The sequence below is a fragment of the Modestobacter sp. URMC 112 genome, assembly GCF_053502575.1.
Genome location: NZ_CP199957.1, coordinates 2,893,929 through 3,346,833, shown reverse-complemented (window position 1 = coordinate 3,346,833; position 452,905 = coordinate 2,893,929). Strand labels below are relative to the sequence as shown.

At 75.1% G+C, this 452,905-nt stretch carries 436 protein-coding genes, 6 tRNA genes, 1 other RNA gene and 2 pseudogenes (2 of these 445 only partly in view); 279 read left to right on the top strand and 166 right to left on the bottom strand.

The window, feature by feature from the left end:
- The 4 genes from ACWIX6_RS15765 to ACWIX6_RS15750 form a co-directional block, all read right to left on the bottom strand.
- A protein-coding gene (locus tag ACWIX6_RS15765) for a CPBP family glutamic-type intramembrane protease (RefSeq protein ID WP_448613382.1) crosses the window boundary here: on the bottom strand, positions 1–604 show its 5' portion. The gene continues 224 nt to the left of window position 1, outside the view; 604 of the gene's 828 nt are visible here — the first part of the coding sequence; its start codon is at positions 602–604; the stop codon falls past the left edge of the window.
- 202 nt (positions 605–806) lie between these two features.
- Positions 807–1,448, bottom strand: a complete 642-nt coding sequence (locus tag ACWIX6_RS15760) for a hypothetical protein (protein ID WP_448613381.1) — start codon at positions 1,446–1,448, stop codon at positions 807–809.
- A 167-nt stretch (positions 1,449–1,615) separates the two neighbouring features.
- On the bottom strand, positions 1,616–2,260 hold the full coding sequence (locus tag ACWIX6_RS15755; protein WP_448613380.1) for a response regulator: 645 nt from the start codon (positions 2,258–2,260) through the stop codon (positions 1,616–1,618).
- Entirely contained in the window at positions 2,251–3,951 is a 1,701-nt protein-coding gene (locus ACWIX6_RS15750) for a histidine kinase (RefSeq protein WP_448613379.1), read from the bottom strand. The genes ACWIX6_RS15755 and ACWIX6_RS15750 overlap by 10 nt, the downstream gene beginning before the upstream one ends.
- Positions 3,952–4,140: 189 nt before the next feature.
- Between ACWIX6_RS15750 and ACWIX6_RS15745 the strand changes: the two genes are divergently transcribed.
- Positions 4,141–4,830, top strand: coding sequence for a DUF4097 family beta strand repeat-containing protein (locus ACWIX6_RS15745; RefSeq protein ID WP_448613378.1), 690 nt, complete (start codon positions 4,141–4,143; stop codon positions 4,828–4,830).
- A 90-nt stretch (positions 4,831–4,920) separates the two neighbouring features.
- On the opposite strand, the gene ACWIX6_RS15740 is transcribed toward ACWIX6_RS15745, so the two are convergent.
- Positions 4,921–5,469: a DUF6653 family protein gene (locus ACWIX6_RS15740; RefSeq protein WP_448613377.1), complete on the bottom strand. Its 549-nt coding sequence runs from the start codon at positions 5,467–5,469 to the stop codon at positions 4,921–4,923.
- A 164-nt stretch (positions 5,470–5,633) separates the two neighbouring features.
- Positions 5,634–7,982, bottom strand: a complete 2,349-nt coding sequence (locus ACWIX6_RS15735; protein ID WP_448613376.1) for a galactose oxidase-like domain-containing protein — start codon at positions 7,980–7,982, stop codon at positions 5,634–5,636.
- Positions 7,983–8,179: 197 nt separating this feature from the next.
- On the opposite strand from ACWIX6_RS15735, the gene ACWIX6_RS15730 reads away from it, so the two are divergent.
- Entirely contained in the window at positions 8,180–8,506 is a 327-nt protein-coding gene (locus ACWIX6_RS15730) for a DMT family transporter (protein ID WP_448613375.1), read from the top strand.
- Between the two features lie 2 nt (positions 8,507–8,508).
- Positions 8,509–9,141 (top strand): TetR/AcrR family transcriptional regulator, encoded by a 633-nt coding sequence (locus tag ACWIX6_RS15725; RefSeq protein WP_448613374.1) that lies wholly within the window; start codon positions 8,509–8,511, stop codon positions 9,139–9,141.
- Between the two features lie 26 nt (positions 9,142–9,167).
- On the opposite strand, the gene ACWIX6_RS15720 is transcribed toward ACWIX6_RS15725, so the two are convergent.
- Positions 9,168–9,581, bottom strand: a complete 414-nt coding sequence (locus tag ACWIX6_RS15720; RefSeq protein WP_448613373.1) for a hypothetical protein — start codon at positions 9,579–9,581, stop codon at positions 9,168–9,170.
- A 96-nt stretch (positions 9,582–9,677) separates the two neighbouring features.
- On the opposite strand from ACWIX6_RS15720, the gene ACWIX6_RS15715 reads away from it, so the two are divergent.
- Positions 9,678–10,415 carry a DUF3145 domain-containing protein gene (locus tag ACWIX6_RS15715; RefSeq protein ID WP_448613372.1) on the top strand — a complete coding sequence of 246 codons (738 nt, stop codon included), beginning with the start codon at positions 9,678–9,680 and terminating at the stop codon, positions 10,413–10,415.
- Positions 10,416–10,476: 61 nt separating this feature from the next.
- On the opposite strand, the gene ACWIX6_RS15710 is transcribed toward ACWIX6_RS15715, so the two are convergent.
- The 6 genes from ACWIX6_RS15710 to ACWIX6_RS15685 all read right to left on the bottom strand — a co-directional run bounded on the left by ACWIX6_RS15710 (position 10,477) and on the right by ACWIX6_RS15685 (position 17,263).
- Positions 10,477–11,892: an acyl-CoA carboxylase subunit beta gene (locus ACWIX6_RS15710; RefSeq protein ID WP_448613371.1), complete on the bottom strand. Its 1,416-nt coding sequence runs from the start codon at positions 11,890–11,892 to the stop codon at positions 10,477–10,479.
- A 96-nt stretch (positions 11,893–11,988) separates the two neighbouring features.
- Positions 11,989–13,230, bottom strand: a complete 1,242-nt coding sequence (locus ACWIX6_RS15705; RefSeq protein WP_448613370.1) for a beta-ketoacyl-[acyl-carrier-protein] synthase family protein — start codon at positions 13,228–13,230, stop codon at positions 11,989–11,991.
- A gap of 114 nt (positions 13,231–13,344) precedes the next feature.
- Positions 13,345–13,587 carry an acyl carrier protein gene (locus ACWIX6_RS15700; protein ID WP_179651488.1) on the bottom strand — a complete coding sequence of 81 codons (243 nt, stop codon included), beginning with the start codon at positions 13,585–13,587 and terminating at the stop codon, positions 13,345–13,347.
- A 112-nt stretch (positions 13,588–13,699) separates the two neighbouring features.
- The gene (locus tag ACWIX6_RS15695) at positions 13,700–14,665 is read right to left on the bottom strand and encodes a beta-ketoacyl-ACP synthase III (protein ID WP_448613369.1); all 966 of its coding nucleotides are present in this window, start codon (positions 14,663–14,665) and stop codon (positions 13,700–13,702) included.
- Between the two features lie 79 nt (positions 14,666–14,744).
- Positions 14,745–15,995 carry an acyltransferase domain-containing protein gene (locus ACWIX6_RS15690; protein ID WP_448613368.1) on the bottom strand — a complete coding sequence of 417 codons (1,251 nt, stop codon included), beginning with the start codon at positions 15,993–15,995 and terminating at the stop codon, positions 14,745–14,747.
- A gap of 101 nt (positions 15,996–16,096) precedes the next feature.
- Positions 16,097–17,263, bottom strand: a complete 1,167-nt coding sequence (locus tag ACWIX6_RS15685) for a PucR family transcriptional regulator (RefSeq protein ID WP_448613367.1) — start codon at positions 17,261–17,263, stop codon at positions 16,097–16,099.
- A gap of 90 nt (positions 17,264–17,353) precedes the next feature.
- Here ACWIX6_RS15685 and ACWIX6_RS15680 point away from each other — a divergent pair, with 90 nt between their 5' ends.
- The 4 genes from ACWIX6_RS15680 to ACWIX6_RS15665 all read left to right on the top strand — a co-directional run bounded on the left by ACWIX6_RS15680 (position 17,354) and on the right by ACWIX6_RS15665 (position 20,163).
- A complete protein-coding gene (locus ACWIX6_RS15680; protein WP_448613366.1) occupies positions 17,354–18,034 on the top strand; it encodes a phosphatase PAP2 family protein in 681 nt (226 codons plus the stop codon).
- A complete protein-coding gene (locus ACWIX6_RS15675) occupies positions 18,031–18,573 on the top strand; it encodes a pirin family protein (protein ID WP_448613365.1) in 543 nt (180 codons plus the stop codon). The genes ACWIX6_RS15680 and ACWIX6_RS15675 overlap by 4 nt, the downstream gene beginning before the upstream one ends.
- Before the next feature lie 83 nt (positions 18,574–18,656).
- A complete protein-coding gene (locus ACWIX6_RS15670; protein WP_448613364.1) occupies positions 18,657–18,902 on the top strand; it encodes a nickel-binding protein in 246 nt (81 codons plus the stop codon).
- Between the two features lie 55 nt (positions 18,903–18,957).
- Complete coding sequence (locus ACWIX6_RS15665; protein WP_448613363.1) at positions 18,958–20,163, top strand: M20 metallopeptidase family protein; 1,206 nt, start codon at positions 18,958–18,960, stop codon at positions 20,161–20,163.
- A gap of 104 nt (positions 20,164–20,267) precedes the next feature.
- On the opposite strand, the gene aceE is transcribed toward ACWIX6_RS15665, so the two are convergent.
- Positions 20,268–23,075, bottom strand: coding sequence for a pyruvate dehydrogenase (acetyl-transferring), homodimeric type (aceE, locus tag ACWIX6_RS15660; protein WP_448613362.1), 2,808 nt, complete (start codon positions 23,073–23,075; stop codon positions 20,268–20,270).
- 291 nt (positions 23,076–23,366) lie between these two features.
- On the opposite strand from aceE, the gene ACWIX6_RS15655 reads away from it, so the two are divergent.
- The 6 genes from ACWIX6_RS15655 to ACWIX6_RS15630 all read left to right on the top strand — a co-directional run bounded on the left by ACWIX6_RS15655 (position 23,367) and on the right by ACWIX6_RS15630 (position 25,774).
- Entirely contained in the window at positions 23,367–23,792 is a 426-nt protein-coding gene (locus ACWIX6_RS15655) for a DUF3052 domain-containing protein (protein ID WP_222044530.1), read from the top strand.
- A gap of 95 nt (positions 23,793–23,887) precedes the next feature.
- Positions 23,888–24,355: a peroxiredoxin gene (locus ACWIX6_RS15650; protein WP_448613361.1), complete on the top strand. Its 468-nt coding sequence runs from the start codon at positions 23,888–23,890 to the stop codon at positions 24,353–24,355.
- A 58-nt stretch (positions 24,356–24,413) separates the two neighbouring features.
- Positions 24,414–24,485, top strand: a tRNA-Val gene (locus ACWIX6_RS15645).
- Between the two features lie 102 nt (positions 24,486–24,587).
- Positions 24,588–24,791, top strand: coding sequence for a hypothetical protein (locus ACWIX6_RS15640; protein WP_448613360.1), 204 nt, complete (start codon positions 24,588–24,590; stop codon positions 24,789–24,791).
- Positions 24,788–25,060, top strand: coding sequence for a hypothetical protein (locus ACWIX6_RS15635; protein ID WP_448613359.1), 273 nt, complete (start codon positions 24,788–24,790; stop codon positions 25,058–25,060). Before ACWIX6_RS15640 ends, ACWIX6_RS15635 begins: the two co-directional genes overlap by 4 nt.
- A 159-nt stretch (positions 25,061–25,219) precedes the next feature.
- Complete coding sequence (locus tag ACWIX6_RS15630) at positions 25,220–25,774, top strand: hypothetical protein (protein WP_448613358.1); 555 nt, start codon at positions 25,220–25,222, stop codon at positions 25,772–25,774.
- Between the two features lie 14 nt (positions 25,775–25,788).
- On the opposite strand, the gene ACWIX6_RS15625 is transcribed toward ACWIX6_RS15630, so the two are convergent.
- The gene (locus ACWIX6_RS15625) at positions 25,789–27,771 is read right to left on the bottom strand and encodes an FUSC family protein (protein ID WP_448613357.1); all 1,983 of its coding nucleotides are present in this window, start codon (positions 27,769–27,771) and stop codon (positions 25,789–25,791) included.
- Between the two features lie 89 nt (positions 27,772–27,860).
- Between ACWIX6_RS15625 and ACWIX6_RS15620 the strand changes: the two genes are divergently transcribed.
- The 6 genes from ACWIX6_RS15620 (at position 27,861) to nadA (ending at position 37,628) form a co-directional block, all read left to right on the top strand.
- The gene (locus tag ACWIX6_RS15620; protein WP_448613356.1) at positions 27,861–31,622 is read left to right on the top strand and encodes an ABC transporter ATP-binding protein; all 3,762 of its coding nucleotides are present in this window, start codon (positions 27,861–27,863) and stop codon (positions 31,620–31,622) included.
- A gap of 120 nt (positions 31,623–31,742) precedes the next feature.
- On the top strand, positions 31,743–33,350 hold the full coding sequence (locus ACWIX6_RS15615; protein ID WP_448613355.1) for an HNH endonuclease: 1,608 nt from the start codon (positions 31,743–31,745) through the stop codon (positions 33,348–33,350).
- A 103-nt stretch (positions 33,351–33,453) separates the two neighbouring features.
- Complete coding sequence (locus tag ACWIX6_RS15610) at positions 33,454–34,683, top strand: Nif3-like dinuclear metal center hexameric protein (RefSeq protein ID WP_448613354.1); 1,230 nt, start codon at positions 33,454–33,456, stop codon at positions 34,681–34,683.
- Positions 34,684–34,692: 9 nt separating this feature from the next.
- Positions 34,693–35,433, top strand: coding sequence for a zinc ribbon domain-containing protein (locus ACWIX6_RS15605; RefSeq protein ID WP_448613353.1), 741 nt, complete (start codon positions 34,693–34,695; stop codon positions 35,431–35,433).
- A 79-nt stretch (positions 35,434–35,512) separates the two neighbouring features.
- Entirely contained in the window at positions 35,513–36,607 is a 1,095-nt protein-coding gene (locus ACWIX6_RS15600; protein WP_448613352.1) for a bifunctional RNase H/acid phosphatase, read from the top strand.
- Positions 36,608–36,617: 10 nt separating this feature from the next.
- Complete coding sequence (gene nadA / locus ACWIX6_RS15595; RefSeq protein WP_448613351.1) at positions 36,618–37,628, top strand: quinolinate synthase NadA; 1,011 nt, start codon at positions 36,618–36,620, stop codon at positions 37,626–37,628.
- Position 37,629: 1 nt separating this feature from the next.
- Here nadA and ACWIX6_RS15590 read toward each other — a convergent pair whose 3' ends face one another.
- Positions 37,630–38,385 (bottom strand): sulfite exporter TauE/SafE family protein, encoded by a 756-nt coding sequence (locus ACWIX6_RS15590; RefSeq protein ID WP_448613350.1) that lies wholly within the window; start codon positions 38,383–38,385, stop codon positions 37,630–37,632.
- 25 nt (positions 38,386–38,410) lie between these two features.
- Between ACWIX6_RS15590 and ACWIX6_RS15585 the strand changes: the two genes are divergently transcribed.
- A complete protein-coding gene (locus ACWIX6_RS15585; RefSeq protein ID WP_448613349.1) occupies positions 38,411–38,764 on the top strand; it encodes a DoxX family protein in 354 nt (117 codons plus the stop codon).
- A gap of 18 nt (positions 38,765–38,782) precedes the next feature.
- Here ACWIX6_RS15585 and ACWIX6_RS15580 read toward each other — a convergent pair whose 3' ends face one another.
- Positions 38,783–39,892, bottom strand: a complete 1,110-nt coding sequence (locus ACWIX6_RS15580) for a hypothetical protein (RefSeq protein WP_448613348.1) — start codon at positions 39,890–39,892, stop codon at positions 38,783–38,785.
- A gap of 134 nt (positions 39,893–40,026) precedes the next feature.
- Here ACWIX6_RS15580 and ACWIX6_RS15575 point away from each other — a divergent pair, with 134 nt between their 5' ends.
- From ACWIX6_RS15575 to rnpB, 4 genes are all read left to right on the top strand, one after another.
- Positions 40,027–41,586, top strand: a complete 1,560-nt coding sequence (locus tag ACWIX6_RS15575) for an MFS transporter (RefSeq protein ID WP_448613347.1) — start codon at positions 40,027–40,029, stop codon at positions 41,584–41,586.
- Positions 41,583–42,287: an alpha/beta fold hydrolase gene (locus tag ACWIX6_RS15570; RefSeq protein ID WP_448613346.1), complete on the top strand. Its 705-nt coding sequence runs from the start codon at positions 41,583–41,585 to the stop codon at positions 42,285–42,287. The genes ACWIX6_RS15575 and ACWIX6_RS15570 overlap by 4 nt, the downstream gene beginning before the upstream one ends.
- Before the next feature lie 16 nt (positions 42,288–42,303).
- Positions 42,304–43,023 (top strand): PIG-L deacetylase family protein, encoded by a 720-nt coding sequence (locus tag ACWIX6_RS15565; protein ID WP_448613345.1) that lies wholly within the window; start codon positions 42,304–42,306, stop codon positions 43,021–43,023.
- A 43-nt stretch (positions 43,024–43,066) separates the two neighbouring features.
- An RNA gene (gene rnpB, locus ACWIX6_RS15560) (RNase P RNA component class A) lies at positions 43,067–43,466 on the top strand.
- Between the two features lie 27 nt (positions 43,467–43,493).
- Here rnpB and ACWIX6_RS15555 read toward each other — a convergent pair.
- Complete coding sequence (locus tag ACWIX6_RS15555; protein WP_448613344.1) at positions 43,494–44,627, bottom strand: tyrosine-type recombinase/integrase; 1,134 nt, start codon at positions 44,625–44,627, stop codon at positions 43,494–43,496.
- Positions 44,614–45,237, bottom strand: coding sequence for a hypothetical protein (locus ACWIX6_RS15550; protein ID WP_448613343.1), 624 nt, complete (start codon positions 45,235–45,237; stop codon positions 44,614–44,616). The genes ACWIX6_RS15555 and ACWIX6_RS15550 overlap by 14 nt, the downstream gene beginning before the upstream one ends.
- A gap of 153 nt (positions 45,238–45,390) precedes the next feature.
- Between ACWIX6_RS15550 and ACWIX6_RS15545 the strand changes: the two genes are divergently transcribed.
- From ACWIX6_RS15545 to ACWIX6_RS15510, 8 genes are all read left to right on the top strand, one after another.
- A complete protein-coding gene (locus ACWIX6_RS15545) occupies positions 45,391–45,555 on the top strand; it encodes a helix-turn-helix transcriptional regulator (RefSeq protein ID WP_448613342.1) in 165 nt (54 codons plus the stop codon).
- A complete protein-coding gene (locus tag ACWIX6_RS15540) occupies positions 45,552–45,866 on the top strand; it encodes a hypothetical protein (RefSeq protein WP_448613341.1) in 315 nt (104 codons plus the stop codon). The genes ACWIX6_RS15545 and ACWIX6_RS15540 overlap by 4 nt, the downstream gene beginning before the upstream one ends.
- Positions 45,863–46,351, top strand: coding sequence for a hypothetical protein (locus tag ACWIX6_RS15535; protein ID WP_448613340.1), 489 nt, complete (start codon positions 45,863–45,865; stop codon positions 46,349–46,351). The genes ACWIX6_RS15540 and ACWIX6_RS15535 overlap by 4 nt, the downstream gene beginning before the upstream one ends.
- Positions 46,348–47,580: an AAA family ATPase gene (locus ACWIX6_RS15530; protein WP_448613339.1), complete on the top strand. Its 1,233-nt coding sequence runs from the start codon at positions 46,348–46,350 to the stop codon at positions 47,578–47,580. Before ACWIX6_RS15535 ends, ACWIX6_RS15530 begins: the two co-directional genes overlap by 4 nt.
- 162 nt (positions 47,581–47,742) lie before the next feature.
- Positions 47,743–48,717 carry a hypothetical protein gene (locus tag ACWIX6_RS15525; protein WP_448613338.1) on the top strand — a complete coding sequence of 325 codons (975 nt, stop codon included), beginning with the start codon at positions 47,743–47,745 and terminating at the stop codon, positions 48,715–48,717.
- Positions 48,718–48,840: 123 nt separating this feature from the next.
- Positions 48,841–49,218, top strand: a complete 378-nt coding sequence (locus ACWIX6_RS15520; protein ID WP_448613337.1) for a hypothetical protein — start codon at positions 48,841–48,843, stop codon at positions 49,216–49,218.
- Between the two features lie 23 nt (positions 49,219–49,241).
- A complete protein-coding gene (locus tag ACWIX6_RS15515; RefSeq protein WP_448613336.1) occupies positions 49,242–49,514 on the top strand; it encodes a hypothetical protein in 273 nt (90 codons plus the stop codon).
- A gap of 705 nt (positions 49,515–50,219) precedes the next feature.
- The gene (locus ACWIX6_RS15510; protein WP_448613335.1) at positions 50,220–50,531 is read left to right on the top strand and encodes a hypothetical protein; all 312 of its coding nucleotides are present in this window, start codon (positions 50,220–50,222) and stop codon (positions 50,529–50,531) included.
- 301 nt (positions 50,532–50,832) lie between these two features.
- Here the strand turns inward: ACWIX6_RS15510 and ACWIX6_RS15505 are convergent, their stop codons facing one another.
- Positions 50,833–52,926, bottom strand: coding sequence for a cyclic nucleotide-binding domain-containing protein (locus ACWIX6_RS15505; protein WP_448613334.1), 2,094 nt, complete (start codon positions 52,924–52,926; stop codon positions 50,833–50,835).
- Between the two features lie 115 nt (positions 52,927–53,041).
- Between ACWIX6_RS15505 and ACWIX6_RS15500 the strand changes: the two genes are divergently transcribed.
- Entirely contained in the window at positions 53,042–53,461 is a 420-nt protein-coding gene (locus tag ACWIX6_RS15500; RefSeq protein WP_448613333.1) for a hypothetical protein, read from the top strand.
- Positions 53,462–53,529: 68 nt separating this feature from the next.
- Positions 53,530–54,270 (top strand): tetratricopeptide repeat protein, encoded by a 741-nt coding sequence (locus ACWIX6_RS15495; protein ID WP_448613332.1) that lies wholly within the window; start codon positions 53,530–53,532, stop codon positions 54,268–54,270.
- Between the two features lie 601 nt (positions 54,271–54,871).
- On the opposite strand, the gene ACWIX6_RS15490 is transcribed toward ACWIX6_RS15495, so the two are convergent.
- Both ACWIX6_RS15490 and ACWIX6_RS15485 read right to left on the bottom strand, forming a co-directional pair.
- Positions 54,872–55,420, bottom strand: a complete 549-nt coding sequence (locus tag ACWIX6_RS15490; RefSeq protein WP_448613331.1) for a GNAT family N-acetyltransferase — start codon at positions 55,418–55,420, stop codon at positions 54,872–54,874.
- Positions 55,421–55,529: 109 nt separating this feature from the next.
- Positions 55,530–56,480, bottom strand: a complete 951-nt coding sequence (locus ACWIX6_RS15485) for a collagen-like protein (protein ID WP_448613330.1) — start codon at positions 56,478–56,480, stop codon at positions 55,530–55,532.
- 349 nt (positions 56,481–56,829) lie between these two features.
- On the opposite strand from ACWIX6_RS15485, the gene ACWIX6_RS15480 reads away from it, so the two are divergent.
- From ACWIX6_RS15480 to ACWIX6_RS15460, 5 genes are all read left to right on the top strand, one after another.
- Positions 56,830–57,030 carry a hypothetical protein gene (locus ACWIX6_RS15480; RefSeq protein ID WP_448613329.1) on the top strand — a complete coding sequence of 67 codons (201 nt, stop codon included), beginning with the start codon at positions 56,830–56,832 and terminating at the stop codon, positions 57,028–57,030.
- Between the two features lie 160 nt (positions 57,031–57,190).
- Complete coding sequence (locus tag ACWIX6_RS15475) at positions 57,191–57,853, top strand: hypothetical protein (protein ID WP_448613328.1); 663 nt, start codon at positions 57,191–57,193, stop codon at positions 57,851–57,853.
- Between the two features lie 123 nt (positions 57,854–57,976).
- On the top strand, positions 57,977–58,825 hold the full coding sequence (locus tag ACWIX6_RS15470) for an SGNH/GDSL hydrolase family protein (protein WP_448613327.1): 849 nt from the start codon (positions 57,977–57,979) through the stop codon (positions 58,823–58,825).
- Positions 58,826–58,955: 130 nt separating this feature from the next.
- Complete coding sequence (locus tag ACWIX6_RS15465; protein WP_448613326.1) at positions 58,956–60,149, top strand: MFS transporter; 1,194 nt, start codon at positions 58,956–58,958, stop codon at positions 60,147–60,149.
- A gap of 36 nt (positions 60,150–60,185) precedes the next feature.
- Positions 60,186–60,443: a hypothetical protein gene (locus ACWIX6_RS15460; RefSeq protein WP_448613325.1), complete on the top strand. Its 258-nt coding sequence runs from the start codon at positions 60,186–60,188 to the stop codon at positions 60,441–60,443.
- A 15-nt stretch (positions 60,444–60,458) separates the two neighbouring features.
- Here ACWIX6_RS15460 and ACWIX6_RS15455 read toward each other — a convergent pair whose 3' ends face one another.
- The 4 genes from ACWIX6_RS15455 to ACWIX6_RS15440 all read right to left on the bottom strand — a co-directional run bounded on the left by ACWIX6_RS15455 (position 60,459) and on the right by ACWIX6_RS15440 (position 62,306).
- A complete protein-coding gene (locus ACWIX6_RS15455) occupies positions 60,459–61,079 on the bottom strand; it encodes a hypothetical protein (RefSeq protein ID WP_448613324.1) in 621 nt (206 codons plus the stop codon).
- A 43-nt stretch (positions 61,080–61,122) separates the two neighbouring features.
- Positions 61,123–61,389: a hypothetical protein gene (locus ACWIX6_RS15450; protein ID WP_448613323.1), complete on the bottom strand. Its 267-nt coding sequence runs from the start codon at positions 61,387–61,389 to the stop codon at positions 61,123–61,125.
- Positions 61,390–61,451: 62 nt separating this feature from the next.
- Positions 61,452–61,772 (bottom strand): Asp23/Gls24 family envelope stress response protein, encoded by a 321-nt coding sequence (locus tag ACWIX6_RS15445; RefSeq protein WP_448613322.1) that lies wholly within the window; start codon positions 61,770–61,772, stop codon positions 61,452–61,454.
- A gap of 87 nt (positions 61,773–61,859) precedes the next feature.
- Positions 61,860–62,306, bottom strand: a complete 447-nt coding sequence (locus ACWIX6_RS15440; RefSeq protein ID WP_448613321.1) for an ATP-binding protein — start codon at positions 62,304–62,306, stop codon at positions 61,860–61,862.
- 259 nt (positions 62,307–62,565) lie between these two features.
- Between ACWIX6_RS15440 and ACWIX6_RS15435 the strand changes: the two genes are divergently transcribed.
- On the top strand, positions 62,566–63,357 hold the full coding sequence (locus ACWIX6_RS15435; protein ID WP_448613320.1) for an IclR family transcriptional regulator: 792 nt from the start codon (positions 62,566–62,568) through the stop codon (positions 63,355–63,357).
- A gap of 37 nt (positions 63,358–63,394) precedes the next feature.
- On the opposite strand, the gene ACWIX6_RS15430 is transcribed toward ACWIX6_RS15435, so the two are convergent.
- Positions 63,395–65,032 (bottom strand): peptide chain release factor 3, encoded by a 1,638-nt coding sequence (locus ACWIX6_RS15430; protein ID WP_448613319.1) that lies wholly within the window; start codon positions 65,030–65,032, stop codon positions 63,395–63,397.
- Positions 65,033–65,177: 145 nt separating this feature from the next.
- Between ACWIX6_RS15430 and ACWIX6_RS15425 the strand changes: the two genes are divergently transcribed.
- The 9 genes from ACWIX6_RS15425 (at position 65,178) to ACWIX6_RS15385 (ending at position 72,908) form a co-directional block, all read left to right on the top strand.
- Positions 65,178–65,855 (top strand): prepilin peptidase, encoded by a 678-nt coding sequence (locus ACWIX6_RS15425; RefSeq protein WP_448613318.1) that lies wholly within the window; start codon positions 65,178–65,180, stop codon positions 65,853–65,855.
- A gap of 195 nt (positions 65,856–66,050) precedes the next feature.
- On the top strand, positions 66,051–66,263 hold the full coding sequence (locus ACWIX6_RS15420; RefSeq protein WP_448613317.1) for a Flp family type IVb pilin: 213 nt from the start codon (positions 66,051–66,053) through the stop codon (positions 66,261–66,263).
- Between the two features lie 112 nt (positions 66,264–66,375).
- Complete coding sequence (locus tag ACWIX6_RS15415) at positions 66,376–66,780, top strand: TadE/TadG family type IV pilus assembly protein (RefSeq protein ID WP_448613316.1); 405 nt, start codon at positions 66,376–66,378, stop codon at positions 66,778–66,780.
- Complete coding sequence (locus tag ACWIX6_RS15410) at positions 66,768–67,730, top strand: pilus assembly protein TadG-related protein (protein ID WP_448613315.1); 963 nt, start codon at positions 66,768–66,770, stop codon at positions 67,728–67,730. The genes ACWIX6_RS15415 and ACWIX6_RS15410 overlap by 13 nt, the downstream gene beginning before the upstream one ends.
- A gap of 10 nt (positions 67,731–67,740) precedes the next feature.
- Entirely contained in the window at positions 67,741–68,472 is a 732-nt protein-coding gene (gene cpaB, locus ACWIX6_RS15405; RefSeq protein ID WP_448613314.1) for a Flp pilus assembly protein CpaB, read from the top strand.
- A complete protein-coding gene (locus ACWIX6_RS15400; protein ID WP_448613313.1) occupies positions 68,472–69,662 on the top strand; it encodes an AAA family ATPase in 1,191 nt (396 codons plus the stop codon). The genes cpaB and ACWIX6_RS15400 overlap by 1 nt, the downstream gene beginning before the upstream one ends.
- Positions 69,662–71,074: a CpaF family protein gene (locus tag ACWIX6_RS15395; protein WP_448613312.1), complete on the top strand. Its 1,413-nt coding sequence runs from the start codon at positions 69,662–69,664 to the stop codon at positions 71,072–71,074. Before ACWIX6_RS15400 ends, ACWIX6_RS15395 begins: the two co-directional genes overlap by 1 nt.
- The gene (locus tag ACWIX6_RS15390; protein WP_448613311.1) at positions 71,071–72,015 is read left to right on the top strand and encodes a type II secretion system F family protein; all 945 of its coding nucleotides are present in this window, start codon (positions 71,071–71,073) and stop codon (positions 72,013–72,015) included. The genes ACWIX6_RS15395 and ACWIX6_RS15390 overlap by 4 nt, the downstream gene beginning before the upstream one ends.
- Positions 72,015–72,908, top strand: coding sequence for a type II secretion system F family protein (locus ACWIX6_RS15385; RefSeq protein ID WP_448613310.1), 894 nt, complete (start codon positions 72,015–72,017; stop codon positions 72,906–72,908). The genes ACWIX6_RS15390 and ACWIX6_RS15385 overlap by 1 nt, the downstream gene beginning before the upstream one ends.
- 146 nt (positions 72,909–73,054) lie before the next feature.
- Here ACWIX6_RS15385 and ACWIX6_RS15380 read toward each other — a convergent pair whose 3' ends face one another.
- Positions 73,055–73,390, bottom strand: a complete 336-nt coding sequence (locus ACWIX6_RS15380; RefSeq protein WP_448613309.1) for a hypothetical protein — start codon at positions 73,388–73,390, stop codon at positions 73,055–73,057.
- A 167-nt stretch (positions 73,391–73,557) separates the two neighbouring features.
- Between ACWIX6_RS15380 and ACWIX6_RS15375 the strand changes: the two genes are divergently transcribed.
- From ACWIX6_RS15375 to ACWIX6_RS15355, 5 genes are all read left to right on the top strand, one after another.
- A complete protein-coding gene (locus ACWIX6_RS15375) occupies positions 73,558–74,685 on the top strand; it encodes a baeRF2 domain-containing protein (protein WP_448613308.1) in 1,128 nt (375 codons plus the stop codon).
- Between the two features lie 63 nt (positions 74,686–74,748).
- Positions 74,749–75,003 carry a DUF2795 domain-containing protein gene (locus tag ACWIX6_RS15370; RefSeq protein WP_448613307.1) on the top strand — a complete coding sequence of 85 codons (255 nt, stop codon included), beginning with the start codon at positions 74,749–74,751 and terminating at the stop codon, positions 75,001–75,003.
- A 144-nt stretch (positions 75,004–75,147) separates the two neighbouring features.
- Complete coding sequence (locus tag ACWIX6_RS15365; RefSeq protein ID WP_448613306.1) at positions 75,148–75,390, top strand: hypothetical protein; 243 nt, start codon at positions 75,148–75,150, stop codon at positions 75,388–75,390.
- A 5-nt stretch (positions 75,391–75,395) separates the two neighbouring features.
- Positions 75,396–75,785, top strand: a complete 390-nt coding sequence (locus ACWIX6_RS15360) for an acyl-CoA thioesterase (RefSeq protein WP_448613305.1) — start codon at positions 75,396–75,398, stop codon at positions 75,783–75,785.
- A 47-nt stretch (positions 75,786–75,832) separates the two neighbouring features.
- On the top strand, positions 75,833–76,255 hold the full coding sequence (locus tag ACWIX6_RS15355; protein WP_448613304.1) for a ChaB family protein: 423 nt from the start codon (positions 75,833–75,835) through the stop codon (positions 76,253–76,255).
- A 26-nt stretch (positions 76,256–76,281) separates the two neighbouring features.
- Here the strand turns inward: ACWIX6_RS15355 and ACWIX6_RS15350 are convergent, their stop codons facing one another.
- Both ACWIX6_RS15350 and ACWIX6_RS15345 read right to left on the bottom strand, forming a co-directional pair.
- Entirely contained in the window at positions 76,282–77,601 is a 1,320-nt protein-coding gene (locus ACWIX6_RS15350) for a M24 family metallopeptidase (protein WP_448613303.1), read from the bottom strand.
- Between the two features lie 48 nt (positions 77,602–77,649).
- On the bottom strand, positions 77,650–78,741 hold the full coding sequence (locus ACWIX6_RS15345) for a GGDEF domain-containing protein (RefSeq protein ID WP_448613302.1): 1,092 nt from the start codon (positions 78,739–78,741) through the stop codon (positions 77,650–77,652).
- A 691-nt stretch (positions 78,742–79,432) separates the two neighbouring features.
- On the opposite strand from ACWIX6_RS15345, the gene ACWIX6_RS15340 reads away from it, so the two are divergent.
- A complete protein-coding gene (locus tag ACWIX6_RS15340) occupies positions 79,433–79,900 on the top strand; it encodes a hypothetical protein (RefSeq protein WP_448613301.1) in 468 nt (155 codons plus the stop codon).
- Between the two features lie 168 nt (positions 79,901–80,068).
- On the opposite strand, the gene ACWIX6_RS15335 is transcribed toward ACWIX6_RS15340, so the two are convergent.
- Complete coding sequence (locus tag ACWIX6_RS15335; RefSeq protein ID WP_448613300.1) at positions 80,069–81,226, bottom strand: DUF222 domain-containing protein; 1,158 nt, start codon at positions 81,224–81,226, stop codon at positions 80,069–80,071.
- A 210-nt stretch (positions 81,227–81,436) separates the two neighbouring features.
- On the opposite strand from ACWIX6_RS15335, the gene ACWIX6_RS15330 reads away from it, so the two are divergent.
- Both ACWIX6_RS15330 and npdG read left to right on the top strand, forming a co-directional pair.
- Complete coding sequence (locus ACWIX6_RS15330; RefSeq protein ID WP_448613299.1) at positions 81,437–81,631, top strand: hypothetical protein; 195 nt, start codon at positions 81,437–81,439, stop codon at positions 81,629–81,631.
- An 87-nt stretch (positions 81,632–81,718) separates the two neighbouring features.
- The gene (gene npdG, locus ACWIX6_RS15325) at positions 81,719–82,414 is read left to right on the top strand and encodes an NADPH-dependent F420 reductase (protein ID WP_448613298.1); all 696 of its coding nucleotides are present in this window, start codon (positions 81,719–81,721) and stop codon (positions 82,412–82,414) included.
- Between the two features lie 97 nt (positions 82,415–82,511).
- Here the strand turns inward: npdG and ACWIX6_RS15320 are convergent, their stop codons facing one another.
- Positions 82,512–82,925 carry an ester cyclase gene (locus tag ACWIX6_RS15320; RefSeq protein ID WP_448613297.1) on the bottom strand — a complete coding sequence of 138 codons (414 nt, stop codon included), beginning with the start codon at positions 82,923–82,925 and terminating at the stop codon, positions 82,512–82,514.
- A 69-nt stretch (positions 82,926–82,994) separates the two neighbouring features.
- On the opposite strand from ACWIX6_RS15320, the gene ACWIX6_RS15315 reads away from it, so the two are divergent.
- On the top strand, positions 82,995–83,360 hold the full coding sequence (locus ACWIX6_RS15315) for a DUF2784 domain-containing protein (protein ID WP_448613296.1): 366 nt from the start codon (positions 82,995–82,997) through the stop codon (positions 83,358–83,360).
- 3 nt (positions 83,361–83,363) lie between these two features.
- Here ACWIX6_RS15315 and panB read toward each other — a convergent pair whose 3' ends face one another.
- The 4 genes from panB to ACWIX6_RS15295 form a co-directional block, all read right to left on the bottom strand.
- A complete protein-coding gene (gene panB, locus ACWIX6_RS15310; protein ID WP_448613295.1) occupies positions 83,364–84,194 on the bottom strand; it encodes a 3-methyl-2-oxobutanoate hydroxymethyltransferase in 831 nt (276 codons plus the stop codon).
- On the bottom strand, positions 84,191–86,035 hold the full coding sequence (locus ACWIX6_RS15305) for an NAD+ synthase (RefSeq protein WP_448613294.1): 1,845 nt from the start codon (positions 86,033–86,035) through the stop codon (positions 84,191–84,193). Before ACWIX6_RS15305 ends, panB begins: the two co-directional genes overlap by 4 nt.
- A gap of 69 nt (positions 86,036–86,104) precedes the next feature.
- Entirely contained in the window at positions 86,105–86,545 is a 441-nt protein-coding gene (locus ACWIX6_RS15300; RefSeq protein ID WP_448613293.1) for a hypothetical protein, read from the bottom strand.
- A 47-nt stretch (positions 86,546–86,592) separates the two neighbouring features.
- Positions 86,593–86,823 carry a heavy-metal-associated domain-containing protein gene (locus tag ACWIX6_RS15295; RefSeq protein WP_448613292.1) on the bottom strand — a complete coding sequence of 77 codons (231 nt, stop codon included), beginning with the start codon at positions 86,821–86,823 and terminating at the stop codon, positions 86,593–86,595.
- 298 nt (positions 86,824–87,121) lie between these two features.
- Here ACWIX6_RS15295 and ACWIX6_RS15290 point away from each other — a divergent pair, with 298 nt between their 5' ends.
- From ACWIX6_RS15290 to ACWIX6_RS15260, 7 genes are all read left to right on the top strand, one after another.
- The gene (locus ACWIX6_RS15290; protein WP_448613291.1) at positions 87,122–87,373 is read left to right on the top strand and encodes a hypothetical protein; all 252 of its coding nucleotides are present in this window, start codon (positions 87,122–87,124) and stop codon (positions 87,371–87,373) included.
- On the top strand, positions 87,370–87,789 hold the full coding sequence (locus tag ACWIX6_RS15285) for a hypothetical protein (protein WP_448613290.1): 420 nt from the start codon (positions 87,370–87,372) through the stop codon (positions 87,787–87,789). Before ACWIX6_RS15290 ends, ACWIX6_RS15285 begins: the two co-directional genes overlap by 4 nt.
- Positions 87,790–87,858: 69 nt before the next feature.
- Complete coding sequence (locus ACWIX6_RS15280; RefSeq protein WP_448613289.1) at positions 87,859–90,621, top strand: AAA family ATPase; 2,763 nt, start codon at positions 87,859–87,861, stop codon at positions 90,619–90,621.
- Positions 90,622–90,670: 49 nt separating this feature from the next.
- The gene (locus tag ACWIX6_RS15275) at positions 90,671–91,369 is read left to right on the top strand and encodes a helix-turn-helix transcriptional regulator (protein WP_448613288.1); all 699 of its coding nucleotides are present in this window, start codon (positions 90,671–90,673) and stop codon (positions 91,367–91,369) included.
- A 57-nt stretch (positions 91,370–91,426) separates the two neighbouring features.
- Positions 91,427–91,867: a hypothetical protein gene (locus ACWIX6_RS15270; RefSeq protein WP_448613287.1), complete on the top strand. Its 441-nt coding sequence runs from the start codon at positions 91,427–91,429 to the stop codon at positions 91,865–91,867.
- Entirely contained in the window at positions 91,864–92,478 is a 615-nt protein-coding gene (gene folE, locus ACWIX6_RS15265) for a GTP cyclohydrolase I (RefSeq protein ID WP_448613286.1), read from the top strand. The genes ACWIX6_RS15270 and folE overlap by 4 nt, the downstream gene beginning before the upstream one ends.
- A 37-nt stretch (positions 92,479–92,515) precedes the next feature.
- Positions 92,516–93,766 (top strand): NAD(P)/FAD-dependent oxidoreductase, encoded by a 1,251-nt coding sequence (locus ACWIX6_RS15260; protein WP_448613285.1) that lies wholly within the window; start codon positions 92,516–92,518, stop codon positions 93,764–93,766.
- A 37-nt stretch (positions 93,767–93,803) separates the two neighbouring features.
- Here ACWIX6_RS15260 and ACWIX6_RS15255 read toward each other — a convergent pair whose 3' ends face one another.
- The gene (locus ACWIX6_RS15255; protein WP_448613284.1) at positions 93,804–94,694 is read right to left on the bottom strand and encodes a slipin family protein; all 891 of its coding nucleotides are present in this window, start codon (positions 94,692–94,694) and stop codon (positions 93,804–93,806) included.
- 240 nt (positions 94,695–94,934) lie between these two features.
- On the opposite strand from ACWIX6_RS15255, the gene glnA (ACWIX6_RS15250) reads away from it, so the two are divergent.
- A complete protein-coding gene (gene glnA / locus ACWIX6_RS15250) occupies positions 94,935–96,284 on the top strand; it encodes a type I glutamate--ammonia ligase (RefSeq protein WP_448613283.1) in 1,350 nt (449 codons plus the stop codon).
- A 69-nt stretch (positions 96,285–96,353) separates the two neighbouring features.
- Here the strand turns inward: glnA (ACWIX6_RS15250) and alc are convergent, their stop codons facing one another.
- The 12 genes and pseudogenes from alc to ACWIX6_RS15190 form a co-directional block, all read right to left on the bottom strand.
- On the bottom strand, positions 96,354–97,523 hold the full coding sequence (gene alc / locus ACWIX6_RS15245) for an allantoicase (protein WP_448613282.1): 1,170 nt from the start codon (positions 97,521–97,523) through the stop codon (positions 96,354–96,356).
- Positions 97,520–98,860 (bottom strand): allantoinase AllB, encoded by a 1,341-nt coding sequence (gene allB / locus ACWIX6_RS15240; protein ID WP_448613281.1) that lies wholly within the window; start codon positions 98,858–98,860, stop codon positions 97,520–97,522. Before allB ends, alc begins: the two co-directional genes overlap by 4 nt.
- Positions 98,857–99,243 (bottom strand): allophanate hydrolase-related protein, encoded by a 387-nt coding sequence (locus ACWIX6_RS15235; RefSeq protein ID WP_448613280.1) that lies wholly within the window; start codon positions 99,241–99,243, stop codon positions 98,857–98,859. Before ACWIX6_RS15235 ends, allB begins: the two co-directional genes overlap by 4 nt.
- Positions 99,240–100,385, bottom strand: a complete 1,146-nt coding sequence (locus tag ACWIX6_RS15230) for a glycerate kinase (protein WP_448613279.1) — start codon at positions 100,383–100,385, stop codon at positions 99,240–99,242. The genes ACWIX6_RS15235 and ACWIX6_RS15230 overlap by 4 nt, the downstream gene beginning before the upstream one ends.
- Positions 100,386–100,508: 123 nt before the next feature.
- Positions 100,509–102,308 (bottom strand): glyoxylate carboligase, encoded by a 1,800-nt coding sequence (gcl, locus tag ACWIX6_RS15225; protein WP_448613278.1) that lies wholly within the window; start codon positions 102,306–102,308, stop codon positions 100,509–100,511.
- Positions 102,309–102,333: 25 nt separating this feature from the next.
- Positions 102,334–103,224: pseudogene (locus ACWIX6_RS15220) on the bottom strand (2-hydroxy-3-oxopropionate reductase); the annotation flags it as partial.
- Between the two features lie 25 nt (positions 103,225–103,249).
- Positions 103,250–104,074, bottom strand: coding sequence for a hydroxypyruvate isomerase family protein (locus tag ACWIX6_RS15215; RefSeq protein ID WP_448613277.1), 825 nt, complete (start codon positions 104,072–104,074; stop codon positions 103,250–103,252).
- Between the two features lie 100 nt (positions 104,075–104,174).
- Entirely contained in the window at positions 104,175–105,080 is a 906-nt protein-coding gene (gene pucL / locus ACWIX6_RS15210) for a factor-independent urate hydroxylase (protein WP_448613276.1), read from the bottom strand.
- Between the two features lie 2 nt (positions 105,081–105,082).
- Positions 105,083–105,418: a hydroxyisourate hydrolase gene (uraH, locus tag ACWIX6_RS15205; protein ID WP_448613275.1), complete on the bottom strand. Its 336-nt coding sequence runs from the start codon at positions 105,416–105,418 to the stop codon at positions 105,083–105,085.
- A complete protein-coding gene (gene uraD / locus ACWIX6_RS15200) occupies positions 105,415–105,909 on the bottom strand; it encodes a 2-oxo-4-hydroxy-4-carboxy-5-ureidoimidazoline decarboxylase (RefSeq protein WP_448613274.1) in 495 nt (164 codons plus the stop codon). Before uraD (ACWIX6_RS15200) ends, uraH begins: the two co-directional genes overlap by 4 nt.
- Positions 105,910–106,074: 165 nt before the next feature.
- The gene (locus tag ACWIX6_RS15195; protein ID WP_448613273.1) at positions 106,075–106,488 is read right to left on the bottom strand and encodes a helix-turn-helix domain-containing protein; all 414 of its coding nucleotides are present in this window, start codon (positions 106,486–106,488) and stop codon (positions 106,075–106,077) included.
- The gene (locus ACWIX6_RS15190) at positions 106,478–106,720 is read right to left on the bottom strand and encodes a thiamine-binding protein (protein WP_448613272.1); all 243 of its coding nucleotides are present in this window, start codon (positions 106,718–106,720) and stop codon (positions 106,478–106,480) included. The genes ACWIX6_RS15195 and ACWIX6_RS15190 overlap by 11 nt, the downstream gene beginning before the upstream one ends.
- Positions 106,721–106,911: 191 nt before the next feature.
- Here ACWIX6_RS15190 and uraD (ACWIX6_RS15185) point away from each other — a divergent pair, with 191 nt between their 5' ends.
- From uraD (ACWIX6_RS15185) to ACWIX6_RS15150, 8 genes are read left to right on the top strand one after another with little or no spacing between them, the layout of a single operon-like run.
- Positions 106,912–108,849, top strand: coding sequence for a 2-oxo-4-hydroxy-4-carboxy-5-ureidoimidazoline decarboxylase (gene uraD, locus ACWIX6_RS15185; RefSeq protein WP_448613271.1), 1,938 nt, complete (start codon positions 106,912–106,914; stop codon positions 108,847–108,849).
- A 43-nt stretch (positions 108,850–108,892) separates the two neighbouring features.
- Positions 108,893–110,368 (top strand): xanthine dehydrogenase small subunit, encoded by a 1,476-nt coding sequence (locus tag ACWIX6_RS15180; protein ID WP_448613270.1) that lies wholly within the window; start codon positions 108,893–108,895, stop codon positions 110,366–110,368.
- Positions 110,365–112,809: a xanthine dehydrogenase molybdopterin binding subunit gene (xdhB, locus tag ACWIX6_RS15175; protein WP_448613269.1), complete on the top strand. Its 2,445-nt coding sequence runs from the start codon at positions 110,365–110,367 to the stop codon at positions 112,807–112,809. Before ACWIX6_RS15180 ends, xdhB begins: the two co-directional genes overlap by 4 nt.
- A gap of 10 nt (positions 112,810–112,819) precedes the next feature.
- A complete protein-coding gene (xdhC, locus tag ACWIX6_RS15170) occupies positions 112,820–113,656 on the top strand; it encodes a xanthine dehydrogenase accessory protein XdhC (RefSeq protein ID WP_448613268.1) in 837 nt (278 codons plus the stop codon).
- Complete coding sequence (locus ACWIX6_RS15165) at positions 113,653–114,996, top strand: guanine deaminase (protein WP_448613267.1); 1,344 nt, start codon at positions 113,653–113,655, stop codon at positions 114,994–114,996. The genes xdhC and ACWIX6_RS15165 overlap by 4 nt, the downstream gene beginning before the upstream one ends.
- A 10-nt stretch (positions 114,997–115,006) precedes the next feature.
- Positions 115,007–115,747, top strand: a complete 741-nt coding sequence (locus ACWIX6_RS15160; protein ID WP_448613266.1) for a type 1 glutamine amidotransferase — start codon at positions 115,007–115,009, stop codon at positions 115,745–115,747.
- A 2-nt stretch (positions 115,748–115,749) separates the two neighbouring features.
- Positions 115,750–118,875: a bifunctional [glutamine synthetase] adenylyltransferase/[glutamine synthetase]-adenylyl-L-tyrosine phosphorylase gene (locus tag ACWIX6_RS15155; protein ID WP_448613265.1), complete on the top strand. Its 3,126-nt coding sequence runs from the start codon at positions 115,750–115,752 to the stop codon at positions 118,873–118,875.
- Between the two features lie 29 nt (positions 118,876–118,904).
- Positions 118,905–119,228, top strand: coding sequence for a CDGSH iron-sulfur domain-containing protein (locus ACWIX6_RS15150; protein ID WP_448613264.1), 324 nt, complete (start codon positions 118,905–118,907; stop codon positions 119,226–119,228).
- Here the strand turns inward: ACWIX6_RS15150 and ACWIX6_RS15145 are convergent.
- Complete coding sequence (locus ACWIX6_RS15145) at positions 119,225–120,238, bottom strand: iron-containing redox enzyme family protein (RefSeq protein ID WP_448613263.1); 1,014 nt, start codon at positions 120,236–120,238, stop codon at positions 119,225–119,227. The two genes, ACWIX6_RS15150 and ACWIX6_RS15145, sit on opposite strands and share 4 nt — an antisense overlap.
- 137 nt (positions 120,239–120,375) lie before the next feature.
- Here ACWIX6_RS15145 and ACWIX6_RS15140 point away from each other — a divergent pair, with 137 nt between their 5' ends.
- The 3 genes from ACWIX6_RS15140 to ACWIX6_RS15130 are packed head-to-tail and all read left to right on the top strand — an operon-like array spanning position 120,376 to position 123,996.
- Entirely contained in the window at positions 120,376–122,619 is a 2,244-nt protein-coding gene (locus ACWIX6_RS15140) for a carbon starvation CstA family protein (protein WP_448613262.1), read from the top strand.
- Positions 122,616–122,819 carry a YbdD/YjiX family protein gene (locus tag ACWIX6_RS15135; protein WP_448613261.1) on the top strand — a complete coding sequence of 68 codons (204 nt, stop codon included), beginning with the start codon at positions 122,616–122,618 and terminating at the stop codon, positions 122,817–122,819. Before ACWIX6_RS15140 ends, ACWIX6_RS15135 begins: the two co-directional genes overlap by 4 nt.
- Before the next feature lie 4 nt (positions 122,820–122,823).
- On the top strand, positions 122,824–123,996 hold the full coding sequence (locus ACWIX6_RS15130) for an MFS transporter (protein ID WP_448613260.1): 1,173 nt from the start codon (positions 122,824–122,826) through the stop codon (positions 123,994–123,996).
- Between the two features lie 177 nt (positions 123,997–124,173).
- Here ACWIX6_RS15130 and ACWIX6_RS15125 read toward each other — a convergent pair whose 3' ends face one another.
- From ACWIX6_RS15125 to ACWIX6_RS15075, 11 genes are all read right to left on the bottom strand, one after another.
- Positions 124,174–125,424: an ABC transporter substrate-binding protein gene (locus ACWIX6_RS15125; RefSeq protein ID WP_448613259.1), complete on the bottom strand. Its 1,251-nt coding sequence runs from the start codon at positions 125,422–125,424 to the stop codon at positions 124,174–124,176.
- A complete protein-coding gene (locus tag ACWIX6_RS15120) occupies positions 125,421–126,659 on the bottom strand; it encodes a branched-chain amino acid ABC transporter permease (protein ID WP_448613258.1) in 1,239 nt (412 codons plus the stop codon). Before ACWIX6_RS15120 ends, ACWIX6_RS15125 begins: the two co-directional genes overlap by 4 nt.
- Positions 126,652–127,542, bottom strand: a complete 891-nt coding sequence (locus ACWIX6_RS15115) for a branched-chain amino acid ABC transporter permease (RefSeq protein WP_448613257.1) — start codon at positions 127,540–127,542, stop codon at positions 126,652–126,654. The genes ACWIX6_RS15120 and ACWIX6_RS15115 overlap by 8 nt, the downstream gene beginning before the upstream one ends.
- Complete coding sequence (locus ACWIX6_RS15110; RefSeq protein ID WP_448613256.1) at positions 127,539–128,486, bottom strand: ABC transporter ATP-binding protein; 948 nt, start codon at positions 128,484–128,486, stop codon at positions 127,539–127,541. Before ACWIX6_RS15110 ends, ACWIX6_RS15115 begins: the two co-directional genes overlap by 4 nt.
- Entirely contained in the window at positions 128,474–129,262 is a 789-nt protein-coding gene (locus tag ACWIX6_RS15105) for an ABC transporter ATP-binding protein (protein ID WP_448613255.1), read from the bottom strand. Before ACWIX6_RS15105 ends, ACWIX6_RS15110 begins: the two co-directional genes overlap by 13 nt.
- Positions 129,263–129,603: 341 nt before the next feature.
- Positions 129,604–130,599: a phosphotransferase enzyme family protein gene (locus tag ACWIX6_RS15100; protein ID WP_448613254.1), complete on the bottom strand. Its 996-nt coding sequence runs from the start codon at positions 130,597–130,599 to the stop codon at positions 129,604–129,606.
- A complete protein-coding gene (locus ACWIX6_RS15095) occupies positions 130,596–131,624 on the bottom strand; it encodes a phosphotransferase (RefSeq protein WP_448613253.1) in 1,029 nt (342 codons plus the stop codon). Before ACWIX6_RS15095 ends, ACWIX6_RS15100 begins: the two co-directional genes overlap by 4 nt.
- Positions 131,621–132,814, bottom strand: a complete 1,194-nt coding sequence (locus ACWIX6_RS15090; protein WP_448613252.1) for a phosphotransferase — start codon at positions 132,812–132,814, stop codon at positions 131,621–131,623. The genes ACWIX6_RS15095 and ACWIX6_RS15090 overlap by 4 nt, the downstream gene beginning before the upstream one ends.
- Complete coding sequence (locus tag ACWIX6_RS15085) at positions 132,811–134,757, bottom strand: ABC transporter ATP-binding protein (protein ID WP_448613251.1); 1,947 nt, start codon at positions 134,755–134,757, stop codon at positions 132,811–132,813. Before ACWIX6_RS15085 ends, ACWIX6_RS15090 begins: the two co-directional genes overlap by 4 nt.
- Positions 134,754–135,776 (bottom strand): phosphotransferase, encoded by a 1,023-nt coding sequence (locus tag ACWIX6_RS15080; RefSeq protein WP_448613250.1) that lies wholly within the window; start codon positions 135,774–135,776, stop codon positions 134,754–134,756. Before ACWIX6_RS15080 ends, ACWIX6_RS15085 begins: the two co-directional genes overlap by 4 nt.
- Positions 135,773–139,222, bottom strand: a complete 3,450-nt coding sequence (locus ACWIX6_RS15075) for a glycogen/starch synthase (RefSeq protein WP_448613249.1) — start codon at positions 139,220–139,222, stop codon at positions 135,773–135,775. The genes ACWIX6_RS15080 and ACWIX6_RS15075 overlap by 4 nt, the downstream gene beginning before the upstream one ends.
- 435 nt (positions 139,223–139,657) lie before the next feature.
- Here ACWIX6_RS15075 and ACWIX6_RS15070 point away from each other — a divergent pair, with 435 nt between their 5' ends.
- The 4 genes from ACWIX6_RS15070 (at position 139,658) to ACWIX6_RS15055 (ending at position 143,311) form a co-directional block, all read left to right on the top strand.
- Positions 139,658–140,332 carry a response regulator transcription factor gene (locus ACWIX6_RS15070; protein ID WP_448613248.1) on the top strand — a complete coding sequence of 225 codons (675 nt, stop codon included), beginning with the start codon at positions 139,658–139,660 and terminating at the stop codon, positions 140,330–140,332.
- Complete coding sequence (locus ACWIX6_RS15065; protein WP_448613247.1) at positions 140,329–141,750, top strand: ATP-binding protein; 1,422 nt, start codon at positions 140,329–140,331, stop codon at positions 141,748–141,750. Before ACWIX6_RS15070 ends, ACWIX6_RS15065 begins: the two co-directional genes overlap by 4 nt.
- A gap of 114 nt (positions 141,751–141,864) precedes the next feature.
- Positions 141,865–142,338 carry a hypothetical protein gene (locus ACWIX6_RS15060; RefSeq protein WP_448613246.1) on the top strand — a complete coding sequence of 158 codons (474 nt, stop codon included), beginning with the start codon at positions 141,865–141,867 and terminating at the stop codon, positions 142,336–142,338.
- A gap of 223 nt (positions 142,339–142,561) precedes the next feature.
- Positions 142,562–143,311 carry an ANTAR domain-containing protein gene (locus ACWIX6_RS15055; protein ID WP_448613245.1) on the top strand — a complete coding sequence of 250 codons (750 nt, stop codon included), beginning with the start codon at positions 142,562–142,564 and terminating at the stop codon, positions 143,309–143,311.
- Positions 143,312–143,314: 3 nt separating this feature from the next.
- Here ACWIX6_RS15055 and ACWIX6_RS15050 read toward each other — a convergent pair whose 3' ends face one another.
- Positions 143,315–143,899 (bottom strand): TetR/AcrR family transcriptional regulator, encoded by a 585-nt coding sequence (locus tag ACWIX6_RS15050; RefSeq protein ID WP_448613244.1) that lies wholly within the window; start codon positions 143,897–143,899, stop codon positions 143,315–143,317.
- 96 nt (positions 143,900–143,995) lie between these two features.
- On the opposite strand from ACWIX6_RS15050, the gene ACWIX6_RS15045 reads away from it, so the two are divergent.
- Positions 143,996–144,505, top strand: a complete 510-nt coding sequence (locus tag ACWIX6_RS15045; protein WP_448613243.1) for a DoxX family protein — start codon at positions 143,996–143,998, stop codon at positions 144,503–144,505.
- 51 nt (positions 144,506–144,556) lie between these two features.
- Here ACWIX6_RS15045 and ACWIX6_RS15040 read toward each other — a convergent pair whose 3' ends face one another.
- Both ACWIX6_RS15040 and glnA (ACWIX6_RS15035) read right to left on the bottom strand, forming a co-directional pair.
- Positions 144,557–144,772 (bottom strand): DUF1918 domain-containing protein, encoded by a 216-nt coding sequence (locus ACWIX6_RS15040; protein WP_448613242.1) that lies wholly within the window; start codon positions 144,770–144,772, stop codon positions 144,557–144,559.
- A gap of 156 nt (positions 144,773–144,928) precedes the next feature.
- Complete coding sequence (glnA, locus tag ACWIX6_RS15035; RefSeq protein ID WP_448613241.1) at positions 144,929–146,362, bottom strand: type I glutamate--ammonia ligase; 1,434 nt, start codon at positions 146,360–146,362, stop codon at positions 144,929–144,931.
- Positions 146,363–146,485: 123 nt separating this feature from the next.
- On the opposite strand from glnA (ACWIX6_RS15035), the gene ACWIX6_RS15030 reads away from it, so the two are divergent.
- On the top strand, positions 146,486–146,908 hold the full coding sequence (locus ACWIX6_RS15030; protein WP_448613240.1) for an RDD family protein: 423 nt from the start codon (positions 146,486–146,488) through the stop codon (positions 146,906–146,908).
- A gap of 128 nt (positions 146,909–147,036) precedes the next feature.
- Here the strand turns inward: ACWIX6_RS15030 and ACWIX6_RS15025 are convergent, their stop codons facing one another.
- The 7 genes from ACWIX6_RS15025 to ACWIX6_RS14995 all read right to left on the bottom strand — a co-directional run bounded on the left by ACWIX6_RS15025 (position 147,037) and on the right by ACWIX6_RS14995 (position 155,257).
- The gene (locus ACWIX6_RS15025) at positions 147,037–147,921 is read right to left on the bottom strand and encodes a DUF4191 domain-containing protein (protein ID WP_448613239.1); all 885 of its coding nucleotides are present in this window, start codon (positions 147,919–147,921) and stop codon (positions 147,037–147,039) included.
- A 143-nt stretch (positions 147,922–148,064) separates the two neighbouring features.
- Complete coding sequence (lipA, locus tag ACWIX6_RS15020; RefSeq protein WP_448613238.1) at positions 148,065–149,039, bottom strand: lipoyl synthase; 975 nt, start codon at positions 149,037–149,039, stop codon at positions 148,065–148,067.
- Between the two features lie 106 nt (positions 149,040–149,145).
- Positions 149,146–150,705, bottom strand: a complete 1,560-nt coding sequence (locus ACWIX6_RS15015) for a hypothetical protein (RefSeq protein WP_448613237.1) — start codon at positions 150,703–150,705, stop codon at positions 149,146–149,148.
- Between the two features lie 128 nt (positions 150,706–150,833).
- Complete coding sequence (locus ACWIX6_RS15010) at positions 150,834–151,649, bottom strand: phosphocholine cytidylyltransferase family protein (RefSeq protein WP_448613236.1); 816 nt, start codon at positions 151,647–151,649, stop codon at positions 150,834–150,836.
- 2 nt (positions 151,650–151,651) lie between these two features.
- Positions 151,652–152,776: a CDP-glycerol glycerophosphotransferase family protein gene (locus ACWIX6_RS15005; RefSeq protein ID WP_448613235.1), complete on the bottom strand. Its 1,125-nt coding sequence runs from the start codon at positions 152,774–152,776 to the stop codon at positions 151,652–151,654.
- A complete protein-coding gene (locus ACWIX6_RS15000; RefSeq protein ID WP_448613234.1) occupies positions 152,773–153,561 on the bottom strand; it encodes an HAD family hydrolase in 789 nt (262 codons plus the stop codon). Before ACWIX6_RS15000 ends, ACWIX6_RS15005 begins: the two co-directional genes overlap by 4 nt.
- A 40-nt stretch (positions 153,562–153,601) precedes the next feature.
- Entirely contained in the window at positions 153,602–155,257 is a 1,656-nt protein-coding gene (locus ACWIX6_RS14995) for a mannitol dehydrogenase family protein (RefSeq protein ID WP_448613233.1), read from the bottom strand.
- A gap of 724 nt (positions 155,258–155,981) precedes the next feature.
- Here ACWIX6_RS14995 and leuS point away from each other — a divergent pair.
- Positions 155,982–158,873, top strand: a complete 2,892-nt coding sequence (gene leuS / locus ACWIX6_RS14990; RefSeq protein WP_448613232.1) for a leucine--tRNA ligase — start codon at positions 155,982–155,984, stop codon at positions 158,871–158,873.
- Between the two features lie 61 nt (positions 158,874–158,934).
- Here leuS and lipB read toward each other — a convergent pair whose 3' ends face one another.
- The 4 genes from lipB to ACWIX6_RS14970 form a co-directional block, all read right to left on the bottom strand.
- A complete protein-coding gene (gene lipB / locus ACWIX6_RS14985) occupies positions 158,935–159,576 on the bottom strand; it encodes a lipoyl(octanoyl) transferase LipB (RefSeq protein ID WP_448613231.1) in 642 nt (213 codons plus the stop codon).
- 21 nt (positions 159,577–159,597) lie between these two features.
- Entirely contained in the window at positions 159,598–159,825 is a 228-nt protein-coding gene (locus ACWIX6_RS14980; protein ID WP_448613230.1) for a hypothetical protein, read from the bottom strand.
- An 84-nt stretch (positions 159,826–159,909) separates the two neighbouring features.
- Positions 159,910–160,332, bottom strand: coding sequence for a Type 1 glutamine amidotransferase-like domain-containing protein (locus ACWIX6_RS14975; protein ID WP_448613229.1), 423 nt, complete (start codon positions 160,330–160,332; stop codon positions 159,910–159,912).
- On the bottom strand, positions 160,332–161,645 hold the full coding sequence (locus ACWIX6_RS14970; protein ID WP_448613228.1) for an FAD-dependent oxidoreductase: 1,314 nt from the start codon (positions 161,643–161,645) through the stop codon (positions 160,332–160,334). The genes ACWIX6_RS14975 and ACWIX6_RS14970 overlap by 1 nt, the downstream gene beginning before the upstream one ends.
- 117 nt (positions 161,646–161,762) lie before the next feature.
- On the opposite strand from ACWIX6_RS14970, the gene ACWIX6_RS14965 reads away from it, so the two are divergent.
- Positions 161,763–163,508, top strand: a complete 1,746-nt coding sequence (locus tag ACWIX6_RS14965) for a protein kinase domain-containing protein (protein WP_448613227.1) — start codon at positions 161,763–161,765, stop codon at positions 163,506–163,508.
- On the opposite strand, the gene ACWIX6_RS14960 is transcribed toward ACWIX6_RS14965, so the two are convergent.
- The 3 genes from ACWIX6_RS14960 to lpdA form a co-directional block, all read right to left on the bottom strand.
- Positions 163,498–164,403: a TIGR01777 family oxidoreductase gene (locus ACWIX6_RS14960; RefSeq protein ID WP_448613226.1), complete on the bottom strand. Its 906-nt coding sequence runs from the start codon at positions 164,401–164,403 to the stop codon at positions 163,498–163,500. The genes ACWIX6_RS14965 and ACWIX6_RS14960 overlap by 11 nt on opposite strands.
- 137 nt (positions 164,404–164,540) lie before the next feature.
- Entirely contained in the window at positions 164,541–166,433 is a 1,893-nt protein-coding gene (sucB, locus tag ACWIX6_RS14955) for a 2-oxoglutarate dehydrogenase, E2 component, dihydrolipoamide succinyltransferase (RefSeq protein WP_448613225.1), read from the bottom strand.
- Between the two features lie 56 nt (positions 166,434–166,489).
- On the bottom strand, positions 166,490–167,872 hold the full coding sequence (gene lpdA, locus ACWIX6_RS14950) for a dihydrolipoyl dehydrogenase (protein ID WP_448613224.1): 1,383 nt from the start codon (positions 167,870–167,872) through the stop codon (positions 166,490–166,492).
- Between the two features lie 155 nt (positions 167,873–168,027).
- On the opposite strand from lpdA, the gene ACWIX6_RS14945 reads away from it, so the two are divergent.
- Positions 168,028–168,396, top strand: a complete 369-nt coding sequence (locus tag ACWIX6_RS14945) for an oxidoreductase (protein WP_448613223.1) — start codon at positions 168,028–168,030, stop codon at positions 168,394–168,396.
- A 56-nt stretch (positions 168,397–168,452) separates the two neighbouring features.
- Here the strand turns inward: ACWIX6_RS14945 and ACWIX6_RS14940 are convergent, their stop codons facing one another.
- Complete coding sequence (locus ACWIX6_RS14940) at positions 168,453–169,976, bottom strand: leucyl aminopeptidase (protein ID WP_448613222.1); 1,524 nt, start codon at positions 169,974–169,976, stop codon at positions 168,453–168,455.
- Between the two features lie 133 nt (positions 169,977–170,109).
- On the opposite strand from ACWIX6_RS14940, the gene gcvT reads away from it, so the two are divergent.
- The gene (gene gcvT / locus ACWIX6_RS14935; RefSeq protein WP_448613221.1) at positions 170,110–171,228 is read left to right on the top strand and encodes a glycine cleavage system aminomethyltransferase GcvT; all 1,119 of its coding nucleotides are present in this window, start codon (positions 170,110–170,112) and stop codon (positions 171,226–171,228) included.
- Between the two features lie 33 nt (positions 171,229–171,261).
- Here gcvT and ACWIX6_RS14930 read toward each other — a convergent pair whose 3' ends face one another.
- Genes ACWIX6_RS14930 through ACWIX6_RS14915 form a run of 4 tightly spaced genes read right to left on the bottom strand, consistent with a single transcriptional unit; the run spans position 171,262 to position 173,736 of the window.
- Positions 171,262–172,434 carry a YihY/virulence factor BrkB family protein gene (locus ACWIX6_RS14930; protein ID WP_448613220.1) on the bottom strand — a complete coding sequence of 391 codons (1,173 nt, stop codon included), beginning with the start codon at positions 172,432–172,434 and terminating at the stop codon, positions 171,262–171,264.
- A gap of 38 nt (positions 172,435–172,472) precedes the next feature.
- Positions 172,473–172,745: a DUF4235 domain-containing protein gene (locus ACWIX6_RS14925; protein WP_448613219.1), complete on the bottom strand. Its 273-nt coding sequence runs from the start codon at positions 172,743–172,745 to the stop codon at positions 172,473–172,475.
- Positions 172,742–173,296 carry a DUF3618 domain-containing protein gene (locus tag ACWIX6_RS14920; RefSeq protein ID WP_448613218.1) on the bottom strand — a complete coding sequence of 185 codons (555 nt, stop codon included), beginning with the start codon at positions 173,294–173,296 and terminating at the stop codon, positions 172,742–172,744. Before ACWIX6_RS14920 ends, ACWIX6_RS14925 begins: the two co-directional genes overlap by 4 nt.
- Positions 173,293–173,736 carry a phage holin family protein gene (locus tag ACWIX6_RS14915; protein WP_448613217.1) on the bottom strand — a complete coding sequence of 148 codons (444 nt, stop codon included), beginning with the start codon at positions 173,734–173,736 and terminating at the stop codon, positions 173,293–173,295. Before ACWIX6_RS14915 ends, ACWIX6_RS14920 begins: the two co-directional genes overlap by 4 nt.
- 131 nt (positions 173,737–173,867) lie before the next feature.
- On the opposite strand from ACWIX6_RS14915, the gene ACWIX6_RS14910 reads away from it, so the two are divergent.
- The gene (locus tag ACWIX6_RS14910; RefSeq protein WP_448613216.1) at positions 173,868–174,080 is read left to right on the top strand and encodes a hypothetical protein; all 213 of its coding nucleotides are present in this window, start codon (positions 173,868–173,870) and stop codon (positions 174,078–174,080) included.
- Positions 174,081–174,166: 86 nt separating this feature from the next.
- On the opposite strand, the gene ACWIX6_RS14905 is transcribed toward ACWIX6_RS14910, so the two are convergent.
- Entirely contained in the window at positions 174,167–175,150 is a 984-nt protein-coding gene (locus tag ACWIX6_RS14905; protein ID WP_448613215.1) for an aldo/keto reductase family protein, read from the bottom strand.
- A gap of 47 nt (positions 175,151–175,197) precedes the next feature.
- Complete coding sequence (locus ACWIX6_RS14900; RefSeq protein ID WP_448613214.1) at positions 175,198–175,806, bottom strand: DUF3043 domain-containing protein; 609 nt, start codon at positions 175,804–175,806, stop codon at positions 175,198–175,200.
- A 198-nt stretch (positions 175,807–176,004) separates the two neighbouring features.
- Here ACWIX6_RS14900 and ACWIX6_RS14895 point away from each other — a divergent pair, with 198 nt between their 5' ends.
- The gene (locus tag ACWIX6_RS14895; RefSeq protein ID WP_448613213.1) at positions 176,005–176,361 is read left to right on the top strand and encodes a HesB/IscA family protein; all 357 of its coding nucleotides are present in this window, start codon (positions 176,005–176,007) and stop codon (positions 176,359–176,361) included.
- Positions 176,362–176,418: 57 nt separating this feature from the next.
- On the opposite strand, the gene asnB is transcribed toward ACWIX6_RS14895, so the two are convergent.
- From asnB to ACWIX6_RS14880, 3 genes are read right to left on the bottom strand one after another with little or no spacing between them, the layout of a single operon-like run.
- The gene (asnB, locus tag ACWIX6_RS14890) at positions 176,419–178,368 is read right to left on the bottom strand and encodes an asparagine synthase (glutamine-hydrolyzing) (RefSeq protein WP_448613212.1); all 1,950 of its coding nucleotides are present in this window, start codon (positions 178,366–178,368) and stop codon (positions 176,419–176,421) included.
- Between the two features lie 53 nt (positions 178,369–178,421).
- Positions 178,422–178,796, bottom strand: coding sequence for a DUF3817 domain-containing protein (locus ACWIX6_RS14885; protein WP_448613211.1), 375 nt, complete (start codon positions 178,794–178,796; stop codon positions 178,422–178,424).
- Entirely contained in the window at positions 178,786–179,151 is a 366-nt protein-coding gene (locus ACWIX6_RS14880) for a metalloprotease (protein WP_448613210.1), read from the bottom strand. Before ACWIX6_RS14880 ends, ACWIX6_RS14885 begins: the two co-directional genes overlap by 11 nt.
- A gap of 284 nt (positions 179,152–179,435) precedes the next feature.
- Here ACWIX6_RS14880 and ctaC point away from each other — a divergent pair, with 284 nt between their 5' ends.
- Both ctaC and ACWIX6_RS14870 read left to right on the top strand, forming a co-directional pair.
- Positions 179,436–180,314, top strand: coding sequence for an aa3-type cytochrome oxidase subunit II (gene ctaC, locus ACWIX6_RS14875; RefSeq protein WP_448613209.1), 879 nt, complete (start codon positions 179,436–179,438; stop codon positions 180,312–180,314).
- Positions 180,315–180,347: 33 nt separating this feature from the next.
- On the top strand, positions 180,348–180,749 hold the full coding sequence (locus ACWIX6_RS14870) for a cytochrome c oxidase subunit 4 (protein ID WP_448613208.1): 402 nt from the start codon (positions 180,348–180,350) through the stop codon (positions 180,747–180,749).
- A 510-nt stretch (positions 180,750–181,259) separates the two neighbouring features.
- Here the strand turns inward: ACWIX6_RS14870 and qcrB are convergent.
- From qcrB to ctaE, 4 genes are all read right to left on the bottom strand, one after another.
- On the bottom strand, positions 181,260–182,993 hold the full coding sequence (gene qcrB / locus ACWIX6_RS14865; protein WP_448613207.1) for a cytochrome bc1 complex cytochrome b subunit: 1,734 nt from the start codon (positions 182,991–182,993) through the stop codon (positions 181,260–181,262).
- Entirely contained in the window at positions 182,993–184,108 is a 1,116-nt protein-coding gene (gene qcrA, locus ACWIX6_RS14860; RefSeq protein ID WP_448613206.1) for a cytochrome bc1 complex Rieske iron-sulfur subunit, read from the bottom strand. Before qcrA ends, qcrB begins: the two co-directional genes overlap by 1 nt.
- Before the next feature lie 73 nt (positions 184,109–184,181).
- Complete coding sequence (qcrC, locus tag ACWIX6_RS14855; protein ID WP_448613205.1) at positions 184,182–185,066, bottom strand: cytochrome bc1 complex diheme cytochrome c subunit; 885 nt, start codon at positions 185,064–185,066, stop codon at positions 184,182–184,184.
- 7 nt (positions 185,067–185,073) lie between these two features.
- Positions 185,074–185,688 (bottom strand): aa3-type cytochrome oxidase subunit III, encoded by a 615-nt coding sequence (ctaE, locus tag ACWIX6_RS14850; protein ID WP_448613204.1) that lies wholly within the window; start codon positions 185,686–185,688, stop codon positions 185,074–185,076.
- A 146-nt stretch (positions 185,689–185,834) separates the two neighbouring features.
- On the opposite strand from ctaE, the gene ACWIX6_RS14845 reads away from it, so the two are divergent.
- Positions 185,835–186,266, top strand: coding sequence for a hypothetical protein (locus ACWIX6_RS14845; RefSeq protein ID WP_448613203.1), 432 nt, complete (start codon positions 185,835–185,837; stop codon positions 186,264–186,266).
- Positions 186,267–186,269: 3 nt separating this feature from the next.
- Positions 186,270–187,322, top strand: coding sequence for an anthranilate phosphoribosyltransferase (trpD, locus tag ACWIX6_RS14840; protein ID WP_448613202.1), 1,053 nt, complete (start codon positions 186,270–186,272; stop codon positions 187,320–187,322).
- A gap of 21 nt (positions 187,323–187,343) precedes the next feature.
- On the opposite strand, the gene ACWIX6_RS14835 is transcribed toward trpD, so the two are convergent.
- Together ACWIX6_RS14835 and ACWIX6_RS14830 are read right to left on the bottom strand one after the other, a co-directional pair.
- On the bottom strand, positions 187,344–187,631 hold the full coding sequence (locus ACWIX6_RS14835; protein WP_448613201.1) for an Lrp/AsnC family transcriptional regulator: 288 nt from the start codon (positions 187,629–187,631) through the stop codon (positions 187,344–187,346).
- The gene (locus ACWIX6_RS14830; RefSeq protein ID WP_448613200.1) at positions 187,628–189,532 is read right to left on the bottom strand and encodes a DEDD exonuclease domain-containing protein; all 1,905 of its coding nucleotides are present in this window, start codon (positions 189,530–189,532) and stop codon (positions 187,628–187,630) included. Before ACWIX6_RS14830 ends, ACWIX6_RS14835 begins: the two co-directional genes overlap by 4 nt.
- A 143-nt stretch (positions 189,533–189,675) precedes the next feature.
- Here ACWIX6_RS14830 and ACWIX6_RS14825 point away from each other — a divergent pair, with 143 nt between their 5' ends.
- From ACWIX6_RS14825 to ACWIX6_RS14810, 4 genes are all read left to right on the top strand, one after another.
- Positions 189,676–190,077, top strand: coding sequence for a hypothetical protein (locus ACWIX6_RS14825; RefSeq protein ID WP_448613199.1), 402 nt, complete (start codon positions 189,676–189,678; stop codon positions 190,075–190,077).
- 239 nt (positions 190,078–190,316) lie between these two features.
- A complete protein-coding gene (locus ACWIX6_RS14820) occupies positions 190,317–191,453 on the top strand; it encodes a C40 family peptidase (RefSeq protein WP_448613198.1) in 1,137 nt (378 codons plus the stop codon).
- Positions 191,454–191,558: 105 nt separating this feature from the next.
- Positions 191,559–192,824 (top strand): M48 family metallopeptidase, encoded by a 1,266-nt coding sequence (locus tag ACWIX6_RS14815; RefSeq protein WP_448613197.1) that lies wholly within the window; start codon positions 191,559–191,561, stop codon positions 192,822–192,824.
- Positions 192,821–193,948, top strand: coding sequence for a glycosyltransferase family 4 protein (locus ACWIX6_RS14810; protein WP_448613196.1), 1,128 nt, complete (start codon positions 192,821–192,823; stop codon positions 193,946–193,948). Before ACWIX6_RS14815 ends, ACWIX6_RS14810 begins: the two co-directional genes overlap by 4 nt.
- On the opposite strand, the gene ACWIX6_RS14805 is transcribed toward ACWIX6_RS14810, so the two are convergent.
- Entirely contained in the window at positions 193,945–195,738 is a 1,794-nt protein-coding gene (locus ACWIX6_RS14805; RefSeq protein ID WP_448613195.1) for an AMP-dependent synthetase/ligase, read from the bottom strand. The two genes, ACWIX6_RS14810 and ACWIX6_RS14805, sit on opposite strands and share 4 nt — an antisense overlap.
- A gap of 177 nt (positions 195,739–195,915) precedes the next feature.
- On the opposite strand from ACWIX6_RS14805, the gene ACWIX6_RS14800 reads away from it, so the two are divergent.
- Genes ACWIX6_RS14800 through ACWIX6_RS14785 form a run of 4 tightly spaced genes read left to right on the top strand, consistent with a single transcriptional unit; the run spans position 195,916 to position 198,921 of the window.
- A complete protein-coding gene (locus ACWIX6_RS14800; RefSeq protein ID WP_448613194.1) occupies positions 195,916–196,347 on the top strand; it encodes an SRPBCC family protein in 432 nt (143 codons plus the stop codon).
- 2 nt (positions 196,348–196,349) lie between these two features.
- A complete protein-coding gene (locus ACWIX6_RS14795) occupies positions 196,350–197,507 on the top strand; it encodes an ArsA family ATPase (protein WP_448613193.1) in 1,158 nt (385 codons plus the stop codon).
- Positions 197,504–197,911, top strand: a complete 408-nt coding sequence (locus tag ACWIX6_RS14790) for a hypothetical protein (protein ID WP_448613192.1) — start codon at positions 197,504–197,506, stop codon at positions 197,909–197,911. Before ACWIX6_RS14795 ends, ACWIX6_RS14790 begins: the two co-directional genes overlap by 4 nt.
- Positions 197,908–198,921, top strand: a complete 1,014-nt coding sequence (locus ACWIX6_RS14785) for an ROK family glucokinase (RefSeq protein WP_448613191.1) — start codon at positions 197,908–197,910, stop codon at positions 198,919–198,921. The genes ACWIX6_RS14790 and ACWIX6_RS14785 overlap by 4 nt, the downstream gene beginning before the upstream one ends.
- 120 nt (positions 198,922–199,041) lie before the next feature.
- Here the strand turns inward: ACWIX6_RS14785 and ACWIX6_RS14780 are convergent, their stop codons facing one another.
- Genes ACWIX6_RS14780 through ACWIX6_RS14770 form a run of 3 tightly spaced genes read right to left on the bottom strand, consistent with a single transcriptional unit; the run spans position 199,042 to position 201,785 of the window.
- Entirely contained in the window at positions 199,042–200,277 is a 1,236-nt protein-coding gene (locus ACWIX6_RS14780; protein ID WP_448613190.1) for an ornithine cyclodeaminase, read from the bottom strand.
- Between the two features lie 33 nt (positions 200,278–200,310).
- A complete protein-coding gene (locus tag ACWIX6_RS14775; protein ID WP_448613189.1) occupies positions 200,311–201,003 on the bottom strand; it encodes a hypothetical protein in 693 nt (230 codons plus the stop codon).
- Positions 201,000–201,785 carry an alpha/beta hydrolase gene (locus tag ACWIX6_RS14770; protein WP_448613188.1) on the bottom strand — a complete coding sequence of 262 codons (786 nt, stop codon included), beginning with the start codon at positions 201,783–201,785 and terminating at the stop codon, positions 201,000–201,002. The genes ACWIX6_RS14775 and ACWIX6_RS14770 overlap by 4 nt, the downstream gene beginning before the upstream one ends.
- Before the next feature lie 89 nt (positions 201,786–201,874).
- Here ACWIX6_RS14770 and ACWIX6_RS14765 point away from each other — a divergent pair, with 89 nt between their 5' ends.
- The 3 genes from ACWIX6_RS14765 (at position 201,875) to ACWIX6_RS14755 (ending at position 204,641) form a co-directional block, all read left to right on the top strand.
- On the top strand, positions 201,875–202,648 hold the full coding sequence (locus tag ACWIX6_RS14765) for a lysophospholipid acyltransferase family protein (protein ID WP_448613187.1): 774 nt from the start codon (positions 201,875–201,877) through the stop codon (positions 202,646–202,648).
- Positions 202,649–202,785: 137 nt separating this feature from the next.
- On the top strand, positions 202,786–204,075 hold the full coding sequence (locus ACWIX6_RS14760) for a cation:proton antiporter (protein WP_448613186.1): 1,290 nt from the start codon (positions 202,786–202,788) through the stop codon (positions 204,073–204,075).
- Positions 204,076–204,149: 74 nt separating this feature from the next.
- Positions 204,150–204,641: a polyadenylate-specific 3'-exoribonuclease AS gene (locus tag ACWIX6_RS14755; RefSeq protein WP_448613185.1), complete on the top strand. Its 492-nt coding sequence runs from the start codon at positions 204,150–204,152 to the stop codon at positions 204,639–204,641.
- Between the two features lie 100 nt (positions 204,642–204,741).
- On the opposite strand, the gene ACWIX6_RS14750 is transcribed toward ACWIX6_RS14755, so the two are convergent.
- The gene (locus ACWIX6_RS14750; RefSeq protein WP_448613184.1) at positions 204,742–205,668 is read right to left on the bottom strand and encodes an NAD(P)H-binding protein; all 927 of its coding nucleotides are present in this window, start codon (positions 205,666–205,668) and stop codon (positions 204,742–204,744) included.
- 91 nt (positions 205,669–205,759) lie between these two features.
- On the opposite strand from ACWIX6_RS14750, the gene ACWIX6_RS14745 reads away from it, so the two are divergent.
- The 3 genes from ACWIX6_RS14745 (at position 205,760) to ACWIX6_RS14735 (ending at position 209,361) form a co-directional block, all read left to right on the top strand.
- Entirely contained in the window at positions 205,760–206,785 is a 1,026-nt protein-coding gene (locus tag ACWIX6_RS14745) for an ATP-dependent 6-phosphofructokinase (protein WP_448613183.1), read from the top strand.
- Between the two features lie 125 nt (positions 206,786–206,910).
- Positions 206,911–208,239, top strand: a complete 1,329-nt coding sequence (locus ACWIX6_RS14740) for a class II 3-deoxy-7-phosphoheptulonate synthase (protein WP_448613182.1) — start codon at positions 206,911–206,913, stop codon at positions 208,237–208,239.
- Positions 208,240–208,323: 84 nt separating this feature from the next.
- On the top strand, positions 208,324–209,361 hold the full coding sequence (locus tag ACWIX6_RS14735) for a threonine aldolase family protein (RefSeq protein WP_448613181.1): 1,038 nt from the start codon (positions 208,324–208,326) through the stop codon (positions 209,359–209,361).
- Positions 209,362–209,416: 55 nt separating this feature from the next.
- Here the strand turns inward: ACWIX6_RS14735 and ACWIX6_RS14730 are convergent, their stop codons facing one another.
- Positions 209,417–210,577 carry a S8 family peptidase gene (locus ACWIX6_RS14730; protein WP_448613180.1) on the bottom strand — a complete coding sequence of 387 codons (1,161 nt, stop codon included), beginning with the start codon at positions 210,575–210,577 and terminating at the stop codon, positions 209,417–209,419.
- A 348-nt stretch (positions 210,578–210,925) separates the two neighbouring features.
- Between ACWIX6_RS14730 and ACWIX6_RS14725 the strand changes: the two genes are divergently transcribed.
- A complete protein-coding gene (locus tag ACWIX6_RS14725) occupies positions 210,926–211,297 on the top strand; it encodes a DUF2306 domain-containing protein (protein ID WP_448613179.1) in 372 nt (123 codons plus the stop codon).
- 7 nt (positions 211,298–211,304) lie between these two features.
- Here ACWIX6_RS14725 and ACWIX6_RS14720 read toward each other — a convergent pair whose 3' ends face one another.
- Positions 211,305–212,189, bottom strand: a complete 885-nt coding sequence (locus ACWIX6_RS14720; protein WP_448613178.1) for a deoxyribonuclease IV — start codon at positions 212,187–212,189, stop codon at positions 211,305–211,307.
- 10 nt (positions 212,190–212,199) lie between these two features.
- Positions 212,200–214,206 (bottom strand): Stk1 family PASTA domain-containing Ser/Thr kinase, encoded by a 2,007-nt coding sequence (pknB, locus tag ACWIX6_RS14715; protein ID WP_448613177.1) that lies wholly within the window; start codon positions 214,204–214,206, stop codon positions 212,200–212,202.
- Between the two features lie 206 nt (positions 214,207–214,412).
- Between pknB and ACWIX6_RS14710 the strand changes: the two genes are divergently transcribed.
- From ACWIX6_RS14710 to ACWIX6_RS14700, 3 genes and pseudogenes are all read left to right on the top strand, one after another.
- A complete protein-coding gene (locus ACWIX6_RS14710; protein ID WP_448613176.1) occupies positions 214,413–214,736 on the top strand; it encodes an Rv2175c family DNA-binding protein in 324 nt (107 codons plus the stop codon).
- A gap of 46 nt (positions 214,737–214,782) precedes the next feature.
- Positions 214,783–215,127, top strand: a complete 345-nt coding sequence (locus ACWIX6_RS14705; RefSeq protein WP_448613175.1) for a lycopene cyclase domain-containing protein — start codon at positions 214,783–214,785, stop codon at positions 215,125–215,127.
- Positions 215,124–215,333 (top strand): annotated as a pseudogene (locus tag ACWIX6_RS14700) (lycopene cyclase domain-containing protein); the annotation flags it as partial. The gene ACWIX6_RS14705 and the pseudogene ACWIX6_RS14700, both read left to right, overlap by 4 nt.
- On the opposite strand, the gene ACWIX6_RS14695 reads toward ACWIX6_RS14700, so the two are convergent.
- Genes ACWIX6_RS14695 through ACWIX6_RS14685 form a run of 3 tightly spaced genes read right to left on the bottom strand, consistent with a single transcriptional unit; the run spans position 215,330 to position 218,915 of the window.
- Positions 215,330–216,283 (bottom strand): phytoene/squalene synthase family protein, encoded by a 954-nt coding sequence (locus tag ACWIX6_RS14695; RefSeq protein ID WP_448613174.1) that lies wholly within the window; start codon positions 216,281–216,283, stop codon positions 215,330–215,332. The pseudogene ACWIX6_RS14700 and the gene ACWIX6_RS14695 sit on opposite strands and share 4 nt — an antisense overlap.
- Positions 216,280–217,785 carry a phytoene desaturase family protein gene (crtI, locus tag ACWIX6_RS14690; RefSeq protein ID WP_448613173.1) on the bottom strand — a complete coding sequence of 502 codons (1,506 nt, stop codon included), beginning with the start codon at positions 217,783–217,785 and terminating at the stop codon, positions 216,280–216,282. The genes ACWIX6_RS14695 and crtI overlap by 4 nt, the downstream gene beginning before the upstream one ends.
- Positions 217,782–218,915, bottom strand: coding sequence for a polyprenyl synthetase family protein (locus tag ACWIX6_RS14685; protein WP_448613172.1), 1,134 nt, complete (start codon positions 218,913–218,915; stop codon positions 217,782–217,784). Before ACWIX6_RS14685 ends, crtI begins: the two co-directional genes overlap by 4 nt.
- A 238-nt stretch (positions 218,916–219,153) precedes the next feature.
- Here ACWIX6_RS14685 and metF point away from each other — a divergent pair, with 238 nt between their 5' ends.
- On the top strand, positions 219,154–220,050 hold the full coding sequence (gene metF, locus ACWIX6_RS14680) for a methylenetetrahydrofolate reductase [NAD(P)H] (protein WP_448613171.1): 897 nt from the start codon (positions 219,154–219,156) through the stop codon (positions 220,048–220,050).
- 21 nt (positions 220,051–220,071) lie between these two features.
- Here the strand turns inward: metF and ACWIX6_RS14675 are convergent, their stop codons facing one another.
- A complete protein-coding gene (locus tag ACWIX6_RS14675; RefSeq protein WP_448613170.1) occupies positions 220,072–220,719 on the bottom strand; it encodes a hypothetical protein in 648 nt (215 codons plus the stop codon).
- A gap of 104 nt (positions 220,720–220,823) precedes the next feature.
- Positions 220,824–221,240: a cupin domain-containing protein gene (locus ACWIX6_RS14670; RefSeq protein WP_448613169.1), complete on the bottom strand. Its 417-nt coding sequence runs from the start codon at positions 221,238–221,240 to the stop codon at positions 220,824–220,826.
- Between the two features lie 195 nt (positions 221,241–221,435).
- Here ACWIX6_RS14670 and ACWIX6_RS14665 point away from each other — a divergent pair, with 195 nt between their 5' ends.
- The 4 genes from ACWIX6_RS14665 to ACWIX6_RS14650 all read left to right on the top strand — a co-directional run bounded on the left by ACWIX6_RS14665 (position 221,436) and on the right by ACWIX6_RS14650 (position 225,373).
- Positions 221,436–222,440 carry a DUF808 domain-containing protein gene (locus ACWIX6_RS14665; RefSeq protein WP_448613168.1) on the top strand — a complete coding sequence of 335 codons (1,005 nt, stop codon included), beginning with the start codon at positions 221,436–221,438 and terminating at the stop codon, positions 222,438–222,440.
- 70 nt (positions 222,441–222,510) lie between these two features.
- Positions 222,511–223,632 carry a sigma-E factor regulatory protein RseB domain-containing protein gene (locus ACWIX6_RS14660; protein ID WP_448613167.1) on the top strand — a complete coding sequence of 374 codons (1,122 nt, stop codon included), beginning with the start codon at positions 222,511–222,513 and terminating at the stop codon, positions 223,630–223,632.
- The gene (locus tag ACWIX6_RS14655; RefSeq protein ID WP_448613166.1) at positions 223,629–224,567 is read left to right on the top strand and encodes an ABC transporter ATP-binding protein; all 939 of its coding nucleotides are present in this window, start codon (positions 223,629–223,631) and stop codon (positions 224,565–224,567) included. The genes ACWIX6_RS14660 and ACWIX6_RS14655 overlap by 4 nt, the downstream gene beginning before the upstream one ends.
- On the top strand, positions 224,564–225,373 hold the full coding sequence (locus ACWIX6_RS14650) for an ABC transporter permease (RefSeq protein ID WP_448613165.1): 810 nt from the start codon (positions 224,564–224,566) through the stop codon (positions 225,371–225,373). Before ACWIX6_RS14655 ends, ACWIX6_RS14650 begins: the two co-directional genes overlap by 4 nt.
- A gap of 52 nt (positions 225,374–225,425) precedes the next feature.
- Here the strand turns inward: ACWIX6_RS14650 and ACWIX6_RS14645 are convergent, their stop codons facing one another.
- Positions 225,426–225,620, bottom strand: a complete 195-nt coding sequence (locus tag ACWIX6_RS14645; protein WP_448613164.1) for a hypothetical protein — start codon at positions 225,618–225,620, stop codon at positions 225,426–225,428.
- A gap of 99 nt (positions 225,621–225,719) precedes the next feature.
- Positions 225,720–226,529 carry a lipase family alpha/beta hydrolase gene (locus ACWIX6_RS14640; protein WP_448613163.1) on the bottom strand — a complete coding sequence of 270 codons (810 nt, stop codon included), beginning with the start codon at positions 226,527–226,529 and terminating at the stop codon, positions 225,720–225,722.
- 68 nt (positions 226,530–226,597) lie between these two features.
- On the opposite strand from ACWIX6_RS14640, the gene ACWIX6_RS14635 reads away from it, so the two are divergent.
- Positions 226,598–227,272 (top strand): CDP-alcohol phosphatidyltransferase family protein, encoded by a 675-nt coding sequence (locus tag ACWIX6_RS14635; RefSeq protein WP_448613162.1) that lies wholly within the window; start codon positions 226,598–226,600, stop codon positions 227,270–227,272.
- A 125-nt stretch (positions 227,273–227,397) separates the two neighbouring features.
- Entirely contained in the window at positions 227,398–228,375 is a 978-nt protein-coding gene (locus ACWIX6_RS14630; RefSeq protein ID WP_448613161.1) for a carbohydrate kinase family protein, read from the top strand.
- Between the two features lie 89 nt (positions 228,376–228,464).
- Here ACWIX6_RS14630 and ACWIX6_RS14625 read toward each other — a convergent pair whose 3' ends face one another.
- The 7 genes from ACWIX6_RS14625 to ACWIX6_RS14595 form a co-directional block, all read right to left on the bottom strand.
- Positions 228,465–229,124, bottom strand: a complete 660-nt coding sequence (locus tag ACWIX6_RS14625) for a flavin reductase family protein (RefSeq protein ID WP_448613160.1) — start codon at positions 229,122–229,124, stop codon at positions 228,465–228,467.
- Between the two features lie 48 nt (positions 229,125–229,172).
- Positions 229,173–229,682: a hypothetical protein gene (locus ACWIX6_RS14620; protein ID WP_448613159.1), complete on the bottom strand. Its 510-nt coding sequence runs from the start codon at positions 229,680–229,682 to the stop codon at positions 229,173–229,175.
- A gap of 196 nt (positions 229,683–229,878) precedes the next feature.
- On the bottom strand, positions 229,879–231,054 hold the full coding sequence (locus tag ACWIX6_RS14615; protein ID WP_448613158.1) for a glycosyltransferase: 1,176 nt from the start codon (positions 231,052–231,054) through the stop codon (positions 229,879–229,881).
- A gap of 3 nt (positions 231,055–231,057) precedes the next feature.
- Positions 231,058–231,891 carry a carotenoid biosynthesis protein gene (locus tag ACWIX6_RS14610; RefSeq protein ID WP_448613157.1) on the bottom strand — a complete coding sequence of 278 codons (834 nt, stop codon included), beginning with the start codon at positions 231,889–231,891 and terminating at the stop codon, positions 231,058–231,060.
- Positions 231,888–233,546, bottom strand: a complete 1,659-nt coding sequence (locus tag ACWIX6_RS14605) for a phytoene desaturase family protein (protein ID WP_448613156.1) — start codon at positions 233,544–233,546, stop codon at positions 231,888–231,890. Before ACWIX6_RS14605 ends, ACWIX6_RS14610 begins: the two co-directional genes overlap by 4 nt.
- 29 nt (positions 233,547–233,575) lie before the next feature.
- The gene (locus ACWIX6_RS14600; RefSeq protein WP_448613155.1) at positions 233,576–234,160 is read right to left on the bottom strand and encodes a GNAT family N-acetyltransferase; all 585 of its coding nucleotides are present in this window, start codon (positions 234,158–234,160) and stop codon (positions 233,576–233,578) included.
- Positions 234,157–234,693, bottom strand: a complete 537-nt coding sequence (locus ACWIX6_RS14595; RefSeq protein WP_448613154.1) for a YbaK/EbsC family protein — start codon at positions 234,691–234,693, stop codon at positions 234,157–234,159. The genes ACWIX6_RS14600 and ACWIX6_RS14595 overlap by 4 nt, the downstream gene beginning before the upstream one ends.
- 364 nt (positions 234,694–235,057) lie before the next feature.
- Here ACWIX6_RS14595 and ACWIX6_RS14590 point away from each other — a divergent pair, with 364 nt between their 5' ends.
- From ACWIX6_RS14590 to ACWIX6_RS14565, 6 genes are all read left to right on the top strand, one after another.
- Positions 235,058–235,387 (top strand): DUF6504 family protein, encoded by a 330-nt coding sequence (locus tag ACWIX6_RS14590; RefSeq protein WP_448613153.1) that lies wholly within the window; start codon positions 235,058–235,060, stop codon positions 235,385–235,387.
- Complete coding sequence (locus tag ACWIX6_RS14585; protein ID WP_448613152.1) at positions 235,387–235,944, top strand: SAV_6107 family HEPN domain-containing protein; 558 nt, start codon at positions 235,387–235,389, stop codon at positions 235,942–235,944. Before ACWIX6_RS14590 ends, ACWIX6_RS14585 begins: the two co-directional genes overlap by 1 nt.
- Positions 235,941–239,720 (top strand): DNA polymerase III subunit alpha, encoded by a 3,780-nt coding sequence (locus tag ACWIX6_RS14580; RefSeq protein WP_448613151.1) that lies wholly within the window; start codon positions 235,941–235,943, stop codon positions 239,718–239,720. The genes ACWIX6_RS14585 and ACWIX6_RS14580 overlap by 4 nt, the downstream gene beginning before the upstream one ends.
- Before the next feature lie 480 nt (positions 239,721–240,200).
- On the top strand, positions 240,201–240,470 hold the full coding sequence (locus ACWIX6_RS14575; protein WP_448613150.1) for a hypothetical protein: 270 nt from the start codon (positions 240,201–240,203) through the stop codon (positions 240,468–240,470).
- Positions 240,471–240,564: 94 nt separating this feature from the next.
- Positions 240,565–241,341 (top strand): class I SAM-dependent methyltransferase, encoded by a 777-nt coding sequence (locus ACWIX6_RS14570; protein ID WP_448613149.1) that lies wholly within the window; start codon positions 240,565–240,567, stop codon positions 241,339–241,341.
- Positions 241,338–242,528, top strand: coding sequence for an alkaline phosphatase family protein (locus tag ACWIX6_RS14565; protein ID WP_448613148.1), 1,191 nt, complete (start codon positions 241,338–241,340; stop codon positions 242,526–242,528). Before ACWIX6_RS14570 ends, ACWIX6_RS14565 begins: the two co-directional genes overlap by 4 nt.
- Before the next feature lie 8 nt (positions 242,529–242,536).
- On the opposite strand, the gene ACWIX6_RS14560 is transcribed toward ACWIX6_RS14565, so the two are convergent.
- From ACWIX6_RS14560 to ACWIX6_RS14550, 3 genes are all read right to left on the bottom strand, one after another.
- Complete coding sequence (locus tag ACWIX6_RS14560) at positions 242,537–243,538, bottom strand: sucrase ferredoxin (RefSeq protein ID WP_448613147.1); 1,002 nt, start codon at positions 243,536–243,538, stop codon at positions 242,537–242,539.
- The gene (locus ACWIX6_RS14555; RefSeq protein ID WP_448613146.1) at positions 243,531–244,556 is read right to left on the bottom strand and encodes a cupin domain-containing protein; all 1,026 of its coding nucleotides are present in this window, start codon (positions 244,554–244,556) and stop codon (positions 243,531–243,533) included. The genes ACWIX6_RS14560 and ACWIX6_RS14555 overlap by 8 nt, the downstream gene beginning before the upstream one ends.
- A 299-nt stretch (positions 244,557–244,855) precedes the next feature.
- Entirely contained in the window at positions 244,856–245,176 is a 321-nt protein-coding gene (locus ACWIX6_RS14550; protein ID WP_448613145.1) for a hypothetical protein, read from the bottom strand.
- 175 nt (positions 245,177–245,351) lie between these two features.
- Between ACWIX6_RS14550 and dinB the strand changes: the two genes are divergently transcribed.
- Together dinB and ACWIX6_RS14540 are read left to right on the top strand one after the other, a co-directional pair.
- The gene (gene dinB / locus ACWIX6_RS14545) at positions 245,352–246,620 is read left to right on the top strand and encodes a DNA polymerase IV (protein ID WP_448613144.1); all 1,269 of its coding nucleotides are present in this window, start codon (positions 245,352–245,354) and stop codon (positions 246,618–246,620) included.
- Positions 246,621–246,763: 143 nt separating this feature from the next.
- Positions 246,764–247,174, top strand: a complete 411-nt coding sequence (locus tag ACWIX6_RS14540; RefSeq protein WP_448613143.1) for a DUF3040 domain-containing protein — start codon at positions 246,764–246,766, stop codon at positions 247,172–247,174.
- Positions 247,175–247,238: 64 nt separating this feature from the next.
- On the opposite strand, the gene ACWIX6_RS14535 is transcribed toward ACWIX6_RS14540, so the two are convergent.
- The 4 genes from ACWIX6_RS14535 to ACWIX6_RS14520 all read right to left on the bottom strand — a co-directional run bounded on the left by ACWIX6_RS14535 (position 247,239) and on the right by ACWIX6_RS14520 (position 252,994).
- Positions 247,239–248,192 (bottom strand): ribose-phosphate diphosphokinase, encoded by a 954-nt coding sequence (locus ACWIX6_RS14535; RefSeq protein WP_448613142.1) that lies wholly within the window; start codon positions 248,190–248,192, stop codon positions 247,239–247,241.
- 66 nt (positions 248,193–248,258) lie between these two features.
- Positions 248,259–250,622: a transglutaminase family protein gene (locus ACWIX6_RS14530; RefSeq protein ID WP_448613141.1), complete on the bottom strand. Its 2,364-nt coding sequence runs from the start codon at positions 250,620–250,622 to the stop codon at positions 248,259–248,261.
- Positions 250,619–251,974: a DUF58 domain-containing protein gene (locus ACWIX6_RS14525; protein WP_448613140.1), complete on the bottom strand. Its 1,356-nt coding sequence runs from the start codon at positions 251,972–251,974 to the stop codon at positions 250,619–250,621. The genes ACWIX6_RS14530 and ACWIX6_RS14525 overlap by 4 nt, the downstream gene beginning before the upstream one ends.
- A gap of 6 nt (positions 251,975–251,980) precedes the next feature.
- The gene (locus ACWIX6_RS14520; protein WP_448613139.1) at positions 251,981–252,994 is read right to left on the bottom strand and encodes an AAA family ATPase; all 1,014 of its coding nucleotides are present in this window, start codon (positions 252,992–252,994) and stop codon (positions 251,981–251,983) included.
- A gap of 350 nt (positions 252,995–253,344) precedes the next feature.
- Here ACWIX6_RS14520 and mraZ point away from each other — a divergent pair, with 350 nt between their 5' ends.
- The 20 genes from mraZ (at position 253,345) to ACWIX6_RS14420 (ending at position 275,527) form a co-directional block, all read left to right on the top strand.
- Entirely contained in the window at positions 253,345–253,779 is a 435-nt protein-coding gene (mraZ, locus tag ACWIX6_RS14515; protein WP_448613138.1) for a division/cell wall cluster transcriptional repressor MraZ, read from the top strand.
- Between the two features lie 406 nt (positions 253,780–254,185).
- On the top strand, positions 254,186–255,160 hold the full coding sequence (rsmH, locus tag ACWIX6_RS14510; protein WP_448613137.1) for a 16S rRNA (cytosine(1402)-N(4))-methyltransferase RsmH: 975 nt from the start codon (positions 254,186–254,188) through the stop codon (positions 255,158–255,160).
- Positions 255,161–255,378: 218 nt separating this feature from the next.
- Entirely contained in the window at positions 255,379–255,861 is a 483-nt protein-coding gene (locus ACWIX6_RS14505) for a hypothetical protein (protein WP_448613136.1), read from the top strand.
- A 4-nt stretch (positions 255,862–255,865) separates the two neighbouring features.
- The gene (locus ACWIX6_RS14500; RefSeq protein ID WP_448613135.1) at positions 255,866–257,734 is read left to right on the top strand and encodes a peptidoglycan D,D-transpeptidase FtsI family protein; all 1,869 of its coding nucleotides are present in this window, start codon (positions 255,866–255,868) and stop codon (positions 257,732–257,734) included.
- Positions 257,735–257,836: 102 nt separating this feature from the next.
- Positions 257,837–259,393, top strand: a complete 1,557-nt coding sequence (locus ACWIX6_RS14495) for a UDP-N-acetylmuramoyl-L-alanyl-D-glutamate--2,6-diaminopimelate ligase (RefSeq protein WP_448613134.1) — start codon at positions 257,837–257,839, stop codon at positions 259,391–259,393.
- A complete protein-coding gene (locus ACWIX6_RS14490; RefSeq protein WP_448613133.1) occupies positions 259,390–260,832 on the top strand; it encodes a UDP-N-acetylmuramoyl-tripeptide--D-alanyl-D-alanine ligase in 1,443 nt (480 codons plus the stop codon). The genes ACWIX6_RS14495 and ACWIX6_RS14490 overlap by 4 nt, the downstream gene beginning before the upstream one ends.
- Positions 260,829–261,908 carry a phospho-N-acetylmuramoyl-pentapeptide-transferase gene (gene mraY, locus ACWIX6_RS14485; protein ID WP_448613132.1) on the top strand — a complete coding sequence of 360 codons (1,080 nt, stop codon included), beginning with the start codon at positions 260,829–260,831 and terminating at the stop codon, positions 261,906–261,908. The genes ACWIX6_RS14490 and mraY overlap by 4 nt, the downstream gene beginning before the upstream one ends.
- Before the next feature lie 3 nt (positions 261,909–261,911).
- Positions 261,912–263,330: a UDP-N-acetylmuramoyl-L-alanine--D-glutamate ligase gene (gene murD, locus ACWIX6_RS14480; RefSeq protein ID WP_448613131.1), complete on the top strand. Its 1,419-nt coding sequence runs from the start codon at positions 261,912–261,914 to the stop codon at positions 263,328–263,330.
- A 19-nt stretch (positions 263,331–263,349) separates the two neighbouring features.
- A complete protein-coding gene (gene ftsW, locus ACWIX6_RS14475) occupies positions 263,350–265,056 on the top strand; it encodes a putative lipid II flippase FtsW (protein WP_448613130.1) in 1,707 nt (568 codons plus the stop codon).
- The gene (gene murG, locus ACWIX6_RS14470; protein WP_448613129.1) at positions 265,053–266,237 is read left to right on the top strand and encodes an undecaprenyldiphospho-muramoylpentapeptide beta-N-acetylglucosaminyltransferase; all 1,185 of its coding nucleotides are present in this window, start codon (positions 265,053–265,055) and stop codon (positions 266,235–266,237) included. The genes ftsW and murG overlap by 4 nt, the downstream gene beginning before the upstream one ends.
- Positions 266,234–267,706, top strand: a complete 1,473-nt coding sequence (gene murC / locus ACWIX6_RS14465; RefSeq protein WP_448613128.1) for a UDP-N-acetylmuramate--L-alanine ligase — start codon at positions 266,234–266,236, stop codon at positions 267,704–267,706. Before murG ends, murC begins: the two co-directional genes overlap by 4 nt.
- Positions 267,703–268,515: a cell division protein FtsQ/DivIB gene (locus tag ACWIX6_RS14460; protein WP_448613127.1), complete on the top strand. Its 813-nt coding sequence runs from the start codon at positions 267,703–267,705 to the stop codon at positions 268,513–268,515. Before murC ends, ACWIX6_RS14460 begins: the two co-directional genes overlap by 4 nt.
- 116 nt (positions 268,516–268,631) lie before the next feature.
- Positions 268,632–269,216: a peroxidase-related enzyme gene (locus tag ACWIX6_RS14455; RefSeq protein ID WP_448613126.1), complete on the top strand. Its 585-nt coding sequence runs from the start codon at positions 268,632–268,634 to the stop codon at positions 269,214–269,216.
- A gap of 354 nt (positions 269,217–269,570) precedes the next feature.
- Positions 269,571–270,860 (top strand): cell division protein FtsZ, encoded by a 1,290-nt coding sequence (gene ftsZ, locus ACWIX6_RS14450; RefSeq protein ID WP_448613125.1) that lies wholly within the window; start codon positions 269,571–269,573, stop codon positions 270,858–270,860.
- A 109-nt stretch (positions 270,861–270,969) separates the two neighbouring features.
- The gene (gene pgeF / locus ACWIX6_RS14445; RefSeq protein WP_448613124.1) at positions 270,970–271,701 is read left to right on the top strand and encodes a peptidoglycan editing factor PgeF; all 732 of its coding nucleotides are present in this window, start codon (positions 270,970–270,972) and stop codon (positions 271,699–271,701) included.
- A 94-nt stretch (positions 271,702–271,795) separates the two neighbouring features.
- The gene (locus ACWIX6_RS14440) at positions 271,796–272,521 is read left to right on the top strand and encodes a YggS family pyridoxal phosphate-dependent enzyme (protein WP_448613123.1); all 726 of its coding nucleotides are present in this window, start codon (positions 271,796–271,798) and stop codon (positions 272,519–272,521) included.
- Between the two features lie 80 nt (positions 272,522–272,601).
- On the top strand, positions 272,602–273,342 hold the full coding sequence (locus tag ACWIX6_RS14435; protein ID WP_448613122.1) for a cell division protein SepF: 741 nt from the start codon (positions 272,602–272,604) through the stop codon (positions 273,340–273,342).
- 54 nt (positions 273,343–273,396) lie between these two features.
- On the top strand, positions 273,397–273,696 hold the full coding sequence (locus tag ACWIX6_RS14430; RefSeq protein WP_448613121.1) for a YggT family protein: 300 nt from the start codon (positions 273,397–273,399) through the stop codon (positions 273,694–273,696).
- A 49-nt stretch (positions 273,697–273,745) separates the two neighbouring features.
- Positions 273,746–274,480 carry a DivIVA-like cell division protein Wag31 gene (gene wag31, locus ACWIX6_RS14425; RefSeq protein WP_448613120.1) on the top strand — a complete coding sequence of 245 codons (735 nt, stop codon included), beginning with the start codon at positions 273,746–273,748 and terminating at the stop codon, positions 274,478–274,480.
- A 105-nt stretch (positions 274,481–274,585) separates the two neighbouring features.
- Positions 274,586–275,527: a hypothetical protein gene (locus tag ACWIX6_RS14420; RefSeq protein WP_448613119.1), complete on the top strand. Its 942-nt coding sequence runs from the start codon at positions 274,586–274,588 to the stop codon at positions 275,525–275,527.
- Here ACWIX6_RS14420 and ileS read toward each other — a convergent pair.
- Complete coding sequence (gene ileS / locus ACWIX6_RS14415; protein ID WP_448613118.1) at positions 275,524–278,688, bottom strand: isoleucine--tRNA ligase; 3,165 nt, start codon at positions 278,686–278,688, stop codon at positions 275,524–275,526. The two genes, ACWIX6_RS14420 and ileS, sit on opposite strands and share 4 nt — an antisense overlap.
- Positions 278,689–278,796: 108 nt before the next feature.
- On the opposite strand from ileS, the gene ACWIX6_RS14410 reads away from it, so the two are divergent.
- Entirely contained in the window at positions 278,797–280,311 is a 1,515-nt protein-coding gene (locus ACWIX6_RS14410) for a potassium/proton antiporter (protein WP_448613117.1), read from the top strand.
- A 56-nt stretch (positions 280,312–280,367) separates the two neighbouring features.
- On the opposite strand, the gene ACWIX6_RS14405 is transcribed toward ACWIX6_RS14410, so the two are convergent.
- Together ACWIX6_RS14405 and ACWIX6_RS14400 are read right to left on the bottom strand one after the other, a co-directional pair.
- Positions 280,368–281,018 (bottom strand): response regulator transcription factor, encoded by a 651-nt coding sequence (locus ACWIX6_RS14405; protein ID WP_448613116.1) that lies wholly within the window; start codon positions 281,016–281,018, stop codon positions 280,368–280,370.
- Complete coding sequence (locus ACWIX6_RS14400) at positions 281,006–282,976, bottom strand: histidine kinase (RefSeq protein ID WP_448613115.1); 1,971 nt, start codon at positions 282,974–282,976, stop codon at positions 281,006–281,008. The genes ACWIX6_RS14405 and ACWIX6_RS14400 overlap by 13 nt, the downstream gene beginning before the upstream one ends.
- 194 nt (positions 282,977–283,170) lie before the next feature.
- On the opposite strand from ACWIX6_RS14400, the gene ACWIX6_RS14395 reads away from it, so the two are divergent.
- The 4 genes from ACWIX6_RS14395 to ACWIX6_RS14380 all read left to right on the top strand — a co-directional run bounded on the left by ACWIX6_RS14395 (position 283,171) and on the right by ACWIX6_RS14380 (position 285,592).
- Complete coding sequence (locus ACWIX6_RS14395) at positions 283,171–283,824, top strand: hypothetical protein (protein ID WP_448613114.1); 654 nt, start codon at positions 283,171–283,173, stop codon at positions 283,822–283,824.
- Between the two features lie 191 nt (positions 283,825–284,015).
- On the top strand, positions 284,016–284,558 hold the full coding sequence (locus ACWIX6_RS14390; RefSeq protein ID WP_448613113.1) for a hypothetical protein: 543 nt from the start codon (positions 284,016–284,018) through the stop codon (positions 284,556–284,558).
- A gap of 145 nt (positions 284,559–284,703) precedes the next feature.
- A complete protein-coding gene (locus ACWIX6_RS14385) occupies positions 284,704–285,168 on the top strand; it encodes a GNAT family N-acetyltransferase (RefSeq protein ID WP_448613112.1) in 465 nt (154 codons plus the stop codon).
- Positions 285,169–285,289: 121 nt separating this feature from the next.
- Positions 285,290–285,592, top strand: coding sequence for a YybH family protein (locus ACWIX6_RS14380; RefSeq protein WP_448613111.1), 303 nt, complete (start codon positions 285,290–285,292; stop codon positions 285,590–285,592).
- A 53-nt stretch (positions 285,593–285,645) separates the two neighbouring features.
- Here ACWIX6_RS14380 and ACWIX6_RS14375 read toward each other — a convergent pair whose 3' ends face one another.
- A complete protein-coding gene (locus ACWIX6_RS14375) occupies positions 285,646–287,127 on the bottom strand; it encodes a malate:quinone oxidoreductase (RefSeq protein WP_448613110.1) in 1,482 nt (493 codons plus the stop codon).
- 246 nt (positions 287,128–287,373) lie between these two features.
- Here ACWIX6_RS14375 and lspA point away from each other — a divergent pair, with 246 nt between their 5' ends.
- From lspA to ACWIX6_RS14350, 5 genes are all read left to right on the top strand, one after another.
- Positions 287,374–287,997 (top strand): signal peptidase II, encoded by a 624-nt coding sequence (gene lspA, locus ACWIX6_RS14370; RefSeq protein ID WP_448613109.1) that lies wholly within the window; start codon positions 287,374–287,376, stop codon positions 287,995–287,997.
- A gap of 67 nt (positions 287,998–288,064) precedes the next feature.
- On the top strand, positions 288,065–289,027 hold the full coding sequence (locus ACWIX6_RS14365; protein ID WP_448613108.1) for an RluA family pseudouridine synthase: 963 nt from the start codon (positions 288,065–288,067) through the stop codon (positions 289,025–289,027).
- A gap of 12 nt (positions 289,028–289,039) precedes the next feature.
- Complete coding sequence (locus tag ACWIX6_RS14360; RefSeq protein ID WP_448613107.1) at positions 289,040–289,828, top strand: CPBP family intramembrane glutamic endopeptidase; 789 nt, start codon at positions 289,040–289,042, stop codon at positions 289,826–289,828.
- Positions 289,829–290,074: 246 nt separating this feature from the next.
- A complete protein-coding gene (dnaE, locus tag ACWIX6_RS14355; protein ID WP_448613106.1) occupies positions 290,075–293,647 on the top strand; it encodes a DNA polymerase III subunit alpha in 3,573 nt (1,190 codons plus the stop codon).
- A gap of 151 nt (positions 293,648–293,798) precedes the next feature.
- Complete coding sequence (locus tag ACWIX6_RS14350; protein WP_448613105.1) at positions 293,799–294,533, top strand: hypothetical protein; 735 nt, start codon at positions 293,799–293,801, stop codon at positions 294,531–294,533.
- A gap of 119 nt (positions 294,534–294,652) precedes the next feature.
- Here the strand turns inward: ACWIX6_RS14350 and ACWIX6_RS14345 are convergent, their stop codons facing one another.
- Positions 294,653–295,531: an LON peptidase substrate-binding domain-containing protein gene (locus ACWIX6_RS14345; protein ID WP_448613104.1), complete on the bottom strand. Its 879-nt coding sequence runs from the start codon at positions 295,529–295,531 to the stop codon at positions 294,653–294,655.
- A 151-nt stretch (positions 295,532–295,682) separates the two neighbouring features.
- On the opposite strand from ACWIX6_RS14345, the gene hisD reads away from it, so the two are divergent.
- From hisD to ACWIX6_RS14325, 4 genes are read left to right on the top strand one after another with little or no spacing between them, the layout of a single operon-like run.
- Positions 295,683–296,987, top strand: a complete 1,305-nt coding sequence (hisD, locus tag ACWIX6_RS14340) for a histidinol dehydrogenase (RefSeq protein WP_448613103.1) — start codon at positions 295,683–295,685, stop codon at positions 296,985–296,987.
- Positions 296,984–298,096, top strand: a complete 1,113-nt coding sequence (locus ACWIX6_RS14335) for a histidinol-phosphate transaminase (RefSeq protein ID WP_448613102.1) — start codon at positions 296,984–296,986, stop codon at positions 298,094–298,096. Before hisD ends, ACWIX6_RS14335 begins: the two co-directional genes overlap by 4 nt.
- Positions 298,093–298,704, top strand: coding sequence for an imidazoleglycerol-phosphate dehydratase HisB (gene hisB / locus ACWIX6_RS14330; protein ID WP_448613101.1), 612 nt, complete (start codon positions 298,093–298,095; stop codon positions 298,702–298,704). The genes ACWIX6_RS14335 and hisB overlap by 4 nt, the downstream gene beginning before the upstream one ends.
- Positions 298,705–298,708: 4 nt before the next feature.
- Complete coding sequence (locus tag ACWIX6_RS14325; RefSeq protein WP_448613100.1) at positions 298,709–298,885, top strand: hypothetical protein; 177 nt, start codon at positions 298,709–298,711, stop codon at positions 298,883–298,885.
- 49 nt (positions 298,886–298,934) lie between these two features.
- Here the strand turns inward: ACWIX6_RS14325 and ACWIX6_RS14320 are convergent, their stop codons facing one another.
- Positions 298,935–299,708 (bottom strand): DUF899 family protein, encoded by a 774-nt coding sequence (locus tag ACWIX6_RS14320; RefSeq protein ID WP_448613099.1) that lies wholly within the window; start codon positions 299,706–299,708, stop codon positions 298,935–298,937.
- Between the two features lie 143 nt (positions 299,709–299,851).
- On the opposite strand from ACWIX6_RS14320, the gene hisH reads away from it, so the two are divergent.
- Positions 299,852–300,490: an imidazole glycerol phosphate synthase subunit HisH gene (gene hisH, locus ACWIX6_RS14315; protein ID WP_448613098.1), complete on the top strand. Its 639-nt coding sequence runs from the start codon at positions 299,852–299,854 to the stop codon at positions 300,488–300,490.
- Positions 300,491–300,502: 12 nt separating this feature from the next.
- Here the strand turns inward: hisH and ACWIX6_RS14310 are convergent, their stop codons facing one another.
- Genes ACWIX6_RS14310 through ACWIX6_RS14300 form a run of 3 tightly spaced genes read right to left on the bottom strand, consistent with a single transcriptional unit; the run spans position 300,503 to position 302,947 of the window.
- Positions 300,503–301,552 (bottom strand): molybdopterin-dependent oxidoreductase, encoded by a 1,050-nt coding sequence (locus ACWIX6_RS14310; protein ID WP_448613097.1) that lies wholly within the window; start codon positions 301,550–301,552, stop codon positions 300,503–300,505.
- Between the two features lie 14 nt (positions 301,553–301,566).
- Positions 301,567–302,331: an SDR family NAD(P)-dependent oxidoreductase gene (locus tag ACWIX6_RS14305; protein WP_448613096.1), complete on the bottom strand. Its 765-nt coding sequence runs from the start codon at positions 302,329–302,331 to the stop codon at positions 301,567–301,569.
- A gap of 16 nt (positions 302,332–302,347) precedes the next feature.
- Entirely contained in the window at positions 302,348–302,947 is a 600-nt protein-coding gene (locus tag ACWIX6_RS14300; protein WP_448613095.1) for a nitroreductase family protein, read from the bottom strand.
- A 60-nt stretch (positions 302,948–303,007) separates the two neighbouring features.
- On the opposite strand from ACWIX6_RS14300, the gene ACWIX6_RS14295 reads away from it, so the two are divergent.
- The 5 genes from ACWIX6_RS14295 (at position 303,008) to ACWIX6_RS14275 (ending at position 308,703) form a co-directional block, all read left to right on the top strand.
- Complete coding sequence (locus ACWIX6_RS14295) at positions 303,008–303,931, top strand: SDR family oxidoreductase (RefSeq protein WP_448613094.1); 924 nt, start codon at positions 303,008–303,010, stop codon at positions 303,929–303,931.
- Positions 303,932–303,967: 36 nt separating this feature from the next.
- Positions 303,968–304,702, top strand: coding sequence for a bifunctional 1-(5-phosphoribosyl)-5-((5-phosphoribosylamino)methylideneamino)imidazole-4-carboxamide isomerase/phosphoribosylanthranilate isomerase PriA (priA, locus tag ACWIX6_RS14290; RefSeq protein ID WP_448613093.1), 735 nt, complete (start codon positions 303,968–303,970; stop codon positions 304,700–304,702).
- Positions 304,699–305,091: a RidA family protein gene (locus tag ACWIX6_RS14285; RefSeq protein WP_448613092.1), complete on the top strand. Its 393-nt coding sequence runs from the start codon at positions 304,699–304,701 to the stop codon at positions 305,089–305,091. The genes priA and ACWIX6_RS14285 overlap by 4 nt, the downstream gene beginning before the upstream one ends.
- The gene (gene hisF, locus ACWIX6_RS14280; protein ID WP_448613091.1) at positions 305,088–305,882 is read left to right on the top strand and encodes an imidazole glycerol phosphate synthase subunit HisF; all 795 of its coding nucleotides are present in this window, start codon (positions 305,088–305,090) and stop codon (positions 305,880–305,882) included. The genes ACWIX6_RS14285 and hisF overlap by 4 nt, the downstream gene beginning before the upstream one ends.
- 115 nt (positions 305,883–305,997) lie before the next feature.
- Positions 305,998–308,703, top strand: a complete 2,706-nt coding sequence (locus tag ACWIX6_RS14275) for a PEP/pyruvate-binding domain-containing protein (protein ID WP_448613090.1) — start codon at positions 305,998–306,000, stop codon at positions 308,701–308,703.
- On the opposite strand, the gene ACWIX6_RS14270 is transcribed toward ACWIX6_RS14275, so the two are convergent.
- Positions 308,690–309,316, bottom strand: a complete 627-nt coding sequence (locus tag ACWIX6_RS14270; protein ID WP_448613089.1) for a TIGR03085 family metal-binding protein — start codon at positions 309,314–309,316, stop codon at positions 308,690–308,692. The two genes, ACWIX6_RS14275 and ACWIX6_RS14270, sit on opposite strands and share 14 nt — an antisense overlap.
- A gap of 115 nt (positions 309,317–309,431) precedes the next feature.
- Between ACWIX6_RS14270 and ACWIX6_RS14265 the strand changes: the two genes are divergently transcribed.
- From ACWIX6_RS14265 to ACWIX6_RS14190, 16 genes are all read left to right on the top strand, one after another.
- Entirely contained in the window at positions 309,432–311,216 is a 1,785-nt protein-coding gene (locus ACWIX6_RS14265) for an ABC transporter ATP-binding protein (protein ID WP_448613088.1), read from the top strand.
- Entirely contained in the window at positions 311,213–313,048 is a 1,836-nt protein-coding gene (locus ACWIX6_RS14260; protein ID WP_448613087.1) for an ABC transporter ATP-binding protein, read from the top strand. The genes ACWIX6_RS14265 and ACWIX6_RS14260 overlap by 4 nt, the downstream gene beginning before the upstream one ends.
- Positions 313,049–313,099: 51 nt before the next feature.
- Positions 313,100–313,525, top strand: coding sequence for a hypothetical protein (locus ACWIX6_RS14255; protein WP_448613086.1), 426 nt, complete (start codon positions 313,100–313,102; stop codon positions 313,523–313,525).
- Between the two features lie 73 nt (positions 313,526–313,598).
- Positions 313,599–314,057 carry a hypothetical protein gene (locus ACWIX6_RS14250; RefSeq protein WP_448613085.1) on the top strand — a complete coding sequence of 153 codons (459 nt, stop codon included), beginning with the start codon at positions 313,599–313,601 and terminating at the stop codon, positions 314,055–314,057.
- Entirely contained in the window at positions 314,054–314,638 is a 585-nt protein-coding gene (locus ACWIX6_RS14245) for a hypothetical protein (protein WP_448613084.1), read from the top strand. Before ACWIX6_RS14250 ends, ACWIX6_RS14245 begins: the two co-directional genes overlap by 4 nt.
- 34 nt (positions 314,639–314,672) lie before the next feature.
- Positions 314,673–315,044, top strand: a complete 372-nt coding sequence (hisI, locus tag ACWIX6_RS14240) for a phosphoribosyl-AMP cyclohydrolase (RefSeq protein ID WP_448613083.1) — start codon at positions 314,673–314,675, stop codon at positions 315,042–315,044.
- Positions 315,031–316,527: an anthranilate synthase component I gene (locus tag ACWIX6_RS14235; RefSeq protein ID WP_448613082.1), complete on the top strand. Its 1,497-nt coding sequence runs from the start codon at positions 315,031–315,033 to the stop codon at positions 316,525–316,527. The genes hisI and ACWIX6_RS14235 overlap by 14 nt, the downstream gene beginning before the upstream one ends.
- 17 nt (positions 316,528–316,544) lie before the next feature.
- Positions 316,545–317,174, top strand: a complete 630-nt coding sequence (locus tag ACWIX6_RS14230) for a Trp biosynthesis-associated membrane protein (protein WP_448613081.1) — start codon at positions 316,545–316,547, stop codon at positions 317,172–317,174.
- A gap of 187 nt (positions 317,175–317,361) precedes the next feature.
- Complete coding sequence (gene trpC, locus ACWIX6_RS14225; RefSeq protein WP_448613080.1) at positions 317,362–318,171, top strand: indole-3-glycerol phosphate synthase TrpC; 810 nt, start codon at positions 317,362–317,364, stop codon at positions 318,169–318,171.
- A 23-nt stretch (positions 318,172–318,194) separates the two neighbouring features.
- Positions 318,195–319,601 carry a tryptophan synthase subunit beta gene (trpB, locus tag ACWIX6_RS14220; RefSeq protein WP_448613079.1) on the top strand — a complete coding sequence of 469 codons (1,407 nt, stop codon included), beginning with the start codon at positions 318,195–318,197 and terminating at the stop codon, positions 319,599–319,601.
- Positions 319,598–320,398, top strand: coding sequence for a tryptophan synthase subunit alpha (gene trpA / locus ACWIX6_RS14215; RefSeq protein WP_448613078.1), 801 nt, complete (start codon positions 319,598–319,600; stop codon positions 320,396–320,398). Before trpB ends, trpA begins: the two co-directional genes overlap by 4 nt.
- Positions 320,395–321,369 (top strand): prolipoprotein diacylglyceryl transferase, encoded by a 975-nt coding sequence (gene lgt / locus ACWIX6_RS14210; protein WP_448613077.1) that lies wholly within the window; start codon positions 320,395–320,397, stop codon positions 321,367–321,369. Before trpA ends, lgt begins: the two co-directional genes overlap by 4 nt.
- Positions 321,370–321,765: 396 nt before the next feature.
- The gene (gene gltB, locus ACWIX6_RS14205) at positions 321,766–326,412 is read left to right on the top strand and encodes a glutamate synthase large subunit (protein WP_448613076.1); all 4,647 of its coding nucleotides are present in this window, start codon (positions 321,766–321,768) and stop codon (positions 326,410–326,412) included.
- Positions 326,405–327,892 carry a glutamate synthase subunit beta gene (locus ACWIX6_RS14200; protein WP_448613075.1) on the top strand — a complete coding sequence of 496 codons (1,488 nt, stop codon included), beginning with the start codon at positions 326,405–326,407 and terminating at the stop codon, positions 327,890–327,892. Before gltB ends, ACWIX6_RS14200 begins: the two co-directional genes overlap by 8 nt.
- 23 nt (positions 327,893–327,915) lie before the next feature.
- On the top strand, positions 327,916–329,331 hold the full coding sequence (gene pyk / locus ACWIX6_RS14195; protein WP_448613074.1) for a pyruvate kinase: 1,416 nt from the start codon (positions 327,916–327,918) through the stop codon (positions 329,329–329,331).
- Complete coding sequence (locus ACWIX6_RS14190; RefSeq protein ID WP_448613073.1) at positions 329,328–330,230, top strand: acyl-CoA thioesterase; 903 nt, start codon at positions 329,328–329,330, stop codon at positions 330,228–330,230. Before pyk ends, ACWIX6_RS14190 begins: the two co-directional genes overlap by 4 nt.
- Positions 330,231–330,324: 94 nt before the next feature.
- Here ACWIX6_RS14190 and ACWIX6_RS14185 read toward each other — a convergent pair whose 3' ends face one another.
- The gene (locus ACWIX6_RS14185) at positions 330,325–332,067 is read right to left on the bottom strand and encodes a pyridoxal-dependent decarboxylase (protein WP_448613072.1); all 1,743 of its coding nucleotides are present in this window, start codon (positions 332,065–332,067) and stop codon (positions 330,325–330,327) included.
- Positions 332,068–332,164: 97 nt separating this feature from the next.
- Positions 332,165–332,238, bottom strand: a tRNA-Leu gene (locus ACWIX6_RS14180).
- A gap of 88 nt (positions 332,239–332,326) precedes the next feature.
- On the opposite strand from ACWIX6_RS14180, the gene ACWIX6_RS14175 reads away from it, so the two are divergent.
- Together ACWIX6_RS14175 and ACWIX6_RS14170 are read left to right on the top strand one after the other, a co-directional pair.
- Positions 332,327–332,941 (top strand): ANTAR domain-containing response regulator, encoded by a 615-nt coding sequence (locus ACWIX6_RS14175; RefSeq protein WP_448613071.1) that lies wholly within the window; start codon positions 332,327–332,329, stop codon positions 332,939–332,941.
- Between the two features lie 205 nt (positions 332,942–333,146).
- A complete protein-coding gene (locus tag ACWIX6_RS14170) occupies positions 333,147–334,496 on the top strand; it encodes an ABC transporter substrate-binding protein (RefSeq protein ID WP_448613070.1) in 1,350 nt (449 codons plus the stop codon).
- Between the two features lie 80 nt (positions 334,497–334,576).
- Here ACWIX6_RS14170 and ACWIX6_RS14165 read toward each other — a convergent pair whose 3' ends face one another.
- From ACWIX6_RS14165 to ACWIX6_RS14140, 6 genes are all read right to left on the bottom strand, one after another.
- Entirely contained in the window at positions 334,577–334,999 is a 423-nt protein-coding gene (locus tag ACWIX6_RS14165; RefSeq protein WP_448613069.1) for a DUF1772 domain-containing protein, read from the bottom strand.
- A gap of 42 nt (positions 335,000–335,041) precedes the next feature.
- A complete protein-coding gene (locus tag ACWIX6_RS14160) occupies positions 335,042–335,359 on the bottom strand; it encodes a hypothetical protein (protein ID WP_448613068.1) in 318 nt (105 codons plus the stop codon).
- 256 nt (positions 335,360–335,615) lie between these two features.
- Positions 335,616–336,470, bottom strand: a complete 855-nt coding sequence (locus tag ACWIX6_RS14155; protein ID WP_448613067.1) for an ABC transporter ATP-binding protein — start codon at positions 336,468–336,470, stop codon at positions 335,616–335,618.
- Positions 336,467–337,507: an ABC transporter ATP-binding protein gene (locus tag ACWIX6_RS14150; protein WP_448613066.1), complete on the bottom strand. Its 1,041-nt coding sequence runs from the start codon at positions 337,505–337,507 to the stop codon at positions 336,467–336,469. Before ACWIX6_RS14150 ends, ACWIX6_RS14155 begins: the two co-directional genes overlap by 4 nt.
- The gene (locus tag ACWIX6_RS14145; RefSeq protein WP_448613065.1) at positions 337,497–338,513 is read right to left on the bottom strand and encodes a branched-chain amino acid ABC transporter permease; all 1,017 of its coding nucleotides are present in this window, start codon (positions 338,511–338,513) and stop codon (positions 337,497–337,499) included. The genes ACWIX6_RS14150 and ACWIX6_RS14145 overlap by 11 nt, the downstream gene beginning before the upstream one ends.
- A 4-nt stretch (positions 338,514–338,517) precedes the next feature.
- Entirely contained in the window at positions 338,518–339,873 is a 1,356-nt protein-coding gene (locus ACWIX6_RS14140) for a branched-chain amino acid ABC transporter permease (protein ID WP_448613064.1), read from the bottom strand.
- A 192-nt stretch (positions 339,874–340,065) separates the two neighbouring features.
- Between ACWIX6_RS14140 and ACWIX6_RS14135 the strand changes: the two genes are divergently transcribed.
- Positions 340,066–340,800 (top strand): GNAT family N-acetyltransferase, encoded by a 735-nt coding sequence (locus tag ACWIX6_RS14135; RefSeq protein WP_448613063.1) that lies wholly within the window; start codon positions 340,066–340,068, stop codon positions 340,798–340,800.
- Between the two features lie 25 nt (positions 340,801–340,825).
- Here the strand turns inward: ACWIX6_RS14135 and ACWIX6_RS14130 are convergent, their stop codons facing one another.
- Positions 340,826–341,233, bottom strand: a complete 408-nt coding sequence (locus ACWIX6_RS14130) for a PaaI family thioesterase (protein ID WP_448613062.1) — start codon at positions 341,231–341,233, stop codon at positions 340,826–340,828.
- A gap of 53 nt (positions 341,234–341,286) precedes the next feature.
- On the opposite strand from ACWIX6_RS14130, the gene polA reads away from it, so the two are divergent.
- Positions 341,287–344,031, top strand: a complete 2,745-nt coding sequence (gene polA, locus ACWIX6_RS14125; protein ID WP_448613061.1) for a DNA polymerase I — start codon at positions 341,287–341,289, stop codon at positions 344,029–344,031.
- A gap of 122 nt (positions 344,032–344,153) precedes the next feature.
- On the opposite strand, the gene ACWIX6_RS14120 is transcribed toward polA, so the two are convergent.
- Together ACWIX6_RS14120 and ACWIX6_RS14115 are read right to left on the bottom strand one after the other, a co-directional pair.
- Entirely contained in the window at positions 344,154–344,528 is a 375-nt protein-coding gene (locus ACWIX6_RS14120) for a VOC family protein (RefSeq protein ID WP_448613060.1), read from the bottom strand.
- A gap of 119 nt (positions 344,529–344,647) precedes the next feature.
- Positions 344,648–345,547, bottom strand: a complete 900-nt coding sequence (locus ACWIX6_RS14115) for a class I SAM-dependent methyltransferase (protein ID WP_448613059.1) — start codon at positions 345,545–345,547, stop codon at positions 344,648–344,650.
- Between the two features lie 219 nt (positions 345,548–345,766).
- On the opposite strand from ACWIX6_RS14115, the gene rpsA reads away from it, so the two are divergent.
- Positions 345,767–347,236, top strand: a complete 1,470-nt coding sequence (gene rpsA / locus ACWIX6_RS14110; RefSeq protein ID WP_448613058.1) for a 30S ribosomal protein S1 — start codon at positions 345,767–345,769, stop codon at positions 347,234–347,236.
- A 167-nt stretch (positions 347,237–347,403) separates the two neighbouring features.
- On the opposite strand, the gene ACWIX6_RS14105 is transcribed toward rpsA, so the two are convergent.
- The gene (locus ACWIX6_RS14105) at positions 347,404–347,661 is read right to left on the bottom strand and encodes a hypothetical protein (protein ID WP_448613057.1); all 258 of its coding nucleotides are present in this window, start codon (positions 347,659–347,661) and stop codon (positions 347,404–347,406) included.
- A 211-nt stretch (positions 347,662–347,872) separates the two neighbouring features.
- Here ACWIX6_RS14105 and coaE point away from each other — a divergent pair, with 211 nt between their 5' ends.
- Together coaE and ACWIX6_RS14095 are read left to right on the top strand one after the other, a co-directional pair.
- Entirely contained in the window at positions 347,873–348,469 is a 597-nt protein-coding gene (gene coaE / locus ACWIX6_RS14100; RefSeq protein ID WP_448613056.1) for a dephospho-CoA kinase, read from the top strand.
- A gap of 89 nt (positions 348,470–348,558) precedes the next feature.
- Positions 348,559–349,062, top strand: a complete 504-nt coding sequence (locus tag ACWIX6_RS14095; protein ID WP_448613055.1) for a VOC family protein — start codon at positions 348,559–348,561, stop codon at positions 349,060–349,062.
- Positions 349,063–349,118: 56 nt separating this feature from the next.
- On the opposite strand, the gene ACWIX6_RS14090 is transcribed toward ACWIX6_RS14095, so the two are convergent.
- The 4 genes from ACWIX6_RS14090 to ACWIX6_RS14075 all read right to left on the bottom strand — a co-directional run bounded on the left by ACWIX6_RS14090 (position 349,119) and on the right by ACWIX6_RS14075 (position 349,999).
- Positions 349,119–349,190, bottom strand: a tRNA-Val gene (locus ACWIX6_RS14090).
- A 45-nt stretch (positions 349,191–349,235) separates the two neighbouring features.
- Positions 349,236–349,306: transfer RNA gene (locus tag ACWIX6_RS14085), tRNA-Cys, on the bottom strand.
- A gap of 42 nt (positions 349,307–349,348) precedes the next feature.
- A tRNA-Gly gene (locus ACWIX6_RS14080) sits at positions 349,349–349,421 on the bottom strand.
- A gap of 98 nt (positions 349,422–349,519) precedes the next feature.
- Complete coding sequence (locus ACWIX6_RS14075) at positions 349,520–349,999, bottom strand: SsgA family sporulation/cell division regulator (RefSeq protein WP_448613054.1); 480 nt, start codon at positions 349,997–349,999, stop codon at positions 349,520–349,522.
- A 192-nt stretch (positions 350,000–350,191) separates the two neighbouring features.
- On the opposite strand from ACWIX6_RS14075, the gene ACWIX6_RS14070 reads away from it, so the two are divergent.
- From ACWIX6_RS14070 to ACWIX6_RS13960, 23 genes are all read left to right on the top strand, one after another.
- Positions 350,192–350,812 (top strand): sigma-70 family RNA polymerase sigma factor, encoded by a 621-nt coding sequence (locus ACWIX6_RS14070; protein WP_448613053.1) that lies wholly within the window; start codon positions 350,192–350,194, stop codon positions 350,810–350,812.
- Positions 350,809–351,735: an anti-sigma factor domain-containing protein gene (locus ACWIX6_RS14065; protein WP_448613052.1), complete on the top strand. Its 927-nt coding sequence runs from the start codon at positions 350,809–350,811 to the stop codon at positions 351,733–351,735. Before ACWIX6_RS14070 ends, ACWIX6_RS14065 begins: the two co-directional genes overlap by 4 nt.
- Positions 351,736–351,749: 14 nt before the next feature.
- Positions 351,750–352,250, top strand: coding sequence for a TIGR02611 family protein (locus ACWIX6_RS14060; protein ID WP_448613051.1), 501 nt, complete (start codon positions 351,750–351,752; stop codon positions 352,248–352,250).
- A 26-nt stretch (positions 352,251–352,276) separates the two neighbouring features.
- Positions 352,277–352,348 (top strand) — tRNA-Val (locus ACWIX6_RS14055).
- A gap of 102 nt (positions 352,349–352,450) precedes the next feature.
- Positions 352,451–352,855 carry an HNH endonuclease gene (locus tag ACWIX6_RS14050; RefSeq protein WP_448613050.1) on the top strand — a complete coding sequence of 135 codons (405 nt, stop codon included), beginning with the start codon at positions 352,451–352,453 and terminating at the stop codon, positions 352,853–352,855.
- A gap of 11 nt (positions 352,856–352,866) precedes the next feature.
- Positions 352,867–353,430, top strand: a complete 564-nt coding sequence (locus ACWIX6_RS14045; RefSeq protein WP_448613049.1) for an MOSC N-terminal beta barrel domain-containing protein — start codon at positions 352,867–352,869, stop codon at positions 353,428–353,430.
- A gap of 106 nt (positions 353,431–353,536) precedes the next feature.
- Entirely contained in the window at positions 353,537–355,594 is a 2,058-nt protein-coding gene (gene thrS / locus ACWIX6_RS14040) for a threonine--tRNA ligase (protein WP_448613048.1), read from the top strand.
- A 50-nt stretch (positions 355,595–355,644) separates the two neighbouring features.
- Positions 355,645–356,154, top strand: coding sequence for an HIT family protein (locus ACWIX6_RS14035; protein ID WP_448613047.1), 510 nt, complete (start codon positions 355,645–355,647; stop codon positions 356,152–356,154).
- A 1-nt stretch (position 356,155) separates the two neighbouring features.
- A complete protein-coding gene (gene pgsA, locus ACWIX6_RS14030) occupies positions 356,156–356,800 on the top strand; it encodes a phosphatidylinositol phosphate synthase (RefSeq protein WP_448613046.1) in 645 nt (214 codons plus the stop codon).
- A complete protein-coding gene (locus ACWIX6_RS14025; RefSeq protein ID WP_448613045.1) occupies positions 356,797–357,768 on the top strand; it encodes a phosphatidylinositol mannoside acyltransferase in 972 nt (323 codons plus the stop codon). Before pgsA ends, ACWIX6_RS14025 begins: the two co-directional genes overlap by 4 nt.
- Complete coding sequence (locus ACWIX6_RS14020; RefSeq protein WP_448613044.1) at positions 357,768–358,988, top strand: glycosyltransferase family 4 protein; 1,221 nt, start codon at positions 357,768–357,770, stop codon at positions 358,986–358,988. Before ACWIX6_RS14025 ends, ACWIX6_RS14020 begins: the two co-directional genes overlap by 1 nt.
- 11 nt (positions 358,989–358,999) lie before the next feature.
- Positions 359,000–359,539 carry a hypothetical protein gene (locus tag ACWIX6_RS14015; RefSeq protein ID WP_448613043.1) on the top strand — a complete coding sequence of 180 codons (540 nt, stop codon included), beginning with the start codon at positions 359,000–359,002 and terminating at the stop codon, positions 359,537–359,539.
- Positions 359,540–359,586: 47 nt separating this feature from the next.
- Positions 359,587–360,519 carry a pyridoxal 5'-phosphate synthase lyase subunit PdxS gene (gene pdxS / locus ACWIX6_RS14010; RefSeq protein ID WP_448613042.1) on the top strand — a complete coding sequence of 311 codons (933 nt, stop codon included), beginning with the start codon at positions 359,587–359,589 and terminating at the stop codon, positions 360,517–360,519.
- Positions 360,516–361,220 (top strand): pyridoxal 5'-phosphate synthase glutaminase subunit PdxT, encoded by a 705-nt coding sequence (pdxT, locus tag ACWIX6_RS14005; protein WP_448613041.1) that lies wholly within the window; start codon positions 360,516–360,518, stop codon positions 361,218–361,220. Before pdxS ends, pdxT begins: the two co-directional genes overlap by 4 nt.
- A complete protein-coding gene (locus ACWIX6_RS14000; RefSeq protein WP_448613040.1) occupies positions 361,217–361,969 on the top strand; it encodes a YebC/PmpR family DNA-binding transcriptional regulator in 753 nt (250 codons plus the stop codon). The genes pdxT and ACWIX6_RS14000 overlap by 4 nt, the downstream gene beginning before the upstream one ends.
- 176 nt (positions 361,970–362,145) lie before the next feature.
- A complete protein-coding gene (gene ruvC, locus ACWIX6_RS13995) occupies positions 362,146–362,715 on the top strand; it encodes a crossover junction endodeoxyribonuclease RuvC (protein ID WP_448613039.1) in 570 nt (189 codons plus the stop codon).
- Entirely contained in the window at positions 362,712–363,359 is a 648-nt protein-coding gene (ruvA, locus tag ACWIX6_RS13990) for a Holliday junction branch migration protein RuvA (protein WP_448613038.1), read from the top strand. Before ruvC ends, ruvA begins: the two co-directional genes overlap by 4 nt.
- A 4-nt stretch (positions 363,360–363,363) precedes the next feature.
- Complete coding sequence (gene ruvB, locus ACWIX6_RS13985; protein WP_448613037.1) at positions 363,364–364,491, top strand: Holliday junction branch migration DNA helicase RuvB; 1,128 nt, start codon at positions 363,364–363,366, stop codon at positions 364,489–364,491.
- Between the two features lie 145 nt (positions 364,492–364,636).
- Positions 364,637–364,978, top strand: coding sequence for a preprotein translocase subunit YajC (gene yajC / locus ACWIX6_RS13980; RefSeq protein WP_448613036.1), 342 nt, complete (start codon positions 364,637–364,639; stop codon positions 364,976–364,978).
- 13 nt (positions 364,979–364,991) lie between these two features.
- Positions 364,992–366,620: a protein translocase subunit SecD gene (gene secD / locus ACWIX6_RS13975; RefSeq protein ID WP_448613035.1), complete on the top strand. Its 1,629-nt coding sequence runs from the start codon at positions 364,992–364,994 to the stop codon at positions 366,618–366,620.
- Positions 366,617–368,029, top strand: coding sequence for a protein translocase subunit SecF (gene secF, locus ACWIX6_RS13970; RefSeq protein ID WP_448613034.1), 1,413 nt, complete (start codon positions 366,617–366,619; stop codon positions 368,027–368,029). The genes secD and secF overlap by 4 nt, the downstream gene beginning before the upstream one ends.
- Positions 368,026–368,616 carry an adenine phosphoribosyltransferase gene (locus ACWIX6_RS13965; RefSeq protein WP_448613033.1) on the top strand — a complete coding sequence of 197 codons (591 nt, stop codon included), beginning with the start codon at positions 368,026–368,028 and terminating at the stop codon, positions 368,614–368,616. The genes secF and ACWIX6_RS13965 overlap by 4 nt, the downstream gene beginning before the upstream one ends.
- 110 nt (positions 368,617–368,726) lie before the next feature.
- Positions 368,727–371,126 carry a RelA/SpoT family protein gene (locus ACWIX6_RS13960; protein ID WP_448613032.1) on the top strand — a complete coding sequence of 800 codons (2,400 nt, stop codon included), beginning with the start codon at positions 368,727–368,729 and terminating at the stop codon, positions 371,124–371,126.
- 77 nt (positions 371,127–371,203) lie between these two features.
- Here ACWIX6_RS13960 and ACWIX6_RS13955 read toward each other — a convergent pair whose 3' ends face one another.
- A complete protein-coding gene (locus tag ACWIX6_RS13955) occupies positions 371,204–372,025 on the bottom strand; it encodes a peptidylprolyl isomerase (RefSeq protein ID WP_448613031.1) in 822 nt (273 codons plus the stop codon).
- A 186-nt stretch (positions 372,026–372,211) separates the two neighbouring features.
- Between ACWIX6_RS13955 and ACWIX6_RS13950 the strand changes: the two genes are divergently transcribed.
- The 4 genes from ACWIX6_RS13950 to aspS all read left to right on the top strand — a co-directional run bounded on the left by ACWIX6_RS13950 (position 372,212) and on the right by aspS (position 377,045).
- Positions 372,212–372,895 (top strand): MBL fold metallo-hydrolase, encoded by a 684-nt coding sequence (locus ACWIX6_RS13950; RefSeq protein WP_448613030.1) that lies wholly within the window; start codon positions 372,212–372,214, stop codon positions 372,893–372,895.
- 70 nt (positions 372,896–372,965) lie between these two features.
- Complete coding sequence (gene hisS / locus ACWIX6_RS13945) at positions 372,966–374,225, top strand: histidine--tRNA ligase (RefSeq protein WP_448613029.1); 1,260 nt, start codon at positions 372,966–372,968, stop codon at positions 374,223–374,225.
- Positions 374,222–375,241 carry an aldo/keto reductase gene (locus ACWIX6_RS13940; protein ID WP_448613028.1) on the top strand — a complete coding sequence of 340 codons (1,020 nt, stop codon included), beginning with the start codon at positions 374,222–374,224 and terminating at the stop codon, positions 375,239–375,241. The genes hisS and ACWIX6_RS13940 overlap by 4 nt, the downstream gene beginning before the upstream one ends.
- Positions 375,242–375,266: 25 nt before the next feature.
- Entirely contained in the window at positions 375,267–377,045 is a 1,779-nt protein-coding gene (gene aspS, locus ACWIX6_RS13935) for an aspartate--tRNA ligase (protein WP_448613027.1), read from the top strand.
- Positions 377,046–377,107: 62 nt separating this feature from the next.
- Here the strand turns inward: aspS and ACWIX6_RS13930 are convergent, their stop codons facing one another.
- Together ACWIX6_RS13930 and ACWIX6_RS13925 are read right to left on the bottom strand one after the other, a co-directional pair.
- Positions 377,108–377,986, bottom strand: coding sequence for a DUF559 domain-containing protein (locus ACWIX6_RS13930; RefSeq protein WP_448613026.1), 879 nt, complete (start codon positions 377,984–377,986; stop codon positions 377,108–377,110).
- A gap of 195 nt (positions 377,987–378,181) precedes the next feature.
- Positions 378,182–379,057, bottom strand: a complete 876-nt coding sequence (locus ACWIX6_RS13925) for an aldo/keto reductase (RefSeq protein WP_448613025.1) — start codon at positions 379,055–379,057, stop codon at positions 378,182–378,184.
- A 144-nt stretch (positions 379,058–379,201) separates the two neighbouring features.
- Here ACWIX6_RS13925 and ACWIX6_RS13920 point away from each other — a divergent pair, with 144 nt between their 5' ends.
- From ACWIX6_RS13920 to nusB, 15 genes are all read left to right on the top strand, one after another.
- Positions 379,202–380,542, top strand: a complete 1,341-nt coding sequence (locus ACWIX6_RS13920; protein WP_448613024.1) for a replication-associated recombination protein A — start codon at positions 379,202–379,204, stop codon at positions 380,540–380,542.
- A gap of 179 nt (positions 380,543–380,721) precedes the next feature.
- Positions 380,722–381,147, top strand: coding sequence for a DUF948 domain-containing protein (locus ACWIX6_RS13915; protein WP_448613023.1), 426 nt, complete (start codon positions 380,722–380,724; stop codon positions 381,145–381,147).
- Positions 381,147–381,434, top strand: a complete 288-nt coding sequence (locus tag ACWIX6_RS13910) for a hypothetical protein (RefSeq protein ID WP_448613022.1) — start codon at positions 381,147–381,149, stop codon at positions 381,432–381,434. Before ACWIX6_RS13915 ends, ACWIX6_RS13910 begins: the two co-directional genes overlap by 1 nt.
- An 85-nt stretch (positions 381,435–381,519) precedes the next feature.
- Positions 381,520–384,210, top strand: coding sequence for an alanine--tRNA ligase (alaS, locus tag ACWIX6_RS13905; protein ID WP_448613021.1), 2,691 nt, complete (start codon positions 381,520–381,522; stop codon positions 384,208–384,210).
- Positions 384,211–384,396: 186 nt separating this feature from the next.
- Entirely contained in the window at positions 384,397–384,816 is a 420-nt protein-coding gene (gene ruvX / locus ACWIX6_RS13900; protein ID WP_448613020.1) for a Holliday junction resolvase RuvX, read from the top strand.
- Complete coding sequence (gene mltG, locus ACWIX6_RS13895) at positions 384,813–386,882, top strand: endolytic transglycosylase MltG (protein ID WP_448613019.1); 2,070 nt, start codon at positions 384,813–384,815, stop codon at positions 386,880–386,882. The genes ruvX and mltG overlap by 4 nt, the downstream gene beginning before the upstream one ends.
- 40 nt (positions 386,883–386,922) lie before the next feature.
- The gene (locus tag ACWIX6_RS13890) at positions 386,923–387,711 is read left to right on the top strand and encodes a shikimate dehydrogenase (protein WP_448613018.1); all 789 of its coding nucleotides are present in this window, start codon (positions 386,923–386,925) and stop codon (positions 387,709–387,711) included.
- A gap of 13 nt (positions 387,712–387,724) precedes the next feature.
- Positions 387,725–388,384: a prepilin peptidase gene (locus tag ACWIX6_RS13885; RefSeq protein WP_448613017.1), complete on the top strand. Its 660-nt coding sequence runs from the start codon at positions 387,725–387,727 to the stop codon at positions 388,382–388,384.
- Positions 388,385–388,538: 154 nt separating this feature from the next.
- A complete protein-coding gene (aroC, locus tag ACWIX6_RS13880) occupies positions 388,539–389,741 on the top strand; it encodes a chorismate synthase (protein WP_448613016.1) in 1,203 nt (400 codons plus the stop codon).
- Entirely contained in the window at positions 389,738–390,286 is a 549-nt protein-coding gene (locus tag ACWIX6_RS13875; RefSeq protein ID WP_448613015.1) for a shikimate kinase, read from the top strand. The genes aroC and ACWIX6_RS13875 overlap by 4 nt, the downstream gene beginning before the upstream one ends.
- On the top strand, positions 390,283–391,350 hold the full coding sequence (gene aroB, locus ACWIX6_RS13870) for a 3-dehydroquinate synthase (RefSeq protein WP_448613014.1): 1,068 nt from the start codon (positions 390,283–390,285) through the stop codon (positions 391,348–391,350). The genes ACWIX6_RS13875 and aroB overlap by 4 nt, the downstream gene beginning before the upstream one ends.
- A gap of 5 nt (positions 391,351–391,355) precedes the next feature.
- Complete coding sequence (gene aroQ, locus ACWIX6_RS13865; RefSeq protein WP_448613013.1) at positions 391,356–391,784, top strand: type II 3-dehydroquinate dehydratase; 429 nt, start codon at positions 391,356–391,358, stop codon at positions 391,782–391,784.
- Positions 391,781–392,884, top strand: coding sequence for a M24 family metallopeptidase (locus tag ACWIX6_RS13860; protein WP_448613012.1), 1,104 nt, complete (start codon positions 391,781–391,783; stop codon positions 392,882–392,884). Before aroQ ends, ACWIX6_RS13860 begins: the two co-directional genes overlap by 4 nt.
- Positions 392,885–393,445, top strand: coding sequence for an elongation factor P (gene efp, locus ACWIX6_RS13855; RefSeq protein WP_448613011.1), 561 nt, complete (start codon positions 392,885–392,887; stop codon positions 393,443–393,445).
- A 7-nt stretch (positions 393,446–393,452) separates the two neighbouring features.
- Positions 393,453–393,857, top strand: coding sequence for a transcription antitermination factor NusB (gene nusB / locus ACWIX6_RS13850; protein ID WP_448613010.1), 405 nt, complete (start codon positions 393,453–393,455; stop codon positions 393,855–393,857).
- 129 nt (positions 393,858–393,986) lie between these two features.
- Here the strand turns inward: nusB and bldD are convergent, their stop codons facing one another.
- On the bottom strand, positions 393,987–394,526 hold the full coding sequence (bldD, locus tag ACWIX6_RS13845; RefSeq protein WP_448613009.1) for a transcriptional regulator BldD: 540 nt from the start codon (positions 394,524–394,526) through the stop codon (positions 393,987–393,989).
- A gap of 228 nt (positions 394,527–394,754) precedes the next feature.
- Between bldD and pyrR the strand changes: the two genes are divergently transcribed.
- The 15 genes from pyrR to ACWIX6_RS13770 all read left to right on the top strand — a co-directional run bounded on the left by pyrR (position 394,755) and on the right by ACWIX6_RS13770 (position 411,430).
- Positions 394,755–395,345, top strand: coding sequence for a bifunctional pyr operon transcriptional regulator/uracil phosphoribosyltransferase PyrR (gene pyrR / locus ACWIX6_RS13840; RefSeq protein ID WP_448613008.1), 591 nt, complete (start codon positions 394,755–394,757; stop codon positions 395,343–395,345).
- Complete coding sequence (locus ACWIX6_RS13835; RefSeq protein ID WP_448613007.1) at positions 395,342–396,262, top strand: aspartate carbamoyltransferase catalytic subunit; 921 nt, start codon at positions 395,342–395,344, stop codon at positions 396,260–396,262. Before pyrR ends, ACWIX6_RS13835 begins: the two co-directional genes overlap by 4 nt.
- Positions 396,259–397,548, top strand: a complete 1,290-nt coding sequence (locus ACWIX6_RS13830; RefSeq protein ID WP_448613006.1) for a dihydroorotase — start codon at positions 396,259–396,261, stop codon at positions 397,546–397,548. The genes ACWIX6_RS13835 and ACWIX6_RS13830 overlap by 4 nt, the downstream gene beginning before the upstream one ends.
- The gene (gene carA / locus ACWIX6_RS13825; protein WP_448613005.1) at positions 397,545–398,723 is read left to right on the top strand and encodes a glutamine-hydrolyzing carbamoyl-phosphate synthase small subunit; all 1,179 of its coding nucleotides are present in this window, start codon (positions 397,545–397,547) and stop codon (positions 398,721–398,723) included. Before ACWIX6_RS13830 ends, carA begins: the two co-directional genes overlap by 4 nt.
- Position 398,724: 1 nt before the next feature.
- The gene (gene carB / locus ACWIX6_RS13820; RefSeq protein WP_448613004.1) at positions 398,725–402,045 is read left to right on the top strand and encodes a carbamoyl-phosphate synthase large subunit; all 3,321 of its coding nucleotides are present in this window, start codon (positions 398,725–398,727) and stop codon (positions 402,043–402,045) included.
- Positions 402,042–402,947, top strand: coding sequence for an iron-sulfur cluster-binding protein (locus ACWIX6_RS13815; RefSeq protein WP_448613003.1), 906 nt, complete (start codon positions 402,042–402,044; stop codon positions 402,945–402,947). The genes carB and ACWIX6_RS13815 overlap by 4 nt, the downstream gene beginning before the upstream one ends.
- On the top strand, positions 402,944–403,894 hold the full coding sequence (locus tag ACWIX6_RS13810; RefSeq protein ID WP_448613002.1) for a dihydroorotate dehydrogenase: 951 nt from the start codon (positions 402,944–402,946) through the stop codon (positions 403,892–403,894). The genes ACWIX6_RS13815 and ACWIX6_RS13810 overlap by 4 nt, the downstream gene beginning before the upstream one ends.
- On the top strand, positions 403,891–404,769 hold the full coding sequence (gene pyrF / locus ACWIX6_RS13805; RefSeq protein ID WP_448613001.1) for an orotidine-5'-phosphate decarboxylase: 879 nt from the start codon (positions 403,891–403,893) through the stop codon (positions 404,767–404,769). The genes ACWIX6_RS13810 and pyrF overlap by 4 nt, the downstream gene beginning before the upstream one ends.
- Before the next feature lie 22 nt (positions 404,770–404,791).
- Positions 404,792–405,061, top strand: a complete 270-nt coding sequence (locus tag ACWIX6_RS13800) for a hypothetical protein (protein ID WP_448613000.1) — start codon at positions 404,792–404,794, stop codon at positions 405,059–405,061.
- A 239-nt stretch (positions 405,062–405,300) separates the two neighbouring features.
- Positions 405,301–405,642 carry an integration host factor, actinobacterial type gene (mihF, locus tag ACWIX6_RS13795; RefSeq protein WP_448612999.1) on the top strand — a complete coding sequence of 114 codons (342 nt, stop codon included), beginning with the start codon at positions 405,301–405,303 and terminating at the stop codon, positions 405,640–405,642.
- Positions 405,643–405,688: 46 nt separating this feature from the next.
- Positions 405,689–406,300: a guanylate kinase gene (gene gmk / locus ACWIX6_RS13790; RefSeq protein ID WP_448612998.1), complete on the top strand. Its 612-nt coding sequence runs from the start codon at positions 405,689–405,691 to the stop codon at positions 406,298–406,300.
- A gap of 68 nt (positions 406,301–406,368) precedes the next feature.
- Entirely contained in the window at positions 406,369–406,632 is a 264-nt protein-coding gene (gene rpoZ / locus ACWIX6_RS13785; RefSeq protein WP_014741310.1) for a DNA-directed RNA polymerase subunit omega, read from the top strand.
- A 164-nt stretch (positions 406,633–406,796) separates the two neighbouring features.
- Positions 406,797–408,044, top strand: a complete 1,248-nt coding sequence (coaBC, locus tag ACWIX6_RS13780; RefSeq protein ID WP_448612997.1) for a bifunctional phosphopantothenoylcysteine decarboxylase/phosphopantothenate--cysteine ligase CoaBC — start codon at positions 406,797–406,799, stop codon at positions 408,042–408,044.
- A 109-nt stretch (positions 408,045–408,153) separates the two neighbouring features.
- The gene (gene metK, locus ACWIX6_RS13775) at positions 408,154–409,377 is read left to right on the top strand and encodes a methionine adenosyltransferase (protein ID WP_448612996.1); all 1,224 of its coding nucleotides are present in this window, start codon (positions 408,154–408,156) and stop codon (positions 409,375–409,377) included.
- Positions 409,378–409,465: 88 nt separating this feature from the next.
- Entirely contained in the window at positions 409,466–411,430 is a 1,965-nt protein-coding gene (locus ACWIX6_RS13770; RefSeq protein WP_448612995.1) for a primosomal protein N', read from the top strand.
- A 26-nt stretch (positions 411,431–411,456) separates the two neighbouring features.
- On the opposite strand, the gene ACWIX6_RS13765 is transcribed toward ACWIX6_RS13770, so the two are convergent.
- The gene (locus ACWIX6_RS13765; protein WP_448612994.1) at positions 411,457–411,951 is read right to left on the bottom strand and encodes a hypothetical protein; all 495 of its coding nucleotides are present in this window, start codon (positions 411,949–411,951) and stop codon (positions 411,457–411,459) included.
- A 61-nt stretch (positions 411,952–412,012) separates the two neighbouring features.
- On the opposite strand from ACWIX6_RS13765, the gene def reads away from it, so the two are divergent.
- From def to ACWIX6_RS13710, 11 genes are all read left to right on the top strand, one after another.
- Positions 412,013–412,570: a peptide deformylase gene (gene def / locus ACWIX6_RS13760; RefSeq protein WP_448612993.1), complete on the top strand. Its 558-nt coding sequence runs from the start codon at positions 412,013–412,015 to the stop codon at positions 412,568–412,570.
- The gene (locus ACWIX6_RS13755; RefSeq protein ID WP_448617001.1) at positions 412,567–413,496 is read left to right on the top strand and encodes a methionyl-tRNA formyltransferase; all 930 of its coding nucleotides are present in this window, start codon (positions 412,567–412,569) and stop codon (positions 413,494–413,496) included. Before def ends, ACWIX6_RS13755 begins: the two co-directional genes overlap by 4 nt.
- A complete protein-coding gene (locus tag ACWIX6_RS13750) occupies positions 413,493–414,941 on the top strand; it encodes an RsmB/NOP family class I SAM-dependent RNA methyltransferase (RefSeq protein ID WP_448612992.1) in 1,449 nt (482 codons plus the stop codon). Before ACWIX6_RS13755 ends, ACWIX6_RS13750 begins: the two co-directional genes overlap by 4 nt.
- Before the next feature lie 81 nt (positions 414,942–415,022).
- Positions 415,023–415,694 (top strand): ribulose-phosphate 3-epimerase, encoded by a 672-nt coding sequence (gene rpe / locus ACWIX6_RS13745; protein ID WP_448612991.1) that lies wholly within the window; start codon positions 415,023–415,025, stop codon positions 415,692–415,694.
- On the top strand, positions 415,691–416,749 hold the full coding sequence (gene ribD / locus ACWIX6_RS13740; RefSeq protein WP_448612990.1) for a bifunctional diaminohydroxyphosphoribosylaminopyrimidine deaminase/5-amino-6-(5-phosphoribosylamino)uracil reductase RibD: 1,059 nt from the start codon (positions 415,691–415,693) through the stop codon (positions 416,747–416,749). Before rpe ends, ribD begins: the two co-directional genes overlap by 4 nt.
- A gap of 1 nt (position 416,750) precedes the next feature.
- Positions 416,751–417,371, top strand: coding sequence for a riboflavin synthase (locus ACWIX6_RS13735; protein ID WP_448612989.1), 621 nt, complete (start codon positions 416,751–416,753; stop codon positions 417,369–417,371).
- Positions 417,368–418,651: a bifunctional 3,4-dihydroxy-2-butanone-4-phosphate synthase/GTP cyclohydrolase II gene (locus ACWIX6_RS13730; protein ID WP_448612988.1), complete on the top strand. Its 1,284-nt coding sequence runs from the start codon at positions 417,368–417,370 to the stop codon at positions 418,649–418,651. Before ACWIX6_RS13735 ends, ACWIX6_RS13730 begins: the two co-directional genes overlap by 4 nt.
- Entirely contained in the window at positions 418,648–419,178 is a 531-nt protein-coding gene (gene ribH, locus ACWIX6_RS13725; RefSeq protein WP_448612987.1) for a 6,7-dimethyl-8-ribityllumazine synthase, read from the top strand. Before ACWIX6_RS13730 ends, ribH begins: the two co-directional genes overlap by 4 nt.
- Positions 419,175–419,438, top strand: a complete 264-nt coding sequence (locus tag ACWIX6_RS13720) for a phosphoribosyl-ATP diphosphatase (RefSeq protein WP_448612986.1) — start codon at positions 419,175–419,177, stop codon at positions 419,436–419,438. The genes ribH and ACWIX6_RS13720 overlap by 4 nt, the downstream gene beginning before the upstream one ends.
- A gap of 99 nt (positions 419,439–419,537) precedes the next feature.
- On the top strand, positions 419,538–420,404 hold the full coding sequence (hisG, locus tag ACWIX6_RS13715; RefSeq protein ID WP_448612985.1) for an ATP phosphoribosyltransferase: 867 nt from the start codon (positions 419,538–419,540) through the stop codon (positions 420,402–420,404).
- A gap of 18 nt (positions 420,405–420,422) precedes the next feature.
- Positions 420,423–420,869 carry an SSI family serine proteinase inhibitor gene (locus tag ACWIX6_RS13710; protein WP_448612984.1) on the top strand — a complete coding sequence of 149 codons (447 nt, stop codon included), beginning with the start codon at positions 420,423–420,425 and terminating at the stop codon, positions 420,867–420,869.
- Positions 420,870–420,899: 30 nt separating this feature from the next.
- Here ACWIX6_RS13710 and ACWIX6_RS13705 read toward each other — a convergent pair whose 3' ends face one another.
- A complete protein-coding gene (locus ACWIX6_RS13705) occupies positions 420,900–421,496 on the bottom strand; it encodes a LysE family translocator (protein WP_448612983.1) in 597 nt (198 codons plus the stop codon).
- 114 nt (positions 421,497–421,610) lie between these two features.
- Here ACWIX6_RS13705 and ACWIX6_RS13700 point away from each other — a divergent pair, with 114 nt between their 5' ends.
- Together ACWIX6_RS13700 and ACWIX6_RS13695 are read left to right on the top strand one after the other, a co-directional pair.
- Positions 421,611–422,390 (top strand): AraC family transcriptional regulator, encoded by a 780-nt coding sequence (locus ACWIX6_RS13700; RefSeq protein WP_448612982.1) that lies wholly within the window; start codon positions 421,611–421,613, stop codon positions 422,388–422,390.
- 48 nt (positions 422,391–422,438) lie between these two features.
- Positions 422,439–422,846, top strand: coding sequence for a RidA family protein (locus ACWIX6_RS13695; protein ID WP_448612981.1), 408 nt, complete (start codon positions 422,439–422,441; stop codon positions 422,844–422,846).
- A 13-nt stretch (positions 422,847–422,859) separates the two neighbouring features.
- Here the strand turns inward: ACWIX6_RS13695 and ACWIX6_RS13690 are convergent, their stop codons facing one another.
- Positions 422,860–423,873 carry a DUF2877 domain-containing protein gene (locus ACWIX6_RS13690; protein WP_448612980.1) on the bottom strand — a complete coding sequence of 338 codons (1,014 nt, stop codon included), beginning with the start codon at positions 423,871–423,873 and terminating at the stop codon, positions 422,860–422,862.
- Positions 423,874–424,160: 287 nt separating this feature from the next.
- On the opposite strand from ACWIX6_RS13690, the gene ACWIX6_RS13685 reads away from it, so the two are divergent.
- The 4 genes from ACWIX6_RS13685 (at position 424,161) to ACWIX6_RS13670 (ending at position 429,668) form a co-directional block, all read left to right on the top strand.
- Positions 424,161–426,104: a helix-turn-helix domain-containing protein gene (locus ACWIX6_RS13685; RefSeq protein ID WP_448612979.1), complete on the top strand. Its 1,944-nt coding sequence runs from the start codon at positions 424,161–424,163 to the stop codon at positions 426,102–426,104.
- A gap of 214 nt (positions 426,105–426,318) precedes the next feature.
- Positions 426,319–427,773, top strand: a complete 1,455-nt coding sequence (locus tag ACWIX6_RS13680) for a uracil-xanthine permease family protein (protein ID WP_448612978.1) — start codon at positions 426,319–426,321, stop codon at positions 427,771–427,773.
- 122 nt (positions 427,774–427,895) lie between these two features.
- Positions 427,896–428,654, top strand: a complete 759-nt coding sequence (locus ACWIX6_RS13675; RefSeq protein WP_448612977.1) for an SDR family NAD(P)-dependent oxidoreductase — start codon at positions 427,896–427,898, stop codon at positions 428,652–428,654.
- A 99-nt stretch (positions 428,655–428,753) separates the two neighbouring features.
- A complete protein-coding gene (locus ACWIX6_RS13670) occupies positions 428,754–429,668 on the top strand; it encodes a DMT family transporter (RefSeq protein ID WP_448612976.1) in 915 nt (304 codons plus the stop codon).
- Positions 429,669–429,686: 18 nt separating this feature from the next.
- On the opposite strand, the gene ACWIX6_RS13665 is transcribed toward ACWIX6_RS13670, so the two are convergent.
- Together ACWIX6_RS13665 and ACWIX6_RS13660 are read right to left on the bottom strand one after the other, a co-directional pair.
- A complete protein-coding gene (locus tag ACWIX6_RS13665; RefSeq protein WP_448612975.1) occupies positions 429,687–430,490 on the bottom strand; it encodes a DUF998 domain-containing protein in 804 nt (267 codons plus the stop codon).
- Positions 430,487–430,921: a hypothetical protein gene (locus ACWIX6_RS13660; RefSeq protein ID WP_448612974.1), complete on the bottom strand. Its 435-nt coding sequence runs from the start codon at positions 430,919–430,921 to the stop codon at positions 430,487–430,489. The genes ACWIX6_RS13665 and ACWIX6_RS13660 overlap by 4 nt, the downstream gene beginning before the upstream one ends.
- 68 nt (positions 430,922–430,989) lie before the next feature.
- Here ACWIX6_RS13660 and ACWIX6_RS13655 point away from each other — a divergent pair, with 68 nt between their 5' ends.
- Positions 430,990–432,213, top strand: a complete 1,224-nt coding sequence (locus tag ACWIX6_RS13655) for an MFS transporter (RefSeq protein ID WP_448612973.1) — start codon at positions 430,990–430,992, stop codon at positions 432,211–432,213.
- 88 nt (positions 432,214–432,301) lie between these two features.
- Here the strand turns inward: ACWIX6_RS13655 and ACWIX6_RS13650 are convergent, their stop codons facing one another.
- Together ACWIX6_RS13650 and ACWIX6_RS13645 are read right to left on the bottom strand one after the other, a co-directional pair.
- A complete protein-coding gene (locus tag ACWIX6_RS13650) occupies positions 432,302–432,499 on the bottom strand; it encodes a hypothetical protein (RefSeq protein WP_448612972.1) in 198 nt (65 codons plus the stop codon).
- Positions 432,500–432,579: 80 nt separating this feature from the next.
- Complete coding sequence (locus tag ACWIX6_RS13645; protein WP_448612971.1) at positions 432,580–432,897, bottom strand: hypothetical protein; 318 nt, start codon at positions 432,895–432,897, stop codon at positions 432,580–432,582.
- A gap of 123 nt (positions 432,898–433,020) precedes the next feature.
- Between ACWIX6_RS13645 and ACWIX6_RS13640 the strand changes: the two genes are divergently transcribed.
- Positions 433,021–434,433 carry a hypothetical protein gene (locus ACWIX6_RS13640; protein ID WP_448612970.1) on the top strand — a complete coding sequence of 471 codons (1,413 nt, stop codon included), beginning with the start codon at positions 433,021–433,023 and terminating at the stop codon, positions 434,431–434,433.
- Positions 434,434–434,506: 73 nt separating this feature from the next.
- Here ACWIX6_RS13640 and malQ read toward each other — a convergent pair whose 3' ends face one another.
- On the bottom strand, positions 434,507–436,384 hold the full coding sequence (gene malQ, locus ACWIX6_RS13635) for a 4-alpha-glucanotransferase (protein WP_448612969.1): 1,878 nt from the start codon (positions 436,382–436,384) through the stop codon (positions 434,507–434,509).
- 152 nt (positions 436,385–436,536) lie between these two features.
- Here malQ and ACWIX6_RS13630 point away from each other — a divergent pair, with 152 nt between their 5' ends.
- Positions 436,537–438,627 carry an elongation factor G-like protein EF-G2 gene (locus tag ACWIX6_RS13630; protein WP_448612968.1) on the top strand — a complete coding sequence of 697 codons (2,091 nt, stop codon included), beginning with the start codon at positions 436,537–436,539 and terminating at the stop codon, positions 438,625–438,627.
- Between the two features lie 127 nt (positions 438,628–438,754).
- Positions 438,755–439,597 carry a PASTA domain-containing protein gene (locus ACWIX6_RS13625; RefSeq protein ID WP_448617000.1) on the top strand — a complete coding sequence of 281 codons (843 nt, stop codon included), beginning with the start codon at positions 438,755–438,757 and terminating at the stop codon, positions 439,595–439,597.
- Between the two features lie 76 nt (positions 439,598–439,673).
- Here ACWIX6_RS13625 and ACWIX6_RS13620 read toward each other — a convergent pair whose 3' ends face one another.
- Positions 439,674–441,050, bottom strand: coding sequence for a CoA transferase (locus ACWIX6_RS13620; protein ID WP_448612967.1), 1,377 nt, complete (start codon positions 441,048–441,050; stop codon positions 439,674–439,676).
- 66 nt (positions 441,051–441,116) lie between these two features.
- Here ACWIX6_RS13620 and ACWIX6_RS13615 point away from each other — a divergent pair, with 66 nt between their 5' ends.
- A complete protein-coding gene (locus tag ACWIX6_RS13615; protein WP_448612966.1) occupies positions 441,117–441,767 on the top strand; it encodes a hypothetical protein in 651 nt (216 codons plus the stop codon).
- Between the two features lie 32 nt (positions 441,768–441,799).
- Positions 441,800–442,243 carry an NUDIX domain-containing protein gene (locus ACWIX6_RS13610; protein WP_448612965.1) on the top strand — a complete coding sequence of 148 codons (444 nt, stop codon included), beginning with the start codon at positions 441,800–441,802 and terminating at the stop codon, positions 442,241–442,243.
- On the opposite strand, the gene ACWIX6_RS13605 is transcribed toward ACWIX6_RS13610, so the two are convergent.
- A complete protein-coding gene (locus ACWIX6_RS13605; protein ID WP_448612964.1) occupies positions 442,147–442,593 on the bottom strand; it encodes a GNAT family N-acetyltransferase in 447 nt (148 codons plus the stop codon). The two genes, ACWIX6_RS13610 and ACWIX6_RS13605, sit on opposite strands and share 97 nt — an antisense overlap.
- Positions 442,594–442,647: 54 nt before the next feature.
- On the opposite strand from ACWIX6_RS13605, the gene ACWIX6_RS13600 reads away from it, so the two are divergent.
- Positions 442,648–442,788: a hypothetical protein gene (locus ACWIX6_RS13600; RefSeq protein WP_448612963.1), complete on the top strand. Its 141-nt coding sequence runs from the start codon at positions 442,648–442,650 to the stop codon at positions 442,786–442,788.
- A 35-nt stretch (positions 442,789–442,823) separates the two neighbouring features.
- Here ACWIX6_RS13600 and hrpB read toward each other — a convergent pair whose 3' ends face one another.
- A complete protein-coding gene (gene hrpB / locus ACWIX6_RS13595; RefSeq protein ID WP_448612962.1) occupies positions 442,824–445,319 on the bottom strand; it encodes an ATP-dependent helicase HrpB in 2,496 nt (831 codons plus the stop codon).
- 67 nt (positions 445,320–445,386) lie between these two features.
- Between hrpB and ACWIX6_RS13590 the strand changes: the two genes are divergently transcribed.
- The 5 genes from ACWIX6_RS13590 to ACWIX6_RS13570 all read left to right on the top strand — a co-directional run bounded on the left by ACWIX6_RS13590 (position 445,387) and on the right by ACWIX6_RS13570 (position 448,701).
- Positions 445,387–445,854: a DUF2243 domain-containing protein gene (locus ACWIX6_RS13590; RefSeq protein WP_448612961.1), complete on the top strand. Its 468-nt coding sequence runs from the start codon at positions 445,387–445,389 to the stop codon at positions 445,852–445,854.
- A complete protein-coding gene (locus tag ACWIX6_RS13585; RefSeq protein ID WP_448612960.1) occupies positions 445,851–446,666 on the top strand; it encodes a cytochrome c oxidase assembly protein in 816 nt (271 codons plus the stop codon). Before ACWIX6_RS13590 ends, ACWIX6_RS13585 begins: the two co-directional genes overlap by 4 nt.
- Positions 446,667–446,725: 59 nt before the next feature.
- On the top strand, positions 446,726–447,334 hold the full coding sequence (locus ACWIX6_RS13580; RefSeq protein ID WP_448612959.1) for a DJ-1/PfpI family protein: 609 nt from the start codon (positions 446,726–446,728) through the stop codon (positions 447,332–447,334).
- A complete protein-coding gene (locus ACWIX6_RS13575; RefSeq protein ID WP_448612958.1) occupies positions 447,324–447,803 on the top strand; it encodes a MarR family winged helix-turn-helix transcriptional regulator in 480 nt (159 codons plus the stop codon). The genes ACWIX6_RS13580 and ACWIX6_RS13575 overlap by 11 nt, the downstream gene beginning before the upstream one ends.
- Before the next feature lie 61 nt (positions 447,804–447,864).
- Positions 447,865–448,701 carry an alpha/beta fold hydrolase gene (locus ACWIX6_RS13570; protein WP_448612957.1) on the top strand — a complete coding sequence of 279 codons (837 nt, stop codon included), beginning with the start codon at positions 447,865–447,867 and terminating at the stop codon, positions 448,699–448,701.
- A 39-nt stretch (positions 448,702–448,740) separates the two neighbouring features.
- Here the strand turns inward: ACWIX6_RS13570 and ACWIX6_RS13565 are convergent, their stop codons facing one another.
- On the bottom strand, positions 448,741–449,919 hold the full coding sequence (locus tag ACWIX6_RS13565) for a hypothetical protein (protein ID WP_448612956.1): 1,179 nt from the start codon (positions 449,917–449,919) through the stop codon (positions 448,741–448,743).
- Positions 449,920–450,043: 124 nt separating this feature from the next.
- On the opposite strand from ACWIX6_RS13565, the gene ACWIX6_RS13560 reads away from it, so the two are divergent.
- Positions 450,044–451,093 (top strand): alpha/beta hydrolase, encoded by a 1,050-nt coding sequence (locus ACWIX6_RS13560; protein WP_448612955.1) that lies wholly within the window; start codon positions 450,044–450,046, stop codon positions 451,091–451,093.
- Positions 451,094–451,112: 19 nt separating this feature from the next.
- Here the strand turns inward: ACWIX6_RS13560 and ACWIX6_RS13555 are convergent, their stop codons facing one another.
- The gene (locus ACWIX6_RS13555; RefSeq protein WP_448612954.1) at positions 451,113–451,790 is read right to left on the bottom strand and encodes a class I SAM-dependent methyltransferase; all 678 of its coding nucleotides are present in this window, start codon (positions 451,788–451,790) and stop codon (positions 451,113–451,115) included.
- Between the two features lie 112 nt (positions 451,791–451,902).
- Between ACWIX6_RS13555 and ACWIX6_RS13550 the strand changes: the two genes are divergently transcribed.
- Positions 451,903–452,577, top strand: coding sequence for a hypothetical protein (locus tag ACWIX6_RS13550; RefSeq protein WP_448612953.1), 675 nt, complete (start codon positions 451,903–451,905; stop codon positions 452,575–452,577).
- Between the two features lie 41 nt (positions 452,578–452,618).
- Positions 452,619–452,905, top strand: partial view of a YybH family protein gene (locus ACWIX6_RS13545; protein WP_448612952.1) — the 5' portion only. The gene runs 100 nt beyond the window's last position; the window shows 287 of its 387 coding nt (coding positions 1–287); the start codon lies at positions 452,619–452,621; its stop codon lies beyond the right edge, outside the window.

Below are 452,905 nucleotides of genomic sequence, written 5' to 3'. Positions count from 1 at the left end.
GCAGGACGCTGCCACCGGTGCGGTTGAACAACCACACGTAGACCAGCGTGATGGCGAAGCTGTTGGCCAGGTAGAAGTACGAGCCGGACTCCATCACCACGATCGGCAAGTGCCAGAGCGTCACCATCAGGCCGAGGACCACTGCCGACTGCAGCGGTGACCGCTGGGTCTGCAGCTGCGGCACGGCGTAGCCCCGCCAGGCGGGTTCCTCGCCCATCGGCCCGTCCATCGGGTTGACCAGGCGGATCGCGAACAGCAGCGCGAAGCTGGACCAGGCGAGGTCGCGCACCGGCGTCATGGACGCGCCGAAGAGTGCGACGTTGGCCAGCGCGATGGAGACGATGACCGCCAGCGGCAGGCCGAGCGCAGCGGCGTACCAGCGCCAGCCGACCCGCCAGCGGACCAGCCGCGAGCCCAGCTCCCGGAAGCCCGCCAGGCCGTCGGTCGCGCCGATCACGATCAGCGCGGCCAGGAGCGGCCCACCCGGGATGAAGCCGGGCTCCTCGCTGATGCCCGCGGCCCGCAGCGGCCACCCCCACCAGGACAGGGCGATCGCCAGGGTGAAGAACGAGACGAGCCGGTGCTGACGCATCCACTGGGACATGGCGGACCTCCGGTGAGCGGGTGGGACGGACCGGTCGGGGGAAGGGGCGGTGGTGGCGCTGGCCGCCGGTGACCCGGGCGGCCCCGGGGCGGGGCAGCGGTGGTCCGGCCCGTCCTGGATGACCCGGGTCCGGATGACGGCTCCCTCCGGCGTCCCCGGACCGGGCCGGCCCGCAGGCACCGACCGGACGGGCCCGGGGGGCTCAGGCGTGCGCCGCGGCACGGTGCCGACGCGCGCTGGCCAGCGCGTTGCCCCAGGCGAGCCACGCGGCCCCGTCGAGCAGCACGACGAGGACGGCGGACCAGAGGCCGGCCGTCGAGGCGGTGCCGCCGGCCAGGACGGCCACGATGGTGGCGACGGTCAGCGCGGCCAGCGCCGAGGGCAGCAGGACGGCGGAGTCGGCTTCCCCGACCGACGTCCAGCCCGGTCCAGCCCACAGGGTCAGGCTGACGGCCAGCAGGACGATCGCGGCGTACAGCGCGCCGGTCATGACGGTCAGCGCGGCCGGTTGCAACTGTCGGACGGGTGCGACCGCGGCGCTCAGGGCGGCGACGCCGGCAGACGCGACGGCGACCCGGGCGAGGACCGCAGCGGTCCGGACCACCGGCGTCGGCCGGAGCCGCAGGTGGGTCGGGACCGCCAGTGCGGCGACCGCCGACGACGCCACGGCAGCCGCCATCGACCACCAGAACAGCTCGAAGAGCGCCGTCTCCGTGATCCGGTACGGCGGAGCCTGCTCCTGGACCTTCGGGCCGGCCGTCCAGATGAGGGCCTGCACGGCCCACAGCGGTGCGGCCAGGAAGGCCGCGGCGGGGGCGGGGGAGCACTGCGGCGAGCGCGACATCGGGGTACGCCTTCCGAACCGGAGCTGCGACAGGAGCCACGTGGCCCCTGCCGATCAGTGCGCGCTCCACGACCGTAGGTCGGGGCCCAGGGCGGGACACGCCGGTGCACCCGTCGTCCCGGGGGCCGGTTTTCTGGTGGCGGTCGGGCCGCCGGCAGCGACGCGGGTCAGCTGCGCAGGAACAGCAGGACGGCCAGGACGCGGCGGCTCTCGCTGCCGGTCGCAGGCAGGCCCAGCTTGCCGAAGATGCTGGACACGTACTTCTCCACCGCCCGCAGCGTGATGACGAGCCGGTCCGCGATGCCCTGGTTCGAGGTGCCCGCGGCCATCAGTTCGAGGACCTCGCGCTCCCGCGGGGTGAGCCGGGCGAGCGGGTCGTCGCGACGGCGCCGCGAGAGCAGCATCGAGACGATGGTGGGGTCGATCGCGGAGCCGCCGGCCACGACGCGGCGCACCGCGGCGATGAACTCCGGGACGTCGCTGATCCGGTCCTTGAGCAGGTAGCCGACACGCTCCGCCGACTCGGCCAGCAGCTGCATGGCCAGCCCGACCTCGACGTACTGGGACAGCACCAGCACGGCCAGGCCGGGGTGCTCGGCCCGCAGCTCGATCGCGGCGCGCAGGCCCTCGTCGGTGTGCGTGGGAGGCAGCCGGATGTCCACGATCACCACCTCGGGCACCGCGACACGCAGCTCGGCCCGCAGTTGGACGGCGTCGCCGCACCGGGCCACGACGTCGAACCCGGCGTCGGTGAGCAGTCGGGCGATCCCCTCGCGGAGCAGGACGCTGTCCTCGGCGATGGCTACCCGCACGGCAGCTCCGCCCGTACCCGGGTGCCGCCGCCGACCGGCGTCCACACCCGCAGGCGCCCGTCGAGGGCCTCGACGCGGTCGGCCAGCCCCCGGAGTCCGGTTCCCCGCTCGGTGTCCGCGCCGCCGCACCCGTCGTCGACCACCTCGATGGTCATGACGCCGTCGTGCTGCGACAGGGTGACCGACACCGACGAGGCCCGCGCGTGCTTGCCGACGTTGGTCAGGCTCTCGCACACGACGTAGTACGCCGCGACCTCGACGGACTCGTCCAGCCGCCCGGGCAGGTCCACCTCGAGCCGGACGGGCAGCGGCGCCCGCGCGGCCAGCGACTCCAGCGCCACCGCGAGCCCGTGCGCGGTGACCACCGCCGGGTGCAGGCCCCGCGCCAGGTCGCGCAGCTCGGCCAGCGAGACCCCGATCTCGCCGCGGGCCTCGCTGAGCAGGGCCTCGGCCTCGGGATCGCTGCCGAGCCGGGTCTGCAGCACGCCGAGGTTGAGCGACAGGGCGACCAGCCGCTGCTGGGCACCGTCGTGCAGGTCGCGTTCCAGCCGCTGCCGCTCCCGCTGGCCGGCCTCGAGCACCCGGGCCCGTGAGCCGCGCAGTTCCTCCACGTTGGCCCGCAGCTGGGCCTGCAGCCGGCCGCTGCGCAGGGCGATGCAGGCAGCCGCGCGGACTGCGTCCAGCAGGGCCGGTTCGTCGCGCAGCGCCGGGTCGTGCACCAGCGCGGCCATCGGCCGGCCGTCGTCGTCGATCAGGCTGACCCGGTCCGGGTCGTCGGGCACCGTCACCGGACGCCCGTCCTGGTCGGCCCAGACGTCGAACGACGGCAGCCAGTACAGCAGCCGCAGCGACGGGTCCCGCAGGGCGCGTGCCAGCGGGACGCGCAGGTCAGCAGGCGCGCCGCGCAGGTCCATGACCAGGTCCGCGACGGAGCTCCGGGCCAGCCGGGCCTGGAGCAGACCGGCCAGGAACGCGACCGGGGCGACGCCCAGCAGGAACAGGCTGACCTGCTGGGTCACCGGGAAGGCGGGTCCGCCGAACGCGCCGACCACCAGCAGGAACGCGATCATGACGAGGCCGACCGCGAACGAGTCGACGAGCAGCGTCAACGACCGGCGCAGGTGACGCCCGTGGGCGCGGCGGCGCACCACCAGCAGCACGACCCCGCCGAGGGCGACCGCGCTCACCGTGGTGAGCACCGCGTTGTGCAGGACGACGGCGGGACCGGGCAGCTCCGCGACGGTCAGCACGTGGGGTCTCAGGCCACCGAGCAGCATGACGGTGACCTGGCCGGGGACGGCGGCCAGGTACCCGGCGTAGACGAGTGCCTTCTCCGCACGGCCGGTCAACCGGCCGCTCGGGAAGGTGAGGAACACGTGCACGATCATCACCAGCGGCACGAGGTCGGCCGCCTGCCCGACGGTGTGCCAGACCGCCTGATCGGCCCGGCCGACCGCGCTGACCAGCGTCCCGAACCCGGTGAGGACCATCAGCGGCCCGATGCGGTTCGTGGGCCGGCACCGCCAGGCGACGAGCCCGCTCACCGAGTACGTCACGGTGACCCAGCTCAGGACGGCGATGTTGCCGGCCGGGAACCCGTTGGCCAGACCGACCGCGACGACACCGGCGAGCCCGACCAGCAGCGCTGATCCGATCGCGGCGACGAGGAACGGAGACGGACGGGCCGGCATCGGCCACCCCCTGCGGTCGGGTCCCACGCTATTCCGACCGGTGCAGGGGGTCCAGAGCCGCGGCACCGCACCGTGCCGACCAGAAACCCGCCCCCCGGAACGACCAGTCCGCCGTCTTACCGTCCCTGTCGCGGACCGCGAGCGTGAGGCCATCGTCCCCGACCGCTCCTCGTGCGACAGGTGAGTCCCATGCCACGACGTTCCGCGCTGACGCTGACCGCCATCACCTCCCTGCTCCCGCTCGCCGCCGCCTGTACCGGCGGGTCCACCACCACGGACGTCGTGGACTACCGGATCGACGAGTCGGTGACCGCCCTGGTGATCGTCGCGCGGGCCGCGAAGGTCGACATCACGACCGGCGACGGCCCGGTGACCGTCACCGAGGAACACCGCTGGTCGCAGGGCAGGCCCAGCACGGCCCACCGGGTGGAGGGCACGACGTTGCGGCTGACCGAGTCGGGCTGCGGAGACGACGACGCCCGCTGCGACGTCCGATACCGGATCCGGGTGCCCGCGGCCATGTCGGTGGACGTCACGGCGCAGGCCGGCGCGATCCGGGTGGACGGCCTGGGTGGGGCCGTTCGCGTCGCCACCGAGGCCGGCGCCGTCGAAGCGCGAGCGCTCACCAGTGACGAGGTGGTCGTGACGACCGAGGCGGGGGCGACCTCGCTGGAGTTCGCCGAGGCGCCGCTGCTCGTCAGCACCACCACCAGCATGGGCGCCGTGGACCTGCGGGTCCCGCGCAGCACCGCGTACGCCGTCGACGTCTCGACGTCGGTCGGACCGAGCAGCGTGCACGTGGCCGAGGACCCGTCCTCGGCACACCGCATCGAGGTGCGCACCGAGGTGGGGGCGGTGTCGATCGGGCCGCTGCCGTGACCGCGGTGAGCGGGTCGATGCCCGGGCCGGGCGTGACGTGGTCGCGGGTGCCGGCGGGCCCGGCCAGGTCGTCGTCGGGCGCGAACGGGCTCAGTACTCCCATCGGGCGTACCGGGGGTGGCGGCCCTTCATGTCCTCGAAGAGCAGGACCTGGCGGTCGATGAACCAGGCCTTGGCGGTCTGTAGGACGACCAGTCCGGCGATCGTGTCGACCACGTCCAGCCGGACGAGCCCGTAGGTCAGCACAGCGGCCCCGACGAGCTGGATCGCGTACGTCGCGTTGAGCACGGCCGACGTGAACTGGGGCGGGATCTCGACCGAGGTCCGCTCGGACCACACCCGCTCACCGAAGACACCTCTCGACGCCCAGTTGCGGGTGGACCGGGGCTTCGGGAACAGCATCGGGTTGACCATCATGAAGACCAGCGAGAGGACGATCGGCACGAGGCTCCACCAGCCGATCCAGTCCCGGCTCCAGATCGACAGGGCCAGCAGCGGCACGACCGCGAACCTGGTCCAGACGCTGACCGGGTTGGCGTGCCGGGTCCAGTTCTCGCCCTCGAGCCCGAACAGCCTGGCCACCCGCTGCTCGCTGGTGACCTTGCCGGACGGCGACGAGTGGGCAGCGGGAGTGGTCATCACAGCTCCTCGGCTCGTGCGCGGTTCCCATCCGATGCCGTCGACGCTCGCAGCGGCGGCCCCGGCCGGACAGCCGGGCGACCGGTGGTCCCGGGGTGCGGGTTTCTGGTGGACCGCCCCGGCGGGCCGCGCGGTACGGCGGGGTCGCCTGACCGACGGACGCGTCAGCCGAGCTGCAGCCAGGCGCCCTCCGACGGCACCCCGGCGTCGTCGAGGGCGAACAGCATGTACCAGCCCGGCGGCGCGAGGGCGGGGCTCGCCGGCAGGGCCACGGTCACCGCGCCGTCGTCCGCAAGCGTGAACGCGACGTCGACGAGCCGCTGCTCCATGTCCGAGGAGTGGGTGGTCGCGCCGGGCCGCATGAGGGACATCGAGGCCAGGGGGCGCTCGGCCTCCACCGTGGCGGCCACGGTCCCCCCGTACCCGGCCGCGGTGGACGCGAGGGTCAGCACGGGGCGGCTGCCGCGGAACAGGTAGGCCGGCCAGTACACCTCGATGCGCAGGTCCTCTGCCTTGCGCACCGGGTTGGACCCGGAGGTGATCACCCGGCCGTCTGGCATCAGCAGCGCCACCGAGTGGTACAGCCGGGGCACGCGCGAGCCGGCGCCGACCGACCAGGTCCCGGCGACCGGGTCGAACACCTCCGCGTCCAGCGCGGCGACCGTCGCGTCCTCCTCCATCGCCGCGCCCCCGTTGACCAGCACCGTCCGGTCCGGCAGCAGGGTCGCGCACAGGTGCATCCGCGCCGCGTGCAGGGGCTGGACCGCGTGGTAGGCCGGTGCGGCCTCGGTGAGGTCGACCACCGAGGCGTCCGCCACCGCCGGGGCGTGGCCGTGCCCGTCGACGCCCCCGCCGCCGACGATCAGCACCCGCTGGTCCTGGGCCGGCGGCAGCAGCACGCTGGCGGCCTGGTTCCGCATGCCGGGGACGTGCAGCCCGCCCACCGCCGTGGTCGCGCCGGTCGCGAGGTCCCACACCGAGGGCGGGACGCCGTTGTTGCCGCCGTAGTTGCCGCCCGTGAAGAAGACCCGGCCGTCGGCGAGGACCACCAGGTGGGCGTACATCGGCCACGGCCCGGGGGAGGGCAGCGCCGTCCAGTGGTCGTGCGCCGGGGACCAGACCTCCGGGACGACGTTCAGGTTGCCGTCCCCACCCACCCCGGAGACGGCCAGCACGTGGCCGTCGGGCAGCAGCGCGAGGCTCGGGTACCACCGGCCGCCGGCCATGGGGGCCGCCCCCGTCCACCCGCCGGCGACCGGGTCGAAGACCAGGGCGTCGGGGAGGCCGAAGAAGGGGTCGTACGTGTCCGTGCCGCCGGCGGCCAGGAGCCGCCCGTCCGGGAGGAGCGCCTGCCCGCAGCAGAACAGGTCGATGGGCGTGTCCGGGCCCTCCAGCAGCGGCTCCGGATAGCGCCACACCCGGGCCCGGAACTGGGAGGCGGCCAGCCGGTCGGGGTCGTTGCCCGAGCCGGAGAAGAACAGCACGTCGCCGGTGTGCAGCAGCGCGGCGTGCACGGGGTTCACCTCGGCGTCGAAGTCCAGCAGCCGCCAGACGCCCTTCTCGGCCGCGTCCGCCAGGTCGGTGACCAGCTCGGTGACCCGCAGGTAGGCGGCGTTGGCCTGCTCCGGGGCGTCGACGAGGAGGACGACGAGCTCGTCGGGCCCGTCCGGGGTCTGCGTCACCGCGATGGAGGCGCCGGCGTTCTCCCAGAACGGCCAGCCCTCGACCTGGGTCCACGGCCCCCAGCCGTCCACCGCGCGGCCGGACCCGTCCAGCCCCCAGCCGACCGTGTAGAAGCCGAGGTTCCCGCCGACGGGGTTGTCGACGCAGAACACCACCAGCTCGAGCCGGCCGTCGCCGTCCAGGTCGGCCACGGCGGCGCCGGCGCCCTGGTTCTCCCAGAACCCCCAGCCGGGGATCGCGATCCAGGGACCCCAGCCGCCCTCCACGGTCCCGTCCGCGCCCAGCTGCCGGCCCACCCGGTAGAAGCCCTTGTTGGCGCCCTCCGGCGCGTCCACGACCACCAGCACCAGGTCCAGCCGGCCGTCCCCGTCGATGTCGGCCACCACGACGTCGGCGCCCTGGTTCTCCCAGAAGCCCCAGTCGGGGACCGGCAGCCAGGGGCCCCACCCCGCCGTCACCGACCCGTCGGCGGCCAGGCCGTGGCCGATGCGGTAGTGACCGCCGTTCTCCCCGGCGGGCGCGTCCACCATGAAGACGACGAGGTCCAGCCGGCCGTCCCCGTCGACGTCGACCACCGCCACCCCGGCGTCCGCGTTCGCCGTGGGGAACCAGTCGGGCACCTGCTGCCACGGGCCCCACCCACCGGTGACGGTGCCGTCGACGAACCCGGATCCCACGCGGTAGTAGCCGGCGTTGGGGCCGGCCGGGTCGTCGACCACCAGGACGACGAGGTCGGGCCGGCCGTCGCCGTCGACGTCCGCGATCGCCAGGCCGGCGCCCTGGTTCTCCCAGAAGTCCCAGTTCGGCACCTGTACGAATCCGTCCGGCATGCGTCTTCCCCCCACCGACTACAGCCCGGGACGCCGTCCGCCCGACCCTCCCACCGGGCCCAGACGGGAGGAAGGCCGGAGCCGGCACAGCCTGCGACGCGCGGGGCCGACACGCGGACGGCTGACCTCAGCGAACTGGCACGGCCGTGCCAACCGGGGCTACAGTGGGACGGTCGTACCAACTCAGGGGGTGGATCATGGCGTGGTTGCTGGTGGTCGTCGCGGGTCTGCTCGAGACCGGCTTCGCGGTCGCCCTCAAGGCGAGCGCCGGGTTCACCCGCATCGGGCCCACCGTGTCGTTCATCCTGTTCGCCGCCGGCAGCTTCACCCTGCTGAGCATCGGGCTGCGCAGCCTGCCGATCGGCTCCGCGTACGCGGTGTGGACCGGCATCGGCGCGGTCGGCACTGCTGTCTACGGCATGGTCGTGCTGGGGGAGTCCACGGAGGTCCTCAAGCTGGTCTCCATCGCGCTGGTCGTCGCCGGCGTCGTCGGGCTGCAGCTGTCCAGCAGCGGCGGGCACTGACCGTGCCCGGCCAGGCGCGGGCGGAGCGCCGGACGTCGACCCGCGGCCTGCACCGCCGGGGGCTGCTGATCGCCGCGGCCGCCGAGCTGGTGATGGAGCAGGGCTTCGCCGCGGTGGGCCACCGTTCGGTCGCCGACCGGGCCGGCGTCCCGCTGTCGGCCACCACCTACTACTTCGCCTCGCTCGAGGACCTGCTGCGGGAGGCGGTGGAGGCCCTGGCGGCCGACTGGTCCGCCGCCGCGCAGGAGACGCTGGACCGGCTCCCGGCGCGGTTGGCCGAGCCGGCGCAGGTCGCCGCGGCGCTGCTGGACGTCGTCGTCCTCGGGCCGGCCGGTGGCGCCGACGCCACCCCGGGCGGTCCACTCACGCTGTACGACCGCTACCTGGAGGCCGCCCGGCACCCTCAGCTGCGCACCACCATCGCCGGCTACGACGACCACCTCGACGGGCTGGTGGGCGACGTCCTGCGCCGCGCCGGCCTCCCGCACGACCGGGAGTCCGCCCGACTGGCCGTGGCCGTGGTCGACGGCGCCCTGGTCCGGGCCTTCGCCGAGGGGCGGGGCCCCGGGACGACGCTGCCCCAGGTCGAGCAGGTGCTCCGCCTGCTGGGGGCTGCTGCCCCCGAGGAGGTCTGACCGTCCCGGTCGCGTCTGGGCCCCGGTCAAGTCCCGTCGGCGCGGTCCAGCAGTGCGCGGGCACGGGCGGCCTCGGCCGCACCCAGGCCTTCGTGGTCGCTGTCCCGGCCGAGCTCCGCCTGGTCGTCGACCCAGCGCCGGTGCGACTCCCACGCCGACTGCTTCGTCGTCCCCAGCGACTGCCCGATCTGGGTCCAGGAGCCGCCGGAGGCGCGGGCGGCCCGGACGGTCAGCTGTCGCCCGTAGCCGGCCTTCCGCGCGATCACCTCCCCCAGCGCCAGCAGCTCGAGCGCCTCCGCCAGGCGGAGGGGTTCGACCGGGGAGCCGGTGTCCTCGCCGTCCGGGTCGTCGGCGAACGCCTCCCGTTCCCGCAACTCGTCGAAGCGCTCGACCGCGGCCCGCAGGGTCATCCGGAGCTCGAGCTCGTCAGGGGAGGGCATGTACCCAGCGTGCCGTCACGCTGCCCTGACGTCAAGGCGTCCTGACGGGACGGTGTCCGCCTCCGCGGACCGGCGGCGAGGGGCCCACCAGCGGGGATGGCGGAAGTTGGACGAAAATCGTCCCCAGCGTCCAGTGCGTGCGGCGGACCTGCACGATCTTGCAGTCACAGACGGCAACAGGCGTCCCGGGAGTCCCACGGACCCCGGTCCGCACTGGCGCGACGCGGGACCGGTCGGGCAGACTGGTCCCCGGTTGCCGAAGCGAGCAGACACACCACCGCACGACGGGTCCGTTGGGGAAGACGAGGCCGGTCGAGTCGATGGAGGTGCCCTGTGCAGCGACGGTCTACCCAAGGTGTGGTCTTCGTGCACGCGTGCCCGAAGGCTCTCTGCCAGCACGTCGAATGGGCGCTCGAGCGTGTCATCGGCGGGCCGGTCTCTTTGACGTGGACTGAGCAGTCCGCGGCGCGGGGTTCCTACCGTGCGGAGGTCGCCTGGACCGGTGTCACCGGGACGGGCGCCAAGCTGGTGGCTGCCCTCAAGGCGTGGCCGATGCTGCGCTTCGAGGTCACCGAGGAGCCCAGCCAGGGCACGGACGGCGAGCGTATGGCGTACGTCCCGGGCCACGGCGTCTTCCGTGCTGCCACCAGTGCGAACGGCGACCTCATCGTGACCGAGCAGCAGCTGCGGCACCTCGCGGCCACGGCCACCTCGCCCGAGGCCTTCCGGCACGGTGTCGACGTCCTGCTCGGCGCCCCCTGGGACGCCGACCTCGAGGCCTACCGCTACGCCGGCGACAGCACGCCGGTCACCTGGCTGCACCAGGTCGTCTGAAGGACCCCATGCACAGCAGAGTGGCCCGGCATCCCACTCGGGGTGCCGGGCCACTGTCGTCTCACAGCGGGATGTTGCCGTGGGCTCCGCGGCCGGAGGGGGCCTCGGCCAGGGCGGCCACCAGCCGGCGCTTGGTCTCCCGCGGGTGCACGACCTCGTCCACGACGCCGATCTCGCGCGCGCGGTTCACCCCGCCGGCGATCCGCTCGTGCTCGGCGGCCAGGGCTGCGTGCAGCGCCTCCCGCTCCCCGGGCGGGGCGGCGGCCAGCTTCTTGCGGTGCAGGATGCCGACCGCGGCCTTGGCGCCCATCACCGCCACCTCGGCCCCCGGCCAGGCGAACACCGCGGTGGCGCCCAGCGAGCGTGAGTTCATCGCGATGTAGGCCCCGCCGTAGGACTTGCGGGTCACCAGGGTCACCCGCGGCACCACCGCCTCGGCGAAGGCGTGCAGCAGCTTCGCGCCGCGGCGGACCACGCCGTCCCACTCCTGGCCGACCCCGGGCAGGTACCCGGGCACGTCGACGAGGACGACCAGCGGCACCCCGAACGCGTCGCACATCCGCACGAACCGGGCCGCCTTCTCGGCCGACGCGGAGTCCAGGCACCCGCCCAGCCGCAGCGGGTTGTTGGCGATCACGCCCACGGTCCGCCCGGCCAGCCGGCCCAGGGTGGTCACCACGTTGGGCGCGAAGCGGGGGTGCAGCTCGAGACCCGGGGCGTCCAGCAGTGCGGCGATCAGCGGCTTCACGTCGTAGGCGCGGTTGGGGCGCTCGGGCAGCAGCGCGCCGAGGTCGACCTCGGGTGCGTCGTCCGCGGGGGCGAGGCTGCCCTGGGCCGCCAGCAGGTCGACCGCCTGACGGGCGGTCTCGATGGCCTCCCGCTCGCTCTCGGTCACCACGTGGACGACGCCGGAGCGCCGGCCGTGGGTGTCCGGCCCGCCCAGGCTCTCCATGTCGACGTCCTCGCCGGTGACCGACCGGACCACCTCGGGACCGGTCACGAACACCCGGCCGGCCGGGCTCATGATCACCAGGTCGGTGAGCGCCGGCCCGTAGGCCGCGCCACCCGCGGCGGGGCCGAGGACGACGGAGACCTGCGGGATCCGACCGGACGCCCGCACCATCGCGGCGAACACCTCACCGACCGCGTGCAGCGCGGTGACGCCCTCGGCAAGCCGGGCGCCGCCGGAGTGCCAGATCCCCACCACCGGCACGCGTTCCCGCAGACCGGCGTCGATGGCGTCCACGATGTGCCGGCAGCCGTCGACCCCCATCGCCCCGCCCATGACGGTGGCGTCGGTGCAGTAGGCGACCGCCGGGGAGCCGGCCACCGTGCCCCGGCCGGCGAGCACCCCGGAGGTGTCCCGCGCGGCCAGCAGCCGCAGCGAGCCGGGGTCGAAGAAGGTGGCGAGCCGGTCCTCGGGGTCGCGCGGGTCGGTGGCCGGGGGCAGCGGGGGCGCGGCGTGCACGATCGTCACGAAGACCTCCGAAGCGGTCGGTCGGTGGCAGCGTCAGGCCCCCGTGCAGGGTCCCGCGCTGAGCTTGCGAGGCGTGGGGGGCACGGGGGTCCTTCGTCAGGCGGTGGTGAACACCAGGGCGAGGTTGTGGCCGCCGAAGCCGAACGAGTCGTTCAGCGCGGCGCTGAAGGTGGCCTTGCGGGGCTCCCGGCGGACGATGTCGAGCGCCTGCACGGCGGCGTCGTCGTCGGGGTCGTCGAGGTTCGCGGTGGCCGGCACCAGCTGGTCGCGCAGCGCCAGGACGGCGAACACCGACTCCAGCGCCCCGGCCGCGCCGAGCAGGTGCCCGGTCTGGCCCTTGGTCGCCGTCACCAGGGTGTGGTCGCCGATGGTCCCGTGGATGGCCATGGCCTCCGCGGTGTCGCCGATCGGGGTGGAGGTGGCGTGCGCGTTGACGTGGCCGATGTCCGCTGGGGTGAGCCCGGCGTCGCGGATCGCGGCCACCATCGCCCGCGCCCCGCCGGCGCCCTCGGGGTGCGGGGCGACCAGGTCGTAGCCGTCGGCGGTGGCCCCGGCGCCGGCCAGCCGGGCGTAGACCTTGGCGCCGCGCGCCTTGGCGGCGTCGGCCCGCTCCAGCACCAGACAGGCCGCGCCCTCGGCGAGCACGAAGCCGTCCCGGCCCTTGTCGAACGGCCGGGAGGCGCGCTCGGGCTCGTCGTTGCGGGTGCTCATCGCGCGCATCGCGGCGAAGCCGGCCATCGGCAGCGGGTGCACGCAGGACTCGGTGCCACCGACCAGGACCATGTCGGCCCGGTCGAACCGCAGCAGGTCCAGGCCCCAGCGGATGGCCTCGGCGCCGGAGGCGCAGGCGCTCACCGGGGCGTGCACCCCGGCCCGGGCGCCGACGGCCAGCCCGACCGCGGCGGCCGGGCCGTTGGGCATCAGCATCGGGATGGTGTGCGGCGAGACCCGGCGGGGGCCCTTGGCCTCCAGGATGTCGTCCTGGTCCAGCAGCGTGGTGGCGCCGCCGATCCCGGTGCCGACGACCACGGCGATCCGCTCCGGGTCGACGCCGGAGTCGGCCCCGCCCGCGTCCCGCCAGGCCTCCTCGGCGGCGATGACCGCGACCTGCTGGCTGCGGTCCAGCCGCCGGGCCCGCACCCGGTCGATCTGTTCGGCCGGGTCGACGGCGAGCCGGGCGACGAGCTGGGCGGGGAACTCCTTCGCCCAGTCGTCGGTGAGGCGGCGCACCCCGGACCGGCCGGCCAGCAGCGCCTCCCACGTGGAGGCGACGTCGCCGCCGAGGGGCGTGGTGGCGCCCAACCCGGTGACGACGACGTCGGCGGTGGACGTGCTCATGGACGTTCCTCCTGGGGCTGACCGGCCGGACGGCCGAGGTGAGCAACTGCGTTGGCCCTGCTGCAGGGTCCCGCTGGGAGCGTGCGAGCAGTGGGGGGCAGCGGGGTCCTTCTGCTACTGGTTCTTCTCGATGTAGGAGATCGCGTCACCGACGGTCTTGATGTTGCCGAGCTCGTCGTCGGGGATGGCGACACCGAACTTGTCCTCGACGGCGGTGGCGATCTCGACCATCGACAGGGAGTCGACGTCGAGGTCGTCGGTGAAGGACTTCTCGGGGGAGACGTCGGCGGGGGCGACCCCGGCGACCTCCTCGAGGATCTCGGCCACGCCGGTCTGGATCTCCTGGGTGCTGCTCACGGGCGGTCCTCTCTCGAAGGCGATGCGGCGGACCGGGTCGGCCCGCCACGTCGTCCGGGACGGGCGTCCCGGGGGTCTGGGTGGTGCGTCGGTGCGGTGTGCGGCGGTGCGGTCAGGGGAGCTCGAGCACCTGTCCGGCGAAGGTGAGCCCGGCGCCGTAGCCGAGCACCAGCGCGGTGTCGCCGCTTTTGGCCTCGCCGGACTCCTGCAGCGCGGACAGCGCCAGGGGCACCGACGCGGCCGAGGTGTTGCCGGCGTGGACGATGTCGCGGGCGATGACCGTGGACTCGGGGAGCCCGAGCTTCTTGGCCATCGACTCGATGATCCGGAGGTTGGCCTGGTGCGGGGCGAAGACGTCGATGTCGGCGGGGCCGACCCCGGCCCGCTCCATGGCCGCGAGCAGGGTCTCGGTGAGCTTGGTGGTCGCCCAGCGGTAGACCGCCTGGCCGGCCATGGTCATGTGCGGCCGGCCCTCGGGGATGGAGATCGCGGTGTGCTGGTCGCCGTCGCTGCCCCAGACCACCGGGCCGATCCCCGGGTCGTCGGAGGCGCCGATCACCATCGCCCCGGCCCCGTCGGCGAAGATCACCCCGGTGCTGCGGTCGGTCAGGTCGGTGACGTCGGTCAGCCGCTCGACGCCGATCACCAGGGCGTTGACCGCCGACCCGGCGCGGATGGCGTCGACCGCCACCCCGAGGGCGTAGCAGAAGCCCGCGCACCCGGCGTTCAGGTCGAACGCGCCGGGCCGGTTGATGCCCAGCCGGTGGGCCACCAGCGGGCCCATGCCGGGGATCGGCTTGCGCAGGCTGGCGCTGGCCACGATCACCAGGTCCACGGCGTCCGGGGACAGGCCGCTGGCGGCCAGCGCCTTGCCGCCGGCGGCGATGGACATCTCGACGAGGGTCTCGTCGGGCTCGGCCCAGCGGCGCTCGGCGATGCCGACGCGGGTCTGGATCCACTCGTCGTTGGTGTCCATCGTCTGGGCCAGCTCGTGGTTGGTCACCCGGCGGCGTGGCCGGTACGAGCCCAGTCCGAGGACCCGGGCGCCCGCGGCGCCCTGACGGATTTGCAGGGTCATGACCTCGGCTCCACTCCGCGCTCGTTCCGCTCCTCGGTCGCTGGCGCTCCCTGCGATGCTCGCTCGGGCGTCGTGTTCGTCATGCGGACACCTCCGGGTAGAGACGGGCCAGCGGATCTCCGGCGTCCACGAGGTCGCCCTCGTGCACCAGCCACTCGGCCAGCACGCCGTCGTAGCCTGCGGACACCTTGACCTCCTCGCGGCGGCTGCGGACGCAGCCCAGTGGGGTGCCGGCGGGCAGCCGGCTGCCCTCGGCGACCTCCGCCGGGCTGACCGTGCCGCGCACGGGGGAGACGACCACCCGCCAGTCGGGAAGGTGCTCGGCCTCGGACCGGCTGCGCTCGACCGAGATCAGCTCCCGCGCCCGGTCCAGGTCGGCGGGCCCGGCGAGCGCCAGGACCTCGATGTCCGAGCCCTTCCACTCGCGCTTGGCCAGACCGGCCAGCGCGCCGGCCGGCGGCAGCTCCAGGACGGCGGTCACGCCGAGGTCGCGCATGGTGGCGAGGCACGCGTCGAAGCGGACCGGGCTGGTGACCTGGCTGACCAGGCGGGACAGCGCCGCGGCGCCGGAGTCGACCGCGGCGCCGTCGGCGTTGGACAGCAGCAGCCGGCTGGGCTCGGCCGGGCGCAGGCCGTCGACCAGCGCCTCCAGCTCCGCGCGGGCGGAGGCCATGTACTCGGTGTGGAAGGCGCCGGCCACCGACAGCGGCATGATCCGCGCCTTGGCCGGCGGGTCGGCCTTGAGCGCGGCCAGCCCGTCCAGCGAGCCGGCGGCGACCACCTGGCCGCCACCGTTGCGGTTGGCCGGCACCAGGCCGTGCCGCTCGATGGCGGCGAGCACCTCGTCGGGTTCACCGCCCAGGACGGCGGACATCCCGGTCGGGGTCTGGGCGCAGGACCGGGCCATCGCCCGGCCGCGGACGGCGGTCAGCGCGATGGCGGCCTCCACCGACAGCACCCCGGCCAGCGCCGCGGCGGTCAACTCGCCCACGCTGTGCCCGGCGATGACGACGTCCCGACCGGCGTGCGGCGGGTGCGACACCGGACCGGGCAGGCCGCCGAGCTCGCGGGCGACGAACAGGCTCATCGCGACGACGAGCGGCTGGGTGACCGCGGTGTCCTTGATGGCCTCGGCGTCACCGGTCGTGCCCAGGGTCAGGAGGTCGGCGTCGGCGATGGCGCCGGCCCAGCGGAAGAAGGGCTCGGCGCCCGGCAGCTCCAGCCAGGGAGTCAGCATCCCGGGCTTCTGGGCACCCTGTCCGGGGGCGAGGACGGCCAGCACCTCCTCACCGTGCCAGTCCGGCGGCACTCCCGCGGGGCCGAGGGCCACGAAGATCGACCGTCAGCTTTTGGAGGATCCCTCCAAAAGCACGCTCGTCAACCGGAGATCCGGCCGCGTGTCGGTGGCGGAGCCCACAAGGAGCGGCACGCTCAATTCCACAGCGACCGGTCGACCTCGAGCTCGGTGAGGGCGAGCGCGACCTGGAGGGTCCAGCTGCCGCGCGGGTCGGTGGGCACGTACCCGGTGAGCTCGGTGGCCCGCTTGAGCCGGTACCGCACGGTGTTGGTGTGCACGAACAGCGCGCGGGCGCTGGCCTCCAGGTTGCCCCCGTTCCCCAGCACCACCCGCACCGTCTCCAGCACCTCGGCGCCGGCGGCCTGCAGGGCCACGGTGACCCGCTCGGTGAGCGCCGAGCGCGCCGTCGGGTCGCCGGCCAGGGCGCGCTCGGGCAGCAGGTCGTCGGCGGCGACCGGTCGCGGCGCGGCCGGCCAGGCCGCCGCGGCGCGGAGCCCGGCCAGCGCCGCGGCGGCGGACTCGCCGGCCTGGGCGAGGGACTCCACCCGCGGTCCGCGCACCACCGGGCCGGGCCCGAACTCGCGGGTCACCCGGGCCGCGACGTCCTCCAGGTCGGTGACCCCGCCCAGGACGACGACGAGCTTGTCCGCGTGCACCCCGACCAGCACCTCGCTGCGCTGCGTCCGGGCCGCCCGGCGGACGGCGGACCCCTGTTCGTCCGCCCCGGAGGGCGCCGCACCGACCAGCACCAGCACCGGCCCGGTGGTCGCCCAGCCCAGCGCCGCCGCCCGCCCGGGCAGCTCCTCGGACCGCTCACCGCGCACCAGCGCGTCGACGACCAGGGCCTCCAGCCGGGCGTCCCAGGCGCCCCGGGTCTCGGCGAAGCTGGCGTAGACGTGCGCGGTCGCGAAGGCCACCTCACGGCTGTACTGCAGCACCGCCAGCCGCAGCTGCTCGGCGTCCCCGGGCTCGGCGACCTGCTCGACCCGGTCCTCGACCACCTCCACGGTGACCTTGATCAGGTCGACGGTCTGCTTGAGCGGGACGGCGCGGACCAGCTCCCGAGGGGCGGCGCCGAACACCTCACCGGTGAGCCGGGGCGGCCGGCCGGGGTTGCGGCACCACTCCACCATCGAGGCGATGCCGGCCTGTGCCACCAGCGTCACCCAGGAGCGCTGGGAGGCCGGCATCGCGCGGAACCAGGACAGCTCGTCGTCCATCCGCGCGACCGCCTGGGTGGCCAGCGCGCCGGAGGAGCGCTCGAGCCGGCTCAGGGTCGCCGCCGTCGGGGTCGCCCTCACCGGCCTGCTCGCCTCCTCGCCACGCCGTCAGCGTGTCACGGCGCGCCGGATCGGCGTGTCACCCGGCGCGCGGCAGGGGATCGTGGAGCGGTGTCCGCGCCCCGACCGCCCGACGTCGCGGCACCCCGCTGGGCCCTGGGGACCGCCGTCGCCGCGTTCGGGCTGGTCGCGGTGCTGGCCGGGGCCGTGCTCGCCGGCGCCGGGCCGCTGCTGCGGGTCGACCGGGCGGTGAGCGCGGCGCTGTACGCCGGCGACGACCGCGGGCCGGCGCTGGGGGCGCTGCTGCAGGTGGCCACCGCGCCCGGGTTGAGCGTCGTCCGCGTGCTGGTCTTCCTGCCGGTGCTCGGCTGGCTGCTGGTGCGGCGCCGCTGGTGGACGGCGGGCTGGGTCGCCGCTGCCGTCCTGCTCGTCGCACCGCTGACCGGGCTGCTCAAGGAGCTCGTCGGGCGGCTGCGACCGCAGTACGCCGGCGGGGGCGCGGAGTACACGTCGCTGGCCTTCCCCAGCGGGCACGCCTCCGGGGTGGCCGCGCTGGTCACCACGGCGCTGCTGCTGGCCTGGCCGGCGCTGGGCCCGCGGGCTCGCCGCTGGTGGCTGGCGGCCGGCCTGGCCCTCGCCGTCCTGGTCGGGCTCACCCGGATCTGGCTGGGCGTGCACTGGCTGTCCGACGTGGTGGGCGGCGAGGCACTGGGGCTGGGCTGGACGCTGCTGGTCGCCGGCGTCGCCTCCCGGCGGCAGGCACCGGCGCCCCGCGCGGAGGTGGCCCGGTGACCGACCTGGACTCCCGGGTGCTGCTCGAGCCGGTCGACGGCTCCGCCGGCCCGCTGCTCCGGCTCGCCGACGACCGGCTCGCGCCGGGGCGGGGCTACGGCCGACACGCACACCGGGACGTCGACGTGGTGGCGGTGGTGCTGGCCGGCTCGCTCACCCACCGCTGGCAACCGGAGGCGCAGCTGCACGCCGGCGACGTCGGGGTGCTCCGCGCGGGGTCCGGCCTGGCGCACGACGAGGTGGCCGGGGACGACGGCGCGCACGTCGTCCAGGTCCACCTGCGGGCCGCCGACCCCGGGGCGCCGCCGCGGCACGAGGTCCTCGCCGCGGGCCCCGGCTGGGTGGACCTGGGCCGGGCCGACGCCCGGCTGTGGACGGCGGCCCCCGGCCCCGGCGAGCGGGTGCAGCCCCCGCCGGGGCTGTGGGTCACCTGCCGGGACGGCGAGGTCACCGCCGGACCGGGGGAGGGGACGGTGCACGGACCGGCGACGGTGTGCGCCTGGCTGCTGGACCCCTCCCGCCCGGCCTGGGCCGGGTGACCGTCCGTCCGCCCGGGCCACCCTGGACAACGGTGCCGTCCGGGTGGACAGTGCCCGGACGGGGGCCGACCGGAGGAGTGCACATGCCGAGGTTCATGGACTTCCACGACGACCTGAAGCTGCCGCCGCAGGCGATCGCCGAGATCGGCGAGGGCGCCAAGGCCGGCGCCACCGACGAGTTCGGCGTCCGGCAGGTCGAGCTCTTCCACAACCCCGACGGCAAGGTGTACTGCCTGCTCGACGCGCCCGACGAGGAGGCAGTCCGCAAGCACCACGCCGCCCTGGACGTGCCGTGCGGCGAGGTGCACCGGGTCGACAGCCTGACCTGACCGGGCCGAGCCCACCGGGCTGGGCAGCTGCTGAGCACTGCTACAGACTGGCGGCATGCCTGATGCTGCCACCGACCTGCTCGCCGCTGCCCGTGCCGACGCGGACCGCACCGTGGACCTGCGGCGCCGGCTGCACCGCACCCCGGAGATCGGGCTCCAGCTGCCCCGCACCCAGGCTGCTGTCCTCGAGGCCTTCGCCGACCTGCCGGTGGAGGTGAGCACCGGCCGCAGCACCACGTCGGTCGTCGGCGTGCTGCGCGGTGCCCGTCCCGGGCCGACCTACCTGCTCCGCGGCGACATGGACGCGCTGCCGCTGCAGGAGGACACCGGGCTGCCGTTCGCCTCCGAGGTGCCCGGGGCGATGCACGCCTGCGGGCACGACACCCACGTCGCGATGCTGCTCGGCGCCGCCCGGCTGCTCGCCGAGCGCCGGGAGGCGCTGGCCGGCCAGGTCGTCTTCATGGTGCAGCCGGGCGAGGAGGGCTTCCACGGTGCCCGGTACATGCTCGAGGAGGGTCTGCTCGACGTCGTCCCGGAGGCGCCGGTGAGCGGCGCCTTCGCGCTGCACGTGTCGACGATGTGGCGCAGCGGCACGATCAACGTGCGACCCGGGCCGCTGCTGGCCGCCGGTGACATCTTCCGGATCACCGTGCGCGGCCGCGGCGGGCACGCCTCCGCCCCGCACATGGCCGCCGACCCGGTGCCGGTGGCCGCCGAGATCGTCCTGGCGCTGCAGGCGATGGTGACCCGCCGGGTGAGCGTCTTCGACCCGGCGGTGGTGACCGTCGGGCACCTCACCGCGGGGACGACGAACAACATCATCCCGGAGACCGCGCACCTGGAGGGGACCATCCGGACCCTGTCGGCGGAGCGGCGTGCCTCGACGATGGAGGCGGTCGAGCGGGTCGCCACGCACGTCGCGGCGGCGCACGAGCTGACCGTCGAGTTCAGCATGGAGTCCGGCTACCCCGTGACGGTGAACGACGCAGCCGTGGCCGCCCAGGTGGGCGAGACCGCCGCGGCGCTGCTCGGGTCACAGGCCAGCGCGGTGATGGGCGAGCCGCTGATGGGCGCCGAGGACTTCTCCTACGTGCTCGAGCAGGTGCCCGGCGCGATGGCGTTCCTGGGCGCGTGCCCGCCGGAGCTGGACCCGTCGTCCGCGCCGGCCAACCACTCGAACCTCGTCGTCTTCGACGAGGACGCCCTGCCCGCCGGCGTCGCGATGTACGCCCAGATGGCGATGCAGGCCCTCGCCGGCTGAACGCGGAACGGCCCGCCTCCCAGAGGAGACGGGCCGTTCAGCGAGGCCCCGCTGCAGGGTCCCGCCGCGAGCTCGCGAGCGGTGGGGGGCAGCGGGGTCCTTCCTCAGGTGGCCGGGGGCTCGTCCGTGCGCTCCTCCGGCGGAGCCGCCTGCGGGTCGCCGATCTGGTACTTCTCCACGGCCTGCCGGACGACGTCCCGCTCGATCTCGCCGTAGTTGGCCAGCTGGGTCAGCACCTTGACCACGACCGACTCGGCGTCGACCTTGAAGTGCCGCCGCAGCGCCGGGCGGGTGTCGGACAGGCCGAACCCGTCGGTGCCCAGCGACGCCATGCCGCCGGGGACGTAGGGCGCCAGCAGGTCCGGCACCGCCTTCATCCAGTCCGACACCGCGACGACGGGGCCGTCGGTGTCGGACAGGACCCGGGTGACGTAGGGGACCCGCGGCTCCTCCGCCGGGTGCAGCAGGTTCCAGTCCTCGGCCTCGACGGCCTCGCGGCGCAGCTCCGTCCACGAGGTCACCGACCAGACGTCGGCGGACACGCCCCAGTCCTGCGCCAGCAGCTCCTGGGCGCGCAGCGCCCACGGCACCGCGACACCCGAGGCCAGCACCTGCGCCTTCTTGCCGCTGTCGACCTGCGGGCCCTCGGCGTACCGGTACATGCCGGCCAGCAGCCCGGTCAGGTCCAGGCCCTCGGGCTCGGCCGGCTGGGCGTAGGGCTCGTTGTAGACCGTCAGGTAGTAGAAGACGTCGGGGCTGCGGTGACCGCCCAGCGGGGCGCCCGGGTCCTCGCCGTACATCCGGCGCAGGGCGTCCTTGGTGATGTGCCCGACCTCGTAGGAGAACGCCGGGTCGTAGGTGACCACGGCCGGGTTGGTCGCTGCCAGCAGCAGCGAGTGCCCGTCCTCGTGCTGCAGGCCCTCCCCGTTGAGGGTGGTGCGGCCGGCGGTGGCGCCGAGCAGGAACCCGCGGGTCAGCTGGTCGCCGGCGGCCCAGAAGTGGTCGCCGGTGCGCTGGAACCCGAACATCGAGTAGAAGATGTAGATCGGGATCATCGCCTCGCCGTGGGTGGCGTAGGACGTCCCGGCCGCGATGAACGACGACGCGGACCCGGCCTCGTTGATCCCCTCGTGCAGGATCTGGCCCTGCTCGGACTCCTTGTAGGCCAGCATCAGCTCGCGGTCGACCGACGTGTAGTGCTGGCCGTGCGGGTTGTAGATCTTCTTCGTCGGGAAGAGGGAGTCCAGCCCGAAGGTGCGGGCCTCGTCGGGGATGATCGGGACGAAGCGCGGGCCGAGCTCGGGGTCCTTGAGCAGCTCCTTGAGCAGCCGGACGAACGCCATGGTGGTGGCGACCTCCTGCTTGCCCGAGCCCTTCCGCAGGACGTCGAACGCCTTGTCGTCGGGGGCCTTGAGCTGCTTGGCCGCGGCCCGCCGGCGGGGGATGGACCCGCCCAGCGCCCGGCGCCGCTCCTGCATGTACTGCATCTCGTCGGAGTCGGCGGCCGGCTTGTAGTAGGGCGGCAGGGTCTTGTCCAGCGCCTCGTCGGGGATCGGCAGGTACAGCCGGTCGCGGAAGCCGGCCAGGTCCTCGGCGGTCAGCTTCTTCATCTGGTGCGTGGAGTTGCGGCCCTCGAAGTGGCTGCCCAGCGTCCAGCCCTTGATCGTCTTCGCCAGGATGACCGTCGGCTGGCCCTTGTGGTCCTGGGCGGCCTTGAAGGCGGCGTACACCTTGCGGTAGTCGTGCCCGCCGCGCTGGAGGTCCCAGACCTCCTTGTCGCTCATGTCCTCCACGAGCTTGCGGGTGCGCGGGTCGCGGCCGAAGAAGTGCTCGCGCACGAAGGCGCCGTCCTCGGCCTTGTAGGTCTGGTAGTCGCCGTCCGGCGTCTGGTTCATCAGGTTGACCAGGGCGCCGTCCCGGTCGGCGGCCAGCAGCTTGTCCCAGCCGCGGCCCCACACCACCTTGATGACGTTCCAGCCGGCGCCGCGGAACACCGACTCCAGCTCCTGGATGATCTTGCCGTTGCCGCGGACCGGGCCGTCCAGCCGCTGCAGGTTGCAGTTGACGACGAAGGTGAGGTTGTCCAGCTCCTCGCGGGCGGCCAGGCCGATCGGGCCGATCGACTCGGGCTCGTCCATCTCGCCGTCGCCGAGGAACGCCCAGACGTGCTGGTCGGAGGTGTCGGCGATGCCGCGGTCGTGCAGGTAGCGGTTGAACCGCGCCTGGTAGATCGCGTTCATCGGGCCCAGGCCCATGGAGACGGTCGGGAACTCCCAGAAGTCCGACATCAGCCGGGGGTGCGGGTAGGACGACAGCCCGCCGCCGGGGTGGCTGACCTCCTGGCGGAACCCGTCGAGCTGGTGCTCGTCGAGCCGGCCCTCGAGGTAGGCGCGGGCGTAGATGCCGGGGGAGGCGTGGCCCTGGAAGTAGATCTGGTCGCCGCCGCCGGGGTGGTCCTTGCCGCGGAAGAAGTGGTTGAAGCCGACCTCGTAGAGCGAGGCCGACGAGGCGTAGGAGGAGATGTGGCCACCGACCGCGATCCCCGGCCGCTGGGCGCGGTGGACCATGATCGCGGCGTTCCAGCGGATGTAGGCGCGGATGCGGCGCTCGACGTCCTCGTCGCCGGGGAACCACGGCTCCCGCTCCGGCGGGATGGTGTTGATGTAGTCGGTGCTGCGCAGGGCGGGGACGCCGACCTGCTGCTCGCGGCTGCGCTCGAGCATCCGGAGCATCAGGTAGCGCGCACGGCCGCGGCCGGCGTGGTCGACGACCGCGTCGAGGGACTCGAGCCACTCGTGGGTCTCGTCGGGGTCGGTGTCGGGGAGTTGACTCGGCAGGCCGTCGGTGATGACCGCGCGGGGGGTGCCTGCGTTGCGGGCGGGGTCGCCGTCCGACTGCTGCGGTGCGCTCATGGGCACATCGTCGCGCGTCGGGGGCGGATCCGTCACCTGACCCCGGTGTTCCGGTGAGGGACCGGCCGTGATCGGGCGCCGGGAACGGCGGGGGACGCCGGTGCGCCGGAGCGGGACGGGCCCCCGACCTGGCACGGAGGGCCTTGCGCGAGGTCCCGGATGCCTTACGCTCCGCACCTACGACGGTCCGGTGACGCTGTCCGAGCGAGCGACGCGGCCGGGGACAGGGCACCATCCGTACAGATCACGTGTCGATCGGCAGGGCACCGACTCCATGGAGGAACAGCAGGGATGAGCGTCGACTCGGGCAGCACCAGCATGGCTGCCCGGCTGGGGATCAAGCCGGGCATGGTCGTGCAGGAGCTCGGCTGGGACGAGGACGCCGACGAGGACCTGCGCGACTCCGTCGTGGAGCTCTCCGGCGGCGAGATGGTCGACGAGGACTCCGACGAGGTCGCCGACGTCGTCCTGCTGTGGTGGCGGGAGGAGGACGGCGACCTGATCGACGCCCTCGTCGACTCCATCGCCTCGCTGGCCGAGGACGGCGTCGTGTGGCTGCTGGTGCCCAAGTCCGGGCGGCCGGGGCACGTCGAGCCGGGCGAGGTCACCGAGGCCGCCCCCACCGCGGGGCTGCAGCAGACCTCCAGCATCTCCGCGGCCAAGGACTGGTCGGGCATCCGGCTGGTCACCCCGAAGGCAGCCCGCTCCCGCCGTTGAAGGACCACCCCTCCCCCCACGCCTCGCGAGCTCGGCGCGGGCCCCTGAGGGGTGGCCGTTCCAGCCCGTTCCGTGGTGTGGGGCAGCATGGGGGCATGAGCCTCTCCGTCGGTGACACCGCCCCTGACTTCAGCCTGCCCGACCAGGACAAGCAGGTCGTCTCCCTGTCCGGCCTGCGCGGCACGCCGGTGCTGGTCGTCTTCTACCCGTTCGCATTCTCCGGCATCTGCACCGGTGAGCTGTGCCAGCTGCGGGACGAGCTGAGCACCTACACCGACGCCGGTGTGCAGGTCCTCGCCGTCTCCACCGACCCGGTGTTCAGCCTCAAGGCGTGGCGGGCCCAGGAGGGCTTCGACTTCCCGCTGCTGTCGGACTTCTGGCCGCACGGCGCCACCGCCCAGGCCTACGGCGTCTTCAACGACAAGGCCGGCATGGCGCTGCGCGGGACGTTCCTGGTCGACGCCGACGGGACGATCGCCTTCGCCGAGGTCAACCAGCCCGGCGACGCCCGCGAGCAGTCCGGCTGGAAGGACGCGGTCGGCCGGCTCGCCGCGGCCGCCTGACCAAGGACCCCTGCCTCCCACCGCTCGCACCTCGCGGTGGGACCCTGCAGGGGGCCACGGGCGCGTAGCTCAGCGGGAGAGCTCTCGCCTTACAAGCGAGCGGTCGCAGGTTCGATCCCTGCCGCGCCCACCCCACCTCCCGGTCGTCCGACCCGTACGCGCGGCCGTCGACACCCCTGGTCCGCTGCGGGATGCTGCGGAGCGACGGGTCGCGACCCCGCGGGAGGCCACCATGACGCCGAAGCCGTTCGCCGTCCGCCTGGACGACGCTCCGGCGTACTGGTCGCTCGGCGAGCTGCTGACGGTCGTCGCGTCGGCCGAGCAGACCGGCGGCGCGTTCAGCCTCATGGAGGAGCGGTTGCCGCGGGGCGCGGAACCACCTCCGCACGTGCACTCGAGGGAGCACGAGGCGTTCCTCGTGCTCGACGGGCGATGACCGTCCGCGTGGGCGAGGAGACCTTCGGGGTCGGCGCCGGGGCGTTCGTCTTCTGCCCGCTCGGCATCCCGCACCTGCTCACCGTGGAGACCGACGAGGTCCGCATGCTGACGCTGTGCAGCCCCGGCGGCGTCGAGGCGCTGTTCGTGGAGCTCGGCGAGCCTGCACCGGCGCGCACGCTGCCCGTGGACGCCGCCGAGCCCGACGTCGACCGGGTCGTCACGCTCGCCGCCCATCACGGCGCCGAGGTCCTGACCGACTGGCCCTGACCGACCGGCCGACGTCCTCCGTCCGCCTCCCGTGACGCCCTGTCAAGGCGTGCCGGTCGGGAACCGCCGTCCCGACCTGCGCATTGACGGCTCCGCGGGCCGGTACGACGCTGTGGCGGCGATCGCATCCGAGCATCCACACCGACTGGGGAGAATCCGATGCGCCGTGTCGCCGTGCTGTCCGCGTGTGTCGTGGCCGGCAGCCTGCTGTGCCCGAGCAGCGCCCTCGCCGCCGAGGACGACTCCGGAGGTGTCGACCACCGCTGGATCGCCGTGGAGGACGAGTTCGCGATCGTCCTGCCCGACGGCCAGACCTTCACCGAGGACACGCCCCCGCCCGAGGGCGAGGAACCCGAGTCCTTCCCGGTCGGCGCGCAGTTGTTCATCAGCGAGGCGCTGTACGCGACCGAGGACGGCGAGACGGCCGGGGACGCGGTCGGCCGCACGCACGTCGTGTGCACCGCGGGGGTCGTGGCGGACAACCTGCTGTGCGACATCGTCTGGGTCTTCGACGAGGGCGGGCAGCTGCACGGCACGGTGCACGTCGACTTCAGCGCGGTGCCGGAGACGGAGCAGCTGTCGTTCGACATCGCGGTGACCGGCGGGACCGGCGACTGGTCCGGGGCCTCAGGCACGGTGACCCTCACCGACACCAGCGACGCCGAGGACCCTGAGGGCGAGACGACGACGCTGTACGAGGCGCACCTCGAGTAGCTCGGAGCAACCGGTCAGTCCGGTTCGGGCTCCCCGGCGGCGCCGGGCGGCCCGGACCGGCGGCCGGGCGTCGTCTGCCGCACCAGCCGCCGGGTGGTGTCCACCTCCCGCGCGACGGGCGCCAGCACCCCCTCGGCGTACAGCTCCGCGTCGTCGGGGGGCCGGTGGGCGCGCAGGTCCTCCTCCAGCTCGCGGATCGCGCGGCGCAGGACCGCCACCTGGGCCGGGTCGGGCGCCGGCTCCCCGGACCGCATGGCGATGACCGCCTCGGTGACCGCGTCCGACGTCCGCTCCAGCTGGACGATGACCGGGTACCAGGCGGCGGCCCGGGTGCTGATCGGCGGCGGCTCGGCCAGCCGTCGCTGGAGCTGGGTCTGCAGCTCGGTGAGGGCGCGGTAGCTCGCCCGCCGGGCCCGGCGGGTGTCCTCCGGCGAGGCGGTGAAGGCGGCGTCCACGAAGCGGTCGAGGGCGAGCGCGGCGGCCCGGAGGGCGTCGTCCAGCGGCGCCCGCCAGGTCTGCGGCCACAGCAGGTAGCCGAACACGAGCACGATCCCGCAGCCGATGAGCGTGTCCACCAGCCGCGCGCCGACCAGGCCCGCGCCGCCGGGCGCGGCCAGGTCCAGCAGCAGGATGATCAGCGGGGTCTGGAACACCGAGAACAGCCCGAAGTTGGCCGCCCGCGCCCACGGCAGCGCCCCGGCGGCAACGGCCATCGCCACCAGCACCCAGCCGTCGCGGGGCACGTAGGTGAGCAGCAGCGACCCGAGCAGGACGCCGAGCAGCGTGCCCGCCCCGCGCTGCACCGCCCGGGTGAACACCGACCCGAAGTCGGGCTTGAGCACGATGGCGACGGTCAGCAGCACCCAGTAGGGACGCTCGACCGGCAGGGTCTGCCGGGCCACCTCCGCGACGGTCATGCACAGCACCAGCCGGACGACGAACGCCCGCGAGTCGGCGTTGCCCACGGTGCGGTCGGCCAGGTCCCGGGCCCGCACCCGCCAGTCCAGCTCCTGGCGCGGCACCGCCGCGGAGCTCAGCTCCTCGGGGTCGCCGACGACGTTCCACACCAGCCGGACGCCGTGGCGCACCGCCCGGCGGACCGCGGGGCCGCCGTCCTCCACCGGTGGTGGCCGTTCACCTTGCAGCGGCTGCCGGGTGGTGATCGCGGTGGCCAGCGCCGCGACGGCGGTCAGGTCGCGGGGGTCGGCCGGCACCCCGGCCCGGGCGCCGGCCACCGCGGCCTCCACCAGGGGTGCGGCGGCGTTGAGCACCCCGGCCAGCTCGGCGAGCTCCCGGCTGCGGCCGGCCGACCGGCTACGGGTGTGGATCACCCGGTCGTATCCGGTGTTGAGGGCCTCGGTGAGCTGCCGGCGGGCGTCCTCGACCTCGTCGGTGCCGGCGACGGCCAGCAGGTCCCCGATCCGGATGAAGACGGTGGCGACGGCGGCCCGGTCGGCGTCCTCGGGCTCGGTGCGTGCCTGGACCAGCACGGCCAGGCACGCCCAGGCCGCCCCGGCGGCGAAGACCGCCACCTCCTCGCCGGTGGTCAGCGAGCCGGCCAGCCCGGAGGAGAGCGCGGTGTAGACCAGCAGCTGCAGCCCGCCCAGTGACAGCGCGGCGCTGATGGAGCTGATCAGCGCCGCGACCGCCGACAGCACGGCGATCACCAGGACAGGGAGCCAGCCGACCCCGCCGGCGACCTGCCCGGCGACCAGGCCGACCGCACCCAGCGACACGGCCGCGGCGACGCGGCGCAGGCGCTCGCGCAGCGGCCCGGACTGGGGAGCCAGGGTGGCGGCCAGCGCGCCGGTGGTGGCGAAGACGCCGGCGCCCAGCGCGTCGCCGCCGGAGACCCCGCCGTCCACCGCGACCGCCAGCGCCAGCGGCGCCGGGACCACCACGGCGAAGCGGACGACGTCGCGCCACGGGACCGCCGGGGGACTGGTGCGGACGAGCTCCTCCAGCCAGGCGGGCGCCCGCAACCCCCGATCGACCACGGGGGGAGCCTGCCACCCCGGTCGCGGCGCGGTCGCCGATCCCGACGCACACTGGACGGCGTGCCGCGTCCCCCCGTCGTCCCGCGCGGGTGAGCGCCGCCGTCGAGGTCGCCCGCCCCACCGCCCGCCCGGCCGAGGACCCGGTCCCCGAGGGAGGCTGGCTGCGCCGGCTGGTCGGCTACTGCCTGCGGCACCGGTTCGACCTGTTCGGGGCCTTCGCCGCCGCGCTGCTCGGCTCGGTCATCGCGGCCACGGTGCCGCTGCTCACCCGCGAGGTCGTCGACCGGGTGGTCGCCGCCGACGCCGCCGGCACCGCCGCGACCGTCACGCCCTTCGTCGTCGCGCTGGTCGGCGCCGGGGTGCTGCGCTTCGCCGCCGGCTTCGTCCGCCGCTACCTGGCCGGCCGGCTGTCGCTGGACGTGCAGATGGACATGCGCAACGACGTCGCCGCGGCGCTGGCCCGTCTGGACGGGCCGGGCCAGGACCGGCTGCAGACCGGGCAGGCGGTCAGCCGGTCGATCAGCGACGTCACCCTGGTGCAGGGGCTGCTCGCGTTCGTGCCGCAGCTGACCGGCAACGCGCTGCTGTTCGTCGTCTCGGTGGCGGTGATGGCCTGGCTGTCGCCGCTGCTGACCGTGGTGGCGCTGGCCGTCGGGCCGGCGCTCTGGTGGCTGGGGCTGCGGTCGCGGCGGGACCTGTTCCCGGCGAACTGGGCGGCCCAGCAGCAGGCGGGCGTGGTGGTCGGGGACGTGGAGGCCGCCGTCACCGGGGTCCGGGTGGTGAAGGGGTTCGGCCAGGAGGACCGCGAGCTGGACCGGATCGACCGCGGCGCCCGGTCGCTGTTCGGCGCCCGGATGCGCGTCGTCCGCTTCACCGCCCGCTACAGCCCTGCCCTGCAGGCCGTGCCGGCGCTGGGCCAGGTCGGCGTGCTGGCGCTGGGCGGCTGGCTGGCGCTGCGCGGCTCGATCTCGCTGGGGACCTTCCTGGCCTTCGCCACCTACCTGGCCGCTCTGGTGTCCCCGGTGCGCCAGCTGGCCGCGCTGCTCACCATCGGCCAGCAGGCCCGCGCCGGCGTGGAGCGGGTGCTGGAGGTCGTCGACGCGCGGCCGACCCTGGTCGACGGGCCCGACGAGCTGCCCGAGGGGCCGCTGACCGTCGAGCTGGACGACGTCACCTTCGGCCACTCGGCGGACCGGCCGGTGCTGCGCGGGGTGTCGCTGCAGGTCCGGCCGGGGGAGACGCTGGCGCTGATCGGCACCGCGGGATCGGGGAAGTCGAGCATCGTCACGCTGCTGCCGCGGTTCTACGACCCGACGTCGGGCGCGGTGCGGATCGGCGGCCGGGACCTGCGGACGCTGCGGCTGGGCGCGCTGCGCTCGGCGCTGGGCGTGGTGTTCGAGGACAGCCTCCTCTTCTCCGACACCGTGCGGGCCAACATCGCCTTCGGCCGTCCCGACGCCACCGACGAGGAGGTGCGGGCCGCGGCCCGGGCCGCGCACGCCGACGGGTTCATCAGCGCGCTGCCGGAGGGCTACGACTCCGTCGTCGGCGAGCAGGGGCTCACGCTGTCCGGCGGGCAGCGGCAGCGGGTCGCCCTGGCCCGCGCCCTGCTCACCCGGCCGCGCGTGCTGGTGCTCGACGACGCCACGTCCGCGGTGGACACCGCCGTCGAGGCGCGGATCCACGCGGCGCTGCGCACCGGCGTACGCGACCGGACGACGCTGCTGGTGGCCCACCGCCGCTCCACCCTGGCGCTGGCCGACCGGGTGGCGGTGCTCGACCAGGGCCGGGTGGTCGACGTCGGCACGGCCGCCGAGCTGGAAGCACGCAGCCCTCTCTACCGGCTGCTGCTGTCCGGCATCTCCGCCGCCGAGGCGCCGGCCGCCGAGCCGGCTCCTCCTGGCGGGGTCACCCCGGCGGCCTGGCCGGAGGAGGCGCCGACCGAGGCGGACGCCGGCCCGCTGCCGGCCGCGGCGGCGTCCCTCGGCGGCCCCGGCGCGGCGGTGGCCGCGGCAGCGCCCACCGTTGCGCTGCGCGCGCTGGTGGACCGGCTGCCGCCGGCCGTCGACGAGCCCGACGTGCCCGCCGACCGGGCCCGGGCGGCGGACACCGACTTCACCCTGTGGCGGCTGCTCCGCCCGTTCCGCTGGCCGCTGGCCGGAGCGCTGGTGCTGGTCACGCTGTCGGCGATGGCCGGGCTGGCGATCCCCGCGCTGGTCCGCGACGGGGTGGACGACGGCATCACCTCCGGCTCGCTCCGGCTGCTGCTGGCGGTGTCGGGCATCGCGCTGGCGGTGGTGGCCGCCGACTGGCTGGTCACCATCGGCTCCACCTGGCTGACCGGGCGGACCGGCGAACGGCTGCTGTACACGCTGCGGGTCAAGACCTTCGCCCAGCTCCAGCGGCTCGGCCTGGACTACTACGAGCGCGAGCTCGGCGGCCGGATCATGACCCGGATGACGACGGACGTCGACGCGCTGTCGACGTTCCTGCAGACCGGCCTGACCACGGCGCTGGTGAGCCTGCTGACCCTGGTCGGCGTGCTCGTCGCGCTGGTGCTGATCGACGCGTCGCTGGCGCTGGTCCTGATGGCCACGCTGCCGGTGCTGGTGGTGGCGACGGTGTGGTTCCGGGCGCGTTCGGTGCCGGCGTACACCGAGGCCCGGGAGCGGGTCAGCGCCGTCAACGCCCGGCTGCAGGAGGACGTCGCCGGGCTGCGGGTCACCCAGGTGTTCGACCGGACCGAGCACTCCACGGCCGTCTTCCGCGGCTACGCGCAGGCCTACCGCGACGTCCGGCTGCGGGCGCAGCGGTACATCGCCACGTACTTCCCGTTCGTGGAGTTCCTGTCCGAGGTGGCGGCCGCCGCCGTCCTCGCCGTCGGGGCGGCGCGGCTGGCCGGGGGCACGCTGACCGCCGGCGTCCTGATCGCCTTCCTGCTGTACGTCGGCACCTTCTTCTCCCCGGTGCAGCAGCTGTCCCAGGTGTTCGACAGCTACCAGCAGGCCGCCGTGGGGCTGCGCCGGGTCCGGGACCTGCTCCGGCTGACGACGTCCACGCCGGCCGCCGCGGGGCCCCGGCCGGTGGGCCGGCTGCGCGGCGAGGTGCGGCTGGCCGGGGTCACGTTCAGCTACCCGGGCGCGCCGGAGCCGGCGCTGCGGGACGTCTCGCTGACCGTGGCGCCGGGGGAGACGGTGGCGCTCGTGGGGGAGACCGGGGCGGGCAAGTCCACGGTGGTCAAGCTGGTCGCCCGCTTCTACGACCCGACGTCGGGCGCGGTGTGCGTGGACGGCGCGGACCTGCGCACCCTGGACCTGCTGCAGTACCGCGGCCGGCTGGGCGTGGTGCCGCAGGAGGCGTTCCTGTTCGCGGGGACGGTGCGCGACGCGATCGCCTACGGCCGGCCCGAGGCCTCCGACGCCGAGGTCGAGGCGGCCGCGCGGGCGGTGGGGGCGCACGACGTCGTCGCCGGGCTGCCGCAGGGCTACCGGACCCGGGTGGGGGAGCGCGGGCGGGCGTTGTCGGCCGGTCAGCGACAGCTGCTGGCGCTGGCCCGCGCCGAGCTGGTGGACCCCGACGTGCTGCTGTTCGACGAGGCGACGGCCTCGCTGGACCTGGCCACCGAGGCCGCGGTCACCCGGGCCGCGGACGCGGTGGCGCGCCGCCGGACGACGCTCGTGGTGGCGCACCGGCTGAGCACCGCTGCCCGCGCCGACCGGGTGGTCGTGCTGGACGGCGGGCGGATCGTGGAGTCCGGTCCGCACGAGGAGCTGCTCCGCGCCGGCGGCGCCTACGCCGCGCTGTGGGCGGCGTACACCGCCGACGAGGACGCCGACCCGCTGATGGCGTGAGGACCCCGTCCTCCCCATCCCCGCGAGCTCGGGGCGGTGCGCCGGACGGTGCCTGCATCGTGAGTCGTCCTCGCTGGTCAGCAGCTCAGAACTGTCGTACCCCCGGGCTAGCTTCAGGTTGTGTTCGAGGCCGGTGGGTTCGGGGTGGCGGTGTCGCCTTCCCTGCTGATGCCTGCGGACTTCCCCGTCGAGCCACTGCCCCCGGGTGTCACCCGGCGACCGTCCCGGCTGACCGACGTGCTGGACCCGGCCGGGTTTGACGACCACGGTCTGGCCGGTGAGCTGGCGGCGGTGGGCCGTGCCCGGTCGCAGCTCGCCGCCTACGAGGCGGCGGTGGTGGCCGAGCTGGCCTCCCGGCGCCCGGCCACCACGGACCTGACCGAGGACCAGCCGGGTCACGGGGTCGAGGGCTGGGGGCCGGATCGGGAGCCGGCAGGGGTCTCAGAGTTCTTCGCCGACGAGCTGGCGGCACTGGCCCGGTGCTCGCCGGCGGCGGCGACCGGGCTGGCGGAGCGGTCCCTGGTGCTGGTGCACCAGCTGCCCACCACGTGGGCGGCGCTGGCCGACGGGCTCATCGACCTGCCGCGGGCCACCGCGCTCGTACGGGCGCTGGGTGGGCAGTCGATCGACGCCGGTGGGCCGGTGGACCCGGCAGTCCTGGCCGAGGTGGAGGCGCAGGCGCTGGACTGGGCGGTGGCCGGGGAGACCCCGGTCCGGCTGGCCGAGCGGACCGCGGCGAGGCTGATCGCGGTGGACGACGGGGCCGCCGACCGGCGCCGCAAGCGGGCCGAGCGGTGCGCGGACGTCACCGCCCGGGCGACCGCGGACGGCATGGGGCAGCTCGTCGGGGAGATGCCGATGCCGGCGGTGGCCGCCTGCCGGGAGACCCTGGACCGCTACGCCCGGTTCGCCAAGGCCGACGGGGACGTCCGGCCGATCGGTCAGCTGCGCGCCCAGCTGCTGGCCGACCTGATCCTGCGGCCGTGGGACACCTCGCGCGAGCCGGTGACAGCGCACCTCGAGGTCCGGGCACCGCTGCCGACCCTGACCGACCGTCCCGCCGAGGGTGATGCCCGGGCCGCGGCGCCGACCGACGAGGACGCGGCATCCGTGGACGGGGCGCCGATCACCGCCGGTCAGCTCCGGGCACTGCTGGAGCAGCTGGACGCGCTCTGCCCCGGCGGGCTGCAGGCCCCCACGGGCGGCAGACTGGACATCTCCCTGATCGACCCGCACACCGGAGCCCTGCGGGCCACGGTCACCCGCGCGGAGCTGGAGCGGTTGGCCCGCCGGGGTTGCCGCGACCACCCGCAGGACGACTGTGGTTGCGCGGTGCTGGACCGCCCGCCGCCGGTCGACCGGTACCAACCGACGCCGGCACAGCGGCGCTTCGTCCGTGCCCGCGACCGCACCTGCCGCCATCCCGGCTGCCGCCGCCCGGCGGCACGCACGGACCTCGACCACGTCGTCGCCTACGCGGACGGCGGCCACACCGACTGCGCGAACCTCTGCTGCCTGTGCCGCCGGCACCACCGGCTCAAGACCCATGCGCCCGGCTGGTCGTACCGGATGACCGCCGACGGCGTCCTCCGGGTCACCACACCCAGCGGGGTCACCCGCTCCACCCGGCCACCGGGCACCGACCTGCCCGCCGAGTGGTCACTGGCCCCGGTCCATCCGGTGCCGGCGGGGATCGCGGCGCCCGCCGACGACCCGCCGCCGTTCTGACCCCGCGAGCCGTCCTGACCTCACGGGTCATCCGTGCCCGGCGGATTCCGGTACCTGGTGCAGCCGATGCCCGGTGCCGGCGGCTGACCTACAGTCCGGTCTCGTGACGGTCCCGGCACGCGACGGCCACGACGCCCCGGCCCTGGGGGCGTCGCTGGCCGAGGTCGTCGCAGCCCTGGACGCCCGGTACGACCCCGCCCTCGCCGAGGACTGGGACGCGGTCGGCCTGGTCTGCGGTGACCCCGACGAGACCGTGCGCTCGGTGCTGTTCGCGGTCGACCCGACGTCCGCCGTCGTCGACGAGGCCGTCGCGGCCGGCGTCGACCTCGTCGTCACCCACCACCCGCTGCTCCTCGGTCCGGTGCACGGCGTGCCGGCCAGCGACCCCAAGGGCCGCGTCGTGCACCGGCTGATCCGCGCCGGCATCGCCCTGTTCACCGCCCACACCAACGCCGACCGCGCCGCCGACCACGGCGTCAACGACGCGCTCGCCGCCGTCCTCGGGCTGGTGGACCCCACGTCGCTGGACCCGGCGCCCGCCCCGCCGACCGACACCCTCGTCGTCTTCGCCCCGGTCGGGGACGCCGACCAGCTGCTCGACGTCCTTTCCGCGGCCGGTGCCGGCGTGGTCGGCGACTACACCCGCTGTTCCTGGCAGACCACCGGCACCGGCACCTTCCTGCCCGGCGACGGCGCGCACCCGGCGATCGGCTCGCCGGGCCGGCTCGAGCGGGTCCCCGAGGTCCGACTGGAGATGGTGGTCCCGCGCGGCCGCCGAGCCGCCGTCCGACGGGCCCTGCTCGAGGGGCACCCCTACGAGGAGCCGGTGTACTCCTTCTCCGCCAACGCGCCGGCCCCGTCCCGGGCGGGCCTCGGCCGCATCGGCGACCTGCCGTCCGCCCGGCCGCTGCGCGGGTTCGCCGAACTGGTCGCCGCCGTCCTGCCCCCGACGGCGGGCGGGGTCCGGGTCGCCGGCGACCCCGAGCGCCTCGTCCGGACCGTCGCCGTGTGCGGCGGCAGCGGCGGCTCGCTGCTGGCCGCCGCCACCGCCGCGGGCGCCGACGTGCTGCTCACCAGCGACCTCAAGCACCACCCGGTCTCCGACGCCGGCGAGTCCGGCGGACCGGCGCTCTGCGACGTCGCGCACTACGCCTCGGAGTGGCCGTGGCTCCCGGTGGCCGCCGACCTGCTGCACCGCGACCTCGGCGGCCGCGTCCAGGTCGCCGTGTCCGGGTGCCGCACGGACCCCTGGACCTGGCACGTCGGCAGCCCCGCCGAGCGGGCCGCCCGGCCCGACACGGGCGTGGTCGGAGGGGCCCCGCCGCGCGGGTAGGTTGGCCGCGTGCAGGCCGACCACTTCGACCAGCAGAAGCTGCTGGCACTCGCCGCGGAGGACGTCGCCCTCTCGCAGCTCGCCCACCGCAGGCGCACCCTCCCGGAGAACGCCGCCGTCGAGGCCGCCGAGGAGGCGCAGCGGACGCTGTCCGGCGACGTCGTCCGGGCCGAGACCGAGGTGCGCGACCTCGACCGGGAGCAGAAGCGCCTCGAGGGCGACGTGGACACCGTCCGTCAGCGCGCGGTCCGCGACCAGTCGCGCATCGACTCCGGGTCGGCCACCCCCAAGGAGATCACCGGGCTGCAGCACGAGCTGGAGTCCCTGCACCGGCGGCAGTCCGACCTCGAGGACCAGGTGCTCGAGCTGATGGAGCGCCGCGAGACCGCCGACGCCACCCTGACCGCGGCCCAGCAGGGGCTCGCGCAGGCCGAGGCCGAAGGCGAGCGGGCCACCCGGCTCCGGGACGACGCCCTCGCCGACATCGCCCAGCGGACCACCGAGCACCAGGCGAAGCGGGACGGGATCGCCGCGACGGTGCCGGCGGACCTGCTGGCGCTGTACGACCGGATCGCCAAGCAGACCGGCAGCACCGGCGCCGCGCACCTGCACGCCCGGCGCTGCGAGGGCTGCCGGATCGAGCTCTACGGCAACGAGCTGGCCACCTTCCGGAAGGCCGACCCGCACACCGTGCTGCGCTGCGAGAACTGCGGCCGGATCCTGGTCCGGACGGCGGACTCCGGCCTGTGAGGTCCACGAGGGCGACGGGCGAGCGAGCACCGCAGGGAGCGCCAGCGACCGGGGAGCGGAACGAGTCCGGAGTCGAGCGATGACTCGCAGGCTCATCGTCGAGGCGGACGGCGGCTCGCGCGGCAACCCCGGCCCGGCCGGGTACGGCGCGCTGGTCCGGGACGCCGACAGCGGGCGGGTGCTCGCCGAGCGGGCCGAGTTCATCGGCCGGGCGACCAACAACGTGGCCGAGTACGGCGGCCTGGTGGCCGGCCTGCAGGCAGCCCTCGACCTCGACCCGAGCTCGACGGTCGAGGTCCGGATGGACTCCAAGTTGGTCGTCGAGCAGATGTCGGGACGCTGGCAGGTCAAGCACCCGGACATGAAGAAGCTCGCCGTCCAGGCCCGCGACCTCGCCCGCCAGCTCGGCTCCGTCCGCTACACCTGGGTGCCCCGCGCGCAGAACGGCGCCGCCGACGCGCTCGCCAACAGCGCCATGGACGGCCGGCCGGTCCGCCGCGACCTCTCCGCCGAGCCGGTGGTGGTCGAGGACGAGGCCCAACCGGTCACCGAACCCGCGGCGGTGGTCACCACCGTGACCCACCTGCTGCGGCACGGACGGACCGAGCACACCCCCGAGCGTCGGTTCAGTGGCAGTAGCGACGTGGCGTTGTCCCAGCTCGGACGGGCGGAGGCGGCCGCGGCCGCGCAGCACCTGGCCGGCCGGGGCATCGACGTCATCGTCGCCTCCCCGCTCCAGCGCACCCGGCAGACCGCGGAGGCGGCGGCGGAGGTACTCGGCGTCCCGGTCACCACCGACCCCGACCTGCGGGAGCTCGACTTCGGCGACTGGGAGGGCCTGACCGCCGCCGAGGCGCAGGCGAAGAGCCCGCTGGCCTTCCGCCGCTGGTCGGGCGCGATCGACGTCCGCGCCCCCGGCGGGGAGTCGATCGCCGAGGTGTCCACCCGGGTGGCCCGCGCCCGGCGCCGGGTCCTGGAGCAGCACGCCGGGACGACGGTCCTGCTGGTCAGCCACGTCACGCCGATCAAGCTGATGCTGGCTGCCGGTCTGGGCGTCGGCGACGAGATCGTGCACCGGGTGTTCCTGGAGGCCGCGTCGCTGTCCACGGTCACCTGGTCCTCCGACGGACGCACCTCGGTGCGACTGGTCAACGACACCTCGCACCTGGCCTGAGGAGGACCTCGTGACCACGACGATCGCCGCCGGTGACCCGACCATGAGCCCGGCGGAGTACGAGCAGTGGGCCGCGGAGGTCCGCCGGCTGGCCGACGAGCGGGGCGCCGTCGTCCTGGCGCACAACTACCAGGTCCCCGAGATCCAGGACGTCGCGCACTTCACCGGCGACTCGCTGTACCTGTCCCGGGTCGCGGCGCAGACCGACGCCCGCGAGATCGTCTTCTGCGGCGTCCACTTCATGGCCGAGACGGCAAAGATCCTCTCGCCGGACAAGACCGTCCTGCTGCCCGACCACGCCGCCGGGTGCTCGCTGGCCGACAGCATCACCGCCGAGCAGCTGCGCGAGTGGAAGGCCGAGCACCCCGGCGCCGTCGTCGTCAGCTACGTGAACACCACCGCGGCGGTGAAGGCCGAGACCGACATCTGCTGCACCTCGTCCAACGCCGCCGACGTCGTCCGGTCGATCCCGGCCGACCGGGAGATCCTGTTCTGCCCGGACCAGTTCCTCGGCGCCCACGTCAAGCGCGTCACCGGCCGGCAGAACATCTCCATCTGGGCGGGGGAGTGCCACGTGCACGCGGGGATCAGCCCCGCCGACGTCCGCGCCCAGATCGCCGCGCACCCTGACGCGGAGGTCCTGGTGCACCCCGAGTGCGGCTGCACCACCTCCGTGCTCGACCTGGTCAGCTCCGGCGACCTCCCGGCGGACCGCACACGGGTGCTCTCCACCGGCGGCATGGTGGACGCCGCCGCGGCGACCACCGCCGGGCAGGTCCTGGTGGCCACCGAGATCGGCATCCTGCACCAGCTGCGGGCGCTCAACAGCAGCACCGAGTTCATCCCGATGAACGCCCGCGCGGCCTGCCGCTACATGAAGATGATCACGCCGGCCAAGCTCCTGCACACCCTGCGCACCGGCGTGGGCGCCGTGGACGTCGACGCGGACACCGCCGCCCGGGCGCGGAAGGCCGTGGAGGCGATGATCGCCATCGGGGAGCCCGGCCGCGGCGGCGAATGAGTCAGACGCTGAACCAGAGGTAGATCGCCACCGCGACGCCGAAGACCACGATCAGGATGCGCAGCGGCGTCGTGGGGATGCGGGTGGCGACCTTGGCGCCGAGGAAGCCGCCGAGCAGGCTGGCCGGCGCGCAGACCGCGACGTAGGCCCACTCGACCGGTCCGAAGATGCCGAAGACGACGACGGTCACGGTCGCGGTCACCATCGAGATGACGCTCTTCATCGCGTTGGCCAGCTTCAGCCGGTGCAGCCCCACCCCGAGGACGCCGACCAGGATCACGCCCAGCGCGCCGCCGAAGTAGCCGCCGTAGACGGTGGCCAGGAACAGCGCGACGTAGAGCCACGCCGGGTCGCGGGTCCGGCCGCCGTCCTCCGCCTTCTTCAGCCGCCTGGTGATCAGCGGCTGGAAGGCCAGCAGGATGCTCGCCAGGAAGACCAGGATCGGGACGACGGTGTCGAACGCCTCCGACGGTGTGGTCAGCAGCAGCACCGAGCCGACCGTCCCGCCCAGGACGGCGACGACGGAGAACCGGATGATCCGGCCGCGCTGGCCGCCGTACTCGCCGCGGAAGCCCAGCACCCCGCCGATGTAGCCCGGCCACTGGGCGATGGAGTTGGTGACGTTGGCCGCCACCGTCCCCAGCCCGAGGGCCACCAGGACGGGGAAGAGGATCAGCGAGCCGCCGCCGGCGATCGAGTTGATCCCGCCGGCCAGCAACGCGACCCCGGCGGCGATGAGCAGGTCGACGGCGGACACGGGCGCCGAGCCTACGGTGGGTGCCATGTCGACGTCGGCACGGGCGCTGCTGCTCCTCTTCGCCGGTGCGGGCGCCCTGCACCTGGTCCGTCCGCGCACCTACGACTGGATGGTGCCGCCGGAACTCGGCCCGGCCCGGCTCTGGGTGACCGGCACCGGTGTCGCGGAGCTGGCCACCGCGGCGCTGCTCGCGGCCCCTGCCACCCGCCGCGCCGGCGGGTGGTCGGCAGCGGCACTGCTGACCGCGTTCGTGCCGGCGCACCTGCACTCGCTCCGGGTGCTCCGGCACCGCCCGCTGCCGCTGGCCGTCGCGGCGGCCCGACTGCCGCTGCAGGTGCCGATGCTGCGGGCCGCGCTGCGGATCGCCCGCGGCCGCTGAGCCCGGTGCGTCGCGGCGTCAGCTCGCGGCGGTGCGGGCCGGCGGCGCGGGCAGCATCAGCAGGGCCAGCCCCTGGCCGGTCAGCCCGGCCCAGACGACGATCCCCGACCAGAACTCGACCGGGTACCAGACGCCCTGCGTGAGGTTCAGCGCGGCGAACCAGCCGGCGACCAGCACCATGGGCGACACCGTGGCGACCACCCGGAACGCCGGCCGGCGGTCCGGTCCCGGCCGCAGCCACTGCACCAGCGCGTCGGTGACCGCGCCGCCCACCACGGCGGCCAGCAGCAGCACGGGCTGGCTGAAGCCGTCGAGCGCGCTGGACAGCACCGCGGGGACGGTGAACAGCACGGTCGCTGTCCCGGCCGGTGGCCGCCAGCGGCGGACCACCAGGAGCAGCGGGCCGACGAACAGCAGCGTGGCGGTGAGCGCGGTGGCGACCCCGTCGGTGATCAGCGAGTAGCGCAGCGACTCGGCGTACTCGACGGGCGCGCCGGCGGCGTACGCCGCGGCCGGTCGGCTCGGCGCCCAGGAGGTGTACGGCGACCAGTACATGAAGAAGAACGCGAGGAGGGCGACGACCAGCGACAGCGACACCAGCGGCGTCAGGAAGGCGCGCAGCCGCGGTGCCGTCGGCCCGTCGGCGTGCCAGGCGTCGCGGAACGGCGACGCCAGGAGCAGCACCATGCCGGCGAAGAGCAGCAGGTGGGTCGGGCTGAACAGCGCGTCGATGTCCCGCTCGATGCCGAACACCAGGTGCCAGCTCATGTCGCCGACCCCGCCGACGGCGAAGAGGACCAGCCCGACCAGGCCCAGCCCGTAGCCCAGCGGGACGGCGGCGGCCCCGCGCAGTCCCTGTTGCTGGCCGCGCCGGACCAGCCACAGCAGCCATGCCGCGCAGGCGGCGAAGCCCGAGTAGAAGAGCCCGTGCCAGGGCGTGAAGAACGTCTCCAGCGACGTGTCCAGGTTGTTGTGCGCCCAGCCGTCGACGAACAGGCCGATCATCAGCCAGGTCGCCAGCGCCGCGGTGACCAGGTGCTGGCCGTAGGAGGCCCGGTGCCGGGTCGCCGGCGGGGCTCCCGTCGTCGACCGCAGGGCGGCCAGCCTGTCCATCGGCACTCGTGTCATGACATCCCCGTCTGCTCGGCCGGTGCGGGGAGCCTCCCGCGATCGGCGGCGGAGCACCAGCACGTCAGGCACCGGCGAGCCGGTGCCGATGCTCTCGCCCGGCAACCGTCGGTGGACGGCGGCAGAGTGGGGCCATGCGCAAGTGGTTGCCGCTGGTGGCGGTCTGCACCGGCACGTTCATGCTCCTGATCGACGTCACGATCGTGAACGTCGCGCTCCCGGACATGGCGCTGGACCTCGGGACGTCGTTCGGCCAGCTGCAGTGGGTGGTCGACGTGTACGCCCTCGCACTGGCCGCCCTGGTGCTGGGCGCGGGCTCGCTGGCCGACCTCTACGGACGGCGACGGGTGTACCTGGCCGGCCTGGTCCTGTTCGCCACCGCGTCGCTGGCCTGCGGGCTCGCGCCGGACGCCGAGCTGCTGATCGCCGCCCGCGCCGTCCAGGGCATGGGCGGAGCGGCGATGCTGGCCACCACCATCGCGCTGATCAACACCAGCTACGAGGGCCGGGAGCGGGGCACGGCGTTCGGCGTGTGGGGTGCCGTGGTCGGTGCGGCCGCGGCGCTCGGCCCGATCCTGGGCGGCGCGCTCAGCGAGCTGTCCTGGCGTTGGATCTTCTTCGTCAACCTGCCGGTCAGCGTGCTCGCCGTCTCCCTCACCGTCGCCGTCATCCGGGAGGCCCGTCAGCCGGGTGCCCCGCGGCCCGACGTCCCGGGCATCGCGCTGTTCACCCTCGGCGCCGGTGGCGTCGTCTTCGGCCTGGTCCGCGCCGCCTCCGACGGGTGGGGCGAGCCGGTGGCCTGGGCGCCGATCGCCGGCGGGCTGCTGGTGCTGGCCGGCTGGGTCGCCGTCGAGCTGCGCCGCGAGGCGCCGATGCTCGACGTCCGGCTGTTCCGCTCCCGGTCGTTCACCGGGATCATGCTGGGTGCGCTGCTGCTCAACGCGGCGGCCTTCTCCAGCAGCCTGTTCACCTCGCTGTGGCTGCAGTCGGTCCTGGGGCTCTCCCCGCTGCAGACCGGCCTGGTGTTCATGCCCCTCTCGCTGGTCAGCTTCTGCGTGTCCGCCGGCGCCGGGCGCCGCCTGCAGACCCTCCCGCCACGGCTGGTCGTGGGGATCGGGCTCGTGCTCGTCGGGATCGGCTCGCTGATGTTCCTCCCGGTCGACGGCGGCTCGAGCTGGACCGTGCTGGTGCCCGGGCTGGTGGTGCTGGGCATCGGCGTCGGCGTCGCCAACCCCACGCTGGCCTCCACCGCCCTGGCCACGGTGCCCCGGGAGCGCAGCGGCATGGCGTCGGGCGCGGTGAACACCGCCCGGCAGCTGGGCTTCGCGCTCGGGGTGGCGGTGCTCGGCACGGTGTTCACCGCCCGGACGACGTCCACGCTCACCGACGCCGGCACGCCGGACCCGGCCGGCACCGCCGCGGCGCTGTCCGGGGGGCAGTCCGCCGAGCTCGTCGGCGCGGCGCCGGCGGAGGCGCGCAGCGGGCTCCGCGACCTGTTCGCCGCCGCCTACGCGGACGGGCTGCGGGACGTCTTCCTGGCCTGCGGCGTCGCCGGGGTGCTCGGCGGGCTGCTGGTGCTGTGGCTGGTCCGCGCCGGCGCCCCCATCGGCGGGCACCAGCCGGCGCCGGTCGCGGAGCCCGCCCGGGCGCCGGGAGCGCCGTCGGAAGCGGCGTCGGAACCGGTGACCCGGTGACCGACGTCGTCCTGGTGCACGGCGCCTGGCACGGGTCCTGGTGCTGGCGGCGGGTGCTGCCGCGGCTGTGGGCGGCCGGGCACACCGTCGTCCCGGTGACGCTCAGCGGGCTGGGGGAGCGCGCGCACCAGCTGTCCCCGGCGATCACGCTGGGCACGCACGTCGAGGACGTGGTGACCGCCGTCCGGGCGCACGAGTGCTCGGGCGCGGTTCTGGTCGGGCACAGCTACGGCGGGATGGTCGTCACCGGTGCGGCCGACCGGCTCGGCGCGGAGATCGGGTCGCTGGTCTACGTGGACGGCGTCGTCCCGGGGCCGGGGGAGGCCTGGTCGACCCGGAACGACGCCGCGGTGCAGGCCGCGCGCCGCGCGGCGATCGCCGAGCACGGGCACCTGCCGCCGCCGCCCGCGTCGGCGTTCGGGCTCACCGGGGACGACGCGGCCTGGGTGGAGCGGCGGCAGACCCCGCAGCCCGGCGGGGTGTACGACGACCCGCTGGACTTCGACGCCGTCCGCTGGGCCGCCCGCCCGCGGACGTTCGTCGACTGCACCACCCCGCCGCTGGCCACCATCGACCCGTCGCGGGAACGGGTCCGGTCCCAGCCGGGGTGGGAGGTCGTGGAGCTGGCCACCGGCCACGACCCGATGGTCAGCGCGCCGGACGAGCTGGCCGACGTGCTGCTGGCGGTCGCCGGGCGCTGAAGGCCAGACTCTGGGCATGCCGACCGCCCCGATGCCCGACGACTGGCAGCGCGCCCTGGTCGTCGCCGCCCACCCCGACGACATCGAGTACGGCATCGCGGCGGCGGTCGCGGTGTGGACGGCGGCCGGCAAGGACGTGCCCTACGTGCTGGCCACCCGAGGGGAGGCCGGGATGGAGGGCGTGCCACCGGAGACCGCTGGGCCGTTGCGCGAAGAGGAGGAGCGGCGCTCGGCGGCCGTCGTCGGGGTCACCGAGGTCGAGTTCCTCGACCACCGGGACGGCGTCATCGTCGCCGGGCCCGAGTTGCGGCGGGACCTGGCGGCGGCGATCCGGCGGCACCGCCCCGAGCTGGTCGTCACGGGGTACTTCGGGCCCACCTGGACCCCGCCCGGCGTGTCGCCGGCGTACCTCAACTCCGCCGACCACCAGGCGCTGGGCCAGTGCGTGCTCGACGCGGTCGCGGACGCGGCGAACGAGTGGATCTTCCCTGACCTGACCGAGGAGCGGTGGAAGGGCGTGCAGTACATCGCCGTGCAGGAGATGACCGACCCGCCGCACGAGGTGGACGTCGCCTCCCAGGCCGAGGCCGCCGTCCGCTCGCTGAGCGAGCACCGCCGGTACCTGGAGCTGCTGTCGGACGTCCCGGTCGAGGAGCAGGCGCAGCAGGTGATCGACATGTCGACGCTGACCGAGGACGGCCGGCGGCGGGTGGGGTTCCGGCTGTTCTGGGGGTGATCGCCGCGCTGTCCCGGGCCGGTAGGCTGACCGGCACGACGGACGAGTCGGCTGGGCGGTCGCGTCGGCGGGGGAGACCCCGTCGCCGAGGAACGTCCGGGCTCCACAGGGCAGGGTGGTCGCCAACAGCGACCCGGGGTGACCCGCGGGACAGTGCCACAGAGAACAGACCGCCAGTGCGTGCACTGGTAAGGGTGAAACGGCGGTGTAAGAGACCACCGCACACCGGGTGACCGGTGTGGCTCGGTAAACCCCACCCGGAGCAAGGTCGAGAGGGACGGCGGTCCGCCGCCGTCCTGCGCAGGCGTTCGAGGGCTGCCCGCCCGAGCCTGCGGGTGGACCGCTCGAGCCTGCCGGCAACGGCAGGCCTAGATGGATGACCGCCCATCGGGACGCCGTGAGGCGCCCGGGGACAGAACCCGGCGTACAGGCCGACTCGTCCGTCGCCTAACCGCTGACCTGCGCCTCGGCTATTCAGCGGCTGCCGCGTGGCACCCCGATGGCACACGAGCTTCCCTGAGTAGGTTGTCCAGCGCCCCCCGGCCGTGATCCTCGGAGTCCGGGAACAGGTGCCCGTAGGTGTCCATCGTTTCGGCGATGGTGGCGTGTCCGAGGCGAGCCTGAATCGCCTTGGGGTGCAGGCCCGCACCAATCAGGGCCGAGGCGTAGAAGTGCCGCAGGTCGTGGAAGCGCGTTCCGCGCGGCAGACCGCAGCCTTCGACGGCCACCTGCCAGCAGTGGCCGAACGATGAGCGCCGCACCGGTGCCCCGAGTCGGTTGGTCACGAGCAGCCCGCTTGGGCCCAACCGCCACTGCTGCATGTGCGTGGTGAGTTCGGTCAGTACGAAGTCATCGACCGGTACCACCCGGCGAGAGGCACGCGTCTTGAGCGGGGCCAGACTCGGCGCGGCGCCGTTGGCGCCCTGCAACTGTTCCTCGACGTGGACCCGGCGACGGAGGAAGTCCACCCGGGTCGCTGTCAGCCCCAAGGCCTCGCCCTCCCGCAACCCGGCACCGGCAGCGAGCCACACCGTCACGGCGTAGCGATTCGGCATCGCGTCCGCCAGGGCCACGACGGACGCCGCCGGCAACGGCTCGATCACCCGGTGCTCGATGCGGGGCAGGGGCACCCGCGAGCATGGGTTGGCCGCGATCAACCCGTCGTCGACCGCGGTCTGCATCACCATCCGGAGGACGGCGTAGACGGTGGAGACCGTGGCCGGCGCGAGCCTGGCCGCGAGCGCCGCGACGAACGATCGGCAGTCCTGCCGACGCAGCGACCCTAGGGACCGGGAGCCGAACGCCGGGAGCACGTGGTTCCGTAGGTGGGCTTGGTAGAGGGTCAGCGTGTTCGGTCGCACATGGACCAGCGACGGGAGCCAACGTTGCTCGGCGAAGTCCGCGAGGGTGACCCGCCCGGCTCGGTGGTCGACGTACAGGCCGCGCAGCTTGTCCGCCTCCACTGTCGCCGCGAACCGACCAGCATCGCCCTTCTTGGCGAACGTCCGCTTTCGCTGACGGCCGTCCGGGTCGCGAAAGCGGACGTCGTAGACCTTCGCTTCCCGGCCGTTTCTGCGGGTCAGGCGAGCCTCAACGCTCGCCATGGTCGGGTGCCCCTTCAGGTGCCGAGCCGGGCTGCGTCTGGGCGGTAACGCTGGCCGATGTGCGCTGATGGTCGTCGCGGAGGATGCCGCGGCGACGCGCCGTCTGTATCCAACGCGTGGCCGTAGGCCGAGGCATTCCGTAGTCATTGAGGAGGATGCCGGTCGCCTTCCGCCCGGTCGCTTGCGCCCAGGCGTAGATCCGGGCTACCTGCTCTAGAGCCTCGTCGGTCATCCCATCCCGGGCGAAGTCAGGCGCCGGCGGGTCGAACTCGACTACTCGGTAGGTCCCGTCATCGTTCTGTATCCGCTCGAGCAGGATTTCGCGGCCGAAGCGGGCGGCCCCCATCACATACTCCGCCACCGGCACGCGCCGGAGACCCTCGCTGGTAATCGGGGGGCCGCCAGTTAGGCGTTCCGCACTGAGTGAGACACAGCTGAGACGCCCGTCCACGATGTCGATCCCCATCTGCACCGTGAAGTCCAGGGGATCGACATCGTCCTCGTCGGGGATGAACGTCGCCGTTGCCGGCACGCTCGCCAGCATCCGGCCCCCGTAGAGCAGCCAGCGGCCACTGGACCGAACGACCTCATGAAACTCGATGCGCGGCATGGCGACCAGTGAAGTCGCTGCGAAACATTCCGTCAAGACGACTTGCGCTCAGTCGCCCGGTCGTGCTTCGCTGTCGCTGCAACGTCCTGACGAACTGTTCCGCGCGAGGGAGACGAGATGGATCAGCGACGACCGCTAGGGACTGCAGAAGAGGTGGCCGCCTTCGTGGGCGTCCCCAAGCAGACGCTGTACGTCTGGCGGGCCCAATCCAAGGGTCCGCGCGGCATCCGGGTCGGCAAGCACCTTCGCTACCGCTGGTCGGACGTGGACGCCTGGCTCGATGAGCAGGCCGACCACCCCCGAGTAGGTGTGGCATGACGAACGCCCGCCTCCAGAAGGAGACGGGCGCCGTGGTGCAGCCGGGAAGCTGGGACCACGGTAGCGCGTCGCAGGGACACAAGCCGAGTGCAGCTGGCTGTCCGACGCTGCATGTCGAGCTGCACCGGAACACCGCTCGCCTGCACGGCGCGCGAATCCCGCAGCTGCTGGACCTGGCCGGCGTCGACGCACGGCAGTACGACCGTCAGGGCGGCTGCTGGACAGTTCCGGTCGCCCGCGCCGATGACGTCATCTGTGTCGCTGAGTACCGGCAGCGCCGGTTCGTCACCGTTGAGGCGGTGGCGAATTGATCGACCTCGACCCCGAACTCGCTTTCGTCGGCGACGTTCTCCACCTGTCCTCCTCCACCGCAGCCGAGGCCCTCGCCGTCATCGCCGACGACGACCTCGCCGACCCCCGCCTGCGGCTGATCCTGCAGGCTGCCCGCGGGCTCGTCGCCCAGGACGTCGCCCCCGGTGGATACGCCGTGATGGCCGCCATCCGCCGAGCGGGTACGGCAGCCGCGGCGCACGAACTCTCCTCGGTCGCCCAGCTCATCATCGAGGCCACCGAGGCGTGCGTGGTCCCGGCGTCATGGCGCTTCGACGCCGTCGCGGTGCTCGAAGAGAGGTTGCGCCGCCGCAGCCGCGAGCTATCCGCCCGGATCGCCCAAGCGGCGAACGGACCCCTGGACACACTCGTCGAGCTCGTGCACGCGGAGTGCGCGGCAGTGGTGCAGCTCGAGCGCCGGCTGTCCGCGATGCGCCCCGCTCCCCGGCTGGGGCTGGCGGCATGACCGACGGCCGCAAGCTGCGCCTGCGATCACTGCATGAGGTCAAGATCGTGCCGACCCGGTACCTCTGGAGCGATTATCTGCCGGTCGCCGAGCTGGCGATGCTGGTCGGCAAGCCAGGGGTCGGGAAGTCCACGGTCGCCGCCGACCTCGCCGCGAAGCTGACCACCGGGCGCCTAGCCGGCAGCTACCTGGCGCGCCCGCAGAACATCCTCTACAGCCTCACCGAGGATTCCGAGGGCACCTTCAAGGCCCGGTTCATCGCAGCCGATGGCGACCCGCAGCGGCTCCACATCCTCGACGTGGTGAGCGGTCAGTCCGACGGCAGCCCGCTACTGGTCGACGCTGACCTCGAGCAGCTGCGGACGGCCATCGCGGAGCTGCGGCCGGCGCTGGTCGTCCTCGACGCCCTCAACTCATCGCTGGACGGGCAGCAGAACGACAACAGCAACGTCCGTCCGCAGCTCGAGAAGCTCAAGGCGCTCGCCCACCAGACCAGCACCGCGGTCCTGGGCATCGGTCACTTCCGCAAGAGCACCAGCGGCTCTGAGCCGCTCGACTCGATCGGCGGTGCCGGCGCCTACGGCCAGGTCATCCGACAGGCCCTAGGCGTCGCTCGCGACGAGGACGAGGGCACCTGCACCTTGTCAGTGATCAAGACCAACGGGCAGTCCCTCGACGTCCCCTCGCTTGCCTACCGGATCGAGGAAGCGACCGTCCCCTCCGACGACGGCGGGACGGCCAGCGTCGGTCACGTCGCCTGGCTCGGCGAATCCGACACCACGGTCCGCGATCTTCTGCAGCGCAGTCCGCAGGCCGACGAGGACCGCAGCGAGAGGCATGAGGTGGCCGACTGGCTGCTCGGCTACCTCATCGCCCAGGGAGGCACGGCGACGTCCAAAGACGTCTTCAAGGCCGGTGGCGTCGAGGGCTACAGCAAGGACCAGCTCAAGCGCGCTAAGGGCAAACGGGTCCGCTCCGCGAAGGTCGCCGACCGCTGGCTGTGGGAGATCGTCACCGCTGACGCGGTCCTCCCACCTGCAAGGGAGCACCAAGGGAGCAAGAGCGCAGGGGACAGCAGTGCCGCTCCCTTGCTCCCTTCCCCGCTCCCTCCCCCCACGGCATGCCGCGCTCACCCCGACTCGATCCAATCGAGAGACGGCAGATGCGTCGGTTGCATCGCCGACCGGCACAACCGCCTGACCGTCGTCGCCGACCATGCGAGCGCCTGACCTCATGACCAGCGGGGCCGCGTCAAGCGCACCGAGGCGGACTGACCTAGGGACCGGTCCGCGCACGCCGGACGTATGGGCCGGAGCGAGTCCACTTCCTCTCGCGTCGATCGACCCAGCGCCGCCCCGCATCCCCCTCCCCCCAACCGAAAGGCGCAACCCATGAGCAGCGACCGAGTTCGCATGTCCAGCCTGTCCAGCCTCGTCCAGAGCGCCGACGTCGGCGGCTACTCGCTGCCTTCCGGTGTGCTCGAGGCGCACGCCGTGTGGCAGCGCCTCCAGCAGTCGGAGCTCCCGCCGCCGCGCACCCTGCACGTGGAGGACGCCGCCGGCCAGGTGGTGCACGCCGTCAGCAACGGCCAGACGCCCGACCTGCTGGCGCTCGGCGCCGAGTTCGGTCGGGTGCAGGACCAGCGCCACGCCTACGACCAGGCCGTCGCCGTCCTCCGCCTCGCCGTCGAGCAGGCGGGCAACCTCGCGGTGAACACGGCCAGCGATGCCGCCGACCGCATCATCACCGAGCACCTGCGGCCAGCGCATGAGGAGCTGCTCGCACGGGTACGCGAGATGGCCGGCCTGCTGCGCCCCCACATCGGCGGCGGGTACACCATCGACACGCACAGCCTCATCACGGCCAACGCCAAGGTCCGCGCCGCCTACGTCGAACTCCCCGGCCTCGTCGAGAAGTGGCGCGTTATCGCCGACGCCCACGCCCGCGCCAACCGCGTTGGGATGCGCATCGTCGAGCACGACCACGAGGGTCTGTTCGCCGCGTTCGAGAACCCAATGGCGTTCTTCCCCGGATGGAAGCCGCCGATGCGCGGCCCGCTCATCCCGTTCCCCGAGGACGCCACGGCCCGGCTGCTGTGGACCGTGTCCGACGAGGTGGCGCCGGCCCGGCCGTGGCTGCCCACCGTGGCCGAGCAGGACGCGGCCTTCTGGTCCGTCTTCGGCCCGCACATCACGCGGATCAACGCCAATCGGCACAACGCCCGGGCCATGGCCGAGCAGGCCGTGGGCATCGAGCGCCGCGGCGGCGACCACACCCCGGACCTCGTCTCGCCGCCCAGCTCCGTTCAGCGACAGGCGGCGTTCGCCGGCCGCATCTTCGGCGCCGAGACTGGCGCGACCGAGTGACGATCCGGCCACAGACGGTAGGGGAGTGTTCCCTGCCGGCCATGAAGTCCCTCGACCGCCGGGAGGGCAGTCGCTGTGCGCAGAAGCCGAACCGCGTGACCTATAGCGGGGGCGGTGGTCACTATGGCTAAGCGTCCTGCGCCCGCCGAGGGCGCCCCCGGGGGCCTGGGAGCCGATGCCCTAGCCCTGTGGTCGTCGGTGGTCAACGTGTTCGACCTCGAGCAGCACGAGCGGACCCTGCTGGTGGAGGCCGTGCGCACCGTGGACCTGCTCGCCAAGCTCGACGCCGAGCTACAGCGCGACGGGGTGATGGTCGAGTCGCCGCAGGGCCTCAAGGCCCACCCCGCCGCCACCGAGGCGAGGCAGCAGCGCATCACCCTGGCGCGCCTGCTGGCCGCCCTCCGGTTACCCAACGGCGAGGAGGGGGACCAGCAGGCCAGCGCCCGCCCCCAGCGCCGTGTGGGCGTCCGTGGCACCTACGGGATCCGGGGCGCCGTCTGATGCGGCGCAAGGTGCAGGCCCCGGTGTCCAGGGGGGTGGAGCCGCCGGCCGAGTTGATTCGGTACCCGGTGGCGCAGCACGCCGCCGGCAACTTCGCGGGCTTCGAGAAGTGGCTGAGGGCCCGGCAGCGGTGGCGGGCGTCGCACAATCGTCCCCTGCCCAGGCTGTACGCCCGTGACCGGCACGCGCTGGCCACGATGCCCGACCTCGATCCGAAGGTCGTCAGCGCCGAGCAGGCGGCGCCCGTGGCCGCTCCCGAGTGGGTGGGGCGGTCCAGAGCCCGAGGCTTGACCTAGTACCCCGGCCGCCCACGTTCGCCTTGCCGGTACGGCGCGGACGGCGGCCTTGGTGTCCATGAGCGGCCCACTATGGGGCACCCGGGCAGACGACTAGATCCCCCGTTACTCACCTGCCAACCCGCCGCAGATCGGCAGTAGGCGACTGCGGTGACTGCCCGGTGGCGGCTGGAGGATCCGTTGGGCGCCAGGACCCCACAACCCTGGAGTTGACTGGCTCCCAACGAACCCCTACCTACGTCGCTTCCGACGCGCAGCTCGTTCCGCGTCGTCCTGGAGGACGACCAGTACGTAACGAAGCAAGCTGACCAGCACCACGAGCGCCATCAAATCGATGACCGCCTGCAGTGTCGAGGCGTCAACCATCGCTAAAACTCCTCTCTCGCCTCCTGCGAACAGGGGACAAGACACTGCTCGAAAGCAGAGCCCATCGCGCTACCGGGCGCCCGCGGGGAGGGGGTTGTCAGCTGCGACCTTCGGCCGCATCCCGGCGCCGCCAGACTAGCCGTTCGAAGCTCTGAGAACGGCGTCTCTTTGGCGAGCGGCCCCTAACTTCCAGATCGGGCCTGACCCGGCGTAGGTGTCCCATAGGCCGCCTTCAGGACGAGAGTTGCCGGGCGCGGCACTAGCGGGGGGATATCGGGCTACTCCCGGCGGTCGCTCGTGCCGCAGGGCCTCAGGGGGTTGCCGCCGAGGGGGTGCGACGTGAAGCGCCGTCCGTCGCCGACTGTGCCGCCACCTGCGCGTCTGTCGCGGCTGGTGTTGTCGGAGTGGGCGGTGCCGCCGCTGCCCGAGGGCGCTTACCCGTTCGAGGTCAAGCACTGGGGGCGGCTGGGGCGGTTCTACGCGTGGCGTGCGGCGCCGCGCGTGTGGTCGACCGATCACGGCGACTCTCTCGGGTCCTTCGTCGACCGCTTTCTGTTCGAGCGTGCCGTGCGCAGTGCGCTTCACCAAGCCTGTCGATGGGGAGATGACGGATGGCTAGTCAGCGATCCCGGCAGTGGGATTGTCGGGTGAAGCGGCGACAGGCGCTGGTGGTCTCCGGTCCTGGGCTGCTACGTCGGTGTTGCCGTCTACGGCGAAGCCGCCGATGAAGGCGGCTTCTATGTGTCGAGTTCCGGGACTTCGATGGGGTCCGGCCGTGGTGTGCAGAAGCCGCAGGAGAGGGCGTCTTCGACGACGAGTGTGCGTGGCGTACGACCGGGTCCGCCGCGCCACACCGCGATCGGGTAGGGCCGGGTGGTGAGGTGATCGGGGCAGACAGCCCGGCCGCAGAATCGGCAGCAGCCGCACGCGGGCTGTTTGCAGTGCCAGCAGATCACGGCCGGTCTCGCATGTGCGTCGCGGGTTTGGAGCCGTGTGGGTGCCCAGCTGGGGGGCGGGAATTGAGCGGATCAGGCAGAAGTCGCTCGGCAGCGGCGCGAGGCAGACCGAGAAGCCGCACGGGAGTGAGCGCCCGTACGGTGTCCCCACGTAGCGGCCCCGCGGGTGAGCGTTTAGCTGTGAAGAAGTCGCCAATACGGAAAGTGCCGACCGATCGTCCGCCGACAGCCGCGTCGAGTTGCCCGGAGGCAACGACGAAAAGGGTGGTGACGGCATCGTCCGCATCCCCGACGACAGCGCCGGGTGGGACGTCGAGCCAGACACCAACCCGCGCGAAGTCGGTTAGGGCGGCTAGGCCGAGGTCACGAAAGGGCGGGAGCGACCGCACCCGCGTGATGGCCCACTGGCTGGGAACGGGTGAGGGCGCCAGGCGTCCGTTCAGCAGGCGCAGGAATGTGCCAGCGTCGATGACGAACAGCTCGCCGTCGCTCTCGGCGCGAACGGTTATCTGCTGAACAGTGCGCTCGCGGAGAGCTAGGTCGCCGAACGCATCACCGGGGCCAAGCCTCGCGGTCACCATCTCGTCTCCCGCCCCGTCGATTATTGCGACGGTGCAGTGGCCGCGGCGGAGCACCTGAAACGCCACAGCGGGGTCGCCTTGTCGGAGGAGGATGTCGCCGGTGGCGAACTTCCGGCGCACCACTCGGCCGGCGAGTTCCCCAAGCTCCGCTTCCTCTATGCGGATGACCTGTGGCAGGGCCGCGACCAATTCGGCGGCGGCTACCCTCCAGCGCTGCTGGAGCCGGAAGCGGACTGCGTCCCGGCGGGTCGTCGCCCACCGCCAGCAGCGGGCCGCGAGGCCATACAGGAACGCGGTGAGAGGTGCTGCGACGAGCACGGCGAGCAGTAGGAGGACGCACTGGCCCGGCCAACCACCGCGCCACAGGCCGGCGGTGACGGCGGTCAAGATGGGCCACCAGAAGACGGCTGCCAGCACGAGCGCACCCGCTGTCGCGACCGATCCGGCTACTCCGAATCCGACCAGCCCCCATTCCCCGCGGTTCAGTGGGGGGCCTGACCGGAGGCGCGGTACCAGCTCCTGCCGGAGGAACGCCAGTGCCCGCGGCCGCAGGTCCGGGACATCAAGCAGATCGGTGATAAGCCAGTAACCGTCGAGCTCCAGGAACGGAAGCAGGTTCACCGCCACGAGCACGAAGGTCAGCACGGCCATCCGGTAGCTGATCTCCCCGACGGTCGACGGCCCCACCACGGCCGCGACGATGCCGGCCATGCCGGCGATGACCAAGCTCGCAACCGGGCCGGCGGCTGCGTTCACTGCCCGGGCCCGCGGCGCCGCCATGACCATGTCGGAGCTGTTGATGAACAACACCGGATTGCCCAGATACAGCCCGAACCCGGCACCGAGGATGCGCCGCCCGGCGTGCCGGATCGCCAGGGCGTGCGCCAATTCGTGAGCGATTCCGGCTATGAGGATGAGGAGCCAGACGGTGGCCGCGGTCGTGGCCGTCGGCTGCCCAAGCACGGTGAAGTGGTGCCGTTGTGTGATGGTCAGGACGAGGCCAACCACGATGATCAGCACCAGGACGGGCAGCGCGGCCGGAGTGAACAGCCATCGACCGCCGTGCCGGTACACGACGTCGGTGAGCGTCGGGACACCGCGGACGGTCACCGTCGGTGCGCGCACCTTCGTCACTGCCCGGCTCAGGCGGCTCTCCCGGGCGCGGGCGCACCGCTGATTCAGCGCGACGAACACGTCCGTCGACGGCTGGAGGAGGCAGCCTAGCCGGCGCAGGAACTCCACCAGCTTCTCCGACTCGCCGTCCTCGAGCCCACCGGCGTCAGCGGCGGCGGCAAGCTCGGCGACAGTTCGGGTGCCATCCAGCGACGCGGCGAACTCTGCCTGCGCTCCGGATAGCCGATAGAAGCAGGCTGAGCGCGGTTGGCTGATCACCGCGTGATCCCCGCCGAGTCGGCTGCAGAAACGGGCCAGTTCTACGTCCGGGGCAAGCGCCGGGCGAACCCAGGTGGGATCGAGCGCACGGTCGAGTGCCTGAAATGCATCCGCCACGCCGCCACCCCTAACACGGAGGGCACTCCTGCTCTATACCGGCCATCCTGGCAGGCACACGCTCGGCGTAGCACACGGGACTTCCCCGGGTGCGCCGCCAGAGGGGAAGGCCGACATGGCCGCCATCAAGCCCGTCAAGCCCGGCACCACACCGCCCAGAGGTAGCCAGCCGAACGCGACGACCCGGACCACCCGCGGGCTCGGGGTGAACGAGAACGCGACGACCCGCACCACCCGCGGGCTCGGGGTGAACGAGAACGCGACGACCCGCACCACCCGCGGGCTCGGGGTGAACGAGAACGCGACGACCCGCACCACCCGCGGGCTCGGGGTGAACGAGAACGCGACGACCCGCACCACCCGCGGGCTCGGGGTGAACGAGAACGCGACGACCCGCACCACCCGCGGGCTCGGGATGAACGAGAACGCGACGACCCGCACCACCCGCGGCATGACCATCAACGAGAACGCGACGACCCGCACCACCCGCGGCATGACCATCAACGAGAACGCGACGACCCGGGTGACGGGCTGACGGTCGTCACCGGTGCCGACCTGGAGTCGGCGCAGAATCTGCTCGAGGTCGGGCGCTACGCCGACGCGTTGGCCGTCGCGCAGCGTGCGGCGGCGGCTGCCGCCGCACGCGGCGTGGCTTCGATCGATTCGGCGTGCGCCTGGAACTTCGTCGGTGTCGCGGCGAAGTTCAGCGGGCACTTCGACACGGCTGAAGCGGCCTACGCCAGGGCACTGATCGTCGCTGAGGCCGCTGGACCGGGCCCGCTGCTGGCCACCGTGCTGCACAACGTCGGGGGGTTGGCGCACGCCCGTGGCCGGTTCGCCGACGGCATCCCGCCAGCCCGTCGCGGCCTGGCCATACGGGAGACGATGGCGGACGCCGACGACGTGCCGATCGGGCTCGACTGCGCCGCGCTCGCCGCCCTGCTGGAAGGCGCCGGAGAAGGCGTCGAAGCCGAGCAGCTCTACCGGCGGGCCCTAAGGACCCTCGACAGCGACCCGGTCACCGGCCGTGAGGCTGCTCTGGCGCGGAACGGTGTCGGCTCGGTCTGCCAGTCACAGGAGCGCCTTGACGAGGCCGAACAGCACTATTGCATGGCGTTGGTGCAGTTTGAGGCGGCTGCCGGCACCGAGCACCCGCAGGTCGGCCACATCCTCAACAATCTCGCCACTTTGCACCGCCGACGCGGCCACGACGACGAAGCCCGACGGCTACTCCACCGGGCCCACAACGTCCTTCTGCAGACCCTGGGCGCCATGCACCCCGTCACGATCCAGGTCGCTGGGAATATGGCTCGGGTAGACGCGACACCGTCGCCATACGTCTGACCGGGCGTCCTTGCTGAATGGTGCACGGCCGGCCGAGCATGCCCCTACCCAGTCATGCATGGCTCGTCCGTCGTCCACCTGCCTGGTGCGGACCGAGGTTTGCGCCCCCGGTGCTGGCTGAGCTTACCGATCGCTCGTTCCCAGCGGTCCGCAACATCCGCAACAAGTACGGCGTGCTCCGCCGTGGCCGTGGGGCGGCAAGGACCAGCATGGGCGCATGACCCACCCCCTAGGGACGACTGAGCCCCGCCGTCATGGTGACCGGCGGGGCTCCGTGCGGACCCGTGCGGCGGCGTCGCCTTCAGGGGCAGGGAACGCGACGCCGCCCCAGCTTGTCTTCGTACAGACCGAGTTCGGCGGATTTGTGACGTGGAAAGCCAATGGCGCATCCATGGCGCAGAACGACGAGAAGCGACGGGAGCTAACAGCAGACGCCGAAAGCTGTAACCGCAGCTCAGACCGGTCTCGGATAGGTAGCCGCAGGTCAGCGGAATGGCACCCGCTGAACCCGGCGTACAGGCCGACTCGTCCGTCGCCCCGCACTCCTCAACTGCATGAAGGCTCCTCGGCGGCAGGGACCGTGTGCCCGGGTGCGTGTCGGTCAGGGCAGCGGCGGCCGGGGGTGCCAGCTCTCGCGATCGGCCCGGTACAGCACGTGTCGCCGCAGTGGGTGCTGGTCGGGCAGCCGAGGGTGGTCGAAGTCGTACACGTGCCGTAGGCCGATCCGCCGCATGACCCGTGTCGACGGCTCGTTGGACGCGGCGGTGAAGCTGACGATGCTCTCGACGTCCTGGAAGCCGCGCACCAGCGCCGCCGTGGCGGCCTCGCTGGCGTAACCGGCGCCCCACGCGAACCGGGCCAGCCGCCAGCCGACCTCGACGGCGGGAGTGAACCCGGCCTCCCAAGTGACCCAGGACAGCCCCGTGAACCCCAGGAGCCGCCCGTCGGCCTCCAGCGCCCACAGCCCGTAGCCGTGCTCGGCGAAGTGTTGCTCGATCCGGTCGACCAGCGCGTCGCTCTGCTCGCGGGTCAACGGCGCCGGGAAGTACCGCATCACCTGGGGATCCGCGTTCATGTCCGCGAACGGCGCCCGATCCCGCGGCTGCCATCGACGCATCAGCAGCCGGGGCGTGCGGATCTCGTCGGTCATCGTCCCAGCGTCTCGCGACGACCCAGCGAGATGGACCCGCCACCCGACGGCGAAGGGCGCCTCGTCCCGACTCAGCGGGACGAGGCGCCCTTCATCCGTACAGGTGCGATCAGGCGATGAAGCGCACGTTCGACCGGTCGGCGACCGGCTTCCCGTTGGCCGCGGCATCGGTGTCGACGATGGCGCGCAGGACGAGCCCGCCCTGCAGCTTCACCAGGCGCGACGTCAGGGTCGCGAGGTAGCGGGCGCCGACCCGCGGGTCGATCAGGGTCCGCGCGGAGAAGTCCAGCGCCGCGTGCTTGACCTTGGCGGCCAGCTCGGCCGGGCTGGGCTGGTACAGCCACGCCGGACCGGACGCGCCCTGCGCGCCCTGCACGCCGGGCAGACCGACCGGGCCGACCGGGCCGACCGGGCCCTGGGGACCCTGGTGTCCCTGCAGGCCACGGACGCCGGACTCGCCCTGCTCGCCGCGCTCGCCCTGGAGGCCCTGCAGGCCGCGCAGGCCCTGCTCGCCGGTCTCGCCGATCACGCCGCGCTGGCCCTGGGCCCCGGGCAGGCCCTTCTCGCCCTGCGGGCCCTGCTCACCGGGCACGCCACGCTCGCCGGCCACGCCCTGCTCGCCCTGCTCGCCGCGCAGGCCCGGTGCACCCTGCGGACCCTGCTCGCCCGGGAGGCCGGTGGAGCCGGGCAGGCCCTGCTCGCCCTGCTCGCCGGTCTTGCCCTCGGCGCCCTGGGGGCCGGTCTCGCCCTGGGGACCCGTCTCGCCCTGGGGCCCGATCGGCCCCTTCGGGCCGCGCTCGCCGACCGGCCCGACCGGGCCGACAGGGCCGCGGGGGCCCTTCTCACCGGGCTCGCCGGCGGTGCCGACGGGGCCGCGGGGGCCCTTCTCGCCGGGCTCGCCGGCGGCGCCGACCGGGCCGCGGGGGCCCTTCTCGCCGGGCTCGCCGGCGGCGCCGACCGGGCCGGTCGGGCCCTTCGCGCCGCGGTCACCCTCCTCGACGGTCACGTCGACGGGAACGGGGACGGTCTCGGTGCGGGTGGTGCTCTTGGACTGCGCCATGGTGGCACCTGGCCTCTCGTGTATGGGGACTGCGTCGCCGGATCTGCTGCCGGCGGTCGGAGCGGCTCCTGGTCCCGGAACGGGACACAGGACCGCGGTCCGACATGCGTGGCTCGACGACCGACATCTCCTCCATGCCCGCCGCTAGCCGAAGCAAGCACCGGCCGGCAGTGAGCCTGCGCACTGCCGCTCGGCCGCCCGTCGACGCCGCGACGGACGCACGCAGGAGGCAGGACGGGTTGAATGGACGGCGACGTCCGGTCGTGGGCCCGGGGCGCCGATGTGGTCGGTGCCGCACCGCGACGCACCGTCGATCCGCGTCGTCCGATCGCACGACCGAGGAGGAGCGATGGACCACCTGCGCCGCATGCAGATGGAACGACCCCTGCTGTTCTGGCTGCTGATGGCGTTGGCCTTCTGGCTCTGCTTCCGCCTCGTGCTGTTCGTCGCGCAGCTCCTGCTCGGGCCCTTCGGGCTGCCCTCGTGGGCGCCGCTCGTGGTCGTCGTCGGCGTCCTCGTGGTCATCGCCCGTCGGCAGCAGCGGTCGTAGCGGGACACGCGCGTGGCGGGGTGCCCGACGCGCCGGTACGTCTGGACCGCGCCGCGTCCCGGTGACAACCTGACGGCCCACAACGCGGCCCGCCGAGGGGGCGTCCATGGACGAGCGCGGCGCACGCCTCCACGACCGCGCACGCCGGTGGCTGGGAGCCGTGGGCGTCGCCGTCCTGGTGACGGCGTGCGGGGGAGGGGGAGACGAGGGCACCCGGCTGACCCCGTCCGTGCCGATCGCGCTGGCGGGCACCCCGCCTGAGGTGCTCGAGGCGCTGCTGACCCCCGAGGACCTCGGGGACGGCTGGATCGACCTCGGCGCGGTGCCGCAGTCCGACCGCGGCTTCTCCGGCTGTCCGCAGACCCAGGTCGTCACCGGTGGGGAGGACGCGGCCCGCCTCGGTGAGGCCCAGCGCCTGCTCGCCGACGGTCAACCCCCGGGTCCCATCCTGGGTGAGTCGATCTCCCTGTGGGAGTCGCCCGAGGTGGCGGGCGACCGGTTGGCGACCATCGCGTCCACGGTCACCGAGTGCCCGACCTTCCAGCAGGAGCTCCTCGACGGCCGCGCCAGCACCGTCACCGTGGTGCAGCGCGACGCGCCCCCGCTCGGTGACGAAGCCGTCGCGCTGGAGCACCAGGTCGCCCCCGACGAGGGGCCGTCGCTCGTGCTGGACCTCATCGTGGTCCGCATTGGCAGCGCTCTGGTGCTGACGGACGGCGAGCGCGTCGACGGCGAGCCCGCCCGGAGCCTGGACCAGCAACGACTGGACGAGCTGACCGCCATGGCGGTGGAGAAGGCGCGGGCCACGCTCCCGGCACCCTGAGCGGCGGCGTCGCTGCTCGCGAGCTGAGCCGGCGTTCTGCTCGACACGAGCACATCTCCTGGCGCACAGTGATCGCCGACACACGTTGTGTCATCGAACGATCAGTGACCAGGGGGAGATGTCATGCGGAGGACTGCACTCGTCGGAGCGGCCTGTCTGGCCCTGTTGGGCAGCGCACTCGGCCCGGCGGCGGCCGCGCCGGGCGGGCAGGACCGGCTCGGCCGGCCCGTCTACCTGGCGCTCGGCGACTCGGTGCCCGCCGGCATCGGAGCCGTGCCGAAGGCGTCGGGCTACCCCGAGCTGCTGCTCACCCGGCTGGAGGACGGCTACAACCCCGCCGCCGACAAGGCCACCCCCGGCTCGTCGGTCGACTTCGAGCTCCGCAACACCGCGGTGCCCGCCGCCACGACCACCTCGCTGATCGCCGGCCAGTTGCAGCCGGCCCTGGACCTCATCGCCGAGCGGGAGGGAAACCGGAACCCGCACGACGACGTCGAGGTCGTCACGGTCACCATCGGGGGCAACGACGTGTCCGGGCCGGCCATCCGGGCCTGCGTGGCCACGCTCTCGACCGCCGCCTGCCAGGACACCGTGGACACCGCGCTGGCCGCCACCCGGACGCAGCTCACCGAGGTCCTCCAGCGGCTGGTCACCGCCGCCGGCCGGGACACCGAGGTGGTCGTGACCACGTACTACAACCCGATCGGTTCCTGCTTCCTCACCAGGGTGAACCCGGCCGCCGAGCAGATCGCCGACGTCGTCCTCGAGGGCGGCCGGCTGCCGTTCCTCGACCTGTCGGCCGGGCTGAACGACGTGATCCGCGAGGTCGCGGCGGCGACCGGTGCCCAGGTGGCCGAGCTCTACGGCGAGCTGGAGGCCGGCCAGTACGTGGGGGGTCCCGACTGCCTGCACCCCGACCAGGACGGCCACGCCGAGATCGCCGAGGTCATCGGGGACACCCTCGACCGCTGACCCACCTGGAGAAGGGGACGTCGGGCCGGTCCTGCGCGGGCCGGCCCGGCGCAGCGCCGGGCGTGATGGACTGCACCCCGTCGGACGGCCACGGTGCCGCGTCGTCCGCGCGGCGTGCGGAGGTGACCGGGTGCAGGTACGGCCGCGCGTGCTGGTCCTGCTCGTCGCCCTCGCCTCCGCCGTCGCCCAGGCGTTCGGCCGGTTCTCCTACGCGCTGCTGCTCCCGGCGATCAACCGGGACCTGCTCGGTTCCTACGCGCTCGCCGGTCTGGTGGCGACGGCCAACGTCGCCGCCTACCTGGTCGGGACCCTCGCCGTCAGCGCCCTCTCCCGCCGGGCCCGGCCCGCCACGCTCATCAAGGCCGGCCTGAGCTGCAGCACGGCCGGGCTCCTGCTGCTGACCACCGCCGGCGGCGCCGTCCAGCTGGCCGTCGGCCTCACCCTGACCGGCATCGGCGGGGCCTTCATCTGGGTGCCCGCCCCGGGGCTCGCGGGCTCCGTCGTCCGCCCGTCCCGCCGCGGCGCCGCCATCGGGCTGGCGGGCTCGGGCATCGGCGGCGGGATCGTCTTCGCCAGCGTCCTGGTCGCCGCGCTGCACGCTGAGGCCGGCGACGGGTCCTGGCGCACGGTCTACCTGGTGGAGACGGTCGTCGCGGTCGTCGCCCTGGTGCTGTGCCTGCTCCTGCTCCGGCCGGCGCCCCGCCGGGACGACGACGTCCCGGTGCGCGCCGGCGCCCTGCGCCGGGTCCCCGGCTGGATCGGCCTGACCGGCGGCTACGCCGCCTACGGCCTGGCCTACTCCCTGTACACCAGCTACCTGGTGACCGCGCTGGAGGACGACGCCGGTTTCACGGCCGGCCACGCATCGGCGGTCTACACCCTGGTGGGGGTCGCCCTGGTCGCCGGCGGGGTGCTGCTCGGGCCGCTGTCGGACCGGTGGGGTCGCGGCCCCACGCTGATCAGCGGCTACTTGGCCATGGCCGTGTCCATCCTGCTGGTGCCGCTGGGGACCGAACCGCTGGCCTCGGTGTCCGCCCTGCTGTTCGGTCTGATGATGTCCGGGCTGCCGGCGGTCATCGGAGCCCACCTGTCGGACTACCTCACCCCGCGGGAGTTCGCCGGGGCCTTCGGCCGGTGCACCCTCGCCTTTGGCGTGATGCAGCTCTTCGGTCCACCCCTCGGTGGGTACCTCGCAGAGACCACGGGCGCCTTCCTCGTCCCGTTCCTGCTCGGCGGGGTCGTCGCGGCGGCCGGCGCGGCGATGAGCGTCGACGTGCTCCGCGCGGCACGGACCTCCCGCGAGCCCAGGGGCGTCGCCTCCTGAGCCGCGGCGGGACAGCGCGGCTCCTACAGTGCCGGCATGGCCGACAAGAACCGCGTCCCCCGCCCGCTCGGCTGGTGCAGCCGGTGTCTGGCCCGCGGCGCGGGGGAGCACCAGGCCGTCACCATGAACAGCGGGTCCGGGCTGTGCCGGGAGTGCAACGCCGTGCTCGGCGACGACCAGTACCGGCGGGACCTCCTCGCCGGGCTCGCCTCCTCGGCGCAGCAGACCGTGAGCGCGGCGCTGGGCGAGGCGCGCCGGGTCGCCCGGGCGCTGGAGATCAGGCGGCCCGGTTGAGGACGGCGCCCCGGGTCACCCCGGTGTGCCGTCGGCGAAGCTGACCGCCCCGCGCATCGCCTGGCCGCGGACCAGCGCGCGGTCCACCTCCTCGACGACCAGCTCCACCATCCAGCGCGCCGGCCCGGTGGCGGCCAGCACCTCCTCGGGGGGCAGCGCGCGGGGTGTCGCCAGCAGGCCCAGGGTGCTGCCGATGGCGGCCACCGCGGCGTCCGGCGGAGACCACGCCCGGTCGACGGACGAGCTCAGGGCCTCCTCGTCCGCGCGCGTCCGGTCGGCGCGGGAGTCCACGTACCGCCGCCCCAGCCAGCTCCGCCGCCGGGTCCAGGTGCCGCGCCGGAGGTGCTCGGCGGCCAGGTCCTCCTGGTCCACCGCCCCGCGCCTGAGCAACGCGGTCAGCGAGGGGATCTCGACGGCCAGCAGACGGTCGGCGGGGGCGAAGCCGCTGAGCTCCGGGTCGACCTCCACGACGTCGTCGGTGTCGGTGACCCGGCCGCGCAGGGTGAGGTCGACCAGCAGCGCGCCGCGCACGGCCAGCGCGGTGACCAGGTCGTCGGTCAGCCGTCCGCGGTCCAGGGCCAGGGCGGCCAGCCGCATCGACACCGAGTCGTCCCAGCCGCCGTCCCAGTCGTCCACGGGACGGATCGTGCCCACGGTCGCCGACCGACGGAAGGCCCGCTCAGCCCGGCCGGCCCTCCGGGTCGTCGTCGGTCGGGGCGGCGATGGCCATCATCCGGCCGATCACCCTCCTCCAGGCCGCCTGGACCTCGGCCGGCCGGTCGCTGACCAGGCTCTGCAGACAGTCGGCCGTGCCGCGCCCCTCGGTGACGATGGCCGAGAAGCTCAGGTCGAACACCAGGCCTCGGATCTCCTCGAGTCCCAGGCCGGCGTCCACCAGCGGTTCGATGACCCAGTACTGCTGCTCGGGTGCGAGTGGCGCCTCCACGCGAGGTCTTCGCCCCGGACGCCGTCCGTGGATGCCGCCGCGCGGAACTCCGGGTCACGGGGTCAGGGGCGCCGGCTGCCGGGACCCGGCCGCACGTCGACGACGACGACGTCCACCTCGGTCGTGGTCAGCGCGGCCAGGTGGGCGGCGATGCGCTGCCGCACCCGCTCGGCCACCCGCGGGATGGACACCCCGTGGTCCACCGCGATCTGCACGTCGACGACGACGTGGCTGCCGGCGATCCCCACCTCGGTGGCGGCCTCCGCGCCGGCGACCCGGCCCGGGTCGCCCGCCGCACCGGACGGCGTGGCGACCCGTCCGCCACCCAGCGCCAGCGTCACGTGCGGCACCGACTCCGCGGCGAGCCGGGCCACGGCCCCCACGACACGGCGTCGTCGGCCACGTGCGGCAGGCCGTCGACGACCCGGCCCTGCCGGCCGACATCGAGCTGCGGCCGGGCAGCCGGGGGCTCAGCCCGAGGCGGGGGTCACGCAGGCCCAGACGTGCTTGCGGCGGCCGACGACGGCCCAGCCGTGACCGGCGCACAGCCGGGCGATGAGGTGCAGGCCCAGACCGCCGAAGGCGGGGTCCCGGTCGACCGCCGGCACCGGGGGCTGGTCGGGGCGGCCGTCGCTGACGCTGACCAGCCAACCGCCCGCGGTGCCCGTGACGGTGACGGTGATCGGCGCCCCGCCGTGCCGCAGCCCGTTCGAGGCGATCTCCTCGAAGGTGAGCAGCAGCCGGTCGACGTCGTCGGCGTCGGCGCCCTCGGGGAGCGAGTCGCCGGCGAGGTCGTCGCGCAGCCGGCCCCGGGCGGCCGTCAGCTCGACCGGACGGCTGATCTGCCACTCCCAGACCGATCGCGCCCTGCCGGTGGTGTCCGGCAGCGGGCGTCGTTCCCAGCTCTGCTCGCTCATGTGCCCCCGCGGTGTCGCGTCGTCCCGCGGGCCCCCGGAGGTCATCCTGCCCTCGACCGTCCGGAACCCGTCACGCGGGGCGGCCGGACCGCGGTTGCGGCCCTGGCCGGCCGGTGGGCGACGCCCCGGTCCCGGTCCTCGAAGGCGTTCCGCATCCATGGTGGTTGCGGTGGGCACAACAGCTGTGCAGTGGGCAACGACGGATCGCCCGCCGCGCCGGTCGGTCAAGGACTCCGCCCCGGTCACCTAGCCTGCTGTCGTGAGCGAGCAGATGCAGGACGGGCGGGCGCGGGAGCCGGCGGCCCTGGTGCAGTCGGTGGACCGCGCGCTGAGCGTCCTGGAGATCCTCGCCAAGCGCGGGGTGGCCGGGGTGACCGAGATCGCCGGTGAGCTCGGCGTCCACAAGTCCACCGCCTCGCGGCTGGTCGCCGTGCTGGAGAGCCGCGGGTTCGTCGAGCAGCTCGCCGACCGGGGCAAGTACCGGCTGGGCTTCGGCATCGTCCGGCTCGCCGGCGCGCTCACCGTGCAGCGCGACCTCGCCCACGAGAGCCGCAAGGCGTGCGAGGCGCTCGCCGCGGACGTCGGGGAGACGGTGAACGTCGCCATCCTCGACGGCGAGCGGGTCATCAACATCAGCGAGGTGCGGGGTCCGGCCGCCATCGCGGTGCACAACTGGGTCGGCCAGAGCACTCCGCCGCACGCGACGTCCAGCGGCAAGGTGCTGCTGGCCTGGTCCCCGGAGCTGGACCTGCGTGCCCTGCTCGGCGACCGGCTGCAGCGCTTCACCGAGCGCACCCTCGGCACGGCCGCCGCGCTGGAGCGGGAGCTCGAGGTCGTCCGCGCCCAGGGCTGGGCGACCACGGTCGAGGAGTACGAGATCGGCCTGAACGCCCTCGCCGCACCGGTGCGGGACCACCAGGGGGCGGTGGTGGCGGCCGTCAGCGTGTCCGGCCCCTCCTACCGGCTGACGCCGGAGTCCTTCCCGCAGGTGTCCGGCCGGCTGCTGGACGCCGCCGCCGACTTCAGCCGGCGGCTGGGCCACCTGGGCTGAGCCGCCACCCGGGGGACCGGCGCGGCCCGCCCGCGCCTCAGCTGAGCTCGGCGGCGACCAGTGGCACCAGCGTCAGGTGCGGCTTGTTCTGCGCCAGCACGCCGAGGGACCACTTGTCGGTGAACAGCGCCAGCAGCTCCCCGTTGGCACGCTGCATCACCTCGGCGCCGCGGGCCGCGGCGAGCTCGCCGGCCGAGGCCTCGTCGGTGACCCGGGCCAGCCGGTAGGGGAGCGGCTCCAAGCTGATCCGGGCGCCGAACTCGTGCTCCATCCGGTGGCCGGCCACCTCGAACTGCATCGGGCCGACGACGGCGAACACCGGGGCGCCGTCACCCCGCCGCTCGGAGGTCAGCACCTGCACCACGCCCTCGCCGGCAAGGGTCTCGATGCCCTTGCGGAACTGCTTGTACTTGCTGGTGTCGGCCACCCGGGCGACCGCGAAGTGCTCCGGCGCGAAGGTCGTGACCGGGGGGTAGGTGACCGGCTCGTCGACGTAGAGGGTGTCGCCGACGCCCAGCGCGGCGGCGTTCACCAGGCCGACGACGTCCCCGGGCCAGGCGGTCTCGATGGTCTCCCGGTCCCGGCCGAACACCTGCTGGGCGTACTTGGTGGCGAACGGGCGGCCGGTGGAGGCGTTGGTGACGACCATGCCGCGCTCGAAGACCCCCGAGCAGATCCGGATGTAGGCCAGCCGGTCCCGGTGCCCGGTGTCCATCCCGGCCTGCACCTTGAACACGAACGCGCTGAACGGCGCGTCCAGCGGGTGCGGCTTGCCCTCGGCGTCGGGCCGGTCGGTGGGCGCCGGCGCCAGGTCGACCAGCGTGTCCAGCAGCTGGCCCACCCCGAAGTTGGAGACGGCGGAGGCGAACAGCACCGGGGTCGTCGCGCCGGCCAGGAACAGCTCCTGGTCGTGCTCGGCGCCGGTCTCGGCCAGCAGCTCGGACTCCTCCAGCGCCTGGGTCCACGCCCCGCCCTCCTGGGCCAGCGCCCGGTCGGGGGTGAGCACCTGCTCCGGGGCGATCGTCGCGCCGCCCGCGGTGCGGGTGAAGTGCCGGTAGCTGCCGTCCCGGCGGTCCAGCACGCCGCGGAAGTCCCCGGCGATGCCCACCGGCCAGGTCAGCGGAGTGGGCGTGAGGCCGGTGCGCTCGGTGATCTCGTCCAGCAGCGCCAGCGCGTCCATGCCCGGCCGGTCCCACTTGTTGACCACGGTGATGATCGGGATCCCGCGGTGCCGGCAGACCGCGAACAGCTTCATGGTCTGCGCCTCGAGGCCCTTGGCGGCGTCGATCAGCATCACCGCGGCGTCGACGGCGGTGAGCACCCGGTAGGTGTCCTCGGAGAAGTCCGCGTGGCCGGGGGTGTCCAGCAGGTTCACCACGGCGTCGCGGTAGGAGAACTGCAGGGCCGCGGAGGTGATCGAGATGCCGCGGTCGCGCTCCATGTCCATCCAGTCCGACACGGTGCCCCGCCGGCCGGCCTTGCCGTGCACGGCGCCGGCCTGGCCGATGACCCGGGCGTGCAGGGCGAGGGCCTCGGTCAGCGTGGACTTGCCGGCGTCGGGGTGGCTGATGACGGCGAAGGTGCGCCGCCGGGCGGCCTGGGCCAGCACCGCCGTGCCCGCACCGCCGTCCACCCGCGCCGCCGCGCCGCCCTGCCGCTCGCCTGAACCGTCCACGCCGTCCTCATCTCTCCGTCGGGCCCGTGCAGCTGAACCGAGGAGGGACCTGCGCCGAGACCCTCCGATGGTATGCGCCCTGCCGGGCCCGCCCGCCGTGACGTGCCAGGGTGACCGCCGTGCGCGCCTGCCGACGGGGGACCCCGTGCTGACGGCCGCGGTGGTCCCGGCCCTGGTGGTCGCGGCGGGAGCCGGGCTGGGTGCCGGCGTGCTCGTCGACCGGCTGGCCGGGCGCTTCCCCTGGCCCGCGGGCGCCGGGATCGCGGAGCTGCTGGCCCCGGGGCCGACCGCCGCCCGCCGGTCGGTGCTCCCGGTCGGGACGGCGCTGCTGCTGGCCCTGGTCGTGCTGCGCTTCGGCGTCAGCTGGCAGCTCCCCGCCTTCCTGGTGCTGGCCGTGGCCGCCGTCCTGCTGGCGGTCGTGGACCTGCGCCACCAGTTGCTGCCCGACCGGGTGGTGCTGCCCACGCTGGCCGCCGGGGTGGTGCTGCTGCTGGTCGCCGCCGCCGCCGGGGGGGCGTGGGGCGACCTGCTGCGGGCGGTGCTGGGTGCCGCGGCGATGTTCGGCGGCTTCCTGGTCCTGGCGCTGGTCTCGCCCAGCGGGCTGGGGATGGGCGACGTGAAGCTCGCCGCGCTGCTCGGCCTGCACCTGGGCTGGCTGGCCTGGCCGGCGGTGCTGCTCGGCGCGCTGGCGGCGTTCGTCGTCCAGGCGCTGGTGGCGGTGGTGCTGCTCGCGGCGCGGCGGGTCCGGCGGGACGCGGCGTTGCCCTTCGGCCCGGCGATGCTGGTCGGCACGGCCCTGGCGCTGGCCCTGCCCTGGTCGTGACCCGCGCCACAGACGGCATTCCGATGCACATTCGGTGATCGAACCACTACGGGACGTCACCTAACGGGTGCTCCGGCAGCGCGGACGGGTGAACCCGCTCCAGTCGCCGCCGGGACGACCCGACGCTCTCAGGGCAGCCGCACGGCCGGGTCGACCGACCCGGACCAGACCGGCACCGACCCTCGGGAGACCGTCGTGACCCAGCTCTACACCACCCTGTACACCCTCGTCGCGTTCGCCGGTGACCGGCTGAAGCGGGAGGAGAAGGGTGCGACCGCCGTCGAGTACGGCCTGATGGTCGGCCTGATCGCCGTCGTCATCATCGTCGCCGTCACCGCCCTCGGCGGCCGGCTGAACACCCTCTTCACCAACATCACCACCTCCCTGGGCGGGACCGTCCCCTCCTGAGCCCGCAGTCCGAAGCCAGTCGCGGCTGCCCGGCGCGGCGGTCCCCTCCGGGGGGCCGCCGCGCCGCTGCACAGGGAGCCGCACCCCAGCACACAGACCGAGGAGGTGGGACGTGATCGGACGACGACTGCGCGGTGAACGCGGGGCGAGTGCGGTGGAGTTCGCGATGATCGTCCCGCTGCTGGTCGTGCTGGTGCTGGGCGTCGCCGAGTTCGGCCACGCCTTCTCGGTGCAGGGGACCCTGTCCGCCGCCGCCCGTGAGGGCGCCCGGGCGATGGCCCTGCAGAACGACCAGACCGCCGCCCGGGCCGCGGTCCGGGGTGCCGCCCCCACGCTGTCCCCGGCCCTGACCAACGCCCAGATCACCATCACCCCCGCGGCGTGCCCGCTCACCGGCGGGATCGCCGCGCCCACCTACGTGCAGGTCACCATCCGCTACCCCAAGCCGTTCCTGACCGGCTTCTTCGGCGCCGGGGTGTCGCTGACCGCGAGAGGGGTCATGCGGTGCAACGGCTGACCCGCCGGGCCGGCCGCCGCGCCCGCGACGAGCGCGGCGCCGCCGCGGTCGTGCTGTCCCTGCTGATGGTCCCGATGCTCGGCTTCGCCGCGATCGCCGTCGACGTGGGCGCGCTGTACGCCGAGCGCGCTCGGCTGCAGATCGCGGCCGACGCCGCCGCCTTCGCGGTGGCCCAGGACTGCGCCCGCGGCGCCTGCGGGGACATGGTGGCCACCGCCTCCGCCGTCGTCGCGGCCAACGACGGGGCCGCGACCTTCGCCCCGCCGGTCCTCAGCTCGGCCCCGCTCAGCGTCCGGGTCACCGGCACCACGCCGGTGCAGCACTGGTTCGCGCCGGTGATCGGCCGCGACGCGACCGCGGTGTCCGCCACGGCCACCGTCGGCTGGGGCAGCCCGGACGCCGGCATCGCCGTCCTGCCGCTGACCTTCTCCTGGTGCGAGTTCGAGCGGCAGACCTCCGGCGGGCTGCCGTCGGCGACCACGGTGCACACGATCAACCTGACCAAGTCCACGCCCGCGGACCAGTCCTGCACCGGTCCCTCGGGCAACTGGGTCCCGGGCGGGTTCGGCTACCTGGACACCACCGCGGGGACCTGTGGTGCCGCGAGTGCGGTGGAGAACCGCTCCTACTCCTCGACCGGGAACTCCCCGCCGTCGTCCTGCTCACCGGCGGAGGCGACCAGCTGGATCGGCCGCACGGTCCTGCTGCCGATCTTCGAGGACTACGGCGGCACCGGGAACAACGCCTGGTACGACGTCTACGGCTTCGCCGCGTTCCGGCTGACCGGCTTCCACTTCGGCGGCCAGTACTCCACCACCCCGGCGCCGTGCGGCGGCAGCGCCCGCTGCGTCTCCGGCTACTTCACCCGCTTCGTCGACCTCTCCGAGCGGTTCACGTTCACCTCCGACGCGCCCGCGCTCGGCTCCGCCGTCCTCCGACTGATCCGATAGGGGCTCTCCTGTGAGACGTCGACTGCTGGCCGCCTCCGCGGCCCTGGTCCTCGCCCTCGTCGGCACCGTGGTCCTGGTGGCCTACGTGCGCGCCGCGGACGCCCGCGCCCTCGCCGGCGTGCAGACCGTGGACGTGCTGGTGGTCCGCCAGCCGGTGCCCGAGGGCACGCCGGCCGCCGACCTGGCCGCCTCGGTCGAGGTGGAGCAGGTGCCGGCCAAGGCCGCGGCGGAGGGCCGGGTCACCGACCTCGACGACCTGGCCGACCAGGTCGCGACCGTGGACCTCCAGCCCGGCGAGCAGCTGCTGGCCGCCCGCTTCGCCGCCCCCGGCGACCTGCCCACGCCCGGCACGGTGGCCGTCCCGGCCGGCGCCTCGGAGGTCAGCGTGCTGCTGGAGCCGCAGCGGGCGGTCGGCGGCCGGCTCGTCGCCGGCGACACGGTCGGCGTCTTCCTCTCCCTGGAGGCCCAGACGCACGTCGTCCTGCACGGCGTGCTGGTCACCCAGGTGCAGGGCGCCCCGGCCCCGGCGGTCGAGTCGGGTGACGTGGACACCGCGTCGGCCGGCGCGGCCGCGCCGTCGGCGAGCCTGATGGTCACCCTCGCGGTCACCGCCGCGCAGGCCGAGGGCGTCGTCTTCGGCGCCGAGCACGGCACCCTCTGGCTCTCCCTGGAACGCGACGGCGCCGCCGTCGACGGCACCGAGGTCATCACCCCGGACAACGTGTACGGAAAGGACTTCTGATGGCCCGCGTGGTCCTCGCCGCGTCCGACGACGACCTGGCCCGGCGCGTGTCGGCCGCCGCGGACGGCGACGTGCACGTGCTGCCGCACGGCCGGCTCCCCGGCGACCCGGCCCGGCTGTTCGAGCAGCTCACCGACGGCGAGCTGCCCGAGGTGCTGCTCATCGGCCCCGGCGCCCCCGCCGCGGAGGTGCTGACCCTGGCCACCCGGCTGGACGCGCAGTGCCCCGGCATCAGCGTGGTGCTGCTCGCCCGGCCGGAGCCGGAGATGCTGCACGCCGCCATGCGGGCCGGCATCCGCGACCTGCTCGACCCGGGCTCGGGCGTCGAGGAGATCCGGGCCGCCGTCGAGCGGGCCGCGCAGGCCGCCGCAGGCCGCCGCCGGGCGCTGCGCCCGCTGGAGGACACCGCCCGCTACACCGGCCGGGTCATCACCGTGGCCTCCCCGAAGGGCGGGGTCGGCAAGACGACGGTGGCGACCAACCTGGCGATCGGGCTGACCGCCTCGGCGCCGCAGTCGACCGTGCTGGTGGACCTGGACGTGCAGTTCGGCGACGTCGCCTCGGCGCTGGGGCTGCTCCCCGAGCACACCCTGCCCGACGCCGTCCACGGGCCGGCCGCGCAGGACACCATGGTGCTCAAGACGTTCCTCACCGGGCACCCCAGCGGGCTGTACGCGGTGTGCGGCTCGGACTCCCCGGCCCAGGGGGACACCGTCACCGCAGAGGACGTCACCCGGCTGCTCACCTCGCTGGCCCGCGAGTTCCGCTACGTCGTGGTGGACACCGCGCCTGGCCTGTCCGAGCAGACGCTGGCCGCGCTGGACCGGGCCACCGACGTGGTGATGCTGTCCAGCATGGACGTGCCCGGCGTCCGCGGGCTGCGCAAGGAGCTCGACGTGCTGCGCGAGCTCTGCATGATCCCGGCCGGCCGGCACGTGGTGATGAACTTCGCCGACCCCAAGGGCGGGCTGTCGGTGCGGGACGTGGAGACGACGATCGGCACCGGCGTCGACGTCGTCCTGCCGCGGTCCGCGGCCGTGCCGCCGTCCACCAACCAGGGCGTGCCGCTGCTGCAGAGCGGCGGCCGGGACCCGATGACCAAGGAGCTGCGCCGGCTGGTGTCCCGGTTCGCCGCCACCCCGCTGGTCAGCCCCTCCCGGTACGGCGCCAAGCACCGGGCGGCGTCCTGATGAACCTCGCCTCCCGGCTCGACGCCGCCCGCGGCGCCCCCGCCCCACCGGTGCTGCCCGCGCCGGCCGCGCCGGTCCCCGCCGCACCGGCCGGCGGCTTCTCCGGCCCGCCCGTGCCCGACGCGCTCAGCCGGCTCAAGGACCGGGTCGGCAAGGCGCTCTTCGAGCGCATGGGCAGCAGGATGAACGACCCGAGCCTGAGCGAGGAGGCGCTGCGGGCCATCGTGCTCGGCGAGCTCGACGCCGTGGTCGAGGGCGAGAGCGTCCCGCTGAGCAGCGAGGAGCGGCAGCGGCTCACCGCGGAGCTGGCCGACGACGTGCTCGGCTTCGGGCCCCTGCAGCGGCTGCTCGACGACCCGACGGTCACCGAGATCATGGCCAACGGCCCCGACGCCATCTACGTGGAGCAGAACGGCCGGCTCACCCGCACCGGCTCGCGGTTCACCTCCGAGGAGCACCTGCGCCGGGTCATCGACCGGATCGTCTCCCGGGTCGGACGGCGGATCGACGAGTCCTCGCCGCTGGTCGACGCGCGGCTGGCCGACGGGTCCCGGGTCAACGCGATCATCCCGCCGCTGGCCTTCAGCGGGTCCACGCTCACCATCCGGAAGTTCGCCAAGGACCCGTTCGGCGTGGAGGACCTCATCGGGTTCGGCACGCTGTCACCGGAGATGGCCGAGCTGCTGCACGCCTGTGTCGAGGCCCGGCTCAACGTGATCGTCTCCGGCGGCACCGGCACCGGGAAGACCACGCTGCTCAACGTGCTGTCCTCGTTCATCCCCGACGGGGAGCGCATCGTCACCATCGAGGACGCCGTCGAGCTGCAGCTCCAGCAGGACCACGTCGTCCGGCTGGAGTCCCGCCCGCCGAACATCGAGGGCAAGGGCGCGGTCACCATCCGCGACCTGGTGCGCAACTCGCTGCGCATGCGGCCCGACCGGATCGTGGTCGGGGAGTGCCGCGGCGGGGAGAGCCTGGACATGCTGCAGGCGATGAACACCGGCCACGACGGGTCGCTGTCCACGGTGCACGCCAACTCCCCGCGCGACGCCATCGCCCGGTTGGAGACCCTGGTGCTGATGGCCGGCATGGACCTGCCGCTGCGGGCCATCCGGGAGCAGATCGCCTCCGCCGTCGACGTCGTCGTCCAGCTCACCCGGCTGCGCGACGGCACCCGGCGGGTCACCCACGTGACCGAGGTGCAGGGCATGGAGGGGGAGACGGTCACCCTGCAGGACGCGTTCCTGTTCGACTACTCCGCCGGCGTGGACGCCTCCGGGAAGTTCCTGGGCAAGCCGGTGCCGACCGGGGTGCGCCCGCGGTTCACCGACCGGTTCGACGAGCTGGGCATCCGGCTCTCGCCGCGGGTCTTCGGAGCCCCGGACGTCCCCCGGCAGCGGAGCTGGTCGTGACGTCGGCCGCGCTCCTCCTGCTCGGGGTGGCTGCCGTGCTGGCCGCCCTGCTCCTGGTGACCCTGGTCGTCCTCCCCGGCGGCCCGGCCCGGGTGCCGCTGAGCCGGCTCGACCCGGCCAGCGCCCCGCCGTCCTCGGCGCTGTCCGGCGCGGGTGCCGCCGCCGGCGCGGCGGTCGGCCGGGTGCTGGAGAAGCGGGGCCGCGCCGCCGCGGGCACCGCCGCGCTGGAACGGGCCGGGATCTCCACGTCCCTGCCCGACGTCGTGCTGCTCGTCGGCCTGGCCACCCTCGGCCTCGGCGTGGTCGGTGCGCTGGCCGGTGGGCCGCTGCTGGGCCTGCTGGCCGCGGCCGCCGGACCGCTGGGCACGAAGCTGCTGCTCAAGGTCCGCGCCGGACGGCGCCGGGCCGCCTTCGCCGACCAGCTCGACGACTCCCTGCAGCTGATGGCCAGCAGCCTGCGCGCCGGGCACAGCCTGCTCCGCTCGGTCGACTCGGTCTCGCACGAGGCCGAGGCGCCGACGTCGGAGGAGTTCGCCCGGATCGTCAACGAGACCCGGGTGGGCCGCGACCTGTCCGACGCCCTCGACGAGGTGGCCGAGCGGATGGGCAGCGACGACTTCGTCTGGGTCGCCCAGGCCATCTCCATCCACCGGGAGGTCGGCGGCAACCTGGCCGAGGTGCTGGACGCCGTGGGCCACACCATCCGCGAGCGCAACGCGATCCGCCGTCAGGTCAAGGCGCTGTCGGCCGAGGGCAAGCTGTCCGCGACCGTGCTGATGGCCCTGCCGTTCGGCATCGTGGCGTTCCTGGCGGTGAGCAACCCGGCGTACCTGTCGAAGTTCACCCAGAGCCTGGCCGGCTACGCGATGCTCGGTGCGGCCGCGGTGATGATGCTCGTCGGGGGCCTGTGGCTCAAGAAGACCGTGGCGATCCGGTTCTGATGAGCAGCGTCCCCCTCCTCGTGCTGGCCGCGGCCGGCACCGTCGCCCTCGCCCTCCCGGTGCTCGGCTGGGCCGCGCTCAGCCGGCCCGCGCCCGCGGTCGTGCAGGCCCGGGAGAACCTCACCCGCGGCCTGGACCTCGGCCGGACCGGTGCCGCGGCCCGGCCGGGCAGCCGGACCGCGGCCCGGCTGGTCCGCGCGCTCACCCCGGGCGGGACGGTCGCCCGGCTCAACCGGCTGGCCGGGACCGCCGGTCGACCGGCCGCCTGGCCGCTGCCCCGGCTGATCGCCGCCAAGCTGGTGCTGGCGGCCGTCGCCGGGGGGCTCGGCCTGGTCGTCGTCTCCTCCCGGCCGGGGGTGCTGCCGGCGCTGTTCGCCGCGGTGGTCACCGGCGTGGCCTACGTCGTCCCCGAGCTGCTGCTCTACAGCCGCGGCCAGGAACGCCAGCAGGCGATCAGCCTGGAGCTGGCCGACACGCTGGACCAGATGACGATCGCCGTGGAGGCCGGGCTCGGGTTCGAGTCGGCGATGGCCCGGGCCGGGAAGAACGGCAGCGGTCCGCTGGCCGAGGAGCTGGTGCGCACGCTGCAGGACATCGCGGTGGGCCAGCCCCGCCGGGACGCCTACCTCGCGCTTGCCGACCGGACCGCGGTCCCCGACCTGCGCCGGTTCATCCGCGCGGTCGTGCAGGCCGACCAGTACGGCGTCTCGATCGCCGACGTGCTGCGCACCCAGGCGCAGGAGATGCGGCTCAAGCGCCGTCAGCGGGCCGAGGAGAAGGCGATGCAGATCCCGGTCAAGGTGATCTTCCCGCTGATCCTGTGCATCCTGCCCACGCTGTTCATCGTGCTGCTCGGCCCGGCCGTCATGGACATCATCGCGGCCTTCAGCTGAGGGGGCTGTGCGCATGGCGACCCTGCGGGCCGCACCGCGGCCAGGTGCCGTCACCGGCTCGGGCTGAGCCGCTGCGTCGTCCCTGCGCGGACCCCTCCGGGGCCCACTCGGGCCGACACCGCGGTCGGCCCGAGTGGGCCCGGATCTCAGCGGGGCTGGGCCGGGTTGGTCGGGTCGCCGTGCGACGGCGGGTTGACCGGCGGTCCCGAGGTCGCCTCGGAGACCTGCGAACCACCCGCCGCGGCCGAGGCGTGCTCGGGCTGGGCCGCCTGCGGGTCGCCACCCGAGGGCTGGGCGCCGGCCTCGAGGTCGGTCAGTCGGTGGTCCAGGGCCTGCACCACCTGGATCCGGTTGGCGTGCCCCTTCTCGTAGGCCAGGACGGCCCGCAGGCCGTCGGCGTCCAGGGTGCGGACGCGGGAGATCAGGCTGCCCACGGGCAGGTGGTCGTAGTCGGGCAGCGGGAGGTCGTCGCGCTCGGTCATCCCGGTTCCTCTCGGCTCGGCAGGTGGCTCGGCTGTCCGGCTGTCCCTGCCCGCCCACCCGGCTGCTGACACCCCGGGTGTGAGGCCCGGGGCGGTGGGTAGGCGGCGGGGAGCAACTCCCGGGTCGAGCCACGGCCCCATCCCGCACACACCCGAGGAGCCGTCCCATGGACGTGGCCTTCCTGAAGCCGGTGACCGACCACCCGGGCCCCTGCGCCACCGTGTGTGCCGACGTCACGCACACCACCGAGAACGCCGACACCGAACTGGACCTGCGGGTCCGCGCCCTGGCCGAGCGGCTCACCGGGCAGGGCGCGCCCGAGGCGGTCGTCGAGGCCGTCAGGGGCCGGCTGCTGGAGGGCAACGAGGGCGGCGAGGCCGGCACCCACCGCGGCCGCGCCGTCGTCGCCGGCCCGGACGGCGAGGTGCTGCTCGACGTCCCGCTGGTCGACGCACCGCGCACCGAGACCACCGAGTGGTCCCCGCTGCCCGACCTGCTCACCGTGCTGCGCCAGCTCCCCGGCCGCATTCCGCACATCGTGGTCGTCGCCGACCGGGTCGGCGCGGACATCACCGTGGCCGGCGCGCCCGGCGAGCCGGTGACCGAGACCTCCGTGGACGGCAGGCGGTTCCTGATGCGCAAGGTCGCCGGCGGCGGCTGGGCGCACCACCGCTACCAGCACACCGCGGAGAACGTCTGGATCGACAACGTCGACCAGGTGGTCCAGGAGATCGACGAGCTGGTCGAGCCGACCGGGGCGCGGTTCGTCCTCCTCGCCGGCGACGTCCGGGCGCGGCAGATCTTCACCGACCGGGCCACCCCGAAGATGGCGCCCCTCATCGTGAGCATGGAGGAGGGCGGCCGGGCCGCCGGCGCGGACCGCTCGGTCATCGACGAGCGGGTCGCCGAGCTGGTCGCCGAGCACGAGGCGGCCGAGGTGGCGAGGGTGCTGGAGCAGGTCGAGGCGGCCTCCGCGCACGGCCTCGCGCTGACCGGCACGGCCGCCGTCGTCGAGGCGCTCCGCAAGGCGCAGGTCGAGACCCTCGTGCTGGCCGACCAGCCGGACGACGAGCAGCTGTCCATCGGCACCTCGCCGCTGGAGATCGGGACGGGCGCGGAGGACATGGCCGCGCTCGGGGTCACCGACGCCGTCCGGGTGCCGGCCGAGCGGGCGCTGCTGCGCGCCGCCGTCGGCAGCGATGCGGCGGTCGTCGTCGTCCCGCGGTCGGCGATGCCCGGCGACGTCCCGGTGGCCGCCGTCCTCCGCTACACCGACGCCTCCACCCCCAGCTGACGTCCCGTCAGCGCCCCTGAGCCCCAGCCGACGTGCGGCTGACCGACAGATCGGAGCACTCCCATGAGCGACCCCCACCAGGCCGCCACCTCACCCGGCATCGACCCCGGCGACGTGGAGCGCCGCGCCGCCATCGCCGAGGCCCTCGGCAAGGAGGTCTGGCCGGCCGACCGGGACACGCTCGCCGCCAAGGCCCGGGAGAACAACGCCCCGGGCAGCGTGCTGTCCGCGATCGACCGGCTCCCGCAGGGGCAGACGTTCGAGAACGTGCAGGACGTGGCCACCGCCCTGGGCATGGGCACCGAACAGCGCTTCTGAAGAAGGACCCCCTGCCCCCACCGCTCTTGGAAGGACCCCGTCCCCCTCACCCTTCGCAAGCTCAGGGCGAGCCTCCGGACGGGGCCGCTGGGCGGCGGGGCCCTGCAGGGGGCCGGCCTCGGGGAGGACGGGTAGGAAGGGCACATGCCCGACATGAAGGACCCGTCCCCCGAGGCCCTGGCCAACGTCACCGAGCAGAACGTCAAGACGCGCTCCCGGCTGCTGCCCGAGGAGCGCTCCGTCGAGGGCGACCTCGACCCGGCGAAGGGCGACCTGGACCCGGAGGTGCAGGCGGCGGTCATCCTCGCCGAGTCCGAGGAGCGCACGGTGCACGCCGACCCCGACGACGCGCAGGGCGGCCACCGCCAGTCCGACGACACGGTCTGACCGGGGTGGTCCACGAGCACCCTGTCCAGCTGCGCTGGTCCGACCCGGACTCGCTGGGCCACGTCAACCACGCCCGTGCGCTCAGCCTGCTGGAGGACGCCCGGCTGGCGATGCTGGCCGACGTCCCCGGCGGGCCGCCCGACCTCACCCTGGCCCGGCTGGAGGTTGACTACCTGCGCCAGCTGTACTACCGGGTCGGCGAGCGGCTGACGGTCCGAAGCTCCGTCGCACGGCTCGGCACGTCCTCGGTGACGCTGCGGCAGGAGCTGGCCCAGGACGGGCAGGTGGCGCTCCGGGCGCTGGCGGTGTGCGTGCACTTCGACTTCGCCACCGACACCTCGCTGCCCATGACCGGGGCCCAGCGCGGCCACTGGACGGCGTTCGTGCAGGACTGAGCCGCGTCGCCGCGGGGTACCCGGGCGTCCCGACGTGAGGAGGAGCTGTGCCGAAGACGACGAAGAGCGGCGACGCCGAGCCCGACGAGATCCCGAGCACCCTGCGGCGGTCGGAGGAGAAGGCGCAGCGGACGTTCGCCAAGGCGCACGACTCGGCGGCGGAGTCCTACGGCGACGAGCAGCGGGCCAACCAGGTGGCCTGGGCGGCGGTCAAGCACTCCTACGAGAAGGTGGGCGACCACTGGGAGCCCAAGGACGAGAAGGGGCCCAGCGACGCGCAGGCCGAGGGCGGCGCGGACACCGACCGGGAGACCAAGGGCGGCGTCGACGCCAACGCCAGCAAGGCCCGCCTGATGGACGTCGCCAAGCGGCTGGACGTCCCCGGGCGGTCCTCGATGACCAAGGACGAACTGGTCGACGCCATCCAGAAGGCCAACGACCGGGAGACGCGCAAGGCGCGGGAGGGCTGACCCGCCGGCTCCCCGGCCGTCCGCGGTCAGGAGGGGATGAGCACCAGCTCGGTCTGCCGGGCGTCCAGGTACTCGACCCCACGCCCGGTGAGCGCGATGCCCTGCTCCAGCGCCATCCGCACCAGCTGCCCGCCCCACTCGGGCACCGGCACGCGCACGCACAGCTCGAGCGCGTACACGGTGTCCGGGTGCACCGGCACGTCGCCGGTGCCGGGGACGCCGTCCTGCTGGTCCCACATGCCGATCGCCGGGCCGGCGCCGTGGCCGTGCACGCCGACCGGGTGGGAGTACACGTCCCCGTCGATGCCCTCGGCGGCAGCCGCGGACCGGGCGGCGGCCAGCACCTCGTTGCCGGTGCGCCCGGGTCGCAGCTCCGCCGTCGTCAGGTCCTGCATGCGGTTGCCCACCGCCAGCGCGTCGACCAGGCCCCGGGGGGCGGCGGTCTCGCCCGGGCGCAGCACGTAGCCGTTGCGCTGGGTGTCGGTGGTCAGCCCCAGCGTGGACAGGCCGACGTCGCAGTGCAGCAGGTCGCCGGGCTCGACGACGGCGTCGTACGGGACGCCCGGGAGCACGGTGCCCCGGGTGTCGACCAGCGGGCTGCCGGCGCGCTGCAGCCCGACCGTGGGCTGGAACCAGCCGTCCACCCCGAGGTCGGCGAAGCGCTGGCGGATCCACCAGGCGACGTCCAGGGCGGTGGTCCGCCCGACGGTGACAACGGCGGGGGAGTAGGCCTCGTCGATCACCTGGTGCACCAGCCGGTTCATCGCGTGCAGCGCAGCGATCTCCTCCGGGAGCCGGGTCTCCAACCAGCCGACCGCCAGCGTCTCGGCCGACACGACCCGCTCGGCGTGCGGCCCCAGCGCCTCCATCAGCAGCCGGTGCTCGGTGAACGACAGCCCGTCGGCGTGCGCGAAGACCGGCGACACGTCCACCCCGATGGTCGCCGGCGCGGCCTGGTCCACGAACCGGCGCAGGGCCGCCCACTGGGACTGCTCGGCCGACTTGCCCGGGACCTCGTCGGGTTCCCAGGCGGGCAGGAACTGCCCCACCGGGTAGCGGGACACCGCCGCCGCCGTCACGCCGTCGTCGCTGCGGTGGAACAGCAGGATCGTCCGCCGGCGGGCCGAGAGCCAGCTGGCCGGCAGCATCGTCGGCAGTACGGGGTCCTCGTTGTACTCACGGCCGACGACGACCCACAGCTCGATGCCGGCCCGGTCCATCAGCCCTGGCAGGACGTCCAGCAGCCGCTGGGTCAGCCATCGGTCGCGCACCTCGGCCTGCTCGCGCAGCGACAGCGGCACGGTGCGCGTCGGGTCCGGGAGGGTGCGTTCGGTGACCGAGGCCATGCACGCAGGAAAGCAGATCGGGACCGTCCGCACCGGACGAGAGAGGACTCAGGCGCTCTCAGCGGCCGAATCGCGCAGCGCGACGCGCGAGCAACCCGCCGCCACGCTGACCTGGTCGCGGCCGGCGCCCTTGGCGTCGTACATCGCGGCGTCGGCCCGGTCGATCAGCCGCCACAGCGCGTCGGTGACGTCCTCGCCCGGGTTCGGGCCGGCCAGCGCGACACCGATCGACGCCGTCACCGGCTGGAACGGGCAGCTGCTGGCCACGGCCTGGCGGAGGCGCTCGGCCAGCTGCCGGGCCTCTGTCGGGTCGCTGACCAGGCCGAGCACCACCAGCTCTTCCCCGCCGGTGCGGGCGAGCACGTCGGCCGGGCGGACCGTGGCCGACAGCGCGTCGGCGACCCCGCGCAGCACCGCGTCGCCGACGGCGTGCCCGTGGTCGTCGTTGAGCCGCTTGAAGTGGTCGAGGTCGAGCATGAGGACGGCGACCCGCTGCCCCTCGCGGCGGGCCTGGCGCCAGATCCGCGGGGCCTGGGCCACCAGCCAGCGGCGGTTGGCCAAGCCGGTGAGCGGGTCGGTCGACGACAGCGCCTGGGTGTCGGCGAGCAGCCGCTCCACGCGGCGGCGCAGGACGAAGATCCCGAGGGTGACCAAGTCGAGGACGACGGAGTGCACGGTGACCTGAACGGCGTACGCCGCCACGTCGGGGTAGCTGTGCGAGAGCGCGCCGGCGCAGGCCACGACGACGAGCACCAGGTGGAGCGCGAGCGTCCGCGGCCCGAGGAACCAGGCGGCCGCGACACAGGCGAACAGCATCATCAGCGGTGGGGCGTACAGCAGGGGGTCGGTCGTGGTCAGCGAGATCACGACGTAGACGACGTCACCGATGACCACCAGCGCGGCGGTCTCCCTCGGGCCCACCGCCTGCCGCACCGCGAGGACGACCCCCAGGAGCGCGAGGAGCGCCATGGTCGCCGCGTAGACCGGGCGGGCGACCCCCTCGTGCAGCACCCCGTCGATGAAGAGGTTCATCGCCCCGAGTGCCGACCCGGCCGCCAGAAGCGCAGCCAGGCACCAGGCGGCCAGTCGCTGGTCGCCGAACCGGGCGACCGGGGACGGGTCCGCGGAGAACCGGTCCACCGTCCACACTCCATGCCCCGGGCCGGGCACGCCCCCGCGTGTCATGGACGCAGGATGCCCTGTCCGGAGCCCTCAGTGGGCAGGTCAGTGCATGAAACCTGCATCTCTCGCCTGATCCGGCCGGCGTGGGCCTCGCGGCAGCGTCCGGGCCGCCACCTTCCCGGACGTGTCCCAGCGAGGTGCCCTGGCGGAGGGCGGTTCGGTACCGGCGGTCAAGCGCGCCGTCGCACCTCGTCCGCGGCGCGGACGTGTTCGCCGCGTGCGCTCCGGGACCTCTGGGCCGGCGCGACCTCATGGCCGCTCGGGGGACACAGAGACCGTCCGAGGGCAGGATCGTCGGCCGACCGGGGGCTGCGCAGTACGTTCCGCCGATGTCCACGTCGGCTGTCGCAGTACCCGGGTTCGGAGCCGACGGCTCTGACCCGCCACGGGAGTCCGAGCGCTGGCTGGAGTCGCAGGGGCACCTCCTCCTCCCGGCAGCTCCGGGTTCCAACGAGGCGGAGCTGTTGCATCGACTGCGAGAGCAGGAGCCCGTCCCAGCGGACCTCAGACCAGCAGTGGACGCGCTGGATGCGCAATTGGCGGCGAGCGGACGCCGCCTCCTCGGTCGCACCCACCGGTCGGTGAAGGCCCAAGTGCTGTTCCTCGGCGCCTGCCGGCCGTCAGCCTGACCAGCCTGGCTCTGCGTGCCGTGGGCCGCGCCTTCCGGGACGACGACGTGCGACTGGTGAAAGTGTCGGACTGGACGTTCTACAGGCGGGAGGAGAGCATCCGGGATCTCCTGCCGTACTCCTCCAAGGAGATCGAGATCTCCGTCCGGGTCGGCCTGACAGAGGCGCAGACGCAGCAACTGTCACGGGAGATCGGCGCCAGTGTGGGACGGGACAAGGTCGCCGGCGCGAGCGCCAGGCTCTCCGAGGCGTTTCAACGCACCGTCTCGCTCGAGCTCCGGAGCACCCGCACCGAGACGGACACGATCACGAACGAATCGCCTCGTCCGAGGAGGATCGCCATCTGGCACGTGGTGCACAGGGTGGCGGTCGAGGTCCTCGGCGACGGGGAGCAGGGACTGCGATGGGTCGAGGCAAGCGCCTTCGAACACGTGGTGCCGGGGCACCGGTACTCCGAGCTGGTCACGGACAGGCCGGCAGTCAGCTGAGGCGCCGTCCTGCGAGGTCGGAGACGCGGAGCACGAGCACCTCGGCCGCGGGCGCTGACGACCCGCCGAGCACAGCTGCGCCTGACGATGCTCTGGCGCCGTCGGGGCGGCGCGGTCGATCCCCGGGATGAGTTCTACAGACGTGGGCCGATGAGGATCTCGGTGTCGTCAGGTCGGTAGGTGTGCCATCGGCCACCGGGTGGTCGTTCGACGCGGAAGCCGTGGTGGACCTTGGTGTGTGGAAGGACCACCCCCTCCCCACGACTCGCAAGCTCGCCGCGGGCCCCTGGGGGCGGCCGGGTGGACGTCGCACCAGTGAGTGGGGGCTGAGCAGCCGGCGAACACGCAGGTGCGGTCACGGTGTTCGACGGCGCGGCGGATGTGCGCCGGGACGACCCGTCTGGTGCGGCCGACGTCGAGGGGCAGCCCGTCGGGGTCGAGCACGATCCGGGTGACCTGGGCGTCGCAGGTGAGCCAGCGGGCGCGGGCCGCGCTGAGGGTCTGGTCGAAGCCGGTGGTGGCTGCGCCGGGGCCGTCGCTGGTGTCGAGCAGGTCCTCGGCGGGGAGGGTCAGCACGACGTGCGGCTTGACCGTGCGCAAGAACGGCAGGTTCCCGGCGCCGAGCTGGTTGTCGCACAGCTGGACGAGGGCGTCGGCCAGCTGCTGGGCGCGGGTGCGGGTGTCGCCTTCGGGGCGGGCGGCCTGCACGGTCGACTCCAGCGCGGCCTGCAGCTTCTCCCCGCCTACGACGTCGAGGTCGAACCGGCCGGAGATGCTGCCGTCGGCGTGCTTGGCGATGCTCAGCCGCCGGCCTTCGGTGGGGTCGGGTTCGGGCCCGTCGGGGTCCAGGGTGGCCTGGTACCGCTCCACGGTCTGCTTGAGCGTGTCGTGGGGCTGGGTGGCCGCGACCAGCGCCAGCGCCTGGTCGATCTCGGCCAGGTCGACGTCCTGCTCCGCCGCCGCGGCCAGCCGGTCTGTCGTGGTGATCGAGGCGATCACCGCCACCGCCTCCGCGGTCACCGCACCGGCGGCGAACGCCGCGGCGACCGCGGGCAGGTGCTCCAACGCCCGGCCGGTCCGCACCAGCTGCGACGCGGCGCCCGACGAGAGCCGCCCGTGCCCGCGCGACCAGGACCGCATCGTCCGCATGCCGTCGTGCTCGGACGCCTGGGTGACTTCGCACTTGCGGACCGTGCGGGCCAGCTCGGCATCGATCCGGTTCCGCGCCTCGAGCAGCTCCGCGGTCCGGTCCAGCAGTGCAGGGCCGGCCAGCGAGTCGAGGTCATCGGCGGCGAAGGCGTCCAGTACGGAGGTCAACTCACCCACCGAACACCTCCCACCATCTCGAACGCGTGTTCGAAGACTACCGCGGCGCGAGCGTCGGCGCAAGACAAAAGCGCAGGTCAGACCGTCCCCCAGGCCCCTCGGGCCGCCGGTCGTGGCAGGTCGCGCGCGCCTCTGTGGAGCGCCGTCGCCACCGCGATGCCAGGGTGGAGGCGCAGGCTGGTCCGCACGCACCACCGGAAGGAGCCGACCGTGGCCGATGGACCCTGGTTCTACTGCTTGAAGCACCACGCCGTGGAGGACCGGGACGGGTGCGCCGAGCGCCACCGGCTCGGCCCGTACGACACCCGCGCGGAGGCCGAGCAGGCCCTGCAGAAGGTGGCCGAGCGCAACGAGAAGGCCGACGCCGAGGACCGCGCCTGGTCCGGCGGCGACCGCGACGACTGAGCCGCTGCCCAGCCCGGACGCGTGCGCAGGCATGATCCCCGGTGGACGGGTCGGGAACGCCGGGCCGCCGGGGGACATGGAGACGTCATGAGCGACGGACGCGCGGTCGGTGACCTGGTGGTCGGCGTGCTCGGCGGGACCGGGGCGCAGGGCCGCGGACTCGCCGTCCGGCTGGCTGCCGCGGGGCAACGGGTGCTGCTCGGGTCGCGGGACGCCGACCGGGCCGCCGAGGTGGCCGCCACGGTGACGGCCCGGTCCTCCGCGGCGGCCGGTGGGGTCGAGACGTCGGTGCAGGGCGGCTCGAACACCGACGTCGCCGGTGCCGCGGACCTGGTGATCGTCGCCGTCCCGTACGCCGGGCACGCCGAGACGCTTGCCGAGCTGGCCACGCCGCTGGCGGGCAAGGTCGTCGTCGACTGCGTGGTGCCGATGGGCTGGGACGAGCTCGGCGCCTACGTGCTCGACGTCCCCGACGGCAGCGTGTGCCAGCAGGCGGCCGCGCTGCTGCCCGACAGCTCCGTGGTCGGCGCCTTCCACCACCTGTCCGCGGTCACCCTGGAGGACCTCTCGCTGCCCACCCTGGACGGCGACGTCCTGGTGGTCGGCGACTCGCGGGAGGCCACCGACCTGGTGCAGGCGCTGGCCGGCCGGCTCCCGGGCATGCGCGGGGTCTACGCCGGGCGGCTGCGCAACGCCCGCCAGGTCGAGGCACTGACCATCAACCTGGTGTCGGTCAACCGCCGCTACAAGGCCCACGCCGGGATCCGCATCACCGACGTGTGAAGGACCACCCTTCCCCCCACCGCTCGCAAGCTCGCGGCGGGACCCTGCAGCGGGGCCATCAGGGCTGGCGGTGGGACCCTGTAGCGGGCCTGAGGGCTCAGCTGATCTGCGCGAGCAGCCAGGTGGAGTCCTCGTTGCGCCACCACTCGGCGATGCGCCCGTCGGCGACCCGGTAGACGTCGGTCCCGCTCCAGCGCACCGGGCGGCCGGTCGCGGGGACGCCGGCCAGCTCGGCCGAGTGCGTCCCGGTGGCCGTCCAGCGGGTCGCCACCAGGTCGCCCTCGGCGATCACCTCGTCGAGGACGACGTGCAGGTCGGGGAGCGCGGTGTGGAACCGCCGGAACGCCGTCCGCAGCTCGTCGATGCCCTGGGTGTCCGGCGCACTGCCCGGCGTCCCGGGGTGCACCCGCACGTCCGCGGCGACGTACCGCTCCAGCAGCTCGGCCCGGTCGCGGTTCACGCACTCGTCGACCAGCCCTCGGACGACGGCCTTGCGGTCCTCGATGCCCATGGTCCACCGTCCCACCCGCCCGGCCGCCGCGGCAGTCCCCGGTGACCGGAGCGGGAGCAGACTGGGAGCGTGCTGCTCGCACACGCGGTCGCCGTCGTGCACGCCGCCGCCGTCGTCCTGATGCTGACCGGCGCGCTGGTCGCGCTGCGGCTGCCGCGGATCCTGCTGGTGCACGTCCCGCTCAGCGCGGCGATCCTCGGCGTCGCACTGGCCGGTGCCGACTGCCCGCTGACCACGCTGGAGGAAGCCCTGCGCGAGCGGGCCGGCGGCCCGGACCTGCACGGCGGCTTCCTCGGGCACCACCTGCTCGGCCCGCTGGGCGTCGACTTCGCCTCGCCGGCCACCCAGGCGTGCATCGTCGCCGTCGCGGTGCTGCCCAACGCGCTGGGCTACGGCCTGCTGGCGGCCCGCCGGCTGCGCCCGGCCGCGAGCTGAGGACTACTCGAACGAGTGCTCGGGACCGGGGAAGCTCCCGCCGCGCACCTCGGTGGCGAACTCCTGGGCCGCGCTCAGCAGCTGGCCGCGGAGGTCGGCGTACTTCTTCACGAACTTCGGCACCCGCCCCGAGGTCATGCCCGCCATGTCCGGCCACACCAGCACCTGGGCGTCGCAGTCGACGCCGGCGCCGATCCCGACGGTGGGGATCGCCAGCGCCTTGGTCACCTGGCCGGCGACGTCGGCCGGCACCATCTCCAGGACGACGGCGAACGCCCCGGCGTCCTGGACGGCGTGCGCGTCGGTGAGCAGCTGCTCGGCCCCGGCGCCGCGGCCCTGCACCCGGAACCCGCCGAGCGCGTGCTCGCTCTGCGGCGTGAACCCGATGTGCGCCATCACCGGGACGCCGTTCTCCGTGAGCTTGGCAATCTGCGGGGCCACCCGGGCGCCGCCCTCGAGCTTGACCGCCTGCGCGCCCCCCTCCTTCATCATCCGGACGGCGGTGCCGAAGGCCTGCTCCGGCGACATCTCGTAGCTGCCGAACGGCAGGTCGGCCACGACCAGCGCGCGCCTGGTCGAGCGGGTGACCGCCTTGGTCATCAGCAGCAGGTCGTCGACGGTCACCGGCACCGTGGAGGTGTGCCCGAGGACGACGTTGCCCGCGGAGTCACCGACCAGCAGCACCGGGATGCCGGCCTCCTCGAACACCGCGGCGGCGTAGGTGTCGTAGGCGGTGAGCATCGCCCACCTCTCCCCGCGCTCCTTGGCCTGCTGCAGGTGGTGCACCCGCACCCGGGCGGTGGAGCCGCCGCCGTACAGAACGCTCTCCGTCATGCCTGGGCCGCCCCTTCGCGGATGCTGGGCAGGGTCTCCCGCCAGCGGTTGGTGACCGGCAGGCGCCGGTCCCGACCGAACGCCTTCAGCGAGATCTTGGTCCCCGGCGCGGACTGGCGGCGCTTGAACTCGGTCGTGTCCACCAGCCGCAGCACCCGGGCCACCACCTCGGGGTCGTGCCCGCGTTCCAGCAGCTGCGCGAGGCCGAGGTCCCGGTCGACGTAGTCGGTGACGACGGCGTCGAGCTCCTCGTAGGAGGGCAGCGAGTCCGAGTCCTGCTGGCCCGGGGCGAGCTCGGCCGACGGCGGCTTGTCGATGGAGTTCTTGGGGATCGGCTCGGTCTCCCCGCGCTCCCGCGCCCAGGCGTTGCGCCACCGGGAGAGGTCCCACACCAGCGTCTTCAGCACGTCCTTGATCGGGGCGAACCCGCCGGCCGCGTCGCCGTAGAGCGTCGAGTACCCCACGGCCACCTCGCTCTTGTTGCTGGTGGCCAGCAGCAGGTGGCCGTGCTGGTTGGACAGCCCCATCAGCAGCGTGCCGCGCACCCGGGCCTGCAGGTTCTCCGCGGCGACGCCGGTGAGCTCCACCGAGCTGCGGTAGGCGTCCACCATCGGGGCGATCGGGACGACGGAGTAGCGCAGCCCCAGCCGGGCCGCGGAGTCCGCCGCGTCGGCCAGCGAGTGCTCGCTGGAGTACTCCGAGGGCAGCGCGACCGCGTACACCCGGTCGGCGCCCAGCGCGTCCACGGCCAGGGCGGCGACCAGCGCGGAGTCGATGCCGCCGGAGAGGCCGAAGACCACCGAGGGCATGCCGTTCTTGTCGATGAAGTCGCGCAGCCCCAGGACGAGGGCCCGCCACACCTCCTCGAGGTCGGCGAGCGGCTCGGCGACCGTGCCCGGCTGCGGGTCGAAGGAGGGCACGGGGGAGTCCGACAGCACGTGCCGGGTGACGGTCAGCGGGCCGATCCGGCCCTCCCGTCGCTCGGGCACCGTGGCCGGGTCGATCGTCAGGTCCACGGTCTGCAGGTGCTCGACGAACTGCGGGGCCCGGGCCAGCAGCGTCCCGTCGGGGGCCACGGCGAGGGAGTCGCCGTCGAAGACGAGCTCGTCCTGGCCGCCCACCTGGTTGCAGTAGACGATGGTGGCCCGGGCCTCCGCCGCGCGGCGCTGCACCAGCGGGAGCCGGAGGTCGTCCTTGGCCCGCTCGTAGGGCGAGGCGTTGGGCGACACGACCAGGTCCACCCCGGCCTGGCCGGCGACCCCGCACGGACCGCCCTCGACCCAGAGGTCCTCGCAGATGGTGAGCGCCACGTCGACCCCGTGCAGCCGGACCACCGGCAGCTCGGTGCCGGGCACGAAGTAGCGCGCCTCGTCGAAGACGCCGTAGTTGGGCAGGTGCCGCTTGTGGTAGCGGACGACGACCTCGCCGCCGTGCAGCAGCGCCGCGGCGTTGCGGGGCGCGCCGCGGCGGGGGTTGGCGTCGCCGGGGACGTCGTCCTCGTCGGTCGGCGGGCGGTCCACCGGAGCCGGGCCGCTGCCCTCGGTGTGCGCGAGGTAGCCGACGACGACCGCGATGCCGCCCAGTCCACGGTCGGCGAGCCCGGCCGCCAGGTCGACCAGCGTCTGCTCGCTCGCCCGGGCGAAGGACTCCCGGAGCACCAGGTCCTCGGGTGGGTAGCCGGTGAGCGTCATCTCCGGGAAGACCACCAGGTGCGCGCCGGCCGCGGCGGCCTGCGCGGTCCAGGTCGTCACCAGCGCGGCGTTGCCGGCCAGGTCACCGACCCGGGTGTCGACCTGCGCCATCGCCACCCGCAACTGCCGCGTCCGCTGCTCGTCGCTCACGGCTCCAGTCTGGTCGGAGTCCGGTCGCGGCGGCCAGGCGGGTCGACCGCGCGGCCGCCGCGGGGCCGTTCAGCAGTGTGCGTACTCGTGCGGTCGCAGGGCCATGGCGCCGGCCATGGCGCCCAGCATCAGCACGTGCCCCCACAGCAGCATCCCGGCCGGGGACAGCACGCCGGCCCACATCGGCACGAACAGCACCAGGAACGGCAGGTACATCGCCGCGCCCATCTCCGCGGTGCTCCGCCAGCCGTGCCCGCGGAAGCGCATCCAGGCCGACATGGCGATGGTCATGTCGGTGGCCATGACCAGCGCCATCGCCTCGGGGACGTCGAGGACGGCGTGCCAGCCCAGCGCGCCGAGGGCGGCGGTCCACACCGGGTGCAGGACCATCATGCCGACGACCATGGCGACGACCATCTCGACGTAGTGGACGGCCAGCCGGCGGAGCATGCGCCGCCGCCCGGCGTGCGGCGCGGGGAGGGTGCTCGGGGTGGTGGTGGGGGTGCTCATCGTCTGCTCCTCGGTGGATGCGGTGGGCGTGGTCGGGGGTCCAGCGGTCACGGGACGAGGGCGTAACCGGCCTCGTCGACGGCGGCGGCGATGTCCGCGCGGTCGAGCGGGCGGTCGATGGCGACGGTGACCGTGCCGTCGGCCAGGTCGACGAGGACGCTGCGGACGCCGTCGACCCGGCCGAGCTCCTCGGTGAGGGCCCGCTCGCAGTGCCTGCAGGTCATCCCGGTGACGGCGAAGGTGGTGCTGCCGACGACGGTGCGCGGGGTGTTGCTCATCACGGGGGGGCTCCCGGGTCTCGGTGGGGTGGACGCCGTCGAGCCTCGGACCCCGGGGGTGCCCCTCGCGCCGGCCGAACCGCCGGGGTTCCGGCGGCCCGCGGCCGGGACCGCGGCGCCGGGCGGCCCGCGCGCGGCACCCCGCCGGGGCCGCGTGACCCCGGTGCCCACGGCCGGGATCCCGGTGGTTCCGCCGGTGCGGCGACGGCGGCGTCCGGCGGAGTGTGCTGGGCGTCAGGACGCGCATCGGCGGGATGACCTGCGCGTCCTGCGTGGGCCGGGTCGAGAAGGCGCTGCGGTGCGGGTGCAGCTGACCGACGCCGCGACCGGCGACCCGCTGACCGACCTGGCCCGCAGCCACCAGGTGTGGATGCACCTCATCGCCACCCGGGCCGACCTGGGCACCTTCGCCCGCGTGCACCCCGAGCCCACCGGCCGTCCCGGCGAGCTGGCCGTCGAGCTGGTGTTCCCGACGCCGGGGGACTACCGGTCGACACCGAGTTCCGGCGCCGTGGCGAGATGGGGGACGTGCACGACGCCGCCACCGTGACCGTCGCTGGACCCGCTCCCGCGCCGGTGGTGCCGGTGGCCGGGCCGCGCAGCCGGGTCGTCGACGGCGTCCGGGTCGAACTGACCGGCGAGGCCGTCGCCGGGGGCAAGAGCGCGCTGACGTTCTCCTTCACCGACGCGCACAGCGGCCGTCCGCTGGACGACCTGCAGCCCTACCTGGCGGCCGCCGGTCACGTCGTGGTCATGCGGGCCGACGGCGGGACCTTCGCCCACGAGCACGCCGACGTCGAGGACGCCGAGGGCGACCCGGTCTTCGCGCTCCCCGGCCAGCGGTTCGGCCCGGAGCTGGACGTGCACGCCGAGTTCACCACCCCCGGTGTGCACCGGCTGTGGGGCCAGTTCCGGCTCGCCGACGGGCGGGTGCTGACCGTGCCGTTCACCGTCGACGCCCGCTGACCCACCGGACGCCCGTGCCCGGGACGACGCCGTCCCGGACGCGGGCGTCCCGCCGCTACGCTCCCCGGCGTGCTGCGGGGCCGGGCGGACGAGCAGGCGGCAGTCGCCGCCCTGCTCGACGGCGTCCGGGACGGCCGCGGGGGCGCGCTGGTGGTGCACGGGCTGCCCGGCGTGGGCAAGTCGGCGCTGCTCGCCGACGCCGCCGCCGGGGCCGGGGACATGACCGTGCTGTCGGCTCGGGGGGTCGAGTCGGAGTCCCCGCTGCCGTTCGCCGCGCTGCACCGGCTGCTGCGCCCGGTGGTGGGCTGCGCCGACCGGCTGCCCGGCCCCCAGGCCCGGGCGCTGCGTGCCGCCTTCGGCGAGGCACCGGGCGGAGGGGGCGACCGGTTCCTGGCCTTCCTCGGCGCGCTGGGCGTGCTGACCGAGGCGGCCGAGCGCCGGCCGGTGCTCGCCGTCGTCGACGACGCGCACTGGCTGGACGAGGCGTCCGCGGCCGCCCTGCTGTTCGCTGCCCGCCGGCTGCAGGTGGAGCGGGTCGGGCTGCTCTTCGGCGTCCGGGACGGCGACGTGGCCACCTTCGACGGCGAGGACCTCCCGGCGGTGGCCGTCGGCGGCATCGGCACCGCGGCCGCGGGGGAGCTGCTGGACGAGCGCGCCGGCGTCCCCGTGCCCCCGGAGGTCAGGGACGCCCTCGTCGCGAGCACCGGCGGCAACCCGCTCGCGCTGGTCGAGCTCAGCGGGGCCCTGACGGCGGACCAGCTGGCCGGCCGCGCGCCGCTGCCGGCGCCGCTGCCCCTCACCGGGGGCGTCGAGCGGGCGTTCGGCGACCGCTACCGGCGGCTCCCGCCGGCCGCGCAGACCGTGCTGCTCGTCGCGGCGGCGGACGACTCGGGCCGGCTGGCGACCATCCGGTCGGCGGCGCGCGCCCTGGGTGCGGAGGAGGAGGGCCTGGAGGGCGCCGAGCGGTCGGGCCTGCTGCGGGTCCGCGGCGCGGCGGTCGAGCTCCGCCACCCGCTGGTCCGCTCGGCGGTCTACGGCGCGGCCACCAGCAGTCAGCGGCGCCGCGTCCACGGTGCCCTGGCCGCCGCGCTGACCGCCGCCGAGGACGCCGACCGCCGGGCGTGGCACCGGGCCGCCGCGGTCGAGGAGGCCGACCAGGAGGTCGTGGCCGAGCTGGACCGCGCGGCCGGGCGGGCCAGTGCCCGCGGCGGGCACGAGGCCGCCTCAGCGGCGTGGGAGCGGGCGGCCGAGCTGTCCGCGGCCGAGGAGAGCCGCGCCGTGATGCTGTACCGGGCGGCGTCCGCGGCCTGGGTGGGTGCCCGGCCGCTGCGGGCGCGGACCCTGGCCTCGGCCGGGCTGGGGCTCACCACCGACCCGGCGCTGCGGGCCGATCTGCGCCGGCTGCTCGCGCACCTGGAGTTCCACGGCGGCTCCCTGGACACCGGGCACCGGATGCTGCTGGAGGCCGCTGCCGAGGTGGCCCCGCACGACTCCCGGCGGGCCGCCGAGCTGGCCATGCTGGGCGCCGCGCTGGGGGCGTTCGGTGCCCGGTCGGGCACCCCCGTGGACCCGGCCGCGCTGGTGCCGGTGGCCGGCCCTGAGGCGCCGGTGCGGGACCGCTGCCTGGCCGACCTGGTGCACGGGCTGGACGCGGTGTCCCGCGCCGAGTGGGGGCGGGCGACCCCCTTCCTCCGGGACGCCGTGCGGCTGGCCGGCCGGCTGTCCGACACCGCCGACGAGGACCTGCTGCTCAACATCGGCGTCGCCACCTGGCCCCTGGGGGACGACGAGGCCGGGTTGCGGCTGCAGGACCGGCTGCTGGCCGCCGCCCGGGACCGCGACGCGCTGGTGATGGTCGTGCACGCGCTGACCCGCCGGGGCGCGACGGAGCTCGCGACCGGGCGGTGGAGCGCCGCGGCCGCCGGGGCCACCGAGTCCCTCGCCCTCGCCGAGAGCTCCGGCCAGCCGGTGCTCGCCGCCTGGCCGGCCGCGGCGCTCGCCGTCCTGGCGGCACTGCGCGGCGACGGGGAGGCGGTCGAGGGCCACCTCGCCGTCGCCGACCGGATCGCCGCCGCCCACTCCCTGGGCATCGCCACCGACATCGTGCTGGACCTCGGCCGCTGGGCCCGCGGCCTGCAGGCGGCCGACGCGTCCGGCCAGCTGCACCACCTGAGCCGGGTCTCCTCGCTGGTGGTGCGGCACCTGTCCGCGCTCGACCGGGTCGAGGCCGCGGTGCGCGACGGGCAGCCGGACACCGCCCGGGGCTGGGTGGCCGACGTGACGGCCTACGCGGAGGGGACCGGGGCGGCGTGGGCGGCTGCGGCGGCCGAGCACGGCCGGGCGCTGCTCGCCGGGGGCGATGCGGCCGAGGAGCACTTCCGGCGGGCGCTGGCGGCCGCCGAGCGCTCACCGCGGGTCCCCGACCGGGCCCGGACGCACCTGGCCTACGGCGCGTTCCTCCGCCGCTCCCGCCGCCGGGTCGATGCCCGGGCCCACCTCCGGACGGCGCTGCAGCTGTCCGAGGACCTCGGCGCGCGACCCTGGGCCGAGCGCGCCCGGCAGGAGCTCCGCGCCTCCGGGGAGACCGCGCGCCGCCGGACCGCGACCGGCGCCCCAGCCGCCGGCCTCCCCGCGGGCGGTGTCCCTGCGGCCAAGGCGCTCACCGCCCAGGAGCTGCAGGTGGCCCGGCTGGTCCGGCAGGGGATGGCCAACCGGGACGTCGCGGCGCAGCTGTTCCTCAGCCCCCGCACCGTCGACTTCCACCTGCGCAACGTCTTCGCCAAGCTCGGGGTGGCGAGCCGGACCGAGCTCGCCGCCCAGCCGCTGGACTGACGGCGTTCCGGACAGTTTCACCAACGGCGGTTGGTCTTAGCATCGCGTCATGGACCCGGACCGCACCGCCGCACTGACCGCGGTCGCCGCGCTGGCCGAGCCGACCCGGCGGCGGCTGTACGAGCACGTGGTCCGGCAGCCCGCGCCGGTCAGCCGCGACGAGGCGGCGGCGGCGCTGGGACTGGTCCGGGCGACCGCAGCCTTCCACCTCGACCGGCTGGTCGACGACGGCCTGCTCGACGTCCACCACGAGCGCCGGACCGGGCGCAGCGGACCGGGTGCGGGACGCCCGGCGAAGCTCTACCGCCGCGCCGCGTGCTCGGTGTCGGTCTCGCTGCCGGACCGGCGCTACGACCTGGCCGGGCACCTGCTGGCCGCCGCGCTGGTGGAGGTCCAGCGGACCGGCGGGTCGCCGGCCGACACGCTGGCCCGGCTGGCGCGCGACCGGGGCGCGGAGCTGGGCACCGCCGCCCGGGGGACGGCGCGGGGTGCCGCCGCCCGGGACGCCGTGCTGCAGCTGCTGGCGCAGCACGGCTTCGAGCCCCGCGAAGACGCCGGCGTGGTCACGCTGGCCAACTGCCCGTTCCACGCGCTGGCCCAGGAGCACACCGAGCTGGTGTGCGGCATGAACCTCGGGCTGCTGCAGGGCGTGCTCGACGGGGTGCCCGGCGCGGAGCTGGAGGCCCGGCTGGAGCCGGCGGCCGGGGCCTGCTGCGTGCGGATGGTCGGGGTGCGGCAGGACCGTTGACAGCGGTGTGACCCGGGTCTCTAATACCAATCATCATTGGCTTTAGAGGAGGTCACCATGACCACGCACCTCGACCGCTCCTCCGTCCGGCCGACCGGGACCGACCCGGGGCGCCAGGCGTTCCTGCTGCTCCGCGCGGTGTTCACCGTCGCACCGGTCGTGTTCGGGCTGGACAAGTTCACCGGCCTGCTGACCGACTGGCCCGGCTACCTCGCCCCCTGGATCGACGGGCTGGTGCCCGGGACGGCGCAGCAGGCCATGTACGCCGTCGGGGTCGTCGAGGTCCTCGCCGGCGTCGTGGTCGCCGTGGCCCCGCGCTACGGCGGGTGGCTGGTCGCCGCCTGGCTCGGCGGGATCATCGTCGACCTGCTCTCCGTCCCCGGCTTCTACGACGTGGCGCTGCGGGACTTCGGGCTCCTCGTGGGGGCCGTCGCACTGGCCCGCCTGGCCGTCCGGTACGACTCCGGCGCACGCCGGGACACCGGGGCGCCGGCATGACGGGGCACGCGCCGGCGGCCGTGGAGCCGCTCGGCCGGCGGGTGGCCCGCCGGCGTCCGGAGCTGGACCTGCCGGCCGCCGAGCGAGCGGTGGCCGGGCTGCTGCGGGCGCTGGGTCGGGACCCCACGTCCCCGCACCTGGCCGACACGCCCCGCCGGGTGGCCGGCTCGTTCGCGGAGCTGCTGAGCGCCCCGCCCTTCGACCTCACCACCTTCCCCAACGACGAGGGCTACGACGAGCTCGTCATCGCCACCGGCGTGCCCGTGCAGTCGCTGTGCGAGCACCACCTGCTGCCCTTCGCCGGGGTCGCCCACCTGGCCTACCTGCCGGGGGAGCGGATCCTCGGGCTGTCCAAGCTGGCGCGGGTGCTCGAGCTGTTCGCCCGCGACCTGCAGGTCCAGGAGCGGCTCACCCAGCAGGTCGCCGACTGGCTGCAGGAGAACCTCCGCCCGCGCGGGGTCGGGGTGGTCGTCGTCGCCGAGCACCTGTGCATGTCCCTGCGCGGCGTCCGGGCCGGTGGCGCCCGCACCATCACCTCCGCGCTGCACGGCGTCCTGCGGGACGACGCCCGTTCCCGTGCCGAGTTCTTCGCGCTGACCGGCATGTCCTGACCGGCAGCGTCCCGTCGCACCCGAGAGGACGGTTCCCATGAGCACGTCGAGGACGTTCGTGGTCGTCGGTGCGGGGCTCGCCGGCGCCACGGCAGCCGGGACCCTGCGGGAGGAGGGCTTCGACGGCCGGCTGGTGCTGGTCGGTGCCGACCCCGAACCCCCCTACGAGCGGCCGCCGCTGTCCAAGCAGTACCTCCTCGGGGCGGCCGAGCGCGACAGCGCGTTCGTGCACCCCGCCGAGTGGTACGCCGGGCACGGCATCGAGCTGCGCGCCGGCGTCCGGGCCGTCCGGCTGGACCCGGGCGACCACCGGGTCGCCCTCGACTCCGGCGAGACCCTGCACTACGCGGCCCTGCTGCTGGCCACCGGGTCCTCGGCCCGCCGGCTGCCGGTGCCCGGGGCGGACCTCGACGGGGTCCGGTACCTGCGGACGCTGGCCGACGCCGACCGGCTGCGGGCGGACCTGTCCGGTGGCGGCCGCCGGGTCGTGGTCGTCGGCGGGGGCTGGATCGGCCTGGAGGTGGCGGCGGCCGCGCGCCACCACGGCAACGACGTCACGGTGGTGGAGCCCCAGCGGACGCCGCTGCATGGCGTCCTGGGGCCGCAGATGGGCGAGGTCTTCGCGCGATTGCACCGGGACCACGGTGTCGACCTGCGGACCGGCACGACCGTCCGGGCGTTCGAGGGCAGGGCCGGCCGGGTCGGGTCGGTGGTCCTGGCGGGCGGGCGGGACGGCGTGCTGCCGGCCGACGTCGTCGTCGTCGGGGTGGGCGCGGTGCCGAACACGGAGCTCGCCGAGGCCGCCGGGCTGCCGGTGGACGACGGCGTCCTCGTGGACGCGGCACTGCGCAGCCCCGTCCCCGACGTGTACGCCGCCGGTGACGTCGCCGCCGCGTCCTCCCCCCGCTACGGCCGGCACCTGCGCGTCGAGCACTGGGCGAACGCACTCAACGGGGGGCCGGCCGCCGCCCGCTCGATGCTCGGGCAGGAGGTGACCCACGACCGGGTGCCCTACTTCTTCACCGACCAGTACGAGCTGGGCATGGAGTACTCCGGGCTCGGCGGACCCGGCGACACGGTCGTGTGCCGCGGCAACCCGGAGGACGGCGGCTTCATCGCCTTCTGGATCTCGCCCGACGGACGGGTGGCGGCCGGCATGAACGTCGGCGTCTGGGACGTGACCGGACCGATCCAGGCGCTCATCCGGTCCGACCGGCCGGTGCCGCTCGAACGGCTCACCGACCCGGACGTTCCGTTGGACGAGCTGGTCGCCGGCAGTCCTGCCTAGGGGCCGGCCGGACCCGGTCGGACGGCGTCTCGGCAGCTCAGTGGGCCGGGACGCCGTTCGTCGCAGCCACCGGTGCCGGCGCCTCGGGGGCGCCCGCGGGCACCAGCGCGGAGCCGGGCTCCGCCGGGTCGGTGGCCGGCCGTGCCGCCGGGTCGGTGGCCGACCGCGCCGCCGGGGTCGAGCGCTCGAGGAAGCGGAGCAGCTCGACCGGGAACGGCAGCACCAGCGTCGAGTTCTTCTCCGCGGCGACCTCGACCACGGTCTGCAGCAGGCGCAGCTGCAGGGCGGCGGGCTGCCCGGTCATCACCTCGGCCGCCTGGGCCAGCTTCTCCGAGGCCTGCAGCTCGCCCTCCGCGGTGATCACCCGCGACCGCCGCTCCCGCTCCGCCTCGGCCTGCCGGGACATCGACCGCTTCATCGACTCCGGCAGCGCGACGTCCTTGATGTCCACCCGGTCGATGTGCACGCCCCAGTCGACCGCCGGGCTGTCGATCATCAGCTCGAGCCCCTGGTTGAGCCGCTCCCGGTTCGAGAGCAGGTCGTCCAGGTCGCTCTTGCCGATGATCGAGCGCAGCGAGGCCTGGGCCACCTGCGCGATGGCCGACTCGTAGTTCTGCACGTCGACGACCACCCGCAGCGGGTCGTAGACCCGGAAGTAGACGACGGCGTCGACCTTGACGGTGACGTTGTCCCGGGTGATGCCCTCCTGGGCCGGGACCGGCATGGTGACGATCTGCATGCTCACCTTGTGCAGCCGGTCGGCGACCGGGGCGATGAACGTCAGCCCGGGCTCCCGCGGCTCGCCGAGCACGCGGCCGAACCTCAGCACGATGCCCCGCTCGAACTGGCTGATCACCCGGACACTGGCGCCCAGCAGGGCCAGTGTCCCCAGGACCACGACGGCGAGCACGGCCAGCACGACGTCCATCTCGTCCTCCGCCATCGGCGCCGACGGCCGGACACGGCAGGTCGCGGCAGTGCGCGGCGCCCTCCGGATGGCCCGTCCAGCGTAGTGCCGCCGGGGGCGCCCCGGGGGTCGCTGCGCTCCGCCTCCGACCACCCGCCTCCGACCACCCACCTCCGACACACCCGCCCCCGGTTCACCTGCCGGTCACCTGGACGAGGCAGGGTGGGTCCCGTAACACCGATGACACGCCAGGAGGCGAACATGGCCAGCATGGACCGCCAGCAGGAGTTCGTCCTGCGCACCCTGGAGGAGCGCGACATCCGCTTCGTGCGGCTGTGGTTCACCGACGTGTCCGGCTACCTCAAGGCCGTCGCCGTCGCCCCGGCCGAGATCGAGGCCGCCTTCGCGGAGGGCATCGGCTTCGACGGCTCCGCGATCGAGGGGTTCGCCCGGGTCTACGAGTCCGACATGCTCGCCAAGCCCGACCCGGGCACCTTCCAGGTGCTGCCGGCCACCCGCGGGCAGGTCAGCGAGACGGCGCGGATGTTCTGCGACATCACGCTGCCCGACGGGTCGCCGTCCTGGGCCGACCCGCGGCACGTGCTGCGGCGCGCGCTGGCCAAGGCCGCCGACATGGGCTTCACCTTCTACACCCACCCCGAGGTCGAGTTCTTCCTGCTCAAGGACCTGCCGACCGACGGCAGCCCGCCCGAGCCGGCCGACACCGGCGGCTACTTCGACCTGTCCACGCACGACGTGGCGCACGACTTCCGCCGCGAGGCGGTCGCCGCCCTCGAGGCGATGGGCATCTCGGTGGAGTTCAGCCACCACGAGGTGGCCCCGGGGCAGCAGGAGATCGACCTGCGCTACGCCGACGCGCTGTCGATGGCGGACAACATCATGACGCTGCGGCACGTGGTCCGGGAGGTCGCGCTGGCCCAGGGCGTGCACGCCACGTTCATGCCCAAACCGTTCACCGAGCTGGCCGGCTCGGCGATGCACACGCACCTGTCGCTGTTCGAGGGCGACCGCAACGCCTTCCACGACGCCGGCGACCCGATGCGGCTGTCCACCACCGGCAAGCAGTTCATCGCCGGCCTGCTCGTGCACGCCAGGGAGGTCACCGCGGTCACCAACCAGACGGTGAACTCCTACCGCCGGCTGCTGGCCGGCACGGAGGCGCCCACCGCGGCGACCTGGGGCCGGGCCAACCGCTCGGCGCTGGTCCGGCTGCCCTCCTACAAGCCCAACAAGGGCAACTCCGCGCGCGTGGAGGTCCGGTCGCCGGACTCGGCGTGCAACCCCTACCTCACCTTCGCGGTGCTGCTGGCCGCGGGGCTGCGCGGGATCGAGAAGGGGTACGAGCTGCCGCCTGAGGCCGAGGACGACGTGTGGTCGCTGACCGACACCGAGCGCCGCGCCGCCGGCTACGAGGACCTCCCGGTCTCCCTGGGCGAGGCGCTGACCGCGATGCAGGGCAGCGAGCTGGTCGCCGAGACCCTCGGCGAGCACGTCTTCGACTTCTTCCTGCGCAACAAGTGGGAGGAGTTCAACTCCTACCGGCAGAACGTCACCCCCTTCGAGCTGAAGCGCTACCTCCCCGGTCTCTAGGAGGACCGCGTCGCCCCCCGCACCTCGCAGGCTCGGCGCGGGTCCCTGCGACGAGGCCGTTCCAGCTGGTCAGCGCAGCAGGGCGGCGACGACCTCACCGGGGACGGCGGCCGGTGAGCCGAACGGGCGGCCGGCGAGCAGCTCGGCCGCCTCGTCCGCGGACAGACCGGCGTCCGCGGTGAGCACCGCCCGGGCGTGCTGGGCGGGGAGCCGGTCCAGCCACCGGACCACGGCCCCGGCCAGCGCCTCCGGCGTCAGCTCGCCCTCCACCCGCAGCCGGGCCAGGCCGCCGTCGGGGTACACGTCGAGCCGGACGTGGGTCACCGGGGAGTCCTCGGCGATCCGGAAGACGTGCCGGGTGTCCGGCTGCAGCCGGGTCCGCGGGACCAGCGGCACCCAGCTGCCGGGGTCCTGCACGTCGGAGGCGGTGTCGTCGGCGCCCCGCAGGGACGCCCAGCCCGGCGCGTTGCCCACGAAGTACGACGTGTCGACCTCCACCCGGCGCACCCGGCCGCGGGCACCGAGACGCACGGTGACGTGGTCGTTCCCGCCGTCCCGGCGGCGGGCGTTCTCCCAGCCCTCACCCATGCTGCGGGCCCGTCCGGGCTGCAGCAGCTGCAGCGGCGAGCTGTAGAACATGTCCGAGCAGTCCACGACGTCGCCGCCGCGTTCCAGCGCGGCCAGGTCGACCGTGCCGGTCATCAGCCGGGGGTCGGGCATCGGCTCGCCGTGCACCCGGAACCGGGCGACGCCGCCGTCGGGGTGGATGGACAGCCGCAGGTGGGTCCAGCGGTGCCGGTCCTCGACCGCGAAGGCGTTGTCGCAGTCGCCGGCGATCTCCGAGCGCGGCACCAGGGTCGCCCACTCGGCCTGCTCGAGCTCGGCGGGGGAGGGGTGCCCCTCGACGCTGGTCGCCTCGACCGAGGCGTGCGGCGGGTAGTTCCCGCGGAACCACGAGGTGTCGACGACGACCCCGTGGACCACGCCGGGCACGCCGAGCCGCACGATCGCGTGGTCGTGCCCGGGCTCGCGGCGCCGGCGGGTCTCCCAGCCGTCGTAGACCTTGCCCTTGTGCCCGAACTCGCCGGTGTCGAAGACCGCCCGGCCCGGGTTGATCAGGTTCTCCCGCTGGGCGAACAGCTCGTCGTTGGCCGAGACGACGCTGCCGGCCAGGGCGCGTGAGGCGAGGTCGGGCAGCCGGGTGAAGGCGGGCGCCTGCGGGTCGGTGTCGGGGGTCATGCCGCTCCTCGGGTCAGGGACCGTCCACGCGGTCCCGCGTCGACGTCGATGGGGGCACCGCGCAGCCAGCTGCCGCGGACGACGCCGGTGAGCCGGCGACCGGCGTACGGGGTGACGGGGTGGCGGTGGTGCAGCCGCGCGGCGTCGACGGTGCTGGTCTCCTCGGGGGCGAAGACGCAGAAGTCGGCGTCGGCGCCCACGGCGATCCGGCCCTTGCGGCGCAGCCCGGCCAGCCGGGCCGGCCGCTCGGCCGTCCACCGGACCACGTCGGACAGGGCGTGACCGCGGGCCCGGGCCTCCGTCCAGACGGCCGGCAGACCCAGCTGCAGGGAGCTGATGCCACCCCAGGCCAGACCGAAGTCGCCGACGTCGGGGCGCTTCAGCTCCGGTGTGCAGGGTGAGTGGTCGGAGACCACGCAGTCGATGACGCCCTCGGCGAGCGCCGACCAGAGCCGGTCCCGGTTCCCGGCCTCGCGGATGGGCGGGCAGCACTTGAACGCGGTCGCTCCGTCGCCGATCTCCTCGGCGTCGAAGGACAGGTAGTGCGGGCAGGTCTCCGCGGTGACCGGCAGCCCCTCGGCGCGGGCGGCGCGGAGCAGCGGGACGGCGTCGGCGCTGGACAGGTGCAGGACGTGCGTCCGGGCGCCGGTCCGCCGGGTCGCCGCGACCACCGTCGCGATGGCGGTGTCCTCCGCGCTGCGCGGGCGGGAGGCGAGGAAGTCGGCGTACCGCCCGCCGGACGGCCGCGGTGCGCCGGCGATCTCGGCCGGGTCCTCCGCGTGCACGATGGTCAGCCCGCCGAAGGTCGCGACCTCGCGCAGGTGCTCCTCCAGCCCGGCCGCGGTCAGCGGCGGGAACTCCGGCACGCCCGAGTCGAGCAGGAAGCACTTGAACCCGAACACGCCGGCGTCGTGCAGCGGCCGCAGCTCCGCTCGGTTGCCCGGGACGGCGCCGCCCCAGAAGCCGACGTCGACGGCGCACTGCCCGTCGGCCGCCTTCCGCTTCACCTCCAGCGCGGCCACGTCGACCGTCGGCGGGACGCTGTTCAGCGGCATGTCCAGGATCGTGGTGACCCCGCCCGCGGCGGCGGCCCGGGTGGCGGACCGGAACCCCTCCCACTCCGTGCGGCCGGGCTCGTTGACGTGCACGTGGGTGTCGACGAGCCCGGGGAGCAGCACCTCGTCGTCGGCGAGCTCGACCACCCGGACGCCGTCCAGCGCGGCCGACAGCGGGGCGACCGCGGCGATCCGGCCGTCGACGACGCCCACGCACGCGCCGGCCTCGCCGGCCGGCGTCACCGCCCGGGCGGCGCGGACGACGACGTCGAACGTGCTCACCTCCCGGCCCGGTACGCGCGCCAGCCGCCGGCCGCGGAGATGTCCACCAGCTCCGGGGAGCCCAGCACGTCGGCCCGCAGCACCACCGCCAGCGCGGCGGACCCGTCGGCCAGCTCGATGACGCTGAGCTCGAGTTCCGGCGGCTCCGCGGGGATGAAGGCGTCCCGGATCACGGTGAGCGGCACGTCGTAGAGCTCGCCCGGCACCGCGACGCCGCCCGCGTCGACGGGCTGCAGCGCCGGGAACCGGTCACCGACGGACCAGAAGCGGTAGCGGGGCGCGGTGGCGGCCTCGCCGAGGAAGGGGTGGCCGGCGATGTTGGGGTGCACGGATCCCCCGCGCATGCCCTCGCCGTTGACGAACAGGGGGACGGAGGTGGTCATGGTCGGGCCTCTTCCAGGATCAGGAGGGAGTCGTGGGCGATCCGGGCGGCCAGCCGCCGGAGGAGGGGGCCGGCCTCGCGCATGCACCGATCGGGGTCGGCCAGGTCGGTGAGCGCGTGGGCGGCGCGGAACCCGGCCCGGCGCAGGTCGTCGTCGTCCAGCAGGCAGCGCCCGGCCACCGCCACCACCGGCACGCCGGCCGCCCGGGCCCGGCGGGCGACCCCGGCCGGGGCCTTGCCGTGCAGGGTCGAGGCGTCCAGCGAGCCCTCGCCGGTGACCACCAGGTCGGCGCCGGCCAGGTGCCCGGCGAAGCCGACGAGGTCCAGGACGACGTCGATGCCCGGCCGCCGGTGGGCGTCCAGGGCGGCGAGGCAGGCGAACCCCACACCACCGGCGGAGCCGGCTCCCGGCCGGCCGGCGGCGTCCGCTGCCCGCGGCCCGAGGACGTCGCCGAGGGCAGCCGCCCAGCGGGCCAGGCCGGCCTCGAGCACGGGGACGTCGTGGGGGGAGGCGCCCTTCTGCGGGCCGTAGACGGCGGCAGCGCCGGTCGGGCCGAGCAGCGGGTTGTCCACGTCGGTGGCCAGCACCACCCGGACCGACCGCAGCCGCGGGTCCAGCCCGGTGAGGTCGACCCGGTCCAGGTCCCGCAGCGCCGCCCCGCCGGGCGGCAGGGCCCGGCCGGTGGCGTCGGTCAGCCGCGCGCCGAGGCCGGCGAGCAGGCCGGCCCCGCCGTCGGTGCAGGCGCTGCCGCCGACGCCCAGCACGAGCTCGGTGCAGCCGAGGTCCAGGGCGGCCCGGACCAGCTGTCCGGTGCCCAGGCTGGTCGCCGTCAGCGGTGCCGGTTCTCCGTCGGGGAGCACGGCGAGCCCGGACGCGGTGGCCAGCTCCACCACCGCCGTCCGGCCGCGAACCGCCAGCGCGCTCTCCAGCGGTGCCCCGGTCGGTCCGGCCACCCGTACCGGCACCCGCCGGAACCCGGCGGTCAGCGCGGCGGCCAGGGTGCCCTCCCCGCCGTCGGCCACCGGGACCTGCGCCACGGTGGCCGACGGCGCCGCCTCGGCGAGGCCGGCCGCCACCGCGGCGGCCACCTCGGCGGCGGACAGGCTGCCCTTGAACTTGTCCGGGGCGATGATCACCCGCATGCGGCTCTCCTGGATGGGGTCGTGGAACGGTGGCCCCGCTGCGGGGTCCCGCCGCGAGCCTGGACGGCCCCGTCAAGGGCCCCGCCCTGAGCTCGCGAAGGGTGGGGAGGACGGGGTCCTTTCTCAGTCGAGCAGCTGCAGCTCGGCGGCGTCGAGGGGCAGGACCGCTGTGGGTGCGTGCTCGCCCCGGGAGGCCAGTTCCTCGAACTCGACGACGGCGTCGATCTCGGTGCCCATGGAGACGTTGGTGACCCGCTCCAGGATGACCTCGACGACCACCGGCACGCGGTGCTCGACCACCATCTTCTTGGCCTGTTCCAGCGCGGGCAGGATGTCCTCCGGGTCGAAGACGCGCAGCGCCTTGCACCCGAGGCCCTCGACCACCTTGACGTGGTCGACCCCGTAGCCGCCGATCTCCGGTGAGTTGATGTTGTCGAAGGACAGCTGCACGCAGTAGTCCATGTCGAAGCCGCGCTGGCTCTGCCGGATCAGCCCCAGGTAGGCGTTGTTGACCAGCACGTGGACGTAGGGGATCTGGAACTGCGCCCCGACCGCGAGCTCCTCGATCATGAACTGGAAGTCGTAGTCGCCGGACAGCGCCACGACGGTGTCCTCCGGCCGCGCGGTGGCCACCCCGAGGGTGGCGGGCACCGTCCAGCCCAGCGGCCCGGCCTGGCCGGCGTTGATCCAGCGCCGCGGCCCGTAGACGTGCAGCAGCTGGGCGGCCTGGATCTGGGACAGCCCGATGGTGCTGACGTAGGTGGTGTCCGGGCCGAACGCCTTGTTCATCTCCTGGTAGACCCGCTGCGGCTTGACCGGCACCGCGTCGAAGTCGGTGCGCCGCTGCAGGGTGCGGCGGCGGTGCCGGCAGGACTCCGCCCACGCCGTCCGGTCCGGCAGCCGCCCCTCGGCGGCCAGCTCGCGGGCCACCTCGACGAACGTGCGCAGGGCCGCCCCGGCGTCGGAGACGATGCCGTAGTCGGGGGCGAAGACCCGGCCGATCTGGGTGGGCTCCACGTCGACGTGCACGAACGTGCGACCGCGGGTGTAGGTGTCCAGCCCGCCGGTGTGCCGGTTCGCCCACCGGTTGCCGATGCCGAGGACGAAGTCCGACTCCAGCATCGTGGCGTTGCCGTACCGGTGGGAGGTCTGCAGCCCGACCATGCCGGCCATCAGCGGGTGGTCGTCGGGGATGGTGCCCCAGCCCATCAGGGTCGGCACGACCGGGACGCCGGTCAGCTCGGCGAACTCGACCAGCAGGCCGGCGGCGTCGGCGTTGACGACGCCGCCGCCGGCCACCAGCAGCGGGCGCTCGGCGGCGCAGAGCATGGCCAGCGCCTTCTCCGCCTGGGCCCGGGTGGCGGCCGGGTTGAGCACCGGCAGCGGCTCGTAGGTGTCCGGGTCGAACTCGATCTCGGCCAGCTGGACGTCGATCGGCAGGTCGATGAGCACCGGGCCGGGGCGGCCCGAGCGCATCAGCTGGAACGCCTTCGCGAAGGCGCCGGGCACCTGCGCCGGCTCCAGCACGGTGGTCGCCCACTTGGTGACCGGCCCGACGATCGAGGTGATGTCGACGGCCTGGAAGTCCTCCTTGTGCAGCCGGGCCCGCGGCGCCTGGCCGGTGATGCACAGGATCGGGATCGAGTCCGCGGAGGCGGAGTAGAGCCCGGTGACCATGTCGGTGCCGGCCGGGCCGGAGGTGCCCACGCAGACGCCGATGTTGCCGGCGGCGGCGCGGGTGTACCCCTCGGCCATGTGCGAGGCGCCCTCGACGTGCCGGGCCAGGACGTGGGTGAGCCGGCCGTCGGCGCGCATCGCCGCGTAGAACGGGTTGATCGCGGCGCCGGGCAGGCCGAACAGGTGGCTGGTGCCCTCGCGGCGCAGGATCTCCACGGCGGCGCGGGCGGCTGTCATCTTGGGCATGGCGTGCTCCAGTCGGGGGGATGGGTCATCGGGGGGTCTGGCCGGAGAGGCGCTCGACGCCGCGGAGCAGCGCGGAGTGGTCCAGGGCGCCGTCCCCGTTGGCCCGGGCGGAGGCCGTCAGCTGGGCGACCACGGCGCCCAGCGGCACGACGACCCCGGCCTCGCGCGCGGCGGCGGTGACGATCCCGAGGTCCTTGTGGTGCAGGTCGATCCGGAAGCCGGGCGCGAAGGCCCGCTCCAGCATGTTGGCCTTCTTCTGCTCGAGGACCTTCGAGCCGGCCAGCCCGCCGCCGAGCACCTGCAGCGCCGCCGGCATGTCGACGCCGTGGGCCTCCAGGAACACCACGGCCTCGGCCAGCACCTGGATGTTCGCGGCCACGATGAGCTGGTTGGCGGCCTTGACCGTCTGCCCGGCTCCGGCCGGGCCGACGTGCACGACGGTCCTCCCGACGACGTCCAGGAACGGCTTGGCGGCCGCGAAGTCCTCCGGCGTCCCGCCGACCATGATCGACAGCGCCGCGTCGACGGCGCCGGCCTCGCCGCCGGACACCGGGGCGTCGACCAGCCGCAGGCCGCGCTCGGTGGCCTGCCGGTTGAGCTCGGCGGTCACGTCGGGCCGGATGCTGGAGAAGTCGATCACCAGGGTCCCGGGCTTCGCCGTGTCGAAGACGCCGCCGTCGCCGGTGAGCACGGCCTGGACGTCCGGGGAGTCCGGGACCATGACCGCGACGACGTCGGCCTCGGCCACCGCCTCGGCCGCGGATCCGGCGGACCGTCCCCCGGCCTCCTCGAGCGGCCCGTACCGGTGGGGGGTGATGTTGTAGCCGACGACGTCGTGGCCGGCCTTCGCCAGGTGCACCGACATCGGGCTGCCCATGATGCCGAGCCCGATGAACGCGATGGTGGTCATGTCAGGACCTCTTCCGGGGTGGGGGTGGGGGTCAGGCGGGTGCGCCGCGGCGGGACCGGGGGAGCCAGCCGAGGCCGTCGGAGGTGGAGGTGGCGGGCTTGTACTCCAGGGACACCCAGCCGTCGTAGCCGGCGGCCGCCAGGTCGCCGAGCTGGCGCTCCAGCGGGAGGGTGCCGGTGCCCGGCTCGTGCCGGCCGGGGGAGTCGGCGATCTGCACGTGCGCGATCCGGTCGGCCGAGGAGGCGATCACCGCGTCGACGTCGTCGCCGTTGACCGCCAGGTGGTAGAGGTCGGCGAGCAGCCCGGCATTGGTGACGCCGTGCTCCTCGCGCAACCGGTCCAGCACGGTGAGGACGTCGGCCGCCGTCAGCAGCGGGTACCGGGGCGCGCCGCTGACCGGTTCCAGCAGCACGGTGCCGCCGATCCGGGCGGCGGCCGCCGCGGCGTGGGCGAGCTGCCCGGCGGCGAGGTCGTCCTGGGCCGCGGGGTCCTCGCCGTCCACGCGGTTGCCGTACAGGGCGTTGAAGGCCCGGCAGCCCAGCCGCTCGCCGATGCCGATGGTGACGTCGACGTTGTCGCGGAACTCGGCGGCGCGGTCGGGCCAGGACACCAGCCCGCGGTCGCCGCCCGGCATGTCCCCGGCGGCGAAGTTCAGCCCGACCAGCTGCACGCCGGCGTCGGAGACGGCGGACACGAAGGCGTCGACGTCCCGGTCGCCGGGGACCGACCGGTCGAAGGGCCACCAGAACTCGACGGCGGCGAAGCCGGCGTCCGCGGCGGCGGCGGGCCGCTCGAGCAGCGGCAGCTCGGTGAAGAGCAGGGAGCAGTTGACGGCGTACCGGAGGGGGCGGGTCATGGCTGCCTTCCTGGGGTCGGAGGTGGCTGCGGGCGCGCGGGCCCGCGGGTCGCCCGGGGAGGGGCGACCCGGAGGAGGGGGTCGGGAGGTGGCCGGCCGGTCAGCAGAAGCCCGGCACGCCGTGCCAGGCCGAACCGGCGTCGGACGCGTCGTCGCGCACCACGCTGGCCTCGATCAGCCCGTAGGGCCGGTCGGCGGCGTGGAACACCTCGCCCGGGTTCTCGGTTCCGAAGGGCGAGAGGTCGACGAGGAAGTGGTGCTTGTTGGGCGCGGAGAACTTGATCTCGGCGACCTCGGGGTGCTGCTCGAGGACGGCGGTGCCCATGCCGTACAGCGTCTGCTGCAGGGCGAGGCTGTGGATCTCGGCGAAGCGCTGCAGCAGCAGTGCGGTGATCGCGGAGTGGGACTTGTCCCAGTCCACGTCGGTGGAGTCGTAGCGCCAGCGCGCGACCAGCGACGTGGCCAGGATCCGGTCGGTGGTCTCGGGGAGCGTGGTGTAGCGGTCGGTGAGGAAGCCGGCGAACTCCGAGCCGGTGGACTTGAGCAGGGTGAGGTCCTCGATCCCGGAGACGACGTGCGCGCGCCGCTGGTCGCCGGCGCCGTCGACGTTGACCACCGTCGTCCGCACCCCACCGCCGGTCCGCACGAAGGAGTGGTCGTGGCCCGCGCCGTCGACCGGGATCCGGTCCCAGGCGTACTCGTGGACCTCGATCCGGGCGCCGTCCGCGGCCGGGGTCGCGGCGATGAAGTGGTCGGCGAGGGTGAGGGCGAACTCCTCGACCGACGTCACGCCCTTCTCCTTGGCGAAGGCGAAGACGGTGTTCTTCTGGGTGTCGGTGGGCAGCACGTCGCGCTGGTCGCCGGTGACGTGCGCGTCGGTGAAGCGGCCGCGCAGCGCCGAGGAGACGTTGAGGTCGCGGATCTGGTGCCGGGCGGTGTCCCGGACGATCCGGACCAGCCGGTTCTCGGCCTTGCCGTACTGGTTGGGGCCCAGGGTGATGGCCATGATCAGCTCCCTCGGTAGGTGGAGTAGGCGAACGGGCTCAGCAGCAGCGGGACGTGGTGGTGCTGCTCGGGGTCGGCCACCACGAAGGAGAGGCTGACCTCGGGGAAGAAGCACGGCTGGCCGGTGCGGCTGAAGTAGCCGGCGGTGTCGAAGACCAGCCGGTACGTGCCGGCACAGATGCGGTCGGGCCCCAGCGAGCGGACCCGCCCGTCGCTGTCGGTGGTGCCGGCGGCGACGAGGGCGCCCGCGGGACCGACGGCGTGCTCGAGCCGGACCAGCACGCCGGCCGCCGGGCGTCCCTGCGCGGTGTCCAGCACGTGGGTGGTGACCGCGCTCATGCCGGGACCACCTGCTGCAGCCGCAGCAGCGCGATCCGGCGCAGTTCCTCGGCGACCACGCCGGCCTCGGTCCGGTCGTCGTGGGTCAGCCGGCGGCGCAGCGCACCCAGGACGTCGGCGGCCGACAGCCCGGTGGCGCAGATCAGGAAGACCCGGCCGAAGCGCTCCTCGTAGGCCCGGTTCGCCTCGGCCAGGGCGCGGCGGGTGCCGGCGTCGGTGTCGACCCCGGCCTGCTCCCGCGCTGACCAGCCGGCCTCGGGGCCCTCGCGGTGCGACCGCTCGCCGATCCGGGGGTGCGCGTCCAGCGCGCGGTCGACATCGGCTGGGGTGAACCGCCGGGCGGCCGCGTCGGCGGCGGCCAGCAGTGCGTCGCGGTCGGCGTGCGGCCGGCCGTCCCGTACGGCGGCGGCCCAGGCCGGGACGTCGCAGCAGGCCAGCAGGGTGGTGGTGAGCTCCGCGGGAGGTGCGGAGTTGAAGGCGGGCAGGTCCACGCGGACCTCCTCTCGGTGTGACGGGTGCAACACCCGTCGTGCCGAGAGGTTGGCAGGCCCTCGCCCGCTACGTCAACAGTTTGTTGAAGAAGGACCCCGTGCCCCCCACCACTCGCACGCTCGCGGCGGGACCCTGCACGGGGCCTGAGGGGGCAGGAGGGTCCTTCACCGGTCGCGGTTCAGGTAGTTGTAGACGGTGAACCGGCTGACGTTCAGGGCCTCGGCGACGGTCTCGGCCGACTTGCGGTAGGTGAACGCCCCGCGCTCCTCGAGCAGTCGCACGGCCCGCTGCTTCTGCGGGCGCGGCAGGTCGCGCAGCGGTGCCCCGAGCTCGGCGGCCAGGTCGGCCAGCAGTCGGCCCAGGTCACCCACCGCCTCCACGGGGGCGGCCGCGGGCGGCCCGGGGAAGCGGACGCCGGCGACGGTCTCCCCGTCCCAGACCAGCGGGACGTCGTCGGCGGTGACCTCGCCGGGCGGCACCAGGACGGCGTCGACCCGGCTCAGCACCGGCGCGAGCGCCAGCAGCAGCGGATGGTCCCCGTCGACCCGCCCGGACCCGGTCACCGGCTCAGCCGTCAACGCGCTCGACCTGCAGCGAGACCCGGGTCGCGCCGTTGGCCAGGGCCGTGGACAGCACCCGGCCGAGCACCGGGAGCAGGGCGTCGTCCTCGCCGGTCATCGACGTGCCGAGCGGGCCGAACTCGCAGCTCAGGCCGGACTCCTCGATGACGTGCAGGGTCTCCGTCGCGTGGGCCGGTGCCGCTCCCTCGCCGACGAAGGGCTCCGTGGTGAACTCCGCTACCAGCCGCATGGCGGCAGGTTAAGCCCTGCGCCGCCGGTCGTGGGCCGTGCCGGGACCCCTGGTCACGCGCCCCGGCGAGGTGCACACTCGGACATCAACAAACTGTTGACGTGTGGTCCGGCTCACATTACTTTGGCGGCTGCGGGAAACCTCTTTCCGCATGGCGGAAGCCGTCCCCCTCTGGCTCACCGAGGAATGCCATGTCCCAGCCAGCTCGTCAGCCGGCGCCCCGTGCGCTCCGCAAGCACCCCGTCGACGAGGTCCCGCCGGTCGGCAAGCTCGCCGTGTACGGCATGCAGCACGTGCTCGCCTTCTACGCCGGTGCCGTCGTGGTGCCGATCCTGCTGGCCGGGGCGATCGGGCTGTCCGACCGCGAGCTGATCCACCTGATCAACGCCGACCTGTTCACCTGCGGCATCGCCTCGATCATCCAGTCCGTGGGGTTCTGGAAGGTCGGCGTCCGGCTGCCGCTGCTGCAGGGCGTCACCTTCACCGCCGTGTCACCGATGATCGCCATCGGGCTCGCCGCCGGCGGCGGCACCGACGGGCTGCTGGTCATCTACGGCGCCGTGCTGGTCGCCGGGCTGTTCACCTTCCTCATCGCGCCGTACTTCAGCCGGCTGATCCGCTTCTTCCCACCGGTGGTCACCGGCTCGGTGATCACCATCATCGGCATCGCGCTGCTGCCCGTGGCCGCCGCCGACGCCGTCGGTGGCGCGGCCCACCCGGAGCCGGGCAACGCCCGCAACCTGGCCTACGCGATCGGGACGCTGGCGCTGATCGTGGCGATACAGCGCTTCTTCCGGGGCTTCCTGGCCACCGTCGCCGTTCTGGTCGGGCTGGTCGCCGGCACGCTCGTCGCCTGGGCCCTGGGCGACGCCACCTTCAGCGCCGTGGCGGACTCCTCCTGGGTCGGCGTCACGACCCCCTTCTACTTCGGCTGGCCGAAGTTCAGCCTGGCCGCCATCGTGTCGATGATCGTGGTCATGCTGATCACCGCGGTCGAGACGACGGGGGACGTCTTCGCCACCGGTGAGATCGTCGACAAGCGGATCGGCCGCAAGGACATCGCGGCGGCGCTGCGCGCCGACGGGCTGGCGACCACGATCGGCGGGGTCTTCAACTCCTTCCCCTACACCTGCTTCGCCGAGAACGTCGGGCTGGTCCGGCTCACCCAGGTGCGCAGCCGCTGGGTGGTCGCGGCGGCGGGCGGTCTGATGATCCTGATCGGCCTGGTGCCCAAGGCCGGCGCCGTGGTCGCCGGCATCCCGCACCCGGTGCTGGGCGGGGCGGCCCTGGCGATGTTCGCCACCGTCGCCGTGGTCGGCATCCAGACGCTGTCCCGGGTCGACTTCAACGACCACCGCAACGTCGTCATCGTCGCCACCAGCCTCGGGCTGGCGCTGCTGGTCACCGTCCAGCCCGGCGTCGTGGACGCGGTGCCCTCGTGGGCGCAGATCGTCTTCGGCAGCGGGATCACGCTGGGCAGCATCGCGGCCATCGGGCTCAACGCCGTGTTCCACCACGTGGGCGGTGGACGCGGGGCGGCGCTGAGCGGGACCCCGGGTCGCGGCCAGGTCCGGCTGGAGGACGTGAACGCGATGAGCCGCGAGCAGTTCGTCGCCACCTTCGGCTCGCTGTTCCAGGGGCCGACGTGCGTGGTGGAGAACGCCTGGGCCCAGCGGCCCTTCTCCGACACCACCGCCCTGCGCACGGCGCTGCAGGAGGCGCTGTTCGCCGCCACGCCGGAGCAGCAGTGCGAGCTGATGAACGCCTACCCGTCGCTGGGCGGCGACGCGGTCGCCGAGGGCACGGCGGGGGAGCAGTCCGCCCAGGACCAGGGCTCCGCGGGGCTGACCCAGCTGACCGAGGAGGACCACGAGGCGCTGCGCGAGGTCACCTCCGCCTACCGGGCGAAGTTCGGCTTCCCGCTCATCGTCTGCGTCCGGGACGAGCCCAGCCGGGCGCGGATACTGGCGCAGGGCTGGGCGCGGCTGCAGAACTCCCGCACCCAGGAGCACGCCGCAGCACTCATCGAGATCGCCAAGATCGCCGGGCACCGCTTCGACGACCTGGTCGCCGGGGCCAACCCCATCCACAGCGCCCGCACCCAGCGGTACGGGTCGGCCGCGTTCTGACCCCGGTCCGCCCGACCGCCACCCCGATCGACAGGAGCTCCGCATGCAGTCCCCGACCGTCACCGTGAACGGCCAGCCGGTGTCCCTCGCCGGCGCCGACGTGCACGCCACGGTGCTCGACTGGCTCCGCGGCCGCGGGCTCGTCGGGTGCAAGGAGGGGTGCGCCGAGGGCGAGTGCGGCGCCTGCTCGGTCCTGGTCGCCCGCCCGGGGCTGGCCACCCCGACCCGGTGGACGGCGCTGAACGCCTGCCTGCTGCCGGTCGGCGCGCTCGACGGCCAGGAGGTGGTCACCGCCGAGGGCCTCGGGACCCCCGACGCCCTGCACCCGGTCCAGCGCGAGCTGGCCGTCCGCGGGGGCTCGCAGTGCGGCTACTGCACCCCGGGCTTCGTGTGCAGCATGGCCGCCGAGTACTACCGGCCCGACCGCACGCCGGCGGCCGGCCCGGCCACCGGCGCTCCGGGGGACGGTGCCGCGGCTCCCGACCCCGAGCACGGCCCGAACGGCTTCGACCTGCACGCGCTGTCCGGCAACCTGTGCCGGTGCACCGGGTACCGCCCGATCCGGGACGCCGCGTACGCGCTGGAGGAGCCCGCCGACGGCGACCCGCTCGCCGCCCGGCGGGACCAGCCGCCGCCCCCGGTGCCCAGCACCCGGCTCTCCGGGGACCGGGGGGAGTTCGTCCGGCCGGCCGACCTCGCTGGCACGCTGGCGCTGCTCGCGGAGCGGCCGGACGCCGTGCTCGTCGCCGGCTCCACCGACTGGGGGGTGGACGTCAACCTGCGGGCCGCCCGCGCCGCACTGGTCGTGGCCATCGACCGGCTGCCGGAGCTGCGCACCTTCGCCGTCGGGCCCGATGCGGTCGAGATCGGCGCCGCGCTCACCCTCAGCGAGGCCGAGGAGCTGCTGGCCGGGCGGGTCCCGTTGCTGGACGAGCTGTTCCCGCAGTTCGCCTCCCGGCTGATCCGCAACGGCGCCACGATGGGCGGGAACCTGGGCACCGGGTCACCGATCGGCGACACCGCCCCGGCCCTGCTCGCCCTGGACGCCTCGCTGGTGCTGGTGTCGGTCGACGGGGAGCGCGAGGTGCCGCTGGCCGACTACTTCACCGGCTACCGTCGCAGCGTGCGCCGGCTCGGCGAGCTCATCCGCGCGGTGCGGGTCCCGCTGCCGCAGCCCGGCCTGACCGGGTTCACCAAGGTGGCCAAGCGCCGGTTCGACGACATCTCCAGCGTCGCCGTCGGCTTCGGGCTGGACGTCGAGGACGGTCTCGTCCGCCGGGCCCGGATCGGGCTGGGTGGGGTGGCCGCCACGCCGCTGCGGGCGCGGGCCACCGAGGACGCGCTGACCGGCCGGCCGTGGACCGCGGAGACGGTCGCCGCCGCGGCCGAGGTGATGGCCCGCGAGGGCACGCCGCTGGACGACCACCGGGCCAGTGCGGCCTACCGGTCGGCCATGTTGCGGCAGGCCCTGCTCAAGTTCGCAGCCCAGCACCGGACCCCTCAGGAGGTGGGCGCATGAGCGCTCTGTCCGAGCGGCCGGCCGACCCGGTGGTCGGCGCCGCCGTCCCGCACGAGAGTGCCGCCCTGCACGTCACCGGGCAGGCGCTGTACACCGACGACCTGGTGCTGCGCACCAAGGACGTGCTGCACGCGTACCCGGTCCAGGTGCCGCACGCCCACGCCCGGGTGACCCGGCTGCGCACCGAGGCCGCGCTCGCCGTGCCCGGCGTGGTGCGGGTGCTCACCGCCGCCGACGTCCCCGGGGTCAACGACGCGGGCGTCAAGCACGACGAGCCGCTGTTCCCCGACGAGGTCATGTTCCACGGCCACGCCGTCTGCTGGGTGCTCGGCGAGACGCTCGAGGCGGCCCGGCTGGGCGCCGCGGCGGTCGAGGTCGAGGTCGAGCCGCTGCCCAGCCTGGTGTCGCTCGCCGAGGCCATCGAGGCCGGCAGCTTCCAGGGCGGACAGCCCACGCTGACCCGGGGGGACGTCGAGGCCGGGATCGAGGACTCCGCGCACGTGTTCAGCGGCGAGCTCGAGTTCGCCGGGCAGGAGCACTTCTACCTGGAGACGCACTGCGCGCTCGCGCTGGTCGACGAGAACGGCCAGGTGTTCGTGCAGAGCAGCACCCAGCACCCGTCGGAGACCCAGGAGATCGTGGCGCACGTCCTGGGTCTGTCCAACGCCGAGGTGACGGTGCAGTGCCTGCGGATGGGCGGCGGCTTCGGCGGCAAGGAGATGCAGCCGCACGGCCTGGCCGCGATCGCCGCGCTCGGCGCCCGGCTCACCGGCCGCCCGGTACGGCTGCGGCTCAACCGCACCCAGGACCTCACGATGACCGGCAAGCGGCACGGCTTCCATGCCCGCTGGCGGGCCGGTTTCGACGCCGACGGCTGCCTGCGGGCGCTCGACGCCACGCTCACCTCCGACGGCGGCTGGAGCCTGGACCTGTCCGAGCCGGTGCTGGCCCGGGCGCTGTGCCACATCGACAACGCCTACTGGATCCCCGACGTCCGGGTCCACGGGCGCATCGCGAAGACGAACAAGACCTCGCAGACGGCGTTCCGCGGGTTCGGCGGACCGCAGGGGATGCTGGTCATCGAGGACGTCCTGGGCCGCTGCGCGCCGCTGCTCGGCCAGGACGCCGCCGCCCTGCGCCGCCGCAACCTCTACCGCCCCGGACAGACCACCCCCTACGGCCAGCCCGTCCGGCACGCCCACCGGCTGACCCGCATCTGGCAGCAGGTGCTCGACACCAGCGACTTCGCCGCGCGGACCGCGGAGATCGCCACCGCCAACGCCGCGTCCCCGCACACCAAGCGCGGCCTGGCGATCACGCCGGTGAAGTTCGGGATCTCCTTCAACCTCACCGCGTTCAACCAGGGCGGCGCGCTGGTGCACGTCTACAAGGACGGGTCGGTGCTGATCAACCACGGCGGCACCGAGATGGGCCAGGGGCTGCACACCAAGATGCTGCAGGTCGCCGCCACCGCCCTCGGCGTCCCGCTGGAGCGGGTCCGGCTGGCCCCCACCCGCACCGACAAGGTGCCCAACACCTCGGCGACCGCGGCGAGCTCGGGCGCGGACCTCAACGGCGGCGCCATCAAGGACGCCTGCGAGCAGATCCGCGGGCGGCTGTCCGCGGTGGCCGCCGAACGCCTCGGGGTCGCGCCGGCCGACGTGCGCTTCGGCGGCGGACAGGTGCGCGGCCTGTCCTTCGCCGGCGAGTCGGTGCCGTGGGAGGAGGTCGTCCGGCTGGCCTACTTCCAGCGGGTCCAGCTGTGGGCGGCCGGCTACTACCGGACCGAGGGCCTGCACTGGGACTCCTCGACCATGCGCGGGGAGCCGTTCAAGTACTTCGCCTACGGGGTCGCCGCCGCCGAGGTCGAGGTCGACGGCTTCACCGGGGCCTACCGGGTGCGGCGGGTCGACATCGTGCACGACGTGGGGGACACCCTCTCCCCGCTGGTCGACATCGGGCAGATCGAGGGCGGCTTCGTGCAGGGCGTGGGCTGGCTGACCCTGGAGGACCTGCGCTGGGACACCGGTGACGGCCCCACCCGCGGGCGGCTGGCCACCTCGTCGGCCAGCACCTACAAGCTGCCGAGCTTCTCCGAGATGCCCGAGGCCTTCCACGTCACGCTGCTCAGCGACGCCGCCGAGGAGGGCGCCGTCTTCGGCTCCAAGGCGGTCGGCGAGCCGCCGCTGATGCTGGCCTTCTCCGTCCGGGAGGCGCTGCGCCAGGCCGCGGCGGCGTTCGGACCGGCCGGCACCAGCGTGGACCTGGCGTCGCCGGCGACGCCGGAGGCGGTCTTCTGGGCCGTCGAGCGGGCCCGCGCGCACGAGGGCGCGCACGTCGGCAACGGGTCACCGGGGGTCCGTCCCGACCAGCCCGACGCCGGCGCACCCGCGATGCGGCCGTACTCCGAGCGCGTGCAGCGCGTGCTCTCCGAGACGTGAGGGGACCGGCGTGCACTGGCTGAAGGCCGTCGGGCAGCTGCGCTCGGCACGGGAGCCCGGGGTGCTGGTCACCCTCGCCGCCGTCCGCGGGCACGCGCCCCGGGACGCCGGCGCCAAGATGGTGGTCGCCGCCGACGCGACGTGGGGGACCGTCGGCGGGGGGAACCTCGAGGCGGTCGCCGTGGCGCGCGCCCGGGTCCTGCTCGCCGAGGGGCCGGCGCGGTCCGAGCTGCTGCCGGTGACGCTGTCGGACAAGGTCCCCTTCCAGCACGGCGTCCAGTGCTGCGGAGGCGAGGTGACCCTGCTGCTGGAACCGCTGCCGGTGGTGCCGGCCGTGGCCGTGTTCGGCATCGGGCACGTCGGGCTCGAGCTGGCCCGGGTCCTCTCCCGGCAGGACCTCGACCTGCACCTGGTCGACTCCCGGCCCGAGCAGCTCACCCCCGAGCGGCTGGCGGTGCTGGACGACGCCGAGGCCGTGGTGCACGTGCACCACGTCCCGGTGCTGCCCGAGCTGGTGCTCGCCGAGCTGCCCCGGGGAGCCCACGTGCTGGTGATGACGCACGACCACGCCGAGGACGCGGCGCTGTGCGACGCCGCGCTGCGCACGGCCTCCCTGGGCTCGATCGGCCTGATCGGGTCGGCGGGCAAGTGGGCGCGGTTCCGGCGCAAGCTGGCCGACGAGGGGATCGGCGCGGAGGCGATCGACCGGATCACCACCCCCATCGGGCTGCCCGACCTCACCGGCAAGGACCCGGCCACCATCGCCGTCAGCGTGGCCGCGGACCTGCTCCGCACCCTGGAGCGGGAACGGGCCGGCGCGGCCGCCGGGCAGCGGGCCGGCTCGTGACCCTGTTCCGCGGGACGGTGCTGGACACCCCGGTCGACCCGTTCACCGGCGGGACGCTGCGGGTCGAGGCGGACGGCGGGCTGCTGGTGCGGGACGGCGTGGTCACGGAGCGGGGGAGCTTCCCCGAGCTGGGCCGCCGGCACCCCGGCGAGGACGTCGTCGACCTGCGCGGCGGGCTGGTGCTCCCCGGCTTCGTGGACACCCACGTGCACTTCCCGCAGGTCCGGGCGATCGGCGGGCTGGGCATGCCGCTGCTGGACTGGCTGGAGCGGTGCGCACTGCCCGAGGAGGCGCGGCTGGCCGACGTCGCCTACGGCCGGGCCGTCGCGGCCGAGTTCGTCAGCGGCCTGGCGCAGGCCGGGACGACGACCGCGCTGGTCTTCGGCGCGCACTTCGCCCCCGCGGTCGACGCGCTGTTCGCCGAGGCCGCCCGGGTGGGCCTGCGGGTGACCAGCGGGCTGGTGGTCAGCGACCGGCTGCTGCCCGGGCCGTTGCTGACCACGCCGCAGCGCGCCCACGACGAGGGGCTGGCGCTCGCGCAGCGCTGGCACGGGGTCGGCCGCAACCGCTACGCCGTCACCCCGCGGTTCTCGCTGTCCTGCGGGGACGCCCTGCTGGACGCCTGCGGGTCGCTGCTGGCGGAGGTGCCCGGCGCCTGGTTCACCTCGCACATCAACGAGAACGCGCTGGAGATCGCCACGGTCTCCCGGCTGTTCGAGGGCTGCGTCTACGTCGACACCTACGACCGGCACGGTCTGGTCGGCCGGACCAGCGTCCTGGCGCACAACGTGCACCCCACCGACGCCGAGCTGGCGCTGCTGTCCGGCCGGGGGGCGAGCATCGCGCACTGCCCGACCAGCAACGCCGCGCTGGGCAGCGGGATCTTCTCGCTCCGGCGGCACCTGGCCGCCGGCGTCCGGGTGGCGCTGGGCTCCGACGTCGGCGCCGGCACCGGGTTCTGCATGTTCAAGGAGGGGCTGCAGGCCTACTTCCTGCAGCAGCTGCTCGGCGCCGACGGCCAGCAGCTCACCCCGGCCCACCTGCTGCACCTGGCGACCTCCGCCGGCGCCGACGCGCTCGGCCTCGGGGACGAGGTGGGGGACCTCGGCGTGGGCAAGCGGTTCGACGCGCTGTGGCTCCGGCCGCGGGCCGGCACGCACCTGGACGTGGCGCTGCGCAACGCCGCGGGCCCCGAGGACGCGCTGGCCCGGGCCTTCGCCATGGCCTCGCCGGCCGACATCGACACGGTGTGGGTGGAGGGCCGGCCGCTGCGGGCCGGGCACCCGGCGGACGACGGGGCGGTCCCGGTGCTCGCGGCCGGGCCCCCGGGAGCGCACTAACCTCGGGGTCGTGGCCCGCCTGCTCGTCGTCGTCCTGTCCGACACCGACCCGCCCGCCCGGCTCGGCGAGTGGCTGCGCGAGGCCGGGCTGGAGCTCGATGAGCGCCGGCCGGCCGCCGGGGAGCCGCTCCCGGAGGACCTGACCGGTCACGACGGGCTGCTGGTGCTCGGCGGCCCGCAGTCCTCGCTGGACCCCGAGGAGGTCACGCCGGAGCTGGCCGGCGCCCGGCACCTGCTGGGCCAGGCGATCGCCGCCGACGTCCCGACCCTGGCCATCTGCCTGGGCGCCCAGCTGCTCGCCCAGGTGGGCGGCGGCAGCACCCGCGTCGCGGTCGAGGGCCCGGAGATCGGCGCCACGCTGGTCGCCAAGCGGGACGCCGCGGACAGCGACCCGGTGTTCGGGCCGCTGCCGCTGTCGCCCGACGTCGTCCAGTGGCACCACGACGAGATCGACCGGCTGCCGGCCGGAGCCACCCTGCTGGCCAGCAACCCCGCCGGCCCGCACCAGGCGTTCCGGGTCGGCCGGCACGTGTACGGGCTGCAGTTCCACATCGAGACCGACGAGTCCCTGGTCCGGGCCTGGGCCGACGACGACCCGGTCGGGGTGGCCAGCACCGGTCTGTCCGCCGACGCGGTCTGCGCCCGCGCGGCGGCGGCGCTCCCGGACGTCGCCGAGGTCTGGGCGCCGTTCGCCGGCCGGTTCGCCGACCTGGTCCGCCGGCGCGCGGGCGCCCCGGCCGTCGGGGGCTGACCGTGTCCACCGGGACCGCCGGCGCCGGCGCCGGCGACCTGACCGACGACGTCCCGCGGCGCGCCGTCGTCCGGCTGGCCCGCCTCGGGTTCGACGACGGCGCCCGCGCCGCGCGGCTGCTGTCCGACCCCGCCCTGGGCCTGTGGGACCTCGACCGCAACGAGCCGGCCGACCCCGAGGCCGCGCCGGTGGTGTCCGCGCTGGCCCGGGCCGGGGACCCCGACCTCGCCGTCTTCTCGCTGCGCCGGCTGGTCGAGGCGCTGGACACCGCCGACCCGGCCGGCGGCTCGGCGGCGGGGCTGCTGGCCCGGCTGCGCGGCTCCGCGCCGCTGCGCGCCCGGCTGCTCGCCGTCCTCGGGGCCAGCTCCGGGCTGGCCGACCACCTGGCCCGGCACCCCGGGGACTGGACCGTGCTGGACTCCGACGGGCGCGGGGCGTTCCGCCCCACCGCGGCCGCCCTGGAACGGCAGATGCTGGTCGCCGTGGGCGCCGACCCCGACGACCCGCCGTGGGGGGTGCGGCTGGGCAGCTCCGCCCCGGACGCCTCCCTGGAGCGGGTGCAGGCACTGCGGGCGGCCTACGTCCGCGCGGTGCTCTCGCTGGCCGGCCGAGACCTCGGCGACGGGCTGGCGGCCGACGACGTGGCCGGCGAGCTCGCCGACGTCGCCGGCGCCGTGCTGACCGCCGGGCTGGCCCTGGCCGTCGCCGAGCAGCCCGCCGACGCCGCGCCCTGCCGGCTGGCCGTCATCGGGCTGGGCAAGTGCGGCGGCCGGGAGCTCAACTACGTCAGCGACGTCGACGTCGTCTTCGTCGCCGAGCCGGTCGAACCCGGGGACGACGACGCCGCCGCGCTGGCCTCGGCCACCCGCGTCGCCGGCGCGCTGATGCGGATCTGCGGGCAGGCCGCCTGGGAGGTCGACGCGGCGTTGCGCCCCGAGGGCAAGGCCGGCAGCCTGGTCCGCACCGTCGCCGGGCACCGGGCCTACTACGAGCAGTGGGCGAGCACCTGGGAGTTCCAGGCGCTGCTGAAGATGCGGCCGGTCGCCGGGGACCCGGCGCTGGGCCGGGAGTACGTCGACGCGCTGTGGCCGCTGGTCTGGAAGGCCGGCGAGCGCCCGGGCTTCGTCGCCGAGATCCAGGCGATGCGCCGCCGGGTCGAGCAGAACATCCCGCCGGCGCAGGCCGGCCGGGAGCTGAAGCTGGGCCGCGGGGGCCTGCGCGACGTCGAGTTCAGCGTGCAGCTGCTCCAGCTGGTGCACGGCCGGGCCGACGTGTCGCTGCGGGTCGGCGGGACCATCCCGGCGCTGACGGTGCTGGGCTCGAACGGCTACGTGGGCCGGGACGACGTGGCCACGCTGACCGCCTCCTACCGGTTCCTGCGCACCGTGGAGCACCGGCTCCAGCTGCTGCGGATGCGCCGCACCCACCTGCTGCCCACCGACGCCGACCAGCTGCGCTGGCTGGCCCGGTCGCTGGGCTACAAGCCCGACCAGCGCGGCGACGCGGTGGCGGTGCTGCGCGCCGAGCTCGCCCTGCACACCCGCGAGGTGCGGCGGCTGCACGAGAAGCTGTTCTACCGGCCGCTGCTGACCTCGGTGGCCCGGGCGCCGGGGGAGCAGCTGTTCCTGGGCCCGCAGGCGGCCGGCGAGTGGCTGCGCGCGCTGGGGTTCGCCGACCCCGAGGGCGCGCTGCGGCACCTCACCGCGCTCACCGGCGGGCTGTCCCGCTCGGCGAAGATGCAGCGCTACCTGCTGCCGGTGCTGCTGCAGACCTTCGCCTCCTGCGCCGACCCCGACGCCGGCCTGCTGGCCTACCGCAAGGTCAGCGAGGCGCTGGGCAACGACCAGTGGTTCCTCCGGCTGCTGCGCGACGAGGGCCAGGTCGCCGAGCGGCTGGCCGTGCTGTTGGGCTCCAGCCAGTACGTGGCCGGGCTGCTGACCCGCACCCCGGAGGCGCTGCGCATCCTGGCCGACGACGCGGAGCTCGAGCCGCGGGACGCCGGCACGCTGGCCTCGGCGTGGCGCCAGGCGGTCGCCCGGGCCGGTGACCCGACCGCCGGGGTGCGGGTGCTGCGGTCGCTGCGGCGCACCGAGCTGCTGCGGATCGCCTGCGCCGACCTGCTCGGCCGGCTGGCCGTGGTGCGCGTGGGGCAGGCGCTGCGCGACGTCGCCGTCGCCACGCTGCGCGCCGGCCTGGACGCCGCGGTGCGCAGCTGGGCCGCCGACGCCGGGGTGCCCGCCGACGAGGTGCCGGTGGACATGGCGGTCATCGGCATGGGCCGGCTGGGCGGCGCCGAGATGGGCTACGGCTCGGACGCCGACGTGATGTTCGTGCACCGGGCCCGCCCGGGCTGCGAGGACGCCAGGGCGGCGGCCGCGGCGAACGCCATCGCGCACGCGCTGCGCCGGCTGCTGGGCGAGCCGGCGCCGGACCCCGCCTTCGAGGTGGACGCCAACCTGCGGCCCGAGGGCCGGCAGGGGGCGATGTCGCGGAGCCTGACCGCGTTCGGCGAGTACTACGAGCGGTGGGTGTCCACCTGGGAGGTGCAGGCGCTGCTGAGGGCCGAGCCGGTCGCCGGCGACGAGGCGCTGGGCGCGGCCTTCGTCGAGCTGGTCGACCCGCTGCGCTACCCGGCCGGCGGGCTCTCGCCCGAGCAGGTCGCCGAGATCCGCCGGATCAAGGCCCGGGTGGACAGTGAGCGGCTGCCCCGCGGCGCCGACCCGGCGACGCACACCAAGCTCGGCCGCGGCGGCCTCGCCGACGTGGAGTGGACCGTGCAGCTGCTCCAGCTGCAGCACGCCGCCGGGCACCCCGAGCTGCGGGTGACCACCACCATCGGCGCCCTCACCGGGCTCACCGACGCCGGCCTGCTGGACGACGAGCAGGGCAACGCCCTGCGCGCGGCGTGGGAGCTGGCCAGCCGGGCGCGCAACGCCGTCTTCCTGGTGCGCGGTCGCCCTGGTGACCAGCTGCCGCGGCAGGGGCTGGAGCTGAGCGGGGTGGCGCGGGCCTGCGGGTACGGCGCCGACGTCGACCCCGGGCAGTTCCTCGACGACTACCGCCGGGTGACCCGGCACGCCCGCGGTGTGGTGGACGCCGTGTTCTACGGCCGCCCGGCGGAGGCGTGAACCGGCGCGGATCCGGGGAGGACCCTGCTGTGCCCGTCACCCCGGCCCCCGACCTGCCCGACGACGTCCCCGCCGACCCGCCCACCGGGCCCACGGCGGGTGGCGCCACGATCACGCCCTACCGCGACGGGCCGCTGCTCGTGCGCGGCGACTTCCGGCTGGTCGACACCGACGGCCGGGAGATCGACCCGGGCCGGGACACGGTGGCGCTGTGCCGCTGCGGCAAGTCCTCCATCAAGCCCTTCTGCGACGGCACCCACAAGGCGGCCGGCTTCCGGGCCGGCAGTGCGCCGTCACGCCCCCGCCCCGTCAGCCACGTCAGCGGCGACGGCGGAGAGCCCGGTCCTCCCTAGGCGGCGAGCGACGCGTCGCCGCGCAGGCCCGAGCGGCCGGCCTCCCAGGCGCCCAGCAGGTGGACGGCGGTCAGCCCGTCGACGGCCAGCGCGCAGCGCGCGCCGAACAGCACGTCGGCGGTGAGCGAGGGGTCCTCGGCCACCAGCGAACCGCACATGTCGACCGAGGCGATCTGCTCGTGCACCGCGTCGGCCTCCACGTGCTCGTCGTAGAACACCGACGTGGCGCGGGAGTACCCGAGCCGGCGCAGGCCGCGGGAGTACCGGCGGCTGGGCTCCGACGAGGTCATCTCCACCGCGGTCAGGTGCCCCAGGCAGGCGGCCCGCCACCGCCGGTGCAGCCCGAACAGCGACATCGTGTTGACCGACGCGAAGGTGACCGCGGGGGCGTCGTCCCACAGCGCGCCGTACCCGTCGTCGAGCCCGAGGTCGCGCATCAGCCCGGCGAACAGCTGGCTGTGCATCCGCTCCGCCGACCCGCCGCCGTACTCGTCGGCCTGGATCTCCACCATCGCGGCCTTGGCCCGGCCGGAGATGCGGGGGATGGCCCAGGTGTGCGGGTCGCCCTCCTTGAGGTGGTAGACCGAGCGCAGGGTGAGGTACTCCCGCCACTGCTCCTCGGTGCCCGAGCGGGCCAGGTACCCCGACAGCGAGGGGCCGTCGTCCGCTGCGACGACCTCGGCCAGCTGCTGGTCGACCGGGGCGTCGGTGACCGGCACCTCGCCGACCAGGTCGCGCAGCGCCGCGGTGTGCCGCTGCTCGAGCAGCGCGCGCACGGTGAGCAGCGCGGGGTCCCACTCCCAGCGGTCGTCGACGTCGTCGAACCCCCGGTAGTGCAGCTCGTAGCAGATCGCCAGGCTGAGCTGGAGGTCCTCGTCGGTGAGCGGGTCGGGAGCGTCCGCGGCCAGCGTCTCGGCGGCCGACCGGGTGCGGGCGGACAGGGTCGAGTCGCCGCGCAGGTCGGCGCACAGGGCGGCGCTCAGGGGTCCCCGTGGCTTGGGCAGTCGCATCCTCCGACCATGCCCAGCCCTGCCGGGTCCGGAACCTCTGGCGGGGGTGACCTGCCCCTCGGGTGACCCGCCGCCGCGGATCTATGATCACCGCGGGCAGCGCCGTCCGGGGGGCTGCCGACGTGCAGGAGGCGCTGATGTCCACCGTGATCACCAGGGACGACTCCGGCGGCGGAGGCCGGTCGCCGGGCGGCAGCGACCTCCGCGGGATGTCGGTGCGCTCGGTCGCCGTCTGGGTCGCGGTGGCCCTCGTCGGCGGGGTCTCGTGGACGGTGCTGGCCCTGTCCCGCGGCGAGACCGTCTCGGCGTTGTGGATCCTGTTCGCCGCGCTGTGCTCCTACGCGATCGCCTACCGCTTCTACGCCCGGTTCATCGCCTACCGCGCCCTGCAGGTCGACGACCGGCGGGCCACCCCGGCGGAGCGGCTGCAGAACGGCCGGGACTACGACGTCACGGACCGGCGGGTGCTCTTCGGGCACCACTTCGCCGCGATCGCCGGCGCGGGCCCGCTGGTCGGCCCGGTGCTCGCCGCCCAGATGGGCTACCTGCCCGGCACGATCTGGATCGTCGTCGGCGTCATCTTCGCCGGCGCCGTCCAGGACATGGTCGTCATGTTCTTCTCGATGCGCCGCAACGGGAAGAGCCTGGGCCAGATGGTGCGCGAGGAGATCGGCATCGTCGGCGGCATCGCCGCGCTGATCGCCGTCTTCGCGATCATGATCCTCATCCTGGCGGTGCTGGCGCTGATCGTGGTCAACGCGCTGGCCGAGTCCCCGTGGGGCGTCTTCTCGATCTCGCTGACCATCCCGATCGCCCTGTTCATGGGCGTCTACCTGCGCACGCTGCGGCCCGGGAGGGTGCTCGAGGCCACCGGCATCGGCGTGGTCCTGCTGCTGCTGGCGATCGTGGGCGGCGGCTGGATCGAGGGCACCGCGCTGGCCGAGTCGCTCACCCTGTCCAAGGAGTGGCTGGTCCTGGCGCTGGTGGTCTACGGGTTCGTCGCCTCCGTGCTGCCGGTCTGGCTGCTGCTGACCCCGCGGGACTACCTGTCCACGTTCATGAAGATCGGCGTGATCGTGCTGCTGGCGATCGGGCTGCTCATCGCCCGGCCGGTGATCCAGGCCGACGCGATCAGCCAGTTCGCCATCGCGGGCACCGGGCCGGTCTTCGCCGGCTCACTGTTCCCCTTCGTCTTCATCACCATCGCCTGCGGCGCGCTGTCGGGCTTCCACGCCCTCATCTCCTCGGGCACGACGCCGAAGATGGTGGCCAAGGAGAGCCAGGTCCGGCTCATCGGCTACGGCGGCATGCTGATGGAGTCCTTCGTCGCCATCAGCGCGCTCATCGCCGCGGTGGTCATCGACCAGGGCCTGTACTTCGCGATGAACGCCCCGGCCGGCGTCACCGGCGGCACCCCGGAGACCGCGGCCGCGTTCGTCAACGGGCTCGGCTTCGACACGACGGCCGCGGACCTGTCCGCCGCCTCCGCGGCGATCCAGGAGGACACCCTGGTGTCGCGCACCGGTGGGGCGCCCACGCTCGCCGTCGGGATCGCCCAGATCCTCACCACCGCCTTCGGGGGCGGCGGGGCGGCCTTCTGGTACCACTTCGCGATCATGTTCGAGGCGCTGTTCATCCTCACCGCCGTCGACGCCGGCACCCGGGTGGGCCGGTTCATGCTGCAGGACACGATCGGCAACGTGTGGCCGAAGTTCGGTGACCTGTCGTGGCGGCCGGGCACCATCATCGCCAGCGCCATCGTCGTCGGCCTCTGGGGCAGCATGCTCTACATCGGCGTCACCGACCCGCTGGGCGGGGTCAACCAGCTGTTCCCGCTGTTCGGCATCGCCAACCAGCTGCTGGCCGGCATCGCGCTCACCCTGGCCACGGTGCTGATGATCAAGCACGGGAAACTCAAGTACGCCTGGATCACAGCGGTGCCGCTGGCGTGGGCCCTGACCACGACGCTGACGGCCAGCTTCCAGAAGGTCTTCTCCGCCGACCCGCGGGTCGGCTACTTCACCCAGCGGCAGAGGTACGCCGACGCGCTGGCCAACGGCGAGGTGCTGGCGCCGGCGCAGGACGCCGGGCAGATGCAGCAGATCGTCACGAACTCCACGGTGAACGGCGTGCTGCAGGCCGCCTTCGCCCTGCTGACCCTGGTCGTCGTGGCCAACGCCCTGGTGGTCATCGCGCGGGCGATCCGGGCGCGCGGCCCCGTGCCCACGACCGAGGAGCCCGCCGAGCCGTCGTCCATCGTCGAGCCGTCCGGGCTGTTCGCCACGCCCGAGGAGAAGCGCGCGATCGCCGAGCACGAGCGGCTCGTCGGCGCCGGCGCCCGGGGTTCCGGCACCTTCACCAGCGAGGGGCCGCCCCGGTGAGCGCCGCCGAGGTGCGGGCGGCCGTCGTCCGGGCCGGCCGCGGGGTGCGGTGGTACCTGCGGGAGTTCAGCGGCGAGGCGCGCTGGGACGACTACCTGCGGGAGTGCGCGGAGCACGGGCACGCGCCGGTCAGCCGGCGCGAGTTCGAGCGCCGGCGGGCCGACGCGGCGGAGCGCAACCCGGTCAGCCGCTGTTGCTGAACCGGTGGCCGGCCCGCCGGTGACGTGGAAGCGGGCGGTCTTCGCGCTGTTCGCGGTCGCCGCGGGCACCAACGTCCCCACCCCGCTGCTGCTGGTGTACCAGGAGCGGCTGGACCTGTCGGCGGAGGTGCTGACCGCGCTGTTCGGCAGCTACGCCGCCGGGCTGGTGCCCGCGCTGTTCCTGGCCGGGCCGCTGTCGGACCGCCTCGGCCGCCGCCGGGTGGCCATCCCGGGCATCGTGCTGTCGGCCATCGCCTCGCTGGCCTTCGCCGCCGCCGGGGACTCGCTCACCCTGCTGTTCGCCGCCCGCTTCGCGCAGGGGGTGGTGAGCGGCATCGTCTTCAGCGTCGGCAGCGCCTGGGTCGGGGAGCTGTCGCTGGCGTCGGGGGAGGGGGCCGGCGGCCGGCGGGCCGCGTTCGCCATGACGGCCGGCTTCTCCCTCGGCCCGCTGGTGAGCGGGGTGCTCGGCCAGTACCTCCCGGCGCCCACGGTGCTGCCCTACCTCGTCCACACGGTGCTCGTGGCGGTCGGGCTGGCCCTGGCCCTGCGGCTGCCCGAGACCGTCGACCTCGTCGCCGGCAGCCGGCGCAGGGCCGGCGGGTCGCCGGCGGTGCCGCTGATCCGGCCCGGCGACGGTCTGCTGGTGGCCACCGTGCTGGCGCCGGTCGCGGTGTGCGTCTACGCGCTGCCCACGACGGTCGTCTCGGCGGTGCCGCTGCTCGTCGAGCTGCCGGCGGCGGGGGTCCTGGTCACCGGCGTGCTGGCCGGCGTCACCCTCGGGGCGAGCACGGTGGTCGCGGGGCTGCAGCGCCGGCTCGGCGCCTGGACCGCCGTCGTCGGCACCGCGCTGGGGATCGCCGGCTTCCTCACCGCGGCCGGTTACACCGCCACCGGTGCGTTGCCGTGGCTGGTGGCCGCCTCCCCGCTGCTGGGAGCCGGCGGCGGGCTGTGCCTGGCAGCCGCCCTCACGCTCACCGCCCGGTTGGCGGCACCCAGCCGCCGGGGGGCGCTGACGTCGCTGTGCCTGGCGTGTGCCTACGTCGGGTTCTCGGCGCCCTACCTGGTCGCCCTCGCCGCCGGGGCGACCTCGCCCACGGTGCCGCTGGTGGCCGCCGCCGGGATCACGGCCCTGCTGATGGTCCGGCTGCTGCCGGTCGCCCGCCGCGGACAGCTCTGACGGGGGAGCCCGCCCGACGCGACGGCGCCCCCTCCCGGAAGGGGAGGGGGGCGCCGCCACTACGGCCCCGCTGCAGGGTCCCGCCGGCAGCGTGCTGGCTGCGGGACCCGGCGAGGTGGCCCCCTCGCCGGGTCCCGCCGCGAGCTCGCGAGTGGCGGGGGGCGAGGGGGTCCTTCGTCAGCCGGCGATCGCCTCGGCGAACTCGCCCTGGAAGGCGTCCTCGAGGACGCTGGCGCCGCCCGGCACGTCGGCGGGCTGGAGGACGAAGCTCTCCAGGCTCGGCGACGAGCCCACCTCGAAGCCCCGGATCGGGACGACCAGACCGCCGGTGTCGACCTCCTCGAGGGAGTTGAAGGCGTCCAGGACACCCTGGCGGGTCAGGTCACCGTTCTCGCAGGCCGCGTCGAGCACCTGCTTCATCATCTCGCTCATGCCGAAGCCGACGACCACGCCGAGGCTGGGCACCGCGTCGGGGTAGGCGGCCTGGTACTGCTCGAGCAGCTCCGGGTGGGCGTCGAACGAGGACACCGGGGACGCCACGTACAGGTGGCTCTTCAGCCAGGCGGCCGCGGGACCCTGGAGCAGGCCCGGTGCGAAGACCGGGTTGCTGCCCAGGATCGGGACGTCCAGACCCTGCGCCTCGGCCACCGTGGCCACCGACGCGGTCTGACCCGGGGCGACGGTGAGGGCGATCAGGTCGACCCCGGCCGCCGCGAACTGGGTGATCTGGGCGCTCATGTCCTGGTCGGTCGGCTTGATCTGCGCCTCGATCACCTCGAGGCCGCGCTCGGCCGCCACGGCCTTGGTGCCCGCGAGCCCGTTGGCGCCGTACTCGCCCTCGAAGTAGATGTGGCCGACGGTGGCCCCGTCCTGGAGCAGGCCCTCGCGGAACAGGTAGTCGTAGCCGTTGGCGATCTCGACGTCGTACGTCGCGCCGACGACGCCGGTGCCGGGGATCTCGGTGAGCGTCTTGGACCAGGCGGACGGGAAGTTGACGATCTGGTCGGCCTCGTACTCCGGCGCCAGCGCCGTGTTGATCGGCGACCCGATGGTCTGCTGCATCGCGAGGATGCTGTCCTTCATGCCGCTGTAGAGCTGCACGCCCTGCTGGGGGACGTAGCCGGTGTCCTGGATGTTGAGCTCGACGTCGTAGGTGTCGCAGACCTGGTTGTCCTCCCAGAACAACTTGTTGGCGTTGGTGATGTCGTTGCCCAGTGCGGCGAACACGCCGGTCAGGTCGGTGAGGACACCGAGGTTGATGGTGGTGCCCTCGATGCCGACGTCGGTGGTGACCTCGCTCGCGGCCTCGCCCCCACCGCCGCCGCCGCCACCCGAGCTCTCCGGTGCCTTGGTGCTGCACCCGCTGGCGGCCACCGCGAGGGCAGCGGCCAGCATGGTGACACCGGTCGAACGCTTGCTCAGACTCACGTAGTGCTCCCTTGTGCTGGTTTCTCTGACGGGACAGTGGTGGTGGAACTGCTGGGGGGCCCGGAGCGGCTGTCGGGTGCGCGGCCACCGGCGCCGCGGCGCCCCCGGCCGGTGAGACGCCGGGCGATCCCGGCGAGACCGGCGGGCTCGAAGAGGATGACGAGGATGATCGCCAGGCCGAACAGGAAGCGTGCGGCCTCGCCGGCGGCCAGGCCGCCCTCGCCCTGCCCGCCCACGAACGGGATGACGTCGGCGTACCGCTGGAAGACCAGGGGCAGCGCGCTGACGAACATCGCGCCCAGCACCGCCCCGTTCACCGACCCCAGCCCGCCGAGCACGATCATGGCGAGGTAGAGGATCGACACCTCCAGGCCGAAGGACTCCGGCGCGATGCTGCCGATGGACAACGCGTACATCACCCCGGCGAGCCCGGCGTACATCGAGCTGACCAGGAAGACGCGGGCCTTGTAGCCCTGCACGTTGACGCCCATCACCGACGCGGCGACCTCGCTGTCCCGCAGGGTCTGCAGCGCGCGGCCGGGCCGGCTGCGCAGCAGGTTGCGGGCGAACAGGTAGGCGGCGACGGCCAGGACCAGCCCGAGGTACCACAGCCGCTCGGCCTCGCGGAACGGGACGCCGAGGACGTACAGCTCCGGGTTCCGGCTGCCGAAGGTGAACCCGAACAGCGAGAACTCCGGGGCCGCGCGACCGTTGAAGCCGCCGGTGACCGACGTCCAGGCGTTCAGCACGTGGACGCCGATGAAGACCAGGGCCAGCGAGGCGACACCCAGGTAGATGCCGCGCAGCCGCGCCGCCAGCGGACTGAAGAGCAGCCCGGCGAGCCCGGCGAGGAGGACGCCCACGATCATCCCGAGGACCGGGGGGAGCCCGAGGCCGGACAGCTGCGCGACGCCGATGCCCCCGGGCTCGCCGGACACGTAGACGTAGCTGACCGCGCCGACGGCGAGGAAGAAGGCATGGGCCAGGGACAGCTGGCCGGTGGTGCCGACCAGCAGGTTCAGGCCGATGGCCCCGACGACGGCGCCGAACACCGCGAAGCCGGTGCGCAGCCAGAACTCCTCGACGTAGATCGGGACCAGCAGCAGCACCACGACCAGGGCCACCAGCAGGGCGGTCCGCAGCAGCGAGCGGCGGGGCCCGGCGGCCGCCCGGCGCGAGGCCGCGCGGGTGGCGCCCCGAGCCGGGGACGCGGCGGTGGCGGTCGAGTCAGACACGGGTCAGCTCCTTGGTCCCGAACAGCCCCGACGGCCGGAAGAGCAGCACGGCGATCATCACGATGAAGGGGACGACGGCGCTGAACCCGCGGCCCAGGAACAGCAGCTGGTCCTGGTAGCCGGCCGCGAGTGCCTCGGCGATGCCGATCAGCAGCCCGCCGACCAGCGCGCCCCCCACGGAGTCCAGGCCGCCGAGGATGGCGGCCGGGAACGCGCGCAGGGCCACCGCGTACGCGGCGGGGGTCACCCCGGGGGTGGGGGAGCCGACGAGGAACAGCGCGGCGACGGCGGCCAGCACGCCGGCGACCACCCAGGCCAGCGCGGACACCTGGCCCTGCCGGATGCCCATCAACGCGGCCGTCTCGCCGTCCTCCGCCGAGGCGCGCATCGCGATGCCCCAGTTGGAGTACTTGAACGCGGCGAAGAACAGCGCGATGAGCAGCGCGGCCACGAAGATGGCGATGAGGCGGTTCTGGCTGATGCCCACGCCACCGAGACGGACGGACTCCCCGCCCCACGGGTGGGGGACGTTGAGGATGTCCGAGCCGATCCGCCGGATCAGCTCGGTGAGCAGGATGATGTCCACGCCGATGGTGACGATGGCCAGGCTGATCACCGGCGCGCCGCGCAGCCGGTTGATGATCAGCCGCTCGACGACGATGGCCACCAGCGCGGTGATCGCCATCCCGATCAGGATGGCCGGGAAGAACCCGAGCGGCCCGGACAGCCGCGCGATGGCGTAGGCGCCCAGCAGCAGCAGCGAGCCGTGCATGAAGCTCACGACCTCGCTGGCCTTGAAGATGATCACGAAGCCCATGGCGATGAGGGCGTACAGGACGCCCAGCGAGATGCCGTTGAGCAGCAACGACAGGAACTGTGTCACGAGCGGGCCCCTGGCGTGTCGGTGTCGCGGTCGGCGGAGGAGTGGTCGGCCGCGTGCGGGTCGGAGGGCCGTTCGGCGGTGTCGGAGGCGGCCGCCTCGTGTGCGGCGGCGGCCTCGGAGGGGTCGATCTCGTCGCCCGAGCCCAGGTAGGCCCGGATGACCTCGGGGTCGGCCTGCACCTCGGCCGGGGTGCCGTCGGCGATCCGGCGGCCGAAGTCGAGCACGGTGACCCGGTCGGCCAGCGACATGACCATGCCCATGTCGTGCTCGACCAGGATGATCGAGATGCCCAGCGCGGAGCGGATCTCCCGGATCGCCTCGGCCATCCGGGTGGTCTCCTCGGCGTTCATGCCGGCCACCGGCTCGTCGAGGAGGAGCAGCCGCGGCTCGGTGCACAGCGCCCGGGCCACCTCGACCCGCTTCTGGTCGCCGTAGGACAGCACGCCGACCGGGGTGTGCAGCTTGTCCCCGAGGTCGAGGAAGTCGGCGATCTCGGCGACCCGCTCGCCGTGCCGCTTGCCCTCCCGGGTGGCGCGCGGGAGCCGCAGGCCGGCGGCGATGAAGCCGGCCTTGGTCAGGTGGTGCCGGCCGAGCATGAGGTTCTCGGCCACCGACTGGGCCCCGGACAGGGCGATGTTCTGGAAGGCGCGGGCCACCCCGATGCCGGCGATCTGGTAGGGCCGCATCTTGTCCAGCCGGGCGTCGCCGAACCGGACCTCGCCCTCGGCTGCCTGGTAGACCCCGGACAGCACGTTGAACATCGTGGACTTGCCGGCGCCGTTGGGGCCGATGATCGCGTGGATGGCGCCGGGGACCACGGTGAAGGAGACGTCGGACAGCGCCTTGATGGCGCCGAACCGGACGCTGACGTGCTCGACCTCGACCGGCGGGACGTCGGACCGGGTCTGCGCCTCGACGGCGCCCGAGACGGTCACGCCGTCCACCGGGAGAGCGTGCGGCGGACGGTGGAGGTGCTGCGCTCCTGCGGCTGGTCGGCGTCGTGGCCGAGGTAGAGCCGCTGCACCTCGTCGGTCTGGGCCAGCTCGCGCGCGTTGCCCGACAGCGACACCTCGCCGACGTCGAGAACGTAGGCGAGGTCGGCCACCCCCAGCGCCATGGTGGCGTTCTGCTCGACCAGCAGCACCGAGGTGCCCTGCCGGTTGATCTCGGCGACGACCTCGCCGATCTGGCCGATGATCCGGGGCGCCAGGCCCAGGGAGGGCTCGTCGAGCAGCAGCAGCTTGGGGCTGGCCATCAGCGCCCGGCCGATGGCCAGCATCTGCTGCTCGCCGCCGGACAGCAGGCCCCCGCGCTGCGAGCTGCGCTCCTTGAGCACCGGGAACAGGTCGTAGACCCGCTGCTGGGCCGTGGCCTTGGCGGCCTTGTCCCGGTTGCCCATGCCGCCGGCGCGCAGGTTCTCCTCGACGGTGAGCCGGCCGAAGATGCGCCGGCCCTCCGGCACCTGCACCACGCCGAGCCGGACGATCTGCCCGGGGTCGCGGCCGACCATGTCCACGTCGCCGAGCCGGACCGAGCCGCTGTCGACCTTCCCCCGGTGCAGCTTCAGCGTCCCGGAGATGGTGCGCAACAGTGTGGTCTTGCCGGCCCCGTTGCTGCCCAGCACCGCGACCACCTTGCCGTCGGGGACCTCCATGGAGATCCCGCGCAGGGCCTGCACCGCCCCGCCGTAGGTCACGTGGAGCGCGTCGATGCTCAGCATGGGCGCCGCCTCTCTGTCGTCCGTAGGTCGCGGCAGCCGGACGACGGGGGACCCGGTCGCCGGCAGCCGCCGTGTGCCACGCACGTCCGGCCGGGCAGGGGTGAGCCACCCGGTCCACGGCGTGGAGCGTTGGGGCGGGACGCTACCAAGGAACGAGCGACCTGCATCACATCGTTGCCCTACTGCGACCTTGCGTGCGGAAAGTGGTCCCGGGCCACACGCGGGGCCGCCGGGGAGTGGGTCCGACCGCCATTGATCCCTGGACGTCGGGGTGGGCGGGGGCCGACCGGGTGGCGCGCGGTCGAGCCGGCCGAGGACGTCGTGGCCTCAGGCCGGCGGCCTCAGGCCAGCGCCTGCCGGCACACCGCCGTCAGCGCCGTCCCGTGCTGGTCCAGCCAGTGCAGCCGGCTGTCCTCGAGGGCGATCTTGGCGTGGTCGTTGGGCGACAGCCGTTCCCCGTCCCGGGCCCGGCCGCGGCGCCCGAGGGCCCGCTTGAGCCGTTTGGCCTCGAGCAGCAGGGGCAGCGCCTCGACCTCGGCCGGGGTGGGGGTCAGCTCCGCCCGGTAGGCGGCGAGCACCTCGGCCACCCGGTCGAGGTCGAGGGCGACCTTGTGGTCGTCCTCGCCCAGCCGGGTGTACACCTTGCCCACGTCGTGGACGGCGACGGCCAGGTCGAGCACGCGCACGTCGGCGTGCGCGCTGTCGAAGTCCAGGACGCCGACCACCTCGTCCCCGTCGAACACCAGGCTGCCGCGGCGGGCGCCCCCGTGCACCACCAGCCGGGGGAGGTCGGGGAGCAGGGCGGTCAGCCGGTCGACGACGCCGGCGGCCCGGGCCGCGAGCGCGGGGTCCGGGTCGGCCGCCGCCGTGCGGGCGCGCAGCTCGGCGAGCACCGGCGGCTCGCGGACGGCGGCGGGCAGGTCGACGACGACCCGGTGGTAGCGGGCGACCACCGAGCCCAGTGCCCGCAGGTGGGCGATCGAGCCGTCGTCGAAGGGGCTGCCGGCGACGCCGCGGGTGACGGTCCACAGCCTGCCGTGCACGACCTCGACGTCCGCCCCTGTTCCGGACCGGACCAGCTCCGGGGCCGGGAAGCCCCGGCTCCGCAGCAGCCGCATCAACCGCAGCTGCGCCGCCAGCTCCTCGGGCGGCTTGGACCGGTAGGAGCGCCGGAGGTAGTGGACGCCGTCCCCGGCGGTCAGCCGCAGGTGCTCGTTCTTGCCCCCCGTGACCGGGCTGACCGACCGCCAGCCGCCCAGCGGCCACAGCCGGGCGAGCTCCGGGAGGGGGAGGGGCTCGCCGACGCGGTCCAGCAGCGGCTCGGTCGTCGCCGTCACGCGCCGGCCCGCCCCTGCACGATGCGCTCGAACTCACCCCTGAAGAGCTCGAACTCCGCGTTGCCGCCGGCCTCGTCGGTGTAGGTGGACTCGTCGGTCTTGATCCGTCCGTTGAGACTGTGCAGGACGTACCGCGCCCAGTGGAACCGCAGGTTGACCAGGTGCTCGTCACCGCCGGCGGACTCCCGGTAGGCGGCGAGGAACGTGGCGCAGGCGGCGTCGGCCCGGCTCATGTCCCCGGTCGCGTTGTGCACGCCGAGCCGCAGCCGGTGCAGGAACTCGGCCACGTCGCGGGCCGGGTCGGCCGGCGCGCTGCGGTCCAGGTCGATGACCGTGACCACGTCGGGTGCCAGGAAGGTGTGGATGGGCCGGAACTGGCCGTGGCTCTGGGCCACCAGGCCGTCGACGGTGTCGTAGGTGAGCGCGTCCAGCTGAGTGAGCAGCGCGCGGGCCAGCCGGACGTAGCCGGGGTGGTCGGCGGCGACCTTCACCAGCCGCCGGGCGACGCTGGTCAGCTCCCCGGTCACCAGCAGGGACTGGGGTCGTCCGATGCGCACCGGCGACCCGTGCAGCCGGCCCAGCCAGTGCCCGGCCCGTCCGGTGGCGGCGGCGAGCACGTCGGGGTCCCCGCCGAGCAGCTCGGAGATCGGGGAGCCGGGTGCGCCTCGGCACAGCAGGACCTCCTCGGCGTCCACCCAGGCCAGGGGTTCCACCACCTGGTACGGCGAGCCCGCGCCGAGCCCGGACTCCCGCAGTGCCTGCAGCTTGGCGTGCACCGCCGGTCCGTCGGCGAACGCGAACAGCTTGGCGAACACCGGCCGGTCGCCGTCCAGCTCGGCCCGCACGGTCGCGGCGCCGGTGCCGTCGAGCTGGATGACCCGGGTCCTCCACTCGCCACCCGCCGACGGGTCGAGGTGCGGGCGGACGTGCCGGTCCAGGAACTCCGGCGAGCACACGCGCTGCGCCCGGGCGGTCTGCTCCTGCTTGACCTGGCGGGTCGGGTTGAGGGTGTCGGTGCCGGTCATGGGTCCTCCGTGGTCGTGGCGAGGTCATGGGGAAGCTCTCGGGGGAGGTCCTGCGTCAGGTGCTGCACGGGGTCCTGCTCCAGCCACTGCACGCGTACGCACTCAGCCTCGAGCATGCGCGCGAACCTGTCGACGTTCTTCGGTCGTCCGGGCGCGACCAGCTGCATCGTCAGCACGTTGTCGCACTTCTTCAGCACCTTCTCCAGCCGCTGGGCCCGGAGCAGGTGGGGGAGGAACCCGAGGTCGGCGTCCACGACGGGGGACCCGGCCCGGTAGTGGTGCAGGAACTCGCGGGTCAGCCGGAGGTCGAGGCCGACCCCGGCCCGCCGGACAGCACCGGGGCGGCAGAAGGCGTCGAGCGCGTAGGCCAGGTCGAGACCGAGCAGGTCGTACGCGGCCCGGTCGAAGTCCACCACCCCGGACAGCCGGTCCTCCACCAGCAGGAGCGCCGACGGCCCGTAGGAGCCGTGCCCGACGACCGTGGTCAGCCGGTCCTGCACCGCGCCGAGCTCCCGGTGCACCTGCTCCATGGCACCCGCCAGGGAGCGCGCCCGCTCCCGCATCGTCTCCCGGGTGTCCGTCCCCAGCTGCGGTGCGACCACGTCGACGGCGGCGGCGAGGCCCGCCTGTCCCGCCGGGCCGAGGCGGGCCACGAGGAAGGACGGGTCCGCGGACCCCGGCACGGTGAGCTCGGAGACGATCGCGTGGTACCGGGCGAGGCCGCGGGCCGCCGCGGCCAGGTGCCCGGGGGACGCGGGGTCGTAGCCGGTGCCGGGCAGCCGGCGCATCACCATGTGCAGCGCGCCGTCGAGCTCGACGGTGGTCCCTCCGTCGCGGGTGTGCAGGACCTCCGGTGCCGGGTAGCCGTGCCTGCGCAGGACGTCGAGCAGGGCGCACTCGAACCGGGCGCCGGCCACCGTCTTGAGCGGGTGCGAGCGGCGGAGCACCACGCTGCCGGCGTCGGTCTCGACGAACCAGCTCTCGTTCGACGAGCCCAGCTCGGTCGGCCGCCAGGACCGCCACCGGCCCAGCGGGTAGGCCGCTGCGAGCGCCTCGACCATCGCCGCCTCGTCGACGGCGGCACGGGGGCCGCGCCCGCCCTGCCGGTGCACGGACTCCGGGAACGGCTCGTCCGGGACCACCGGTGCGCCGGGCAGGCCACCGACCGCATCGGTGCCGGGCAGGGTCATGGGATGACGCTCCTCGGGTGGCGAGTGCGGTCGGCCACCGCCGCCGCCGCCGCCGCCTCCTCCTCCTCCTCGGGGAGGGCGGGGGCGGCGTGCCGGCCGACACCCGGCCGGCCGTGTCCGTTGACCGCGAACCGGTGGGTCACCAGGCCCTGGAGCCGGCACATCTCGGCGTACAGCCCGCCGGCAGCGGCCAGCTGCTGGTGGACGCCACGCTCCACCACCCGGCCCCCGTCCAGGACGACGATCTCGTCGGCGACCATGGCGGCCGCCATCCGGTGCGTGATGACCACCGTCGTGCGGCCGGCGCTGACCCGGCGCAGGGCGCGCAGCACCGCGTGCTCGGACCGCGCGTCCAGGCCGGTGGTCGGTTCGTCGAGCACGAGCACCGGGCAGTCGTGCAGCACGGCGCGGGCCAGGGCCAGCCGCTGCCGCTGCCCGCCGGACAACGTCGTCCCGCGCTCGGCCAGGACCGTGTCGTACCCCTGCGGCAGGGCGGTCACGAAGTCGTGGGCCTGGGCCAGGCGCGCGGCGTGCTCAATGTCGGCCATCGACGCGTCGGGCCGGGCGTAGGCGATGTTCTCCCGGACGGAGGCCCGGAAGAGCATGGCCTCCTGCAGGACCAGGCCGACCTGGGCGCGCAGGCTCTCGCTGGTCAGGTCGCGCAGGTCCACGTCGTCGAGCAGCACCCGGCCCTCCGTGGGGTCCTGCAGGCGGCACAGCAGCGCGGCGACGGTCGACTTGCCGGCACCGGTGGGGCCGACGACGGCCAGCGTCCGGCCCACCGGCACGGTGAGGTCCACCCCGCGCAGGACCGGCCGGTCCGGCGTGTAGCCGAAGGTGACCCCGTCCATCCGCAGCGCGCGGCGCGGCGGGCCGGCGACGGCCGCGCCGGGCCGGTCGACGACGGTCGGGACCACCGCGAGGGTGTCGGCGATCCGCGCCGCGCGGACCCCGGCCCGGGTCAGCTGCGCCGGCAGCTTCGACAGCGCCCGGGTCGGGGCGAAGAAGTCGCGCAGGTAGGACGTGAAGATGAGCAGGTCGCCGGGGGTGAGCGCGCCGGCGATCACCCGGCTCGCGCCGAGCCAGACCAGCCCGGCGACGGCGACGGCGACCACCACGTCGATCGCGGACACGAAGGCGGCCGTCGTCCGTGAGGAGCGCAGCACGGCCTCGACCGAGGCCTCGGACCGCCGGGCGAACCGCTGCGACTCGTGCGCCTCCCGGCCGAGGGACTTGATCAGCTTGACGGCGGTCAGCGACTCCTGGGCGACGGCCGCGAGGTCGCCCTCGATCTCGCGCGCGTCCTCCTCGACGGTGCGGATGCGGGCGCGGAAGCGGCTGACCGTCAGGAGCAGCGCCGGCAGCACCAGCAGCATGGCCACGCTGAGCTGCCAGTCCAGGCTGAGCAGGATCCCGGCCATGCCGATCAGCGTCAGCACGTTGGTGACCGCGTCGACCAGCGTGCCGGTGAGCAGCGCCCGCACCTTGTCCACGTCGCCGGTCAGCCGGGTGGTGAGCTCCCCGGTCGGCGTCCGGTCGTGGTAGTCCAGCGACAGCCGCTGCAGGTGGGTGTACAGCCTGGTCCGGATGGCGCCGGCGACCCGCTCGCCGACGACGGTGAGCGTGTAGCTGCGGGCCGCACCCACCAGCGAGTCCAGGACGGTGATGCCGGCGAGCGCCAGCACGATCAGGACCAGCACGCCCTGCACGTCCTGCCGCCCCGGTTCGCCGGCCGGCAGCAGCACCTCGTCGAAGAGGTACTTCAGCGGCCAGGGCTTGAGCAGGCCGACGGCGGTCCCGGCGACGGCCAGCACGGCGGCCAGCACCCAGCCGGGCCACTGCGGTCGCAGGTAGGGCGCGAAGGTCCGCAGCACCTCCCCGGCGCCCATGACCCGCGGCCGCGCGGCGGTGGACCCGGTCCTCCGCCCGGGGCGGGCCCTCATGGGCCGACGCCCGGGAGCCGGGAGTCCAGGCAGCGCGCCCACGCCTCGAGCCAGGCGGGCACGAACGACTGGTCCCGGACCGGCCGGACGACGAGCCGGTAGAAGAGCACCTCGGCGAAGGTGCGGGCCACGTACGCCGGCGCCGCCGCGACGGCCGTCGCGCTGCCGCCGGCGGCGGTGTAGCCGCCCAGGAACGCGTCGACCCACCCGGCGGCCGCCCCGAGGTCGCCGTGCCACGAGGCGCCCATCGTCAGGGTCTGGCCGATGAAGTGGCCCAGGTCGCGGGCCGGCGGTGCGTACGCGGCGCGGTCGAAGTCGATCACCACCACGCGCTCCGCGTCGAGGTGGATGTTGCCCGGCTGGAAGTCGCCGTGGGTCACCACCCGGGCGGAGGTGTCCCGGCCGAGGCCGGCCAGGGTCTCCTCGGTCAGCGCGGCCAGCCGGTCCGCCGCCGCCGGCAGCAGCGCGGCGAGGGCAGCGGTGTACTCGGTCAGCTTCCGCCGCTCGAAGTCCCCGGCCAGCGCGGGCACCTCGACGCCGTCCACGGCGTGCAGCCGGGCGAGCCAGGCGCCCACCCGCTCGACGGTCGGCCGGTCCGGCGCCGGATCCGCCTCGAGCAGGGCCCGCAGGGTCAGCGGCGGTGCCTCCTCCTGGGCCAGCAGCGCGCGGGCCGGGTCGTAGCCGAAGGGCCGGGGGACCTGGAGCCGGGGGTGGTCCAGCCCGGCCCGGCGCAGCCGGTCGAGCAGCCGTGCGGCGTCCTCGCCGCCCCCCTTGCGGTAGGCCTTGCCGATCACCGTCAGGGACACCGGCCCGGCCGCGGACTCGGCGGTCACGACCCACCGGACGACCGGCCGGCTGCGGGAGGCGTGCACGACCGAGCCGTCGAGGACCGCGACCCGGTCCAGGCCCAGCGCCTGCAGGGGTGGCGGCGAGCCGAGCACCGCCTGCGCGGCCGCCAGCCGTTCGGCCCGCCGGGCGTCCCGGTCCAGGCCCGGCGCGGCGCCGGTGTCGGTGGTCACCGGCCGGCCCCCGCCCCGGTCGGCGCGGTCAGCCCGGCCAGCTGCGCCCGCCCCGCGCGGAGCGCCCGGCCAGCCGTGTCGTCGTCCACCGGTCCGACCCCGATGAGCAGGTGGAACGTCCGGGCGTCGGCGCGCACCCGGACCAGCACGCCGTGGCCCGGCCCGGGCCCGGCCGGTGCGCACCACGTCGTGTCCTCGTCGTCGGCCAGCGCCACCCACCCGCGGACCTCACCGGTGCGCGCGCCGCACCAGGTCCGTCCCTGCTCACGGCGGAGCGCGCCGGCCCCCTCACGGAGCAGCCGGTGGTAGTCGGGCGACAGGCACGTCTCGACGGTCAGACCGGGCGCGTCCAGCGGCAGGTCGTAGCCGATCAGCAACGTCGACGCACCGGCGTCCAGCGCGATCCGCTTGCGCAGCCCGCACAGCGGGCTGTCCTCCTGCACGTCCTCCAGCTCGGCGACGACGGTGCCGTCCGCGACGTGCAGCGTCACCTCGTGACGGTCGTGGACGGCGCCGAGGTCGGCGAGCGCCCCGGGGTGGTTGGCCGGGACGTCCATGTACCGGTTCATCGCCTCCTGGCGGTTCCAGTCGTCGGTCGGGTTGCCCACCACCAGCGTCCCGCCGACCCCCTCGTCGATGGTGGCGAGGTACACCAGCCGGCCGCCGAAGGCCGGGGCGAACACCGCGAACAGCCGCTCGTTGCGCAGGACCAGCTCGGGCACGCCGTCGTCGTCGAGGTCGACCAGCTCCGCGCCGAGGGGGCGCTCCGGCTGTCCGCACCAGCGGGCGGCGGCCATCAGCACGGTGGACGCGCGGGCGTGGCTGGCCACCGCCTTGGCCCACGCGGCGGGAGGGCGCTCCGGACGGTCGGTGTCGTGCCAGGCGGTCTCGTAGGCCGAGGCCAGCAGGTGCTTCCAGGCCAGCGCGGCCAACCGGGGCTCGGCGTCGGCGTCGTCCACGGCGGCCCGGGCGCGGGCCAAGTGCGCCTGGTAGGGCAGCCACGCCTGGTCCTGGTGCCAGCCCCGGTAGTCCTCCCCGGCGTGCCAGTCCTGCGCAAGCTCCACGAACGTCCCCGGCTCGACCGACCGGACGGCGGGCGCCCGCCGGCGCTGCCGCAGCCACGCCGGCAGGGACACCGGCGCCAGGGTGGGCTGGGCGGCGAGCCAGCGCAGGAACGTCTCGTACCGGTCCAGGGCGCTGGGGTGCCACGGCCCCACACCGGCGCTCTTCTCCATGTCGTCGGCGTAGACCAGCACGGTGTCGTCGCCGGGCGCGGTGGTCAGCTCGGCGACCCGGGACAGGCTGCGCCAGTGGCTGCGGTCCTCCGGGGGGATCCAGTAGCGCAGCCGGGTGGACATCGGCACCACCTGGAGCCCATCGCCGCCGGCGATCGCGTAGGGGCGCAGCGCGTCGGCCGGTGGCGGGCTGGCCGGGTCCCCGCCGTCGAAGTCGGCCCGGTCGCTGCCCCCGTAGACACCGTCGGTGGGGTAGAGCAGGCGGTCGTCGAGCAGCACGTACCGGTAGCCGCCGTTCGGCAGCGTCGGGTCGGTGAGCACCCCGGCGAGCCGGTCGGTGTCCCAGACCCGCTCGGGCACCCAGCAGATGTCCAGGTCCGCCGGCCGGCAGCCCAGGTGCCGCCGGTAGAGCCAGAAGAGCTCCTGCAGCTGCCGGCGGTTGAACTCTGGGTCGAACGCGGTGAGCACGTTCTCCGCGTACGTGCCGCCGACCAGCGACAGCAGGCCGCTGTCCCGCAGCCGCCGGACCTGGTCCAGGAACCCGGGGTGGTACCAGGCGGCCGCCTCCACCAGCGTCCCGGACAGGTGCAGGTTGACCGGGATGCGGTAGCGCTCGTGCGCCTGCAGCAGGGCGGAGTAGCCGGTCACCAGCGAGCCGAGGCCCTCCCGGTCGGGATAGCCGTCGGTGACCACGTACTGGTTGGCGTGGTGCACCAGGGCCAGGGGCAGCGGTGCCGGCCGGGTCCGGGGCCGGGCCCGGCGGACCCCGGGGGTCCCGACCGGCCGGGACGGCGCCGGGTGGGAGCGCAGCCGCAGGGCCGCCTCGTACAGCCGCACGTACTCGGCGGCCGGCGCGCGCCAGGAGAAGTCCGCCGCCATCGCCCGCTGCTGCAGGCGCTGCCACTCGGGCGTACGCCGGTACACCGCCAGCGCGGTGTCCACCGCCGACAGCAGGGAGGCGACCCGGCGGTGGGCGAAGACGAAGCCCAGCCCGGTCGCCGGGTCCTCGGCGTAGTCGGTCACCGTGTCGGCCAGGCCCCCGGTCCGGCGGACGACCGGGATGGTGCCGTAGCGCAGGGCGATCAGCGGGGTCAGGCCGCACGGCTCGAACACCGACGGGGCGAGGAAGAGGTCGGCACCGGCGTACACCCGGCGGGCCAGGCCCTCCTGGGCGGTGGGGTGGTACGCCACGCTGCCGGGGAACCGGCGGACCGCGGCCAGGAGCTCCCGCCGGTAGCGGGCCTCGCCCTCGCCCATGACCAGGACCTGGGCGCCGCGGGCGACGAGGCCGTCCAGCGCCGAGCACAGCAGGCCGACCCCCTTCTGCGGCACCAGCCGGGCGACCATGCCGAGCAGCGGCCGGTCCGGCGCCACGTCGAGGCCGCTGGACCGCTGGAGGGCGAGCTTGTTGGCCCGCTTGCCCATCACGTACGAGCCGTCGTAGCGCGGGTCGATCCAGGGGTCCCGCTCGGGGGAGAACTCCTCGTAGTCGACGCCGTTGAGGATGCCCCGCACCGCCCCGCCCCGGGCCCGCAGCAGGTCCTCCATCCCGCCGCCCTGCGCCGGGGTGAGGATCTCCTGCATGTACCGGGGGCTGACCGTGTTCACCTGGTCGGCGAAGGCGATGCCCCGCTCCAGCAGGCTGCCGGCGGGTGGCAGCCCGATGAGCTCGTCGGTGGCCACGCCGACCGGTCCGCGGTAGGCGATGTTGTGGATGGTGAGGACGACGCCGGTGCGCGCCAGCACGTCGGCGTGCGGCCCCTGCCGGGCCTCCTGGGCCACCAGGGCGGTGTGCCAGTCGTTGCAGTGGACGACGTCGGGACGCCAGCCGTCCTGGGCGGCCAGCGCGGTGACCGCCTTGGAGAAGAGCACGAAGGGCAGGACGTCGTCGTCGGAGTAGCCGTACGGGACGTCCCGGTCGAACCAGCCCTCGACCCGGAGGGCGAGCACGTCGACCCCGTCCCGTCGCGCCACCCGGTGGACCACCACCCGTTCGGTGAACGGACCCAGCGGGACGTCGAGGGTCCCCACCGGGATCCCGTCCAGGGCGCGGTAGCCCGGGAGCACGAGGCGGACGTCCATGCCCGACCGGGCCAGCACCTTGGGCAGCGCGCCGCTGACGTCGGCCAGCCCGCCGGCCTTCACGAACGGATAGGCCTCGGCGCTGGCGAACAGCACGCGCCTCGGTCGGAGCGGAGTCGGGTCGTCCACCGCTGGCCACCTTCGGTCAGGTGTGCAGGTGCGTCTCGGGAGCGCGTCGAACTCGGCGCTCGACACGTCGAGCGCCGACGGAGGTCGGGTCGGGGCGCCGCCGGGTCAGCGGGGCGCGGTGCTCCGCGGGCGGGGCGGGGACAGGCCGGCGCAGGGGACGTCGACCCACGGCAGTCGCGGCCACCCCGCCGTGCGCCGTCCAGCTCTCGTCACAGTCGGTCACCCCTCACGGTCCGGGCCCTGTCCAGGACCTCGACGTGACGTTCCGGTGAACTCGTGGTGCACCACGGAGCGTAGTGACGGGGCTGGTCCCGTTCCAAGGGAGTTGATGAAGAAATCCTCATCGAGCGGGCGTGTCGGTGTCGGAGCGTGCGCGCGGGTGTTGGCCCGGCCCGGTGCAGCTCGCACACTGGGCAGGCACCGGAGGAGGCGGTCGTGCGGGTGCTGGTGGTGGAGGACCAGGCCAAGATGCAGGCGCTGCTGCGGCAGAGCCTGGAGGACGCGGGCTACGCCGTCGATCTCGCCGGGGACGGGCCCGCGGCGCTGGACGCGGCCGGGGGAGGGGCCTACGACGCCGTCGTCCTGGACGTGCTGCTCCCCGGCTTCGACGGCTTCGAGGTGCTGCGCCGGCTCCGCGAGGACGACGTGTGGACGCCGGTCCTGGTGCTCACCGCCCGCGACGCGGTCGACGACCGGGTCCGCGGCCTGGACGCCGGCGCCGACGACTACCTGGTCAAGCCGTTCGCCCTGACCGAGCTGCTCAGCCGGGTGCGCGCACTGATCCGCCGGGGCAGCCGGTCCCGCCAGGAGCGGCTGCGGTGCGGGCCGCTGGAGCTGGAGCCGGCCACCCGGGCCGTGCGGGTGTCCGGCTGCCCCGTGGACCTGTCGCCGCGCGAGTTCGCCGTCCTCGAACTGCTGCTGCGGCGTCAGGGCACCGTGGTCAGCCGCCAGGAGGTGCACGACGCGGTGTGGGGACCGACCGCCGACGCCGGCTCCAACGTCGTCGACGTGTACGTGAAGAACCTCCGTGACCGGATCGACCGCCGGTTCGGCGTGGCGTTGATCCACACCGTCCGCGGCGCCGGGTACCGCCTGGAGGGCCCGCCGTGAGCCGGCTGCCGCGGCACCCGCGGGAGGTGCTGCGCCGGCTGCCGATCAGCGTGCGGCTGGGCGGCACCTTCGCCGTCGTGTTCGTCGGGGTGCTGGCCGTCCTGACGCCGCTCGCCCACTGGGGGCTGGGCCAGATCCTGCGCGGGGAGGTCGACCGGACCCTGGTCGCCGCCGCCGAGTACCTCTCCGACCAGGGGGTCGACGCCGACGACATCGACGAGCGGGAGCTCGGCGGGGTGGAGTCACCGGAGTTCGAGACGCAGGTGGTCACCCCGGACGGGCGGGTGCTCAGCGGCTCGGGACCGGGGCTGCGCTCCACCCCCCTGCTCTCGCCGGACCAGGCTCGGACGGCGGTGCGGGACGGCAGCCTGTTCGTCGACGTCCGCGACGACGAGGAGGTGCAGCGCGCGCTCGCCCTCCCGCTCGGCCGGCCCGACGACCAGGTGCTCGTCGTGGTGGCCGAGCTCGACGAGGTGCGCGACGCCCAGTCCGGCCTGCTGCGCCTGGCGCTGGTGATGGCGCCGCTGGCCGGCCTGCTGGCCGGCATCGCGGGATGGCTGGTGGCCCGGCGGGGGCTGCGCCCGATCGCCCGGATGACCGCGGACGCCGACGCGGTCAGCGCCTCGGACCCCTCGCCGCGGCTGGCCCTGCCCCCGTCCCGGGACGAGGTGCACCGGCTGGGGACGACGCTCAACGGCCTGCTGGCCCGGATCCAGGAGGCGCGACGCCGGGAGCGGGACTTCACCGCCGACGCCAGCCACGAGCTGCGCACGCCGCTGGCCATCCTCCGCGCCGAGCTCGAGCTGGCGCGCAGCCACGCCGCGGACGAGGAGCTGGCCCGGTCCCTGGACAGCGCCCTGGAGGAGAGCGACCGCCTCGGCCGCCTGATCGACGACCTGCTGGTGCTGGCCCGCGCGGACGCGGGGCCCGGGCCCGATCGGACGCTGCTCGACGTCGCCGAGGTCACCGACGGACTGCTGCCCGGGTTCCGGACCCTGGCGCACCGGCGGGGGATCACCGTGACCAGCACCGGGGACGCCGTCGTCCGCGCCGACCGCCGGGCCCTGGCGCGGGCGGTGGCCAACCTCCTCGACAACGCCGTCCGGCACGCCCCCGACGGGGGGCACGTGACCCTGACCATCAGCCAGCGGTCGGACGGCACCGCGATCAGCGTCACCGACGACGGCCCCGGCGTCCCCGCCGAGGACCGCGCCCGGATCACCCAGCGCTTCACCCAGCTCGACCGGGCCCGGACCGGCGGTGGTGCCGGGCTCGGCCTGGCCATCGTCGCCTCGGTGGCGGCCGCGCACCACGGGAGCGTGGACATCGCCGACCCGCCGGCCGGGCGGGGGCTCTCGGTGACCCTCCACCTGCCGGCCGGACCGGAACCGGAGCGGACCACCCCCGCCGACGGCTGAGCGCGGCCGACGCACAGCGTGCGCCCGCCCCTGCGCACAGCCCGTCCTCAGCGACCGGCTCCACGGTGGGTGGACGGCGGCCCGGCGGCGGGCCGCGACCGAGAGAGGATGGACATGTCCGACACGAAGACGTGGAAGCGGTACGGCGGGGCCCTGGGGCTGGTGGCCGGGGGTCTGGTCGCGGGGGGCGTGCTCGCCGGCACCGTCACCGCCGGCGCTGCCGAGGACACCTCCGGCGGGACGGACAGCTCGACGTCGGCCGAGGACCCCCGGCCGGGCCGGGGCGACGAGGAGGCGCTGACCGGCGACGTCCGCACGCAGGTCGAGGCGGCCGTGCTGGCCGCGTACCCCGACGCCGACATCGAGCGCAGCGAGACCGACTCCGGCGGGGTCTACGAGTCGCACGTCGTCACCGCGGACGGCGAGCGGCTGACCGTGCTGGTGGGCGAGGACTTCGCGGTCACCGGCACGGAGACCGGCGGTCCCGGCCGCGGCGGGCGCGGGGGCCCGGGCGAGTGCGAGGACGACGGTGCCGCGACCGACCAGTCGACCGAGGCTCCCGCGGAGGAGGGCACCACGACCAACTGAGCTCCCGGCCGGCCCCGTCGGGAGTCCCCGGCGGGGCCGGCCGCCGTCGCGGCGGTCGTCGCGGGCTGCCGACCCGGTCCCGCGGCCCCCGAGCGCGGTAGCGTCCGGAGGCGTCCTCGTGACGCGGACACCACGTCAGGACGCGGCGTGGTGGTGGACCGGGCCACGGGTCCGCACGAGCATGCGGCCGCCGGACCCCCGGTCGCGGACCGGAGCGCATCCCATGTCGGTGGACGAGAGCGCCGCGACGGACCTGGACGCGGCGTTCGAGCAGCTCGCCGGGATGTCCCTGCTGGACAACTCGATGGAGTCGGTGCTGCAGCGGGTCTGTGACCTGGCGCGGGGGCTCCTGCCCGGGGACGTGGCCGCGTCCGTGAGCCTCCTCGCCGACGACAGGCCCGGGACCGTCGCGTTCGCCGGCGACCTCGCGCGGCGGCTGGACGAGAGCCAGTACGGCCGCGGCTACGGCCCGTGCCTGGAGGCCATCGCCCGCCGGACGCCTCAGGAGGTCGGGGACGCCCGGTCGGACCCCCGGTGGCCGGACCACCTGCGGGTCGCCGTCGAGGCGGGCTGCCTGAGCTCCCTCTCGGTCCCGCTGCCGATCCCGGAGCAGCAGTGGGGGGCCGGCCTGAACCTCTACGCCCGGCAGCCCCGGGCCTTCTCGGGCGACCCGGCGGGCAGGGCGGCGGTCGACCGCTTCGCCGCGTACGCCGCGGTGGCCGTGGCCAACATGCACGACTACGCCGCGGCCGTGGCCCAGGGTCGGGACCTCTCCGTGGTGCTGCGGTCGCGGACCTCCGTCGGGCAGGCCCAGGGCATCCTGATGGAGCGGCACGGGATCTCGGCCGACCAGGCGTTCCAGGCGCTCGTCCTGGTGTCGATGCGCACGCACGTGGGGGTGTGGGACGTCGCCGAGCAGGTCGTGGAGACCGGTGAGCTGGCCCCACCCCGGGGGCCGCGCAGTCCGGACTGACCGCTAGCCCTGCTCTGCCGGGCGGGCGAAGAGCACGCCGGCCACCTGGCGCGCCGCGGCCGCGGCGTCCGGGCCCAGGTCCGCGGGCAGCGCGCCGGTGGTCCACAGGCTGGCGAACCCGTGCACGATGGACCACGCCGCGAGTCCGGCGGTCCTCGTGCCGGGTCCGGTCGCTCCGCCCGGGACCGTCCCGACCCCGCCGTAGAGCGCGGCGCTGCTCCGTTCGCGGGCCGCCCGGAGGTCCGGGGAGGTCGCGTCATAGAGGTCCGGCCGGAACATGACCTCGAAGTGGGCCCGGTGGGTGACGGCGAACTCGACGTAGGCGACACCCACCTCCAGGAAGTCCCCGGTGCGCTCCAGCGCCTCGGTGAGCCGGTCGGCCAGCAGCAGGAACCCCTCGGCGGCGACGGCGGTCAGCAGTCCCGCCTTGTCGCCGAAGTGGTGCGCCGGCGCGGCGTGCGAGACGCCGACCCGGCGGGCCAGCTCACGGAGGCTGACGTGCGCGGGTCCCACCTCTTCGATCAGCTGTGCCGCCGAGCGCAGCAGCTCACGCCGGAGGTCTCCGTGGTGGTAGGGGCGGTCGGCCATGGCCAGACCCTAGGCGGTGCATCTTGACGTTGACAAGACAGTTGCCCCGAGGGAATCTAGTCGGTGTCAAGTCCTCGCTCTCGGAGGTGTGCCGCCATGGCTCCCCTGTACGTCCTGATCGGCGCGACCGGCGCCGTCCTCCTCGGCGCCGCCGCCACCACGCGGTCGCTGACCGGGCACTGGACGACCGCGCTGCGCGGTGGCCTGGCCGCCATGTTCACGCTGACCGGCATCACCCACTTCGTGCTGCTGCGCGACGACCTCGTCGCGATGGTGCCCCCGGCCCTGCCGGCGCCCGGGCTGCTGGTCACCGTGACCGGGGTCCTGGAGCTGGCCGGGGCGGCCGGGCTGCTGTGGCGACCCACGGCGCGCTGGTCGGCGGCCGGCCTGGCCGGACTGCTGGTCGCGGTGTTCCCGGCCAACGTCCACGCCGCCCTGTCCGGCGCCGGGATCGACGGCGAGCCGCCGACGCCGCTCGGCGCCCGCACGGTGCTGCAGCTCGTGTTCCTCGCCGCGACCGTCGCCGTCTGGGCCGCCCTCAGCCGCGGACGGCAGCGCGGTGCCGGGAGCGGGGTCCGCTCGCCGGACCCCGTTCCGACGCCGTGACCATCGCGCTCGGCCACGACTCCACGAGCTGCCGGGTGCGTCCCGGGAGCGTCAGGCGGGGCGCGGGCTGTGCGCCGCCGGTGGACGGTCCATGACCACGGCGTCGGGACCGGGGAACACCACGCTCGTCTGGTCCTCGTCGTGCCAGCGGACGACGTACGGGGGACTGCCGTCCGCGTGGGAGACCTCCACGATCCGGCCGTACCGGACCGGGACGTCGAGGGCGTGACGCGTCACCACCAGCCAGTTGCCCACCTCTGCGTACATGACCGGCCCTCCTCGCAGGCTGTGGGTCCGACGCTAGGACGGTCGAGGGGCCCTGCCAAGGGCCCCGCGTGCAGAGACGCACACAGCTCCCGCCGGGGTCCCGGAGGACCCTGACGGGAGCTGTGTGGACCTGCGCCCCGGAGCGGGGCCGACGACTCAGATGTCGTAGTACATCGCGAACTCGTGCGGGTGCGGGCGGAGCCGGATCGGGTCGATCTCGTTCTCCCGCTTGTACTCGATCCAGGTCTCGATCAGGTCGGAGGTGAACACGCCACCGTCGAGCAGGTAGTCGTGGTCGACCTCCAGCCGGTCGAGGACGGCGTCCAGCGACGCCGGCACCTTCTCGATGCCCAGGGCCTCCTCGGGCGGCAGCTCGTAGAGGTCCTTGTCGACCGGCGCCGGCGGCTCGATCTTGTTCCTGACGCCGTCGAGGCCGGCCATCAGCATCGCCGAGAACGCGAGGTAGGGGTTCGCCGACGGGTCGGGCACCCGGAACTCGATGCGCTTGGCCTTCGGGTTGTCGCCCGAGATCGGGATGCGGGTGCAGGCCGAGCGGTTGCGGGCGGAGTAGACGAGGTTGATCGGGGCCTCGTAGCCCGGGACCAGCCGGTGGTAGCTGTTCACCGTGGGGTTGGTGAACGCCAGCAGCGACGGGGCGTGGGTGAGCAGCCCGCCGATGTAGTGCCGCGCGGTGTCGGACAGTCCCGCGTAGCCGGTCTCGGCGTGGAACAGCGGCTCGCCGTCCTTCCACAGGCTCTGGTGGCAGTGCATCCCCGAGCCGTTGTCACCGAACAGCGGCTTGGGCATGAAGGTGGCGCTCTTGCCGGCGGCCCAGGCGGTGTTCTTGATGATGTACTTGAACAGCATCAGGCTGTCGGCCGAGCGCAGCAGCGTGTCGAACTTGTAGTTGATCTCGGCCTGCCCGCCGGTGCCCACCTCGTGGTGGCCGCGCTCCAGCTCCAGCCCGGCGTTGGCCAGGTTGACCATCATCGCCGAGCGCAGGTCGCTCTGGTGGTCGATCGGCTCGACGGGGAAGTAGCCGCCCTTGGGGCGGGTCTTGTAGCCCAGGTTGGGGCCACCGTTCTCGCCGGTCAGCGACCCAGAGTTCCAGGAGCCCTCGACCGCGTCGATGTGGTAGTAGCCCTCGTTGATCGCGGTGTTGTGCCGCACCGAGTCGAAGACGTAGAACTCCGCCTCCGGCCCGAAGTAGGCGGTGTCGGCGATGCCAGAGCTGGCCAGGTAGGCCTCGGCCTTCTTGGCCACGTTCCGCGGGTCGCGGCTGTAGGCCTCGCGGGTGATCGGGTCGTGGATGAAGAAGTTGACGTTCAGCGTCTTGTAGGTGCGGAACGGGTCCACGAACGCGCTGCTCGCGTCGGGCAGCAGCAGCATGTCGGACTCGTTGATCGCCTGGAACCCGCGGATCGACGAGCCGTCGAAGCCGAGCCCGTCGGCGAAGGTGTCCGGACCGAAGGTCTCCGCCGGGATGGTGAAGTGCTGCATGACGCCGGGCAGGTCGCAGAACCGGACGTCGACGAACTTCACGTCGTTGTCGCGGATGTACGCGGTGACCTCGTCGGGACTGTTGAACATCGATCCTCCGGGAGTGGACGGCCAGCTCGGACGACGCTACGAGCGCGGAGTTGCTCGGGGGTGACCCCCGTGTTTCGTCGCCGTAACGTCGCCCTCCGGCGTGTCGCCTCTACCCTCACGGGCATGGCAGCAGAGCCGGCACCACCCTCCCAGCCCCGGGTCCGGGGCGCAGCGCTGGGGCTGCCGGCCGAGGGCCCGGGGTCGCTCGCCGGCTTCGGGCAGCGGATCGGCGCGTTCCTCGTCGACGCCGCCGCCGCGGCCCTGCTCACCGGGCTGGTCACCGCCCCGGAACCGCCCGGCAACTGGAGCCTGCTGACGTTCGCGGCGATCACCACGGTGTACCTGATGGCGACCGGTCAGACCCCGGGCATGCGGCTGCTGGGCCTCCGGCTGGCCCACCCCCAGCCGGACCGGCGGCTGGCGCCGTGGCGGGCCGTCGTCCGCACGGCGCTGCTGTGCCTGCTGGTGCCCGCCCTGGTGGTCGACGCCGACGGCCGCGGCCTGCACGACCGGCTGACCGACACCGCCGTCGTCAGGACGCGGTGACAAAGCGATCCTCCCGGATCGCACCGCGGCCAGGTGCCGTCCCGGCCGCCGTCGAGCCGCTGGCCGCGTTCCCGGCGGGAGCCTCCGGCCCCGCGCCGGGCCCGCGGAGCCGAGCGAGCCCGGCAGGACTACCGCCGGCGGACCTGCCGCTGGCTCACCGACATCTGCCGGCCCCCGGGCAGCGGGCCGCCCGGCACCGGCGGGCGCGCGCCGCCGAGCGCGGACATCCGCTTGGCCAGCGCGTTGACCTCTCCGGCGCTGAGGTTGCGGGGCAGCTTCACCACGTGGGTGTTCAGCTTCTTCAGCGGCACCTGGCCCTCGGCGTCGCCCACGCTCACGTCGTAGATGGGGGTGTCCCCGACGACCTTCGCGATCCGGCGCTTCTCCGCGGCGATCAGCGCGCGCACCCGCTGCGCGTTGCCCTCGCCGACCAGGATCACCCCGGGCCGGCCGAGCACTCGGTGGACGGCGTCCAGCTCTCGGGTCCCGGCCACGCCGGAGGAGACGCGCCAGTCACCGCGCATGCCCTCCAGCACCCACGCCGCGGCGCCCGGCTGGCCCTCGACCTGCCGGTAGGCCGACCCCTGCGCGCGCCGGCCGAAGACCACCAGGGCGGCGAGCAGACCGAGCAGCAGGGCGATGGGCAGGACCAGGAACGGCGCGTCGAACACGATGCCCAGCACCTCGACCACGGCGAAGACCACCACGAAGGCGATGAGCATCAGCCACGGCAGCCGGCGGTCGTTGCGGTAGGTGAGGGAGTAGGCCTGCCGGATCATGGCGGCCTGGTTCTTCAGCTTGCGCAGCCGGGAGACCTTGGGCTTGCCGTCCTTGCCCAGCTTGGGTGACTTGGCCGGCTTCCCCCTGCCGCTGCCCTTGGGCTCCTTGGCCCCGGTCGCCGTCGCGCCCACGGCGGTCGCGCCGCTCCGCCCTCGGCCGGGGACGCCACCGGCCGGGCCGCGGCCGGCGGCACCGGCGGGGGAGGAGCTGTCGGTGGACCTGCTGCGCGCCATGACGTCGAGGATAGTTGAAGGACCCGCCGCCCCCCGCCGCTCGCGAGCTCGCGGCGGGCCCCTGCGGCGGGCCGAGGCGCGGCGCGGTCCCTGCACCGGGGCCGCTGTCGGCCCGCCCCCCGCAGCGGGGCCGACGGGCAGCCTCAGCGGGTGACGGCGAGCCCGCGGGCCTCGGCGGCCTGCTGGTACAGCCGCCCGGCCCGGTAGGAGCTGCGTACCAGCGGGCCGCCCAGCACCCCGGCGAAGCCGATCCGCTCCGCCTCGGCGGAGAACTCGACGAACTCCTCCGGCTTGACCCAGCGCACCACCGGGTGGTGCCGGACGCTGGGCCGCAGGTACTGGGTGATGGTCAGCAGGTCACAGCCGGCCTCGTGCAGCGCCTGCATGGTCTCGACCACCTCGGCCGGCTCCTCGCCCATCCCGAGGATGAGGTTGGACTTGGTGACCAGGCCGGCCTCGCGGGCCGCGGTGATCACCGACAGCGAGCGCTCGAACCGGAAGCCCGGGCGGATCCGCTTGAAGATCCGCGGGACGGTCTCCACGTTGTGCGCCAGCACCTCCGGGCGCGAGGAGAAGACCTCGGCGAGCTGGTCGGGGTCGGCGTTGAAGTCCGGGATGAGCAGCTCGACGCCGCAGCCGGGGACCTGCTGGTGGATCTGGCGGACCGTCTCGGCGTAGAGCCAGGCACCGCCGTCGGGCAGGTCGTCCCGGGCGACCCCGGTGACGGTGGCGTACCGCAGGCCCATCGTGGCGACGCTCTCGGCGACCCGGCGCGGCTCGTCGGCGTCGAAGTCGGCGGGCTTGCCGGTGTCGATCTGACAGAAGTCGCAGCGCCGCGTGCACTGGTCACCGCCGATGAGGAAGGTCGCCTCGCGGTCCTCCCAGCACTCGTAGATGTTGGGGCAGCCCGCCTCCTCGCAGACCGTGTGCAGCCCCTCGCGGCGCACCAGCGACTTGAGCTCGGTGTACTCGGGGCCGGTCCGGAGCTTCGTCTTGATCCACTCGGGCTTGCGCTCGATGGGGGTCTGGCTGTTGCGGACCTCGAGGCGGAGCAGTTTCCGGCCGGCCGGCTCGATGGTGGAGGGGGTCCCCGGGCTGGTCGTCGGCGCCTCGCTCATGGCCAGCACGGTACCCCCGGCGGGCGGGGGGACCGCTGACGGCGACGGGCCCGGTACCGCGTCCGGGGGACGCGGTACCGGGCCCGTCGTGAGCCGGAGCGGGAGCTCAGGCCCGACTGCTGCCGTCCTCGGGCTCGACGCCCCGGTTGGCCACCGGCGTGCCGGCCGGACCGGTGGGGGAGTCGGTGTTGTTGGTGGAGTCGGTGGAGGGGTCCACGCCGCCGGGACCCTCGGTGGGGGCGTCCCCGCCGGCGGTGGTCACCGGTGCGTCGAAGTCGTTGCCCGACCCCGTCGCGGTGCCTGGCCGGTTGCCGTAGCTGCGGTTCTCGTCGTCACGGGTGAGCTGCTGCGCCTGGGTGCCCAGGTCGCTGGTGGTCGGGGTGGCGTCCCCGGCCGCGGCCTGCGCCGAGGAGACGGCCTTGCCGCCGCCACCACCGGTGGTCTTGGACTGGGACTGGGGGCTCTCGGTCCCGCCGGCGGGGGCGGCGGGGCTGCTCGGGGCGCTGGGCACGGGGTCCTCTCGGTAGCTGGGCACGGGTCCGTCGCCGGTCGGCGCGGGCGTCCACTGGTCGTCGTCGGCCTTGCGGCGGAACACCACGGCGACCCCGGCCAGGGCGACGGCCAGCACGGCCACCACCCACGGCCAGCGGCGGGGCGGCGGCGGGGGCTCGATGCCCACGCCGCGCTTGACGGTGACCACCGCCGCCGCGGTCCGCTTCGCGGCCTCCTTGCGGGCCCGCGCGGCCGCCTTGTCCAGCTGGGCGCGCTTCCTGGCGGCCTCGCGGGAGAGCGTGGCGGCCTGCGCGACCAGCTTCTCGGCCTTGGCCGTGGCCACCTGCCGGTTGGCCTCCGCCGCGGCCCGCAGCGTCGCCACGCGCAGCGCGGCCTGCTCCCGGGCGATCTCGGCCGCGACCGCGGCGTCCCTGCGGAGCCGCTCGCTCTGCTGTGCCGCCGCGGCGCCGAGCCCGGCGGCTCCGGCCGCCAGTTCCGCACCGCGGGCGTCGAGTTGAGCGCGGGCGGCCCCCACGTTGGAGGTGAGGTTCTCCCGGGCGGTCTCCAGCAGCGGCCCGGCGGCCGCCCGGGCGGCGAGCACCCTGGGCGCGTAGGCGGCCGCGGCGGTGGCTGCCGCCGTCGCCGCGGTGGTGGCGGCGGTGGTCGCCGCCTCGAGCGCGGCGTCCATCCGGGGGACCGCCGACACGCGGGCCGCTTCGAGCCGCGGCAGCGCGGCCTCGCGGGCCGCCTCCAGCCTCGGGGCGGCCGCCGCGACGGCGGTCTCCAGGTTCGCGATCGCCGTGCGGGTCGCGGCCTCCAGCCGCGGGACGACGTCGGTCTCGTACAGCTTCTGGGCCGCCTCCAGCCGCGGCGCCAGACCCTGCTGGGCGGCCTCGAGCCGGGGGGCGAGCGTCTTCGCGGCCGACTCGAGGCGGGGCTCCAGGGCCTCGCGGGCGGCCAGCAGGGCGGGGGCGAGCGCGACGGCCGCGGCCTCCACCCGGGGCGCCACCTCCGCCGTGTAGGTCAGCTGCGCGGCCTTGACCGCGGCGTCGACCTGGGGCTTGAGCTGCTCCGCCGTCGCCCGTCTCGCCTCGGTGACCGCGGCGCCGATGTGCGCGAGCCCTTCCTGCAACTCGGCACCGATGGCCTCGGCATGGCTCTTCTTGCGGAACACTGCAGCACCTCCGAGTTGATCGCGTCCCGGTCATCCTGCCCGTGTCCGGCTGTCGGCACACCCCCGGGTCCGGGTGTCCCGCCGCCGCCGGGGGCGGCGGCGGGACACCTCGGACGGGTGCTGTCGGCTCAGCCGAGCTGGTCGTCCAGGGGCTCGAGCACGGCCCGGGAGCTGAGCCAGGTGTTGGCCCGCTCCAGGTCGCTGGGGAAGTCCACCTCGACCGCGGAGAACCGGGAGATGTCCAGCGGCCGGAACCGCAGCCCGGCCTGCTGGATGGCGGTCTCCATGCCGCGCTCGAAGTAGTCGGTGTCCTCGCAGGCCGCCAGGTGCTCGATCAGCACGGCCTTGTCGGCCGCGGAGACGTAGTTGATCCCCACGGCCTCGCCGAGCCCGCCGACGACGGTCTTGGACAGCTCCTGTACGCAGCCGTCGTCGTCGAGGGTGTACTTGACCTCCTCGTCGGCGACCGTGGCGGTGTCCACGCACACAAAGCTCTGGTCGGCGGCCACGAAGGCCGTCGTCTCGTCCAGGACGGCGGGGTCGAAGACCACGTCCCCGTTCAGCCACAGCACCCCGCCGGGCTGCGACGAGCGCAGTGCCCGCAGCAGGCTCTTGGAGGTGTTGGTGCGGTCGAAGGCGGGGTTGAACGCGAACACCAGCTCCGGCTGGGCCCGCATCACGGCCTTGGCCCGGTAGCCCACCACCACGGTCACCGGGGTGGCGTCGCCGTACACGGCCCGGATGCCGTCCAGTTGCTGCTGCATGATGCTGCGGCCGTCGGTCAGCGGGGTCAGGGGCTTGGGCAGGGTCCGGCCCAGCCGGGTGCCCATGCCCGCGGCGAGGATCACGACCTGGGGCGTGCGGACGTCGGACGACCGGCGGCCGGCGGCTCCGCGCGACCGCCGATCGCGGTTCCCGGTCAGGATCGGGTCAGCAGTGCGCATGCTCATCTCCTCGGTTCGGTCGTGGTCGTGCGGACGGTGTCGGACCCCCCGGCGGGGCGGGTCGCGGGGAAGAACAGGTCGAGCACGCGGTCGGTCGCGTGCCCGTCCTCCAGCGAGCAGAACGTCCGCTGGAAGTCCAGGTACCGGTCGGTCGGGACCCACGGGGTCCGGGCCAGCTCGGCGATCGCGGCGAGCACCTCGTCGCTGGTGCTGAGCAGGGGTCCGGGGGCCGCCTCGGCGAGGTCGAAGTAGAAGCCCCGGAGCTCGTTCTGGAAGTAGTCCAGGTCGTAGGTGAAGTTCAGGATCGGCTTCCCAGTGACCGCGAAGTCGAACATGGTGGAGGAGTAGTCGGTCACCAGGACGTCGGCGGCCAGGTACAGGTAGCGGATGTCCGGGTAGCGCGAGACGTCCCGGACCGCCCCCTCGGGGAACTCCAGCTGGTCGGCCACCATCGAGTGCAGCCGGAGCAGCAGCACGTGGTCCTCGCCCAGTGCCGTGGCGAACTCGGTCAGGTCCAGCGGGAAGGTGTGCTGCGGACCGCCCCCCTCGGCGAAGACGAGGTCGTCGCGCCAGGTGGGCGTGTAGAGCACGGCGGTCGCCCCGTCGGGGATGCCCAGCTGCGCCCGGACGTCGGCCCTGATCCGGTCCCGGTCCGGGGAGTTGAGCAGGTCGTTGCGCGGGTAGCCGGTCTCGTGCACCGGGCCGGTGAACCCGAAGGCCTTCCGGAACCGCGGGGTGCTGACCGCGTTGGGCGAGAGCAGCGCGTCCCACCGGGCGATCTCGGTGTCCAGGTAGGCCAGCCGGCCCTCCGGGGCCCACAGCACGTCGTTGTGGATGCGCTTGAGCGGCGTCCCGTGCCAGGTCTGCAGGTACGTGGTGCCCGGCCGCTTGTCCCAGTCGAAGCCGATGTGGTCGTTGGAGACGACGACGTCGGCGGCCTCGAGGGCGGCCCGGGCGGCGGGGCTGGCCAGCTCCGCCGTGGCCACGTCGGCCGGGTGGTCACCGACGCGGCCCGGTGCGGTCAGCCAGAGGTGCTCGTGGTCCTCGCCGCGCTCGCGGAGGGCCTCGAAGAGGGCGCGCGGGCTGTCGGAGTACTGCCCGCGGAAGCTGTTCCACACGATCCTCACCGGCGGTCACCTGCCCCGGCGACGGCCAGCCCGTCGGCGGCGCGCCGCTGCAGCCCGGGCAGCAGCAGGTCGGTGAGCTCCTGCCACGACGAGACGACGGCGACGACGCCGGCCTCCCGCAGCCGGGCCTCCCGCTCGGCCCGCTCGGCCGGTGCCACGAAGCGGAGGTTGCCCACGGTCGGGCATCCCGCCCGGACGGCCGACAACGCGCCGGGCAGCGAGTCCTCGACGGCGAGCCCCTGGTCCGGGGAGATCCCGAGCTGCGCGCAGGCGTGCAGGTAGACCGCGGGGTCCGGCTTGCCGGTGGGGGTGGGGAGGGAGTCCTCGGCACTGAACCGGGCGCCGGCCGGGAGCAGGTCGTCCAGGTCGGTCGCGGTGAAGCAGGCGGCCAGCCGGGTGAGCGCGCTGGAGCTGACCACGGCCAGGTCCAGGTGCCGGCCCAGGGCGGTCAGCGCAGCGGTCACCTCGGCGTCCGGGGTCAGCACCCGGCCGAGGTGGTCGCTCACCGCCTGCTTCTCCTCGGCCACCCACGGCTCGAGGTCGGGGTGGGGGACCCCGGCGGCGGCGGCCAGGTCGGCGGCCGTCGTCCGGAAGTTCCTGCCGGTCGTGGCCAGCCGCAGCTCCTCGGCGGTGAAGCGCTGCGGGCTGCCCAGCGCGGCGAGGTACCGGTTGGTCACCTCGGCGGAGGCGACGAACGCCGGCTCCTCGGAGGGGAACAGGTTCCCGTCCGCGTCGCAGAGCAGCGCCTGCAGGCGGGCGAGGCGCTCGGGGGGGATCTCGGGCATCAGAGGGAGCCTCCTCGGGGGGGTCGGTGGGACGGGGGCCTCATGCGGGCAGCAGCGCGTCGTCGGCGACCGCGGGGAGCGCGGTCGCCGCGGCCGGGGTGCCGGCTGCCACGTGGGGAAGGGGGACGCCGGGGCCGGCGTCCCGGGCGGGACGGCGGTCGCGGGAGGTGTCCAGCCGGGCGGCCAGGGTGGCCCGGACGCCGTCCCGGTCCAGCTGCTGGAGCGCGGCGGTGAGCGCCTCGACGAACTCCGGGGAGTCGCCGAGGTCGCCGAAGACCGCGCGGACGCCGAGCAGCGGGCGCGGGTCGGTGCCGCCGGCCAGGGCGAGCTCCTGCAACTCCTCGGCCCGGTCGTCGGCCAGCGGCAGCGGCCGCCCGGTGGCGTCCACCCCGCGCAGGTGCCGGCAGAAGCCGGCGACGGCGAGGGTGAGCAGCTCCGAGGGGTGCCCGCCGGCCAGCGCCGTTCGCAGGGTCGGCAACAGGTACAGCGGGACCTTCGACGAGCCGCGGCGGCACAGCCGGTCGAGCCGGTCGGCGAGGGCGGGGTCGGCGAACCGCTGCAGCAGCGAGCGCTGGTAGTCGTCCAGGTCGACGCCCTCGGGCACGGGCAGCAGCGGGGCGATCTCCTCGGCCATCAGCCGGGCGACGTACCGGCCGAGGTCGGGGTCGGCCATCACCTCGTCCATCCGGACGTGCCCGGCCAGGGACCCCAGGTGACCCAGCGCCGAGTGGCTGCCGTTGAGCAGCCGGGTCTTCACCAGCTCGTGGGCACCGACGTCGGGGACGAACTGCACGCCGACCTGCTCCAGGGGCGGCCGGCCGTTGCAGAAGGCGGCCTCCATGACCCACTGGGAGAACGGCTCGGTGATCACCGGCCACCGGTCGTCCACCCCGAACCGGCGGGCGACGTCGGCCCGGTCCTCGATGCTGGTCGAGGGGGTGATCCGGTCGACCATGCTCCCCGGGAAGGCGACGGAGTCGGAGATCCAGCGGGCCAGCACCTCGTCCCGGAGCCGGGCGAAGCCCACGACCGCGGCCCGGGCGGTCTCGCCGTTGGACTGCATGTTGTCGCAGGACAGCACGGTGAACGGCCGTTGCCCGGCCCGGCGCCGGCGGTCCAGCGCCTCCACCAGGTAGCCGAACAGCGACCGCGGGTGGTGCGGGTCGTCCAGGTCGGCGCGGACGTCGTCGTCGTCCGGGTCGAACTCGCCGGTGCGCCGGTCGATCCGGTACGCGGTGCCGGTCACCGTCATGGTCACCAGCCGGGTGCGCTCGTCGGTGAGGGCGGCGAGCACGGCCTCGGGGGCGTCCGGGGCGAACAGGTAGTCGACCATCGAGCCGACGACCCGGGCGCGCTCGCCGGCGCGGCTGCGCTCGACCACCGTGTAGAGGTGGTCCTGCGGGGCCAGGGCGTCGCGCATCGCCGGGGAGCGCAGGCCGACGCCCACCACGCCCCACCCGGTCTCGCCGAGCTCGGCGAGGTCGTCGAAGTACACCAGCTGGTGCGCGCGGTGGAACCCGCCCACGCTGAAGTGGACGACGGCGGGGGTGAGCGCGCTGCGGTCGTAGCCGGGGACGCGGACCCGCGCGGCGTGCCGGGCCAGGGTCCGCTCGCTCAGCGGCAGAGGGGTCGGGCGGACCGTCCGGCCGGCGGTGGTCGTGCGGGGGTGCAGCGGCGTGCGGGCGTGCTCGTCCATCGTGGTCCTCCACACGTCGGCCGACGCATCGGCGGTCACGGTCGCGCGGCGGTGTCGACGACGGTGTGTCCCCGGGCGGCACGGCGTCGGTCGCTGGGGCGACCGCGGTGCCTGCTCTTCCGGTTCCGTGGTGCCGATCCGGCCGTTGCGCCCGGGCGGGCGCCGGTCCTGGATCGTCACCGGTGTCGTACTTCCGGCCGCGCAGCCGTTCCGCTCACCTGCGGCGGATCGGCGCTGCTGCTGAACGCCGGGTGTTGGGGGATGCCCCGGCTCCCGGACGGACAAACGTGACCGCGACGGTGATCGGCCCGGCGCGTCCACGCACAGCTGCGTCGGCGCAGACTACGGGAAGCGGGGCGCGACGCGCCCGGACGATCGTGGAGGCTCCTCCCGCCGCAGGTCAGGCGGGCGGTGGCAGCCCCCTCGGCACCTCGTCCGGGCCCGTGCCCGGGTCGACGGCGGGGGAGTGGCGCGCGGTGCCCGACGCGGGTGCTGTGGTGCCCGGGCTGGTCGCGGGAGACGAGGCGCCGCCGGTGGGCCCCGCCACCCGAGCCGGCAATCCGCGGGTCCCGACCGCGCCCGCGCGCTAAGCTCCCCCCATGACCGGCGGGCTCCTGCTTTCCCGGCCGTGCTGACCTGATCCGATCAGACAGCACGGCGACCCCTCCTGCGTGAGGGGTTTTTTTCTGCCCGCCGCCGGTACGGACCCCCAGGAGCGCCCACGATGAGCCAGCCGAACCCCGAGCCGACCGCGGACGGGGTGCCCCCGCACCGCTACACCCCGGCGCTGGCGCAGTCGATCGAGCTCGCCTGGCAGGACCGCTGGGACGCCGAGGGCACCTTCCACACGCCCAACCCCGTCGGCCCGCTGAGCGAGGGCTTCGAGCGGGTCGCCGACCGGCCCAAGGCGTTCGTGATGGACATGTTCCCGTACCCCTCGGGCGCCGGGCTGCACGTCGGGCACCCCCTGGGCTACCTGGGCACCGACGTGACCAGCCGGTTCCTGCGGATGGACGGGCGCAACGTGCTGCACCCGATGGGCTACGACGCCTTCGGCCTGCCCGCGGAGCAGTACGCCGTCCAGACCGGTCAGCACCCGCGGGTCACCACCGAGGCCAACATCGCCGCGATCGCCGGGCAGCTGCGCCGGCTGGGCGTGGACCACGACACCCGGCGCACCTTCGCCACGATCGACCCGGGCTACTACCGGTGGACCCAGTGGATCTTCGAGCAGGTGTTCGGGTCCTGGTTCGACCCCGCGGCCGACGGCGGCCGTGGGCGCGCCCGGCCGATCGCCGACCTGGTCGCCGAGCTGGACGCCGGGGCCCGGGAACCGGCGCCGGGCACCCTGCCCGAGGGGCGCCGCTGGGCCGACCTGGACCAGGTGGGGCGCCGCCGGGTGGTCGACGCGCACCGGCTGGCCTACCGGCACCAGGCACCGGTCAACTGGTGCCCGGGGCTGGGCACGGTGCTGTCCAACGAGGAGGTCACCGCCGACGGGCGGTCCGAGCGCGGCAACTTCCCGGTGTTCCGCCGTCCGCTGACCCAGTGGATGATGCGGATCACCGCCTACGCCGAGCGTCTGCTGGACGACCTGGACCGGCTGGAATGGCCCGAGTCGCTGAAGCTGATGCAGCGCAACTGGATCGGCCGGTCCACCGGCGCGCGGATCCGCTTCGCGGCCGGCTCCGGCGAGACCGTCGAGGTCTTCACCACCCGGCCGGACACGCTGTTCGGCGCCACCTACCTGGTGCTGGCCCCCGAGCACCCCCTGGTCGGCGCGCTGACCGCCGGCGAGTGGCCCGAGGGGGTCGACCCCCGGTGGACCTCGGGCGCGGCGACGCCGGCCGAGGCGGTGGACGCCTACCAGCGGCAGGCCTCCCGGCGGTCGGAGCTGGACCGCCAGGCCGAGGGCCGGGAGAAGACCGGCGTCTGGCTGGGGACGACCGCGGTGAACCCGGTGACCGGGGCGGACCTGCCGGTGTTCATCGCCGACTACGTGCTGACCGGGTACGGCACCGGGGCGATCATGGCGGTCCCGGGCGAGGACACCCGCGACTGGGAGTTCGCCGACGCCTTCGGGTTGCCGGTGGTGCGGACCGTGCAGCCCCCGGCCGACTTCGCCGGCGGCGCGTACACCGGCACCGGACCGATGATCAACTCCTCGAACGAGCGACTGTCGCTGGACGGCCTGGACAAGGCCGCGGCGATCGAGACGGTGACCGACTGGCTGGTCCGGCACGGGCACGGCGAGGCGACGACCACGTTCAAGCTGCGCGACTGGCTGTTCAGCCGGCAGCGCTACTGGGGCGAGCCGTTCCCGATCGTCTACGACGCCGACGACCTGCCCGTCGCCGTCCCGGAGTCGATGCTGCCGGTGCTGCTGCCCGAGGTCGACGACTACTCGCCCAAGACGTTCGCCGACGACGACGAGACCTCCGCGCCCGAGCCCCCGCTGTCCCGGGCGGCGGACTGGGTCACGGTGACCCTGGACCTGGGCGACGGACCCAGGACCTACCGGCGCGAGACCAACACGATGCCCAACTGGGCCGGGTCGTGCTGGTACTACCTGCGGTACCTGGACCCCTCCGACGACCAGCGCTTCGTCGACCCGGAGCTGGAGCGGTACTGGATGGGCCCGCAGCGCGACGGCGACGTGGGTGGGGTCGACCTGTACGTCGGCGGGGTGGAGCACGCCGTGCTGCACCTGCTGTACGCCCGCTTCTGGCACAAGGTGCTGTTCGACCTGGGCCACGTGTCCAGCGAGGAGCCGTTCCGGCGGCTGGTCAACCAGGGCTACATCTCCGCCTACGCCTACACCGACGCCCGCGGGTTCTACGTCCCCGCCGCCGAGGTCGAGGAGCGGGACGGGCGATTCTTCCACGACGGGGTCCCGGTCGGCCGCGAGTACGGGAAGATGGGCAAGAGCCTGAAGAACGTGGTGACCCCCGACGAGATGATCGCCGCGTACGGCGCGGACACGTTCCGGGTGTACGAGATGTCCACCGGCCCGCTGGACCAGTCCCGGCCCTGGGAGACCAAGGCCGTGGTCGGCGCGCAGCGCCTGCTGCAGCGGGTGTGGCGGGTGGTCGTCGACGAGGAGACCGGCGAGGTGCGGGCCGGGGACGTCGAGCCGGACGACGCCACCCGCCGGGCCCTGCACCGGGCGATCGAGGCGGTCCGGGACGGCATGACCACGTTGCGGTTCAACATCGCGATCGCCCGGATCACCGAGCTGACCAACCACCTGACCGCGGCCTACCCGCCCGGCTCGGCCGTGCCGCGGTCGGTGGTCGAACCGCTCGTGCTGGTGCTGGCCCCGCTGGCGCCGCACGTGGCCGAGGAGATGTGGGCGCGGTGCGGCCACCCGGACTCGCTGGCCTGGGAGCAGTTCCCGGTCGCCGACCCGCGCTGGCTGGTCGACGAGACGGTGCAGGTCGCCGTCCAGGTCAACGGCAAGGTCCGGGCGCAGGTGTCCGTGCCGGCCGGCGCCGACGCCGCGGCGCTCGAGGAGGCCGCCCGGGCCGACGAGCGGATCGCCGGCCACCTGGACGGCGCGACCGTGCGCCGGGTCGTCGCCGTGCCCGGCCGCCTGGTCAACTTCGTCCTCGGCTGACGGCCCCCCTGCAGGGCCCCGCCGCGAGCTCGCGAGCGGTGGGGGGCAGGGGGGTCCTTCTTCAGGGGGCGAGGGCGGGCTCGAGGACGGCGCGCACCGCCTTCTCGACCGGGTCGATGGCCTCGGCGACGGGGACGTCGCGGCCGAGCTCGGCGGTCAGCGACGTCGCCCCGGCGTCCGGGATCCCGCACGGCACCATGTTGCTGAAGGCCGCCATGTCCGGGTCGCAGTTGAGCGCGAAGCCGTGCATGGTCACCCCGCGGGCCACCCGGACGCCGATCGCGGCGACCTTGCGGTCCGGGCCGCGGTCGTCGGCGCGCACCCACACGCCGCTGCGGCCCTCGACCTGCTCGGTGGCCAGCCCGAAACCGGCGCAGACCTCCATCAGCGCCAGTTCCAGGCGGCGGACGTGCGCCACCACGTCGACCGGGTCGGGGAGCCCGACGATCGGGTAGCCCACCAGCTGGCCGGGGCCGTGCCAGGTGATCTTCCCGCCGCGGTCCACGTCGATGACCGGCGTGCCGTCGAAGGGACGCTCGTGCCGCAGGGTCCGCCTGCCGGCGGTGTAGACCGGCGGGTGCTCGAGCAGCAGCAGCGTGTCCGGGCCGGTGCCGGCGACCCGCTGCGCGTGCACCTCCCGCTGTAGGGCCCATGCCTCCTCGTAGGGGACCAGACCCGCCCGGACGACCGCCAGCTCGCTCATGCCCGCAAGCCTATGCCGGGCTCAGCGGAGCCGGCGGGGCTCGATGCGGGTCTCCACCGCCGTGCCGTCCGGGCCGGGCGCCACCCGGTGGGCGGCCGCGCCGGGGCGGTCGGCCACCGCCTCCACCAGCTCGGTTCCCCGGTAGACCAGCCCGACCCCGTCGTCGGTCGCGTACCCGGCGGGCAGCGTCCCGTCGGCCACCAGCCGCCGGTACAGCGGCCGCCGGCCGGGCTCGGAGTCGTGGTGCACGCTGTTGCTGTACGGCAGCAGGCCAAGGCCGTCGGTGACCGGGCGGAGCTGGGGGCCGAAGGAGTCGGTGGTGCCGCCGACGTGTCAGCACAGCGACCCCGCCGAGACCCCGGCCAGGACCACCCCGGCCCGCCAGGCCTCCCGGAACACCTCGTCCAGACCGTGCACCCGCCACACGGCCAGCAGGTTGGCCACGCTGCCGCCGCCCACCCAGACGACGTCCTGGCCGAGCAGGTGACCCCGGACGTCGGCGACCGTGGGCATCGGGAAGAGGCTGAGGTGGGACACGGCCACGTCGCGGCCGGCGAAGGCGCCGTGGAACGCGGCGATGCGGGTGGGGTCGTCGCCGGTGGCCGTGCCGAGGTAGCAGATCCGCGGCCTCGCCGGTGCGCCGGCCAGCTCGAACGCGAGATCGAACACCGGACCGGGCGCCCAGTCGTAGGGGCCGCGACCGCGGCTGTCCAGGCCGGTGCTGGTGGCCAGCACCGTCGGCCGGGTGGCCGGCATCAGCCGCCGTCCCGGCCGGTGGGGGACTGCCCGGTCCGGGACTGCGTGGGCGGCGACTGCGCGGTCGGGGACTGGGCGGTCGCGGACTGCGCGGTCAGCCGGCGGAGCACCGCCCGGGCGGCGCGCGCACCGCTGGCCATCGCGCCCTGGATGGAGGGGGTGTCGCGGTGGTCCCCGCAGACGAAGACCCCCTCACCCAGGTCGACCGGGCGGCGGTGCTGCAGCGGAGGAGTGGCGGCCGGCTGCGCGCCGGTCACCGTGACGCTGGTGAGGTGCTCCAGGTCGGTGGCGGACACCCCGTGGGCCCGGGCGACCTCCCCGCGCACCTCCGCCTCGGTGGTCACCGCGAGCGTCGAGCTGGCCAGCAGTGCACGGCCGTCGGGGCTGTACGCCGGCTGGGCGTCGGTGACCACGGCCGTGTTGACCAGCCGGCCGCCCGGCTCGCCGAGCACGACGAGCGGCTCGCGCCAGGGCGAGGCCGGCAGCACGTGCAGGTGCGTGGTGACCTGCCGCGGCGCCGCGGCCCGGACGCCCGGGAGCAGGGCCGCGGCGGTGTCCGGGTCGGTGGCCACCACGACGGCGTCCACGGTCGTGGTGCCGGTCGCCGTCCGCACGGTCCCGCTCCGCACCTCCTCGACGCGGGTGTGCAGGTGCAGTCGGTCGGCCGGGAGCCGATCCGCCAGTTGCCCGCCGATCGACTGCATCCCGGCCGCCGGCAGCCCGACCCGGCCGCGGACGAAGCTGCGCCAGACCAGGTCCAGGTACCGGCTGGACGTCGCCAGCTCCGACTCCAGGAGCACCCCGGCCAGGAAGGGCCGGAAGAAGCGCTCCAGGGCCAGGTCGCCGACCCCGGCCGCGCGCAGCGACTCCTCGGCGGTCCGCTCGGGCGCGGACAGCAACCGGTGGACCGGCGTGTAGCCGGCCCGGGCGGAGAAGGCGCCGATGGCCGCCTTGCGGAGCAGCGCGCCGATCGGCGTCCGGACGGTGTCCCAGGCGGCCGTCGGGTGCCGGCGGGGGTCGACGACCCGGTGCGCCCGGCCGTCGACCCGGACGACCGCGCCGGTCCAGAACCAGCCCAGGTCCAGCGCCGCCAGGTCCAGGTCGGCCACCCGCGGGTAGCCGGTGTTGAGCACCTGGAAGCCGCGGTCGACCAGGAAGCCGTCGATCCGTTCGGTGGACAGCCGACCCCCGGCGTGCCCGGCGGCGTCGACGACGTGCACGTCGCGTCCGGCCTCGGCCAGCCGGACCGCCGCGGACAGGCCGGCCAGCCCGGCGCCCACGACGACGACCTGGGCACGGGAGGGGAGTGGCATGCCCCCGAACCTAGGTCCCGGGCCGGGGCGGCACCTCGCGGGGCGCGGAGCTGTGGACGGCACCCCGCCTGTGGACGACGCCCGCGGGGGCGCGCCGGCCCGTCCTACCGTCCTGGCATGCCCGTCGACCCGGTCCCGCAGGCCGCACCCGTCGTGCCCGGCTACGTCCTCGAGGAGCTGCTCGGCAGGGGCGGCTCGGGTCAGGTGTGGCGGGCCCGGCCGCGCCGCGGTGGTGCCCCGGTGGCGGTCAAGGTGCTGGTCCGCGGCGACCCGGCCGGTCAGGTGCGGGAGGCCGCGCTGCTCGCCGAGCTGGACCACCCGCACCTGGTGCGGGTGCACGAGGTGGTGCGCCGCGAGGTGCGCGGCGGACCTGCCGAGGTGTCGCTGGTGCTCGACCTGCTCGCCGGCGGCAGCCTGGCCACTCTGCTGGCCCGCCGGGGGAGTCTGCGCCCGGGAGAGGTGGTGACCGCCATTGCCCCGGTCGCCGCCGCGCTGGCGCAGGCGCACGAGCGGGGGATCGTGCACGGTGACCTGTCCCCGGGCAACGTCGTGTTCACTGCGGAGGGCCGGCCGGTGCTCACCGACCTCGGCACCGCACGGCTGGTCGGTGAGGACGTCCGCGCGGGTGTCACCCCCGCGTACGTCGACCCGGTGGTCGCCCGCGGGGGTGCGCCGGGCCCGGCGTCGGACGTCTTCGGGGTGGCGGCGGCTGCCTTCCACGCCCTGACCGGCATCGCCCCGTGGAACGCGGCCGACCCCGGCGGCACCCTGGGCGTCGCCGCCGCGGGGCGGCTGCCCGACCTGGCCCTGCTCGCTCCGGACGCACCCGGCGAACTCGTCCGGGTCGTGCTGCGGGGACTGTCCGCGGAGCCGCACCTGCGCGGCAGCGCCGCCGCGTTCGCGCTCGACCTGCGGCACGCCTGCCGACCGGAGCCCGTGCGGCTGCCCGTCCCGGGGGTCCCCGACGAGGTCCTCGGGGAGACCGGCCGCGGACCCCGCACCGAGCTGACCCACCAGGTGCCCGGGGCGCGGGGCCGCTCAGCGCACGCCGCGCCGGTCCCGGCCGGGCGGCTGGCCCGCCTCCGCAAGGCGCTGGCCCCGCGGGCGGCGCGGCTGTTCCCGCCGGCCGACGCGGTCGCCGCTGGGGGACCGCTGCTGCGTCGGGTGGCGGTGTCGGCGGCCGCGCTGCTCGCCCTGGCCGGGGCACTGGCGGGCGCGGCGTGGCTGGGTGCCACCTGGGGGAGGGGTGGAGCCGAACCGGTCCCCGCCGCCGACTCCGCCCGGGTCGCCGTCACCGAGCCGGCCGTGACGGAGCCCGCCGTCCCGCCGTCGTCCGCGGGGCCGACCGCCGGTCCGTCCGAAGTCCCCGCGCCCTCGCCCCACGGCTCACCGGCGGACACGGCACCGGCGGACACGGCACCGGCGGACACGGCACCGGCGGACACGGCCGCGCCCGACCCGGCGACGGACGACCTGGACGGCTGGGCGGCGCTGGTGCAGGAGCTGTACCGGCACCGGGCGCGGGCCTACGCCGATGCGGACGCGGCCCTGCTGTCGCGGCTGTACGCGCCGGGGAGCCCGCTGCTGCAACGGGACGCCGACCGGTTGGCGACCCTGGCCCGCGCCGGGCAGTCCGTGGCCGGCTTCGAGCCGACGGTGGTCCGCGTGGCGGCGGTTGCCGCCGACGGCGAGCGGGTGGTGGTGCAGCTCGTCGACGAGGTGCCCCGCCATCGGATCGTGGCCGGGGGGACGGCTGCGGCGCCGGTGCGGGAGGAGCCGGGCCGGGGCGCGGCGGACGTCCGGCTGACCCTGCAGCGGACCGGTGGCGAGTGGCTGATCGCCGGTGCGGAGCTCAGCGGGTGAACACCGCCCGCAGTGCGGCCTCCAGGTCGGTGTGCGTGAAGGAGAAGCCGGCCGCGGTCAGTGCCGCCGGCACGGCCTGCTGCCCGCCCAGGATGCTGGACCGGGCGAACTCGCCGAGCGCCGCGGAGATCACCGGCCCGGGGACGGGGAGGACCGCCGGCTTGTGCAGGACCCGCGCCAGCGTCCGGGTGAAGTCCGCGTTCCGCGCCGGCGACGGCGCGGTCAGGTTCACCGGTCCGGCGACGTCGGCGGTGAGCAGGAAGCGGATCGCGGCGACCTCGTCGTCCAGGCTGATCCACGGCCAGTACTGCCTCCCGTTGCCCAGCCGGCCGCCGAGCCCGAGGCGGAAGACCGTGCCGAGGACCGTCGCCAGCAGGCTGCCCCGGGCGAGAAGCAGGCCCGTCCGCAGGTGCGCGACGCGGACCCCGGCAGCACGGGCGGGCTCGGTGGCGGCCTCCCACTGGACGCAGACCGACGCCAGGAAGTCGTCCCCGGGCGGGGCGGTCTCGTCCACCAGGCGGTCGCCGGTGTCGCCGTAGTACCCGACGGCCGAGCCGGACAGCAGCACCCGCGGGCGTCCGGGATCGGCGGCGGCAGCTTCGCCGAGCGCCCGGCTCACGGTCGTGGTGCTGTCCACCCGGCTGGTCAGCAGTTGCTGCTTGTAGGCGGCCGTCCACGGCCGGGGCCGGATCGGCGCCCCGGCCAGGTTCACCACGGCGTCGACGTCGGCGAGCACCAACGGGTCGAGCCGGTGGTGCGCCGGGGCCCACCGGTGCTCGTCGGCGGTGCGCGGGGTCCGCCGGACCAGCCGGATCACCTCGTGCCCGTCCGCGCGGAGGGCGGGGGCCAGCGCCGAGCCGATGGGCCCGGACGACCCCGTAATGGCGACCTTCATGTCCTGCGCTCCTGTCGGCGGTGCGGGTACCGGGACGGACGCCGAAGGGCCCCGGCATGGTGCAGCCGGGGCCCCGATGGCCCCCTGCACGGTCCCGTCGCGAGCTTGCGAGCGATGGGGGGGCAGGGGGTCCTTCTTCAGGCCAGGCCGAGCTCGCCCTGGAACTGGCCGGCCTCCAGGCGCTCGCGGACCGTGGTCAGGAACCGCGCCGCGTCGGCGCCGTCGACGATCCGGTGGTCGTAGGTCAGGGCGAGGTAGACCATCGACCGGACGGCGATGACCTCACCGAGCTCGGCGTCCTGCACCACGACCGGGCGCTTCACCACCGAGCCGACGCCCAGGATGGCGACCTGCGGCTGGTTGATGATCGGGGTGTCGAACAGCGCGCCCCGGCTGCCGGTGTTGGTCAGGGTGAACGTGCCGCCACCGAGCTCGTCCGGGGTGATCTTGTTCGTCCGGGTGCGCTCGGCCAGGTCGGCGATCTTCCGGGCGATCCCCGCCAGGCTGAGGTCACCGGCGCCCTGGATGACCGGCACGAGCAGCCCGCGCTCGGTGTCCACCGCGACGCCCAGGTTCTCCGAGTCGTGGTAGGTGACCGTGCCGGCCGCCATGTCGACCGAGGAGTTGACCGCCGGGTGTGCCTTCAGCGCCTCGACCGCGGCCTTGGCGAAGAACGGCAGGAACGACAGCTTGACGCCCTCGCGGGCGGCGAAGTCGTTCTTCACCTGGTTGCGCAGGTTCGCGATCCGGGTGACGTCGGCCTCGACCACGGTGGTGAGCTGCGCGCTGATCTCCAGCGACTCGACCATCCGCTTGGCGATGACCGTCCGCAGCCGGGACATCTTCTCGGTCCGCCCGCGCAGCGCGGAGCTGGCGGCCGGCGAGGGGGTCTTGGCGGCGGACGGTGCGGCCGCCGGAGCGGCGGGCTCGGCGGCCGCCGGGGCCGCGGCTGCGTCGGCCGCCGCCTGGACGTCCTGCTTGCGGATCCGGCCACCCACGCCGGTGCCCTTCACCGTGGACAGGTCCACCCCGTGCTCGGCCGCCAGCCGCCGCACCAGCGGCGTCACGTAGGCCGCGGCGCCGTCGGGGGCCGGCGCCGCCGCGGGCCGCGACTGCGGCGCCACGGCCTCGGCCGGGGACGGCCGGGAGGTCGGCGACTGGGTGGGCATGGCACCGCTGGAGCCGTAGTCGCCACCGGGCTGACCGGTGTCGGTGGTCGCCTTGGCCGGCGTCGGCTGCGCCTGCTCCTTCGGCGCCGGCTGCTCCTCGGGAGCGGGCTCCTCCCGGGCGGGGGCCTCCTCGGCGGGAGCCTCCTGGGCCGGGGCCTCGGCCGGCACGGAGGCCTGGGCGCCACGGGCGGCGCCGATCACGGCGAGCTCGGCCCCGACGTCGACCGTCTCGTCCTCCTGGACGCTGATCGACAGCAGGGTGCCGGAGACCGGTGCCGGGATCTCGGTGTCGACCTTGTCGGTGGACACCTCCAGCAGTGGCTCGTCCGCGCTGACCTCGTCACCGACGGCCTTGAGCCACCGGGTCACGGTGCCCTCGGTGACGCTCTCGCCCAGCGCCGGCATGGTCACCGACGTGCCCTCGCCGCCACCCGAGCCACCGGAGTCAGCCGAGCCACCCGAGCTCCCGCCCGCGGAGCCGCCGTCCGAGGACCCCTGCGAGGCCGCCGGCTGCACGGCGGCGGGCTCGGCCTGCTGCGGCGGGGCCTCCTGCGCGGGGGCCTCCTCCGCCGGCTCGGCGGCCTGCTCGGCCGGGGCCTGCCCGGCAGCGCCGCCGCCGTCCCCCTCGCCGCCGATGACCGCGAGCTCGGCGCCCACGTCGACGGTCTCGTCCTCGGCGACGACGATCTTGGTGAGCACGCCGGCCGCGGGTGAGGGGATCTCGGTGTCGACCTTGTCGGTCGACACCTCGAGGAGGGGTTCGTCGACCTCGACCTGGTCACCCTCCTGCTTCAACCAGCGGGTGACGGTGCCCTCGGTGACGCTCTCGCCCAGGGCGGGCATGGTGACGGACGTCGGCATCGAAGGCAGGTCTCCTCAGGTCGTGGCGGTACGGGGTGGGTGGGGGAGGGGCAGGGTCAGCTGTGCGCGTGCAGCGGCTTGCCGGCCAGCGCCAGGTGCGCCTCGCCGAGCGCCTCGCTCTGCGTCGGGTGCGGGTGGATCAGCTGGGCGACCTCGTCGGGCAGGGCCTCCCAGTTGTAGATCAGCTGCGCCTCGGCGATGAGCTCACCGACGCGGCTGCCGACCATGTGGACCCCCACCACGGGACCGTCGGCGGCACGGACCAGCTTCACCGCGCCTGCGGTCTTGAGGATCTGGCTGCGGCCGTTGCCGCCCAGGTCGTAGGTGAGCACCTGGATCCCGTCGCCGTACCGCTCCTTGGCCTGCGCCTCGGTGAGACCGACGGAGGCGACCTCGGGCTCGGAGTAGGTCACCCGGGGCACGCCGGCGTAGTCGATCGGCACCACCGGCAGGCCGGCCAGCCGCTCGGCGACCAGGATGCCCTCGCCGAACCCCACGTGGGCCAGCTGCAGGGTGGGGATGAGGTCGCCGACGGCGGAGATGGTCGGGACGCTGGTCTGGCAGTACTCGTCGACGAGGACGTAGCCGCGCTCCATCGCGACGCCGGCCTCCTCGTAGCCCAGGCCCTCGCTCACCGGGCCGCGACCGACGGCGACCAGCACCAGCTCGGCCTCGTAGGACTTGCCGTTCTCCAGGCTGACCTTGACCCCGTCGGCGGTGGTCTCCACCGAGGACATCCGGCTGCCGAGGGAGAAGTCGATCTTGCGGCGGCGGAAGGCCCGCTCCAGCAGCTTGGACGACGCCTCGTCCTCCAGCGGGACCAGGTGCGGCAGCGCCTCGACGATCGTGACGTCGACGCCGAAGGACTTCCAGGCGCTGGCGAACTCGCAGCCGATGACCCCGCCGCCCAGGACGATCGCCGAGGTCGGCACGCGGTCCAGGTCGAGCGCGTGGTCGCTGGTGATGACCTTGGTGCCGTCGATCTCGACGCCGGGCAGCGACCGGGCGTAGGAGCCGGTGGCCAGCAGCACGTGCCGGCCCTCGTACCGCTCACCGTTGACCTCGACGGCGGTGGGGGAGACGAGCTTGCCCGATCCCTCGACGTAGGTGATCTTGCGGCTCTTGATCAGGCCCTGCAGGCCCTTGTAGAGCTTGGCGATCACGCCGTCCTTGTAGGCGTTGACGCCGTCCATGTCGATGCCGGCCAGCGACGTCTTGACGCCGAACTGCTCGCCCTCGCGGGCGTTGTCGGCGACCTCGCCGCTGTGCAGCAGGGCCTTGGTCGGGATGCAGCCGCGGTGCAGGCAGGTCCCGCCGACCTTGTCCTTCTCGATGAGCACCACGGACAGGCCGAGCTCGGCGGCGCGGAGGGCGGCGGCGTAGCCACCGGAGCCACCACCGAGGATGACCAGGTCAGCGGGGGTCGTCGGTGCGCTCACAGGTGGCTCCTCATCGTGCTGGGTCGCCCGGTGTCGGGCTGGGTGATCGTGCGCCCGCCCATCCTGCCACTCCCGGGAACGGCGCGTCGGGGTGCCGCGTTGGCGTCCCAGAACCCCGCCGGGAACCCCCGCGGGACCAGGGACGGGAGCACGGCATGGGCCTCTTCGACCGGCTGCGGGGCCGTCGCCCGGCATCGGCGTCCGGCGACGGCCGGCGGAACACCCTCGACCGCCCCTCCGGCTCTGCCGACCTGAGCCACCTGGAGCAGTTCGTCGCCACCCGGCGCGGGGTGGAGGGCTACGTCGAGCCGCGGACGGCGGTCACCGAGACGACGATCCTGCTCGTCGCCGCAGACGGCGAGTGGACGCGCCGGCGCATCGACGGCCCGGAGACCGCCCGCAAGCTGTCCCGGGACCTGGGCGTCCCCGTCTACGACGCCCAGGTCACCGGCTACCCCCAGCGCATGCGCGACTGGTCGGCCCGCCAGCGGCAGAAGGACCACCGTCCCCCCACCACTCGCTGACGCTCGCGGCGGGCCCCTGACGGTGGCCGTTCCAGGAGCCCGCTGCCAGCCATCCGTCAGCTCGCGTTGGCGATGAGGTCCTCGATCGTCGCGAGCAGGGTGCGGACCGGGACGCCGGTGCCGCCCTTGGGGGTGTGGCCCCAGGGCGCGCCGGTGTTGTAGGCCGGCCCGGCCACGTCGATGTGCGCCCAGGGCAGCCCGGCGGGGACGAACTCGGACAGGAAGTGCCCGCCGACGAGCATGCCGCCCATCCGGTCGGCGTTGGCGTTGACGAAGTCGGCGACCGGTGAGTCCAGCCCGCGGCGGAGCTCCGGCGGCAGCGGCATGCCCCACATCGGCTCGCCGCTGCGCCGGCTGGCGGCCACGACGGTGTCGCGGAGGTCGTCGCTGCCCATCACCCCGGAGGTGCGGGTGCCCAGGGCCACCAGCTGGGCGCCGGTGAGCGTGGAGGTCTCCAGCAGATGGGTGGGGGAGTCCTCGACCGCCCGGGAGATGGCGTCGGCGAGCACCACCCGGCCCTCGGCGTCGGTGTTGGTGATCTCGGCCTTCTTGCCGTTGCGGAACGTCACCACGTCCGCAGGCCGGTAGGCGGTGCCGCTGGGCAGGTTCTCGGCGATGGGCACCGTTGCGGTGACGTCGACCGGCAGGCCGAGCTCGGCGACCAGGCACACGGTGGCGATCACGGCCGCGGCGCCGGCCATGTCGCTCTTCATGTCCTCCATCTTCGCCGCGGGCTTGATCGAGATGCCGCCGCTGTCGAAGGTGATGCCCTTGCCGATCAGCGCGATGCTGGGCCGGCCGCCGGACTTCTTGCCGCGGTAGCTCATCCGCAGCAACCGCGGCGGGCGGACCGAGCCGCCGCCGACGGCCAGGATGCCGCCGTACCCACCAGCGGCCAGCGCCTTCTCGTCGAGGACCTCGACGGACAGGCCGGCCTTCTTCCCCGCGGCCGCGCCGCGGTCGCCCAACGCGGCGGGGAAGAGGTCGTTGGGCGGGGTGTTGACCAGGTCCCGCACCAGGGTGACGGCGTCGGCCACCGCCCGGACCCGGGCCAGCGCGGCCTTGGCCTGCCCGGCGTCGGGGACGACGAGCTGGAAGACCCGCGGCGGGGTGGGCCGGTCGGCGGGCAGGTCGGACTTGTAGGCGGTGAACTCGTAGGCGCCCAGCAGCGCGCCCTCGCCCACGGCGTGCAGCCGCTCGGCGTCCGGGGGCCCACCGACGGCGGCGAGCAGGGTGACCACGGCGTCCCGGCCGCTCAGCGCCCGGCTGGCGGCGCCGGCGGCCCGGCGCAGCGCCTCGGGGGCGTACCCGCCGGCCGGCTCCGGGGCGCCCAGCCCCGCGACCGCGACCACCGGGAACGGGCCCTGCCCGAAGGTGGGCAGCCGGGTGACCTCGTCCTCGGTGCCGCGGGCACCCAGGTCGGCCAGGGCGGTGAACAGCCGGCCGCCCAGCAGCCGGTCCAGCGCCTCGGCGCCGGGGGTGCGCAGGAGACCGTCCGGTCCCTTCCCCACGCCGACGACGACGGCGTCGGCGGACAGCTTCTCGAGCGGACGGTCGGTGGCGGAGATCGTGGGCGGCACGGGGGGATCCTAAGAGGACCTGCCTGCCCCCCACCGCTCGCAGGCTCGCGGCGGGCCCCTGCAGGCAGGCCGGTAGGGGCCGACGGGGCCGGCTCGGGAGCTCGCGGCCGGGGCGCCCACTAGCGTGCCGTCCGTGAGCCCGCTGACCTCCCCGTTGCACGACCGGCACGTGGCCGCCGGCGCCAAGTTCGCCGACTTCGGTGGCTGGTCGATGCCGATCGAGTACGCCGGCGGCGGGGTGCTGGCCGAGCACACCGCCGTCCGGGAGGGCGTCGGCCTCTTCGACGTCTCGCACCTGGGGACGGCCACGGTGCGGGGCCCCGGCGCGGCCGCCTTCGTGGACTCCTGCCTGACCAACGACCTGACCCGGATCGGTCCGGGGCAGGCGCAGTACACGTTGTGCTGCGTCCCGGACGGCGAGGAGCACGCCGGCGGCGTGGTCGACGACCTGATCGTCTACCTGCACGGCCCCGACGACGTGCTGCTGGTGCCCAACGCGGCCAACGCCGCCGACGTCCTCGCCCGGCTCGCCGCGGCCGCCCCGGCGGGCGTCACGGTGACCGACCGGCACACCGAGGTCGCCGTCCTGGCCCTGCAGGGGCCGCGCTCGGCCGAGGTGCTCGCCGCGGTCGGGTTGCCCGGGGAGCTGGACTACATGGCCTTCGCCGACACCCCCGGCCGGGCGGGGGACGAGATCACCGTCTGCCGCACCGGCTACACCGGCGAGCACGGCTACGAGCTGCTCGTCGCCGCCGAGCGCGCGGGGGACCTCTGGGACGCCGTCCTGGCCGCCGGTCAGCTCGAGCAGATCCGGCCCTGCGGGCTGGGTGCCCGGGACACCCTGCGCACCGAGATGGGCTACCCGCTGCACGGCCACGAGCTGTCCCGGGAGATCACCCCCAACCAGGCCCGCGCCGGCTGGGCGGTGGGCTGGCGCAAGCCGGCCTTCTGGGGCCGGGAGGCGCTGCTGGCAGAGAGGGACGCCGGCCCGGCCCGGCTGCTGTGGGGACTCCAGGCGCCGGGCCGGGGCATCCCGCGGCCGGGGATGGCCGTGCTCGCCGCCGACGGCGCACCGATCGGCGAGGTGACCAGCGGGACGTTCTCCCCGACCCTGCGGACCGGAATCGCGCTGGCGCTGCTGGACACCGCGGCCGGGGTCGGCGAGGGCGACGAGGTGGCCGTCGACGTCCGCGGCCGCCCCCAGCCGGTGACGGTCCGCCGTCCCCCCTTCGTCCCGTCACATGTCCGGTAGACGAACGACGACCGACCCGGAGGGGGTCCTCCGCTAGGCGGACTGCTTGGACTCCTTGGTGGGGGTCGGGGGGTCCGGCAGCTCGTCGGCGACCGCGGCGTCCCGCTCGCCCATCGGCTGGGGCTCGCCCTCGGTGGTGTCGACGGCGGTCTGGTGCTCCATCTCGGAGTTGATCTCCGCGCCCAGGAGGACCAGGAAGCACGTCAGGTACAGCCACAGCATCAGCACGATGACCCCGGCGATGGCCCCGTACGTCTTGTCGTAGGAGCCGAAGTTGTCCACGTAGAGGCTGAACAGCAGGCTGACGACCGCCCAGATCACGGTGACCACGACCGAGCCGAGGCTCACCCAGCGCAGCCGCGGGTTGTCCCGGTCCGGGGCCACCCGGTAGAGGACGGCGAGCGAGCCGGCGACCACACCGAGGAGCAGCACCCAGCGCACCACCTGGGCGAGCACCGTGCCGAAGATGCCCAGCGGCAGCGTGTCCAGGACCACCGGGACGACCGCGATGAGGCCGAAGGTGATCAGCACGAAGGCGATGGCGCCCAGGGTCAGGCCCAGGGCGAGGGCCTTGCGCTTGACGAACCCGCGGGTCTCCACCTCGTCGTAGGCGAGGTTCACCGCGGTGATCAGGTTCCCGGTCCCGCCCGACGCGCTCCACAGCGCCGCCAGGATCGACACGATCAGGCTGAGGGTGAGGGCGCCGCCGCTGTTCTGCGTGATGGCGGTCAGCTGCTCGCTCAGCAGGGTCTGCGCCTCCCGGGGCAGCTGGGCCGACACCGACTCGATCTGGGCGGCCACCTCCTCCGGCGAGGCGACCAGCCCGTAGAGCGAGATGGTGGCGATCAGCGCCGGGAAGATCGCCAGGAAGGCGAAGAACGCCACCCCCGCGCCGATGATCGGCATGTTGTCGGCGTTGTTCTCCGCCCAGGCCCGCTTGACGATCTGCACCCAGCCGCGGGCCGGGATCTGCAGCGGCGTCTCGGCGTGCACGCCGGGCAGCTCCGCCTCGCTCGGGATGTCAGGTGCCGGCCGTGCGGCCTCGCGCTGCTGGGTGCGGACGACGGTCGCGGACGACGAGCCCGTCGGCCGGACGTCGGCCGCCTGCTCGTCGGCTGCCTTGGCCGCAGCCCGGCGCTCGGCCTTCTCCTGGACGCGTTGCCGGATGCGCTCGACGGAGCTCTCCGGCCGCTTCGTGTCGGCCATCTGCTGGGTCCTCGTCTCCCCTGGTGGTGGTCCGGCGGTCAGTCGCCGGGCCAGTTGCCGGTCAGCTTGGTCCAGCCGCGGGCACCGGCCCGGTCGATGGCGGCCTTAGTGGCGGCGAAGATGGCCCCTTGGATGGCCGCGGCGAGCACCACCTCGCGCATCGAGTACTCGCTCTGCAGCGCGGTGGGAGCGTCCTCCTCGTCGGCGACACGCTTCCAGACCTGCTTGAAGACCGCACCGGACACCAGGCCGGCGAGGATGCCGCCGAGCAGCCCGATCGGACGGTAGGCGAGCTTGGCCCCGGTGCTCATCGGGTGGCCCTGCGGACGGTGCGGCGGGTGCGGGCCCGCTGGGTGGCGGCGCGCCGGGCAGCCTTGGCGGCGGCCGCGCGCCGGGCCGACGTCGCGGCCGCGCGCTCCTGTGCGGCCCGGGCCGCAGTGCGCCGGGCCGCGGCCCGGGCGGCTGCCCGTTCCTTGGCCGCACGCCCGGCGGCCTTCTGCGCGGCGGCCCGCTGCTTGCGGGCCTGCTTCGCCGCGGCCCGCTCCACGCGGGTCCGCTTCCGCCGCCGTCGCCACGTCACCAGTCCCACGACGGCGGCGAGCAGCGCGCCGCCCCCGCCGAGGACGCCCGCCGGGCTCTCCCGGTAGGTCTCGACGGCGGTGTCCCGGGCCCGCGTCACGTTCTCCAGGGCGGTGTCCCGGGCCTGGGCGGCGCCCTCCTTGGCCCGGGCCGGCACGTCGAGGCGATGGGTGAGCTCGTCGACGGTCTGGGCCAGCTGCTCCCGGGTCTGCTCGATGTCGGCTCGGATGGCGTCGGGGTCGGTGTTCCGTCCGGTGTCCCGGGCGTCGTCCTGGGCGGTCATCGGGACGCACTCTCCTTCACGGCGGCGACGTCGGCCTTGACGCTCGCGATGGCCTCGGTGGGGACGGGCGGTGCGGCCTGGGCGACGTCCTTCTTGCCGACCAGGGCCAGCACGCCCGCGACGGCGAACAGCAGGACGGCGACGATCAGGGCGGCGAGCCACCCGGGGAGCGCCAGCGCCAGCGCCAGGACGGCGGCGGCGACGAGCGCCTGCAGGCCGAGGAACCCGACGAGCCCGGCTCCGCCGAACAGCCCGGCGCCCACGCCGAGCTTCTTGGCCTTGGTGCTGACCTCCGCCTGGGCCAGCCGCATCTCGTCGCGGACGAGCCGGGTGAGCTGCTCGGACAGCTGGCTCACCAGCTGTCCGGTCGAGGCGTGCCCGGGGTCGGGGGGCGGGGGCGTGGCGCGGGTGGCGCCGCCGCTCCCGGAGAGCTGGCTCATGGGTCCTCCGGCGTCGGGGCGAGCACTGAGCCCCGTACATGCCCGCTCGCCGACACCGCGTAAACCAAGATCACCACGTCGTCGGCCGTCCTGGTCGCTCAGCCGGGACCACGGTCGCTAGCCTCGCGGTCATGAGCTGGACCTGGCAGTTGGAAGACCCCTCGGGTGCCCCCGTCGACCCGGCCACCGTGGGGGTCGACGTCCCCGAGTCCGACAGCCAGGGGGACGCGGAGTCCTGGCTGGGGGAGAACTGGCGCGACCTGCTGGACCGCGGGATCGCGACGGTCACCCTGATGTCCGGCGGCGAGCGCGTCTACGGCCCGATGGGCCTGGCGGCGAACTGACGAAGGACCCTCCTGCCCCCCACCGCTCGCAAGCTCGCGGCGGGCCCCTGCAGGAGGGCCAGAGCGGGGGCGAGCGGGTCCTTCTGCTAGCCCCGGCTGGTCTTGGCGGGGTCCCGCTCGACGACGTCGCCCAGCACCTCGTCGATCCGCTTGAGCACCTCGGCGGGCAGCTCCACGCCGGCGGCCTGCACGTTGTCGGCCACCTGCTCGGGCCGGCTGGCCCCGATGATCGCCGCCGCGACGTTGGGGTTCTGCAGCACCCAGGCGATGGACAGCTGCGCCATGCTCAGGCCCAGCTCGTCGGCGATCGGCCGCAGCTCCTGCACCCGGGTCAGGACGTCGTCCCGCATGAAGCCCTGGATCGAGCCGGACACGGTCGGGTTGCCGGCGCGGCTGTCCGCCGGCGGCTGCTGCCCCGGCAGGTACTTGCCGCTGAGCACGCCCTGGGCCATCGGCGACCAGACGATCTGGGAGAGGCCCTCCGCCTCGCTGGTCGGGACGACCTCGGCCTCGATGACCCGCCACAGCATCGAGTACTGCGGCTGGTTGCTGATCAGCTGCACCTTGAGCTCGCGGGCCAGCACCGCGCCGGCCGCGATCTCCTCCGCCCGCCACTCCGACACCCCGAGGTAGAGGACCTTGCCGGCCCGGACCAGGTCGGCGAAGGCGGTCATCGTCTCCTCCAGCGGCACCGAGGAGTCGTAGCGGTGCGCCTGGTAGAGGTCGATGTGGTCGGTCTGCAGCCGCCGCAGCGAGGCCTCGCAGCTCTCGACGACGTGCTTGCGGGACAGCCCGCGGTCGTTGGCGCCGGGACCGGTGGGCCAGTAGACCTTGGTGAAGATCTCCAGGCCCTCGCGGCGCTGGCCGGCCAGCGCGCGGCCGAGGACGGCCTCGGCCCTGGTGCCGGCGTAGACGTCGGCGGTGTCGAAGGTGGTGATCCCGGCGTCGAGGGCGGCCCGCACGCAGGCGTGCGCGGCGTCCTCCTCGACCTGGCTGCCGTGGGTCAGCCAGTTGCCGTAGGCGATCTCGGAGATGTTCAGGCCGGAGCGGCCGAGGCGTCGTGTCTGCACGACCGCCGACGGTAGTCCTGAGCCGGGCTCAGGACCCGACGGAGCCCTTAGAACTGTTCCCAGAGCGCCACCCGCGGCTTGGGGAAGCGCCAGCGGCGCACCATCGTCGCCCGGCTGATCCCGTACCAGACCAGCGTGCGGGTCCGCTCCTGGTGGTCGGGCATCCGCTCGGCGAGCACCCGCCTGATCCGGCGGCCCAGCACGAAGGAGTCGGCCATGATCACGAGGAAGAAGGCGAACCAGACGTACACGGTGTAGTTCTGCACGGCCGGGGACGGGATGAAGTAGCCCACCAGCACCAGGCCGGCCACCACGAGGAAGGCGCTCCCGGCGTTGCGGCGGCTGTCCACCACGTCGCGGACGAGGCGGCGCGCCGGGCCGCGGTCGCGGGCGGGCAGCGCGCTGTCGTCACCGGCCAGCGCGGCGGCGCGCTGGCTGCCCCGGTTGGCCGCCTGCTGCTCGCGGCTGCGCTTGTAGGCCTCCTTGCGCGTGGTGGGCGGCGGCGGGGGAGGCCCCGGCCGCCGGCCCTGCGCCTCGGCCCGCTTGGGTGTCGGCCGTCCCTTGCCCACGCCGGTGGTCAGCTGGGCGGTCAGGTCGGTGGACGGGTCCGGCGTCGTCTCGGTCTGGCTGCGGCGGCCGGGCAGGCGGAGCTTCACGGCTGGTCAGTCTACGTGGGACGCCGCCGTCCCCGGGCCGTCCGGGCGAGGGTGACGCGCCCCCCACCAGGGGTGCGCGGGCTCCCGAGGGCCGGGTGACCGCCGTACAGTGGGAAGCAGCTCCGCCGCGGCGGTGTTGGTGATCCGGTGGATCCGCACCGGAGACCGAGCAGCACACCTCGAGTGGGAGGACCACACATGACCGTGCAGGACACGCAGGCCCCCGGCGCCACCGGCGTCGTTCTCAGCGACACCGCCGCCACCAAGGTCAAGGCGCTGCTGGACCAGGAGGGTCGCGACGACCTGCGGCTGCGGATCGCCGTGCAGCCGGGCGGCTGCTCCGGGCTCCGCTACCAGCTCTTCTTCGACGAGCGGTTCCTCGACGGTGACCAGACCCACGAGTTCGGCGGGGTCGAGGTCATCGTGGACCGGATGAGCGGCCCGTACCTCGGTGGGGCCGTCATCGACTTCGTCGACACCATCGAGAAGCAGGGCTTCACCATCGACAACCCCAACGCCGGCAACTCGTGCGCCTGCGGGGACTCCTTCTCCTGACGAAGGACCAGTACTGACCGAGGCCCGGCCCCCTGCGGGGGCCGGGCCTCGGTGCGTTCAGAGCCGAACGGGGTAGTGGGTCTCGGGGATCACGGGCTTGATCCGCTCCTCGACGAAGATCCCGTGCCAGACCATGAAGACCAGCACCTCCCACAGCTGGCGGGCGGTCCGCTTGCTCGGCTGGTCCGCCGTCCGCATCGAGGCCAGCAGATCGGCCACCCGGCCGCGGTCCAGCCACTCGTCGGTCTGGCTCTCCGCGACGATCGCGCGCGCCCACTCGTGCAGCGGCCCGGCCAGGAACTCCGCCGTCGGCACCGGGAAGCCCAGCTTGCGCCGGTGCAGGATCGGCGCCGGGACGATCTGCTCCATCGCCCGGCGCAGCGCGTACTTGGTGGCCCCCTGCCTGGCCCCCGAGCCGCCGCGGGGGACCCGCTGCTCCAGCGGGATGGTGCTGGCCAGCGCGAAGACCTCGGGGTCGAGGAACGGCACCCGGAGCTCCAGCGAGTTCGCCATGGTCATCTTGTCGGCCTTGACCAGGATGTCGCCGCGCAGCCAGGTGAACAGGTCGACGTACTGCATCGCCGTGACGTCGTCGTAGCCCGCCTCGCGGGTCTGCCGGTAGAGGTCCTCGGTCACCGTCACGTGCGACATGTCGGCGTCGTGCCCGCGCAGCAGCTGGGCGAGCTCCGCGCCGGAGAAGTTCCGGGCGTTGCCGTAGTACCGCTCCTCCAGCGGGATCGACGCCCGGCGGAGCAGGTCCTTGCCGCGCAGGCCGTCGGGCAGCAGCTCCGACAGTGCCCCCATCGCCCGCCGGCCGGCCTTCGGCACCCGAGCCGCCCAGGCCAGGCTGAGCGGCTCGCGGTAGATGGTGTAGCCGCCGAACAGCTCGTCGGCGCCCTCGCCGGAGAGCACCACCTTGACGTGCTTGCGGGCCTCGCGAGCCACGAAGTACAGCGGCACGAGCGCCGGGTCGGCGACCGGGTCGTCGAGGTACCAGACGACCTCGGGGATGGCGTCGGCGAACTGTTCGGCGGTGATGACCACGGGGACGTGGGCCACGCCGAGCGTCGCCGCCGACTCCGCGGCGATGTCCACCTCCGACGTCGACTCCCGCTCGAAGCCGACGGTGAAGGTCATCAGGTCGGGGTTGTACCGGTGCGCCAGCGCGGCGATCGCGGTGGAGTCGATGCCGCTGGACAGGAACGACCCGACGGTGACGTCGGCCCGCATGTGCTTGGCCACGGAGTCCTCCAGCGCCGCGGCGATCCGGTCGTACAGCTCCTGCTCGCGCCCGGCGGGGACCGGCTGGGGCCGGAAGGTCGGGTGGAAGTACCGCTTCGTGCGCAGCTCGCCGTCGGCGACGGTGAAGGTCGTCCCGCTCTCGATCCGGCGGATTCCGCGGTGCAGGGTGGCCGGCTCGGGCACGTACTGCAGGGTCAAGTAGTGCTGCAGCGAGGCCGGGTCGACGCCGCCGGCACCCGCGCTGCCGCCGAGCAGCTCCAGGAACGCCTTCTTCTCCGAGCTGAAGACCAGTCCGCCGTCGGCCAGCCGGGCGGTGAACAGCGGTTTGATGCCGAAGGGGTCGCGGGCGCCGAAGGCGGTCCCGGTCCGGGTGTCCCAGATGACGAAGGCGAACATCCCGCGCAGCCGGGGGACGACCGCCTCGCCCCACAGGTGGTAGCCGGCGACGATCGCCTCGGTGTCGCCCTGGGTGGCGAAGGTCGCGCCGGCGGCCGCCAGCTCCTCGCGCAGCTCCAGGTAGTTGTAGATCTCGCCGTTGAAGAGGATTCGGTACCGGTCGCCGGCGTAGGGGAGCGGCTGCGGGCTGCCCTCGACGTCGATGATCGACAGCCGGTTGAAGCCCAGGACGACCTGCGGGTCGGACCAGACGGCGGTGTCGTCGGGGCCGCGGTGGTGCAGGCAGTGCAGCGCGGACCGCACCCCGGACACGGTCTCGTCGTCGACGCGGGGGACATCGGTGGACAGGTAAGCCAGCAGGCCGCACATGAGGCGCAGGTCTCCGGAGGTCGGCTCGTGTCCCGGCGGGGCCGGGACGGTGGTCAGACGCGCTCGCCGGCGCGGGTCCGGCGGGTGGCGATCCGCTCCGCCACGAAGGAGAGCACCGGGACCGTGCCGGCCAGCAGCACGAGCACCGAGCCCTTCAGCGTCCAGCGGGCGCGCAGCGCCAGGTCGCAGGCGGTCACGAAGAAGATCGCGTAGAGCCAGCCGTGCGCGGTGCCGATGACGGCGACCGGCTCGTCGATCCCGGCGAGGTGCTTGAGCGGGACCGCGACCAGGAACAGCACGACCAGCAGGACGCCGACGATCCAGGCCATCACCCGGTAGCGGACCAGCGCGGCCGGGACGCCCTGCCCGACCCGGCGGGCCAGGGCGCGCGGCAGGGCCGACGGTGCCGCGGTGCGGTCAGCTGCCACCGTTCACCCGCTGCCCGAGGGCCTTGGCGTTCAGCTCGGCGAGGTAGGCGTTGTAGGCGGCGAGCTCGGGGTCGCCCGTGGTGTCGATGCGGGGGCGCTGGTAGAGGACGACGGCGTTGCCCGGCTCGTCGGCGTCAGGGTCTCGCTGCAGCTCGTCACGGCACATCCGGACGTAGAACCACAGGCCCATGAGGCCGTACAGCGGCCACTGCAGGGCGTAGCTCCAGTTGACCGGGCCGCCGCCGGCCTCGGCCTTGCCCAGCTGCCAGCTGCCGAGGAAGAACGTGCCCACGAACAGGGCGGCGACGACCAGGTGGAGCAGCACCCAGTTGCGGGTCAACAGCCGTCGGTACACGCCCCGACTGTAACCGGCGGGCGTGCCGCGGTGCCGCCGCGGAGCGGCCGGGAGGCCGCCGTGCGGCGTGCGGGGAGCACCCGGTGGGCCGCCTCGGAGCCGGGTGGCCAGGGACGCCGTCGGCGACCCGCCGCGCGCCCGCTCCCGGGGCCGGGACGCCGGGCGGGGTCGGCTAGTCTCGGCCAGACTGTGGTGGGCGGGACCGGTGCTCCCCCGAGCGCCGGACGGGTCCGCTGGTGGGACCGCATGGTGTCGCCATGCGGTGGATGAGGAGGCAGCGGGCAGTGGCTCGACGCAGCAAGCTGGCGCGGGTGTCCGCGCTCGGGCTCCTGGCAGCGCTGACGCTCAGCGGGTGCGGGGTCGATCGGGAGCTGTTCGCCATCGGCTGGCCGGACGGCATCACCGACCAGGCGCAGAACATGCGCGACCTCTGGATCGGCTCCACCATCGCGGCGATGGTCGTGGGTGTGGCCGTGTGGGCGCTGATCGCCTGGGCGGCGATCCGCTACCGCAAGCGCGGCAACGAGCTGCCCCGGCAGACCGCGTACAACCTGCCGCTGGAGATCGTCTACACGATCATCCCGTTCATCATCATCGCGGTGCTGTTCTTCTACACGGTCACCGTGCAAAACCGGGTGATGGAGCGCAGCGACGACCCGGACGTGACCATCGCGGTCAACGCCTTCAAGTGGAACTGGCAGTTCGTCTACCCCGACACGACCGACGCCAACGGCGGGGAGCCGGTGTCGACGGTCGGCGACAGCACCGAGATCCCGATCCTCGTCGTGCCGGTGGACCAGACGATCCGCTTCGAGCTCGCCTCGGCCGACGTCATCCACTCCTTCTGGATCCCCGAGTTCCTCTTCAAGCTCGACATCGTCCCGGGCAACGAGAACGGCCGGGACAACGTCTTCGAGGTGACCGTCCGCGAGGAGGGCTCCTACGTCGGCCGCTGTGCCGAGCTCTGCGGCACCTACCACGCGTTCATGAACTTCGAGGTCCGGTCGGTCTCCGCCGAGGACTTCGACGCCTACCTCGACGCCCGGACGAGCGGCCTGTCGACCTTCGACGCGCTGGAGAGCATCGGCCAGGAGGGGGCGGCGACGACGACGGAGCCCTTCCCCCTGGACCGCCAGCAGCAGGCGGCCCTGCCCGGTGAGTGACCTGACCACACCCCAGCAGCAGGAGGAGCGGCCGTGAAGGTCGAAGCGCTCATCTTCAACTTGATCACGGTCTTCTGCATCGTGGCCGCGATCGTCTACGGGGTGTGGTCCCGGGAGCCGATCGGCACCACGGCCCTGCTCCTGTCCAGCGGGCTCACCTCGCTCATCGGCGGCTTCTTCTGGTTCGTCAGCCGCCGCATCGACGCGCGGCCGGAGGACCTCAAGGACGCCGAGATCGCCGACGGTGCCGGGGAGCTCGGCTTCTTCAGCCCCGGCAGCTACTGGCCCTTCGGCCTCGCCCTCGCCGCCGCCACGATGGGGCTCGCACTGGCGTTCTGGTACCCCTGGCTGGTCCTGCTGGCCGCGGTCGCGCTGCTGATCACCATCGGCGGGCTGCTGTTCGAGTACTACGTGGGCCAGAACGCGCACAGCTGACCCGCTCCACCCGATCCGCCACGTAGGGCCCCTCCCGTCCCGGGAGGGGCCCTACGTGCGTGTGGCGGGGCTGTGCCGACCCAGCCGGTCCGCAGACCCGGGTGGCCGATCAGGCCCGGGACGGTCCCCACTCGCTTCGCACGCTCTCTCGACGCGGTGCACGCGCTGCAGCCCGCGCATCGCAGCCGGACAGCGTGCAGTGCGCCGCACGACAGGTGCCGGAGCCGGCCCCGGGCGCACGCGCCGCCGTCGCGACCGCCGACGTCCCGCGGGCCGCGCGGCGGGTCCCTTCCACGCCCTCCGGTCGGGCGCCGGTGCCCGGGGACCACCGACCACCGGAGTGCGGTGTCGAGGCGCTGAGCGGCGTCCTGAGCGGGTCGCCGGGTCCCTCGCGGAGACGCACAGAGGGCCCCGGCGGGGATCCGCCGGGGCCCTCTGATCAGCCTCTCTCAGGCCCCTGTGCCGGGTCCCGCCGCGAGCGTGCGTGCGGTGGGGGCAGGGGGGCCTTCCTCAGCCGCGCGGGTCCTGCGGGCGCCCGCCGTCGGAGGGGCGACCGCCCTCGGAGGGACGACCACCCTCGGAGGGACGGCCACCCTCGGAGGGACGGCCACCCTCGGAGGGACGGCCGGAGCCGGTGAGCTCCCGCCGCGAGGACTCCGCGGACTCGAGCCCGCGCGCCTCCTGCTCGGCCTCCGCCTGGACGGCGGCCGGCTCCTCGATGGGGGAGAAGAAGCCCTTGATCGCGCGGCGGGCGCCGCCGACCTGGTTCATCTTCTTGGGCACCGAGGCACCGCCGTAGGCAAGCTGGCCGTGGCCGTGCTCGTCCACCGGACCGAGCGGCTGGTGCACCTCGATGAACTCCCCGTGGGGGAGCCGCCGGATGACACCGGTCTCGATGCCGTGCTCGAGCACCTCACGGTCGTGCCGCTCCAGGCCCAGGCACAGCCGGTAGGTCAGCGCGTAGGCGATCGGCGGGAACACGATCATGCCGATCCGGCCGAACCAGGTCATCGCGTTCAGGCTGACGTCGAACTTGTCCGCGATGAGGTCGTTGCCCCCGGAGATGAACAGCACGATGTAGAACGTCAGCGCCATGGCGCCCAGCGAGGTGCGCACCGGGACGTCGCGGGGCCGCTGCAGCAGGTGGTGCGAGGCGCTGTCGCCGGTGAGCCAGCGCTCGATGACCGGGTACAGCGCGAGCGCCGTGAACATCAGGCCGGGGATGACGACCGTCGCCCAGAACACCGGCGACACGTGGTAGCCCCACAGCACGATCTCCCACGGCGGGAAGAGCCGGGCCGAGCCGTCGAGGAAGCCGATGTACCAGTCCGGCTGCGAACCCGCCGAGACCTGCGCCGGGTTGTAGGGACCGAACAGCCAGATGGGGTTGATCTGCACCAGGCCGCCCAGCGCGGCACACACGGCGAACACCACGAACAGCAGCGCCGTCGCCTTGCCGGCGAAGGTCGGGAAGAGCCGGTGGCCGACCACGTTGTGCTCGGTCCGCCCCGCCCCGGGGAACTGGGTGTGCTTCTGCTTCACCAGGATCAGCAGGTGCAGGGCGATCAGCGCCAGCAGGATCGCCGGGATGATCAGCACGTGCAGGATGTAGAGCCGGCCGATGATCAGCGTGCCGGGGAAGTCCCCGCCGAAGGCCAGGAAGTAGATCCACGTCCCGACCACCGGGATGGAGAGGAACACCGCGGAGAAGATCCGCAGGCCCGTACCCGACAGCAGGTCGTCGGGGAGGGTGTAGCCGGCGAAGCCCTCGAGCAGGGCCAGCACCAGCAGGCCGACGCCGATGAACCAGTTGGTCTCGCGCGGCCGGCGGAAGGCGCCGGTGAAGAAGATGCGCAGCAGGTGGATGACGATGGCGGCCACGAACAGCAGCGCCGCCCAGTGGTGCAGCTGCCGGATGAACAGCCCGCCGCGGACGTCGAAGGCCAGGTCCAGCGTCGACTCGTACGCCCGCGACATCTCCACGCCGCGCAGCGGGGTGTAGGAGCCGTCGTAGGTGACCTCGGTCAGCGAGGTGTCGTAGAAGAAGGTCAGGTAGGTGCCCGACAGCAGCAGGATGACGAACGAGTAGAGCGCGATCTCCCCGAGCAGGAACGACCAGTGGTCGGGGAAGACCTTGTTGAGGGTGCGGCGCAGCGGCCCCGCGACGATCAGGCGGTCGTCCACCTCCAGGGCGGCCGCGCCGAGCTTCGTCTTCGGCCGACCTGGCGCAGTGCTGGTCGCCATCAGCTGACTCTCCCTATGTTCCAGTACGACGGGCCGATCGGTTCGGGGAAGTCCCCTCGGGCGACGAAGTAGCCCTCGTCGTCCACGGTGATCGGCAGCTGGGGGAGCGGCCGAACGGCCGGCCCGAAGACCGGCTTCGCGAACTGCGTCACGTCGAACTGCGACTGGTGACACGGGCAGAGGATCCTGCTCGTCTCCTGCTCGTACAGGGACACCGGGCAGCCTGCGTGGGTGCAGATCTTCGAGTATGCGACGTAATCGCCGTAGCCGTAGTCCTCCTGGCCCTCACGCTGGACCAGCTGGGGGATCTGCGCAGGTCGGAGGCGGATCAGCATGAGAGGGGAGTCAGCGGAGAAGTTGCCCCCGGGGACGGCGGGGAAGACCGTGGCCAGGGAGCCGGGCTGCTGGTCGCCGGGGCGGACGGGGGTGCCGTCCTCCCGGACCAGGCGGACGCCCTCGGCCCACAGCGTGGTGCCCAGGGGGTTGCCGGTGTTCGGGTTCTTGATCAGGCCGCCGAGCGGCGCCAGCAGCATGGCCCCGAACGCGGCACCCATCAGGCCGATCGAACCCGTCAGCGCCTTGCGGCGGGTGAGACCGGAGTTCTTCAGGCCGCCCAGCAGGGTCGCCGACGTGGTGACGCGGTCGAAGTTCGACCCGTCGTGCTTGTCCTGGACGGCGGTCTCGTGCGGCAGCAGCTTCTTGACGAACAGCACCAGGGCGATGCCGATGGACAGCAGCGACAGGCCCATCGTGGCGCCCAGCAGCGGCGTGAACAGCGCGCTCCAGCCGGTGTCGTCGGGCTCCCACTGCCAGTCCGGCAGGAACCAGCCCGAGCCGGCGTAGACCACCAGGAAGGCCAGCGCGGACAGTGCGGCCAGCAGGAACCAGAAGGTCACCAGCCGGGTGGCCTGCTTCTCCACCTTGGTGCCGGGTTCCGGGCCGGGCTCGACGTGCAGGATCTCGACGCCGTCGTACCGGGCGCCGAGCCGGTCGAGCTCGACGGCGTCCATCGCCGCCAGCTGCTCGGGCGTGTGGTCCTCGTCCGGTCCGCCGTGCAGCGGGCCGGGCTCGTCCGCACCGCCGGAGGAGCCCGGGCGGTGGTCGGTCGTGGTCACGCGTCCTCCTGGCTGGCGCTGGTCGCCCGGCTGTGCGGGCCTGCGGTGTCCGTCCGTGCGCTCACGAGCCTGGTCACGGGGCCTTGGTCCCCATCCAGAAGATCCCGAAGAGCAGGGCGCCCACGCCGACGGTCCAGATGACCAGACCCTCGGCCACCGGGCCGACACGGCCCACGCCGGCGCCGCCGGGGTCGGCCTGGGTCTTGATGGTCTGCACGTAGTTGATGATGGCGCGCTTCTCGTCCGGGGTGAGCTGGTTGTCACCGAAGACCGGCATGTTCTCCGGGCCGGAGAGCATCGCGGTGTAGATCGTCATGTCGTTGGCGTCCATCAGCGAGGGCGCCCGCTTGCCCGAGGACAGCGCCCCGCCCATGCCGGTGAAGTTGTGGCACTGCGCGCAGTTGAGCCGGAACAGCTCGCCGCCCTCGGCGATGTCGCCGTCGCGCAGGTCGCCCGAGGGGAGCGTCGGGCCGCCGCCGTTCTCCTGGACGTAGGCCATCAGCTGGTCGATCTCCTCATCGGAGAACAACGGCGGACGCTCGGCGGCCTGGGCCTCCTGGCGGACCAGCGGCATGCGCCCGGTGTGCACCTGGAAGTACACCGCCGCCTCGCCGACTCCGATGAGCGAGGGGCCGCGGCCCTCGACGCCCTCGAGGTTGGACCCGTGGCAGGTGATGCAGCTGCGGACGTAGAGCTCCCGGCCGGCCTCGACCGCGGTGGAGGCGCTGCCGGTCGAGTCGTCGGCGGCGTTGGCGCCCGGGGCCAGGGCCGAGTAGCCCACCCCCGTCAGCACCAGCGCGGCCATGAGGCCGGCGACGTTGGCCATCCGGCGGCGCAGCTTGGAGCGCCGCCGGGCGAGGGCCGCGGCGGCCGGGGAACCGGCGGCCGGACGGCGTCCCAGCAGGCCGCGACGGCCTTCCGCGGAGGAGGACTCGGACGGGGAGTGCTGAGTGGACACCGGTTCCCTAGCGGATCAGGTAGATCGTGGCGAAGAGCCCGACCCACACGACGTCGACGAAGTGCCAGTAGTAGGAGACCACGATCGCCGAGGTCGCCTGCGCTGGCGTGAACCGGCCCATGGTGGACCGGATGAGCACGAACACGAAGGCCACGAGGCCGCCGATGACGTGCAGCGCGTGGAAGCCGGTGGTCAGGTAGAACACCGAGCCGTAGGCCGACGAGGCCATCGTCGTCCCGTGCTCGGTGACCAGCACCCGGTACTCGTTGGCCTGGGCCAGGACGAAGATGAGGCCCATCACGAAGGTGATGGTGAACCAGCGCCGGAGCCCGTAGACGTTCCCGGTCTCGGCCGCGAAGACACCGATCTGGCAGGTGACCGAGGAGGCCACCAGGATCAGCGTGAAGACCGTGGCGTACGGCAGGTTCAGCTCGGTCGGCTCCGGTGGCCAGCCGTCGGTCGCGCGGGAACGCGCGGTGAAGTACATGGCGAACAGCCCGGCGAAGAACATCAGCTCACTGGCGAGCCAGACGATCGTGCCGACGCTGACCATGTTCGGTCGGGTCAGGGAGTGCACCCGCGAGGTGTCGAAGGTGCTGCTCGCCACGGGGGCCGTTGTCACGGGCTCATCATGGCATCGGGACAGCCCTCCCACGACGTGGGGTGGGTGGGCGTGCCGCCGCCCCGCGCGGCGCGGCACGGCGCGCCGACGTGGGGGAGCGCGGCGCGCCGACGGGAGGTCGGGTGCCGGGCACTAGGCTCGCCCGCGTGAGCGACGCCGCCGTACCGGCCACCGTGCTGGTCTTCAGCCAGCGGCCCGAGGTCCGTGCCGCCGTCCGCACCGCCCTGGGCCGGTCCCCTGCCGCCGACGTGGGGCCGCTGACCTACGTCGAGTGCGCCAGCGGCGACGAGGTCGTCGCCGCGGTGGACGCCGGCGGCATCGACCTCTGCGTGCTGGACGGGGAGGCGCAGCCGACCGGTGGCATGGGCATCAGCCGGCAGTTGAAGGACGAGATCGCCGACTGCCCGGCCCTGGTCGTGCTGATCGCCCGGCAGGCCGACCGCTGGCTGGCCCACTGGTCGATGGCCGACGCCTCGCTGGCCTATCCGATCGACCCGCTGACCGCCGCGGACGTCGTGGCCGGGCTGCTGCGCGACCGGGCGGCCCGGCGCCCCGCCCGCCGTCCCGTCGGCGGCTGACCGGTGGGCACCCCCGGCCCGACCTGGTCGGGTCTGCTCACGCGCCTGCTCCGGCGCGAGGACCTCAGCGCCGAGGACACCCGCTGGGCGATGCGGCAGGTGATGACGGGGGAGGCCACGCCCGTCCAGGTGGCCGGCTTCATCGTGGCGCTGCGCGCCAAGGGGGAGTCCCCCGAGGAGGTGGCGGGCCTGGCGGCCACCATGGTCGACCAGGCGACCCCGGTGCAGCTGCCGGTGGACTGCGTCGACGTGGTGGGCACCGGCGGCGACGGCGCACACACGGTGAACATCTCCACGATGGCGGCGATCGTCACCGCCGCGGCGGGGGTGCCGGTCGCCAAGCACGGCAACCGGGCCGCGTCCTCGGCGTGCGGGACGGCCGACGTCCTGGAGGCCCTCGGGGTGGTGATCGACCTCCCGGCACCGGCTGTGGCGCAGTGCGTCCGGGACGCCGGGATCGGCTTCTTCTTCGCCCCGGTCTTCCACCCGGGCATGCGGCACGCCGCGGTGCCGCGCCGGGAGCTGGCGATCGGCACGGTGTTCAACTTCCTGGGGCCGCTGACCAACCCGGCGCGGCCGGTGGCCGGCGCGATCGGGTGCGCGGACTCCCGGATGGCCCCGGTGCTGGCGGCCGTCCTGGCCGCGCGCGGCTCCCGGGCCCTGGTGTTCCGGGGGGACGACGGGCTCGACGAGCTGACCACCACGACGACGTCCTCGGTCTGGGTGGTGCGCGACGGCGAGGTGGTCGCCGAGCGGCTGGACCCGACGGCGCTGGGTGTCCCGGTGTCCGAGCCCGGGGCGCTGCGCGGCGGCGGGCCCGACGTCAACGCCGAGGTGGTCCGCCGGCTGGTCGCCGGGGAGCCGGGGCCGGTGCGGGACGCGGTGCTGCTCAACGCCGCCGGCGCCCTGGCGGCCTTCGACGGGCGCGCCGCCCGGCTGCACGACGGTCTCGCGGCGGGGCTGGAGCGGGCGGCCGCCGCCGTGGACGACGGCCGCGCCGCGGCCAAGCTCGAGCAGTGGATCCAGGTCAGCCAGGCGGCGCGAGCCCAGACCTGACGGCTCTGCCGCGGTCCTTCCTCAGTCGGCGGACTCGAAGCCGATCGAGAAGGCCGCCTCGAGGTCGTGCCGCGAGTAGGCGCGGAAGGCAACGTGGGTGGCGGTGTCGCGCACCCCGGGCACCTTGTTGATCCGCCCGGCCACCACGGTGGCGATGTCCTCGAACTCGTGCACCCGCACGAGGGCGACCAGGTCCACGTCGCCGGCGACCGAGTAGACCTCGCTGACGCCGGGCAGGTCGGCGACGGCCTCGGCGACCTCACCGATCGAGTCGGTGGCGGCGTCGATCATCACGATGGCGGTGATCACGCCCGGGATGCTAGTCGCGGCGCCGCCCGGCCGTGTCGTTCCGGCGTCCGCGCCGCCGCGCCGGGGACGACCCGGTCGGGCTGGGCCCGGGTGCGCAGCGGCCGGGTGTCGGCGAAGGGGTCGCGGCCGGACCGGCCGGCCTCCACGCGGGCCAGGAACGCGGTGAACGCGCCGGTGCCCGGTGTCCGGCTGGCCAGCGTCCCGGTGAGGTCGACGAGCCGGGTGCCCGGCTTCTCGAGCCAGCGCAGCACCAGCTCCGCCTCGTCCACCGACGCGGCCAGCTCGCCGTCCGGGCCGGTCGGGGTCTCCGCCGTGGCCCGCAGGTCGGCCAGGTGGCCGCGCACCGACCGGCCCCGCTCGGCCACCCCGGCGGCGACCAGCCGGCCGCGGCGGACGACGGACAGCTGCCAGCCGCCGGCGCCGTCGGGGCGGGCCAGCACGAGCTCGGGGACGGTGGCCAGCGACTCCAGCCGCTGCCGGCGGCGCACGGCCCGGACCAGCACCGCGGTGCGGTCGCGCAGGACCGCGGCGTCCTCGTAGCGTCCCTCGGCGGCCAGCCGCTGTACCCGGTCCAGCAGCGGGGACACCACCGCGCGCGGGTCGTGCTCGACCACCGTGCGGAACACCGCCACGACCTCGGCGTAGCCCTCCCGGCTCTGCGCGCCGGTGCAGGGGGCGCCGCAGCGGCCCATGTCGGCCAGCGCGCAGGCGCTGCCCGAGGCGGTGAGGGTCAGCCGGGTGGTGCACTGGCGCAGCGGCAGGGACTCGTGCACCGCCGCCATGGCCGCGTCGGCGGCCCGGCGGTCGGGGAAGGGCCCGAGGAACACCCCCGCCCCGGGACGGACCCGGCGGACCACCGACAGCCGGGGGAACGGCTCGTCGGTGAGGCGCACCCACAGCGCGCGTTCGGGGAACCGGGACCGGCGGTTGTACCGCGGCTTGTGCTCGGCGATCAGCCGCAGCTCGCGGACCGACGCCTCCAGGTCGTGGGCGCAGGGCAGCGCCTCGATGCGTTCGGCGAGCCGGACCATCTCCGTCATCCGGCTGCGCTGCTCGCCGGCGGTGAAGTAGCTGCGCACCCGGGCGCGCAGGTCGGTGGACGTGCCCACGTACAGCGGCTCGTCGCGGGGGCCGCGGAAGACGTAGACACCGGGGCCGCTGGGCACGTGCGCCGCCAGGTGCCGCTTGCGCCGCCGCTGCGGGTCGACCTGGCGGGTGAGGCCGCTCAGCTCCTCCAGCGAGGTGACCCCGAGCGGTCCGAGGCGCTCGAAGAGCCCGTGCAGCACGTCGACGGTGGCGCGGGCGTCGGCCAGGGCCCGGTGGCAGGGCTCGGTCGCGGCGCGGAAGAACGGCGCCAGGGTGCCCAGCTTGCAGTTGGGCACCTCGTCGCGGGTGAGCAGGCGCCGAGCGAGGACGGCGGTGTCCACCGAGGCGAACGCCGGCCAGGCGATCCCCGAGCCCTCGCACGCGGCCCGGAGGAAGCCCAGGTCGAAGGGGGCGTTGTGGGCCACCAGGACCGCGCCCCGGGCGAACTCCAGGAAGGCCGGCAGCACCGCGTCGACCCGCGGGGCGGCGGCGACCATCATCGAGGTGATCCCGGTGAGCACGCTGATGTAGGGCGGGATCTCCCGGCCCGGGTCGACGAGGGTCTGGAACTCGCCGAGGACCTCGCCGGCCCGGACCTTCACCGCGCCGATCTCGGTGATGGCGCTGTCCTTCGGCGATCCGCCGGTGGTCTCGAGGTCGACCACGACGAACGTGACGTCGGCCAGCGGGGTGCCCAGGTCGTCGATGGTCGCCTGCTCGAAGCGCACCAGCGCCCCGGGGGAGGCGGTGTCCGGGGGGAGCGGGGGGAGCGTCCCGGGCGTCGGCACGGACGACGGGAGGTGGGGCGGTGGCACGGGTCGGACGCTAGGTCGGGGGTCCGACATCTCCCCGGACGCCACGCCGCCGGGGGCGGCGGCCCGCGGCGGCGGGCAGAACTGTCGGTGGTCCCTCCTACCGTCCGAAGGCGTTGGACCACTGGAGAGAGAGGAGAGCCGGCGTGCTCATCGACTGCGACACCTGCACCGTCCGCGGAGAGGGCTGCGCCGACTGCGTCGTCACCGTCCTGCTGGGTGCCCCACCGGGCTGGCAGGACGGCGGCGGGCCCACCGTCGTGCCCCTGACCCGACGACCCCGTCACGAGGCCGCGGTCGGCGACGCCGGCGGGGCCGGCGGCGCGGCCGACACGCCGCACCCGCCCGGCCGCGCTGCCGGCCGGTGTGAGGTGGGCCACGTTGACACCGACGCGGTGGTGTCCCGGCCGCTCGTCGAACTGGACGACGTGGAGCGGCGGGCGGTGCGGGCACTGGCAGATTTCGGGCTGGTTCCGCCGTTGCGCCATCAGGATGCTGCAGGCCCCGATGTGACGGGTGGGGCGGGCGGGAAGCGCCACGTGAGCTGACGAATGGCACCGTTGTGATTTGTCAGGTGTGGTGCCTGATCGGGTGTTTGCCGGGGCTGTGTCTCGGTCCGATCACGCACCTACTGTCTCCTCGTCCGGGAGAGTGGTCGTCACCGCACAGAGGGTGACCTCCTTCGGACACCGCCGAACGAGCCGGCACGTCCCGCCGGCTGGGACCGGGCACTGCGGTGCCGTGTGCGTCCGGCGGTCGACGAGGACGAAACGGAGCCCGGCTGACCGTGGCGAACCCCCAGCTGCCCGTCCGCACCACCAGGTCTGCGTCCCGGCCGGTCCCGGTGGTCCACCGACGCCGGCCCGCCGGCCGGTTCCGGACGGCCGTCCTGCTGGCGGCCGCGACCGGCATCGGACTGGCGCTGCTGCCCGGGACGGCGGGTGCGACGCCGCAGCCCCCGGCCACCGAGGCCAGCACACCGGAGGAGGCCACCCGGCTGGTCACCGAGGCCGACCACGAGCTGGAGACCGTCTCGGAGCAGGCGAACGAGGCCCGGGTCGTCCTCGGGGAGCAGCAGGCCGCCGCCGCTGCCGCCGGCGAGGCCCTGACCGCCGCGCAGGCGCAGCGGGCCGCGCTCGACGCCCAGATGCGGCAGGTCGCCCGCAGTGCCTTCACCGGGCAGAACCTCTCCCGGTTCAACGCGCTGATGACCAGCGACTCGGCCGAGGACTTCCTCGCCCAGGTCGGCACGCTGGACGCCATCGCCGGCCACACCGACGACGTCCTCGCGCAGGTGAGCGCCGCCGCGGCCACCGCCGAGCAGGCCAAGGCCGCCGCCGACGCCGCCGCGGGCACCGCGCAGCAGACCCTGGACGAGGTCACCGCCCGGCAGGCGGAACTGCAGGGACGGATCGCCGACTACCAGGCGCAGTACGCCGCGCTGACCGCCGCGCAGCAGGAGCAGGTCAACCGTGCGCACGCCGGGACGGCGCTGCCCGCCCCCGGGCAGGAGCGGGCCCCCGGCAACGCGCGCGCGGTCGCGCCGCCCACCGGGCCGGTCACGGCGCCCAGCGCGGCGGCCCAGGCGGCGGTGGACACCGCCCTGGCCCAGATCGGCGACCCCTACGTCTGGGCCGCCGGCGGGCCGGACGCCTTCGACTGCTCGGGCCTGACCCAGTACGCCTACGCCGCCGCCGGCGTCCGGCTGCCGCACTCCAGCGCGGCGCAGTCCCGGATGGGCACCGCGGTGTCCCGCAGCGACCTGCAGCCCGGTGACCTGGTCTTCTTCCGCAGCCCGGTGAGCCACGTCGGCATGTACATCGGCGGCGGGCGGATGGTGCACGCGGCGACCTTCGGCGTGCCGGTGCAGATCACCGGGGTCGACATGGCCGGCTACGCCGGAGCCCGCCGCTACGTGGGCTGACCCCGCACCGGCTCTCCCGGGGGCCGCCGCCCGGCCGGGCGGCGGCCCCGTTCTCGTCCGGGTCTGCCCAGGGAACCGCCAGCCGGTCGGCCTAAGCTCGCCCGCGTGAGCGCCCGACGCCTCGCCCTCCTGGTGGCGTCCCTGCTCGGCGCCGCGGTCCTCGTGGTCATCGTCGTGGTGACGCCCGGGGAGCTCATCCCCACCCCGCCCGGCGGCCGGACGCCGGTGGACCCGTCGGCCACCTTCTCCCCGGCCGAGGTGGCCCGGGCGCAGTCCTTCGCGGCGGCGCTGCGCCCGGCGTCGCTGGTCTCGCTGCTGCTGGGGCTGGTCGTCTCGGCCCTCCTCGGACTGACCCGCGCCGGCGCGGCGGTCACCCGCGCGGTGGCCCGGCCGCTGGGCGGCGGATGGGCCTGGCAGGCGCTGCTCGGCGCGGTCGCGCTAGTGCTGATCGGGCGGCTGGCCACGCTGCCGCTGGCGGCCTACGGGGAGGTGGTCCGGCACCGCTACGGGCTGTCCACGCGCAGCTGGGGGCTGTGGGCGCGGGACGTGGCCACCTCCACCGCCATCTCCGCGGGGGTGACCGCCCTCGTCGTGCTGGCCCTGGTGGCGCTCGCCCGGCGGGCGCCCCGGTCCTGGTGGGCATGGGCGGCGGGCGGGGTGGCGGCGCTCGTGGTGGCCGGGTCGTTCCTGTACCCGCTGCTGGTCGAGCCGGCCTTCAACCGCTTCGAGCCGATGCCGCCCGGTCCGCTGCGCACCGAGCTGCTCGCCCTCGCCGAGCGCAGCGGCACCCCGGTGGACGACGTCCTGGTCGCCGACGCCAGCCGGCGGACCACCCGGCTCAACGCCTACGTGTCCGGGTTCGGCTCCTCACGGCGGATCGTCGTCTACGACACGCTGCTGGACCGGCTGCCCGACGACCAGGTCGAGTCGATCGTCGCCCACGAGCTCGGGCACGTGGCAGGCGACGACGTGCTCACCGGCACCCTGGTCGGCGCCCTGGGCTCGGCGGCCGGGGTGGCGCTGCTGGGCTGGCTGCTCGGCTGGCCGCCGCTGCTGCGCCGGGCCGGTGCCGACTCCGCCGGCGACCCCCGGGTGGTCGGCCTGCTGCTCTTCCTCGTCGCGGCGGGCACCGTGCTGTCCACCCCGGTGCAGGACGGCGTCTCCCGGCGGGTGGAGGCGCGCGCCGACCTGCACGCCCTCGACCTCACCCGGGACCCGCAGGCCTTCGCCGACGTGCAGCGCGCGCTGGGCGTGGCCAACCTGTCCGACCCCGACCCGCCCGCGCTGTGGCAGTGGTACTTCGGCACGCATCCGACCACCGCGCAGCGCATCGCCTTCGCCTCCGACTGGGCCCGGGCCGACGACCGGTGAACCGCACGCTGGTGGTCACCAACGACTTCCCGCCCCGGCAGGGCGGCATCCAGACCTTCGTCGCCGCGCTGCTCGCCCGCCGGCCGCCGGACTCGCTGGTGGTGCTCGCCTCCGACCACCCCGGAGCGGCCGCGTACGACGCGGCGCTGCCCTACCCGGTGGTGCGCGCGCCCACCGGCATGCTGCTGCCCACCCCGGCGGCGGCCCGCACCGCCGCCGCGCTGGCCCGCGAGCACGGCTGCCGGACGGCGTTCTTCGGCGCCGCCGCCCCGCTGGGGCTGCTCGCGCCGGGCCTGCGCCGGGCCGGGGTCGAGCACCTGGTGGGCGCCACCCACGGGCACGAGACCGGCTGGGTGGCGCTGCCCGGCGCCCGGTCGGTGATGCGCCGCATCGCCGCGGGCCTGGACGTGCTGACCTACATCAGCGAGTACACGCACGAGAGGCTGGCCCCGACGCTGGCCGACCGGGTGACGATGGCCCAGCTCTCCCCGGGGGTGGACGTCGAGGCCTTCACTCCGCACGCCGACGGGACCGCCGTCCGGGAGCGGTACGGGCTGGGCGACGCGCCGGTGGTCGCCTGCGTCTCCCGGCTGGTGCCGCGCAAGGGACAGGACGTCCTGGTCGCCGGCTGGCCGCGGGTGCTCGCCCGGCACCCCGGCGCCCGGCTGCTGCTGGTCGGCGGCGGGCCGGCCGAGGCGTTCCTGCGGAAGGCGGTCGCCGCCCGGGGACTCCAGCACTCCGTCGTCCTCACCGGCGGGGTCCCGGCGGCGGAGCTGCCGGCGCACTACGCGGCCGGCGACGTGTTCGCCATGCCCTGCCGCACCCGGCGGGGCGGCCTGGACGTCGAGGGGCTCGGCATGGTCTACCTGGAGGCCGCCGCCTGCGGGAAGCCGGTGCTGGCCGGCACCTCCGGCGGGGCGCCGGAGACGGTGCGCGAGGGGGTGACCGGGCACGTGGTCGACCCGCGCTCCCCGGACGCCGTGGCCGACGTGCTCACCGGGCTGCTCGACGACCCGGCCCGCGCCCGGGCGATGGGCGCGGCGGGCCGCCGGTGGGTCGAGGAACGCTGGTCCTGGGCGACGATCGCCCAGTCGTTCGACCGCCTCCTGCGCCCGGCGGGCTAGCCGCCGTAGAGGGCCTCGACCTCGTCGCCGTACTCCTTCATCACCACGGCCCGCTTGAGCTTCAGGCTGGGCGTGAGGGTGCCGTTCGCCTCGGTGAAGTCGACGGCGAGCACGCGGATCTTCTTGATCGCCTCGGCGTGCGAGACGGCCTTGTTCGCCTCGGCCACCGCGCCGTCGAGCTCGGCCAGCAGCTCCGGGTCCTCCCGCAGCTGCTCGGCGGTCAGCGACTCGTCCCTGCCCTTGGAGCGCAGCCAGGCGGGCAGCGCGTCGGCGTCCAGGGTGACCAGCGCGGCGATGAACGGCCGCTGGTCGCCGACGACCATGCACTGGCTGACCAGCTTGTGGGCGCGCAGCCGGTCCTCGAGCACGGCCGGGGCGACGTTCTTGCCCGCGGCCGTCACCAGGATCTCCTTCTTGCGGCCGGTGATCCGCAGGAAGCCCTGCGGGTCGAGCTCGCCGAGGTCGCCGGTGTGGAACCAGCCGTGCTCGTCGATCGCCTCGCGGGTGGCCTGCTCGTTGTGCCAGTAGCCGCGCATCACGATCCCGCCGCGCAGCAGCACCTCGCCGTCGTCGGCGATCGCGGTGTCCACGCCGGGCAGCGGGCGACCGACCGTGCCGATCCGCAGCGCCGCGTCGTGGTTGACCGCGGCGGCAGCGGTGGTCTCGGTCAGGCCGTAGCCCTCGAAGACGGTGACGCCGATGCCGCGGAAGAAGTGGCCCAGCCGCTCGCCCAGCGGGGCCCCGCCGGAGATGGCGCCGGCACAGCGCCCGCCCAGGGCCGCGCGCAGCTTGCCGTAGACCAGCCGGTCGAACAGCGCGTGCTGCAGCCGCAGCCCGATCCCCGGACCGCCGTCGTCCTGCGCGCGGGACCAGTCGACGGCGACCTGCGCGGCCCGGTCGAAGACCTTCCCCTTGCCGTCGCCCTCGGCCTTGACCTTGGCGCCGTTGTAGACCTTCTCGAACACCCGGGGGACGGCGAGCACGAACGTGGGCTGGAAGCGACCGAGGTCGGTGACCAGGTCCTTGATGTCGGCGGTGTGGCCGATGACGGTGCGCGTGTAGATGGCGCCGACCTGCATCACCCGGGCCAGCACGTGGGCCAGCGGGATGAACAGCAGCAGTGAGCCCTCGGCGTTCATGAACCGGGTCAGCAGGCCCATCCCGTTGCGGATCTCGAACAGGAAGTTGGCGTGGGTGAGCTCGCAGCCCTTGGGCCGGCCCGTGGTGCCGCTGGTGTAGATCAGCGTGGCCAGGCTGTCGGCGGACAGCGTCGCCCGGCGCGCGGCCAGCTCGCTGTCGGGGACCTCGGCCCCCGCGGTGGTCAGCGACTCCAGGGCGCCGTCCTCGATCGTCCACACCGACCGGAGCTCGGGCGCCTGGTCGCGGACGGCGTCCACCGACGCCGCGTGCTCGGGGCGCTCCACGATGATCGCGCGGGCGCCCGAGTCGGCGAGGATCCAGGCGATCTGGTCCGGGCTCGAGGTCTCGTACACCGGGACGACGACGGCGCCGGCGGTCCAGATGGCGAAGTCCAGGACGGTCCACTCGTACCGCGTGGTGGCCAGCAGGGCGACCCGGTCACCGGCCTGCACCCCGCCGGCGACCAGTCCCTTGGCGACCCCGGCGACCTCTGCCGCGAACTCGGCGTGGGTCACGTCGGTCCAGCGGCCGTCGCGCTGGACCCTCAGCCCCACGTCTCCCGGGTGCTCGGCCGCGTTGCGGGTGACCATGTCGGTCAGGGCCTCGTCGGCTCCCACGGTCGCCGTGGGGGGAACGCTCAGCTCGCGCACGCCGGTCCTCTCTGTCCTGCCCGACCGGGGGCGCCGTCGCCCTCCAGCCCCGGGCGCGGGGTCCGCGGCCGAATCTAACCCCGCCGGTGGGCGGTGAGGAGGCGACGTCCCCCTGTCGGGGGCCCCCGCCCCGCGCAGCGGCGGGAGCCCCCCGGCTCAGCGACTACCCTGCCGCCCATGGCCGACCAGTCCACCCAGTCGATCGTCGTCGACGCGCCCGCGGCCGAGGTGATGGCCGTGATCGCCGACTTCCCGGCCTATCCGCAGTGGGTCGCGGCGGCCCGGACGGTCGAGGTGCTGGAGTCCGGCCCCGACGGGCGGGCCCGCCGCGTGCACTTCGTCATCGAGCAGGCGGCGGTCAAGGACGACTACGTCCTGGAGTACACCTGGGACGGCGACAGGCGGGTCAGCTGGACGCTGGTCCAGGGCCAGATGCAGAAGAGCCAGGAGGGCTCCTACGTGCTGCGCGACCTCGGCGGGTCGACCGAGGTCACCTACGCGATCACCATCGACCTGGCGATCCCGATGCTCGGGCTCATCAAGCGCAGGGCGGAGAAGGTCATCCTCGACACCGCCCTCAGGGAGCTCAAGAAGCGCGTCGAGGGCTGATCGTGCAGATCCTCCTCGTCACCGGGCCCGGGGGCGCCGGCTCCTCCACGGTGGCCGCCGCCACCGCCCTGCGGCTGGCCGACGCCGGTGCCCGCTGCGTGCTGCTCACCACCCGGCGGCCGGCGGTCGCCGGGCTGGACGCGGCCGTCCGGGTGGACGCGGTGGAGCCGCAGCGGGCGGTCGAGCAGGTGTGGGGCCGGCACGCCGACGCGCTGACCGGGCTGCTGCCGGTGCTCACCGTCCCGCCGGCCAGCTCGGTGGTCGCCGTGCCCGGCGTTCCCGAGTTCGGCCTGCTGGCCGCGCTGGCCGGGCACGCCGCGTCGGGCGCGACCGACGCCGTGGTGCTCGACGCCGGTCCGCTCGCCGCGGCGTCGGCCCTGCTGTCCCTGCCCGGGGCGCTGCGCTGGTGGCTGGCGCAGGTCGCGCCCCCGAGGGTGCGGGTGCTGGCCACCCTGCGCGCCGCCGTCGTCCCCGGGCGGCCCGGAGGGGTGTCGGCGGCGCTGGCCGCGATCGGCGCCGTCGAGGACCTGCTGGACCGGGTGCCGCTGACCGACCCGGAGCGGACGGCGGTGCACGTGGTGCTGCGCCCCGAGCCCGGCGCCGCGAGCGACCTCCGCGCGACCGCCACGGGGCTGGCCGTGCTGGGGCAGCAGGTGGCCTCGCTGACCGTCGGCCGGGTGCTGCCCGACGGTGCCGGGGAGTGGGCCCGGCGACGCACGACCCTGCAGCGCGCGGCGGTGGCCGAGCTGCGGCAGCTGGTCGGGTCCACGGCCGAGGTCCGGGAGGTCGCGGAGGCGGCCGTGCCGCCGGCCGACCTGGCCGCGCTGCGCGCGCTGGACGCCGCCGTGCCCGCGGTCGCCGCCCCGGCGCTCGTGCCCCCCGCGCCGCGGCGGGACGGCGGCGAGTGGCTGCTGTCGGTCCCGCTGCCGTTCGCCGCGCGCGGCGAGGTCGAGCTGACCCGGTGGTCCGACGACCTGGTGGTGACCGCCGCCGGGCAGCGCCGCTCGGTGCCGCTGGACCCGCTGCTGCGCCGCTGCACCGTCGCCGGGGGCGCGCTGAGCCGGCCCGGCACCGCCGCGGCCACCCTGGACGTCCGCTTCGTCCCCGACCCGGCGCTGTGGCCGGCCGGGCTGCTGCAGGCCGAGGGGAGCGCCGCATGACCGGCCCGGGACCCGACTGGGTCGAGCAGGCCCGCCGGTTCGTGGTGGGCTCCGGCCTGGCCGACGCGCTCAGCGGGGTCGCCCGCCCCGAGGGCGCAGCCTCCGGGCCCGACGGGGGAGCTGCGGGCGCTGCCGCGGACCATGCCGCGGACTGCCGGTGGTGCCCGGTCTGCGCCGGCCTGGCCGCACTGCGCGGCCGTCGTCCCGACCTGGTGGAGGGGCTCGCCGACGTGCTGACCGCGGCGGCCGACGCCCTGCGCACGCACGCTGCCTCGACCACCGCCGCCGCGGCCCCCGCCCCCGAGGGGAGCGCGCCCGCGGAGGAGGACACGGGTCCGGCGGCCGGCCCGGTCGCCGTGGAGGGCCCGCCGCCGGCCCCCGTGCAGCGGATCGACGTGGCATGAGCGGCTCGCCGACCCCGCCGGTCGCCGGCGCCGGGGCCGTCGCCCTGGCCGCGCTGGGCATCGACATCGGCGGCACCAAGGTGGCCGGCGGCGTCGTCGCGCCCGACGGCACCGTCCTCGACACCGCCCGCCGGGCGACGCCGGGACGATCGGTGGAGGCCACCGAGGACGCCATCGTCGCGGTGGTGGACGAGCTCGCCGCCCGGTACGGCGAGCCGCTGGTGGGCGTCGGGGTCGGGGCGGCCGGCTGGTTCGACCGCACCGGCGACACGGTGCTGTTCAGCCCGCACCTGGCCTGGCGCAACCAGCCACTGCGCAAGGACCTCGGCGACCGGCTGCAGCGCCCGATGTGGGTGGGCAACGACGCCGACGCCGCTGCCTGGGCGGAGTACCGCTACGGCGCCGCCCGCGGCAGCGACCTGACGCTGCTGATCACGCTCGGCACCGGGATCGGCGGCGGCATCGTGCTGGACGGCCGGCTGCAGCGCGGCGCCCACGGCGTGGCCGGGGAGTGGGGGCACATGCGGGTCGTCCCCGACGGCCGGCTGTGCGCCTGCGGCAACCGCGGCTGCTGGGAGCAGTACGCCAGCGGCAGGGCGCTCGGGCACACGGGCCAGGAGGTGGCCCGCTCCTCCCCGGCGGCCGCGGCCGACCTGCTCGAGCGGGTGGGCGGGGACCCCGACCGGATCACCGGCGAGGTGGTCGCCACCGCGGCCCGCGCCGGCGACCCGCTGGCCAACGAGCTGCTGGGCGACGTGGGCGCGTGGCTGGGCCAGGGCATCGCCGACCTGTCCGCCGTCCTGGACCCGGAGGTGGTCGTCATCGGTGGCGGGCTGAGCGTGCTCGGCGAGATGGTGCTCGCCCCGGCCCGGGAGCGGCTGGAGCGGGCGCTGCCCGGCCGCGGCTTCCGGCCGGGCCCGCGGGTGGTCGCCGCCCAGCTGGGCGCCCAGGCCGGCCTGGTGGGCGCAGCCGACCTGGTCCGCCGCGCGGTCGCCGAGCGCACCAGCTGACCCGCCGGACGGCGGGTGGACCGGCCGCGGGGCCCGGAGGGTCCCCGGGCGGGACACGGGCAGCGGCTCAGTGCCGGCCGGGAGGGCACCTGGTCGCGGTGTCGGCCGACAGGCCGACGGTCAGCACAGCTCGCGGGCCAGCTGCTCGAGGAAGAGGCCGATGTCGGTGACGATCCCCATCGCCTGCGCGCTGCCCCGGTCGGCCAGCTTGGTCACCGTCGCCGGGTTGATGTCCACGCAGACCAGCGGGATCGACGCCGGCAGGATGTTCCCGGTGGCGATGGAGTGCAGCATCGTGGCCACCATGATCGCGAAGCCGACCCCGGGGAGCTCGGCGCGCATCGCCCGCTGACCCTCGATGACGTCGGTGTACACGTCCGGCAGCGGGCCGTCGTCCCGCACCGACCCGACCAGCACGAAGGGCTTGCCCGCCTGCACCATCGCGTGCATGACCCCGCCGGTCAGCACGCCGGAGCCCACGGCCGCGGAGATCGACCCGGCCGCCCGGATGGTGTTGATGGCCCGGATGTGGTGCTCGTGCCCGTGCGGGACGCCGGAGCCCTTGGCCAGGTCCACCCCCAGCGAGGTGCCGAACAGCGCGGACTCGATGTCGTGCGTGGCCAGCGCGTTGCCGGCGAACAGGACGTCGACGTACCCGGCGCGGACCAGGCGCACCATCGCCGGCGCCGCGCCGGTGTGCACCACCGCCGGGCCGCCGACCCACAGCACCCGCCCCCCGGCCGCCTTCACCTCGCGCATCCGCTCGGCGATCTGCCGGACCAGCAGCGCCTGCGGCTTCTCGCTGGACACCGACGAGGACATGAACCCGAAGTCGTCCTCCTCCCCGCGCGGGGCCTGCGGCGGCAGCTCCACCCGCACGCCGGCGGCGCCGCAGACCACCGCGTCGCCGGCGCGCACGTCGCTGACCGGCACGGTGCGGACGACCGGTGTCCCGTCCTGCTCGGCCACGACCAGTCCGCAGTCCATCTCCGGCCGCTGCACCCGCAGCCACTCCCGGTCCAGCCGGACCAGGGTCTCCAGGTTGGTCGTGGAGTAGAAGTCCTCGGGGAAGACGCCGTCGGCCGGGGCGGGGCGGGTGGTCGCCGTCCCGGGGTCGACGGCGTTGGCGCCGTGCACCTGGACCCGCATCAGGATCCGTTCCAGCCGGTCGGACCCGTCGGCGCTGATCTCCACCAGCGCCCGGGACTCGTCCTCGTGCTGGCGGCCCAGGTCGAGGTGCTCGATCCGGTAGTCGCCGCCGTACTCGAGCACGTCGTCGAGCACCCGGGCGAGGATCCCGGTGTCCATCAGGTGTCCGGTCACGGTGACGACGGTGCGGTGGGGGAGCGCGCTCACCCGCCGCAGGCTAGTGGAGGACGCCCTCCCCCCTCAGACGACGGCGCCGTCGTCGCCGTCGTCGCTGCCGTCCCGCATCCGGGACACCAGCACGGCGGCCCCGCCGAGCACCGCCGCGGCGCCCAGCACGAAGCCGAGGTCGGGGGAGAGGCCGAGCGTGCCGGGCCGGACCATCAGCAGCAGCCCGGCGGCGACCAGCAACAGGGAGTAGAGCGTCGCCGGGGCCAGCACCGGCACGGGCGGCGGAGGCGGGGGCTCGAAGTGCTCCTGCGCGTCGAGGGCGTCCAGGACCGACGGCTCGGCCGGCGGGGGCGGCGGGTCGTCGCGCAGCTCCTCGCCCGGCCGGACGGTCGTCGGCCCGTGCTCGGCCTCGAAGGCGGCCACGATGCGGGCGAACTCGGCGTCCTCGTCCAGCGGGGTGCCCGCCGGCGGGGGAGTGGCCACCGGCTCGGGGAGCGAGTCGGCGTGCTGGGCGAGCAGCACCCGCGCCTCGCTGCGCCGGGTCCGGTCCACGAACAGCCGGTCCGACGGCGGGCTGGGGAGGAACACCGTGCGGGTGTAGGGGCCGACGTCCGCGGCGGGCTCGAGGTAGGCGGCGATGCCGGAAGCGGCCAGCAGGTCCAGCAGGTGTTCACCGACCCGCGGGTCGACGTCGCGCAGCGGTGACCACAGCGTGGCGTCCAGGCCGTTGTCGCGGCGGCCGCGCCCGCGGCGGGGGAGGGTCACGGCGCCTCGGCCGCGGGGGCGGCCGCCGGCACGCGGGCCCGGATCCACTCCACGGAGGTGGCGAACAACCTCGGGGCGTCGTTGTCCAGGGTGGCCACGTGGAAGCTGTCCGGGAGCAGCACCTCGGTCACGTCGGTGCTGGACACCCCGGCCAGCAGCACCCGGACCGAGGCCGGCTCGACCACGTGGTCGACGGTGCTGCGGAAGACCAGCAGCGGCGACCGCACCCGGCCGAGGTCGGCGCGCACCGTGGCCCACAGCCGCCGCAGGGCCAGGGCCGCGCGGGTGGGCAGCCGGTCGTAGGCCAGCTCGGCGGTGCCCGGCCGCTTGATGTCGCTGGCGATCGGCGCCCAGGCGGGGGTCAGCCGGGCGATCAGCGGCAGCAGCTTCGCGTCGCGGCGCTCGGTGAGCAGCGACGGGTTGACCAGCACCAGACCGGCGACGTCGTCCGGGCGCTCCTCGGCCAGCCGGAGCGCCAGCGTGCCGCCCATCGACAGGCCCGCGACCACGACCGCGCCGCACCGGGCGGCGAGGTCGTCCAGCGCGGCCGAGACGGCGGCGTACCACTCCTGCTCGGTGCTCCCGTTGGCGTCCTGCCAGCGGGTGCCGTGGCCGGGCAGCAGCGGGCAGCGGACGGTGAACCCGGCCGCGGCCAGGTGCTCACCCCAGGGCCGCATGCTCTGCGGCGTCCCGGTGAAGCCGTGGCACAACAGGACGCCGACCGGTCCGTCCCCGAGTTCGAACGGCTCCGCGCCGGGCATCACCGGAGTGGCCTGGCTCACCGCACCTCCACGGCGTCGGGGTGCGGCAGGGGAGGCGCGATTGTCGCGGGCGTGCGCACTTCCCTAGTCTGACAGTCCCTGAGGGAGGCGTGTTGTTCTACTGGTTCCTCAAGTACGTGGCGGTCGGGCCGCTCGTGCGGCTCGTGTACCGGCCGGAGGTCGAGGGCCGGGAGCACGTGCCGGCGACCGGTGCGGCCATCCTGGCGAGCAACCACCTGTCCGCGGCGGACTGGGTGTTCCTGCCGATGGCGGTGCGCCGGCGGGTGACCTTCCTGGCCAAGGCCGAGTACTTCACCGGCACCGGGGTGAAGGGCGCGCTGCAGCGGCTGTTCTTCGCCGGCAGCGGCCAGGTGCCCATCGACCGCAGCAGCGGGACGGCGGCCGAGGCCGCGATCCTCACCGGCATGCGGATCCTGCGGGAGGGCAAGCTGCTGGGCATCTACCCCGAGGGCACCCGGTCACCCGACGGCCGGCTGTTCCGGGGCAAGACCGGGGTGGCGCGGATGGCGCTGGAGACCGGCGTCCCCGTCGTCCCGCTGGCGATGGTGTACACCCCGCGCTCCCTGCCGCTGGTCGGCGACCTCGGCGGGCGGCTGCTCCGGGTGCACGTGCGGTTCGGCGAGCCGCTGGAGTTCTCCCGCTACGAGGGGCTGGCCGGCGACCGGTTCGTCGAGCGGTCGATCACCGACGAGATCATGTACGAGATCATGACCCTGTCCGGGCAGGAGTACGTCGACCTGTACGGCGCCAAGGTCAAGAAGTCGATGGACGCCACCGGCGCCAGCGCCGTCGAGGTCGTCGGCCAGCTGCAGCCCCCGCCGCAGGAGTCCGCCGACCGGCTGCCCAGCTCCCTCGCCGGCTGACCGCCGAGGGGCCCTCCGGCTGCTCCGCCACCTCGTGGACGGATCGGTTCCGGATGCCGAGGTGTCCGCGGCGTCCGTCGCGGGCAGACAGCACCGTGCACACCGACGACGTCCGCCCCGCCCCCCGGGCCTGACGGGTGGACCCCACCGGGCTGACCTACGCCATCGCCGGCGCCGCCGCGCTGCTGGCCGCCCTGCTGCCGCGGCTGCTGCTCCGCGCGCCGGTGAGCGAGCCGATGATCGTGGTGGCCATCGGCTTCGCGGTCTTCGCGCTCGCCGACGGGCTGCCCACCCCCGATCCCATTGAGCACGAGACCGTCGCGCTGCACCTCACCGAGGTCTGCGTCATCGTCTCCCTGCTCGGCGCGGGGCTCGCCCTGGACCGGCCGGTGGGGTGGCGGCGGTGGTCCTCGACGTGGCGGCTGCTGGGCATCACCATGCCGCTGGCCATCGCCGTGACCGCGCTGCTCGGCGGGTGGCTGCTCGGTCTGGGGGTGGCCGCCGCCGTCCTGCTGGGCGCCGCGCTCGCCCCGACCGACCCGGTGCTGGCGTCGGAGGTGCAGGTGGCCGAGCCGAGCGAGGACGTCGAGAGCGAGGACGAGGCCCGGTTCGCGCTGACGTCGGAGGCCGGCCTCAACGACGGGCTGGCCTTCCCCTTCACCTACGCCGCGATCGCCATGGTCACGGTCGGCGCCGCGCCGGCGAACTGGCTGGGGAAGTGGCTGCTGCTCGACGTGGTGTGGCGGATCGCCGCCGGCGTGGCGGTCGGCATCGCCGTGGGCTGGGTGCTGCGGCTGCTGTTCTTCTCCGAGGGGTCCCGGCGGGCCGGGCTGGCCGACCGGGCCGGCGGCTTCGTGGCGCTGGCCTCGGTCTTCCTGGCCTACGGGGTGGCCGAGCTGGCCGCCGGCTACGGGTTCATCGCGGTGTTCGTCTGCGCCTGCACCATCCGGGCCGGGGAGCGCTCGCACGGGCAGCACCAGGTGCTGCACACCTACGTCGAGCAGCTGGAGCGGCTGCTGACCGTGCTGGTGCTGGTGCTGCTCGGCGGCGCGGTGGCCCGGGGCGCGCTGGCCGACGTGGGCTGGGCGGAGGCCGCGCTCGCCGCCGCGGTCCTGCTCGTCGTCCGCCCGGTCACCGGGTGGCTGGCGCTGTCCGGCGGGCCGACCGGCGTCCGGGAGCGCGGGGTCATCTCGTTCTTCGGGGTCCGGGGGATCGGCTCGCTCTACTACGTCGCCTACGCCACCACCGAGGCGGACTTCCCCGGCCGCGAGGAGCTGTGGGCGGTGACCATCCTGGTCGTACTGGGGTCGGTCGTGCTGCACGGGGTGACCGCCACCCCGGTGATGGCCTGGCTGGACCGGCGCCGGGAGGCCACGGCCGCCGCGGTGCACGGATCCCCGGACAAGGCGCCGGTCACCCCGGTCTGACCGGCGCGGGCAGGGCCGGCCGGCCGGCGGCCCGGCGCGGTCGCGGCCGGGCGAGGGGTCCTACGGTGGGTGCGGTGAGCGTGCGGCGGTACTTCTACGACACCGAGTTCATCGAGGACGGGACCACGATCGACCTGGTCTCCATCGGGGTGGTGGACGAGACCGGGCGGGAGTTCTACGCCGTCAGCACCGAGTTCGACCCGGACCGGGCGATCCCGTGGGTGCGGCGCAACGTGCTCGAGCAGCTGCCACCGCCGTCGGACCGGGCCTGGCGCAGCCGGCAGCGGATCCGGGAGGACCTGCTGTCCTTCCTCACCGCACCCGGCGGGGAGATCGAGCTGTGGGCGTGGTTCGCCGCCTACGACCACGTGGCGCTGGCCCAGCTGTGGGGGGCGATGCCGGCGCTGCCGCGGCCGATCCCGCGCTTCACCCGGGAACTGCGCCAGCGCTGGGACGACGTCGGCCGCCCGGAGCTGCCGCCCAAGCCCAGCGGCACCCACGACGCGCTGGTCGACGCCCGCTACAATCTGCTCCGCTGGCAGGCGATGGGCGCCGCCGGCAGCTGACGCCGACGGCCCCGCCGGCACATCGTCGCGTCGGCGTGGCGGTCCAGGGCTCCGGCCGGCTGACCGACCTCGTCGGGATCACCCGTGTCGGGACGGCGGGTCAGCGCACCAGCCCCTGCCACAGCTCCGGGTGCTCGCGCAGCACGGTGGCCAGCGGCCGCGCCGGGGAGCCGGTCAGGGTCGGCACGACGTCGCTCACCGCGGCCAGCTCCCCGGCGGCGATCGCGGTGTAGCTGGACACCCAGCCCTCCACCTCCCAGTCCGGGGAGCCGGAGGGGCGCCGGGTGGCCCAGGCCTCCTCGACCGTCTGCGGGCGGTACGTCACCGGCCGGCCGCAGACCTCGGCCAGTATCGCGGCGGCCCGGGCCACCGTCAGCGCCTCCGGCCCGGTGACGTCCAGCGTCCGGCCCTCCAGCGTCCGGTCGTGCGGCGAGGCCTCGTGCAGGGCGCCGTCGTCGGCGCGCAGCACCGCCGCCGCCACGTCGGCGCAGTCGTCCCGGGCCACGAAGCTGGCCGCGCCGTCCCCGGCGGGTGCCGCGATGACCGCCTCGCCGTCGGACACGGTGGCGAAGAACGGCACGAAGTCCGCGTACATCGAGTGCCGCAGCGCCGTCCACCGGAGCCCGGACGCGGTCAGCCGCTCCTCGGTGGCGGCGTGGGTGCGGGCGAGGGTGAACGTCGCGTCGGGGGAGGCGCCGAGGAAGGACGTGTAGACCACGCGCTCGACCCCGGCGGCCGCCGCCGCGTCCACCGCGGTGAGGTGCTGGGCCAGCCGGTCCTCGGCCTCGGCGGCCGACACCAGGAACAGCGTGTGCGCACCGGCCAGCGCGGCGCCGAACCCCCGGCCGTCGGCGTACCCGCCGGGGACCTCGACCACCTCCGCGCCCGGCAGGTCCGGGGCGCGGCCGGCGTCCCGGACCACCAACCGGAGGACGACGTCGTCGTCGGCGGCCGTCGCGGCCAGCCTGGCGGCGACCCGGCCGCCGAGCGCGCCGGTCACCCCGGTGAGAGCGAGCACGCGGGTCATCCCTGAACTCCTGTCCGTTGGGCCATCATGTGCCGGTCGACCCGGTTCGCCGGTCACTGTCCTCCGGAGGCCCCATGCACCCGCAGCCGCCATGCGCATCGGCATCCTGACCGGCGGGGGCGACTGTCCCGGCCTCAACGCCGTCATCCGCGCGGTGGTGCGCAAGGCCACCGCCGAGCACGGCGACGAGGTGCTCGGCTTCCGGGACGGCTGGCGCGGGGTGCTCGACGGCGAGACCGTGCCGCTGGACGTCGCCGCCGTCCGCGGGCTGCTGCCCCGGGGCGGCACGGTGCTGGGCACCTCGCGGACCAACCCGTACGCCCTGGACGACGGCCCGCGGCGGGTGCTGGACAACTGCCGGCGGCTGGGCATCGACGCACTGGTCCCGGTGGGCGGCGAGGACACCCTGGGGGTGGCCAACCGGCTGTCCGAGGCGGGGCTGCGCTGCGTCGGGGTCCCGAAGACCATCGACAACGACCTGGACGCCACCGACTACACCTTCGGCTTCGACACCGCCGTCGGGGTGGCCACCGAGGCCATCGACCGGCTGCACACCACCGGGGACAGCCACCACCGCACCCTGGTGGTGGAGGTGATGGGACGGCACGCCGGGTGGATCGCGCTGCACGCCGGGATGGCCGGGGGAGCCACGGTCGTGCTGGTCCCCGAGCGGCCCTTCGACACCGACGCGGTGGTGGCGCACTGCCAGCACCGCTTCGACTCCGGCTTCTCCCCGATCGTGGTGGTGTCCGAGGGGGCCAGCCCGGCCGGCGCGCCGCTGACCACCACCACCGGGCAGCGGGACGCGTTCGGGCACGTCCGGCTGGGCGGCATCGGCGAGGCCCTGGCCCGGGTGATCGAGGAGCGCACCGGGCGGGAGTCGCGCGCGGTGGTGCTGGGCCACGTCCAGCGCGGGGGGACCCCGACGCCGTTCGACCGGGTGCTCGCGACCCGGTTCGGGCTGGCCGCGGTCGACGCCGTGCACGACGGCGCGTCGGGGGTGATGGTGGCCCTGCGCGGGACCGACGTGGTCCGGGTGCCGCTGGCCGAGGCGACCGCGCGGCTGAAGCTGGTGCCGCTGGAGCGCTACGCGGAGGTGGAGGTCTTCTTCGGCTGAGGAAGGACCCCTCGAAGGACCCGACTGCCCCCCACCACTCGCAGGCTCGCGGCGGGGCCCTGCAGCCGGGCCTGGCGCTCGGGGCGAGCCTCGGGACGGGGCCTCCGACGCCGTACGCTGGACCTGTGAGTCTCGCTGAGCCCGTGCCGGACCTGGACCGGTGGCGGTCGCTGCCCGCCGCCCAGCAGCCGGAGTGGCCGGACCGGTCCGAGCTGGACGCGGTGCTGTCCACGCTGACCACGGTGCCGCCGATCGTGGCGCCGGCCGAGGTGGACAACCTGCGCCGGCAGCTGGCCGACGTCGCCCAGGGGAAGGCGTTCCTGCTGCAGGGCGGGGACTGCGCGGAGACCTTCGACCTCAACACCGAGCCGCACCTGCAGGCCACCACCCGCACGCTGCTGCAGATGGCCGTCGTCCTCACCTACGGGGCGAGCGTGCCGGTGGTCAAGGTCGGCCGGGTGGCCGGGCAGTACGCCAAGCCGCGGTCGTCCAACACCGACGCCCTGGGCCTGCCCTCCTACCGCGGCGACATGGTCAACTCGCTGACCCCGGTGCTGGAGGAGCGGGTCCCCGATCCCTCCCGGCTGGTCCGCGCGTACGCCAACTCGGCCGCGGCGATGAACATGATCCGGGCCTACGCCCGCGGCGGGCTGGCCGACCTGCACGCCGTGCACGACTGGAACCGGGACTTCGTGGCCACCTCGCCGGCCGGGGTGCGCTACGAGGTGATCGCCCGGGAGATCGACCGGGCGCTGGCGTTCATGAAGGCCTGCGGCGTCGACGACGCGGCGCTGCGCGGCGTGGAGCTCTACAGCAGCCACGAGGCGCTCATCCTGGACTACGAGCGGGCGCTGCTGCGGGTGCACGAGGGCCGCCCGTACGCGCTCAGCGCCCACTTTGTCTGGGTGGGGGAGCGAACCCGCCAGCTCGACGGCGCGCACATCGAGTTCGCCTCGAGGCTGGCCAACCCGATCGGCGTCAAGATCGGCCCCACCACCACTCCCGAGCAGGCCACCGAGCTGGTCGAGCGGCTGGACCCCGACGGCGTCCCCGGGCGGCTGACGCTGATCAGCCGGATGGGCAACGGGAAGATCCGCGACGTCCTCCCGGCGATCGTGGAGAAGGTGACCGCCAGCGGCCACCAGGTGGTGTGGCAGTGCGACCCGATGCACGGCAACACCCACGAGTCGCCCAGCGGCTACAAGACCCGGCACTTCGACCGGGTCGTCGACGAGGTGCTCGGCTTCTTCGACGTGCACCGCGGCCTGGGCACCTGGCCCGGTGGCATCCACGTCGAGCTCACCGGTGAGGACGTCACCGAGTGCCTCGGCGGGGCCATGGAGATCAGCGACGACGACCTGAACAGCCGGTACGAGACCGCGTGCGACCCGCGGCTGAACACCGGGCAGTCGCTCGAGCTGGCCTTCCTCGTCACCGAGATGCTGCGGGGCTGAACGAAGGACCCCCCTGCCCCCCACCGCTCGCGCGCTCGCGGCGGGCCCCTGCAGGAGGGCCGCCGTGCTGATGAAAGAGAGCTCATGTACGCCATCGACACCGACCGCCCGACTGACAGCGCCGGCGCGGTCGACCTCCGCTCGGACACCCTGACCCGGCCGACGGCCGGGATGCGCCGGGCCATGGCCGAGGCCGAGGTCGGCGACGACGTCTACCGCGAGGACCCCACGGTCAACGCCCTGGAGGAACGCGTCGCCGAGCTGTTCGGGCACGAGGCCGCGCTGTTCGTCCCCTCGGGGACCATGGGCAACCAGATCGGGCTGCGGCTGGTCTGCGAGCCGGGCCAGGAGGTGCTCGGCGACGCCGACGCGCACGTCCTCACCTACGAGATGGGAGCCGCGGCCGCGCTGTTCGGGCTGTCCAGCCGCACCGTCGTGTCCGAGGGCGGGCGGCTGTCGGCCGACCAGCTGATCGCCCAGGTCCGCCCGCACGGCGACTGGCACCTCACCGCCACCGCGGCGGTCGCGGTGGAGAACACCCACAACCGCGGCGGCGGGCTGGTCCAGCCGCTGGCGGAGCTGCAGAAGCTCCACGACTGGTCCCGCGGCGCGGGGGTCAACGTGCACCTGGACGGCGCCCGGGTCTTCAACGCGCACGTGGCCTCCGGCGTCCCGCTGTCCACCTACGGCCGGCTCGCCGACACCGCCTCCGTGTGCCTGTCCAAGGGGCTGGGGGCCCCGGTCGGCTCGGTGCTGGTGGCCGGCGCCGAGCGGATCGCCGCCGGCCGGCTGTGGCGCAAGCGGCTGGGCGGCGGCATGCGCCAGGTCGGCGTGCTGGCCGCGGCGATGCAGTACGCGCTGGACCACCACGTCGAGCGGCTGGCCGAGGACCACGAGCACGCCCGGCTGCTGGCCGAGCGGCTGGGCGTCGACCCGGCGACGGTGGAGACCAACATGGTGGTCGTGGACGACGTCGAGGCACCGATGGTCGCCGAGGCGGCGCGGGCCCAGGGCGTGCTGGTCGGCCAGGTGAGCGCGCGGCGGATCCGGCTGGTGACCCACCTGGACGTCGACCGGGCGGCCGTCGACCACGCGGCGAAGGTGCTCGCCGAGCTCGTCTGACCGCCGCGGCCCGCACCGCCCGGGGACGGTCCCCCGGGCGGCGCGGGCCCGTCGCTCAGTAGGAGCTGAACAGCAGGTCGTTGTTCGCGGTCTTTGTGGTCTTCACCGCGTCCTTGGTGGTGAGGGCCGCGATCGCGGCGCCTACCGTGCCCGGCGACGCGCCGGGACTGCCCTGCAGGTACAGCGCGGCCACGCCGGCCACGTGCGGGGTGGCCATCGACGTCCCGCTGATCGTGCTGGTCGCCGTGTCACCGGTGTACCAGGCGCTGGTGATGCCCACGCCCGGGGCGAACAGGTCGACGCACCTGCCGTAGTTGCTGAACGACGCCGGTGCGTCGGTCCGGTCGGTGGCGGCGACGGTGAGCGCCGTCGGGACCCGCGCCGGGGAGGAGTTGCAGGCGTCCTGCGGCCGGCCGGCCTGGTTGCCGTTGCCGGCGGCCACGGCGTAGGTGACGCCGTCGGCGATGGACGCGGCGACCGCGTTGTCCAGCGCGGTGCTGGCGGCGCCCCCCAGGCTCATGTTCGCCACCGCCGGCCGGCCGGGCTGGTGCTGGGCGGTCACCCAGTCGATGCCGGCGATCACGCCGGCGTTGCTGCCGCTGCCCGCGCAGTCGAGCACCCGGACCGCGACCAGCGAGACGCCCTTGGCGATCCCGTACGCCGATCCGCCGACCGTGCCGGCCACGTGGGTGCCGTGCCCGTTGCAGTCGTCGGCGCTGCCGCCGTCGATCGCGTCGTACCCCGACGTCGCCCGGCCGACGAGGTCGGTGTGCGAGAGCCGGATGCCGGTGTCGATGACGTAGGCGGTCACCCCGGCGCCGGTGGCGGTGTAGCCGTAGGCGCCGCTGAGCGGCAGCGCGCGCTGGTCGGTGCGGTCCAGCCCCCACGTCGCCCCGGCCTGCGACTCGCCGGCCGTGACCGGCTGGTCCGCCTCGACGGCCTCCACCCCGGGGAGCCGGGTGAGCTGCTCGGCCGCCGCGGCCGGGAGCGTGACGGCGAAGCCGTTGAGGGCCGCCGTGTAGACGTGGTCCACCCGCCCGTCCAGGGCCCGCGCCCGGGCGGCGACCGCTGGCGCCGACGCGCCCGGGGCCACCGTGACGATGTAGGTGGCCCGCGAGTCGGCGGGCGCGGCGGCCGCGGGACCGGCGGTGACGCCGATGCCGGTGGCGACCACGGCGGCGACGGCAGCGGCGGTCAGGGTCCTGCTGGGGGGCACGGGAGCTCTTCTCTGTCGGGTGCGCTGTGACACAGCGCGCTCACGTCCAGTGAAACCGCCGGACGTCGCGGACGAAAGCCGACGCGCCCCAGGCACCCCGCCTGACCCCCACCGCACCGTCCCGGCAGCCCCGAGCGACGGACCGCCGGGGAGTCGACGGCGCACCCGCGGGCCGGCGTCGGCGGCCGTCCGCAGGCCACGCTGGGACCTGACGACCGGGTCCGGCCCGCAGGTCGACCGGGCAGGTCCCCATGACCGACACCGACGCGGCCGTGCTCCCTCGACGTAGGAGCCGGTGGTCGACCGGCGCGTACGGCTGGCTCGTCCTCAGCTCCGGCGGCGGGTGCCGTGCTGGCGCCGCACAGCCTGGCCGGCGGGATCGGCACGGCGGGCTCCGGCACCCTGGCCGTGCTGTGGGTGTGCTGCGCCGGGGCCACCGCTGCGGCCGTCCGCCGTGGTGACGTCGCCGCCCACCGGCGGTGGGCGGTGCGGACGTTCGCCCTGACGTACGCGGCGGTGACGCTGCGGCTGCAGCTGGGCGTGCCCATCGGCCTGCAGGTGGTAGCCGGCGTGCCGGGCGGGACGGCGTTCCCCCGCGCGTACCTGCTGGTGTCCTTCCCCGGCTGGGTGCCCGACCTCGTCCTCGCCGAGTACCTGGTGCGCCGGCCCCGCGCCGCTCCGCCGGTGTCGCCGCGCGGGGCGGTCCAGCCGGCCACCTGACCGGGTGTCAGGCCGCGAGCAGGTCGCCGTCGCGCAAGGCCGTGAGCAGGGCGATGTCCCGGGCGTGCCCGCCGTCCGCGCTCGGGGTCTCCACCACCACCGGCACCCCGGCGACCGCGGGATGGCCCAGCAGCTCGGCGAACGGCGCCGTCCCGATCGCACCGGCGCCGATGGTGGTGTGCCGGTCGCGGGTGGAGCCGCAGGCGTCGAGCGAGTCGTTGGCGTGCACCAGGCCGAGCCGGCCGCTGCCCACGGTGTCCACCAGCGCGTCCAGCGTGGCGGTCATCCCGCCGGGTGCGGCCAGGTCGTGGCCGGCGGCCCAGGCGTGGCAGGTGTCGAAGCAGACCCCGACGGCGGGGTGGTCGTCCAGCGCGGCCAGGTAGGGGCCCAGGTCCTGCACCGTGGCGGCCAGCGACCGCCCGCCACCGGCGGTCGGCTCGACCAGCAGCCGCGGGCCGCCGCCGGGCAGGCCGTCCAGCACCGGCAGCAGCCGCTCCCGCAGCTGGGCCAGCGCCGCCTCGTACCGGTCCGCCGCGACGGCGGAGCCGGCGTGCACCACCACCCCGGCGCAGCCCAGCTGGGCACCGCGGGCCAGCGAGTGCGCGATCGTGGCCACCGACTGCTCGACCGTGGCCTCGCTGGGCGAGCCGACGTTGACCAGGAACGGCGCGTGCACGAACGAGGGCACGCCGCGCTCGGCGCAGCCGGCGGTGAAGGCGGCGTCCTGCCGCGGGTCGCCGGCACTCGGCCGCCACCCGCGCGGGTTGCCGACGAACACCTGGACCGCGCGGGCCCCGACGGCGTCGGCTGCGGCCAGCCCGCCGGTGGCGAGCCCGCCCCGCACCAGGACGTGGGCGCCGATCGGGGACAGGGCGGTGCCGGGCGGGGTCACGGAGGAGCGGTCACCCGAAGCTGATCAGGATGCGGACGGTGCTGCCCTCGTCGACGGTCTCGCCGGCCCGCGGGCTCTGCTGGAACACCCGCTCCCCGTTGATGAACGTCTCGGGGTCCGCCACCAGGCCGACGGCGGCCAGCGCGGCGGCCGCCTCCTGCTCGGACATGTTGCGGACGTCGGGGACGGTCACCTGCGGCACGCCCAGCGACACGGTGATGGTGACGGTGCTGCCGTAGGGCTGCGCTTCGTCGCCGGGGCCGGGGGCGACGGCCATGACCGCGCCGGCGGGGACGTCGGCGCTGCGGCCCTCGTCGCGCGCGACCACGAAGCCGCGCTCCTCCAGGTTGGTGGTGGCGGCCTCCGGGCTCTGGCCCACCACGTCGGGGACCTCCTCCGGCGCGCGGCCGGAGCTGACCACGACGGTCACCGACTGGTCGCGCGCGAGCTCCGTGCCGGCCGGCGGGTCGAAGGAGACCACGCTGCCGGTGGGCACCGTGTCGCTGAAGCCGGACGCCGGGACCAGTGGCGTCGGCTGGCCGGCGAGGGCCTCCTGCACCTCCTCCAGCGGGCGGCCCACCAGGTCGGCGGGGACGGTGAACCGCTCGGGGCCCTTGGAGACCACGATCGCGACGTCGGAGTTGATGATCAGCCGGCCGCCGTCGGGGTCGGCGGAGATGACCGTGCCCTCGGGGACGTCCTCGCTGAACTCCTCGTCGGCGAGGACCGGGTCCAGCCCGGCCTCCTGCACCAGCCCGATGGCGGTCTTCTCCGGCTTGCCGGCGAGGGACGGGACGTCGGTCCAGCGGCCCTCGCCCAGCCACCAGCCGACGGCGCCGATGGTGACCGCCAGCAGCAGGACCAGCGCGACACCCAGCCGCGCGCGGCGCCGCCGGACGTGCGCGGGCACGCCCGGCCGGACCCCCGGGCGGGGGGCCAGCGGAGGCCGGGCGCCCGAGACCGACGAAGTGGGACCCGTACCCGGGAGCATGCCGGTGCCCCGGGCCCGTTCGGCCGCGCCGAGCACCTCGGTGCGCGGGGCGCCGTCCCGGCCGGGGCTGCTGGGGTGCCGCGGCCGCGGCGCGGAGGGCCGGTTGGTGGGCCGCAGCGTTTCCGGGCCGCCGGCGGCCTGGCCGGTGGGCACCGGCACCCGGGCCAGCCCGAGGTCGGCGCGCACGTCGGCGATCTCGGCGAGCAGCGCGCCGGCGTCCAGCGGGCGGGCGGAGGGCTCCCGGCGGGTGGCCCGGGCCACCAGCTCGTCGACCTGCCAGGGCACCGTCGGCACCTCGGCGGACGGCGCCGGGACGTCGTGGTGCACGTGCTGGTAGGCCACGGCCAGCGGGGTGTCCCCGCCGTAGGGCGGATGGCCGGTGAGCAGCTCGAACAGCATCACCCCGGCGGCGTAGACGTCGCTGCGCGCGTCGCCGCGGCCCCGCTCGAGCTGCTCGGGGGAGAGGTAGGCGACCGTGCCGATGAGCACGCCGCCGGTGGCGGTGTGGCTGGTGGCCCCGCTGCCCTCGACGGCGCGGGCCAGCCCGAAGTCGGCCACCTTGACCTGGCCGTCGGTGGAGATCAGCACGTTCTCGGGCTTCACGTCGCGGTGCACGATGCCGGCCCGGTGCGCGGCGGTCAGCCCGCCGAGCACCGGCTCCAGGACGGCGAACGCCTCGCCGACGGTGAGCCGGCCCCGCGCCTGCAGCAGGTCGCGCAGCGTGCGGCCCCGGATGAGCTCCATGACCAGGAAGACCAGGCCCTGGTCGGTGCCCTGGTCGCTGACCGAGACGACGTTGGGGTGCCCGAGCATGGCCGCCGCCCGCGCCTCGCGGGTGAAGCGGTCCACGAACGCCGGGTCGTGCGCCAAGTGCTCGGCCATGACCTTGACCGCGACCGTCCGGTGCAGCCGGAGGTCCGTGGCCACGTAGACGGTGGACATGCCGCCGCGCGCCAGGTGGTCCTCGAGGCGGTAGCGCCCCTCGAGGACGAGGCCGACCACGGGGTCGGTCACGGCGGTCTCCACGGGGCCGAGTCTAGGAGCGGTCCGGCGGGGGACGACCCAACGACGCGGACCGGCCGGACCCCGAGTGCCCGTGGCGTCACAGCAGCCCCAGCGGGGCTCACCGGCCGCGACCGCGGGAGCCCGGCCGGCCGGTCCAGGGGGCCGGTGGGGCCGGCGTGCGGGGTGGGGCCGGTGGGACCGCCCGGCGCGCGCCATACCCTGGCCGGGTGGACACGCTCACCCCCGCGGAGGTCGCCGCGCAGCTCGGCGTCTCGCCCAACCGGGTCCGCCAGCTGATCCGGGACCGCAAGCTCATGGCCGTGCCCGGCAGCGGCAACGGCAAGATCCCCGCGGACTTCCTGCAGGACGGCGAGGTGCTGCGGCACCTGCCGGGCCTGCTCACCGTGCTGGCCGACGGCGGGTTCAGCGAGCAGGAGGCCTTCGACTGGCTGTTCCGCGCCGACGACTCGCTGCCGGGCACCCCGGTGCAGGCGCTGCGCGACGACCGGCACACCGAGGTCACCCGGCGCGCCCAGGCCCTGGCGCTCTGATGCGGCGGCGCGACGCAGCGTCCCGGCGACCCGACCCCGGTGCCGCATGGGGTCGCTGACCTACGCGGCGCTGCTGGCCGGCTGTCTGGTCGTCACCGCGCCGCTGGAGGTGTTCCTCGGGGTGCGCGTCTACGCCCGCTGGCGGCGGCTGCTGCTGGCCGTGCTCCCGACGTTCGTCGTCTTCGTGGTGTGGGTGCTGTACGCCATCGCCGCGGGGCACTGGGACTACAGCGACACGCTGACCCTGGGCCTGCGCCTGCCCGGCGGCATCCCGGTGGAGGAGGTGGCCTTCTTCGTCGTCGTCCCGGTGTGCGGCGTGCTGGCACTGGAGGCGGTGCGGAAGGTCACCGGCTGGGACGCCGGCTACCCCGCCGAAGAGGCGGACGCATGAGCTACTCGGCCCTGGCGGTGCTCGCCGTGCTCGGCGTCCTGGTGGTCGACCTGGTCGTCTACCGCACCCGGATGGTGACCCGGCGGGTGTTCTGGGTGGCCTACGCGATCGTGATCACGTTCCAGCTGCTGATGAACGGCGTGCTGACCGGGCTGGACGTGGTCACCTACGACCCGGCGACGATCTGGGGCCCGCGGATCGCCTACGCGCCGGTGGAGGACCTGCTGTTCGGCTTCGCCATGGTGACCCTGACCCTGGCCACCTGGGCGGCGGTCAACCGGCGGGCGAACACGCCCAGCCGCCGCGGCTTGGACACCCGCACCCGGCGGTCGAGCACCCGGTAGTCGGCCCGCTCGATCTCGGTCAGGATGCCGCCGTAGAGCGCGGTCGCCGCCCGCACGCAGTCCCGGGACTCCGGGGCGAGCATCGGGGTGCCGGGGGCGGCGTCGTCGTAGCGGCGGCGGGTCACCGCGACCATGTCCCGCATCAGCTCCCGGAACCCGGCGTCGAAGCGCTTGGCGGCCAGCTGCTCCCGGGTGACCCCGCGCGCGGCCATCATGTCCTCGGGCAGGTACACCCGGCCGCGGTCGACGTCCTCGCCGACGTCGCGCAGGAAGTTGGTCAGCTGGAAGGCCTCGCCCAGCGCGATGGCGTGCGGGGCGGCCTCCTCCCGGCTGACCCCCGGCGCGGTGCCCAGCACGGGGAGCACCTGCAGCCCGATCACCGACGCGGACCCCCACATGTACCGGTCCAGCGCGTCCAGGTCGGCGTAGCCGGCGACGTCGAGGTCGCTGGTCATCGCGGCCAGGAAGTCGACCAGGTGCTCGACCGGGATGTCGTACCGCCGGACGGTGTGCACCAGGGCCAGCCGGACCGGGTCGTCGGACCAGCCGGCGTCCAGCTCCGCCAGCGCGGCGCGGGACCAGTCGGCGAGGTCCCCGCGCGGGTCCGCACCCGGCAGGTCGACCAGGTCGTCCGCCGTCCGCGCGGCCGCGTACAGCGCGTGCACCGCCGGACGGCGGTCGGGGGTGAGCAGCCGGGTGGCCAGGTGGTAGCTCTTGCCGTGCTCGGCGTTGATCGCCGCGCAGTGCCGGTACGCGGCGTCCAGCCCCGCCTGCTGCTGCTCCCTGGACCGCGGGGGCGCGGGCGCGCTCACACCGGCACCGGTCCGGTGATCCGCTCGGCGGCCAGCCGGCCGCTGATCACCACCATCGGGACGCCGACCCCCGGCTGCACCGACGAGCCGGCCAGCACCACGTTCTCCGGGCCGCTGCGCGGCAGCGTGCTCGGCCGGAACGGGCCGGTCTGGCCGAAGGTGTGCGCCAGCGCGAACGGGGTGCCCACCGCCATGCCCTGCGCCGCCCAGTCCAGCGGGGACAGCAGCTCCTCGACCTCGACGGCCCCGGTGACCCCGGTCCAGCCGCGGGCCTCCAGGGTGGCCAGCACCTCGTCCCGGTAGCGGGGGAGCAGGGTGGGCCAGTCCAGGTCCGGGTTGCCGCCGCTGCGCCGGTCCAGGTTCGGGGTGGGGGCCACGACGCTGAGCACCTGCCCGCCCGCCGGGGCCAGCGAGCGGTCGGTCACCGACGGCATGCTGACCAGCAGGCTCGGGTCGCTCATCGGCCGGCCGTCCCGGGTCAGCTCCCGGAAGACCTGACGCCAGGCGGCGCCGAAGCTGATCGTGTGGTGCGCCTGACCGGGCAGCTCGGCGCGGACGCCCAGGTGCAGCGCGACGCAGGACGGCGAGTACACCGGCCGGCGCCGGCGGCGCAGCCCCGGGACGAGGGCGGACGGCTGGTCGACGGTGACGACGACGGCGTCGGCGGGCAGCAGATCGCCGTCCTCCAGGCGGACGCCGGTGACCCGCGACCCGGCGACCTCAAGCTCGGCGACGCCTCCGCCGTACCGGAGGACGACGCCCGCGTCGGCGGCCGCGGCGGCCATCGCCGCGGGCACCGCCGCGATGCCGCCCTCGGGGTGCCAGACCCCGGCGCCGATGTCCAGCTGCGCGATGACCGCGTACGCGGCGATGGCCCGGAACGGCGACACCCCGGCGTACAGCGCCTGGAAGCTGAACAGCCGGCGCAGCCGCTCGTCGGTGAAGTACCGGTCGACGTGCCGGGACAGCGTCCGGAACCCGCCCATCCGGGCCAGGGTGACCAGCTCCGGGCCGACCAGGTCCAGCGGGGAGTCGAAGTTGCGGTCGATGAACACCGGCAGCTGGACGCGGTGCAGCTCGGCCAGGTGGTCGAGGTAGCGGCGCAGCTCGAGCGCGGAGCCGGCGCCGCAGACCCGCTCCACCTCGGCGGCGAAGGCGTCCCGGTCGGCGTGCACGTCCAGCGCCGAGCCGTCGGCGAACTGCGCCCGGTAGGTGGTGGCCAGCGGGGTCAGGGTCACCCGGTCGGACAGCTTCTCGCCGACCGCGGCGAGCGCGTCGTCGACCAGCTCCGGGGCGGTGAACACCGAGGGGCCGGTGTCCAGCGCGTAGCCGGCCCGCTCCACCCGCCCGGCCCGCCCGCCCGGGCCCGGACCGCGCTCGACGACGGTGACCTCGCGCCCGGCGCCGCGCAGCCGCAGCGCCGCGGAGAGCCCCGCCAGCCCCGCCCCGACGACGACGACGCGGTCGGTGCGGCCGGGGACCGTGCGCAGCGCCCGGCTCATGCGGTGCGGGACGTCGCCGCGACCGCCAGCGCGTCCAGCGCGGCGCGGGCGTCCCCGGCGATCGGGGCGTCGGCGATCGCGGACCGGGCCAGCGCGGTCCGCTCGGCGATGCGCTCCTCGACCCGGGCCCGGGCGCCGGTGCTCTCGATCAGCCGGCGCACCGCCTGCAGCTCGGCCGGGCCGGCCGCGGGGTTGCCGAGGCCCTCGGCCAGCAGCCGGCGGCCGGCCTCGTCGGTCCGCTCCTCGGTGAGCGCGATCAGCAGCGTCTGCTTGCCCTCGCGCAGGTCGTCGTCGGCGGACTTGCCGGTGACGGCGGGGTCGCCGAACACGCCCAGCACGTCGTCCCGGAGCTGGAACGCCTCGCCCAGCGGCAGGCCGACGGCGGTGTAGGCCTCGGTCACCCGGGGGTCGGCGCCGGCGATGGCCGCGCCGAGCTGCAGCGGCCGCTGCACGGTGTACCCGGCGCTCTTGTACCGGGCCACGGTCAGCGCGCCGTGCGGGCCGGGCAGCCCGCCGGCGGCGCGCAGCAGGTCCAGGTACTGCCCGGCGGTGACCTCGGTGCGCATGGTGTCCCAGACGCCGCGGGCCCGGTCGAGGGCGGGGGCGGAGATGCCCGACCGGCGGAGCAGCTCGTCGGACCAGACCAGGGCCAGGTCGCCGACCAGGATCGCCGCGCCGACCCCGAAGGAGTCGCCGTCGCCGGTGAGCGCGCCGTCGCCGTGCCGGGTGGCGAAGCCGACGTGGGTGGCCGGGCGGCCGCGGCGGGTGAGGGCGCCGTCCATGACGTCGTCGTGGACCAGGGCACTGGCGTGCACGAACTCCAGCGCGGCCACCGCCCGCAGGACGGCGGCGTCGTCCTCGCCCGGACCGGGCACGCCGGCGGTCGCGCCGCGCCAGCCCCAGTAGGCGAACAGCGGCCGCAGCCGCTTGCCGCCGTCGGCCAGCGCGCAGACCTCGTCCACGACGGGGGCCAGGGACTCGTCCATCGCGGCGAGCGTCTCCCGCTGGCGGTCCAGGAAGTCGGTGAGGGCCGCGGCGACGGCCTCGCGCACCCGGGGCAGGTCGGCGGTGGCCGACGGGGACACCGAGGGTCCGGGAGACGGTTCGCGGTACTGCGTCCCGGCGGTCACCGGACCAGTATCACGCAACCGGATCACCGGCGGCCTGCGGACCACGGGGGTCGAGCGGCCCTGGGGCATGGGGTGCTCCTCTCCGCGCCGGGCCCGCCGGCGCCACGCGCGGCACCGGTGGGGTGCCGCGGTCAGGTGTCCTTCGCCCGGACGCCCCCGCGCGGATGCAGCCGGACGTGGCGCGCGGTCCCGCGGCGCGGGACCCCCGCCGGCCCGGGGCCCCGTACCCTCCGAGGGCGTGACCGGCACCGTGCGCGACCTGCTCGACGGCTCCCGGCCGACGTGGTCCTTCGAGTTCTTCCCGCCCAAGGACGCCGCGGCCGGTGAGCAGCTGTGGACGGCGCTGCGCGAGCTGGAGCGGCTGCACCCCTCGTTCGTCTCGGTCACCTACGGCGCCGGCGGGTCGACCCGGGAGGGCACCGTCGCGGTCACCGAGCGCATCGCCGCCGAGACCACCATGCTGCCGCTGGCCCACCTGACCGCGGTCGGGCACAGCGTCGCCGAGCTGCGGCACGTGGTCAGCCGGCTGGCCGCCGCGGGCGTGCGCAACCTGCTGGCGCTGCGCGGCGACCCGCCCGGCGTCGACCCGCAGGCCGAGTGGGAGGCCCATCCCGAGGGCCTGCACTACGCCGCGGAGCTGGTGGAGCTGATCAAGTCCATCGGCGACTTCTCCGTGGGCGTGGCCGCCTTCCCCGAGCAGCACCCCCGCTCGGTCGACGCCGAGACCGACACCGACATGTTCGTGGCCAAGTGCCGGGCCGGCGCCGACTTCGCCATCACCCAGATGTTCTTCCGGGTGGAGGACTACCTCCGGCTGCGCGACCGGGTGACCGCGCGGGGCTGCGACGTCCCGGTCATCGCCGGGGTGATGCCGGTGACCAGCGCCCGGCAGATCACCCGGATCGTGCAGCTGTCCGGCCAGGCGTTCCCGGCGCACCTGATGGAGCGGTTCACCGAGCTGGACGGCGACCGCCCGGAGGACAAGGCCGCGGTGCGCGCCTACGGCGTCGAGGTGGCCACCGAGATGTGCCGCCGGCTGCTGGCCGAGGGCGTGCCCGGCATCCACTTCATCACCATGAACCGGTCGACGGCGACCCGGGAGGTCTTCTCCGCGCTGGCCCCGGTGCGCGCCTAGCTGTCCCCAGCGCGGCCGTGGTCAGCGGGGCGGGGTGACGACGTCGGCGCCGGTCAGCACGGCCTCCGCCCGCGCCGCGGCCCGGCGCAGGCCCTCGCGCTCGGCGGCGTAGCCGCCCAGCACGCCGACGACCGGCAGGTTGGACAGCGCCCGGTGGTGCAGCCTGCCCTTGGGGCGCTCGTCCAGGGCGTCGTCGATCCGGCCCAGCAGCCGGGCGACCCGCCACAGCGTGCGGGCGTTGCCGCGGACCCCGCGCCGCTCCTCCCGGGCGCCGAACGCCTCCTCGGCGTAGCTCCCGCGGGTCCGCTGCAGCAGCGGCTGCACCCGGTCGGCGGGGAGGTCGCGCTCCAGCAGCACCCGGGCCAGCAGGGACACCCGCTGCGCGGGGTCGGTCACGCCGTGCTCGCCGGCCACTCCCAGGACGACGACCGCCTGCACCGCCGAGCCGACGGTGTTCTGCAGCGGCAGCAGGTCGGCGAGCTTCCCGGCGAACCGCGGCGCCGCGGAGACCCCGGCCGCCACCCGGCTGACCTGCTCGGCCCACCAGCGGGCCCGCTGGGCCGGCGGGAGCTGCGGCGGGCGGCCCAGCCTCCGCACCAGGGGCGTGGCCGCGCGGTCGACCCGGCGCAGGACGTCCACGACGACGGCGTCGCTGATCTGGAGGGCCATGCGAGGGACGCTAGGCCGCCCACCCGGGGTCCGCACGTTCCCCGCGGGACGTCGGCGTGTGCCGTGCGGGTCGGCCGGCGTGCCCGATGTCGGCCTGGACGCGATCAGCCGGACGGCGGGACCAGCGCGTCGAGCTCAGGGAGCAACACCACGCTCTCCTGCTCATCGGGGTCGGTCCGGGCGACGACGGCGGTCACCGGGTCCGTGCGGCTCGGGTTGACCGGGAGGTGCGGGACGCCGGCCGGGATGTAGACGAACTCCCCGGCGGCCACGACGTCGCGGTGGGACAGCTGCTCGCCCCACCACATCTCGCTCACCCCCGAGACGACGTAGACGGCCGATTCGTGGTGCGCGTGCAGGTGGGCCGACGCCCGTCCGCCGGGCGGGATGACCACCGTGTGCAGGCACAGCCCGGTGGAGCCGGCGGACTCCGCGGAGATCCCGGCGCCGTAGGCCAGCCCCTGCGCGCCCCCGTAGCCGTTCCCCGGCCGGACGACCCGGCAGCCCGGTGTGGCGTCCATCGGCGTCCTCCTCGAGTCGGGACCGGCCCGTCAGGAGCGTCCTCCGGAGCGGGCCGCGGCACAACCGACGAGGCGTTCGACGGCCCCGGGGCCGGGGTAGGGCAGAGGCGACGGGCGTGTGCCCGCACGGTACGGCCGGACAGACCATGATCACTGCACCAGCACACGCGTGCTGACCGACCGGAAGGACCTCCCGTGGCGGGTGGACTCGTGGCCCTGTTCGACGACGTGGCGTTGCTGGCGCGCGCCGCCGCGGCCTCCATCGACGACGTCGGGGCCGCCGCCGGTCGGGCCGGCGTGAAGGCCGCCGGGGTCGTGGTCGACGACACCGCGGTCACCCCGCAGTACGTGCGCGGCCTCAGCGCCGAGCGCGAGGTGCCGATCATCCGGCGCATCGCCCTGGGCTCGCTGCGCAACAAGCTGCTCATCATCCTGCCGGCGATCCTGGTGCTCAGCCAGTTCCTGCCGTGGCTGCTCACGCCGATCCTCATGCTCGGCGGCGCCTACCTCTGCTACGAGGGCGCCGAGAAGGTGTGGCACCGGCTCAGCAGCGGGCACGACGACCACGCCGCGGGCGAGGAGGAGCTGCCCGACGAGGACACCGTCGTGTCCGGGGCGGTGCGCACCGACTTCATCCTGTCCGCGGAGATCATGGTCATCTCGCTGAACGAGGTGGCCGACGAGCCGTTCCTGTCCCGGGCGATCATCCTCGTCGTCGTGGCGCTCGCCATCACCGTCCTGGTGTACGGCGTCGTCGCCCTTATCGTGAAGATGGACGACGCCGGAGTGCGGCTGTCCCAGGTCCCCCGGAAAGGCGTGGCCGCGTTCGGCCGCGGGCTGGTGAAGGGGATGCCCCGCCTGCTGACCGTCCTCACCGTCGTCGGGACGGCCGCGATGCTGTGGGTCGGCGGCCACATCCTGCTGCTGGGCACCGACGAGCTGGGCTTCCACGCCCTGTACGGCGCGGTGCACCACCTGGAGGAGGCGGCGCACGAGGCGACGGGGGCCCTCGGCGGGGTGGTGGGCTGGCTGGTCAACACCCTGGCCAGCGCGCTGCTCGGGCTCGTCGTCGGTGGCCTGGTGGTGCTCGTGCTGAGCCTCACCCTGCACCGGCGCAGGGCCCAGCACGCCGAGGACCACTCCGGCGCGACGGGGGACTCCGACGCAGGGGCGGGACCGGCCCGCTCGGACGCCCACTGACCGGCCGGCCGGCCGGGCGCCGTGTTCGGCGGCGGCCGGCCGCTGGGGGCGCCGTCGTACGGTGGCTGACATGGCTGCCCGGGGACACCGCCGCGGTGCCGCGCGGCGCTGGGCGCTCGTGGTCGCCGGTGTCGCCGTCCTGCTCGCGCTGCCCGCGCTGGTCGGTGCGCTGCCCGCCTCCGACGCCGGCACCCCGGCCGCGCAGCTGCGGGACCGGGCCCTGGCCTCGGCCGACGTCCCCTTCTCCGGCTACGCGCAGGCCGCCGGCGGCCTGACGCTGCCGGTCGGCGACCAGCTGACGCCGGTCTCGGACCTGCTCAGCGACCGGACGACGATGCGCGCCTGGTACCGCTCCGCCGACGACTGGCGGGTCGACGTCGTCTCGCCGACCGGGGAGACCGGCGTGCACCGCGACACCGAGGGCCTGTGGACCTGGGAGTACGAGGACGACGTGGCCTCCCGCTCCGGCGTCCTGCCCCTGGCGCTGCCGACCGCACCGGACCTGCTGCCCAGCGCCCTGGGTCGCCGGCTGCTGGCCGAGGCCGTGGACGAGGAGCTGTCCCGGACCGGCGCCGGACGCGTCGCCGGGCGGGACGCGCTGGGTCTGCGGATCACCCCGGCCGACGCGGCCGCCTCGGTCTCCCGGGTCGACGTGTGGGTCGACGCGGACAGCGGCATCCCGCTGCGCGTGCGGGTGTCCGGGAGCGACACCGGCAGCGGCGGGCCGGCCGTGGACACCGGCTTCCTCAGCCTGGACGTCGCCACCCCGGCGGCCGCGGTCACCGCCTTCACCCCGCCGCCGGGCGCCGAGGTCCGCCGCGACGACGCGCAGCAGGACCTGCTCGACACCGGCCGCCGGGTGCGACCCGTCCCGCTGCCGGGGACGCTGGCCGGACTGGCCGACCGCGCGGTCGAGGGCACCCCGCCCGCGGTCGGCGTCTACGGCCGCGGGGTGACGCTGCTGGCGGTCTCGATCGTGCCGGACCGGGCGGCGAACGCGCTGAGCGCGGAGCTGGAGCTCGCCCCCGGCGCCGTGGTGGACGACCTCGGAGTCCGGCTGGCCGCCGGGCCGCTCGGGCTGATGGTGGTGCACGCCGACCGTGAGCGGCACTGGCTGCTGGCCGGCACCGTCAGCCTGGACGCGCTGGCCGCCGCTGCCGCGGAGCTGACGGCCCCCGGAGCGGCCCGGTGACCGACCCGGTGATCTCCACGCGGGGCCTGGTCAAGCGCTACGGCCGGCTGCGCGCCGTGGACGGCGTCGACCTCGACGTCCGGGCCGGTGACGTCTACGGCTTCCTGGGCGCCAACGGCTCGGGCAAGACGACGACGGTGCGCATGCTGCTGGGCCTGGTGCTGCCCACGGAGGGCGAGGTGCGGCTGCTCGGCGAGCCGATGCCCCGGGCGGCGCGGCGGGTGCTGCCCCGGGTGGGGGCCCTGGTCGAGGGCCCGGCGCACTACGGGCACCTGTCCGGCCGGGCCAACCTCGCGCTGCTCGACGCCGCCGGGCCGGGCGGGTCACGGCGGACCCGCCGCTCGCGGGTGGACACGGTGCTCGAGCAGGTGGGCCTGGCCGGCGTCGGGCGCCGTCCGGTGAAGGCCTACTCGCTGGGCATGCGCCAGCGGCTGGGGCTGGCCGGGGCGCTGCTCCGCCGTCCCGAGCTGCTCGTGCTGGACGAGCCGACCAACGGGCTGGACCCGCAGGGCATCCACGAGATCCGCGACCTGCTGCTGGAGCTGCACCGCGGCGGGACGACGGTGTTCCTCTCCAGCCACCTGCTGGCCGAGGTCGAGCAGCTGTGCACCCGCGTCGGCGTGCTGGACCGCGGGCGGCTGGTGCTGCAGGACGACCTGGCCACCCTGACCGCGCCGACCGGGGCGACGGTGGTCGAGACCCCCGAGCCGGAACGGGTGCGCGCGGCACTGGACGGCCGGGTGCTCTCCGTCGACGCGGTCCGGGCGGTGGTCCGCGGCGCCGACCCGGCCGAGGTCAACGCCGCACTGGTGGCCGCCGGGGTGCCGGTGACCGGGCTGGCGCTGCAGCGCCCCAGCCTGGAGGAGGTGGTGCTGGCCGCGGCCGGCACCAGCGCGGACCGGGTCGACGCGCCGGGGGAGCGGGGACGCCGGTGATCGCCGTCGAGCTCCGCAAGCTGTTCCGCCGTCCGCGCACCTGGGTGACCATCGCGCTGCTCAACGCGCTGCCGGTGCTGGTCGCCGTGCTCATCGCGCTCACCGACCTGGCGCCGCGGCCCGGCGAGGGCCCGGTGTTCCTGTCCGCCGTCCTGACCAACGGCACGCTCTACCCGCTGGCGGCGCTGGCCATCGTGCTGCCGCTGTTCCTGCCCATCGCGGTGGCGCTCATCGCCGGGGACGCCGTGGCCGGCGAGGCGCAGGCCGGCACGCTGCGCTACCTGCTGGCCCGCCCCGCCGGGCGGACCCGCCTGCTGGTGGCCAAGCTGGTGTCGGTGTTCGCGTTCGTGCTGGTCACCGTGCTGGTGGTGGCCGGCGTCGGCTACCTGGTCGGGCAGACCTTCTTCGAGGTACAGCCGCTGGGCGGGACGGCACTGTCGGGGACGTCGCTCACCTCCACCGACATCGCCGGGCGCACCGCGCTGGCCATCGGCTACGTGACCTTCTCGATGCTGGGCGTGGCGGCGTTCGCGCTGTTCTTCTCCACGCTGACCGACTCCCCGCTGGCCGCCATGCTGGGCGCCCTCGCGGTGCTGATCGCCTCGTCGCTGCTGTTCACCCTGGACGCCGCCTCGGCGATCGCGCCGTACCTCCCCACCCGCTACTGGCTGGCCTTCGTCGACCTCTTCCGCGACCCGATCCTGTGGCGCGACCTGGTCCGCGGCCTGGCGCTGCAGGCGGTCTACGTCGGGGTCCTGCTGGCGGCGGCCTGGGCCAACTTCACCACCAAGGACGTCACCAGCTGAGTCGCCCACCGTGGGTCCTGCGCGGGACCCGGGCCGGTCGGAGGCGGCCGGGTCAGCCCCCGGCCAGCGAGACGGTCAGAAAGAGCCAGCCGAAGATCACCAGGAGGACCAGGACCTCCACGGTGTACAGCAGCCAGCCGCCGTTGGCGACCCGCTCGCTGAAGGTCTGCTTGCGCTGGTCGCTGCGCCGGTCCTCCTCCCGCCCGGAGTCCTGCGGTCGAGCGAGGTCCTGGCGTCGGGTCGTCATGCGGTGCCTCCCGGGGCGGTCGTCTCGCAGGCCGGCCCGCGTCCGCGGACCCGCTCCGGGGATGCCCATCCGGAGCTCTTCCTAGACGTCCTCCCGCGGTCATCCGGCGGCGGAGACCTGCGCGCAGTCCTCCGGCCCGAGCTGCACCGGTGGGCCGGCGGCCAGCTCGGCCAGCACGATGGCCTGGACGACGGCGTCGGCGGGCAGCTGCCCGTGCCCCACGCGGGAGCCGGCGCACACCGACTGCACCGGGACGTCCACCGCCCCCTCCAATCGGGCGGACTCCGGTGGGCGCACCGTCTCGTCGGCCGTCGTCCACACCGACACCCAGGTGGGGCCGTCCGGCGTCTCGTCCCCGGCGTTCAGCCGGGCCAGCAGCGGGCTGTCGGAGGTCAGCTGCCGGCAGCCGACGGGGCACTGGTCCGGTGCCACTCCGGTGGCCAGGTCGGCCAGCGTCGTCCCGTGGTGCGGCGAGCCGAGGGTCAGCACCCGGCGCACCGAGGAGGCGCCGCCGTCGGCGACCCACAACCGGGCGACGACCCCGCCGGCGGAGTACCCCACGACGTCCACGCTGGCCGCGCCGGTGCGGGCCAGCGCCCCGTCGGCGGCGTCGGCCAGCGCGTCCGCCGACGCCTCCAGGTCGCCGGTGCCGTCGCCGGGCACGGGGACGACGGTGGCGTCGCGCCCGGCGGCGACCAGCCGGGCGGCCAACGGCTCCAGGGACCGGGTCGACCCGCCGTACCCGGGCACCAGCAGCACCGGACCGGGCACGTCCTGGGCGACCGGCGCCGGGTCGTCGGCGGTGAGGCGGGGGACGAGGACGGCGGCGAGCAGGATCAGCACCGCGACGGCGGCGACGGCGGCGGCCAGCGCCAGGCGGCGGCGGGCGGGGGAGAGACCGGCGAGCACCCGCACCACTGTCCCCGTCCCGGCTGTGCGGCGGGGCGGCTGGGGGAGACTGCACCGGTGGTGGACGGGTGGGCGGGGACCGGGCGGTGCTGAGCCGGGACGAGTACCTGGCGGCATGGGCGACCTGGCACGGCGGCACCGACCCGGCTGACAACCGCCTGGTGCGGGGCTGGCTGACGCTGGCCTACACGCTGGCCCGGCCGTTCGCCGGCCGGTCGCCCCTGCTGGCCACCGCGCTGGGACTGGTGGTCGCGGCCGCGGCGGTCGGGCCGGCCGCGGCCGGGAACGGCTGGTTGGTCCTGGCCGGGCTGCTGGTGGGCCTGTCCGGACTGCTGGACTCGCTGGACGGTGCGCTGGCCATCGCCGGGGGGACGGCGTCGCGGCGCGGTTTCGTGCTGGACTCGGTGGTCGACCGGCTGACCGAGGTCGCCTACGCCGGGGCGCTGTGGGCGGCGGGCGCGCCGGGCTGGCTGGCCGCGGCGTTCGGCGCGCTGTGCTGGCTGCCGGACTACCTGCGCGCCCGCGCCGGGCAGGCCGGGGTCGCCGAGACCGGGGTCATCTCGGTGTGGGAGCGACCCACCCGGGTGGCGATGGCCGGCTGCACGCTGGTCGGGGCCGGGGTCGTCGCCGCCCTGGACCCCGGCGGCTGGGTGGTGACCTGCGGCGCGGCGGTGGGCTGCGTGCTCGGGGTGGTGGGCACCGCGCAGCTGGGCCTGCAGGTGCGGCGGGCGCTGGCCGACTGAGGCAGGACGGGGCGGCGCGCGCCGGCGTCCCGGTGCTCCTAGGCTGTCCCCGCCCCGGTGCTCGCCACCGGTCCGGGGTCCAGACGTCCCTGGGTGGCGCCAGCCCGCACGCGAGAGGTGCTCCGATGCCCGTCGTCGTGACCGGTTCGATCGCCACCGACCACCTGATGACCTTCCCGGGGAAGTTCACCGACCAGTTCGTCGAGGGCAAGATGGAGAACGTCTCGCTCTCCTTCCTGGTCGACGACCTGGTGCAGCACCGCGGCGGCGCGGGGGCCAACATGGCCTACGGGCTGGGCCTGCTCGGGCTCGGGCCGGTCCTGGTCGGCGCGGTGGGCAGCGACTTCGACGACTACGACGCCTGGCTGAGCCGGCACGGCGTGGACACCGGCAGCGTGCGCTGGTCGGAGATGAAGCACACCGCCCGGTTCGTCTGCACGACCGACACCGCCAACAACCAGATCGCGTCCTTCTACTCCGGTGCGATGTCGGAGGCCTCGCTGATCGAGCTGGCGCCGGTGGAGAAGCGCGTCGGCGCGCTGGACCTGGTGATCGTCGGGCCCAACGACCCGAAGGCGATGGTCCAGCACACCCAGGAGTGCCGGGACCGCGGCTACCCGTTCCTCGCCGACCCCTCCCAGCAGCTGGCCTGGGCCGACGGCGAGATGATCCGCACGCTGGTCGACGGCGCGGACCTGCTCTTCACCAACGAGTACGAGCACGCGCTGCTGTTGCAGAAGACCGGCTGGTCGCAGGCCGAGGTGCTGGACCGGGTCGGCGTCTGGGTCACCACCCGGGCGGCCGAGGGCGTCGTCGTCGACCGCCGCGGCGAGGAACGGATCGAGGTGATCGCCGTCCCGGAGACCAAGCCGGTCGAGCCCACCGGCGGCGGCGACGCGCTGCGTGCCGGCTTCGTCGCCGCCCGCCAGTGGGGCCTGGGCCTGGAGCGGGCCACCCAGGTGGGGTCCGCGGTGGCCACCGCGGCGATCGAGGTCATCGGCACCCAGGAGTACAGCCTGCCGACCGGCCCGTTCCTGGAGCGCTTCGCCGCCGCCTTCGGCGCCGACGCCGCCGACGAGGTCGCCCCCCACCTGCCCCTCTGACTCGCGGGGGCCCGGAGACGTACGGGGGAGGCCACCCTTCAGGGGCCCGCGGCGAGCCTGCGAGGCGTGGGGGGAAGGGTGGTCCTTCTTCACGTGCCGCGGAGCTGGTCGCCGATGGACGGGTCCTCGGCCCACTTCCGGTAGGGGATCCGGCGGATCTCCTTGACCTCGCCGATGGTCGACCACTCGTTGCCGCCCAGCCGGGCGAGCGGCCGCAGCTCCTCGATGCGCGGCCGGCCGTCGCGCACCGCCCGCTCGGTGACGGCGATCCGGACCACCCGGCCGAGGACGACGGTGCTGTCGCCCAGCCGCAGGGTCGAGTGCAGCGTGCACTCCAGCGACACCGGCGACCGCGCGACCCGGGGCGTGGAGACCACCTCGCTGGGCTCGAGGGCCACGCCGCACTGCTCGGCCTCGCTGAGCCCGGCCGGGAAGTCGGTGCCGGTGGCGTTGACCTGCTCGAACAGCTCCTCGGGGGTCAGGTTGACCGTGAAGTCGCCGGTCGCCTCCGCATTCACCAGGGAGTCCTTCCGGCCGACGGAGGTGAACTGCACGATCGGCGGGTCCACGCAGGCCACCGTGTAGAAGGAGTGCGGGGCCAGGTTGAGCACGCCCTCGGCCGACCGGGTGACCACCCAGGCGATGGGCCGGGGCACGACGACCGAGTTGAGCACCCGGTAGAACGCCCCGGCCTCCATCTCCGTGGGGTCGAACTGCACGCGGGCGGGGGGCTGGTCCGGAGAGCTCACCGGGTCATCGTCGTCCACGCCGGACGGCGCTCCGCACCCGCACCCGGGCTACTGCCGGTCCGGGGGGTGCTCGGCCCGCCACTCGTCGAAGGCGGCCAGGAACGACTCGGCCATCCGCTGCTCGGTGACGAGCTGGTCGCGGTCCCGCTCGTCGAACATCCGCTGGCTCAGCGCCATCGTGTTGAAGCGGATCGCCCGGAAGTAGGGGACGAAGCTGGCCGGTGTGAAGGCACGCTCCGACGGCTGGGGCCGCACCCCCTCCGGTTCCCACGTCGGCGGTGGGGGCAGCGCGGGCAGGCCCAGGGCCTCGACCGCGGCCAGCACCGGCTCGTCGTCGACCCGGTCGGTGAAGTCCCGGGACAGTTCCCGGTAGACCTCCCGGCCGTCGGGGGCGACGGCCACGACGATCGGCCGGAAGATGGACGCGTCCTCGTCCCAGGCGTCCAACGGCTTGGCCAGCCGTTCCCCGCCGGGGTCGCTGACCCAGCGGAACGGCAGGTGCCAGGTCCGGTTCGCGGCGAGCTGGACCTCGGGGGGTTCGACCGAGGCGAGGACCACCTCGGTGCCGGCGGCGGCGAGACGGGAGGACGACCGGGCCAGGCGGACCGCCTGGGCGCAGCAGTACGGCTACCAGTCGCCGCGCAGCCCGACGAGCACCAGGGCCGAGGCGGGGTCCGAACGCAGGGCGAGCAGGTCGTCGCTGATCACGTCCCCGACCGTAGGGGCCCGGACGGAGTGGCGCAGTCCGGGGGTGCTACCGCGCCCCAGACCTCCGGTCGGCGGCGGGCCCGGCGTCGACCGCCCGCCCGCGCCACCGCAGGTCGCCCCGGCGGTGGCCGGCCAGCGAGCGGGCGACCAGCACGTCCAGCAGCAGCACCGACACCGGGTGGGCCAGTGCGTCGGGCCAGGCCCGGCCCCCGGTGCCGGCGGCCACCACGGCCCGGCCGGCGACGCCGGCCGCCCAGCCGACCAGCCCGGCCCGGGACCCGGTCAGCGCGGCGAGCGGCGGCAGGAGCCAGCCCAGGCTGAGCGCCGCCGCGGCGGCCGCGGCGGCCGCCGGACGGCCGCCCACCGCCGACCACAGCGACTTCGCGTACCCGTCGCGCACCGCGGGCCAGCCGTCGTACATCCGGCAGGCGGCCAGCGTCGACCCGTCGACGACGACCCCCCGGCCTCCGGCTGCCTTGACCGCGCGCAGCAGGGCGATGTCCTCGATCACCGCGCCCTTCACCGCGCCGTGCCCGCCGGCCCGGTCGTAGGCCGACCGGCGGACCACCAGGAACTGGCCGTTGGCCGCGGCCAGCGACGGCCGGGGAGACCGCTCGGCCGGCCGCAGCGGCAGGAACGTCGCCCACAGCCACTGCTGGAGGGGCTGGACCAGCCGCTCGGCCGCGGTGACCGCCAGCTGCCGCGGCCACGGCGACACCAGGTCCAGGCCGTGGGCCTCCAGCAGCGCGACGGCGGAGGCGACCGCGTCGGGCATCAGCCGGACGTCGGCGTCGACGAAGACCAGCACCTCCGCCGCGCCGGCCGCGGCGGCGCCCTGCGCGCACGCGTGCGGCTTGCCCAGCCAGCCCGGGCCGGGCGGGGTGCCGGGGACCAGCCGCACCCGGTCGTCGGCGACCCCGCGGACCAGGTCGCCGGTCCCGTCGGCCGACCCGTCGTCGACCACGACCACGGACAGCCGGTGCACCCCGCGCTGGTCGAGCACCGCGGCGAGGCAGTCGAGCACCTGGTCGGCCTCGTCGCGCACCGGCAGCACCACGGCGACCGGGACGCGCACCGCGGGGGCCGGCACCGGAGGGCGGCGCAGCAGCCGGGTGTTCACCGCGGCGTGCAGCGCTCCCAGGACCGACACCGCGGCGCCGCCCCGGACCAGCGCCCGGCCGGCCCGTCCCGCGGCACCGTGCCGGCCCGGCTTAGCGGCCACCGCTCACCGCTCGCCGGCCGCGGCCCGGCGGCGGGTACGGACGAGGGCGACCAGCACCGGGACCGCCAGCAGCGCACCCCAGACCGCCGATCCGGGCAGGTCCAGCCAGCCGGCGTGCGCCAGCGCGCCGCCCAGGGTCATCCAGCCCAGCACCAGCAGCGGCGCGGCGTCGGCACGGGGGATCCCCGGGGTGCGCGCCGTCCGGCCGACCACGGGGTCGAGCAGCGTCATCAGCACCAGGCCGGCCAGCAGCCAGCCCCCGAGGTTGGTCAGCGGCACCGTGTCGATGCCCGGCAGGCCGGGCGAGGGGTGCGCCCAGCGCCAGTAGCCGGCCTGCACCATCTGCGGGTCCAGGACGACGTCCCAGGCGGCGAAGAGGTAGGTGGCGACCAGCACCCGCGCCGCGGCGCGGCGGGCCGGCCGCACCCGGGCGGTGAGCCGGGCGGCCAGCACCCAGCTGGGCCAGGCCATCATCAGCCAGGCCAGCGGCACCAGGAACGGCACGCCGAGCAGCGTGGGCCCCAGGGTGTCGCTGTAGGAGTACTCGCCGTAGGGCAAACCGGTGGCCAGCCCCAGCGCCTCGACGAGCACGGCGACCCCGGCGACCAGCGCCAGGACGGCGGCCCCGGTGCGGATGCCCTTGGCCGCCGCGGCCGACAGGACCGCGACCGCCGCGCCGAGCAGCACGATGGTCCAGCTCACGGTGTCCCGGGTGGTTCCGTCACTGAGGGGATAGGCGATCGCGCTGAGCACCAGCGCGCCGGCCAGCGCCAGCGGCGCCCACCGCAGGACCGGTGGGGGTGCCGGGGTGCGCGCAGCGGCGACCGCCCCGGTCACCTGCGCCCGCCCCGGACCCGACCCAGCGCCCGCACCGCGGTGCCCAGGGCGTCGCCGGCCCGCGCGCGGGCCCGGGCCACCGGCCGGCGGTCGGCCAGCACCAGCCGGGCCGCCGTCCGCCCGGAGTTGCCCGACACCCCGCCGCCGGGGTGGGTGGAGGCACCGGTGAGGTAGAGCCCGCCGAGGCCGGGCACCCGGTGGCCGGACAGCGCGGGCGTCGGCCGGAAGGCGAACATGCTGGCCAGGCCCATCTCCACGTGCATGACGTTGCCACGGGGGAGCGACAGTTCCCGCTCGAGCTGCAGCGGCGTCTGGACGTACGTCCGCTGTACCGAGGCGGCGAAGCCCGGGGCGTACCGGTCGACCGCGTCGACCAGCTGCCGGGCGGCGGGCTCGGCCAGGGCGTCCCAGTCGCCGCCGTCCGCGAGGGTGTAGGGGTACCACTGTCCCCAGACGGTGACCACGTGCTGACCGGCCGGAGCGAGTGTCGGGTCGCTCGCGCTGAAGGACATCGCCAGGGGCACCGGCTCCCGCGGCAGCTCCCCGGCCAGCCAGTCGCCGTGTGCCCGGGCCAGCTGGGCCCGGTCGGTGCACAGCAGTTGCAGCCCCTGTAGCGACTCGTCCGCGGTCGCGCCGGGATAGGACGGCAGGGCGTCGGTCAGGGCGCGCACCACGAGGCCGAAGCCGTTGCCCACCGGCGGAGCGGCGCCCGCCAGCGCCGGGGGCGCGTCCTCCCCGGCGAGCTCACGGGTCGCCAGCACGTGGCAGGCGGCCACCACCACCGGCGCGCTCACCCGCCGGCCGGACACCGTCTGCACGCCGGTCACCCGCCGCGCGTCCGGCGGGCCGTCCACCAGCAGCCGCGCGGCTCCGTCGCCGAGGGTCACCCGGCCGCCGTCGGCGGCCAGCCGGGCGGCGAGGGCCTGGGTGAGGCCACCCGACCCGCCCACCGGGTGACCGGGCGGCACGTCGTGCAGCAGCGCGGCCCAGGCCACCATGGCCGCGGTCCCCGGCTCGGACATCGGGGGGCCGGACTGCGCGCCGAACCAGGCCAGCGCGGCCTTGAGCCGCTCGTTGGAGAACCACCGGTCCAGCAGCGCGTCGCCGGAGCCGAGGAAGTCGGTGGCGATCTCCCCGCCCGGGGTGCGCGGCTGCCCCGGCCGGGGGGCGCCGATCGGCCACAGGTGCCGCGCCAGCCGGCCGGGGCTGGGCCGGTCGCCGAAGGCCCGCACGACCGCGGCGCTGCGCGGCCCCCACACCTCGACGAACCGCCGGTACGCCGCGGCGTCCTCGGCTCCGCAGGCCGCCTCGATGGACGCGCAGGTGGCGTCCAGGTCGACCGAGAAGACCAGCGGGCGGCCCGCGGGGCCGGGGTCGCCCGGGACCGGCGCGGGTGCGAACCCCCACGGGTCGCAGTCGACGTAGCGCAGGCCGTGCCGCTCGAGCTCCAGCTCCTCGACCACCCCGCTGTGCCGGATGATGACGTGGGCGCTGGAGCCGCGGTCGACCCGCACCCCGGGCCACCGCTCGACGGTGGAGACCGCGCCGCCGAGCACGTCGTCGGACTCGACGACCTCCACCCGGAGCCCGGCCCGGGCCAGGTGGCAGGCGGCGACCAGTCCGTTGTGCCCGGCGCCGACGACGACGGCGTCCACGGTGGTGTCGGGCGCGGTGCCGGTGCTGATCAGGGCCTCCCGGAGGACGGGGTGAGCGGCAGCCGGGCGCCGAGGATGGCGAAGGGCCGGGCGTCGCCGGGGAAGTGGTATCCGCGGGCCAGGTCGACGAAGCCGTCGGCCCGGTACAACCGGAAGGCCTTGGTGTCCGCGTCGGGGGTGCTCAGCAGGGCCACCGGCTGGGGGAGCCCGGCCAGCAGCGCGTGCAGCAGCTGGCGGCCCAGGCCGCGGCTCTGCTGGTCGGGCAGCACGTGCAGCTCGCACACCTCGAAGGCGCCGGGCAGCCACTGCTTGGCGGTGCGCCGGTCCACCGCCTGGCGGACCTGGTCGTGCCACCACTGGCCGGGGGCCACCTGGTAGCCGTACCCGAAGCCGACCAGCCGCTCCCCGTCCCCCTGCTGGGCCTCAGCGAAGGCGCCGACGGCGCGGAAGCCCTCCCGCTCGGTGTGCTGGACGGCGTAGCCGTAGCGGCCGGCGACCACGGACTCGCTGTAGCCCATCGCCGCGCCGTAGATGGCGAGCACCTCGTGCAGGTGCTCGCGCACCCAGGCGGTGGGCAGCTCGGTGACCCGGGTCGCGGGCGCGGTGCCGGTCACTGCGCGGCCGTCCCGACCGGGCTCGGGCCGCCGTCCGCCGGCGCGGCCGCCGGCCCGTCCCCGACCTCGGCCGGGGTGCCGCCGGTCAACTGGAGCAGTTCGTCGTAGGTGGTGGGGAAGACGGTGTGCGGGTGCCCGGCGGCGGCCCAGACCTGCCGGTGGCGGGCCAGCTCGACGTCCACGAGGGTGCCGATCGGGGCGGGGTGCCCGATCGGGGCGACCCCGCCGATGGCCTGGCCGGTGTGCCGGCGGACGAACTCGGGGGTGGCCCGGCTGATCCGCGGGACGCCGAGCAGCCCGGCCACCTTGGCCTCGTCGACGCGGTGGGCGCCGCTGGTGAGCACGAGCAGCGGGTCGCCGGAGACGTCGAAGACCAGGCTGTTGGCGATGGCCCCCACCTCCACGCCGAGCTGCCCGGCGGCCGCGGCTGCCGTCCGGGCGCTGTCGGGGAGGGTGCGCACCTCGCCGTGGACACCGGCGGAGCGCAGCAGGCGCGCGACCTCGGCGACCCGGGGGTGTTCCGGCGGGGTCATGGGACCGATCCTCCCATCGACCCGTCCGGTGGGGGTCACCTGCCCGGTCACGAGGGACCGGCCGGTGCGCCGTCCCCGGCGGGGGGTCGCCAGGAGCGGCTGGCGGGGGTCCTGGGCGAGCCGTTTCCGGGGGTGCGGGGTCGTTCCAGGGTCGGTGTGGCGTCGGTGCAGTGACTGCACCGACGCGTCCGGGGACACGCCGCGTTGCGCTTGACGCCCTCGGGGCGGTCGGGTCTACTTCTGGGTGTTCGAACACGTGTTCGAACACCGGTGGACCGTCCACCGACCCGGGCCGCCCCTGTGGCGCTTCCCCCTCGCCGGGTCGGACGGGACGCCGGTGGGGGCGAGAGTTGCGGAGTCTGTCATGAGCCGGGTGCTCGTCGGGGCTGGTGGACGTGTGGGGGAAGAGGTCCAGGTGGAGCAGGGGGCGCAGGGGCCGGCCCAGTTCTGGCGTGGGCAGAGCCGCTACGCCGTCGGGGAGGTGCTGGACTCCTGGGTGGAGACCGCCCCCTGGTGGCGGTCCGACCCGGGTGCGGAGCGGGGCGGGGCGTCGGCGGAGCTGGTCGCCACCCGGCAGGTGTGGCGGGTGGAGGCGGTCCGGGCCGGCCGGTCCCGGATGAGCTTCGCCGGGGTGTTCGACCTGTCCTGGGAGCCGACGGCCGACCAGTGGCTGCTCGTCCGGGTGCACGACTGATGGCCGCGACAGCTCTCCGGTCGGCCACCGAGGGGCAGCTGCCCCTGCTGCCGCCGCTGCCGCCGTCAGCCAGCCAGCTGCTGGGCCAGGCCCACCGCGGGCTGGCCGAGGCGGCGCACTGCCCCGACCCGGGCTGGCGTTACGCGACGGCCCACCTCGCCGCGCTGCGGGCCGCGGCCGCCGTGCTGGCCACCCGTACCCGACCCCAGCAGGGGCGCCGCCGACCGCGCAGCGCCTGGGTGCTGATCACCGAGGTCGCCCCGGAGCTGGGGGAGTGGGCGGCGTTCTTCGCCGCGGGAGCGGCCAAGCGCGCCGCGGCCGAGGCCGGGCTCTCCTCCGCGGTCACCGAGCGGGAGGCCGACGACCTGGTCCGGGACGCCGGCGCCTTCCTGGCGGTCGTCGAGTCGACGCTCAGCCGGTCGGTGGACGGTCCTCCGACCGGCCGGCTGCGGTCCGCGGGCCGGTCGGGGGGCACCGGCCAGCGCACCGGGCAGCGTGCCGGGCAGCACACCGGGCAGCGCACCGGCCAGCGTGCGGCCGGGGCCCCCCGGGCATGACCGACCCCTTCGTCCACCTGCACGTCGCGTCCGGCTACTCGATGCGCTACGGCGCCAACCACCCCGCCGACCTGGTCGCCCGCGCGGCCGAGCACGGCATGGGGGCACTGGCCCTCACCGACCGCGACGGTCTCTACGGCGCGGTCAAGTTCGCGCTGGCCTGCCGGTCGGCGGGCATCCGGCCGCTCTTCGGCGTCGACCTGGCCGTCGACCCGGCGGCCGGCGGCGAGCCGGGCGACCCGGGGCCGCAGCTGAGGCCGGGCCGGATCTCCTCGGTGGAGCTGCGCCGGGCCACCCATCCCTCCGGCCGCCGGTCCCCGGCCCGCGGTGGGGCCAGCGTCGACCCGCGGTTCCCGCGGGTCACCTTCCTGGCCCGGGACGGCGCCGGCTGGGCGTCGCTGTGCCGGCTGACCAGCGCCGTCCACCTGGGCGGCACCCGCGGTGAACCGGTCGGCTCGCTGACCCGGGCCGCCGAGCACGCTCGCGGGCTGCTCGCGGTGCTGGGCCCGGAGTCCTCGGTGGGCCGTGCGCTGGCCGCCGGGCGCGCCGACCTGGCGCACGCCCGGCTGGCGGCCTGGCGGGAGGTGTTCGGCGGTGGCGACGGCGGGGGGCAGCTGGTGCTCGAGGTGGTCCACCACCGCGGGCAGGGCGACCGGTCCCGGGCGCAGGCGCTGCTCCGGCTGGCCGCCGAGGCCGGGGTGCCGGCGGTGCTGACCAACGCGGTGCGCTACGTCGACGCCCTCGACGCCCCGACCGCCGACGTCCTGGACGCCGCCCGCCGGCTGGTCCCGCTGGGGGAGCGCCACGTGGACCGCCGGACCGCCGAGGGGTACCTGAAGTCGGGCAAGGAGATGGCCGCGATCGCCGAGGAGATCGCCGGCCCGGACCGCGACGCCGCGCTGCGGCTGCTGGCCACCACCGCCCGGGTCGCCGAGCAGTGCGCCGTCGACGTCCGGGCCGACCTGGGCATCGGCACCGTCCGGTACCCCGAGCTGGACGTGGTGACCACCGGGGCCGAGCGGGGGCTGAGCTCCTCCCAGGTGCTGCGGGCCCGCTGCGAGGCCGGGTTCGGCCGGCGCGCGATGGCGCCCTCGGCCGCGGTCCGCGAGCGGCTGGACGACGAACTGGCGGTCATCGACCAGCTCGGCTACCCCTCCTACTTCCTGACCGTCGCCGACGTGGTCGGCCTGATCAAGGAGCTGCGGGTGCGCGCGGCGGCCCGCGGTTCCGGCGCCGGCAGCCTGGTCACCTACCTGCTGGGCATCTCCGACGTCGACCCGCTCCGCTACGGCCTGCTGATGGAGCGCTTCCTCTCCCCGCTGCGCCACCAGCTGCCCGACATCGACATCGACGTGGAGTCCGCCCGGCGGATGGAGGTCTACGACGCGGTGATCGCCCGGTTCGGGGCGCACCGGGTCAGCTGCATCTCGATGATGGACACCTACCGGGTGCGGCACGCCATCCGCGACGTCGGGGCCGCGCTGGGCCTGCCCGCCGGTGAGGTCGACAGCGTGGCCAAGGCCTTCCCGCACATCCGGGCCAACCAGGTGCACGCGGCGCTGCGCGACCTGCCGGAGCTGCGGGCCAGCCGGCTGGGCTCCAGACGCAGCGGTGGCTCCGGCGATCTGGACCTGCTGTTCGACCTGGTCGCCCGGCTCGACGGGCTGCCCCGGCACATCGCCCTGCACCCGTGCGGGGTGCTGCTCTCCGACGCCACCCTGCGCGACCGCACGCCGGTGGAGAACAGCTATCTCGGCTACCCGATGAGCCAGTTCGACAAGGACGACGTCGAGGACCTGGGACTGCTCAAGCTGGACCTGCTGGGCATCCGGATGCAGTCGGCGATCGCCCACGCCATGGAGGAGGTCGCCCGGGTGGACGGCGAGCAGCTCGACATCGACGCCGTGCCGCGCGACGACCCGGCGACGTTCGAGCTGATCCGCACCACCCGGACGCTCGGGATGTTCCAGATCGAGTCACCCGGGCAGCGCGAGCTGGTCGGCAAGTTCGGTCCCCGGACCTTCGAGGACCTCATCGTCGACATCTCGCTGTTCCGGCCCGGGCCGGTCAAGAGCGACATGGTCACCCCGTTCCTGATGGCCCGGAACGGCTGGCGGGAGCCGGTCTACCTGCACCCGGCGCTGGAGCCGGCGCTCGAGCAGACCGCCGGGGTGGTGGTCTTCCACGAGCAGGTGCTGATGATCGTCTCGGCGCTGACCGGGTGCTCCCTCGCCGAGGCCGACGAGGTGCGCCGGGCACTGGGGGAGAAGGACGCCCATCCGGAGGTGCGGGCCTGGTTCGTGCCCCGGGTGCTGGACGAGGGCTTCCCGACCGACGTGGCCGAGCAGGTCTGGGAGGTGCTGGTCGCCTTCGGCTCGTTCGGCTTCTGCAAGGCCCACGCCGCGGCCTTCGCGCTGCCCACCTACCAGTCGGCCTGGCTGAAGACCCACCACACCGCGGCCTTCCTGGCCGGGGTGCTCACCCACGACCCGGGCATGTACCCCAAGCGGCTGATCCTCGACGACGCCCGGAACTTCGGCGTCCGGGTGCTGGGGCTGGACGTCAACGCCTCGACCGACGCCTACCGGGTGGAACGGCTGGACGACCCGGCGGAGGACGAGCCGGACGAGGCGTGGGCACAACCGGCCTCCCGGCAGCCGTTCCCCCGGCAGCCGCCTCCCCGGCCGTCCTGGATGCCCGCGGCGATGCCCAATCCCGGCCGCTACGGCATCCGGCTGTCCCTGGCCGACGTCAAGGGCATCTCCGACGACGAGGTCGCCCGCATCACCGACGGGCAGCCCTACCGGTCGCTCGCCGACTTCTGGCAGCGGACGGGGGTGTCCCGCCCGGTGGTGGAACGGCTGGTGCTCGCCGGCGGCTTCGACTCCGTCTACGGGTTCGAGGTCCGGGACAGCGAGGGTGGCCGGCCGGCCCGGCGCCGGGAGCAGCTGACCCGGCGCGACCTGCTGCTGCAGATCGGCGAGCTGGACCGGCTGAGCCGCAGCGGCGCCCGGGCCAGCAGCGGTGGCCAGCTCGGGCTCGACCTGTTCGGCGGGGAGACGGCGGCCGACGGCCTCCCGGGGGACGACGACGAGGGGATGCCCGAGTTCGTCTCCAGCGGGCTGCCGGAGTTCACCGACGCCGAGCGGGTGCGGGCCGAGCTGGAGGTGCTGGGCCTGGACGCCAGCCGGCACGTCGTGGACTTCTACCGGCCCTTCCTGGCGGCGCTGGGCGCCGTGCCGGCCGGGGAGCTGCTGGAGTGCCGCAGCGGGGTGGAGGTGCTGGTGGCCGGGGTGAAGGTGGCCACCCAGACCCCGCCGATCAGGTCCGGGCGCCGGGTGGTCTTCGTGACCCTCGACGACGGCACCGGCTGCGCGGACTCGACCTTCTTCGAGGACGTGCAGGGCCCCTACGCCGCCACCGTCTTCCACTCCTGGCTGCTGGTCGTGCGGGGTGTGCTGCGGCGCACCGGTCCGCGCGGGGTCTCGATGCGGGCCACCGGCGCCTGGGAGCTGCCGGCGCTGCACGAGGCCTGGGAGGCCGGCGGGCTGGACGCGGTGGCCGAGCTGATGGCCGCGCCGGGCAGCTACACCGAGCAGGCGATCGCCGGGGCGGCCGCGTCGCACGGGCCCCGCCCGGTGGTGGTCCGCCCGGTCCTGGTGCACCCCACCGGCTTCCGGATGTCGCCGTACGCCGACATCAAGCCGGCCGGGGAGGACGCCAAGGTCGCCCCGCGCAAGCTCTGGCACTCCAGCCCAGGCAGCTCGGGGCACTGAGGAAGGACCCCGCCGCCCCCCGCCACTCGCACGCTCGCGGCGGGCCCCTGCGGCGGGGCCACCGTCCTGCCTGCTGCCCCCCGGCTCCTCGCACGCTCGCAGCGGGACCCTGCAGCAGGGCCGCCACCGCCCCCCGCTCCTCGCACGCTCGCGGCGGGCCCCTGCGGCGGGGCCGCCACCGCCCCCCGCTCCTCGCACGCTCGCGGCGGGCCCCTGCGGCGGGGCAACCACCGCCCCCCGCTCCTCGCACGCTCGCGGCGGGACCCTGCAGCAGGGCCGCCGCCGCGCCCCGCTCCTCGCGGGCTCGCGGCGGGCCCCTGCGGCGGGGCCACCGTCCTGCCTGCTGCCCCCCTGCCTCGCGAGCTCGCGGTCCGGCGAATGGGGGGCGAGTGCCCCGGGTAGGCGGACCAGGCCGGCGCGGTTCCTGCCGGCAGGACGACCGAGAGCCAGAACCCACTGGACACACGAGAGGACGAACCCATGCCCGAGGTCCCGCAGCCGGTCACCGACAACAGCGTCAAGGTCCGCCAGCTGAGCCACTACCAGTTCAGCTGGATCGCCGGGGAGCCGGGCAAGCCCGGCACCTACACCCTGCAGCTCGTGCTCGACCAGGGCGCCTGGGAGGAGGTCCTGACCCTCGACCCGGACGACGCGGACAACCTGCAGGACCTGCTGACCAACACCGGCACGGTGCACTACGACATCGAGCGGCGCGTGCTCATGTTCGGTGTGACGCCCGCCGGCAGCTGACGCCGCGCGCCCCAGCAGCGGCGCCCCGTCCCCGGCCCGGCCGGGCCGCCCTTCGGGGGGACCCGGCCGGCCGGCCGCGGCTAGGCTCCGCGGGGTGCCGTCGACTGAGCCCGTCACCGGACTGCAGCCCCCCGCCCGCACGGCGGCGATCTGGGCCGCGCTCGCCCCGGTGGCCGAGGCCGGCGCCGCCCTGCGGGTGCTCGACGTCGGCGGCGGCAGCGGCATGTTCGCCGTGCCGCTGGCCCAGCTCGGGCACCAGGTCACCGTCATCGACCCCAGCGCCGACGCGCTGGCCACGCTGCACCGGCGGGCCGACACCGCCGGCGTGGGCATGCGCGTCCGCGGCCTGCAGGGCGACGGCGACCGGATGCACGCCGTCCTCGACCAGGCCGCGGGCGGTGCGGCAGCCGCACCGGGCAGCTCGCCCGACAGCTCGTTCGACCTGGTCCTCTGCCACTCCGTGCTCGAGGTGGTCGACGACCCGGTGAGCACCCTGGCGGAGATCGCCGGCCTGCTGCGCCCCGGTGGCCAGCTGTCCGTCGCCACCGCCAACCGGGCCGGCGCCGTGCTGGCCCGGGCCGTCGGCGGCCACCCGCGGGAGGCCCGCGCACTGCTGACCGACACCGACCCCGCCCCCGGGCGCGCCCGCCCGGCCCGCCGCCGCTTCGACCCGCCCGAGTTGCTCGACCTGGTCGCCGGCGCCGGTCTGCTGCCCGGCGAGTGGCGCGGCGTCTCGGTCGTCGCCGACCTGCTGGACGCCTCGTCCGGCGCGGACCCCGACGCGGTCCGCGACCTGGAGCTGGCCCTCGCCGGGACCTCGCCCTACCGCGACGTCGCCACCGGCCTGCACGTCCTCGCCACCCGCCCGTGACGTCCCCACCCGCAGCGGTCCCTCTCCCCGCCGACCTGCACCGGCCCGTCTACGGCGCCGCCAACCTCGCCGACGTGCTGCCCGGGACCTCCGCCGCCCTCGGTGCCCCGGTCCGGCGCGGCGACCTGCCCGCCGACCCGCTGCGCCTCACCGACGCCCTCGGTGGGGCGCGGCGCGTCGCGGTGCTGCTCGTCGACGGCCTGGGCGAGGACCTGGTGCGAGCGCACCGCGACATCGCCCCGGTGCTGAACGGGCTGGCCGCCCCGGTCGGCGTCCTCGGCGCCCCGTGCCCCAGCACCACCCCGGTCAGCCTCACCACGCTGGGCACCGGGCTGCCACCGGGCAGCCACGGCGTCCTCGGGTTCGTCACCGACGTGCCGGGGGAGGACCGGACGCTGAACCACGTGCGGTGGACCGACGACCCCGACCCCCGCGAGTGGCAGTCCCGGCCCACCGTCTTCGAGCAGGCCGCGGCCGCCGGCCTGCCCTGCACCGCGGTCGGGCCGCACGCCTTCGCCCGGTCGGGGCTCACCGGCGCCGCCTACCGGGGCGCGACCTACGCCCCGGCCTACAGCCCCGGCGACCTGGTCGCGGTGGTCCACTCGTCGATGGCCGCCGCGCCGCGGGCCCTCGTCTACGGCTACACCGCCGACCTGGACCTCACCGGCCACGTCCGCGGGGTGGACTCGGCCGCCTGGCGCCACCAGCTCGGGGTCGTCGACCGGCTGGTGGAGCAGCTGGTGGCGGGACTGCCGGACGACGGCGCGCTGCTCGTCACCGCCGACCACGGCATGGTCGACGTCCCGGAGCACACCCGGCTGGACCTCGACGACGTCCCCGAGCTCTGGGACGGCGTCCGGCGGATGGCCGGTGAGCCGCGCGCGCGGTACGTGCACGCCCACCCCGGCGCGGCCGCCGACGTGCTCGCCACCTGGCAGGCGGTGCTGGCGCACCGGGCCTGGGTGGTCAGCCGGGACGAGGCCGTGGGGAGCGGGGTGTTCGGGCCGGTCGACGACGCGCTCGCCGCCCGGATCGGCGACGTCGTGGCGCTCGCCCGGGGCAGCTGGGCGCTGACCGCCACCCGGCAGGAGCCGTTCCCGTCCAGGCTGGCCGCCTACCACGGGTCGCTGACCCCGACCGAGCTGGCGATCCCGCTGCTGCTCGCCCGCGGCGCGGCGCTGGGCTGAGGAGCGGGTCAGGGCTGCGCGGTCCGCAGCGACAGCGGGTGCCAGATCCGCCAGCGGTTCGGCTGGGCCGCGGAGCAGGTCAGCTGCGCGGCGTGCTCGGACAGCCGGCTCTCCACCGTCACCAGCACGTCCCCGCCGTCCGGGCCGGCCAGCGTCACCGCCCACCGCTCGACGCCGGGCGCCGGTGCCGGCAGCGTCCGCACCCCGCGCACCCGCAGGGCGTCCACGGCGAGCAGGCCGAGTTCTGCGCGGGCGTGCTGCTGCGCGGCCTGCGCCGGTGCGGCCAGCCCGGCCCGGCCGCGCAGCCAGGGCAGCACGACCTGCCCCTGCTCGGTGGCGTAGACCAGTTCCTCGCCGTCGTCGGGGACCTGTCCGTAGACGTGGCCGTGCGGCAGCACCACCACGTTCGCGGCGAACCGGTCGCCCCCGAGGTGGCTGGTCTCCCACACGTCCCCGGGGTCGGTCGGCAGGGACCGGGCCAGCGGCCGGCCGCGCACCGCGCAGCACGCGTCGTGCGCGCCGTGCGTGCAGACCAGGTACGTCGGCCGCTGCGACGGGGTGCCCACGGTGCCGTCCCAGGGGGCGTCCAGCAGCTCGTCGTCGCGCGTCCGCGTCGACCACCACAGCGTCTCGACGCCGGGCGTGGTGTCGACGACCGCCCAGCGGCGGCCGGAGTCCGACAGCCGGTCACCGGGACGGCGCACCAGCTGCACCCGGACGCCGGCGTCCCGGGCCCGCGCGGCCAGCCGCCGGGCGACCTGCTGGTCGAACCGCGACTCCAGCAGGGCGTCCCGCCCCCAGGGGCCGGGCTGCTCCACCAGCAGCCAGCGCCGGGCCGGCGGAGCGGTCGCGGTGGGGGAGTCCCCGCGCAGCAGCGCCTGCACCGAGCACCGGGAGGGCTCCAGCCGGCCGACCGGCCGGGACGGCGCCGCGGGGGGAGGCGGGTCGCCGGTCACCCGGGCGGACGGCGGTGGACCCGGGTCGGCCGGCTCTGCCACGGGGTCACCCACGACCTCCATCGTGCCCCGCCGCACGGGGGACGGGTCCGGCGGTCGCGTCCGGCACCACGGCCACCGACTCGACCACCAGCCGGCGGCCGAGGGCGAGCTGCCCGTCGGCGTCCAGGCCCGGCAGCTCGCCGACCGCCAGTTCACCGGCCGCGAGCAGCGCGGCGAGCGCCGCGGAGTCCGCGGCGGGCAGCTCCAGCGACCGCCGGCCGGCCACCAGGGTGACCCGGTCGCCGACGGGTCCGCGGAGCTGGACGCGCAGCAGCGGGCGCAGCCGCAGGACGGTGTCCGCCGTCAGCGCGGACGCCGCGGCCGACTGGGCCAGCGGCGCCACCGGTGCCGGGCGCACCTGCCCCCACGTCCGGGAGCGCAGCCGGTCGGCGACGTCGGCCGGGTCGACCCGGTCCAGCCAGCGGTGCAGGCCGGTCAGCACCGCGGCGACGTCGTCGGCGGTGGCCGCCGGGTCGGCCAGGTCCACGCCCAGCGGCAGGGAGCCGCGCAGCTCCTCGTCCTCGGTGGCCAGCGTGCGCACCAGGTCCAGGGCGGACTCGACCGCGCCCCAGCGGGTGACCGGGTGGACGCCGACGGTCAGGTGCGCACTGGTCTCGCCCAGCGCGACGGCCGAGTGCAGGTAGCCGCGTGGCAGGTAGAGCGCGTCGCCGGGGCGCAGCACGGTGTCGATCACGGGTGGACGCTGCGCGGCCGCGGCGACCTCGGCGGTCCGGTCGGTCCACGGCTGGCTGCGCAGCGGGTCGGCGAGCACCGGCTCGTGGATGGTCCAGTGCTTCTCGCCGGCCACCTGGAGCACGAACACGTCGTGCACGTCGTAGTGGGGGGAGAACCCGCGCGAGGACGGCGGGGTGACGTAGGCGTTGACCTGAGTGGGGTGGCCGAGGTCGAGGGCGAGCTGGCCGGCGAACTCGATCAGCGGCGGCCACAGCCGGTGCAGTCCCTGCAGCACGACGGTGCTGCCCTCGGCGAACAGCCGCAGCACCGCGTCGGAGGAGACCTGGTCGGCCACCTCGGCGCCGGCGCCCTGCGGGCCGGTGTAGCGCTTGGGGTCGACGACGGCGCCGTCCTTGGCGATCCGCAGGAACGGGGTGCGCAGCCCCCGGATGCTGAGCAGCTCGTCGACCGCCTCGAGGCTGAGCAGGTCGGTGAAGGTGCCCCCCAGGTCCGCGGCGCTGGAGAGCAGGGGCCTGCGGGACCAGTGCTCCGCGGCGAAGACCTGCGGGTCGACGCGGATGCAGCGACGCAGGGCCGGACGGGCGCCGTCCCCGGGAGGGGACGGCGCCCGGTCCTGCGTGGTCGTGCCGGCGGTCAGGCCGAACCGTCCGCGCCGCCGTCGGCGCCGCCATCGGCACCGCCGTCCGCGCCACCGTCCGCGCCACCGTCCGCACCGCCGTCCGCACCGCCGTCCGCACCGCCGTCGGCACCGCCATCGGCACCGCCATCGGCACCGCCATCGGCGCCACCGTCGGCCCCGCCGTCGGAACCGCTGCCCGCGCCGCCGTCGGCCGGGCCGTGGGCGCCGCCGTCGGCACCGCCGTCCGCGCCGCCGTCGTGCTGGCCGGGCGTGCCCTCGCCGGCACCCGAGTCCGCCGGGCCCTCCGTGCTGGTCATGTCGTCGTCGAGCGCCATGGCTCCTCCGATGGTCGTGGTCGGGACCACCGGACGGCGGCCACCTGAGGGTGTTCTACCGCGAAGATCAGCCTGCCACACCTGCGGGCCGCGCGGCGCGGACGGCCGGGCGGAGGGCCGCCCGATAGGGTCACTGCATCGAACACGCGTTCGACGGGGACGGGGAGGGGCAGGGGTGTCCGAGCGGGCTGCCGGCTGCACGTTGCTGCACGTCGACATGGACGCCTTCTTCGCCAGCGTGGAGGTGCGCCGGCGCCCCGAGCTGGCCGGCACGCCGGTGATCGTCGGTGGGGCGGGCAACCGCGGCGTGGTCACCTCGGCCACCTACGAGGCGCGCCGCTTCGGGGTGCACAGCGCGATGCCGACCGCCCGGGCGCTGCGGCTGTGCCCGACCGCCACCGTGCTGCCCGGCGACATGGCCCTCTACGCCGAGGTGTCCCGGTCGGTGATGGCGCTGTTCCGGTCGATCACCCCCCTGGTCGAGCCGCTGAGCCTGGACGAGGCGTTCCTCGACGTCGCCGGCGCCGGCCGCCGGCTGGGCGACGCGGTGGCGATCGCGGAGTACGTCCGTGGCCGGGTCTTCGACGAGCAGGGCATCACCTGCTCGGTGGGGGTGGCCGGCACCAAGTTCGTCGCCAAGCTCGCCTCCACCCGCTCCAAGCCCGACGGGCTGCTGGTCGTCCGGCCCGCCGAGGTCATGGACTTCCTGCACCCGCTGCCGGTGAGCGCGCTGTGGGGGGTGGGCGCCAAGACCGAGGAGGTGCTGCTGCGGCTGGGGCTGCGCACCGTCGGCGACCTCGCCCACGTGCCGGCCCGCACCCTGCAGCGGGCGGTCGGGCAGGCCGCGGGCAGGCACCTGCACGAGCTGGCGTGGGGCCGCGACCCGCGCCGGGTGGTGCCCGACGAGCCGGACCGGTCGACCGGTGCCGAGGAGACCTTCGGCACCGACGTCGACGACCCCGCGGTCATCCACCGGGAGCTGCTGCACCTGGCCGAGCGGACGGCGGGGCGGCTGCGCTCCACCGGTCACCTCGCCCGCACGGTGAGCATCAAGGTGCGCTTCGCGGACTTCACCACCATCACCCGCTCGCGCACGCTGAAGGTGCCCACCGACGTCGGCAAGGACCTCTACGACACCGCGCGCGGGCTGTTCGACGCCCTGGGCCTGGACCGGGCGCGCATCCGGCTGGTGGGCGTCCGCGCGGAGGGGCTGGTGGAGGCCGACGGCACCGCCCAGCAGCTCGAGCTCGGCGCCCGCGAGCACGGCCGCCGGGACGCCGAGCTGGCCGCGGACCGGGCGGCCCGGCGGTTCGGGGCCGGCGCGGTCCGGCCGGCCACCCTGCTCGGCCGCCGGGCACCCGGATCGGGGCCGGGATCGGGGTCGCGATCAGGGTCGGGAGCGGGGTCGGGAGGCGGGCCGGACCGGGCCGGAGGACCCCGCTGACCCCCTCCGGAGGACCCCGGATCGTCCTCCCGGGTGTGTCGGCGCCCGCTCGCCTTTCGCACCCTGCAATCGGCTCGTATCCTCGGTGTCACCACGGGCGGACAGCCGCCGGTGGCCCCTGCACTGTGCACCTGGAGGTCGACGTGCCGCTCTCAGAGCACGAGCAGCGTCTGCTGGAGCAGATCGAGCGGGCCCTCGTCGACGACGACCCGAAGTTCGCCTCGACCGTACGCACCGGCGATCGCCGGCAGAAGGCCCGCCGCCAGCTGCAGCTGGGCATCGTCCTGGTCGTCCTCGGCCTGGCCGGGCTGATCGGCGGCGTGGCGGTCCCCAACACCGTCCTCGGCGTCATCGGCTTCCTGCTGATGTTCGGCGGCGTGGCGCTCGGGGTCCTGAACTACAAGAGCGCCACCGGCGCCGTGGACGTCGTCCCCGGGGGCGGCGCCCCGAACCGCACCGCCGGCCGCGGTGGGCGGTCCGGCGGCGGCAAGGTCCGGCGCCAGCCGCTCAAGGACCGCCTCGAGGAGCGCTTCCGGCGCCGCTACGACCAGTAGCCCTCCAGCACCTCCGCCTGCAGCCGTCGTCCCGCCGGGACGGCGGCTGCCGTCGTCCCGGCGGTCAGCCGCCGGCGCTGGGGACGACGTCGAACAGGGCGCTGACCGACTCCCCGTCGTGGATCCGCTGCACCGCCTGCGCGAGCGCCGGCGCGACCGACAGCACGGTCAGCTTCTCCGACGCCGAGGGCACCGGCACGGTGTTGGTGCAGACGATCTCCAGCACGTCGGGCTGGGCGCCGATCCGCTCCAGCGCCCCGGCGGTGAACAGGCCGTGCGTGCAGGCGACCCGGATCGACCGGGCCCCGGCGTCGCGCAGCCGGTCGATCAGCTCCAGCACTGTGCTGCCCTTGGCGATCTCGTCGTCCAGCACGATGACGTCCCGGTCGGCGACCTCCCCGATGACGGCGCTGATGCTGACCCGGTCGTCGGCGTAGCGCTGCTTGGCCCCCGCGGCCACCGGCACCCCCAGCCGGCGGGCGAACGCCGCGGCCTCCTTGGCGTTGCCCAGGTCGGGGGAGACCACCGTGGTGGCGCTCAGGTCAAGCGTGCGGAAGTGGTCGGCCAGCTCGCGCAGCGCGTGCAGGTGGTCCACCGGGACGCTGAAGAACCCGTGCACCTGCGGCGAGTGCAGGGTCATGGCCAGCACCCGGCCGGCCCCGGCCGCCACCATCAGGTCGGCGATCAGCCGGCCGCCGATGGAGATGCGGGGCACGTCCTTCTTGTCCGACCGGGCGTAGGCGTAGTGCGGCACCACGACGGTGATCCGCGCGGCCGAGGCGCCCCGGGCGGCGTCGATCATCAGCAGCAGCTCGACCAGGTGCTCCTGCACCGGTGTCACCAGCGGCTGCACCAGGAAGACGTCGCGCTCGCGGCAGTTGGCCTGCAGCTGCACCTCGAGGCAGTCGTTCGCGAACCGGGTCACCCGGACCGGGTGCAGCGGGACGCCGAGCTGGGCGCACATCTCCGCGGCCAGCTCGGGATGGGCGCTGCCGGCGAAGACGGCGATCTCTCGCAAGGGGCACTCCGCAGGTCTGGGCGGCGGCGCAGGTCGGGGCCACCGTAGCGGCACGCGACCGGGTGCTCAGGCCGAGCGGGCCCGGCGGGGCACCCGGGCGACCAGCCACTGGGCCGCCGCGCCGACCGTGGACGCCGGCCACAGCGCCGCCGCCACCCGCTGCGGCCGGGACACCGTGCGCAGCAGGGCCCGCTGGACCGTCCGCAGCGCCGCGCCCAGCGGGACCTCTCCGGCGGCTCCCGGCGGGCCGTACACCGCGCGCTCCTCGGCCAGCGCCAGCTCCCGCACGGCGGGGACGGCGGCCGGGTCGGTGCCCGACGTCAGCTCGGCCAGCTGCCGGGCCAGCGCCCTGGGCGTGCCGGTCCGGGAGACCGTGATGCCCAGGTCGGTGGTGGTGGCCAGCAGTTCGTCCCACAGCGCCCCCGGGCGGCCGTCGGCCAGCCGGGCGGCGCGCTGCCGGCGGCGGACCGCCCAGGGCAGCGCGGCCAGCAGCAGGACCCCCAGCGTCACCCCGGCGCCGGTCGCCCAGGCCGTGACGTCGGTCGACTGGGCCGCGGGGAGCCCCACCGGGCTGAACTGGTCGTCCCGGTCCAGCTGGGCCTCCGGCCCGGTGGGCAGCGGCGCCGGGGCGCCGGGCACCACCGGCGTGCTGGCCGGGTCCGGCGCGGCGTCCGCACGGGGCGCCCACTCCAGCGGCACCGCACGGCCGGCCCCGATCGGGGTCGGGTCGAAGGGCACCCAGCCGAAGCCGGCGAACCACGCCTCGACCCAGGCGTGCGCGTCGTCCGAGGTGACCACCCGGGGGCCGGCGGTCGTGCGCTCGCCGGGGGTGTAGCCGAGCACCACCCGGGCCGGGACGCCGGCCGCCCGGACCAGCACGCCCATCGCGCCGGCGTACTGCTCGCAGTAGCCCCGCTTGAGCCGCAGGAAGTCGGCCAGGTCGTCGCCGGTGGTGCCGGGCTGCGTGGACAGGCTGTAGACGAAGCCGTTGCCGCGGTCGGTGAGGTGGTCGCTGATCGCCCGTACCCGCTGGTAGGGGGACTGCCCGGGGTCGGTCAGCTGGTCGACGAGGGCGAGGACGCTCGGGTCGAGCGCGGGCAGCTCGGTGTACCGGCGCAGGAAGCGGTCACCGGGGTCCAGGTCGGTCGCCGCGGCGAGCTGCTCGGCCCCGGGCCCCGGCTCCTCGGCGACCACCCGCCAGGACAGGTCCGCGGTCGTCACCTCGCGGCCGAAGACGGTGTCGGTCACCGGGTCGAACCGCCAGGACTCGTCGTCGCCGCCGCGCACGTCGATCGCCTGCGGCGCGGAGAAGGTGGGCAGGAACTGGTCGTCGTGCCCGATGGCGGTGATGGTGGCGGTCACCTGCCGGCCCGCCGCCCGCGGGGGCAGCGGGGCGAGCGGCGCGTCCGCGGCGATGGACCGCTGCCCGTCCAGGTTGCTCATCCGCCACCCGTCGGCGCTGTACTCGTCCAGCGTCACCGCCCGCAGGTAGCCCGGCTCCTCGACGTCGGTGGACACCTCCAGCAGGTCGATCGGCTCGGGCCGGGCCAGCTCGCCGCGCAGCTCGGCGACCGGGTCCAGCGAGGTGCCGGTGCTGCCGGTCCCGGCACCCGTGCCGCTGCCCATCCCCGCGGCCAGGGACCCCTCGGTGAGCGTCGGGACGACGACCGGCAGCAGGAGACCGGCGACCAGGGCCAGCGCGCCGGTGCGCACCGCGGCCAGGGTGCCGGTGCCCCAGCGCGAGCCCGCGCCGGTCGGCGTCCCGCCGGCCAGCCGGTCCCGCTGGTCGGCCCACAGCAGCACACCGAAGCCGGTGGCCGGCGCCAGGAAGGCGATCGCCGACACCGACCCGGTGATCGTGCTGACCGGCACGCAGTACAGGACCAGCAGCCCGAGGCCGCCCAGCGCCGGCTGGCGGGCGGTGACCGCCGCCAGGTCCACGGCGATCGCGACCACCGCCACGAACACCGTGGTGAGCGCGACCAGGCCGGTCAGCGGAAGTGCCGGGGTGGCCTGCTCCTGGATCTCCGCCCGCCCGTCCAGCAGCACCAGGTTCAGGTCGGCCACGCTGCTCCAGGTGGGCAGCACGCCGGCGAAGGACCGGTCGGCGGCGAACCCGGCGGTGAGCAGGCACAGCACCAGGAAGGCCTGTCCGAGCGGCACCGCGAGGACCTGCGCGGCCCGGGCGGCCCCCGGGGTGCGGGCGAGCCGGGCGGCGGCGCCGCGCAGCGCCGCCCCACCCAGCCCCACCACCAGCACCGCGGCGGCCACCGGCGGCAGCCAGCTCCGGGCGGCGAACACCGGGTCCAGGGCCAGCGCGCCCAGCAGCACGGCTGCCGTGGCGGCCACGGCGGTGCCCGGCCGGCGCACCAGCGGGTCGTCGGCCGCCGGGCCCACGGCGGGCCGGCTCAACGCGGACGTGCTGCTCATGCCCCCACCCTCGCGCCGGCCCACCCGGCTCCGACGGACGAGCCCAGCTGGGCCCACACCTGCTCGACCGGCTGCCCCGGCCGCACGGTCGTCACCTGCCACCCGGCCGCCTGCAGCAGCCGGGCGGCGTCGGCCTGCCGGGTGACCAGCTCGGCGCGCATCCCGGCGGACACCGGCCGCCGGCCGCGGCCGGCCCCGCCGTCCAGCCAGCCGTCGGGGTCGGCCAGCACCGCCACGTCGGTGCCCGGGCCGGACCGCGCCCGCACCAGGGCCGCCACGTCGTCCGGCCCGACCAGGCCGAGCAGGCAGACGACCGGCCCGTCGACGGCGGCGCGGCGGAGGGCCTCCACGGCCAGGTCCAGGCCGGCCACCCGGGACGGCGTCAGCTCGGCCAGCCGGTCCAGCAGCTCACCGGCGTCCAGGCCGCCGCGCGAGCCGGAGCCGCCCAGGTCGCCGGTGTCGGTCACCACCCGCAGGCCCGCGCCCCGCTGGAGCAGGTGCGTGCCGATGCTCGCCGCCGCCTCGACCATCCACTCCAGGGTGTCCGGTGGGGCGGCCGGGTCTCCGGCGCGGCCGCCGGCACCGGCCAGGTGGGCGGCGGTCCGGGTGTCCAGCAGCAGGGTGGCCGCCGACCGCCACGGCCGCTCCTCCAGCCGCACCATCAGCTCGCCGGTCCGGGCGGTGGCCCGCCAGTGCACCATCCGCAGGTCGTCGCCGTGCCGGTACTCCCGGGTGCTCACGTCGTCCTCGCCGTGCACGGCGATCGACCGGCGCGCGCCCTCGCCGCCGCTGCCGCCGCCACCGGCCAGCCCGCCCGAGCCGGTCAGCGGGCGCACCCGCGGGACGACGAGGAGGGCGGCGGTGTCGGTGCCGGCCGCGGTGCGCAGCACCAGGCCGAACGGGTCGACCAGCCGCAGCCGGAGCGGGCCCAGCGGGAACCGGCCCCGCCGGGCCCCGTGCAGCCGGTAGCGCAGCGCGGCCGTCGCCCCGGGGGACAGCCGGTCGACGACGAAGCGAGGACGCTCGCCCAGCTCGGCGGGCAGGTGCTCGGTGAGCTGCCACAGCCCGCCGGTGCGCCGGTCGGTGTTGGTGACCTCCAGCAGCACCTCGGCGTCCGCGCCGCGGGGCACCCGGGCGGGGGTGACGCTGCGCCGGGTCGCCAGCCGGAACCGCTGCCGGGCCACCCCGAGCGCGGACAGCACCGGCAGCGCCAGCACGAACAGCGCCAGCCGCAGCAGCGACCGCTCGCCCAGCAGCGCGCCGAGCACGCCCAGGGTCCCGCCGCCGGCGACCAGGCAGCGCCCGCGGAGGGTGAGGGACGAGGCGGCGTCGGCCAGCCGGCTCCGGGCCACGGGCGGTCAGCGGCCGCGGGGGATCGGGACGGCGGCGAGCACGTCGGCGACCACCCGCTGGGCGTCCTTGCGGGCCAGGGCGGCGTCAGGGCTGAGCAGCAGCCGGTGGGCGAGCACGGGGACCGCCATGGCCTGGACGTCGTCGGGGAGCACGTGGTCGCGGCCGGCGAGGGCGGCGGCGGCCCGGGCGGCCCGCAGCAGCTGCAGCCCGGCCCGGGGGGAGGCGCCCAGGCGCAGGTCGGCCGACCGCCGGGTGGCCTCGACCAGGGCGACGACGTAGCGGCGCAGCGGCTCGGCGACGTGCAGCCCGCCGACGGCGGCGACCAGCGCCCGCACCATCGCGGCGTCGGCGACCGGGGTGAGGTCGGTGAGCGGGTCGGCGGTGGCCCGCTCGTCGAGCATCGCCAGCTCGGCGTCCCGGTCGGGGTAGCCCATCGAGATGCGCGCGGTGAACCGGTCGCGCTGCGCCTCCGGGAGGGGGTAGGTGCCCTCCATCTCCAGCGGGTTCTGGGTCGCCAGCACCATGAACGGCCGGGCCAGCTCGTAGGTGACGCCGTCCACGGTGACCTGGCGCTCCTCCATGCACTCCAGCAGCGCGGACTGCGTCTTGGGGGAGGCGCGGTTGATCTCGTCGGCCACCACCATGTTGGCGAACACCGCGCCGGGCTTGAACTCGAACGCCCGGCTCTCCTGGTCGTAGACGGCCACGCCGGTGACGTCGCTGGGCAGCAGGTCCGGGGTGAACTGGATGCGCCGCACGGTCCCGTCGATGGAGCGGGCCAGCGCCTTGGCCAGCGTGGTCTTGCCGACGCCGGGCACGTCCTCGATCAGCAGGTGGCCCTCGGCCAGCAGCACGACCAGCGCGAGCCGGACGACGTCGGGCTTGCCCTGCACCACCCGGCCCATCGCGGCGGCGATGCGGGCGCCCTCGGCGGCGACGTCCACGTCGCGGGGGGCGGGTCCGGCGTCGTCCAGCTGCTCGGCGAGGCCCGACTGCAGCTCCGCGGTGCCCTCGCTCACGCGCCCTCCTCCCCGGCGGGGGCCGGGTGGGGAACCGTCGGTGCTGCGCCCGGGCGCGACCTCGCAAGCTCGCTCACGGGACCCACGGTACGTGGGGGAGAGCCGCAGGTGGGGGGCTCGACCGCCGGGTGCGCGACGCCGCCCACCGGACGGCGCCCGCGGCGGGTGCACGGCGGCCGGGCGGGTGTGCCGGGGAGCGCGGTGGGGGGCGGTGGAGAGCTGGGGGCGACACGGGTCAGAGTGGTGTCCAGTGGGGGCTGGTGGGTTAATGTGTCGCGCAATGGGGAGGCAGGGCTGCGCCTGCGGCTCTGCGGGACCACAGGAGGACAGATGCGGGGGGCGGTGATCCGGTGTTCGTCGGCAGCTACGCCCTGCGTCTCGACGAGAAGGGCCGGCTGGCCCTCCCGGTCCGCTACCGCGAGCTCGTGGCCGACGGCATGGTGATCAAGAAGGGCCAGGAGCGCTGCGTCTACGGCCTCACGATGGCCCGCGTCGCCGAGCAGAGCGCCGCCCTCAAGGCCATGGCCCCCGCCGACACCAACGCCGCCCGCATGCACGCCCGGATGAGCTTCGGCTCGATGGTCGAGATCGAGGCGGACAAGACCGGCCGGATCACCATCCCGGCCAGCCTGCGGGAGTACGCCGGCCTGGACCGCGACGTCGTGGTCGTCGGCGTGGACACCCGCTTCGAGATCTGGGACGCCCCCAGCTGGGACGCCTACGTCGCCGAGCAGGAGGCCGTCTTTGCGGCCATGGAGAGCGAGGGGATGCCGACCCTGTCCTGACCGCCCCTCCGACCAGCTCCACCCCGCCCCACCCCGACCGAGCCGACTTCCCCGCGGCTCGACCGGACCCGCACCGAGCCGGCTTCCCTCCAGCTCGGCGCACTCCAGCACCGAGCCGGCTTCCCTCCAGCTCGGCGCACCACGGGCACCGAGCCGGCTTCCCTCCAGCTCGGCGCCCCGCGCCACCGCTCTCCACCCCTGAGCGGGGCTCCTCCTGGTACCGCTTCCCCGGCGCCAGGCGGGCCCCGCAGGGGGGCGGGAGCCGCTGGGCGCCCCACTCCTCCTCCACCGCACCGCCACCCCGGCCCACCCGCCCCACCGCGCCCCACCCCACCGTGGAGCCGCACCACCCCGCCAGCACCCGACCGGCCCTCCGCGGCCCCGAGCCGCCCGAGAGGAGTCGACGATGAGCCCCGAGCCCCCCGGGCCCGCGGTGCACGTCCCCGTCCTCCTCGACCGGGTCAGCGAGCTGCTCGCCCCGGCACTCGACGCCCCCGGCGCCGTCCTCGTCGACGCCACCCTGGGTCTGGCCGGTCACTCGCTGGCCCTGCTGGCCGCCCACCCCGGTCTCCGCCTGGTCGGCCTGGACCGCGACCCCGACGCCCGGGCCGAGGCCGCCGCCCGGCTCGAGGCCGCCGGCCACCGCGACCGGGTCACCCTGGTCCCCGCCGTGTTCGACGAGCTGCCCGAGGTGCTGGACCGGCTCGGTCTTGCCGAGGTACAGGGGGTGCTGTTCGACCTCGGCGTCTCCTCCCTGCAGCTGGACCGCCCCTCCCGCGGCTTCAGCTACTCCACCGACGCGCCGCTGGACATGCGGATGGACCCCTCGGCCCCCCGGACCGCCGCCGACGTGGTGAACACCTACTCGCGCGGCGAGCTCACCCGGGTGCTCAAGGTCTACGGGGAGGAGCGCTTCGCCGGCCGGATCGCCGCGGCCATCGAGCGCGAGCGGGTCCGTGAGCCGTTCACCGGCACCGCCCGGCTGGCCGAGCTCGTCCGCGACTCGATCCCGGCAGCCACCCGCCGCACCGGCGGCCATCCCGCCAAGCGGACCTTCCAGGCCCTGCGCATCGAGGTCAACGACGAGCTGGGCGTGCTCACGCGGGCGCTGCCGGCCGCCATCGACGCCCTCGCCGTCGGCGGCCGGATCGTGGTGATCACCTTCCACTCGCTGGAGGACCGCATCGTGAAGCAGGCGCTCGTCGCCGAGGCCACCGACCGCACGCCGCCGGAGATGCCCGTGCCGATGCCCCAGCACGCCCCGGTCCTGCGCCTGCTCACCCGGGGCGGCGAGGCGCCGGCCGACGCGGAGACCGCCGCCAACCCCCGGGCCGCGTCGGCCCGGGTGCGGGCGGCCGAACGCGTCCGGCGGGCCGCATGACCCGTCCGGCCCGGACGGCGGCCGCAGCTCCGTCGGCGCCCTCGGCACCAGTGGCCCCCGCACGGACCGGGTCCACCGCGAGCGGCCGGAGCGCTCCCGGCTCCCGGAGCGCCGCGGGCGGCCGGGGCGGCGCCGCCACCGGGCCGGTCCGGCGAACCGGCCCGGTCCCCAGCCGGCCGCAGCTGCGACTGGTCCCGCCCGCACCGGCCGCCGGGCGGATGCGGGACACCGCCGCCGGCCGCCAGGCCCCCTTCGTCCTGCTCGTCGTGCTGATGCTGGTGGCCACCACGGTCTCGCTGCTGCTGCTCAACACCGCCATCGCGGTGGACTCGCTGAAGGCCACCGACCGCCGGTCGGCCATCGCCGACCAGGCCCAGCAGGTGGAGCGGCTCGAGCAGCAGGTCGTCTCGGGCAGCACCGCCGCCGAGCTCGCCCGGGCCGCCGCGGCCAACGGCCTGGTGCCCGCCGGCCCGGCCGGCCACCTGGTGCTCGGGCCCGACGGCACCTCGGTCCTGCGGGGGACCGCCGAGCCGGCCCCCGTACCTCCCGCTCCACCGGCGGCCGCCCTGCCCCCCGCGGCCGCCGCCGTCCCGCCCGCGCCCGCCGCCCCCGCGCCCGCCGTCCCTGCACCCGCACCGGCCGCTCCGGCGCCGGCCGGCGGCCTGCCCCCGGCAGCCCCGGCCGACGCCGCCGGGGACTGAACAGGTGGCCGACGACGGACGCCCCCTGGGCCCCCGGCGCACCGCCGCCCGCCCGGCCCCGGCCGCCCGCGGCGCCGCGCCGCGGGCCCGGGCGCCGCTGCCCACCGGCGCGCCTCCCGCGGCCGGCCGCGGCCGCGGGCGAGGCTCGGCCCCCGTGCGGGTGCGGCACGACCAGCGCAACCGGTGGGGCCTGGTGTTCCTGGTCCTGCTGCTGGTCGCCGTGGTCGGCCGGCTGGTGCTCCTCCAGGGGGTGGAGGGGACCGCCTACGCCAACGCCGCCCAGCAGGACCGGCTGGCCAGCTACCCCATCGCCGCTCTGCGGGGTGCCATCGTCGACCGGGACGGCGACCAGCTCGCCTACACCGTCGAGGCCTCCCGCGTGGTCGCAGACCCGACGGTCGTCGAGGACCCGGCCCGGACCGCGCTGGCCCTCACCACACTGCTCGACGTCCCGGCCACGGAGCTCACCGAGAAGCTGTCCGGGGACGGCCGGTACGTCGTGCTGGCTGCCAAGGTGCTCCCGGAGACCACCGACCAGATCGAGGCGCTCGGCCTGGCCGGCGTCTTCCTCGAGGACGACCCGCTGCGGCTCTACCCGGCCGGCTCCGTCGGCGGCCAGGTGGTCGGCTTCGTGGGCCGCGACGGCGAGGGGCTGGCCGGCATCGAGCAGCGCTTCGAGGACCAGCTGGCCGGCACCGACGGGCGACGCCAGGTCGAGGTCGACGGCCGCGGCAACCCGATCCCCTCCGGGATCGACGACAGCACCCCGGCCGAGGACGGCGGCACCGTCGCGCTGACCATCGACGAGGACCTGCAGTTCGTCGTCCAGGAGCGGCTGGCCACCGCCTGCTCCGACGGTGCGACCACCCGGGCGTCCGCCGTCGTCCTGGACGTGCAGACCGGCGAGGTCGTCGCGCTGGCGTCCTGCCCGGGCTACGACCCCGGCCGCGCCGGCGAGACCGACCCGGCGCTGCTGGGCAACCCGGTGGTGTCCGAGGTCTACGAGCCCGGCTCGGTGATGAAGGCGGTCACCCTGGCCGCGGCGGTCGAGGAGGGCCTGGCGACACCGGAGACGGTGCTGACCGTGCCCGGGCACGTCCAGGCGGGGGACGTCGTCGTCACCGACGCGCACGACCACGCCCCGATCGGCTTCACGGTGACCGGCATCCTGGCCAAGTCCAGCAACGTCGGGTCGATCATGCTGGCCCGCGAGGTCGGCGACGCGAAGTTCGAGCAGTACCTGCGGGCGTTCGGCATCGGGTCCCGGACCGGCGTGGAGCTGCCGGGGGAGAGCGCCGGCATCCTCGAGGACTCCGACGAGTGGACGGCCAGCCGGGCGGCGAACGTGCCGATCGGCCAGGGCGTCTCGGTGACCACCCTGCAGATGGCCTCGGTCTACCAGACCCTGGCCAACGGCGGTGTCCGCGTGCCGCCGCGGGTGGTCAGCTCGGTGACCGCCGCCGACGGCACGGTGACGGCGATGCCCCGGCCGGCGGGGACCCGGGTGGTCAGCGAGGACACCGCGTCGGCGCTGACCTACATGCTCGAGGCCGTGGTGGGTCCCGGGGGCACCGCGCCGCTGGGGTCCGTCGACGGCTTCCGGGTCGTGGGCAAGACCGGCACCGCGCAGCGCGCCAACCCCGACTGCGGCTGCTACGCCGGCGGCGGCTACTTCACCACCTTCGTCGGCTACGCCCCGGCCGACGACCCGCAGTACGTCGTCGCGGTCGACCTGGAGCGCCCCACCAGCTCGGCGGAGGGCGGCCAGGTCGCCGCCCCGGTCTTCGCCGACGTCATGCGCTACGCGCTCACCGCCGGCGGGGTCGTGCCCTCCGGTGCTCCCCGACCCGAGTTCACCCTCACCGCCCCCTGACCGCCTCCCCGGACCACACCGGGCCCCGGACGTGCCCGGCCGGGAGCGCCGGGCCGGGTGCGGACCGGGTGCCGACCGGCTCCGCCGGTAGATTGGACACTCGTGAGTCCGACCGTCGCCGGGTCGGTGCCCCGGCCTCCGGGGACCCGCCCGCTCTCCCTCGCCGAACTGGGCGACCTCGTCGGGGTCCCGGTGGCCGGGGACCCGGCCACCCGGGTGTCCGGCGTGACCCTCGCCTCGACCGGGGTGCAGCCGGGCGACCTGTACGCCGCGCTGCCGGGCGCCCGCACGCACGGGGCCCGGTACGCCGCCGACGCCGCCGCCCGGGGGGCCGCCGCCGTCCTCACCGACCCGGTGGGGGAGGCCGAGGCGCGCGCCGCCGGCCTGCCGGTGTGCGTCGTCCCCGACCCCCGGGACCTGCTCGGAGCCGTCGCCGCCCGCGTCTACGGATCACCCGGCGAGCGGCTGACCATGATCGGGATCACCGGCACCAACGGCAAGACGACGACGGCCTACCTGGTGGAGGCCGGCCTGGCCGCCGCCGGCCGGACGAGCGGGCTGATCGGGACCGTGCAGACCCGGACCCGCGGCCGGGACGCCGCCGGGGCGCCGGTCACCACCGCGCTGCCCAGCGTCCGGACCACCCCGGAAGCCCCTGACCTGCACGCCCTGCTGGCGAGCATGGCCGCCTCCGGCGTGCAGGCGGTGGTCATGGAGGTGTCCAGCCACGCCCTGGTGCTGGGCCGGGTCGGCGGTGTCCGCTTCGCCGCGGCCGGGTTCACCAACCTCTCGCGCGACCACCTGGACTTCCACGGCGACCAGGAGAGCTACTTCCAGGCCAAGGCGCGGCTGTTCGACGGCCGTGCCGCGGTCGAGGTGGTGGACGTCGACGACCCGGCCGGGCGCCGGCTGGTCACCCCGGACACCGTCACGGTGACCACCCGCGGCGCCGCCGGGGCGCACTGGTCGGCCACCGGGGTGGCCCCCGGGCCCGGCGGCGGCTCCACCTTCACCCTGCGCCACCGCGACGGGCGCAGCTGGCCGGTGCGGCTGCGGCTGCCCGGCAGCTTCAACGTGGCCAACGCGGTGCTGGCCGTCGCGCTGCTGGACGCCGTGGGCGTCCCGGTGACCGATGCGGTCGCCGGGCTCGCCGACGCGGTCGTGCCGGGGCGGATGGAGCCGGTCGTGGCCGGCCAGCCGTTCACCGCGCTCGTCGACTACGCGCACACCCCGGACGCGGTGCGCACCGCCCTGGCGGCGCTGCGCGGGTCCACCCGCGGGCGGCTGCTGACCGTGCTGGGCTGCGGGGGCGACCGGGACGCCGGCAAGCGGGCCGACATGGGCGCGGCGGCCGCCGCGGGCAGCGACCTGCTGGTGGTCACCGACGACAACCCCCGGTCGGAGGACCCGGCCGAGATCCGCCGCGCCGTCCGGGAGGGCGCCGAGCGGGTGCCCGCGGAGCAGCGTGCCGAGGTCCTCGAGGTGGGCGACCGGCGGGCCGCGCTGGCCGCCGCCGTGCGCCGGGCCCGCCCGGGGGACACCCTGCTGGTGGCCGGCAAGGGCCACGAGACCGGGCAGGAGGTCGGGAGCCAGGTGCTGCCCTTCGACGACCGCGAGGTGCTCCGAGAAGTGCTCGGCGAGCTCGGGGTGCGCGCGTGATCGAGCTGACCCTGGCCGAGGTCGCCGCCGCGGTGGGTGGCGAGCTGGCCGGCCCGCCCGGCGTGGTGACCGGGTCGGTGACGGTCGACTCCCGCACCGTCGGCGCCGGCGACCTGTTCGTCGCGCTGCCCGGCGAGCGGGTGGACGGCGCGGACTTCCTGCCCGCGGCCGCGGCGGCCGGCGCCGCCGGCGCGCTGGCCACCCGGCCGGACCCGGCGCTGCCCTGCGTCGTCGTCGCCGACCCGGTGGCGGCGCTGGGCCGGCTGGCCGCCGCCGTGCACGTCCGGCTGGTCGCCGGCGGGCTGGTCACCGTCGGGATCACCGGCTCGTCCGGGAAGACCTCGACCAAGGACCTGCTCGGCCAGGTGCTCGCCACCGCGGCACCCACGGTCAGCCCGCAGGGGTCGTTCAACAACGACATCGGGCTGCCGCTCACCGTGCTGACCGCCGATGCGACCACCCGCTTCCTGGTGCTGGAGATGGGCTCGCGCGGCCCGGGGCACATCGCCCGGCTGTGCGCGGTCGCCCGGCCGGCCATCGGCGTGGTGCTCAACGTCGGCTCGGCGCACCTGGGCGAGTTCGGCAGTGCGGAGGTGATCGCCACCAGCAAGGGCGAGCTGGTCGAGGCCGTCCCGGCCGACGGCACCGCGGTGCTCAACGCCGACGACCCCCGGGTGCTGGGGATGGCCGGCCGGACCCGCGGGCGGGTGCTCACGACCGGCGTGCACGCCGGCGACGCCGACGTGCGCGCCGGCTCGGTCGAGCTGGACGGGCAGGCCCGGGCACGCTTCACCCTGGTCGCCGCGGGGGAGGAGCACCCGGTCGCGCTGCGGGTGGTCGGCGCCCACCAGGTCGCCAACGCGCTGTCCGCGGCGGCCGCCGCCCTGGCCGCCGGGCTGGCCCCGGCCGCCGTCGCGGCGGCGCTGTCCGAGGCGGGGACGCGCAGCCGCTGGCGGATGGAGGTCGACCGGCGTCCCGACGGGGTGACCGTGGTCAACGACGCCTACAACGCCAACCCCGAGTCGATGCGGGCCGCGCTGTCCGCGCTGACCGGCCTGGCCGGCCGGCGGCGGATCGCCGTCCTCGGCGCGATGGGGGAGCTGGGGCCCAACGCCGAGGCCGCGCACACCTCGCTGGGCCGCGACGCCGTCCGGGCCGGGGTGGACCTCGTCGTCTCGGTCGGCCCGGACGCCGCCGGGGTGCACACCGGCGCCCGGGCCGAGTGGGCCGCCGCCGGCGCGGGGACGGCCGAGCCGGTGCACGTGCCCGACCGGGACGCCGCCCGCCGGCTGCTCGCCGGCCGGCTCGCCCCCGGGGACGTCGTCCTGGTCAAGGCCTCCCGCTCCTACGCTCTCGAGGTGCTCGCCGCCGACCTGCTCACCGAGACCGACACCGACACCGACGCCGCCCCCCGCGGCACCGGGAAGGGAACCGCGTGAAGTCGGTCCTGATCGCGGCCGCCTTCGGCCTGGTCATCTCCATCCTGTGCACCCCGCTGGCGGTCCGGGCCTTCCGCCGCCGGGGCTTCGGGCAGGAGATCCGGGACGACGGGCCGGAGAGCCACCTGTCGAAGAAGGGCACGCCCACCATGGGCGGCACGGTGATGGTGCTGGCCACCGTCGGCGGCTACCTGATCGCCCACCTGTTCCTGATCAACCAGCCGGGGCGCGGCGTCACCGCCACCGGGCTGCTGCTGCTCTTCCTGCTCATCGGGCTGGGCACCGTCGGGTTCCTCGACGACTACCTGAAGATCCGGTACCGGCGCAGCCTCGGGCTGAACAAGACCGCCAAGCTGGTCGGCCAGCTGGTCATCGGGCTGGCGTTCGCGCTGCTGGCGCTGTGGCAGCAGGACCAGCAGGGGGTGGCGGTCGCCTCGCCCGCGGTGTCCTTCGTGCGGGACATCGCGCCGATGACCCTGCCGCCGGTGCTGTTCGCGGTGCTGGCCTACCTGTTCATCGCCGGCTTCTCCAACGCGGTGAACCTCACCGACGGGCTGGACGGGCTGGCCGCCGGCTGCTCCGCGATGGTCTTCGCGTCCTACGTGATCATCTCCTTCTGGCAGTTCGGGCACGACTGCAGCACCGCGGTGGTCGACGGCTGCTACACCGTCCGGGACCCGCTGGACGTCACCCTGGTGGCGGCCGCGGCGATGGGCGCCTGCCTGGGGTTCCTGTGGTGGAACACCTCGCCGGCCCGGATCTTCATGGGCGACACCGGCTCGCTGGCCCTGGGCGGGCTGATGGCCGGCCTGGCCATCGTCACCCGCACCGAGCTGCTGCTGGTGGTGCTCGGCGGGCTGTTCGTGGCGGTGACCCTGTCGGTGGTCATCCAGGTCGGGTTCTTCCGGGCCACCCGGCGGCGGGTGTTCCGGATGGCGCCGCTGCACCACCACTTCGAGCTGGCCGGCTGGGCGGAGAGCACGGTGATCGTGCGGTTCTGGCTGGTGACCGGCATGGCCGTGGCGTTCGGGATCGGCTTGTTCTACGCCGACTGGCTCTCCTTCGCCGGGCTGTAGACGGTGCAGCTCGCAGGGGCGTCGGTGCTGGTCGCCGGCCTGGGCGTCTCCGGGGCGGCGGCCGCCCGGGTGCTGCTGGCGCGCGGTGCGCGGGTGCTGCTGACCGACGCCGCGGAGCCGGGCGTGCTGGCCGAGCTGGCCGACGCCGGGGCGACCTGGCTGGGCCCGCTGGACACCGTCCCGGAGGGCACCGACCTGGTGGTCACGTCCCCGGGCTGGCGGCCGGACCACCCGCTGCTGGTGGCCGCCGCGCGCGCCGGGGTCGAGGTCGTCGGGGAGCCGGAGCTGGCCTGGCGGCTGCGGGTGGGCACCGGTCCGGACGGCGCCGGCCCGCCGGCCCCCTGGTACGCGGTGACCGGCACCAACGGCAAGACGACGACGGTCACCATGCTGGAGTCGGTGCTGCTGGCCGGTGGGCTGCGGGCGGTCGCCGCCGGCAACGTCGGCCGCCCGCTGGTCGAGGTGGTCACCGCCGTCGGCGAGGACGGCGGGGCCGCCTACGACGCGATCGCCGTCGAGCTGTCCAGCTTCCAGCTGCACTGGTCCTCCTCGATCGCGCCGGCGGCCGCCTGCGTGCTCAACGTCGCCGACGACCACGTCGACTGGCACGGGTCGCCGGAGGCCTACCGCGACGCCAAGGCCGTGCTGCTGCGGCTGGCCCCGGTCGCCGTCGCCGACGCCGGCGACCCGGTGGCCTCCGCGCTGGTCGCTGCGCACCGCCACCCGGTCACCGTCACCCTCGCCGAGCCCGCCCGCGGCCAGCTGGGCGTGCGCTCCGGCGCCCTGGTCGACCGCGCCTTCTCCGCCGTCCCGGCCGGGGAGGTGCTGGTGGAGACCTCGGCGCTGCAGGTCCACGGCCCGCACAACACGGTGAACGCGCTGGCCGCGGCCGCCCTCGCGCTGGCCGCCGGGGTGGCCCCCGACGCGGTCGCCCGGGGCCTGGCCGCGTTCCGCGGCGGCGCCCACCGCAACGTGCTGGTCGGCACGGTGGACGGCGTGGACTACGTCGACGACAGCAAGGCGACCAACCCGCACGCGGCCGGCGCCTCGCTGGCCGCCTACCCGCGGGTGGTCTGGATCGCCGGCGGGCTGCTCAAGGGAGCCGACGTGGACCCGCTGGTCGCGGCGGTGGCCCCGCGGCTGGTCGGCGCGGTGTTGCTGGGTCGTGACCGTGCGGAGTTGGCGCGATCACTCTCGCGACACGCCCCGTCGGTTCCGCGCACCGTGGTCGCCAGCGGCGACGATGGCCCGGTGGACCGGACCCCCGAGCAGGTGATGGCCGAGGTCGTGACGGCCGCGGCCCGGCTGGCGCGCCCCGGCGACACCGTGCTCCTGGCGCCGGCCGCGGCCTCGATGGACGTCTTCACCGACTACGCGCACCGGGGCCGGGCCTTCGCCGACGCGGTACGCGCGCTCGGATGACGGCGCGGAGGTCCCGGCCGTGACCAGCACCCGGCGGGCCGAGCCACGCGAACGCCCGGCCGCCCGGACCCGCTCCGAGCCTGCGGCGCCCCGCCGGCGGTTCCCCGGCCCGGCGTGGCTGGACGGCCCGATGACCAGTTCCCAGCTGGTGCTGGGGTCGGCGGGGATGCTGCTGGTGATCGGGCTGATCATGGTGTTCTCCGCCTCGTCGATCGAGGCGGCCCTGGCCGACCAGCCGGCCTGGCTGCCCGGCGTCCGGCAGATCGTCTTCGCCGGCATCGGGCTGGTGCTCATGCTCGTCGCGCTGCGGTTACCGGTGGGCCGGCTGCGGCGGTGGTCGGGCCGGGGCATGCTGCTCGTCGTCGTCCTGCTCGCGCTGGTGCTGGTCCCCGGGGTGGGCATCAAGCTCAACGGGTCCCGGGCGTGGTTCGACCTCGGGTTCACCAACTTCCAGCCCTCGGAGCTGGCCAAGCTGGTCTTCGCCGTCTGGGGTGCGCACGTCATCGCGCTGCGCGAGCGGTACCTGACCACCCGGACGCTGCTGGTGCCGGTCCTCCCGGCCTTCGGGCTGATCTCGGTGCTGCTGATCCTCGAGCCGGACATGGGCGCGGTGGTGAGCCTGGGCCTGGTCGTCGCCGGGCTGCTCTGGACCGGTGGCCTGGCCCTCCGGTGGATCGCCGCCGCGGTCGTCCTGGTGGCCGGCGCGGTGGGGTTGATGATCTCCGCGGCCTCGTACCGGATGGCCCGGATCACCTCGTTCCTCGACCCGTGCGCCGACGCCGGCGACGGCGGCTACCAGGCCTGCCGCGGCCTGCGCGCGCTGGGCACCGGAGGGCTGTGGGGGGTCGGCCTGGGCAACAGCGCCACCAAGTGGAACGGGCTGCCGCACGCGGAGTCCGACTTCATCTTCGCCATCATCGGCGAGGAGCTGGGTCTGCTCGGCTGCCTCGTGGTCGTCGCGCTGTACGGGATCCTGGCCTACGCCGGGTTCCGGATCGCCCGCCGCTCGACCGACCGGTTCATCCAGCTGGCCAGCGTCGCCATCACCGTGTGGCTGATCGGCCAGGCCACGATGAACATGGGCTACGTCGTCGGCCTGCTGCCGGTCACCGGCGTCCAGCTGCCGCTGATCTCCGCCGGGGGCACCTCGCTGGTGCTGACCCTGTTCATCGTCGGGCTGCTGGCCCGCTTCGCCCGGTCCGAGCCCGAGGCCATCGCCTTCCAGCGCGCCCGGCCGCCGAGCCGGCTGACCCGGCTGTTCCTGCCGGTGCCCACCGAGGCGGTGGCGCCCCTGCCGTCCCGCCGCCGGCGCGACAGCCGTCCCCGCCGGGACGGCGGTGGCCGCGACACCCGGGACGACACCCGCACCGGCGCCCGGACCGGCGTCCGGGTGCCCGCGCCGGCCCGGGAGGAGCCCGGCCGGCGGCGTTCCTCCGGCGACGGCCCCCTGCGGGCGGGCGAGGGGCGGCAGGGCCCCGCGCCGCGACCCCGCCGGGAGCCGGTGCCCCCGGTCGAGCAGGCCGCCCGCGGCGACCGGCAAACTGTCCGCGGCCGGCCTCCCGCCGGTGACCGCGTCCCGCTCCGGGACCGTCCGCCGTCCGTGGCCGGCCCCGGGACCGGTGCGCCGCGCGACCGGAGCGCCCCGGCCGACCCACCCGGAGGCCGCGGGCGCCCGGCGCCGCGGTCCCGCACCCCGAGAACGGAACGGCCAGGACGCCTGCAGTGACCTCCGCCCAGCCAGCCCAGGACCGTCCTCCCGCAGGCGGCCCCGCCCCGGACTCCCCGGCGCGCACCCGCCCGGTGTCGGTCGTCCTCGCCGGCGGCGGGACCGGCGGGCACATCGAGCCGATGCTCGCCCTCGCCGACGCGCTGCGCCGGCGCGCCGGCACGCCCGGCGGCCCGCCGCGGGTCACCTGCCTGGGCACCAGCCGTGGGATGGAGACCCGGCTCGTGCCCGCCCGCGGGTACGACCTGCGGCTGATCCCGCCGGTGCCGCTGCCGCGCAAGCCCACCGTCGACCTGCTCCGGGTCCCCGGCCGGGTGCGCCGCTCGGTGGCCGAGACCCGGGCGCTGCTGACCGAGCTGTCCGCCGACGTCGTCGTCGGGTTCGGCGGCTACGTCGCGCTGCCGGCCTACCTGGCCGCCTGGCGCGCCGGGGTGCCGGTGGTCGTCCACGAGCAGAACGCCCTGCCCGGGCTGGCGAACCGGGTCGGTGCCCGGATCGCCGCCCGGGTCGCGGTGACCGTGCCCGGCACCCCGCTGCGCGGCGGGGAGCACGTCGGCATGCCGCTGCGCCCGCAGCTGACCTCGCTGGACCGCGCCGGCCTGCGGGTGCAGGCCCGCGCGCACTTCGGTCTGGACGCCGACCGCCCGACGCTGCTGGTCTTCGGCGGCTCGCAGGGGGCCGCGACGCTGAACCGGGCCGCCACCGGGGCGGCCGACGCGCTGACCGCGGCCGGTGTCCAGGTGCTGCACGCCCGCGGGCCGAAGAACACCGACGTGACCGTCCCGGCCCGCCCGCCCGGGCAGCCGCCGTACGTGGTCGTTGACTACCTGGAGCGGATGGACCTGGCCTACGCCGCCGCGGACCTGGCGCTGTGCCGGTCCGGCGCGGTGACCGTCGCGGAGCTCTCCGCGGTGGGCCTGCCCGGGGTGTTCGTCCCGCTGCCCATCGGCAACGGCGAGCAGCGACGGAACGCCCTGCCCCTGGTCGAGGCCGGCGGCGGCCTGCTGGTCGAGGACGCCGAGCTCACGCCGTCCTGGATCGGCGAGCACCTGCTGCCGCTGGTCACCGACCCGGTCGTGCTGGCCGGGTACGCCGCGCACGCGCGGGCGGCCGGGACGCCGGACGCCGACGACCGGCTGGCCGACATCGTGCTGTCCGTGGCGTCCGGAGCCGGGTCGTGAGCGCCGCCGACGTCGCCGCCTGGCGCGACCCGATCCCCTCCCTGGACTCCCTCGGCGCGGTGCACTTCATCGGCATCGGCGGCGCCGGGATGAGCGGCATCGCCCGGATCCTGCTGGCCCGCGGCCTGACCGTCTCGGGCAGCGACCGACGCGACTCCCCGGCCCTGCTGGCCCTGGCCGCGCTCGGCGCCCGGGTGGCGGTCGGGCACGACGCCGCCCACCTGGGGGACGCCGAGACCGTCGTCGTCTCCACCGCCATCCGGGCCGAGAACCCCGAGCTCGCCGCCGCGCGGGAGCGGGGCCTGCGGGTGCTGCCCCGGGCGGTCGCGCTGGCCGCGGTCATGGCCGGGCTGCGCAGCGTGGCGGTGGCCGGCACCCACGGCAAGACCTCCACGACCTCGATGCTCACCGTGGCCGTGCAGGCGTGCGGCGTCGACCCGTCCTTCGCCATCGGCGGCGACCTCAACGAGTCCGGGTCCAACGCCCACTCAGGAGAGGGCGACGTCTTCGTCGCCGAGGCCGACGAGAGCGACCGCTCGTTCCTGCTGCTGGCCCCGCACGGCGCGATCGTCACCAACGTCGAGGCCGACCACCTGGACAACTACGGCGACCTGGCCGCGGTGGAGCAGGCCTTCGACACCTTCGTGTCGACCGTGGACCCCGACGGCTTCGTCGTGCTGTGCGCCGACGACCCCGGCGCGGCCCGGCTGCGCGGGGTCGGCACCGCGGCCCGGGTGCGCACCTACGGGTTCACCGAGGGCGCCGACCTCCGGCTGGGCGACCTGCAGGTCGGCCCCGAGGGCAGCCGGTACACCGCGGCCCTCGACGGCGCCGACCTCGGGGTGGTGACGATCCGGCTGCCCGGCGAGCACATGGCGCTCAACAGCGCCGCCGCCCTGCTCGCCGGTCTGGAGCTGGGGCTGCCGGCGGAGGGCCTGGTCAGCGGGCTGGCCCGGTTCGGCGGGGTGCACCGCCGCTTCGAGCTCAAGGGCACGGTGGCCGGCGTCCGCGTCTACGACGACTACGCCCACCACCCCACCGAGGTGGCCGCCCAGCTGCGGGCCGCCCGGGCGGTGGCCGGGGACGGCCGGCTGGTGGTCGCGTTCCAGCCGCACCTCTACAGCCGCACGGCCGAGTTCGCCGGCGCGTTCGGGGAGGCCCTGGGCCTGGCCGACGAGGTCGTGGTGATGGACGTCTACGGAGCGCGGGAGGACCCGGTGCCCGGCGTCACCGGGGCCATGGTCGCCGAGGCCGTGCCGCTGCCGGCGGCGCAGGTGCTGTTCGAGCCGTCCTGGTCGGCGGCCGCGCCGGCGCTCGCCGCCCGCGCCCGACCCGGCGACCTGGTGGTCACGATGGGCGCCGGTGACGTGTCGATGGTCGGCCCGGAGGTGCTGGCCGCGCTCACCGGGGACGACGGCGCAGCAGCGCCGGCACCGGACGGCGGGCCGGGGGAGGCCGGAGCGCGGTGAGCCGCGCGGCGACGACCCGCGACCGGGCCCGGACGGGCCGGGGCCGGGTCCCGAACGCCGCCTCCTCGGCGGTCACCTCGCTGCGCGCCCGGCGGCCGCGGCGCACGGGCCGGCGCACCCGCCCGCGGCGCCGGTGGATCGCCGGGGCGGCCGTGCTCGCCGTCGTCCTGGCGCTGGGCGGCTGGGGGGTGCTGGCCGGTCCGCTGCTGGCCGTCCGCACCGTGCAGGTCGACGGGGCGGTCACGCTGTCGGTGGAGCAGGTCGTCGAGACCGCGGGCGTCGAGCCGGGCCGGCCGCTGGTGCGGGTGGACACCGAGGCCGTCGCGGCACGGGTGGCCCGGCTCCCGCAGGTGGCCCGCGTCGAGGTGACCCGCGGGTGGCCGCGGACCGTCGTGGTCACGCTGGCCGAGCGGGAGCCGGTGGCCGTGGTCGAGGTGGCCGGGACCCGCTCGCTGGTCGACCGCAACGGCATCCTGTTCGACACGATCACCGGCGAGCCCCCCGTGGGGGTCTTCCCCCTGGCGGTCGCCCACCCCGGCCCAGACGACGCGGCCACCACCGCCGCCCTCGGCGCGGTGATCTCCCTGCCGCGCGACGTCCGGGAGCAGGTGACCGCCGTGTCGGCCAGCACCGCCGACGACGTGACGCTGACGCTGACCGACGGGCGCACCGTGCTGTGGGGGAGCGCCGCTCAGACCGACCGCAAGGCCCGGGTGCTCGGGGGCCTGCTCGACCAGATCGACGCCGGCACGCTGGAACCGGCCGGCACCCTGGACGTCAGCACCCCGGACGCCGTCGTCCTGAGGTGAGGAAGGACCCCGCTGCCCCCCACGGCTCGCAGGCTCGCCGCGGGGCCCTGCAGCGGGGCCGGGGCGAACCTCTGGACGGGGCCGACAACGGGCCGGCCGTGCGGGACAGTGACCCGGTGACCGCACAGCCGATCAGCCGCTTCCCGCTCGTCCCCGCCGCCGACCTGCCGCCCGACCTCCGCGACCGGTTCGCCGAGGTCGCCGACGCCAGCGGCTTCCTGCCCAACGTCTTCGCCGCGCTGGCCTGGCGGCCGGCCGAGGCGCGGGCGTTCTTCGCGCTGCACGACGCGCTGATGGACAAGGACACCCCGGCGCTGTCCGTAGCCGACCGCGAGGTGGTCGTCGTCGCCACCAGCGCGGTCAACGACTGCCTCTACTGCGTCGTCGCCCACGGCGCGCTGGTGCGCATCCGGGCCCGGGACCGGCACCTCGCCGACCAGGTCGCCGTCGACTGGCGGAAGGCCCCGCTGTCGGACCGGCTGCGGGCGGTCGTGGCGGTCGCGGTGAAGCTCGCCGCCGCGCCGGTGACGGTGGAGGGAGCCGACCTCGACGCGCTGCGGGCCCACGGCCTCACCGAGGACGACGTGTGGGACGTCGGCGCGATCGTCTCGCTGTTCGCGCTGTCCAACCGGCTGGTGCACTGGGCCGCGGTCCCGCCGAACGAGGAGTTCTACCTGATGGGCCGGGTGCCGCGGAGCTGACGCCGGGGCCTGCTGCGGAGCTGCTCCAGCGCGCCGGCGGACCGACACGCCTGTCACAGCCGACACGCCCGGCGCCGAGACGGACCTGGAGAAGCGGTAGTCGGGCGCGTCGGACGTGCTCCGACCGGCCTCGACCCCTACATGAGACAACGAGCGCGCGGGTCGTCACCGCTCGTGAGTCGGATGTGACGGTGGGGTCGGGGGAGGTTCGTGTGTTCCTGCCCGCTGGACACGCCGAGCCGGGGAGGGTGCTTGCTGCGTCGATCCGGCACACCTAACTTCGACCGCAACGCCACTAGTTGACATAACTATAAGGCTCAACCAGAGGATGAGGGTCCAGTTGGGGAGCGCAGCATGACACCTCCGCACAACTACCTCGCGGTCATCAAGGTCGTCGGCATCGGCGGCGGCGGGGTGAACGCGGTCAACCGCATGATCGAGGTCGGCCTCAAGGGGGTCGAGTTCATCGCGATCAACACCGACGCGCAGGCACTGCTGATGAGCGACGCCGACGTCAAGCTCGACGTCGGCCGTGAGCTCACCCGCGGCCTGGGCGCCGGTGCGCAGCCCGACGTCGGGCGGCAGGCCGCGGAGGACCACCGCGAGGAGATCGAAGAGGTGCTCAAGGGCGCCGACATGGTCTTCGTGACCGCCGGCGAGGGAGGTGGCACCGGCACCGGCGGCGCCCCGGTGGTCGCCTCGATCGCCCGCAAGCTCGGCGCGCTGACCATCGGCGTGGTCACCCGCCCGTTCTCCTTCGAGGGCAAGCGGCGGGCCGTGCAGGCCGAGTCCGGGATCGAGGAGCTGCGCAACGAGTGCGACACGCTCATCGTCATCCCGAACGACCGGCTGCTGCAGCTGGGTGACCGGAACGTCAGCGTGATGGACGCCTTCCGCACCGCCGACCAGGTGCTGCTCTCCGGTGTCCAGGGCATCACCGACCTGATCACCACGCCCGGCCTGATCAACCTGGACTTCGCCGACGTCAAGTCGGTCATGTCCGGGGCGGGCTCGGCGCTCATGGGCATCGGCAGTGCCCGCGGGGACAACCGCGCGCTGCTGGCCGCCGAGCAGGCGATCGCCAGCCCGCTGCTGGAGGCCTCGATGGAGGGCGCCCACGGCGTGCTGCTGTCCATCAGCGGCGGCTCGGACCTGGGGCTGTTCGAGATCAACGAGGCGGCCTCGCTGGTCTCCGACGCCGCGCACCCCGACGCCAACATCATCTTCGGGGCCGTCATCGACGACGCCCTCGGTGACGAGGTCCGGGTCACCGTGATCGCGGCCGGCTTCGACAACAGCAAGCCCGGCACCCGCAAGGACGGCGCGATCTCCACCGTCACGTCGGCGCCGGCGGCCCCGGTCGCCGCCCCGGCCCCGGCGGCCTCCGCGCCCGCGCGCACCCCGATGCCGGCCCAGGCGGCGGAGCGGCCGACCGGCCAGCCCGAGGCCCGCCCGGCCGCGCCGGCCGCCCCGGCGGCCTCCGCCCCGCGTCCGGGACAGCCCGGCGCCGTCCCGCAGGGCGGCGGGATCACCGTGCCGCCGCTGCCGCCCATCCCCGGCGCGGGCACCGGCAGCCGCCGGCCGCTGGCGTCGGAGGACTTCGAGGAGGAGCTGGACATCCCCGAGTTCCTGCGCAGCCAGTGAAGGACCCCGTCCTCCCCACCCTTCGCAGGCCCAGGGTGGGACCGGGGACGGGGCCGTTCCCAGTGGCCTGCACGGGGGCCATGTCCGGGTGGCCGGGCAAGATGAGGGCATGAGCACGTCACCGGCCGCCTCGGCGGGGGTGCGACCCAGACGGGTCGTCACCGACCGCCGGGGCGGCCGTTCCGTCCCGCCGTACGACTCCTTCAACCTCGGCGGGCACGTCGGTGACGACCCGGCCGCGGTGGCGGCCAACCGCGAGCGGCTGGCCCGGGAGATCGGCGTGCCGGTGGACCGGCTGGTCTGGATGAGCCAGGTGCACGGCACCGGGGTCGCCATCGTGGAGGACGCCACCGAGAACCCGGTGGCCGACGTCGACGCCCTGGTCACCGCCACCCCCGGGCTGGCGCTCTGCGTGCTCGCCGCCGACTGCGTGCCGGTGCTGCTCGCCGACCCGGTGGCCGGCGTGGTCGCCGCGGTGCACGCCGGCCGCGAGGGCGTGCGGCGCGGCGTCGTCCCGGCCGCGCTCGCGGCCATGACCCGGCTGGGCTCCCGGCCGGCGGACGTCGAGGCACTGCTCGGCCCCGCGGTGTGCGGACTGGACTACGAGGTGCCCGCCACCATGCAGGCCGAGGTCGCCCGGGTCGCGCCGGCCGGCGCGGTGCGGACCCGGCAGGGGACACCCGGACTGGACCTGCGGGCCGGGCTGGCCGAGGTGCTGACCGGCGCCGGGGTGCGCCAGGTGGTGCACGACCCCCGCTGCACGGTCGAGGACCGGCGGCTGTTCAGCCACCGCCGGGAGGGCCGGACCGGTCGCCACGCCGGGGTCGTCTGGCTGGCGTAAGGACCCCGTCCTACCCACCCTTCGCACGCTCAGGGCGGTACCCGGGACGGGGCCGTTCCAGGGGCTCGCAGGAGGGACGGGTCTGGGTTGGATGATGGCGTCCGTGGACCGGCTCGAGCACAACCTGCGGAGCGTCCGGGCGCGGATCGACGCGGCGGCGCGGGCCGCCGGGCGGGACCCGGCCGACGTCCGCCTGCTCGCGGTGAGCAAGACGTGGCCCGCCGCCGACGTCCGGGCGCTGGCCCGCCTCGGGCAGCGGGAGTTCGCCGAGAACCGGGTGCAGGAGCTGGCCGGCAAGGTGGCCGAGCTGAGCGGCCCCGACGAGCCGCCGCTGCGCTGGCACCTGGTCGGCCAGCTGCAGCGGAACAAGGCCGGTCAGGTGGCCCGCCTCGGCGCGGTGGTGCAGTCGGTGGACCGGCTGCCCCTGGTCGTCGCGCTGGACCGCGCGGCCCAGCAGGCCCAGGCCCAGCTGGAGGTCTTCGTGCAGGTCGACCTCGGCGGGCCACCGGGGGAGGACGGCGCCCGCGGCGGCGCACCGCCCGAGGAGGTCCCGCGGCTGGCCGACGCCGTCGTGGGGACCGAGGGCCTCCGGCTGCTCGGCCTGATGGCGGTCGCCCCCCGTGGCGAGGACCCCGTTCCGGCCTTCGCCCGGCTCGCCGCGCTGGCCGAACGCATCCGGTCCGACCATCCTGCGTCCAGGGAGGTATCGGCAGGCATGAGCGCGGACCTGGAGGCTGCTGTGACAGCTGGTGCCACTGTGGTGCGTGTCGGAACCGCGTTGTTCGGCGACCGCGCCCTAGGTTCCGGACGAGAGGTGTGACCACCCGCCACGGGAGCCACACCAGCAACACCCGTTCCACGGTTCGCACAGCCGAAGACGAGACCAGAGGGAGACGTCCGATGGCCGGAGCCATGCGAAAGATGGGGGTCTACCTGGGCCTCGTCGAGGACGACGACGCGCGCGGCGGGTACGACCGCTACGCCGCCCGCCAGTCCGACTACGACGAGCGCGGGTACGACCGGTACGCGACCGGCGACTACGACGAGGGCGCGGCCGACCCGCGCTACGACGCCGGCTACCCCGACACCGACCTCCCGGGCGGCTACGGCAGCGGATACGACGCCGAGCCGGTCCAGGAGCTCGCCCCGGAGCCGGAGCCCGCCCCGCCGGTCCGCCGGCCGGTGGCCGCGCGGTCCCTCGGACTGGCCGGCACGCCGTCCTCGGGCGGCAACGGGGCCACCCGGCTCGGCGGTTCGGCCGGCACCGGCAGCTCCCTGGGCAGCGCGGCCGGCCTCGCCGTCCGCGAGCCCGTCGCCGCGGTGCCCACGCCGGCGCCGGCGCCGGCCAAGCCGACCCCGCAGCCGTACCGGATCACCACGCTGCACCCGCGCACCTACAACGAGGCCCGCACCATCGGCGAGCGGTTCCGCGAGGGCATGCCGGTCATCATGAACCTGACCGAGATGAGCGACGCGGACGCGAAACGACTCGTCGACTTCGCCGCGGGCCTGTCGTTCGGGCTGCACGGTAGTATCGAGCGGGTCACGGCGAAGGTCTTCCTGCTCAGCCCCCAGGACGTCGACGTGACCGCTGAGGACAAGGCCCGCATCCGTGAGGGCGGGTTCTTCAACCAGTCCTGAACCGGGCGCGTCGCGAGGGTCCTCCCCGCGCGACGCCATGAACGAGCGGGGATCGTGGCTCTACTCCTGCAGATCGTCTCGTCGATCCTGCTCGTCTTCCTGATCCTGCTCTTCGCGCGGTTCGTCGTCGACTGGGTGATGGTGCTGGCGCGCAGCTGGCGCCCGTCCGGCTTCGTCGCGGCCGGCCTCGAGGTCGTGTACGCGACCACCGACCCGCCGCTGAAGGCGATCCGTAAGGTCATCCCGCCGTTGAACCTCGGGTCCATCCGTCTGGACCTGGCGTTCATGGTGCTGCTCATCGCGGTCTTCCTGCTCCGCGGCCTGGTCAACGGCCTGGCCGTGAGCGTCGCGTGAGCCCTGTCGTTTCCGCCCCGTCCCACCCGTCCGACCTGAGGTGAGCCCCATGCCACTCACGCCCGCCGACGTGCACAACGTCGTCTTCAAGAAGCCGCCGATCGGCAAGCGCGGCTACGACGAGGACGAGGTCGACGCCTTCCTCGACGTGGTGGAGGCCGAGCTGGCCCGGCTGATCGAGGAGAACAACGACCTGCGCGCCGCGGGTGTCGGCGCGCCGCGCACCGAGGAGCGCCCGGCCGAGCCCGCCCCGGTCGCCGCCCCCGTCGCACCGCCGCCGCTGCCGGCCGCCGCGCAGGCCCGCGAGGACGAGAGCATCCGGGCGTCCCGGATGCTGTCGCTGGCCAGCGAGACCGCCGAGCGGTACGTGAACGAGGCCAAGTCGCAGGCCGACTCGATGGTCGGCAGCGCGAAGACCAACAGCGAGCGGATGCTGGCCGAGGCCCGCACCAAGAGCGAGCAGATGGTCAGCGAGGCCAAGAGCCGCGCCGACGCGATGATCGCCGACTCCCGCACCCGTGCGGACACGATGGAGCGCGAGGCGCGGGCGAAGGCGACCGCCCTGGCCCAGGACGCCGAGCGCCGGCACGCCGAGGCGATGGGCTCGCTGGAGGAGAAGCGCGCCAGCCTGGACCGCAAGGTCGACGAGCTGCGCACCTTCGAGCGCGAGTACCGCACCCGGCTGCGGTCCTACCTGGAGTCACACCTGCGGGACCTGGACAGCCGCGGTTCCGCGGAACCGTCCACGACGAACAACCGGCAGAACCAGCACGTCGGAGCCTGAAGCGCCCGCACAGCGTCACCCGAGCCCCGCCGGACCTGGTCCGGCGGGGCTCGGTCGTGTCCGGCGGGCCGAGCCGGGAGCGGGCCCGCGCACTAGCATCGGACCGTGATCTTGCTCGCGGGGGTGCTGGTCCTGGCGGCTGTGGTGCTGCTGGTCCTGGGGCTGACCCAGGAGTCCCCCGTCCTGCAGTGGGCGTCGTTCGCGGCCAGTGCCCTGGCCGCCCTGGCCGTGGCCGGCGGCGAGGTCCGCCGGCACCTGGCCGCCCGCGGCGCGGCCGGACCGCGAGCGGACCCGGAGGACGAGTGGTCCCCGGTGGCTGCGCCGCCCGCGGCCCCTGCCCAGCCGCGACCTGTCGACCCGCCGACGTCCGTGGTCCCCGCGGCCGAACCGCAGCGGCAGCGCCCGCCGAGCCAGGAGCAGCCGCGGGTCGTCCCGCCGAGGCGCGCGCAGCCGGTGCACGAACCGCCGACGCAGGCCCCGCCGGTCCAGGAACCGCCGACCCAGGCCCCGCCGGCGTACGACCCGCCGGCGTACGACCCGCCGGGCTACCAGCCGCCGAGCTACGACCCGCCGGCGTACGAGCCGCCGAGCTACGAGCCGCCGAGCTACAGCCCGCGGGGCTACAGCCCGCCGGCGTACGAGCCGCCGAGCCACCAGCCGGCGACCTATGACCCGCCCAGCTACAGCCCGCCGAGCTACGACCCGCCGAGCTACGACCCACCGGCCGCCGGACCGGCAGCAGCGGTCCCCGCGGCCGCCGTGCCGGCCGCGGGAGGCGGACCCGCGGTCGTCGGGGCCGACGGCGAGCCGCCGGTGGAGGAGGTCGAGGTGACCGACCTGCTCGTCGTCCTCGACCTGCACGACGAGGTGCTGGTCGTCGACGAGCACCCCCGCTACCACCTGGCCGGGTGCCCGCACCTCGCCGGCGTGGACACCTTCCCGCTGCCGATGGTGGAGGCCCGCACCGACGGGTTCACCCCGTGCGGGACGTGCGCGCCCGACCGGAACCTGGCCCGGGTCGAGCGCGCCCGCCGCTCGCGGGGCTAGTCGCCGGCGCGGGCGACCCAGACCCGGGACCCCTGCGGGCCCTCGACGCCGTCGCCGGCCCCCGGGGTCGCGGCGTGCACGGCGGTGGCCAGCACCTCACCGGCCAGCTGCTCGGTGTGCTCGGTGAGCGCCTGGGCCACCGCGCCCTCCCCGGTCCACCACAGCTCGATCCGGTCGCTGACCGCCAGGCCGCTGCCCTTGCGGGCGTCCTGCACCAGCCGGACCACCTCGCGGACCAGGCCGGCGCGCTCCAGCTCCGGGGTCAGCGTGAGGTCCAGAGCCACGGTCAGCCCCGCGGCCGACGCCACGGTCCACCCCTCGCGGGGGGTCTCGGTGACCACCAGGTCGCCCTCGGCGAGGGGGACGGGCGCGCCGTCGACCTCGACCACGGCGTCGCCGGCGCGGTAGGCGGCGACCAGCTCCCCGGGGTCGGCGGCGGCGACGGCGGCGGCGACCGCCTGGACCTGCTTGCCCAGCCGGCGGCCGACCGCCCGGAAGTCCACCTTGACCGAGACGTCGACCAGCGAGCCCCCGACGGCGGACAGCTCGGTCAGCTCGGCGACGTTGAGCTCGTCGGCCACCTCGGCGACCAGGTCGCGGGGCAGCTGCGCCCACCCGGGGGCCGCGACCAGGGCACGGGCCAGCGGCTGGCGGGTGCGCGCCTTGGCGGAGGTCCGGGCGGACCGGCCGAGCTCCACGAGCCGGCGCACCAGGGCCACCTGCTCGACCAGCACGTCGTCGCGGGCGTCGGCGTCCACGACCGGCCAGCTCGCCAGGTGCACGGAGTCGACGGCGCCCGGCGTGCCCGGCGCCACGGCGGTGCTCCACACCCGCTCGGTGACGAAGGGGGTGAACGGGGCCATCAGCCGGGTCAGGCCGTCGAGCACCTCGTGCAGGGTGGCCAGCGCCGCCGGGTCGCCGTCCCAGAACCGGCGCCGGCTGCGCCGGACGTACCAGTTGGACAGGTCGTCGACGAACTCGGCGAGCAGCCGCCCCGCGGTCTGGGTGTCGAAGTCCTCGAGGGCGTCGGTGACCCCGGCGGTCACCGAGGCGAGCTCGGCCAGCGCCCAGCGGTCCAGCAGCGGGCGCTCCGCCCGCGGCGGGGCCGTGCTGCCCTCGTGCCCACCGGCGGGGTCCCAGCCGTTGGTCTCGGCGTACAGGGTGAAGAAGCTGGCGGTGTTCCAGTAGGTGAGCAGCACCTTGCGGACCACCTCGGACAGCGTCTCGTGGCCGACCCGGCGGGCCGACCACGGTGACCCGCCGGCCAGCATGAACCAGCGGACGGCGTCGGCGCCGTGCCGGTCCATCAGCGGCATCGGCTCGAGGATGTTGCCCAGGTGCTTGCTCATCTTGCGGCCGTCCTCGGCCAGGATGTGGCCCAGGCACAGCACGTTCTCGTAGGAGCCGCGGTCGAAGACCAGCGTGCCGACGGCCATCAGCGTGTAGAACCAGCCCCGGGTCTGGTCGATCGCCTCGGCGATGAACTGCGCGGGGTAGGCGGCCTGGAACTCCTCCTGGTTCTGGTGCGGCGCCCCCCACTGGGCGAAGGGCATCGACCCGGAGTCGTACCAGGCGTCGATGACCTGGCGCACCCGCCGGTAGGTGCCCTCCTCGCCGGGCAGCGTGAAGGTGACCTCGTCGATGAACGGGCGGTGCGGGTCGAGGTCGGCGAGGTCCCGGCCGGTCAGCTCGGACAGCTCGGACAGCGAGCCGACCGCCACCAGCCGGGTCGGGTCGGCGTCGTTGCGCCAGATCGGCAGCGGAGTGCCCCAGTACCGGTCCCGGGACAGCGCCCAGTCGACGTTGTTGCGCAGCCAGTCGCCGTACCGGCCCCACTGCACGTTCTCCGGGTGCCACGACGTCTTCTCGTTCTCCGCCAGCAGCCGGTCCTTGATCGCGCTGGTCCGGATGTACCAGGACGGCTGCGCGTAGTACATCAGCGGGGTGTGGCAGCGCCAGCAGTGCGGGTAGCTGTGCTCGTAGCGCAGTTCCCGGTACAGCACCCCGCGCTGCTGCAGGTCCTCCACCAGCGCTGGGTCGGCGGCCTTGAAGAAGTGCCCGCCCACCAGCGGCACGTCTGCCAGGAAGTGGCCGGAGGCGTCGATCGGGTTGACCACCGGCAGGCCGTAGCCGCGGCACACGGCGAGGTCGTCGGCGCCGAAGGCGGGGGACTGGTGCACCAGGCCGGTGCCGTCGTCGGTGGTGACGTAGTCGGCCAGGACGACGTAGTGCGCGTCCTCGCCGTCGGGGAAGGCGACCAGCTCGAAGGGCCGCTGGTAGTGGACCCGCTCCCAGTCCCGGCCGGAGGTCTCCGCCAGCACCTCGACGTCGGCGTCCCCGAAGACGGCGCCGAGCAGCGGCTGCGCGACCACCAGGGTGTCCTGCCCCGACCGGGCCACCACGTAGGTGACGTCGGGGTTGACCGCGACGGCGGTGTTCGACGGCAGCGTCCACGGCGTCGTCGTCCAGACCAGCAGGTCGGCCCGGCCGGCCCACTCGCCGCTGGTGACCGGCAGCCGGACGTACACCGACGGGTCGGTGATCGACTCGTAGCCCTGGGCCACCTCGTGGTCGGACAGCCCGGTGCCGCAGCGCGGGCAGTAGGGCGCCACCCGGTGGTCCTCGACCAGCAGGCCCTTCTCGAACACCTGCTTGAGCGACCACCAGACGCTCTGCACGTAGCTGGAGTCCATCGTCCAGTACGCCGTCGACATGTCGACCCAGTAGCCCATCCGCTCGGTGAGCTCGGTGAAGGCGTCGACGTGCCGCTCGACCGACGACCGGCACCGGGCGTTGAACTCGGCGATGCCGAACCGCTCGATGTCCGGCTTGCCGGCGAAGCCCAGCTCCTGCTCCACGGCGATCTCCACCGGCAGGCCGTGGCAGTCCCAGCCGGCCCGGCGGGGCACCGAGAAGCCCTGCATCGTCTTGAACCGGGGGAAGACGTCCTTGAAGGCCCGCGCCTCGATGTGGTGCGTGCCGGGACGCCCGTTGGCGGTCGGCGGGCCCTCGTAGAACACCCACTGCGGCTTGTCCGCCGAGCCCTCCAGCGTGCGGGCGAAGACCTTGCCGTCGGCCCACTGCGCGAGCACCTCGTGCTCGAGCGCGGGCAGGTCGACCTGAGGGGGGAGGGCACGGAACGGACCAGCGGGCGAGCTCACGGTCCCCATCATCCCTGACCGGCGGCACCGCCTCGACCGGCCCGGTGGACGCGCCGTTCCCGTCGGGGGATCGCCGTACGGGAGACTTCGCCCCATGAGGGGGCGCGGGTGAACACGACGGTCACCGTCGCGCTGGCGCTCGGCGCGCTCGTCGTGCTCGTGGCCGCGGTCGCGCTGCGCGTCGCCGACCGGCTCGGTCTCCCCTCCCTGCTGCTCTACCTGGCGCTCGGCCTCGTGCTCGGCGAGGGCGGTGTGGGGAACATCGAGTTCGAGGACGTCGAGCTCACCCAGACCCTGGGCGTGGCCGCCCTGGTGGTGATCCTCGCCGAGGGCGGGCTCACCACCCGGTGGGCCGACGTCCGCCGGGCGATCGGCCCGGGCATCGCGCTGGCCACCGTGGGCGTGGTGGTGAGCGTCGCGGTCGTCGGGGCGATCACCGTCCTGCTGCTGGACTTCCCCTGGCCGCTGGCCCTGCTGCTGGGCGCGGTGGTCAGCTCCACCGACGCGGCCGCGGTGTTCGCCACGCTGCGCCGGCTGCCGCTGCCCCGGCGGATGGCCGCGGCGCTGGAGATGGAGTCCGGGCTCAACGACGCCCCGGTCATCCTCCTGGTGATCGTGCTGTCCGAGCAGCTCACCGGCGGGGTCACCCACCCCTGGTACCTGGTGTTGGCCGAGGTGGTCGCCGAACTGATCGGCGGCGCGGTCATCGGGCTGGGGATCGGTGTCGGCGGGGCCTGGCTGCTGCGGCGCACCGCGCTGCCGCTGGTCGGCTTCTACCCGCTGGCCACCCTGGCGCTGTGCGTGCTGGCCTTCGCCTCGGCGGAGCTCGCCCACACGTCGGGCTTCGTGGCGGTCTACCTGTGCGGGCTCGTGCTCGGCAACTCCGCGCTGCCGCACCGGGCGGGCACCATCGGCTTCGCCGAGGGGATGGCGTCGCTGGCCCAGATCGGGCTGTTCGTGCTGCTCGGCCTGCTGGTGTCCCCGTCCCGGCTGCCCGACGCGCTGCTCCCGGCGCTGCTGATCGGCGGCGCGCTGCTCCTGGTCGCCCGGCCGCTGTCGGTGCTGGTCAGCCTGGTGTGGTTCCGGATGCCGATGTCCCAGCAGCTGTTCCTGTCCTGGGCGGGGCTGCGCGGCGCGGTGCCGATCGTGTTCGCGACCTTCCCGATCGCCCTGCAGGTCCCGGGTGCGACACAGGTCTTCGACATCGTGTTCGTGCTCGTCGTGGTCTTCACCGTGGTGCAGGGCTGGTCGCTGCCGGCCGTGGCCCGGCTGCTGGGGATCGCCACCCCGGTGACCCCCCGGGACATCGACGTCGAGTCCGCCCCGCTGGACGAGCTGGGCGCGGAGCTCATGCAGCTGAAGGTGCCGGAGACCTCACGGCTGCACGGCGTGTACCTCCCCGAGCTCCGGCTCCCGGACGACGCGGCCGTGGTGCTCGTCGTCCGCGACGGCCGGCCCTTCGTGCCCGACCGCACCACCCGGCTGATGCGCGGCGACCAGGCCCTCCTGGTGTCCTCGCGGGCATCCCGCGCCGAGGCCGAGCGCCGGCTGCGCGCGGTCAGCCGGGCCGGCCGCCTCGCCACCTGGCGAGGCGAGACCGGCCGAGCGACGGAAGTGGACTAGCGCGCAGCCGGGGACGGCCCCTGACCGCGGTGTCGTCCGGGAGGACGACGCTGTGCTCAGCTCCGCTGATGCTTCCCGAGGTACGTCAGCACCGCGAGGACCCGTCGGTGGGCGTCCTCGCCGTCGGGGAGGTCGAGCTTCTCGAGCACGTGGCGCACATGTGTCTCCACCGTGCGCTCGCTCAGGAACAGCCGCCGGGCGATGCCGGTGTTCGTCCACCCCTCGGCGACGAGGCCGAGCACCTCCTGCTCGCGTTCGGTGAGGCGGCCGACCGGGTCGCGGTCCCCGCGTCCGGCCACGAGGCCGGCGACCACGTGGGGGTCGAGCGCGGAGCCACCGCGGGCGACCCGCTCGGCCGCGCCGAGGAACTCGCCGACGTCGAGCACACGGTCCTTGAGCAGGTACCCGAAGCCGCCCATCCCGACGAGGGCCACCGCATGCGTCGTCTCGACGTGCTGGGACAGCAGGAGCAGGCCCAGTGACGGGTGCTCCCGCTTGAGCTCCGCCGCCGCGCGGGCGCCCTCGTCGGTGAACGTGGGCGGCATCCGGATGTCCAGCACGACGAGGTCGGGACGACGGACGGTGACGGCGTCCGACAGCCCGCCGGCGTCCCCGAGCGAGGCGACGACCTCGTGCCCGGCATCGACGAAGAGCCGACCGAGACCCTCGCGGAGCAGCGTCTGGTCCTCGGCGATCACGACACGCACGGCAGCTCCGCGGTCAGCGTCGTCCCACTGCCGACCACGCTCTCCAGGCGCAGGGTCCCGCCGAGCGCCGCGACCCGGTCGGCGAGCCCGCGCAACCCCGAGCCGTCCCGGGCGACCGCTCCGCCGACGCCGTCGTCCACGACGGACACGACGAGCGAGCCGTTCGACCGCCCGGCGCTGAGCGTCACCCTGGTGGCGCCGGCGTGCTTGATCGCGTTGGTCAGACCCTCGCAGCCGATGTAGTAGACGGCTGCCTCCACGTCCCGGCCGAACCGCTCCTCGGGTGCGGTCACCTCGACCGGCAGCGGTGCGCGGCGGGACAGCTCCCGGAAGGCGGGGACCAGCCCCGCGTCGAGTTGGGCGGGCGGGAGACCGTGCGCCAGGCCACGCAGCTCCTCGATGGCGACGGCGATCTCGGCGACCGCCTCGTCCAGGGTCCGACCGGCCTGCTCGGGAGCGGCCGTGGTGAGCTGGTGCTGGGCGTGCCGCAACGCGAGCCCGATCGAGACCAGTCGCTGCTGCGCCCCGTCGTGCAGGTCGCGCTCGAGCCGTCGCCGTTCCGCGTTGCCGGCCTCGATGATCCGGGTCCGGGAGGCCCGTACCTCGGCGAGCTGACGACGGAGCTCGACTCGCAGCCGGGCGATCTCGATGGCGAGGCCACCTGCCTCGACGACCTGCCGGAGGAGCGTCGGGTCGTCTCCTGGCGACGGGTCGTGCAGCACCTCCGCGAGGGGTCGTCCACCGCGCTCGATCGGCAGCCGGGTCCGGCCGCCGGCGGCCGCGTCGGTGACCGGAGCCCCCTCGGCGTCGACGTAGCAGTGGCTCTCCGGCAGGAAGTAGTGCAGCTCCACGGTCTGGTCCGCGAGGACCGCGCGCAGGGTGTCCTGCACCTCCTCGGGCGCCGCCCGCCCGGCCCGGAGCGCCTCGAGGAAGTCCGTCATCCGGTGGAGAGCCGTGTACCTGGCACGGTTGAAACGCCGATCGGTGGCGTCCTGGACGCGCGCCCGCAGCGGGCGGAACGCCACCGCCACCACCAGGGTGGCACCGGCCGTGGCCCACGCCGACCCTCGGCCGACCGCGATCCCGAGCAACAGCGCCGTCGCCGCGTAGGCCGCCGCCAGGAGCACCGTCAGGACCGCGTAGACGAGCGTGCGGTTGATGACGACGTCGATGTCGTAGAGGCGGTAGCGCAGGATCGCCACGCAGGCAGCGACCGGCAGCGCGGTGAGCGCCACCGCCGCGAGGACGCGCACCACCGGGACCGTGTCCCAGAGCGCCGCCGACGCCGGCAGGACCACCGCGGCGAGGACGGCGGCGTAGGTGAACCACTTGACCTGCTGTCGCTGCACCGCATCGGCCCGTCGGGCGCGCAGCACGAGTGAGACGACGGCGGCGAGCAGGGTGGCGGTGATCAGCGCGAACCCCAGGTCGAAGAGGGCCGCGGTCGGCAGTGCGTCGGTGGCCAGCGGGTTGCGGCCCGCGGCGAACTCCGGCGCCCGATCGGGACTGAGGGCCCAGCCCACCAGGGCGATGGAGAAGCCGGCCGCGCCCAGCCACACGACCGGGACCCACCGCCGGCCGGGGAGCCGGCCCGTGGGGAACAACAGGAAGGTGAGGACCCACCCGAAGCCGCTGGGCAGCCAGCTCGCCGTGGTGGTCCACTCAGCGGCCGGTCCGGCCGGCCAGCCCTGCTCGACGGCCCGCAGGCCCCACCCCTGCGCCAGGTCGGCGGCCAGCGCGTTGAGCAACCCGAAACCGCAGAACAGCCAGCCGATCGAGTTGCCCGGCTCGCGGGAGGCGATCAGCGCGCCGGCACCGACCAGCGACGTCGAGAACACCGCGTACAGGAACGTGTCGTAGGGCGCTTCCAAGCCCCAGGACAGCGCCACCGCGGCGGCCTCGGTCAGCAGCGCCGACCCGAGGAACGCGGCCGGCAGCGGCGCCAGCGACCGCTTCATCCCCGGAGTGTCCCGCCCGGCCCCACCTGCGACAACGGTGCTGGTACTGAGCCTGCGGGCGGTGCGGTCCCTGATGCAGGTCCCGCAGTCGCACCGACGCGGCGACCCACCGCTGGTCCCTAACGTTCCGGCGCATCAGGGCGGGCTGCGGACGTCGCAGCCCACGGCGGGCCCTACGACGAAGGAGGACAACCGTGAACACCAGAACGAGTCCGGCCCGCACCGCGACCCAGACCTCCCCGGCACGGCCGACGACCTACGGGGCAGGCGTCGCCTGCGTCCTGGGTGCGGTCGTGCTGACCCTGGGCGGCGTGGCGACGCAGGTCGCCGCGGCGGGTACGTCGGTCTCCGACCAGGTGTGGCACTACCCGTGGAAGAGCGGGACCTTCGTCGCGATCACGGTCCTCTTCGCCCTCGCCCAGGGTCTGCTGGTCGTCGGTGTCGGAGGGTTGCGCCGCAGCGGCGCCGCCGGGTCGGGCAGGACAGCACGCACCGGACTCGCCCTGGCCGTGACGGGCACGGCGGTGATCGTGGTGGGCCACCTCGTGTCGATACCCGTGCGCGAACAGGCGGTGGACGACGCCGGTGCCGTGGCCGCCGGTCTTGCCTTCCTCCTCGGCACCGTGCTCTCGGCGGTCGGCTTCCTGCTGGCCGGGGCGGCCACGCTGCGGACGACTGTGTGGCGGGACGCGTGGCGGTTCGTCCCGCTGGCCATCGGGATCTGGCTGGTCGCGATGCTCGGGTTGCAGTTCACGCCGTTCCTCCCGACGGCTGCTGCCGTCCTCACGGCGCTCTTCGTCGCTCTGGGCATCGCCCTCGTTCGGCCTCCGACCTCGGTGGTCCCGTGATGACCGCCGGACCGGACTGCCCTGTGGCGGCCAGTGCCGTCCGCGACGACCGCGCGAGCCGCGTGATGGTCGCCGATGCCGCGCCCCAGGAGGTGGCGACCCGTCGGCCCGCCGGTGCATCTGGCCCGGCGGTGCCGGCACTCGTCGGCGCGGTCGCAGGCTTGGCTTGGGCGGCATCACTGCGGTCGCTGATGACCGAGATCGCCGGGCCGGAGTCGACGGTGACCTGGTCCGGCACTTTCGGCTGGGTCCTGTTGCCGGGCGTCGTCGTGGGCGCCCTGCTCGGCTGGGCCGAGCACCTTCGCCGCACCGGCGGCCGCTCTGGCTGGCGGTGGCTCGCCTGGTCGCCGCTCCTGTTCGCCGCTGTGCTGATCCCCGCCCTGTGGCACCCCAGCACCGCTTTCCAGGGCGGCATCGGAGTCGGCGCCATCGGCGTCCCCCTGATCGGCATCGTCGGCGGCTGTGCTCTGTCGGCTCGCGGCCGGGTGTGGTGGCGGGTGGTCGCCGGACTGGTGTTCATGGCCGGACTGGCGGTCTGGGCCCTCACCGCCGAGTCCGTCGGAGGTCCGAGCCTCGCCCTGAGCACGCCGCACGGGGCGTGGGTCGCCGTCCTCTACTACTCGCTCCTGGCGGTCCTGGCCCTCGCCGCCGCGATCCCGCAGCGGCCGGTGGTCCAGGCCCGCCGGCGCGCGCTCGCTCGACCCGGTACCGCAGTGCCGGGACAGAAGGGCTGACGCGATGACCGCACTCCGACCGCAGGCCCGACCCTCGACGTCCGCGGACCGGTCGCGGGTAGCGGCCGTCCTGGCCCGCGCCTTCACCGACGACCCCGTCATCGTCCACCTGTTCCCCCCGGACGGGCATCGACGGGAGGAGCGGTTGAACCGGTTCTTCGCCCTGGAGCTGCCCCGCAGCGAACGCCTCCAGGGGAGCTGGGTGTCGACGGACGGCAACGGAGCGGCGATCTGGTACCCGCCGGGTACCTGGCGACCCAGCACCTGGGAGACGCTCCGCCAGACGCCGGCGGCGCTGCGCATCTTCGGCCGGCAGATCAGCCTCGCGTCGTGGGCACAGTCCGTGATGCAGGAGCACCATCCGACCCAGCCCCACTGGTACCTCTACCACCTGGGGACGGAGCCGGAGGAACAGGGCACGGGGATCGGCGCCGCGGTGATGCGCCCGGTACTCGATCTCTGCGACCGCCATCGCCTGCCCGCCTATCTGGAGGCATCGAGTCCCCGCAATCGCGCGCTGTACGAGCGCCACGGGTTCGAGCGCCTCGACCCCCTCGTGATGCCCGGGAACGGGCCGACGATGTACCCGATGTGGCGAGAGCCGCAGTGAGCCGAGAGGCGAGTTCATGGCACACGGACTGGCACTGGACGACATCCACCCGGCAGTCGAACGGACGGTCAACGACGGTGACGTCGAGGGCTTCGTCGCCCTGTAGGCCCCCGACGCCCTGATGGTCCTCCCGGACGGTTCGACCGTCACCGGCTACGAAGCCATCCGGGAGGTCGCGACCCGACTCGTCGCGCTCCACGGCCGCATGGAGGTCACCACCCGCTATGTGATCGAGGCAGGCGACCTGGCCATCCTGAGCAACGAGTGGACCGTCAGCGCCGGAGGAGCAGCCATGTCCGCGGTCACGGCCGAGGTCGCGCAGCGCCAGCCCGATGGCGGGTGGCTCTACGTCGTCGACAACCCCTACGCCGTCGTCGACGATCCCTCGAGGATCCGGACGCCGACACCGGCATCGACGCTCTGACCGGGGCCTCCGCCGTCTCCACGCACCGTCGACCTCGTCCGGGTGACCGCTCCCTAACCGTTCAGCTCGAGGACCCGGGTGGTGTCGGCGCGGACCTGGGCGAGGAGCGCCGGCTCCTCGGACAGCTTGTGCCCGTAGGAGGGGATGGCCTCCTGGATCAGCGGGCGCCAGGCGTCCACCTTGTCGGGGAAGCAGCGCTCCAGCAGGTTCAGCATGGCCGCCACCGCCGTCGAGGCCCCGGGGGAGGCGCCGAGCAGACCGGCGATGCTGCCCTCGCCGCCGACGACGAGCTCGGTGCCGAACTGCAGCACCCCGCGACCGGTCGGGTCCTGCTTGATGACCTGCACCCGCTGGCCGGCGGTGATCAGCTCCCAGTCCTCCTCCACGGCCGTGGGCACGAAGTCGGTGAGGGTCTCGTGCCGCGCGCCGCGGGACTGCAGCACCTGGCCGATCAGGTACCGGGTCAGCGGGACGTTGTCCTTGGCGACGCCGAGCATGGACCCGAGGTTGCTGCCGCGCACCGACTTGGGCAGGTCGAACAGCGAGCCGCCCTTGAGGAACTTCGGCGAGAACCCGGCGTAGGGGCCGAACAGCAGCGACTGGTCGTTGTCGATGTAGCGCAGGTCCAGGTGCGGCACCGACATGGGTGGTGCGCCGACGGCGGCCTGGCCGTAGACCTTGGCCTGGTGCCGGCCGACCAGCTCGGGGGACCGGGTGCGGAGGAACTGGCCGCTCACCGGGAAGCCGCCGAAGCCGCGGATCTCGGGGATGCCGGCCTTCTGCAGCAGCGGCAGGGCGCCGCCGCCGGCGCCGACGAAGACGAAGCGGGTGCGTACGGTGCGCCGCTCGCCGGTGCGGGTGTCGCGGGCGGTGACCGTCCAGCGGCCGTCGGCCTCCCGGTGCACCCGGTCCACCCGGGTGGAGGTGTGCACCTGGACGCCGCGGGTGCTGGTGGCGTCGAACATCAGCCGGGTGAGCGCGCCGAAGTCGACGTCGGTGCCGGCCGCCGAGCGGGTGGCGGCCATCTTCTGCCCGGGGTCGCGCCCCTCCATCATCAGCGGCACCCACTCGGCGAGCACCGCGGGGTCCTGGGTGTGCTCCATGCCCTCGAACAGCGGCTGCGCGGCCATGGCCTCGAAGCGGGTCCGCATGTACTTCTGGCCGGCCGGGCCGGTGACGAAGCTGATGTGCGGGACCGGGGTGATGAAGTCCTTGGGGGAGCCGGTGAGGCCCTCCCGGACCAGGTGCGACCAGAACTGGCGCGACACCTGGAACTGCTCGTTGATGGTGACGGCCTTCGCCGTGTCGACCCGGCCGTCCGGCCCGGCCGGCGTGTAGTTCAGCTCGCACAGGGCGGCGTGGCCGGTGCCGGCGTTGTTCCACGGCCCCGAGCTCTCCCCGGCGACGGCGTCGCCGGACTCGAACACCGTGATGCTCCAGTCGGGGGCCACGACCCCGAGCAGGGCGCTCAGGGTCGCGCTCATGATGCCGCCGCCGACGAGTACTACGTCGGGGTTCGCGGCGTCGGTGGTCACGATGTTCCTCCAGGAGCTCAGGACCGTCTCGCTGTCCATGGTCGTCCGCGCGTCGTGCCGGCACGTCCCCAACCAGGGGGCGCGGGCCCATCAGGCCCATGAGATCTGTCACAGTGTCGCGCGACGCAGCGCTGACCTGCGCGTCGAGCCGGGGTGTCCGACGTGCCGACGCGCCGGGGCGGACCCGGAGGACCGGGGTCTCGGTCCCGGGGAGCCCGTGCGCCCGCCGCTATGGTCGGGAGCGACGTGGCCGCTGGCGCTGCGCGGGAGGAGGCGGCGGCCGACGTGGACGAGCACCCCCACCCCTCGGGTGACCCGCGGCCCGGGTCGACCGCGGCTCCGGCCGGCACCCGGCGCCGGTCGCACGCCCGGTTGCTGCTGGCCCTGGCCGCGGCGGTGTTCGCCGTGGACCTCGGCACCAAGCTGCTGGCGGTGGCGCTGCTGTCCGACCGCGAGCCGCTCCGGCTGCTCGGGGGCGCCCTGTACCTGACCGAGGCCCGCAACACCGGCGCCGCGTTCTCCTTCGCCGAGGGCGCCACCGTGGTCTTCACGCTGATCGCCGTCGTCGTCGCGGTGGTGATCGTGCGGACCGCGCGCCGGCTGTACTCGACCGGCTGGGCGGTGGCGCTCGGGCTGGTCCTCGGCGGGGCGGTGGGCAACCTGGTCGACCGGGTGTTCCGCGACCCCGGCTTCCTGCGCGGCGGGGTGGTGGACTTCCTGTCGTTGTTCGCCCCCGATGGGAGCGTGTGGCCGATCTTCAACGTCGCGGACTCCGCGATCGTCTGCGGTGGTGTGCTGGGCGCCGTGCTGGCCTTCCGCGGCATCGAGTTCGACGGTGGGCGCGGTCGGGACGCCGGTCCCGCCGACTGAGCGCGGCCCCGTCCCGAGGCTCGCCGTGGCCGTGCGAGCCGGAGGGAGGACGGGGGCCTTCTGCACAATGGACCCCGTGACCAGCAGCCCCGGCCCGGTGGCCCCCGGTGAGCACCGTGCCCTGCCGGTCCCCGACGGCCTGGAGGGGCAGCGGGTCGACCAGGCGCTGTCCCGGCTGTTCGGGCTGTCCCGGGGCGTGGCCGCGGACCTGGCCGACGCCGGCCGGGTCGTCGTCGACGGGCGGGCCCGCGGCAAGGGCGACCGGCTCAGCGGCGGCAGCTGGCTGGAGGTGGAGCTCCCCCCGCCGCCGGGCGAGCCGGCTCCGCCGCGGCCGGTGGCCGGGCTGACGGTGGTGTACGACGACGACGACCTCGTGGTGGTCGACAAGCCGGTGGGCGTGGCCGCGCACGGCAGCCCCGGGTGGGACGGGCCGACCGTCACCGGCGGCCTGGCCGCGGCCGGCTACCGGATCTCCACCAGCGGCGCGGCCGAGCGGCAGGGCGTGGTGCACCGGCTGGACGCCGCCACCACCGGCCTGATGGTCGTGGCCAAGAGCGAGCGGGCGTACACCGTGCTCAAGGCCGCGTTCAAGGAACGCACGGTCGACAAGGGCTACCACGCCCTGGTGCAGGGCCACCCCGACCCGTCCAAGGGCACCATCGACGCCCCCATCGACCGGCACCCCAAGCACGACTGGCGCTTCGCCGTCGTCTCCGGCGGGCGCCCCTCGGTGACCCACTACGAGGTGGTCGAGGCCTTCCCGGCCGCCAGCCTGGTGGACGTGCACCTGGAGACCGGCCGCACCCACCAGATCCGGGTGCACTTCTCCGCGCTCCGGCACCCCTGCGTCGGCGACACGACCTACGGCGCGGACCCCACGCTGGCCGCGCGCCTGGGCGTGCAGCGGCAGTGGCTGCACGCCGTCCGGCTGGGCTTCGCCCACCCCGCGGACGGCGCCTGGGTCGAGTTCACCAGCGAGTACCCGGCCGACCTGGCCGGCGCGCTGGCCGTCCTGCGCGCCGAGAGCTGAGCGACCGCCGACGTGGACCTCGGGGCGGCCGCGCTGTCGGACTGGGGCCCGGCCCAGCTGGCCGCCGTGGTCATCGCCGGCTACCTGGTGGTGGGGGAGCCCTTCGTCGGGCACGCACTGCACCGCCGCTTCGAGGCCCGGCTGCGCACCGACCCCACCGCCCGGCGCTCGCTCTACCGCCGGCTGCTGGTGCTGGAGTGGGGACTGGCCCTGATCGCGCTGGTCGTCTGGCTGGCCGCGCCGGGCGTCCCTGCCGCGCAGGTCGGGCTCGGCTGGCCGCGGCAGTGGCCCGGCGTCGCGGCGACGACCGGCTGCCTGCTGCTGCTGGCCCTGGCGGCCTGGTCCACCCTCTCGCTGCGCTCCGGCGCGCTGGCCGGTCCGCCGGCGCCGGCCCGCCCCGGGGAGGCGCGGCACGCCGAGGCCCCGGGCGCGGCCACCCTGGCGCTGCTGCCGCGCACCCCGCTGGAGCGGCGGCTGTTCGCGGTGGTCGGGGTGACCGCGGGGGTGTGCGAGGAGTGGCTGTACCGGGGCTTCTTCCTCGCCGTGACCGCCGCGGTCCTGCCCGGGCTGCCGACCCTGCTGCTGGTCCTCCTCGCGGCGCTGGCCTTCGGGGTGGCGCACGCCTACCAGGGCGTCACCGGGATGGTGACCACCGGCGTGCTCGGTGGTGTGCTGGCGGCGGTGTACCTGTCCAGCGGCTCGCTGCTCCTCCCGGTGCTGCTGCACGCGCTGATCGACCTGCGGTTCCTGTTGGTGCCGGCCTCCGCCCTGCCGGCGCCGTCCGACGGCGTCCGGGGGTGACCCGTCGGGAGACCGCGCGGGTGACCTCCGCCACCGGTGTGACGGATCGGTCCGGGCGAGGCGAGACACGTCCTGTCAGACCCTCGGCGTAGACAGCGGTCAGTGCGAGGATCGACCCGGTCCCCGCACTGCACCCGGAACACCGGACCAGTGAGCACTGGCCTTCCCCGCCGGTCTGCAGGAGCGACTCGTCCCACCCGGTCGGGAGGTGGGCGACGGCACGACCCGTGAGGAGCACACCGAACCGTGAGCAGTACCCCGGCCGGAGAGAACTTCGTTCACCTCCACGTGCACACCGAGTACTCGATGCTCGACGGGGCCGCCAAGCTCGGTGAGGTCACCCGGGCCGCCGCCGAGGAGGGCATGCCGGCGCTGGCGATGACCGACCACGGGAACGTGTTCGGCGCCTACGACTTCTACAAGACGGCCAAGGCCGCCGGGGTCAAGCCGATCATCGGCATGGAGGGCTACTACACCCCCGGGTCGCGCTTCGACCGGGCGCCCTTCGACTTCGGCGACAAGCTGATCGACGAGGAGGGCGACGGCGGGTCCAACCGCGGCAAGGCCGCGTACACCCACATGACCCTGCTGGCCCGGACCACCGAGGGCATGCACAACCTGTTCCGGCTGTCCTCGCTGGCCAGCCTGGAGGGGCAGTACCGCAAGCCGCGCTTCGACCGGGACCTGCTGGAGCAGTACGGGACCGGCCTGATCGCCACCACCGGCTGCCCGTCCGGCGAGGTCAACATGTGGCTGCGGGCCGGCAAGGTCGACCGCGCCCGGCAGGCCGCCGCGGACTTCCAGGACATCTTCGGGCGGGAGAACTTCTACGCCGAGGTCATGGACCACGGGCTGTCGATCGAGAAGAAGACCAAGCCGGCGCTGCTGGAGATCGCCCGTGAGCTCGGCATGCCGCTGCTGGGCACCAACGACCTGCACTACACCCGCCGTGAGGACGCCGAGGCGCACGACGCCCTGCTGTGCATCCAGACCGGGTCGCGGCTCAACGAGCCCAACCGCTTCAAGTTCAACGGCGACGGCTACTACCTGAAGTCCGCCGCGGAGATGCGCGCGCTGTTCGCCGAGCACCCCGAGGCCTGCGACAACACCCTGCTGGTCGCCGAGCAGTGCGAGGTGACCTTCACCGAGGGCGCGGACCTGATGCCCCGCTTCCCGCTGCCCGAGGGGGAGGACGAGACCTCCTGGTTCATCAAGGAGGTCGAGCGCGGCCTGCACCGCCGCTGGCCCGCGGGCATCCCCGACCACGTGCGCAAGCAGGCCGATTACGAGGTCGGGATCATCGTCCAGATGGGCTTCCCGGGGTACTTCCTCGTGGTCGCCGACTTCATCAACTGGGCCAAGGACAACGGCATCCGGGTGGGCCCGGGCCGCGGCTCGGCGGCCGGCTCGCTGGCCGCCTACGCCATGGGCATCACCGACCTCGACCCGCTGGCGCACGGCCTGATCTTCGAGCGGTTCCTGAACCCCGAGCGCGTCTCCATGCCCGACGTCGACATCGACTTCGACGACCGCCGCCGCGGCGAGGTCATCCGCTACGTGTCGGAGAAGTACGGCGAGGAGCGGGTCAGCCAGATCGTCACCTACGGAACGATCAAGGCCAAGGCCGCCATCAAGGACGCCGCCCGGGTGCTGGACAGGCCGTACTCGGTGGGCGACGAGCTGACCAAGCTGATGCCGCCCGGGGTGATGGGCAAGGACATCCCGCTGTCGGGGATCTTCGACCCCAAGCACGAGCGCTACAAGGAGGCCGCGGAGTTCCGCGCCCGCTACGAGGCCGACCCGGGCGCGGCCGAGGTCATCGACCAGGCGCGCAAGCTCGAGGGCCTGAAGCGGCAGTGGGGCGTGCACGCCGCCGGCGTGATCATCGGCCGCTACCCGCTGATCGACAGCGTGCCGATCATGCGGCGCGAGGCCGACGGGGCGGTGATCACGCAGTTCGACTACCCGACCTGCGAGACGCTCGGCCTGCTGAAGATGGACTTCCTGGGGCTGCGCAACCTCACCGTCATCGACGACGCGCTGCGCAACATCGTCATCAACGGCAAGCCGGCCATCGACCTCGACGAGCTCAGCAAGGAGCTCACCGACCCGGCCACCTACGACCTTTTGGCGCGCGGGGAGACCCTGGGCGTCTTCCAGTTCGACGGCGGCCCGATGCGGTCGCTGCTGCGGCTGATGCGGCCGGACAACTTCGAGGACATCTCCGCCGTCGGCGCGCTGTACCGGCCCGGGCCGATGGGTGCGAACTCGCACACCAACTACGCGCTGCGCAAGAACGGCCAGCAGGAGATCACCCCGATCCACCCGGAGCTCGCCGAGCCGCTGGAGGAGATCCTCGGCCAGACCTACGGCCTGATCGTCTACCAGGAGCAGGTCATGGCGATCGCGCAGAAGGTCGCCGGGTACTCCCTCGGCAAGGCCGACCTGCTGCGCCGGGCGATGGGCAAGAAGAAGAAGTCGGTGCTGGACGCCGAGTACGTCGGCTTCGAGGCCGGGATGAAGGCCAACGGCTTCTCCGCCGCGGCGGTCAAGACGCTGTGGGACATCCTGGTCCCCTTCGCCGACTACGCGTTCAACAAGGCGCACTCGGCCGCCTACGGGCTCATCTCGTACTGGACGGCGTACCTCAAGGCCAACTACCCGGCCGAGTACATGGCCGCGCTGCTCACCAGCGTCGGCGACGACAAGGACAAGCGGCCCATCTACCTGGCCGAGTGCCGCCGGATGGGCATCAAGGTGCTCCCGCCGGACGTCAACGAGTCCGCCGCCGACTTCACCGCCGTGGGCACCGACATCCGCTTCGGGCTGGCCTCGGTGCGCAACGTCGGCCACAACGTGGTCGAGGCGATCTCCCGGGCCCGCGAGGAGAAGGGCGCCTTCACCAACTTCGCCGACTTCCTGCGCAAGATCGACGTGGTGGCCTGCAACAAGAAGGTCATCGAGTCCCTCGCCAAGGCCGGCGCCTTCGACTCGCTGGGGCACTCCCGGCAGGGCATCGCCGCCGTGCACGCCAACGCCGTGGACCAGGCGATGGGCCTCAAGCGCAAGGAGGCCGAGGGCCAGTTCGACCTGTTCGGCGGCTTCGGCAGCGGGGACGACGGTGGCGACGGGACCGACCCGTTCGGCTCCTCGCTGGACATCGCCATCCCCACCGCGGACTGGTCGAAGGCGGAGAAACTGGTCTTCGAGCGGGACATGCTCGGCCTCTACGTCTCCGACCACCCGCTGCACGGGGTGGAGCACGTGCTGACCTCGCACGCCGACACCGCGCTGGCGGAGATCATCGCCGGCGGCGTCGAGGACGGCGCGAACGTCACGATCGCCGGGATCCTCACCGCGGTCGGGCCGCGCACCAACAAGCAGGGCGCCCCGTGGGCGATCGCCACCATCGAGGACCTCGAGGCGGGGCTGGAGGTGCTGTTCTTCCCCAAGACCTGGGCGCAGGTGTCGGACAAGGTGGTCCGCGACCAGATCGTCGTGGTCAAGGGCCGGATCAGCCGGCGCGACGACACCCCGTCGCTGTTCGCCGCCGAGGTGACCATCCCCGAGCTGACCGAGGGCCCGCGCGGTCCGGTCCTGGTGTCCATGCCCGCGGCCCGCTGCACCCCGCCGGTGGTGGAGCGGCTTCGGGAGGTGCTGGGCAGCCACCCGGGCACCACCGAGGTGCAGCTCAAGCTGCTCAACGGCGGCCGGGAGACGGTGCTGCGGCTGGACCAGGGGCTGCGGGTGCGGCCGAGCACCGCGCTGATGGGCGACATCAAGGCGCTGCTCGGCCCGACGAGCGTCGCCCTCCTGTGACGAAGGTCGAAGGACCCCCGTGCCCCCCGCCACTCGCGAGTTCGCGGCGGGACCCTGCACGGGGGCCTGACCCCCATCACTCGCAAGCTCGCGGCGGGCCCCTGCGCAGGGGCCCGGGGCCGTCCACAGCCGGGCCGACGACACTGGTGTCGTGAGCGACCCGTACGCCTTCGGCCCGCCGGCGCCCGGACGGCTCCCGCTGCCGGGCTCCCCGCCGCTCCCGGGCACCGGCGAGCCGGTCGACGGCCGGCCGCACCCGGGACACCGGCCGGCGGTCCCGGCGGCCGCCGCGCACCTGCCGCCTCTCCCGGACCAGCACCCGCCGCTGCCCTACCCGCCGGCCCGGCCGGCCCGCTGGGCCGGGTTCGCCGACGCCCGCGCCGACCTGCGCGGGGGCCTAATCACCGCCGCCGTCCTGGCGCCGGCCGGGCTGCCGGCCGCGCTGCTGTGGCTGTGGCAGGGCCCGCGCGCGTCCTTCCAGGTGGTCGAGGGCGACGTCGTCCCGATCGGTGCGCCGCCCTCCAACGAGCTGTTCATGGCCGACGACGGCGTCTACGTGCTGGTGCTCGCCGGGCTGGGAGTGCTGGCCGGTGGCGTGCTCTGGCTGCGGCGCCGCGCCCGCGGCGTGGTCACCCTGACCGCACTGGCGGCCGGCATGGTCGCCGCCTCCCTGGTCGCCTGGCAGGTGGGAGAGCTGCTGGCGCCAGGGCCCACCGACGAGCAGCTGTCCCAGGTCGGCGGCACCGTCACCACCGGCCTGCAGCTGGGCGCGGTGGCCGCGGTCGCGGTCGGGCCCTTCCTCGCCGTCCTCACCTACCTGGTGGCCAGCACGCTGACCTCCCGTGACGACCTCGGCCGCGACGACGAGGACGAGCTCCACCACTGAGCGCACGTGTCGAGGCCCCGTTGCAGGGCCCCGCCGCGAGTGAAAGGACCCGCTTCTCCCCAACCCTCGCGAGCTCGGGTCGGGCCCCTGGAGCGGGCCGGGGGCGACGGGGTCCTTTGTCAGTTCAGGGTCATCGGCCCGGCGAACTGGACCAGCGGCACCGGCACCGCACCGACCGTGCGCAGCAGGGTCAGCTCCCGGCGCAGCAGCCGGGACTCCATCGCCAGCCGCCGCCGGGTGGCCGACTCGGCCAGCAGCGCCTGCCGGTCCTCGGTGGTCAGCAGCGCCGCGGAGGCGACCAGGTAGGACAGGCCCCGGGCGTCGTCGGTGACCTCCCGCAGCAGCGCGGCGGGCGAGCCGGGGCCGTCGTCGACGTCGTCGGGCTCCTCGTCGTCCGCGCCGTCCTGCCGGCGGGTCACCTCGGTGACGTAGCGGGCGAACAGCGCGCGCACGCTGCCGGCCAGCACCTCCAGTGACCCGCGGGCCACCGAGGACAGGACCTCCTCGGGGGCGACACCCGGCCCGCCGTCCGGCCCGACCAGTCCCTCGGCGTCCCCGGCCGCCTCCTCGGCGGCCTCCTCGTCGTCCAGCCACTCGACCCGGGCCCGCAGGTAGGGCGGGTCCTCGCCGACCAGCACCTCGAGCAGCCGGAACCGGTCGGCCCCGACGGTGACCACCTGGTACCCGCCGTCGAGCTGCGGGGCGACGGCGCGCAGCGACGCCGTGCAGCCGACGTCGTACAGGGCCTCGGCGGGCGAGACCCGCTCGACCTCCCAGCCCTGCCGGATGGCGACGACGCCGAACCCGCGCCGGTCGCTGTCCGCGGGCAGGGCGGTCAGGTCGGCCATCAGCCGCCGGTAGCGCGGCTCGAAGATCTGCAGGGGCAGCACCACGCCGGGGAACAGCGGCGTGCTGAGCGGGAACAGCGGGATGACCTCGTCCTGCCGGCCGCCGGAGGGGGGTCCCGCCGTCCTGTCGTCGTCCCGGCCGCCCGTCACGCGCGCAGCCTACGGGCGGGTGCGGCGCCGGCGCGGGGCCGGCGTGCGGCCCCGACCACCGGTCGGCGTCCCGGCTCGTCCCCGGCCCGCCGCGGGTCCGCTCCCGCCTACTACCGTGGGGTGTTCCGCCCATCGCTCCCGGAGGTCCCCCGTGCTCAGCCGCATCGACCTGCGCGGGTCCGCGCTGCCCGGGGCCCGCGAGCTCGCCGGGCTGCTGCCGCGGGCCGCGACCGACATCGACTCGGTGCTGGCCGTCGTGCGGCCCATCTGCGACGACGTGCGGGACCGGGGCGCGGCGGCGGTCCGGGAGATCACCGCCCGGCTGGACGGCGTGGACCTCGAGGACTTCGCCGTCCCCCGCGCCGCGCTGGACGAGGCGCTGGCCGCCTGCGACCCGACGCTGCGCGCGGCGCTGGAGGAGGCGGTCCGCCGGGTCCGCACCGTGCACGCCGACCAGCGGCGCACCGACGTCACCACCGACGTGGTCCGCGGCGGCACCGTCACCGAGCGCTGGGTCCCGGTCCGCCGGGTCGGGCTGTACGTGCCCGGGGGACTGGCCCCGCTGCTGTCCTCGGTGGTGATGAACGTCGTCCCGGCGCAGCTGGCCGGCGTGGAGTCCATCGCGGTGGCCACCCCGCCGCAGCGGGACAACGGCGGGCTGCCCGACCCCGGGGTGCTGGCCGCCTGCGCGCTGCTCGGCGTCACCGAGGTCTACGCCGTCGGCGGGGCCCAGGCGATCGCCGTCTTCGGCTACGGCGCCGGCTCCTGCGAGCCCGTCGACATGGTCACCGGGCCGGGCAACGTCTACACGACGGCGGCCAAGCGGCTGCTGCGCGGGCTGATCGGCATCGACTCCGAAGCCGGGCCCACCGAGGTCGCCGTCCTCGCCGACGACACCGCCGACCCGGTGCACGTGGCCGCGGACCTGATCAGCCAGGCCGAGCACGACCCGCTGGCCGGCGCCGTCCTGGTGACGACCAGCGAGCAGCTCGCCGACGCCGTCGTCGAGCTCGTCCCCGGCCAGGTGGCGGCCACCAAGCACAGCGACCGGATCAGCACCGCGCTGGGCGGCAGCCAGTCCGGGATCGTGCTCGTCGACGACCTGGACGCCGGGCTCGCCGTCGTGGACGCCTACGCCGCCGAGCACCTGGAGATCCAGACCCGGGACGCCCGGGCGGTGGCGATGCGGGTGCGCAACGCCGGCGCCGTCTTCGTGGGGCCGTGGGCGCCGGTGTCGCTGGGCGACTACTGCGCCGGGTCCAACCACGTGCTGCCCACCGGCGGGTGCGCCCGGCACTCCAGCGGGCTCAGCGTGCAGTCCTTCCTGCGCGGCATCCACCTGGTCGAGTACGACGAGCAGGCCCTCGCCGACGTCGCCGGGCACATCGACGCGCTGGCCGGCGCCGAGGACCTGCCCGCGCACGCCGCCGCCGTGCGGGCCCGGCAGCGCCGGTGACCACGACCGACGAGCTCCCGCTGCGGCCGGAGCTGCGCGGCCGCACGGCCTACGGCGCCCCGCAGCTGCCGGTCACCCACCAGCTCAACACCAACGAGAACCCCTACCCGCTGCCCGCGTCGCTGCTCGCCGACCTCGGGACGGCGCTGGCCGAGGCGTCCCGCGGCCTGAACCGGTACCCCGACCGGAACGCCACGGCGCTGCGCGCGGACCTCGCCGCGTTCCTGACCCGGACCAGCGGCGAGCCGATCGCCCCCGAGCAGGTCTGGGCGGCCAACGGCTCGAACGAGGTGCTCCAGCAGCTGCTGCAGACCTTCGGCGGCGCGGGCCGCACCGCGCTGGGCTTCACGCCGTCCTACTCGATGCACCCGATCATCAGCGCGGGCACCGGGAGCGGGTGGGTGGACGGCCACCGCAGCGCCGACTTCACCATCGACGCCGCGTCCGCGGTGGCCCAGCTGCGCGAGGTGCGCCCGGACGTCGTCTTCGTGACCAGCCCGAACAACCCCACCGGGACGGCGGTCGACCTGGCCACCATCGCCGACCTGTACGAGGCCACCTCGGGCGTGCTCGTGGTGGACGAGGCCTACGCCGAGTTCGCCCGCCCGGGCACCCCCTCGGCGCTGACGCTGCTCCCCGGCCGGCCCCGCCTGGTGGTGAGCCGGACGATGAGCAAGGCGTTCGGGATGGCCGGCCTGCGGCTGGGCTACCTGGCCGCGGACCCGGCGGTGGTGGACGCCGTCCAGCTGGTCCGGCTGCCCTACCACCTGTCCAGCCTCACCCAGGCGGCCGCCCGCACCGCGCTGGCGCACACCGACGAGCTGCTGGCCACGGTCGACGCGGTCAAGGGCCAGCGGGACCGGATCGTCGCGGCGCTGCCCGGCCTGGGGCTGACCAGCGTGCCCAGCGACGCCAACTTCGTGCTCTTCGGCCGATTCGCCGACGCCCCGGCCGCCTGGCAGGCGCTGCTGGACCGCGACGTGCTGGTCCGCGACGTCGGCCTGGCCGGCTGGCTGCGGGTCACCGCCGGAACGCCGGAGGAGACCGACGCCTTCCTCACCGCCCTGGGTGAGATCGCCGCGACCCACCGCACGACTGAGGGAAGATGACCGCCATGTCAGCGCACCGCACCGCCCGCGTCGAGCGCGCCACCAGCGAGACCAAGCTCGTCGTCGAGGTCGACCTCGACGGCACGGGCGCCGGCGACATCGCCACCGGCGTCGGGTTCTACGACCACATGCTGACCTCGCTGGCCAAGCACAGCGGCATCGACCTCACCGTGCGGGCCGACGGCGACCTGCACATCGACGCGCACCACACCGTCGAGGACGTAGCGATCGCGCTCGGGCAGGCCTTCGCCGAGGCGCTAGGCGACAAGCGGGGCATCACCCGCTACGGCGACGCCACCATCCCGATGGACGAGGTGCTGGTGCAGGCAGCCGTCGACCTGTCCGGCCGGCCCTACTTCGTGCACGCCGAGCCCGAGGGCATGACCCCGATGATCGGGCCGGACTACCCGACGTCACTGACCAAGCACGTGCTCGAGTCCTTCGCCTTCAACGCCCGGATCAGCCTGCACGTGCGGGTGCTCTACGCCGGCCGGGACGCCCACCACATCGTGGAGGGCCAGTTCAAGGCCCTCGCGCGGGCACTGCGGACGGCGGTCGCCCTGGACCCGCGGGTCACCGACGTGCCCTCCACCAAGGGCGCGCTGTAGCCCGATGAGCTTCGGCGGCCTGCTGCTCGTCCTGGGCGGGTTCCTGCTCGGTGGCGCGTACAGCATCTTCCGGGCCGACTCCGACACCCAGGGGCGCACCGGCCCGCAGGTCGCCTTCGCGGTGCTGCTCCTGCTGGCCGCGCTGACCGCCACCGCGGCCGGTGTGCTGCGGCTGATCTGACGGACTGGCTCCTGCCGCGCACGCCCGGCGCGGGACCATGCAGCGGGCCTCACTCCTGCCGGCCGAGGGTGTCCACGGGGGTCGCGCCGGGGCGGGTCCACTGCGGCACGGGGCGGCTGGTCGGGCCCCAGGTGGCGACACCGTCGGCGTCCGTGCGCCAGTACCAGCACGCGTCGCGCCCCTCAGGCCAGCCCTCGGGCTTCGCCTCCCACGCCTCGCCGCGGCCGTAGGGCGTCAGGTCGAGCAGGCCGAACGACCCGTTGGCCGTCTCGATGCCGCGGCCCGTCGTGGAGTAGGTGAGGAACGCGCGGTCGCCGTCGCGCAGGAAGCAGGTGAGGTACCCCATCTCGCCGCCGACCGGCTCGGCCACACCGCGCACCGAGTACCAGGGCTGGCGGTAGCCCATGAACTCGACGAAGGAGGCGACCTCGTCCCACCGGCCGGTGGTCAGGACGGCGAAGGAGACGCCGCGGGCGTTGAGGTAGACCGCGTCGCGCATGTGCCAGGCCGCGTCGGTGCAGCCCTCGCACTGCCCCTGGTGCGGCGCGCCGTCGTACCACATGTGCTTGTAGACGACGAGCTCGTCGCGCCCCTGGAACAGGTCCAGGAACGGGACCGGGCCGTCGGGTCCGACGACCTCGACCGTCCCGTCGAACTCCACCATGGGCAGCCGGCGGCGAGCCGCGGCGAGGGCGTCGCCCTCACGGGTGTGCGCCTTCTCGCGGACCAGGAGCTCGTCCCTGGCGGATCGCCAGGTGGCCAGGTCCACCACGGGCGGGCGGCCGGGCAGCGCGGTGGTCGGGTCGTCGTGCGTGGTCGTCATGGCGTCCTCCGTGACGTCTCGTGCCGTGCAGCGTCGTGCGACGTCTGCGACGGTCACCAGAGAGGACCCGCGGCCCGGCCGGAACTCATCGCACCGCGGGAATCCGGGAAGGCCGGTCGCCGCTGATGGGTAGCGTGGCTGCTGTGAAGAAGGTCGTGGTGCTCGACTACGGGTCGGGCAACCTGCGCTCGGCCGAGCGCGCCCTGTCCCGGGTCGGCGCCGACGTCACGGTCACCGCCGACCCGCAGCAGGCGCTGGACGCCGACGGCCTGGTGGTCCCCGGCGTCGGCGCCTTCGCGGCCTGCATGCACGGGCTGCGCGCCGTCGACGGTCCGAAGGTGATCGGCCGCCGGCTGGCCGGTGGGCGGCCGGTGCTCGGCATCTGCGTGGGCATGCAGGTGCTCTTCGAGCGCGGCGTCGAGCACGGCTCGGACGCCGAGGGCTGCGGCGAGTGGCCCGGTGTGGTGGAGCAGCTGCAGGCGCCGGTGCTCCCGCACATGGGGTGGAACACCGTGCAGCCCCCGGCGGGCTCCACGCTGTTCGCCGGCCTGGACGACCAGCGCTTCTACTTCGTGCACTCCTACGGCGTGCGGCGGTTCCCGCTGGCCGAGGAGGGTGGTGTCCCCAGCCGGCTGACCCCGCCGTCGGTGACCTGGGCCGAGCACGGTGACCGGTTCGTCGCCGGGGTGGAGAACGGGCCGCTGTCGGCCACCCAGTTCCACCCGGAGAAGAGCGGCGACGCCGGGGCCCAGCTGCTCACCAACTGGCTGCAGACCGTCTGACCGGCTCCGGGGTCATTGCAGGGGGAAGGGTGACTGCACCCACCAGGGAGCGTCGACCACCTCCACCCGCGCCACCCACTTGACCCACCAGAAGCCCCGCCGCCCCGGGGCGACCAGCCGAGCCGGGGCGCCGTGCCCCGCGGACAGCGGCCGGCCCGCCGCGTGCGTGGCGAGCAGCAGCCCGCCCGCCTCGGACAGCGGCAGCCGGCGCCGGAACCCGGTCACGGAGACGACGTCGACGCTGCCGTCCTCGGGCAGGTCCGACCCGAGGAGCTCCAGCAGCCGGTCCAGCCGCACGCCGCGCCAGTCCTGCTCGGCGTACCAGCCGCCGGTGCAGTCCAGGACCGCGCGGACGGCGTCCCCGCGGTCGAGGTCGGCGACCGGGACCCGCACCCGCCGGCCGGCCGCGACCAGTTCCAGCGCGGCTGCGGGCTCCTCGGGCACCGGGTCGGAAATCCACTGGGTGACCGGCATGGCGGCCGGGTCGTCGGTGCCCCGCTCGAACGACCCGGTGGCCCGCCGCTGGGCACCCGGTGCACCGGTCAGCCGCAGCAGCCCCTCGCCGGCACCCCACACCGCGACCGCGCCGGCCCCCAGCGCGCCGGCCCGCAGCAGGCCGCGCCGGTCCAGGTCGGTGGCCCGCGGCCGCTGCCGCCGTCCGACCGCGTGCACCACGACCAGGGCGCCGGTCGCCACCCCGGCGGCCACGTGCAGGTGCAGCACCGGGATCCCCGCCGACCACGACCACGGCCCGGGGACGCCGGCCGCGTGCAGCACGCCGGTGAACAGCGTCAGCAGGGTCGCCACCCCGAGGGAGACCCCGCCGCCTCCGCGCGTCCCGACGCCGGGACGGCGCCACGACCGCCGCACCACGACGGCCTTCCACGGCACGAGGAGCAGCAGCCCGAGCCCGGCGGCGCCGTGCGCCGCGACGACCAGCTGCGCCAGGACCGGCGACCCCACGGCGAAGGCGAGCACGCCGGTGCCCCCGGCCGTCAGCAGCAGCGCGAGCAGGCCCACGTTGGTGCGCCGGCCGGCACGGCGGGGCAGCGTCGGGGCCATGCCCCGAGTGTGCGTCAGCTGCGCAGGTAGCTGGCCCCGTTGACGTCGACGATCGTGCCGGTGGAGAAGCGGGCGTCCGGCGAGGCCAGCCACAGCACCGCCGAGGCCACCTCCTCGGGCCGGGCGACCCGGCCGTAGGGGGACTGGGCGCGGACGGCGTCCCCGCCGGGCCCGTCGAGCACCTCCCGGGCCATCTCGGTCTGCACGAAGCCCGGCGCCACGCAGGTGACGGAGATGCCGTGCGGCGCCAGCGCGAGGGCCATCGACTGGGCGAAGGCGTTCATCCCTGCCTTGGAGGCGCCGTAGGCCGGGGTGTTCGGCTCCCCGCGGAAGGCACCCCGGCTGGAGACGTTGACGACGGCGCCGCCGCCGGCCGCGATCAGGTGCGGCACCGCGCGGAACGTGGCGTTGGCCGCGCCGACGAGGTTGATCGCCAGCGTCGTCGACCAGGCCTGCTGCCACTCCGCCCAGGAGGTCTCCAGCGGCGGGTGGGCGGTGAACACCCCGGCGTTGTTCACCAGCACGTCCAGGCCGCCGAGCAGCCGGGCGGCGTCGTCCACCATCGCGCCGGTGGCCTCGGCGTCGGCCAGGTCGGCCTGCACCAGGACGTGGCCGTCGCCGGGGAGCTCGGCGAGCACCTGCTCGGCGCGGTCGCGCGCCGCGCTCCAGTGCACCGCGACGCGGTCGCCCTGCGCCGCGAAGGCGTGCGCGATCGCCCGACCGATGCCGCGGGAGGCGCCGGTGACCAGGACGGCGCGGGAGGTGGTGTGGTTCGGCACGGGGGGAGTCAACCAGTCACCACCGACCGCGGTGCACGACCTCCCCGACCCCGCGGCGGCCGCGCCGCAGGGACGGCGACCGGCGGTCCTCGGTTCCGGCGTAGCCCACCGACACGCAGCCGATGGGGGTGTACCCCTCGGGCACCCCGAAGGCGGCGCGGAACCCGGCGATGCGCTCGGGGGGCACGCCGAAGAAGCAGGCCGCCAGCCCCTCGTCGACGGCGGTCAGCAGCATGAGCAGCGACGCCATGCCGGTGTCGACGTCCCAGTAGGGGACCGGCCAGCGGGACTCGTCGCGGTCGGTCCAGCCCTTGTCCGGCTCGGCGTAGCGGTCCAGGTAGGCCGCCTTGTGCGACAGCGGGACCACCAGCAGCGGCGCGCGGCGCATCCGGGTCAGCCAGCCGTCCGGCGGGCCCTCGGCGGTGGTCGCCGTCCAGAAGCGGTCGCGCTCCTCCGGCGTCTCCAGGACCAGGAACGCCCAGCCCTGGCTGAACCCGGCGGAGGGCGCGCGGACGGCGTGCTCGAGCAGCCGCTCCCGCACCTCGGGCGGCACCGGACGGTCGGGGTCGTAGTCGCGGACCATCCGGCGCCGGCGCACCACGTCGCGGAACTCCATGCACCCACCCTGCCGCAGGAGGCCGACGGAACTGTCGGAGGTGGCGGGCAGGGTGCTGGCATGGACAGCGCGGACCCTGACCTGACCGGCCGGGTCGTCCTGGTCGCCGGTGCCACGCGCGGCGCCGGGCGGGGCATCGCCGTCGAGCTGGGCGCTGCCGGCGCCACGGTCTGGTGCACCGGCCGCAGCACCCGCGGGCAGCGGTCGGAGTACGACCGGCCCGAGACGGTCGAGGAGACCGCCGAACTGGTCACCGCCGCCGGCGGGCGCGGGATCGCGGTGGTGGCCGACCACCTGGTGCCCGCGCAGGTGGCCGACCTGGTGGCCCGGATCGACGCGGAGTCCGGCCGGCTCGACGTGCTGGTGAACGACATCTGGGGCGGCGAGCTGCTGTTCGCCTGGGACACGCCCCTGTGGGAGCACGACCTCGACGACGGCCTCCGGCTGCTGCGGCTGGCCGTCGAGACGCACCTGGTCACCAGCCACGCTGCGCTGCCGCTGCTGATCCGCCGGCCCGGCGGGCTGGTGGTGGAGATGACCGACGGGCCGGCGGACTACAACGCGGTCACCTACCGCGTGAATGCGTTCTACGACCTGGCCAAGGTCGCGGTCTCCCGGCTGGGCTTCTCCCAGGCGCACGAGCTGCGCCCGCACGGCGGGACGGCGGTCGCGCTGACCCCGGGCTGGCTGCGCTCGGAGATGATGCTCGAGGGCTTCGGGGTCACCGAGGAGAACTGGCGTGCCGCGACGGCGGACGAGCCGCACTTCTGCATCTCGGAGAGCCCGCGGTTCGTCGGCCGGGCGGTGGCCGCCCTCGCCGCCGACCCGGACCGGGCGCGGTGGTCGGGCCAGTCGCTGTCGTCGGGGCAGCTGGCACAGGTGTACGGCTTCACCGACGTCGACGGCACCGGTCCCGACGCCTGGCGGTACGTCCGGGAGGTGCAGGACGCGGGGCGGCCGGCCGGTGACGAGGGCTACCGGTGACGAGGGCTACAGCGGGCCTGTCCCTACGCTGTCGCCGTGCCGAAGCTGCAGCTGCTGCCCGCCGTCGACGTCGCGGACGGCCTCGCCGTCCGTCTGGTGCAGGGGGAGGCCGGCAGCGAGACCTCCTACGGCGACCCGCTGGAGGCGGCGCTGGCCTGGCAGCGCGACGGCGCGGAGTGGGTGCACCTGGTCGACCTCGACGCCGCCTTCGGCCGCGGGTCCAACCGGGAGCTGCTCGCCCGGGTGGTGGGCGAGCTGGACGTCGACGTCGAGCTGTCCGGCGGCATCCGGGACGACGAGTCGCTGGCCGCGGCGCTGGCCACCGGCTGCCGCCGGGTGAACCTGGGCACCGCCGCGCTGGAGTCGCCGGAGTGGTGCGCACGGGCGATCGCCGAGCACGGCGACCGGATCGCCGTCGGCCTGGACGTCCGTGGCACCCGGCTGGCGGCCCGGGGGTGGACCAAGGAGGGCGGCGAGCTCTACGAGACCCTCGCCCGGCTCGACGCCGAGGGCTGCGCCCGCTACGTGGTCACCGACATCACCAAGGACGGCACCCTGCGCGGTCCCAACCTCGACCTGCTGCGGGAGGTGTGCGCCGCGACGGCCCGCCCGGTCGTCGCCTCGGGCGGGGTGAGCTCGCTGGACGACATCCGGGCGCTGGCGGGCCTGGTGCCGGTGGGCGTGGAGGGCGCAATCGTCGGCAAGGCGCTGTACGCCGGGGCGTTCACGCTGCCCGAGGCGCTGGCCGTCACGGTGGAGGAGGCCGGATGAGCGCCCTCCGCCTCGGCTCCGGGGCGCCCTGGGAGGACGTCGTCGGCTACAGCCGGGTCGTCGTCGCGGGGTCCTCGGCCTGGGTGAGCGGGACGACGGCGACCGTCGACGGCGAGGTGGTGCACCCCGGCGACGCGGGCGCGCAGACCCGGGTCGCGCTGGCCGCCATCGGCCGGGCCCTGGAGCAGGCCGGGTTCTCCCTCGGTGACGTCGTCCGCACGCGGATGTACGTCACCGACATCGGCCGCTGGGAGGAGGTCGGCCGGGCGCACGGGGAGGTCTTCGGCGACATCCGGCCGGCGACGTCCATGGTGCAGGTGGCCGCGCTGATCGACCCGGCGATGCTGGTGGAGGTCGAGGCGGACGCCGTGCGGGGGGCATCGGCATGAGCCTGGCGGTGCGGGTCATCCCGTGTCTGGACGTGGACGCCGGCCGGGTGGTCAAGGGCGTCAACTTCGTCGACCTGGTGGACGCCGGCGACCCGGTGGAGATGGCCCGGGTGTACGACGCCGAGGGCGCCGACGAGCTGACGTTCCTGGACATCACCGCCAGCTCCGGCAACCGGGAGACCACCTACGACGTCGTCCGGCGGACCGCGGAGAGCGTCTTCATCCCCCTGACCGTCGGTGGCGGGGTGCGCGCCGTCGAGGACGTCGACCGCCTGCTGCGCGCCGGCGCGGACAAGGTCGCGGTGAACACCGCGGCGGTCGCCCGGCCCGAGCTGATCGCCGAGATCGCCCAGCGGTACGGCAACCAGGTGCTGGTCCTCTCGCTGGACGCGCGACGGTGCCGCGACGGCGTCACCACCGACTCGGGCTTCGAGGTGACGACCCACGGCGGGCGGCAGGGGACCGGCCGGGACGCGGTGGAGTGGGTGGTCCGGGCCGCCGAGCTGGGTGTCGGAGAGGTGCTGCTGAACTCCATGGACGCCGACGGCACCCGGGCCGGCTTCGACACCGACCTCATCGCCGCCGTGCGCCGCGAGGTGACCGTCCCGCTGATCGCCAGCGGGGGAGCGGGTGCGGTCGAGCACTTCCCGCCGGCGGTGGCCGCCGGCGCGGACGCCGTGCTGGCGGCGAGCGTCTTCCACTTCGGGCAGCTGCGGGTCGGGGACGTCAAGCAGGCCCTCGCCGAGGCAGGCGTGCCCGTCCGGCGGGAGGTGGACCACCCACGGCCCTGAGCAGGCGCGGCCGGACCGACCACGGCGCCACGGGCACGCGCTGAGGCCCGACGCCACGGACCGTCCGGAGTAGCGTCGAGCGCGCTCTGTCGGTCCCGGGACGGAGGAGGTCGCGATGAGTGCCACCCATCCGGTCGGTCGTCGACACAGCCCCGAGCACGCCGTCGTCGTCCAGCTGCGGGACCTCGATGCCGAGGCCCTGCCCCTGGCCGGTGGGAAGGCGGCCAACCTCGGTGAGCTCCTCGGAGCCGGCCTCCCGGTCCCCGACGGCTTCTGCGTGACCACGAACGCCTACCGCGACCTGGCGGCCGCCACGGACCTCACCGAGATCCTCGAACAGCTGGCCGGCATCACGCCCGGGGACCAGGACCGGTCAGCCGAGCTCGCCGCCCGCGCGCGGGAGCGCATCCTGTCCGTCCCCGTGCCCGGGCACGTGGCGGACGCCGTGACCGCCGCCTACCGGGACCTGGGCGAGCCCCCGGTGGCCGTCCGGTCCTCGGCGACGGCCGAGGACCTGCCCTTCGCCAGCTTCGCCGGGCAGCAGGACACCTACCTGGGGATCGTCGGGGCGGACGCCGTCCTGGACGCGGTCCACCGCTGCTGGGCGTCGCTGTGGACCGACCGGGCCGTCGCCTACCGGCTGCGCAACCGGATCGACCACGCCGGCACACAGCTGGCCGTCGTGGTGCAGCGGTTGGTGGACGCCGACGTCGCCGGTGTGCTGTTCACCGTCAACCCGGTCACCGGACGGCGCGATGAGACGGTCGTCGACGCCGGCCCGGGTCTCGGCGAGGCCGTGGTCAGCGGGGCGGTCAACCCCGACCACTTCGTGCTGGACAGCCGCACCGGGGCCGTGCGCGAACGGCGGCTGGGGGACAAGCGCGTCGTGGTCCGCCCGCGGGCCGAGGGCGGCACCGAGACGGTCCCCCTGCCGGCGTCGGCCACCCCCTGCGTGTCCGACGACCAGCTCCGCGCGCTGGTCCGGCTCGGTGCCCGGGTCCAGGAGCACTACGGCCGGCCGCAGGACACCGAGTGGGCCATCGACCGGGCGGGCCGGCTCTGGCTCACCCAGGCCCGGCCGGTGACGACGCTGTTCCCGCTGCCGGACGGCGAGTCGGCGGACGGGCTCCGCGTCTACTTCTGCTTCAGCCTCGCCCAGGGACTGACCCGTCCGCTCACCCCCATGGGGGTGTCCGCGATCCGGGTGATCGCCTCCTCCGTCGCCCGGTTCTACGACCACCCGCCGGCCGACCCGGTGGCCGGGCCACCGCCGGTGCACGAGGCGGCCGGGCGGCTGTTCTTCGACATCACCACGATCATGCGCAGCGTCCCCGGGCGGGCGGTGTTCCCGCGGGTCCTCGACGTCATGGAGGCACGCTCGGCGGTGGTGCTGCGCGGGTTGTCCGGCGATCCCCGGATCCCCGTCGTGCATACCTCGTGGTGGCCGGTGGTGCGGCGGCTCGGGTGGGTGGCGGCGCGGTTCGGCATCCCCTTCCAGCTGGCACAGGCGGTGGCGCGGCCGGAGGCGGCGCGTCGTCGGGTGGACCGCGTCGGCGCGCGGCTGCGCACCCGACCGATGCCGCCGGCGTCGGCCACCGCCGCGCAGCGGCTGGACTTCGTCGTCGGGCTCCTCGGGGATGCCGTCGTCCGGGTCGTGCCGCAGGTGATGCCGCCCGCCGCGGCCGGGTTCGGGATGCTGTGGCTGGCCGGCCGGCTGCTCGGGGCGGACGCACGGCCGGGCGACCTGGCGACCGTCCTGCGGGGTCTGCCGCACAACGTGACGACGGAGATGGACCTCGAGCTGTGGAGCGTCGCCACCGCGATCCGGGCCGACGAGGACGCCGCAGCGGCCGTGCGGGGCGGGTCGCCGGCGGAGCTCGCCGAGCGCTTCCGCAGCGGGACGCTGGCGCCGGTCCTGCAGGCCCGGCTGCGGGGGTTCCTCGACCGCTACGGCCACCGCGCCGTCGCCGAGATCGACGTGGGGATGCCCCGGTGGGCCGAGGACCCGACCCACGTGCTCGGCGTGCTCGCCAACTACCTGCGCCTGGAGGACCCGGGCAGGGCACCGGACGGGGTGTTCGCCCGGGGCGCCACCGAGGCCGAGGCCATGGTCGCGGCCCTGACGGACCGGGCCCGACGGCGGGGCAGGCTGCGGGCGGGCGCGGTCGGTCTGGCCCTCGACCGGGCCCGCCGGCTCGCCGGCATCCGCGAACTGCCCAAGTCCGACATCGTGCTGGTCCTCGCGCAGGCGCGCCGCGAGCTGCTGCTGGTCGGCGCGGACCTGGCCGGCCGCGGCCGGCTCGCGGGAGCGGAGGACGTGTTCTTCCTCGGCCTCGGCGAGGTCGCCGAGGCACTCGACGGTCGGGATCTGCGCGGGGTCGTCGCGGAGCGGCGCACCGACTTCGACCGGGAGACGGCCCGCCGCCACGTGCCCCGGGTGCTGCTCAGCGACGGCACCGAGCCCGAGGCCCTGTCCGGGACGCCACCGGAGGTCGACGGCGCGCTCGTGGGCACGGCGGCGTCCGCCGGGACCGTCACCGGGCCGGCCCGCGTCGTGCTCGACCCCGAGGGGGCACACCTGGCACCGGGCGAGGTCCTCGTCGCGCCGTCCACCGACCCTGGGTGGACGCCGCTCTTCCTGACCGCGGGCGGGCTGGTCATGGAGATGGGTGGCCCGAACTCCCACGGGGCGGTGGTCGCCCGCGAGTACGGCATCCCGGCGGTCGTCGGCCTGCCGGAGGCCACGCGGAGGATCACGACGGGCCAGCCGCTCGTCGTCGACGGCACGCGCGGCCTGGTCACCGCCCTCAGTCGACCGTGACCTCCACGCGGGCGACGTCCTGGCGGCCGCTGACCCACAGCAGCACCTCCAGCGGCTCGCCGGCCACCGTCGTCGTGGGCGTTCCCGCGCGCACGCGCCGCTCGGCCGCGTCCCCGGCGGGCCGGTCGGTCCGCCGCAGCACCAGCCCGCCGCCCGTCCGCGCCGCGGCCGGGCTCCGCGCCAGCAGCGGGACCTGCGACCACAACCGGTCCTGCACCTCCGCCGGGAGCTCCCGCGGGGACCAGTCCGGCTGCGCGCGACGGACGTCCTCGTGGTGCACCACCATCTCCACCGCGTTGAGCACCCGGTCGACCGCCGGCCATGCGGTCGGCATCCAGGCCGGCGGCCCCGAGCGGACCTCGTGCACCAGCTGCGCCCACATCCGGCCGCGCGCCGTCCGCGACCTCACCCGGTCCGTCCACGCCCCCCACGGCCCCCCGAGCACCGCCCCGGGCATGGTGTCCGGCCGGCGGTCCCGCACCACGAGGTGCGCGGCGAGGTCCTTGGTCCGCCACCCCTCGCAGCACGTCGGCTGGTCGGGTCCCAGCTGCTCCAGCAGGTCCGCGAGCGCGGCCCGCTCCGACTGGGACAGCGACTCAGCGGGTCTCGGCACCCCCCGAGGTTAGAACGGACTGTTGTCCGTTAGGCGGGGTAAGGACCGCGCGTACGCTCGCAACCTCCACCGCACCACCTCCGAAGGGACACCTGTGCCGCGCCGACGAGACGCCGTGGTCCGGCGCGGGCTCCGCCACATCGGCCGCGCCGTCCGGGAGCAGCCGAAGATCTTCGTCCTCGCGCTGCTGGGCAGCAGCCTCTACGGCGGCATGACCGTCGCCAGCGCCTACGTCATCGGCGGCATCACCGACCGGGTCCTGCTGCCGGCCTTCGCCGAGGGCGCGACCACCGCCGCCGCCCTCGTGCTGGCCGCCACCGCGATCCTCGCCGTGGCCGTCCTCAAGATCATCGGCATCCTGGGCCGCCGGCTGTTCGCCGGCATCATGAGCTACCGGCTGATGGCGGAGTACCGCCGCCGGGTCACCGGCCAGTACCTCCGCCTCCCGCTGTCCTGGCACCAGCGCCACCCCACCGGCCAGCTGCTGTCCAACGCCAACTCCGACGTCGAGGCCAGCTGGTTCTTCGTCTCCCCGCTGCCCTTCGCCTGCGGCGCCCTGGTCATGGTGGCCATCACCGTCACCGCCCTGGTCCTCACCGACCCGCTGCTCGCCGTGGTCGGCCTCGTCGTCTTCCCGCTGGTCTTCGTGCTCAACGCCGTCTACAGCCAGGTCATGTCCCCCCGGCAGGCCCACGCCCAGCAGCTCCGCGCCGAGGTCAGCGAGATCGCCCACGAGAGCTTCGACGCCGCCCTCGTCGTCAAGACCCTCGGCCGGGAGGCCGACGAGACCGCCCGCTTCGCCGCCCGCGCCGACGAGCTGCGCGACGGCCTGGTCGCCGTCGGCCGGGTCCGCGGCCTGTTCGACCCGCTGATGGAGGCGCTGCCCAACCTCGGCACCCTCGCCGTCCTGCTCGTCGGCGCCGACCGCGTCGCCGGCGGCGCCACCGACGCCGGCGACCTGGTGTCCATCGCCTACCTCTTCACCCTGCTGGCGCTGCCCATCCGTGCCATCGGCTGGGTGCTCGCGGACCTGCCCCGCGCCCTGGCCGGTTTCGACCGGGTCACCCCGGTCCTCGAGGCCACCGGCGAGACGCCGCACGGCCCCGACGCCGCACCCGCCGGGGCCGGCGGCGCCGGTCTGGGCGTGCGCGGCGTGGACTTCCGCTTCGACGGTGCCGAGCGGCCCACCCTGGACGGCGTCACCTTCGAGGTCGCCGCCGGTCGCACCGTCGCCGTCGTCGGCCCCACCGGGTCGGGCAAGTCCACCCTCGCCGGCCTGCTGGTCCGCCTCGTCGACCCGCACACCGGCGACGTGCTGCTCGACGGCGTCGACCTGCGCACCCTCCGCGAGGGCGAGGTCAGCGGGCAGGTCGCCTTCGTCCCGCAGTCCACGTTCCTCTTCGACGACACCGTCCGGGACAACGTCACCCTCGGCGCCCCGTTCACCGACGAGCAGGTGCGCGGCGCGCTGCGCACCGCCGCCGCCGACGACTTCGTCGCCCGCCTCCCCGACGGCCTGGACACCCGGGTCGGCGAGCGCGGCGCCACCCTGTCCGGCGGCCAGCGACAGCGGCTGGCCCTCGCCCGCGCCGTCGTCCGCCGGCCCCGGCTGCTGGTCCTGGACGACGCCACCAGTGCCGTCGACCCCTCGGTCGAGGCCCGCATCCTCGACGCCCTGCGTGCCGCCGACCGGCCCGCCACCGTCGTCGTCGTCGCCTACCGGCAGGCCACCATCGCGCTGGCCGACGAGGTGGTCTGGCTCGAGGGCGGCCGGCTGGTCGCCCGCGGCAGCCACGCCGAGCTGCTGGCCCGCGTCCCCGGCTACGCCCGCCTGGTCCAGGCCTACCAGCCGCCCGAGCCGGCCGGGCGCCCCGCCGAGACCGTGGAGGTGGGCGCGTGAGCCGGCCGGACGACGCCGAGCCGCTGCTCGCCGCCGACACCCGCCCCGAGGGTGCGATGGCCACCCTCCGCCGCGGCCTCGCGATGATGCCGGAGTTCCGCCAGGGGCTGCCTGTCACCTTCCTGCTCGCCCTGGTCGCCACCGCCGGCCGGGTCGTCGTGCCCATCGCGGTGCAGCAGACCCTGGACCGCGGCCTGGGCGCCCCGGGCGGCCCGGACATCCCGCTGGTCCGCGACCTGGTGCTGGTCAGCGCCGCCGTCGTCGTGGTCACCAGCATCGCCGTCTACCGGATGAACGTCCGGCTCTTCCGGACGACGGAGACCGCGCTGGCCGGCCTCCGGGTGCGTGCCTTCCGGCACGTGCACGACCTCTCGGTGCTCCACCAGCAGGGCCAGCGTCGCGGCTCGCTGGTCTCCCGGGTCACCAGCGACGTCGACCAGCTGTCGGTCTTCATGCAGTGGGGCGGCGTGCTCGGCCTGGTCAGCGTCGGCCAGCTCGTCGTCGCCACCGTCGTCATGGCCGTGTACAGCTGGCAGCTGACCCTGCTCGTCCTGGTCTGCTTCATCCCGCTCGCCGTCGCCCTCCGGTACTTCTCCCGCCGCCTCGCCGACGCCTACGGCGTCGTCCGGGAACGGGTCGGCGACGTCCTGGGCGCGGTCTCGGAGTCGGTGGTCGGCGCGCCCACCGTGCGCGCCTACGGCATCCGCGGGCGGACGGCGGCCCGCATCGACCGGGCCATCGACCGGCACTACCGCGCGTCCGTCGACGCCCAGAAGGTGACCGCCGCGGTGTACGTCAGCGGCGAGTTCGTGGCGGCCGTGGCCAACGTCGCCGTCGTCGTGGTCGGCGTCGCACTCGGCATCGCCGGCGAGGTCACCGCCGGCACCCTGGTCGCCTTCCTCTTCCTCGTGACCCTCTTCGTGGCCCCGGTGCAGATGGCCAGCGAGGTGCTCAACGAGGCGCAGAACGCCGTCGCCGGGTTCCGCCGGGTGCTCGACGTGCTGGACACCGAGCCCGACGTCCGCGACCCCGCGCTGTCCGACCCGGAGCGGGCCCGCACCCTCCCGCCCGGGCCGCTGGACGTGCGGTTCGAGCACGTCGGCTTCCGCTACGCCGCCGGCGGGGCCAAGGCGCTGGACGACGTCGACCTGGCCATCGCGCCCCGCACCCGGGTGGCCATCGTGGGCGAGACCGGATCGGGCAAGACGACGTTCGCCAAGCTCGTCACCCGGCTTATGGACCCCACCGAGGGCCGGGTGCTCATCGGCGGCGTGCCGCTGACCGACGTCGCGTTCGGCTCCCTGCGCGAGCGGGTCGTCATGGTCCCGCAGGACGGCTTCCTCTTCGACGCCTCGATCGCCGACAACGTCCGGTACGGCCGCCCGCGGCTGACCGACGCCGACGTCACGCGGGCGGTCGAGGAGCTGGGCCTGGGCGACTGGCTGCAGACCCTGCCCGCCGGGGTGGCGACGCCGGTCGGGCAGCGCGGGGAGTCGCTGTCGGCGGGGGAGCGGCAGTTGGTGGCCGTCGCGCGCGCCTACGTCGCCGACCCCGACCTGCTGGTGCTCGACGAGGCCACCAGCGCCGTCGACCCGGCCACCGAGATGCGGCTGACCCGCGCGCTGGACACCCTCACCACCGGCCGGACGACGCTCACCATCGCCCACCGGCTGTCCACCGCCGAGCGGGCCGACGAGGTGCTCGTCGTCGACGCCGGCCGGGTCGTCCAGCGCGGGCGGCACGACGAGCTGGTCGACGTCCCGGGCGCCTACGCGCGGCTGCACGCCTCCTGGCGGCGGTCGTCGGGCCGCCAGCCCGACCCCGTGGCCTGACCCGCGACGGCAGGGCCTCCACGGGCGCGCTCGCGGTCCTACCCTCCGGCCATGACGCCACCGGCCGCCCCGCCGCGGCACACCCGCCCCGTCGCCCCCACCCCGCCGGCCGCCGTCGCCGGCGCCGTCGCCGCCTTCCTCGGTGCGCTGGTGTCCCTCTGGCTCTCCCTGGTCCTGGTCGCCCTGGGCGAGCCGGACAGCGGCGGCATCGGCCGGGCCTGGGCGGTCGTCCCGCTGGCCGCGGCCGCGGCGCTGACCGCCGGCGGGGTGCTGCTGCTCCGCCGCCGCGGCTGGTGGCCGCTGGCCGCCGGGCTGGCCGCGGCCGCGGTGTTCGTCGCCCGGCTGTCCGCCGACTCGGCGGCGATGGGCGAGCCGGCGCCCGGGGGGCTGAGCGCGCTGGTCCTCGCCGGCCCGGTGCTGGCGCTGCTGCTCGCACTCACCCCGCGCGTCCGGGACTGGCTGGGCTCCACCGACTGACGCAGCGGGGGCCTCCGGCGCGGCGTGGGCGCGCCCGCCGCCGGACCGGCCCCCGCGGCCCTACCGTGCTGGCGTGCAGCCCAGTCCCGCCCCGGTCGTGCGCCGGCGCCCCCCGGTCGCCGCGGTCCTGGCGGCAGGCCTCGCCGTGCTCAGCGCCGTCGCCGTCGCCTTCTTCGGCGTCCTGGCGCTGGCCTTCTCCGAGGGCGACCTCACCGGCGACCGCTGGCTGTTCGTCGCCGGGCCCGCCCTGCTCGCCGTCGTCCTGCTGATCGGCGCCCTACTGCTCCTGCTCGGCCGCTCCTGGCTGGCGGTGTCCCTGCCGGCCGGGGCGCTGTCGCTGCTCGTCGTCGCCGCCGTCCTCTACGGCGCCCTGGGCGACGGCACCGGGAGCCCCCTGCTGCTGGCCTGGGCGGCGCCGGGGACGAGCGCGCTGCTGGCGGCGCTGCCCGGCGTCCGGCGCTGGGTGGCCGCGCGCGCGGAGGCCCGCCGCTCGCCGTCCGCCGTCCCCGGCCGGGCGGCGGCCGGTCTGTGAGCGCCGGCCCGGGGGAGCAGCAGGACTGGGACGCCGTCGTCCCGTACACCGGCCCGCCCAGCTACGGACCCGGGAACCCGCCGCCGGCGTACCCCCCGGCGGCGTTCGGGTACCCGCCGCCGGCCTGGGGCCCGGCGCCGCGGGCCCCCTCCGGCCCGTCCCGGCCGGGGACGACGATCGCCGCCGCGGTGCTCGCCTTCGTGCTGGCCCTGCTGACCCTGTTCGGGACCGTGTACGCGATGGTCTTCAGCGCGCTGCTGGCCGTCACCCGGCGCTCCGCCGGCGGACTGGGCCCGTGGATCTCGCTGGTCCACCTGGGCCTGGTCGCCGCGCTCGTCGCCGGCGGCGTGCTGGTGCTCGGCGGCCGGCGCGCCTGGCTGCTGGCCGCAGCGGCCGCCGAGGTGGCCCTGTCGGTCTACTGGGCCGTGGTGCTCGACGCCGCCGCGCTCCCCGGCCTGGGCGGTGGGGTGTTCGGCGTGCCGGTGGTCTTCGCCGTGCTGGCCGCCGCCTCCGCAGCGCTGGCCGCCACCCCGTCGGCGCGGACCTGGCGACCCGGGCGGGCGGCCGTCCCGGGCAGCTGAGGGGCCCGGCGCCCCCGGGTGGGACGATCGGGCCATGTCCGGCCCCACCCTCGACCCCGCTCTCGACCCCGCCGTCGCCGACCTGCTCCGCCGGGACGACGCCGGCCTGGTCGCCGCCGTCGTCCAGCAGCACGACACCGGCGAGGTGCTGATGGTCGCCTGGATGGACGACGAGGCGCTGCGCCGCACCCTCACCACCGGCCGGGCCACCTACTGGTCGCGCAGCCGCGGCGAGTACTGGGTGAAGGGCGAGACCTCCGGGCACCGCCAGTGGGTCCGCGACGTGCGGCTGGACTGCGACGGCGACGCGCTGCTGCTGCTCGTCGACCAGGAGGGCCCGGCCTGCCACACCGGCGAGCGCAGCTGCTTCCACCGCGAGCTGGAGGTGTCCCGTGCGGCTCGGTGAGACCACCCCGTCCCGCGAGGACTTCGCCGCCCTCGGCGCCCCGATGGTGCCGGTCACCCGGCGGCTGCTCGCCGACAGCGAGACCGCGGTTGGCATCTACCGCAAGCTCGCCGGCAACCGGCCGGGCACCGTGCTGCTGGAGTCCGCCGAGCAGGGCAAGCAGTGGTCGCGGTACAGCTTCGTGGGCGTCCGCAGCGCCGGCGTCCTCACCGAGCGCGACGGGACGTCGGTGTGGGTCGGCGAACCGCTGCCCGGGCTCACCGACGACCTGCCCGGCGACCCGCTGGCCGCCGTCCGCACGCTGACCCGCCGGCTGCGGTCCCCGCGGACTCCGGGCCTCCCGCCGCTCACCGGCGGGCTGGTCGGCTACCTGGGCTACGACGTCGTCCGGCGGCTGGAGCGGCTGCCGCAGACCAGCACCGACGACCTCGGGATGCCCGAGCTGGCGCTGATGCTGGTCACCGACCTGGCCGTGCTCGACCACACCGACGGCACCGTGCTGCTCATCGCCAACGCGGTGCGCGGGGCCGGCGGGTACGACGACGCGGTCACCCGGCTGGACGCGATGGCCGTGGACCTGACCAAGGCCGTGCCGCCGGGGGTCGCGGTGCTGGAGACCGCCGAACCGCCGCCGGTGCGCAGCAACATGGCGCCGGGGGTGTACGAGGCCGGTGTCGAGCGGATCCGGGAGCACGTCCGCGCGGGCGACGTCTTCCAGACCGTGCTCGCCCAGCGCTTCGAGCTGCGCACCGACGTCGAGGCCCTCGACCTCTACCGGGTGCTCCGGGCGAGCAACCCCTCGCCGTACATGTACCTGCTGCGCTTCGCCGGGCGGGAGTCGCCCTTCGACGTCGTGGGCTCCAGCCCGGAGGCGCTGGTGACGGTGACCGGCGACCGCGCCGTCGTGCACCCCCCGGCCGGCACCCGCCCCCGCGGGGCGAGCCCGGAGGAGGACGTCCGGCTCACCGAGGAGCTGCTGGCCGACCCCAAGGAGCGGGCCGAGCACGTGATGCTCGTCGACCTCGCCCGCAACGACCTCGGCAGGGTGTCGGTGCCCGGGACCGTGGAGGTCGCGGACTTCATGCGGGTCGAGCGGTACAGCCACGTCATGCACCTGGTCTCCACCGTGGGCGGCCGGCTGCTGCCCGGGCGCGACGCCCTGGACGTCTTCGACGCGACCTTCCCCGCCGGCACGGTGTCCGGGGCGCCCAAGCCGCGGGCCATGCAGGTCATCGAGTCCCTGGAGCCGACCCGGCGGGCGCTGTACGCGGGCACCGTCGGCTACGTCGACGCCAGCGGCGACATGGACATGGCCATCGCCATCCGCACCGCGGTGCTGCACGCCGGGACGGCGTACGTGCAGGCCGGCGCCGGGATCGTGGCCGACAGCGACCCGGCCACCGAGGAGGCCGAGACCCGGCACAAGGCCCGAGCCGTGCTGTCCGCGATCGCCACCGCGGAAGGCCTGCGGGAACTCAAGTGACGGCTGCTCGTCGGGAGATGACCCTCGCCCTGGTCGGCTGCATCGCCGCCGGGGGGCTGGCGCTGTCGTCGTCGGCCCAGCGCTGGCTGGAGGTCACCGTGACCCGTGAGCCCCCGCTGCCGCCGGTCGTGGACACGCTGACCGGGGCGCAGGTCGCACCGCTGGTCCCCGCCTGCGGGCTGCTGCTGCTCGCCGCGGCCGTCGCCGTGCTCGCCGTCCGCGGGGCCGGCCGGCTGGGCGTCGGTCTGCTGGTCGTCGCCGCCGGCGCGGGACTGGTCTGGTCGGGCCTGCGCGCGCTGACCGGCGGGATGACCACCGCGGCGGCGCAGGACGCGGCGGGGGTGGTCGGCGGGTCCGCCACCGGCGAGGTGTCGGTCGGCTGGCCGGGGCTCGCCGTGGCCGCCGGGCTGGTCGCCGTCGCGGCCGGCCTGCTGGTGACGGTCCGCGGCCGGCGCTGGCCGGGGATGGGCCGCCGCTACGAGCGGACCGGCGGCGAGCGGACCGGCGGGGCGTCCGCGGCCGCCCCGGCGCGCCCGGCCCGCGCGGCCACTCCGGAGGACGAGCACCAGGCAGCCTGGCGGGCCCTGGACCGGGGAGAGGACCCCACCGCAGACCCCACCGGCCCCCGGACGGGCCGGACAGTGTGACCCACCCCCTCGGGGGAGGAGCACCGAGCCCCCGGCAGGCCGCCGGTCGGCGCGTCTCTACAGTGGCCTCACCGATCCGACTGGTGAGGAGACGTCCGGTGTTCCATGCTGAGGGGTTCACGCTCCGCGGTGGGCGCGTGACTTGTGCCTCGCCGGTACGCAGCGAGACCCTCAGCGGGGAGAGTCCATGAGCGTCCTCGACGAGATCCTGGCCGGCGTCCGGGAGGACGTCGCCGCCCGCCAGGCCTCCGTCCCCTTGGCCGAGGTGGCCGCCGCCGCCACCGACGCCGCGCCGGCGCTGGACGCCCTCGCCGCGCTGCGCGCCCCCGGCGTCGGGGTGATCGCCGAGGTCAAGCGGCGCAGCCCGTCCAAGGGGGACCTCGCCGAGATCGCCGACCCGGCCTGGCTGGCCGCCCAGTACGCCGCCGGGGGAGCCCGGGTGATCAGCGTGCTCACCGAGCGGCGCCGCTTCGGCGGCTCGCACGCCGACCTCGCCGCCGTCCGCGCCGCAGTCGACGTCCCGGTGCTGTGCAAGGACTTCGTGGTCACCAGCTACCAGGTGCACGAGGCGCGGGCGCACGGCGCGGACGTCGTCCTGCTGATCGTGGCCGCGCTGGACCAGAACACGCTCACCGGGCTGCTGGAGCGGGTCGAGTCCCTGGGCATGACCGCGCTGGTCGAGGTGCACACCGAGGCCGAGGCCGACCGGGCGCTGTCCGCCGGCGCCGCCGTCATCGGGGTGAACGCCCGCGACCTCACCACCCTGGAGGTCGACCGCTCCACCTTCGAGCGGATCGCCCCCGGCCTGCCCTCCGGGGTGGTCAAGGTCGCCGAGTCCGGCGTCCGCGGGCCGCACGACCTGATCAGCTACGCCGGGGCGGGAGCCGACGCGGTGCTGGTCGGCGAGGGGCTGGTCACCGCGGGGGACGCCCGCCAGGCCGTGGCCGACCTGGTCACCGCCGGTTCGCACCCGGCGACCCCGCGCGCCGCCCGCTAGCCAGTTCGCGGGACACTGAGGGGGTGACCCTCTCCGCCGCTCGACCGGCCCCCGACGTCCGCGAGTCCAGCGCGCACCCGGCGGAGCGGCCCGCGTGGCCGGACGCGACCGGGCACTTCGGTCCCTACGGTGGCCGGTTCGTGCCCGAGGCGCTGATCGCCGCTCTCGACGAGCTCACCGCCGCCTACGAGGCGATGCGGGTCGACCCCGCCTTCCTCGAGGAGTTCGACCGGCTGCAGCGCGACTACACCGGCCGGCCCAGCCCGCTGACCGACGTCCCCGGGTTCGCCGAGCACTGCGGCGGCGCCCGGGTGCTGCTCAAGCGCGAGGACCTCAACCACACCGGCTCGCACAAGATCAACAACGTGCTGGGCCAGGCGCTGCTCACCAAGCGGATCGGCAAGACCCGGGTCATCGCCGAGACCGGCGCCGGCCAGCACGGCGTGGCGACGGCGACCGCCGCGGCCCTGATGGGGCTGTCCTGCACCGTCTACATGGGCGAGGAGGACACCCGTCGGCAGGCGCTCAACGTGGCCCGGATGCGGCTGCTGGGCGCCGAGGTCGTCCCGGTCACCACCGGGTCGCGCACCCTCAAGGACGCGATCAACGAGGCGTTCCGCGACTGGGTGACCAACGTGGAGACGACCAACTACGTCTTCGGCACCGTCGCCGGCCCGCACCCCTTCCCGGCCATGGTCCGCGACTTCCAGCGGGTGATCGGCGACGAGGCCCGCGAGCAGGTGCTGGAGCGCTGCGGCCGGCTGCCCGACGTCGTGCTGGCCTGCGTGGGCGGCGGTTCCAACGCGATCGGGATCTTCACCGCCTTCGTGCCCGACGACGGCGTCCGGCTGGTCGGCCTGGAGGCAGGCGGCGACGGCGTGGCGACCGGCCGGCACGCGGCCACGATCACCGGGGGCGAGCCCGGCGTGCTGCACGGCGCCCGCTCCTACCTGCTGCAGGACGACAACGGCCAGACCATCGAGTCGCACTCGATCTCCGCCGGCCTGGACTACCCGGGCGTCGGCCCCGAGCACGCGCACCTGCACGACCTGGGCCGGGCGGAGTACCGGCCGGTCACCGACGCCGAGGCGATGGAGGCCTTCGCGCTGCTCTGCCGCACCGAGGGGATCATCCCGGCGATCGAGTCCGCGCACGCCCTGGCCGGCGCGATGCAGGTGGGCCGGGAGCTCGGCGAGGACGCGCTGCTGCTGGTCAACCTCTCCGGGCGCGGGGACAAGGACGTCGAGACGGCGAGCGCCTGGTTCGGGCTGGGCGAGCACGGCGCCCCGACCGACGAGGACGACCGCGCTGTGGAGGCCGGCCGCGGCGCCGACCCGGGCCCGGGCCTGGACACCGACCAGCGGCCCACCGAGGGCGCCGTCTCGGGCGGCGAGGCGGTCGCCGGGCAGGACGCGGGGGAGCAGGCATGAGCGCCCTGCACAGCCGGATCTCCGCCGCCAAGGCCGAGGGCCGCGCGGCGCTGGTCGCCTACCTGCCGGTCGGCCACCCCGACGTGGACGCCTCCATCGAGGCCATGGTCGCCGCCGTCGAGGGCGGGGCGGACGTCGTCGAGGTCGGCGTCCCCTACTCCGACCCGGGCATGGAGGGGCCGGTGATCCAGGAGGCGATGGACGTCGCCGTCCGGGCCGGCATCGGCCTGCGCCACGTCCTGCCGGCGGTGTCGGCGGTGGCGGCGGCCGGTGCGGTGCCGGTGGTGATGAGCTACTGGAACCCCATCGAGCGCTACGGGGTCGACCGCTTCGCCGACGACCTCGCCGCCGCCGGGGGCGCCGGGGTGATCACCCCCGACCTGATCCCCGACGAGGCCGGCCCGTGGCTGGCGGCCACCGAGCGGACCGGCCTGGACCGGGTCTTCCTGGTCGCGCCGTCGTCCACCGACGCCCGGCTGGCCGCCACCGTCGCCGCCTGCCGCGGGTTCGTCTACGCGGCCTCCACGATGGGGGTCACCGGGACCCGCGCGACGGTCGGCGCGACGGCCGGTGAACTGGTGGCCCGGACCCGACGGGTCGCCGGGGACCTCCCGGTCTGCGTCGGGCTGGGGGTCTCCAACGGCGACCAGGCCGCCGAGGTCGCCTCGTTCGCCGACGGGGTGATCGTCGGGTCGGCCTACGTGCGCCGGATGCTCGACGGCCGCGGCGCCGCGGGCGTCCGGGAACTGTCCGAGGAGCTGGCCGCGGGCGTCCGGCGTGCCAAGGTGCCCACATGACCGTGCTCGCCGCGATCCCCAGCCCCAGCCAGGGCGTCTGGGAGCTGGGCCCGTTCCCGCTGCGCGCCTACGCGCTGTGCATCATCGCCGGCATCGCCGCCGCCTGCTGGATCGGCGAGCGCCGCTGGGTGGCCCGCGGCGGAGCGCCTGGTGAGATGCTCGACATCGCGGTGTGGGCGGTGCCCTTCGGCATCGTCGGCGGCCGGCTCTACCACGTGATCACCACCCCCCGCCCCTACTTCGGCGAGGGCGGCGACCCGCTCAAGGCCTTCGCGATCTGGGAGGGCGGCCTGGGCATCTGGGGCGCCATCGCCCTCGGCGGGGTGGGGGCGTGGATCGCCTGCCGCCGCCGCGGCATCCCGCTGCCGGCCTACGCGGACGCGATCGCCCCGGGGATCCTGGTCGCCCAGGCCATCGGCCGGCTGGGCAACTGGTTCAACAACGAGCTCTACGGCCGGGCCACCGACCTGCCCTGGGCGCTGACGATCTACGAGTGGCTGCCCTCGGAGGGCCGCGCCGTGACCGGCCCGGACGGGCAGCCCGTCGTCCAGGGCACCTACCACCCGGCGTTCCTGTACGAGCTGCTGTGGAACCTCGCCGTCGCGGCGCTCGTCGTCTGGGCCGACCGGCGGTTCCGGCTGTCCCACGGGCGGGCCTTCGCCCTCTACGTCGCCGCCTACTGCGCCGGCCGGCTGTGGATCGAGATGCTGCGGATCGACGCGGCGGAACGGGTCCTCGGGGTGCGGCTCAACGTCCTCACCTCCGTCGTCGTCGGCCTGCTGGCGGTCGCCTACCTGGTCTGGCAGCGCGGCCGGCCCCGCGAGGTCATCGACCGCGGCGGCGCCGGGCGGGCGGAGCAGCCCCCCGCTCCGCCGGCGTCCGACCCCGCCGACGGCGTGGGCGCATCCCCGGCGCCGGCGACCGGCGAGGACAACGGAGACCCCTCCCACCGGAGGCCGCCGCCCGGCTGATCCGTCCCGGCGGACGGCGCCGGCAGGGGCAGCCCCGCCGAGACGTCCCCGACACCCGACGGACATGTCGCGGAGGCGATCTGTCTGTGTACGCTCATCGCGGCCGACCAGCGATCCTGGGCCGGTCGGCGACGTCGGACCGGGCCAGTGACGCCCCGCGCACGACCAGCCCCGCGGTCACCGCTCCTCCGTGCCCGCGGGACCCAGCCGGGGCGGACGCACCGCGTCCCCGCCGGCCTGCGTTGCCCCACCCGTCGGACCTCATCCGGTTCCCGCACCACCCTGCACCGCATCGACCACCCGGCGGGGCACCCGCCCCCCGCACCAGCGCCCTCGCCCGGCCCCTCCGGGGCCCGTGCCGAGGGGCCGCCGCGGCCAGCCGACGACGGGAGTGACATGCCTGACCTCTCCGCCCCCGCCACCGCGCCCGCTTTCTCGGCGCTGCCTCCGGCCTCGGGTCTCTACGACCCCGCGAACGAGCACGACGCCTGCGGCGTCGCGTTCGTCGCCGACGCCCGCGGACGGCGCTCGCGCGCCATCGTCGCGGCCGGGCTGACCGCACTGCACAACCTCGACCACCGCGGAGCGGCCGGCTCCGAGCCGAACTCCGGGGACGGCGCGGGCATCCTCACCCAGGTCCCCGACGGGCTGCTGCGGGCCAGCGTCGACTTCGACCTGCCGCCGCTGGGCGAGTACGCCGTCGGCATCGCCTTCCTGCCCGCCGACGCCGAGCAGCGGGCCGCCGTGGTGGACGCCGTCGCGCGGATCGCGGCCGAGGAGGGGCTGACCGTCCTGGGCTGGCGGGAGCTGCCGGTCGACCCCGACGGCGCCGACCTCGGGCCCACCGCCCGCGCGGTGATGCCGCACTTCGCCCAGCTGTTCGTCGCCGAGACCATCGGCGCCCGCGCCGACGCCGCCGCGTTCGGCGGCCGGACCGACCACCACGGGGTCACCCGGCTGGAGCGGCGGGCGTTCGTGCTGCGCAAGCGCGCCGAGCGTGCCGCCCGGGAGGCGGGCAGCAGCTGCTACGTGGTCTCGCTGTCCTCCCGGACGCTGACCTACAAGGGCATGCTGACCACCGACCAGCTGCCGGCCTTCTTCCCCGACCTGCGCGACGAGCGCTACGAGTCCGCGATCGCGCTGGTGCACAGCCGGTTCTCCACCAACACCTTCCCCAGCTGGCCGCTGGCGCACCCGTTCCGGTTCATCGCCCACAACGGTGAGATCAATACCATCAAGGGCAACCGGAACCGGATGCGCGCCCGCGAGGCGAAGCTGGACACCACGCTGTTCGACGGCCCCGCCGGCCCGGCCGCCGAGCTCGGCCTCGACCGGATCTACCCGGTGACCGCCAGCGACTTCAGCGACTCGGCGACCTTCGACGAGGTGCTGGAGCTGCTGCACCTGTCCGGCCGCTCGCTGCCGCACGCCGTGCTGATGATGATCCCGGAGGCCTGGGAGAACCACGAGGAGATGGACCCGGCCCGCCGGGCCTTCTACCGGTTCCACGCCTCGATCATGGAGCCCTGGGACGGGCCGGCCTGCGTCGCCTTCACCGACGGCTCGCTGATCGGCGCCGTGCTGGACCGCAACGGCCTGCGCCCGGGTCGCTGGTGGCAGACCAAGGACGGCATGGTGGTGCTGGCCAGCGAGGCCGGCGTGCTCGACGTCCCGGCCGGCGACGTCGTCGCCAAGGGCCGGCTGCAGCCGGGCCGGATGTTCCTGGTCGACACCACCCAGGGCCGGATCGTCGCCGACGAGGAGGTCAAGGGCGCGCTGGCCGGCGAGCACCCCTACGACGACTGGCTGCACGCCGGGCTGGTGCACCTGCCGACCCTGCCCGAGCGCCGCCGCTCGCGGCCCAGCCACGAGTCCGTCGTCCGCCGGCAGCAGCTCTTCGGCTACACCGAGGAGGAGCTGCGGGTGCTGCTCACCCCGATGGCCTCCTCCGGCGCCGAGCCGATCGGCTCGATGGGCACCGACACCCCCGTCGCCGCGCTGTCGGACCGGTCGCGGCAGCTCTACGACTACTTCGGGCAGCTCTTCGCCCAGGTGACCAACCCGCCGCTGGACGCCATCCGGGAGGAGCTGGTCACCAGCCTGGGCCGCACCTTCGGCCCCGAGCAGAACCTGCTGGAGGCCACCCCGGCGTCCTGCCGCCAGGTCTTCCTGCCCTACCCGGTCATCGACAACGACGAGCTGGCCAAGATCCTGCACATCGACGACGACGGCGACCTGCCCGGTTTCGCCGCCGTCCGGATCACCGGCCACTTCGACGTCACCGGCGGCGGGCCGGCGCTCGCGTCGGCCGTCGAGGCGCTGCGCACCAAGGTCAGCAAGGCCATCGCGGCCGGCGCCCGGGTCATCGTGCTGTCCGACCGGGACTGCGACGAGAAGCGTGCCCCCATCCCGTCGCTGCTGATGACCGCCGCGGTGCACCACCACCTGGTGCGCGAGCGCACCCGCATGCAGGTCGGCCTGGTCGTGGAGTCCGGTGACTGCCGCGAGGTGCACCACGTCGCGCTGCTGCTGGGCTACGGGGCGGCCGCGGTCAACCCCTACCTGGCCTTCGAGTCCATCGAGGACCTCATCCGGGACGGCTCGCTCACCGGTGTCCAGCCCGCGCAGGCCGTGCGCAACATGGTCAAGGCGCTGGGCAAGGGCGTGCTCAAGGTGATGAGCAAGATGGGCATCAGCACCGTCGGCTCGTACACCATGGCGCAGATCTTCGAGGCCGTCGGGCTGAGCCAGGACCTCGTCGACGAGTACTTCACCGGCACCTCCGCGCCGCTGGGCGGGGTGGGCATCGACGTGCTCGCCGAGGAGGTGGCCATGCGCCACCGCCGGGCCTACCCGCAGAACCCGACCGAGCGGGCGCACCGCCGGCTGGAGACCGGCGGGGAGTACCAGTGGCGCCGCGAGGGCGAGGTGCACCTGTTCAACCCCGAGACGGTGTTCCTGCTCCAGCACGCCACCCGGGCCCGCCAGTACGACGTCTTCGAGCGCTACACCGAGACCGTCGACGCGCTCTCGGCCGACGCTGCGACGCTGCGCGGGCTGTTCTCCTTCCGGACCGGCGTCCGCCCCCCGGTGCCGATCGAGGAGGTGGAGAGCGTCAGCGAGATCGTCAAGCGGTTCCAGACCGGGGCGATGAGCTACGGCTCGATCTCCCAGGAGGCGCACGAGACCCTCGCCATCGCGATGAACCGGCTCGGCGGCCGGTCCAACACCGGCGAAGGCGGGGAGGACCCCGACCGCTTCGCCCGGGACGAGAACGGGGACCTGCGCCGCTCGGCGATCAAGCAGGTCGCCAGCGGCCGGTTCGGCGTCACCAGCGAGTACCTGGTCAACGCCGACGACATCCAGATCAAGATGGCGCAGGGCGCCAAGCCCGGTGAGGGCGGCCAGCTGCCCGGCGCCAAGGTCTATCCCTGGGTGGCCCGGACCCGGCACTCCACGCCCGGCGTCGGCCTGATCAGCCCGCCGCCACACCACGACATCTACTCCATCGAGGACCTCAAGCAGCTGATCCACGACCTCAAGAACGCGAACAACGAGGCGCGGATCAACGTCAAGCTGGTCGCCGAGGTGGGGGTCGGCACGGTGGCCGCGGGCGTCAGCAAGGCCCACGCCGACGTCGTCCTCATCTCCGGCCACGACGGCGGCACCGGCGCGGCGCCGCTGACCTCGCTCAAGCACGCCGGCTCGCCGTGGGAGCTCGGCCTGGCCGAGACCCAGCAGACGCTGCTGGCCAACGGGCTGCGGGACCGGATCACCGTCCAGGTCGACGGCCAGCTCAAGACCGGCCGCGACGTGGTGGTCGCCGCGCTGCTGGGCGCCGAGGAGTTCGGCTTCGCCACCGCCCCGCTGGTGGTCAGTGGCTGCGTCATGATGCGCGTCTGCCACCTGGACACCTGCCCGGTCGGCGTGGCCACCCAGAACCCCGAGCTGCGCAAGCGGTTCACCGGGCAGCCGGAGTTCGTGGTCACGTTCTTCGAGTTCCTGGCCGAGCAGGTCCGCGGCTACCTCGCCGAGCTCGGCTTCCGCTCACTCGACGAGGCCGTGGGCCACGCCGAGCTGTTGGAGACCCGCACCGCGGTCGACCACTGGAAGGCCCGCGGCCTGGACCTGTCCAAGATGCTCGTCGTCCCTGAGCTGCCCGAGGGCGCGCCGCGGCGGCAGGTCCGGACCCAGGACCACGGCCTGGAGCAGGCGCTGGACCAGACCCTGATCCAGCTCTGCGAGGGTGCGCTGCTCGACGCCCGCCCGGTCAGCCTGCAGCTGCCGGTGCGCAACGTGAACCGCACCGTCGGCACGATGCTGGGCTCCATGGTCACCCGCCGCTTCGGCGGCGAGGGCCTGCCCGACGGCACCATCGACCTGACCTTCGAGGGGTCGGCCGGGCAGTCCTTCGGCGCCTTCCTGCCGCGCGGCATCACCATGACCCTGCTCGGCGACGCCAACGACTACGTCGGCAAGGGCCTGTCCGGTGGGCGCATCGTCGTCCGTCCGGCGCTGGAGGCGACCTTCGCCGCCGAGGACGCGGTGATCGCCGGCAACGTCATCGGCTACGGCGCCACGGCCGGTGAGGTGTTCCTCCGCGGCCGGGTGGGGGAGCGGTTCTGCGTGCGCAACTCCGGCGCGCTCGCCGTCGTCGAGGGCGTCGGTGACCACGCGCTGGAGTACATGACCGGCGGATCGGCGGTCATCCTCGGCCCCACCGGGCGCAACGTCGCGGCCGGCATGTCCGGCGGGATCGGCTACGTGCTGGACCTCGCCCGGCACCGGGTCAACAGCGAGATGGTGGAGATCGAGACGCTGGACGCGGAGTCCTCGCAGTGGCTGCGGGACGTGCTGGTGCGCTACCACGGCGACACCGGCTCCACCGTGGCCGCGGCCCTGCTGGCCGACTGGGGCCGCTGGTCCGAGCGGTTCAGCGTGATCATGCCGCGTGACTACCGTCGCGCGATGGAGGCCCGGCAGGCCGCCGAGGCCGCCGGCTACGACGTCGACCGAGCTGTGATGGAGGCCGCACGTGGCTGACTCGACCGGGTTCCTGAAGTACGGCCGGAAGACCCCGCCGCGCCGTCCGGTGGACGTGCGGATCATGGACTGGAAGGACGTCTACCTGGACCGGGAGACCGGGGAGGACGCCGTCTTCCCGGTCGCCGCGGTCCGCGAGCAGGCCGCCCGCTGCATGGACTGCGGGATCCCGTTCTGCCACCACGGCTGCCCGCTGGGCAACCTGATCCCGGAGTGGAACGACCTGGCCCGCCGGGACGACTGGCGGGAGGCCATCGAACGGCTGCACGCCACCAACAACTTCCCCGAGTTCACCGGGAAGCTGTGCCCGGCCCCGTGCGAGGGCGCCTGCGTGCTGAACCTGCAGGAGTCGCCGGTAACGATCAAGCAGATCGAGTTCGAGATCATCGACCAGGCCTTCGCCCACGGCTGGGTGACCCCCCAGCCGCCGCAGGAGCTCACCGGCCGCAGGGTCGCCGTCGTCGGCTCCGGGCCGGCCGGGCTGGCGGCCGCCCAGCAGCTCACCCGCGCCGGGCACGAGGTGACCGTCTACGAGCGGTCCGACCGGATCGGCGGGCTGCTGCGCTACGGCATCCCCGAGTTCAAGATGGAGAAGCGCTACGTCGACCGGCGGCTGGACCAGATGCGCGCCGAGGGCACCCGGTTCGTCACCGGCGTCGAGGTCGGCGGCAGCCGCCCGGACGACCTCTCGGTCGAGCAGCTGCGTGCGGACTTCGACGCCGTGGTGCTGGCCGGCGGGGCCACCATCGGCCGCGACCTGAAGGTCCCGGGCCGGGAGCTCTCCGGCATCCACCTGGCGATGGAGTTCCTGCCCTACGGCAACCTGCAGGCGCTCGGCGAGCTCGACGAGCCGCCGATCAACGCGGCCGGCAAGCACGTCGTCATCATCGGCGGCGGTGACACCGGCGCGGACTGCCTGGGCACCTCGCACCGGCAGGGCGCCGCATCGGTCACCCAGCTGGAGATCATGCCCGAGCCGCCGGGGACGCGCGCCGCGCAGAACCCGTGGCCGACCTACCCGCTGATCCTGCGGGTCTCCAGCGCCCACGAGGAGGGCGGCGATCGGCTCTACTCGATCAACACCGAGCGGTTCCTCGGCGACGAGGACGGCAACGTGCGCGCGCTGCTGGTGCACGACGTGCAGATGGTGGACGGCCGGTTCCAGGAGGTGGAGGGCACCGACCGGGAGATCCCGGCCGACCTGGTGCTGCTGGCCATGGGCTTCACCGGGGCCCAGCGCGCCGGCCTGGTCGACGGCCTCGGCGTCGAGGTCGACGGCCGCGGCAACGTCGTCCGGGACGGCGACTTCATGACCACCGTGCCCGGCGTCTTCGTCTCCGGTGACATGGGCCGCGGGCAGTCGCTGATCGTCTGGGCGATCTCCGAGGGCCGCGCCGCCGCCGCCGCGGTCGACGGTTGGCTGACCGGGGACACCGCGCTGCCCCGGCCCGTCACCCCCACCGCCGTCCCGCTGCGCTGACCCCCGACCGATAGGTTCTCCTCATGTCCCGCCGCGCCAAGATCGTCTGTACGTTGGGGCCGGCGACCGGCTCCCTGGAGCAGATCACCGCCCTGGTCGAGTCGGGCATGGACGTCGCCCGGCTGAACTTCAGCCACGGCGCGCACGCCGACCACGAGAAGTCCTACCGCATGGTCCGGGAGGCCTCGGACAAGGTCGGCCACGCCGTCGCGGTGCTCGCCGACCTGCAGGGCCCCAAGATCCGGCTCGGGACGTTCGCCGACGGCCCGGTCACCTGGGCGTCCGGCAGCCGGGTGTGCATCACCGTGGACGACGTCCAGGGCACCGCCGAGCGGGTCTCCACGACCTACAAGGACCTGGCCAACGACGTCCGCGTCGGCGACCGGCTGCTCATCGACGACGGCAAGCTCGCCCTCACCGTGGTCGAGGTCGACGGTCCGGACGTGTGGTGCCTGGTGCTCGAGGGCGGACCGGTGTCCAACAACAAGGGGCTGTCCCTGCCCGGGGTGGCCGTCAGCGTCCCGGCGCTGTCGGACAAGGACGCCGAGGACCTCCGCTTCGCGCTGTCCCTGTCGGTCGACTTCGTGGCGCTGTCGTTCGTCCGCTCGCCCCGCGACGTCGAGCTGGTCCGCGAGATCATGCGCCAGGAGGACGTCGAGGTCCCGGTCATCGCCAAGCTGGAGAAGCCCGAGGCGGTGGACAACCTCGAGGAGATCGTCGAGGCCTTCGACGGGATCATGGTGGCCCGCGGCGACCTGGGCGTGGAGCTGCCGCTCGAGCGGGTCCCGCTGGTGCAGAAGCGCGCCGTCCAGGCAGCGCGCGAGCGCAACAAGCCGGTCATCGTCGCCACCCAGATGCTCGAGTCGATGATCGAGAACTCGCGGCCGACCCGGGCGGAGGCCTCCGACGTGGCCAACGCCGTCATGGACGGGGCGGACGCGGTGATGCTGTCGGGGGAGACCTCGGTGGGGAAGTACCCGATCGCCGCGGTCCGGACGATGGAGCGGATCATCGACGCCGTCGAGTCCGACGGCATCCGCACCCCCCAGGTGCACCGCGTCTCCTCGTCCCGGTCCGGGGCCATCGTGCGGGCGGCCAAGGACATCGGTGAGTCGATGGACGTCAAGGCGCTGGCCGCGTTCACCCTCACCGGGAACACCGCACAGCGGCTCGCCGCGCTGCACACCCGGCTGCCGATCCTGGCCTTCACCACCGACCCGCGGGTCCGCAGCCGGCTGGCGCTGTCCTGGGGGGTGGAGACCTTCCTGGTGCCCACGGTGACCCACACCGACGACATGGTCGGCCAGGTCGACTTCTCGCTGCTGTCCATCGGCCGGCTGCGGGAGGGCGACCGGGTCGTCATCGTCGCCGGCAGCCCGCCCAACACCGCCGGCTCCACGAACCTGGTGCGCGTGCACGAGGTGGGGTCCGACGCGTGACGGTGTCGCCGCCGTCCCCGGCCGGCTCCGCGGGCGCCACCCCGGCGTCCGAGCTGATGGAGGTGCTGCGCCTCCAGCCGCGCGGGGACGACCTGTACGTCGGGCTGACCCCGCCCACCCCGCTGCAGCGGGTGTTCGGCGGGCAGGTCGCCGGTCAGGCGCTGATGGCGGCGATCGCGACGGTGCCGGAGGACCGGCCGGTGCACTCGCTGCACTCGTACTTCCTGCGCCCGGGGGACACCGCGGAGGAGATCCGCTTCGAGGTGGAGCGGCTGCGGGAGGGGCGGTCGTTCAGCACCCGGCGGGTGCTCGCCCGGCAGACCCGCAAGGGTGAGGACGTCGCCATCTTCGCCCTCACCGCGGACTTCCACGCCGGGGAGCGGCCGGTCGTCGAGCACTCCCTGCCGATGCCCGACGTCCCCGGGCCGGACTCCCTGCCCGGCCTGGAGGAGGTCGCCGCCGCCCACCCCACGAAGGCCGCCACCCTGCGGGTGCTGGCCCGGGCGGTGGAGCAGCGGTACCTCGCCGACCCCTTCGACCCGGCCCCGCGCACGCCCCCGGACACCGCCTCCCGCGCCTGGTTCCGGGTCACCGGCAAGCTCCCCGAGGTGGAGGCGGTGCACGCGGCGGCGCTGACCTTCGTCAGCGACCTCACGCTGCTGTCCGCCGGGCTCGCCCGGGTCGGCGGCGGCTGGGGCGGCTCGATCGTGGGCGCGAGCCTGGACCACGCCGTGTGGTTCCACCGCCCGGTGCTGGCCGACGAGTGGTTCCTGTACGAGACCGACAGCCCCTCGGCCTCCAGCGGCCGGGCGATGTGCCTGGGCAACATCTGGGCCGCCGACGGCACGCACGTCGCCACCGTCGCCCAGGAGGGGCTCATCCGCTCGCTCGGCGACTGAGCGCCGGCGGGCGGCCCGGGCGCGCGGCGTCGTCGAGTGCGCACCCACCGGGGTCTCGCCGCCGGTCCAGGCCCCGACGAGCGCGCACTCGCGGTCAGTCCCGGGCGGGCGCCGGGTCGAGGTCGGCCTGCGCGGCGACCTGCGCGGCGGTCTCGTCCTGGGCCGCCGGGGTCTCCAGGGTCGGGGCCTCCACGGCCGCCGCCTCGGCGCGCTCTGCCTCGGCGCGCTCTGCCTCGGCGCGCTCTGCCTCGGCGCGCTCTGCCTCGGCGCGCTCTGCCTCGGCGCGCTCTGCCGCCGCGGCCTGGGCGCGCTCCGCCTCCTGGCGTTCCGCCTGGGCGCGTTCTGCCTCGGCGCGTTCCGCCTCGCGGCGTTCGGCCGCCTGCTCCTCGAAGTCGTTGGCCAGCCAATCGTGGGCCTCGCGGAGCAGCGTCCACAGCCGCTCGACGTGCGCGCGGGTGGTGGTGGGGGCTCCGACCGCCACCCGGAGCACCGCGTCGCCGGACACCGTGGTGTGGGTGAGGAAGACCTCGCCGCCGTCGTTCAGCCGCTCCAGCAGCGTCATCGTGGCGACGTCGGCGTCCACGCCGGCCACCCAGCGCGGCTTGAGGCACACCAGCGACAGCGGGTGCGGGGCGACCACGTCGAACCGGTCGTCCGCGGCGGCCCACCCGGCCAGCTCCTGGGCCAGCGCGACCCCGCTGCGCACGTGCTCGCGCAGGCCCTCGGCGCCGTACCAGCGCACCACGAACCACAGCTTCAGCGCGCGGAACCGACGGCCGAGCTCGATCTGCCAGTCGCGGTAGTCGACCACCGCCCCGGTCTCGGTCGCCGCGTTGCGCAGGTACTCGGGCAGGATCGCCAGCGCCCCGGTCAGCGCCGCCCGGTCCGCGACGTAGAACAACGTGGCGTCTAAGCCGGTGAGCAGCCACTTGTGGGCGTCGGTGGTGTAGCTGTCGGCCCACTCGACGCCCGCCTGCAGCGGCCGCAGTTCGGGGGCCACGGCGCTGACGCCGGCGTAGGCCGCGTCGACGTGCAGCCACACGCCGTGCCGCTGGCAGATCGGGCCGAGCTCGGCCAGCGGGTCGACGGCGGTGGTGGACGTCGTCCCGACCGTGGCGCACACCAGCACCGGGGTGAGCCCCCGGGCGACGTCCCGCTCCAGCCGGGCGGCCAGTGCGGCCGGCCGCATCGCCAGGTCGCCGTCGACCTCGACGATCCGCACCGCGTCGCTGCCCAGCCCGGCGATCCGGACCGCCTTCTCCATCGAGGAGTGGGTCTCGGCCGAGACGTAGACCGTGTAGTCGTCTGGCTGCACGCCGGCGCGCACGGTGGCCCCGCGGCTGGCCCGGTGCAGTGCCGCCAGCAGCGCGACCAGGTTCGCCCCGGAGCTGGAGTCCTGCACCACGCCGCCGCCGCTGCCGGTGGACCGGAACGCTGCCGGCAGGCCCAGCAGGTCGGCCAGCCAGTCCAGCACGTGCTGCTCGAGCTCGGTGGCCGCGGGGCTGGTCACCCAGGACATGCCCTGCACGCCCAGGCCCGCCGAGACCAGGTCGCCGAGCACCGAGGGCCCGGAGGTGTTGGCCGGGAAGTAGCCGAAGAAGCCGGGGTGCTGCCAGTGGGTGACCCCGGGCAGCACGACCCGGTCCAGGTCGGCCAGCACGGCGGAGAACGGCTCGCCCTGCTCGGGTGCGGCGTGGGGCAGTTCGGCGCGCACGTCACCGGGGGAGACCTGGGAGCGGACCGGGAAGGAGCCGATCCTCGACCAGTAGTCGGCGATCCAGTCGACCACCTCGTGTCCGTGCTGGCGGAACTCGTCGGGCGTCATGTGACCGGTCACCCGGTCACCGTATTGACTGCCGTGTCCGGTCCCGGCGACCGGGGCCCGCTGCGGCACCTGGCCGCGGTGCGGTCCGTCAGGACCGCCATGCGCACGGTGCCCCCGGTGCGACTCGAACGCACACTGCGCGGGTTTTGAATCCGCTCCCTCTGCCGATTGGGGTACGGGGGCTGGCCGGTCCGCCGCGCAGCAGCCTATCCGGCGGCCGGTCGGCGGCTGCGGTCGCTGGTGGGAGCCCGTGATCGCTAGGCTCTGCCCCGTGACGAGCCAGCCGACCCGGGTCCTCATCGCCGAGGACGAGGCCCTGATCCGCCTCGACCTCAAGGAGATGCTCGAGGAGGAGGGGTACGTGGTCGTCGCCGAGGTCGGCGACGGGCAGGCCGCTGTCGACCAGGCGGTGGCGCTGCGCCCCGACCTCGTCGTCCTGGACGTGCAGATGCCGGTCCTGGACGGCATCTCCGCCGCCGAGCAGATCGCCGCCGCGCGGGTGGCCCCGGTCATCGTGCTCACCGCCTTCAGCCAGCGGGAGCTCGTCGAGCGCGCCCGCGACGCCGGCGCCATGGCCTACCTGGTCAAGCCCTTCTCCAAGAACGACCTGGTCCCGGCCATCGAGGTGGCCCGTGCCCGGTTCCAGGAGATGACCGCCCTGGACGCCGAGGTCGGCGACCTCCGGGAGCGGCTGGAGGCCCGCAAGGTCGTCGAGCAGGCCAAGGGCCGGCTGATGAGCGAGCGCGGCATGACCGAGGCCGAGGCGTTCCGCTGGATCCAGCGGACCGCGATGAACGAGCGGACGTCGATGAAGGCCCTCGCCCAGGCGATCCTCGGCCTGGACGCGCCGACCGGCCCGGCCGCCGCGGGACCCGCCGGGAGCTGACCCGCCGGGGGACGGCGCTGCCCGGACGGCCGGTCGACCGGTGTCGCCCGCCGGGATCGCGCAGGTCACAACCCCATCACGGTGAGGAGCGGGCCGGGTCGGCCGCGCAGATGGGCGGTTAGGTTCTTGCGACCGTGGGGGCTCCCGGGCGGCATCCGGCCGGCTGGAGACCCCAGAGCGACGCACACCAACTGGGAGTTCTTTGATGCGCACAGGCACGTTCGGCCGAGCCATCGCCGTCTCCGGTGCCGTCCTGCTCGCCGTGACCGCCTGCGGCGGCGGCGGCGAGAGTGACAGCGGCGGCAGCGGCAGTGGCGGCGGCGGCGGCGACGCCGCCAGCGAGAACGTCACCAACATCTACGGGTCCGACGGCAACATGGGCAGCTCCCTCGGTGAGCAGTTCACCGACGAGGGCGCCCTGGACGGGATGAAGGGCACGACGCCGCTCACCGACCTCAGCGACGACTTCAAGGGCCGGCTGGACACGATCGACCCCAACCTCGGCGGCACCTACAACTACGCCGGGGAGACCTACGACGCCATCCTGCTCGTCGCGCTGGCGGCGCAGGCCGCGGGCACGAACGACGCCACTGCCTTCGCCCCGTACATCAACGGGCTGACCTTCGGTGGCGACAAGTGCGAGGACTTCGCCAGCTGCCTGGAGATCCTCAACGGCGGCGGCAACGTCGACTACGACGGCGCCTCCGGCCCGCTGAGCTTCGCCGACCCGGGTGAGCCCGCGGTGGCCAGCTTCGGCCTGCTGCAGTTCGGCCCGGACAACGCCATCGACGACGCGGCCACCGAGTTCCAGGTGGCCGGCGACGAGGCCAACGCCGCCACCGACGAGGGCCCCGCCCCGGTCGCCCCCGGCGCCACCGGCGGGCCGCTGGTCGTCGGCACGCTGCTGCCGCTGACCGGTTCCCTCGCCTTCCTCGGCCCTCCGGAGGTCGCCGGCGCCAAGCTGGCCGTCCAGGAGATCAACGAGGCCGGCGGCGTGCTGGGCCAGCCGGTCCAGCTCGTCGAGGGCGACTCCGGTGACACCTCGACCGACACCGCCAACACCACGGTGGACCGGCTCCTCGCCGCCAACGTGAACGCGATCATCGGTGCGGCGTCCTCGGGCGTGAGCCTCACGGTCATCGACAAGATCGTCGCGGCCGGCGTCGTGCAGTTCTCGCCGGCGAACACCTCCGACCAGTTCACCACCTACAACGACCAGGGGCTGTACTTCCGCACCGCGCCCCCGGACGTCCTGCAGGCGGTCCCGCTGGCCGACCTGGTGCTCAGTGACGGCAACACCCGGGTCGGGATCCTCAACCTCAACGACGCCTACGGCACCGGCCTGGCGGAGAACGTCTCCGCCAACCTGGTCGACGGCGGGCTCGCCGAGGACGACATCCTGGCGATCACCTACGACCCCACGGCGTCGTCCTACGACACCGAGGTCCAGCAGATGGTCGAGTTCGGTCCCGACGCCATCGTCGTGATCGGCTTCGACGAGTCGGCGCGGATCATCCAGGAGCTCAACGCCCAGGGCATCGGCCCGGCGCGCTGACCGCCTGACCCCGCACCACACCGCGGCCCGGTCCCCTTCGGGGGGCCGGGCCGCGCTGCTGCGCCCACCCGGCACGCCGGTCAGCCGGTCGCGACCAGCGCCAGGGCGACCAGGACGCCGGCGGTGGCCAGCCCGACCCGCAGGGCGTCGGCGCGCAGCAGCCGGCGGTGCGCGGCGGCGTCCCACCCGGCGTCCAGCCGGCGGTGCAGCGGGACGGCGACCAGCCCGGTCACCAGCAGCACCGCCCCGTAGAGCACCGCGCCGGCCAGCACCAGCCCCAGCGGCGTCCCGGGCGGACGGTCGACGAGCAGCCAGCCGGTGGTGACCGCCTGGGCGGCGAACAGCGGGCCCACGACGCGGGCGATCCGGGTCTGGTGTGACCGCTCATAGCCGGCGAAGCCGGCCGGGGGGACGGCGGCGAACTGCGGGTACACCAGCACCCGCACGGTCCATTGGAAGCCGGCGTAGGCACTGACCACGAGCAGGTGGAGGGCGAGCAGCACCCGCTGATCCTGCCCCCGTCGCCCGACCGCCCGCCGCGGAGGTCAGCGCCGCTTGGCCGGCTTCCCGCGCCAGGCCAGGCTCGCGGCGTCCAGCTCCCGGACCAGCGGGTCGCCCTCGGTGGCCATCCGCTCGGCCAGCCCCACCGCCCGGCCCAGCTGGTCGTCGTCCAGCTGGGCGAAGGCGGGGGAGCGGCGCCGGTCCAGCACGTCGTACCAGCGTCCGCCGACGGCGTGGTCGAGCACGATCCGGCCGAAGCAGTGATCGGCGGTCACCACCCAGCCCTCGCCCCGGGCCCGGGCCGGCAGGTCGTGCAGCACCAGCTCCCGGTAGCGGGCGAGGAGTGCGGCGCGGTCGGGCACCCGCCCAGCCTGGCCCGGCGCCCTGGCCTCGGTGCAGGGGCCCGGGCCGAGCGTGCGAGGTCCGGGGGGCACCGGCGCTCTGGCCTCGGTGCAGGGGCCCGGGCCGAGCGTGCGAGGTCCGGGGGGCGCTGGTTCTCCGGCCTCGGTGCAGGGGCCCGGGCCGAGCGTGCGAGGTCCGGGGGGCGCTGGTTCTCCGGCCTTGGTGCAGGGGCCCGGGCCGAGCGTGCGAGGTCCGGGGGGCACCGAGGTCCTTTCTCTAGTGGGCCTTGGCGAGCGTGCCGAGGTACAGCTCGATCACCTTGGGGTCGTTCATCAGCGACTGGCCGGTGTCGGTGTAGGCGTTGCGGCCCTGGTCCAGCACGTAGCCGCGGTCGCAGATCTGCAGGCAGCGGCGGGCGTTCTGCTCGACCATGATGATCGAGACGCCGGTGGCGTTGATCCGCCGGCAACGGATGAACACCTCGTCCTGGTAGGCGGGGGAGAGGCCGGCGGAGGGCTCGTCGAGCAGCAGCACCGACGGGTCCATCATCAGCGCCCGGCCCATCGCGACCATCTGCCGCTCGCCGCCGGACAGCGACCCGGCCTTGCCCTTGCGCCGCTCGCCGAGCAGCGGGAACAGGTCGATGACGTAGTCGAAGCGGTCCTTGAACGTCTTGGGCCGCAGGTAGACGCCCATCTGCATGTTCTCCTCGATGGTCAGCGAGGGGAACACGTTGTTGTTCTGCGGCACGTACCCGACGCCGAGCTGCACGAGCCGGTGGGCCGGCGCGGAGGTGATGTCCTCGCCGCGCAGGGTCACCGAGCCCGAGCGCACCGGGATGAGCCCGAAGAGCGTCTTGAGCAGCGTGGACTTGCCGGCGCCGTTGGGGCCGATGATGCCCACCAGCTCGCCGTCCTGCAGGTAGAAGTCGCAGCCGCGCAGGATGTTCACCCCCGGCACGTAGCCGGCCACCAGCGAGTCCCCGCGGACGAGGGCGCCCTCGGCGAGGCGCTCGTGCTCCTCGCGGGTGGCGGCCTTCTCGGCGGGGGAGAGCTCGCTGACGGAGGCTGCCTGGTCGGCCCGGGTGAGGTCCTCACCGGACTCGTCGACCTCGAACAACGGGTCGCTCATCTGTCGGTCCTGTCGTTCGGAGGGGCGTCGGAGCTGATCGTCTCGGTGTGCGCCGGCGGGTCCTCGCGGGCGATGGCCGCCTCGGCCTCGGCCAGCACCCGGTCCTCCTCCTCGATGGTCAGCGGGGCGTCGTGGTGGGCGCCGAGGTAGGCGTCGACCACGGCCTTGTTCTGCGAGATCGACTCGGGTGGGCCCTCGGCGATGATCCGGCCGGCGGCCATCACCACCACCCAGTCGCTGATGTCCCGGACGACGTCCATGTCGTGCTCGACGAAGATCACCGTCATGCCCTGCTCGCGCAGGTCCTTGACGTGGCCGAGCAGGCTCTGGGTGAGCGCGGGGTTCACCCCGGCCATCGGCTCGTCGAGCATGACGACCTTTGGGTCGCTCATCAGCGCGCGGGCCATCTCCAGCAGCTTGCGCTGCCCGCCGGACAGGGTGCCGGCGAAGTCGTCCTTCTTGGCGTCCAGCTTGAACCGGGCGAGCAGCTCGAGCGCCTTCTCGGTGTTCGCCTTCTCCTGCTTGCGCCAGGTGCCGGGGACCAGGGCCTTGAGGAAGCGCTCGCCGCTCTGGTCCTGGGCGCCGAGCAGCATGTTCTGCAGCACGGTGAGCCGGGACAGCGCCTTGGTCAGCTGGAAGGTGCGGACCACGCCGAGCCGGGCGACCTGGTGCGGCGCGAGCTTGCCCAGCGACCGGCCGTCGAAGGACCACGTCCCGGTGTCGGGCTGGTCGAAGCCGGTGAGCAGGTTGAACAGCGTCGTCTTGCCCGCGCCGTTGGGGCCGATCAGCCCGGTGATCCCGCCGCGCTGGATCTCCAGGTGGTCCACGGAGACCGCGGTCAGGCCGCCGAAGGTCCGGGTGACCCCGTCGACGACGACGGCGGCGTCGGGCTTGCGGACGCCGATCTCCCACGGCAGGTCCCGCAGCGCCGCCTGGGCCAGCCGCTGCGGTGCGGCACCGGCGCCGGTGTGTCCAGCGGCGGGGACCTCGTCCGGGCGGGCGGCGTGCGTCCCGTGCGCTCCGGTGTCAGCGGGCATCGAGCATCACCTCTCGTCGATCACCGATGATGCCCTGCGGGCGGAAGATCATCAGGAACATGATCCCGAGCCCGATGATGATGAACCGCGCGTAGGCGACGTCGGTCTGGGTCACGAACTCGTTGATCTGGAAGAGGCCGAAGAAGGTCCGGTCCCCGGCGAGCAGGGCCGACAGGGCACTGTCGGAGAACGCGATGATGAACCAGAGCAGCATCGCGCCGATGACCGGGCCGGACACCCGGGCCGCCCCGCCCAGGATCAGCGCGCCGTAGGCGAGGAACGTGTTGGCGTTCTGGTACTGGTCCGGCTGGGCCGACCCGGTCCCGAGCGCGTAGATCATCCCGCCGAGCGCGCCGAACAGGCCGCCGAGCACCAGCGACTGCATCTTGTAGGAGTAGACGTTCTTGCCCAGCGCGCGGGCGGCGTCCTCGTCCTCGCGGACCGCCCGGAGCACCCGGCCCCAGGGGCTGCGCATCAGCGCGAACACCAGCAGCGAGGCCAGCAGCACCAGCGACCAGCCCACGGTGATGGTCCACAGCTCGCCGCCGTTCCAGCGGGTGCCGAGGATGTCGTAGCGGCCGCTGGTCGACCACGGGGACATCGCCAGGAAGTCGCCGTTGAAGGCGGAGATGCCCAGCGTGCTGTTGGTCAGCGGCGTCGCCGACACCGACCGGAACAGCAGCCGTAGCGCCTCCGCCGCGGCGATGGTGACGATCGCCAGGTAGTCCGCCCGCAGCCGCAGGGTCGGCAGGCCCAGCAGCAGCGCCAGGACGACGGCAGCCAGCAGCCCGATCAGCACGCCCAGCCAGAACGGCAGGCCCCACTTGGACACCGAGATGGCGATCCCGAAGCCACCGAGCATGGCGAAGGCGATCTGGCCGAAGTTGAGCAGCCCGGTGTACCCGAAGTGCAGGTTCAGCCCGATCGCCAGCAGGGCGAAGAAGACCGCCTGGTAGGTGAACATGGCCCGCACCCCGAGGGCGAAGGCGTCGAGGAGGTCGCTCACCGGGTCAGCCGATCCGCGCGCGACTGCCCAGGATGCCCTGGGGTCGGATGACGAGGATGACGATCAAGAGCAGCAGCCCTCCGACGTACTTGACGTCATCAGGGATGACGAGGGTGGACATCTGGACGAAGACCCCGACGATGACGCTGCCGACCAGGGCGCCGTAGGCGGTGCCCAGCCCGCCCAGGGTGACCCCGGCGAACATGAGCAGCAGCAGCCGGAAGCCCATGTCCCACTGGACCTGGTCGGACAGGCCCAGCAGGACGCCGCCGAGGGCGGCCAGGCCGGCGCCCATCACCCAGACCACCAGGATGACCCGGTTCACGTCGATGCCGGAGGAGGCGGCGAGGTCGCGGTTGTCGGCGACGGCGCGCATGGCCTTGCCGATCCGGGTGCGCTGCAGCATGACGGCCACCCCGACCAGGACGACCAGCGAGACGACGATCGAGTAGAGGTCGCGGTCGGTCAGGGTGATGAGCCCGTAGTCGCGGGCCCGCTGGGACTGGTAGTCGAGGTAGGCGTTGGACCGGCCGCCGTAGAAGGTCTGGATGAGGTACCGGGCGGCCAGCGAGAGCCCGATGGAGACGACCAGCGCCGCCACCAGGCCGGTGCCCCGCCGGCGCAGCGGCCGCCACAGGCCGTACTCGTTGAGTGCGCCGATCAGCCCGCCGACCGCCACCGCGATGAGCGTGGCGAGGATCAGCGGGACGCCGGAGGCGTTGAGCACGAAGGCCACGACCGCCCCGATGGTGACCAGCTCCCCGTGGGCGAAGTTGGTCAGCCCGGTGGTGCCGAAGATCAGCGACAGCCCGACGGCGGCCATGGCGATCAGCAGGCCGAACCGGAGGCCGTCCACGAGCAGCTGGAAGGCGAGGACCCGCCCGGACCCGCCGCTCTGGCCGTCGGTGAGGCCGAAGTTCACCGGCAGCCGCCGTCCGGTCTCGACGGTCACCTCGCGGGTGTCGCCCGCGCTCCCGACCGACACTCCCTCGGGGAGGGTGTCGGTGTCCAGGCTGACGACGTAGTCGCCGGGGCCGGGCAGGTCGACGGCGAACTGGCCGGACTCGTCGGTCTCGACCTCGTCCACCTCCTCGCCGTCGGCGGTCTCGACGGTGATGGTCGCGCCCTCGATCGGGCCGGACGAGCGGGTGGTCAGCGTGCCGCGGACCTGTTCTCCCTCCGCCTGCGCCACCCCGGGGACGACGGTCGCCAGTGCCATCGCGAAGGCGGCCACGACGAGGGCCAGCAGCAGCGGACGCCGCCCGGACTCCCACCGGGGCAGGCGGCGCCGCGGCGGCCGTGTCCCCCCGGTCGTCCTGCGGTCACCGGGTCCGCGGACACGGTGCTGCGCGTGCGTCACTCGACCTCCCAGCCGTTGGTTGAGCCGGGACAGTAACCCACGGTCGGAGGGCTGATGACCCTTCCGGGACACACCGTGATGCATCTGCGACACGCCGGTGTGCCGGACGTTGCGCACGCGCAGTCGGCGTGCCGCCACGCAGCGCCACCGCGTGGTTGGGCACGCTCCTGCCACCGCCAGGGGAGGACCGTCATGACAGCACCCGACGCAGAGCACCGCGCAGCCCAGCCGTACGACGCGGAGCGCGACCCCGGCGACGGTCCGGGCAGCGGTCCGGGCAGCGGTCCGGGTGGAGGCCCGGCGCGCTCCCGGGTGGTCACCCGGGTCGCGCGCGCCGACGACCTGTCCGCCGTCCTCGGGCTGGTCCGGCAGCACCGGGCGGCGACGCCGGCGGAGTGCGTCCTCACCGGACAGGGGCCCGGCGCCGCCGCGGCGGCCGGCTTCGGCCGGCTGCTGGCCGACCCCGCCCACCGGGTCGTGCTGGCGGTGCTGCCCGGCCGCGGCACGCCCGGCGGTCCGGGGGAGGAGGAGGTGGCGGTGGGCCTGGCGGTGCTGGGCGTCGACCCGTTGTCGGTCGTCCTCGGCGCCCCCCAGGTGACCGTCGACTGGCTCGTCGTCCACCGCGACCACCGCCGTCGCGGCGCCGGTGCGGCGCTGCTGGCGGCGGCCGCCGAGCACGCCCGGGCCACCGGTGCGGACCACGTGGTCGCCGCGGTCGGCGGGCAGGAGGCCGAGCGTCAGCGGTTCTTCGCCCGGATGGGCTTCGCCCCGCTGGCCACCCGCCGGATCGCCTCCCGGGAGCAGCTGGGCCGGCAGCTGTCGGCCTGGCAGCGCGGCCGGCTGCCGGTGCACCGGCGGACGCCGCTGCGGCGCCGGCCGGTCCGGGTGCCCGGCCCGCTGCCCGACCTCTCCGCCGCGGAGGGCTGACCCCCCGCCGCGGCGGCCGGCGCCGTCAGCGGCCGCGGCGGAGCATGCAGGTCAGCCGGGCGGTCGCGGTCGGCCGCCCGCGGTCGTCGGCCACCTCGACCAGGAAGGTGGCCAGCGTCCGCCCGCGCCGGGCGGGTGTACACACCGCGGTGACCACCCCCGACGTGGCGCCGCGCAGGTAGCTCACGTTGAGCTCGATGCCGACCACCGAGCCGCCCGGCCCGGCGGCGAGCGCGGCGGCGTAGGAGCCGACCGACTCGACCAGGGCGCACGTGGCCCCGCCGTGCAGCAGGCCGAAGGGCTGGGTGTTGCCCGGGACGGGCATCCGGGCCACCAGCCGGTCGGCGTCCCAGTCGACGATCTCGATGCCGAGCTTGTCGTCCAGCGGGCTGATGAGGTCGTCGGGCAGCCAGACGGGCGCGCTGGTGGTCACCGGGGCACGGTAGCCAGCGGTCCTGTCGGTCCCCGCACCTAGGATCCGAGGTGATGTCAGCTCCGGTCAGCACCCCAGTCCCCGCCCCCGTCGTGGCCTCCGATGCGGGGCAACGGCCGCGGCTGCTGCTCCTGGACGGCCACTCGCTGGCCTACCGGGCGTTCTTCGCCCTGCCGGTGGAGAACTTCTCGACCACGACCGGGCAGCCGACCAACGCCGTCTACGGGTTCACGTCGATGCTGATCAACGTGCTGCGCGACGAGCAGCCCACGCACCTGGCGGTGGCGTTCGACGTGGGGCGGAAGACCTTCCGCAGCGAGATCTACGCCGAGTACAAGGCGAACCGGTCCGAGAGCCCCACTGACTTCCGTGGCCAGGTCAGCCTGATCCAGGAGGTGCTGGCCGCGCTGCACGTCCCGGTGCTCACCGCCGAGGGCTACGAGGCCGACGACGTCATCGCCACCCTCACCGTGCAGGCGGTCGAGGCCGGCATGGACGTGCTCATCTGCACCGGCGACCGGGACGCGCTGCAGCTGGTCAACGAGCACGTGACCGTCCTCTACCCGCGCAAGGGCGTCTCCGACCTCACCCGGTTCACGCCCGAGGAGGTGGAGACCAAGTACGGCCTGACCCCGGCCCAGTACCCGGACTTCGCCGCGCTGCGCGGCGACCCCAGCGACAACCTGCCCAGCATCCCGAGCGTGGGGGAGAAGACGGCGGCCAAGTGGGTCCGCGAGTACGGCTCCCTGGACGCACTCGTCGACCAGGTCGACACGGTGAAGGGCAAGGTCGGGGAGAAGCTGCGGGAGCACCTGTCCTCGGTGCTGCAGAACCGGCGGCTCACCGAGCTGGACCGGGGTGTCCCGCTGCCGATGGAGCCCACCCAGCTGGCGGTGCAGCCCTGGGACCGCAACGAGGTGCACACCCTCTTCGACAACCTGCAGTTCCGGGTGCTGCGCGACCGGCTGTTCGCCACGCTGACCAGCGCCGAGCCCGAGGTCCAGGGCGGGTTCGACGTCGCCGAGGACGTCGTCGGTGCCGGCGGGCTGGCCGACTGGCTGGCCGCGCACGCCCGCACCGGGCACACCGGCGTGATCTTCCGCGGCACGTGGGGACGCGGCACCGGCGAGCTGACCGGCATCGCGCTGGCCGCGGCCGACGACCACGCGACGTTCGTCGACCTGGGCCCCGAGCTCGACGTCGCCGACGAGCAGGCGCTGGCCGCGTGGCTCGCCGACCCGGCCACCGGCAAGGTGGTGCACGACGTGAAGGGCCCGCTGCTGGCGGTCGCCGCCCGCGGCTGGGAGCTGGCCGGGGTGGTCAGCGACACGGCACTGGCCGCGTACCTGGCGCTGCCGGGCCAGCGGTCCTTCGACCTCGGCGACCTCGCCGTCCGCTACCTCAAGCGCGAGCTCAAGGACGACGCCGCCCCCGACGCCCAGCTCACCCTGGACGGGCTCGGCCCCAGCGAGGAGGACCTGGCCGCCCAGGCCCGGCACGCCGACGTCCTCAAGGCGGTGGCGGTCAACGACCTGTCCGACGCCCTCGAGCAGCTGCTCGCCCAGAAGGGCGGCGACCACCTGCTGGGCGACATCGAGCTGCCGCTGACCCACGTGCTGGCCGCGATGGAGCGCCGCGGGATCGCGGTGGACCTGGACTTCCTCCGCGAGCTGCAGCGCGAGTTCGCCGCCGGGGTCGCCGAGGCGGCCGACGAGGCGTTCGCCGTCATCGGCAAGGAGATCAACCTCGGGTCGCCGAAGCAGCTGCAGGCCGTGCTGTTCGACGAGCTGGGGCTGCCGAAGACCAAGAAGAACAAGACCGGCTACACCACCGACGCCGACGCGCTGACCTCGTTGCTCGCCTCGACCGGGCACCCGTTCCTCGAGCACCTGCTGCGGCACCGCGACGTGACCCGGCTGCGCACCGTGATCGACGGGCTGATCCCGATGGTCGACGACGCCAGCCGGATCCACACCACGTTCCAGCAGACCATCGCGGCCACCGGCCGGCTCTCCTCCACCGACCCCAACCTGCAGAACATCCCGATCCGCAGCGCGGAGGGCCGCCGGATCCGGCAGGCGTTCGTGGTCGGCGCCGGCTACGAGTCGCTGATGACCGCCGACTACAGCCAGATCGAGATGCGGATCATGGCGCACCTGTCCGAGGACGCCGGGCTGATCGAGGCCTTCACCTCGGGGGAGGACCTGCACTCGTTCGTCGCGTCGCGGGCCTTCGACATCCCCATCTCCGAGGTGGACCCGGAGATGCGCCGGCGGATCAAGGCGATGAGCTACGGGCTGGCCTACGGCCTGTCTGCCTACGGGCTCGCGCAGCAGCTGCGGATCACCCCGGAGGAGGCGCGGGTGCAGATGCACGCCTACTTCGAGCGCTTCGGCGGGATCCGCGACTACCTCGACGGCGTGGTGGACGACGCCCGGCAGACCGGCTACACCGAGACGACCCTGGGCCGGCGTCGCTACCTGCCCGACCTGACCAGCGACAACCGGCAGCGCCGGGAGATGGCCGAGCGGATGGCGCTCAACGCCCCCATCCAGGGCTCGGCCGCCGACGTCATCAAGGTGGCGATGCTCAACGTCGAGCGGGCGATCGCCGCCGAGGGGCTGTCCTCCCGGATGCTGCTGCAGGTGCACGACGAACTGGTGCTCGAGGTCGCGCCCGGTGAGCGGGAGGCACTGGAGACCCTGGTGCGCCGGGAGATGGCCGGTGCGGCGTCCCTGACCGTCCCACTGGAGGTCTCCGTCGGGTCCGGCCCCAGCTGGGACGCCGCCGCGCACTGACGAAGGACCACCCTGCCCCCCGCCACTCGCAGGCTCGCGGCGGGACCCTGCAGGGTGGCCGGCTCGGCGCGGGCCCCTGCACCGGGGCCGAACCCCCGCCACTTGCAGGCGCGCGGCGGGATTCAGCCGTGGCTGAGGTCGACGATGCAGAAGCGGTTGCCGTCGGGGTCGGCGAGGACGACGAAGTCCGGGTCCTCCGGGTAGCTGTCCCAGTCGACGCGCTCGGCGCCCAGCGCGACCAGCCGCGCCGCCTCGGACTCCTGTTCGGCCGCGTCACCGACATGCAGGTCCAGGTGCACCCGCGGGTGCTGCTGCGGCGCGGTCTCGCTCCGCTGCAGTGCGATCCGGGCGCCCGGGGCGTCGTCCGGGGGCTCCAGCACGGTCGACCAGCCGCCGAACCCGTCCCGCCGCACGACGTAGCCGAGCGCCCGGGACCAGAAGTCGGCGGCCCGACCGACGTCCCCGACGCCCAGTGCCACCACGCCCACCGTCAGCACGGGTCCGAGTCTGGCAGGCCAGGGCCCGCTGCAGGTCGCGGCCCGGCACCCCACCGGGATGCCGCGGACCGGCCGTGGTCGCGACCTCGGGTCGGCCACCCTCGACGTGAGATGGAGGGTCAGGTACCGGGCCTGTCGCAGACCAGGATCAACGTGCCGGGGACGAGGGCGCCGCGCTCGGGGGACCACTGCCCCCAGGTCTCGGTGCGGCCCGGCGTCCACTGCGGCTCCAGCAGGTCGGTGAGCACCAGGCCGGCGCCGACGACGGCGCGCACCCAGTCGCCGACCGTGCGGTGGTGCTCCACGTACACCGTGCGGCCCTCGCCGTCGGTCTCCACGTACGGCCGGCGGTCGAAGTAGGAGGACGTCACCTGCAGGTCGTCCGGGTCGGGGGAGTCCGGCATCGGCCAGCGCATCGGGTGGTTCACCGACGCGACGAACCGGCCACCGGGGCGCAGCACCCGGCACACCTCCGCCAGCACCGCCCGCGCGTCGGCCACGAAGGGCAACCCGCCGAAGGCCGAGCAGGCCAGGTCCACGCTGGCGTCGGCCAGCGGCAGGGCCCCGGCGTCGGCCTGCACCAGCGGCACCGGCACCCCGGTCGCCCGGTTGAGCTCCGCCGCGCGGGCGAGCATCCCGCCGGACACGTCCAGCCCGACGACCTCGGCGCCGGCCCGGCGCAGCCAGCGGGCGCACGGCGCCGACCCGCACCCGATCTCCAGCACCCGCCGCCCGGCCACGTCGCCGAGCAGGTGGGCGTCGGCCTCGCGCAGCCCCTCCGGGCACCACAGGAAGTCGGCGTCCCCGAGGTCGGCGCCGTGCTCGGCCAGGTAGGCGGGGGCGGCGGCGTCCCACCAGCCGCGGTTGGCCCGCGCGGACTCCGCGGGCCCGGCTCCGCGGCGGGTCACCCCGCCGGCCACCGGGTAGCCGTCGGAGCCGAGCGCCAGCGGCGGCGCAGGCGGTGCGGCCGTCGGGCGGACGGGCGGTGTCGGGGGTGCAGGCGGGTGCGGCAGGCTCATGGCGCGCCGATGGTGACACGCCGAAGCGACCCTGCGCGGTCCGTGACCCCGGTGGACCGGGTGCCTCCGCCGTCCGTACCATGGAGGAGCGCCAGAGGTCTGTGGTGCTGTCCTCCCGTCCGGAGGACGCCTCCCCGGTTCTCCCGTGAACTCTCCGCGGCTCGTTCGGGCCGCGGACCTCCTGTCCCTACGCACCCCCCGTCCGGAGCACTCGACCACATGACCTCCACCCAGGTCCGTCCTGACAGCACCCCCCAGATCGCGGTGAACGACATCGGCACCGCCGAGGACTTCCTCGCCGCGATCGACCAGACGATCAAGTACTTCAACGACGGCGACATCGTCGAAGGCGTCATCGTCAAGGTCGACCGGGACGAGGTGCTGCTGGACATCGGCTACAAGACCGAGGGCGTCATCCCCTCGCGTGAGCTGTCCATCAAGCACGACGTCGACCCCACCGAGGTCGTTCACGTCGGTGACGAGGTGGAAGCCCTCGTCCTCCAGAAGGAGGACAAGGAAGGGCGGCTGATCCTCTCCAAGAAGCGCGCACAGTACGAGCGCGCCTGGGGCACGATCGAGGCCAAGAAGGAAGCCGACGAGGTCGTCACCGGCACCGTCATCGAGGTCGTCAAGGGCGGCCTGATCCTCGACATCGGCCTGCGCGGGTTCCTCCCCGCCTCGCTGGTCGAGATGCGTCGCGTCCGTGACCTGCAGCCCTACGTGGGCCGCGAGCTCGAGGCCAAGATCATCGAGCTGGACAAGAACCGCAACAACGTGGTCCTGTCCCGCCGCCAGTGGCTGGAGCAGACCCAGTCCGAGGTCCGCAGCGAGTTCCTCAACAAGCTCGCCAAGGGCCAGGTCCGCAGCGGCGTCGTCTCCTCGATCGTCAACTTCGGTGCCTTCGTGGACCTGGGCGGCGTCGACGGCCTGGTGCACGTCTCCGAGCTGTCCTGGAAGCACATCGACCACCCGTCCGAGGTCGTCGAGGTGGGCCAGGAGGTCACCGTCGAGGTCCTCGACGTCGACCTGGACCGTGAGCGGGTCTCCCTGTCGCTGAAGGCGACGCAGGAGGACCCGTGGCGTCAGTTCGCCCGCACCCACCAGATCGGGCAGGTCGTGCCCGGCAAGGTCACCAAGCTCGTCCCCTTCGGCGCGTTCGTGCGCGTCGACGAGGGCATCGAGGGCCTGGTGCACATCTCCGAGCTGGCCGAGCGCCACGTGGAGATCCCCGAGCAGGTCGTGCAGGTCGGCGACGAGATCCTGGTCAAGGTCATCGACATCGACCTGGACCGCCGGCGCATCTCGCTGTCGCTCAAGCAGGCCAACGAGGGCGTCGTCGGCGACGAGGAGCAGTTCGACCCGGCTGCGTACGGCATGGCCGCGCAGTACGACGAGCAGGGCAACTACGTCTACCCCGAGGGCTTCGACTCGGACACCGGCGAGTGGCGCGAGGGCTTCGACGCCCAGCGCGAGGAGTGGGAGCGGCAGTACGCCGAGGCCCAGGCCCGCTTCGAGGCGCACCGCAAGCAGATCGCGGCGGCCAAGGAGGCCGACGCCGAGGCTGCGGCCGGTGGCAGCTACTCCAGCGAGCCGGCTGCGACGCCGGACGCCCCGGCTGCCGGTGGCGGCACGCTGGCCTCCGACGAGGCGCTCGCCGCGCTGCGGGCCAAGCTCGCCGGCGGGGAGTGACCTCGCAGCTCAGCTGAGCAGCACCTGACAGTGCGCCGTCCACCGTCCGCGGTGGGCGGCGCACTGTCGTCGGTGGGGGAGTGCGGAACCCGTGGTGGCCCTGCCCCGGCGGCCCTCCTGCAGGGTCCCGCCACGACCCTGCGAGTGGCGGGGGGCAGGAGGGTCCTCTACAGGCTGAGGATGATGGCGAAGGCGGTGCGCGGGCGGCCGCCGGCGTTGGCGAGGAAGTCCCAGGTGTGCCGGCCGGAGGGCACGCTGGGCAGCAGCGACCGGAAGAATGACGTGCCGCGGCGGCGGGTCTGCAGCCGCTCGGCGACGCCGGGCAGGTCCGCGCAGCGGACGCCGGCCGGACGGTCGATCCGGTGGCGCCCGCGGCGGGGGGCGCCGGGGACCGACGGGGTGCCGGAGAACTCGGGACGCACCATGATCGTTCCTGCCTCTCTGCTGTGGCGGAGGGTGACCACCGGGGCAGAACGTAAGTCGTGGGACTCGTGTGACCGGAGGCGACGCGCCGGGGACGCGCCCGGCCGTGACCTCCCCGAGATGGAGGGCCCTCCTGCCCCCCGTCACTCGCGGGCTCGCGGGCTCGCGGCGGGACCCTGCAGGAGGGCCCGGCCCTCCCTTAGGGTCCGCAGGGTGGTGAGGATCGGGCTGACCGGCGGGATCGGTTCGGGCAAGAGCACGGTCGCGGCGCTGCTGGCGGAGCGCGGAGCGCGGGTGGTCGACGCCGACCGGATCGCCCGGGAGGTCCTCGAGCCGGGCACGCCCGGGCTGGCCGCCGTGGTCGCCGAGTTCGGGGCGGGGGTGCTGGCCGCCGACGGGTCGCTGGACCGGGCCGCGCTGGCCGGCGTCGTCTTCGCCGACCCGGCCGCCCGCGCCCGGCTGGACGCCGTCGTCCACCCGCTGGTGCGCGCCCGGGCGGCCGAGGCCGTCGCCGCGGCCCCGCCGGACGCCGTCGTGGTGCAGGACGTGCCCCTCCTGGTCGAGACCGGCCAGGCCGGCTCCTACGACCTCGTGCTGGTGGTGGAGACCGACCCCGAGGTGCGGGTGCAGCGGCTCGTGGCACGCGGCCTGTCCGCCGACGACGCCCGGGCGCGGATGGCCAGCCAGGCCACCGACGAGCAGCGCCGCGCGGTCGCCGACGTCGTGCTCCGCAACGACGGGGACCACGCCGGGCTCGCCGCCCAGGTGGACCGCTTTTGGGCCGAGCACGTGGCGCCGCGCGCCGGCTGACGCCGGCCGGGGCGATGACTTCCGGCCGGCGCGGGGGTCTGTGCTCCCAGCGGCGGGCGCCGGGCCCGCCGGACCCGGAGGAGCACGCCATGTCGCAGGCGGCCACGTCACCGAAGATCGTCCCGAACCTCTGGTTCGACACCCAGGCCGAGGAGGCCGCGCACTACTACATCGACGTCCTCGGGAGCGGGCGCGTGCTGACCGTCACCCGCTATCCCGAAGGCGGCCCCGGCCCCGCCGGCGAGGTCATGACGGTGGAGTTCGAGGTCGCCGGCATGCGGCTGGTCGGCATCAACGGCGGACCGCAGTTCCCCTTCACCGAGGCCGTGTCGCTGCAGGTGAACTGCGCCGACCAGGCCGAGGTCGACCGGCTGTGGGACCGCTTCATCGGCGACGGGGGACAGGAGAGCCAGTGCGGCTGGCTCCGGGACAGGTACGGACTCAGTTGGCAGATCGTTCCGGAGGGGATGGACCAGGTCTTCGCCGACCCCGACCCGGCCCGGGCGCAGCGGGCCATGCAGGCGATGCTCGGCATGGTCAAGCTCGACGTCGCCGCGCTGCGGGCAGCGGCCGACGGGGTGGCGGTGAGCTGAGCGCCCCCCGGACACGCGAGAGGCCCCAGGTCGGCGGACCTGGGGCCTCTCGGCGGTGGGCGATACTGGGATCGAACCAGTGACCTCTTCCGTGTCAGGGAAGCGCGCTACCGCTGCGCCAATCGCCCGTTCCGGCCTCGCGACCGGATCGACTCACCACGCGGGTGGGCCTGAGGTGGAGACGGGATTTGAACCCGTGTAGACGGCTTTGCAGGCCGTTGCCTCGCCTCTCGGCCACTCCACCGCACACCGGGCGCCGGTCTCGCGACCAGCGCCCGGAGTTCCGAGCGGACGACGGGATTCGAACCCGCGACCCTCACCTTGGCAAGGTGATGCTCTACCAGCTGAGCCACGTCCGCAGTGCGTGTCGAACTCTAACCGACCCCCTACGGCGCTCCAAACCCGGGGGGTCCCGGGAGCGCCGCCGGCGGCGTCCCCGCAGGTCAGGCGGACGCGGTCAGGGCAGCGTGGGGTTGTCGCTGCCGCCGCCCTGCAGCAGCGCGGTCAGCTCGTCGTCCACCTGGAGCCGCCCGCTCTCCTCGCCCACCGGCACCAGCCGCTCGGTCTCCCGGAGGAACTCGCCCACCACGGTCGCCGACAGCTCGAACAGCGCCTCGCCGGAGGGGGCGCGCAGCTGCAGGTACAGCACGTCCAGCGCGGCGCGGGCCGGCCAGATCCGGACGTCGCCCTCGCCGGCCGGGGCCGCGCAGCCGGCCCGCAGCAGCTCCCGGGACAGCAGCCACTCGACACCGCCGTCGTCCCCGGGCTCGTCGAGGTCCGGCTCCTCTGGCTCCCCGCCGTCGCCGAAGCGCACCTTCACCGCGTAGGGGTCGGCGGCCTCGTAGACCAGCGCCGCGGGGACGGAGGTCCAGGACTGCGGGCCGACCAGGTGCAGGGTGGTGCGGGTCGTACATCCCGACCTCGGAGTGCGCGCCATGCCCCGTGCAACGACCGGGGGGCCGTCAGGTTGCTCCCGCTCCCGGCGTGTCGCGCCTCTGTCGGCACACGGGTCACACCCGTCCCACCGGCACCGCGGCGGACGGCGGTCGGGCGCCCCGGGACACGGCCCACCGGCGTGCTGAACCGGCGAGGCTGTGTTCTGCGAACACCCCGTGTGACCATGGGACTCGTGAGCCGACCAGTCCGCCGTCCGGAGGACGGCGCGGCCGACGTCGAGCTGCTCCGTCGCGTGGCCGCGGGGGACCGCGGCGCGGTCGACGACCTCTACGAGCGCTTCCGGCGACCCGCCTTCGCCCTCGCCCGCCGGGTCCTCGGCGACGACGTGCTGGCTGAGGACGTCCTGCAGGACGTGTTCGTCACCGTGTGGCGCAACCCCGCTGCCTTCGACGGCGCCCGCGGCACGGTCTCCTCCTGGCTGCTGGCCATGGTCCACCACAAGGCCGTCGACGCGGTGCGCCGCGAGGAGTCCCACCGGCGGCGGCAGGTCCGCGCCGAGGACGACCTCGCGCTGGCCGCCCCGAACCTGGTCTCCGACGTGGCCGACGAGGCCTGGGCCGGCGTGGTGGCCGGCCGGGTCCGCGCCGCGCTGCACGCCCTCCCCGAGCCGCAGCGCGAGGCGCTCACGCTGGCCTACTACGGCGGGTACACCCAACGGGAGGTCGCCGCGCTCACCGGCACCCCGCTGGGCACGGTGAAGACCCGGATGCTCGCCGGCATGCGCCGGCTCAAGGACAGCCTGGGGACCTCGGTCCCCGGTGGCGCCGTCACCCGGGACGGAGGCATCCGATGAGCGCCCTCGCCGGCTCCGGCCGCGACGACCACGAGGCCTTCGACGAGCTCGCCGTCGGCTGGGCGCTGCACGCGCTCGAGCCCGAGGACGAGGCCGCGTTCACCGAGCACCTGGCCTCCTGCCGCCGGTGCGCGCTGACGGTCGCGGAGACCTCCGAGGTGATGGCGGCACTGGCCGCCGACCTGCCCCCCGCGGAGCCGTCACCGGCGCTGCGCGACCGGATCCGGTCGGCGGTGGAGCAGACCGAGCAGCTGCCCGCCCCGCCACCACGGACGCGGACCGAGGCCGAGACCGAGGGGGCGCCGGGCGTCGTCCAGCCGCCGGCGCGCCCGGCGGAGCGGGCGCCGTCCCGGCACCCCGCCGGCGGCATGCGCCCGACCCCCTTCGACGAGCTCCGACCGCCGGGTGCCACCCGGCTCCCCGACCCCCGGCCGGTCTGGCGACGGGTGCTGCCGCACGCGCTGGTCGCCGCCGCGGTGGCAGCCGTGCTGGCGCTGGGGGCGTGGAACGTGGTGCTGTCCGGCGACCGCGCGGCGGTCCAGGCGGTGGCCGACGAGCAGGCCGAGCTGCTGGACGCCCTGCTGGAGCCCGGCCGGGCGACCATCGCCCCCCTGACCGACGACGGCGACGCCCTGGCCACGGTCGTGGCCCGCGACGGCCAGGTCCAGGTGGTGACCAGCGGCCTGCCGGTGAACGACAGCAGCTCGAACACCTACGTCGTGTGGGGCGTGCGCGAGCAGGACTCCCCGCCGGTGCCGTTGGGCACGTTCGACGTGGTCACTCGGCAGATGGACCTGCGGACCGTAGGCTCCACCGCGACCGGGCTGGACGAGTTCTCCGCGTACGCCGTCAGCATCGAGCCCGGTCGTGAGGCTCCGGCGACCCCGTCGGAGATCGTCGCGAACGGGCAGGTGACCAGCTGAGCGAACAGCAGACCGTGACGGCGCCCGGTGACCCGGTGCGTCCGGCGGCCGGCCGGGCCCCCCGGGCCCCGCGGGAGTCATCGGACCAGCGGCGTGCCCGGTACGACGCCGACGACGTGCACAGCCTGCGGGAGCGGGTGGCCGAGTCGGGCTGGCGCCGCCGGCTGGCCGCGCGCCGCAGCCTGGACGCCCCCTACCGGATCGGTGTGGGGGTGGTCGGCGGCCTGGTCGTCGCGGTCGGCGTGGTCACCATCCCGCTGCCCGGGCCGGGCTGGCTCACCGTCATCGCCGGGCTGTTCGTGCTGGCCACGGAGTTCACCTGGGCTGAGCGGCTGCTGGAGTTCACCCGCCGGCACGTCAACCGGTGGACCGAGTGGCTGGGGCGCCGGTCAGTCGCCGTGCGGATCGGCGTCGGACTGCTGACCGCCGCGTTCGTGTACGGCGTCCTGGTGGTCACCCTGCACGTGTTCGGCGCGCCGGACTGGGTGCCGGGGTGGGTGCCGCTGTGGCGCTGACCATCTGGCAGACTGTTGCGCAGCACGGGCGATTGGCTCAGCGGTAGAGCGCTTCGTTCACACCGAAGAGGTCACTGGTTCGATCCCAGTATCGCCCACCCGCCCAGAGGCCCCAGGTCGGTCGACCTGGGGCCTCTGCCGTGTCCGGGGCCGGTCGTCCCACGGGCGCCGGGCGCCGGACCGGCGCACCATGGACGGCGATGGCACTGGACCGGGCCGCCCGCCTCCGCGCGGCCGTGGAGCGGGACGGGCCGACCTGCATCTGGTGCGGCCGGGAGCTGACCGGGCTGGTGGCGCCGAGCACCGAGCACGTGGTCCCGCGGGTCAAGGGCGGGCCGTCCTGGCTGGAGAACGAGGTGGCCGCCTGCCGCCGCTGCAACGCCGCCCGTGGGCACACCGCCCCGGTCGAGTGGCTGGAGGAGTGCCGGGGCCGCGGCTGGCAGCCCGACGAGGCGCGGCTGACGCGGGTGCTGGGCGACCTGGCGCTGGCCATCGACGAGCGCGGCGGGCAGCGCCGGGCCCGGCCCTACCTGGACGCCCAGCTGCGCCGGCTGCGCCGTCGCGGAGCGGCCTCCCCGGACGCCGGAGGGCGGGCTCCGGCGTAGCGTCGGCCGCTGTGAGCAGCACCGCGCCGCAGGGCACCGTCGGGCAGATCACCGTCTACCCGGTGAAGTCCCTGGGCGGGCGCACGCTGCCCGCGGTCCGGGTCGACCCGGACGGCCTGGCCGGGGACCGGGTGCACTCCGTGGTGGACGCCACCACCGGCGAGCGGGTGACGGTCAAGACGACGCCGCAGCTCGCCGAGGTCGTCGCCACCGGTGACCCCGAGCAGGACACGATCACCCTCACCCAGGTGCTCGGCCGCCCGGTGCGGCTGGCCGGGGCGGACGGCGGCCGGCAGGTCGACGCCGCCGCGGTGCACCTGGTGTCCCGGGCGGCCGTCGACCGGGCCGCGGCCGGCGAGGTCCCCGAGGGCTGCTCGGCCGACGACCCCCGGGCCAACCTGCTGCTGCACCTGGCCGACGACCAGGACGAGCGGTCCTGGGTCGGGCGGCGGGTCCGGGTGGGCGAGGTGGAGCTCGACGTCGTCCGCACCCCCAAGCACTGTCTCGGCGTCTACGCCGAGGTCCGGGTGCCCGGCCGGGTGGCCACCGGCGACGAGGTCCGGCTCGTCGACTGAGACGGCTCCCCGTCGTCCCCGGCTGACCGGGCCCGACCGACCGGCGCACTAGTCTCGGGGGTCTCGGGCCGTCCGGCCGGAGCCCGCACGACCCCCAGGAGCACCCGTGTCCAGCGCGCCCCCGCCGACCGCCACCACCCCGATCCGGGTGCCGGCCGGGACGACGGCCGCCTCGGCGCTCAAGGAGGCCGGGGTGCCGCTCAAGGGCGCCGACGGCGCGGTCGTCGTCCGGGAGTTGTCCTCCGGCGAGCTGAAGGACCTGGCGTGGACCCCGGACGCCGACGCCGAGGTCGCGCCGGTCCCCGCCGCCAGCGCGGACGGCCGGGCGGTCATCCGGCACTCCACCGCGCACGTGCTCGCCCAGGCGGTGCAGGACCTCTTCCCGGGCACCCGGCTGGGCATCGGCCCGCCGGTGGAGAACGGCTTCTACTACGACTTCGACCCGGAGCGGCCCTTCACCCCCGAGGACCTGCAGGCGCTAGAGAAGCGCATGCAGGAGATCGTCCGGGCCGGTCAGCACTTCGCCCGCCGGGAGGTCTCCGACGACGACGCCCGCGCCGAGCTGGCCGCCGAGCCGTACAAGCTCGAGCTGATCGGGCTCAAGGGTGGGGCGGACGACACCGAGGGTGTCGACGTCGAGGTGGGCGGCGCCCAGCTGACCATGTACGACAACCTCGACCCGCGCACCGGCGACCGGGTCTGGACCGACCTGTGCCGCGGCCCGCACGTGCCGCGCACCAGCGCGATCCCGGCGTTCTCCCTCACCCGCAGCGCCGCGGCCTACTGGCGGGGCAGCGAGAAGAACGACCAGCTGCAGCGGGTGTACGGCACCGCGTGGGAGAGCAAGGACGCGCACAAGGCGTACCTGGAGCAGGTGGCCGAGGCCGAGCGGCGGGACCACCGCCGGCTGGGCGCGGAGCTGGACCTGTTCAGCTTCCCCGACGAGATCGGCTCGGGCCTCGCCGTCTTCCACCCCCACGGGGGGATCGTCCGGCGGGAGCTGGAGGACTACAGCCGGCGGCGCCACGAGGAGGCCGGCTACGCCTTCGTCAACACCCCGCACATCACCAAGGGGCAGCTGTTCGAGACCTCCGGCCACCTGCAGTGGTACGCCGAGGGCATGTACCCGCCCATGCAGCTGGACGAGGAGCGGGACGCCGAGGGCAACGTCCGCCGGCAGGGGCAGGACTACTACCTCAAGCCGATGAACTGCCCGATGCACAACCTGGTGTACCGCTCCCGCGGGCGGTCCTACCGCGAGCTGCCGCTGCGGCTGTTCGAGTTCGGCACCGTCTACCGGTACGAGAAGTCCGGCGTCGTCCACGGGCTCAGCCGGGCCCGCGGCTTCACCCAGGACGACGCGCACATCTACTGCACCCCCGAGCAGATGCAGGCCGAGATCCGCTCGCTGCTGCAGTTCGTGCTCGACCTGCTGGCCGACTACGGCCTCTCGGACTTCTACCTGGAGCTGTCCACCCGCAACCCGGAGAAGTCCATCGGCAACGACGAGGACTGGGAGCGCGCCACCGACGCGCTCCGCGAGGCGGCCGAGGCCAGCGGGCTCGAGCTGGTCCTCGACCCGGGCGGCGCGGCGTTCTACGCCCCGAAGATCTCCGTGCAGGCCCGCGACGCGATCGGCCGGTCGTGGCAGATGTCCACCATCCAGGTCGACCTCATGCTCCCTGAGCGCTTCGACCTGGAGTACACCGCCGGCGACGGCAGCCGCCAGCGCCCGGTCATGATCCACCGCGCGCTGTTCGGGTCGATCGAGCGCTTCTTCGGCGTGCTCACCGAGCACTACGCCGGTGCGTTCCCGGCCTGGCTGGCCCCCGTGCAGGTGGTCGGCATCCCGATCACCGACGAGCAGGTGCCGCACCTGACCGACGTCGCGCTGCAGCTGCGCGCCCGGGGCATCCGGGTGGAGGTGGACGACTCCGACGACCGGATGCAGAAGAAGATCCGCACCGCCAGCAAGCAGAAGGTGCCCTTCGTGCTGCTCGCCGGGGCCACCGACGCCGAGGCCGGTGCGGTGTCCTTCCGGTTCCGGGACGGGTCCCAGCGCAACGGCGTCCCGGTCGCCGACGCCGTCGAGCAGATCGCCGCCTGGGTCGCGGCGCGGCACAACGCCGACCCGACCGCCGAGGTCGCGCTGGGGGCGGGATGACCTCGGGCCGCCCGTCGCCGGGCGGGCCCGGCGACGGAGGCCCGACCTCGGTGTTCGAGCACCTGTGGACGCCGTACCGGATGGCCTACATCCGCGGCGAGGGGAAGCCGACCGGGGACCACGACTGCCCGTTCTGCCTCATCCCGGGGATGAGCGACGAGGACGGCCTGATCGTGGCGCGTGGGGAGACGGTCTTCGTCGTGCTGAACCTCTACCCCTACAACGCCGGCCACCTGATGGTGGTGCCGTACCGGCACGTGCCCGACTACACCGACCTGACGACGGCGGAGGTCGCCGAGCTCGGCGCCTTCACCCAGACCGCGATGCGCGTGGTGCGCGGCGTCAGCGGAGCCCACGGGTTCAACATCGGCATGAACCAGGGCTCGGTGGCCGGCGCCGGCATCGCCGACCACCTGCACCAGCACGCCGTGCCCCGCTGGGGCGGGGACACCAACTTCATGCCCGTGGTCGGCCTGACCCGGGTGCTGCCGCAGGTGCTGACCGAGACCCGGGCGCTGCTGGCCGGCGCCTGGCCCCCGGCCGGGTCGGCGGGGGACTGAGGTGCTCGGCGGCCTCCGGCCCGCGGTCGCCCGGTTCTGGGCCCCCGTCGTCGCCGCCCTGGTGCGGATGGGGGTGACCGCGGACGCGGTGACCCTCACCGGCACGCTGGGCGCGGTCGCCTCCGCGGTCTTCCTGATCGGCAACGGGTGGCTGTTCTGGGGCGCGTTCGCGGTCACCGTCTTCGTGCTGCTGGACATGCTCGACGGCGCGCTGGCCCGGGCCCGCGGCGGCGGTTCGCTGTTCGGTGCGGTGCTGGACTCCACCGGCGACCGGGCCGCCGACGCGGCGATCTTCGGCGGGCTGGTGTGGTGGTCCTCCGGCGCCGGCGACAACCGGCTGATCGTGCTGCTGGCCCTGCTCTGCCTGGTGCTCGGCGTGCTCACCTCCTACGTCAAGGCCCGCGCCGAGGGCGTCGGCATCCCCTGCGACGTGGGCGTCGTGGAACGCACCGAACGGCTGATCCTGGTGCTGGTCGGCACCGGGTTCACCGGTCTGGGCATCCCGTACGCGCTGCACGTGGCGCTGTGGGTGCTGACGGTCGGCAGCGCCGTCACGGTCGGCCAGCGGGTGGTCGCGGTGTACCGCGGGTCGAAGGGACGGCGGCTCCCGGAGAGCCCGGCCCGGTCGGGACCACCGGCATCGTGACCTCCAGCGGCGACCTGCGGGAGCGGCTCGCCGACGCGGGCTACGCGGCCGGCTGGCGGGCGGTGCGGCTGCTGCCCGAGCCGGTGGCCCGGGCGGCCTTCGCGGCCGGCGGTGAGCTGGCCGCCCGGCGCGCCGGCCGCGCGGTGCGGCAGCTGCGCGCGAACCTGCGGGTGGCCACCGGCGGCCGCCTCGACGACGCCGCGCTGGACGCGCTCACCCGCCGGGCGATGCGGTCCTACGCCCGGTACTGGCGGGAGGCCTTCCGGCTGCCGGCCATGGACACCGCCCGGGTCGTCGCCGCCTCGGAGATGGTCGGCCGCGAGCACCTGGAGGCTGCCCGGGCCGCCGGCCGCGGCGTCGTGATCGCCCTGCCGCACAGCGGGAACTGGGACGTCGCCGGCGTCTGGCTGGTCGACTGGCTGGGCGGGCCGTTCCTCACCGTCGCCGAGCGGCTGCGCCCGGAGTCCCTCTACCGCCGCTTCGTCGCCTACCGGGAGGGCCTGGGCATGCGGGTGGTCCCGCTGACCGGCGGCGAGCGGCCCAGCTCGGCGGTGCTGGCCGAGTGGCTGGCCGACGGCGGCACCACCTGCCTGCTGGTGGACCGCGACCTGACCGGCGGCGGCGTGCCGGTGACCTTCTTCGGCCTGCCCAGCACGATGCCCGGCGGGCCGGCGCTGCTGGCCGCCCGCACCGGGGCCGCGCTGCTGCCGGCGGTGTGCCAGTTCGACGGCGACGGCTGGCGCTTCGTCGTCCACCCGCCGGTGGACGTCGGCGGGCCCGGCCGGCTCCGGGACCGGGTGACCGCCGGCATGCAGCAGGTCGCCGACGCCTTCGCCGGCACGCTGGCGCAGCGGCCCGAGGACTGGCACGTGCTCGGCCGGGTCTGGGCCGAGGTCGGGCCGGACCCCGCGCCCGGCGCTGGTCCCGGCGGCGACCGCCCGGTCCCGGCCGCCCGGGGTGTCGGCTGATGCGCATCGGCCTGGTCTGCCCCTACCCCTGGGACGTCCCCGGCGGGGTGCAGTACCACGTCCGCGACCTGGCCGAGACCCTCCGCGGCCTGGGCCACCACGTCGGGGTGCTGACCCCGGCCGAGGACGAGGACTCGCTGCCCCCGCACGTCACCTTCTCCGGCCGGGCGGTGCCGGTGCCCTACAACGGCTCGAGAGCCGGCGTGCAGTTCGGGCTGGTCTCCGCCGCGCGGGCCCGCCGGTGGCTGCGGGAGGGCCGGTTCGACGTCGTCCACGTTCACGAGCCGGCCTCGGTGTCGCTGTCCCTGCTGGTGTGCATGATCGCCGACGGCCCGATCGTGGCGACCTTCCACGCGGCCACCACCCGGTCGATGCTGCTGGCCGCGCTCGGCCCCTGGGCGCGGCCGTGGCTGGAGCGGGTCACCGGCCGGATCGCCGTGTCGGACTTCGCCCGCCGCGTGCAGGTCGAGCACCTGGGCGGGGACGCGGTGATCATCCCCAACGGGGTGCACGTGCCTGCCTTCGCCACCGGGCCGACGCTGCCGGGGCGCTCGCGCGGCGGCGCGCCCACGGTGGGGTTCCTGGGGCGCTACGACGAGCCGCGCAAGGGCCTGCCGGTGCTGCTGGACGCCATGCGGTCGGTGGTCGCCGAGCACCCCACCGCGCGGCTGCTGGTCGCCGGCCGCGGTGACCCGGCGGAGCTGGACCGGCTGGTCGGGGACGAGCTGCGGCCGCACGTGGAGCTGCTCGGCGAGCTCTCCGAGAGCGACAAGGCCGCCTTCCTCCGGTCCGTGGACGTGTACTGCGCGCCCAACCTGCTGGGGGAGAGCTTCGGCGTGGTGCTGGTCGAGGCGATGGCCGCCGGCGCGCCGGTGGTGGCCGCCGACCTGGACGCCTTCGCGCGGGTGCTGGAGGACGGCGCCGCCGGCGTGCTCGTCCGGCGCGGCGACCCCGCGGCCCTGGCCGCCGAGCTCTCCGCGCTGCTGCGCGACCCGGCCCGCCGGGCGGCGCTGACCGCCGCGGGCCGACGGGCCGCGGCCGCGTACGACTGGTCCGTCGTCGCCGCCCGGATCCTGACGGTGTACGAGACCGTCGTGCCGGTGGGCGGGCCGGCGGTGCGCGGCAGCCGGGACGGCGACGCGGCGCTGCTCGGCCCGTCGACCCCGGATGAGGCCGACAGCACGTCCGCGGGTCCCTTCCGCCGCCGGGTGCGCCACTAGCCTGGTCCTCTGTGACGACCGGGACCTCGCTGCTGCTCCTCGCCGGCGCAGCGCTGCTGGTGCTGGCCGGCTGGACGCTGTGGACGCTGACCCGGCTCCGCCGGCTGGAGGGCCGGGTCCGGCGGTCCTGGGAGGTGCTCGACGGCGCGCTGCTGCGCCGGGCGGAGCTGGCCGCCGCGCTGGCCCGGGAGCGCGGCCCGGAGCTCGGCGAGCCGCTGCGGACCGTGGTGGCCGAGGCCGCGGCGGGCGCCCGCTCGCCGTCCGCGGGTGACCGGGAGGCGGCGGAGAACGCGCTGGGCCGGGCGCTGCGCCGGGTGCCGGCCGAGCTCCAGCTGCCCGAGGCGCCCGACGCCGACCTGCGGGTGGGACTGGCGCGCCGGTTCTACAACGACGCCGTCCGGGACACCCGGACGCTGCGCCGGCAGCGGCTGGCCCGGGTCCTGCGGCTGCGCGGCCGCCGGCCGCTGCCGCGCTACTTCGACATCGACGACGGCCAGGACGCCGTGGTCAGCGGCTCTGCCGCGGCCGGCGCGGGGCCGGCCCGCCGCTGAGCGGCCGTACGATGGGCTGTCCCGCACCTGCGATCCGTGAGGCACCCGTGGCCCAGCAGTCCCAGCAGTCCAGCGCCACCAGCACCGCCACCCCCGGCACCGGCACCGGCACCGACCGGGTGAAGCGCGGCATGGCCGAGCAGCTCAAGGGCGGCGTCATCATGGACGTCGTCACCCCCGAGCAGGCGAAGATCGCCGAGGACGCCGGCGCGGTGGCCGTCATGGCCCTCGAGCGCGTCCCGGCCGACATCCGCGCGCAGGGCGGGATCGCCCGGATGAGCGACCCCGACATGATCGACGGGATCATCGGCGCGGTCACCATCCCGGTGATGGCCAAGGCCCGGATCGGCCACTTCGTCGAGGCCCAGGTGCTGCAGAGCCTCGGGGTCGACTACATCGACGAGTCCGAGGTGCTCACCCCGGCCGACGAGGCCCACCACATCGCCAAGAGCGCGTTCACCGTGCCGTTCGTCTGCGGGGCCACCGACCTGGGCGAGGCGCTGCGGCGGATCTCCGAGGGCGCGGCGATGATCCGCTCCAAGGGCGAGGCCGGCACCGGCAACGTCGTGGAGGCCACCCGGCACATGCGGTGCATCCGGGCCGGCATCAAGGCGCTGGGCACGCTGGACGAGACCGAGCTGTTCGTCGCGGCCAAGGAGCTGCGCGCCCCCTACGACCTGGTCGCCGAGGTCGCCCGGCTGGGCAAGCTGCCGGTCGTGCTCTTCACCGCCGGCGGCATCGCCACCCCCGCCGACGCGGCGATGATGATGCAGCTGGGCGCCGAGGGCGTGTTCGTCGGCTCGGGCATCTTCAAGTCCGGCGACCCGGCCACCCGCGCCGCGGCGATCGTGCAGGCCACCACCTTCCACGACGACCCGGACGTCATCGCCAAGGTCTCCCGCGGCCTGGGCGAGGCGATGGTCGGCATCAACGTCAGCACGCTGCCCGACAGCGAGCGGTACGCCACCCGCGGCTGGTGACCACCGCGACGGCACCCGGGTCGGCGGTCCTGCGGCCGGCGTCCGCCCCGGTGGTGGGGGTGCTCGCGCTGCAGGGCGACGTCCGGGAGCACCTGGCGGTGCTGGCCGGGCTGGGCGCGGAGCCGGTGGCCGTCCGCCGTCCCGAGGAGCTGGCCGCCGTGGACGGGCTGGTCGTCCCCGGCGGCGAGTCGACCACCATGGTCAAGCTCGCCGACCGGTTCGGGCTGCTCGAGCCGCTGCGCGCCGCCGTCCGGCACGGGCTGCCCGCCTACGGCTCGTGCGCCGGGATGATCATGCTGGCCGACCGGATCCTGGACGCCCCCGCCGACCAGCGGACCATCGGCGGGCTGGACGTCACCGTCCGGCGCAACGCCTTCGGCCGGCAGGTCGACTCGTTCGAGTCCGAGGTCGAGCTGGCCGGGGTCGCGGGCGGGCCGCTGCACGCGGTCTTCATCCGCGCGCCGTGGGTCGAGCAGGCCGGCCCCGGGGTGGAGGTCCTCGGGCGGGTCGTCGGCGGAGCGGCCGACGGTAAGGTCGTCGCCGTCCGGCAGGGCCGGCTGGTGGCCACCAGCTTCCACCCCGAGCTGACCGGGGACACCCGGGTGCACGCGCTGTTCGTGGACCTGGTGCGAGCCGCCCGGGACGACGACGTACACGGTGCCGAGCTGGGCGCCGGCGATCGAGGAGGCAACGAGCCGTGAGCGGCCATTCCAAGTGGGCGACGACCAAGCACAAGAAGGCCGGGATCGACGCCAAGCGGGGCAAGCTCTTCGCCAAGCTGATCAAGAACATCGAGGTGGCGGCCCGCACCGGCGGGGGAGACCCGGCGGGCAACCCGACCCTGTTCGACGCCATCCAGAAGGCGAAGAAGACCTCGGTCCCCAACGACAACATCGACCGGGCGGTCAAGCGCGGCGCGGGCCTGGAGGCCGGCGGCGTCGACTACCAGAACATCACCTACGAGGGCTACGCCGCCGGTGGCGTAGCGGTGCTCATCGAGTGCCTCACCGACAACAAGAACCGGTCGGCGATGGAGGTCCGCACGGCCATGACCCGCAACGGCGGGAACATGGCCGACCCGGGCTCGGTGTCCTACCTGTTCTCCCGCAAGGGCGTCGTCGTCGTGCCCCGGCCCGGGACCACCGAGGACGACGTGCTGATGGCCGTCCTGGACGCCGGCGCCGAGGAGGTGCGGGACCTGGGGGACACCTTCGAGGTGGTCTGCGAGCCCGGTGACCTGGTCGCCGTCCGCACCGCCCTGCAGGACGCCGGCATCGAGTACGACTCCGCCGACGTGGGGTTCACCCCCAGCGTCCAGGTCGAGCTCGACGCGGACACCGCGGGCAAGGTGTTCCGGCTGATCGACGCGCTCGAGGACTGCGACGACGTGCAGAACGTCTACGCGAACTACGACGTGTCCGACGAGGTCATGGAGAAGATCGACGCTTGAAGGACCCCGTCCTCCTCACCCCTCGCGAGCTCGGGGTGAGCCTCTGGACGGGGCCACGGCAGTGGGGCCGTGGGGCTCTCGGTACCGAAAGCTCCTCGGCGAGCGTGTCGGGGTGGTTCCGTCAGCTTCCCCGGTTAGCGTTGCTCGAACAGGTGTTCGTGCGACGAGGGGGCCTCATGCTGGTGCTCGGCATCGACCCGGGCCTCACCCGGTGTGGCTGGGGCGTGGTGGACGGCCGGCCCGGTGCCCGGCCCACCGCGGTCGGGGTGGGCGTGGTGCGCAGCTCCCCGGACCTCGACCTGGAACTGCGCCTGCTCGAGGTGCACAGCGCGGTGGCCGCCCTGATCCGGGAGCACCGGCCGGCCACCGTCGCGATCGAGCGCGTGTTCACCCAGAACAACAAGGGGACGGCGACCGGCACGGCGCAGGCCGCCGGGGTCGCCGCCCTCGCCGCCGCCCAGGCCGGCCTCCCGGTCGCCTGGCACACCCCCAGCGAGGTCAAGGCCGCCATCTCCGGCAGCGGCCGCGCGGACAAGGAGCAGGTCACCCTGATGGTCACCCGGGTGCTGGGGCTCACCAGCCCTCCGAAGCCGGCCGACGCCGCTGACGCCCTGGCGCTGGCCGTCTGCCACGTCTGGCGCGGACCCGCCCAGGACCGGCTGCGCGTCGCCGCCCTGGCCACCTCGGCAGGCGTCGCCGGGTACGGCGCCCGTCCCTCCACCCGCTGGACGGGGGTGGGACGGTGATCGCCTCGGTCAACGGCCGGGTGGCCGCCGTCTCGCCCGACGGTGCGGTCGTCGAGGTTGGTGGGGTCGGCCTCACCGTGCAGTGCACCCCCGGCACCATCGCCCGGCTGCAGGTCGGCGAGCAGGCCCGGCTGTCGACGAGCCTGGTCGTCCGGGAGGACTCCCTCACCCTCTACGGCTTCGCCGACGACGACGAGCGCCAGCTGTTCGAGCTGCTGCAGACCGCCAACGGCGTGGGCCCGCGGCTGGCCCAGGCGGTGCTGGCCATCCACCCGCCGCGCGAGGTGCGGCGGGCGGTCTCGATGGGCGACCTCAAGGCGCTCATGCAGGTCCCGGGCATCGGCAAGAAGGGCGCCGAGCGGCTGGTCCTCGAGCTGCGCGACCGGCTCGGCGTCACCAGCAGCGACACCTCCCTGGACGGCGGTGCCGGCCCGCTGCCCACCGGGCTCGGCCCGATCACCCCGGTCGCGCCCTGGCGGGACCAGCTGACCGCCGCCATCGTCCAGCTGGGCTGGTCCTCCCGGGAGGCCGAGACCGCGCTGACCGCGCTCGACCCGGTCGCCGCCGAGCAGCAGGCCGCGTCCGGCGCGGTCGACGTGGCCGTGCTGCTCCGCTCGGCGCTGCAGCTGCTGGGGCGGTCCTGAGGCCGTGACCTCGTCCTTCGACCGGCCGCTGCACGCCGACTCCGCCGCGCTGGGCCCCGGCCGCGACCCGGCGGTCTCGGCCGCGGCCGGTGACGAGGAACGGGTGGTCGAGTCCGCGCTGCGGCCGCACTCGCTGGCCGAGTTCATCGGCCAGCCCAAGGTCGCCCGGCAGCTGGACCTGGTGCTGGAGGGGGCCAAGCGGCGCGGCCGGCCCCCGGACCACGTCCTGCTCTCCGGCCCGCCCGGGCTGGGCAAGACCAGCCTGGCGCTCATCATCGGCTCGGAGCTGGGCACGTCGGTGAAGATCACCAGCGGCCCGGCGATCGAGCGGTCCGGCGACCTGGCCGCGATGCTGTCCAACCTCGGGCACGGCGACGTGCTGTTCATCGACGAGATCCACCGCATCGCCCGCCCCGCCGAGGAACTGCTGTACATGGCGATGGAGGACTTCCGGGTCGACGTCGTGGTCGGCAAGGGGCCCGGCGCCACCGCCATCCCGCTGGAGATCAGCCCGTTCACCCTGGTCGGCGCCACCACCCGGGCCGGCCTGCTCACCGGCCCGCTGCGTGACCGGTTCGGCTTCGTCGGGCAGATGGAGTTCTACGAGACCGCCGACCTGCAGAAGGTGCTCGCCCGCAGCGCCGACCTGCTGGGCGTCGCGCTGACCGACGACGGCTCCGCCGAGATCGCCGGCCGCTCCCGCGGCACGCCCCGGATCGCCAACCGGCTGCTGCGCCGGGTGCGCGACTTCGCCGAGGTCCGCGCCGACGGCCGGGTCACCCGCGACGTGGCCCGGGCCGCGCTGGCCCTCTACGACGTCGACGACCTGGGGCTGGACCGGCTGGACCGCGCCGTCCTGGAGTCGCTGGTGGTCCGCTTCGGCGGCGGCCCGGTGGGCGTGGCGACGCTCGCGGTGTCGGTGGGGGAGGAGCCCAACACCGTCGAGGAGGTCTGCGAGCCGTTCCTGGTCCGGGCCGGCCTGCTCGCCCGCACCCCCCGCGGCCGGGTGGCCACCGAGGCGGCGTTCCGTCACCTGGGCCGGCCGCTCCCGCGCGGCGGGCTCACCCTCGGTGGGGGGAGCGGCGACCCGCCGCTGGACGGGTCGTCGTCACAGACGCTGTTCGACGCCTAGACTCCTCTGCGCTGGTCCGCAACCCGGCGGCGTCCGGGCCAGCCCGCGCCCCGCCTCGCGCGCCGGCGCCGATGCACCCCGAGCGGCCCGACACCCGGGCCGCACCCACCGCGGGAGTCCGCCGCGGTAGAGAGGCTCTCCAGTCGTGGAACTGTTCCCGCTCATCCTGATCGTCCTGGCGTTCGTGCTGCTGATCGTGTTGCCGGCCCGGCAGCGCAAGTCGATCCAGGCGAAGCAGCAGGCGCTGCAGGAGTCGCTCACCGTCGGCACCCCGATCATGATGACCAGCGGCATGCACGGCACGGTCGCCGGTCTGGGCGAGGGCACCGTGGACGTGGAGATCGCCCCGGGCGTCGTCGTCACCTTCGTCCGCGCGGCGGTCCTGGAGGTCCGCGGCGCCACCGCCACCGGCGGGACGACCGGTGCCGTGGGCGACGGGACGCCGTACGCCGACGGCGACGGCGACCCCACCGACCGCACCCGCTGAGCGGGGAGCACCCATGGCTGCCCGGCAACTGCCCGCCCGCCGCTACTTCGCGGCGTTCCTGCTCATCGTCGCGGGGATGTACGCGCTGATCTTCCTCACCGGCGACCAGCGCACCCCCCAGCTGGGCTTGGACCTGCAAGGCGGGACGACGGTCACGCTGACCGCCCGGACCCCCGACGGCCAGGCCCCCGCCCGCGAGGACCTCGAACTGGCCCGCCAGATCATCGAGCAGCGGGTCAACGGCCTCGGTGTCGCCGAGGCCGAGGTGGTCACCGAGGGCGACAGCAACATCGTCATCTCGGTGCCCGGTGACGACGGCGAGCGCGCCCGCGAGCTCGGCGCCACCGCCCAGCTGCGGTTCCGCCCCGTGCTCGACGTCGGGCCCGCGGCGCCGACCGACCCGGCAGCTCCCACCGACCCGGCGGCCCCCACGGACCCGGCAGCGCCCTCGGACGCCGCGGCCCCCACCGACGCGGTGACCGACACCGACGCCCCCGACCCGGACGCGCCGGCGGTCACCCAGGAGCAGGCGGCCGCCGAGTTCGCCACGCTGACCTGCGACCCGGCCGACGCCAGCACCGGCGTGGTGGACCGGTCCACCGACCACATCACCTCGTGCTCGGAGGACGGGACCACCAAGTACCTCCTGGGCCCCGCGGTGCTCGAGGGGACCGCGGTCACCGACGCGGCGGCCGGCACCGAGACCGGCACCGGCGCCTGGGTGGTCAACCTCGACCTGGACAACGAGGGTTCGGCGATCTGGGCCACCTACACCGCCGCCAACGTGAACAACCGGGTGGCGATCACCCTGGACGGCCGGGTGGTGTCCGCGCCCACGATCACCAGTGCCATCCCGGGCGGGACCACCCAGATCACCGGTGAGTTCACCCAGGAGGACGCCACCACGCTGGCCAACCAGCTGAAGTACGGCGCCCTCCCGCTGACCTTCACCCAGGCCAACGCCCAGTCGGTGTCCACGGAGCTGGGCAGCGAGCAGCTGCGCGCCGGACTCATCGCCGGGGCGCTCGGCGTCGCGCTGGTGTTCGTCTACGCGCTCTTCTACTACCGGCTGCTCGGGCTGGTGATGATCGCCAGCCTGGTGCTGTCCGCGGTCGTCGTCTACGCCACGCTGGTGCTGCTCGGCCGGGAGATCGGCTTCGCGCTGAGCCTGGCCGGCATCGCCGGGTTCATCGTCTCGATCGGCATCACCGCCGACTCCTTCGTCGTCTACTTCGAGCGGCTCAAGGACGAGGTCCGCGAGGGCCGCACGCTGCGCAGCGCCACGCCGCGGGCCTGGGTCCGCGCCCGCCGGACGATCCTGTCCGCCGACGCGGTGAGCTTCCTGGCCGCGGCGATCCTGTACGTGCTGGCCATCGGCGACGTGAAGGGCTTCGCGTTCACCCTCGGCATGTCCACCGTGCTGGACCTGGTCGTCGTCTTCCTGTTCACCCACCCGCTGATGGCCGTGCTCAGCCGCCGCAAGGGCTTCGCGAACAACCGGTTCAGCGGCCTGGGCCAGGTCGGCCACACCCCGCGCGGCCCGGCCACGCCCGCCGCACCCCGCCGCGAGCTGGTCGGGGCCGGTGCCGGCAGCCCGGCCGCCGGGGCCGGCGGCACCCGCACCGACAGGAGCACCCGATGACCGGCACGCCCCGCCAGCCCGCGGGCCCGGAGGCCACCGGCCGGCCGGCCGGCACCGACCCGGCCGACGCCCCCGGCGCGGAGGACCGCGCCGCCGAGGAGACCGTCGACGAGGCCGACGTCCGCGAGGACGCCGCGGCGTCGGCCGACGACACCGCCCTCGCCGACGCGGGCCTCCCCGCCGAGGGGGAGCCCACCCCCGGTGCGGCGCGGTCCTCGCTGGCCTCCCGGCTGTACAACGGGGAGGCCGGCCTGGACGTCGTCGGCCGGCGCCGGTTCTGGTACCGGGTGACCGCGGTCGTCGTGCTGCTCTGCCTGCTGGCGATGGTGGTGCGAGGCTTCAACTTCGGCATCGACTTCGCCGGGGGCAACAGCATCCGGGTGCCGGCCACCAGCGCCCAGCTCGCCGACGTCCGGACGGCGGCCGAGGACGCCGGCGCCGAGGTCGCCACCGCTCAGGTGGTCGGCGGCAACTCGGTGCTGCTGCGCACCGCCACCCTGGACAACGACACCGAGTCCGCCGTCGTCGCGGCGGTGGCCGAGGCCGCCGGCGTCCCGACGCAGGACGTCAGCCCCCAGTCGGTGAGCGCCGACTGGGGCCAGGACGTCACCGACCAGGCGCTCATCGCGCTCGTCGTCTTCCTGGTCGCGGTGATGCTCTTCCTCGCCGTCCGCTTCCAGCCGAAGATGGCGGTCGCGGCGATCCTCGCCCTGCTGCACGACCTCCTGGTCACCGCCGGCGTCTACGCGCTGATCGGGTTCGAGGTCTCCCCGTCGACGGTGATCGGCCTGCTGACCATCCTCGGCTTCTCCCTCTACGACACCGTCGTCGTCTTCGACAAGGTCGACGAGAACACCAAGGACCTGGACAAGAGCGCCCGGATGACCTACGGGGAGGCGGCCAACCTGGCGGTCAACCAGACGCTCATGCGCTCGATCAACACGTCGGTGATCGCGCTGCTGCCGGTCGCCGGGCTGCTGTTCGTCGGCGCGGGGCTGCTCGGCGTGGGCACCCTCAAGGACCTCGCGCTGGTGCTCTTCGTCGGTCTGGCTGCCGGCGCCTACAGCTCGATCTTCCTGGCCACGCCGGTGCTGGTCAGCCTCAAGGAGCGCGACCCCGAGCAGCAGGCGCTGCGCAGGCGCGTGCTCGCCCGCCGGTCGTCCGAGGCCCGGCAGGGCGGGGCCCGCACCGCCGCGCCGGTGGCCTCCGCGCGCCGTGCCCGCGGTGGCGCCACCGCGGTGGCGCTCGCCGAGCGTCCCGCGGCGCTGCCGGAACGCCCCACTGCCGACGTGCCGGTGGAGTCGCCGGACTCGGTCCGCCCGACGCCCCGCGCCACCGGGGCGACGCGCGCGACGGCACCCCGGCCCGGGCAGCGCCCCCAGCGCGGCCCCGGCAAGAAGCGCCGGTGACCTCGGCCGCCGCACAGGACGGCGGGACGCCGGTCGACGAGCTGATCGCCGGCCTGTCGGTCGACGTCCCCGACTTCCCCGAGCCCGGCGTGGTGTTCCGCGACCTGACCCCGGTCTTCGCCGACGCGGCGGCCTTCCGCCGGGTGGTCGGCGGGCTGGCCGAGCCGTCCGTGGTCGACCCGCGTGCCGCCGCGCTGGTCGGCGGGGACGGACCGGCCTTCGACGTCGTCGCCGGCGTGGAGGCCCGCGGCTTCCTGCTGGCCGCGGCGGTCGCGCTGGACGCCGGCACCGGCGTGGTGCCGATCCGCAAGGCCGGCAAGCTGCCCCGCGAGCGGGTGTCGGCGGAGTACTCGCTGGAGTACGGGACCGCGACGCTGGAGCTGCACACCGACTCCATCGGGCCCGGCCAGCGGGTCCTGCTCGTGGACGACGTGCTGGCCACCGGCGGCACGCTGGCCGCGGCGATCACCCTGATCGAGCGGCTCGGGGGCGTGGTCACCGGGGTGTCGGTGGTCGTGGAGCTGGTCGCCCTCGGCGGCCGGCAGCGGATCGCCCCGCACCCGGTGCACGCCCTCTGGCGGACCTGAGCGACGCAGCACCCGCGGACCGACCCGACCGGATGACCGGTTACCGTGTCCGCGCGACACTCCCGGCTAGCATGGAGGCGTCGCACCTCCTCAACAGGGCAGGAGCTCCCGTGGCCTCGGACGTCGCCGCCCCGCGGACCTCCGACGCGCCCGCCGCGGAGGAGGACACCCGCACGCCCCGCCCGGCCCTGCCCGAGCGTCCCGCCGTCCGCCGTCCCGACGACGTGGCCCCGGAACCGGCGGCCGGCGCCGACGTCGCCCCGCGCCGCCGGGTACGCGACCGGCTCGCCCGCCGCATCATGGCCAGCCCGCGGACGACCGAGATCCGGCCGGTCCTCGAGCCGCTGGCCGCGCTGCACCGGCAGAGCCACCCCAAGGCCGACCTGGTGCTGCTGCAGCGGGCCTACGACGTCGCCGAGGCCGCGCACGCCGACCAGAAGCGCAAGAGCGGCGACCCCTACATCACCCACCCGCTCGCCGTCGCGACGGTGCTCGCCGGGCTGGGGATGGACACCACCACGCTGGTCGCCGCGCTGCTGCACGACACCGTCGAGGACACCGGCGCCACGCTGGAGTCGATCACCGCCGACTTCGGCTCCGAGGTGGCCTACCTCGTCGACGGCGTGACCAAGATCGACAAGGTCAAGTACGGGGACGCGGCGCAGGCCGAGACCATCCGCAAGATGATCGTGGCGATGGCCCGCGACCCCCGGGTGCTGGTCATCAAGCTGGCCGACCGGCTGCACAACATGCGCACGCTGCGGTTCCTCCCGCCGGAGAAGCAGGAGAAGAAGGCGCGCGAGACGCTGGAGATCCTCGCCCCGCTGGCCCACCGGCTGGGGATGAACACCATCAAGTGGGAGCTGGAGGACCTGGCGTTCGCCACCCTCTACCCCAAGCGGTACGACGAGATCGTGCGGCTGGTCGCCGAGCGCGCCCCGTCCCGGGACACCTACCTGACCGAGGTCACCTCGGCGGTCACCGAGCAGCTCAAGGGCGCCAACATCGAGGCGACCGTCACCGGCCGGCCCAAGCACTACTACTCGATCTACCAGAAGATGATCGTCCGCGGCCGGGACTTCACCGACATCTGGGACCTGGTCGGGATCCGCGTGCTGGTCGACTCGGTGCGCGACTGCTACGCGGCGCTGGGCATCATGCACGCGCACTGGCAGCCGGTGCCGGGCCGCTTCAAGGACTTCGTGGCGATGCCGAAGTTCAACATGTACCAGTCGCTGCACACCACGGTGATCGGGCCGCAGGGCAAGCCGGTGGAGCTGCAGATCCGCACCCACGACATGCACCGCACCGCCGAGTACGGCATCGCGGCGCACTGGAAGTACAAGGAGAAGGCCCGCGCCGCCGGGGCGCCGGCGACCACCGGCCCGGTCGGCGACGACATGCTGTGGCTGCGCCAGCTGCTGGACTGGCAGCGCGAAGCCCAGGAGCCCGGCGAGTTCCTCGAGACGCTGCGCTACGACCTCGGCCCGCAGGAGGTCTTCGTCTTCACGCCCAAGGGCGACGTGATCAGCCTGCCCGGGGAGTCCACCCCGGTCGACTTCGCCTACGCGGTGCACACCGAGGTCGGGCACCGGTGCATCGGCGCCCGGGTCAACGGCAACCTGGTGTCGCTGGAGAGCAAGTTGTCCAACGGCGACGTGGTCGAGGTCTTCACCTCCCGCTCGCCCACGGCCGGTCCCTCCAAGGACTGGCTGTCCTTCGTCGGGTCCTCCCGGGCGCGCACGAAGATCCGGCAGTGGTTCACCAAGGAGCGCCGCGAGGACGCCGTCGAGGACGGCAAGGACGCCCTCACCAAGGCCATGCGCAAGCAGGGCCTGCCGCTGCAGCGGCTGCTCGGCGGCGACGCGCTGGCCACCCTGGCCGCCGACCTGCACTACCCCGACGTGAGCGCGCTGTACGCCGCCGTGGGGGAGAACCAGGTCTCGGCGGCGTCCCTGGTGGAGAAGCTGCTCACCGCGCTCGGCGGGTCCGAGGGGGCCGCCGAGGACATCGCCGAGACGGCGATCCCCACCCGGCGCACGGCCGTCCGCAGCGCCGGGGGCGACCCGGGCGTCGTCGTGCACGGCATGACCGACGTGTGGGCCAAGCTCGCCAAGTGCTGCACGCCGGTCCCCGGCGACGACATCCTGGGCTTCGTCACCCGGGGCGGCGGCGTCAGCGTGCACCGCACCGACTGCACCAACGCCGCGGACCTGCAGACCAAGCCCGAGCGGCTGGTCGAGGTCGAGTGGGCCTCCCAGCCGGGGGCGGTGTTCCTGGTCGCCATCCAGGTGGAGGCCCTGGACCGGCACCGGCTGCTCTCCGACGTGACCCGCGCGCTGGCCGACGAGCGGGTCAACATCCTCTCCGCCTCGGTGCAGACCAGCCGGGACCGGGTGGCGATCAGCCGGTTCACCTTCGAGCTGGCCGACCCCGCACACCTGGGCGCCGTGCTGCAGACGGTGAAGAACGTCGACGGCGTCTTCGACGTCGAGCGCGTCACCGCCTGAAGAAGGACCCCCTCGCCCCCCACCACTCGCAAGCTCGCGGCGGGGCCCTGCGAGGGGGCCGATGCTCGGTCCGGTCGTCAGCCGGCGATGGTCATCGACTCGATGGTGACCGGCTGGGCGGGGGCGCCGTCCTGGGCTCCGCCCTCGATGCCGCGCCCCGCGATGGCGTCCAGGACGGCGAGGCCGGCCTCGTCGATCGTCCCGACGACGGTGTAGTCCGGCTGCAGCTGGCTGTCGCCGTACACCAGGAAGAACTGGCTGCCGTCCGTGCCCTGCCCGCTGTTGGCCATCGCCACCGTGCCGCGGGCGTAGGTCTCCGACCCGGTCACCTGGGTCGGGAAGCTGTACCCAGGGCCGCCGCTGCCGCTGCCCGACGGGTCGCCGCACTGCAGCACCTTGAGGCCCTCCGACGCGGTCTCCCGGTGGCAGGGCGTGCCGTCGAAGTAGCCCTGCTGGGTCAGCGCCTCGAAGCTGGCCACGGCACAGGGGGCGGTCGCCCGGTCCAGGGTCAGCCCGATCGGCCCGTCCGCGGTGGCCATGGTCAGGGCCAGCGCGCCGGTGGTGGCGATGTCCCCGGAGGGCGGGGTCACCGCGACGCCGGAGCTGGCCGTGCCGTCGGTGGTGTACGTGCACGGGCCGGCCACCGTGGTCTGCCCGGCGGGCGCGGCGGCCGCGCTGCTCGGCGTCGACGAGGCGCTGGGGTCGGCCGCCGCGGACGTGTCCTCGTCGCCGTCCCTGCCGGCGATCAGCACCGCCGCACCGACCACGACCAGGACGGCGACCGCCGCGGCCAGCACCAGCAGGTTGCGCCGCCGCTTGCGGGCGACCTGCTCGCGCCGTTCGAGCTGGCGCTGCAGACGGCGCTGGGCGGCCTCACGGCGCTGCTTGTTGGTCGGCACTCTTCTCGGGCTCCTCGTGGATCGCATGCTGTGGTCCGGTGCTGTGGTCCGCGCTCCCGGGGGCGGCCGCGCCGTGCGCCGACCGGCCACACGCCCCGTGCGTCGGGGGACCAGTCTAGGTGGGGCACCTGTCGGGTCCCTGGCAGCGCCACCAGCTGCGAGGACGGCCCCGCGTAACCTGCACGGGTGCTCATCCGCTCCTTCCCCGCCGGCGCGTTCGGCACCAACTGCTACGCCGTCGCGACGGGACCGAACGCGGAGTGCGTCGTCGTCGACCCGGGGATGGAGGCCGTGGAGCCGCTGGGCCGGATGCTGGCCGAGGACGGCCTCAAGCCGGTCGCCGTCGTCCTGACCCACGGGCACCTGGACCACACGTTCTCCGTGCTGCCGGTCTGCGACGGCTACGACATCCCCGCCTACCTGCACCCCGCCGACAGCGGCATGCTGTCGGACCCGCTGCGCTGGCACGGCCCGGCGCTGGCGCCGCTGATCGGGCAGGTCACCCTGCCCGACCCGGCCGACGTCCTCCCGCTGGACGACGGCGTGGCGCTGTCCCTCGCCGGCGTGGAGCTCACCGTGCGGCACGCCCCCGGGCACACCCAGGGCTCGGTGGTCTTCTCCTTCGACAGTGGCGAGTCCCCGGCGCTGCTGGCCGGTGACGTGCTGTTCGCCGGCTCGGTCGGGCGGGTCGACCTGCCCGGGGGGTCCTGGGAGTCGATGCTCGGCTCGCTGCGCGACGTCGTCCTGCCGATGGACGACGAGACGCTGGTGCTCCCCGGCCACGGCCCGGCGACCACCATCGGCCGCGAGCGGGCCACCAACCCGTACCTGGCCGAGGCCGCGGCGGCACCGAAGGGCCGCGGGCTGTGAGTGAGCATCGCAGCGAGCGCCAGCGAGCGAGGAGCGGAGCGAACCGAGGAGCGGAGCGAGTGATGTTGCTGTGAGTCTCGCGGCGCCGAAGGGGACGTTCGACACGCTGCCGCCGGCCTCGGCGCAGTTCCTCGCCGTCCGGGACACCCTCACCGCGCCGATGCGGCGGGCCGGCTACGGCTACGTGGAGACCCCGGTCTTCGAGGACACCGCGGTGTTCGCCCGCGGGGTGGGGGAGTCCACCGACGTCGTCTCCAAGGAGATGTACACCTTCACCGACCGCGGCGGCCGGTCGCTGACCCTGCGCCCGGAGCTCACCGCCGGCCTGATGCGCGCCTTCATCGAGCACCGGCTGCACAGCGGCGCGCTGCCGGTGAAGCTGTGGACCGTCGGCTCGGCATTCCGCTACGAGCGCCCGCAGGCCGGCCGGTACCGGCACTTCACCCAGGTCGACTGCGAGGCGCTCGGCGTCGACGACCCGGCGCTGGATGCCGAGGTGGTCGCGCTGGCCGTGCAGGGCTTCCGCGACCTCGGGCTGACCGACTTCGAGCTGCTGCTCACCTCACTGGGCGACGCGACGTGCCGGCCGCAGTACCGCGACCTGCTGGTCGCGTACCTGGAGAAGCTGGACCTCGACGAGGACACCCGCCGCCGGGCGGAGATCAACCCGCTGCGGGTGCTTGACGACAAGCGGCCGGAGGTGCAGGCCCAGCTGGACGACGCCCCGCTGATGGTCGACCACCTGTCGGACACCACGAAGGCGCACTACGACGCCGTCCGGGAGCACCTCAGCGACCTCGGCATCACCTGGACCGAGGCCCCCCGGCTGGTCCGCGGCCTGGACTACTACACGAAGACGACGTTCGAGTTCGTCCACTCCGGCCTCGGCGCGCAGTCCGCGATCGGCGGGGGCGGGCGGTACGACGGGCTGTCCGCCGCGCTGGGCGGGCCCGACCTCTCGGGCATCGGCTACGCCGTCGGGGTGGACCGCACGCTGCTCGCGGTGCAGGCCGAGGGGCTGGACGTCGCCGCCTCCGCGGGGGTGCAGGCCTTCGTCGTCCCGCTGGGTGCCGACGCCAAGCGGGTCGCGGTCCGGCTGGTGGGCCAGCTGCGGCAGGCCGGGATCGCAGCGGACACCGTGTACGGCGACCGCGGGCTCAAGGGCGCGATGAAGGCCGCGGACCGGTCGGGTGCCTCGCACGCCGTCGTCCTCGGGGACCGGGACCTGGCCGACGGGGTCGCCCAGCTGCGCGACCTGCGCACGCACGAGCAGGTCGCCGTCCCCCTGGGGGAGGTGTTCGACCGGGTGCGTGCGACGGTGGGCACATGACTCTGAGCAGCGGGGTGGACTCGAGCACGCCCCTGGAGACCCGGCCGCTGGGCCGCACCGGCGCTGACGTGTCCGTCGTGGGACTGGGCACCTGGCAGCTCGGCGGCGACTGGGGCGACGTGAGCGAGGACGACGCCACGGCCGTCCTGGACGCCGCCCTGGACGCCGGCGTCACCCTGCTGGACACCGCCGACGTCTACGGCGACGGCCGGTCCGAGGAGCGCATCCGCCGGGTGCTGGCGGCCCGCGGCGAACGGCCGTTCGTGGCGACCAAGGCCGGCCGCCGCGCAGACCCGTTCACCGCCGAGCAGTACACGCCGGAGAACCTGCGGGCCTGGATCGACCGGTCCCGCCGGAACCTGGGCGTGGAGACCCTGGACCTGGTGCAGCTGCACTGCCCGCCGCCGGCCGTCTACTCCGACGAGCGGGTGTACGAGACCCTCGACGCCCTGGTCGAGGAGCAGGCGATCGCCGCGTACGGGGTCTCGGTGGAGACGGTGGCCGAGGGGCTGACCGCGCTGCAGCACCCGGGTGTGCAGTCGATCCAGGTGGTCCTCAACGTGTTCCGGCGCAAGCCGCTGGAGGAGCTGCTGCCCGCGGCACGGCGGGCCGAGGTGGGCATCCTGGCCCGGGTGCCGCTGGCCAGCGGGCTGCTGTCGGGCAAGTACTCCACCGACACCACCTTCGCCGCCGACGACCACCGGACCTTCAACCGCAACGGCGAGGCCTTCGACGTCGGGGAGACCTTCGCCGGCGTCCCGTTCGAGGTCGGCGTGGCCGCGGCCCGCGAGGTCGCCGCGATCGCCGGCCCGGACGTGTCCACCGCGGCGTTCGCGCTGCGCTGGGTCATCGACCAGCCCGGCGTCACCGCCGTCATCCCCGGCGCACGGAACGTCCAGCAGGCCCTGGACAACGTGGCCGCCGCCGGCATCCCGTCGCTCACCGACGGCCAGCTCGCCGACCTCGAACGGCTGTACGACGAGCGCATCCGCGCCTCCGTGCACGACCGCTGGTGACCTCCACTGACTGAAAGGCACTGCCTTGCTCCGCACCCACGACGCCGGCGCGCTGCGCGCGACCGACGCCGGCTCCACGGTCACCCTCTCCGGCTGGGTCGCCCGCCGGCGTGACCACGGCGGGGTCGTGTTCCTCGACCTGCGCGACGCCTCGGGTTACGCCCAGGTCGTCGTCCGCGAGGAGGAGGCGCACGCGCTGCGCAACGAGTACTGCGTGCTCGTCACCGGAGAGGTGCAGCGCCGGCCGGCGGGCAACGAGAACCCGGAGCTGCCCACCGGTGAGATCGAGGTGGTGGCCGCGACGCTGCAGGTGCTGTCGTCGGCCGCGCCGCTGCCCTTCCCGATCGAGACGGCGCAGGCCGCCGGGGACGACGTCCGGTACAAGTACCGCTACCTGGACCTGCGCCGGCAGGGCCCGGCCGCGGCGCTGCGGCTGCGCAGCGAGGTGAACCGGATCGCCCGCGGCGTCATGGCCGGGCACGGGTTCACCGAGGTCGAGACCCCGTCGCTGACCCGCTCCACCCCCGAGGGCGCGCGGGACTTCGTCGTCCCGGTGCGGTTGCAGCCGGGGCACTGGTACGCGCTGCCGCAGTCGCCGCAGCTGTTCAAGCAGCTGCTGATGATCGGCGGCCTGGAGCGCTACTACCAGATCGCCCGCTGCTTCCGGGACGAGGACTTCCGCGCCGACCGGCAGCCGGAGTTCACCCAGCTGGACTTCGAGATGAGCTTCGTCGACCGGGACGACGTGCTGGCCGTGGCCGAGGACGTCATCCGCGCCCTGTGGCGCGAGCTCGCCTCCTACGAGGTCCCGGAGATCCCGCGGATGACCTACCGGGAGGCGATGGACCGGTTCGGCTCGGACAAGCCGGACCTGCGCTTCGGCATCGAGCTGACCGAGCTCACCGCCTACTTCGCCGACACGCCGTTCCGGGTGTTCCAGGCCCCCTACGTCGGGGCGATCGTGATGCCCGGCGGCGGGTCGCAGCCCCGGCGGGCCTTCGACGCCTGGCAGGACTGGGCCCGCTCCCGCGGCTACAAGGGGCTGGCCTACGTCACCGTCGCCGAGGACGGCACGCTGGGCGGGCCGGTGTCGAAGAACATCTCCGACGCCGAGCGCGCCGGGCTGGTCGAGGCCGTGGGCGCCGCGCCGGGGGACTGCGTCTTCTTCGCCGCCGGACCCCGCCGTCCGGCGCAGGAGCTGCTCGGCGCCGCCCGCAACGAGATCGCCCGGCGGCTGGAGCTCATCGAGCCGGGCTCGTGGTCGTTCCTGTTCGTCGTCGACTTCCCCATGTTCGAGGAGACCGAGGACGGCGACTGGACCTTCATGCACCACCCCTTCACCTCGCCCACCCCCGAGTGGCGCGACCGGTTCAGCGAGGACAGGGGCGGGGCGCTGTCGGACGCCTACGACCTGGTCTGCAACGGCAACGAGCTGATGAGCGGGTCGGTCCGCATCCACGACGCCGACCTGCAGGAGCGGGTGTTCGAGACGCTCGGGATGTCGCGCGAGGAGGCCCGGGAGCGGTTCGGGTTCTTCCTGGAGGCCTTCGCCTACGGCCCGCCGCCGCACGCCGGCGCCGCGATCGGCTGGGACCGCACCTGCGCGCTGCTGTCCGGGGTGGACTCGATCCGCGAGGTGATCGCCTTCCCCAAGACCGGCGCCGGCTTCGACCCGCTGACCGGCGCGCCGACGCCGATCACCGCGGCGCAGCGCAAGGAGTCCGGCATCGACGTGGTGCCCGACGCGCCGCCGCTGCCCGGCCAGCCCGGCGCGCCCGGCCCCACTTCGCCGTCCCCGAGTTGATCATCGGCTCGTTGCCCGGTGCCGCGGCGAGCCGTGGCGTGTCCCTGGCAACGAGTCGATGATCAACACTCGCCGGGTCGCCATCCCCGGCTGACCAGGGCCCGACGGGTCCGCTCCACGACCACCTGTGGGCGGGCGAGGTGCCGGTCGGCGAACCGCAGCACCAGCCAGCCGTCCGCGCCCATCAGCGAGTACCGGTCGACGTCGCGGCGGAACTGCTCTCTCCCGGCATGCTGGCGGCCCTCGTACTCCAGCAGCACCTTCCAGCGTCGGTAGCCCAGGTCGCCGTGGACCACCTCCTGGCCCCGTCGGCCGAGCAGAGGAACCTGTGGTTCGGGATCGGGCAGGTCGCTGACGACCAGCCAGTACCGCAGGAGGCTCTCCGGCCGGGACTGCGCCAGCGGGGTGAGCAACGGTGCGCAGGCCCGGGCCCGCACCACGCCACGGACCCGCTCGGCCCGAGCCAGCCGCGCGCCGAGACGCACGTCGTCGAGGTGCTCGTACCGCCACAGCGCGTCGCCGACCGCGACCAGGTCCTGCGGCGGGAGGACGGCGGCGAGGTCGAGGAACGTCTGTGCCCCCGAGGTGATCCGGAGCCCGCGGTGCCGGACCACGTCACCGGGTCCGAGCCGGCGGCTGTGCACCCTCAGCCCGGCATGCTGGGGCAGCACCCGGCGAGGCGTCAGAGCCACCTGCAGCCGCGGCGGCTCGGCCAGTGGTGCGCCGAGCAGTACGGCCGCGGTGGCGCCGCTGAAGGCGCTGCCTGCAGGGAGGACGTCGGCCCACGCGGCGCAGCGGGTGAGCAGGTCCGGCTCGGCGGACCGGGACAGGTAGAGCCCGCGCCCGAGTCGGACGCCGTCCTGGCCGACCTGTCGCCGGGTGACGCCGGCGGACCGCGCCGCCGTCCAGGTGTAGCTCGCCGGGAGGGGGATGCCGTCCACCCGGCGAGCGTCGACCGGCGGGCATCGGCCGCCCAGCGGGTCAGGCGTTCTGTGGAGGGCCTGGTCCGCTGTGGATGCAGCGAGGCTGACCCTCGACCTCAGCGTTGATCATCGCCTCGTTGCCAGGGGAGCGGCGTGTCCGCCCGTGTTGCCGGCAACGAGACGATGATCAACTGGGCCGGGGGGCTGGGGGCCCTATGCCGCGTCCAGGCGGGCGAGCTGGTCGGCCGTGAGGGTCAGGTCCGCGCCGGCCGCCGAGTCCTCGATCGACGCCGCCCGCGACGCCCCCGGGATGGGCAGGACGACGTCGGCCTGCGCCAGGTGCCAGGCCACCGTCACCCGGTACACCGACACCCCGAGCTCCTCGGCGACCGCGGCGAAGGCCCCGGCGGTGGCGTCCAGCGACTTGGCGGCCGAGACCCCGCCGAACGGGCTCCACGGCAGGAACGCCAGGCCGTGCCGCGCGCAGTGCGCCAGCTCCCCGGCCGAGGAGCGGAAGCGGGGCGAGAACTCGTTCTGCACGCTCACCAGGGCGTCGCCGACGATGGCGCGCGCGGCGTCGATCTGGCCGACGTCGGCGTTGGAGATGCCGACCATCCGGACCAGCCCGGCGTCGGCCAGCTCGCGCAGCGCGCCCATCGACTCCTCCCACGACGTGGCCGGGTCGGGCCGGTGGAACTGGTACAGCCCGATCGCGTCGACGCCGAGCCGGCGCAGCGACGCCTCGCAGGCCCGCCGCAGGTACGCCGGCGTCCCGTCCAGCTCCCAGTCCGCGCCCCGCCGGGTATGCCCGCCCTTGGTGGCCACCAGGACGGCGGAGGTGTCCCCGCCGTAGGAGGCCAGCGCCCGGGCGACGAGCGACTCGTTGTGGCCGAACTCGGCCTCCGAGTGGGCGTAGGCGTCCGCGGTGTCGATCAGCGTGACCCCGGCGTCCAGCGCGGCGTGCACCACGGCCTCGGCGTCGGCGGGGGAGGGCCGGTCCTCCTTCGAGGACAGCGGCATGGCGCCGAGCCCGACCGCTCCCACCTCGATCCGGCCGACGGTGTCGTTGCCGATGGTGCGCTGCTGCACGGGGACCTCCAGGTGGACGGATCGGACAGAGCCGTCGTGCCCCGCGGGTAGCGTCGCAACCGTGAGCGGACAGGGGCGTGAGCATCGCAGGGAGCGCCAGCGACCGAGGAGCGGAGCGCCCCGCGGAAGCGAACGACGGACACCGTGAGCACGCTCTTCGACGCGGCGCCGGAGGAGCAGCCGTCGGCGCAGTCGGTCGACCCGGGGGCGCCGCTGGCGGTCCGGATGCGCCCGCGCGCGCTCGACGAGGTGGTCGGCCAGCAGCACCTGCTCGGGCCCCGCGCTCCGCTGCGCCGGCTGGTCGAGGCCGACGAGCCGATGTCGCTGGTGCTCTACGGCCCGCCGGGCACCGGCAAGACGACGCTGGCGCACGTCATCTCGCTGGCCACCAAGCGGCAGTTTGTGCAGCTGTCCGCGCTGGACGCCGGGGTGAAGGAGGTCCGCGCGGTCATCGCGTCGGCCAAGCGGGAGCTCACCTCCGCCGGCCGGCGCACCGTGCTGTTCATCGACGAGGTGCACCGGTTCTCCAAGACCCAGCAGGACTCCCTGCTGTCCGCAGTCGAGGACCGGATCGTCAGCCTGATCGCCGCCACCACCGAGAACCCGTTCTTCTCCGTGGTCAGCCCGCTGCTGTCCCGCAGCCTCGTGCTGGCCCTGCAGCCGCTGTCCGACGACGACGTCCGGGCGGTGCTGCGCCGCGCGCTGACCAGCGACCGCGGCCTGGACGGCGCGGTGACGCTCACCGAGGAGGCCGAGGAGCACCTGCTCCGGGTGGCCGGCGGCGACGCCCGCAAGGCCCTGACCGCGCTGGAGTCCGGCGCCGGCGCGGCCCGCGCCGCCGGCGGCACGGTGCTGGACCTCGCCACCCTGGAGACGGCGGTCGCCCAGGCCGCCGTCCGCTACGACCGGCAGGGCGACCAGCACTACGACGTGGCGAGCGCGCTGATCAAGTCCATCCGGGGCAGCGACGTCGACGCCGCGCTGCACTACCTGGCACGGATGGTCTCGGCGGGGGAGGACCCCCGGTTCATCGCCCGCCGGCTGGTCATCTCCGCCAGCGAGGACATCGGCATGGCCGACCCGACCGCGCTGCTCGCCGCGGTGGCCGCCGCCGATGCGGTGGCGTTCATCGGCATGCCCGAGGGGCACTTCCCGCTCGCCCAGGCCGTCGTCCACCTGGCCACCGCGCCGAAGTCCAACGCCGTGACCGTGGGCATCAGCGAGTCGATGGCCGACGTGCGCGCCGGGCTGGCCGGCCCGGTGCCCCCCGGCCTGCGGGACGCGCACTACCCGGGGGCGGGGAAGCTCGGCCACGGGAAGACCTACGCCTATCCGCACGACCACCCCGACGGCGTGCTGCCCCAGCAGTACCCGCCCGACGCGCTGGTCGGCCGGGACTACTACCGGCCCACCGGCCGGGGCGTGGAGGCCCAGCTCACCGCCCGGGTGGCCAAGCTCCGGGCGATCGTGCGCCGCCGCCGCTGAGCCGCCCCTCCAGCCGCCCCTCTGGCCGCCCCTCCAGCCGCCCCGGGCGCGCCCCGCGGCATCGCGGACGACGACCGCCGGTGGCCCGACTAGTGTTGCCGCGACCGCCCGGGACCCCGGCGGGGAGTCCAGAGACGGCACGCCGGACCACGGCGGCGCCAACCCAGAGGAGTGCACGCGTGTCCGCAGGAGAGTGGGCCGGGCTGATCGCAGCCGTCGCCTTGGTGCTGCTGGTGGTCCTGCTGGCGGTGCCGCTGCTCAAGCTCGGCCGCACCCTGGACGAGGCCACGCTGACCATCCGCCAGGCCCGGGAGCAGGCCATGCCGATCCTCGGCCAGGCGTCCACGACGGTGGCCCACGTCAACTCCAACCTGGAGCGGGTCGACGACATCACCGGCAACGCCGCGAACGTGTCGAGCAACGTGGCCGCGCTGACCAGCGTCGTGGCCGCCACCATCGGCAGCCCGCTGATCAAGGTCGCCGCCTTCAGCTACGGCGTGCGCAGCGCCACCCGCAAGAAGCGTGAGGGCCAGGCGATCGCCGAGTCCAACGCCGCGGTGAAGGCCGACCGGCGCGCCCGTCGTGCGGCTCGGCGGGCCGCCTGATGCGCCGGCTGTTCTGGCTGGCCATGGGCATCACCATCGGCGCGCTCGTCGTCCGCAAGCTCAGCCGCGCCGCGGAGAAGCTGACCCCGCAGGGGATCGCCGCCCAGCTGGTCGACGGGCTGCGCGAGCTGGCCGATGCGATCGGTGACTTCGGCGCCGACGTGCGTGCCGCGGCCGCCGCCCGCGAGGCGGAGCTGCGGGCCGGCACCGGGCTGGACGCGCCGCTGCCCGAGCGCGACCAGACCGCGCTCCCCGGCCGTCGCGGCGCCCACGCCGCCGACGGCTGAGCCTCCCCACCCACCCCACGCTGCGGACGCGGGCCGACCTCCGCCGGAGCTGCCCAGCACCCGCTCGACCCGAGACCGAGCCCTGATGCAGACCGCCGAGATCCGCCGCCGCTTCCTCGACCACTTCGAGCAGCGGGGGCACACCGTCGTCCCCAGCGCCTCGCTGGTGTCGCCCGACCCCACCCTGCTGTTCACCGTGGCCGGGATGGTGCCGTTCATCCCGTACCTGACCGGCCGGGAGCCCGCCCCCTACCCGCGGGCCACCAGCGTGCAGAAGTGCGTGCGCACCCTCGACATCGAGGAGGTGGGCAAGACCACCCGGCACGGCACGTTCTTCCAGATGAACGGCAACTTCTCCTTCGGCGACTACTTCAAGGCCGAGGCGATCCGCTTCGCCTGGGAGCTGGTCACCAACGACGTCGCGGACGGCGGCCTGGGCTTCGACCCGGAGCGGATCTGGCCGACGGTCTACCTCGACGACGACGAGGCCTTCGACGCCTGGCGCGGCTACGTCCCGGCCGAGCGCATCCAGCGCCGCGGCAAGGAGGACAACTACTGGCACACCGGCGCCCCGGGCCCGGCGGGCCCGTGCTCGGAGATCCACTACGACCGCGGCCCGGAGTACGGCCCGGGCGGGGGACCCGAGGCCGACCCGACCGGTGACCGGTACCTGGAGATCTGGAACCTCGTCTTCATGCAGTACGAGCGGGGTCCGGGGGAGGGCAAGGAGTTCCCCATCCTCGGCGAGCTGCCGAAGAAGAACATCGACACCGGCATGGGCCTGGAGCGGGTGGCCTACCTCCTGCAGGGCGTCGACAACATGTACGAGATCGACGAGGTGGCGCCGGTGCTGCGCCGGGCCACCGAGCTCGCCGGCGTGCGGTACGGCGCCGACCACGAGGCCGACGTCCGGCTGCGGGTGGTGGCCGACCACGTCCGGTCCGGGCTGATGCTCATCGGCGACGGCGTCACACCGGGCAACGAGGGCCGCGGCTACATCCTGCGCAGGCTGCTGCGCCGCGCCGTCCGCTCGATGAAGCTGCTCGGCGTCGACGAGGCCACGCTGCCCGAGCTGCTGCCGGTCTCCCGGGACGCGATGAGCGCCAGCTACCCCGAGCTCGGCACCGACTTCGCCCGCATCTCCGGCATCGCGTACGCCGAGGAGGAGGCCTTCCGGCGCACCCTCACCGCGGGGACGGCGCTGTTCGACACCGCCGTCGGGCAGGCCAAGCAGGCGACCCCGGACACCCCGACGCTGTCGGGCACCCAGGCGTTCTCGCTGCACGACACCTACGGCTTCCCGATCGACGTCACCCTGGAGATGGCCGCCGAGCAGGGCGTCACCGTCGACGAGGAGGGCTTCCGCGCCCTGATGAAGGAGCAGCGGGACCGCGCCCGCGCCGACGCCCGCGCCAAGCGCACCGGGTCGGTGGACGTGCTGGCCTACCGGCGGCTGCTCGCCGAGCACGGGCCGACGGACTGGCAGGCCTACTCGACCCTGCGCACCGACTCCCGGGTGCTCGGCCTCGTCGACGAGGACGAGGACGGGACCAGCGGGGACCAGGCCGACCCGGTCGCCGGACCCGGCTCGGTCACCCGGGTGGTGCTGGACCGGACGCCGTTCTACGCCGAGTCCGGCGGCCAGGTCGCCGACGCCGGCGAGCTGGCCTGGGACGGCGGCCGCGCCGAGGTCCTCGACGTGCAGCGGCCGGTCAAGGGCCTGGTGGTCCACCAGGTGCGGGTGCTCGACGGCGAGCTGCGCACCGGCAGCGAGCTCACCGCCCAGGTGGACCGCGAGTGGCGGCTGTCGGCCTGCCAGGCGCACTCGGGCACCCACGTGGTGCACGCCGCGCTGCGCCAGGTCCTCGGCCCGCAGGCGCTGCAGTCCGGGTCCTACAACCGGCCCGGCTACCTGCGGCTGGACTTCGCCTGGCAGGGGGCGCTCACCGCCCAGCAGCGCACCGACATCGAGGACGTCGCCAACGCCGCCGTCCGCGCCGACCACGGCGTGCGGGCGCTCTACATGACCTTGCCGGAGGCGCGTGACTTCGGTGCCCTGGCGCTGTTCGGCGAGACCTACGGCGAGCAGGTGCGCGTCGTGGAGATCGGCGGCGAGTGGTCCCGGGAGCTGTGCGGTGGCACCCACGTGCGCGGCAGCTCCCAGATCGGCACGCTGGCGCTGACCGGCGAGAGCTCGGTCGGGTCCGGCTCCCGGCGGGTCGAGGCCGCGGTCGGGCTGGAGGGCTTCCGCTACCTGGCCCGCGAGCGCGACCTGGTCCGGCAGCTGGCCGACCTGCTCAAGACCCCGCAGGACGGCATCGTCGACCGGGTCAGCGGCATGCTCGCCCGGCTGCGGGACGCCGACCGCGAACTGGCCGACCTGCGCGCCCGGCAGACCCTGGCCGCCGCCGGGGAGCTGGCCGCCGGCGCCCGGGACGTCGGCGGGGTGGCGGTGGTGACCGCCGCGCCGGCCGGCCTGTCCGGTGGGGACCTCCGCGGGCTGGCCCTGGACGTGCGCGGGCGGCTGGGGGAGCGGCCCGCCGCCGTCGTCCTCGCGTCCGCCTCGGACGGCAAGGTGGCGCTGATCGCGGCGCTCAACCCCGCCGCGCAGCAGCGGGGGCTGTCGGCCAACGACCTGCTCAAGGCCGCCGCCCCACCCGTCGGCGGGCGCGGTGGGGGCAAGCCGGACGTCGCGCAGGGCGGCGGCACCGACCCCGCCGGCATCCCGGCGGCCCTCGCGGCCGCCGAGCAGGCGATCGGCGCGGCCGCCGGGTGACCAGGCGGGGGGGCTGCCGGCGCGGCGGCGGTGACCGGCGCCGGGACGACGGCGACGACGATGCCGCCGTCCACTGGACGGCGGAACACCTGATCACCGACGATGGGCGCTGAACACGGGTCCGGGACCGGCCGCGAGCCCGCGGGCGGTCCCCCCGGTGACCGGGGCCCCGGCCGGCGGCTGGGGGTGGACGTCGGCACGGTGCGCGTCGGCGTGGCCCTGTCCGACGCCCTCGGCATCCTCGCCAGCCCCCTGGTGACGCTGCGCCGGGCGAAGGACGAGAGCGACCTGGACCAGCTGGCCGGGCTGGTTGTGACACACGAGGTGGTCGAGGTGGTGGTGGGATTGCCGAGGCACCTGTCCGGAGCGTCGGGCGCGTCGGCAAGAGATGCCAGCACATACGCTGCCGCCTTGACCAGCCGTATCGGGGACGTCCCGGTACACCTCGTCGACGAAAGGCTCTCCACCGTGACCGCAGCCAGTCATCTGCGAGCAGGCGGCATCGACAGCCGCCGGCAGCGCGCGGTGATCGACCAGGCGGCCGCCGTGGTCATCCTGCAGACGTACCTGGACGGTCGCCCCCGCTCGGGTGGGAGTTCCCGGTGACCGGCCCCGCGGACCGGCGGCCGGGCCGGCACTCGTCGCCGGACACCGACGCGGGCTCCGGGCCCTCGGCCGCCGAGCTCCGGGCCGGCTGGGCCCAGGACCGCTCGCGCCGCGGCAGCACCGCCGTCACCGAGCAGCCCGCCCGCACCGCCGGCCGCGCCCCCGGCGCGGACCGCCGCCGCCGCGCCACCGACCCGCCGCCGGCGCAGACCCCGGCCGACCCGTCCGCGGTCCCGGCGCCCCGGGCGTCCGAGCTGCGCACCGCGGAGATGCGCGCCGTGCCGATCACGCCGCCGCGCGTGCCCTCGACCCGCCCCGGCGCCGACCGCCCGACCGCTGGCCGGCCGGGCGCCCGCCCCGCCGGCAGCCGGCCGTCCGCCGAGCGGCCGGCCGCTCCCGAGCGTCCGCTGACCGGCCGCTCCTCGATCGCCCGGCCCGCTCCCGACCGGGTCTCGCCGGCGCCGTGGACGACGCTGGACCGGGAGGTGGAGCGGTTCGCCGACGACGAGACCGCCCCCGGCACGTCCTCGGGTGCCCGCCGCCCGCTGCTGGGCGGCCGGCGCACCTCCGACGCCGCCGGCGCCACCGCCGTGGTCACCCCGGCCGGTGCGTCACCGCTGGCCGCCGCGCTCGCCGCGCTCGACGCGCGGCACTCCGCGGACGACGAGCGGTACGACGGGCACGCGGCCGAGCAGCACGACGGGCGCTACGACGAGCGCTACGACGGGCGCTACGACGAGCGCTACGACGGCCGGTTCGACGAGCATGACGGCGTGGGCCACGACGATCTGCACGACCGGTACGACGACGAGCCCCGCGACGAGCACTCCGGCGGCCCCCACGACGACCACCGTGACGGCCCCCTCGACGGGCACTCCGACGACTGGCACGACGAGCACCCCGTGGGCGTCTTCGACCAGACCGGCGGCCTCGAGCTCGTCGTCGAGGACGACGACCACCACGACGACCACCACGACCTGCCGCCCGGCGGCGGTCGCCGCCGCGGCCGGCGTGACCGCGGGCCCCGGCGGCGCCGACGTCCCCTCGCGATCGTGCTCTCGCTGCTCGTGCTGGCCGGCCTGGTCGGCGGCATCGTCGTCGGCGGGCAGGCACTGCTGCGGATGGTCAACCCGGTCGCCGAGGACTTCACCGGCGCCGGCACCGGCAGCGCGGACGTCCGGATCAACAGCGGGGACAGCCTGCGCACCATCGCCGCCCACCTCGTCGAGGCCGGGGTGATCGCCTCGACCGAGCCGTTCCTGGACGCCGCCGAGGCGAACTCGGCCGCGGAGGGCATCCAGCCCGGCGTCTACGCCATGCGCACGGAGATGTCCGGCCAGGCCGCGCTGGACCTGCTGCTGCAGCCCGCCACCCGGCAGGTCACCCGGGTCACCGTGCCCGAGGGCCAGACGGTGGCCCAGGTGCTGCAGCGGCTGGCCGAGGAGACCGGCACCCCGCTGGCCGACCTGCAGGCCGTCGCGGCCGCCCCCGCGGAGCTCGGCCTGCCGCCGTACGCGAACGGGCTGCTCGAGGGCTTCCTGTTCCCGGCCACCTACGACGTCGAGCCCGACACCACCCCGGCGGACATGCTGCGGCCGATGGTCGCCCGGACCGTCCAGGTCCTGGACCAGCTGCAGATCCCGGTGGAGCAGCGGCTCACCGTGCTGACCAAGGCGAGCATCGTGCAGGCCGAGTCGGGCACCGTGGAGCAGATGGGCAAGGTGGCCCGGGTCCTGGAGAACCGGCTGGCCGAGGGCATGCCGCTGCAGCTGGACACCACGGTCAACTACGCCAACGGCAAGTCCGGGATCACCACCACCCCCGAGGACCGGGCGAACCCTTCGCCGTACAACACCTACGCCAACCCCGGCCTGCCGCCCGGCGCCATCGACAACCCCGGGGAGGAGGCGCTGCGCGCGGTGCTGAACCCGACCCCCGGGCCGTGGCGGTTCTTCGTGGTGGTCGACCCGGACACCGGCCAGACCGAGTTCGCCGAGACCGCCGAGCAGCACCAGCAGAACGTGCTGGTCTTCCAGCAGTGGCTGCGGGAGAACCCGGGCGGATGAGCCCGGTCGCCCGTCCCGGCTCCAGCGGGCCGGTGCCGGCGTGAGGGCCGCGGTCCTCGGCCGCCCGGTCTCCCACTCGCTCTCCCCGGTGATGCACCGCGCCGCGTACAGCGCGCTCGGGCTCACCGACTGGACCTACGACGCGCTGGACGTCGGGGCCGAGGACGTCCCCGACCTGCTGGCCGGCCTCGGCCCGGAGTGGCGCGGCTTCTCGGTCACCATGCCCTGCAAGCAGGCCGCGGTGCGGGTCGCCGACACCGTCGAGCCGCTGCCCCGGCTGCTCGGCGCCGCCAACACCCTGGTCCGGACCGGCGCCGGGTGGCGGGCGGAGAACACCGACGTCCACGGCGTCGGCATGGCCCTGCAGCTGGGCGGGGTGGAGCAGGTCGAGCACGCCGCCGTCCTGGGCGCCGGGGGGACGGCGGCCGCGGCCGCCGCCGCGCTGGCCTCGCTCGGTGCCCGCCAGGTCGACGTCCTGGTGCGCGACCCGGCCCGTGCCCGCGACCTGCTCGCGGTGCTGGAGGTGCTGGACGTGCGGGCCACGGTCTCCGCGCTGGACGCCGGCCCGGTGGCGGCGCCGGTCGTGGTGAGCACCGTGCCGGTGGACGGGCAGCCGGCCGTGGCCGCGCTGGGCTGGCGGTCCGGGCAGACCGTGCTCGACGTCCTCTACGCCGGCTGGCCCACCCCGCTGGCCGCCCGGGTCCAGGCCGCCGGCGGTACGGTGATCAGCGGCCTGGAGGTGCTGTTCTGGCAGGCCACCCTGCAGGTGGAGCTGATGACCGGACACCCGGCGCCGATCGCGGCGATGCGGGCCGCGCTCGGCCGCTGAGCACCGGCCGCGGGTGACCGCCGTCCTGCCCGTCGCCGCCGGAGTTCTCGGGCTGGCGCTCGGCCCCTGGCTGGCCGCGGTCACCGTGCGGCTGGCCACCCGGGACGACGGCGCCCGGCCCTCCCGCCGCCGGGTGGGCGCCACGACGGTGCTCACCGCCGCCGCCCTCGCCGCCGCGGCCGTGCCGACCGGTCCCCGGCCCGCCGCGGCGGCGCTGCTGTGGCTGGCCGGCGCCGCAGTCGTCCTCGCCGGGGTGGACCTGGCCGGCCACCGGCTGCCCGACCGGGTGACGTTCCCCGCCGCGGCGGTGTGCGGCGCGGCGCTGCTCGTCGACGCCGCGGTCGCCGGCAGCTGGCCGGCGCTGCTGCGCGCGGTCGCCGCCGCGGCGGTCGCCGGCGGCCTCGCCGCCGGCGCGGCCGCGGTCAGTCCCACGGGGCTGGGCTTCGGCGACGTGAAGCTGCTGGGCCTGCTCGGCCTGGTGCTCGGCTGGGCCGGGTGGGGGGTGCTGCTGGCCGGCGTCCTGGTCGGGCTGGTGCTCGGGGCAGTGGTCTCGCTGGTCCTGCTGGCCACCCGCCGGGCGGGCTGGCGGACCGCCGTCCCCCTCGGGCCGCCACTGCTCGCCGGCGCGGCGGTCGCGCTCGCCCTGGCCGGCCCGCTGCCAGGTACCCACTGAGGCGGCAGACCAAGGCCATGGTGGTCACTCCAGGACCGGCGCCTCGAACCCGGCGACAGCCTCGCCCGCTGCCCGGAGCCTGAAGGCCCCCGGCAGGGGCCCGCCGCGAGCCTGCGAGCGGTGGGGGGCAGGGGGTCCTCCTAGAATCGTCCGCATGTTGCGTTGGCTGACCGCAGGTGAGTCCCACGGTCAGCAGCTCACCGCCGTGCTGGACGGGATGCCGGCCGGGGTGGCGGTGCAGACCTCCGACGTCGACGAGCAGCTGGCCCGCCGGCGGCTCGGGCACGGCCGCGGCGCCCGGATGAGCTTCGAGGAGGACGTCGTCGCCCTCAGCGGCGGCGTCCGGCACGGGCGCACGCAGGGCGGGCCGATCGCCATCCAGGTGGGCAACACCGAGTGGCCCAAGTGGTCGACGGTGATGTCCCCCGACCCGGTCGACGCCGAGGTGCTGGCGGGCCAGGCCCGCAACGCCCCGCTCACCCGGCCGCGCCCCGGGCACGCCGACCTGGCGGGCATGCAGAAGTACGGCTTCGACGACGCCCGGCCCGTCCTCGAGCGCGCCAGCGCCCGGGAGACCGCCGCCCGGGTCGCGCTCGGCACGGTCGCCCGCGCCTTCCTGCACCAGGTCCTCGGCGTCCGGGTGGTCAGCCACGTCGTCGGCATCGGCCCGGTCACCGTCCCCGACGGGGTGCTGCCCGGCCCGGAGGACAACGACCGGATCGACGCCGACCCGGTGCGCTGCGCCGACCCGGCCACCAGCGAGCAGATGGTCGCCGAGGTCGACGACGCCCGGAAGAACGGCGACACCCTCGGCGGCGTCGTCGAGGTCGTCGTCCACGGCCTGCCGCCGGGCCTGGGCAGCCACGTGCACTGGGACCGCCGGCTGGACTCCCGGCTTGCCGCGGCGCTGATGGGCGTGCAGTCGGTGAAGGCGGTCGAGGTCGGCGACGGGCTGCAGACCGCCCGCCGGCGCGGCTCGGTCGCCCACGACGAGATGCGCCTGGCCGACGGGGCGATCGCCCGGGACACCGACCGGGCCGGCGGCATCGAGGGCGGCATGACCAACGGCGAGGCGCTGCGGGTGCGCGCCGCGATGAAGCCGATCAGCACCGTCCCCCGCGCCCTGGCCACCGTGGACGTCTCCACCGGCGAGGCGGCGGTGGCGATCAACCAGCGCAGCGACGCCTGCGCGGTGCCGCGCGGCAGTGTCGTGATGGAGGCGATGGTCGCCCTCGTGCTGGCCGACGCCGTGCTGGAGAAGTTCGGCGGCGACTCGGTGCCCGAGACGCGCCGGAACGTGCAGTCCTACCTGGACGCGCTGCCGTTCCCGGTCCGGCCCGGCGCCGGCTCCCGGTGAGCGCCGCCACCGGCCCGGTGCTGGTCCTGGTCGGGCCGCCGGCGTCGGGCAAGACCACGGTCGGGACGGCGGTCGCCGCCGCGCTCGGCGTGGACTTCCGGGACACCGACCACGACGTCGAGGCGGTCGCCGGCTGCACGGTCGCCGACCTCTTCGTGCAGCAGGGCGAGCCGCACTTCCGAGCGATGGAGGCGCTCGCGGTGGAACGCGCGCTGGCCGAGCACACCGGCGTGCTGGCCCTGGGCGGCGGGGCGGTGACCCAGGAACCCACCCGCCGGCTGCTGGTCGCGCACGGCCGGGCCGGGGGCACCGTCGTCTGGCTGGACGTCGACCTGCCGTCGGCCGCCCACCGGGTCGGGCTGTCCCGGGACCGGCCGATCCTCGGGGTCAACCCGCGGGCGATGCTGCGGCACATGCTCGCCGAACGGGCCCCGCTGTACGGCGAGGTGGCCACCCTGACCGTGCCCACCGGCAACCGGCCGCCCGAGGACGTGGTCGCCGAGGTGCTCGCCGCGCTGGGCGCCCGGTCCGGGGCGGGGTCGTGAGGGCGGAGCTGCACCGGGTCCCGGTCGCCGGCGACCGCCCCTACGACGTCGTGATCGGCCCCGGCGCCCAGATGGAGCTCGGCCTGGTGCTCGACGGCACGGCCCGGGCCGTCGTGGTGCACGCCCCGCCGCTGGCCGCGGCCGCGGGTGCCGCCGTGGAGACGCTGCAGCAGGCCGGGCTCGCGGCCGAGGCGCTCGTCGTCCCCGACGGCGAGGCGGCCAAGACCGCCGAGGTCGCCGCCGGCGCCTGGGAGGAGTTCGGCCGCCTGGGCCTCACCCGCTCCGACGCGGTCGTCGGGGTGGGCGGGGGAGCGGTCACCGACCTGGCCGGCTTCCTGGCCGCCACCTGGCTGCGCGGCGTCCGGGTGGTCCAGGTGCCCACCAGCCTGCTCGGCATGGTCGACGCCGCGGTCGGCGGCAAGACCGGCATCAACACCGCGGCCGGCAAGAACCTGGTCGGGGCCTTCCACCCGCCGGCCGCGGTGCTCGCCGACACCGACGCGCTGGCCGCCCTCCCCGAGGCCGAGTACCGGTCGGGCCTGGCCGAGGTGGTCAAGTGCGGCTTCATCGCCGACCCGCGGGTGCTGGACCTGCTCGAGGCCGACCCCGCTGGGCGGGCGGACACCGCCGAGCTGATCACCCGGGCGGTGCAGGTCAAGGCCGACGCGGTCGGCGAGGACCTCTACGACACCGGCCGGCGGGAGTTCCTGAACTACGGGCACACCCTGGGCCACGCCATCGAGCGGGTCGAGGACTTCGGCTGGCGGCACGGCGAGGCGGTCGCGGTCGGCCTGGTCTTCGCCGCCGAGCTCGCGGTGCAGGCCGGCCGGCTGTCCCGCGCCGAGGCCGACCGGCACCGGGAGCTCGTGGCCGCGCTGGGCCTGCCCACCACCTACCGCGGCGACTGGGCCCGGCTGCAGTCGGTGATGCGGATGGACAAGAAGGCCCGCGGCGCCTCCCTGCGCTTCGTCGTCCTGGACCGGATCGGCGCCCCGGCCATCCTCACCGACCCCGACCAGGCCTGGCTGGACGCCGCCTGGGCGGCCGTCTCCGGAAGCGAGTGACTCCCATGACCATCCAGGTGCTCAACGGCGCCAACCTCGGCCGGCTGGGCACGCGCGAGCCGGAGAAGTACGGCACGACGACGTACGCCGAGCTGGTCGGACTGATCGAGACCGCGGCCGCCGACCTCGGGGTCGACGTGCGGGTGCGGCAGACCGACTCCGAGGCCGAGCTGCTGGGCTGGGTGTTCGACGCCGCCGACGCCGGCGACCCGGTGGTGATCAACCCCGGCGGCTGGTCGCACACCTCCGTCGTCCTGCGCGACGCGCTGGCCGGCCTGCGCGCGCCGCTGGTCGAGGTGCACATCACCAACATCCACGCCCGCGAGGCGTTCCGGCACCACTCCTACGTCTCGGCGGTGGCCGACGGCGTCATCGCCGGGCTCGGCGTGCAGGGCTACGAGCTGGCCCTGCGGTACCTGGCGGCCGCCCGGTGACGACGGCCGCGGAGCGCCGGGACCGGCTGCGGGCAGTGGCCGCCGAGGCCGGCCTGGACGCGGTGCTCGTCACGAACCTGCTGAACGTGCGGTACCTGACCGGGTTCACCGGCTCCAACGGCGCACTGCTGCTGCGCCTCGACGGGGACGACGTCCTCGGCACCGACGGCCGGTACACGACCCAGGCCGGGCTCCAGGTGCCGGACCTGGAGCTGCTGGTCGACCGGGCCACGGTCCCCGCGCTCGCCGTCCGGGCGGCGCACCTGGGCACCGGCCGGCTCGGCTTCGAGTCACACGACGTCACCGTCGACGGTGTCCACCAGCTGGATCAGGTGCTCACCGAGGCCGCCGCCGGCGGCACGGCCCCGGAGCTGGTCAGCATCCGGCGGGCCGTGGAGGCGCTGCGGGCGGTCAAGGACGACGGGGAGGTCGCGGCGCTGCGCCGGGCGTGCACGGTCGCCGACCGGGCGCTGGCCGAGCTCGCCGCCGAGGGCGCGCTGCGTCCGGGGCGGACCGAGCTGGAGGTCGGCCGTGAGCTGGACGCCCGGATGCTGACCCTGGGCGCCGAGGCGCCGTCCTTCGAGACGATCGTGGCCACCGGCGCCAACTCGGCCGTCCCGCACCACCGGCCTGACGCCACGGTGCTGCGCGACGGCGACTTCCTCAAGCTCGACTTCGGCGCCACCGTGGACGGCTACCACTCCGACATGACCCGCACGCTGGTGCTTGGGCACGCGGCGGACTGGCAGCAGGAGGTCTACGAGCTGGTCGCCGCCGCGCAGGCGGCCGGGCGGGCGGCGCTGGCCGTCGGCGCCGAGGTGACCGCGGTGGACGCCGCCGCCCGCGAGGTCATCGCAGCGGCCGGGCACGGCGACCACTTCACCCACGGCCTCGGGCACGGCGTCGGCTTGGAGATCCACGAGGCGCCGGGCATCTCGGCACTCGGCGCAGGTACGCTGGCCGCCGGCATGGCCGTCACCGTGGAGCCAGGCGTCTACCTGCCCGGCCACGGCGGGGTCCGGATCGAGGACACCTTGGTCGTCACGGATGGCGAGCCGGAGTTGTTGACCCTCACGAGCAAGGAACTGCTGGTCCTCTAGATGGCTACCACCAACGACCTCAAGAACGGCATCGTCCTGAACCTGGACGGTCAGCTGTGGACCGTCACCGACTTCCAGCACGTGAAGCCGGGCAAGGGCGGCGCCTTCGTGCGCACCACGCTGAAGAACGTGCTCTCCGGGAAGGTCGTGGACAAGACCTTCAACGCCGGCACGAAGGTCGAGACGGCCAACGTGGACAAGCGGTCGATGACCTTCCTCTACAAGGAGGGGTCGGACTACGTCTTCATGGACGGCGACACCTTCGAGCAGATCTACGTGCCGGCCGAGACCGTGGGCGACGGCGCCAACTACCTGCTGGACAACACCGAGGTCGTCGTGGCCGTGCACGACAGCACCCCGCTGTACGTCGAGCTGCCGGTGACCATGGAGCTCGTCGTCTCGCACACCGACCCGGGCCTGCAGGGCGACCGCTCCACCGGCGGCACCAAGCCCGCGACCCTGGAGACCGGCGCGCAGATCCAGGTCCCGCTGTTCATCACCACCGGCGAGAAGCTGAAGGTCGACACCCGCGACGGCCGCTACCTCGGCCGGGTCAGCTGACCTCGGCGTGGCTGCCCGGTCCAAGGCCCGCAAGCGCGCGGTCGACGTCCTCTACGAGGCCGACCTGCGCGGCGCCGACCCGCTGACGGTGCTGCGCGACCGGATCGCCGACGCCCACCCGCCGGTCCCCGACCACGCCGTCCGGCTGGTGGAGGGCGTGGTCGAGCAGTCCGCCCGGATCGACGAGCTGATCGAGGCCCACGCGTCGGGCTGGTCGCTGGACCGGCTCCCGGACGTCGACCGGGCCGTGTTGCGGATGGCGGTGTACGAGCTGCTCTGGGTCGACGACGTCCCCGACGCCGTGGTGATCGACGAGGCGGTGCAGCTGGCCAAGACGCTGTCCACCGACGACTCGCCGGCCTACGTCAACGGCGTCCTCGGCGGCATCGTCCGCGCCGAGATCCCCACCTGAAGGACCCCTCCGCCCCCCACGCCTCGCGGGCGCGGCGCGGGCCCCCGCGGAGGGGCCGTTCCAGCCTTCGGCCCCCCTGCAGGGTCCCGCTGCGAGCCTGCGAGCAGTGGGGGGCAGGGGGGTCCTTCCTCAGCGAGGGGCGCGGCGGCGCTCCCAGTCCAGTGGCTCGTCCTCGTCGTTGGCGTAGATGCTGCCGTCGGCGCCGGGGGAGAGCACGCCCCACTCGATGAGCCGGGTGGTCAGCTCGTCGGGGCTCATGTCGTAGATGATCGCCAGCGACTTGAGGTCCTCGGCGCGGATCGACAGCACCTTGCCGTTGTAGTCGTGCCGCTGCGCCTGGATGGTCGAGGCGTACCGGGCCAGCGGCCCGGCCTCGTCCGCGGGCAGGGAACCCAGGGACTCCAGGTTCAGCACGATCTTCGTGCTCTTGGTGACCGCCGAGCTGGGGCGCGGGTCGGGCAGCAGCTCGGACACCGGCACGCCGTAGAAGACGGCCAGCTCGGAGAGCCGCTGGACGGTGACGGCGCGGTCGCCGCGCTCGTAGGAACCGACCACGACGGCCTTCCAGCGGCCGTGGGACTTGTCCTCGACGCCCTGCAACGACAGCCCCTGCTGGTTGCGGATCGCCCGGAGGCGGGCGCCCAGCGCCCGGGAGTAGTCGGTGCTCATGCTGCTGCTCACTGACTGTCGTCGGATGGGGGGGAAGCTCGTGACTCAGAGTACTGGTGACGCAGAGTACTGGTCGCGCCGGGCGTGCAACAGTCGGCGGTCCATCGTCCGTGCCGACCGCCCCCCTCCGGGGGGAGACGGGGCTCACCCGGGGTGGTGCAGTACCGTCGCTCGTGCTCCCACCGCTCCTTTAACGACCCGTCCCGTGAGGCGGGGAAGGAGGCCTCCTTGGCCGAGCCTGCCCTCGGGGCGCCCACCACCGGCGCGCTGATGTCCGCCGACGACGTCGCCCGTGTGGTCGACCGCGTCGCCCACCAGCTCATCGAACGGGCGGCCGCCGCCTCGCCGGGCGCTCCGGACGGCGGCCTGTCCGACCTGGTGCTGGTCGGCATCCCGACCCGCGGCGCCCCGCTCGCCCGCCGGCTGGCCGGCCGGATCGAGGCCTTCAGCGGCACCGCCGTCGACGTCGGCACCGTGGACATCACCCTCTACCGCGACGACCTGCGGCTGCGCGGGGTCCGGGCCCTGGAGGAGACCCGCCTCCCCGGCGCCGGCATCGACGGACGGCTGGTCGTGCTGGTGGACGACGTGCTGTTCTCCGGCCGGTCGGTGCGCGCGGCGCTGGACGCCCTGCGCGACCTGGGCCGGCCCCGGGCGGTGCAGCTCGCCGTCCTGGTCGACCGCGGGCACCGGGAGCTGCCGATCCGCGCCGACTACGTGGGGAAGAACGTGCCGACCTCCCGGTCCCAGCAGGTCAGGGTGCACCTCACCGAGGTCGACGGCGTCGACGAGGTACGGCTGATGGACGGCGACCGGTGAAGCGGCACCTGCTCGAGGCCGGCGACCTCGACCTCGCCGACGCGACCCTGGTGCTGGACACCGCCGCGCAGATCGAGGCGGCGCTGGCCGGGCGTGAGGTGAAGAAGCTGCCCACGCTGCGCGGCCGCACGGTGGTCAACCTGTTCTTCGAGGACTCGACCCGCACCCGGATCTCCTTCGAGCTGGCCGCCAAGCGGCTGTCCGCCGACGTCATCAACTTCTCGGCCAAGGGCAGCAGCGTGTCCAAGGGGGAGAGCCTCAAGGACACCGCGCTCACCCTGGAGGCGATGGGCTCGGACGCGATCGTCGTCCGGCACAGTGCCTCCGGCGCCCCGCACCGGCTGGCCCGCTGGGTCCGCGGCAGCGTGGTCAACGCCGGCGACGGCACCCACGAGCACCCCACCCAGGCGCTGCTGGACGCCTACACGATCCGGCAGCGGCTGGGCCGGCTCGACGGCGTCCGGGTGGCGGTGACCGGCGACGTGCTGCACAGCCGGGTGGCCCGCTCCAACGTCTGGCTGCTGCACACCCTGGGCGCCGAGGTCACCGTCGTCGCCCCGCCCACCCTGCTGCCGGTGGGGGTGGGCAGCTGGCCGGTGGCGGTGTCCTACGACCTGGACGCCGTGCTGCCCAAGGCCGACGTGGTGATGATGCTGCGCGTCCAGGCTGAGCGGATGAACGCCTCGTTCTTCCCCTCCGCCCGGGAGTACAGCCGGCGCTACGGGCTGGACGCCCGGCGGATGGCGCTGCTCCCGGACGACGCGATCGTCATGCACCCCGGCCCGATGAACCGCGGCATGGAGATCGCCCCGGAGGTCGCCGACTCGGTGCGCTCCACCATCGTCGAGCAGGTCGGCAACGGCGTCTCGGTGCGGATGGCCGTCCTGTACCTGCTGCTCGGAGGAGCTCCCGAATGACCACGCTCGTGATCGAGGGCGCAAGGCCCTACGGCGAGGACGCGGTGGACCTGGTGCTGCGCAACGGGGCGATCGCCACCATCGGCGAGGACCTCACCGTCCCCGGCGCGGACGTCGTCGACGGGCGCGGGCTGGTGCTGCTGCCCGGCCTGGTCGACCTGCACACCCACCTGCGGGAGCCCGGCCGCGAGGACGCCGAGACGGTGGAGACCGGCAGCCGCGCGGCGGCGCTGGGCGGCTTCACGGCGGTGCACGCCATGGCCAACACCGACCCGGTCGCCGACACCGCCGGCGTGGTCGAGCAGGTGTGGCGGCTGGGCCAGGAAGCCGGCCTGGTCGACGTCGTCCCGGTCGGGGCGGTCACCGTGGGCCTGGCCGGCGGCCAGCTCGCCGAGCTCGGCGCGATGGCGGACTCCGCGGCCCGGGTGCGGGTGTTCTCCGACGACGGGCACTGCGTCGCCGACCCGGCGCTGATGCGCCGCGCGCTGGAGTACGTCAAGGCCCTGGACGGCGTCGTGGCCCAGCACGCCGAGGAGCCGCGGCTGACCACCGGCGCCCAGATGCACGAGGGCGACCGGTCGGCCCGGCTGGGGCTCACCGGCTGGCCCGCCGCGGCCGAGGAGGCCATCATCGCCCGCGACGTGCTGCTGGCCCAGCACGTCGGCGCCCGGCTGCACGTCTGCCACGTGTCGACCGCCGGCTCGGTGGACATCCTGCGCTGGGCGAAGTCCCGCGGCGTGCAGGTCACCGCCGAGGTGACCCCGCACCACCTGCTGCTCACCGACGAGTGCGCCGAGGGCTACGACCCGGTGTTCAAGGTCAACCCGCCGTTGCGCACCGACGCCGACGTGCAGGCGCTGCGCGCCGGGCTGGCCGACGGCACGGTCGACGCGGTCGCCACCGACCACGCCCCGCACGCCATGGAGGACAAGGAGTGCGAGTGGGCGCAGGCCCGGCCCGGGATGCTCGGGCTGGAGCAGGCGCTGTCGGTCGTCGTCGACACCATGCTGGAGACCGGCCTCCTCGACTGGCGTGGCGTCGCCGACCGGATGTCGGTCCGCCCGGCCGCCATCGGCCGGCTGGCCGGTCACGGCCGGCCGATCGCCGTCGGCGAACCGGCCAACCTCGTGCTGGTCGACCCGGCGCACCGGGGCACCGTCGACCCGGCCGCGCTGGCCAGCCGCAGCCGCAACAGCCCGTACGCCGGCCGGGAGCTCCCCGGCCGCGTGGTCGCGACGTTCCTCCGGGGCGTCCCGACCGTCCTGGACGGAAAGGCACAGAAGTGAGCTCACGAGAGGCCGTCCTCGTGCTCGAGGACGGGCGCGCGTTCCGGGGGGAGGCCTACGGCGCGATCGGGACGACGGTCGGCGAGGCGGTGTTCTCCACCGGGATGACCGGCTACCAGGAGACGCTCACCGACCCCAGCTACCACCGGCAGGTCGTGGTGATGACCGCCCCGCACGTGGGCAACACCGGGGTCAACGACGAGGACGACGAGAGCCGGAGGATGTGGGTCGCCGGCTTCGTGGTCCGCGACCCGGCCCGCCGCCCGGCGAACTGGCGGGCCACCGGCAGCCTGGACGACGAGCTGGTCGCGCAGGGCGTGGTCGGCATCAGCGGCATCGACACCCGGGCGCTGACCCGGCACCTGCGCGACCGCGGGGCCATGCGGGTGGGCATCAGCAGCGAGAGCAGCGACGTCGACGCGCTGCTGGCCCGGGTGACCGCCGCCGGCAGCATGACCGGCGCGGACCTGGCGCCGCAGGTGAGCACCGCCGAGGCCTACGTCGTCCCCGCGGTGGGGGAGAAGCGGTACACGATCGCCGCGCTGGACCTGGGCATCAAGACCGCCACCCCGCGGCACCTGGCCGCCCTCGGCGTGGAGACCCACGTGCTGCCCTCCACCACCACCGCCGAGGAGCTCCTGGCGCACGGCCCGGACGGGGTGTTCCTCTCCAACGGCCCCGGCGACCCGGCCGCGGCCGACTACGCCGTCGAGGCGGTGCGCGGGGTGCTGGACGCCCGCCGTCCGCTGTTGGGCATCTGCTTCGGCAACCAGATCCTCGGCCGCGCGCTCGGCCTGGGCACCTACAAGCTGCGCTTCGGCCACCGCGGCCTGAACCAGCCGGTGCTGGACCGGGTCAGTGGCACGGTCCGGGTCACCAGCCACAACCACGGGTTCGCCGTCGACGCGCCGCTGGACCGGCCCAGCGACACCCCGTACGGCCAGGTGGAGGTCAGCCACGTCGGGCTCAACGACGACGTGGTGGAGGGCCTGCGCTGCCTGGACGTGCCGGCCTTCAGCGTGCAGTTCCACCCCGAGTCCGCGGCCGGCCCGCACGACGCGGCGCCGCTGTTCCAGCGCTTCGTCGACCTGATGGACGCCGCCCGGGAGGGCACCGCGGACGCCGGGGGCCCGCCGCCGGTCGTCTCCGGCTCCACCGGCGAGAAGGAGGCCTGACATGCCCAAGCGCACGGACATCTCGCACGTGATGGTGATCGGCTCCGGGCCGATCCTGATCGGCCAGGCCGCCGAGTTCGACTACTCCGGGACGCAGGCCTGCCGGGTGCTGCGGTCGGAGGGGCTGCGGGTCAGCCTGGTCAACAGCAACCCGGCGACGATCATGACCGACCCCGAGGTCGCCGACGCCACCTACATCGAGCCGCTCACCCCGGAGTTCGTCGAGAAGGTCATCGCCAAGGAGCGCCCTGACGCGCTGCTGGCCACCCTGGGCGGGCAGACCGCGCTCAACATCGCGATCGGCCTGTACGAGAACGGCGTGCTGGCCGAGTACGGCGTCCAGCTCATCGGCGCCGACGTCGACGCGATCAACCGCGGCGAGGACCGGCAGCTGTTCAAGGACATCGTCCGCTCGATCGGGGCCGACGCGCCGCGCTCGACGGTCTGCTCGACCGTCGAGGAGGCGCTGGCCACCGCCGACGAGGTCGGCTACCCGGTCGTCATCCGGCCCAGCTTCACCATGGGCGGGCTCGGCTCGGGCATCGCCACCGACGAGGCGATGCTGCGCCGGATGGCCGGGCACGGCCTGGCCGACTCCCCGGTGCACACCGTGCTCATCGAGGAGTCGGTGCTGGGCTGGAAGGAGTTCGAGCTCGAGCTGATGCGCGACCGCAGCGACAACGTGGTCGTCATCTGCTCCATCGAGAACATCGACGCGATGGGCGTGCACACCGGTGACTCGGTGACCGTCGCCCCGGCGATGACGCTCACCGACCGCGAGTACCAGGAGATGCGGGACGTCGGCATCGCCGTCCTCCGCGAGGTCGGCGTGGACACCGGCGGCTGCAACATCCAGTTCGCCGTGCACCCCGACACCGGCCGGCTGGTCGTGATCGAGATGAACCCGCGGGTCTCCCGGTCTTCGGCGCTGGCGTCCAAGGCGACCGGCTTCCCGATTGCCAAGATCGCCGCGAAGCTGGCCATCGGCTACACCCTCGACGAGATCACCAACGACATCACCGGGGTCACCCCGGCGTCGTTCGAGCCGTCGCTGGACTACGTCGTGGTGAAGATCCCGCGGTTCGCCTTCGAGAAGTTCCCCGGCGCGGACCCCCGGCTGACCACCACGATGAAGAGCGTCGGCGAGGTCATGGCCATGGGCCGCAACTTCACCGAGGCGCTGGGCAAGGCGATGCGGTCCACCGAGACCGCGGCCGCCGGCTTCTGGACGGTGGCGACCGCGGACGCCACCGCCGGGGAGCTGCTGGACCAGCTGCGCGTCCCGGTCGACGGCCGGCTGTACCTGGCCGAGCGGGCGCTCGCGGCCGGGGCCACCGTCGAGGACGTGGCGGCGGCCAGTGGCTTCGACCCCTGGTTCGTCGACCAGATCGCGCTGGTCCAGGAGGTGGGCGCGGCCGTCCGCGACGCCCCCTCGCTGACCCCGGAGCTGCTCCGCCGGGCCAAGCGGCAGGGCCTGTCCGACCGGCAGGTCGCCGCGCTGCGGCCGGAGCTGGCCGGCGAGGACGGCGTCCGCACGCTGCGCTGGCGGCTGGGCATCCGGCCGGTCTACAAGACCGTCGACACCTGTGCCGCCGAGTTCGCCGCCCGCACCCCGTACCACTACTCCTCCTACGACGAGGAGAACGAGGTGCAGCCCCGGGAGAAGCCGGCCGTGCTGATCCTCGGGTCCGGGCCCAACCGGATCGGGCAGGGCATCGAGTTCGACTACTCCTGCGTGCACGCCGTGCTGGCGCTGCAGGACGCCGGCTACGAGGCGGTGATGATCAACTGCAACCCCGAGACCGTCTCCACCGACTACGACACCGCCGACCGGCTATACTTCGAGCCGCTGACCTTCGAGGACGTCCTCGAGGTCGTCGAGGCCGAGCGGGCGGCCGGCCCGGTCGCCGGGGTCATCTGCACCCTGGGCGGGCAGACCCCGCTGGGCCTGGCGCAGCGGCTGAAGGACGCCGGCGTCCCGGTGCTGGGCACCTCGCCGGAGGCGATCGACGACGCCGAGCACCGGGGTGCCTTCTCCCGGGTGCTCTCCGACACCGGCCTGTCCGCGCCGAAGCACGGCACGGCGACGACGTTCGCCGAGGCCCGGGAGATCGCCGCCGGCATCGGCTACCCGGTTCTCGTCCGGCCGTCCTACGTGCTCGGCGGCCGGGGCATGGAGATCGTCTACGACGAGGGGACGCTGGAGGCCTACATCGCCAAGGCCACCGACGTCAGCGCCGCGCACCCGGTGCTGGTCGACCGGTTCCTGGAGGACGCGGTCGAGATCGACGTCGACGCGCTCTACGACGGCACCGACCTGTACCTCGGCGGGGTCATGGAGCACATCGAGGAGGCCGGCATCCACTCCGGCGACTCGGCGTGCGCGCTGCCGCCGATCACCCTGGGGTCGGCGGACCTGCTGAAGATCCGCGCGGCGACGGAGAAGCTGGCCGCCCGGATCGGCGTCCGCGGGCTGATGAACGTCCAGTACGCGATCAAGGACGACATCCTGTACGTGATCGAGGCCAACCCGCGGGCCAGCCGCACGGTGCCGTTCGTGTCCAAGGCGACCGCCGTCCAGCTGGCCAAGGCCGCGGCCCGGATCGCGGTGGGGGAGACCATCGCCTCGCTGCGCGCCGCCGGGGTGCTGCCGGCCACCGGCGACGGCACCGACCTGCCCGAGAACGCGCCGATCGCGGTGAAGGAGGCGGTGCTGCCCTTCCACCGGTTCCGCACCGTCGAGGGCCACGGCGTGGACACCGTGCTCTCCCCGGAGATGAAGTCCACCGGCGAGGTGATGGGCCTGGACGCCGAGTTCGGCACCGCGTTCGCCAAGTCCCAGGCCGCCGTCTACGGCGACCTGCCCACCGGCGGCACGGTGTTCGTCTCGCTGGCCAACCGGGACAAGCGCAGCGCGGTCTTCCCGGTCAAGCGGCTGGCCGACCTGGGGTTCCGGGTGCTGGCCACCGCCGGCACCGCCCAGGTGCTGCGGCGCAACGGCGTCGCCGCCGAGGTGGTCGGCAAGTACAGCGACGGGCCGGGCAACTGCGTGGAGCGGATCCTTGCCGGCGAGGTGGACATCGTGGTGAACACCCCGTTCGGGGCGCCGGGCAACAGCGGCCCGCGGCTGGACGGCTACGAGATCCGCACGGCCGCGGTCTCCGCCGGCATCCCGTGCATCACCACGGTCCAGGGCATGGCCGCCGCGGTGCAGGGCATCGAGGCGCTGCGGGCCGGTGACATCGGCGTCCGCAGCCTCCAGGAGGTGCACGCGGCGCTCGCCGGCGGCACGCCGGCCACGTCCGCCGGGGCCCCGGCGTGACCGCCGGCTCCGCCGCGGCCGGGGGCCCCGGTCTGCTGACCGGCCCGGTGCCCCCGGCGCCGGCCGCGCCGGTGCAGCGGGTGGTCGAGGTGGCCGCGCGGCGGCCGGTCGGCGCCTACGTCGAGCTCGTCCTCGCCGCGCCGGAGGTGGCCGAGCGGGCCTGCCCGGGGCAGTTCGTCGCCTTCGCCGTGGGCGGGCCCTCCTCGGCGATGCTGCTGCGACGCTCGATCGCGATCGCCGGGGTGGCCGACGGCCGGGTGGGCGTCGTCGTCGCCCCGCACGGGCCCGGGTCGACCTGGCTGGCCGGGCTGCAGGTCGGCTCCACGGTGGACGTCGTGGGGCCGCTGGGCCGGCCGTTCCCGCTGCCCGCGCCCGGGACCCCCGCGCTGCTCGTCGGCGGCGGCTACGGCGCCGCCGCGCTGGTCGGGCTGGCCGCGGCCCTGCGGGAGCGCGGGTCGGCGGTCTCCGCCGTGACCGGCGCGGCCTCCGCCGACCGGCTCTGCTCGGTCCAGGAGCTCGGCGGGGTCGCCGACCGGGTCGTCGTCACCACCGACGACGGCACCGCGGGCCGGCGCGGCTGGGTGACCGACGCGGTCGCGGAGCTGGTCGCCGACGTCGGCGTGGTCTACGCCTGCGGGCCGATGGGGATGCTGCGCGCGGTCGCCGAGCTGGCCACGGCCGGCGGCGTCCCGTCCTACGTGGCGGTGGAGGAGTCGATGGCCTGCGGGATCGGGGTGTGCATGACCTGCGTGCTGCCGGTCGTCGGGGACGACGGCCGCACCCGGTTCTCCCGGTCCTGCGTCGAGGGCCCGGTGTTCGGCGGGGACCGGGTGCGGTTCGCCGACGTGGGCACGCTGACCGCCGACGTGGTCGGCGCCGACGCGATGGGGGTCGTGGCATGACCGTGCTGGAGACCGCGGTGGACATGTCCACGGCGCTGGGCGCCGTCCCGGTGCCGGGCCCGGTGCTCACCGCGTCGGGCTGCTCGGCCTTCGGCCGGGAGCTGGAGCCCTTCGTCGACCTCACCGCGCTGGGAGCGGTGGTCACCAAGTCGGTGCAGCTGCGGCCGCGGTCCGGCCGCCCGACGCCGCGGATGGCCGAGACGCCCAGCGGGATGCTGAACTCCATCGGCCTGCAGGGCCCGGGCATCGACGGGCTGCTGGCCGAGGACCTGCCCTGGCTGGCCGAGCGCGGCGCCCGCGCGCTGGTGTCCATCGCCGGCACCCGGGTCGAGCACTTCGCCGAGCTCGCCGAGCGGCTGCGTGGCGTCCCGGGGGTGCTGGGCCTGGAGGTCAACATCTCCTGCCCCAACGTGGAGAGCCGCGGCGAGGTCTTCGCCTGCGACCCGGTGGCCGCCGCCGACGTGGTGGCCGCGGTGCGGGCCGCGGCGGACCCGGCCCAGCCGGTGTACGCCAAGCTCAGCCCGGACGTCACCGACATCGTCGAGGTCGCCCGGTCGGTCGCGGGCGCCGGCGCGGACGGCCTGTCGATGATCAACACGCTGCTCGGGCTGGTCATCGACCCGGACACAATGCGCCCGGTGCTGGGCGGGGTCACCGGCGGGCTGTCCGGCCCGGCGATCCGCCCGGTCGCGCTGCGCTGCGTCTGGCAGGTGCACGCCGCCCTCCCCGAGGTGCCGATCCTCGGCATGGGCGGCATCCGCACCGGCCTGGACGCGCTGCAGTTCGTGCTCGCCGGCGCGAGCGCCGTCTCGGTGGGGACGGCGGTGTTCAACGACCCGTCGGCGCCGGCGCGGGTACACGCCGAGCTGGCCGACGCCCTCGCCGCCCGTGGGTTCGCCCGGCTGGCGGACGCCGTCGGGTACGCGCACCGGCCGGCCGACGCGTGAGCGCGCCCTTCGGGCAGCGGCTGGCCGAGGCCGTCGCCGCCCGCGGGCCGCTGTGCGTGGGCATCGACCCGCACGCGCCGCTGCTGGCCGCCTGGGGGCTGTCCGACGACCCCGCCGGGCTGGCCCGCTTCACCGACACGGTGGTCGACGCGCTTGCCGGGCACGTCGCCGTCCTGAAGCCGCAGCTGGCGTTCTACGAGCGGCACGGCTCCCGCGGCCTGGCCGTCCTGGAGGACGCCGTGGTCCGCGCCCGGGCCGCCGGGGCGCTGGTGCTGCTGGACGCCAAGCGCGGCGACATCGGCTCGACCATGGACGCCTACGCCGACTACCTGCGCCCCGAGCACCCCCTCGCCGTCGACGCGATGACCGTGAGCCCCTGGCTCGGGCCCGGGTCGCTGCAGCCGGCGGTGGACACCGCCCGGCTGACCGGTGGCGGGCTGTTCGTGCTGGCCCGCACCTCCAACCCCGACGCCGGCGCCCTGCAGCACGCCCGCGTGGGCGACCGCAGCGCCGCGCAGGTCGTCGTGGACACCGTCCGGGCCTGGAACACCCCGGGCTGGGTGGTCGGGGACCCGCTGCCCGACCTCGGCTCGGTCCGGGACCTGGCGGGTCGCTGGGGGCCGACCACCGGGTCCTTCGGGGTGGTGGTCGGCGCGACGCTGCGGAAGCTCGACGTGGACCTGGCCGGGCTCGCCGGGCCGGTGCTGGCCCCGGGGCTGGGCGCCCAGGGCGGCTCGGTCGGCGACCTGCGGCGGCTGTTCGGCGACGGGGCCGCCGTCGTCCCCACCGTCTCGCGCGACGTGCTCGGCGCCGGTCCCGACCCGGCCGCGCTGCGGGCGGCCGCCGACCGCTGGACGGCGGAGCTGGCCGGATGAGGCCGGCCGGATGAGGCGGGCCGTGCCCTGGCTGGTAGCCGGGCTGGGCGTCGTCCTGGCCGCTGCCGGGGTGGCCGTCTTCTGGGCCACGAACCTGGCGCCCGCCGACGTCGGCTGGGTCGCCTACGCCCCGCTGGAGGCGGGCGCGGCCCCGCCCGGGGCGGCGACGCGGTGGGCGGCGGTGTGGACCCGGGGGCACGTGATCGGTGCCGCGCTGCTGGTGCTGGGGCTGCTCGTCCTCGCGGCGCTGGGGGGCTGGCTGGCCGGTCGACGCAGCGTCGCGAGCCGGTGACGGACCGTCGGACGACGGGCGACGCTCCCGTCCCGGATCGCTGCTCCCGGCGTGTCACCCGGAGAGCACACCGCTCTCGGGTGCGGAACACCGGGTCGAGGGTGACCGGCCCCCCGCCAGGAACTAGGTTGGCGCCAGGCTCACAACCCGGGCCGATCGAGCACCACACAGACCAGCACACCTCGTCGGCGACCGCGCCGGCATGAGATCGATCGGATTGCTCCGTGCCCCTTCCTGAGTTGTCTCCCGAACAGCGCGCGGCCGCCCTGGAGAAGGCCGCCGCGGCCCGCAAGGCCCGCGCCGAACTGCGCGAGCGGCTGAAGAGCAAGGGCACCACCGTCGGCGACGTCCTCAAGCTGGGGGAGACCGACGAGGTCATCGGCAAGATGCGGGTGTCGGCCGTCCTCGAGTCGCTGCCCGGCGTCGGCAAGGCCCGCGCCGCCAAGATCATGGAACGGCTCGAGATCTCCCCGACCCGGCGCGTCCGCGGGCTGGGCGCCAACCAGCGCAAGGCGCTGGAGACGGAGTTCGGCGGCGACCAGATCGAGCCGGACCAGGTGCCCGCCGAAGGCGCGATCTGACCGGACGTCGTGGTGGCCCCGGCCACCCCGGTCCGAGGATCCACGAGTGGCAGCGACGTCCGCGCGGCTGACCGTGCTCTCCGGCCCCTCGGGCGTCGGCAAGGGCACGGTCGTCGCCGAGGTCCGGCGCCGGCACCCGGAGGTGTGGGTGTCGGTGTCGGTCACCACCCGCCGGCCCCGGCCCGGTGAGGTGGACGGCGAGCACTACTGGTTCGTCGACGACGACTACTTCGACTGGCTGATCGCCAACGACGGCCTGCTCGAGTGGGCCGCCTACGCCGGCAACCGGTACGGCACCCCGAAGGCCCCGGTCGAGGAACAGCTCACCGCCGGCTCACCGGCCCTGCTGGAGATCGAGCTGCAGGGCGCCCGACAGGTCCGGGCGCGGGCGCCCGAGGCGCAGCTGGTGTTCCTGGCGCCCCCCTCGTGGGCGGCGCTGGTCAGCCGGCTGGCCGGCCGCGGCACCGAACTGCCGGAGGTGCAGTCCCGGCGGCTGGCCCTCGCCCAGGCCGAGCTCGACGCCGCGGGGGAGTTCGACGTGGTGGTCGTCAACGACGACGTGGCCCGCGCCGCGGACGAGTTGGTAGGCTTGCTGACTGCGCCACCGCCCGAGCCCTCCGTGTCGAGGGGATCGTCCCGCGGTGACGCCCCCGAGTGAGCGCCCCCCGGCCGCCTGGTGCGGCCGGGGAGCCCACTCCCGCAAACGGAGAAGGAGCACGCTCGCCCGTGTCCGGAGTCGCACCCGCCCCTGAGGGCATCACCAACCCGCCCATCGACGAGCTGCTCGAGCGCACCAGCAGCAAGTACGGGCTGGTCATCTACGCCGCCAAGCGCGCGCGGCAGATCAACGCCTACTACAGCCAGCTCTCCGAGGGCCTGCTGGAGTACGTCGGCCCGCTGGTCGACACCGCGCCCCAGGAGAAGCCCCTGTCGATCGCGCTGCGCGAGATCAACGAGGGCCTGCTGACCCACACCGCCGGCGAGAATTAAGAAAGGACCCCCTCGCCCCCCACCGCTCGCGAGCTCGCGTCGGGGCCCTGCGAGGGGGCCGGGCCGACGGCTGGTGGCGCTCCCATCGGTCGTCCTGCTGCTCTTTGTGATGAGGCCCCTGGCACCTGGTGCCGGGGGTCTCGTCGTGTGTGGAGGATGAGCGCATGAGCCGGATCGTGCTGGGGGTGGGCGGCGGCGTCGCCGCCTACAAGTCCGCGCTGCTGCTGCGGGCGCTCACCGAGGCCGGGCACGACGTGCGCGTCGTGCCGACCGCCGGCGCGCTGCGCTTCGTCGGGGCGGCGACCTTCGAGGCGCTGTCCGGCCACCCGGTGACCACCGAGGTCTGGGACGACGTCCCCGAGGTCGCCCACGTCCGGATCGGCCAGACCGCCGACCTGGTCGTCGTCTGCCCGGCCACCGCCGACCTGCTCGCCCGCGCCGCCGCCGGCCGCGCCGACGACCTGCTCACCGCCACGCTGCTCGCCGCGCACGGCCCGGTGGTGTTCGTGCCGGCCATGCACACCGAGATGTGGCTGCACCCCGCCACCCAGGACAACGTGGCGACCCTGCGCCGCCGCGGCTCGGTGGTGCTGCCCCCCGCCGTCGGCCGGCTGACCGGCCCGGACTCCGGCCCCGGCCGGCTGCCCGAGCCCGCCGACGTCGCCGCGCTGCTCGCGGTGGTCCTCGCCGGCGGCCCGGCCGCGCTGGCCCCCGACCTCGCCGGCCGTCGGGTGGTGGTCAGCGCCGGTGGCACCCGCGAGCCGCTGGACCCGGTGCGCTACCTGGGCAACCGCTCGTCCGGGCGGCAGGGCCTCGCGCTGGCCCGGGTCGCCGCCGCCCGCGGCGCCGACGTCGTGCTGGTCGCCGCCAACGTCGAGGACGCCGCGCCGTTCGGGCTGCGCACGGTCCGGGTCGGGACCGCGGAGGAGCTGCGCGCCGCGGTGCACGCCGAGGCCGCCGGGGCCGACGGCCGGCCCGCCGACGTCGTGGTGATGGCCGCCGCGGTCGCCGACTTCCGCCCCGCCACCGTCGCCGGCACCAAGCTCAAGAAGGGCAGCGCCGCCGAGCCCGCCTCCGTGCCGTTGACCCGCAACCCCGACGTGCTGGCGGAGCTCGTCGCCGCCCGCCGGGCCGGGCAGCTGCTGGTCGGCTTCGCCGCGGAGACCGGTGACGCCGAGGGCGACGTCCTCACCCACGCCCGCGCCAAGCTGGCACGCAAGGGCGTGGACCTGCTGGTGGTCAACGACGTCTCCGCCGGCCAGGTCTTCGGTCGCAGCGACAACGAGGTCACCGTGCTGGGCGCGGACGGCAGCAGCACCGCGGTCCCGGCCGGGCCCAAGGACGTCGTCGCCGCCGGCATCTGGGACGCCGTCACCGGCCGGCTGCCTCCGATCGCGCCGCCGGCCGGCTGACGGCGTCCACCGGAACGGACGCGGACCGGCGGACCGTCGGCGGTCCCCGGTAACGTCACCGACCGGGCCCCGGCCCACCGCCGCTGTCGACCGACGCAGGGAGAACCCAGTGCCACGCCGTCTCTTCACCTCCGAGTCGGTGACCGAGGGCCACCCCGACAAGATCGCCGACCAGATCAGCGACTCGATCCTGGACGAGATGCTGGCGCAGGACCCCCGCAGCCGCGTCGCCGTCGAGACCCTCATCACCACCGGCCAGGTGCACATCGCCGGTGAGGTCACCACCTCCGGTTACGTCGACATCGCCGAGATCGTCCGGAAGACCATCCTCGGCATCGGCTACGACTCCTCCCGCAAGGGCTTCGACGGCGCGTCCTGCGGCGTCAGCGTCTCCCTCGGCGCCCAGTCCCCGGACATCGCCCAGGGCGTCGACACCGGCTACGAGGCCCGGACCGGCGAGCAGGGCGGCGCCGAGCACCGTGCCGCCGTCGCCGAGGACCGCATCGAGCGCCAGGGCGCCGGCGACCAGGGGCTGATGTTCGGCTACGCCAGCGACGAGACACCCGAGCTCATGCCGCTCCCGATCGCGCTCGCGCACCGGCTGTCCAAGCGGCTGTCCGCCGTCCGCAAGGACGGGTCGGTGCCCTACCTGCGGCCCGACGGCAAGACCCAGGTCACCGTGGTCTACGAGGACGACCGGCCGGTCGCCGTGGACACCGTCGTGGTCTCCTCCCAGCACGCCGAGGACATCTCGATCGAGACGCTGCTCGCCCCCGACGTGCAGGAGCTGGTCGTGGAGCCGGAGCTGGCGGCGCTCGGGCTGCCCACCGAGGGCTACCGGCTGCTGGTCAACCCGACGGGGAAGTTCGTCATCGGCGGCCCGATGGGCGACGCCGGGCTCACCGGCCGCAAGATCATCGTGGACACCTACGGGGGCATGGCCCGGCACGGCGGCGGGGCGTTCTCCGGCAAGGACCCGTCCAAGGTCGACCGGTCCGGCGCCTACGCCATGCGCTGGGTGGCCAAGAACGTGGTGGCCGCGGGCCTCGCCCGGCGCTGCGAGGTGCAGGTCGCCTACGCGATCGGCGCCGCCCACCCGGTCGGCCTGTTCGTGGAGACCTTCGGCACCGCCACGGTGCCCGAGGAGGCGCTGGAGAAGGCGATCAGCACGGTCTTCGACCTGCGCCCCGGCGCGATCGTCCGCGACCTGGACCTGCTGCGGCCGATCTACGCCCAGACCGCCGCCTACGGGCACTTCGGCCGGGCCGACCTCGACCTGCCCTGGGAGCGGCTGGACCGGGTGGACGCACTGAAGTCGGCCGTGGGGGCGTAAGGACCCCTCTGCCCCCCACGCCTCGCAGGCTCGGCGCGGGCCCCTGCAGAGGGGCCGTTCCAGTCGGTACCGACAGGAGACTGGCGCGGTGTTGATCGCCCGGGTCGTCGTCGACGTGCCGCTGGCGCACCTGGACCGGCCGTTCGACTACGCCGTCCCCGACGAGCTCGCCGAGGACGTGCGCGCCGGCTGCCGGGTGCGGGTCCGGTTCGCCGGCAAGCTGGTGGACGGCGTCGTCCTGGAGCTCGGCGACAGCACCGAGCACACCGGCCGGCTCGCCCCGCTGGCCAAGCTGGTGTCCGGGGAGCCGGTGCTCACCCCCGAGGTCGCCGCGCTGGCCCGCTCGGTCGCCGACCGCTACGCCGGGTCGCTGACCGACGTGCTGCGGCTGGCGCTGCCGCCCCGCCGGGGCGCGCCGGAGAAGCGCCCGGCCGCCGACCCGCCGCCCGCCCCGCCGCGCCCCGACCCGGCCGGCTTCGCCCGCTACCCGGCCGGGGCCTCGCTGCTCACCGCGGTCGCCGAGGGCCGCCCCGCCCGCGCGGTGTGGACGGCGCTGCCGGCCGAGGACTGGCCGACCCGGCTGGCCGAGCTCGCCCAGGCGGCGCTGTCCGGCGGTCGTGGGGCCCTGCTGGTCGTCCCCGACGGCAAGGACCTCGATCGGCTGGCCGCCGCCGCCGAGGCGCTGCTGCCGGCCGGGTCGGTGGCGGTGCTGCGCGCGGACTCCTCGCCCGACACCCGCTACGCCCGGTTCCTGGCCGCGTCCCGCGGCAGCGCGCAGGTGGTGCTGGGCACCCGCGGGGCGGTGTTCGCGCCGGTCCGCGACCTGGGCCTGGTGGTGGTCTGGGACGACGGCGACGACCTGCACGCCGAACCCCGCGCGCCCTATCCGCACGCCCGCGACGTGCTGGTGCACCGCGCGCACCTGGCCTCCTGCGCCGCGGTGGTGGCCGGGACCGCCCGCACCGCCGAGGCGGCGCTGCTGGTGGAGTCCGGCTGGGCGCACGAGCTGGTCGCCGACCGGGCCACCCTGCGCGCCGCCGCCCCGCGGGTGCAGGCCGTCGGCGACGACTTCGAGCAGGAGCGGGACCCGGCCGCCCGCAGCGCCCGGCTGCCCAGCCTGGCCTTCCGGGTGGCCCGCGAGGCGCTGGCCGCCGGCAGCCCGGTGCTGGTGCAGGTGCCGCGCGCCGGGTACGCCCCGGGACTGTCCTGCGAGCGGTGCCGGGCGCCCGCGCGGTGCGCGCACTGCGCCGGTCCGCTCGGGGTGTCCGCGACCCCGGGGACGGGGGGCTCGCGGGTGGCGGCGTGCCGCTGGTGCGCCCGGCCGGCCGCCGCCTTCGTCTGCCCGCACTGCTCGGGCACCCGGCTGCGCGCCTCGGTGGTCGGCTCGGCCCGCACCGCCGAGGAGCTGGGACGGGCCTTCCCCGGGGCCGTCGTCCGGGTGTCCGGCCGCGGGTCGGGGGTGCTGGCGACCGCGCCCCCCGGCCCGGCGCTGGTCGTGGCCACCCCAGGTGCCGAGCCGGTCGTCGAGGGCGGCTACGGCGCCGCGCTGCTGCTGGACGCCTGGGCGCTGCTGGGCCGGGCCGACCTCCGCGCGGGGGAGGAGACCATGCGCCGGTGGCTGAACGCCGCCACGCTGGTCCGCGCCGGCGGGCAGGTCGTCGTCGCCGCCGACGCCGGGCACCCGGTCGTCCAGGCGCTGGTCCGCTGGGACCCGGCCGGCCTGGCCGCGCGAGAGCTCGCCGACCGGCGGGCGCTGGGCTTCCCCCCGGTCACCCGGATCGCCGCGCTGTCGGCGTTCCCGCCGGCGCTGGGGGAGTTCCTGGACGCGCTGCGGCTGCCCCCGAACGCCGACGTGCTGGGGCCGGTGCCCGAGCCGCCGCGTCCCGGGGCGCCGTCGGCCGCCGACGGCGACCGCGAGCGCTACCTGGTGCGGGTGCCGCGCACCTCGGGCGTAGCGCTGGCCCGCGCGCTGCACGAGGTGCAGGGGGTGCGCAGCGCCCGCAAGGCCACCGAGCACGTGCGCGTGCAGCTCGACCCGCTCGACCTGGCCTGACCGGGCGGCACCGGCCCGGGTGACGGTCAGCGGCCGCTGTCGGCCAGCAGCTCCTCCAGCTCGCGGTCCAGCGCCTCGGAGGCCTCGTCGGCGGCCGCGCGGGCGGCCGCCCGGTCCCACCAGACCGGCAGCGTGGACAGCGCGGTGGCCAGGCCGGTGACCAGGCCGAGCAGCAGGTGCGGACGGCGGTGGCCGCGGCCGCGCAGCGCCTGCGCGGCCGGCCCGCGGGCGACGGTGGCGGCAAGCCCCCAGGCGCCGCACACCAGCCCGGAGCGCAGCACCGCCGTCCGGTCCGCCGGCGGCGTCGGGTCCGGCGTCAGGCCGTGGAAGGCGCGGCGCAGCTGCGGCAGCTCCGGGGCGAGCGCGTCGACGGCGGTCACCGTCAGCAGCACCCCGTAGGCCGTGGCGCGCTGCCGGGAGCGGGCCGGCAGCTCCAGCGCTGCCTCGGCGCCCCCGACCAGGACGCCGTCGAGGACGCAGCTGACGACGGCGCGCACGCGATGGCGTGTGAGCGAGGCCATGTCCGCACCCTAGCCAGGTCTCCCCGCCCGGCCGCGCAACGGCGCCACCTACGATCGCCCGGTGAGCGTGACCCCGATCCGGATCATGGGCGACCCCGTGCTGCGCACCCCGGCCGCCCCCGTCGTCGACTTCGACGCCGAGCTGCGGCAGCTGGTCGCCGACCTGACCGACACCATGCACGCCGCCGGCGGTGCCGGCATCGCCGCGCCGCAGATCGGCGTCGGCCTGCGGGTGTTCACCTGGTACGTCGACGGCGAGGTCGGCCACCTGGTCAACCCCGACGTCACGCCGGTCGGCGAGGAGACCGAGGAGGACGCCGAGGGCTGCCTGTCGATCCCCGGCTTCCGTTTCGGCTGCCGCCGGCACCTCTACGTCGCCGCCACCGGCTGGGACGTGTACGGCGAGCCGATCCGGGTGGAGGGGTCGCACAAGCTGGCCCGGGCCATCCAGCACGAGACCGACCACCTCGACGGGGTGCTGTTCGTCGACCGCCTGGACGCCGAGGCCCGCGCCGCCGCGCTCGACGTGCTGAAGGACGCCGCCTGGCAGGGCGAGCAGGCCTACCTCCCCTCGGGCGAGCCGGTCCCGGCGCCGGTGGTGAAGGTGAGCCCGCACTGAGGCTCCTGTTCGCCGGGACGCCGGCGCCGGCCGTCGTCGCGCTCGACGCCCTGCTGGGCTCCGCGCACGAGGTGGCCGCCGTCCTCACCCGGCCTGACGCGCGCTCCGGGCGGGGCCGGCGGACCAGCCGGTCCCCGGTCGCCGAGCGCGCCGACGCGGCCGGCATCCCGGTGCTGCAGCCCCGGTCACCGCGGGAGCCGGAGTTCCTGGAGCAGCTCGCCGGCCTCGCCGTCGACTGCGCACCGGTGGTCGCCTACGGCGCGCTGGTGCCGCCGGCCGCCCTCGGCGTGCCGCGGCACGGCTGGGTCAACCTGCACTTCTCGCTGCTGCCCGCCTGGCGCGGCGCCGCGCCCGTGCAGCACGCCATCATGGCCGGCGACGAGGTGACCGGGGCGGCGACGTTCCAGCTGGAGGCCGGCCTGGACACCGGACCGGTGTTCGGCGTCGTCACCGAGCCCATCGGCCCGCGCGACACCGCCGGCGACCTGCTCGACCGGCTGGCGGTCAGCGGGTCCCGGCTGCTGGTGGCCACCCTCGACGGGATCGCCGCCGGCACGCTGGTCGCCGAGCCGCAGCCGGCCGAGGGCGTCAGCCTGGCCCCGCGCATCGAGACCGCGGACGCCCGGGTCGACTGGGACCTGCCGGCGCACGTGGTGGACCGCCGCGTCCGCGGGGTGACCCCGGCTCCCGGGGCGTGGACGACGTGGCGGGGGGACCGGCTGCGGCTGGGCCCGGTGCTGCCGCAGCCCTCCGGGCCCGACCTGGCCCCGGGGGAGCTGGCGGTCGGGCCGGCCGGTGTCCTGGTTGGCACCGGGCGCGGCGCGGTGCAGCTCGGCCCGGTGCAGCCGGCCGGCCGGACGATGCTGCCGGCCGCGGACTGGGCACGCGGCGCCCGGCCGGCGCCGGGGGAGAGGCTGGGCGCATGAGCCACCCGCCACGACCCTCGGGCAGGTCCGGCGGCGCCGGCCGGGGCGGCAGGGCCGGCGCCGGTGGCCGCGGGCAGCGGCCGGGGAACCAGCGCCCGCCGCAGCGGCGGCACCGCCCGGTCCTGGACGGCGCCCGGCTGACCGCCTACGACGTGCTGGACGGCGTGTCCAGCCGCGCCGCCTACGCCAACCTGCTGCTGCCCCAGCTGCTGCGCGAGCGGCAGCTCGAGCCCCGCGACGCGGCGTTCGCCACCCAGCTGGCCTACGGCGCGCTGCGGGCGACCGGCACCCTGGACGCCGTCCTCGCCACGCTGGTGTCCCGGCCGCTGGCCGAGCTCGACCCGCGGGTGCTCGACCTGCTCCGGCTGGGCGCGTACCAGATCGTCGACCTGCGGGTCCCGGCGCACGCCGCGGTCGACACCACCGTCGCGCTCACCCGGGCCATCGTCGGCACCGGCGCCTCCGGCCTGGTCAACGCCGTGCTCCGGAAGGTCGCCGCCGGCGGGGACCGGGAGGCCTGGGTGGCCACCCTCGCGTCGGCGGACGAGGACGCCCGGCTGGCGCTGGCCACCGACCACCCCCGCTGGGTGGTCGACGCCTGGCGGGACGCGCTGGGCGACCCGGCCGAGCTGGAGCGGGCGCTGCTCGCCGACGACGCCGCCCCCGAGGTGCACCTGGTCGCCCGGCGGGTCCCGCGGGACGAGCTGGTGGCCGAGTCCGGGGGCGAGCCGGGGCCGTGGTCCCCGTACGCCGTCCGGCTGCCCGGAGGCGACCCCGGCAGGCTGCCCGCGGTGCGCTCCGGCGACGCCGCGGTCCAGGACGAGGGCAGCCAGCTGGCCGCCCTGGCGCTGACCCGGGCCGCCCTCGACGGCCCGGACGCCGCCTGGCTCGACATGTGCGCCGGGCCCGGCGGCAAGGCCGCGCTGCTGGCCGCCGTCCGGCCGGCCGGCGTGCACCTGACCGCCACCGACCGGGCCGAGCACCGGGTCGAGCTGGTGCGCGCGGCGCTGGAGGGGGAGCCCGACGTGGAGGTCCGGGTCGCCGACGGCACCGCGCCGGACTGGCCGGCCGGGTCCTTCGACCGGGTGCTGCTCGACGCGCCCTGCACCGGGCTGGGCGCGCTCCGCCGCCGGCCGGAGGTCCGCTGGCGGCGCACCGCGGAGGACGTCGCGCCGCTGGCCGAGCTGCAGCGGGCGCTGCTGGACGGCGCGCTGGCCGCGGTGCGGCCCGGCGGCGTGGTGGCCTACGTGACGTGCTCGCCGCACACCGCCGAGACGATCGCGGTCGTGGAGGCCGCGGCCGGCCGGGACGACGTCGAGGTGCTGCCGGTTGCGCCGCTGTTCCCCGAGGTGCCGGGTCTCGCGCGCGGCGACCACGGGCAGCTGTGGCCGCACCGGCACGGCACCGACGCCATGTTCATCGCCCTGCTCCGCCGGACCCGGTAGTCGCCCTGCCCTGACCCGACGGGCGCCGCGGCGTCGTCCACCCCGGACGGGCGGGGTCGGGAGCGCACCTACGATCACCGGGTGCCCCGGGAACCGATGATCGCCCCCAGCCTGCTGTCCGCGGACTTCGCCCGGCTGGCGGACGAGGTGCAGCGGGTCGCCGGCGCCGACTGGCTGCACTTCGACGTGATGGACGCCCACTTCGTGCCCAACCTGACCTTCGGGCTGCCGGTGATGCAGGCGGTCCAGGCGGTCAGCCCGGTCCCGCTGGACTGCCACCTGATGATCACCGACCCCGAGCGCTGGGCTCCGGGCTACGCCGAGGCCGGTGCCCGCAACGTCACCGTGCACGCCGAGGCCTGCACCGACCCCCGCGCCGTCGCCCGCGACCTCAGGGCCGCCGGCGCGCTGGCCGGGCTCGCCATCAAGCCGGGCACCCCGCTGGAGGCCTACCTCGACGTGCTGCCGGACTTCGACACGCTGCTGGTGATGACCGTCGAGCCGGGCTTCGGCGGGCAGTCCTTCATGCCCGAGGTGCTGCCCAAGGTCCGCGAGGCCCGCCGGCTGGTCGACACCGGCCACCTGCGGTTGTTCCTCGAGGTCGACGGCGGCATCAGCCCCGACACCATCGAGCAGGCCGCCGAGGCGGGCGCGGACGTCTTCGTGGCCGGCTCCGCGGTCTACGGCGCCGACGACCCGGCGGCGGCGATCGCCGGCCTGCGCGCGCTGGCCGCCGCCGCCGTCCCTCGGTGACCACCCCCGCCGAACTCGGCGCCATGGCCCGGGCCCGGGAGCTGGGGGAGCGGGTGCTGGGGACCACCAGCCCGAACCCGCCGGTGGGCGCGGTGGTCCTGGACGCCGCGGGGCGGATCGTGGGCGAGGGGGCCACCTCCCCGCCGGGCGGCGCGCACGCCGAGGTGCACGCGCTGGCCCAGGCCGGGGAGCGGGCCCGCGGCGGCACCGCCGTGGTCACCCTCGAGCCGTGCGCGCACACCGGGCGCACCGGCCCGTGCACCGACGCGCTGCTGGCCGCCGGCGTCGCCCGGGTGGTGGTCGCCGTGCCGGAGCCGACCCGGCTGGCCGGCGGGGGAGCGACCCGGCTGCGGGCCGCCGGCGTGGACGTCGAGCTCGGCGTCCAGCGGGCCGAGGCCGAGCAGGGCGCCCTCGCCGCCTGGCTGACCGGGGTGCGCGAGGACCGTCCGCACGTGGTCTGGAAGGTGGCCAGCACGCTGGACGGGCGGGTCGCCGCCGCTGACGGCACCAGCCGCTGGATCACCGGCCCGCAGGCCCGCGCCGAGGTGCACCGGCTGCGGGCCACCTGCGACGCCGTCCTGGTCGGCTCCGGGACCGCGCTCACCGACGACCCGCAGCTCACCGTCCGCGACGCCGACGGGCGCCCGGCGCCGCGCCAGCCGCTGCGGGTGGTGCTCGACCGCCGCGGCCGGCTGCCGGCCACCGCGCGGGTGCTCGACGGCGCCGCGCCCACGCTGGTCAGCCGGGCCGCCACCCCGGCGGCGCTGCTGGCCGAGCTGTTCGGCCGCGACGTCCGCCGGGTGCTGCTGGAGGGCGGCCCCACGCTGGCCGCCGCGTTCCTCCGCGCCGGGCTGGTCGACGAGGTCGTCGTCCACCTGGCGCCCCAGCTGCTGGGCGCCGGGCCCGGGCTGGTCGGCGACCTGGGAATCCCCACGATGGCCGCGGCGCTGCACCTGCAGGTCCGCGACGTCACCGCCCTGGGCGGGGACGTGCAGATCCGGTTGCGCCCCACCCGGCACACTGGTGGGGACGACCCGAGCCCAGGAGGGAGCTGACGTGTTCACCGGAATCGTGGAAGAGGTCGGCACCCTGGTCGTCCGGGAGGACGCCGGTGACAGCGCCGTGCTGCGCATCCGCGCGCGCAAGGCCGTCGACGGCGTCGCGCTGGGCGACTCGATCGCCGTCAACGGGGTGTGCCTGACCGTCACCGGCGTCGAGCCGGACGGCGCCGAGGGCACCTCCGTGTGGAGCACCGACGTGATGGCCGAGACGCTCCGGCGCAGCAGCCTGGGCGCCGTGGGCACCGGTGAGCGGGTCAACCTCGAGCGGGCCGTCACCGCGCAGACCCGGCTGGGCGGCCACATCGTCCAGGGCCACGTGGACGGCGTCGGCACCGTCGTGTCCCGGACGCCGGGGGAGCACTGGGAGGTCGTGCGGATCGCCGTCCCGGCCGACCTCGCCCGCTACGTGGTGGAGAAGGGCTCGATCACGGTGGACGGCGTCTCGCTCACCGTGAGCGCCCTCGCCGACTCCCCCGAGCCGTGGTTCGAGGTCAGCCTGATCCCGACCACCCTGCGCGAGACGACCCTCGGGGAGCGCGCCGCCGGTGACCCGGTCAACCTGGAGGTGGACGTGATCGCCAAGTACGTCGAGCGACTGCTGGGAGCCCGGGCATGAGCTGGCAGCTGGACTCGATCGAGGACGCGATCGCCGCGGTCAAGGACGGCCGCCCGGTGGTCGTCATCGACGACGAGGACCGGGAGAACGAGGGCGACCTGATCTTCGCCTCGGAGCTGGCCACGCCGGAGCTGGTGGCGTTCATGGTGCGGTACACCTCGGGCTACATCTGCGTCGCGGTGACCGAGGCCGACGCCGACCGGCTGGACCTGCCCCCGATGTTCCGGGTGAACCAGGACCGTCGCGGCACCGCCTACACGGTGACCGTGGACGCCCGGGAGGGCATCACCACCGGCATCTCCGCCGCCGACCGGGCGGCCACCATCCGCACCCTCGCGTCGGCGGAGTCGACCTCCGCCGACCTCGCCCGGCCGGGCCACATCGTGCCGCTGCGGGCCAAGGACGGCGGGGTGCTGCGCCGGCCCGGGCACACCGAGGCCGCCGTCGACCTGGCCGTGCTGGCCGGGCTGCGCCCGTCGGGGACGCTGTGCGAGGTGGTCAGCGAGAAGGACCCGACCGGCATGGCCCGCGGTGACGAGCTGCGGGTGTTCGCCGACGACCACGACCTGGTGATGGTGTCGATCGCGGACCTGATCGCCTACCGCAAGCGCTTCGACAAGCTGGTCGAGCGGGTCGCCGAGGCGCGGGTGCCGCTGCGGCCCGGGGAGTTCACCGCGGTGGGGTACCGCAGCTCCTACGACGACCGGGAACACGTGGCCTTCGTCTACGGGGACATCGCCGACGGGCAGGACGTGCTGGTCCGGGTGCACTCCGAGTGCCTGACCGGCGACGTGTTCGGGTCGCTGCGCTGCGACTGCGGCCCGCAGCTGGACGCCGCGCTGGCCGCGGTCGCCCAGGAGGGCCGCGGGGTGGTGCTCTACATCCGCGGGCACGAGGGCCGTGGGATCGGCCTGCTGCACAAGCTGCAGGCCTACCAGCTGCAGGACGCCGGCGTGGACACGGTGGACGCCAACCTCGACCTCGGGCTGCCCGCCGACGCCCGGGACTACGGCACCGGCGCGCAGATCCTCGTCGACCTGGGCGTGCACACCATGCGGCTGCTGACCAACAACCCGGCCAAGCGCGCCGGGCTCGAGGGATACGGTCTGAAGATCACCGGCCGCGTCGCGCTGCCGACGCACGTCACCGCCGAGAACGTCGGCTACCTGCGCGCCAAGCGCGACCGGATGGGACACCTGTTGGAGATCATCGAGCCGGACGGCGCAGCCGTCCACAAGGGGAGCGACATCCCGATGCGCCACGACGAGCAGCCGGTATGAGTGGGGCGGGAGCACCGAAGCAGGAGCCGATCGACGCCGCGGGGCTGACCCTGGGGATCGTGGCGGCCCGCTGGCACGCCGACATCAGCGACTCGCTGCTGGCCCGGGCGGTGGCGTGCGCCGAGGCGTCCGGGGTGGCCGAGCCGACCGTCGTCCGGGTCCCGGGCGCGATCGAGCTGCCCGTCGTCGCGCAGGCGCTGGCCGGCACGCACGACGCCGTCGTCGCACTCGGCGTGGTGGTCCGCGGCGGGACGCCGCACTTCGAGTACGTCTGCGACTCCGTCACCGCGGGGCTGACCCGGGTGTCGCTCGACGCCGGCACGCCGGTGGGCAACGGGGTGCTGACCACCGAGGGCGAGCAGCAGGCCCGCGACCGCGCCGGCATGGACGAGTCCGCGGAGGACAAGGGCTGGGAGGCCACCGCCGCGGCCCTGGCCACGGCCCTGGTGCTGCGCGACCTCCGCCGCCCGCAGCGCGCCACCGGCTTCCAGGCGCAGCCGGCCGGCGCCCGGGAGCCCGGGGCGTGAAGACGTTCGACAGCCTCTTCGCCGAGCTCGCCGAGAAGGTGGCCGCCGGCGACGAGGCCTCCGGGACGGTGAGCGCCGTCCGGGACGGCGTGCACGCCGCCGGGAAGAAGGTCGTCGAGGAGGCCGCCGAGTCCTGGATGGCCGCCGAGCACGAGGGCGAGCAGCGGACGGCGGAGGAGATCAGTCAGCTGCTCTACCGGGTGCAGGTGCTCATGCTGGCCCGGGGGCTGACGCTGCAGGACGTCTACGCTCACCTCTGAGAAAGGACCCTCCTGCCCCCCACCGCTCGCGAGCTCGCGGTGGGACCCTGCAGGAGGGCCGACAAGGCCGCTGTCCACCGTCTTGCTAGGAGCTGTTCCGTGCTGCGCGTCGCTGTGCCCAACAAGGGGGTCCTGAGCGAGCCGGCTGCGGCGATGCTCGCCGAGAGCGGCTACCGCCAGCGGCGCAGCACCAAGGACCTCGCCGTCTACGACCCGGACAGCGACACCGAGTTCTTCTACCTGCGTCCCCGCGACATCGCCGTCTACGTCGCCGCCGGCCGGCTCGACGTCGGCATCACCGGCCGGGACATGCTGCTGGAGACCACCCCGCCGGACGGCGCGGGGGCGGCGGCGGTCGAGGTCATGACGCTCGGCTTCGGCCGCTCCTCGTTCCGGTTCGCCGCTCCGGTGGACTCCCCGATCGACGGGCCCGAGCGCCTGGAGGGCACCCGGATCGCCACCGCCTACCCGGGGATCCTGGAGCGCTACCTGGACGACGCCGGCATCAAGGCCAGCGTGGTGAAGCTCGACGGCGCCGTGGAGACCGCCTGCCGGCTCGGCGTCGCCGACGCCGTGTGCGACGTGGTGGAGACCGGGACGACGCTGCGGGCCGCGGGCCTGCGGATCATCGGCGACCCGGTGCTCGCCAGCGAGGCCGTGCTGGTCGGCCGCGCCGGCGCGGAGGAGATCCCGGCCGTGGCCCAGCTGCGGCGCCGGCTGCGCGGGGTCCTGGTCGCCCGCCAGTACGTGATGCTGGACTACGACTGCCCCAACGCCATCCTCCCGGCGGCCACCGCGATCACCCCCGGACTGGAGGGCCCCACGGTCAGCCCGCTGCAGACCGAGGGCTGGTCGGCGGTGCGGGCGATGGTCGAGCAGAGCGACACCAACCGGGTGATGGACGAGCTGTGGGAGCTCGGCGCCCGGGCGATCCTGGTGACCAGCATCCACGCCTGCCGCATCTAGCCGCGGCAGGATGACGGCATGACCCGGCCGTCCCGCGCTGCGCTGCTGCTGCTGTCGCTGGCGGTGCTGGCCGCCTGCGCCGGTGGCAGCTCGGGCGCCGGCGACGGCGCGGCGGCCGGGAGCACCCAGCAGGCGGCGGACGACCTGCAGGTCGAGGTGGACCGCGGGGACGGCAGCCCGGTCGAGCGGTACTCCCTCACCTGCGGGGACCCCGTCGCCGGCGACCTGCCCGATGCCGAGGCGGCCTGCGCGCACCTGCAGGGGCTGGACGACCCGTTCGCCCCGCTGCCGGCGGACACGATGTGCACCGAGCAGTACGGCGGTCCGCAGACCGCCTCCGTCACCGGCACCTGGCGGGGGGAGCCGGTCGACCTGTCGCTGTCCCGCACCGACGGCTGCCGGATCACCCAGTGGGACCAGCTCGGCCCGCTGCTGCCCGGCCCGGTCGGGGTGCTGCCGGACTGACCGGCCGGGGTACCAGGGCCCACGGCGGCCTCACCCCAGGAAGGCCAGCGCCGTCGCCACGACCAGCGCGGTGGCCAGGACGACGTTGAGCACGCGGGACGGCCGCGGGCGCTGCAGCAGCGGGGCCAGCGGTATCCCGGCGCAGAGCCACGCCACGTGGATCAGCACGATCATCCCGGCGAGCAGGGTCAGCTTGGCGACGGCGTCCACGGTGGCGTCCGCGGCGAGGGTGGAGCTGCCGAACACGGCGGCGATGGCGACCCAGGCCTTGGGGTTGGCCACCCCGAGGAGCGCACCGCCGGCCAGGGTGGGTGCCGCCGACGTGGCGGTCCGTCCGGCCAGTGGCGGGGCCGTGGCGATGTGGAAGGCGAGCCAGAGCACGTAGCCGGCCGACGCCACGAGCAGCACGGTGCCCAGCCCCGGTACCAGGAGCAGGGCGGTGGTGATCCCGGCGGCGACCGCGACGAGGACGGCGGTCGTCCCCAGGACGACCCCGACCAGGTAGGGGACCGTCCGCCGGACCCCGAACGCCGACGCCGCCGCGACGAGGCTGATGGTGGTCGGGCCGGGGCTCCCCATGATCGCCAGCGACGCCACCAGCAGCGGGGCTACCGCCTCCCAGCGCACCGTCGTCCACCTGTCGGCGCCCGCCGGGCGCAATACCGTGCACTCATGCCGCCAGAGCCAACGGTGCCGGACGTCGGAGGTCTTGCACGATCGTGCGGCCCCGGGTCGAGCCGGGTGCGCTTCGGCCCGGCGGTGCCCGGGATCGACCGCGCCGAGGTGCGGCTGCACGGGTCCGCGTTCGCGTCCCACCGTCACGACTTCTACGCGGTGGGGATGACCACCTTCGGGGTGCAGACCTTCGGCTACCGGGGGTCGCGCCGGGCCTGCCTGCCCGGCCAGCTGCACGTCCTCCACCCCGACGAGGTCCACGACGGCGCTGCCGGGACCGCGGAGGGGTTCGGCTACCGCATCCTGTACATCGCCCCGGAGCTGGTGCGCGACGCGGTCGGCCGGAGACCCCTGCCCTTCGTCGCGGACCCGGTGCACGGGGCCGGCGGCCCGGCCGGGCCGCTCGCCGCCCTGCTCGCCGACGTCGACGACCCGATCGACGAGCTCGGCCGGGTCGAGCTGGTGGGCATCGTGGCGGACTGCCTCACCAGGCTCGGCGACGCCCCGGAGCCCTCCATCGAGCGGATCGACCTCTCCGGGATGGCGGCCGTGCGGGACCACCTGGCGGCGCACGCCCATGAGCACACGTCCGCCGCCACCCTGGAGGAGGTCGCCGGGACCGACCGCTACACCGTCGCCCGTCACTTCCGGCGCGCGTTCGGCACCAGCCCGGCCCGGTACCGCACCCAGCGGCGGCTGGCCCTGGTCCGCACGGCGATCGGCGAGGGACGACCCCTCGCGCGGGCGGCTGCCGACGCCGGCTTCGCCGACCAGAGCCACATGACGCGCCAGTTCAAGCAGGCCTACGGGTTCACCCCGGCGCGCTGGGCCGCCCTCACCCGCTGACCGGCGGACGCCGATGCGGGGTCAGCGGGTGGCTGCGAGGCTGGGCGGGTGCCCGACGGCCCTGTCGACCTGCTCCGTGTCCCCGGGCTGAGCCCGTACGCGCCGTACGCCTACGCCGCCTCCGTCGCTCCCGGCGCCCGGCTCGTGTGCACCGCCGGCGCCTGCCCGCTGGACGCACAGGGGCGCACCGTCGCTCCAGGGGACGTGGCGGGCCAGGCCGGGCAGGTGATGACCAACCTCGGCGAGGCGCTCGCCGCCGCCGGAGCGGGACTGTCCGACGTCGTCGTCTCGACGGTGTACGTGGCCAGCGGCGACCGACGCGACCTGGTGGCCGCCTGGGACGTCGTCCGCCGGGGGTTCGGCGACCACGACCCGCCCAGCACGCTGCTGGGCGTCACGGTGCTCGGCTACCCCGACCAGCTGGTCGAGGTGCAGGTGTTGGCCGCGGTGCGCTGACCCGGGCGGGGGGTCAGCGCGGGCGGGTGGTCCGGTCGACCAGGTCGATCGCCGTGCACAGGCCCAGCGCGAGCGCCCGGCCGCTGGTCGACCCGGCGCCCAGCAGCGCCGCCAGCGCCGGCGCCAGGGCGCCGTCACCGACCAGCGCACGCAGCACGGCGGCGTACTCGCCGCTGACCCGGCCGGCCGCGGCGTGCCGCAGCAGCGCCCGGGACAGCTCGGTGGTGCGACCGGCGGCCAGTCCGGTGACGCCGGCGCCGAAGCGCTCCGCCGCCGGGTGACCGAGCAGGACCAGCCCCGCCGTGGTGCCGGCCAGCACGTCGTCACCGGCGGGGGTCAGGCCCGGGCCCAGTCCCACCAACCGGGTGGCGGTGCGCAGCGCGGCGTCCAGGTCGGCGCGGCGGACGGCGCCGCGCAGCGCGGCCAGCGGGCCGCTGGGCCCACTCGGCAGCCCGGGCAGGGTGAACGCGCTGTGCGGCACGCCCTCCCCGTACACCGCGGCGCGGAGCATCCGGACGCCCTCGGGCAGCAGCGCCGGCCGGGCGGTGGGCAGCTTGGGGCGGGGGTCCCACCACGCGGCGGCGCGCACGGTCAGGTCGCCGACGGTCACCCGTCCGCCGCCCACCTGCGCCGGCGCGCCACTGGGCACCGAGACCAGGGGGCGTCCGTTGGAGGGCCGGAACAGCACGCAGCCCAACGGGAGCCGGGCGGCGTCCGCGGTCAGCACGCCCACCACGTCCGAGCCACCGGGCGTCTGCACGGTCAGGTAGACCGCCGCGGGCACGGAGAGCAGCACGCGCGCCTCGCGCACGGGGCCGCGGAGCAGCTCGGCGACGCCGGTGCTGGCCTGTGCGGGCACCGCCGCACCGGCCGTGCGCAGCGCGGCGCCGGTGGCGGCGGCCGCCGCGGCCGACGCGCGGGGCAGCGGGATGGTCGGGACGCCGGCCCGGGCAGCCTGCCCGGCAGGCGCGGTCTGCCGTGCCCCGGCCTCGCCCTGGCTGCCGGAACCTCCGTCGATGGTGCGCATGGGACCTCCCACCCGTGCGGTGAACGGGTCAGGCAGATGACGCCAGCCCCGTCCCGGACTCCCTCGTCGCGGGTGGAGGGGAGGAGCCCACCGTGCGGTGAGGGGCGCCTACCATCCGACCCGGGCCAGTGCCGGAACACGAACCTAGATGGCGCGTCGTCCGGCCCTGTATGGCGATTCTCGCCAAGGATGGGTGCGCCCGTCCAGGGACGTCTGACAGAATCAAGCGGACGGACGACCCGTCATGGCACTTGGGGGAACGTAGAGTGACTGAGCGTGAGACGTCCGTGAGTTTCGCTGCGCACCGCGACCGGCTGGCTACTTTCAGTCCGGTCGCTGCGTCCGTCGAACCGGTGCTGTCACAGGTGCCGCCGGCCGACCGGAGCGCCCTGCAGGACAGCATGGGGCTGGCCGTGGAACAGGTCCTCGCGCTGCCCGGGATGACCGGCACCGTGATCGTCGCCGGCGCGACCGGTGAACGCCGGGTGGTACGGCACGTCGTCGTCGACGACCCGGCCGACCCGCTCTCCGGAGCCGGTCCCGACGTCCTCATCGTGCTCGGCGGACCGCTGCCGCGGGCCGACCCCGCGCAGTACCGGGCGCTGGTCGAGCGGCTGCACCGCGGCGGAAGCGCGGCCCTGGCCTACCGCACCGGCGACCGCTCGCTCAACGGCGAGGTGGTCACCGGGCTGCCGGCCGAGCTGCTCGCCGAGGCCGACCGGCGCGGCTTCCCGGTGTTCGCCCTGCCGGCCACCGCCCGCCTGGACGAGGTGGTGGCCGAGGTGCTCGGCGCCATCATCGACAAGCAGACCCAGGCGCTGAGCCTGGCCAACCGGATGCACAACCAGTTCATCGACGTCGCGCTGTCCGGCGGTGGGCTGGCCGAGGTGACCGGGCAGGTGTCGACCTTCCTGGACGGCGCCGCGGTGCTGGGGCTCGGACCGGACCGCGAGGTGGCCACCAGCGCCGGGCTGGACTCCGACGTCGAGGAGATCCGGGACTGGCTATGGCTGCTGGACGCCGCCGCCGACGACGCGTTCGCCGACCTCACTCCGTCCCGGCGGCTGTCGGGCAACCGGGCCGACCAGAGCGTCGTCACCCCGGCCAACGTGCTGGCCGACGCCGACCTCTCCCCGGCCGACGGCATCCTGCTCGTCCCCGGCCACCACGAGCTGCCCGGCGGGGTGGGCGAGTACGCGGTCGCCCCGATCATGGCCGGCGACCAGCGGCACGGCTGGCTGGTCGCGGTGAACCGGCACGGCCCGATGCTGGTGGGCGCCGGCGTGGTCCTCGAGCAGGCGGCGGTCATCGCCGCGCTGTCGGAGATCCGGCACGCCGCTGTCCACTCGGTGGAGCTCCGGTTCCAGGGCGACCTGGTCCGCCGGCTGGTCGGCGGCAGCGTCCGGCACACCGAGCGGGTGCTGGCCTACACCCGGTCCTTCGGCTGGCGGCTGGACGGGCCGGTCGTCGTCCTGGTCACCGCCACCGAGACGGTCGACTCCGGCGGCGACCCCACCCGTGCCCTGGACGTGCTGGACCGGCTGGCCGACGGCTGGCGGTCGGCGGTGGACGCCGAGGTCGCCGGCGCGGCGGTCGCGGGCCTGTCCACCGAGATCGTCACGGTGCTGCCGCTGGACGGCCGCACCCCCGAGGAGGTCTCCGGGCTGGTCGCGGCGGTCACCGCCCGGGTCAACGGCCGGCTGCGCCGGGTGGGGCGGCTGCTGGGCACCGGCATCGGCCGCCCCGCCGAGGCGCTGACCGCGCTGGGGGAGGCCTACCAGCAGGCGCAGCGGGCCCTGGTCGTGGGGCAGGAGATCCACGGCGGGCACGCGGTGACCCACTTCGACCAGCTCGGGGTGTTCCGGCTGCTGTCGCTGATCCCGGACAGCAACGAGCTGCGGTCCTACGTCGACGAGGTGCTCGGCCCGCTGGCCGAGTCCGCGGACGCCGACGCCAACGACCTGCGGGAGACGCTGCGCGTGCTGCTGGAGACCAACCTCAACGTGGCCGAGTCGGCCCGCCGGCTGCACTTCCACTACAACACGATGCGGTACCGGATCGGGAAGCTGGAGCGGCTGCTCGGGCCCTTCACCACCGACCCGACGCTCCGGCTGAACCTGCTGCTCGCGCTGCACGCCGCCCGCATGCGCGGCCTGGACTCCGCGCACCGCCCGCCGCTGGAGTCCGCCGCCGCGGCCGTCGTGGACGACGGGCTCGAACAGCTCGCATGAAGAAGGGCCCCGCTGCCCCCACCGCTCCAGAAGGACCCCGTCCTCCTCACCCCTCGCAAGCTCAGGGCGAGCCTCTGGACGGGGCCACCGAGCGGCGGGTCCCTGCGGGGCGGCCGGGGCACTGGTGCGGCGGGCGGAGGTCTGTCACTGTGCGGTTTCTCAGCGCTGAGCTATCCGGCTCGGCCGTTGCCGGTGGCCTGCCACAGGAGGACCCATGGCGTTCGGGTGGAAGCTCTACGGAGACGGCACGACGCCGCCGCTCGGAGAGGCGGTGGCCCCCGACGAGCGGCTGTCCTGGCCGCTGACCGTGGGCATCGGCGCCCAGCACGTCGTCGCGATGTTCGGCGCGACGTTCGTCTTCCCGCTGGTCATGGGCCTGGACGCCAACCTGGCGATCATGATGAGCGGGATCGCGACGATCATCTTCCTGCTCATCGTGCAGGGGAAGGTGCCCTCCTACCTGGGCACCAGCGCCAGCTTCGTCGGTGGTGTGGCGGCCATCCGGGCCGCGGGCGGGGACAGCTCGGACGTCGTCGGCGCCATCCTGGTCTCCGGCATCGTGCTGGCCCTGGTCGGCGTGGCCATCCAGTTCCTCGGCACCCGGGTCGTCAACCGGGTGCTGCCGCCGGCGGTCACCGGCGCCGTGGTGATGCTGATCGGCTTCAACCTGGCCCCGGTGGCGGCCGGCATCTACTGGCCGCAGGACCAGTGGGTGGCCCTGGCCACCATGACCTTCGTCATCGTGGTCGCCCTGGCGCTGCGCGGCTTCTGGGCCCGCATCTCCATCCTGCTGGGCCTGGTCTTCGGCTACCTGCTGTCACTGCTGCTGGACGCCACCGCCGGCCCGATCACCTCGGTGCTGGGCGGGGCGACCGAGGCCACCACGCACGACCGGGTCAACCTGGAGGCCGTGAGCACGGCCCCGTGGTTCGGCCTGCCGCAGTTCACCGGCCCGTCCTTCTCGGTCAACTTCTCGCTGCTGGTGCTGCCCGCGGTGATCGCGCTGGTCGCGGAGAACGCCGGGCACGTCAAGGCGGTCGGCGAGATGACCAAGCGGGACCTCGACCCGGTGCTCGGCCGGGCGGTCTTCGCCGACGGCGTCGGGACCGTGGTGGCCACCTCCGTCGGCGGCTCGCCGACCACCACCTACGCGGAGAACATCGGCGTCATGGCCGCCACCCGGGTCTACTCGACCGCGGCGTACTACGTCGCGGCCGTGGTGGCTGTCCTGCTGGGACTGGTGCCCAAGTTCGGCGCCGTGGTCAACGCCACCCCCGGTGGGGTGCTCGGCGGGATCACCGTCGTCCTGTACGGGATGATCGGCCTGCTCGGCGCCAAGATCTGGAAGGAGAACCGGGTCGACTTCGCCAACCCGATCAACCTGGTGCCGCTGGCCGCCGGGATCATCATCGGCATCGGCAACGTGACCCTCGTGTTCACCGAGAACTTCTCGCTCTCGGGCATCGCGCTGGGCACCATCGTCGCCGTCGCGGGCTGGCACCTGGCCCGGGCGCTGGCGCCGGCGGAGATGAAGGCCGCGCTCACCGCCGAGGGCGGTTACCCGTCCGGCACCGGCCCGGCGCTGGGCGCCAGCGGGAGGCACCGGGTGGACGACGACCCCGGCGGCGCCGACCCCTCCGACGTCGACCGTGGCGCCCGTCGCCACTAGCCGTGCCGGCCCGGTCCCCGTGCGGGGACCGGGCCGGTGCCGTGCCGTGCCCAGGCGTGACCTGCGGCCGAACGGGCACAGGACCTCCTGGCCGCACCCGGCGGCCGGCTGAGGAGGAACGCATGACGAACGGCACCCGCCCCCTGGACGGCAAGGTCGCGCTGGTCACCGGCGCGTCGTCGGGCATCGGCGAGGCGACGGCGATCGCCCTGGCCGAGGCCGGCGCGTCCGTCGCCGTCGGCGCCCGGCGCAAGGACCGGCTGGACGCGCTGACGGCCGAGCTGCAGGACGGCGGCGCCCGGGTGCTGCAACTGGACCTCGACGTCACCGACGAGCACGCCTGCCGCACCGCGGTCGCCCGCACCCGCGAGGAGCTCGGCGGGCTCGACGTCCTGGTCAACAACGCCGGGGTGATGCTGCTGGGCACGATCGTCGGCGCCGACCCGGAGGACTGGCGGCGGATGATGGACACCAACGTGCTCGGCCTGATGTACATGACCCACGCGGCCATCGAGGGCATGGTCGAGCAGGGGTCCGGCGACGTCGTCAACATCTCCAGCGTGGCCGGCCGGACCGCCCGCAAGGGCGCCGGTGTGTACAACGCCAGCAAGTGGGCGGTGAACGCCTTCAGCGAGTCGCTGCGCCAGGAGGTCACCGGCCGCGGCGTCCGGATCGGCCTGGTCGAGCCCGGGGCGGTGGCCACCGAGCTGACCAGCCACATCACCCAGCCCGAGGCCAAGGCGGCCGCCGAGCGCACGCACGCCACCATGCGCCGGCTGCAGTCCGAGGACATCGCCCGCGCGGTGCTCTACCTGGTCACCCAGCCGCCGCACGTCGCGGTCAACGAGGTGCTCGTCCGACCCACCGACCAGGAGCGCTGACCGCGTCGTCCCGGCCGACCTCCGCGCCGGGACGGCCAGTCCTCCTGCGACGGCCGGATCCCGCCGGACCCGGTGCCGGGGGCGACATAGCGTGCCGGTGTGCACACCGCCGCGGGGACGACCCGTACCCGACCGACCGCCGTCCCCCCGCTGGTCGTCGGAGCCGTCGCGTTCACCCTGCTGGCCTGGGCGTCGGCGTTCATCGGCATCCGGGCTGTGGGGGAGGACCTCTCGCCCGGTGCCCTGGCGCTGGGCCGGCTCGCCGTGGGCACCGCCGTCCTCGCGCTGCTGCAGTCCCGGCGCCGGTGGGTCCGGCCCACCGGCGCCGAGTGGCGGCTGCTGGCGGTCTGCGGCGTGGGCTGGTTCGGCGTCTACAACCTGGCGCTCAACGCCGCCGAGCAGCACCTGGACGCCGGCACCACGGCCATGCTGGTGAACGTCGGCCCGGTGCTGATCGCGGTGTTCGCCGGCCTGCTGCTGGGCGAGGGCTTCCCCCGGTGGCTGCTGGCCGGCATCGCCGTGGCCTTCGGCGGGGTGCTGCTCATCGGCCTGGGGACCCGTCAGGCCGGCGCGGACCTGGTCGGCAGCCTGCTGTGCATCGTGGCCGCGGTGACCTACGCCGCCGGGGTGGTGGCGCAGAAGCCGCTGCTGGGCCGGCTGCCCGGCCTGCAGGTCACAGTGACCGCCTGCGCCCTGGGCACCGTGGTCTGCCTGCCGTGGGCCGGCGCGCTCGCCGACGAGCTGGCGACGGCGCCGGCGTCCTCGGTCGTGGGCATGGTCTACCTCGGGGTGGTCCCGACCGCGCTGGCGTTCAGCACGTGGGCCTACGCGCTGGCCCGCAGCGACGCCGGCCGGCTCGGCGTGAGCACGTACCTGGTGCCGCCGCTGGTCGTGCTGCTCGGGTGGGCGCTGCTGGACGAGGTCCCACCGGCGCTGGCGGTCCTCGGCGGGGCGGTCTGCCTGGCCGGGGTGGCGCTGTCCCGCCGGCGGGACCGCCGCCGCGAGCACCGGTAGGGCCGCGGCGGCGGCGGGTCAGCGGCGGGGCGGAGCCCAGGGGTCGTCGGGGTCGAAGTCGTCGGGCTCGTCCCCGGCACCGGCGGCCGGACGCGCCGGCGGGCGCTGCTCCGTGCGGCGGGCGGCGGCCTCCAGCGCGGCGTCCCGCTCGGCCTGGCGGCGGGCCCGCTCCAGCCGGGCGTCCTCGCGGAGCTGGCGGCGGGTCGGCGTCCCGTCGGGGTTGGTCAGCTCCCACCAGCTGTCCTGCTGGCGCCACAGCACGACGCCGGCGACCGCCAGCCCGACCGGGATCACGTAGGCCGCGACCCGCTCCATGCCGCCCTCGCCGAGGAAGAGGAACACCGCCCCGCCGAAGAAGATCGTGCCGATCACCCCGGCCAGGCCGAGCACGGCCAGCGCGGTGCCCAGCGCCTCCGAGCGCGGGCGGACGCCGTACGCCAGTGCGATCAGCCCCAGCCCGCCGCCGAGCAGGTGCACGGTGGCCCCGACCAGGTGCGCGGCCCCGTTGCCGTCGGAGGGGAAGACCCCGACCAGCAGCACGCCCACGCCGGCCGCGACCAGCAGCACCTGGGCGACCCGGCCGCCGGTCCCGGCCAGCCCCGGTCCGAGCAGCAGCGCGCCCGCGGCGATCAGCACGCCCTGCACGACGAAGGAGGCGTTCATCAGCGTCGCCGCGGGCGACGTGGCGGTCCCGAGGTCGCTGATCACGTCCGCGGCGTAGGAGTAGCCGTCGTAGCGGAGGGCCGCGATCGCCTCGACGACGAAGAACTGCAGCGTCAGCAGCCAGGCGAGCCCGCCCAGGCGGTAGCGCGAAGGGGTCACGGGAGCCCATCATCCCAGCCGCGGCTGTGCGCGAGGACGGCGGCGTACTGCCCGGCGGACAGCCACGAGGGGTTGCTGCCCGCCGGCATCCGGAGCACCTCGGCGTCCCGGGCGGCGGGGTCGGCGAGCAGCTCCCCCCGGGGAACGGGCTCGGCCAGCAGGGTGAACGCGACCGGCACCTCCGGTCCACCGCCCGCCTCGGCGACCTCCCCGGCCAGGAGCCCGAGGGCGTGCACCCCGGGGGAGTCGCGGCCGCTGACCCACAGCAGGCAGGGCTGCCCGGGCCGCATGAGGCCGAGCCGGTAGGACGGCCGCAGGCAGCGGGTCAGCCGCACCGTGCCGCCGGGGGACCACCCCGGCGCCAGGACGGCGGGCGGGCGGCTGCTCTTGACCACCCAGCAGGCGACGTCCGGGGCGGCGAGTCGGGTCACGGCACCAGCCTGGCACCCCGGCGACCGTGCCCCCGCTCACAGGTGCAGGCTCGGGGCATGGAGCCGGCGTGGACCCGCTGAGCCAGGAGCCCTGGCCCGGGCACCGGGCCGGTGACCCGGAGCTGCGGCGGGCGGCCACGGCGGTGTTCCTCGCCGGGCTGGCGGTGTTCGCCACGCTGTACTCCCCGCAGGCGCTGCTGCCCGAGCTGTCCCGGTCCTTCGCGGTGTCCCCGACGGCGGCCACGCTGGCCGTCTCGATCAGCACCGCGTCCCTGGCGGTCGGGCTGCTGGTGCTGGGCCCGCTGTCGGACCGCCGCGGCCGGACCCCGGTGCTGCACGCCAGCCTTGCGGCCACGGCGGTGCTCGCGGTGCTGCTGGCGCTGAGCCCGGCGTGGGAGGTGCTGCTCGTGCTCCGCGCCCTGCAGGGGTTCGCCCTGGCCGGGCTGCCGGCGGTGGCGGCGGCGTACCTGCGCGAGGAGCTGCACCCGTCGGTGAGCGGGCGGGCGATCGGGCTCTACGTGAGCGGCACCGCCATCGGGGGTCTCACCGGGCGGCTGCTGACCGGGTTCCTCACCGAGCTGGGCGGCTGGCGGGCGGCGCTGGGCGGAGCGGCGGTGCTGGCGGTGGCCTGCGCGGTCGCCGTCCGGCTGCTGCTGCCGGCCTCGCGTCGCTTCACCCGGGTGCCCCGGGAGGGCGGGCTGCTGCGCCAGCTCGCGGCCGGGTTCACCGACCCGGCGCTGCTGGCCCTCTACGGGTTCGCGGCGCTGCTGATGGCCGGCTTCGCCGCCGTCTACAACGCGGGCACCTTCCGGCTGGAGTCCGCGCCCTACTCGCTCCGCCCGGGACTGGCCAGCCTGGTGTTCCTCGCCTACCTGCTGGGCTCGGTCAGCTCCCCGGTGGCGGGCTGGCTGGCCGACCGGGCCGGCCGCCGGGTGGTGGTGCCGCTGGCGGTCCTGCTGGTCGGGGCCGGTCTGGCGCTGACCCTGCCCCGGCCGTTGTGGTGGACGGTGGCCGGGCTGTGCGTGCTCACCGTCGGCTTCTTCGCCGCGCACGGGGTGGCCAGCGGCTGGGTGGCCACCCGGGCCCAGCTCGGTGGCCGGGCGGTCGGCCAGGCGGCCTCGCTGTACTCGTTCTGGTACTACGTGGGCGCCTCCGCGGGCGGCACGCTGGCCGGCCGGGCCTGGCAGGGGGCGGGCTGGCCCGGTGTCGTCGTGCTCGCCGGCGGCTGCACCGCCGGGGCGCTGCTGCTCACCCTGGTGCTGGGCCGCACCCGCCCCCTGCGGCAGACCTGACCTCCGCCCCGTCCCGGGCCCCGCCCCCAGCCCCCTCGCAGGGCCCCACCGCGAGCTCGCGAGTGGTGGCGGGCGAGGGGGTCCTTCGTCAGTCGGTGGCTGCGTGCTCCTGGGCGCCGGCCGGGTTCGCGTCGTCGGAGCCGACGGCCTGCCGCTCCAGCTCGGTGCGGTGCTCGAGCGCCTCGTCGGACAGGTGCGGGTCCTTGGCGTGCTCCTGCCGGTCCCGCGGCGCCGACTCCGTCGGGATCATCACGTCGTCGAGGTTGGGTTCCTGCGGGCTGCTCATCGTCGTCCTCCGCTCTGGGGGTCCGCGGGCGCGGACCGGGCTGACCACCGGTTAGCCCGCCCGCCGCCGTCCCAACCGTCTCACCCCTGCTTGAGCTGGTCGGCCGGCAGCCAGGCCTCGACCAGCACCGGCCCGTGCTCGCCGACGACGGTGTAGGCCACCCGGCCGTGCCAGCCCTCGGCCCGCTGCCGCCACTCGACCAGCAGGCCCGGCCAGATGCCCGGGGCGTCGGGCGGGTCACGGACCCAGCAGTGCCGGCCGTGCCCCTGCCCGGCCGGGCGCCGCGGCCCGCCGTCCGCATCGGCCGGAGGACGGCCCGCCGGCGCGGGGACGCCGGAGCCGGCCGCCCGGTCGGCGAGCGAGCTCCCGTGCCGCCCCCGGTGCATGCCGCCCGCCACCGGGAGAGCATGCCACGGGAATCGAACACGCGTTCGAGACCGGGTCGCCGGAAAAGGACTTCCGGCCCTACGGGCCGGATCGCTACCGTGTCGCGGGTCACGACTGCTGCGGTGGGGGAACCGATGGCGAGACGACTGGGCAGGCTGCTGGGCGCCGGGGTCACGACGACGCTGCTGGGGCTCGGCGCCCTGGTCGGCGCCGGGCCCGCATCGGCGGAGACCGTCTTCGCGACCGAGCTGCTCGACCGGCTCGTCGTCGTCCCGGAGTCCACCAGCCCGCCGTACGGCCCCGGTCTGTTCCGCGAGGACGTGGACGCCGACGGCGACGGCTGCCGCACCCGGCAGGAGGTGCTGATCGCCGAGTCCACGGTCCCGGCCGCGGTGTCCGGCCAGTGCTCGGTACAGGGCAGCTGGACGTCGTGGTACGACGGCGTGACGCGCACGGACCCGGCCGGGCTGGCGGTCGACCACCTGGTGCCGCTGGCCGAGGCGTGGGCGTCCGGCGCCGGCGCCTGGTCGGCCGCCCAGCGGGAGGCCTACGCCAACGACCTGGACTTCGGGCCCACCCTGGCCGCGGTCACCGTCGAGGTGGACCGGGCCAAGGGCGACCGCGACCCGGCGGAGTGGATGCCGCCCGCCGCCGGCACCGCCTGCCGGTACGCGCTGGAGTGGACCCAGGTGAAGTACCGCTGGGGGCTCACCGTCGACCCGGCCGAGGAGGCGGCGCTGATCCCGGCGCTGCTGACCTGCGGCAGCTCCCCGGTGCAGGTCCCGGCGCGGGCCGACGTGCCCGCCCCCGGCGGCCAGGTGCTGGGGCACACCCTCCGCGGCGGGCAGCGGATGACCGGCGGGCAGGCGCTCCGCTCGCCGGACGGGCGGTACCGGCTGGAGATGCAGACCGACGGGAACCTGGTCTCCTACGCCCCCGGCAACCGGGTGCTGTGGAGCTCGGGCACCTGGGGCCGCCCGGGGACGGTGCTGGAGGTGCAGACCGACGGCAACGTCGTCCTCTACGACCGCAACGGCCGGCCGCTGTGGGACACCCGCACGTGGCACGACCCGGGGGCGTACCTGACCGTGCAGGACGACGGCAACACCGTCGTCTACCGCCCGGACGCGACGCCGGTCTGGCACACCGGCTGGGACCGCTCGGTGCTGCGCGCCGGCGACGAGCTGGTCCGCGGCCAGCAGGTCACCTCGCCCAACGGCCGCTACCACGTCGTCCTGCAGCACGACGGCAACGTCGTCGTGTACCACTCGGCCACCGGCCGGCCGCTGTACTCGGCGGGCTCCTACGGCGGGTGGCTGCTGCGGATGCAGGCGGACGGGAACCTGGTCGCCTACCGGGGCGACGGCATCCCGCTGTGGGCCACCGGCACCTGGCGCGAGGGGCCGTCCTGGGTGGCCATGCAGGACGACGGCAACCTGGTCGTGTACCGGGCCGACGGGACGCCGTCCTGGCGGTCGGGCTGGGACGTGGGGCAGGTGGCCACGCAGCCCAGCCCGGGCACCCCGCTGCCCCGTCCGGGGCGCTAGGTCCGGGTGGTCGGGTCCCCGCCGCCGGGTGCCGCCGGGTGCCGCCGTGGCGGGCGGCACCCGGCGGGGCGGGTCACTTCTTCTTCTTGCTGCGCCCGCCCTTGCGCTTCTGGGTGGGCAGCTGCGGCGCCACGCCCTCGGCGAGCGCGCGGGCGACCGCCTGGACGCCCGGGTGGCCGGCGAGCTCCTCCAGCGGCACCGGCAGCGGCAGCCGCCAGTTGGGCCGGTCGTCCGCGCCGGGCATGTTCGGCCGGCGCTCGACGGCCAGGGCGTCGTCCAGGGTGGCCGACAGCAGCACCGAGGGGGCGGTCGCCAGCCGGCGGTGCGCCGCCTCGACCGCCTCGGCCGGGGAGGCGCCCTCCGGCACGTCGGGCAGGTGGGCCAGCAGCGAGCTCCGGCCGCGCTCCAGTTCCTCCTCGGTCCCGGTGCCGTGCTCGCGCTGCTCGGCGACGTCCGCACCGGTCCACAGCCCCGCCACGGTGGGCAGGTCGTGGGTGGTGATGGCCGCCATCGCCTCGGCGGGCCAGGCCGACGGCTCGTCGTCCTCGAACCACAGCAGCCGGTAGGACAGCACGCCGTGGGCGGCCATCGCCTCGCGGACGCCCTCCTCGACCGTGCCGAGGTCCTCACCGACGACGATCGCCTGGGCGCGGTGGCTCTCCAGGGCGACGATGTCGAGCAGGTCCTCGTGCGGGTAGCGGACGTAGGCGCCCTCGGCGGCCGACCCGTCCGACGGCACCCACCACAACCGGAACAGGCCCATCACGTGGTCCACGCGCAGCCCGCCGGCGCCGGCCATGGTGGCCCGGATCGACTGGACGAACGGCTCGTAGTCGGCCGCCTGCAGCCGCCAGGGCACCAGCGGCGGGGAGCCCCAGTCCTGGCCCGAGCTGTTGAAGGCGTCCGGCGGGGCGCCGACGCTGACCCCCGACGCCAGCACGTCCTGCCAGGCCCAGGCGTCCGCTCCGCCGCCGGCCACCCCGATCGGCAGGTCCTGGATGACGGTGAGGCCCTCGGTGGCCGCCGTCAGCTGCTGGTCGAGCTGGTACTGCAGCCAGGCGTGGAAGGAGACCTCGTCCTCGTGCGCGGCGGCGAAGGCCGCGACCCCCTCGCCGCGCGGGTCGCGCAGCTCCTCGGGCCAGGCGTGCCAGTCCGGGCCGTGGGCGTCGGCGAGCGCGGACCAGGTGGCCCAGTCCATCAGCGGCTGGCCCTGGAACCACCACCAGTCGCGGAAGGCCTGCTGGTCGGTGCCGGCGTCGAAGACCCGGCGCAGCACCCGGCGCTTGTGCGCCCAGACGGCGTCGCGGTCGATGAGCTCGCCGTCGGACAGTGCGCGGCCGGCCTCGGCCTCCACGTCGACGTCGTCGGGGTGCGGCACGTCGGGGACGTGCAGGTAGACCGGGTTGCGGAAGCGCCGGGTGGCCGGCAGGTAGGGGCTGGCCTCCTGCTCGGGCGTGGGCGAGACCGCGTGCAGCGGGTTGACCAGCACGAAGCCGGCGCCCTGCTCCTGGGCCAGCTCGCGCAGCGCCCGCAGGTCGCGCAGGTCGCCGATGCCCCAGCTCTGCCGGCTGCGGGTGGCGTAGAGCTGCACCGCCCAGCCCCAGGCCCGCCAGTGCTCGGGCAGCCAGCACCGGCCGGGGGAGACGATCAGCCGCCGGTCCCGGCCATCGGGGGTGCGCAGCCGGTGGTAGCCGAGCGGGAAGTCCTCGGGCAGCGAGCCGCTGACGTGCCGGGTCCCGCCGTCCTCGCACTCGACCTCGCCGCCCTCCACCTCCAGCGGGTCGCCGGGCCGGGCCACGATCGGGGCGGTCTCCAGCAGGTCGGCGGGCGGCTCCCCGATCACCGCCCGCATCCGCTCGATGGTCTCGGGGGCGATGGTGTGTTCGGTGTCCAGGGCGTCGAGCCAGCTGGCGTCGATGCCCCAGGCGTCCGTCGTCGGCTGCGCAGTCACGGGTCGATCCTCTCCGGCGCACCCCCCGTCCGCAGTGTGGGCGGACAGTGGTGCCGGTCTCGTCCCGGCGGGGGCCCCCGGCCCCTTGTCGGCACGCTGCCCGGGGTACAGGCTGGGACGCGGGGGGACGACGACGTCTTCGCGGAGGTCCGATGGGCAGTCGCAATCGCACCGACAACGGCCGGGAGCACACCGGTGCGCCGCCGCCGCGCCCGGCCGACCGGGTGCGCAACGTGGCCCTGGTCGGCCGGGCCGGCGCGGGCAAGACCACCCTGGCCGAGGCGCTGGTCGCCGCCACCGGCGCGCTGCCGCGGGCCGGCCGGGTCGAGGACGGCACCACCTGCCTGGACACCGAGGACGTCGAGGTCCGGCTGCAGCACTCCGTGTCGCTGCACGCCGCCACCGTCGAGCACGCCGGCCACCGGGTCACCCTGCTGGACACCCCCGGCGCGCCGGACTTCCTCGGTGAGGTGCGGGCCGCCCTGCGCGCGGCCGACGCGGCGCTGTTCGTCGTCTCCGCCGTCGCCGGCGTCGACGCGGGCACCGAGCTGCTGTGGGACGAGTGCCGGGCCGCCGGGCTGTCCCGCGCCGTGGTGGTCACCCAGGTCGACCGGCCGCGCGCCGACGTCGCCGAGGTGGTGCGCAGCTGCCGGGAGCGCTTCGGGGCCGGCGTCCACCTGCTGCAGCTGGTCGAGCGCGGCCCGGACGGCGCCCCGCAGCCGGCGGTCTCGCTGCTCGAGCCGCAGCCCGGGCGGCCCGAGGCTGCCCAGCTGCGCGCCGAGCTCATCGAGGCGGTGATCGCCGAGAGCGAGGACGAGACCCTGATGGAGCGCTACCTCACCGGGGAGGAGGTGACGGCCGCGGAGGTGGCGGCCGACCTCGGGACGGCGGTGACCCGCGGGGAGCTGCACCCGGTGGTCTGTGTCGCCCCGCTGGCCGGCGTGGGGGTGCGGGAGCTGCTGGACCTGGTGGTCACCGCGTTCCCCTCGCCGCTGCAGCGGCCCTGTCCGCAGGTCACCGGGCTGGACGGCCGGCCGCTGGGCCCGGTGGGCTGCGACCCGGCCGGTCCGCTGGTCGCCGAGGTGGTGCGGACGACGACCGACCCCTACCTGGGCCGGGTCTCGCTGGTCCGGGTGTTCTCCGGCACGCTGCGCCCGGACACGGCGCTGCACGTCTCCGGGCACGGATTGGCCGCCTGGGGCCATCCCGACCACGACGCCGACGAGCGGATCGGCGCCCTGTCCAGCCCGCTGGGCAGCGTGCTGCGGCCGATCTCCGAGTGCCCGGCGGGTGATGTCTGCGCGGTGGCCCGGCTGTCCAGCGCCGAGACCGGCGACACGCTGTCCAGCCCCGACCGGCCGGTGCTGGTGCCGCCGTGGGAGCTGCCCGAGCCGCAGCTGCCGGTCGCGGTGGAGGCGCCGTCCCGGGCCGACGAGGACCGGCTGTCCGCGGCGCTGACCCGGCTGCTGGCCGAGGACCCGACCGTCCGGCTGGAGCGGCGCACCGACACCGGGCAGACGCTGCTGTGGTGCGTCGGGGACGCGCACGCCGAGGTGCTGCTGGACCGGCTGCGCACCCGGTACGGCGTGGCGGTGCGGACCCCCGCCGTCCGGGTGCCGCTGGTGGAGACGCTGGCCGGCCCGGCCACGGTCACCGCCCGGCACGTCAAGCAGTCCGGCGGGCACGGCCAGTACGCCGTCGTGGTGCTGGAGGGCCGACCCGGCGCCCCGGGTTCGGGCATCACCTTCAGTCAGCGGGTGGTGGGCGGCGCGGTGCCGTCCCAGTTCCACGGCAGCGTGGAGAAGGGCGTGCGGGCGCAGGCCGCGGCCGGGGACCGGCCGCTGGTGGACCTGGAGGTGACCCTGGTCGACGGCAAGGCGCACTCGGTCGACTCCTCCGACGCCTCCTTCCAGGCCGCCGGCGCCCTCGCCGTCCGCGAGCTGGCCGCCGCCGCGGGCACCCGGGTGCTCGAGCCCTGGTGCGCCGTGCAGGTCACGGTGCCCGCCGAGCACGTCGGCGCCGTCCTCGGGGACCTGTCCAGCCGGCGGGCCCGGGTCACCGGCAGCGCGCCGGACCCGGAGCTGGACCGGACGACGATCTCCGCCGAGGTGCCCGAGCGGGAGCTGCTGGACTACGCCGGCGCGCTGCGCTCGGTCTCGCACGGCACCGGCTCCTTCCGGCGCAGCCCGCTCGGCCACGAGCCGGCTCCGGCGTCGGTGCTCCAGGAGCTGCAGCCGGCCTGACCGCCCCCGGGGCGCGCGCCGAGCGCGCCTCATGCACCCCAGACCCGCACTCCGGACCCGCGGGCCGCAGGCGTGTCAGGAGTGCGGACGGCGGGCGGGCGACCGCGCCTACGGTGCGGCCGTGCGCATGCCCCGCTCGGTGCTCTCCGTGTCCACGGCCGTGTCGGCCCTCCTGCTGCTGTCCGGCTGCGGAGCCGATCCCGTCGAACTGCCCGACCTGGTCGGGATGCCCCTCGACGAGGCGCACCGCACCCTGGAGGACCTCGGGTTCGAGGAGTTCGAGGACCAGGACGCCTTCGAGGACCGGTCGGTGCTGATGGACGCCAACTGGGTGGTCGTCGGGTCCAGCCCCTCGGCCGGCGCCGCGGTCGACCTGGACGACACGGTCACGTTCCGGGTGGGTCAGCGCGACGAGCAGCGGGCGATCGAGCAGCTGCCCGCCGATTCACCGGTCGCCGTCGAGTACGCCGCCGAGCAGCGGGCCGAGCAGGAGCGGACGGCGCAGGAGGCGGCCGAGGACGCCGCTGAGCAGGCAGCAGCCGAGCAGGAGCACGTCGCGCTGCTCGCCGGCTACGTCACCGAGCTGGATCCCCTGCTCCGGCTGGGCAACCGGGTGTTCGCCGAGATCGACACCCTGGCCGGTGGTGTGGCGGACGGCGAGTACGGCCTGCACCAGACCGACGTGGTGAGCGCCGGCGTGCAGAGCACCGGGACCCTGGTCAGCGAGCTCGGCCTGCAGTCCCCGCCCGCCGGGAGCCGCCGCGCCGGGACGCACGAGGACCTGGTCGCGGCGGCCGAGCAGCTCACCACCGCGGCCCGCACCCTGCTGAGCGCCGAGGGCGCCGAGCGGGGGCCGTCCCTCGCCCGCTACGAGCAGGTGGCGGCAGAGGCCACCGCCGCCTGGAACGAGGCGCTGACGGCCATGTACGCCGGGACGGGCATCGCCCCACCGCTGCTGCAGCCGGCCTGACCGCCCCGCCGGCGTCGGGATCGGGCTCAGCGGCGGCTCGACGCGCGGATGGGCCCCGTGGGACCGATCTCGGCGGTCAGCGGGCGAGCCAGCCGGCGGAGGCCGGGTCCACGGTCACCGGGCCGGAGCGCCACACCGGTGAGCCGGGCGGCCGGACGACGGTGAGCGTGCACCCCTCGCCGGGCAGGTCGACCAGGTACGGCGCCGGGTCCACCTCCACCGGGTCGTCCGCTACCGCGGTCCGGGGCGCGGCGAGCAGCCAGCCGGCCAGCTGGGCCAGGGACAGCTCGCCGTGCCAGGTGCCGCCCTGCCGCGCCGACTCGGTCAGCGCCCGGCAGACGGCCGCCGCGACCAGGTGGCCGGCGGCGTGGTCCAGGGCCTGCGCCGGCAGGACGCCCGGCGTGCCGTCGGCCGCGGCGGTGACCGCGGCGATGCCGGTGGCCGCCTGCACGATCGAGTCGAAGCCGCGCCGGCCCGCCCACGGCCCGGCGGCGCCCCAGGCGGACAGCGACACCACGACCAGCCCGGGACGGCGCTCGGCCAACTGCGCGGGGGCCAGCCCGTAGCGGGACAGCGCGCCCGGGCGGTGGCCCAGCACCAGCACGTCGGCGGCGGCCAGCAGCTCCTCGAACTGGGCCCGGTCGTCGGCCGAGGCCAGGTCCAGCGAGGTCAGTCGCTTGCCGGGGCAGGTGTCCAGCAGCGTCGCGGTGTCCTCGGGCAGCTGCGGGCCCTGCACCCGCAGCACGTCGGCACCGTAGGAGGCCAGCGTCCGGGTGCCGACCGGGCCGGCGATGACCCGGGTCAGGTCCAGCACGCGCAGCCCCGCGAGCCCACGCCGCCGGGTCGGGGCGGGCGCCGCCCGGGTCAGCCGCAGCAGCGGCAGCTCGCCGACGGCGGCACCGGGCGGCGAGGCCGACCACTCCTCCGGGGTGCGGACGGCGGCGGCGACACCGCCGGCCGCGACCACCGCCTCCTGCACCTCGACGGCGGTCCGCCCGGCGATCTCCGCGGCCGGGTCGGACCCGAGGACGGCGGTCACGGCGGCACGGTGCCACGGGTAGTTGGCGTGCAGCCGCACCCAGCCGTCGGCGGCCGGCCAGAACCGGGACAGCGGGGCGAACCCGGCGCCGGCGGGGACCCCGTCGACCCGGAGGAACCGCTCGCTGCGGACGGCGACGCCCACGGCGGCGGCGTCCACGGTCACCGGTCCCGGCCGCCCGATGGAGAGCTCGGCGGCCGCCAGCCGCTGGGCGGCGACCGCCCCGGTGACCAGGGCACCCACCGGCAGCACCGACGGCAGCCCGGCCCGCCCGGTGACCGAGACCAGCGGCAGCAGCGCCGGGTCCCCGCCGAGGGCCTGCCAGGCCGGCTCCAGCACGGTCGGGCCGGTGGCACCGGTCATCCCGGTGTCCGTCGGGCCGGGTGCCGTCGGGGTCGGTGCCGTGTCGGTCATCGCCGTCCTCCCGTCCCTCGCAGTGTGCCGGTCAGGAGCGCGCCGCGGCACGGGACCCGTCGGCCGGTGCACGATGACACCGTGGAGGCCGGCACGCCGTCGTGGCGCTTCGAGGAGTCCGAGGGGTCGCTGCTGCACCTGGCACTGGCCGTCCGGGACGCCGCCGGTCTGCCGGTGGACGAGGGGCCGGCCGTGCCGCCGCCGCTGGTCGACCCTCCGGCGCCCGTCGTCCTCGGGGACGCCGAGCGCCGGGCGGCCGCGCGGCAGTGGACGGGCTGGTGGACCGCGCTGCTGGGGTTCCAGGTGCGCAGCACGGAGCGCGCCGCCGCGGACCCGGAACCGGTGGGCTTCCGCTTCCTCACCGACCTCGACGCGATCGGCGCACCGCCGGACTTCGCCGGGCTGGGGGACCGCCCGGAGCTGCGCGGCGCCGCCGTCGCGGTCGCCGGCGGGCCCTGGGACCGGCGACGGCACCACGAGGGGCCCGAGGGCACCTTCGGCTACGAGCTGGTGCGCCAGGTGGCCGAGGACGTGGCGTTCGACCGGCGGGTGTCCCCGGACCGGGTGACCGGCGCGGCGGTGGTCCTGGACGTGCGCGGGACGTGGTGGCACGCCCCCGCGCCGGGCGTCGTCCTCTGCTCGCGCGGGGCCACCGCCGACCCGCGGACCGCCCACCGGGTGCTCCGCGAGGCGCTCGACCCGGGGCTCCGGCCCTGACCGCGGACCCCGGGGCGCCGGCGCTTTCCGTGGTGGCCGCCGTCCTGCTCCGGGACGGCGCGGTGCTGCTGACCCACCGGGCACCCACCCGGCGCTGGTACCCCGACGTGTGGGACCTGCCCGGCGGCCACGTGGAGCCGGGCGAGGACGAGGTGGCCGCGCTGCGCCGGGAGCTCGCCGAGGAGCTCGGCGTCCGGGACGTCGTCCTCGACGACGGTCCGCCGGTCCGGCTGGAGGAGCCGGCCGCGGGCATCCGGCTGGACATCTGGGTGGCCCGCCGCTGGTCGGGCACCCCGGAGAACCGCAGCCCGGAGGAGCACGACGAGCTGCGGTGGGTGTCCGGGCCGGAGCTCGGCGGCCTGCCGCTGGCCCATCCCGCCTACGCCGGGGTGCTCGGCTCGCTGCTGGCCGGCTGGTCCCCGGACAGCCGGAGCAGGCCGGCGCCGGTGGGGGAGAAGCCGCAGGCGTCGAGGTAGAACGGCCGGAGGTCGTCGTCGAAGTCGACGTGCAGCCACTCGCACCCCGCCTCGCGGGCGCCCTCGGCCGCGGCCGCGACCAGCCGGGTGCCCACGCCCCGTCCGCGGGCCGCGGCGGCGACCATGACGTCCTGGACCCAGGCGTGCACCAGCCCGTCCCAGGGCAGGTTGACGAACCCGACCAGGTCCGCTCCGTCGCGGGCGGTGACCCAGCCGAGGCTGTGCCGGTGCACCAGCCGGTGCCAGTCCCACTCGGCGTCGTCGAAGACCCGGGTGGAGAAGGCCTCGGCGTGCAGCTCGTTGACCTCGCGGGTGGTGAACTCCCCGCGCCAGCTCAGTTCGGCGACCATGGCGCCAACCTAGGGGCCGGTTGGAGCGGCGCCGTGCGGGGAACGTGACACGTCGTGACCGAAGCAGCGGACATCCCCGAGGTGGAACAGCGGCTGGCGGAGAACCTGGAGACCGGGCGGCACCGTGCCCCGTCCGAGGGCGTGCCGCAGGACCTGCCCGACGACGCGGACGCCGAGGACGGCCACCCGACCTGATCCCTGCGCCGGCCCGCCGTGCGCGTGCCGTGTCCTCAGCCGGGCCGGCCGCGGGGCGTCGCCCGCCGGGTGGGGACCGCGCCGGCCGGGTCCTCCGGCCAGGGGTGGCGCGGGTAGCGGCCGCGCAGCTCGCTGCGCACGGCGGGCCAGCCGGTGACCCAGAAGCCGGCCAGGTCCGTGGTGGTGGCGACCACCCGGGAGGCGGGGGAGAGCAGCTGCAGGCGCAGCCGGCGGCCGGCCACCACCGGTGCGTCCGCCCAGCCGAACACCTCCTGGACCCGCACCGACAGCGTCGGCACGCCGGGGTCGGTGTAGTCGACCCGGATCCGGGACCCGGTCGGCACCTCGACCCGTTCGGGGACCAGCTCGTCCAGCCGGCCGGCCAGCTGCCAGGGCAGCAGCCCGCGCAGCGCCGCCACGACGTCGATCCGGGCCAGGTCCGCCCGGCCGCGGGCCGCCGCCACCGCGGGGACGGCGGCCAGCGCGGCGCGCAGCGCGTCCTCGTCCACCGCCGGCCACGGGTCGCCCAGCCCGGCGCGGGCGGCGGCCAGCCGCTGCCGCAGCGCGACCGCGGCCGGCGTCCAGCGCAGCAGCCCGGTGCCCTCCTGCCGCAGCCCCTCGGCGACGGCGGCGGCCACCGCGGCCGGATCGGGGTCGGGCAGCGGGCGCTCGGTGAGCACGATCGCGCCCAGCCGCTCCAACCGGGCCGCGCGCACGTCGCCGTCCCGCCAGGCCACCTCCGGCCCGTCGGTGTGCGCCGCGGCCCCGGCCGCCAGCGCGGTCGCCTCGCTCACCGCCACCGCGGAGCGCACCCGGGCGTCCCGCCGTCCCGGCGCCCGGTCCGCGGCGGCCACCGCCAGCCACCCGGCGCCGGACAGCGCGGTGCCGGGGGTCAGCTCCGCGCCGGTGCCGCCGGCGAGCAGGTAGGTGCGCTCGCTGCCGGGACGGCGGCGGGCCAGCCACTCGGGGTGCGCCAGCCCCACGACCAGCCCGGCGGCCGCGTCGTCGGGCAGCTCGGTGTCCGGTGCCGCCGGCACCGACCGGGCCAGCCGGTCGGCCTCCTCGCGCCAGCGGGCGGTCGCGCCGCCGCGGGTCGAGCGGAGCGCCCGCCAGCCGGCGACCAGGTCGTCGCCGGTCCCCGGGACGTCGGCCGACAGCAGGGCGACGACCTCCGCGGCCCGCCGCCTGCCCACCAGCGGAGCCCCGTCCAGCAGGGCCCGGGCCAGCCGCGGGTGCGCGCCGACGGCGGTCAGCGAGCGGCCCCGCGGGGTGATCCGGCCGGCGTCGTCGACCGCGCCCAGCCGGCGCAGCGTCTGCCGGGCGACGGTGAACGCGGCGGGCGGCGGGGGGTCGGGCAGGGCCAGCCCGGCGCCGTCCGGATCGCCCCAGCAGGCCAGCTCCAGGGCCAGCCCGGTGAGGTCGGCGACGGCGACCTCCGGTTCGGCAGCGGCCGGCAGCCGGTCGTGCTCGGCGGCCGACCACAGCCGGTACACCCGGCCCGGCGCCTCGCGGCCGGCCCGCCCGGCGCGCTGCACGGCGGCGGCGCGGGAGACCCGGACGGTGGCCAGCGCGCCCAGCCCGCGGCTCACGTCGAAGCGCGGCACCCGGGCCAGCCCGGCGTCCACGACCGAGCGCACGCCCGGCACGGTCAGGCTGGTCTCGGCCACGTCGGTGGCCAGCACCACCCGGCGCCGCGGGCCGGGGGTGAGGGCGGCGTCCTGCTCGGCGGGGGGCAGCCGGCCGTGCAGCGGACGGACGTCGGCGTCCACCCCCGACAGCCGGCCGGCGACCGCGGCGATCTCACCCGCGCCGGGCAGGAACACCAGCACGTCGCCGGCGGTCTCGGCCAGCGCGCGCCGGGTCGTCCCCGCGACGGCGTCGAGCAGCCGCGGGTCGACCCGGGTGCCGTGCGGTGCCGCGGTCGGCGGGTCGGGCGGGCACCACACCGGCTCGACGTCGTGCAGGCTGCCGGTCGCCTCGACCACCGGCGCCGGCGCGCCGTCGGAGCCCATCAGCTCGGCCAGCCTCGATGCCTGCGCGGTCGCGGACATGGCGAGCAGCTCCAGCTCGGGGCGCAGCGCGGCCCGGACGTCGAGGGTGAAGGCCAGCGCCAGGTCGGTGTCCAGGGCCCGCTCGTGGCACTCGTCCAGCACCACCGCGGACACGCCGGCCAGGTCCGGGTCGGCCTGCAACCGGCGGACCAGCAGCCCGGTGGTGACCACCTCGACCCGGGTGGCGGCGCCGCGCCGGCTGTCCCCGCGCACGCTGTAGCCCACGGACGCGCCGACCGGCTCCCCCCGCAGCGCGGCCATCCGCCGGGCGGCCGCGCGGACGGCGACCCGGCGCGGCTCGGCGACGAGCACCGTCCCGGGCAGCCGGTCGGCCAGCGCGAGCGGGACCAGCGTCGTCTTGCCGGTGCCCGGCGGGGCGACGAGCACCGCGGCACCGCCGGAGGCGAGCGCCGCCGCCAGGGCGGGCAGCGCGGCGCGCACCGGCAGGTCGGTGCCCGGCGTCCCCGGGGGTGGCAGCACGCGGTCAGTCTGGCGTGTGCGGCCGGGCACCCCGGGTAGCGGTCGGGCAGTCGACGGAAGGGGAACCGTGGCCACACCCGGCGCGCGGGCGCGCAGCGGACGGTCGGTGCTCTCCGGCGTGCTCATCGGCATCGGCGTCGCGGGCTTCGTCGACGAGGTCGTCTTCCACCAGCTGCTGCACTGGCACCACTTCTACGACCGGGGGACCAGCGCGGCCGGGCTGGTGTCGGACGGCGTCTTCCACGCCGTCACCTGGACGGCGGTGGTCGTCGGGCTCTTCCTGCTCGCCGACCTGCACCGCCGCCAGGCGACGGTGCCCCGCCGGGTCTGGGCCGGTGGGCTGGCCGGCGGCGGCGGGTTCCAGCTCTACGACGGGCTGGTGCACCACAAGCTCCTCGGGCTGCACCAGGTGCGCTACGGCGTCGACCTGCTGCCCTACGACCTGGCCTGGAACGCGCCGGGCGTGGTCGCCCTGCTGGTCGGGCTGGCGCTGCTGCGCGGTCCGGCCCGCCCGCTGGCCGACCGTTCGCCGTGACCGGCGCCGCCCTCACCGCGCACGGGACGGCGCCGCCGGGCCTGAGCGACTGGGCGGTCGCCCTGCTGCCGCCGGTCGTCGCGGGCGCCCTCTACGCCGCGGGGGTCGTGGTGCTGGCCCGGCGCGGGACGGTCTGGCCGGGAGGGCGGGTGCTCGCCGCGGCGGCCGGGCTGGGCTGTGTCGCCGCGGCCCTCTCACCGCCGGTGGCCGCGGGCACGGAGGTGTTCCCCGGCCACGTCGTCCAGCACCTGCTGCTGACCATGCTCGCGCCGCTGCTGCTGGCCTGCTCCGCGCCGGTCACCCTGGCGCTGCGCACGCTGCCCCGCCGTCCCCGGGCCGGCCTGCTCCGGGTGCTGCAGAGCCGGGCAGCGCGGATCGTCACGGCGCCGGTGGCCGTCGTCGTCCTGGAGCTGGGCTCGCTGGCCGTGCTGTACCTGACGCCGCTCTACGCGGCGGTGCACGCCGCCCCGGGACTGCACCTGCTGGTGCACGGGCACATGTTCCTGACCGGCTGCCTGGTCAGCTGGCTGCTGGCCGGGGTCGACCCGATGCCGGGCCGGCCCGGCACGCCGGTGCGGCTGGGCGTGCTGGTCGTGCTCGCCGCCGGCCACACGGTGCTGGCCAAGCTGCTCTACGCCGACCCGCCCGCCGCCCTCGGCGGCGCCGCGGACGTGCGGCGCGGCGCGGAGCTGCTCGCCTACGGCGGCGACGTGGTGGAGGTGCTGCTCGCCGTGGCGGTGATGACGGAGTGGTGGCGGCGCACCGGCCGCCGGCTGCGCGCCGAGCAGCGCCGGGCCCTCCCGGCCGTTTGACAGCGTGCTGTCATCTCTGCCAGGATGACAGCACGCTGCCAGCCACCTGGAGGTCCGAGATGCAGGACGTCGTGCTGTACGCCACCGACACCATGGCCGACTGGGAGTACTCCTACCTGGTCAACGGCGTGACCCTGGCCGGGCAGATGGACCCCGGGCGGTACCGGCTCCGCGTGCTGGGCGACGGGGCGGCCGAGGTGACCACGATGGGCGGGCTGCGGCTGCGCACGGACGGCCACCTCGCCGACGTCGACCCGGCGTCCGTGGCGGCGCTGGTGCTGCCGGGCGCGGAGACCTGGGGCGAGGGGCACGACGACGCGCTCGGCCTCGCCGGGGAGCTGCTGGCCCGCGGCACGCCGGTGGCCGCCATCTGCGGCGCCACCCTCGGGCTGGCCCGCGCCGGGCTCCTGGACGACCGCGCGCACACCAGCAACGCCCCGGAGTACCTGGCCGGGACGGGCTACGCCGGCGCAGCGCACTACCGGGAGGCGCGGGTGGTGGCCGACCGGGACGTCGTCACCGCACCCGCGACGATGCCGGTCGACTTCGCGGCCGCCGTCTTCCGGCGCCTGGAGCTGTTCCCCGGCCCGGTCGTGGACGCCTGGTACGGGCTGTACACCACCGGTGAGAAGCGGTACTTCGACCGGCTGACCGCCGATGCCGCGTAGGACCCCGGCCGGGGACGCGCTGACCGACCTGGTGCTGCCGGCCTTCGAGCTGAACGGCGAGCTGCTCGCCGCGGCCGAGGACATGACCCGCCCGGTCGGGCTGACGCCGGCGTGGTGGCAGGTGCTCGGAGCGACCCTGACCGAGCCGCTGCCGGTGGCCGAGATCGCCCGCCGGGTGGGGCTGGGGCTCGCCCGGCAGAGCGTCCAGCGGGTCGCCGACCTGCTGGTCGAGCGGGGCTGGGCGACCTGGTCGGAGAACCCGGCGCACCGGCGCGCCAAGCTGCTCGGGCCGACGCCGATCGGCCGGGAGACGGTGGGCCGCCTGGCGCAGGCGCAGCACGCCTGGGCCGACGCGGTGGGCGCCGAGGTCGGCGAGGAGGAGCTGCGGCAGGCGCTGGCCACGATGCGCCGGGTCGTCGAGGCGTCGCGTGCGCACCGGCAGGCACGGGCGTCGTCGCCGGACCGATGAGTCCGGCCGCCGACCGGGGTCTCCACCACCGACCGCACCGACGCACCCGGAGGAGACCCGCATGTCCCCCCTGACCACCCAGCACACCACCGCCGGCAGCCTCGCCGTCCCCGGGGCGCGACTGCACTACGAGGTCTGCGGCGACGGCCCGCCGGTGCTGCTGATCGGTTCCCCGATGGACGCCCGCCCCTTCGCGCCGCTGGCCGACGTGCTCGCCGCGGACCACACCGTGCTGACCACCGACCCGCGCGGCATCAACCGGAGCACCCTGGACGACCCCGACGAGCCGACCACCGTGCAGGCGCGCGCCGACGACCTGGCCCGGTTGCTCACCCACCTCGGCGCCGGCCCGGCCGCGGTCTTCGGTTCCTCCGGCGGGGCCGTCAGCGCGCTGGCGCTGGCCCGGTCCCGTCCCGAGCTGGTGCACACGGTGGTCGCCCACGAGCCCCCGCTGCTGACGCTGCTGCCCGACGCCGAGCAGCGCCGCGCCGGGACCGAGGCCGTCGTGGCGACCTACCTGGCGGAGGGCTCCGGGCCGGCCTGGGTCCGCTTCCTGGCCGAGGCGGGCCTCGCCCTGCCCGACGGGGAGGGGCCGGCCGGTCCGGTGCCGGCCGAGCGCGACCCCCGGGACGTCGAGGACGAGCGCCGGTTCTTCCTGCACGACCTGCGGGCGACCACCGGCTGGCGGCCGGACGTCGCCGCGCTGCGGGCCGGGCCGACGCGGATCGTGGTCGGCATCGGCGAGCAGTCGACCGGCCAGCTGTGCGACCTGACGTCCCGGGCGCTGGCAGCCGCGCTGGGCGTCGAGCCGGCGTTCTTCCCCGGCGACCACGCCGGCTTCGCCGCGGACCCGGCCGGCGCCGCTGCCCGGTTGCGTGCCGTCCTCGGGGAGGTCTGAGCGCCTGCGCCGCTGTCCGGTCACGCACCACTGCTGACCTCACGACAGGAGACCGGCCACCAGTTCCGCCGTCCGTTCGTTCGACCGGTCGTTCTGGTGGACCTCGTACGCCTCCACCCCGGGGAGGTGCTCGCCGAGCAGCGTCGCCAAGCGCTGCTCGAGCAGGGCGTCGCCGAGGTCGAAGAAGTTCAGCAGGTACCCCTCGCCCTTGCTCAGGAGGCCTGCGTAGCTCTCCCTCAGCACGCGGAGCGCCCGCTCCGGCTCCGTGCGGACGACCCGCGACTCCGCGATGGTCAGGTCGAAGACCGGGACCAGGAGGAGCCCGAGCGGAGCGGTGAGCGTGATGGACCGGCCGAAGAGGCCGGCCAGTTCGGCCGGGGTCATGTACACCTTCTCGCTCCGCGCCCTGAGCTGCGCCGGCGTGTTGGTGGCTGCGATGTGCCGGACCTCGTCCGCGCTGAGGTGCGGGAAGAAGGGCGCCGTCGTCCCCGACAGCCAGTCCAGCAACGGGGGGTGCCCGATCGCCGAGCCCACCCGGATGCCGATCTTGCCGGGGATGCCGCGGACCTCCAGGCGCGAGCCGCCGTCGCGCAGCAGGAACTTGTCGACGGCGACCAGGTCGCAGCCGTTCCTCGCCAGCAGGTTGAGCAGGGTGCTCGTCTTCCCGGAGCCCTTGGGTCCGCTGATGCAGATGGACCGACCGTCCTTCGCCGCGCAGGCGGAGTGCACGGGGATCCAGCCCCGCTCGAGCAGCAGCCACTTGCTCATCGCCCGCAGCGTCTGCATGCCCTCCTCCCGACGCACCTCGGGGTTCCCGGAGGTCACCAGGACGACTGTCCGCTCCCGCGCGAGGAGGAGGAGGTGCACCTCTTCCGGGGGCGAGACCTTGCCCGCGGTCCTCCGGACCAGTGTCACCGAGTCCGTGACCGGGATCTCCGCCGCACCGTGCTTGCCGACTGCAGACTGCCCGGGCTCCAGTCCGGAGAGCGCGGAGGAGAGCTCGGGATCTGCCGTGCTGTAGACGGTGGCGTCGGGGACCCTCGCGTCGGACGGCACGAGGTAGCCCTCGAGGAACTGCTGGAGCCACGTCGCCGTCGCGTCCTCGTCGCTGCGGTAGGCGACGGTCGCATCGGCGTACGCGAGGCAGCGGTGGTGCCCCCGGGCCCGGATGTCCTCGGCCAGCTGCCGCGCCCTCGCCGCGATCTCCTCCGGCTGCATCGGACACCTCGCGACGACGCTGACTGGGTGCTGACCGGATGAGGGCATCCCGTCCGGGCCGCTGTCCCGGACGGATGGACGCGGTCCAGATCGGTGAGGGCAGTCTGCCGCGGATCGTCCGGCGGTGGCGGGCGTCCGTCCCTGCCGTCCACCGGTGCACGCCTTGACAGGGGGACCGGGCGACTCCTGGGATGGACGTGAGGCCGTCGCGTCCGAGGCCACGGCCCATGCGGCGAGGGGAGCGGACATGCCATCCCGTACCGACGTGGAGTGCACCGTCGAGGGAGCGACGATCCGCGGGTGGTTCTACACGCCCGACACGGGCAGCGCCCCGTACCCGACCGTGGTGCTGCAGCACGGCTTCTCCGCCGTGAAGGAGATGCACCTCGACGACTACGCGGAGGTGTTCGCCGCCGCCGGCCTGGCCTGCCTGTGCTACGACCACCCGGGCTTCGGTGCGAGCGACCCGGTCCCGGGCACGCCGCGACTGGAGATCGACCCGTGGCAGCAGATCCGTTTCGTGTCGCACGCGATCACCTACGCCCAGAGCCGTCGCGACGTCGACCCGGGACGGATCGGCCTGTGGGGTTCCAGCTACGGCGCGGCCAACGCCTACGTCACCGCCGCCATCGACCGGCGGGTCAAGGCCGTCGTCGGCCAGGTGCCGCTGGTGACCGGGTCCCTGTCCTTCACCCAGTTGGTGCGCATCGACCAGTGGGCGTCGACGGAGCAGATGTTCGCGGCCGACCGGCTGGCCCGGCTGCGCGGCGAGGCGCCGGCGATGGTCCCGGTGGTGGACGACGACCCGATGGCACCCTCGGCGCTGCCGACCCACGACTCGTACGAGTGGTTCACCGCGACCGCGGAGAAGCGGGCCCCCAGTTGGCGGAACGAGGTCACGCTCCGGTCCCTGGAGTACTTCCGCGGGTACGAGCCGGTCGACTACATCCCGAAGATCTCGCCCACGCCGCTGCTGATGGTGGTGGCGCCGGGGGACCGCCTGGTGGACGGGGGACTCGCGCTGCGGGCCTACGAGACGGCGGTCCGCCCCAAGGAGCTGGTCGTGGTCGACGGCGGCCACTTCGACGCCTACACCGGAGCCGGGTTCGAGGTCTCCTCCGGCGCGGCCCGCGACTGGTTCGTCGAGCACCTCGTCGACCGCCCGTCCAGCTGATCCGGGCAGCGGACCGGACTCAGCGCAGCCGGCGCGCGCGCAGCACCACGTCCTCGGTGTGGTGCGCGCCGGCGCCGCCGTCGGGTGCGACGCGTGGTCGCTGCTCGTCCACCTCCACCTGCCAGTCGTCGTCCAGCAGCGCGGCGACCATCGAGGGCCAGACGTAGTCGGCCGGGTCCAAGGCGCCGTCGGGCGGCCGGTGGTCCTCCATCCCGGCGTGGTGGACGAGCAGCAGCACGCCACCGGGCGCGACGGCCGCGAGCAGCGCGCGCTCGGCCGCGGCGTCAGGGGTGCGCAGCAGGGCCGGGTACTGCGCGGAGACCAGGTCGAAGGACGCCGGCGGGAGCGGCGCCTCCGCCAGTCCGGCGTGCACCCAGCGGATCTCGACCCCGGCGTCCCGCGCGTGCCGGGCCGCCCGCTCCAGGGCCACGCCGGAGACCTCCAGACCGGTCACGTCCCAGCCGTGGCCCGCCAGCCAGACGGCGTCCGCGCCCTCACCGCAGCCGACGTCGAGCGCCCGACCCGGCGTCAGCCCGGCGACCTCGGCCACCAGGGCGCCGTTGGGCCGCCCGCTCCACAGCTGCTCCCGCTCGGTGTACCGCTGGTCCCATTCCGCCTGCACCGCCGGGTCCACCCTCGGGACGTCGGCCGGGCGGGTGTCGGGGGAGGGGGTCGCTGCGGCGGAGTCGTCGGTCACCGGCCCACCGTGGCGCACCGGGGTCCCGTCCGGCCAGCGCTCTTGCCGGTCCGGCAACCTGCGCCGGCCGACATGTCGACACGGAGACCTGCGGACTCGGCAGACTCTCGACATGTCGACCTGGCTGCTGGTGCACCCGCCGCTGCTCGGTCCCGCGGTCCTCGGCCCGCTGGCCACCGAGCTGCGGTCGCGCGGGCACGCCGTCGCCGTCCCCGACCTGCGGGGGGCGCTCGACCGCACCGCCGGCTGGTACGACCGGTACACCGAGTCGGCCGTGGCGGCCGGGCCGGCCGAGGTGGTGCTCGGCTTCTCCGGCGCCGGCGTGGTCCTGCCCGCGGTGGCGGCCGCGGCCGGCGCCCGCCGGGTGGTCTGGCTGGACGCCGTCGTGCCCGCACGCACCGGACGGACGCACACCTCGGCGGCCCGGCGCGCGGCGGTGGCCGCGCTGACGCGCGGCGGCCGGATCGCCGCCTGGCCGACCTGGTGGGCGCCGGAGGAGCTGGCCGCCGAGCTGCCCGACGAGGCGCTGCGCGCGGCGGTCGGCGCCGAGGCCCGCGAGCTCCCGGCCGACTTCTACGACGTCGGCGTCCCGGTGCCGGACGCCTGGCCCGACGACGACGTCTCCTACGTGCAGTTGTCCGGTTCCTACGCCGGGGACGCCGCCGAGGCCCGGGCCCGCGGCTGGACGGTGGTCGGCGACGGCACCGGCTCCCACCTGGACGTCGCGACCCGTCCACGCCTGGTCCTGGACCTGGTCGACCGGACGGGGCCGGCCGGCGGGCCGTGACGGTCTCGTGCGACGTCGCGGGGACGTGGCAGCGTGGGCACGTGGACCGGGACACCGTGATGCAGTGGGTCGCCGGGTACGAGCGCGCGTGGCGGGACGGCGACGTCTCCGGGGTCAGCCGCCTGTTCACCGAGGACGCGCGCTACCGGTCCTCGCCGTACGAGCCGGCGCGGGTCGGGCACGAGGAGATCCAGGCCTTCTGGCGGGACGACGAGGGCCGGACGTTCTCCGTGACCGCGGAGCCGGTCGCGGTCGAGGGCCGCGAGGCGGTGGTCCGGCTGGAGGTGCGCTACCACGCGCCGGTCGGGCAGGAGTACCGGGACCTGTG

Bases quoted from the DNA above. Each gene is read 5' to 3' on its own strand.
- ACWIX6_RS15760 (WP_448613381.1), bottom strand. From the start codon at position 1,448: ATGTCGCGCTCGCCGCAGTGCTCCCCCGCCCCCGCCGCGGCCTTCCTG.
- ACWIX6_RS15750 (WP_448613379.1), bottom strand. From the start codon at position 3,951: ATGCCGGCCCGTCCGTCTCCGTTCCTCGTCGCCGCGATCGGATCAGCG.
- ACWIX6_RS15745 (WP_448613378.1), top strand. From the start codon at position 4,141: ATGCCACGACGTTCCGCGCTGACGCTGACCGCCATCACCTCCCTGCTC.
- ACWIX6_RS15740 (WP_448613377.1), bottom strand. From the start codon at position 5,469: ATGACCACTCCCGCTGCCCACTCGTCGCCGTCCGGCAAGGTCACCAGC.
- ACWIX6_RS15735 (WP_448613376.1), bottom strand. From the start codon at position 7,982: ATGCCGGACGGATTCGTACAGGTGCCGAACTGGGACTTCTGGGAGAAC.
- ACWIX6_RS15730 (WP_448613375.1), top strand. From the start codon at position 8,180: ATGGCGTGGTTGCTGGTGGTCGTCGCGGGTCTGCTCGAGACCGGCTTC.
- ACWIX6_RS15720 (WP_448613373.1), bottom strand. From the start codon at position 9,581: ATGCCCTCCCCTGACGAGCTCGAGCTCCGGATGACCCTGCGGGCCGCG.
- ACWIX6_RS15715 (WP_448613372.1), top strand. From the start codon at position 9,678: ATGGCGGAAGTTGGACGAAAATCGTCCCCAGCGTCCAGTGCGTGCGGC.
- ACWIX6_RS15705 (WP_448613370.1), bottom strand. From the start codon at position 13,230: ATGAGCACGTCCACCGCCGACGTCGTCGTCACCGGGTTGGGCGCCACC.
- ACWIX6_RS15695 (WP_448613369.1), bottom strand. From the start codon at position 14,665: ATGACCCTGCAAATCCGTCAGGGCGCCGCGGGCGCCCGGGTCCTCGGA.
- ACWIX6_RS15670 (WP_448613364.1), top strand. From the start codon at position 18,657: ATGCCGAGGTTCATGGACTTCCACGACGACCTGAAGCTGCCGCCGCAG.
- ACWIX6_RS15665 (WP_448613363.1), top strand. From the start codon at position 18,958: ATGCCTGATGCTGCCACCGACCTGCTCGCCGCTGCCCGTGCCGACGCG.
- aceE (WP_448613362.1), bottom strand. From the start codon at position 23,075: ATGAGCGCACCGCAGCAGTCGGACGGCGACCCCGCCCGCAACGCAGGC.
- ACWIX6_RS15655 (WP_222044530.1), top strand. From the start codon at position 23,367: ATGAGCGTCGACTCGGGCAGCACCAGCATGGCTGCCCGGCTGGGGATC.
- ACWIX6_RS15650 (WP_448613361.1), top strand. From the start codon at position 23,888: ATGAGCCTCTCCGTCGGTGACACCGCCCCTGACTTCAGCCTGCCCGAC.
- ACWIX6_RS15640 (WP_448613360.1), top strand. From the start codon at position 24,588: ATGACGCCGAAGCCGTTCGCCGTCCGCCTGGACGACGCTCCGGCGTAC.
- ACWIX6_RS15635 (WP_448613359.1), top strand. From the start codon at position 24,788: ATGACCGTCCGCGTGGGCGAGGAGACCTTCGGGGTCGGCGCCGGGGCG.
- ACWIX6_RS15630 (WP_448613358.1), top strand. From the start codon at position 25,220: ATGCGCCGTGTCGCCGTGCTGTCCGCGTGTGTCGTGGCCGGCAGCCTG.
- ACWIX6_RS15600 (WP_448613352.1), top strand. From the start codon at position 35,513: ATGACTCGCAGGCTCATCGTCGAGGCGGACGGCGGCTCGCGCGGCAAC.
- ACWIX6_RS15585 (WP_448613349.1), top strand. From the start codon at position 38,411: ATGTCGACGTCGGCACGGGCGCTGCTGCTCCTCTTCGCCGGTGCGGGC.
- ACWIX6_RS15580 (WP_448613348.1), bottom strand. From the start codon at position 39,892: ATGACACGAGTGCCGATGGACAGGCTGGCCGCCCTGCGGTCGACGACG.
- ACWIX6_RS15575 (WP_448613347.1), top strand. From the start codon at position 40,027: ATGCGCAAGTGGTTGCCGCTGGTGGCGGTCTGCACCGGCACGTTCATG.
- ACWIX6_RS15565 (WP_448613345.1), top strand. From the start codon at position 42,304: ATGCCGACCGCCCCGATGCCCGACGACTGGCAGCGCGCCCTGGTCGTC.
- ACWIX6_RS15555 (WP_448613344.1), bottom strand. From the start codon at position 44,627: ATGGCGAGCGTTGAGGCTCGCCTGACCCGCAGAAACGGCCGGGAAGCG.
- ACWIX6_RS15550 (WP_448613343.1), bottom strand. From the start codon at position 45,237: ATGCCGCGCATCGAGTTTCATGAGGTCGTTCGGTCCAGTGGCCGCTGG.
- ACWIX6_RS15540 (WP_448613341.1), top strand. From the start codon at position 45,552: ATGACGAACGCCCGCCTCCAGAAGGAGACGGGCGCCGTGGTGCAGCCG.
- ACWIX6_RS15530 (WP_448613339.1), top strand. From the start codon at position 46,348: ATGACCGACGGCCGCAAGCTGCGCCTGCGATCACTGCATGAGGTCAAG.
- ACWIX6_RS15525 (WP_448613338.1), top strand. From the start codon at position 47,743: ATGAGCAGCGACCGAGTTCGCATGTCCAGCCTGTCCAGCCTCGTCCAG.
- ACWIX6_RS15520 (WP_448613337.1), top strand. From the start codon at position 48,841: ATGGCTAAGCGTCCTGCGCCCGCCGAGGGCGCCCCCGGGGGCCTGGGA.
- ACWIX6_RS15500 (WP_448613333.1), top strand. From the start codon at position 53,042: ATGGCCGCCATCAAGCCCGTCAAGCCCGGCACCACACCGCCCAGAGGT.
- ACWIX6_RS15490 (WP_448613331.1), bottom strand. From the start codon at position 55,420: ATGACCGACGAGATCCGCACGCCCCGGCTGCTGATGCGTCGATGGCAG.
- ACWIX6_RS15485 (WP_448613330.1), bottom strand. From the start codon at position 56,480: ATGGCGCAGTCCAAGAGCACCACCCGCACCGAGACCGTCCCCGTTCCC.
- ACWIX6_RS15480 (WP_448613329.1), top strand. From the start codon at position 56,830: ATGGACCACCTGCGCCGCATGCAGATGGAACGACCCCTGCTGTTCTGG.
- ACWIX6_RS15470 (WP_448613327.1), top strand. From the start codon at position 57,977: ATGCGGAGGACTGCACTCGTCGGAGCGGCCTGTCTGGCCCTGTTGGGC.
- ACWIX6_RS15460 (WP_448613325.1), top strand. From the start codon at position 60,186: ATGGCCGACAAGAACCGCGTCCCCCGCCCGCTCGGCTGGTGCAGCCGG.
- ACWIX6_RS15440 (WP_448613321.1), bottom strand. From the start codon at position 62,306: ATGAGCGAGCAGAGCTGGGAACGACGCCCGCTGCCGGACACCACCGGC.
- ACWIX6_RS15400 (WP_448613313.1), top strand. From the start codon at position 68,472: ATGGCCCGCGTGGTCCTCGCCGCGTCCGACGACGACCTGGCCCGGCGC.
- ACWIX6_RS15395 (WP_448613312.1), top strand. From the start codon at position 69,662: ATGAACCTCGCCTCCCGGCTCGACGCCGCCCGCGGCGCCCCCGCCCCA.
- ACWIX6_RS15385 (WP_448613310.1), top strand. From the start codon at position 72,015: ATGAGCAGCGTCCCCCTCCTCGTGCTGGCCGCGGCCGGCACCGTCGCC.
- ACWIX6_RS15380 (WP_448613309.1), bottom strand. From the start codon at position 73,390: ATGACCGAGCGCGACGACCTCCCGCTGCCCGACTACGACCACCTGCCC.
- ACWIX6_RS15375 (WP_448613308.1), top strand. From the start codon at position 73,558: ATGGACGTGGCCTTCCTGAAGCCGGTGACCGACCACCCGGGCCCCTGC.
- ACWIX6_RS15370 (WP_448613307.1), top strand. From the start codon at position 74,749: ATGAGCGACCCCCACCAGGCCGCCACCTCACCCGGCATCGACCCCGGC.
- ACWIX6_RS15365 (WP_448613306.1), top strand. From the start codon at position 75,148: ATGCCCGACATGAAGGACCCGTCCCCCGAGGCCCTGGCCAACGTCACC.
- ACWIX6_RS15350 (WP_448613303.1), bottom strand. From the start codon at position 77,601: ATGGCCTCGGTCACCGAACGCACCCTCCCGGACCCGACGCGCACCGTG.
- npdG (WP_448613298.1), top strand. From the start codon at position 81,719: ATGAGCGACGGACGCGCGGTCGGTGACCTGGTGGTCGGCGTGCTCGGC.
- ACWIX6_RS15320 (WP_448613297.1), bottom strand. From the start codon at position 82,925: ATGGGCATCGAGGACCGCAAGGCCGTCGTCCGAGGGCTGGTCGACGAG.
- panB (WP_448613295.1), bottom strand. From the start codon at position 84,194: ATGACGGAGAGCGTTCTGTACGGCGGCGGCTCCACCGCCCGGGTGCGG.
- ACWIX6_RS15300 (WP_448613293.1), bottom strand. From the start codon at position 86,545: ATGAGCACCCCCACCACCACCCCGAGCACCCTCCCCGCGCCGCACGCC.
- ACWIX6_RS15295 (WP_448613292.1), bottom strand. From the start codon at position 86,823: ATGAGCAACACCCCGCGCACCGTCGTCGGCAGCACCACCTTCGCCGTC.
- ACWIX6_RS15275 (WP_448613288.1), top strand. From the start codon at position 90,671: ATGGACCCGGACCGCACCGCCGCACTGACCGCGGTCGCCGCGCTGGCC.
- ACWIX6_RS15270 (WP_448613287.1), top strand. From the start codon at position 91,427: ATGACCACGCACCTCGACCGCTCCTCCGTCCGGCCGACCGGGACCGAC.
- folE (WP_448613286.1), top strand. From the start codon at position 91,864: ATGACGGGGCACGCGCCGGCGGCCGTGGAGCCGCTCGGCCGGCGGGTG.
- ACWIX6_RS15260 (WP_448613285.1), top strand. From the start codon at position 92,516: ATGAGCACGTCGAGGACGTTCGTGGTCGTCGGTGCGGGGCTCGCCGGC.
- ACWIX6_RS15255 (WP_448613284.1), bottom strand. From the start codon at position 94,694: ATGGACGTCGTGCTGGCCGTGCTCGCCGTCGTGGTCCTGGGGACACTG.
- glnA (WP_448613283.1), top strand. From the start codon at position 94,935: ATGGCCAGCATGGACCGCCAGCAGGAGTTCGTCCTGCGCACCCTGGAG.
- alc (WP_448613282.1), bottom strand. From the start codon at position 97,523: ATGACCCCCGACACCGACCCGCAGGCGCCCGCCTTCACCCGGCTGCCC.
- ACWIX6_RS15235 (WP_448613280.1), bottom strand. From the start codon at position 99,243: ATGACCACCTCCGTCCCCCTGTTCGTCAACGGCGAGGGCATGCGCGGG.
- ACWIX6_RS15230 (WP_448613279.1), bottom strand. From the start codon at position 100,385: ATGCGGGTGATCATCGCCCCGGACAAGTTCAAGGGCAGCCTGTCCGCC.
- gcl (WP_448613278.1), bottom strand. From the start codon at position 102,308: ATGCCCAAGATGACAGCCGCCCGCGCCGCCGTGGAGATCCTGCGCCGC.
- ACWIX6_RS15215 (WP_448613277.1), bottom strand. From the start codon at position 104,074: ATGACCCGCCCCCTCCGGTACGCCGTCAACTGCTCCCTGCTCTTCACC.
- pucL (WP_448613276.1), bottom strand. From the start codon at position 105,080: ATGGCCATCACCCTGGGCCCCAACCAGTACGGCAAGGCCGAGAACCGG.
- uraH (WP_448613275.1), bottom strand. From the start codon at position 105,418: ATGAGCGCGGTCACCACCCACGTGCTGGACACCGCGCAGGGACGCCCG.
- ACWIX6_RS15190 (WP_448613272.1), bottom strand. From the start codon at position 106,720: ATGCGGCTGGTAGCGGAGTTCACCACGGAGCCCTTCGTCGGCGAGGGA.
- uraD (WP_448613271.1), top strand. From the start codon at position 106,912: ATGTCCCAGCCAGCTCGTCAGCCGGCGCCCCGTGCGCTCCGCAAGCAC.
- ACWIX6_RS15180 (WP_448613270.1), top strand. From the start codon at position 108,893: ATGCAGTCCCCGACCGTCACCGTGAACGGCCAGCCGGTGTCCCTCGCC.
- xdhB (WP_448613269.1), top strand. From the start codon at position 110,365: ATGAGCGCTCTGTCCGAGCGGCCGGCCGACCCGGTGGTCGGCGCCGCC.
- ACWIX6_RS15145 (WP_448613263.1), bottom strand. From the start codon at position 120,238: ATGCGACTGCCCAAGCCACGGGGACCCCTGAGCGCCGCCCTGTGCGCC.
- ACWIX6_RS15140 (WP_448613262.1), top strand. From the start codon at position 120,376: ATGTCCACCGTGATCACCAGGGACGACTCCGGCGGCGGAGGCCGGTCG.
- ACWIX6_RS15105 (WP_448613255.1), bottom strand. From the start codon at position 129,262: ATGCTGAGCATCGACGCGCTCCACGTGACCTACGGCGGGGCGGTGCAG.
- ACWIX6_RS15095 (WP_448613253.1), bottom strand. From the start codon at position 131,624: ATGACCGGCACCGACACCCTCAACCCGACCCGCCAGGTCAAGCAGGAG.
- ACWIX6_RS15090 (WP_448613252.1), bottom strand. From the start codon at position 132,814: ATGACCCTGCCCGGCACCGATGCGGTCGGTGGCCTGCCCGGCGCACCG.
- ACWIX6_RS15085 (WP_448613251.1), bottom strand. From the start codon at position 134,757: ATGAGGGCCCGCCCCGGGCGGAGGACCGGGTCCACCGCCGCGCGGCCG.
- ACWIX6_RS15060 (WP_448613246.1), top strand. From the start codon at position 141,865: ATGTCCGACACGAAGACGTGGAAGCGGTACGGCGGGGCCCTGGGGCTG.
- ACWIX6_RS15055 (WP_448613245.1), top strand. From the start codon at position 142,562: ATGTCGGTGGACGAGAGCGCCGCGACGGACCTGGACGCGGCGTTCGAG.
- ACWIX6_RS15050 (WP_448613244.1), bottom strand. From the start codon at position 143,899: ATGGCCGACCGCCCCTACCACCACGGAGACCTCCGGCGTGAGCTGCTG.
- ACWIX6_RS15045 (WP_448613243.1), top strand. From the start codon at position 143,996: ATGGCTCCCCTGTACGTCCTGATCGGCGCGACCGGCGCCGTCCTCCTC.
- ACWIX6_RS15040 (WP_448613242.1), bottom strand. From the start codon at position 144,772: ATGTACGCAGAGGTGGGCAACTGGCTGGTGGTGACGCGTCACGCCCTC.
- glnA (WP_448613241.1), bottom strand. From the start codon at position 146,362: ATGTTCAACAGTCCCGACGAGGTCACCGCGTACATCCGCGACAACGAC.
- ACWIX6_RS15030 (WP_448613240.1), top strand. From the start codon at position 146,486: ATGGCAGCAGAGCCGGCACCACCCTCCCAGCCCCGGGTCCGGGGCGCA.
- ACWIX6_RS15025 (WP_448613239.1), bottom strand. From the start codon at position 147,921: ATGGCGCGCAGCAGGTCCACCGACAGCTCCTCCCCCGCCGGTGCCGCC.
- lipA (WP_448613238.1), bottom strand. From the start codon at position 149,039: ATGAGCGAGGCGCCGACGACCAGCCCGGGGACCCCCTCCACCATCGAG.
- ACWIX6_RS15010 (WP_448613236.1), bottom strand. From the start codon at position 151,649: ATGCGCACTGCTGACCCGATCCTGACCGGGAACCGCGATCGGCGGTCG.
- ACWIX6_RS15000 (WP_448613234.1), bottom strand. From the start codon at position 153,561: ATGCCCGAGATCCCCCCCGAGCGCCTCGCCCGCCTGCAGGCGCTGCTC.
- ACWIX6_RS14995 (WP_448613233.1), bottom strand. From the start codon at position 155,257: ATGGACGAGCACGCCCGCACGCCGCTGCACCCCCGCACGACCACCGCC.
- leuS (WP_448613232.1), top strand. From the start codon at position 155,982: ATGAGCCAGCCGAACCCCGAGCCGACCGCGGACGGGGTGCCCCCGCAC.
- lipB (WP_448613231.1), bottom strand. From the start codon at position 159,576: ATGAGCGAGCTGGCGGTCGTCCGGGCGGGTCTGGTCCCCTACGAGGAG.
- ACWIX6_RS14975 (WP_448613229.1), bottom strand. From the start codon at position 160,332: ATGCCGGCCACCCGGCCGACGGTGCTGGCCACCAGCACCGGCCTGGAC.
- ACWIX6_RS14970 (WP_448613228.1), bottom strand. From the start codon at position 161,645: ATGCCACTCCCCTCCCGTGCCCAGGTCGTCGTCGTGGGCGCCGGGCTG.
- ACWIX6_RS14965 (WP_448613227.1), top strand. From the start codon at position 161,763: ATGCCCGTCGACCCGGTCCCGCAGGCCGCACCCGTCGTGCCCGGCTAC.
- ACWIX6_RS14960 (WP_448613226.1), bottom strand. From the start codon at position 164,403: ATGAAGGTCGCCATTACGGGGTCGTCCGGGCCCATCGGCTCGGCGCTG.
- sucB (WP_448613225.1), bottom strand. From the start codon at position 166,433: ATGCCGACGTCCGTCACCATGCCCGCCCTGGGCGAGAGCGTCACCGAG.
- ACWIX6_RS14945 (WP_448613223.1), top strand. From the start codon at position 168,028: ATGGGCCTCTTCGACCGGCTGCGGGGCCGTCGCCCGGCATCGGCGTCC.
- ACWIX6_RS14930 (WP_448613220.1), bottom strand. From the start codon at position 172,434: ATGGCCGACACGAAGCGGCCGGAGAGCTCCGTCGAGCGCATCCGGCAA.
- ACWIX6_RS14925 (WP_448613219.1), bottom strand. From the start codon at position 172,745: ATGAGCACCGGGGCCAAGCTCGCCTACCGTCCGATCGGGCTGCTCGGC.
- ACWIX6_RS14920 (WP_448613218.1), bottom strand. From the start codon at position 173,296: ATGACCGCCCAGGACGACGCCCGGGACACCGGACGGAACACCGACCCC.
- ACWIX6_RS14915 (WP_448613217.1), bottom strand. From the start codon at position 173,736: ATGAGCCAGCTCTCCGGGAGCGGCGGCGCCACCCGCGCCACGCCCCCG.
- ACWIX6_RS14910 (WP_448613216.1), top strand. From the start codon at position 173,868: ATGAGCTGGACCTGGCAGTTGGAAGACCCCTCGGGTGCCCCCGTCGAC.
- ACWIX6_RS14895 (WP_448613213.1), top strand. From the start codon at position 176,005: ATGACCGTGCAGGACACGCAGGCCCCCGGCGCCACCGGCGTCGTTCTC.
- asnB (WP_448613212.1), bottom strand. From the start codon at position 178,368: ATGTGCGGCCTGCTGGCTTACCTGTCCACCGATGTCCCCCGCGTCGAC.
- qcrB (WP_448613207.1), bottom strand. From the start codon at position 182,993: ATGGCGACCAGCACTGCGCCAGGTCGGCCGAAGACGAAGCTCGGCGCG.
- ACWIX6_RS14800 (WP_448613194.1), top strand. From the start codon at position 195,916: ATGGCCGACCAGTCCACCCAGTCGATCGTCGTCGACGCGCCCGCGGCC.
- ACWIX6_RS14790 (WP_448613192.1), top strand. From the start codon at position 197,504: ATGACCGGCCCGGGACCCGACTGGGTCGAGCAGGCCCGCCGGTTCGTG.
- ACWIX6_RS14785 (WP_448613191.1), top strand. From the start codon at position 197,908: ATGAGCGGCTCGCCGACCCCGCCGGTCGCCGGCGCCGGGGCCGTCGCC.
- ACWIX6_RS14750 (WP_448613184.1), bottom strand. From the start codon at position 205,668: ATGACCCGCGTGCTCGCTCTCACCGGGGTGACCGGCGCGCTCGGCGGC.
- ACWIX6_RS14745 (WP_448613183.1), top strand. From the start codon at position 205,760: ATGCGCATCGGCATCCTGACCGGCGGGGGCGACTGTCCCGGCCTCAAC.
- ACWIX6_RS14735 (WP_448613181.1), top strand. From the start codon at position 208,324: ATGTACGCCATCGACACCGACCGCCCGACTGACAGCGCCGGCGCGGTC.
- ACWIX6_RS14705 (WP_448613175.1), top strand. From the start codon at position 214,783: ATGGGGTCGCTGACCTACGCGGCGCTGCTGGCCGGCTGTCTGGTCGTC.
- crtI (WP_448613173.1), bottom strand. From the start codon at position 217,785: ATGAGCCGGGCGCTGCGCACGGTCCCCGGCCGCACCGACCGCGTCGTC.
- ACWIX6_RS14675 (WP_448613170.1), bottom strand. From the start codon at position 220,719: ATGGCCCTCCAGATCAGCGACGCCGTCGTCGTGGACGTCCTGCGCCGG.
- ACWIX6_RS14670 (WP_448613169.1), bottom strand. From the start codon at position 221,240: ATGGACGCCACACCGGGCTGCCGGGTCGTCCGGCCGGGGAACGGCTAC.
- ACWIX6_RS14660 (WP_448613167.1), top strand. From the start codon at position 222,511: ATGGCTGCCCGGGGACACCGCCGCGGTGCCGCGCGGCGCTGGGCGCTC.
- ACWIX6_RS14645 (WP_448613164.1), bottom strand. From the start codon at position 225,620: ATGACGACCCGACGCCAGGACCTCGCTCGACCGCAGGACTCCGGGCGG.
- ACWIX6_RS14630 (WP_448613161.1), top strand. From the start codon at position 227,398: ATGCCCGTCGTCGTGACCGGTTCGATCGCCACCGACCACCTGATGACC.
- ACWIX6_RS14595 (WP_448613154.1), bottom strand. From the start codon at position 234,693: ATGACCCCGCCGGAACACCCCCGGGTCGCCGAGGTCGCGCGCCTGCTG.
- ACWIX6_RS14590 (WP_448613153.1), top strand. From the start codon at position 235,058: ATGAGCCGGGTGCTCGTCGGGGCTGGTGGACGTGTGGGGGAAGAGGTC.
- ACWIX6_RS14585 (WP_448613152.1), top strand. From the start codon at position 235,387: ATGGCCGCGACAGCTCTCCGGTCGGCCACCGAGGGGCAGCTGCCCCTG.
- ACWIX6_RS14580 (WP_448613151.1), top strand. From the start codon at position 235,941: ATGACCGACCCCTTCGTCCACCTGCACGTCGCGTCCGGCTACTCGATG.
- ACWIX6_RS14575 (WP_448613150.1), top strand. From the start codon at position 240,201: ATGCCCGAGGTCCCGCAGCCGGTCACCGACAACAGCGTCAAGGTCCGC.
- ACWIX6_RS14550 (WP_448613145.1), bottom strand. From the start codon at position 245,176: ATGGCGCTCGACGACGACATGACCAGCACGGAGGGCCCGGCGGACTCG.
- ACWIX6_RS14530 (WP_448613141.1), bottom strand. From the start codon at position 250,622: ATGAGCAGCACGTCCGCGTTGAGCCGGCCCGCCGTGGGCCCGGCGGCC.
- rsmH (WP_448613137.1), top strand. From the start codon at position 254,186: ATGAGCCCCGAGCCCCCCGGGCCCGCGGTGCACGTCCCCGTCCTCCTC.
- ACWIX6_RS14505 (WP_448613136.1), top strand. From the start codon at position 255,379: ATGCGGGACACCGCCGCCGGCCGCCAGGCCCCCTTCGTCCTGCTCGTC.
- ftsZ (WP_448613125.1), top strand. From the start codon at position 269,571: ATGACACCTCCGCACAACTACCTCGCGGTCATCAAGGTCGTCGGCATC.
- pgeF (WP_448613124.1), top strand. From the start codon at position 270,970: ATGAGCACGTCACCGGCCGCCTCGGCGGGGGTGCGACCCAGACGGGTC.
- ACWIX6_RS14440 (WP_448613123.1), top strand. From the start codon at position 271,796: ATGGCGTCCGTGGACCGGCTCGAGCACAACCTGCGGAGCGTCCGGGCG.
- ACWIX6_RS14435 (WP_448613122.1), top strand. From the start codon at position 272,602: ATGGCCGGAGCCATGCGAAAGATGGGGGTCTACCTGGGCCTCGTCGAG.
- wag31 (WP_448613120.1), top strand. From the start codon at position 273,746: ATGCCACTCACGCCCGCCGACGTGCACAACGTCGTCTTCAAGAAGCCG.
- ACWIX6_RS14400 (WP_448613115.1), bottom strand. From the start codon at position 282,976: ATGAAGCGGTCGCTGGCGCCGCTGCCGGCCGCGTTCCTCGGGTCGGCG.
- ACWIX6_RS14390 (WP_448613113.1), top strand. From the start codon at position 284,016: ATGACCGAGATCGCCGGGCCGGAGTCGACGGTGACCTGGTCCGGCACT.
- ACWIX6_RS14380 (WP_448613111.1), top strand. From the start codon at position 285,290: ATGGTCCTCCCGGACGGTTCGACCGTCACCGGCTACGAAGCCATCCGG.
- ACWIX6_RS14365 (WP_448613108.1), top strand. From the start codon at position 288,065: ATGGACCCCGTGACCAGCAGCCCCGGCCCGGTGGCCCCCGGTGAGCAC.
- hisB (WP_448613101.1), top strand. From the start codon at position 298,093: ATGACCGCCATGTCAGCGCACCGCACCGCCCGCGTCGAGCGCGCCACC.
- ACWIX6_RS14325 (WP_448613100.1), top strand. From the start codon at position 298,709: ATGAGCTTCGGCGGCCTGCTGCTCGTCCTGGGCGGGTTCCTGCTCGGT.
- ACWIX6_RS14320 (WP_448613099.1), bottom strand. From the start codon at position 299,708: ATGACGACCACGCACGACGACCCGACCACCGCGCTGCCCGGCCGCCCG.
- ACWIX6_RS14310 (WP_448613097.1), bottom strand. From the start codon at position 301,552: ATGGCCCCGACGCTGCCCCGCCGTGCCGGCCGGCGCACCAACGTGGGC.
- ACWIX6_RS14300 (WP_448613095.1), bottom strand. From the start codon at position 302,947: ATGGAGTTCCGCGACGTGGTGCGCCGGCGCCGGATGGTCCGCGACTAC.
- ACWIX6_RS14295 (WP_448613094.1), top strand. From the start codon at position 303,008: ATGGACAGCGCGGACCCTGACCTGACCGGCCGGGTCGTCCTGGTCGCC.
- ACWIX6_RS14285 (WP_448613092.1), top strand. From the start codon at position 304,699: ATGAGCGCCCTCCGCCTCGGCTCCGGGGCGCCCTGGGAGGACGTCGTC.
- hisF (WP_448613091.1), top strand. From the start codon at position 305,088: ATGAGCCTGGCGGTGCGGGTCATCCCGTGTCTGGACGTGGACGCCGGC.
- ACWIX6_RS14275 (WP_448613090.1), top strand. From the start codon at position 305,998: ATGAGTGCCACCCATCCGGTCGGTCGTCGACACAGCCCCGAGCACGCC.
- ACWIX6_RS14255 (WP_448613086.1), top strand. From the start codon at position 313,100: ATGACGCCACCGGCCGCCCCGCCGCGGCACACCCGCCCCGTCGCCCCC.
- hisI (WP_448613083.1), top strand. From the start codon at position 314,673: ATGTCCGGCCCCACCCTCGACCCCGCTCTCGACCCCGCCGTCGCCGAC.
- ACWIX6_RS14230 (WP_448613081.1), top strand. From the start codon at position 316,545: ATGACCCTCGCCCTGGTCGGCTGCATCGCCGCCGGGGGGCTGGCGCTG.
- trpC (WP_448613080.1), top strand. From the start codon at position 317,362: ATGAGCGTCCTCGACGAGATCCTGGCCGGCGTCCGGGAGGACGTCGCC.
- trpA (WP_448613078.1), top strand. From the start codon at position 319,598: ATGAGCGCCCTGCACAGCCGGATCTCCGCCGCCAAGGCCGAGGGCCGC.
- lgt (WP_448613077.1), top strand. From the start codon at position 320,395: ATGACCGTGCTCGCCGCGATCCCCAGCCCCAGCCAGGGCGTCTGGGAG.
- gltB (WP_448613076.1), top strand. From the start codon at position 321,766: ATGCCTGACCTCTCCGCCCCCGCCACCGCGCCCGCTTTCTCGGCGCTG.
- pyk (WP_448613074.1), top strand. From the start codon at position 327,916: ATGTCCCGCCGCGCCAAGATCGTCTGTACGTTGGGGCCGGCGACCGGC.
- ACWIX6_RS14170 (WP_448613070.1), top strand. From the start codon at position 333,147: ATGCGCACAGGCACGTTCGGCCGAGCCATCGCCGTCTCCGGTGCCGTC.
- ACWIX6_RS14155 (WP_448613067.1), bottom strand. From the start codon at position 336,470: ATGAGCGACCCGTTGTTCGAGGTCGACGAGTCCGGTGAGGACCTCACC.
- ACWIX6_RS14150 (WP_448613066.1), bottom strand. From the start codon at position 337,507: ATGCCCGCTGACACCGGAGCGCACGGGACGCACGCCGCCCGCCCGGAC.
- ACWIX6_RS14135 (WP_448613063.1), top strand. From the start codon at position 340,066: ATGACAGCACCCGACGCAGAGCACCGCGCAGCCCAGCCGTACGACGCG.
- polA (WP_448613061.1), top strand. From the start codon at position 341,287: ATGTCAGCTCCGGTCAGCACCCCAGTCCCCGCCCCCGTCGTGGCCTCC.
- ACWIX6_RS14115 (WP_448613059.1), bottom strand. From the start codon at position 345,547: ATGAGCCTGCCGCACCCGCCTGCACCCCCGACACCGCCCGTCCGCCCG.
- rpsA (WP_448613058.1), top strand. From the start codon at position 345,767: ATGACCTCCACCCAGGTCCGTCCTGACAGCACCCCCCAGATCGCGGTG.
- ACWIX6_RS14105 (WP_448613057.1), bottom strand. From the start codon at position 347,661: ATGGTGCGTCCCGAGTTCTCCGGCACCCCGTCGGTCCCCGGCGCCCCC.
- ACWIX6_RS14095 (WP_448613055.1), top strand. From the start codon at position 348,559: ATGTCGCAGGCGGCCACGTCACCGAAGATCGTCCCGAACCTCTGGTTC.
- ACWIX6_RS14075 (WP_448613054.1), bottom strand. From the start codon at position 349,999: ATGGCGCGCACTCCGAGGTCGGGATGTACGACCCGCACCACCCTGCAC.
- ACWIX6_RS14065 (WP_448613052.1), top strand. From the start codon at position 350,809: ATGAGCGCCCTCGCCGGCTCCGGCCGCGACGACCACGAGGCCTTCGAC.
- ACWIX6_RS14050 (WP_448613050.1), top strand. From the start codon at position 352,451: ATGGCACTGGACCGGGCCGCCCGCCTCCGCGCGGCCGTGGAGCGGGAC.
- ACWIX6_RS14020 (WP_448613044.1), top strand. From the start codon at position 357,768: ATGCGCATCGGCCTGGTCTGCCCCTACCCCTGGGACGTCCCCGGCGGG.
- ruvC (WP_448613039.1), top strand. From the start codon at position 362,146: ATGCTGGTGCTCGGCATCGACCCGGGCCTCACCCGGTGTGGCTGGGGC.
- secD (WP_448613035.1), top strand. From the start codon at position 364,992: ATGGCTGCCCGGCAACTGCCCGCCCGCCGCTACTTCGCGGCGTTCCTG.
- secF (WP_448613034.1), top strand. From the start codon at position 366,617: ATGACCGGCACGCCCCGCCAGCCCGCGGGCCCGGAGGCCACCGGCCGG.
- ACWIX6_RS13940 (WP_448613028.1), top strand. From the start codon at position 374,222: ATGACTCTGAGCAGCGGGGTGGACTCGAGCACGCCCCTGGAGACCCGG.
- ACWIX6_RS13910 (WP_448613022.1), top strand. From the start codon at position 381,147: ATGCGCCGGCTGTTCTGGCTGGCCATGGGCATCACCATCGGCGCGCTC.
- alaS (WP_448613021.1), top strand. From the start codon at position 381,520: ATGCAGACCGCCGAGATCCGCCGCCGCTTCCTCGACCACTTCGAGCAG.
- aroC (WP_448613016.1), top strand. From the start codon at position 388,539: ATGTTGCGTTGGCTGACCGCAGGTGAGTCCCACGGTCAGCAGCTCACC.
- aroQ (WP_448613013.1), top strand. From the start codon at position 391,356: ATGACCATCCAGGTGCTCAACGGCGCCAACCTCGGCCGGCTGGGCACG.
- efp (WP_448613011.1), top strand. From the start codon at position 392,885: ATGGCTACCACCAACGACCTCAAGAACGGCATCGTCCTGAACCTGGAC.
- bldD (WP_448613009.1), bottom strand. From the start codon at position 394,526: ATGAGCACCGACTACTCCCGGGCGCTGGGCGCCCGCCTCCGGGCGATC.
- ACWIX6_RS13830 (WP_448613006.1), top strand. From the start codon at position 396,259: ATGACCACGCTCGTGATCGAGGGCGCAAGGCCCTACGGCGAGGACGCG.
- carB (WP_448613004.1), top strand. From the start codon at position 398,725: ATGCCCAAGCGCACGGACATCTCGCACGTGATGGTGATCGGCTCCGGG.
- ACWIX6_RS13810 (WP_448613002.1), top strand. From the start codon at position 402,944: ATGACCGTGCTGGAGACCGCGGTGGACATGTCCACGGCGCTGGGCGCC.
- coaBC (WP_448612997.1), top strand. From the start codon at position 406,797: ATGAGCCGGATCGTGCTGGGGGTGGGCGGCGGCGTCGCCGCCTACAAG.
- ACWIX6_RS13765 (WP_448612994.1), bottom strand. From the start codon at position 411,951: ATGGCCTCGCTCACACGCCATCGCGTGCGCGCCGTCGTCAGCTGCGTC.
- ACWIX6_RS13750 (WP_448612992.1), top strand. From the start codon at position 413,493: ATGAGCCACCCGCCACGACCCTCGGGCAGGTCCGGCGGCGCCGGCCGG.
- ACWIX6_RS13730 (WP_448612988.1), top strand. From the start codon at position 417,368: ATGAGCTGGCAGCTGGACTCGATCGAGGACGCGATCGCCGCGGTCAAG.
- ribH (WP_448612987.1), top strand. From the start codon at position 418,648: ATGAGTGGGGCGGGAGCACCGAAGCAGGAGCCGATCGACGCCGCGGGG.
- ACWIX6_RS13710 (WP_448612984.1), top strand. From the start codon at position 420,423: ATGACCCGGCCGTCCCGCGCTGCGCTGCTGCTGCTGTCGCTGGCGGTG.
- ACWIX6_RS13690 (WP_448612980.1), bottom strand. From the start codon at position 423,873: ATGCGCACCATCGACGGAGGTTCCGGCAGCCAGGGCGAGGCCGGGGCA.
- ACWIX6_RS13680 (WP_448612978.1), top strand. From the start codon at position 426,319: ATGGCGTTCGGGTGGAAGCTCTACGGAGACGGCACGACGCCGCCGCTC.
- ACWIX6_RS13675 (WP_448612977.1), top strand. From the start codon at position 427,896: ATGACGAACGGCACCCGCCCCCTGGACGGCAAGGTCGCGCTGGTCACC.
- ACWIX6_RS13650 (WP_448612972.1), bottom strand. From the start codon at position 432,499: ATGAGCAGCCCGCAGGAACCCAACCTCGACGACGTGATGATCCCGACG.
- ACWIX6_RS13640 (WP_448612970.1), top strand. From the start codon at position 433,021: ATGGCGAGACGACTGGGCAGGCTGCTGGGCGCCGGGGTCACGACGACG.
- ACWIX6_RS13630 (WP_448612968.1), top strand. From the start codon at position 436,537: ATGGGCAGTCGCAATCGCACCGACAACGGCCGGGAGCACACCGGTGCG.
- ACWIX6_RS13625 (WP_448617000.1), top strand. From the start codon at position 438,755: ATGCCCCGCTCGGTGCTCTCCGTGTCCACGGCCGTGTCGGCCCTCCTG.
- ACWIX6_RS13620 (WP_448612967.1), bottom strand. From the start codon at position 441,050: ATGACCGACACGGCACCGACCCCGACGGCACCCGGCCCGACGGACACC.
- ACWIX6_RS13605 (WP_448612964.1), bottom strand. From the start codon at position 442,593: ATGGTCGCCGAACTGAGCTGGCGCGGGGAGTTCACCACCCGCGAGGTC.
- ACWIX6_RS13580 (WP_448612959.1), top strand. From the start codon at position 446,726: ATGCAGGACGTCGTGCTGTACGCCACCGACACCATGGCCGACTGGGAG.
- ACWIX6_RS13575 (WP_448612958.1), top strand. From the start codon at position 447,324: ATGCCGCGTAGGACCCCGGCCGGGGACGCGCTGACCGACCTGGTGCTG.
- ACWIX6_RS13570 (WP_448612957.1), top strand. From the start codon at position 447,865: ATGTCCCCCCTGACCACCCAGCACACCACCGCCGGCAGCCTCGCCGTC.
- ACWIX6_RS13565 (WP_448612956.1), bottom strand. From the start codon at position 449,919: ATGCAGCCGGAGGAGATCGCGGCGAGGGCGCGGCAGCTGGCCGAGGAC.
- ACWIX6_RS13550 (WP_448612953.1), top strand. From the start codon at position 451,903: ATGTCGACCTGGCTGCTGGTGCACCCGCCGCTGCTCGGTCCCGCGGTC.